The organism is Massilia orientalis (assembly GCF_030411975.2).
Taxonomy (GTDB): domain Bacteria; phylum Pseudomonadota; class Gammaproteobacteria; order Burkholderiales; family Burkholderiaceae_D; genus Telluria; species Telluria orientalis.
On record NZ_JASNRB020000001.1, the window covers coordinates 172,327 to 519,459 of the forward strand.

Below are 347,133 nucleotides of genomic sequence, written 5' to 3' on the forward strand. Positions count from 1 at the left end.
TCGGCGAAACGGCAGAAAAGCCGGTGCAATAGTCCACGAAGGGCGTGCGCACGCCGTCGAGGATCCAGATGTCGTCGTAGGCGGAGTAAAGGCTCATTTCAAGTTCCCGCTAGCGTTGGGTTGGATGAAGGACGGCGCGGTGCCGGCGTACAGGGCTTCCACCAGCGCGGCGCGGTGGGTCAGCATCGCGCGCTGGTTGATCGATCCCTTGTCCGTGATTTCGCCGCGGTCGATGTCCGGCACGTCGTGCAGCAGGCAGGCGCGCCGCACGCGCGTGGCGCTGCCGCTGCCCCCGTCGTGCAGCGTCCGCACCAGGTCGCGGAAGAACGCCAGCACGGGCGGCGCGGCCAGCACGTCGGCCGCCGGCGCCGATGCCGGCAAGCCGGCGAGTTCGCGGCACAGCGGCAGGCGCGGGATGATCATCAGGCCAAGCTCGTTGCGGTCGTGACCCGTGACGACAGCGTCCTGCAGGTACGGCGCGCCCGCGCGGATGGCGCGCTCCCGGAGGGGACCCACGCTCACCCAGGTGCCGGTGGCCAGCTTGAAGTCCTCCGCCACGCGGCCGTCGAACAGCAGGCCCAGGTCCGGCCGCGCCGGGTCGCGCCACTTGACCGCGTCGCCCGAGCGCAGGAAACCTTCCTCGTCGAACGCGGCGGCACTCTCCTCCGGCGCGCGCCAGTAGCCGGGCGTGACGTTCGGGCCGCGGTAGCGCACTTCCAGCTTGTCCCCTTCCCGCACCAGCTTGACCTCCATGCCGGGACAGGGCGTCCCCAACTCGCCCGCATGCGCCTCGTTGTCGAGCACGAACATCGCGCACGGCGCCGTCTCGGTCATGCCGAGGCCCGTCGTCATGACGATCCGCTCGCCGCATTCCTGTTCGGCGCTGGCGTGCAACTGGTCCCACACGGGCTGCGACAGCGCGGCGCCGGCATAGAACTGCAGCTTGAGGCGGCTGTAGAAGCGCTGGCGCAGGTCCGCATCGCGCGCCAGCGCGTGCGCAACCTCTTCCCAGCCCTTGGGCACGTTGAAGTACATGGTCGGCGCCACGTCGCGCAGGTTCTCGAGCGTGATGCCGATATGCTGCGGCGTCGGCTTGCCGTCGTCGATGTACAGCGTGCCGCCATTGAACAGGACCAGGTTGACGTCCTTGCTGCCGCCGAACGTGTGGTTCCAGGGCAGCCAGTCGAGCAGCACGGGCGGTTCCTCGGCGAGAAAGGGCCAGCACTGCAGCAGCATCTGCTGGTTGGCGCACAGCATGCGCTGCGTGGTGATGACGGCCTTCGGCATCCGCGTCGAGCCGGACGTGAACAGGAATTTCACGATGGTGTCGGGCCCGGTCGCTTCACGGGCCGCGTCCACCGCGGCGGTGGGCGGCGTCGCGCGCAGGCTGGCGAAGGGCGTCGCGGCGCGCCCGGGGACGGCGCCGTGCACGAGCACCAGCTCGGTCTCCACCGGCAACGCGGCCAGGATCGCCGCACCGTACGCGCCGCCGTCGCAGGCGAAGACGAGCCCGGGGCGCAGCAGCTCGACCACGTGGCGCAGCTTGCCGAAGTCCTGCGACTGCAGCGAGTAGGCCGGCGACACGGGCGCATAGGGCACGCCGGCGTACTGGCACGCGAGCGCCAGCTGCGCGTGTTCCAGGTCATTCCCGGACAGGATCAGCACCGGGCGCTCGGCCGACAGCCCCCGCTGCAGCAGGGCCGCGCCGAGTGCGCGGGCGGCATCGCATGCGGCGCGGTAGCTCAGGTGGCGCCACGCGCCGGCCTCCTTGCGCGCCATGTAGCTGCGGTCTGGCGCCGTTTCCGCCCAGTGCAGCAGACGGTCGGTGGTGCGTACCGCATACGGCAGCAGCGGCGCGCGCGCTCGGACATGGACCGCGTCCGGCGTTTCCCGCACTTCCACCGCGGCCCGGGCGAAATGCACCGGGCGGTAGCGAGCCTGGTTCGCCATGATGTCTCCTTGTGGATGTGTTGTCGGATCAGCCGGTCTGGCGGACCTTGTTGGTCTTGGCATCGAGGAAGGCGGCGAGGCGCTGGCGCGTTTCCGGGTCGCTGGCCGCGACCGACGCCATCAGCGCTTCCGTCATCAGGCCGTCCTGGATCGACTGGTCGGCAATGCGCGGCAGCACGTGCATCACGCCGTAATTGGTCATCGGCGAATTGCCCGCGATCTTTTCGGCCAGCGCCATCGCCTTGGCCAGGCCCTCGCCAGGCGCCACGAGGTAATGGCTGATGCCGGCGGCGTGGCCCTCGGCGGCGTCCAGCACGCGTCCCGTCAGCATCAGGTCGGTCATGCGCGCGACGCCGATCAGGCGCGCGATGCGCACCGAGCCGCCGCCACCGACGAACAGCCCGCGCGACCCTTCCGGCAGCGCATAGAACGCCGAGGATTCCGCGACCCGCACGTGGCAGGCGCTGGCCAGTTCCAGGCCGCCGCCCACGACGGCGCCGTGCAGCAGCGCGACCACGGGCACGCGGCCGAAGCCGATGGCCTCGAACGCCGCATGCCACATGCGGGAGTGGAACACGGCCTGCGTCGTGTTGTTTTCGCGGACCTCGGACAGGTCCAGCCCCGCGCAGAACGCCGGGCCGTCGCCCAGCAGCACGGCGGCGCGGACGGTGTCCGGGAGGGATTCGAAGCACAGCCGCAGCTCGCGCACCAGGTCGTCGCTGAGTGCGTTGCGCTTGGCCGAGCGGCACAGCGTGATTTTTGCCACGGCGCCGACCGTTTCGATGCTTAGCAATGGGGTATCCGGTTTCTGGCTCATTGTCCTGGCTTTCCAAATGAATCTGTTGAGTCGTAATGGTTATATCCTATAACGAATTTATTGCGAGCCGCAAGCAAATTGTTTATGATCGATAACCATTACACCGAAACTCTATCTGGAGACAACCATGCAAGTCATCAGTGCCGACGGCGCCGCCGCCCTGGTTCGCGACGAATCCACCATCTTCCTGGGCGGCCTGGCCATGATGGGACTGGCCGAAGAAGTCCTGATCGCGCTCGAGCGGCGCTTCCTGGCCGAGGGCCATCCGCGCAATCTCACCACCTGGGCCTGCGGCGCGATCGGCAATGGCGGCACCGGCGGCATGGTGCATTTCGCCCACAAGGGCATGATCCGGCGCACGGTGGCCGGCCACTTCGGCCAGACCGGCAAGGAATTGATGGGGATGATCTTTGCGAACGAAGTGGAGGCCTATAACTTCCCGCAAGGGTCGCTGTCGCACCTGACGCGGCATATGGCGGCGCGCACGCCCGGCCTGCTGACCAAGGTGGGACTCGGCACGTTCGTGGACCCGCGCCAGCAGGGCGGCAAGCTCAATCCCAGCGCGGCCGAGGACCTGGTGCGCCTGACCGAATTCGCCGGCGAGGAATGGCTGCACTACCCCTGCCCGCGGATCGACGTGGCGATCATCCGGGGCACCGTCGCGGACGAAAAGGGCAACCTCACGCTGGACAAGGAAGGCGTGCACCTGGAGCAGCTGCAGATCGCCCAGGCGGCGCGCGCCTGCGGCGGCATCGTGATCGCGCAGGTGGAACAGGTGGTGCAGGAAGGCAGCCTGCATCCGAAGCGGGTGAAAGTGCCGGGCTACCTGATCGATTATGTGGTGACGGCCAAGCCGGAATCACACATGCAGTCGATCAGCACGGGGTTCAATCCGGCGTTGTGCGGCGACGTGCGCGTGCCGGTGCGCTCGCTCGCGCCGATGCCGCTCGACGAGCGCAAGGTGATCGCGCGCCGCGCCGCGCTGGAGCTCGTGCCCGGCGCGATCACCAATCTCGGCATCGGCATCCCGGCCGGCATCCCGTCGATCGCGGCGGAGGAAGGCGTGTCGGACCTGCTCACCCTCAGCATCGAGAGCGGTGTCAACGGCGGGATTCCGGCCCAGGGCGGCGATTTCGCCCTCGCCTACAATGCCGAATCCATCATCGACCAATCGGCGCAGTTCGATTTCTACGACGGCGGCGGACTCGATGCCAGCTTCCTCGGCCTCGCCCAGACCGACGTGCACGGCAACGTGAACGTCAGCATGTTCAACGGGCGGCCCGTGGGTTGCGGGGGCTTCATCAACATCACGCGCTCGACGCGCAAGCTGGTCTTCTGCGGAACCTTCACGGCCGGCGGGCTGGACGTGGCGGTGGAAGACGGCCGCCTGCGCATCGCGCAGGAAGGCCGCTCGCGCAAGTTCATCGAACGGGTCGAGCAGATCACCTTCAATGGCCATGATGCCGTGCAGCGCGGCCAGGACGTGCTGTTCGTGACGGAACGCGCCGTGTTCCGCCTGACGGCGGACGGACTGGAACTGACGGAGATCGCGCCCGGCGTCGATCTCGAGCGCGACGTGCTGGCGCACATGGGCTTCGCGCCGATCGTGCGCGACGTGCGCACGATGGACGCGCGCCTGTTCATGCCGGTGTGGGGTGGCCTGGCGCAGGCGCTCACCGCGCGCTGAAAGCGCAAACAACGCGCGGGCTCAGGCCTGCGCGTCGTCCTCGTCGTGCAGGAAGATCTTTTGCAGCAGCTTGACCAGTTCGGCGCGTTCGGCGTCGGTCAGCATGGCCGTCGCTTCCAGCTCCAGTTCCGACACGGTCTTCTCCGCCTTGGCGCACAGCCGCGTGCCTTCGGGCGTCAGCACCAGCGTCTGCGAGCGCTTGTCGAGCGGATTGCGCTGGCGGACCAGCAGGCCGCGCTCTTCCAGCTTGTCCAGCAGGATCGCCAGGTTCGGCGGCGACACGTTCACGGCCTTCGACAGGCGCTTCTGGGTGATGTTCGGATTCGCGTTGAGCAGGCTCAGGACGGAAAAATCGACCGCGCGCAGGTTGAACTTCTTCATCCGTTCCTCGAAATGCGGAACGATGGTCAGATAGGCGCGGCGGCAGTTATAGCCGACCAGGCTCAGAAGGAGGCTCTGGTCGAGCGGCTGCCCAGCGGCTTCCTGGACGGCGGTGACGAGTTTGGCGTTTTGGCGAGTGGCCATCGGCATGAACGTTGCAAAAGAAAATCATTATAAAGTAAAAATGCATCGCACAATAAACGCCGTGGCCGGGTGGCCGCTAGAGGTCCAGCACGAGCAGCGGGGTCCGCGCGCGCGAACAGCAAGGCGTGAACTGGTCGTTGGCCGCGCGCTCCGCGTCGGTCAGGTACAGGTCGCGGTGGTCCGGCACGCCTTCCAGCACCCGCGTCAGGCAGGTGCCGCACACACCTTCCTCGCATGAATACGGGATGTCCACGCCCTGCTCGGCCAGCACCTTGAGTACCGTCCGGCCCACGGGGATCGTCACGACCCGGCCGCTCGCTGCGAGCCGCACGTCGAAAGGCTGGTCGCCGCCGGTGTCGGCCGCCGCGGCGCCGAAGTACTCGACGTGGAGCTGCCCTGCGGACCAGCCGCGTGCCTTCGCGTTGTCCAGCACGTGGTCGATGAAGCCCTGCGGGCCGCAGACGTAGAGATGCGTGCCGGGTTGCGGCGCCGCCAGCAGGCTGGCCAGGTCGAGCGTGCGGTCGGCGTCGTAGTGAACCTGGACCTGCCTGGCGAATCCGGCGCCGCGAATGCGCTCCAGGAAGGCGGCGCGCTCGGGCGAGCGCACGCAATAGTGGAATTCGAACTTCGCTCCGTCTGCCGCCAGCGTCTCGGCCATCGCCAGGATCGGCGTGATGCCGATGCCGCCCGCCAGCAGCAGCGTGCGCGCCGCGTCGACGAGCGGAAAGTGGTTCTTCGGCGCGCTGATCGTGAGCAGCGTGCCGACGTCGACGTCGTCGTGCATGGCCTGCGAGCCGCCGCGCGAGTCCGCATCGCGCAGGACGGCAATCAGATAGCGGTGCGTCTCGCCGGGCGCGTTGCACAGCGAGTACTGGCGCACCAGGCCGTTCGGCAGGTGCACGTCGACGTGCGCGCCGGCCGCGAACGGCGGGAGCGCGGCGCCGTCGACCGGCACCAGTTCGTAGCTGCAGATAGCCTCCGCTTCCCGGGTCTTGCGCGCGACGCGCACGTTCAAGGCACTCATGCCGCGGCCTCCCCGGCCCGCTCGCGTGCCAGCCAGGCGTCGATGACGCGGCGCGACTGCACGCCGCCCGCGTCGATGTTGAGCATGAGGAGCTTGCGCTCCGGATGGCGCAGGATGTTCTGCTGCTGGAGTTCGAGCATGGCGCGGTCTTCGCTGAAGATCCTGCCCTGTCCTGCGCGGATGGTCTCGGTCAGCGCTGCGTCGTCCGGCTTGAAGTTGCGCGCCATGCCCCAGAAGTACCAGTGCGACGTCGCCGTTTCCGGTGTGATGAAGTCGACCACGATGGACGACGCCTTGTGCGCCGGGTCGGCGTGATAGCCGCCCTTGCCGGCATGGGCGACGCCCACCTCGATCATCACGTGGCTCGGCGCATTGAAGCGGCAGATCTGCCAGCGGTCGACCGGGACGTCGTCGGCGAGACCGTTGCCGTGCAACGCGGCCTGCCAGAACGGCGGCGGCATGATGTTCTCCATGAAGCGGCTCGTCACCACCTGCTCGCCTTCGATCTTCGTCGTGACGGGCGCCTCGTCGATTTCCTTCTGGCCGATGCTGGACGCGTGCACATACGTCTCGTGCGTGAGGTCCATCAGGTTGTCGATCATGAGGCGGTAATCGCAGCCGATGTGATACAGCCCGCCGCCATAGGCCCATTCCGGATTGTCCGCCCACTCGAGATGGTGGATCGTGGCCGGATCGGCCAGTGCCCTGTCGCCCGGCCAGACCCAGATGAAGCCATAGCGCTCCTCGACCGCATAGCTGCGGATGCAGGGAAACCCGCGCACGCGTTGGCCGGGCATGGCCACGGCCTTGCCGTCGCAGCCCATCTGCAAGCCGTGGTAGCCGCATACGAGGTGGCCATCGCGCAGGAAGCCCAGCGACAGGGGCGCGCCCCGGTGCGGACAGAAATCCTCGACCGCGGCGACCTTGCCGCCCTCGCCCCGGTAGAACACCATCTTTTCGCCGCAGATCTGGCGACCGAGAGGCTTGCCGTCGATCTCGTCGGGCGTGCAGGCCACGTACCACGCATTCCTGGGGAACATCTTGTCTCCTTGTCGTCGAATATTCAACTAACATTCAGTGCGCTGAATGTTTTAAAAAGTATCGCGCGCATCGATGCCGAAGTAAACTGGTGATCCGGATTATTTCGATGGTGCGCCGCACCAGAAGCAGCCCTCAACATGCCAAGCAAACGCGTGCCCGACGATCAGGGATCGTCGCTCGACCTGTACCAGCACCCCGGCCACCTGCTGCGCCGCGCCCAGCAGATTTCGGTGTCCCTCTTCCATGACGAAATGAGCGGCGAACTGACGCCGGTCCAGTATGCGATCCTGAGCCGCCTGGCCGATCATCCCGGCATCGACCAGGTCTCGCTGGCGGGCCTCGCCGCCATCGACACCTCCACCGGCGCCACCGTCTGCGCCCGGCTCGAAGAAAAGGGCCTTCTGCTACGCGAGGTGATTCCGCATAACCGGCGCCAGCGCGCCCTGACCATCACGCCCGCCGGCGCGGGCCTGCTGGCGGCGCTGGAACCGGGCGCCCAGCGCCTGCGCGACCGGATACTGGCGCCCCTGAGCGCGCGCGAGCAGGACGTGTTCATGCACCTGCTGGCCAAACTCGTCAACGGCAACAACGAACAAAGCCGCGCGCCGCTGGCACTTCCCGCCGCCTCCGACGACGTGTAAGGACCCGCGCTTCCGTATCGTCGAACATCGGCGCTTCCGTCCGCGGACCGCGCCGTAACCAACTTTACAACCTCCGATTTTTAGTTATAGAATGAAATTAGTATATTTCATAACTTTAATTGGAGACACAGGATGGCCAACGCGGCACGCACGATCAAGTCCACGCACACCTTTCCCCGCCGGTCCGGCGTCGCGTTCGCCGTCTTCTGTGCCTGCGCCGCCATGGCCGCGGGCGCGCAGGCACAGACGGCGCCGGCGGCACCGGACAACGGCGAGCAGCCGGAGCAGGTCGTCGTCACCGGCAGCCGCATCCGCGGCGTGGCGCCGGTCGGCTCGACGGTGGTGTCGCTCACGCGCGGCGACATCGAGGCATCGGGCGCCGTCAGCACCGCCAATCTGCTGCAGGAAGTGCCGCAGGTGTTCAACCTCGGCGTGTCCGAATCGTCGCGCGGCCAGGCGGGCGGCGCCGGCAACATCACTTATGGGTCGTCGGTCAACCTGCGCGGCATCGGTCCCTATGCCACGCTGTCGCTCGTCAACGGCCACCGCGTCGTGCCCCAGGGGACCACCGGTTCCGGCATCGATCCGTCGATCATTCCGATGCTGGCCCTGCAGCGCGTCGAGATCGTCGCCGACGGCGCCTCCGCCATCTACGGCTCGGACGCGGTGGCCGGCGTCGTGAACCTGATCCTGCGCCGCGACGTCGAAGGCGCGGAAGGCTTCGTACGCTACGGCACGGCGGACGGCTACCACGAGCACCAGGTCGGCGCGCTGCTGGGACACCGGTGGCGCGGCGGCCACGTCGTCGCCACCGTGCAGAACGATGTCCATACGGCGCTGAACGGGCGCGATCGCGATTTCTTCCGGGGCGACCTGCGCGCCCGCGGCGGCGGCGACTTCCGTTCCACGCAATGCGCGCCCGGGAATATCCTCATCGGCGGCACGTCGTACGCGATTCCGTCCGGCGGCGTCACGCCCGCGAACGCCGGCAGCCTGGCCGCCGGCACCGTCAACAAGTGCGACAACCTGCAGTACGCCGACATCCTGCCGCGCCAGGAGCGCAACAGCGCCACCTTCACGTTCAACCAGGACCTCGGCGACGGCTACGCGCTGTACGCGGACGGCTTCGCCACACGCCGCACATACCGCATGCAACCGGGCTCGCCGTCGTCGACCGTCACCGTCCCGAACAGCAACCCGTTCTACGTGCGGCCCGCGGGCGCGCCGGCCGGCACGGCGGAGGACGTCGCGCTGTCGTTCGCCGGCCAGCTGGCGCCGGACACCGCCACCGGCTATTCGCGCTCGTTCGAAGCCACCGTCGGCATCGACAAGACGCTGGCCGCCGGCTGGAAGGCGGGTGCCCTCTACACGTGGGGCAAGAACAACGACCAGTCCGCGACCGTGCATGGCCTGAACAGCGGCGCCGTCGCGGCCGCGCTGGCGGACACGAATCCGGCGACGGCGCTGAACGTGTTCGGGGGCCCGAACAACCCGGCCACGCTCGCAGGGATCGCGAACGGCCTGTTCATCGCCCCCGGCCAGACGATCTTCCAGAATGCGCAGGTCAAGGCCGACGGTCCCCTGTTCGCCATTCCCGGCGGGAGCGTGCGCGCCGCGGCGGGTTTCGAATACCAGCGCCTGCGCACCGACGTCGGCTCGACGTTCGGCACGACCGACGCGCCCATCGCCAGCAGCATGGAACTGGGACGCAACATCAAGTCCCTGTATGCCGAGCTGGCGGTGCCGCTGGTCGGCGCCGCCAACGCGATGCCCGGCATCTACCGGCTCGACCTGGACATCGCCGCCCGCACCGACCGCTACAGCGACGTCGGCAGCACGAACAATCCGAAGGTCGGCTTCAACTGGGCGCCGGTGCGAGGCGTCGTCGTGCACGGCAGCTATGGCACGTCGTTCCGCGCGCCGCTGCTGGCCGAGGTGAACACGCCCGTCAACAACGGCCGCGGCGCGCTGTTCGTGCAAAACTATTCCGACCCGGCCAACGGCGGCGCGTTGCGCGTGGGCGTCGCGCGGTCGGCGTCGAACCCGAACCTGCAGCCGGAAACGGCGACCACGAAGTCGCTCGGCATCGACTGGGAACCGGCGTTCGGCCACCATACGAAGCTCGGGCTGACGTACTTCGACATCAAGTACGAGAACCAGGTGACGAGCTATTTGTCAGACCTGACCTTGCTGAACCGCGAAGCGCAGTTCGCCGGCACCGGCATCATCGTGCGCAACCCGTCCGCCGCCATGGTGGCCCAGATGAAGGCGCAATACCCGGCCTTCGGCGTGTTGCCCGAGAACTGGACGCTGTACGTCGACGGCAGCGCCAACAACCTGGGCAAGTCGCTCGCGCGCGGCGTCGACTTCACGGCCAGCACGCGCGTGCCCGCCGGCGACCTGGGCGATTTCGGCTTCGGCGCGAGCGGCACGTATTTCACGAAGTACCAGGTGGCGGTGACGTCCGGGGCCCCGCTCGTCGACCAGCTGAACCGGATCTATAATCCGCTGCGCTTCAAGACACGTTTGTCGTCGACCTGGAACCTGGATGCATGGAACGCCAACGTCTACGTGAACTACCAGAACGCCTACGACAACAACCTGGCGGCGCCGCTGCAGGAGGTGGCGAGCCAAACAACCGTCGACGCGCAGGTTGCGTACCGGTTCGACGCCGGCTTCCTGAAGGACACGACGCTGGCGCTGAACGTGAACAACCTGTTCGACCGCCGCCCGCCGTTCGTGAACATCGCGCAGAGCAGCAACGGCGGCGGCGGTTTCGACCCGACCTTGACCAACCCGGTGGGACGCATCGTGTCGCTCTCGCTCAACAAGCACTTCTGAAACCCGTGGAGACCCTCATGCTTCGACAACCCTTACGCACCCTCCTCGCCGCGGCGCTGCTGCCGGCGACTTTTGCGCACGCGGCCTCGCCCAACGACACGCTCGTCTCGCCGCGGGTAGCGGACGGCCGGGCCGTGTTCAGCGTCCATGCGCCCGACGCGGACGCCGTGCAGCTGACCGGCGAAATGCTCGAATACGGAAAAGCGATGCCGCTGGCGAAGGGCGCGGACGGCGTCTGGTCGGTGGACGTGCCGGGCATCGCGCCGGGCACGTACCGCTACACGTTCCGCGTGGGCGGCGTCGACGTCGTCGACCCGCGCAACACCGAAGCGACGCGCAGCCAGACGCGCGTGCAAAGCCTGCTGCACGTGCCGGGCATCGCCGTCGAAGACGCGCAGCCGGTGCCGCACGGCGCCGTCGCCGTCGTCAGCTACCGCAGCCCGGTGTTCACGGCGCCGCGCCGGATGCATGTGTACACGCCGCCCGGATACGCGCCGGCCAAGGGACCGTATCCGGTGCTGTACCTGCTGCACGGCGGCGGCGACTCGGACGAGAACTGGAGCACGGTCGGGCGCGCCGGCTTCATCCTGGACAACCTGATCGCGGCCGGCAAGGCAAAGCCGATGATCGTCGTGATGCCGGCCGGGCACGTGCCGGCGGCCGACGGCAGCATCGCCGGCGCGATGACCGCGATGAGCGCGGACGCGCGCAACGACCCGTTCACGCGCGACCTGATGGAGACCATCATCCCGTACGTGGAATCGCATTACGCCGCCTCGCCGCGCGCCCGCGACCGCGCCATCGCGGGTCTGTCGATGGGCGGCGTCCAGACCGGCAACATCGCGCTGGCCTACGTCGACAAATTCCCGTGGGTGGGCATCTTCAGCTCCGGATGGTTCCCCGAAATGCGGCCGGACGTCGAACGCCTGCACGGCAAGGACATGGACAAGGCCGCGAAGACGGAGCGCCTGCTGTGGGTCGGCTACGGCAAGACCGACATCGCCCGCGACAATTCGAAGGCGATGCTCAAGATGTTCGCCGCGCACGGCATGCGCTACCAGGAACTGGAGACGGAAGGCGGGCACACGTACGCCAACTGGCGCTTGTACCTGGCCCGCTTCGCGCCGCTGCTGTTCCGCGATTGATGTTAAACGCGCTCGATCGCGAGCGCGATCCCCTGCCCCACGCCGATGCACATCGTGCACAGGGCAAAGCGGCCGCCGGTCCGCTCCAGCTGGTAAGTGGCCGCGGTGACGAGCCGCGCGCCGCTCATCCCGAGCGGATGACCGAGCGCGATCGCGCCGCCGTTCGGATTCACGCGCGGGTCGTCGTCGCGCAGGCCAAGCAGGCGCAGCACGGCGAGGCCCTGCGACGCGAACGCTTCGTTCAATTCGATCACGTCGAACTGGTCCAGCGTCATGCCCGTCTGCGCCAGCAGCTTCTGCACGGCGGGTGCCGGGCCGATGCCCATCACGCGCGGCGCCACGCCGGCCGTCGCCATGCCGACGATGCGGGCGCGCGGTCTCAAGCCGTACTGCGCCGCCGCCTCGGCATTCGCCAGCAGCAGCGCGCAGGCGCCGTCGTTCACGCCCGAGGCGTTGCCGGCCGTGACCGTGCCGTCCGGCCGCACGACCGGTTTCAGCTTCGCCAGCGCTTCCAGGCTCGTCTCGCGCGGGTGCTCGTCCTTGGCGAAGCGGATGGGATCCCCTTTCTTCTGCGGGATCAGCACGGGCACGATCTCCTGCTCGAACGTGCCGTCCTGCTGCGCACGCGCGGCCTTGGCCTGGCTCGCGAGCGCGAACGCATCCTGGTCCGCGCGCGAGATCTTGTAATCGTCCGCCACGTTCTCCGCCGTCTCCGGCATCGCATCCGTGCCGTACAGCTTGTGCATCAGCGGGTTCGGGAAGCGCCAGCCGATCGTCGTGTCGTAGATGTTCGCGCTGCGGGAGAACGCGGATTCCGCCTTGCCCATCACGAACGGCGCGCGCGTCATCGATTCCACGCCGCCTGCGATCATCAAACGGGCCTCGCCGCTCTTGATGGCGCGCGCGGCGCTGCCGACGGCGTCCAGGCCCGAGCCGCACAGGCGGTTCACGGTGGAACCGGGGACCTCTTGCGGCAGGCCGGCCAGCAGCGCGGCCATGCGCGCGACATTGCGGTTGTCCTCGCCGGCCTGGTTGGCGCAGCCGTAGATCACGTCGTCGATGGCGGACCAGTCGACGTCCGGATTGCGGCGCATCAGTTCGCGGATGGGGATGGCGCCCAGGTCGTCCGCGCGCACGTCCTTCAACGCGCCGCCGTAGCGGCCGACGGGGGTGCGGATGGCGTCGACGATGAATGCGTCGGTCATGTTCATTCTCCTGTTATTCAAGGGGCGCCAGCAGCGGCGCGGCGGTGACGGCCTGCAGGTCGGCCAGCGTGATGCCGGGCGCCATCTCGCGCACGCGCAGGCCCTCGGGCGTCACGTCCAGCACGGCCAGGTCGGTGTAGATGCGGCTGACGCACCCGATGCCCGTCAGCGGATACGTGCAGCGCTCGACGATCTTGCTTTCTCCCGTCTTCGTCTGGTGTTCCATCATGACGAACACCTGCTTCGCGCCGATCGCGAGATCCATGGCGCCGCCGACGGCGGGAATCGCATCCGGCGCGCCCGTGTGCCAGTTGGCCAGGTCGCCCGTGTGCGACACCTGGAAGGCGCCCAGCACGCAGATGTCCAGGTGGCCGCCGCGCATCATCGCGAACGAGTCCGCGTGGTGGAAATAGGCGCCGCCCGTCAGCAGCGTCACCGGCTGCTTGCCGGCGTTGATCAGGTCTTCGTCTTCCTCGCCGGGAGCGGGCGCCGATCCCATGCCGAGCAGGCCGTTCTCGCTGTGCAGGAAGATTTCCTTCTCCTGCGGCAAGTAGTTGGCGACCTTCGTGGGCAGGCCGATGCCCAGGTTGACGTAGGCGCCTTCCGGGATGTCCTGCGCCACGCGCGCGGCCATCTGGTCGCGGGTGTATCGGGTGTTCATGCTGCCTCCTTGACGACGCGCTGGACGAAGATGCCGGGGGTGACGATCGCTTCCGGATCGAGTTCACCGAGCGGCACGATCTCGGCGACCTGCGCGATGGTGGTCTTCGCGGCCATGGCCATGATCGGGCCGAAGTTGCGGGCCGTCTTGCGGTACACGAGATTGCCCCAGCGGTCGCCGCGCAGCGCCTTGATCAGCGCGAAATCGGCGTGGATGGGCGTCTCGAACACGTAGTTGCGGCCATTGATGACACGGGTCTCCTTGCCCTCGGCCAGCAGGGTGCCGTAGCCAGTGGGCGTGAAGAAGCCGCCGATGCCGGCGCCCGCGGCGCGGATGCGCTCCGCCAGGTTGCCCTGCGGCGTCAGCTCCAGCTCGATCCCGCCGGCGCGGTACAGCGCGTCGAAATGCCAGGAATCGGACTGGCGCGGGAACGAGCACACGATCTTCTTCACGCGCTTTTCCTTGATGAGGGCGGCCAGGCCCGTGTCGCCGTTGCCGGCGTTGTTGTTCACGATGGTCAGCTCGCGGGCGCCGTGGGCGATCAGCGCGTCGATGAGCGCGGACGGCATGCCGGCGTTGCCGAAACCGCCGATCATGACGGTGGCGCCGTCGTGGATGTCGGCCACGGCCCGCTCCAGCGAGTCACAGGTTTTGTCGATCATGGGTTGTCACCTTGTCTCTAATGTGCGATTATCGAACACATGCTCGTCTACCGCACAAAAAGTGTACGCCCGCGCCACGCCGGCCGTCAAGCGCTTCCTGACAACCCGTCCCCATCGATTAGAATTCCGCCATGTCATCCACACCCTCGACCCCAGCCGCCCCGCTCACCATCGCGGAAGAAATCGACGCCCTCGCCGATCCCGACTTCATGACGTCGCTCGCGCGCGGCCTCGCCGTGCTGCGCGCATTCGCCGACTCGCGCAAGCCGCAGACCATCGCCCAGATCAGCCAGCAGACCGGCATCCCGCGCGCGGCCGTGCGCCGCTGCCTGCACACGCTGCGGCAGCTCGGCTACGTGGACGCGGAACTGAACAATTTCAGCCTGCGGCCGAAGGTGTTGACGTTGGGGTATTCGTATTTATCGTCGACGCCGCTGACGGCCGCCGCGCAGCCATGCCTGAACGGCGTCAGCAAGGCGCTGGGCGAATCGAGCTCGCTCGCCGTGCTGGAAGAAGACCAGGTGCTGTATGTGGCGCGCGCGGCGACGTCGCGCGTGATGTCGGTGTCGCTGTCCGCCGGCAGCCGCCTGCCGGCGTATTGCAGCTCGCTGGGCCGCGTGCTGCTCGCGCACCTCCCGCCGGACGAGCTGGACGCGTACCTGGCGCACACCACGCTGACGCCCAAGACGGAGCGCACCGTGACGGATCCGGCCACGCTGCGCGAGATCCTCGCGCAGGTGCGGCGCGACGGTTACGCCGTCAACAACGAGGAACTGGAACTGGGATTGCGCTCGATCGCCGTGCCGGTGCGCGGCGCGTCGGGCAAGGTGCTGGCGGCGCTGAACGTGGGTGCGCACGCGGCGCGCGTGACGCCGGAACGCATGGTGGAAGAGTTCCTGCCCGTGCTGCGCCAGGGCGCGCAGGAACTCGCGATGCTGCTGCCCTGACGGCTGTCAGAAACCGTCGACGGCCGCCGCGTAGTGCGTGACGACGGGCGCGCCGTCGAAGCAGTGGCCCACGAGGCGGCGCCATTCCTGGAAATCGTCGCTCTCGCGGAAGTGGACCATGTGGTCCTCGACCGTGTTCCAGTCCACGAGCAGGCGGTAGGCGCGCGGGTTCTCCACGCCCCGCTGCAGGCGCATGCCGGTACACCCGCGCGCCCGCTGGAACAGCGGCGCTGCGGCGCGCACGCCCGCTTCGAATTGTTCTTCCATGCCGGCCTTGACGAGGATTTCAGCGCTTTCGACGACCATATGCTTCCTTTCGATGGTTGAGGGATGCACCGATTATGCCACCGCGCGCGCCGTCTCGATGGCATTGAAGCTGAACGGCGCCATCGGCAGCTCGGCATTGGTCGGCAGGCCGCGCGCGACTTCCAGCATGACGCCGCGCAGCCAGATGTGGCACGGGTCGTTTTCCTGGAAGCGGTGCCATTGCAGGCATTCCGCCAGCGGCGGCAGGTCGTACGGCAGCGGCAGCACGCGGATCGGCAGCCGCCGCGCGCACGCGAGCGCAAGGCGCGTGTGCATCGTCGCGACGAGATCCGTGCCGACGAGCGCCGTCGCCATGCTGTAGAAATCGCTGGTGATCACGCGGATGCGGCGCTTGACGCCCAGTGCCTGGAGCAGAAGCTCTTCCATCGTCGGCGAGCGCGGACGGCCCAGCATCGGCGCGATGTGGGACAGGCGCTCGTACGTGCCGGCGTCGAGGACGTCGCCCACCTGCGTATTGCCCTCCCAGATCACGGCGCAGTAATGGTCTTCGAACAGCGTGCGCTGCGGATGCTCGGGGTCGAGGAAGTTGCGCGGGATGATGAGGAAGTCGTTCTCGCCGCGGCGCAGCTTTTCCGCCGCGTCGTCCGCGAGCGGCACCAGTTCCAGCGTCATGTTGGGCGCGTCACGCAGCACGCGCGCCACCACCTGGTTCAGGAAGACCTCGGTCGCATAATCGGACACCATGATCTTCATGCAGCGCGTCTCGCGCGCCGGATCGAAAGACACGCGGATGCCGACCGTCGCGTGCACGTGCAGGATCAGGTCGCGCACCGGCCCGACGAGCTGGCGCCCCAGCACCGTCAGTTCCATGTTGCGGCCGACGGCGGCCAATAAATCGTCTTCGAAGAATTCGCGCAGGCGCGCCAGCATGCCGCTCATCGCGGATTGGCTGACGTTCACGCGGGCCGCCGCGCGGGTGATGTTCTGTTCCTCCAGCAGCGCGTCGAGCGCCAGCAGCAGGTTCAGGTCCAGGCGGTTGAAACGCATCGGTTGTCTCCTTGTTATCGTATGGCTCGTGCGGCCGTTTGATCCTTTACTTTATGGAGTTTTCATGCGGCTGTCACGCACAAAGGCCAGCAAGGGCGCGGCCAGCGCGTCGTCGCCGCTGTTGATCGCGTAGACCTGGCTGAGGTGATTGTGGTTCGCGACGACCCCGATGCGCGGCTGGAAACCGTGGCGCGTGACGAGCCGCGCGAACAACTCGCCCGCCTGCGCCTGCATCTGGATCGGGTCCAGTTCCGCATACGTGATCGCGAGCGGGAACGGCGCCGCATCGACCAGCTCCACGGTCGACATCGCGCGGTACGCCGCGAAGTCCGTCCCGAAGTAGGCTTCGTTGCGCGGGTCCGGCGTCGCGATGCCCAGCTGCGCGCGTGCCAGGTATTCCAGTTCCGCGTTGTACACGCCGGACGCGAGAAACGCGCCCGCGATCTTCAAACCCTCGGGCGGATGGAAACGGGAGATGAGCGTCGCAGCCGCCACGTGTGCCGCCCCGGCCGATTCTCCCGCGAGCACGATGTGATCGGGATCGCCGCCGTACTGCGCGATGTTGGCCCGCGCCCACGCGAGCGCGGATGCCGCGTCCTCGGCCCCGGCCGGCCAGCGGTGGCGCGGCCCGAGACGGTAATTCGGCAGTACCGCCACCACGCCATGCCGTGAAAAATAATGGCCGACGGCTTCCCGGTCGGCCTTGTCGCCGCGGATGAAGCCCCCGCCGTGCAGGAACACGACGACGGGCACCGGCCCGCCCGCGCCGACGGCCGGGTATACGTCCAGCCGATGGCGCTCCTCCACGCCGTAGACGACGTCGCGCACGGGTTCCGCGCCGCGCGGCATGCCTTCCAGCAGCGGTGCATACAGCGCCTTCGCGGCCGGCGGATCGATCACGGGGCCGGCCGCGCGGACCGCGCGCAGGATCTCCAGATGCTTGTCGCTCAACGTCATTCGACCTCCTTACAGCGCGGCCAGCGCCGGATCCTTGTGGAAGCGCCCATCCTTCATGATGGCGCGCAGGCGCTTGCGGTCCTGCAGGATCGTCACGTCCTGCGTCGGATCGCCGTCGACGAGCAGCAGGTCGGCAAGGAAGCCGGGCTTCACCTGTCCCAGCTCGTCGCCCATGCCCATCAGCTCGCCGCCCAGCAGGGTCGCGGCGGACAGCGCCTCTTCCGGCGTGTACCCCAGCAGGTTCACGAACAGTTCCAGGTCGCGCGCGTTGCGGCCGTTCGGGTTGAACGGGAAGCCGTAGTCGCCGCCCGGCAGCACGCGCAGGCCGCGCCGGCGCAGTTCCGGCACGAGCTTTCTCTGCAGCTCCAGCACCTCGGCCGCGCTTTTCTTCATGTGGCTCATGTCGAAGTGCGGCGGCGGCGCGGCGTCCAGGGTCGCCTGGATGATGCCGATGGCCGGCGCGATGAAGACGTCGTCGCGGCGCGCTTCCAGCATGTCCAGCGCTTCCTCGTCCGCGTACGTGCAGTGGTACAGCACGCGAAAGCCCGCGCGCAGCCCCATCTTGACGGCGTCGGACGCCTGCGCATGGCACGCGAGCCACACGCCCGATTCGCGCGCCTGCTCGCCGGCCGCATCGGCTTCTTCCTGCGTGTACATCAGCTGTTGCGATGCGCCCGGTTTCAGCGCATCCTCGCCGGACAGCAGGAACTTGACGGACTTGGCGCCGATGGAGGCGCAGTCCTTTACGAAGGCGCGCACGGCGTCGGGCCCGCGGCCGTGCTCCGCGACCTTGCCGGGATCGAGTTCCTCGATGGTCGGGGGTTCGCGCTCGATCGACGACGCGACGAGGCGCGGCCCCGGCATGCCGCCGCTCGTGATGAAGGTGTTCAGCACCGTCTCGACCGTCTTGCTCAGCGCACCCGCCGAATAGGCGCTCGTGAAGCCATGGTCGAGCAGGATGCGCGCGTTGCGGGCCGTCGTCAGCACGAGGTCTTCCGGCGGCAGCGCCATGCCGGGCACGAAGCGCTCGACGGAGCTGGGCCACGACAGATGCGCATGCGCCTCGACGAGGCCGGGCATCAATGTGCTGCCCCGCCCGTCGATCACGCGGTCGCCGGCCAGCGCCGTGATGCCGCGCGTGCCGTCCGCCACCTCGACGATGCGGTTGACTTCCACGCGCACCGCGCCGGTCCCCGGGCGCATCTGGCTGCCGTCGAAGATCCTTACGTTTTCAAAAATGATACCGCCCACGTTGTGTCTCCCTGTAGTTCATTCGATAGGCCTAGCGTAGCGGCCGGACCCCATCCGGCCAAAGCCCATTTTGGCGATACCTGCTATCGCCCTTTCACGCCGCGATGCCGTTCGCCCGCGCGATCTGCCCGAGCACGCGGGCGCTCGGTTTCACCGTGCGCTTCATCGTCGCGCGGTCCACGGCAATGAGGCCGTAATGCGGGCCATAGCCGAAGATCCACTCGAAGTTGTCCAGCAGCGACCAATGGATGTAGCTCTTCACGGGAATGCCGTCCTTCAGGCAGTTCGCGACGCCGCCCACGGCCGAGCGGATGTACGCGATGCGCTGGCTGTCGTCGTCCGTCGACATGCCGTTTTCCGTCACGTAGATCGGCACCTTCACGTGCTGCGCCGTGTAGCGGATCGTGGCCTCCAGCGCCTGCGGGTAGTACTCCATGTGCGCCGACGTGAACGTCGCATCCTTGGGCGGCGGCCGCACGCCGTCGGGCCCGATCAATTCGCGCGTATAAGTCTGCACGCCGATGAAATCGCCGTGCTCCGCGATCGCGCGGAACCACGGCTCGTATGCGATGGCGCGCTTGCGGTCACGCATGGCCTCGCCGCCGTCGACGGCCTGGTCGTCCGCGATCGCGATCGAGAAGCCGACGGGCAGTTGCGGGCGCACGGCCTTGATGGCCTGGTACGCAGCCGCATGGCCCTTCAGCAGGCCAGCCTCGATCGTCGCGAAATCGCCGAAGATCCACGACGACCATTTACCCGTGCCCGCCAGCTGGCCGGCCTTCGCCAGCATTTCCTTCATGCGCGGGTTGTCGGCCATGCCGGACAGCGGACCCGGAATGCCGAACAACAGGCGCGGCAGGTTCGGTTCGTTGAACGTCGTCGCATAGTCGATCAGGTCGCCCAGGTGGCGCGCGACCTTGTCGCAATAGCGTGCATACAGCTGCGCGGAATCGTCCGCTTCCCAGCCGCCGCGCGCCGCGAACCACGCGGGCGTGACGAAGTGATTGAAGCTCACCATCGCCTTCACCTTGTGCCTGCGGCAGGACAGCAGCACGTCGCGGTAATGCTCAAGCGCCGCCACCGAGAACATGCCCTCCACAGGTTCCACGCGCGCCCACTCGACCGAGAAGCGGAACGTGTTCAGGCCGAGGCTCGCCAGGGTCGCGATGTCCCGGTCGTACAGGCGGTAGTGGTCGACGGCGGCGCCCGACGGCTCCTTGAACTCCGTCGGCTGGATGTTTTCCAGCAGCCAGGCGTCGCTCGCGACGTTATCGCCCTCCGCCTGGTGGCCTGCAATCGCGGCGCCCCACAGGAAGCCTTTGGGGAACGTTCCCCGCGAGGCAGCGGCGTGCGCGGCGGCCGGCAGCAGCGCGGCGCCGGCGAGTGCCGTGCCCAGTCCCAGGATGGTGCGGCGGCGTGCATCGTGATTCATGTTGTCTCCTTTGTTATGTGTTATTGCAACGTGTCGGTCAGCCCGGCCACGAGGTCGTACAGTCCCTGACCGTCGTCGGCCACGCCATAGACGTAGTGATCGGGCCGGACGACGGCCGCATGGCAGCCGTGGCGCGCGAACCAGCGCGCGAGCACGCCATCCAGTTCGTCGGCCTGCATGCGGTGCGGTCCGCTCGAGAAGCCGGCGGCATCGGACGGCATGCTGATCAACATGCCGATCCGCTCCGCGAGCGCCAGCAGGCCGGACGGCAGCTGCGCCGTGCGCAGGTCCGTCACGATGCGCCAGCCGGTGCCCGCCAGTTCGTCCAGCAGCGCCGGGCCGGCGGGTCCGTTCACGCGCGGCTGGGGGAACAGCGTGCCCGTGCCCGCGCGGCCGCCGGACGCCAGCAGGCCCTCCACCAGCGGCGGGATGATGTCTTGCCGCGGCACGGTGCGGATGGCGCCGCCGGCCGCGTCGATCAGGGCCAGGTCGCGGGCCTGGGCGCGCGCGGGATCGCGTTCGCAGATGACGGCGCCGATTTCCTTGATGCGCGTGGTAAGCCGGCGCACGTGTTCGCGCCGCTCCACCGTGTAGGTATCGAGCAGGCTGTCCGGCGCTTCACCGCCCAGCACGGCGCGCAGCTTCCACGTGAGGTTGACGACATCGCGCACGCCCTGGCACATGCCCTGTCCCAGGAACGGCGGCTGCTGGTGCGCGGCGTCGCCCGCGATGAATACGCGGCCCACCCGCCACTCCCGCGCCACGAGCGCGTGGAAGCGGTAGCTGGCCTGGCGCCACAGGGCCGCGTCGTCCGGGCCGATCCACCGCCGCAGCACGCTCCACGCACCCTCCTCGGTCGCCATGTAGGCGGGATCCTCGCCCGGCAGAAGCGAGATTTCCCAGCGCCGGTGGTTGCCCGGCCCGATCACGTACGTGCACGGACGCGCCGGTTCGCAATACTGCACGCTGGTCGCCGGCAGCCTGGCCAGCCCCTTCTCGTTGACCTGCGCGTCGACGACGAGCCACGGTTCGTCGAACTCCAGGTCTTCCAGCGTGATGCCGACGGCGTCGCGCACGGCGCTCGACGCGCCGTCGCAGCCGATCACGTAGCGGGCGCGCACCGCACCCGCGTCGAAGTGGACGGTGGCGCCCTCCGCATCCTGCTCGACGCCGGTGAAGCGCCGGCCCAGTACGACGTCGACGGCGGGCAGCGCCTGCACGTGGCGCCGCAGCGCCGCCTCCACGGGCGGCTGGGTGAACACCATCGATGGCGTGTGGCCCAGCGGGTATGGCGGTTCGACGGTGGCGAGCCGCTTGATCAGGCGCCCGTCGGCGCCGTAGTACTCGGACGGCGTGAACGGCTCGCAGTGCGGCGACACGGCACCCGCCAGGCCCAGGTTCTGGAACACGCGCATGATCTCGTGGTCGAGGGCGATGGCGCGCGGTTTCGGGTAGACCTCGTCGGTGCGGTCGACGACGAGCGTCCGCACGCCGGCCTGGCCCAGCAGCGCCGCGGCGACGGCGCCGGATGGGCCGAAACCGACCACGACGACGTCATAGTCGCCGTTCATGGCTGCTCGTCCTCGATCGTGTTGACGAGCAGGCCCACGCCTTCGATCTCGACCTCGATCGTGTCGCCGGCCTTCATCCACACGGGCGGCGTGCGCGACTGGCCGACGCCGGCCGGCGTGCCCATCGCGATCACGTCGCCCGGCTCCAGGGTCAGGCATTCCGTCAGTAGCGCGATGGTCTCGGCCACGTCCCAGATCATGTCCTTCGTGTTCGCGTACTGCATGACCTGGCCGTTCAGGCGCGACTGGATCGACAGGCCCACGCCGCCGGCCGGCAGTTCGTCGGCGGAGACGAGCACGGGGCCCAGCGCGCCCGTGCGGTCGAAGTTCTTCCCGATGGTCCACTGCGGCGTGCGTTTCTGGTAATCGCGCACGGAGATGTCGTTGAAGCACGCATAGCCGAACACGTAGTCCAGCGCATCCTCGCGCCTGACGTGGCGCGCGCGCTTGCCGATCACGACGGCCAGCTCGGCCTCGTAGTCGAACTTCTCCGACACGCGCGGGCGCGGCGACGCTTCGCCGTGCGCCAGCAACGACGTCGTCCCGCGCAGGAAGAACCACGGGTACACGGGCTTCTCGCGGCCGCTCTCGGCGGCGTGGTCGTAGTAGTTCAGGCCCAGGCAGACGGTCTTGCCGGGTTCCGGCACGACGGGCGCCAGCGCGGCGCCTGCCAGCGGCCGGCGCCCGGCGGTCGAATCGAGCGCGCGGCGACCGGCGGCGACGAGGTCCACGCCGTCCGCGAGCGCGGCGCGTACGTCGGCGGGAACCTCCGGCACGGCGCGGTTGATATCGACGATCTGGTCGCCGTCGACGACGGCCAGGCGGTTTTCTTTACCGTTGCGGTAGGTGACGAATTTCACTGCTGCTCCTTACTGTTCGATGAAACGGATGGTTTTCTGCGCCTGCTTGATGCGCTCCGACGGCGGCTGCGACACGCCCCACTGGTCGAAGCGGCCCGGCGGCCACTGCCAGTCGGAAGGCCCGCCGACCCGGTAGGTATCGTCGACCTGCAAAACGTCGGCCGTGTATTCGATGACGAAATCGTCCGGCCCGACGAAGTAGGCGAAGACGTTGTTGCCGGGACCGTGGCGGCCGACGCCCCACTCGATGGGCCAGCCGGCGTCGCGCATGCGGCCGGCGCCGCGCATGACGGCGTCCAGGTCCGGCATGACGAAGGCGATGTGGTTCAGCGTGTCCGCATTGCTGTCCGCGAGCGCGATGCTGTGGTGGTCGCTGTTGCAGCGCATGAAGGCCATGACCTTCGTGCGGTCGGACAGGCGGAACCCGAGCGCCTCTTCGTAAAAGCGCTGGGCCGCGGCCACGTCCGCGCTGTTGAACACGACGTGCGTGATGCGGCTCGGCGCATCGGCGTGCGACCGCGCATCGTGACGTTCGTCGCCGTGCACGAAGCGCAGGATGCGGCCCTGCGGATCGGCGATGGTGACGGCAGTGCCGCCGCCCGGCTCGTCGACGGCGGCAGGTTCGGACAGCAAGCGGCCCCCCGCGGCCGGGGTGCGTGCCGCGATGGCATCGAGATCGGCGCGCGTCGCCACGCTGAACGTCACGTGGCGGACGTCCGGCCTGACGCTGCGGTGCAGCGCGAGGATGTGGTGAAACGGTCCGGCGCCGCGCAGGTAGACGGCATCCTCCGTCTTCGCGACGGTCTCCAGACGCCAGGTATCGTTGTAGAAGCGCTCGGCGGCATCGAGGTCGGTGACGCCGATGGCGATGCTGCGCAGCTGGCCGGCGGGTGATGCGGGCATGTTGACTCCTTATTCGAGCCCGAGGAACCGGGCGGCGTTACGGGTGACGAGTTGGGCGCGCACGTCCGCGTCGCCGACTGCCGCGGCGATGCTGTCGACGGGGCGCGCGTCGTGGAAAGCGAACGGGTAGTCGGTGCCTATCATCAGCTGCGATGCACCGAAGCGGTCGACCAGGTGCCGCAAGGCAGGCGCGTCGAACACGAGCGTGTCGTAGAACAGCCTGCGCGCCTGCGTCGACGGACTCTCCGGCATCGCATCGGCCAGCGCCGGAAACACCTGGCGTGCCTGTTCCAGGCGCGGCAACAGCGACGCGAGCGTGCCGCCGCCGTGGCTGAACGCCATTTTCAAATCCGGAATGCGGCCGATCAGGTTCGAGGTCAGCACGGAGGCGGCGGCCAGGCCCACGTCGGTCGGATACGCCAGCGCGGGCAGCAGCTTGTCCGGGCCGACGAGGCGGTCGGCGCCGGCCGGCTTCAACGCATGCACGAACACCGCGACGCCCTTGTCCGCGCAGGCCGCGAAGAACGGTACAAATTCCGGGCTGCCGATCGCCTTGCCGTTGACATTGCTGCCCACTTCGATGGCCTTGAAGCCCAGCTTGTCCGCGACGTGGTCCAGCTCCGCCAGCGCGAGGTCGAGGTCCTGCAGCGGCACGGCGCCCATGCCGACGAGGCGCCCTCCCGACAGCGCGGCCATGTTCGCGATCTGTTCGTTCATGTAGCGCAGCAGCTGGGCCGCGGCGTTGGGCTCCATCCAGTACGACAGCAGTTCCGGCATCGGCGAGATGGCCTGCACGGCGAGCCCCATCGGGTCCATGTCCTCGATGCGGCGGCTGGCACTCCACGCGCGCTCGGACACGGTCCGGTACACGCTGCCCTGGATGATCACGTGGCGGTGGCACGCATGCGCCGGCGCCATCGACGGCCAGTCGGACGGCAAGCGGTTGCCCACGTAGCGCGGCAAGTCGTGCGGAATCACGTGGGCATGCACGTCGATCCCGCACGCGCAGCCGGCCGTATGGTCGTGCGCCACGCTCATGCGGCCACCAGGCCCGCCGCGTTCACGCCCGCCGCGCAGATGGCCTCGTCCTGGGCGCCCGTGCCGCCGCTGGCGCCGACGGCGCCCAGCAGGGTGCCGTCCGCCGCCCGGATCGCGACGGCGCCGGCCTGCGGGATGAATTTCCCCTGGCTGGACGAGGCCAGCGCGTTGAAGAACACGGGATTGTCTTGCGCGCGCTGGTGCAGCACACGGCTGGCGACGCCCATGCCGGCGGCCGCGTAGGCCTTGCCGATGGCGATGTCGACGCGCAGCGGCGTGGCGCCGTCCTCGCGCTGCAGGGCGACGGTGTGGCCGGACGCGTCCAGCACCGCGACGGCCACCGGCGGCAAGCCGTCGGCGCGCGCGGCCGCGACCGCGGCGGCGAGGATCGCGCTCGCCTGCGCCAGGGTGAGTGGATTGGATGGGTTCATATTGCCTCCTTCAGTGATGGGTGGGCGCGGCTCGCCACCAGGGCGAAGCAGAGCGTGGCGGCGGCGCCGACCAGGATGGCCAGCAGCGCCTGGCCGCCGAAGCCGGCGCGCATCGCGACCGAGCCGGCCAGCGCGGGACCGATCGCGGAACCGGTCATCATCATCGCGGGCGTCGAGGCCAGCGCGCGGCCGCTCGGGTCCAGCCGGGCGATCAGCCCGAACAGAAAGGTGTGGGTGAAGATCAGCACGGCCGGGTAGATGGCGCCGGCCAGCGCATACGGCAGGAAGTCGGCGGACAGCGTGACGACGAGCGCCAGCGCGGCCTGCAGCGGCGCGGCGACGATGGCCACCCGCACGGGATTGAGGCGCTTCTGCAGCATGCCGGCGACGGCGGCCGGCAGCAGGTTGACGAGGCCGCACACGACGAGCACGCCGTTCACCTTGTCCTGCCCGAAGCCGCGCAGCACGCCGATGCGGTCCAGCATGCTGAACGTGAGCGCCTGGTTCAGCGCCAGGCAGCCCACGCCGAGGATCGCGCACCAGGCCGCGCGGGGCAGCGGCGCCGCCGACGGCGCGCGAGCGCCGATCGCAACATTCGGAAAACCGAAAGCACACGCCAGCGCCGCCGCACCCATCAGGCCGGCGAACACGAGGAACAGTGCGGGCCCGCCATGCGCGGCGACGGCAGGTGGCACGGCGGCATAGAAGATCACCGCACCGATGCCCAGCGCCGTCCCGGCCATGGCGAACAGCCGGTGCGGATTGGCGCTGCGCCCGATGGTGCCGTGCGTGACCGACAAAGCGGTGCCCGTCGCGATGCCGGCGACGAGGTGCAGCGCGGCGAGCGCGCCGAAACCGGCCACCCGCGACGCGGCGAGAAAGGCCAGCGCCGCGACGGCGTAGCCGCCGAATGCGCAGGCGGCGCGCGGCAACCTTATATAGAGCGGCGCCGCCACGAGGCTCGCGCCGACCGCGCCCAGCAGGAACGCAGTGACGATCATGCCCGCGTGTTCAAGATCGAAACCGTGATGCTGGGCGAGCGTGCCGACCCACACGGGCAACGCGACCAGGTCGACCATGCCGGCGAAATGGCACAGCATGAGCGCGGCGCGGCCGCGGCCCGCCTCGGGGGAAGTGTGCATGGGATGTCTCCTCGCTTTTTTTTGTATGAAAACGATAGCAGCGCGCGGAGGCATCCCGAAGACCAGAGTTTCGATAGGACGTATCAGCGAATCCGATCGATCAGCCATTTGATCATCACCCGCCAACGTCGATAGCAGGTATCACGGAATACGGCTTTGGATTGGCCAAGGACCGTACCTATACTCGATTCGCCTGAATACAACATGGCCGGCATCGACTGGCCACACTAGGAGACAACATGCACGCATCCCGCACCACCTCGGCGATCGGTTCGCTGACCATCCTGTCCATGAGCCTGGCCGCGATCTGGAATCCGGCCCACGCCCAGACCGGCGACAGCGGCGCCAGCCCGGACGCCGCGGCGAAGATCGAGAAAGGCATCGAGACCGTCGTCGTCACCGCGCAAAAGCGCAGCCAGAGCATCAAGGAAGTCCCCGTGGCCATCACGGTCGTCAACGCCGCGCAGCTGGAGCGTGCCGGCGTCAAGGACATCGGCGACCTCGCCAAGACGGCGGCATCGCTGGAGTTCGGCGACCAGCAGACCGGCGGCGCCGGCGGCAGCGCGTCGATCCGCGGCATCGGCACCGCCGTGTTCACCCTGTCGGCCGAAAGCTCGGTCGGCGTCGTCGTCGACGGCGTGCCGCTGGGCGCTACCGCCAGCGGCCTGATGCTGGACATGGCCCGCGTCGAAGTGCTGCGCGGCCCGCAGGGCACGCTGTTCGGCAAGAATGCGTCGGCCGGGGTACTGAACATGGCGACGCAGGCGCCGATCATCGGCGACAGCGGCGGCAACGTGCAGCTGGAATTCAAGGGCGATCACGGTGCGGCCGTGCGCGCCACGGGCAACGTCCCGCTGAACGACATCTCCGCGCTGCGCATCTCCGGCATCGCCGAGCGCAACAAGGGCGTCTACCACAACGTGCTGACCGGCGAGGACAGCGTCACGAACAACGGCGGCGCGCGCATCCGCTACCTGCTCAAGCCGAACCGCGACGTGGCCGTCAACCTGATCGCGGACGCGTCGAACACGCGCAGCGAGAACGCCGTGTTCTTCGCCCCGTCCGTCGCCTACGCCACCAACACGGCGGGCAACCACCAGCCGGCCGCCGAATTCGCTGCCTGCGGCGTGACCGTCTCGAAGACGAACAACCAGGTCTGTTCGGACGGCGAGGAACTGACGCGCGCCCAGGTGCGCGGCTTCTCGGGTCAGGTCGACTGGACACTGGCCAGCGGCGACACGCTGACGTCGATCACGGCCTACCGCACGCGCAAGCAGGGCCCGGAAAGCGTCAATATCGGCATGTCGACGTCGTACGACAAGGTGTCCAACCACGATCCGTACAAGAATGCGCGCCAGGTCTCGCAGGAGCTGCGCATCGCATCGCCCGGCAAGCAGACGCTCGACTACGTGGCGGGCCTGTTCTATGCCGACTCCACCAACGACAAGAACGCCAACGTGCTGATCGAACCGAATCCCGCGCTGCCGTCGCCGCCGGTACCCCGCTCGATCGCCACCAACAACCTGCAGTATGCGAACCTGACGACGAAGGCGGTGTTCGGCCAGGCCACGTACCGCCTGACCGATTCGACGAACGTCATCGCCGGCCTGCGCTATACCCGCGACAGCGTGTCGTCGCGATTCACGCAGAGCAGCGTCGTGAGCTTCCAGGGCTTCGCGCTGCCGGCAACCGTCAAGTCGGCCAGCGGCAGCGCGAGCGAGTCGAACGTGTCGGGCAAGCTGGGGCTGCAGCACACGCTCACGAAGGACGCGAATCTCTACGCCACCGTCAGCCGCGGCTACAAGGGTCCGCAGATCGACAACGACACGCCCGTCAACCAGGCCAGCGCCTCGGGCACGTTCGCCGGTTACATCGTCAAGCCGGAACTGCCGACGAGTGTCGAGATCGGCTCCAAGATGTCGTTCCTGAACCGCCGCCTGGACGTGGACGTCGCCGCGTTCCACACGAAGATCAAGGATTTCCAGGAGCAGAACTGCACCCTGACGGCCGTCGGCGCTCTCTCCTGCATCCCGCTGAACGTGCCGAGCGTGACGAGCAAGGGTGTCGAGGCCGACATCCGCGCGCGTCCGCTGCCGGAACTGCAGCTGGGTCTATCGGTCGCGATGATCCTCGACACCGCGTACCCGGGCGGCTTCACGTTCGACAACACCAACGTCGGCGGCCAGCGCCTGCTGTACTCGCCGCGCAACAAGGCGACGCTGAACGGCGATTACAGCTGGACGCTGCCGGGCGACTATGAACTCAAGCTGGGCGGCGACATCGTCTACAAGAGCCGCGTGCGGCTCTGCAATTCGCTCGACGCCGAATGCGCTTACGGCGGCCATTCCACCGCGTCGCTGCGCGTCGCGCTGCGTTCCCCTGACGACAAATGGGGCATCGAGGTGTACGACCGCAACCTGGGCGACAAGCGCGTACCGAACGCCATCATCTACCCGCTGCCCGGCAAGGGCGCGGGCTCCGGCTTCGCCTACAGCCTCGGCGAGAATTCGTTCCGCCGCGTCGGCGTGACGCTGGACTACCGTTTCTGACCGCATGATGTCCCGCGCGGCCGCGACGCCTGGCGTCCGGCCGCGTTCCCATTGATGGAAGACCCACGACGAACCACGCCATGTCCGCACACATTCAACCCCTGCGCCTGATTGCCGCCGCCGCCGCCCTCGCCTGCCTGTCCGCACCCGCATGGGCGGCCGCCGACCCGGTCGCATCCGGCTTCGACAATCCCCCGCAAAGCGCCCGCCCCCGCGTGTGGTGGCACTGGCTGAACGGGAACATCACCAAGGACGGCATCGCGAAGGACATCGACTGGATGGCAAAGTCGGGCCTCGGCGGCCTGCAGAATTTCGACGCCGAGATGATGACGCCCCAACTGGTGCCGAAGCGCCTGCCGTACATGAGTCCCGAATGGGCGGACGCGTTCCGCTTCGCCGCGCAGGAGGCGGAACGCCACGGCCTGGAATTCGGCATCGCCGCGTCGCCCGGCTGGAGCGAGACGGGCGGCCCGTGGGTACGGCCCGAGGACGGCATGAAGAAGCTGGTGTGGAGCGAAACCACCGTCGACGGCGGCAAGCCGCTGGCGGCGCCCCTGCCCGCCGCGCCGCGCACGACGGGACCGTTCCAGGATCTGTTCGTCCAGCCGGACATCATGGGCCAGCGGCCGAGCCCCGAGGCGCTCGCGCGCACGGGCGGCGACATCGCCGTCTACGCGTATCCGGTCGGCGCAGCCGCACTCCCGCCCCCCGCCATCCGCGCCGGCGACCTGGCCCTCGACGCGCGCAAGCTGGCGGCGGCGACCGAAGAGGCTGCGGCCGAACTCGCGGCGCCCACGGCCGACCGCCCGGTCATCGTCACGCTGGACTATCCGGCACCGCAGACCATCCGCTCGGCCACGATCTTCGCGCCGGGCGCGGGGTCGATGTTCGAGGGCTCGGCGTACCAGGCCGTGCTGGAAGCGAGCGCGGACGGGACGCGCTGGCGCAAGGTCGCGGACCTGGCGCTGGCCGGCGTGCCCGCCAGCGCGGGTTTCGCCCCGGTGACGGCGGCCCGTTTCCGCGTCGTGGTCAGCGCGAAGCCGCCCGTGCCGAACCCCCAGTTCATGCCCGTGGCGGGCGCCGACACGGGGCCGTTCGGTGCGATCGGCCAGGCCAAGGGACTGCGCCTCGCGCAACTGGTCCTGTCGGGCGAGCCGAAGGTCAACCAGTTCGAGGCCAAGGCCGGCTTCGCGACCGCCGACGACTATTTCGCGCTGGACGCGGGTCTCGACCCGGGCGAAGCCGGCGTCGACCCGGCCGCCATCGTCGACCTCACCGGCAAGGTGCGCGCCGCCGGCACGCTGAACTGGACGCCGCCGCCCGGCACCTGGAAGATCGTGCGCCTCGCGTGGTCGCTCACGGGGACCGAAAACCACCCGGCCACGAAGGAAGCGACGGGCCTCGAGGTCGACAAGTACGACGGCGACGCGGTGCGACGCTACCTGGACACCTATCTGGCAAAGTACGAGCAGGCGGCCGGCAAGGACCTCGTCGGCGCGCATGGCGTGCGCGCCATCGTGACGGACTCGATCGAAGTCGGGTCGTCGAATTGGACGCCGCGCCTGCTGGAGCAGTTCCAGCGCCTGCGCCGCTACGACGCGCGCCCGTGGCTGCCGGCGCTGACGGGCGTCGTCATCGGCACCCGTGCCCGCACGGACGCCTTCCTGTACGACTGGCGCCGCACCCTCGCCGACCTGATGGCCGGCGAACACTATGGCACGGTGGCCGCCGTCGCGCGCGAACGCGGCCTGAAGGTGTACGGCGAAGCGCTGGAAAGCGCGCGCGTCACGCTGGGCGACGACATGGCGATGCGCAGCCATGCGAACGTGCCGATGGCCGCGATGTGGACGTATCGCCCCGAGTTCGGCCCGAACCCGACCGCGATCGCCGACATGCGCGGCGCCGCCTCGGTGTCGCACATCTATGGCCAGAACCTCGTCGCCGCGGAGTCCATGACGAGCGCGATGTCACCGTGGGCGTTCGCGCCGAGCGACCTGCGCCCGATGATCGACATGGAATTCGCCAGCGGCGTGAACCTCCCGGTCATCCACACGTCGGTGCACCAGCCGCTGGACGACGACCGGAAGCCCGGCCTGTCGCTGGCCATCTTCGGCCAGTATTTCAACCGCAACGAGACCTGGGCCGGCATGGCGCGGCCATGGGTCGACTACATGGCGCGCAGCAGCTGGATGCTGCAGCAGGGCCGTTTCCATGCGGACGTCGCCTATTTCTACGGCGAGGAAGCGCCGCTCGTCGCACTGTACAGGCACGGCCAGCCGGCGGACGCGCCGCGCCGCTACGCCTACGACTTCGTCAACGCGGACGCCCTGGTGCAGCGGCTGTCGGTGAAGGACGGCGACCTCGTGTCGGCCAGCGGCGCGCGCTACCGCGTGCTGTACCTGGGCGGGTCGAGCGCGCGCATGACCGTCGCCACCTTGCGCCGGCTGCACGCGCTGGCGGCGCAGGGGGCGACGATCGTGGGCACCGCGCCCGTCGCCACGCCCGGCCTGGCCGACGATCCGGCCGCGTTCGCGTCGCTCGTCAGGCAGATGTGGAGCGGCGCGCCCGTCACCCGCGTCGGCAAGGGCCGCGTGGTGGCCGGCCGCGACGTCGAAGCCGCGCTGGCGCAGGCCGGCCGGAAGCCGGACTTCAGCATCCAGGGCACCGATACGCCGCTGCTGTTCGTCCACCGCAAGCTGGCCGACGGCGACGTGTACTTCGTCACCAACCGTTCCGGCAAGGCCGTCAACACGGAAGCCCGCTTCAACGTGCGCGGCAAGGCGGCCGAATTCTGGCATGCGGACACGGGCCGTGCCGAACCCGCGAGTTATCGTACGGACCAGGGCGCGACCGTCGTGCCGCTGGCGCTGGGCGCGAACGATTCCGTGTTCGTCGTGTTCCGCCGGCCGGCCGCGGCGCCGGCCGTCACCGTCAAGGTCCCGTCGTGGTCCGAGGCCGCCGCGCTGGCCGGCGACTGGGCGATCCGCTTCGACGGCCTCGCGGCACCGGCCGCGGTCACGCACGGCGCGACCGGGTCGCTCGCCGCCAGCGCCGATCCGCAAGTCAGGTACTTCTCGGGGACGTCGGTCTATACGCACACCTTCACGCTGCCGGCTGGGGTGACGCCGGGCACGCCGATGAAGCTCGACCTGGGCCGGGTCGGCGACGTGGCCGAAGTCCTCGTCAACGGCAAGCCCGCGGGCATTGCGTGGAAGCCGCCGTACGAGGTCGACGTGGGTTCGCTCGTCGTCGCCGGCGCCAACACGGTGGAGGTGCGGGTCGCCAACCTGTGGGTGAACCGCCTGATCGGCGACGCCCAGCCGGGCGCCACGAAGGTCACGTTCACGGCCGCGCCCACGTACAAGGCCGACGCGCCGCTGCGGCCGTCCGGCCTGATCGGGCCCGTCACGCTGAAGGTGCGCCAATGAAGCGGCGCCACCTGCTGGGCTGCCTCGCGGCCCTGCCGCTCGCGCAGGCCCTGGGCCGGCCGGGCATCGTCCAGCGTCCTCTGGCCCGCGTCATCGTCGACAACGACTTCGCCGGCGATCCGGACGGCCTCGTCGCCCTGGCGCACCAGTTGCTGGCACCGGCGACGCGCACCGTGCTCGTGACGGCGTCCGCGCTGGCCCCCAGGCTGGCGCGCATGGCCGGTCTCGATCCGGAGCGCACGGCACAGGACGGGGCGCGGCGCGCACGCGCGCTGCTGCGGCTGGCCGGGCCCGGCCTGCGTCCGCCGGTCGTGGCGGACGGCGCCGCGCAGGCGATCGTCGACGCGGCCCTGCGCGACGATCCGCTGCCGCTCGTCCTCGCGTGCGGCGGTCCGCTGACGAACGTGGCGGCCGCGCTGCGCCTGCAGCCGGCGATCGCGGCACGCATGCGTCTTGTCTGGATCGGCGGGACGGCTGCCGGGGACGACGGCGCCGAGTACAACCTGGCGACCGACGTCGCCGCGGCCCGCTTCGTGCTCGAGGAAACACGGATTCCGGTCCTGCAGATCCCCTCAGAGGAATACCGGCGCTTCCAGGTATCGGTCGCGACCCTGAATGCCGAGGTCGCGCCGCTGTCGCCGCTCGCGCGCTGGCTCGTCAACCAGTACCGCCACCTGCCGCCGTTCGTGCGCCTCGGCGGCACGCTGACGTTCGGCGACAGTCCCCTCGTTACCGCGACGGCGTTCGATCCCGCCGCGACGCCCTTCATCACGCGCACGGTCGGGGGCCGCGAGATCCGCATGGCGCATTCGCTCGACCCGCAACTCAACTTCGCCGATTTCACCGCCCTGCTGCGCGCGCACGCAAGACGCGCCTGACGACAACGACAAGGAGACGACATGCACCGTTCCACCCCGATCCGCAGTGTCTGCGCGGCCGCCCTCATGCTGCTCGCGGCCGGCGCGCACGCTAGGGACACGCCCCGCAAGTCCGGCCTCGACGACTTCGTGCGCATGGCGCAAGCCAATCCGCCGCGGCCGGCCCCCACCCCGTCCATCCCGCCGATTCCCCTGTCCGCCGCCGGCTCGCGTGCGACCGACATGTGGGAAACCATGTTCGGCCAGACGACCCTGCGCAACGTGACGCAGCCGGCACTGTATCCGGTGCTGCCGCCGCCCGGCCAGGCCAACGGTACGGCGCTGGTGATCGCGCCCGGCGGGGCCTTCCTCAGCCTGTCGTTCGACAACGAAGGCCTGCTCGTGGCGCGCCGGCTTGCGGAACGCGGCGTCACCTGCTTCGTGCTGGCATACCGGCTCGACCCGACGCCGCAGGATCCAGCCGCTTTCATGCAGGCCGTCGCGAAACGCTTCGGCGGCATCGCGCAACATGGCAAGGACAGCGCCATCGATACGCCGGCCGTGGCGCAGGCGCAGGACGACGGGCTCGCCGCGCTGCGCTGGGTGCGCGCGCATGCGGCCGACTACGGGATCGATACGAAGCGTATCGGCATGGTCGGTTTTTCGGCCGGCGGCCGCGTGACAATGGACGTCGCCACTGCCTACGATGCCGCCAGCCGTCCCGATTTCATCGGCGTGATCTACGGCAGTGCTTCGAAGCGCCCGGTACCCGGCGACGCACCGCCCGTATTTCTCGCGGTCGCGGCAGACGACGGCCTGCGCGGCCAGGCCAGCATCCCGATCTTCGAGGACTGGCGCGCGGCCGGCAAATCCGCCGAGCTGCACGTGTACGCGGCCGGGGACCACGGCTTCGGCATGCGCCGCATGGGCACGACGTCGGACCACTGGATCGAGCATTTCGTCCAGTGGATGCAGGTGTCGAAGCTGGTGCCGCAATGAAGACCGCGATGCTTCGCCTTCCTGTTGCGGTCCGCGCTATCGCGCTGGCCGCCCTGCTGGCCTGCGAGGGCGGAGCGAGCGGCGCGGCCGCCGGCGACGCCGCCCGCCGCACGACGCCGTTGACCGAGCGCTGGAAATTCGTGCAGGACGATGCAAGGACCGACGCGGCCGCCGTCGCCGCGGACGGCACCGGCTGGACATCCGTCGTCCTGCCGCACACGTGGAATCGGTCCGACGCCGCGAGTACGGCGCAGACCGGCCCGGACAGCAAGCCCTACAAGCGCGGGCGCGGCTGGTATCGCCTCGAATTCGAACGGAACACCGCACCCGCGAACGCCTGGCTGCAATTCGACGGCGCGAGCATCGTTGCCGACGTGTGGCTGAACGGCAGCTACCTCGGCCGCCACCGAGGCGCGTTCACGGCGTTCCGCTTCGACGTCACCGGCAAGCTCGCCGCCGGACGCAACGTCCTGCTGGTCAAGGTCGACAACAGCACGCCGCTGCACGGCGACGATCCGACTGCCGTCGCGCCGCTGGGCGGCGACTTCAACATGGCGGGGGGCCTGTACCGCGGCGTGTCCCTGATCGAAACGCCTGCGCGCGCGCACCTCGCGCTGGGCAACCACGGCGCCGGCGGCGTGTATGCCGACACGATCACGCTCTCGCCAGCCCGCGCACGGCTGCGCGTGCGCGCCGACGTCGAGGACGACCGAACGCAGCGCACCGGCCTGACACTGCGCGCTGCCCTGGTCGACACGGCCGGCCGGACCGTGGCGGCGGCACGCCGGACGGTGCCCGCAGCTGCGCACGCCCGCGCCGAGCTGACGCTGGACGTCGCCCGCCCCCATGTGTGGCAGGGCGTGGACGATCCCTATCTGTACCGCCTCCGCGTCGACCTGGTCGATGACGCCGGCCGCCTGCTCGACCGGGTCGAACAGCCGTTCGGCATCCGCCAATACCGCTTCGACGCGCAGGCCGGCCTGTTCCTGAACGGCCGCCCGCTGCGCCTGCACGGCGTGAACCTGCACCAGGACTGGCAGGACAAGGCCTGGGCCATCGGACCACGCGAGATCGACGCCTCCCTGGCCCTCGTGCGCGAGATGGGCGCGAATGCCGTCCGGCTGGCCCACTACCCGCATGCCGCCCACGCCTACGACGAGGCCGACCGGCTCGGTCTCGTCGTGTGGTCGGAGCTGCCCTTCGTCGAACGCAGCCTGACGCCGGCGGACTGCAAGGCGGGCGCACCCATCCCGCCGGCCTTCCTCGACAATCTCGACGAGCAACTGCGCGAGATGGTGCGCCAGCAGTACAACCACCCCGGCATCGCCATGTGGTCGATCGCCAACGAAGTCGCGATGGGCGGCACGTGCCGCGGCGCCGACACCGTGACGCCGGTCCTGCGCCGCCTGCACGCGCTGGCGAAGCAGGAGGACCCGGGCCGCCCGACGACGCTCGCGGACTTCAACGAGGATTATCCGATCGTCGGCCCGATGTTCCCGGTGCTGCCGACCGGCGGCATCACCGACATCTGGGCCGTGAACCGCTACCACCTGTGGTACTACCCCGGCGGCGGCGCTGCGTTCGGCGCGGCGCTCGACCGTTTCCACGCGAAGTATCCGGCGCAGCCCCTCGGCGTGTCCGAATACGGCGCCGGCGCGGCCCTGTCGCACCAGACCGACAACCCGCTCGGCGGCCTGGTGGGCAGCATGGACATGCACGGCCGCACCCGCGTCGTCTGGCAGCCGGAGGGCTACGCGAGCCATGTGCACGAGCAGATCTACGCGGCGCTGGCCAGGCGCGACTACCTGTGGGGCACGTTCGTCTGGTCGATGTTCGATTTCGGCTCCGGCACCCGCCACGAAGGCGACATCGGCGGCACCAACACGAAAGGCCTCGTCACCTTCGACCGCGCGACGCGCAAGGACCCGTTCTGGTTCTACAAGGCCAACTGGAGCTCCGCGCCCGTCACGTACATCACGGGGCGCCGCTATACGGAGCGCGCCTACCGCACGACCGACGTGCGCGTCTATTCGAATGCCGCTACCGTCCATCTGCTGCTGAACGGCCGCGCGATCGGTACGCGCGCCGCGGCCGACTGCCCGCAGCGCACCTGCGTGTTCGCGCACGTCACGCTGGACGAAGGGACCAACCGGCTGGAAGCCCGCGGCATGCACGGCGGCGCCACCGTCGTCGACACGGTGCAGTGGACGCTGGCGCCGGACAATGCGCGCAACGTCTACCTGGCGGCGGGCCAGATCGCCACCGGGCTCGTGTCGGCGTCCGGCCACCGTTACGGATCGGACAACTTTTTCACAGGCGGCCAGGGGACGCCGCTGGAACTCGATTCGCCCTACGGCCCCCGCTTCGGCGTACGGGTCGCGAACGTCGCCGATGCGCGCGATGCCGCGCTGTGGGCGGCGGTACGGCATGGCACGTTCGGCTACCGCATTCCGCTGCCGGATGGCCGCTACCGCGTCCGGCTGGGTTTCCTCGAGCCGGACCGCGAGGCGCAGCCGGGCGCGCGACGATTCCGCGTGGACGCCGGCGGCACGACGCGGATCGCCGACCTGGACATCGTGGCGGCGGCGGGCGCCCCCGCGACGGCGATCGAGCGCGCGTTCGACGTCGAGGTGACGGACGGCAGCCTGCGGCTCGACTTCGTGCCGGCGGCCGGCGAGGCCGTGCTGTCGAACCTCGCGATCGAGCGCCTGTGAACGTACGCGGCCGTCAGAACGCCCCGACGTAGTTCTCCGCCAGCGCCGTCGACAGCGCGCGCGAGCTCACGACGTTTTCGAGCTCCGCGCGCTGCACCTCGCGCTGGAACGGCGACGCATCCGCGAACGTGTGCAGCATGCTCGTCATCCACCACGAGAAGTACTCGGCGCGCCAGATGCGTTTCAGCGCGTCGTCCGTGTAGCGGTCCAGCAGTTCGGCGCTGCCCCGGCGGTAGAACGCGTCCAGGCCGGCCGCCAGCAGGCGCACGTCGGACACCGCGAGGTTCATGCCCTTGGCGCCCGTCGGCGGCACGATGTGGGCGGCGTCGCCGGCCAGGAACAACCGGCCCGACTGCATCGGCGTCGAGACGAAGCTGCGCATCGCGACGATATTCTTCTGGAAGATCTTCCCTTCCGTGACCTGCCAGCCGTCGCGGTTTTCCAGGCGCGCATGCAGCTCGGCCCAGATGCGGTCGTCCGACCAGTTGTCGACGTTGTCCTTCGGGTCGCACTGGAAGTACATGCGCTGGACCGTCGGCGAGCGCGTGCTGACGAGGGCGAAGCCCCGTTCGTGGCGCGCATAGATCAGTTCCGGGGCCGACGGCGGCGCCTCGACGAGGATGCCGAACCAGCCGAACGGGTACACGCGCTGGTAATCGTTGCGGCCCTCCTGCGGCAGCGCGGGACGCGTCACGCCGTGGAAGCCGTCGCAGCCGGCGATGAAGTCGGCGTCGATGCGTTCTTCCGCGCCGTCGCGCGTGAACGTGACGTGCGGGCGGTCCGTGTCGACGCCGTGCAGCGCCACGTCGCGCACGCCGAACAGCATCCGCGCGCCGGCCTCAAGGCGGGCGGCGACGAGGTCCTTGATCACTTCGTGCTGGGCGTAGACGGTGATCGCCTTGCCCGTCAGTTCCGTCAGGTCGATGCGGTGGCGGCGGCCGTCGAACGCGAGTTCGAAGCCGTGGTGCAGCGCACCCTCAGCGCGCATGCGGGCGCCGACGCCCGTCTCGTTGAGGATGTCCATCGTGCCCTGCTCCAGCACGCCGGCGCGGATCGTCGACTCGATCTCGTCGCGCGAACGGGTTTCGAGCACGACCGATTCGATGCCCTGCAGGTGCAGCAGATGGGACAGCAACAGTCCGGCCGGGCCGGCGCCGATGATGGCGACCTGGGTACGCATATTCGTCTCCTTGTTAAAAATTCTTGTCGACGTCCATGCTAGTGGCGCGCGGCCCCGTTTAGAATGGATGAAGTTAGCGAATCCTTGTACTTTTTTGACATGGCCACTTTTCCCCGCTTCGCCCTGTACGGCGAGCAGACCCCGGCGGAAGCCGTACACGTCGAACTGATCGAGACGCGCAGCCGCCTGCACGACTGGCACATCGCGCGCCATACGCACCCCGGCCTGTTCCAGGTACTTTTTCTACTGAAGGGAAGCGTGCGCGCCGCGATCGACGAAGCGGTGTGGGAACGCAAAGGGCCGGTTGCGATCACCGTGCACCCGTCCGTCGTGCACGGTTTCGACTTCGCGGAAGGGGCGCAGGGCTATGTGCTGACGGTGGACCAGAACGTGCTGTTCGCCACGCCCGACCACCACGGCGAGTTGTTCGCGCCGCTGTTCGTCGAGCCGCTGTCGCTCGCGCTGGCGCGCCAGCCGCGCGCTCGCATCGAGGCGCTGCTGCGCAGCATGGTCGAAGAGGCGGCGTGGCCGCAGCAGGGCAATGCGCTGATGCTGGAATGGCTGGCGCGCAGCGTGCTGTTGCTGCTGGCGCGCACGCATGCGGAACAGAGCGCCGCAAGCATGTCCGGCCACGGCGAGTTCCGCCTGTTCGCCGCATTCCGCGCGGCCGTCGAGCAGCACTACAAGGACGGCGCGCCCGTCGCGCACTACGCCGACCTGTTGCGCGTGACGCCCGTCCGCCTGAACCGCCTGTGCCTGAAGCTGGCGGGGAAATCGGCGTTCGACATCGTGCAGGACCGGCTGATGCTGGAAGCCTGCCGCAAGCTGACCTACGCGCCGTCGAGCGTGGCCAGCATCGCCTATGAACTGGGCTTCCAGGACCCCGCGTACTTCAGCCGCGCCTTCAAGCGCCACGCGGGGATGACGCCGAAGGCATACCGCGCACGGCGCGCCGGCTAGAGCAAGGCGTTGAGCTCGACCTGGTATTGGATGAGGGCCGGCAGACAGCGCTCGATCATCTGCGCCACGCTCATGCGGCCCGCGTGCACGCTGATGTTCATCGCGGCCACCACGTCGCCGCGGAAGTTCCGGACGGGCACCGCGATCGTGCGCAGGCCCAGTTCCAGTTCCTGGTCGACGACGGCATAGCCCCGCTCGCGGGCCCGCGCGATCTCCTCGACTAGCCGCGCGCGGTCGACGATCGTATGCGACGTGATGGGCTCCGGCGCCGCGCGCGCGAGGAAACGGTCGGACGCCTCCGGCGGCAGGCTCGCGAGCAGCATGCGCCCGTTCGCCGTGCAGTACGCCGGCACGCGCGTGCCCGGCTGCAAGGTCGCGGAAATCAGCTGACCCGCGCTGACGGCGGCCACGCACACGAGGTCGTCGTGGTCCAGGACGCCGACGGACGCCGCCTCGCCCAGCGCGTACGCGAGCCGGTACAGCAGCGGTTGCGCGATGCGCGGCAGCCGCGCCGAATGCAGGTACGACTGGCCGAGGCGCAGGATCTTGGGCGTCAGCGTGAACTGCTTGTTCTCGTGCCGCATATAGCCCAGCGCGGTCAGCGTGAGCAGATAGCGCCGCGCGGCCGCGCGCGTGAGGCCCGTGCGTTCGGCCACCTCGGCGATCGTCAGGCGCGAGCGCTCCTGGTCGAACGCCTCGATGACTTGCAGCCCCTTGTCGAGGCCCGCGACCATGTCGCGTTTGGCGGGTTCCTGGTCCATCGTATAGAAATTCAAGGATTTGTGCGAGTATCGCACAAAGCGTGCGAATAGCGGAAGTCGGGCGACATGGCCGTCTTGTCGGGAAGTGGCCGATTTTCTACGATGGACCGGCTCGCACAACCTTCCGACATCAGGAGACACCGTGAAATTCGACGACGTGCAACCCGGCGTGTGGCCGGAGCTCATCCATCCCGCCTATAAATCGACCGTCAAGCGCGGCCCGCTGCAGCCGGCGCTGCGCATCGATGCGCCGGTCGCCACCAGCCGCAACATCGACCCTGCCCCGCGCATCCTGCTTCCGCACGACACCGACCTGACGCGCCGCGGCCAAGGCGCCCCGCTGGGCGAAAAGATCGTCGTGACGGGCCGCGTCGTCGACGAGGACGGCAAGCCGGTGCGCAATTCGCTGATCGAAGTGTGGCAGGCCAATTCGGCCGGCCGCTACTGGCACCAGCGCGACAACCACGACGCGCCGCTCGACCCGAACTTCTTCGGCTTCGGCAAGATGATGACGGACGACGACGGCCGCTACCGGTTTGTCTCGATCAAACCCGGCCCGTACCCGTGGAAGAACCACGACAAGGCATGGCGCCCTGCGCACATCCACTTCTCGCTGTTCGGGAACGTGTACGCCCAGCGCCTCGTCACGCAGATGTACTTTCCGAACGACCCGCTGTTCCCGTACGACCCGATCTTCAACAGCATCCCCGACGAAGCGGCGCGCCAGCGCCTGGTCTCGCGCTTCTCGCTCGACCACACGGTGGGCGACGAGATGCTGGGCTACGAATTCGACATCGTCCTGCGCGGCCGCGGCGCCACGCCGTTCGGACTCTGAAAGGAATCATAATGAGCAAGATCACGACCTCGCAGACCATCGGCCCGTTCTCGCACGAAGGCTGGCAATGGGCGGTGGACTTCTGCGCCGCCAGGCGCCTGGAGACGAGCGCGCCGACCATCGTGCTGCACGGCGTCCTGTACGACGGCGACGGCAACCCGATCGACGACGCCCAGATCGAAGCGTGGCTGCCGGCGGCGGCGGCCGCGGAAAGCGCCCAGGAAATCCCGGGCTTCCGCCGCACGCCGACGGGCAAGGCGGGCGAATTCAGCCTGCGCCTGTCGGTCCCGCCGCGTCCGGCCGGCGAACCGGTCGCGTACGTGACCGTGTTCGCGCGCGGACTCACGAAGCACCAGTTCACGGCCGTGTTCCTCGAGGACGATGCGACGCTGGCGGCATCGGCTATCCTGGCGCAGGTGCCGGCCGACCGGCGCGACACGCTCATCGCGCGCAAGGACGCCGACGGCACGTACCGGTGGGATATCTGGATGCAGACCGACAAAGAGACGGTGTTCCTCGACTACGCTTGACGAATCCGCTGCCCTGGAACCGTCGTTCCCGGCACTGCCGGGACCCAAGTTTGCATGCGCCGCCGTGCAGCGAGCACAATCGGGTCCCCGCCTTCGCGGGGACGACGTATCGACTTACCTGGCCAACATGAGGAGACCGATGGCCGTTTCACTGTTCGACACCCTGCTGAGCACCCCGGACATGATCGCCGCGTTCGACGACGCCGCCCTCATCCAGGCCATGCTCGACTTCGAAGCGGCGCTGGCCGCCGCGCAGGCCGACGAAGGCCTGCTGCCCCGCCACGCCGCGCAAGCCATCGCGGCTGCGTGCCGCGCGGACCGCTTCGACATCCCTGCCCTCGTCACGGCCGGCCGCCGCTCCGGCACGCTGGCCGTGCCGCTCGTGAAGGAACTCACGCGCCTGGTGGCCGAGACGGACCAGGAGGCGGCAAGCCTTGTCCACTGGGGCAGCACGAGCCAGGACGTGCAGGACACCGCGATGGTGCTCGTCACGCACACCGCGCTGCGCCTGCTCGACGCCGATCTCGCCGCGCTGTGCCGCCGCCTGCTGGCGCTGGGCGAATCGCACCTGTCCACGCCCGTGCTGGCGCGCACGCTGCTGCAGCCCGCGCAGGTGACGGGCTTCGGCTTCAAGGTCGCGGGCTGGCTCGCGCCGCTCGTGCGCGCCCGCGCACGCCTGCGCGCGGCGGCAGGCGACGCCCTGCAGCTGCAGCTGGGCGGCGCCGTCGGCACGCTGGCCGTGATGGGAGAACGCGGTCCCGCCGTCGCGCACCGCATGGCGCAGGCGCTGGACCTGAAGACGCCGGCGGCGACGTGGCACACGCAGCGCGACGAATGGGTACGGCTCGGGCTGGAGGTCGCGCTGCTGACGGGCAGCCTCGGCAAGATCGCGGCCGACCTCGCGCTGATGGCGCAGGGGGAAGTGGGAGAACTCGCGGAACCGTCGGGCGGCGGGCGCGGCGGCTCGTCGGCGATGCCGCACAAGCGCAACCCCGTGTCGTCGATGATCGCGTTGGCCGCCGCTACGCGCACGCCGCAGCATGCCGCGACGCTGCTTGCCGCCATGGGCCAGCAGCACGAGCGCGGCCTCGGCAACTGGCAGGCGGAACTGGCCGAGTGGCCCACGCTGTTCCTGTCCGCCCACGGCGCGCTGCGCGCATTGAACGATGCCTTTGCCGGCCTCACGGTCGACACGTCCCGCATGCGCGCCAACATCGACGCATTGCACGGCCTCGTCGCGGCCGAAGCGCTGTCGATCTGGGTCGCGGACGCCATCGGCCGTCCCGCCGCGCACGCAGCCGTCGAGAAGATGACGCAGACGGCCGTCGCGGTTGGACGTCACCTGCGCGACGTGGCACGCGACGCCATCGCCGCCGATCCGACGCTCGGCTCACTCGATACCAATGAGCTCGGCGCCCTCTTCGACCCGGTGGCCGCCACCGAACCTGCCCAACGCCTCGCGCGCGCGCGCCTGGCCGCACTCAAGAAAGACATAGCATGAGCTTCGATCCCCTCGACCACGACCTGCTGCGCGGCCTGGACCAGCGCCGCGCCGTCCTCGGCGACGCCTGGGTCGAGCGTTCGCTCGCGAACGCCAACACCTTCACCGCCGACTTCCAGAATTTCATCACCCGCTATGCGTGGCACGACATCTGGGACCGTCCCGGCCTGCCGCGCAAGACGCGCCGCACGATCGTCCTCGCCATCACCATCGCGCTCGGCCGCTGGGAAGAATACGAGCTGCACGTGCGCGCGGCGCTGCTGGGCGATGCCGACAGCCGGTTGACGCCCGACGAGTTGAAGGAAGTGCTGATGCAGTCGGCGATCTATGCCGGCGTGCCCGCCGCGAACACGGCGTTCGCCCAAGCGGCGGCGATCCTGCGCGACGTCGGTCCGCAGATCGGCTATACGCTGGAGCCCGCGTCGCCGCTCGCCAGCACGCATCCCGGCGTGGGCCGCGAAGGCCGCACGGCGAGTCTCCCCGCCCTGCACTACAGCGTGCGCGCACCGCGCAACGGCAAGCGCCCCCGCCACACGGTCGTGCTGAGCCACGCGCTCGGTTGCGACCTGACGATGTGGGACGCGCTGGCCAACCAGCTGGCCGCCGACTGCCGCGTGATCGCCTACGACCACCGCGGCCACGGCAGTTCCGATGCGCCGGCGGGTCCGTACGCGATGGCCGACCTGGCGGACGATGCGGCGCGCCTGCTGCGTGAACTGGACACCGGCCCGGTCGTGTGGATCGGCCTGTCGATGGGCGGCATGGTGGGCCAGGAGCTGGCGCTGCGCCACCCGGCGCTCGTCGGCGCGCTCGTGCTGGCGCATACGACGTCGGGCTATCCGGACGCGGCGCGCGACGTCTGGCGCCAGCGCATCGCGACCGTGCAGGAACAAGGCATCGAGGCCATCGCGGACGCCGTGATGGGCCGGTATTTCCATGAAGGCTACCGCGCGGCCCATCCCGCAACGGTTGCAAGGTTCCGCGAGCGCCTCGTCACGACGGATGCCCAGGGCTATGCCGGCTGCTGCGCGGCCGTGGGCGGCGTCGACACAACGGCGCGCCTCGGACAAATCGCCGTGCCGACGCTCGTGCTGGCCGGTGAACTGGACCAGGGCACGCCCGTCGACATGGCGCGCACGCTCGCGGACGGCATCCCCGGTGCGCGCCTGCAGGTGCTGGCCGAGGCATCGCACCTGGGTGCCATCGAACAGCCGGACACGTTCATCGCTGCCGTCACGGCGTTCGTCGACAGTTTGTAATGGCGCAACGAACATGTTGCAAAGATATAACGCCGCACTATACTGAGTCATTCCCGTCCGATTCCCAATCGGTACGCACATGACGCAATGGCTCTCCCGTTCGACCAGGATCGGTTACGTCCTGGTCATTCTCCTGGTGGTGGCAACAGCCATCCTGCTGGCCTGGCAGCATTTCGGGATGACGCGCACCCTCGAGATATCCCCGCAGCATCCGCATGGCGCCAGGGTGACCGACGACCGCGACAACACGCGCGGCAACAGCGCGAACGGCAATTCGGTCGCGTCGCTGACCGTCACGAAGGATGCGTTCATCATGCGCTGCTACCTGGGCGCCGCCGCGACCTACCCGTACTGCAAGCTGCAATTCCAGATGGGCGACCTGGTCAAGGGCATCGACATGTCCGGCTACGACACGATCGCGTTCGACCTGCGCTATACGGGCCGCGGCTGGCACGTCCTCAAGCTCCACCTGATGAATTTCGAACCGGAATTTTCGACGCTGGAGGACTGGAATTCGCAGCGATTCAACGAGTTGCTGATCAACGTACCCGCCCAGCCCGAATTCACCGCGCCGATGCATGCCGTGCGCACCGCCGACTGGTGGCATTTCTCGCGCCGGATCCCGCTGTCGAAAAGCTATGTCCGCCTCGACCACGTCACGACCGTGGAATTGGCGACGGACAACTATAACGACACGGGACAAGTCGTCACGGTCGAGCTGAGGAAGATCGAGTTCCGCGGCAAATGGATCTCGCGGGCCACGTTGATGAGTTGGCTGGTGTTCGTGTGGATCGCGTGCGGCGTCATCGGCCTGTCGCTGGGTCTGCTGCACTACCGGTCCGGCCTGCAGGCCAACAAGACACGCGTGGAGCAACTGGCCGCCATCGACCGCGAGCGCAAGGAAGCCGAAGCGGCCCGTGAGACGGCGCTGGCGGAGGCCGTCGCGCTGGCGCGCCAGCGCAGCCAGTTCCTCGCGCAGATGAGCCACGAATTGCGCACGCCGCTCAATGCCATCATCGGCTATGCCGACCTGCTGGGACGCGACCGCGAGCACCTGTCCGAACGGCTGGCCTCGGGCCTGGCCACGATCCACGAGAGCGGCCAGCATCTGCTCACGCTGATCAACGACATCCTCGACCTCGCGCGGGTCGAAGCCGGCAAGATGGTGCTGCACCCGGCCGCCGTCCATCTCGAGACGTTCCTGCAAGTGCTGGCGAACATCATGCGGGTCAAGGCGGAAGAGAAAGGCCTGGGATTCAGCTACGAGCTCGCTCCCGGCCTGCCGGCCGCGGTGACGATCGACGAGACGCGGTTGCGCCAGGTCCTGCTCAACCTGCTGGGCAATGCCGTGAAATTCACCGATACCGGCAAGGTCTCGCTGCGGGTGCTGCCGGCCGCATCGGCCGGCGCGCCGGACAGCGCGCGGCTGCGCTTCGAAGTGGCCGACAGCGGCATCGGCATGGACACGCAACAGCTCGGACGCATCTTCCGGCCGTTCGAACAGGTGGCGGCCGCGCAGCGGCGCGAAGGCGGCACGGGCCTGGGCCTGGCCATCAGCCAGCAACTGGTGCAGCTCATGGGCGGTCATATCGACGTGGTCAGCGCGCCCGGCAAGGGCAGCACGTTCTCGTTCGAGATCGACGTGCCGGTGGCCGCCGCCGCGCCGGCGGTCGTGGCGCCGCACGACACCGTGGTCGGCTACGAGGGCGAGCGCAAGCGGTTGCTGGTCGTGGACGACGTGCCGCAGAACCGCGCGATGCTGCAGGACCTGCTGCAGGAGACCGGTTTCAACGTCGCCGCGGCGACGAACGGGCTCGAATGCCTGGTCCTGCTCGACAGCTTCAGGCCCGACCTGATCCTGATGGACGTCATGATGCCGGTGATGGACGGGAACGAGACGACGCGGCAGATCCGTCACATGCCGGGCTGGGGCAACGTCCCGATCATCGCGGTGACGGCCAGCGCCAGTCCGGACGACGAACGCAAGAGCCGCGACGCCGGTGCCGACGCCTTGATCGCCAAGCCGGTCGACCACGACCTCCTGCTGCGCACCATCGGCAGGCTGCTGGCGCTGCAGTGGATCACCGGAGAGCCGACGTCCGAGGGCGGCGACGACGCCGCGCTGGCCGTCCCGCCGGCCGACGAGATCGAGGCGCTGTGGCAGCTGGCGCAGATCGGCAGCATGCGCGAGATCCGCGCGCGGGCCGCCTACCTGCGCGGGCTCGATCCGGCCTATGCGCCGTTCGCGAACCGCCTGGACACGCTGGCGCAGGGCTACCATTCGAAGCAGCTGGCGGCGTTCGTGGCGCGCTTCCGGACCGGGGACGCGGCCCGCCGGCAGGACGATTTCCAATCGATGCGAACATGATCCATTGGCTCTCCCGCGCGACCAGGATCGGTTACGCCCTGGTCATCCTCCTGGTGCTGGCGACCCCGGTCCTGCTGGCCTGGCAGCACTATGGCATGACGCGCACCCTCGAGATCTCCCCGCGGCATCCGTATGACGCCGCAGTGACCGACGACCGCGTCCTGCCGCGCGGGAACCCGGCGCCGGGCAATTCGGTCGCGGCGCTGGCCGTCACGCAGGATGCCTACATCCTGAGTTGCCAGATGGGGAAGGCGGCAAGGTATCCGAATTGCGCCATCCGGTTCCGGCTGGGCGACCCGGGCCAGGGCATCGACATGTCCGGGTTCGACACGGTCACGCTCGACGTGCGCTATACGGGCCACGGCCGGCATGTCGTCAAGCTTCACCTGCTGAATTTCGAACCGGAGTTCTACGTGCCGGGCCAGTGGGATGCGCAGCGCTTCAATGAAGCGCTGATCGATATTCCGGCCCAGTCCGAAGTCACGATCCCGCTGCATGCCTTGCGCACCGCCGACTGGTGGCACTTCGCGCGCCGGATCCCGCTATCCAAGAGCTATGTCCGCCTCGACCACGTCACGACCGTGGAACTGCAGGCGGACGACGCCAGCGCCGCCGGCCATGCCATCACGGTCGAAGTCCGCAGGATCGAATTTCGCGGAAAATGGATCGCCAGGACGACGCTGCTCGGCTGGCTGATGGCCGCATGGACAGGCTGCGGCATGCTCGGGCTGTCGCTCGGCCTGCTGCACTTCCGGTCCGGCATGCAGGCCAGCAGGACGCGCCTCGAACAGCTGGCCGCGATCGACCGGGAACGCAAGGAAGCCGCGGCCGCGCGCGAGACCGCGCTGGCGGAGGCCGTCGCGCTGGCACGCCAGCGCAGCCAGTTCCTCGCGCAGATGAGCCACGAATTGCGCACCCCGCTCAACGCCATCATCGGCTACGCCCAGCTGCTGGGACGCGATTGCCACGACCTCACCGAACGCCAGTCGGCCGGCCTGGCGACCATCCGCGAGAGCGGCCAGCATCTGCTCACGCTGATCAACGACATCCTCGACCTCGCGCGGGTCGAAGCCGGCAAGATGGTGCTGCACCCGGGCCCCGTCCATCTCGACACGTTTGTCCAGGTGCTGGCCAACATCATGCGCGTCAAGGCCGAGGAGAAGGGCCTGGCGTTCAGCTGCGAGCTCGCCCCCGGCCTGCCGGCCGCGGTGACGGTCGACGAGACGCGTCTGCGCCAGGTGCTGCTCAACCTGCTGGGCAATGCGGTCAAATTCACCGACAGCGGCAAGGTCTCGCTGCGGGTGCTGCCGGCCGCGCCGCCCGGTGCGCCGGACATGGCGCGGCTGCGCTTCGAAGCGGCCGACAGCGGCATCGGCATGAACGCCCAACAGCTGGCGCGCATCTTCCAGCCCTTCGAACAGGTCGCGACGGCGCAGCGGCGCGAAGGCGGCACGGGCCTGGGCCTGGCCATCAGCCAGCAACTGGTGCAGCTCATGGGCGGCCATATTGACGTGGTCAGCGCGCCCGGCAAGGGCAGCACGTTCTCGTTCGAGATCGACGTGCCGGTGGCCGCCGCCGCGCCGGCCGCCGCGGCACCGCACGAGACCCTGGCGGGCTACGAGGGCGAGCGCAAGCGGCTGCTGGTCGTGGACGACGTGCCGCAGAACCGCGCGATGCTGCAGGACCTGCTGCAGGCCACGGGCTTCATCGTCGCCGCGGCATCGACCGGACTCGAATGCCTGGTCCTGCTCGACAGCTTCAAGCCGGACCTGATCCTGATGGACGTCATGATGCCGGTGATGGACGGGAACGAGACGACGCGCCAGATCCGACACATGCCGGGCTGGGGCGACGTGCCGATCATTGCCGTGACGGCCAGCGCCAGCCCGGACGACGAACGCAAGAGCCGCGATGCCGGTGCCAGCGCCTTGATCGCCAAGCCGGTCGACCACGACCTCCTGCTGCGCACCATCGGCAGGCTGCTGGCGCTGCAGTGGATCACGAGACAACCGGCGCCGGAGGGCGGCGACGGCGCCGCGCTGGCCGTCCCGCCGGCCGACGAGATCGAGGCGCTGTGGCAGCTGGCGCAGATCGGCAACATGCGCAAGATCCGCGAGTGGGCCGCCTACCTGCGCGGGCTCGACCCGGCGTATGCGCCGTTCGCGAACCGCCTGGACACGCTGGCGCAGGGCTACCAGTCCAAGCAACTGGTCGCCTTCGTGGCGCGCTTCCGGAACAATTCCGAAAAAGTACTCGACGACCGGTCAGTGTAGGCGTCGTCGGCCGTGACGCTCAGGCGCGCACGACGCGCTGGTCGATGACGCCGAACGGCGCGTCGCCGTCCGCGCCGCGCGCGCGCATGCGCACCCGGTCGCCGAAGCGCATGAATTGCGTGCGCGGTTCGCCGTGATCGATGATCTCGATGACGCGGCGCTCCGCGATGCAGGCCGAGCCCACGGCACGGTTCGCGCTCGACACGGTGCCCGAGCCGACGATCGTCCCGGCGCCCAGCCTGCGCGTACGCGCCGCGTGCGCGACCAGGTCGCCGAAGCCGAAATTCATCTCGCCGCCATTCGGGTGACCGAACGTCTGTCCGTTCCATTCGACGTCGAGGTCCAGGTACACGCGGCCATCGTGCCACGCGTCCCCCAGCTCGTCCGGCGTGACGGCCACGGGCGCGAAGCTCGTCGACGGCTTCGCCTGCAGGAAGCCGAAGCCGCTCTTCATCTCGCGCGGGCCCAGCGCGCGCAGGCTCCAGTCGTTCAGCTGCACGACCAGGCGTATGGCGTCCAGCGCCTGCGCGGGCGTGGCGCCCATCGGCACCTTGCCGACGACGACGCCGAATTCGCCTTCGAAATCGATGCCCAGCGCCTCGTCCGGCAGCGGCACGTCGTCGTGCGGGCCGAGGAAATCGTCGGACGCGCCCTGGTACATCACGGGCACCGTGTCGAAATCAGGGATGGGCGGCGTGTTGAATGCGCGCTCCATCAACCGGCCATGGTTCAGGAACGCGGACGCGTCGCACCACTGGAAGGTGCGCGGCAGCGGGGCCATGCAGCGCTGCGGTTCGAAGTCGACGCTGCCGGCGGCCGTGTCCGCGTTCAGCATGTCGGACAGGCGTTGCAGTGCCTGCGCGGCGCTGTCCCAGCGTTCCAGCGCGATGAGGAGATTCGGCGCGATCGTGCCCGCGTCGACGGCCCGGCGCAGGTCGCGCGATACGACCATCAGGCGCCCGTCCGGCGAGCCGTCGCGGTAGGTGGCGAGTTTCATTCCATCCCCCTCAACCGCGCGGCAACGCGAGCAGCGCGTCGTCGACGATCGCCACGGCGCGCGTCCAACCGGCCGATCCCGCACGCACCTTGTGCGGGAAGCACGATACGTAGAAGCCATGGCCCGGCAGCGCTTCCAGATTGTGCAGCTTCTCCAGGTGGCAGTAGCCGATGTCGCGGCCGGCCTTGTGGCCTTCCCAGATCAGCGACACGTCGCCCGTCTCGGCGATCTTCTGCGCCGTGTACGAGAACGGCGCATCCCAGCTCCACGCATCCGTACCGGTGAGTCGCACGCCCCGCTCCAGCAGGTACATCGTCGCTTCGTAGCCCATGCCGCAGCCTGCCGACACATAGTCGTTGTGGCCGTAGCGGCTGCCCGCACGCGTGTTGACCATGACGATGTCCAGCGGCTGCAGGTCGTGGCCGATGCGCTGCAGTTCCGCTTCCACGTCGGCCGCGGTGGCGACATACCCGTCCGGGAAGTGGCGGAAATCCAGCTTCACGCCGGGCTGGAAGCACCATGCCAGCGGCACCTCGTCGATGGTGATCGACTTCTTCTTTTCCCCTGTCTTCGCATCCATCGTGGAATGAAAATGGTAAGGGGCGTCCAGGTGCGTGCCGCTGTGCGTCGTCATGGTGACCCACTCCGCGGCGGCCGCTTCGCCATCCGGATAGTCCGCCGGCGTCGTGCCGGGGATCATGGCCATGAACTCGTGCAGCGTGTCCTGGTGCTTCTGGTAGGTGATCTTCGGCGCCAGCGGCGGCGGGTCGGACAGGACTTCGTTTTCCAGGTAGATCGACAGGTCGATGAATTGGCGGGTCATGGTGTCTCCTCAGATGGGTGCCGCGAGCGCGCCCAGCGTGGCGCGCATGATGCGGGCATGTTCTTCCTTGTCGCCGCCGGCGATCTCGATCTCGCCCAGGCGGCCCGAGTTCTGCACGACCATGCGGCAGCGCTCCCAGCGCCTTGCGAGATAGCGGTCCAGCGCCTGGTCGACGCTGCCGGCTTTCGACAGCTCGTCGGCCAGCACGAGCGCGTCCTCGATGCCGATGCAGGCGCCGGATGCCATGTGCGGCGTCGTCGCGTGCACGGTGTCGCCGATCAGGACGACGCGGCCCTTGTACCAGGGGCTCGGCATCAGCAGGCTTTCCAGCGGGCGGTAGATGATCTGCGAGTCTTCGTCCAGCTGCTCGCGCACGCGCTGCAGGCGCGGGTCGGGAAACGGCGCCAGCAGCGCTTTCACGCGCGCCAGGAATCCGGACGGGTCGATGTAGTCGTTCGTCTCGCGGTCTTCCGTCACGAACACATACATCTCGTCTTTGGACACCGGGTTCAGGCCCGGCTTGATCTTCGGCCCGAGCCACATCATCGTGCCGTTGATGTCGGCGGGACGCGGCAGCACGGCGCGCCAGACGCCCTGCCCGCTGTAGCGCGGTTTCGGCGCATCCGGGAACACGGTCTCGCGCACTTTCGAATACAGGCCGTCGGCGCCGATCACGAGGTCGTAGCGGCCCGTGGTGCCGTCCGTGAACGTGACGTCGACCCCGCCCGCATCCTGCTCGATCCGGGTGAACGTGCAGCCCAGGCGCACGTTCGCGCCGGACTTGCGCGTGGCGTCGGCCAGGATGCGGGCCAGCACCGGGCGCATGATGGCGCCGTTGCCCGGGACGTCCGGGCCCGCCAGGCGCGGCGTCGGCAGTTCGGCAACCTTCTGGCCGGTCGGGATGTGGATCTCGACGCCGTCGGACGCCGCGCCCTCGGCGAGGAATTCGTCGATGACGCCCAGTTGCACGAGCGCGCGCATCGTCGCGCCGCCCAGGCTGATGCCGGCGCCGTACGAACGCCAGCCCGGGTCGATCTCGACCAAGTCGACGGCGACGCCTCGCTTGCGCAATTCGATGGCGGCAGCCATGCCCGAAAAGCCGCCCCCGATGATAAGTACCTTGTTGACTGGTGCTGCCATGTCAAGTCTCCCGAATATGAATATTGTTGTCGTCTACAACGAGTTCGACGCGCTGCAGGCGCTGGCCCAGGCACGGGCCCAGCGTGCAGACGCCCGTCGCGATATCGAATTGGGCACCGTGGGCCGCGCACACGATGCGGTCGCGCGCGGTATTCAGGTACGCGTCCTTGCGCCAGGCCATCGGCGTGCCCCCGTGGTGCGGACAGGCGTCGCGCCAGCCGACCACACGCTCGCCCTGGCGCACGACGAGCACCGTGTCCTGGCCCGTGCGGGCCGGATCGAAGCCACGCGCATCGCCGTCCGGCAGCTCGTCGAGCCGGCACAGGAACACGTCAGTGCCTTTCGCCGGCGCCGGCTGCCCCCGGCGGCGGCCCGCCCGCTCCGGGTGGTGGTCCACCCGGAGCCCATTTGTCGCGCTGCTGGAACAGGAACAGCTGCGACGCATCGGCGCTCATCGGGATTGCACGTGCCGTCCACCGGTCGTCGTGCAGGTCCATGTCCGCATCGTACTCGACATGGCAGCCGAGCGGGCTGTTGAAGTACCAGAACCAGTTCGACCCCATCTTGTGGCGGCCCGGGCCCCAGAACGATTGATAACCCTTGTTCACGAAGCGCGTGCCCGCCTGCAGGACCTCGGTTGGTCCGCCCATGTGGAACGTGAAGTGTTCGCAGCCCTTCATGAACGGCGGCGTCTGGATCAGGAACAGCGTGTGATGGTCGTCGGTACCGGCCGGCTTCAGGAACGGACCGGCGCCCAGCAGGCGGTCGGTGCAGGCAAAGCCCAGCCGCTCGACGTAGAAGGCTTCCGCCTTCGCGGCATCAGGCACGAAATACACGACGTGCGACAGCGTGCGCGGTTTCGCGGGCGCGTTTTCGTCGACGGCCGTGTGGTTGACTGGACGGTTCGGCGCGCCCGGCGCGTTGACCGCTTCGGCGGGCAGGTCGAGCGGGCGGCGCACCGTCACCTGGAAACCGAGCACGAAGCCCATGTCGTCCACCGCCTCGATGCTGCCGTCCGGGAGCGTGCGCACGCCGCGGTCGCGCGCCAGCTCGGTGGCGACGGCGTCCAGCGCCTGCTGGTCCGCTACGCCGTAGATGGTCTTGCGCAGCATGCTCGCGGTGCCGAGGCTGGCGGGCAGCGCCGGATCGTCCTTGTGCGCCAGCACGATCGCGGTGCCGTCGAGTGCCTCGAAGCGGCCATCGCCGGCGTGGGTCAGGCCGTAATCGGTCAGGTACAGTGCGCAGCCGGCGACGTCGTCGACGCCGAAGACCAGCGCGTCGGGTCCAATGATGTTCATGTATGTCTCTCTGTCGTATCCAAGGGTCAAAGGGCGGTGCGGCCGCCCAGGTTTTCGGCCACCCAGTCGGCGATGTACGCGCCGGCATTGGCCGAGTTGTCGAAGCTGGAGTGCTGCACGCCGCCTTCGCGCTCCGTGAACACCTTCAGCTCGCGCTTGGGGCTGTTGACGAGCTGCTCGTACGTGCGCTCCGCCCAGTGAAGCGGGATCTGCGAATCCTTCTCGCCGTGCGTGACGAGGAACGGCACCTTGATGCGGTCGAGGATACCGTCGAGGTGGACTTGTTCCGCGATCTGCATGAACTCGTCCTGGTCTTTCGCACCCCACACCCAGCGCACGTGTTCCCAGTAGTGCGGCACGGGGAAGCTGCCCTCTTTCGCGAGGCGCTTCTTCTGCACGTCGCGCCAGTCGTGGTTCGCGCCCCACACGACACCCATGGCGAAACGCGGCTCGAACGCGACGGCGCGCGGGCAGTAGTAGCCGCCCAGCGACACGCCTTCCAGGCCGATGCGCCGGGAGTCCACGCCGGCACGCGTCTCGAGCCAGTCGACGACCTTGCTCGCCCAGCGCTCACTGTCGTACACCGCATGCATGCCGTGCAGGCGCAGCGCCTCGCCGGTGCCCGGCTGGTCGATCACGAGCGACGCCACGCCACGCTGCGCCAGCCAGGCCGGCAGGCCCACCCGATATTTCATCTCCTTGGTCGAATCGAGGCCGTTGACCTGGACGAGGATCGGTGCCGGCCCATCGACGTTCCCGGCCCGTACGTACAGGCCGGAGATGTGCGCATCGCCGTACGGGATCTCGACGCGCTCGCAGTTCTCGCCGGCCAGCTTCACGCCGCGGGCGAACACGTCGAGAAATCGGCTGTACAGCGCCAGGCGGCCCGGCGCGCCGTGCGCCTGCAGGCGTTCCGCCGTCAGCAGGTAGATCGCGGCGCGGTTGTACTTGTCGCCCGCGGAGATCAGGCGGCCACGCGCCTCATCCTCCTCGGCCAGGTCGCACAGCTTGTCGGCCATGCGCGACCACGTCTCGCGGAACGCCTTCGTGCCGGCGGCGTCGGGCTGCTTCGCCGCGTCCTGCAGCGGCGCGCACATCGCCTCGATCTCGCCGATCCGGGCGCCCATCTCGATTGCCAGGTCGACGGAAAGGTTCCAGACGTAATTGGTTGGGAAATACTTGAACATGTTGAATGCTTGGTTGATTGATCGGGCTGCGTCGATGGTTACTGTACGGACCGTAGGATGGATGAGTAAAATGGATTTTTCCCATACGAGCTATCCATGGCATGAATACGTTTTCCTGCCGGGGATGGAGAAAAAAAACGGGGCGGCATGCGCCGCCCCGTCGGAGGGAGTGCGAAACAGTCAGGCGCCGGCTGGCAACACGGTCCACGCGCCGCCGGCGCGACCGGAGGCCTGGACGGTTTCGATGAACTCGACCGCGCGCAGGCCGTCAGCTATGGTCGGGAATTCCGCGTCCGCGGGCGGCGGCTCGCCCGTGCGTGCCGCAAGCAGGTGGATTGCCACCTCGCCGTACAGCGAGGCGAAGGCTTCCAGATAGCCCTCCGGATGGCCGCCAGGTATCCGGCTCACGCGCGCCGCCGCGCTGTTCGCGGCGGCCGTGCCGCGCCTGACGATCCGGGTCGGTTCGCCCAGCGGCGTCCATAACAGCTCGTCCGGCGTCTCCTGTACCCACTGGATGCCGCCCCGGCTGCCGTACACGCCGATGCGCAGGTCGTTGGCATGGCCCGGCGCCACCTGGCTGGCCCAGAGCATGCCGCGCGCCCCGCCCCCGTAGCGCAGCAGCACCTGCACGTCGTCGTCGACGGCCCGCCCCGGGACGAAACTGTTCAATTGCGCCGCGAGGGCTTCCACGGGCAGGCCGACGATGGTGTCGGCAAGCTGCCACGCATGGGTGCCGATGTCGCCGATCGCGCCGCCGCCCGCGCGCGCGGGATCGGTGCGCCAGGCGGCCTGCTTCTGGCCGTCCTGCTCGATCGGCTCGGCCAGCCAGTCCTGGGCATAACGCACGTTCACGACGCGGATATCGCCCAGCAGGCCCTCACTCACCATCTTGCGCGCGTGGCGCACCATCGGATAGGCCGAGTAATTGTGCGTCACCGCGAAGACCAGCCCGCGCTCGCGTGCCAGGTCGCGCAGCATGCGGGCGTCGGAGGTGTTCGTCGTCACCGGCTTGTCGCAGATGACGTGGATGCCGGCTTCCAGGAACGCCTGCGCGACGGGCGCATGCATGTGGTTCGGCGTGACGATGCTGACGGCCTCGATACCGTCCGGCCGCGCGGCTTCGGCCCGCGCCATCGCGGCGTAGTCCGCATACACGCGGTCCGGTGCGAGGCCCAGCGCGAGGCCGGAGCGGCGCGCGGCGTCGGGCCGCGAGGACAACGCGCCGGCCACGAGCTCGTAGCGGTCGTCGAGCCGCGCGGCGATACGGTGGACGGCGCCGATGAAGGCGCCCTCGCCGCCGCCGACCATGCCGAGCCGGATCCGGCCGGGGAAGAGCGAATCGTTCATGGGCACCTCACAGCTTGCCGGCCTTGACCTGCGCCACGGCATAGTCGACCGCGCGCACGGTCAGCGCCATGAACGTCAGGGACGGGTTCACGTTGCTCGCCGACGCCATCGCCGCGCCGTCGGTGACGAACACGTTCGGCACGCCGTGGACCTGGTTGTGCGCGTTCAGCACCGACGCCATCGGATCGCTGCCCATGCGCGCGCCGCCCTGCACGTGCACGGTGACGCCCGGCGTCGCGCCGACGCGCATGGTCATCACGCCCTGGGCGCCGGCCGCTTCCAGCATTTTTTTCGCTTCCTGCATCGCGTCGAGCGCCATCTTTTCCTCGTTCTCGCCGCGCGCCACGTCGAAGCGCAGTTGCGGCAACCCGAAGCGGTCGCGCGCCTGCGGATCGAGCGTGATGCGGTTCTCGCGCCGCGGCAGCGACTCGATGAAGCCGCCCAGGAAGACGACCCACGGGCCCGGATTCGCGAGGCGCTTTTTATAATCGGCGCCGAAATCGTCGCCGTCCCCGGCCATGTCCGCCCAGCCCATGCGCATCGAGCCGCCCTGCATGATGTAGCCGCGGTCGAAGTCGATACCTTCGTCGCGCACGCCCTTCAGGTTGCGGAAGCGCGGCATGTAGATGCCGTTGGCGCGGCGGCCGTAGTAATAGCGGTCCATCATGCCGGGGATCACGCCGAACGCGGCGGCGTTGTCGTGGTCGCAGATGTAGCGGCCCAGCACGTCGCCCTTGTTGCCCAGGCCGTGCGGGTTGCGCTTGTCGGCCGACTGCATCAGGATCTGCACGCTCGCCTCGGTGCCCGCGTTCAGGAACACGATGCGCGACGTATAGATTTTGCGCTTGCCGGTGGCGGCGTCGATCACTTCCACGCCGCTCGCCTTGCCCGACTTCGGATCGGTCACGATGCGGTGGACGACGGTGTCCGTCTTGACGGTCAGCAGGCCGGTCTTCTGCGCGTCCGGCAGCGTCGCCGACAGCGACGAGAAATAGGCGCCGAACGAACAGCCGCGGCTGCAGATATTGCGGTAGTTGCATGGACCGCGGCCATTGTGCTCGCGGGTCAGGTTGACCGTGCGGCCGACGGTGAGGTAGCGCTCCGGCCACTTGGCGCGGATCACCTCGCGCAGGTGTTTTTCCGGTGCCGTCAGGTCCATCGGCGGCAGCAGTTCCATGTCGGGGAAATGCGCGAGGCCGAGGTTCTCGCCCGAGCAGCCGATGTATTTCTCCACCTTGCTGTACCACGGGGCGATGTCCTTGTAGCGGATCGGCCAGTCGCTGCCGTGGCCGTCGCGCTTGTTGGCCTCGAAGTCGAGGTCGGACCACCGGTACACCTGGCGGCCCCACAGCGTCGAGCGCCCGCCGAGGATGCTCGAGCGGATCCAGGCGTAAGGCTTGGCCTGTACGTACGGGTTCTCGCTGTCCTTGACCCAGTAGTCCTTGTTACTCCACTGGAACTGGCCGAACGGCTGGTTGGACTGCACCGGGTAGTCGCGCGCCATCTCGTCGCGGTCGAGCGCGCCGCGGCCGGGCGCATCCCACGGCGCCACGAACTCGGTCTTGTAACCTTTCTGGTGTTCCAGCGCGCGGCCGCGTTCGAGCACCAGCACCTTCATGCCGCGCTGCGTCAGTTCCTTGGCCGCCATCCCGCCCGTGATGCCGGAGCCGATCACGATCGCATCGAATTCGTAGCTCATATCTGAATCTGCCTGTTCCAGGTTTTGGTGTCGACGTCGGCGTCCCAGCGTCCCGGCACCGGCACGTAGGCCAGTTCGCCGTTGATGCCTGCTTCCGACGTGAAGTAGCCGAGCGTGACGAGGTCGCGCATCTTGAAGAAGAACGGTGCCGCCGGGTCGGCAAGGCGGCCGTCCATGCCGTGCGAGCGCTGCTGGTAGCTCGCCGCCGCCTTGCGCGCGGGCTCCAGCAACGCTGTCTGCTGCGCCGGGGTGCAGGCGGTGAAGCCGCGTCCGTGCGTGGCCTGCGCGGCACGCTCCAGGCCCGCGAGGCCGTCGACGACGGTCTTGCGTTCGGCCGGCACCATCCAGTGCGCGTACATGTCGGCCACGAAGGCGGGCACGCCCGCCTGGATCGCGCCCGGCGTGTCGGTCTGCGGGATGATCAGTTCGCACAACGCGGCGAGGCGCTCCTTGTGCGCCGCCGGGAACGGTTCCGGCTGCGCGCCCTCGTCCGGGCGGCTGCCCGCCGCCTTGGCCAGCTGCACGGCCAGCGTCTCGCCGCTCCAGTAGGCGGCGCCGGCCGCGGCGGCGATCCGCTTGAGCAGGGTTCTTCGGTCCATCTTGTCTCCTTAGGTCAGGCCGAGCATGCGGCGGATCTGCTGCGGGTCGGTGGCGCCGCCCGCGAAATCGTCGAATGCCTTGTCGGTCACCCTGATGATGTGGTCTCGGATGAAAGGCGCGCCTTCGCGGGCGCCCTGTTCGGGGTGCTTCAGGCAGCACTCCCATTCCAGCACGGCCCATCCCTGGAAGCCGTACTGCGCGAATTTCGAAAAGATCGCCTTGAAATCGATCTGGCCGTCGCCCAGCGACCGGAACCTGCCGGCGCGGTCGACCCACGGCTGGTAGCCCGAATACACGCCCTGCCGGCCGCTCGGCCGGAACTCGGCGTCCTTCACGTGCATGACCTTGATGCGGTCATGATAAAGGTCGATGAACTCCAGGTAGTCGAGCTGCTGCAGCAGGAAGTGCGACGGATCGTAGGCGATGTTCAGGCGCGGATGGTGGTCGACGCGCTCCAGCAGCATCTCGAACGTGGCGCCATCGAACAGGTCCTCGCCCGGATGCAGCTCGAACGCGACGTCGACCCCCTGCTCGTCGCAGGCGTCGAGGATCGGGCGCCAGCGCCGCGCCAGCTCGTCGAACGCCGTCTCGACCAGCCCGGCCGGGCGCTGCGGCCACGGGTACAGGAACGGCCACGCCAGCGCGCCGGGAAAACTGATCGTGGCGGACAGGCCGAGGTTGCGCGACGCCTTCGCCGCCAGCAGCATCTGCCCGACCGCCCATTGCTGGCGCGCCGCGGGCCGGCCGCGCAATGCCGCCGGCGCGAACACGTCGAAGGCCTCGTCGTAGACCGGATGCACGGCCACCAACTGGCCCTGCAGGTGCGTGCTCAGCTCCGTGATCTCGACGCCGTTGGCGCGCGCGATGCCGGCGATCTCGTCGCAGTAATCCTTGCTGGCCGCCGCCTTGTCGAGATCGAACAGGCGCGCATCGTTCGACGGCACCTGCACGCCGCGGTAGCCGAGCGACGCGGCCCACTTCGTGATCGCATCCCAGGAATTGAACGGCGCGGCGTCCCCGGCGAACTGCGCCAGGAAGATCGCCGGGCCCTTGATGGTGGTGGCCATGGGGTACGTCTCCGTCAGGCCGCGATGGTTTCGGTGCGTTTGCAGGTCGTCACCGGGCTCCAAGGCAGGTACGAGATACGCAGCTGAACGCCGACTTCGACCTCGTGGGCGCCCGCGGCCAGGCCGCTGGCCTGCACGACCGAGACCTCGGCCACTTCGCCGAATTCCCAGCGCTCCGCGGTGTTTTCTTCGAGCTGGTCCAGCGTCCAGGTCTTGCCGCGCACCGAGAAGCGCACCTGGTCGCGCTGGACGGCGGCGCCGTCGATCTTGACCGCGATGTCCTCGACCACCGACAGCGGCTGTCCGCGATAGTAAGGCAGGCGCACGCCGAGGGCGAAACCGCCGTTGTCCAGGTTGCGCAGGCTGTCCGGGTAGATGATGTGTTTGTCGTACATGTGATTCTCCTTATACCGTCTCGCCCAGCAGGCGCGCGAACATCTGCTGCTGGCGTTTCACCTGTTCGCGGCCATCGACCTCGAATGCGTCCTCGATGTGGCGCTGGCCCTCGTATTCGCTGGACAGGTGGCCCGTATAGCCGCCCTCGATCAGGACCGGAATGATCTCGTCGTAGGGAATCGACGGCTCGCGGCCGGTCTCGTCGATCTCGTAGAACTTGGCGTGGATGTGGAAGATCCACGGCATGAACTCGAGCATGCGGCGCGGATTGCTCCAGATGTTGTGGCGCAGCGTCTCCGCCATCTGCAGGTCGACGGGGTTGGCGCCCATCTTGCGGATGTCCATCAGCACGTAGTCCGGCAGCACGCGCGCCTTGTGTGCCTCGAGGATGAATTCCACGATTTTCGGCGTTGCCCCCATGCGCAGGAAGCGGTCGCGGAACACCGGCGGGTAGTCCTTGATGTACATACCCATGTCCGGGATGTAGCCGACGTGGTCGGAGCCGGTGGCGCGCGTCAGTTCGGTGTAGCGCAGGATCCAGGGATGATCGAAGTGGAACGGCGAGTGCACCTCGATGCCCATGCGGATGTCGAGTTCCTCGGCCAGCGGCACGCACGCGACGACCACTTCGGGCGGCGTGTTGACGATGATGCGCATCGTCTTGCAGCCCAGGCGATGGGCGAAGCGCAGGTCGCGCTGCATCGACGCGACCATCTCGTCGACGTTCAGCTTGCGGTGCTTGTACAGCTTCGTGTCGAGGAACATGTCGTGGCATTGCGCGTAGGCGCCGTGCTTCTCGAGCGACGCGAAGAAGCCGTCGACCTCGGCCTGCGGTACGTCCGGGAAGTTCGTGAAGGACTGTTCGCTGACGACTTCGATACCGCGCGCGCCGAGGCCGGCCGCGTGTGCGATGCAGTCGTCGAGGGTCATCTTGCGCAGGAACGTCTCGTACTGGTAGGAGTACAGCGACACGCCGCGCTTGATGTTGTGGGTTGGATTCATGTTGACCCTTGTGGTGGTGTTGACAAGAAGTGGTGACGGCTTTGTGGAATCAGATGCGGACGGAGACCGCGGGCGCCCGCGCCCGGCCCCGCACGACCAGCGTGGCGATAGCGCCGATGCCGGCGATCACGGCGAATACGACGAAGGCGCCCTGCAGTCCGCCCGCCGTGCCGCGCACGACGTTGACGACGGCCGGGGACACGAACTGCGCCGCGAAGAAGGAGCTGGCCCACCAGCCCATGCCGCGGCCACGGTGCTCGAACGAGAAGCTGCTTTGCGCGAAAGCGACCAGCACGGGGACGATGATGCCGTTGGCGAGCTGCTGGACGAAGGCGAATGCGAGGGCCACCTTGTAGTCGGGCGCCAGGCCGATGCCGCCCAGCCCGATGCAATAGCCGGCGAAGACCAGCGCGATCTGGTTCGGCACGCCATGGCGGGTGGTGGCGCGGAAAATCACGGCGCCGATCGGCACGCCCAGGCTGGGAATCGCCATCGCCAGGCCGATCGATTGCGGGTCCTGCACGCCCAGGTCCTTCAGCAGCACGGAAAAATGGATCACCTGGACGTAGTAGATCGTCGACAGCAGGACGGTCACGCCGCACACGACGAGCGCCACCTTGTACGGGAACGGCAGGGGCCCGGACGCTGCGCCAGCCCCGGCGGCGGCCGGGCGGACACGCGCCTGGGGCTCGAACAGGTAAAAGATGCTGGCGAACAGGACGGGAAAAGCGACCCCGTAGACGGCGAACGGCCATTGCCACCCCTTGGCGGCCAGGAAGCCCGAACATGCGATCGTCACCGTACCGAGGATCGAGCCCATGAGGCCCTGCAGCATCAGCCAGCGGTGGCGCGCCTTTTCGTCGAAATAATCGGCGAGCAGCGTATTCGACACAGTCAGCACCGCCGCCTCGCCCAGGCCGATCACGACCCGCCCGGCGACCACCGCCCAGAAGCTGTCGATGAAGAACGGGATGAAGCCGCCGATGCCGTAGACGGCCATCGCCCACAGCATCAGGTTGCGCCGGCCGAAGCGGTCGGTGACGACGCCGGCGACCGGCGCGAACAGGGCGATGCAGGCGCTGGGAGCGGTGATCAGCAGGGGCACCATCAATTGCGGATTACCCACGTCGCGGAAATGCGCGAGCAGCGTGGGCAGGGTCGGCGACAGCGCGATAATCGCCATCACGGGCAGGAAGCCGGACATTACGAGGATCCATCCCTGGCGCCAGTCGGCCTGGCGGTGTATCGGGTGATCGGTAGGCATGCGTGTCTCCATATCGTTCGTGCGGTCGTTGCCGCGACTTTTTTCATACAGGAAAGAATACGACCCGGCCATGATAGAGTCTTTCCCGGGTTTTTCCCGTTTTGCCCGCCGTTGATTTTATGAATAGGACGCATCCAAAACTTGAATACCCCGGCCAGCCCAGCGGGACGGCTTTTTTCGCTATATTAGGAAAGCGCTTTCCCAAACACTTTATAAAAGAACATCGCATGTCCGAGAAACGCTCACTGTCGGCGCTACCCTCCAACGGCAAGGCCATTTCGATCAGCGCGGTCGCCGAGCAGGCGGGCGTCTCGATCGCCACCGTGTCGCGCGTGATCAACGCGAGCAAGCCGGTCAGCGCCGACACGCGCGAACGCGTCGAGGCGGCGGTCGCGGCGCTCGGCTACCGCGCCAATGCGTTCGCGCGCAGCCTGACGCGCGGCGAGAGCCGGCTGCTGCTGGTCCTGGTGCCTGATTTCGCCAATCCGTTCTACTCGGAGACCGTGAAGGGCGTGGCATCGGTCGTCCGGCGCCACGGCTATAACATCGTGCTGGCCGGCGCGCCCGATGCGCAGGCCCCGGACCAGGGCGCGCCGGACGCCTTGTACAGCCGCCTGGTCGACGGCGTCATCAGCCTGGCCAGCTTCCACGACCTGCAGCCCGCGATGGGCGACATGCCGGACGTGCCGTGGGTGGCGTGTTCGGAGTTCGTCGAGGACAGCGGCATGCCGCATGCGAGCATCGATCATGGCCAGGCCGCACTCGACGCCGTGCAATACCTGATCAACCGCGGCCACCGCCGCATCGCCCTGCTGGGCGCGGACGAGTCCTACCTGTGGGCGCGCCAGCGCCACGCCGGCTACGAGGCCGCCCTCAAGCGGGCCGGCATTCCACTCGACGCGCACCTGGTGCGCATCGCGCGCGGCACCGACTACGGCCTTGGCATGGAGGCCGCCGGCGCGCTGCTGGCGCTGGAATCGCCGCCGAGCGCCGTGTTCGCGGTGTCCGACACGCTCGCGATCGGCGCCATCAAGGCCTTCCGCCGCGCGGGACGCCGGGTGCCGAACGATATCGCCGTGGTCGGCTTCGACAACATCCCGCTGGCCCAGGTCTTCGAACCGGCGCTGACCACGATCGCGCAGCCGATGTTCGAGCTGGGCGCGGCCGCGGCCAGTCTGCTGCTCGAACGCCTGGCCGGCGGCCATCCCCGCTCGTTGACGCTCCAGCACGCGCTGGTCGTGCGCGAGTCGGCCTGACAGGAGAATGAATGCGCTTCAATAAACTGGACCTGAACCTGCTGGTCGTCCTGAATGCCCTGCTCACCGAACGCAGCATCAGCCGCGCCGCCGAGAAGATCCACCTGAGCCAGCCGGCCACCAGCAACGCGCTGTCGCGCCTGCGGGATTACTTCGAGGACGAGCTCCTCGTCAGCTCCGGACGCCAGCTGCTCCTCACGCCGCGCGCCGAATCCCTGATCGAGCCCGTGCGCGAAGTGCTGATGCGGATCGACTCGACCATCGCCGCCCAGCCCCAATTCGATCCGGCCACCGAGAGCCGCGACTTCACGCTGCTGGCGTCGGACTTCACGATGACGGTGCTGATCCCGCCGCTGCTTGAAGTGCTGTACAAGGAGGCGCCCGGTTTCCGCATCCACATCCGCACCCAGAACGACCGGCCGGACGAAGTGCTGGAACAGGGCAAGGCCGACTTCCTCATCATTCCATCGCAATTCCTGTCGAAGAACCATCCGTCGGTCGCGCTGTTCGAGGAAGACTACGTATGCGTCACGTGGGAGGGCAACACGCGCGTGGGCGAGCGCCTGGTGCTCGACGATTTCCTGAGCAGCGGCCACGTGACCGCGAATTTCTCGGGCGAGCGGCAAAGCACGACGTTCGACAGCTGGTTCATGGACAGCTTCGAGCTGACCCGCCGCGTGGAAGTGACGGCGCCCTCGATGGCTGCCCTGCCCGCCATGGTGATCGGTACCGACCGCATCGCCACGGTGCACCGCCGCATCGCCGAGCGCGCCCGGACGTACCTGCCCGTGCGGCTGTGGGAACCGCCGCTGAAGATTCCCCGTCTGGTGCAGACGTTGCAGTGGCACAAATACAAGAACAACGATGCAGCCACCCTCTGGCTGCGCCAGCGCCTGATCGACGTCGCCGCGCGCATCTAGACCTTCAGGAGACAACCATGCATTACCCATTCTTGCCGCGCCTCGCGGCAGGCACCGTCACGGCCATCGTCGCCACGGCCACGGCCACGGCCGCGCCGGCGCAGCCGCCGCTCACCACCCGCTCCGTCCCCCTCATCCGGGTCGACGGCCTGCAGTTCCGCGACCTGGACCGCAACGGCAGGCTCGACGCCTACGAGGACTGGCGCCTGCCCGCCCGCACGCGGGCCGACGCGCTCGTGGCCGCGATGACGCTGGAGGAGAAGGCCGGCGTCATGATGCACGGTAACCTGCCCGCGAGCGCCGACGGCAGCCGGACCGACCTCGCCGCGGCGCGCCCGCTGGTGCTGGAGCGCCACGTCAACACGTTCGTCAGCCGCCAGCATGGCGCCGCCGGCACGCTCGCGGCCGACCACAACCGCCTGCAGGCGCTCGCGGAACAGACGCGCCTCGCGATCCCGGTCTCGCTCAGCACCGATCCGCGCAACCATTTTCAGTACACCGTCGGGCAAAGCGTGGCCGCCGCCGGGTTCTCCCAATGGCCGGAACCGCTCGGGCTCGCCGCCATCGACGATCCCGCCCTCACCCGGCGCTTTGCCGACGTCGTGCGACAGGAGTATCTCGCGACCGGGTTCACGCAGGCGCTGTCGCCCCAGGCCGACCTCGCGACCGAGCCGCGCTGGCCGCGCGTGTTCTCGACCTTCGGCGAGGACGCCGCCATCGCCCGGCGGCACGTGGAGGCCACTGTCGCGGGCCTGCAGAATGGCACGACGGGCCTGCACGACGGCAGCGTCGTGGCCGTCGTCAAGCACTGGGCCGGCTACGGCGCGGCGAAGGATGGCTGGGACAGCCACAACCCGTACGGCAAGTTCATGACGTTCCCCGGCGCGAACTTCGCCTACCACCTGCTGCCGTTCGACGGCGCCTTCGCGGCGCACGTGGCGAGCGTCATGCCGACATATTCCATGCCGGACGGCCCGGTCGACGTGGGCGGCACCACGCTCGACGCGGTCGGCGGCGGCTACAGCCACGCGCTGCTGACCGACCTGTTGCGCGGGAAGAAGGGATTCGCCGGCGTGGTGCTCAGCGACTGGGCCATCACCGGCGACTGCACCGGCCCGTGCGCGGACGGCGCGCCGAACGGCGTCACGCCGCTCGCGTTCTTCCCGCAGTTCGGCACGCCGTGGGGCGTCGAGCACCTTGGCAAGCGCGCGCGGTTCGTGAAGGCCGTCGCCGCCGGCGTCGACCAGTTCGGCGGCACCGAGGAGGCGTCTTACCTCGTCGACGCCGTGCGCGCCGGCGAATTGCCGGTCGCCCGGATCGACGCGTCGGTCGCCCGCATCCTGCTGCAAAAATTCCAGCAAGGCCTGTTCGAGCATCCATTCGTGGACGAGGCCCGCGCCGGCGAGATCGTCGGCAAGCCCGAATTCCGTGCCCAGGGCCTGGACGCGCAGCGCCGCTCGCTGGTGCTGCTGCAGAACAGGGGAAACCTGTTACCGCTGGCTGCCGCCGGGCGCAAGGTCTGGCTGCACGGCGTCGACCCGGCGGTCGCGGCGCGCTACGGCTTTACGCCCGTGGCGACGCCGGAACAGGCCGACGTGGCCATCGTGCGCGCGGCCACGCCTTCCGAGATGCTGCATCCGCGCTTCATCTTCGGCCTGCTGCAGCACGAGGGCACGCTCGCTTTTGCGGACGGCAATCCCGACTACGAAGCCGTCAAGCGCGCGGCGGCGCACGTCCCGACCGTCGTCACCGTCAACCTGGAGCGCGGCGCCATCCTGACCAATATCGTCGACAAGGCCGGCGCCGTGCTGGCCAACTTCGGCGTGAGCGACGACGCGCTGCTCGACGTCGTGACCGGCAAGTCGCGCCCGCAAGGCCGCCTGCCCATCGAACTCCCCTCGTCCATGGCCGCCGTGGCGCGCCAGCGTCCCGACGTGCCGCGCGACAGCGACGCGCCGCTGTTCCCGTTCGGCTTCGGGCTGTCGTACTGATCACTTTTCACCCTCATAACCGATGAACGTCTCCCCTTCCGCCGCCTCCCACGAGTCCGCGTTCGCCGCCGCCGCCGGCTTCAGTCCGCGCCGCCGCACCGCCGCCCTGATCGCCGTCGCCTGCGCCTTCGTGATGGACCTGCTCGACACCACCATCGTCAACGTCGCGATACCGTCGATCGGCCACAGCCTCTCCGCCAGCACGGCGGCGCTGGAATGGGTCATTGCCGGCTATTCCGTCGCCTTCGCCGTGCTGCTGATCCTGGGCGGACGCATGGGCGACAGCCACGGCTACCGCCGCATGTTCCTGCTCGGCGTTGCGCTGTTCACGTTCACCTCGCTGCTGTGCGGCCTGGCGCCCAGCGTCGGCGTGCTCGAGGCGGGACGGCTGCTGCAGGGAGGCAGCGCGGCGCTGATGGTACCGCAGGTGATGGCGCTCGTGCAGGTGATGTATCCGCCCGAGCTGCGCTACCGCGTGTACGCCGTGTTCGGCTTCCTGGGCGGGATCTCGGCCGCGCTCGGGCCCATCGTCGGCGGGCTGCTGATCGACGCCGACTGGTTCGGCCTCGGCTGGCGCCTGGCTTTCCTGATCAACCTGCCGGTGGGCGTGGCCAGCCTGACGGCGGGCATCCTCCTGCTGCCGAAGGGCCGCGGCATCCACCCGGTCGCACTGGACCTGAAAGGCGCCCTGCTGTCGGTCGCGCTGCTGTTCGCGATCCTGCTGCCGCTGATCGAAGGCCCGGCACGCGGCTGGCCGCTGTGGGCCGGTGCGACGCTCGCCGCCGCCCTGCCCCTCACGTGGCTCACCTGGCGCTACCTGGGCTGGCGCGAGCGCCGGCATGGCCACGCGCTGGTGCCGCCGGGCCTCCTCAAGCGCCGGCGGGTCGCGCTCGGCCTGTTGTGTGGCCTGTGCCTGCAACCCGTCGTGCCGGGCTACCTGCTGGTGATGACCTTCGTGCTGCAAGGGGGACAGGGGCTGTCGGCGTCGCAAATGGCCTACGCCTGCGCGCCGATCGCGTTGGGCGCCATGGTGGGCATCAGCCTGCTCGGTCCCGTGCTGCACCGCCGCCTCGGCACCTTCGCGCTGCTCCCCGGCGCCGCCGCGCAGTTGGCCAGCGTGCTCCTGATCGGCTGGGCGATCGGCCAGCCGGCGCTGCCGCTGTGGGCGCTCGTGCTGGGCCAGCTTGCGATGGGCGTCGGCCTGGGGCTCGTCGGGCCGCCGTTGTCGAACGCGACCCTGGCCGACGTCCCGCTCGCCGAGGCGGGCGCGGCGTCCGGCCTGCTCAGCGCCGTCCAGCAACTGGCGGGCGCGCTCGGCGTGGCGCTGGCGGGCCTGCTGTTCTTCCACGGCGGGCCGGCGGTCGACCTCGGCCACGGCTACGACTACGTGGGCGCCTACCGCCAGGTGCTGCCGTTGTTCGCCGGGCTGCTGCTCGGCGGCGCCGTCGTCTGCGTCAATCTCGCACGGCGCCCGGCCTGACCGCGTACGCCGACATTCCACGAGGAGCGACATGCACCCGAACGAATCCGGCAGCCGCCGTACCTTCTGCGCGGGCCTCTCGGCCATCCTGGGCAGCATGGCGTTCGCGCCCGCCGCGGGCCGCACCATCCCGCAACGGCCGTCCGCCCGCGTCATCGTCGACAACGACTTCGGGGGCGACCCCGACGGCCTCGCCGCACTGGCGCACCAGCTGCTGTCGCCGAAGACAAGGGTACCGCTGGTCACCGTGTCGGCGCTGGACCCGAAGTTTTCGGCCGGCGCCGACAAGGGCCGGACCGTCGATCTCGGCTGCTGGCTGGTCGACGAGCTCGTCCGCCGCATCGGCATGGCGAACCCGCCCGTCGTCGCGGGCGGTACCGAGGACTTTGCGCCCGCGCCCTCGGCCGCGGCCCGCGCCATCGTCGCGGAAGCGCTGCGCGACGATCCGCTGCCCCTGATCGTGACGTGCGGCGGCCCGCTCACCAATGTCGCCGCCGCCCTGCGCCTGGACCCGTCGATCGCCGCGCGCATGACCGTGATCTGGATCGGCGGCGGCGCGTACCCGGCGGGCGGCTGGGAATACAACCTCATGACGGATGTCGAGGCGGCACGGCTGGTGGTCGAGCGCAGCCGCGTGCCGCTGTGGATGGTGCCGCAGCCCGCCTACCGGCAGATGCAGTATTCGGTGGCCGAGATGGAAGCGGAGCTGCGGCCGATCTCGCCGCTGGCGGCGTGGCTGTACGATCGCTTCACGACGCCGCCGGACTGGATCGACGTCGGCGGCGCCTGGCCGCTGGGCGACAGCCCGCTGGTGCTGCTGTCCGCGGTCTCGGCCGAGAGCAGCCGCTATCGCGACGTACCGGCGCGGCGGATCCGTGCCGACGGGCGCTACGGCGCCATGGTCCCGGGACGCACCGTGCGGATGTTCGAGCAGCTCGACGTCCGGCTCGCCCTGGGGGACTTCCTGGCGCTGCTGAAGAATCAGGCGGCGGCTTCCGGCGGGGTCGTCAGGTAGGACACGCACAGGTGCTGCAGTTGCGCCAGCAGCTTCGGCCACTGCGCATCCTCCGCGCTCTTGCGCCGGCCGAAGCCGAAATGGCTGGCGACGATCTCGTAGATGCTCAGGAAGCAGAACTCGATCGCCTCGTCCGGTTCCGGATGGGCGATCTCGGCGCGCCGGGCCAGCAGCGCGGACCGGAACAGCGCGAGCTGGCCCGCATAGACATGCAGGCCTTCCTGCGCGATCTGCGCATCGGCCAGCGACGCGTCGACGATGGCCTTGATGATGTCGCGGTCCCGGCGCAGCGACTCCGCGACCTCGACGGCGAGGCGCCGCATCAGGTCCCTGCCGTCGCGCGCGGCAGCGACGGCCTGCGCGATGCCTGCCGCGCACTCCTCGAGCATCTTTTCGTTGGTGCGCAGCTGCACTTCCAGGATGAGCGCCATCCGGTTCTCGAAACGCCCGTAGATGCCGCCGATGGAGACGCCGGATTCGCGGCTCACGTCGGCCAGGGTGAAATCCGCGCCCTTTTCATCGGTCAGGAGGCGCCGGGTCGCCGCGAGCACCTTCTCGTACGATGCGCGGCTGCGCTGCTGTTTCGGGACGGCGGATTGCCTGGTCGGCTTGGCTGTACTCATCGATGCTCCTGTGACTGACCCCGGCAGTTTACCGGATCGGCGCCGGCCCGGGTTGACGTCCGCGCAGCGCGAACACGACACCCGCCAGCACGAGGCAGCCCGCACCGACGCCGGCCACGGCGCCCAGCAGGGATCCCGCCAGGCCGGTCAGCGCGGTGAGCAGCGGTGGGCTCAGGAAGGTCCCGACGAAGAAGCAGGCGCCCCAGATGCCCATGCCGCGTCCCCGGTGCGCCGCGCCGAACTTGTCCAGCGCCCAGCCGATCAGTACCGGGACCGCGAGGCCGTTGCCGAACTGCGCCAGCAGCGCGCACGCGAGGGCCGTCCCCGCCGTGGGCGCCAGTCCCAGCCCGGCATAGCCCAAGCCCAGGCTGGCGAACATCAGCGCGAAGCGCGCGGGCATCCGCATGCCGCCCAGGCGCGTGAAGACGATGCCGCCCAGGACCACGCCCGCGCTGGCGATGGTGACATGCAGGCCGATCGCCGCCGGCGACGCGACGCCGTGGTCGTAGAACACGCGTCCCAGTTGCACCGCCTGGACGAAGTACAGGACCGAGACGCCGATCGTCACCAGCGCGACGCCGCGCGCGGCGGCCCAGGGGAACGGACCCGCTGCGGCCGCGTTGCCCGTCCGCGCGCGCGCCGGTTCGTACAGGCAGGAGGCCGCCCACGCGAGCATCGGCGCGCCGGCGAGGTACAGCAGGAACGGTGCATGCCAGTCGACGGCGCCGAGCGCGCCGCCGGCGAGCACGAACAGGGCGGCCACCACGGGGCTGATGACACTTAACAGGCCGAGCCAGCGCTGGCGCCGCGCGCCCGCGAAGTAGTCGCCCATCAGCGCGTTCTGCGCGGCCAGGATCCCGGCCTCGGCGATCCCGACGAAGAAGCGCGTGACGAGCACCCAGGTCAGGTTCTCCATCGCATACGGCAGCACGCCGACCGCGGTGAACAGCGCCAGCGACGCCAGCATCACGGGGCGCCGGCCCCAGGTGTCGATGAGAGTGCCGATCAGCGGCGAGAACAGGGCGATGCACAGCGAGGGCAAGGTCAGGATCATCGGCACCAGCCACGCCGCATGCGGCGCGGCGCCGAAATGCGCGAAGAGCTGCGGCAGGTTGGGCACCAGCGACACGATGGCCATCGTCGGCAGCGCCGCCGCGAAGATCAGCGCGAGGCCCTGCGCGGCGCCGGCCGTCCCGGCCTGGCGTTGGTTGGGTGTAAGCATATCCATGGACATCCTTTGGGATTCGGTGGAACGGCCGGGTGGCCGTTCCGTTCATGCGATGGGCTCAGCCGCCCGTCGCGAGCGTGGCCCTGATCTCGTCCAGCTGCGCGCAGATGTGCTGGGGCGTATCGTTGCCGATGACCTTCTGCAAAAACGGCGTGTGGTCGTACACGAGGTCGCGCAATGGCCGCAACAGCGCGGGCATGTGGTGGAACGCCTTGCCGGTCATGTACGCCTCCTGCACGACGCGCACCGTGTGCGGCTTGCGCCGCTCCTCGTACGCCTGCAGTGCGCGCCGCGCCGCGCCGGTATCGGCCAGGTCGACCGCGGCCAGCTCGTGGGCGAGGAAGTAGCCGTCCTCGATCGACATGCCAGCGCCGTACGCCGCGTAGGGCGACGTCGGGTGGGCCGCGTCGCCGACCAGCGTGATGCGCCCTTTCGACCACTGGTCGCGCGGGACCCGGTCGCGGATCGGCCAGCGCTGCACGTGCTCCGGCGGCGTGCGCGCGATCAGATCGCGCATCGTCGGGGAGAAATTCGTCGCCCGTTCCGCCGCCCAGCCCAGCAGGTCCGGCGGCGGCGGCGCGTCGGGATCGCACGCCTCCAGCACCCACCATTCGTAGCCGACCTTGTCGTCGTGCCGGATCGGCGTATAGCTGCATTGCGTCGTCCGGTCGTGCGCGATCACGCCCTCGGTCGGTGCCTCGCCGTCCCACAGCAGGTAACCGCCGACCAGGTGCAGGCGCTGGTGCCGGATCGGTTCGTCGCCCCACAGGTGGCGCCGCACGAACGAATTCAGGCCGTCGGCACCGATGACGACGTCGGCGACGTATTCGCGCCCGTTCCTGAAGCGCAGCAGCACGTCGCGTCCGCGGTCCTCGATCGCCTGGCAATCGTGATCCAGCTGCAGCATCCCGGCCGGCATCGCGGCCAGCATGCGCTTGTACAGGCCCCAGCGGATCAGGCCGATGAACCCGCCGCCGTATTCGCGCACGACCTCTTCCGGCAGCACGACGTCGGCGCGCTTGCGGCCGTCGTGGCGCTCGAAGCGGATGGCACATGGCGCGCCGAGATTGCCGGTATCGACGCCGATCAGCTTGAGGATCTGCTGTGGCGGCGGCCACAGGTTCAGGATGTTCCCCGCCGGCTTGACCTCCGGGTAGCGCTCGAACAGCCGGACTTCGAAACCCTTCTTGTGCGCGGCCAGTGCCGCGGCCATGCCGCCGGGGCCCGCCCCGACGATGGCGATCCTGCCTTTGCTTGCCATGGTTCTTCTCCTTTCGTGTCAACGGTTGGCGTCGTGGTCGCGCTCGATCCTGCGGATCAGCGCATGCTGGCGCCGCACCTGCTCCACCGACCGCCACGGGGCCCGGTCGCCCTCGTATTCGGACGACAGGTACCCGCTGTAGCCGGCCTGCTTCAGCATCGGGATGACGGACTCCCAGGGAATGTTGGCGTCCACGAGGGACTCGTCGATCGCGTGGAACTTGGCCTGGATGAACACGACGTATTGCGCGATGGCGAGGAAGTCCGCGGGCGGCACCTTGATCCCGTTGAGGAAGTCGCGCCGCATCTCGGGCGTCTCGCCCGGGAAGTACGGCAGCGGCCGGTCCTGGAAGATGCCGGTATCGATCAGCAGGCCGAAATGCTTCGTCTTCGTGCGCTCGATGAATGCGATGTACGAGTCCACGACGGGGTGCCGGATCGGCGTGGGCGCATGGATTTCCGGGCAGATGACGATGTCGAGGTCGTGCGCGAGGTCGAGGCAGCGCTCGATGGACTCTTCCCAGATCGGGTCCGGCACGAGGTCGAACGACACGACGCCGATCTTCGGGCGCACGTAACGAAAGCCCAGGCGCGCCGCGAGCCGCAGGTCGCGAGCCAGGTCGGCGGCACCTCCCTGCGCCGTCATCGCGCGCCCGAGGCGCAGGCGGGTATCGATCCACGCGCCGTAGTTGGTCGGCTCCAGCTTGTACTTCTCGAGCAGTGCGAACCAGTTGTCGATCCAGGCCATCGTCGGCGCCGGGTAGCCCTTCACATGCCCTTCCCCCAGGATCTCGATGCCGGTCGCGCCGATGTCCGCGATCGCGTCGAACGCATCCTCCAGGTCCATCACGGTGCCGAGGTCGTCGGTGAAGCTGTACAGGGACACACCGTATTTGAAGGCGCTCATGGTTGCACCACCGTGGCGTGACGGGTTTCGACGATCACCGAGGGCTGGAATTCGATCGGGATGTACGACTGGCGCACGCGCACGCGCACCGTCACCTCGTGCACGCCCGGCGCAAGGCCGCCGGCCTTCGGAACGCGGACGACGCCGGCCTCGTCCATCGGCCAGCGCACGTCGGCGGCCTCGCGCAACGTGGCGAGCGTGAATTCGCTGCCCCCGATCAGGTAGCGGTTGGCTTCGTGCCCGAATGCCTCGCCGTCGATGGTGACGTCGACACCGTCCACGAGGCTGGCACGCAACCCGCGATACGACGGCAGGCGCAGGCGGAATTCGAAGCCGTCGCGCCGGCCAGCGGGGCCGGTGTTTCTGAATCCGGTACTTTGGAAAAGGGTTCGTTCAAGCATGTCTGCGGTCTCCTCGAGGCTGGTTGTCGATTTATCGAATCCGAATACGGATTCGTATTTTTGCTGCAAATTATGCCTGCGTCCGTATCGAATGCAAGCGTTATTTCGGGTCTGTCGTCATTGACCGGCCGCCGGGACGGCGGCCGGATGCGGGTTTCAGGGTGCCGGGCGGTACGCGAACGCGTCGAAGTCGGCCGGCGCCATCTCGGGCTTGCCGTTTGCGGTGGCGTAGAGGGCGATGTACACGCCGGTGAAGCCACCTGCCGTGACGGAACTCAGGTAGCGGGTGTCGGCCTCGCCGAGGCCGGTCCAGGCGCCGCTGCCCTGGCGGACGGCGAACGCGTACCTGTCCTTGTTGCCGCCGACCCGCAACGTGACCGGACCGTCCGCCAGCGGGACGGTGCGCAGGACGGTGCCGATCAGTCCCAGCCGGATGCGCAGCACGGCGACGCGCTGTCCGCCCTGCCGCGTCACGGACAGCGCGTAGTGATGCTTGTCGTCCTTGAACAGCGTGAGGCCGGCCTCCTCGCCGTCGGCGCGCGGCTCGAAGTCGAGCGTGGTGTCCGCCTCGAACTCGAAGTGCTGCTGGCGGCGGCCCACGAAGGTCACGCCGTCGACGTCGGCCAGCGTGACGGCGGTGCCGTGCAGGCGCAGGAAGCCGGGCCGCTCCGCCAGCGAATAGCGGTCGCTGCGCGGGTTGTGCAGGTAGTTCCATTCGTGGCCGAGCCGCTTGCCGGAGAAGTCCTCGGCGCGCGCTGCGTCCTGCTTCACGACGGGCCCCGGCAGCGCGGGCGCTTCCATCCGCTCGCTGACCGTGCCGTTGGCGTTGACGACGGGCCACGCGTCCTTGTCCCAGCGGACCGGCGCCAGGAAGGTCTCGCGCCCGAGGATCTGATGGTCGTCGTGCTGGCGGAAGGCGTGCGCCAGCATGAACCACGCGCCGTCCTGCGTCTGCACCAGGTCACCGTGTCCGAGCCCCTGGATGACGCTGGTCTCCGCGTTCATATCGGCGTGGGTCATGATGGGATTGCCGGGGTCGCCCATGTACGGGCCGTCGATGCGGCGGCTGCGCGCGATCGTTTCCTTGTGGCCGAACTGGGTGCCGCCTTCCGCGATCATCAGGTAGTACCAGCCGTCCTTCTTGTACAGGTGCGGCCCTTCGGGATAGCGCCCGCCGGTACCGGCCCAGACGTTCCTGGGCGCGGTCAACAACTTGCCGGTACGGATGTCGATCTGCGCGAGATGGATGCCCTCATGGATGTTCGGCCCCCAGTTCACCGTGGACGTCACGTACGCCTTGCCGTCGTCGTCGAAGAACAGGCTGGGGTCGATGCCTGGCATGTCGATCCAGACGGGATCGGACCACGGACCGCGCGGATCGGTTGCGGTCACGTAGAAATTGCCCTTGTCCGTGATGTTCGTCGTGATCATGTAGTACACGCCGTCATGGCAGCGCAGGGTCGGCGCGAAGATGCCGAGCGTGACGCCGGCCTTCTGCAGCGGAACCTGTTCCGGCCGCGCCAGCACGTGGCCGATCTGCTCCCAGTTCACGAGGTTCGTGCTGTGGAAGATCGGCACACCGGGGAAGTAGCCGAAACTGCTGTGGACCATGTAGTAATCCTTGCCGACCCGGCACACGCTGGGATCGGAATAGAAGCCCGGCAGCACGGGGTTCTGGTACGCGACCTGCGCGCCGGCCGTGGTGGCGGCGCACAGGGAGGCGGCGAGGACGAGCTGCGCGAGCCTGCCGGCGGTCTGTCTGGATGTTGTCATCATCGTGGTCCTGAATGGCGGTGAAAAAAAGCCGGCACTGAGGGCCGGCGTTGCGCGAGCATGGATAACGCGCTCAAAGCGAATTGCGTGTCGCGATCGCCCCCAATACCGCGGCACTGGGCTTGGGGGTCCGCTTGAACGTGTTGCGGTCCAGCGTGCACAGGCCGAATTTCGGCCCGTACCCGAACACCCACTCGTAATTGTCGATCAGCGACCAGTGCATATAGCCGAGCACCGGCACGCCGTCGTCGATCGCGCGCTTGAGTTCCGCGAGCGCCGCCGGGATCAGGCGTGCGCGCTTGCGGTCGTCGGCCGCGTTCACGCCGTGCTCCGTGACCATCACGGGCACGCGGCTGACCTCGTGCGCATACCGGACCACGTCGGCCAGCGAGGCCGGATAGATTTCCGCGCCGGCGTCGTTCGTCTCCGCGCCTGGCGGCGGCGGCAGCCGGCCCTTGTCGTCCCAGATGGTGCGTTCGTAGTTCTGCACGCCGACGAAATCGTCGCCGCGCGCCGCTTCCAGCCAGGCCCGGTACAGCTTGTCGCGCATCGCGTCGCGCAGGCTGTGCGCGCCTGCGGGCTGGTCATCGATGATGGCCAGGCTGACGCCCACCGGCAAGTCGGCGCGCACCGACTTGATGGCATCGCGCCCCGCCTTGTGGCCGGCCAGCAGGTGCTGTTGCACGACCTGCGGATCGGCCACGTACAACGGATTCCCGGGCAGGAAACGCGCCACGCCGTGTGCGCGTGCGGCGGCCTCCTGCATCGCCCGGTCGTCGCCCAGCAGCCGCTTGCCGATGTCGCCGGGCAGGACGAGGTCGAGCACGCCAGTCAGGTTGGGTTCGTTCAGCGTGGTCGCGTAGCCGATGCCGGCGGCCAGGTGGCGCGCGGCGCGTTCGCAATAGCGGGCGAACAACGCCGGCGCCTCCGGGTTGGACCATCCTCCCTGCGCCGCGAACCAGACCGGCGTGGTGAAGTGGTTGAACGTCACCACCGGCACGAGGCCGCGGGCCCGGCAGCCGGCGATCATCGCCTTGTAATGATCCAGCATGGCGACCGAGAATTCGCCCTTGGCCGGCTCGATGCGCCCCCACTCCAGGCTGAAGCGATAGCTGTTCAGGCCAAGGCTCTTCACGAGATCGAGGTCGACGGGCCAGAGCGCGAAGCTGTTGGCGGCATCGCCCGACGGTTCCATGTACACCGTCGGACGGGCATGCTCCATCGCCCACACGTCGCTGCCGACGTTGTTGCCCTCGACCTGGTAGGCGGCCGTGGCGGCGCCCCACAGGAACTTGGCTGGAAACGCCGGGCTGCGGGCGGCTGCGCGCGCGGCGCCCGGCAGGGTGGCAGCGCCGGCGGTCGCCGCGACGGCGCCGAGAAAAGTGCGTCGATTCAACATAAATTTGCTTTCATCGTTTGACATGTCGTGCGGTGCCATCCACGAGGAAACCGCGTGTCGCGATCCAGCGGTACAAAAGGTCGAGCCAGCCTTCGCTGGTCCTGCCTTTGATGCCCATGCCGAACCCGTGCTCGTCGTCCGAAAAGAGATGGAATTCTATCGGCTTGCCGGCCGCGCGGTAACTGTCGACCAGTGGGAACCCCGCGCCCTTCAACAAGAAGTCTTTCTGGCCGATGGCCACGAACATCGGCGGCGCGTTGGCCGGAACGGCAAGCGGCCCCATGTTCGGATAGATCGGCGCCGCGAACGCGGGTACGTCCGGGCCGCCGCCGGCCGCCATGGTGCGCGTGAGAAATCCACCTGCGGAGAACCCCATGAATCCGACACGGGCAGGATCGATCCGGTAGCGGGCGGCATTCCCACGCACATGGCGCAAGGCAGCCAGCCCGTCGGCAGCGGCCTCCGGCGTTGTATCGTCCGGCAGGGCAAAGCTGGCTTTCCCGCCGCGCAGCAGGCCGGCCAGCTCGGCCTTGAACTGGTCGTCCGGGCCTGGCGTCGGCCGCAAGCGGTATTTCAGGACGAACGCGGCGATGCCCCGGCCGGCGAGCCAGCGCGCGACCTCGCAACCTTCCTTGTCGATCGCCAAGCCGAAAAAGCCGCCGCCGGGCGCGACAATGACAGCCGCGCCCGTCGCCGTGCCGGCGGCCGGCAGGACCGGTGTCAGCGTGGGCCGGCTGACGTTGCGGATGAAACGGGTGTCGCCGTCATACCCCCAGGTTTCGGCTGTTCCGTTCGTTGCCGCGGGCGCCGACAGGTCGATGCCCGGGAGGTCGCAGACCACGGTCCCGGCGGCATCGGCCGGACCGGCGAGGAAAAGGAACGACAGGAAAAGAAAGCCGAATCGTCGATGCATCGCGCTGTCCACAATCAGGTTGCGAAAAACTTCCGGAGGAGCGGGCGGGCCGGCTCCTCCCCGTACGCCCTGCTTAGAAGTCGTAGCGCACGCGCACGCCGACGGTACGCGGCGGCTGGAACTGGATCGTGTTCACCTGGCCCGTGTAGTTGTGCTGCGCGTTCGCCAGCACCACACGGTCGGTCAGGTTGTTGGCATAGCCCTGGACTTCCCAGTTGCTGCCCTCGCGACGGTATTTCAGCAGCGCATTCACCGTGGTGTACGATCCCTGGCGCTCGTCCGGATTGTTGAACACGGAGTAGAAATACTCGGACGAATACTTGGCCGACAGGCGCGCCGTCATCTCGCCGCCGGCGACGTCGAAGCTGCGCTGCACGCCCGCCGTCAGCACGAACGTCGGGGCGTTCGGCAAGCGGTGGCCGCCGATGTTATGCGGCTGGGCCGGGCTCGCGCCGTCGCTGACGATGATGCCTTCGCCGAACTTCGTATTCAGCAGCGTGGCATTGACGTCGAAGCGCGCGACGTCGGGCACCGTTGCCACCAGTTCCGTCTCCAGGCCCTTGATGGTGGCCTTGCCGACGTTGAACACGCCGGTGCCGCTGCTCAGTGCGTCGGAAGCCTGCGATGCCTGGTAGTTCTGGTAGTCCATGTAGAACAGCGAGGCGTTGAACTTGAGCTGGCGGTTCCAGAACATGTTCTTGCTGCCGACTTCGAACGACTTGACCGTCTCGGCCGCATAGGGCAACGACGCCGCACTGCCGTTCGAGTTGAAGCCGCCCGACTTGTAGCCGGTCGCGTATTTCGTGTACAGGAAGTTCTGCGGCGTGAGCGTATAGTCCAGGCCCACCTGCCAGGTCGGCTTCGATTCCTCCACGTGGCCGTCACCCGGCACGGTGAAGGCCGGCACCGGGATGAACGGGCTGGCCAGCGCGCCCAGCAGCAGGCGCGACTGCCCCACACGATCCTTCTCGTCGCGCGAGTAGCGGGCGCCGACGGTCAGTTTCAAGTCCGGCGTCACGTTCCAGCCCACCTGCGAGAACAGGCCCTGGGTCTTGGTGCGGATGACGTAGTCGAACTTGATGCCGTAGGTATTCGAGAAATCGATGGGAATGCCCGGGTCCATCGCCAGGTTGCGCACGCCGCTGTCGATCAGGTTCCGTTCCGTGAAGTAGAAATAGCCGGCCTGCGCGGTGACACGGCCCTTCAGCGGCGTCGAGATGCGGATCTCGTGGTTGCGCGTGTCCGGCTGCTCGCTCTGGATGAACTGGCGCGTGGCCGGATAGGCGGGGCCGGTGGCGTCGGTACTGTGGTGGTACTCCTGCGAGTCGTAGCCGCCGGCGTACGTCAGCGTCAGGTCCCACGGCAGGCGGTCGTAGCTGAATTCCCAGCGGGTGCGGTGGCCGTCGATCTTGGTCAGGACCGGCGCGTAGCCGGGGAATGTCTTGGCATCGCCGATCGGCGCCATCGAACCGAGGGCCATGGTCTTGGCGACGTCGCCGATCGCATCGGTCTTGTCCTTCTGGTACGACAGCAATCCCTGGAAACCGGCGAACGGCTGGAACGCCACCTGCAGGCGCCCCGACTTGTTGCCCTCGTCGTCGCCGCGGAAGTTCACCCCCGTCACGTTGCGATAGCCGGTATGGTGGCGTTCGACGCCGGAGAAGCGCAGCTGCACCTTGTCGCTCACCGGCACGTTGACGGCGCCTTCCAGGTTGACGGTGTTGTAGTTGCCGATGTCCGCGCTCACGTAGCCGCCGAAGTCCTCGCGCGGCTTGGCGGTGATGATATTGATCAGGCCGCCCGTCGAGTTACGTCCGAACAGGGTACCTTGCGGACCTTTCAGCACCTCGATACGCTCGATGTCGTACATCGACGACGCGATGCCGAACGAACGGTTGGTGAAGAAGCCGTCGCGGCCGATCGGCACGGCCGGGTCGCCGGTCTCGGTGGTGTCGGTCGACGCGATGCCGCGCACCGCGACGTAGGCGGCGCCGTTGTTGCTGGTGACGTTGACGCTGGAGTCGATGGCCTGCAGTGCCTGCACGTTGCTCACGCCGGCGTCGGCCAATGCCGCGCCGTTGTAGACGTTCAGCGCCACCGCCGTGGTTTGGGCATTCGAACGGACGCGGTTCGCGGTCACGACCACGATGTTGGCGTCGGCCTTGGCGGCTGCCTCGGCCTTCTTGCCGTCCGCCGGAACGGCGTCGGCGGGTTGTGGCGCGACCTGGGCGAAGGCCGTGTTGGCGGACATCAGCAGAGCGCCGCTGGCCAGCAGGCATTCCAGGATTCGTTTGTATTGCATTGTCATCTCCAATTGCGTCCCGGCGGGACAGCGTTTCTCGTTATATGGCGCCGTTCGGACGTCATCGAACCGGAGCTCGATGACACGGCAGCGAAGAGTTTGTGTAAAGAAGCATATCCGCAGGCAAGTCTCTCGGCTCGTGATTTTATTTATAGGTGCTATCCAAAGCGTGAATGCCCGGATGCGCTTCCCGGACGGCCCGGCCTGTGATATAGGCAAGTGGCCACAGGGACGACGCCATTTGCACGATTGGCCGACCCATCAGCCGGACGAATGGTCAGGTATCGGGAATCAGGCCTGGGTTGGGTCGGCGGCGCGTCCCTATAATGGTCCACCCTTACCCTCGACCTCCGGACATGCGCCTCAAGACCCTCAGCCTGTTGCTCGCCTCCCTGTACGCTGCCCTCCCCTGTGCTGCCGCACCTGCCACGCCGCTTGCCGCCGGCTTCGTCACGCCGCCCGACGCGGCGCGCCCGCGCACCTGGTGGCACTGGATGGACGGTAACGTCAGCGCGGACGGCATCCGGCAGGATCTCGCATGGATGAAGCGCGTCGGCCTGGGTGGCCTGCAACAGATCGATGCCAGCCTGCAGACGCCCCAGGTAATACCGGAGCGCGTCGTGTACGGCAGTGCGGCCTGGCAGGCGAACCTGCGCCTGGCGGCCGCCGAGGCGGAGCGGCTCGGCCTGGAATTCGGCATCGCCAGCTCGCCGGGCTGGAGCCTGACCGGCGGCCCGTGGGTGCAGCCGGAACAGGCAATGAAAAAGGTCGTGTGGAGCGAGACCACGGTCGATGGCGGCGCCGCGCCGCGGCTGCCGGCGCCACCGGCGGTCGCCGGGCCATTCCAGGACTTGGCCGGCGCACACGCGGCGCCCGCATGGTACCGCGACATAGCGGTACTGGCGTTGCCGGCCGAGGCGCGCGCGCCGGTCGCGCAGCGCGTGCGCACACGCACGGGCGAGGACGTCGCCGGACCGCTGTCCGATGGGCGCCTTGCCGACCCGGTACAACTGGCACTTGGCGCGGACGGCTTCACCTGGATCGATCTCGACTACGGACAGGCGACCTCGTTCCGCGCCGTGACCCTCGCGCTGCCGGCGCCGCACGGCTTCGGCGCGCCGCCGTTGCCGGAAGTCGTCCTGCAGGCGAGCGAGGATGGCGATACGTACACCGACGTCGCGCCCGTCCCGCTCTCGACCGCGCCGCGCCAGACCGTGAATTTCTCCCCGCGCACCGCGCGCTGGTGGCGCGTGCTGCTCAAGGCCAGCGCCGAGGGCGGCGCCCCGCCGGCGGCGCCGGGCGTGCTGCTGCCGCCGTTCGGCCAGCCGGCGCGCAGCTTTCCCGTGTCCGAAGTGGCGCTGCACACGGCGCCGCGCGTGCACCGGGTGGAAGAAAAAGCCGGCTTCGCGGCGGCCCGCGACTACTACGCGCTCGACACCCCGGCGGACGCAAGCGGCGTGCCGCAGGGCGGCGTCATCGACCTGACGTCGCGGCTGCGCCCGGACGGCAGCTTGGACTGGACCGCACCGCCGGGACGCTGGACGGTGTTGCGTTTTGGCTACAGCCTGACCGGGAAGGAAAACGCGCCGGCACCCGTCGAGGGCACCGGCCTCGAAGTCGACAAGCTGAACGCCAGCCACGTGGCCGGCTACATGGACACCTATCTCGGGCAGGTGCGTGCGGCGGTCGGCCCGGGGTTGCTGGGGCACCACGGCGTGCGCGCGCTTCTGAACGACAGCATCGAATCGGGGTTCCAGAACTGGACCGACGGCATGCAGGACGCCTTCGCCGCACGGCGCGGCTACTCGCCGCTCCCATGGCTGCCGGTGCTGACGGGGCGGATCGTCGGCGACGCCGCGTCCAGCGACCGCTTCCTGTGGGACCTGCGCCGCACGATCGCCGACCTGTACGCGGACGGGCACTATGCGACGGTGGCGCGCAACGCACATGCCGCCGGCCTCACCGTGTACGGCGAGGCACTGGAAGACAACCGACCCCAGCTGGGCGACGACCCGGACATGCGCGCCCACGCCGACATCCCGATGGGCGCGATGTGGACCGTGCCCCCCGGCGGGCAACCGCGTCCGACGTTCGTCGCCGACCTGCAGGGTGCCGCCTCGGTGGCGCACGTCCGCGGCGGCAACCTGGTGGCGGCCGAATCGATGACCGCGTTCGGCCAGCCCTGGGCCTTCGCCCCGCGCGACCTGAAGAAGACCGCCGACATCGAGTTCGCGCTCGGCGTCAACCGCATCGTCGTCCACACCTCCGCACACCAGCCGCAGGATGGGGTCACGCCCGGCATGGCGCTGGCGCCCTTCCTCGGCCAGTACTTCTCGCGTCACGAGACCTGGGCCGAGACGGCGCGGCCGTGGATCGACTACCTGGCGCGCACCTCGTTCCTGCTGCAGCGGGGCCGCAACGTCGCCGACGTGGCCTACTTCTACGGCGAGGACGCGCCGGTCACCGGCCTGTTCGGCGCTGCGCCGAACCGCGACGTCCCGACCGGCTACGGCTTCGACTACGTCAATCCGGACATCCTGATGCACCAGCTGCACGTGGCGGACGGCCGGCTCGTCGCCCGCGGCGGGGCGCAGTACCGCGTGCTCTACCTCGGCGGATCGAGCGGCCGCATGACGCTGGCGACGCTGCGCCGGATCGCGGCCCTCGTGGACGCGGGCGCGACCGTGATCGGGCGGCGCCCGGCCGGGTCGCCCAGCCTGGCCGACGCGCCCGCCGCGTTCGCGCGCATGGCGGACCGGTTGTGGGGCCCCGCCGGCAGCGCGCCGGCCACGCGCCGCGTGGGACGCGGCACGGTCGACGGCACCGGAGACCTGCACGCGGGCCTGGCCCGCATCGGCATGCGGCCGGCGCTACGGCTGGACGGAGACGCCGACGGCGTGATGACGATCCAGCGCCACACCCCGACCCACGAACTGTACTTCGTCGCGAACACCGGCGAGGCACCGCGCACGCTCGACGCCCTGTTTCGCGACGGTCGCGGCGCGCCCGAGATCTGGCATCCGGACAGTGCCTGCCTGGCCGCGGCCGGCCATGTGCGCGCGCCGGGCGGCACGCGCGTGCCGCTGCGCCTCGACGCCGGCGAATCGGTGTTCGTCGTCTTTCCGCGCGCCGGCGCCACGCCGGGCCGGCAGGACGGCCCCGCGGTCCTGGCGCCGTGGCAGCCGCTGGACGGCCCCTGGGAGCTTGCGTTCGAAGCCGGCCGCGGCGCACCCGGGGGCGTGCTCGCACTCGACCGGCTCACGCCGTGGAATACGAGCGATATCCCGGGCGTACGCTATTTCTCGGGAACGGCGACCTATCGCAAGACCTTCCGCGTGGACGGCCCGCTGCCGGCGCGGACAATCCTCGACCTGGGCGACGTGCGCGACCTGGCCCGGGTGACGCTGAACGGCCAGCCGCTCGGCATCGCCTGGAAACCGCCCTACCGCTTCGACCTGCGCGGCAGGCTGCTGCCTGGCGCGAACCGGCTCGACATCGAAGTCACCAATCTGTGGGTTAATCGCCTGGTCGGGGATGCGCAGCCCGGTGCCGTCAAGGTCACCGGGGCAAGCGGCATCTACGCGGCGGACGCACCGTTGCGGGCATCCGGGATGATGGGTCCCGTCCAGCTGCTGTCCGCGCCGGCGTCCGGCTGCGTGGACGGCGTCGCGCGGTAGCCGTCATGCGCCTCGGCCGGCGCGGCATCGCGCAGCAGCGCACGCAGCCATACGTGGGCCGCGTCGTGCTGGGTGGACGGGTGCCACTGCATGCATTCCACGATCCCGGGGATCGCCAGCGGCGGCTCGACGACGCGGACCGGATAGTGGCGCGCCAGTTGCACCGCCAGTCGGTGCGGGAGCGTGGCGATGCGCCGGGTGCCGACCACGAATTGCGGCAACATGTTGAAGGTGGCGCACACGACTTCGATGCGGCGCGACAGGCCGACGCTCTTGAAATGGGTCTCCTCGAACGCGACCTGCCGGTGCGAGCCGAAGGACGTGGCCACGTGGCCGAGGCGCAGGTAGTCGCTCTCGGTCAGGCGCGCACCCACGTCCGCATTGCCGCTCCAGACGATGCAGCTGAAGCGGTCCGCGAACAGCGCCTCGGAAGGATATGTGCGCGCCAGATAGCGCTCGGGCATCAGCAGGAGGTCGATCTCCCCGCGTTCCATCTGGACCATGGCATGTTCGTGAGGCTGCAGGATCTCCAGCGTCACACCCGGCGCCACGGCACCGATCCGGGCGCTCAGTGCCGCCAGCACGACCGAGCCGACGTAGTCCGACGCCACCACGCGGAAATGGCGGCAGGCGACGTCGGGCCGGAAGTCGGCCGCCGTTTCCACGGTCCGCTCGATTTTCAGGAGGATGTCGCGCACGGGTTCCATCAGCGACAGCGCCAATGGCGTCGGCACCATGCGGCGGCCGGACTGCACGAGCAGCTCGTCGCCGAAGTAGTCGCGCAAACGCGCCAGGATGCCGCTCGCGGCCGACTGGCTCAGGCACAGGCGCCGCGCCGCCCGTGTGATATTGCATTCGGCCAGCAGCACGTCCAGCCCGATCAGGAGGTTCAGGTCGAGGCGGTTGAACCGCATGCTCTGGACGTTCATGGCAGGAGCGTCAGCGGGCGGCACGCTGCGGATGCGGCACGACGGGGCCGTCCACCAGGCCCAGCGCCCATTCGATGGCCAGCGTGTACATCCTCACGACGTCCGGATCCTTCCAGGCTTCGCGGGTGTGGCCCAGCGTGGACGCGAATACCCGCCCATTTCCATAGATCTTGACCCAGGCGACCGGTAGATCCCCATCCGGCGGCGCTTCATCGCCGACGTCGCTCACCGTCGTGTCGTCGATACGCAGCAGCACGTCGATATCGGATCTCGACCAGTTGCGCAGCGTATACAACTCGTCCTGCTTGACGAACCGCCGGGGCAGCAGGCGCGTCGCGGCGAACTCGCCGCCTTCGTTCAGCAGCGTGAAAGCATGGATCGGCTGCTCGACCGTGTTGTAGGGATGGCCAACCTGCTCCGCGCCGACCATGTCGATATAGTCGCGCCACCCGTGGTTGGCATCGATCCCGGCGTGCATGACGACGAGGCCCTTGCCCGCGCGGACGAATTCCAGCAGCGCGCGTTTCTGTCCGGGGTCCAGCTCCCATTCGCCGTCCGCGCTCGCGACGACGACGGCATCGAAGTCGCGCAGACCTTTCGGCTGGAAGCCGGCATTCATCGGCGTCCCGCCCGTGTCGCGAACGAGCGTGAAGTCGGTGCGCAGCTCGGCATCCCACTCGCCTGTGGCCTCGCCCCAGGCGAACACGCCGGCCATTGCCGCCGGAATCGAATCGTGCTGGAATTTACGGGCGCCGCCGAGCACCAGCACATGCTTTTTCGACGGCGTGCGCGGACCCGTCTTCAGGTGCGCAAAGTAGTGCTCGATCGATTCACCCGGCGCGGGGCCGGGGCCCGGCAACCTGACCACTGACGGGCCGGCCCAGGAGCCCTTGAATACCCCCGACGCTGTCGCAGGCGCCGGCTCGCATGCCGCGCGGAGCGGCACCAGCAGCAGGCAGACACCAATCATCCGGGTCAGCGGCGTCGGCATCATCGTCACGACCGATACTCAGAAAAAGGGGTGAGTGTTGCGCGCGGTTGCCTTCGGATCGATGACCTGGAAGGCGTCCCAATGCTCGACGATCTTGCCGTCCTTCAGCCGGAACTGCTCGAAGACGGCCGCGCCCATGCCGTTGCCCAGGCTGCCGCGGAAATGAACGGTGGCCATATCGCCGTCGACGACGACATGCTTGACATCGAAGTGCGCGGCCGGATTGTTGAGCAGCCCTTCCACCTCCGCGATGGCCGCGTCGCGGCCGTCCGCGATGTTCGGATTGTGCTGCACGAGGTCCGGCACCGCATATGCCTCATAGGCCTTGCGCACCTGCTTATCGCCGTACGCAGTATCGACAAAGGCACGCATGACGGCGCGGTTGGCATCGGTCGGATCGGCGGCGTGGGCGCTGGCGGCGGACATCGCCGCGGCGACGAGCGCCGCGCTGGACAACCATCGTGTTTGCATTGTGATCGCTTTCTCAGTGGAGGATCCGGTGGGCCGGAAGCCGGTTCAGCGGGGGCGCAAGAGTTTGATGCGCACCATGCCAAGGCTGTCCGACGGGAGGATGTTAAGGCGCTCGTCGCCGTTCAGGACACGTCCCGCGACCCAGCGTCCGTCGAGGTAACGGCCTTCCTCGACACGTGCGAGTTCGATCGGCTGGTCCGGCTGGCCTTTCGCTGCGAAAGTGAGCTCGAGGTCCTTGCCGACGGCCAGGAACTCGTCGGGACCGAGTTGGAGAAGCAGACCGGTCGGGCGAATATCGGTCAGCTCCGGGGCACCCCAGCCATTGTTCTGAGGCTTGCGTTCCGGAACCGGAGCTGGCGCGGGAACCCCCATGTCGAGGAGCATCTTGTGCAAAGCTTCCCGCTGTCCGCGTACGGTGACGGTGTAGTCGCCGACATCGGCGCTCTGCCGTTCGCCCGCCGCAAGGGCCCAGCCATGGACGGTGCCCGCCGCCTGGGCCTGTGTCAGGTGCGCCAACATCGGCTTCAGCAACGCGTAGGTCTCGGCAAGCTGGTTGCCCGGCAAGCCGTCTTCGATGCCGAACGGCGAGAACCCGATCGCCTGGTGGCGGCCCAGGGCTTCGAACAGGTTGCCGACAATGAAACGCGACTCGGGAATGAACAGCGGATTCGACGGTTGGCGGTAGGCCGCGGTCCAGCCGCTGAAATCGTCGACGTAGATGTCGGGCGCGAGGAAGTCGAGGTGAGGCGCACCGGCACGCCAGACGTCGAACACGCGCGGAACCGGCCCGCCCGACGGGTAGGTGCCGGCGACGTCTCCCTCCTTTTGCGGTCCAAGCCAGGCATTCGTGTACATCGGCAACGGCAGCTTGGTCTTTCCCGCAGCGGCGACGGTGTCGACGAATCGGCTGACGGTCCAGGCCATGAACACCTCCTCCGCCTGCCAGCCGCCGCCGAACACCTCGGCCCAGGTGCCGCCGCGCTTGCTGCCGTGGCTGCGCCACAGTGCGTCGAGCGTTGGAGCGAGATGACCCTTGTTCTTTTCCAGATAGTCCAGCAGTGCTTCCGGAACAGGCGCATTCCAGGCCGCTTCCGCGGCCGAAGAACGGTCGCGACTGTCGCCGAGCAGTCCGGTCTCATTTTCGACCTGAATCGCGATGACCGTATGTTGGGGATCGGTCGCGGCAAGGTGCGCGGTCAGGCGCGTGAAGGCCGCCGCATCGGCCGTCGCGATCGCGTCGCCGAACAGGCTGATCGGCTTATCCCCCTGCGCGAACGGGAGCGTAGAAGGACGCGTGACGGCGCGCGGAAAACGTTTGAGGTCGGCGCGCACCCACTCCGGGGCATAGGTCGACTTGGCGTTCTTGATCGTGCCGAACCACAGCAGCACGAGCCGCATGCCGTTCTTGCGTGCCAGACGAATCTGGTCGTCGACCAGGGTGAAATCAAAACGGCCTTCCTCGGGTTCCAGGAGTTCCCAATAGACCGGCGTGACGACGGTATTCAGGTGCATCTTCCTGAGTTTGTCGAACAGGGGCCCCAGGTCCGTTCTGCTCGACACGCTCGAATTGTGGACCTCGCCGCCGAGGGCAATCCACGGCTTGCCGTCGACGATGAGCTGGATTGCCTGACCGCGCGTCTCCAGCCGCGGCAGCAGCGCTGATGGTTCGCGGGCGGCGGCCTGCATCGTCGTGCCAAGCAGTGCCGCGCCTGCCAGCAGGGCAGCCAGTTTTTTTCGATAACGCATGTCTATATTCTTCATGATTCAATGTTGGGACGACTCGGTTCATGCTCGCCGCCATCACGACAGTTCCCGACCCACTCGACCCAGATGCACAGCGGATTGGCGCGTGACACTACTACGGCGCAGAAGGTGGCGACGCCGCCCAGCAGGACTGTGATCTGAAGCGCCGTGTTTGATTCAACGACAGTCAGGAGCGTCAGCATGGTGTCTAGACACCGGCGTGCGGACGCGCCAGACGCCCGGCGCGCATGCGCAGCAGGCCGGCCCCGATGGCGCAGGCCGCCGAGATCAACCCGAAGGCCAGGAACGCGCCCTGCAAATTGCCGACCGAGCCGCGCATCAGATTGACGACCGCAGGCGACAGGAACTGGGCCGCGAAGAACGAGCTCGCCCACCAGCCCATGCCGCGGCCGCGGTGCTCGAACGAGAACTTGCTTTGGGCCCAGGCGATCAGCGCAGGGACGATGATCCCGTTGGCCAGCTGCTGGATGAACGCGAACGCAAGCGCGACCTGGTAGTTCGGCGCCAGGCCGATGCCGGACAGGCCGATCGCATAGCCGAGGAAGACGAGGCCGATCTGGGCCCCGGCGCCGTAGCGCGTGGTCAGCTTGAACCCGATCGCCCCCAGCGGCACGCCGATGCTCGGAATGGCCATGGACAGGCCGATCTTTTGCGGATCGGCGACGCCCAGGTCCTTCAGCAGCACGGAGAAGTTGATGACCTGGACATAGTAAATCGTCGACAGCAGAATGGTCACGCCCGCGACCATGAAGGCGATCGCGTACGGGAACGGCGACACCGCGCTGGCCTGCCCCGTTTGCCCCTGCCTGCGGCGCGGTTCGGGCTCGAACAGGTACGCCAGGCTGGCCAGCAGGATCGGCAACGCGACGGCATACACGAGGAACGGCCACTGCCACCCATGCGCCGCCAGGAAGCCCGAGCTGGCGATGGTCAGGGTGCCGAGCACGGACCCGACCACGCCCTGCAGCATCAGCCAGCGGTGGCGCGCCTCTTCTTCGAAATAGTCGGCCAGCAGCGTGTTCACGACGGTCAGCACACCAGCTTCGCCGATGCCGATCACGACGCGCCCTGCCACCACGGCCCAGAAGTTGTCGATCGCAAACGGGACCAGGCCGCCGGCGGCGTAGAAGGCCATCGACCACAGAAGTAGCGGGCGACGCCCGAAACGGTCCGCGATCGCGCCGGCGCCCGGTGCCAGCAGGGCAATGCAGGCGCTTGGTGCGGTGATCAGGAGGGGCACCATCAAGGCCGGGTTCGGCACGTCGCGGAAGTGGCCGAGCAGCGTGGGCAACGTCGGTGCGAGTGCGATGATCGCCATCACCGGCAGGAAGCCGGAGATCACGAGGATCCAGCCCTGGCGCCAGTCGGCCTCGCGTTTAACGGTAGGGACGGCCGAAGCAGGCCGCGTCGAAGTGCTGCGCATCGTGTAAGTCTCCTTGTCATTGCCGCGGCGAAGCGCCGCCCCTGTCTTGCGCAGGCTGCAGAACTAGAATTATCATAATTATTTTTGGCGGTTTCCCCAAGCAAAATATGATGGGCCGCCGCTGATTCGCTGAATAGCTGCTATCGACGCGCCGGATACCCGACCGGCGCTGTCGCAAGTCAGCGTGCCGGGACGAACTGCAGGTAGGCGAGCATCATGTCGCTCAGGTCTTCCAGCATGTCGTTCCAGCGGCTGGCGTCGCCCAGGCCGCCAACGCTGTCCAGGCCGAGAAAGCGCGCCTGGGACGCGTAGATCAGCGTCATACTCGCTTCGATCGCACGTGCCGGTTTCGGGTGGCGTATCTCGCCTCCGCACGCCTCGACCAGGCGGCTGAACTTGGCGTGGTTTTCCTGCGCCGACTTGCGCCCGGCCGCCGCGATCACCTCATCGGCGGAACTGCGCAGCATGAAGGAGCGCAGGACGGCGGCGTTTTCCTTGAGCAGCCGCCCGAGCCCGGCGACGACGGCGGGAACGACTTCGGCAAGGCCATGCGCGCTGGTGGCGATCCGCTGCGCCTCGTCGGTGAACTCCTCGCCGAGGCGCGCCAGGAATTGCACCTGGACCGCCCGCAGCAGCTCATCCTTGCCGGTGACGCGGCCGTACAGCGCGCCGGTGGACACGCCCGCCCGCTGGCAGATTTCGGCTAGCGTGATCTGGTCGTACGGACGCTCTCGCAACGACTCGATGGTCGCCTCGATGATGCGTTCGAACGATTGGCGGCTGCGCCCCTGCTTGGGTGCGCGCGCGTGGGAAGTGGCGCTCTGCATGGATGTCGACGTGCTGAAGGAATGACAGGATTCTAACGGAATCCCGTCCGGGAGCGGAAAATTCAAAACGACAATTCCGGTTTTTTATTCCTTCGCGCAAACACGCTGGACGGATTCACGACCTGCTCCGCCAGCAGCTTCATGCTCGCCGCCACCTGGGCGTCCAGGCACTGCCCCTGCGCGTCGAACAGCTTCACGCCGGCCGTGTTCAGGGTCACGCCCAGCGGCGTCGGCCAGCCGCGCAGCGCGTGCACGATGGAGCGCATGGCGCCGAGGGTCGTGTTGCAGCCTTGCCAGCCGGCCGCCGTGACGATGCAGCCGACCGGCATGCCGTCCAGGTATACGCGCTCGTCGGCGCGCAGGTCTTCCAGCAGGTCGATGGCGTTCTTGACCAGACCGGACACGCCGCCGTGGTAGCCCGGCGACGCGAAGATGACGGCGTCGGCGCGGCGCACCGCCTCGACGATGGCGCGCTGCGCCGGGCTGCGTTCGCGCTGTTCGGGCGAGAACACGTCGAGCGTGCTGAGGGCTTCGCCGCCGAACAGCTGCGTCTCGGCGCCGAGTTCTTCGGCGTACTGCAGCGCCGTGCGCAGCGCGCTTTCCGTGCTGGAGCCGGGGCGGGTCGTGCCGCCGATGCCGACGATGAACGGGCGGTCCTGCTCGGCGAGGTGTTTGTCGATGGCATTCATGGTTGTCTCCTAAGGGGTACGGCTATCAGTTGGGGTTCACTTGCAGCGCAAACGGCAGGTCGGCGCTGGACCGGCCCACGAGCAGGTCGACAGGGCCGGTCAGGTCGGCCCAGCCGCCCTGCCACACCTGCAAGCGGCGGCGCTCGATGGCGATGCGCACCGTGCGCGCTGCGCCCGGTTCGAGATGGACTTTGTCGAATCCGACGAGCGTCAGTTCGGGCGCCGTGCGGTACACCTGCACGACTTCCGCGCCGGCGCGCGTGCCGGTATTGCGCACGGCGACGCTCACGGTCCAGCCGTCCGCGCCGTCCGGCTCGACGGTGGCGCCGTCCAGCGCGAACGTCGTGTAGCCGAAGCCGGCCCCGAATGCCTGGCGCGGGGCGATGCCGCGCGCGGCCAGGCCGCGGTAGCCGACCCGCGTGCCTTCGCTGTAAGGCAGGTCGCCGTTCGCATCCGGCTGCAGCGACAGCGCCGGGTAGTCGGCATCGTCGCAGGCGATGGTGACGGGCATGCGGCCGCCCGGCTCGCGGTCGCCCGCCAGCACCTGCGCCAGCGCGCGGCCGAATTCCTCGCCCGGGTACCAGCAATGCAGCACGGCCTTCGCCTGGCACTCCCAGCGCGTATCGAACGCGTGGCCCACATTGGTGACGACGACCGTGTCCGGGTTCGCGGCGCATACCCGTTCGATCAGTTCGACCTGTTCGGCCGGCAGGCGCGTGTCGACGCGGTCCTTGCTTTCGACGCTGGCGTCCGACGTCTCGCCGACGACCAGCACGACGGCATCCGCCGCACGGGCCGCCGCGACGGCGCGGGCCATCATCGCCTCGTTGCTGTCCGGGCCGCGCACGCCGTACCACAGGCCCTGGCAGCGCGCTGGCGAGTAGCGCAGCTCGGCGACGACCGTCACGACCTGACCGGCGCGCAGGTCGACCGTGATGCTGTCGGCATCGCCGCTTTTCAGACGGCCCATCACGTCGCCGGGCGCCAGCTGGTCGTCGCGCCGGAACACTTCCACGCCATCGACGACGAGGCGCAGCGCGCCCGTGCCGCCGATGTAAAACCGGTACGGGCCGTCGGCGGTGGCCGTGACGACGCCGCTCGCCCGCGTCGCCGCGGTCTGCTGCAGCGCGCCGGCCGCATGCACGCCGTGGAACCACGTCAGCGAGTTCGTGTCGCGCGTTTCGGAGAGGAGCGGGCTGCCTGCGCAGTCGGGATTGTCGAAGTAGTCGAGCGTCATGCCACGCGTGCAGCCGTCGACGTCACGCGCGGGACGCGCGGGCATGCGCGGCAGCTTCGGCTGCGGATCGACGCCCGGCTCGTACACGACGATCGCATCGCCGAAGCGGGCACGCAGCGCGTCCAGCGGCAGCAGCGCGTCCGGCCGCACGGCGATCTTGGCGAACGTGCCGCCCTGGAAGCACGGCGCGCTCGCGTTCGGGCCGAGCACGGCGATGCGCGGGTAGCGCGCGGGGTCCAGCGGCAGGATGGCGTCGTCGTTGCGCACGAGCGTGAAGCCGGCGGCGGCCGCTTCCACGAGCAGCCCGCTGGCCTCCGCGGCGGGCAGCGGCGCGCCCTTGTCCCGCCCGAATCGGCGCGCCGTCCGCGCCACGCGTTCGGCCGCGTCGCGCACACGTTCCAGGTCGACCTGCCCTTCCACCACCGCGCCCGCGCTCTTCGCACCGAGGAAGCGTGCGGGCCCGGGCATCTCGAGGTCCAGGCCGCCGTTCAGCGACGGCACCGTCGAATGCGTGCCGAACCAGTCGCTCATGAACACGCCGTCGAATATCCACTCGCCTTTCGCGACGTCGCGCACGATCTGCCCGGCTTCCGCGCACCAGGCGCCATTCACCTTGTTGTACGCCGTGAGCATCCCCGCGCAGCCGGCCTGCGCGGCCATCTCGAATGGCGCCAGGTACACTTCGCGCAGGGTGCGCTCGTCGACGACGGCGTTCATGGAATCGCGCGCCGTCTCGCTGTCGTTGCACACAAGGTGTTTTGCGACCGCGCCCGTGCCGACGGACTGGCAGCCCTGGATCCACGCGCCGCCGAGGCGGCCGCACAGCAGCGGGTCTTCGGAAAAATATTCGAACGCGCGCCCAGCCAGCGGGCTGCGCGCGAGGTTCAGGTTCGGCGCGAGCATCAGGTCCACCTTGCGGCGGATCGCCTCGCCGCCGACGAGGCGCCCGACCCGCTGCACGAGTTCCCTGTCCCAGCTGGCGCCCAGTGCGACGGGCGCGGGCGTCAGCAACGACACATCGCGCTCGTCCACGCGCGGGCCGGCCACGCCCATCGGGCCGTCCGCCATCGCGAGCGACGGGATGCCGGCGTGCGGGATGGCGGCCGTGGACCACATGGAGGCGCCGGCCGTGAGGCTCGCCATCTCGTCCAGGGTCAAGGTCGTTTCGCTCATTGGAATGCCGGGATCACGTGTTGGGCCAGCAGGCGCAGGGTCTGGTCCGCGTACGCGAGGCGCTGCTCGGTGAGCGGGCCGGTGACGGTGCCGCACAGGATGTTGCCGATGCCGACTTGCTGGTACGCGCGCAGCTTGTCGATGACGGTGGCCGGGCTGCCGTACAGGCACCACGTGGCCATCCATTCTTCCGTCAGCGCGCTGCCGGTGCGGTCGGTCTTCTTGTTCGCGTCGTCGCTTTCCGCCTTGGCATTGAATGCGGCTTCGCGGTCGACCGCTTCCTGGTACGACGTCAGGATTTCCAGCACTTCCTTTCGCGCCTGTTCGTCAGTCTCGGCCAGGTGGACGCACTGGTAGCTGTGCGTCGTCCACGACAGCGCATCCTTGACGGTCTCACTGGAGTGTCCGGCGGCCAGCAGCTGCTCGTGGTATTTGCCGAAGTATTTCTTCACGTGCGTCAGAGGTTCCAGGCCGCCGATCTGCGGCGGCGTGAACGCGGGGATGAACGCGGGCCAGCCGTTGGCGGCGGCGCGCGTGATGCTCGCGTCCTTCATCGCCACCGGCATCAGGCGCGCATGTTTTTCACCGTACGGGCTCGGGGCGATACGCTGCAGCACGCGGCCCTTGTGGAAGCCTTCCAGCTCGATCGCGTCGTCTTCCATGCGCTTGTTCCACAGCGCTTCCGCGGCGGCCAGGTTTTCCTCGGCGATGCGGCCGGCGTCCTTGTAGTTCACGCCGAAGCCGATCATCTCTTCCGGCGTCGTACCGGAACCCACGCCCACCAGCAGCTTGCCTTTCGTGAGGTGGTCGAGGATGTTGATGCGCTCGACGAAACGGACCGGATGATGCAGCGGCACCGTCGTAACGGAGAAGCCGAAGTGCATGGCGGGCAGCTTCGCGGCCAGGTACGAGGCGAACATGTAGCTGTCGCTGGCAATCGCCATGTAGCCGTTGAAGTGGTGGTCCGGCAGGAAGATCGCATCGAAACCGAGCTCGCCCGCCAGCAGGGCGTGCCGCTCCAGGTCGACGATCAGTTGGCGGTCGGCGTCCGGCGTCATGGTGCGGGCGTTGAGGAAGACGGAAAAACGCATACAAGTCCCTTCTGGGTGGTGTTGGGTTAAATCATAACCGTAATTATGATTATTGTAGTTGCAGATATTCGGGTCGTCAATCTCTTTTATTCATCAAGTTATTGGCTCCCCAGCAGCAAGGTGTTGCAAAAACCGCATATCGTTATAAGTCTCGCCGGGATATGGATATGTCAACATATTCGTTCTGCATCGCCCCTTCCCTTCGTAAGATGTTTCGACTCATCCATAACGAAAGGGACGTCATGACCGCCAACACCAAGCGCCGCCTGGCCCGCCTCCGACAACGACAGCAACAGGCACGCCGCCTGCAAACGTGCGCCCTGCTGGCCCTGTGCATGCTGCCGGTGGCGGCCGCCTTCGCCGCGCCCAGCGTGTTCCCGACGGGCGTCACCCGCTACGAACCGCAGAAGGCGTGGAACGGCTACGTGCTGTTCTCCGGCCAGGACAAGAAGACCCACCTGATCGACATGAACGGCAACGAAGTGCACCAGTGGGCGCAGGAACGCTTCCCGCCCGTGCTGGTGGATCCCGCCAGGGCGGGCGGCGCGCGCGGCCGCGTGCTGCTGCAACTGGCGCAGCTGCCGGGCATGCAGGCCGCCGGCAATGGCCTCGGTAATGCCGCGATCGGCGAGCTGGATTGGGACGGCAAGGTCGTGTGGCGCTGGGGTGCGGCCGCGCAGACGGCGTACGGCGGTGCCGACACGTCGACGAATGCCGCCCCCGGCGGCGCGGCCAAGCAGCACCACGACTGGGAGCGCCTCGCCAACGGCAACACGCTCGTGCTGGCGAACCTCGTGCATGACGTGAAGGGCTTCAAGGCGCCGCGGGTGCTGGACGACGTGCTGTACGAAGTCGACCCGCAAGGGAAGATCGTGTGGCGCTGGACGGCGTCCGACCACCTCGACGAATTCGGCTTTTCGAAAGCCGCGCTGGACCAGCTGCGCAACGCCGCGCCGCGCGACGGCGCCAAAGCGGTCGACTACCTGCACACGAACAGCGCCCGTGTCCTCGGCCCGAACAAATGGTTCGACGGCGGCGACGCGCGCTTCGCGCCGGACAACGTGATCATCAGTTCGCGCCAGGCGAACATCGTCGCCATCATCGACAAGAAGACGGGCAAGGTCGTATGGCGCCTCGGCCCCGATTTCGCGCCGGCGGGCGGCAAGCTGCCGCGTCCCGTCGACCAGCTGATCGGCCAGCACGATCCGCACCTGATCGCGCCCGGCCTGCCCGGCGCCGGCAACCTGATCGTGTTCGACAACCAGGGCGAAGCCGGCTACCCGATCGTCAGCCCCGGCATCTTCCCGCACTCGCGCGTGCTGGAAATCGACCCGGTCAAGAAAGAGATCGTGTGGGAGTACACCGCGGTGGACTCGAAGCAGACGCAGTGGAGCTTCTACAGCGCCTTCATCAGCAGCGCGCGCCGCCTGCCGAACGGGAACACCCTCATCGACGAAGGCATGAACGGCCGGGTATTCCAGGTCACGCCGCAGGGCGAGATCGTGTGGGAATACGTCAGCCCGTTCTACGGCGATTCGGCCGTCGGCGGCAGCGGACGCACGGTGCGCACGAACTGGGTCTATCGCGCCCAGCCCGTGCCGTACGACTGGGTGCCGGCCGGTACGCCGCGCAGCGAGCGTCCGCTCGACACCGTCGCCAGCACGCGCTAACCCCTTTCATCTTTTTGTAAGACCTGCGGCGCGCCCCCCCCCCCCGCGCCGCAGCGGCTTCGCTCATCCCGATTTTCATGACGTTCAAGGAGAACCACGTGTTTTACGCATCCGCAGCTCAGCACAAGACCAGGCGCCACGGCGCGCCGGCAGTTTCACGCACCACCATCGCGGCGGCGGCCATGATGATGTGCGCCGGATGCGTGTGGGCGCAGGAATCGGGACCAAACGCGGGGCCGAATGCCGCCGTCGCGCCGGTGCTCGCCGCCGCCGATGCGGGCCCCGATCCCGCCGCCACGCAACCGCTGTCCGACACGATCCAGACGGTGCTCGTCTCCACCCGCCGCCGCGTCGAAAGCGCGCAGAGCGTACCGACGCCGATGACGGTGCTGAACGACGACGAGCTGGAAGCGAACCGCGTCTACCGCGCCCAGGACCTGCAGCAACTGCTGCCCAGCACGACGATCAACTACGTCCACGCCCGCCAGATGAGTTTCGCGGTGCGTGGTCTCGGCAACAACCCCGCGAGCGACGGCCTGGAAGGCAGCGTGGGCCTGTACCTCGACAACGTCTACCTCGCCCGCCCCGGCATGGCGGCGTTCGACGCGCTCGACATCGAACAGCTCGAGCTGCTGCGCGGCCCGCAGGGCACGCTGTTCGGCAAGAACACGACGGCCGGTGTCGTGAACATCTCGTCGCGCAAACCGACGCACAACGACGAATCTCAGGCGGAACTCTCGGCCGGCAGCTTCGGCTACGTGCAGGGCAAGCTGGTATTGAACCGTCCCGTGACGGACGACCTGGCGGCGCGCCTGTCCGTGTACCGCACGCAGGACGACGGCTATATCCGCAACCGCTACAACGGCACCCGCGTGCAGGGTGGCCTGCGTCAGGGCCTGCGCGCACAGGCCCTGTATGAGCCAGGCAAGGACTTCAGCCTGCGCGTCATCGCCGACTACAACGAGGAAGACTCGAACAACGGCACGCTGATTTTCTATAACGCCGGCGCGACCGGCAAGTATCTCGCGCAGGCGGCCCTCGTCGGCGGGCATCCTGTCACGGATCCGGAAGACCGCGCCGTCGCCCTCGACAACGGCTCGCACGTGAACGTGCACCAGGGCGGCGTATCGGCGGAAGCCAACTGGAACCTCGCCAACGCCAGCCGCATCACCTCGATCAGTGCGTGGCGCACCTGGAACTTCGTGCCGCACAACGACGACGGCCTGGACGTGCCGGTGACCCTGAACGTGGGCCAGTCCGCGAAGCACCGCCAGTTCACGCAAGAGCTGCGCTGGGGAAGCAGCCCGGGCGCGGTCGACACCGTCGCCGGCGCCTACTATTACTACCAGGAGCTGGAGAACAACGCGTTCACCGTCAATGGTCCCCTCGCCGACCGCTTCAACGGCAATCCGGTCGGCGCGTGGAACGACGTCACCAGCAACTCGCCGGGCACGCTGCGCGTCAATAGCTACGCGCTGTTCGGCCAGGCCACGTGGCATGCGACCGACCGCTGGGACCTGACGGCCGGCCTGCGCGGCACGTACGAGGACAAGCGCGTGCGCGTGATCCGGTACGCGCCCGTCGGCCCGACGGTCAGCGGCCCTGCCCTCACCGTGCGCAACGCGCGCTACGGCGCCTACGATTCCGGTCCGCTGGCGCTGCACCAGTCCAGTCCCAGCGCGCTTCTCTCGGCCGGCTTCAAAGCGTGGGACGACGTCCTGTTGTACGCCAGCCTGTCGCACGGCGAGAAGTCCGGCGGCATCAACCTGCAGGTGCCCGGCGCGGCCGGCGCGGCGTCGCTGCTGGTGGGCGCCGAACGCGCCAACGCGGCCGAACTGGGCGTGAAAAGCACGCTGCTGAACCGTCGCCTGCAGCTGAACGCGAACCTGTTCGCGACCGTCGTCCACGGCTACCAGAGCAATGCCTACGACCCGACGACGCGGACGTCGTACCTGACGAACGCCGGCGACGTGCGCACCCGCGGCATCGAGCTCGAGGCCCTCGCGATCCCCGTGCGCACGCTGCACATCCAGGCGAACGTGTCGTTCAACGACCCGCGCTACCTGGCGTACAAGAATGCGCCGTGCGCGCCGGAAGTGAACGCCGTGTCGTGCGACCTGTCCGGCCGCGACGCCCTCGTGAATGCACCGCGCCGCACGGCGAACATCGGCGCGCGCTGGGAGCATCCGCTCGACGACACGTGGCGCGCTTACGTCAACGGCAACGTGTCGTACCGCTCGTCCACGTACGGCACGCTGGACGCGTCGAAGTATTCGCGCATCCCGGCGTACGGCCTCGCCAACCTGTCCGCCGGCGTACGCTCGAACGGCGAGCACGCGTGGGACGTGCAGCTGTGGGCCCGCAACCTGTTCGACCGCCAGTACTACACGAGCATGTGGAACGGCACGTTCGGCTCGTACAACGCCGTCATCGGCACGCCGCGCACGATCGGCGCGACGGCCCGTGTCGACTTCTAAATTTTAAGCAAGGACCCATCATGAGCAAAACCGACCAGAAACGCCGCGCCGTCATCAAGGGCCTCCCCGCCCTCGCCCTCGCCCCGCAGGCGCTGTTCGCGGCCGACCGCAAGGACCGGCAGCCGAACATCGTCTTCATCCTCGCGGACGACCTGGGTTACGCCGACCTGGGCGTCTACGGCAACACGGATTTCGCGACGCCGAACCTCGACCGCCTGGCCGCGCAGGGCGTGCGCTTCACGCAGGCGTATGCGAATTCCGCCGTGTGCTCCGCCACGCGTTTCGGCCTGATCACGGGCCGCTACCAGTACCGCCTGCGCGGCGGGCTGGAAGAGCCGATCGCCGGGGCGTCGAAGACCATCGGCCTGCCGCCGCAGCATCCGACCCTGCCGTCGCTGCTGAAGAAGGCGGGCTACCGCACCGCGCTGTTCGGCAAGTGGCACCTGGGCTACCTGCCCGTGTTCGGTCCCCTCAAGAGCGGCTACGACGTCTTCTTCGGCAACTACGGCGGCGCCATCGACTACTTCACGCACAAGCCGGGCGTCGGCCCCGAGGTGCCGGAAGACCTGTACGAAGGCGAAGTCCCCGTGCACAAGGTCGGCTATTACACCGACCTGCTCGCGGAGCGCGCCACGGAATACATCGGCCAACAGGATGGGAAGCAGCCGTTCTTCCTGTCGCTGCACTTCACCGCGCCGCACTGGCCGTGGGAAGGTCCGGGCGACGAAGCCGTGTCGCGCGACATCGGCAACATCTTCCACTACGACGGCGGCGATCTGGTCACCTACGGCAAGATGGTGACGGGGCTCGACACCGCGATCGGCCGCGTGCTCGACGCGCTGCGGCACAAGGGCCTCGCCGACGACACGATCGTCATCTTCACGAGCGACAACGGCGGCGAGCGCTTCTCGAAGACGTGGCCGTTCAGCGGCCAGAAGACGGAACTGCTGGAAGGCGGCATCCGCGTGCCCGCGATCGTGCGCTGGCCGCGCCGCCTTGGTGCCGGCACGACGACGGACCAGGTCGCGATCAGCATGGACTGGCTGCCGACCCTCCTCGCCGCGGCCGGCGGCGCGCCCGATCCGGCCTACCCGCCCGACGGCCAGGACCTGCTGCCCGTGCTGACGGGCCAGCGCGCGCCCGGCGAGCGGACGCTGTTCTGGCGCTACAAGGCGAACGCCCAGCGCGCCGTCCGCTCGGGCAACTGGAAATACCTGCGCCTCAACGGCAACGACTTCCTGTTCGACGTGAGCGTGGACCAGCGCGAACGCGCCAACCTCGCGCAGCGTCATCCGGACGTATTCGACAAGCTCAAAGGGGAATGGGAAAGCTGGAACGCGAGCATGCTGCCGATCACGCCCGACGTGCGCACGCACGGCGTGAACGGGAAGGTGCAGGCCGACCACTACCACGCGGACGGCACCGACTGACCGGCTAGTCCTGGGCTGCGTCGTCCTTCTCGTCGCGGCCCAGCAACTCGCTGGACCACTCCTGCCAGGTACAGTTGGGGCAACGCCGCCACAACAGGATCAGGAGAAACGTCGCGCAACCGAATGCCAGTACGACCGCGTGCAACGCAAGATCCGGTTCGAGCCCATAGAGTAAATCCAGCATGGCGCACCTACCTTCCTGGCGGAATCATTCATGGCGATACCGCATGATTCCACTGTAGACCAAGCCAGTGGCCGTGTCCAGCGCGCTTCAAATGGGTTTCAGGAACAACCCGACGGTGAGCGCGATGCCAATGCAGACGATGGCGACGCGCAGCGCCTTCTCGTTCACGCGGTGCAGCGCCCACGCGCCCAGCAAGCCGCCGATGACGGCGCCCGCCGCCAGCACGCCGCACTGCAGCCAGTGCAGGTCGGGCGACGTCAGGAACAGGACGACGGCCGACGCATTCATCACGCCGGCCAGCACGTTTTTCGTGGCGCCCGCATTGCGCGCGGCGAGCCCCGCCATCGTCAGCGCGGCCAGCATCAGGATGCCGATGCCGCCGCCGAAATAGCCGCCGTAGACGGCGATCAGGAATTGCGCGACCGCCGTCGCCACGGGTCCGAGGTGCACGGCGCCCGCGGCGCCGGGCTTGCGGAAGAAGCTCCCCCACGTGAACAGGGCCGTCGCGAACAGCACGAGCCACGGCACGAGCCGCGCGAACACCGCCGGCGACGTGTGCAGCAACAGCAATCCACCTGCCGCGCCGCCGGCGATGCTCAGCACGAACAACGCCCAGAACGGCAGGCCGCCCGCGCCGCTGACCAGCTTGCGGCCAGCGTACCCGGATGTGATCTGCGCGGGGAACAGCGCGACGGTCGACGTGATGTTCGCTGCGAGCGGCGACATGCCGGACACGATCAGCGCTGGCAAGGTGACGAACGAGCCGCCGCCCGCCAGCGCGTTCTGCACGCCGGCCCACAGCCCGGCCAGGAAGACGAGCAGCAGCATCATGGTGCCGCTCCGGTTTGACGGTCGTTGGCTGGGCGGTGTGGTGTCGGCATGGCGCGGCGGTGAGTTGGACGGAAGCCCATCTTACACCGCGCCCCGTGCCGTCGTCAGTGACCGCCCTTCTCGCCGTTCTTGTGACCGTGGTCGCCGCCCTTGTCCGGGCCGTGGGCGGGGGCCGCATGCGGCTGCGGCGCCGGTTGCGGATGCGGCGCGGGCTTCGGTGCGGCCGGCGCCGGCGGCTGCGGTCGCGGTGCCGGCTGCGGATGCGGTGCAGGTTGCGGATGCTGCGCCGGCGGCTGCGGTCGCGGTGCCGGCTGCGGATGCGGTGCAGGCTGCGGTCGCGGTGCCGGCTGCGGGTGCGGTGCAGGCTGCGGATGCGGTGCAGGCTGCGGATGCTGCGCCGGCGGCTGCGGGCGCGTGGCTGGCTGGGGATGCGGCGCCTGCAGCGCCACCCGCTGCGGCGCGGGCGCGCGCGGCGCTTCGTGCGCCACCGGTTGCGGAGCCGGACCGTGCGCCGGCGGAGCATGCCGGACTGCCTGCTGCGGTTCGCCGCCATGCATCGGGCGCGGCGCCTGCGGTTGCGCCATCACGCCATGGGCGGCGCCGCGCGGCTCGTCCGCGGGCCCGCCCCGGCCCGCGTGTGGCGGCTGCGGACGGCCCGCTTCCGCGGCCGTCGCGCCTGCGCCGGTGCCGCCACGCGCAGCCAGTTGCGCGGTGTTCCGCGGGCCGTGCACATCCGGCAGCGCGACTGGCGGGCGCCCGGCGGGCGGTGGCGCTTCGTGGACGGGTCGGCCGGCCGGCCCAGGCAGCGGGACGGCGGCCGTCTGCGGCCCATGGCCAGCCGGCCGTCCACCCTGCGCCATCAGGTGCCCGGCCGGCGCGGCGCCGGGCACGGGACCACGCGCCGGCTGCGGCGTCACCGGCTTGCCGAGCGCGGGGCGCAGCACGCGCAGCGGCACCGGCCCGTGCACGGCCACGCGCGCATCCGGACGCGCCGCGGCGGGACCAGGTCCGTGCCCGAACGCGTGCGCCGGCAACGCCCGCGTCACCGCGACGCGCTGCAGCACGGGTCCCGGCGGCAGGCGGCCGGGGGCCGTGCCGATCCGGCTTTGCGGCAGCGGCCGCGCTTGCGGCGCCGCCAGCACCGGCGCGGCGCGGGCCACGCCGGGCGGCAGCAGCAGGCCTGCGCGCGCGGTCGGCGCGGCCTGCGCGAACTGCTGCGCGGGCATCGCCACGATCGCGCCGGGCACGTTGCGGTTGCGGTAGGTGATGTTGTTGACGATGGTCGTCTGCCTGATCACGGTATTGGTCACGTTGACGTTCGTGATGTACGTCGGGCTCGCGTGATACGGCGGCCGGTATGGCTCGTGCGGCGCGAGCGGGAACCAGCCGACGCCCGGATCGGAACGGCCGCCGAACGCCAGCACGGTTCCGACGAACGCCACCAGCGCAGGAGCGTACACGGGCTGCGCGCGCGCCGGCGCCGGCACCCAGGCCCAGGTATCCGGCGTGCGGATCCAGCGGCCGTAGTGCGACACGGCGTAACCGTAGGGCTGGTCGTCGATCCACGTCCAGCCCCACGGATCGATCCACGCCCAGTGTCCCGCGTGATACGGCGCCCAGTTGCGCGGCGCGCGGTCCGGCACCCACACGGTGCCGTAGTCGGGCACGGTGCGCCAGCTGCCGTAGTCGTCGAGGTCTTCGAAGCCGACGACGCCCTGCGGCACATAGCGGCGCGCGATGGCGCGCTCGTAGCGCTGGTCGCGCGCCAGCGCCCAGCGGTCGAATTCATCCGGCGGGGCGGGCGGGAGCAGCCCGTAGTTGTCCAGGTCCTGGCCGCCGAAACGATAGCCCTGCCCCGGCGCGAGCGACAGCGACGTGCCGTCGCCGTACACGTCGGCGGCGCCGTTCAGCACCGTGACATCCGTCGTGCTGCCGTCCGGCGCGACGGCGAGCCGGTAGTCGCCGGGCCCGCGCGCGACGAAGGCGAGGTTCGGCGTATCCACCTCGACGGTCTCGCCCGGCGCCAGGCGGCGCACGTGCAGGTCGACGCGGCCCTGCGACACCTGCAGTTGCGTCATGCGTTCATCGGCCGCGAGCACGGTCAGCAAGGTGCCCGCATCCATGCGCGCGGCGGCGGCGCCGAACTGGGCCTCGTCGCGCCCGCCGGCGTCCGTCCACAGGCGGTCGCCCGCGACGAGGGGCCGGTTGAGCGGCGCCTGCGCCCAGTCGCTGGCGCCGGCAGGAGAAAAGCTGACGGGGCCGGCCAGGTAGGCGATGCGGCCCACGCGCGCGGGCGGGTCCTGCGTCTGCGCGGCGGCGATCGTCGCGGTGAATAGCAGGCCGAGGGCGACGGCCGGCCGGAGGAAGTTCGAAGCGCTCATGATCGTCGGTACAACGTGGGAATGATGCCCGATCATAGTCCCGGCGCCCCGCGCGCACGGTACGCTGTCACACCGTGTTACAGAAGTTGCAATGCTGTTCAGCGCATGAGTGCTGGATAGGTGAACGCGATGAAGTGGACGGCGTTGAGCGCGAAGTGCGTGAGGATCGCGCCCTCGATGCGTCCGGAACGCAGGTACGCGGCGGCATAGCCGAAGCCCGCCAGCGTCGCGAACAGCACGAGCAGCGGACCGCCGGCGGCATGCGCGAGCCCGAACAGCAAAGTCGATACGGCCACCGCGACGGCCACGCCGTGGCGTCGTCCCGCCATGCCGCGCGCCAGGCCGCCGAGCAGGTAGCCGCGGAAGAAGGCCTCCTCCGTCACGCAGGTGATCAAGAGATTATTGACGAGGAACCAGGATGTCCACGGCAGCCATTTGACGTCCGGCCGCACCAAGCCGAGCAGCAGGCCCGCACCGAGGACGGCGACGAGCGTCGCCGCCAGCACGGGCAGCGTACGGCGCAGCATCGGCAACCAGTCGGCACGCGCGCGGATCGGCGCGCAGAACACGCCCATCAGCACGATGCCGGCGATGGCCTTGTCGAAGTTCGCGTACAGCGTGAACGGCGGCGCACCCGCCGACAGGTGCGCATGGTCGACCAGCAGCGGATTGTGAAAGCCCGGCAGCCGGTGCAGCGCCAGCAGCAGCGCACACACGCCCGTCAGCACGAGCAGCGGGATGCGGACCCAGGCCCGTCCGGCCGCGCGCGCGCCGAACGCCAGCGCGAGGTAGAAGACGATGACGGCCAGGCCGATCCCGTCGAGCACCTCGACGGCCTGCGCGACCGCGCAGGCCAGCAGCACGCCCGCGCCCCACGCCCAGTCGCGATTCCCCCGCACGGCGGGCGCCGGTACCCACAACGCCAGTACGGCCAGCGCCAGCGCGGCGCACGCCGCCATGAGACCGGGAGCGCTCAGCATGGATCAGCCGTGCGAACGCTTGTGCATCTGCTTGTGCATGCGGCGCAGGCTGAGCCACACGAGCCCCGCCACGACGGGCACCAGCGCGCCCGTGAGCAGGTCCGGATTGACCGGCATGCCGAGACTTTTGAGGCCCTTGCCCGCATAGCCGAGCAGGCCCACGACGTAGTACGAGATCGCCGCCACCGACAAGCCCTCGACGGCCTGCTGCAGGCGCAGCTGCTGGGCGGCGCGGCGGTCCATCGATTGCAGGATTTGCCGGTTCTGGTTTTCCTGGACGATGGAGACACGCGTGCGCAGCAGGTCGTTGACGTTGGCGATGCGGCGCGCCAGCGCTTCCTGGCGCGCGGCCGTCGATTCGCACGTGTTCATCGCCGGCGTCAGGCGGCGGTCCATGAATTCCTCCACGGTCGGCACGCCTTCGATGCGGGCCTCGCGCAATTCCTCGATGCGCGCCTTGACGAGGCGGTAATACGCTTTCGATGCCGAGAAGCGGTAGCCGTTGTCGAGCGAGAGCTTTTCCAGGCGCGCCGCCAGCTTCGTGATCTGCGCCAGCAGGTCTTGGTCGCCGGCGACCGCCTCGCCCGCGACCATGCGCTCGGCCAGCGTGGCCAGTTCGGCCTCGATGTCGTCCAGGGCGTTGGACACGGTGCGCGCGGCCGGCAGGCCGAGGAGCGCCATCATGCGGTAGGTGTCGATTTCCAGCACGCGCTGCGCGAGGCGGCCGGCCTGCTGCGCGCGCATTTCGACGTCGCGCAGCACGAAACGCGAAAAACCGTCGGACTGGATCGCGAAATCCGTCCACACTTCCCCGCCCTGCATGACGCGCGAGCCGACCAGGTTATTGCTGGCGAAGCCGTCCTGCAGCGTGGCCGGATCGGCGGCGCCGCGCTCCAGCAGCACGTGCGCGGCGGACATCAGGCGGCCGTGCAGGCCGAGGATCCACGACTGCGGCAGGTGCGCGAGCGGCATGCGCGCGAACGCCTCCGCAATCGGGAGCCCGGGCGCGATCTTTTCCGTGAACGTGTAGGTCGCGAACTCCGTGTGCCGTTCCCACTTGAGGCGGAAGCGGCCGAAGTCGTGATAGAAGTGATTGGCCGTCACGTTCGGCGCCGCGACGCCGAAATGCCCGCACAGCGCGGCGAGCAGCGCATGCTGGTTCGGACCGTGCTCGCTGCGCGATCCGGCCTCGTTGGCGCGGTAGACGGCGAGATGGGTGATGGCTTCGGGCGCTTCCAGCCGGAGGAAGGGACGCGAATGGATTTCGGCGGCCAGCGGAATGCGCTGGGCGTGGCTCAGGCTTGGATAAGCGGTCGTCATGGTTCGATTCATCGGCTCGGCAATATTTCCCATTGTACATGCGTATGCACAGCGCCGGAACGGCGTCGATCCCGCCATGGGCCGAATAAAGTTCAGGACACGACAAAATCGTCAACGCAGTCAGCCCAAATGACCGTTTTGGTCCGACCACTTGCAACATTATCCCGACCAAACTAAGATGCGATCTTGGCAATCGCCTCCACTTTTTCCTGGACTGACACAATGAGAAAAATGCCCGCGCCACCCGATGCGATTGCGACCGAGCCGCGACTGTATCGCGTGGTGTCGAGCCGGATCGAAGCGCTGATCCGGGAAGAGAACATCAAGCCGGGCGAGCGCCTGCCCGCCGAGCGCGACCTGGCCACGAAGCTGGGCGTCTCGCGCACCTCGCTGCGCGAAGCGCTGATCGCGCTGGAACTGGGGGGCGTCGTCGAAGTGCGCGGTGGGTCCGGCGTGTACGTCAGCGAACAGGCGGCGTTGACGACCGCGCGCCCGGCGGCCGGTCCCGGTCCGTTCGAGGTGCTCGCCGCGCGCCGCATGATCGAGGTCGAGGTCGCGGCGCTGGCCGCGAAGAATGCGACGCCGGCGGCCGTCGATGCGATCCTCGTCGCCGTCGAAGAGATGGAGCAGAACCAGGACAACCTGGGCGAGAACGAATCGGCCGACCGCAACTTCCACCTCGCGATCGCGCGCGCGGCCGGCAACAGCGCCCTCGTCGGCGTGATCGAATACCTGTGGGCCCAGCGCGGCAGCCTGTGGCACAAGCTGACGGAGCATTTCCAGACCGAGGAACTGCGCCAGCTGACGCTCCTCGACCACCGCGCGATCCTGGCCGCCATCGCCTCGCACGACGTGGCCGGCGCCCGGTCGGCCATGCGCGCCCACCTCGACCGGGTGACGCGCACGTTCTCGCGCGGCTGAGCATGGAGATCTGGGTCGACGCCGATGCCTGCCCGGCGGTCATCAAGGACATCCTGTTCCGCGTGGCCGACCGCGTGCAGCTGAACGTCACGCTGGTGGCCAACCAGTTGATCCGCGTACCCGGCTCGCGCTTCATCCGCGCGCTGCAGGTGCCTTCGGGCGCCGATGCGGCCGATGCGGAAATCGTGGCGCGCGTACAACCCGGCGACATCGTCGTGACGGGCGACATTCCCCTCGCCGCCCTCGTACTGGACAAGGGCGGCATGCCGTTGAATCCACGCGGCGAGTGGTACACGAAAGACACCATCGCGCAGCAGCTCACGATGCGCGCGTTCATGGACGAATTGCGTTCCAGCGGCGTCGATACGGGCGGACCAGGCGCGTTCAGCCAGGCGGACCGGCAGCGGTTCGCGAATGCGCTCGACCGCGAACTGGCGAAGCGCGCGCCTAAACCGTGAGCTGCGCCGTGCTCGCCGCCGTGCAGTGCGTTCCGTGACGAACAGGGCCTGCCGGATGTACGGCAGATAAGGTATGGGTGGCCTTCAGTCCAGCGCCGCGGCCTGTCACAAAAAGCCGAACAGCTTCTTGCCCGCGTTCGGCCGGCGCGCATCGATCATGTCGTCGATGTGCTTCTTGTCGAAGCGCTCCAGCAGTTTCTCGGCGCCGGCACGCAGCTTCAGCGCCAGTTCCTCCTTGTACAGCGGGACGATCGCGAAGAACGCGATCTCCTTGTCGGCGTCGATGCGCAGCCGGTGGAATTCGTCCGGCACGCTGATGGACGGCAGCAGGATGCAGCCGTCGAACCGGACGTCCGCCGCGTACGGCTCCGCCGGGTCGCCGTTCGGCACCGTGTGGCCCCAGCCCAGCCACGTCCCGTACTTGTGCGGCAGCCGGGCCATCGTCTTGATCAGGCGGACGGGCCAGTACCAGCGCTCGTCCTCGAACGACTCCTTGTCGAGCTTCCAGTCCGGGGGGAGCGTGATCATCAGCTCGGCGTGGCGCGGGACGTCGGCGTCCGGCGGCGTCGACATCGGCAGGTCGCTCATCCCGGACGTGACCAGCCGGATGAACGGGTACGCCTCCGTCGGCTTCACGATATGGACGTCGATGTGCACCGTGTCCGACACCAGTTCGTGGAACACGCAGTCGACCGGCCCGAGGTGCCGGTCGATGTGGTCCGAAATCTGCTGCAGGCAGATCTCGCCCTGCGGCGGCGTCCACGGCGTGCTTTCCGTGTGATGGTAGATCGGATCGCCGTGCAAGGACACGACGTTGCTGGCTCGGTATGCGCTCATCGCGGCCCCCTCGAATGCTGACCCGACGAGTCTAGCAGCGCGGATGCCGCGAAAATGCGCGCATTTCCACTTACGCGGCCGCTTCCGCTTGGCGCAGCGTGCCCACCGCACGCGCCACCGACGACGCGTGCGCGCACATCGTCTCGGCCGCATCCGCGCTCTGCCCGACCAGCTCGGCCGTCTGCCGCGTCGTCACCTCGATCTCGCGGATCGAATCGCGCACCTGCTCGATGCCGTCGCGCTGTTCCTGGCTCGCGCCCGAGATCGCGGTCATGATGCCGGCCACGCGCTGCACCGAGCCGACGATCTGGTGCATCGCCTGCCCCGCTTCGTCCACGAGCCGGCCACCTGCGTCCACCCGCACGACGGCGTCGCCGATCAGCTGCCGCACTTCCTTGGCCGCCTGCGCGCTGCGCTGGGCGAGGCTGCGCACTTCGCCCGCCACGACGGCGAAACCGCGTCCCTGCTCGCCCGCGCGCGCCGCCTCGACGGCCGCGTTCAGCGCGAGGATGTTGGTCTGGAAGGCGATGCCGTCGATGACGTTGACGATGTCCTGCACTTCGCGCGAGCTGGAACGGATAGCCTCCATCGTCTGCACGACGTCGGCGACGACGTCGCCGCCCTTCACGGCCAGCGCGGAGGCCGACGCCACCAGCTCGTCGGCCAGCGCCGCGTGGTCGACGTTGCGTTTGACGGTGGCGGTCAGATGGTCGACCGCGGCCGCGGCCTGCTCCAGCCGTGCGGCCTGCGCCGCGGCGCGCGCGGACAGGTCGGCGCTGCCCGCCGCCACCGCGCTGGACGTCTGCGTGATCAGGTCCATGTCGCGCGCCACCTGGTCCGCGCTGCTGCGCATCGCCCGCAAGGTGTCGTGCAGGGTGCCGGCGCTCGCCGCGACGGCCGTCGTCTCGCGCTGCAGGCGGACGGCCAGGTACGACAGCACGGCCGCCTCGACGACGACGTACACCGCGTGCAGCAGCACGATGCCGATGCCCGGATGCGTGAAGCACAGCGTCGGATAGCCCCATTCCTGCAAATAGTTGAACGTGAGGTGGTGGACGGCGGCCGTGCCCGCGGCGGCGGCGATGACGCGCCAGTCCTGGTAGCAGACGAGGAAGGCGAGCAGGACGAAGATCCCGAAATGCAGCTCCGTCAAGCCGTGCGCCTGGTGGATGTTCAGCGCGCAGAACAGCATCAGCGCGACGGCGACGGACAGCCGCGCGGCGAGGCTGCCCGGGGCGGCCGCGATCAGCGCGCTCGGCACGAGGGCGAGCGGCAGCCCGACGGCGACCGCCAGCATCAGGGAGTCGTATACGAGGCCCAGCGCCAGCGACGTGGCGAATAGCGCCCACAGGACGGCGAGGAACAGTTTGTCGGCGTTGTTGGCATGGTCGGCCCTGGAGCCGTATGAGATCGGATGCATTTTGGTGACTTCCCTTTTATTTATCCGTAACACATTGATTTTGCAGGTCTATTGGCACAGCAACGTTCAATGATATTGGGAAATTTTTATTGGATTCTTGCAGATTGTCACAACCGCATGAATGTCTCGCGACGGTGTGCCGCTTTCCCTCATCAAGACGCAGAAAAACAACAAGACCCGCCGCCGGCCCGGGTTTAGCCTTCCAGGCATGAAAAAAATCTCGATCATCGACTCGCACACCGGTGGCGAACCCACCCGACTCATCGTCGACGGCGGCCCGGACCTGGGCAACGGGCCGCTGTCCGGGCGGCTCGCGCGCCTGCGCGCCGAACACGACCACATCCGCACGGGCAGCGTGTGCGAACCGCGCGGTTCGGACGTCCTCGTGGGCGCGCTGCTGTGCGAACCGCATGCCCCGGACTGCGCGGCGGGCGTCATCTTTTTCAATAACGTCGGCTACCTGGGCATGTGCGGGCATGGCACGATCGGCCTCGTCGTGTCGCTGGCCCACCTCGGCCGCATCACGGCCGGACGCCACCGCATCGACACGCCCGTCGGCGTCGTGACGGCCGAGCTGCACGCGGACGGTTCCGTGAGCATCGAGAACGTCCCGTCGTACCGGACGCGCAAGGACGTCCACGTCGACGTCGCCGGCCATGGCACCGTGCGCGGCGACGTGGCGTGGGGCGGCAACTGGTTCTTCCTCATCAAGCACCATGCGTTCGACATCGTGCCGGCCAACGTCCCGGCGCTGACGGCGTTCGCGCAAGCCGTGATGGCGGCGCTGGCCGCACAAGGCATCACCGGCGACGGCGGCGCGCCCATCGACCACGTGGAACTGTTCGCCCCGTCACGCATCGCGGACAGCCGCAACTTCGTGCTGTGCCCCGGCAAGGCCTACGACCGCTCGCCCTGCGGCACGGGCACCAGCGCCAAACTGGCTTGCCTGGCGGCGGATGGCGACCTGGAACAGGGCGCCGTGTGGCGCCAGGAGAGCATCGTCGGCAGCGTGTTCGAAGGCAGCTACCGCCGCGCGGGCGATACCGTCGCGCCGACGATCCGCGGCACGGCCTGGGTCAGCGCCGAGTCGACGCTGCTGTTCGACGACACCGATCCGTTCGCGTGGGGCCTCCCCGCCTAGTCCTGTTTCATCTGTCGCCCGTACTCGGTCGGGCTCATGCCCACGTACGACTTGAACTGGCGGCTGAACGCGCTGTGGTCCGTATAGCCGCATTCGTACGCGATGGCCGCGATCTTCGCGCCCGGATCCTGTTCGATCAGGGTGCGCGCGGCCGCCAGCCGGCATTGCACGAGCAGCTGCCGCGGCGAGTGCTGGAACACTTTCTGGAACAGCCGTTCCACGCGCGACAGCGACAGTCCCGCTTCCTCCGCCAGCGCCTTCAGCGAGATATTCTCCCGATAGTGGTCGCTGATGTGCTGCGCGATCCGCGCGATCTGCCGGTACGCCGGGTGCAGGTCGTCCAGCAGGCCGAGATCCTGCGACGTGCCGATCAGGCCGACGACGTCGCCATCCTTGCCGAACAGCGGAATCTTCTTCGTGATGCACCACCCGCGGCCGCGGCCGGGGTAGATGTGCAGTTCGAGCTGCTTGTCGATCGCCGTGCCGCTGGCGATGACCTGCCGGTCCTGCGCGAGATACGTCTCGGCCAAGGTGCGCGGGAACAGTTCCAGCGCCGTTTTGCCGAGCACATCCTTCTTGTGCCGAACTCCGCAGCGCCGCACCATCGTGCGGTTGATGCTCAGGTAACGGCCGTCCCGGTCCTTGACGAAGAATGCGACGTCGCCGAGGGCGTCGAAGATCGCTTCGACGGCCTGCATGCCGATGGTGTCGATGGCCCGGATGGTAGTGTCGTCGATCATGGTGTCCTCCCGGACGCCAATATAGGCGGGTTGCGCCGGCATGGCAAACGGCGGCCGGGCGTTATGCCGATTTCGGCCTCCCCGGCGAACGCTTCACGCAAGACCCCGGCGCCAAACAGGCCTAGCATGTGACCTTTCAAGCAAAGGAGACAGACCCCATGTGGAAAGGTGTTCTTCCCGCCGTCACCACCAAGTTCGATGATGACGGCTCGCTCGACCATGACGAAATGCTGCGCTGCTTCCGCATCCAGATGGACGCCGGCGTGGATGGCCTCATCGCCTGCGGTTCGCTGGGCGAGGGCCCGATGCTGTCGCACGAGGAGCGCATCGACGTCCTGAAACTCTGCAAGGAAGCCGCCGGCGCAAAGCCCGCGCTGCTGACGGTCGCGGAAGCGTCCACGCGCGATGCGTGCGCGCTGGCGCGGAAGGCGGCCAGGGCGGGCGCGGACGGCCTGATGGTCGTCCCGAGCACGATCTACCACACGGACCCGCGCGAGACGGTGGCGACCTTGCGCGCCATCGCGCAGGCGGGCGACCTGCCGATCATGATCTATTCGAACCGCCTCGCCTACCGCGTCGACGTGACGGTCGAGATCATGGAAGAACTGGCGGACGATCCCCGCTTCGTCGCCGTCAAGGAATCGTCGGACGACATCCGCCGCAGCACCGACATCATCAACCGCTTCGGCGACCGCTTCGACCTGCTGACGGGTGTCGACAACCTCGCGTTCGAAGCGCTCATGGTCGGCGCGCAGGGCTGGGTGGCCGGCGTGGGCCTCGCGTTCCCCGAGGAGACCGTGGCGATCTGGCGGCTGGTCCTGGCCAGGCGTTACGACGAGGCGCTGCGCATCTACCGCTGGTTCCGTCCCCTGCTGGACCTGGACGTGTCGACTTACCTCGTCCAGAACATCAAGCTCGCGGAAGCGATCGCGATCGGTTCGAACGAGCGCGTGCGCGCGCCGCGCCTGCCGCTCGCCGGCGCGCGCCGCGATGCGGTGGAGCGGACGATCCGCGCCGCCATCGCCAACCGCCCCACCCTGCCCGCGCTGGCGTGAAGCATCCGGACGTGATCGTCGTCGGCGCCGGCATCGTCGGCGCGGCCTGCGCGGCAGAGCTGCAGGCGCTCGGGCGCGACGTGCTGCTCGTCGACGCCGACTACCCCGGCGGCGGCGTGACGGCGGCCGGCATGGGCCACCTCGTCGCCCTCGACGAGACGGACGATGAACTCGACCTGTGCCTGCTGTCGCTGGCGCGCTGGGACGCGTACCTGTCCACCCGCGCCGGCCTCGCGGAACACGTCCGCTGCGGCACCTTGTGGGTCGCCGAGGACGAAGCGCAGATGGCCCAGGCGCGCGTCCGCGCCGGGCGCCTGGCGCGGCGCGGCTGGGATGCGGCTGAACTGTCCGGCGCACAGCTCGCGCGCGTGGAACCCGCCCTGCGCGCCGGCCTTGCGGGCGGCGTGCGCGTCGCGCGCGACGGCGTCGTGTACCCGCCCGCCGTCGCGCGCAACCTGGCCGGGACGCTCGTCGCGCTGGGCGGACGGACACGCTTCGGCACGGCCGTCGCCCGCGTCGACGACGGCGGCGTCACGCTGGCCGGCGGCGAACGCATCGATGCGGGCGACGTCGTCGTCGCGACGGGGACCGCCGTGACGCGCCTGCTGCCGGACATACCGATCTTCCCGCGCAAGGGCCATCTCGCCATCACGGCCCGCTACCCGCGGCGGCTGTCGCACCAGGTCGTGAGCATGGATTATGGGCAAACCGAGGGCCAAACGGAAGCCGGCAGCGACGCCGTCGCCGTCGCGGCGAATGTCCAGCCCCGCATCACGGGCCAATGGCTGATCGGGTCGTGCCGCCAGGACGGCATCCGGCATGCCGACGTCGATCCGCGCGTGCTGGCGCACGTGCTGCGCTCGGCCATCGCGCTGCTGCCCTGTCTGGCCGACATGAAAATCATCCGCAGCTGGACCGGCATGCGCCCCGCGACTTACGACGGGCGGCCCGTCATCGGACGCCATCCGACGCTCGCACGCGTGTGGGTCGCAGCGGGCCACGAGGGGCTCGGCGTGACGACCGCGTTCGGCACCGCGCAGCTGCTGGCCGACCTGATGCTGGACCGCCCCGCTTCCATCGCGGCCGTCCCCTATTCACCGTCGAGGTTCGCCCATGTCCCCGCCTGATTCCCTGAGCCGCGTGCTGGTCGACGGTGTCGCGGTCGACGTACCGCGCGGCGTCACCGTCGTCGCGGCGCTCGTCGGCGCCCGGTCGCCGTGCACGCGGCGTTCGGTCACGGACCAGCCCCGGTTCGCGTTCTGCGGCATCGGCCAGTGCCAGGAATGCCGCGTGACCGTCGACGGCCGCGCCAACCAGCTGGCGTGCAGGACGATCTGCGCGGACGGCATGATCATCACCACGGGAGGCGACTGGTGAAGAACGTAGTGCACATCGTCGGCAGCGGCCCGGCGGGATTGTCCGCGGCGCGGACCGCCCTCGACGCCGGCGCAAGGATCTGCCTGATCGACGATAATCATGCGCCGGGCGGCCAGATCTGGCGCGGCGGCCCCGCGCGCTGGACCGACGCACGCGCACGCAGCGCGTGGAACACCCTGCGCGGCCACCCCGGCTGCACCGTGATGCAGGATGCCCAGGTCAGCGGCTGCATGGACTCCCGCACGCTGCTCGTGGAAACGGGCGGACGCGGCGCCGCCGTCCCGTTCGAGCGTCTCGTGCTCTGTTCGGGCAGCCGCGAACTGTCGCTGCCGTTCCCCGGCTGGACGCTGCCCGGCGTCACCGGCGCGGGCGGGCTGCAGGCGCTGATCAAGGGCGGCATGCCGGTGTCGGGACGCCGCGTCGTGGTCGCCGGCACGGGCCCGCTGCTGCTGGCGGCGGCGTCGACGGCGCTGCGCGCGGGCGCCCACGTGGCCGCGATCGTCGAACACCAGCCGTGGTCGCGCCTGTCGGCTTTCGGCCTCGGGCTGCTGTCGCGGCACGGGAAGAAATTCCTGCAGGCGGCGTCGCTGTTCGCCGAGCTGCGCGGGATCCCGTACGTGACGGGCGCCACGCTCGTCGCAGCGACGGGCGAGGATACGGTGCGCGGCGTCGTCGTCCGGACCGGTGGCAAGGACGTCGAGTATGCCTGCGACTTCCTCGCGGCGGGCTTCGGCCTCGTCCCGAATACGGACCTCGCGCGCGCACTGCGATGCGACGTCGTCGACGGCGCGATCCAGGTCGACGATGCGCAGCGGACGAGCCGCACCGACGTCTGGGCCGCGGGCGAATGCACGGGCATCGGCGGCGTCGACAAGGCCGTCGCCGAGGGACGCATCGCGGCGCTGGCCGCGCTGGGCCGGCCCCCGTCCGGGCGCGACCTGCCGCTGCGGCGCGCGTCGCACGCGTTCGCGGCGCTGCTGGCGCGCACGTTCGCGCCGGACGAGTCGCTGCGGACGATGTGCGGCCCGGAGACGATCGTGTGCCGCTGCGAGGACGTGACCCGGGCCCGCCTGCTGCCGCACCGCGACTGGCGCGAAGCAAAACTGGCGACGCGCGTCGGCATGGGGCCCTGCCAGGGCAAGACCTGCGGCGCGGCATGCGCCTTCCTGTTCGGGTGGTCCCACGAGGATGCCCGGACACCCATCATGCCCGCGACCGCGCGGGCGCTGTCGGACTTTGAATGAGGTAATGAGAAACATGAATATTGGTGGCACCGACAAACAGGCGGCGCTCGACGCGTTGCGCGACATGACCGCGGGCGCCGTGCCCATCGCGCTGGCCGAGCACCGGTCGCGCATCGAACGTGCGCAGGCGTTCATGGCGGCGCAAGGCATCGACGCCGTCTATCTCAACGCCGGCAGCAACCTGACTTATTTCACGGGCACGAAGTGGAGTCCCAGCGAACGCATGGTGGGCGCCATCCTGCCGGCGCAGGGTGACCTCGTCTACATCGCCCCCGCGTTCGAGGAAAGCACGATCCGCGGTTTCATGGTCGTCGAAGGCGACATCGCCGTCTGGGACGAACACGAGCGCCCCGCCGCGCGCCTGCGCGCCGTGCTGGAGCAGCGCGGCATCGGGGCCGGCAGCGTGCTCGCCATCGACGACAGCACGCCGCTGTTCCTGTTCGACGCGATCCGCGCCGCGACCGATGGCTACACCTTGCGGAATGCGCACCCGGTCACGTCGCACTGCCGCAGCCGCAAGTCGGACGCGGAGATCGCGCTGATCCAGCGCGCGATGGACATGACGATGGCCGTGCACGTGGCGGCGGCGTCGATCCTGCACGAAGGGATCACGACGCAGGAAGTCGAGGAATTCATCCACCTCGCGCACCGCAAGGTCGGCGCGAGCGGCTCCTACTTCTGCATCGTGCTGTTCGGCGAGGCGACGGCGTACCCGCACGGCGTGAGCTATGTGCAGACCCTGCAACGGGGCGACACGGTGCTGATCGACACGGGCTGCAAGGTCCACAACTACATCTCCGACATCACGCGCACGTACGTGTTCGGCGAGCCGACCGGGCGCCAGCGCTTCGTGTGGAATGCGGAACAGGCGGCGCAGCGGGCGGCGTTCGACGCGGCCCAGCCGGGCGTGCCGTGCGAAGAGGTCGACAAGGCCGCGCGCCGCTCGCTCGAGGCGAACGGCTTCGGTCCCGGTTACAAGCTGCCCGGCCTGCCGCACCGCACGGGCCACGGCATCGGCCTCGACATCCACGAAGGCCCCTACCTCGTCGGCGGCGAGACCCGCGCGCTGGAGCCGGGGATGTGCTTCTCGAACGAGCCGATGATCTGCGTGCCGGGCGAATTCGGCGTGCGCCTGGAAGATCACTTCTACATGACGGCGAACGGACCGAAGTGGTTCACGCAGCCGGCGGCGAGCCTGGAGAATCCGTTCGGGGCGGGATGACCTCCTTCAGGAACGCATCCGCCGCCTCCACCGTCGGCGCCAGCCACGGATCGAACAGCCAAAAGCTGTGGGGCGTGTCGGGCACGGGCACGACCCGGTTCGGCACGCCCAATGCCCGCAGTCGTTCGGTCATCTCGTCCCGCCCCAGGCTGAAACGCCGCTGCGCGCTGACGATGAACAGCATGGGCGGCGTGCCCGCCTTCACGTGATACAGCGGCGACGCGTCGCGCCACAGCGCCGCCTTCTCCGCATAGCGGCCGCCGAACCACGCGCCGGCGGATGACGGCTGCTTCGCCGGGTCGTCTTCGTATTTGCGGGCTTCTTCCGACGTGAAATCCGACAGGCCGTCGATGTTGACGATCGCCTGCACGTCGCTCGCCACGTTGCCTCGGTCCGGATCGAAGCGCGATTCTCCGTTCGTCACGCCCGTCAGCGCCGCGATCTGGCCGCCGGCCGAGCCGCCCGCGATGGCGATCCGGCCCGGATCGATGCCGTAGTCCGACGCGTGCGCGCGCACCCAGCGCACGGCTGCCTTCGCGTCGTGGATCGCGGCCGGGTATGGCGCTTCCGGCGACAGGCGATAGCTGATGGTGGCCGCCACATAGCCCCGCTCCGCCATGCGGATCGCCATCGGCGCGAAGTTCGCGCGCACGCCCGCGCGCCAGCCGCCGCCGTGCACGAAGACGATGGCCGGGCGCGGCGCCGTGCCCGCCGCCGCGGGCAGGTACAGGTCCAGTTTCAGGTCGTGCCTCGGGTCGCCATGTCTACGGCGCACATAGGTGACGTCCGTGACGGCCCGCACGGTCGGCGGCACGGTGCGGCTCGCGATGCGGATGAACGGATAGCGAGCCGCCAGCTTCGCGTACGTCGTCTCGGCCGTGTAGCTCTCCGGCAAGGGCGCCTTCACTGGCCGCGCCGCGCATGCGGCCAGCAGCAACGCCGTACCCATCCAACATATCGTCCTGCGCATCCTGGCCTCCGCCTCGTCGTGGGAAGGTCAGTATGCCACCCAACAACATACCCCGGCTAGTCCACCTTGCAAAAGTGGCCAGACCAACCTAGAATGGTCTGGCCAAATAAAGGACGGAAAACGTCCACCATATAAAAAACGACCGGAGACTACACGGTGCCGCCAATCAGATTGCTCGCCTTCCTGGCCGCTTTCGCGTGCCTTGCCGCCCCTGCGCATGCCGAGGGGCCTTATCGCAACCCAGACAACAAGAACCCGAACGACACGGCCGAAGGCACGTATCCGGTGCCGTACAAGAAGCCGGTCGTCGCCGAGATCGCGGCGTCGCTGCAGCGCATCCGCGGCTATGTCGACAGCCAGACGCCTACGCGTATCGTGCACAAGGGCAGCGGTGCGCCCGTCACGGATTTCCGCACGCCTGTCGCCGACGCCGTCGTCGACAAGGGGGACGCCGATTTCGGCTTGCAGGCCTACGAGATGGGCGTCGTACATGCCGGCCTGCTGAAGGCCACGGCCGCGACGGGCGACAAGCGCTATGCCGCCCTCACGCAGCGCCACCTGCAATTCTTCGCCGACCGCCTCCCCTACTTCCGTGCGCAGGAACAGCGCTTCCACCTCGAGCGCGCCAACAGCTTCGCGCACTTCCTCGATCCGCGCGCGCTCGACGACGCCGGCTCCATGTGCGCCGCGATGATGCGTGCGCGCCAGGCCGGCATCGGCCCCGATCTCGCCGCGCAGATCAAGGTGTGCGGCGACTGGGTGGCGAAGCGCCAGTTCCGCCTTCCGGACGGCACCCTCGCGCGCCAGCGCCCGCAGGCCGTGTCGCTGTGGGCCGACGACATGTACATGGGGATCCCCGCGCTGGCGGAACTGGGCCGCATGACGGGCGACCGCGCGTACTTCGACGACGCCGTGAAGAACGTCCTGCAGATGACGGACTATCTGTTCGATCCGCAGCGCAACCTGTACACGCACGGCTGGAACGCCAACAATCCCGACGCCCCGCGCTTCTACTGGGCACGCGCGAACGGCTGGGCCGTGCTGGCGATGTCGGACGTCCTCGACGTGCTGCCGAAGGACCACCCGGGCTATCCGAAGGTGATGGCGCAGCTGAAGAAGACGCTGCGCGGCGTCGCCGAGCGCCAGTCCGGCGCGGGCCTGTGGCACCAGATGGTCGACCGCGACGATTCGTACCTGGAGACGTCGGCCAGCGCCATGTTCGTGTACGTGCTCGCGCACGCCGTCAACGAAGGCTGGATCAGCCCGACGACGTACGGCTCGATCGCGCAGGCCGGCTGGAACGCGCTGTCCGCGCGCATCGACGCCCAGGGCCGCGTGGAAGGCACATGCGTGGGCACGACGTTCGCGAGCGACCAGGTCTATTACTACAACCGCCCCACCAGCACGACGGCGATGCACGGCTACGGTCCGATGCTGCTGGCCGGCGCGGAGATGATCCGGCTGCTGAACAACCCGGCGATCGACATCCAGTTCCGCGTCCGCACGTATCACTATGTGCCGAAGGACGGCGGGCAGACCAGCTACCGCGAACATCCCTGACACCCCTGCGATGAAAGCCCCGACCATGCAAGCGAAAACGATGTTTTGCGCCGCAGGCCTCGTGCTGTCCGCGAGCGCCTGCGCAGCCGACCGACTCACGGTCACCGTGACCCACGACCTCGACGCCGCGCGTCCATCCGAAACGATCGTCGTCCCGTGGCAGGACGTGAACGCGGCGCTGCCCGGCGCGCTGATCCAGCGCCTCGTCGTGAAGGATGCGGCCGGCCACGTGCTGCCCTACCAGGTGACGAACGTGGCGCCGCTGGCCAAGGACCCGCACGGCGTCGGCGCGGCGTACGGCGAACTGCTGTTCCAGCACGACTTCAGGCCCGGCGAAAAGACGGCGACGTTCGTCGTCGAAAAGAGCGACACGCTCACGCCGCCGTTCGCACCGAAGGCGTTCGCGCGCTACGTGCCCGAACGCCTCGACGATTTCGCGTGGGAGAACGACGTCATCGGCCACCGCACCTACGGCCCCGCCCTCGCCGCACCGGCCGCGCCGGGCAGCGGCAAGGAAGTGCTGGAGACGAGCGGCCTCGATATCTGGTTCAAGCGCGTCGACTACCCCATCGTCGACCGCTGGTACAACAAGGGCCACGACCATTACCACAAGGACGAAGGCGAAGGCATGGACATGTACAACGTCGGCCGCTCGCGCGGGGCCGGCGGTACGGGCGTGTGGGACGGCAAACAGCTTTACACGAGCAGCAACTGGGCCGGCTGGAAGGTGCTGGCCAATGGCCCGATCCGCGCCGTGTTCGAGTTGTCGTACGCCGCGTGGAATGCGGCCGGTACCCAGGTGACGGAAACCAAGCGCTTCACCGTCGATGCCGGCCGCCAGCTCGACCAGATCGACAGTACGTTCACGTTCAGTGGACCGTCCGCGCTGACGGTGGCCGTCGGCTTGAACAGGACGCCTTCGGACAAAAAGCAGGAAGCGCGCGTCGCGCTCGTGAAAGACGATGCGAACCACGCGCTGCTGCAATGGGTCGAGCAGGCGGCGAACGGCGCGTTCGGCACGGCCGTCGTGCTGCCCGCGGCGACCGGCTTCGCGCAGGACGCCCTGAACGACCTCGTGCTGGCCCGCGTGGAATCGGGCAAGCCGCTGCGCTACTGGGTCGGCGCCGCGTGGGACCGCGCCGGCCGCATCACGTCCAGGGCGGCGTGGCAGGCCTGCGTGGCGGCCGAGGCCAAGCGTGCGGCGCACCCCGTCCGCATCGCCCTGAAAGCCGCCGCAAACTGAGATCAGTCATCGTATGTGTTGCTTTTCCAGCACACACTCGCCATAATCTGGTCTAGCCACATTGATCTTGTGGCCAGACCAATCTAGAATGAATTCAAACACAGAGCCGCACGCATGCGGTTCGACCTCGCCAGGCTGGTTTTGTAAGAAGCAACCATCGACGCCGCTCCCCCCCTGCGGACGCCGACACGTCATCGACATAAAAACAGGAGACAGCTTCATGAAATACCCCCGCAGCACCCCGCCCCGCCATTTCGTCATGTCCTCGATCGCGCTCGCGGTCCTCTCGCTCGCCCAGCAGGCGCAGGCACAGCAAAGCGACGCGCCGATCCAGCGCGTCGAGGTCACCGGTTCCAGCATCAAGCGCATCGCCACCGAGGAAGCCCTGCCCGTCACGACGATCAAGGCCGAGGAACTGGTCAAGCAGGGCATGACCACGCTGGCCGACGTGATGATGGCCCTGCCGCAGTCGGCATCGCTGCAGCCGTCCAACGCCGGCTCGGGCACCAACATCAACCTGCGCGGCCTGGGCGTGAACCGCACCCTCGTGCTGCTGAACGGCCGCCGCCTCGCCAACGAGGCCATCGCCGACGGCTACGCGAACCTCGACGTCATCCCGATCAGCGCGCTGCAACGCGTGGAAATCCTGCGCGACGGCGCGTCGTCGATCTACGGTTCGGACGCGATCGGCGGCGTCGTCAACTTCATCACCAAGCGCGAAGTCGAGGGCGGCAACGTCACCGTGCAGCTCGTGCAGCCGCAGCGCCGCGGCGGCGGCGACGAGCAGCGCATCCAGGCCACGTTCGGCAAGGGCAACCTCGCGCGCGACGGCTGGAACATCTACGGCACCGTCGACTTCCACCAGCGCAGCCGCCTGAAGCTGTCGGACCGCACCGGCTTCATTCCGGACGACGCGGCGATGGCGGCGATCGGCCTGCCGCGCAGCGCCGCCTCCGGCGGGTACGCGACACCCGCTAACTTCACGAGTTCGGCCAACAAGAACGCCGCCAACCCCTATTACGCGAGCGGCTGCCTGAGTCCCTACTCGATCCAGGGCGCGAAGAGCACGTGCGTACTGGACGACGACACCTATGGCTCTGCCCTGCATCCGAACAAGCAGCTGACGATGTACGCGCGAGCGACCAAGCGGATCGACGCCGACAACACCGTTACCGTCGAATACACCCGCGGCGACGAATCGATCTTCGGCTACAAGAACCCGACGCAGGCGGTCGCCGTCGGGAGCGCGAAGGCGATCCTGCCATCGACCAGCAAATGGTATCCGGGCGGCAGCGGCGGGGTGCCGGCCGTCGCCGGCATCACCAACCAGCCGCTGACCGTGTCCTGGGCGGTGGCCGACGGCGGACCGGCCGTGACCCGCGACAACCAGATCAACCAGCGGCTGCTGGTGTCCGCCGACGGCCACGTCGGCACCTGGGACTACCGGGCCGGCATGAGCTACGGGCTGTCCCAGCGCAAGGGCTATTTCCAGTCGGGCTACTACTCGGGCATCGGCCTGATCAACGGCCTGGCGAACGGCACGCTGAACCCGTTCGGCCTGCAGGACCAGGCGGGCCGCGACTATCTCGACTCGATCGCCGCGGACGGCATGCAGAACCGCAGCTCGAAGAGCTCCTACTATGGCATCGACGGCAACATCAGCAAATCGCTGATGGCCCTCGCCGGCGGCGACCTCGCGATCGCGATCGGCACCGACATCCACCGCGATACCAACGAAGACACCAAGCTGGGGCCGGCCGCCGACATCACCTATGCCAAGGTCGTCCCGGCGCACGGGGAAAGCGCACGCAACATCATCGGCGTGTACAGCGAGGTCGACGCCCCGGTCACCAAGACCCTGACGCTGAACGGCGCCGTGCGGGTCGACAAATACAGCGACGTCGGCTCGACCGTCACGCCCAAGATCAGCTTCCGCTGGCAGCCGACCAGGACGCTCATGTTCAGGGGCTCGGCCAACACGGGCTTCCGCGCGCCGACGCTGTTCGACCGCTACGGCTACCGCACCACCGTCGCCAATACGACGACGGCGGGACGCTGGGACGATCCGGTCCTGTGCCCGGGCCCGTCCATCACCATGCCGGGTACCGGCACGGCGGTGCCCGGCGTGGATGCCGCCGATGTCTGCAACGCCAAGTTGAACAAGCTGACCGGGTCGAACTCGCAGCTGAAACCGGAACGCTCCAAGGGCGGCACGCTGGGCGTCGTGTTCGAACCGTCGCGCTCGTTCACCGCGTCGCTCGACTACTGGCAGGTCAACATGAAGGACATGCTGGCCAACCTGCCGGAGAACGTCTACTTCACGAACTACGCCGACTACAAGAACCTGTTCGTGCGTAACGCCGACGGCTCGCTCGCGTACATCAACAACACGACGATGAACCTGGGCGGCCAGATCGCGGGCGGCGTCGACGTGTCGGCCAACTGGGAGATCGCGCGCAACCGGTTCGGAACCTTCGGCGCGGCCATCGACGGCACCTACCTGACCCGCTTCGACAACCAGCTCGTGCCGAACGGCCCGTGGATGTCCAACGTCGGCCAGTTCGGCTGGGCCAGCAACGGCACCACGTCGAGCTACCCGATCATCACGTTCCGCTGGAAGCACAACCTGCGCCTGTCGTGGCAGAGCGGCGATTACTCGGCGCAGCTGACGAACAACTTCAACAGCCACTACCGCGACGCCAACACGGCCGTCACGTCGCAGTACTACCGCGACATCCCGTCGTTCTCGACGTGGAACCTGACCGGCTCGATCCGCGTGCAGAAGCAGGTGCGCATCACGGCCGGCGTCACGAACCTGTTCGACAAGGCCCCGCCGATCACCAACAACACGATCTACAGCAGCGGCTACCTGAGCAGCGTCGCGAATCCGATCGGCCGCTCGTGGAACCTGCGCGTCAGCTACGATTTCGAGTGATCGACATGCGTACGATGCTGTTGAAATCGTTCGTCCTGGCCGCGCTGCTTGCGGCCGGCCAGGCCGGCGCCGCCGACGCGACCATCCGCGTGATCCTCGTCGGCGACTCCACGATGGCCACGAAGAGCGGCTACGGCGACGCCTTCTGCGCCCGCTTCACGGCGGACGTCACGTGCGTGAACCTCGCACGGGGCGGCCGCAGTACCGGCAGCTTCCGCGCCGAGGGCCGCTGGGACGACGTCCAGCGCATGCTGAAGGACGGCGCGTCGTTCAAGGCCACCTACGTGCTCGTGCAGTTCGGCCACAACGACCAGCCGGGCAAGCCGGGGCGCTCGACCGACCTCGTCACCCAGTTCCCGGTCAACATGGCGCGCTATGCGCGGGAGACGCGGGACCTGGGCGGCGTGCCGGTGCTCGTCACGCCGCTTGCCCGGCGCACGTTCAAGGGCGCGTATCTCGCCAATGACCTGGCGCCGTGGGCCGAGGCGACTCGGCGCGCGGCCGCGCAGGAACACGCCGTGCTGCTGGACCTGAACCGGGACAGCGTCGCCGCCGTCCAGGCCATGGGCCAGGATGACGCGGATACGCTGGCGGTCGTTCCGCGTCCGCCGGGCTACGGGATGCCTGCGGATCCGAACAAGGTCGAACCGGCCGGCGCCGCGAAGACGGCGTTCGACCGCACGCACCTCGGCGCCAAGGGCGCGGATTTCTTCGCGCGGATGGTCGAGCGCGAACTGGTGGCGGCGCGGCCGGAGACGGCTGCCTACTTCAAGGACGGGGGCAAGCGTTGAGGCGCTTCGCCCTGCTCGCCTGCGCGCTCGCCGGCGCGCAGGCGCACGCACAGGACACACGCGACGTGCGCGAGCCGGTCGTACCGCCAGCCTGCGCGGTGCTGGCCGGCGAGACCGCGGAGACGGGCCGCGACGATGCCGCGCGCATCCAGGCGGCCATCGACAACTGCGCGCCCGGCCACGCCGTGGTGCTCGCGGCCAGTAACGACAGGCGCAGCTTCGTCGCCGGACCACTGCGACTGCGCGACGGCGTCACGCTGCTCGTCGACAAAGGCGCCACGCTGTACGCCAGCACGGACCCGCGCCTGTTCGACCGCGGCGCCGGCACGTGCGGCACGAACGATGCGTCGGGGCGCGGCTGCCGCCCATTCATCACGCTCGACGGCGTGCGCGGTGCCGGCATCATGGGCGGCGGCACCATCGACGGCCAGGGCGGACAGCGCATCGCCGGCAAGGACGAGACGTGGTGGCAGATCGCCCGCCGCGCGCAAAAGGAAAAGACCCGGCAAAACGTGCCGCGCCTGATCCAGGCCGACAAGGCGCGCGACGTCACCCTGTACCGCATCACGCTGAAAAATTCCCCGAACTTCCACGTCACGCTGAACGAGGTGGACGGCTTCACCGCGTGGGGTGTCACCATCGACACGCCGCACGATGCGCGCAACACGGACGGCATCGACCCGATCTCGTCGCGCAACGTCACGATCGCGCACAGCATCATCCGCACCGGCGACGACAACGTGGCCATCAAGGCCGGCGCCAACGGGCCGACGGAGAATGTCTCGATCCTGCACAACCGCTTCTACAGCGGCCACGGCATGTCCATCGGCAGCGAGACGAACGGCGGCGTGCATCGGGTCCTCGTCGACGACCTGACGATGGACGGGACCACGTCCGGCCTGCGTATCAAGAGCAACGACATGCGCGGCGGGAGACTCGACGGCATCGTCTACCGCGACGTCTGCCTGCGCGGCATCCGGTCTCCCATCGAGATCACGACGCATTACGAGCAACCGGCGCAGCCGGGTGCGCTCATCCCCGACTACGCCGACATCCGCATGGAACGGGTGCGCAGCACGACGCCGGGACGCATCCTGCTGCAAGGGTATGACGAGGCGCATCCGCTCGTGCTGGACCTGAAGGACGTGGCGATCGCCGCCGGGTCGGACATCAAACGGGAACATGCGCGCGTGCAGGGTGCGTTCGGCGCTTCGGCCGATTGCGCCGGGCGGTTCCTGCCGTTTCCCGAACCGCCAGTCCGTTCCGTGCGCCCGCAGCTGACGCCCGGGCAGGCCCGCGCCTACGACTACCGCGAGGTGCTGAAGTACGTGGGCCCCATCGGCAACGAACGCATCGAGCCGTGGGATCCGCTGGCCGATCCGCTCGCGGCCGGCGCGCCACTGCGTGCCGACTACACGGTCGATGCGCGCGCGCCGGCGGACGGCACGACCCGTTTCGCCACGGTGCAAGCCGCCGTCAGCCGCGCCGTGGCGGCCGGCGGCACGCGCCGCATCGTCATCCGCATCGCGCCGGGCACGTACCAGGAACTCGTCTACGTGCCGCCGGGTGCGCCGCCGCTCACGCTGGACGGCGCCGGCGCCGACCCGCAGGCCGTGCGCATCAGCGCCGCACTGGACGCCTCGACGACGGGCGCCGCCTACCGCGGCCGCCATGCCGCCGAATTCGAGCACGCCGCCCCGGGCGTGCGCGCGATGTACGACGCGCTGAAGGATTTGCCCGCCCTGCAGACGACCGGCTCCGCCACTGTCTGGGTGCGCGCGGATGACTTCCAGGCTCGCAACCTGACGATCGAGAACGCGTACAACCGCGACGGCGCGGTCACGCATCCGGAGTGCAAAGGCGACAACTGCCCCGACACGACGGGCGGCAGCCGCGTGCACCACCAGGCCGTGGCGCTGCGCGTCGACGGCGCGGACAAGGCGCAGTTCGAGCGCGTGCGCCTGCTCGGCCTGCAGGACACGCTGTTCCTCAGTTCGCAGGACGGCACGGCCACGGTGCGCAGCTTCTTCCACGACACGCACATCGAAGGCGACGTCGACTTCATCTTCGGCGACACCATCGCGGTCTTCAAGGACTGCGCCATCCACGCCATCGGCGGCCGCTCGGCGTCCTACGTGGCCGCGCCGGACACGAACCGCCGCGCCAGGTATGGCTTCGTGTTCGACGGCTGCCGCTTCACGAGCGATGCGCCGGGCCCGGCCCGTACGCAGTTCTACTTTGCCCGCCAATGGTTCCATAACGAGCGCTGCACGCCGTACGGCTTCATCCCCGTCGAGGGCTATACGTGCCGGCTGGGCGACGTGGACGTGTACCAGGCGCCGAACGGCACGATCCGCCGGCGCACGCTGGAGACGGTCGGCAAGGCCGTGATCCTGCGCTCGCACATCGGCCCGCATTTCGAGAAGACGACGCCGTGGTCGGAATGGAACCGCAACGGCACGCTGGCGCACCGCCCCGCGCAATTCAGCTCGGACGATTACTGGGACAACCTGGCCGGCACGCCGTTCGCACCGCCAGGCCAACGGCCCGTCCCCGCCGACGTCTACCTCGGCGAATTTGACAACATCCTTGAATGACGGAGACACCATGAAGCAATCATTCGACGCCCGCCGCGGCTTTTTGAAAACCGCGACCGTCGCCGGACTCGCGCTGTCGGGGCCCGCACGGGCGCTGGCGGCGGCCGTTCCCGATCCGTGGAAGGCTGCCGCCGGCATCGCGCAACGCCTCGCCAACCCCGTCAAGTTCCGCAAGGCGGAGTATCTCGTCACCGACTTCGGCGCCGCGCCGTGCAAGCTCGTGCCCGTGAAGGCCTGGGTGTCGTTCGAGGACCAGGCGGACCTGCCGACGCCCGTGCCGGGTGCGCAGGACTGCTACGCCGCGATCCGCGCCGCCATCGAGAAATGCCACGCCGAGGGCGGCGGCCGCGTCGTGATCCCGAAGGGCGACTGGTTCTGCGCGGGCCCGATCGTGCTGCTGTCGAACGTGAACGTGCACCTCGCGAGCGGCGCGCACGTCTATTTCAGCAACGATCCGGCCGACTACGCGAAGTACGGCGACGTCGACTGCGGCCCGAACGGCAAGCTGGTCGTCTCGCGCTGGCAGAGCAACGACTGCCTGAACTATTCGCCCATGGTCTATGCGCACAACCAGGACAACATCGCGCTCACCGGCGACGACTGGACGGCCATCCTCGACGGCCAGGGCGGCGTGCCGTTCCCGGGCCGCGCCGACTGCTGGTGGACGTGGAAAGGCAAGAACGCGACGATCAACTCGGTCGCCCAGGACAAATCGCCGAACTACGTGCCCGGCAAGCTGGCGCAGAACCAGGTCAACGAACTGAATCCGAAGTCGCTGGCCGACGTGGCGCCGAATCTGCCGGAGGAGAAACGCCGGCTGATCCAGGGCGAAGGCGACAAGTGGCGCGCGGACGACGCGTACCTGCCCGCGCTGTCCGAAGCGGGCGTGCCTTTGGCGAAGCGCGTGTTCGGCGTGGGCCACTACCTGCGCCCGCCGATGATCCAGCTGATCGGGTGCACGAACGTGCTGCTGGAAGGCTACCAGGTGATCCACACGCCGTTCTGGCAGCACCACCCGGTCGCGTGCCGCAACCTCGCGATCCGCAAGGTCCATGCGAACAGCCTCGGGCCGAACAGCGACGGCTTCGATCCGGAAGCGTGCGACACGGTGCTCGTGGAAGGCTGCCAGTTCAACACGGGCGACGACTGCATCGCCATCAAGGCGGGCAAGAACCTCGACACGCAATACGGCCCGTCGCAGAACATCGTCATCCAGAAGTGCACGATGCAGAGCGGCCACGGCGCCGTCACGCTGGGCAGCGAGATGGCGGGCGGCATCCAGAACGTGTACGCGCAGAACCTCGTGTTCGAGAACATGAACTGGGCGACGAACCCGCTGAACACGGCGATCCGCCTGAAGACCAACATGAACCGCGGCGGCTTCCTGCGCAATTTCTATGTCCGCAACGTGAGCATCCCGAACGGCGTGCAGACGTCGCCGTCGTTCTATGCGTCGCTGCCGGGGTCGCCGATCGCATCGAAGACGGTCGCCACGGCCGCCGGCGCCGTCGTCACGTTCGATTGCGACTACACGCCGCGCGCGGACAACGTGCGCGTGCGCCCGCCCGAAGTGCGCAACGTGCACATCTCGAAGGTCAAGGTCGGCAACGTCCAGACGAAGGACGGGGCGCGGGCGTCGTGCTTCCAGGCGTTCGTCATCCTGGGGCCGGTGGCGTCCGACTACAACGGGCCGTCGCCGGCGCCGGCCGTACTGCCCGTGCGCGACGTGACGATCATGGACTGCGACTTCGGCACGCCCGTCAACGCGGCGCATCCGTGGTACACGTATAACGTGCGGGGGCTGAAGCTCGCGAACGTCATGATCGGCGGGAAGCGGTACGACACGACCTTGTCCGCTTGACCGTCGCAGATGAACCGTCATTCCCGCGCACGCGGGAATCCATACTGACCATCAGATTTCTATAACAGTGCTTCTGGCGCACAGCATCCGAATTCGGTGAATCAGCATGGGTTCCCGCCTTCGCGGGAACGACGGAGCGAGATGCTCTACAATGCCGTCACCTCTGGCTTGCATGGGATGGATGATGGCGACACCGGCGTTCAACTACGGCTCCGACGTGACGGGGCTGGTCTGGGGCTTCCTGTTGCAGGACGCCGCGCAAGCGGTGTCCGTCGACGCGAAGGAAGCCGAGACCTGGTTGCACGCTCCCGTCCCCGGGCAGTTCGTCTGGCTGCACTTCAACCTGTCGAACGCGGCCAGCGAGCGCTGGCTGCGCGCCCACGCCGGCCTGCCCGAGGAATTCTACGAAACGCTGCACCAGGGCTCGCGCTCCACCCGCATCGAAATGGCGGACGGTGCCCTGATCGCCGTCGTCAACGATGTCCTACATAATTTTTCGGTCGACACGGCCGAGATTTCCACGCTGTGGGTCCACGTGACGCCGCACGGCGTGATCACCGCCCGGCGCAAGCCGCTGGAATCCATCGAGCGCCTGCGCCAGGACGTGCTGAACGGCGCGCCGCTGCGCTCCTCGGTCGAACTGCTGGTGCACCTGCTGCGCGACCAGGCCGACGTCCTCGTCAACATCGTGCGCGATGCCGTGGCGCGGGTCGACACCGCCGAGGACCAGCTGCTGGCCGGCCGCCTCACGCGCCGGCGCGAAGACCTGGGCGCGCTGCGGCGGGTGCTCGTCCGGCTGCAGCGGCTGCTGGCGCCGGAGCCGGCCGCGCTTTTCCGCCTGCTGCAGCGTCCTCCATCCTGGGTGGCGCCGGAAGACCGCCAGGAGCTGCGCCAGTCGACCGAGGAATTCACGGTCGTGCTGTCCGACCTGGCCGCGCTGCATGAACGGATCAAACTGCTGCAGGAAGAGATCGCGGCCCGGGTCAACGAGGACAATAACCGCAGCCTGTTCCTGCTGACCATCGTGACGGTGATGGCCCTCCCGATCAACCTGATCGCGGGCCTGCTGGGCATGAACGTGGGCGGCGTGCCTCTGTCCCAGCATCCGCACGGTTTCTGGCTCGTGCTGGGATTCACCGCCCTCGTGACGGGCGCCATCGCCTGGCTGTTGCTTCGATTGCAACGACCGCATTGAGCCTTTGCCATATAAAAACAGGATATTTGCCCTTGCATTGGGTATAACTCCTTTCCCAGCATCACGTTAAGCTTCTTGCCTCAGGAAAAGCCCGCACGCCTGTGCAGACGTGCGCGGCGCGACCGACGGTAGAATGGCCCCAGACACCGGCGCCAGCCTCTGCTTCCACCGGTATGCGCGCCGCGCCGCCCGGCCGCGGCTTTTCGAGCATCCTATTTCCGAATCGCAGAAGAAGACCATGTTCAATCCATCCGACCATCCGCACCGCCGTTACAACCCGCTGCAAGGCGACTGGGTCCTCGTGTCGCCGCACCGCGCCAAGCGTCCGTGGCAGGGACAGCAGGAAGCCGTCGACCGCTCGGCCAGGCCGTCGCACGACCCGAGCTGCTACCTGTGCCCGGGCAATACCCGCGTCAACGGCGAAAAGAACCCCGACTACACGGGCACCTATGTGTTCGAGAACGACTTCGCCGCGCTGATGCCGGACACCCCGGAAGCCGCCGAGGGCGCCGACCCGCTGTTCCAGACGATGAGCGCGCGCGGCACGAGCCGCGTGATCTGCTTCTCGCCGGACCATGCGAAATCGCTGCCGCAACTGTCGCTGCCCGCGCTGGAAGGCGTCGTCGACACGTGGTGCGCGCAGGCCGCCGAGCTGGGCGCCAAGTACCGCTGGGTCCAGGTGTTCGAGAACAAGGGCGCCGTGATGGGCTGCTCGAACCCGCACCCGCACGGCCAGATCTGGGCGACGAGCTATGTCCCGAACCTGCCGGCCGCCGAAGACCGCCAGCAGAAGGCCTACCACGCCGAACAGGGCCGCCGCCTGCTGCTGGACGTGGCCGAGCGCGAGATCGCCGCCGCCGAGCGCGTGGTCGTCCAGACCGAACACTGGGTCGCCATCGTCCCGTACTGGGCCGCGTGGCCGTTCGAGACGCTGGTCCTGCCCCGCTTCGCCGTGCGCCGCCTGGAAGAGCTGCAGCCGGCCCAGCGCGCCGACCTGGCCGTGCTGCTGAAGCGCCTGACCACCCGCTACGACAACCTGTTCCAGACCTCATTCCCGTATTCGATGGGCTGGCACGGCGCACCGTACGGCATCCCCGACTCGGAAGCGGAAGGCTGGCAGCTGCACGCCCACTTCTACCCGCCGCTGCTCCGCTCCGCGTCGGTGCGCAAGTTCATGGTCGGCTTCGAGATGCTGGCCGAAGCCCAGCGCGACCTGACCCCGGAACAGGCGGCCGAACGCCTGCGCGCGCAATCCGAAGTGCACTACCTCGACACCGAATCCAACCAAACGACCTGACATGCAAGATACCCGTCTCTCCCGCACCGCCGCCGCCTTCGAAACCGCATTCGGCGCCGCCCCCACGCTGTTCGTCCAGGCCCCGGGCCGCGTCAACCTGATCGGCGAGCACACCGATTACAACGACGGCCTCGTGCTCCCCTGCGCCATCGACTACCGCACCGCCATCGCCGCCAAACCGCGCAGCGACCGCAAGGTGCGCGTCGTGGCTGCCGACTACGGCGACGCGCTCGACGAATACGATCTCGACGCCCCCATCGGCCGCGTGGACCAGCCGATGTGGGCCAACTACGTGCGCGGCGTCGTCGAGCAGTTCGTCAAGCGCGGCCTGCCCATGCAGGGCATGGACATGGCCATCGCGGGCGACGTGCCGCAGGGTGCGGGCCTGTCGTCGTCGGCCTCGCTGTCGGTCGCCGTGGGCCGCCTGTTCGCGACCCTGCCCGGCTTCGAGGCGCTGTCGCCGATCGACATCGCGCTGATCGCGCAGGCGTCGGAAAACGACTTCGTCGGCACCAAGTGCGGCAACATGGACCAGATCAGTTCCGCCTGCGGCGTCGAAGGCCACGCGCTGATGATCGACTGCCGCTCGCTGGAGGTGAAGCCGGTGCCGGTGCCGGACAACGCCGCCATCATGATCTTCAATTCGAACGTGACGCGCGGCCTCGTGGACAGCGCCTACAACGTGCGCCGCGAGCAGTGCGAAGCGGCCGCCCGCCACTTCGGCATCCCGGCCCTGCGCGACCTCGACCTGGCCACGCTGGAAGCCCGCGCGGGCGAACTGGACCCCGTCGTGCTGCGCCGCGCGCGCCACGTGGTGACGGAAGACGACCGCGTGCTGGCCGCCGCCGCCGCTCTCGAATCCGGCGACCTGGAACGCCTGGGCGAGCTGATGGCCGCATCGCACGCGTCGATGCGCGACGATTTCGAGATCACCGTCCCGGCCATCGACAACCTCGTCGACATCGTCAAGAACGTGATCGGCACCCAGGGCGGCGTGCGCATGACCGGCGGCGGTTTCGGCGGCTGCGTGGTGGCCGTCGTGCCGCACGCGCTGGTGGACGCGTCCCGTGCCGCCGTCGAGCGCGAATACCGCTCGCCGGACGGCAAGCCGGCCACGATCTACGTCTGCAAGCCGGCCGCCGGCGCGGGCAAAGTCAATCCATGATGTACGAGGCGGCGGCCGGACGCTATGGTTCGATGCCCTACCCGCATTGCGGCCGCAGCGGCCTGCGGCTGTCCGCCGTGTCGCTGGGGTTGTGGCACAACTTCGGCGGCAATGACGATTTCGATCGCCAGCGCTGGATCGTGCGCGCGGCGTTCGACAACGGCGTCACGTGCTTCGACCTCGCCAACAACTATGGCCCGCCGCCCGGGTCGGCCGAGGAAAACTTCGGCCGCCTGCTCGCGCGGGACCTGAAGCCGTACCGCGACGAAATGGTCGTGTGCACGAAGGCCGGCTACACGATGTGGCCCGGACCGTACGGCGACTGGGGCAGCCGCAAATACCTCGTCGCGAGCCTGGACCAGAGCCTCAGGCGCATGGGCCTGGACTACGTCGACATCTTCTATCACCACCGTCCCGATCCCGCCACGCCGCTCGAGGAGACGATGGCGGCACTGGATTACATCGTGCGCAGCGGCCGCGCGCTGTACGCTGGCATCTCGAACTACAACGGCGAACGCACGGCGGCCGCCGCGGCGGAACTGCGCCGCCTGGGCACGCCGTTCGTGATCCACCAGATGCGCTACAACATGCTGGTGCGCCAGCCGGAGGCGGACCTGCTCCCCGTGCTGGAGCGCGAAGGCATCGGCGGCATCGCCTTTTCCCCGCTGGCGCAAGGCCTTCTCACCGACCGCTATCTCGGCGGCGCGCTGCCGGCCGATTCGCGCGCGGCCGGCAAGGTCGGCTTCCTCAAGCCGGAGCACATCACGCCGGAGCGCCTGCGCATGATCGAGGCGCTGAACCAGGTCGCGCAGGCGGGCGGGCGCACGCTCGCGCAGCTCGCGCTGGGCTGGGTAAGGCGCCAGCCCTCGATTGCGTCCGTGCTGATCGGCGCGAGCAGGCCGCAGCAGGTGCTGGATGCCGTGCGCGCGGTGGAGATGGCGCCGCTCGCGGGCGACGAGATCGCGGCGGTCGAAGCGATCCTGGCATCGCAATAAAAAAAACGGCGCGCCGCCGCAGGACGGCGCGCCGGGGGTAACGACAGGACGGCACCGCCGTACCGTCCCGGCTTCCTGAAAGCGGTGCGCGGCTGCTAGTGGAAGGTGAAGCCGCCATCCACGTTGACCGACTGGCCGGTCACATTGTCCATCGTGGCGAGAAAGAGCGCCATGCGGCCCATGTCCTCGGGTGTCTGGGCGCGGCCCTGCGGGATGAGCGTGAGCTGGTGGCGCGCCCAGGAATCCTCGACCGACTCTCCCTCCTGCTTCCATTCGTCGGCGAGACGATCCCACATATAGGTGCGCACCACGCCCGGACAGATGGCGTTCACCGTGATGCCCTCCTGCGCCACTTCCTTGGCCAGCGCGTTCGTGAACCCCACCACTGCGAACTTCGACGCGCTGTAGTGCGCGAGATTGGGAAAGCCTTCCTTGCCCGCGATCGAGGCGACGTTGATGATGCGGCCCCACCCCTGCCCCCGCATTGGCGCCAGCGCGGCCCGGCATCCCAGGAACGTACCCTTGGCGTTGACGTCCATGACGACGTCCCAGTCCTTCTCCGCCAGGTCCGCCACCGGGCGGATGCTGATGACCCCTGCGCAGTTGACGAGAATGCCCAGCGCGCCGAACGCCGCGACGGCCTCGTCGACCATGGCCTGCACCTGCGTGGCGTCGGTGACGTCCACGCGCCGGGTGAGCGCGCGCCGGCCCAGCGCCCTGACTTCGTCGGCCGTCGCCTGCATGGCGTCCTCCAGCAGGTCGGCAATCAGCACGTCGGCCCCGGCGCGCGCGAGTTCCAGCACGATGCCCTTGCCGATACCGCGCGCACCGCCCGTCACGATGGCCGAGCGGCCGGCCAGCGGCAGTAAATTCGACATATCCGTCTCCTCATTGTTGGTTGGTCCCGAACGATGTTGCCGCCGGGCTGAACGCAACTAGCGTGCCAGTGCCGGCACGGACGGGCTATCAGGAGGAAAACGGAGAAAGGCGGGCGGCGCGTGCGACAGGTGTCGCAGCACCATCCGTATCGCGGCCGACAGGTGTCTCGGCCGACGCATCAGCACCAGTACCTCAGCACCAGTTTCTCAGCACCAGTTCTTATCGGGCTTCATGTCGAGGCGCAGCGCCGCGTCGATCACGTCCTGCAGTTCCACCGGGTCGCTGAACGGGTCTTCGTCCAGCGCGGTGACGCGGTTCAGCTCCTTCTGCCAGCGCCGCAACTCGTCGACATACGCCTGGTCGGGCACCCGTTCCAGGTCGCCGTCTTGCGGGACGAGATCGTGGATCCCGTTGTGCACCCACTCGCCGGTATGCCAGTCCGGCATGTCGATGCCGGGGAACAGGCAGATCCCCTGCAGGTCGATCCCGCGGCGCACCGCGGCCAGCGATTCGCACATCACGTCGTGCAGCCAGCTCGCGCGGCCGCGACCGAGGCCGCTCGTCTCGCCGATGATCATCGGCCGGCGATAGCGTTGCCAGACCGTCTCCAGCATGTCGCACAGCGGCGCGATGCGGTCGTCGTCCGGCGCCAGCGGCGCATGCGGGCCGTGCTCGCGGTATTCCATCTGCCCGAACGAATACGAGTTCGCGCCGACGATGTCCAGCACCTCCGGCGCGCCGCCGAATTCGGGATGCTCGCGGCCATACAGGATGTCCCACGCGAGGAAGGTATCGACTTCCGTTTCGCGGCGTGCCGCCTCGGCCTGGTCGGGTCGGTCGCGCGGCGCCACGACGCGCACCAGCGGATCCACGTGCACCATGCGCGCGTCCGGATCGACTTCGCGGATCGCCTTCACGCCCGCGATCGCGGCGCGGCACAGCGCCAGCCGCAGCCGCATCCGGTCATCGCGCGTGCAGCGGTACGGCGCCGCCCAGCCCCATTCGCCGGCGCAGAACGAGAAAAACGTGATTTCGTTGATGGGCGTGAAAAAGTGCGGGCCACGCACCTTCGGCACCACATACTCGGCCGCGGCGCGGCAGTACGCGGCGAAGCGGTCGACGAACGCTTCGGCGTACGGATCGAGATCGTCCGGGTAGCCGTAGTGGCACAGGTCCCAGACCGGAATCACCTTGGCCGCGTTCAGCGCGGCGATGTACGGATCGAGGCCGGAAAAATCGTAGCGGCCGCCCTTGTCCACCATCGGCCACGGGATGCCCTCGCGGGCGACGGCGATACCGAGGCCGGCCAGCCGCGCATAGTCTTCGCCGGCATGGCGGTCATGACCCGTTTCCGCCACCAGGTTGCGGCGCACGCGCTCCTTCCCCCACAGGAAGGTGGAGCATTCGAAACCGGACAGGAAAAAAGTGGGAAAGATTCCGGGACGCTGTGCCACGCGGCTCTCCTTTCGATACTCGGGCGGAGCCGAGTATAGCCCGGACTCGCAAACCGGCCGTGCACGCTTGCCGCAGGACTACTTGTCGTCCTTGCGGGCAAACCACGTCGCCAGCGCGGACCCCGACAGGTTGTGCCACACGCTGAACAACGCGCTCGGCACGGCCGCCAGCGGGCTGAAATGGGCCGCAGCCAGCGCCGCGCCGAGGCCGGAATTCTGCATGCCCGTCTCGAACATCACGGCCTTGCGTTTGGCCAGGTCCATGCCGAACAGCCGCGCGAACAGATAGCCGAGCGCGAAGCCCAGCAGGTTGTGCAGGATGACGGCGGCGAACATCAGCAGGCCGTTCGTCAGCAGCTTGCTCTGGTTCAGCGCGACGATGATGGCGATGATCAGCACGATCGCCACCGTGGACACGAGCGGCAGCGCCTTCACGCTGGCTTGCGCCTGGCGGCGGAACAGCGTCTTCGCGACGATGCCCAGCGCGATCGGCACGATCACCACCTGCACGATGTCCATGAACAGCGACGCCGTATTAATCTGCATCCAGGCGCCCGCCAGCAGAGACACGAGCGCCGGCGTGGCGAACGGCGCGATCAGCGTGGACACCGCGCCGATCGACACGCCGAGCGCCACGTCGCCGCGCGACAGGAACGTCATCACGTTGGACGCGGTGCCGCTCGGGCAGCAGCCGACGAGGATCACGCCGACCGCGATCTCCGGCGGCAGGCGCAGCGCGACGGCGAGCACGTACGCGATGCCGGGCATGATGAGGTAATGCCCGACGACGCCGATGGCCACGTCCTTCGGCCGGCGGAACACGTCGCGGAAGTCTTCCGTGGACAACGTGAGCCCCATGCCGAACATGACGATGCCCAGCAGCGGCGCGATCCCGGCTTTATAGCCCACGAACAGGCGCGGCGCGAAGAAGCCGAGGGCCGCGAACAGGAGCACCCACAACGAGAAGGTCTTGCCGACGAAGGCGCTGGCTTTTTCAATGGCGTTCACGCGGATGGGCTCCTGGTCTGATGAGACCGACATTATATGTCCGCACCCCTGACCTTCGGCCGGTGCATGCCGGCGCGATCGGCGGTACGATGCTCCCATCATGACCGATACCACTCCCATCCGCCTGCCCATCGGCACCGCCGACGGCGTCGTGTTCGACGTCGTCGCGTGGGGCCCGTCCCACGCCGACGTCGATGTCAGCGTGGCCTGCATGTTCGAGCACGAAATGAACGGCGGCATGGCCGGCGGGCTGCTGGCGCTGGACCAGGCGCTCGGCGGCCAGCTGGCGCGCCTGCGGTCCGCTGGCGCATTCCGCGCGCAGCCGCTGGAGACCCTGCTCATCACGTCGCCTCCGCCCGCCGTGGTGCCGCGCGCCGTGCTCGTGATCGGCATGGGCGATCCGGCGCTGCTGGACGGCGAGATGCTGCGCCGCGCCTGCCGCGTCGCGCTGCGCGAGGCGGTCCGCCACGGCGCCGTGTCGATGGCGTTCGCGCCCAGCGTGCTCGATGCGGGCCACACGGACAATGCGCCGCTCGACATGCAGAACGTGATGCTGGACGGGATGCTGGGCGCGCTGCGCGCGGAGCACATGCTGGCGGACGCCGGCCTCGCGCCGCCGCCGTCGCTGCGTCATTGCACGTTCGACGTGGGCGCGCCACGGGCGCAGGCCGCGGGACGCGCGTTCGCGGAGGCGTTCGCGCGGCTGGCCCGCACCTAGCGCCGCAACGCCAGGTCCGCCACCAGCGCCACCCCCAGCCCCAACGACACCGCCTTCCAGAACAGCAGCGGACTACGCTCGATCAGCGGCGTCCGCGTGCGCTGCGCAAACGCGCTGTTCGGATGGTGCAGGTCGTACACGAATTCGGCGACGTCCTCGTAGCGCCGGCGCGGATCGATCTGCAGCGCCTTGTGCAGCGCCGCGTCCACCCAGGCGGGGATCGACGGATCGTGTGCGCGCGCGGGCGTGTACGCGAGCCGGCGCTGCGCCGCGCGCCCGGCCGCGCGCGGGATCCCGACGCCGTACGGCAGTTCCCCCGTCAGCATGAAGTATGTGAGGACGCCCAGCGCGAACACGTCCGACCGCACGGTGCCGCGTTCGCCGAGGAAGTACTCCGGTGCGGCGTACAGCGCGGCGCCCTGCAGCGTCCAGTCCTCGTCATGGGAGGCCATCTCGACGACGCCGGCCACGCTCACCGAGCCGAAATCGATGATGCGCGCGTTGCCGGCCGCATCGATCATGACGTTCTCCGGGCGGACGTCCTGGTGCAGCATCTCGAGCCGGTGGAACGCGCGCAGCCCTTTCGCCACCTGGTCGACGATGCGGCGCACGGCGTCCAGCCCGGGACGCGGCTGGCTGCGCAACCACTGCGCCAGCGTGACGCCCTCGATGTATTCGGCCGCCACATAGACATGGCTGCGGCGCCGCGCCGGCGCCGGTTTGACGACGTGCGGGCTGCGCACGCGCCCCATGATCCATTCCTCCATCACGAACCGCTCCATGTAGGCGCGGTCGCCGGCCAGCTCGATGGAAGGCGTTTTCAGGATGACTTGAGCGCCGCTGTGCGGATCCTCGGCCAGGTAGACGTGGCTGCGGCTGCTGCCGTGCACCTCGCGCACGATGCGGTAGCCGTCGAGCTCCGCGCGCGGGGCCAGCAGCGGCGGCAGCGGCAGGCCCGCCATCTGGCGCAGCAGTTCGGACGCCTCGCGCGCCTGCAGCGATTCGATGCGGACCAGCTGCACGGTCAGGTTGTCCGCGCTGCCGTTGGCGAGCGCGCGCTGCACGAGGCGGCACGCGGCCGCGTCCAGGTCCGGCGCGTCCTTCAGCGCGGCGTGCACGTCGGCGCCCGACACGTGCTCGTACACGCCATCCGTGGCCAGCATGAACAGGTCGCCGGCTTCCAGCGCCACGGCGCGGTAGTCGATCTCGATACGGTCCTGCACGCCCAGCGCCCGGCTCAGGTAGCTGCGCTCGGGCGATACCCACACGCGGTGGTCGGTCGTGAGCTGTTCCAGGCTGGCGCCCCCTGCGCCCGCGTGGACGCGGTAGATGCGCGCGTCGCCCACGTGGAACAGGTGGGCGGTGTTCGACTTGATGACCAGCGCCGAGAACGTGCAGACGTGGCCGCAGTCCTGGTCGGCGCGGTCCTGGCCCTGCCGCGTCTGGGCATACAGCCACGCATTGACGGCAGCGAGCACCTTCTCGGCCGACGTCCGGACCGACCAGGCGTCCGCCGTCGCGTAGTAATCGTCGAGGAAGGCCGCGACGGCGGTCGCGCTGGCGACGTGGCTCACGGCGCTGCTGCTGATGCCGTCCGCCAGCGCGAGCGCGGCGCCCTTTGTCGCGGCGAGCGGCGCGCGCGGGATCACCACGCCGTGGCAATCCTGGTTGACCGCCTTGCGGCCGCGGTCCGTGTGCTGGCCGACGGACAGCGTCAAAGGCTGCGACATGGCACCGCCGGCGCGCGCGTCGTCAGACTTTGTTGAACGAACGCTTCGGCGCCGTCTTCACGTGCGTCGAGTACAGCGTCAGTCCGGTGAACGCGAGGCCGCCGACGAGGTTGCCCAGCACGGTCGGGATCTCGTTCCAGACCAGGTAGTCGAGGAAGGTGAAGTGGGCGCCGGTCAGGATCCCGAACGGGAACAGGAACATGTTCACGACCGAGTGCTCGAACGCCATCGCGAAGAACAGCATCACGGGCATCCACATGGCGATGACCTTGCCGCCGACGGTCGTCGAGATCATGGCGCCCACGACGCCCGTCGACACCATCCAGTTGCACAGCATGCCGCGGATGAACAGGGTGACCATGCCGGCGAAGCCGTATTCCGCATAGCCCAGCGTGCGTTTTTCGCCGATGGTGCCGATGGTCTTGGCCAGCACGCCGCCGTCCGTGTGGAAGCCGAACGTGAAGATGTACGCCATCAGGAAGGCCACGGTGAACGCGCCGAGGAAGTTACCGGCGAAGACGATGCCCCAGTGCTTGATCACGCGCGGCAGCGTGACGCCGGGCCGCCGGTCGATCAGCGCCAGCGGCGTCAGCACGAACACGCCGGTCAGCAGGTCGAAGCCGAGCAGGTACAGCATGCAGAAGCCCACCGGGAACAGCAGCGCGCCGATCAGCGGCACGCCCGTCGCCACCGAGCAGCTGACGGCGAACACCGCCGACAGGGCAAGGATGGCGCCGGCCATGTAGGCGCGGATCAGCGCATCGCGCGTGGACATATAGATCTTGGATTCGCCCGCGTCGACCATCTTGGTCACGAATTCTGAAGGCACCAGGTACGCCATGAAATACTCCCTAGGAACCGCGCTGACGCGGCAATGTTGATCGGTGATCCGGCGTCGATTGCGCCGTCATGGGGAGTTATGCAAGAAGCGGGCCCGCATCAGACCGGGGCGATTCTCACGGACCTGCGCACCGCGAACGTGCCGGCGCTGCCTGCTGGTGCGGTGGCGCACCATTGTTGGAGAGGACGCCCACGCGCGTGCACACGAACGATGCAGGCCGTGTGGCGCGATGCGCGCCGTTGCCCCGGTCAGGCGCCGAACCAGGCCGCGCACGCGGCGCGCAGGCCGTCCGCGCCACCATCGCCGGCCCACGCCACATGGCCATCGGGCCGGATCAGCACCGCGGCGGGCAGCGTCACCACGCCGACGACGGGCAGTTCGCACACGCCATCGAACGTCGCCTCGACCCGTTTCACGCGGCCGCCGTCGACCGTGGCGTCCAGCCCGAGATCGAGCAGCACCGGCCGCGCGTCATGCAGCAGCGCGTGGACGCGGGTCGGCCCCGCCGCCGTGACGATGTCCAGGTCGGGCATGCGCCGCCCGAGCAGCGGGTGGCCCTCGCCCAGGTCGTAGCGGATGTCCAGGCCGGCGATCACCGCGCCGAAACGCTTGCGGGGTTCGTCCATCGCGAGCATCTCCGCGACGAATTCGCCCAGCACGGGCGTGCGGTCGTCCGGGCGCCGCAGCACGCCCTGCGCGATCGTGTTGCGCAGCACGCGCGCGGCGGCGGGATGGCGCTCGGCCTGGTAGGTATCGAGCAGCGCCGCCGGCGAGATACCTTGCACGACCTGCGCCAGCTTCCACCCGAGGTTGACGGCATCCTGCACGCCGAGATTGAGGCCCTGCCCGCCCAGCGGCGGATGGATGTGCGCGGCGTCGCCCGCCAGCAGGATGCACCCCCTGCGATAGCTGTCCGCCTGGCGCACGGCGTCGCTGAAGCGGGACAGCCACGTGGGGGAATGGACGCCGAAATCGGTCCCGTAGATGGCGTTCAGGCCCGCGGCGAGTTCGTCGAGCGTGGGCTCGCCGGCCGCCCGCGGATCGCGACCCGCCAGCACGACGCCGACCGTCTCGCCATCCGCCAGCATGGACATCGCGTGGCGGCCGGTCGCGTCCTCGTGGAAGCCGAGCACCGGCTTTTCGCGCATTTTCACTTCGGCGATGATCCAGCTCGTCGACGCGTCCCAGCCGGGGAAGCCGATGCCGGCCAGCTTGCGGATGCGGCTGCGGCCGCCGTCGCAGCCGACCAGCCAGCGCGCGCGCATGCGCGTGCCCTGCGTCGTCGTGACGTCGACGCCGTCGTCGTCGCATGCGATACCGTCCACGTCCCGGTCGCGGACAATCCGCACGTTCAATTCGTCGGCCCACGCGGCGAGCAGCCGTTCGGTCTGTTCCTGCGCCAGCGCGAGCAGGTAGTTGTGGCGGGTCGGGAAATCGCTGATGTCGAGGGCGGCGTGGAAACTGACGCGCGGGTGCGTCTTGCCCGCGGCGAGGAAACGGTCGACGATGCCGCGCTGGTCGAGGAGTTCGAGCGTGCGCGCGTGCAGCCCGCCGGCGCGGCCGCCCACGCGGGCCTGCGCCGGCTTGCGTTCGACGATGGCGGCGTCCACGCCGGCGAGCGCCAGTTCGGCGGCCAGCATCAGGCCCGTGGGGCCGGCGCCGACGATGATGATGTCGTGGTCGCTTGTTTGCATTGGTTCACCTGTATTTCGACGGAGAGCGTTAATGCGCTCTTTTCCGTTGAGTTAGCACATCACTGTGTAGGGGCCATCGACGTGACAACCGCAGTTACAGGTCTTCACGGCTTCGATGTATACCTCATAAACCCCTTCCTCACGAAGCTTGTCCAGGAGCGGCGTCAGCCTCTGTTCGTCAATTTGGTGGTCGGCAGTCCTGAAGACCTCCATTGCGCATGCGCAGCATCCAAATGCCATATCTTTTCCGGGATGATCAGCGTGGTTTTGCGAAGCGCGTGGAGCACTGACCTGTCATCAGCCAGTTTGCCGTACGGTTCTCTGGGTAGAACTTCCCCCCCCCGTTTCATGAAGTCAGCGTCGCCCCACATATCGCATGTCGCCCTTTTGAACTCAGCTGTTGGCTGGGTTCCCTGGATCGTGAAGTGTAGGTCTCCGACTTTATCGCCCGGTTGCTCAAGCTCGCTTTTGGTGTCGTAGCTGTACGCCTTGCCGCCAGTGATCGTAAGGCCAATACTTCTCATCCTTGCTTCGACATTACTGCCGGCGCCTGATGACGTCGTAACAGGGATCGATGTTGCGAGTTTCACAGCATCTGCCGTGGTCATACTATGCAGATCAGCCGCTACACTGCAATGCGCAAGGCACATTAGAAGGAATGCGCCGACACAGGTTGTTGGATTTGTTTTCAAGTCTTTTCCTTACTCCAGAACGGCCCGTAACCGAGCAAGTGCGTCCTCGACCACGAACTCAGGAGCCGCTTCGATTTTCTTTGCCCCGCGAGCGGTCAAATCCATCGTGCGAATCATATTCACGAGCGCGACACCTTGAGTCTCTGTGCCCGATCCACTCAGCGGCACCGCAAAGCCCGCATAGCGAGCGAAGTCGCCACCTTGGGTAATCGGGGCCACTAACGCCACCCCCATCAGATTGAACGCAGCCGGCGAGAGTACAAGGCATGGACGAAAATCGCCTTGCTGTTCTCGCCCTACTGTTGGGTTAAGGTTCACGCGAACGATATCCCCACGGTTAAACGTGGTACGCCTCACCATACTTCTTGGCCTACAGGTTTGGTGCCTTCCCAAGCCTCCACGTCTACAGGAGGCGCCGCCTTCAAATCGCATTGCGCCATCAGATCAGCGAGGGAGTAGGCTTTGCGAGCAGGCCGCAATACCAGCCCTTCCGGCTGCATGTCAGCGCTCAGTTTGTCGCCAAGCGCAACGCCTAGTTGACTCAACAAAGTAGACGGCAGTCGAACGGCCGCGCTGTTGCCCCACTTTTGAATCGAGAGTTCCATAGTTACACCTCCAATGTAGATACATTGTATTACCCAAAATTCGGCATGGCAAGCAAATTCTACAATGTAGATACGCCTTAAACCACTGTTTCAAACATCGCTTCCAGCCTCTTTTGCGACACTTGAAGATATGGGCGAACGTGGTTGAGCTCGGCATGTCCTAAAAGCAGCTGGACAGTTTCTACGTCCTCGCCTTGCTGGATGAGCCGTGACGCCATTGTGCGCCGGCCGCTGTGCGACGAACCACCCTTTATGCCGGCATCGCGGTATAGCGTCGTGACGTGAGATTGCAAGCTGTCGCATGCTAAGTACTCCACCTGCTCGCCCTCCCAGCTTACGCGCCGCTTGGTGTTCAGGTGGAACTTGTAGCCCTTGTGCGTCAGGATAAGCTTACTCGACGGTTCAAGGCCTCGATAGCGGCCTGGATCGCCGGTCGTTCGTAAGCGCCGCTCGGCCCGATAGCCCAAGTACCGATCAAGCGCCTCGATGGCCTTGGCATGGCTCAGGTAGATGCAGCGCTGCCGGCATCCCTTTGTGATCGCCGCGCGCAGGCTAATTTCTTCGCGTAGCGCACCCGATGGGAACAGCACATCCTGCACCTCGATCTGAGCAATTTCGGTCACGCGCATGCCGGCCGTTAGGCCGAGAAGCAAAATTAGACAGTCACGCTCAGGATGTCGACTGGTTGCCGCTGTGACGCGAAGAAGGTGACGGATTTGCCCCGGCTGGAGCGTGGTTGCTTGGGCCATTGGAACCTCTGAACAAGATGCGTTGTAAACGGATTCAGAGGGAGACGCCCGCAGGCATCTTTTTTAAGTCTAACACGCTGCCCAGCTCAGTCCTCGGAAAGGTCCATCTGGCCGCTCCCCTACAAACGGCATCGGCAATAAAAAACGGCGCGCCGCCCGAAGGCAAGCGCGCCGGTGGCAACGACGGGCCGGCACCGCCGTGCCGTCCCGTCCTACTCGGAAATCAGAAGTGGTACTCTGCCTTGACCATTGGCGTGCTCGCCGAGGCGCCCGGCACGCGCTTGCTGTCGTTGCCGAACTTGTTGTGCCAGTATTGATAGGCGAAGCCGGCGCGGAAGGTCTTCGGCTTGGCGCCCAGCAGCGGGCCCAGGTCGTACAGCAGCTGCATGTCGATGTTCGTTTCCGGCGCCGTCTGGTTGCCGAATTCGTCCTTGCCCTTAGCCGCGATCCAGTTCGCGAAGCCTTCCCACGACCAGCCCGACGCCCCGATCGGGAACGCCCACACGGCGCCCAGCATCGGGTGCGTGTCGTAGCGGTAGCGCGAGACGCTGGTCTGCGTGAATTCATTGTTCGGCGCGTTGCTCTCCCACAGGCCGTAGATACCCACGTTCAGCAGACCCGGAACCTTGAAGGCCAGCGTCGGGCCGACGACCAGCATGCGCTTCTTCGAGTTGTAGCCGGCATCGTCCTTCGTGTTGGCGTCGAAGCCCAGCGTCAGGCCCACGTCGCTCACGGGGCCGTAGGCGAACTCCCTGCCGCTCACCTTGCCCAGCGAGATCGTGTTGCGGTACACGAGGTAGAACTCCTGCGCGCCCGACTTGGCGCCCGGCGCGGACGGATCGGTCTTGTTCGACAACAGGACATCCAGGTTGAAGAAGTTCGTGCCGTAGGCATAACCGCTCACGTGGTTGATGTCGATGATGTCCTTGTGGATTTCACTGGCGTTGAACGGCTCGCGGAAACGGCCGCCGGTGCGGTAGCCGATCGACGTGTCGCTCCATTCCGCGGCCTGGACGGACGTTGCCGCGCATGCGCACAGCGCCATGGTCAGGACGGTTTTTTTCATGCTTTGCTCCCTTGGGCGATAGGTGGGTGGTTGTTGGTGGCGCCAGCGTCTCCGTGGTTCTCGGCCGGGATGTCGCGGGTACCGTTGAAGAAGAGGTTCAGTGCGACCGCGGCGACGGCGGTCAGCAGGATGCCCGACTCCAGCAACGGATGCAGGCTGTGGGCCATCTGTTGGGCCCAGCGCGGTGCCACCAATGGGATCAGGCCGAAGCCGATCGACAGGGCGACAATATACAGGTTGTAGCGGTTGCTCCGGAAGTCCACGCGCGTCAGGATGCGGATGCCCGCCGCGGCCACCATGCCGAACATGACGAGACCCGCGCCGCCCAGCACGAACTGGGGAATCGCTTCGACCAGCGCGGCCATTTTCGGCAGCATGCCCAGCACGATCATGATGATGCCGCCGGCCACGCACACCCAGCGGCTCTTGACGCCCGTGACGGCGACGAGGCCCACGTTCTGCGAAAAGCTCGTATGCGGGAAGGTGTTCAGCAGGCCGCCGATCAGCGTGCCCAGGCCGTCCGTGCGCAGGCCCGCGGCGAGCTGTTTCCGGTCGAGATCCTTGCCCGTCAGTTCTGACAGCGCGAGGAACATGCCGGCCGACTCGATCATCACGACGATCATGACGACGGCGAACGTGACGATCATGACCAGGTCGAACGTGGGCGTCCCGAACGCCAGCGGCGTCACGAGCTGGAACCAGGCGGCCTCGCCCACCTTGTCGAAGTTCATCTCGCCCAGCGCGAACGTGACGACGCAGCCGGCCACGATGCCCAGCAGGACGGAGATATTGGCCAGGAAGCCGCGGCAGAACCGGACGAGGCACAGCACGACGGCCAGCACGAAGGCCGCGATGCCCAGGTGGTCCAGCGCGCCGTAGTTCGGGTTCGGCGTCATCGGCACGGGGCCGGCGAGCTTCAGCGCCGGCGCCTCCGCACCCGGCGGCAGCGCGGCCGCGGCCTGCGCGGCGCTGGCGCGCGCCGCATCGACCATCGCCGCCAGTTTCACGGTATCGACGCTCTGCGCCGTGCTTTCCGGACCGCCCATCGCCCAGCCCACGCCGACGCGCATCAGGGTCACGCCGATGATCAGGATGATGGTGCCCGTGACGACCGGCGGGAAGAACCGCAGCAAGCGGCTCATCAGGGGCGCGAGCAGGAGCGCCACGGCACCGGCGCCGATGCCGGCACCGAAGATCGCGCGCGCCCCGTCGACGCCGGGGACCGCATTCGCGATGGCGACCATCGGACCGACGGCCGCGAAGGTCACGCCCATCATCACGGGCAGGCGGATGCCGAACCAGGATGTCAGGCCGAGGGATTGAATGAGTGTCACGATCCCGCAGCAGAACAGGTCGGCCGAGATCAGCATGCTGACCTGTTCGGGCGGAAGTTTGAGTGCGCGTCCCACGATGAGGGGGACGGCGATGGCGCCGGCGTACATGACGAGGACGTGCTGCAACCCGAGCGCACCGAGGCGCGCGAGCGGCAGCCGTTCGTCCACCGGATGGCGGGACGGCTGGGTCATGCTTTGTCTCCTGTAGTGGGACCTCGGATAACCTGCTGCGCGTTGCCCTGCCGTCCTGCGATGCTCGCTGTACTACTCGTACAGCTGCGCTTCTCGGACGGCATGGCTGCCGCTCGCGACGGTTCTCCGAGGCCCTTTAGTTTTTTATGAACTGCTGGACTGCGTTCGAAACCAAAAGAAGCATGCCGCCCGCCACGCGCCGGCCATCTGGGCCGGGCGCGCGAGCGTGTCCGCCGGCCCGCTGTGGAGGGCCGCCGGACAGGGTACAACGGGTTAGTTGGTCGGGGCGCCCTCTTCGTACCAGCGCTTGATGAGATTGCGCTCATCCGGCGTGATCTGGGTGGCGTTATTCAGCGGCATCTGCTTGGTCACGACGGCCTGCTGGTACATCTGCTGGGCGTGGCGCTTGATCGAATCGGGCGAATCGAACGAGATGCCCTTGCTGGCCATGGCGGCCGAGTGGCACATCGCGCAGCGCTGGGCGACGACGCCTTTCACCTGGTCGAAGCTGACGTTCTGCGCGGTGGCGCCGGCGGCTGCGGCACTGTTCACGGGCGCGGCGGACGCGATCACCGGCAGGTCCGCCTCGGGCTTCGGGGTCAGGAAGACGACGAGACCCAGCATGGCGGCCACGCCGAAGCCGGCGAATTCCCACGGCACGCGCTTGCCGTGCACCAGCGCCTTGTGGCGGGCGACGAAGCTCTGGCGGATCAGGGCGCCGGTCAGCATCATGAGGACCAGCACGACCCAGTTGTTCTCACCCGAGTACAGCCAGCCGTAGTGGTTGGACAGCATCGCGAACAGCACCGGCAGCGTGAAATACGTGTTGTGGACGCTGCGCTGCTTGGCGCGCCAGCCGTAGATCGGGTCGACCGGCTGGCCGGCCTTCAGCTGCGCGACCACCTTGCGCTGGCCGGGGATGATCCAGAAGAACACGTTGGCGCTCATCGACGTGGCCAGCATGGCGCCGACCAGCAGGAAGGCGGCACGGCCGGCGTATAGCTGGCACGCGAGCCAGGCGGCGAACACGACGAACGCGAAAATGATCGCGCCGACGATGGCGTCGCCGTTCTTCCTGCGGCCGAACGTGCGGCAGATCGTGTCGTACACGAGCCAGAACGCGACGAGGAAGCCCAGCGCGGTGCCGACGGCGGCGCCGGCCGTCCAGTCGTGCACCTGCTTGTCGACCATGAAGGTGCCGGCGTTGAACAGATACAGCACGGTGAACAGGCCGAAACCGGACAGCCACGTGGCGTAGCTCTCCCAATAGAACCAGTGCAGGCCCTCGGGCATGGATTTGGGGGCGACGAGGTATTTCTGCGGATGGTAGAAACCGCCGCCGTGCACGGCCCACAGTTCGCCGTCGACGCCTTTTTGGACGAGGTCGGGCGACGTCGGCTTGGTCAGGGAGTTATCGAGAAAGACGAAGTAGAACGATGCGCCGATCCAGGCGATCGCGGTAATGACGTGGGTCCAGCGCAACAGTAAATTCACCCAGTCGAGCAGATAGGTTTCCATGAGAGCCTCAAAAACAAAGGAAGCATGGCGCAAGTAACACACCAGGCTGTCCCATCACCACAGCGGGCTCTGTGAGGGGCAAATCATCGCAACCACCGGCGAGGGGCTGGGCCCTGCTGCCGATGCGCTCCGCGGCGACACAACAACTGTATACGATCTTTTTGAAAAAAGGTATGACTTTATGAGAAAAACAACGCGCCGTGCTTACGAGCCACGATACGTGGAATACGACCACGGGCTGACCAGCAGCGGCACGTGGTAGTGGCCCGCCGCGTCGGCGATGCCGAATTCGAGCGGCACCATGTCGAGGAAGGCCGGTTCGGGCAGGTTCACGCCCTTCTCCCGGAAGTACGCCGCCACACTGAACGTGAGGCGGTAGCGGCCGACCGCCATCGTCTCGGCATTCAGCAGCGGACCGCCGTCGTTGCGGCCGTCGTCATTGAGGGTGAGCGTCTTGATCGTGCGCGCGCTGCCGTCATGGTCGAGCGCTTCGAGGGTGACGCGCATGCCGGCGGCCGGGCAGCCGTTCATCGTATCGAGCACGTGGGTGCTGAGGTGTCCCATCTGATTTCCTTTCTTGTTGATTGAGGTAAAAAATTGCATACACTTTCTGTTTTCTTTTTTTTGAAAAGTGTATACACTTCAAACACGATGTCAATCACTTATTGTTCCGAGCGACCATGAACCGAGCCCGCCAACCCCTGAAGATCGTCCCCTTGACTGCGGACCATGATACGCCCGCGAGCGCGCCGTCCGGCAGCGCCACCCAGCGCATCGTGGATTCCATCACCACCGCGATCGCCGAACGCCGCCTGATGCCGGGCACCAAGCTGTCCGAACAGAAGATCGGCGACATCTTCAAGGTGTCGCGCACCGTCGTGCGCCAGGCGTTCAACCAGTTGTCGCGCGACCGCCTCGTCGTGCTGGAGCCGGCCCGCGGCGCGTTCGTCGCCACCCCGACGGCCGAGGAAGCGAACGACGTGTTCGAAGTGCGCGCGATCCTCGAGACGGCCGTCACGAAGCAGCTGTGCGCGACGATCACCGACGCGCAAGTCAAACAGCTGCGCGAACACCTGGAACTGGAACGCGCCGCCGTCAACAATGCGGAAGTCCCGGGCCGCACGCGCCTGCTGGGCGATTTCCACCTCGTGCTGGCGCAGATGCTCGGCAACCAGGTGCTCGTGCAGATGCTGTCCGAACTCCTGACGCGCTCCTCGCTGATCGCGCTGATGCGCCAGTCGTCGCAGTCGGCGGAAGAATCCCTCGACGAGCACGTGGCCATCGTCGACGCCTTCGAAAAGCGCGACGTCAAGGCGGCCGTGCGCCTCGTCTCGAAGCACCTGGCCAACGTCCAGCACAACCTGCACCTCGATCCGCAGCGCGTGGACCTGGCCGACATCCTCCACCATTGAATCAGAGACACCATCATGACCCAGCACTATCCACGTGACCTCGCCGGCTATGGCCGCGAGCAACCGTACGCCGACTGGCCGGGCCGCGCCCGTGTCGCCGTGCAGTTCGTCCTGAACTATGAGGAAGGCGGCGAGAACAGCGTGCTGCACGGCGACGCCGGCAGCGAGCAATTCCTGTCCGAGATGTTCAACCCGGCCTCGTTCCCGGCCCGCCACCTGTCGATGGAAAGCATCTACGAATACGGCTCGCGGGTGGGCGTCTGGCGCATCCTGCGCGAATTCGAGAAGCGCGGGCTGCCGCTGACGATCTTCGGCGTCGGCATGGCGCTGGAACGCTCTCCGGACGTGACGGCCGCGTTCAAGGAACTGGGCCACGAGATCGCGTGCCACGGCCACCGCTGGATCAGCTACCAGAACGTCGACGAAGCGACGGAACGCGCGGACATGGCGCGCGGCATGGAAGCCATCGAACGCCTGACGGGCGAACGGGCACTGGGCTGGTACACGGGCCGCGACAGCCCCAACACGCGCCGCCTCGTCGCCGACTACGGCGGCTTCGAATACGACAGCGACTACTACGGCGACGACCTGCCGTTCTGGCTGAAGGTCCGCAAGACCGACGGCACGCAGGCCCCGCAACTGGTCGTGCCGTACACGCTGGACACGAACGACATGCGCTTCGCCCTGCCGCAAGGCTTTTCGCACGGCGACCCGTTCCTCGCCTACCTGCGCGACGCGTTCGACGTGCACTACCAGGAAGGCGGCGAGCGCCCCTCGATTCTCAGCATCGGCATGCACTGCCGCCTGCTGGGCCGTCCGGGACGCTTCCGCGCGCTGCAGCGCTTCCTCGACTACATCGAACAGCACGACCGCGTGTGGGTCACGCGCCGCATCGACATCGCGCGCCACTGGAAGAGCGTGCATCCCTACAACCCCGACACCGCATTCGCGTGGGAGTAATCACAATGTTAACGCTGGAGACACTCAACGCCGCCGACGAAGCGGGCTTCACCGCCCTGCTGGACGGCGTCTACGAACACTCGCCCTGGATCGCCGCGCGCGCCTGGGCCAAGCGCCCGTTCGCCACGCTGGCGCAACTGAAGCGCGGCCTCGTCGAAGCCGTGCGCGAAGCGTCGCGTGAAGAACAACTGGGCCTGATCCGCGCCCACCCGGAGCTCGCCGGCAAGGCGATGGTCAGCAAGACGCTGACGGCCGAATCGACGAACGAACAGAACAAGGCCGGCCTGACGAATTGCACGCCGGAGGAATTCGCGAACATCCAGCAACTGAACGCCGACTACAACGCCAGGTTCGGCTTCCCGTTCATCCTCGCCGTGCGCGGTCCGCGCGGCCTGGGCCTGCAAAAGGCGGAGATCATCGCCACGTTCGCGCGCCGCCTGGCCAATGGCCCGGACTTCGAATTCGCGGAAGCGCTGCGCAACATCCACCGCATCGCCGAGATCCGCCTGGACGACAAGTTCGACCAGCATCCGGTCCTGGGCAACCTCGTGTGGGACTGGCATGAACAGCTGGCCGCCCACAGCGAACCCGGTTACGCCGAGCGCGGAGAGCTGTGCGTGACCTACCTGACCGACGCGCACCGCGCGGCCGCCGCGCAGCTCGCGGCATGGATGCGCGAAGACTGCGGCTTCGACGACGTCACGATCGACGCCGTCGGCAACGTGGTCGGCATCTATCATGGCGCCGATCCGGACGCGCAACGCCTGCTGACCGGCTCGCACTACGACACCGTGCGCAACGGCGGCAAGTACGACGGCCGCCTGGGCATCCTCGTGCCGATGGCCTGCGTGCGCGAACTGCACCGCCAGGGCAAGCGCCTGTCGTACGGCATCGAAGTCGTCGGCTTCGCGGAAGAGGAAGGCCAGCGTTACAAGGCCGTGTTCCTCGGGTCGGGCGCGCTGTGCGGCGGTTTCGACACCAACTGGCTCGACCAGAAGGATGCGGACGGCGTCACGATGCGCGACGCGATTGCGCACGCGGGCCTCAACGTGGACGACATCGCGGCGTTGAAGCGCGATCCGTCCAGGTATCTCGGCTTCGTCGAGACGCACATCGAGCAGGGCCCGGTGCTGAATGACCTCGACCTGCCGCTGGGCGTCGTCACCTCGATCAACGGCAGCGTGCGATTCGTCGGCGAGATCGTCGGCGTCGCCAGCCACGCGGGCACCACGCCGATGACGATGCGCCGCGACGCGGCAGCCGCCGCGGCCGAGCTGGTGCTGTTCGCCGAGAAGCGCGGCGGCGCCGTGCCGGATCTCGTCGCCACCGTCGGCATGCTGGAGGTGCCGAACGGCTCGATCAACGTCGTGCCGGGACGCTGCCGCTTCTCGCTGGACGTGCGCGCCACGACCAATGAAGTGCGCGATGCCGCGGCCGCCGACATCCAGGCCGAACTGGCCGCGATCTGCGCCCGCCGCGGCCTGCAGTTCTCGCTGGAAGAAACGATGCGCGCCGCCGCCGCGCCATGCGCGACCGAATGGCGCCAGCGCTGGGAACGCGCCGTCGGGACGCTCGGCCTGCCGGTGTTCCGCATGCCCAGCGGCGCCGGCCACGACGCGATGAAGATCCACGACATCCTGCCGCAGGCCATGCTGTTCCTGCGCGGGCTGAATGCCGGCATCAGCCACAACCCGCTCGAATCCATCACCAACGACGACGCCGACCTGTGCGTCAAGGCCTTCCAGGCCCTTCTCGACCAACTCGCCACGGAATTCTGACATGACCACGACCGCCAACAACAACACCGCCGCGCCCTACGAAGCGCTGGATGCCTGGATCGACGCCCACTTCGACGAGGAAGTGCGCTTCCTGCAGGAGCTCGTGCGCGTGCCGACCGACACCCCGCCGGGCAACAACGCGCCGCACGCCGAGCGCGCCGCCGACCTCCTGAAGGCATTCGGCTTCGAGGCCGAGAAGCATTCGGTCCCGGCGCCGACCGTCAAGGCGGCCGGCCTGGAGACGATCACGAACCTGATCGTGCGCCGCAAGTACGGCGCCGGCCGCACCGTCGCGATGAACGCCCACGGCGACGTGGTGCCGCCGGGCGAAGGCTGGACGCATGATCCGTACGGCGGCGAAGTCGTCGACGGCCAGCTGTTCGGCCGCGCGTCCGCCGTCAGCAAATGCGATTTCGCCACCTTCACGTTCGCGACCCGCGCCCTGGAAGCACTGGGCGCCCCGCTGAAGGGCGGTGTCGAACTGTACTTCACCTACGACGAGGAATTCGGCGGCGAACTGGGCCCGGGCTGGCTGTTGCAGCAAGGCCTCGTCAAGCCCGACCTCCTGATCGCCGCGGGCTTCAGCTACCAGGTCGTCACCGCGCACAACGGCTGCCTGCAGATGGAAGTGACGGTCAACGGCAAGATGGGCCACGCGGCGGTGCCGGAAACGGGCGTCGACGCGCTGCAGGCCGCGACCCGCATCCTCGTCGCGCTGTACGACCAGAACACGCAATATAAAAAGGTGAAGAGCCAGGTCAAGGGCATCAACCACCCGTACCTGAACGTGGGCCTGATCGAAGGCGGCACCAACACGAACGTCGTGCCGGGCAAGGTCGTGCTGAAGCTCGACCGCCGCATGATCCCGGAAGAGAACCCGCTTGACGTCGAAGCGACGATCCGCAAGGTGATCCAGGACGCCGTCGCCGACTGCCAGGGCATCACCATCGAGATCAAGCGCATGCTGCTGGCGAACGCGCTGCAGCCGCTGGACGGCAACCGGCCGCTGGTCGACGCGCTGTCGCGCCATGCCACCAGCGTGTTCGGCGAAGAGATCGGCGCGGCCGGCACGCCGCTGTACACGGACGCGCGCCTGTTCGGCGAAGCGGGTGTTCCGGCCGTGCTGTACGGCTGCGGTCCGCGCACGGTCGGCGAGAGCAACGCCAAGCGCGCCGACGAACACATCGACCTGGAAGACCTGCGCCGCGCGACCAAGGTCGTGGCGCGGACGCTGTTCGACCTGCTCGACTAAGTCTTCCTCCGCCCTCGCGGCAACGGGCGCTTCGGCGCCCGTTCTTCATTGTCCCGCGAACGTCGCCAGGTAGCGCGCCGGTATCTCGACGGGTACGATCTGGCCCATCAACGTGGCCACGAGCAGCCCCGCGACGACGAGCCCGGCGCACGCGAAGCCGGCGACGACCGCCCTGCCCCGCCGCAGCGCACACCCGACGTGGACGAACAGCGCGGCCCCCGCCAGGAAATAGTAGGGCGCGAAGAACAGCACGAACGGCCACACGTGCAGGCCGGCCGCCGCGAAATGGAAATTCGTATCGAGCCCGCCCGCGCGCCCCGCCAGCACGGCCGCCACGTGGATCGCGAGGAACAACGCGACGTACGCGCCGGATCCCGCCTGCAGCCACGCGAGCACGCCGCGCCGCCGCTGCCGCCCCGTCCACAGCATGCGCAGCCCGCTCGCCGCCTGCAGCACCACGCATGCAAGCAGTACGGCTTCCACGACCGGCTGCCGGTACACGCGGCGCGTGGCGTCCATGAAGCGGACATGGGCATCGACGCCGGCCAGCGCCGCCAGGTGATTCGCCACGTGCACCACCAAAAACACCGCGAGCACGGCGCCCGCGGCCCGGTGCAGGCGGCGCGGCGCGATCATCAGCTACGCGCCGTGAGGCGCAGCGTGAGCGGCGTCTCCGGCCTCAGCGTGATGTTGAAGACGGGCTTCGGCGGCGCCATCCCGGCCGGCGCCTCGACCATGTACCGCTGCAGGAACATCGCGGCCAGCAGCGTCATCTCCGCCAGCGCGAGATGCTGGCCCAGGCACACGCGCGGGCCCGTCCCGAACGGCATGAAGGCGCCGCGCGGGATGGCCGGCGCGCCGGGCGCGAAACGCTCGGGGCGGAACGCATCCGGTTGCTGGAACCAGCGGGCGTCGTGATGCATCAGGTGCAGCGGTATGCCGAACATCGTCCGGGCCGGCAGCTGCCAGCCGCCCAGCGTGATCGGCCGCACCGACCGGCGCGTGATGAGTATGGGCGCGGCGGGATAGAGGCGCAGGGTCTCCTGCAAGGTGCGCCCCAGATAGTCCAGCGCGGGGAGGTCGGCGGCCGTGGGCAGCCTGCCCTCCAGGACGGCGTCGACCTCCGCGCGCGCGGCCGCCTGCGCGGACGGATTCGCGGCCATGCACCATGACCACCACGTCAGGGCCGCGGCCGTCGTCTCGTGGCCCGCCAGGAACGCCGACATGCACTCGTCGCGCACGGCCTTCAGGGGCCACGTGACCGGGTCGCCGACGTGCAGCGCCAGCAGGCGGGTGAGCAGGTCCTGCGGCCAGTCGGCCCGCGGCAGCGCCATGCGCGCCTGCACGTGGCCGTCGATCAGCCGGTCGAGCGTGGCGAGCGCGCGGCGCTTCCTTGCCTTCCAGGGCATCCAGTCGGGCCAGCTCCTTGGCCAATACATCTCGGCATTACCGGCGACGGCCACGTCGTGCACGGCCCGTTCGGCGTCGCGGGCGTCCGCCGCGATCCCGCTCGAGAACATCATCCGCACGATCACATCCATGCCCAGCGACGTGAAGGCGCTCTCGATCGCCCAGGCGGCGTCGGACCGCGGCCACTGCGCGAACGCGGCGTCGGCGGCATGCGCCATCGCGGGCAGGAAGGCCTGCACGGCCCTGGGCGTGAAGGCGGGCTGCAACGCGTGCCGCTTCGTGCGCCATGCGGCGCCTTCGGAGGTGAGCGTGCTGTGGCCATGCACTTGCGCGAACACCTCGATGGCGCGCTCCCAGCGCACCAGCGCGTCGTGATGGTCGACGAGCAGTTCACGCACCCGTTCGGGGTCGGTGACGACGATCTGGTGCTCGGGCCAGATCCGCAGGTGCACCATGCCGCCGTACTCGTCGCGCCAGGCGGACAATGCGCCGAGCAGGTCGCGCGACATCGCGCGCAGGAAGCGCCAGCCCGTCAGGCCGGAGGGCGGTCCGGGGGGCCAGGTGCCGGGTGGATGGGATGCCGGCGCGCTGCTCGCGGCGCCGGCGTGGAAGGGGCAGGAGGGGGGCGTGGTCGTTTTCATGCCTGGCATTCTCGGCCCGGCGCGCGAACCCGGTATTGAACGAAAACGACATCGACGATCAGTTGTCACGCCGAACCGGCAGCTTCTATACTGTCGGGAATGACGTCAATCTTTCGACCCGTCGCGGCGCTGGTGGCAGCCGTCGCCTGCATCCACCCCGCCCACGCGGCGCCCGTGGACAAGGCACCCGTGCTCGACCTGCCGCACGCCAGCTGGACGGCCCGCGAGGGCGCGCCCTCCAACATCACCGGCATCGCGCAGACCCCGGACGGCTGGATCTGGATCGGCAGCACGTCCGGCCTGTACAAATTCGATGGCGTGCGCTTCCTGCGCGCGGCAGGCAGCGAGGCGCCGCTGTCGTCGAACGTGGCCGGCATCGGCGTGCTGCCCGATGGCCGGATGTGGGTCGGCTACAAGTACGGCGGCGTGAGCCTGATGGCGGACGGCCGCATGCGCCACTACCCCGGCGGCAAGGCGGGAGGACCGGCCGGCTCGGTCTTTGCCGCCGCGCGCGACGCTGGCGGCCGCCTGTGGCTCGCCACCGGCCGCGGCCTGCTCGTCCTGGGCGCCGATGGCCGCTGGCAGCCATGCGATCCCGCGCTCGGGGTGCCCGACAGCGGGTTCGCGTCCCTGCTGGCGGACCGCGACGGCACGCTGTGGGCCGGCGGCACCTCCGGCGTGTTCGTGCTGCCGAAGGGAGGCGCCCGCTTCGAATTGCTCACACCCCTGTCGACCTTGTTGCCGCTGGTCGTCCACCCGGACGGCAGCATCTGGGCGACGGACGAGGCGCGCTCCGCGCTGCGCATGCTGGCCGGCCCGGCGCGCGGAACGCCGTCCGCGTGGGATGTGCCGAACGGCGCGACCCTGTTCGCCTTCGACCGCGACGGCCATGCCTGGGTGGCCGACGGCGCGGGCATCGTGCGCGGCGCGGCGGACGGCCGGCTCGGGCGCATGTGGGCCGAGCACGGGCTCTCCGGACGCAAGGTGCAGGCCGTGTTCGAGGACCGCGAACGCAACGTCTGGGTCGGCACCGAGAGCGGCCTCGACCGCTTCCGCGCGCCGCGCGTGCGGGCCGAGGCGCTGTCGGGCGATGCCGCGTCGGACGCGCTGCCGCTCGCGGGCGGCGCGGGCGCCGGCGTATGGGCCGGCCATGCGTGGCTCGCCGCCCCCGGCGCGCCCGCGCGCGACTACGGCCACGCGCCGCCCGGCGTGAACGACACGATCACCGCTTTGTACCGGGGCCCGGCGGGGGACGTCTGGGCCGCCGGCTTCGGCGGACTGTGGAGCGTGCGGCCGGACGGCTCGGGATGGCGCCGCCTGCATCCCGGCATCGATGGCCCGGCCACCACCTACGCGATGGCGCAGGACAGCGCCGGCACATTGTGGATGGCGCTGGGCCGGCGCGGCGTCGCGGCCTGGCGCGAGGGACGGTGGATCGCCGGGGGCGGCATCGCGGCACTGGAGACCTACGCGGCGGCTACCGTCGCGGCGGACCGGCGCGGGCGGGTCTGGTTCGGCTCCGTGGGCGACGACCTCGTCCTCCTCGACGGCGGCCAGATACGGCATTACGGCCGCGCGGACGGCCTCACGGTCGGTACCGTCGTCCAGATCCTGCCGGCCGGCGCCGGCGCCTGGATCGGCGGCGAGAATGGGCTCATGCATTTCGACGGCACCCGCTTCACGCCCGTCGCGGGCCGCAACGGCGAGCCGTTCGCCGGCATCACGGGCATGGTGTTCGCGCGCGACGGCACCCTGTGGCTCAACGGCGCCGGCGGCATTTCCAGCATCACGCCGGCCGAACAGCAACAGGTGTTGCGCGAGCCCGGGTACGCCGTCTCCTACGGCCGGCTCGATTACCGCGACGGCCTGCGCGGCACGGCCGGGGCGATCATCCCGGTGCCGTCCGCGACCCGCAGCGACGACGGCACGCTGTGGTTCACCACGATTGGCGGCGTCTACGGCTTCGACCCGGCCGCGCTGCCGCGCAATACCCTGGTGCCGCCCGTCGTCATCACGGGCCTGAAGTCCGGCGCGACCGCGTTCGCGGCCAGCGACGGCATGCGCCTGCCGGCGGGGACGGACACGCTGGACGTGGACTTCACCGCGCTCTCCTACCGCGAGCCCGGGCGCGTGGCCTTCCGCTACCGGCTCGACGGCGTCGACCACGACTGGCGCGACGGCGGCGAGCGGTCCGCCCACTACACCAATCTCGGGCCGGGCCACTACCGGTTCCGCGTGCTCGCGTCGAACGACGACGGCGTGTGGAACACGGAGGGCGCCGCGCTCGCGTTCGACATCGCCCCGAGCCTGACGCAGACCACCTGGTTCCGCGTCCTGTGCGTCGTGGCGGCGGTGGTCGTCGCATGGCGCCTGCAGTTGTTCTGGATGCGCCGGACCGCACGCCGGCTCGCCGTCCGCATGGGCGAACGGACCGCCGAACGCGAACGTATCGCGCGCGAACTGCACGACACGCTGCTGCAATCGATCCAGGGCCTGATGCTGCTGTTCTGGAGCACGGCCAGCCGGCTGACGGCGGACGCGCGCGCGCCGCTGGAAGCCGCCCTGGCGCGCGCCAATGGCGTCGTGGCCGAGGGCCGCGACCGCGTGGCCGGCCTGCGCACGTCCGCCGTGCCCGATGCCGACCTGGCGGGCGCGCTGCGCCGCTTCGCCGAACCGCTGGCCCGCGATGCCGGTATCGCCTTCCACCTGTATGCCGACGGCCGCGCGCGCAGGCTGCGCGAACCCGCCGCCGACGAAGCGTTCGCCATCGCCCGCGAAGCGCTGTGGAATGCGTTCACGCACGCGCGCGCACGTGCGGTCGACGTCACGCTGCAGTACGCGCCGTCGGCGCTGGTCGTCACGATCGCCGACAACGGCGTCGGCCTGCCGGACGATATCGACCTCGAACGCGGGCGCGACGGCCACTGGGGCATCCCCGGCCTGCGCGAGCGCGCCCGCACGCTGGGCGCGGCGCTGACGGTCCAGACGTCGCCCGGCGACGGCACGGCGTGGACGCTGCGCGTGCCGGCGCCGATCGCCTATGCCTGAACACCCGATCAAAGGAGCACTCACATGGATACCGCACCATTCGCCCACTGCGCCTGGCACAACGAACCGCCGGCGCACCGGATCGAAGACGGCACGCTGCATGTCGTCACCGGCGACCGCACGGATTTCTGGCGCATCACGGGCTATGGCTTCATCCGCGACAACGGCCACTTCTTCGGCGCGCCCGCCGCCGACGGATTCACGGCCCAGGTGCACGTACGCGCGGCGTTCGCCGAACTGTACGACCAGGCCGGCCTCATGGTCCGCATCGACGAGCAGCGCTGGATCAAGGTAGGTGTCGAGTTCTCGGACGGCCAGGCGCTGCTCAGCACCGTGCTGACGAACGGGACGTCCGACTGGGCCGTCGCGCCGGCGCCGGCGCTGCCCGACGGCTTCTGGCTGCGCGTGACCGTCGGCGCCGGCGTCATCCGCGTGCAGTACTCGGCGGACGGCACGACGTGGCCGATGCTGCGCCTGGCGCCCTTCCCGGCCGCGCCGCGCTATCTGGTGGGACCGATGTGCTGCACGCCGCAGCGCGCGGGGCTCGCCGTCGCGTTCAGCGACTTCACGCTGGGCCCCGCACTCGGCAAGGACCTGCACGACCTGAGCTGACTAGCCCGGAAACATCAGGCGCAGCAGATCGTCCGCCACGGCCTCGAGCTGGGCGACGTCGCGGTACACGCGCTCCAGCACCACCATGCCCCGCGTCGTCGTCGTGACGAGGCGCGCGGCCGCGGCGGGCGGCAATGCGAGCCGGCCGGCGGCATCGGGCTGCCCCAGGCGCTCCGCCAATGCCTGCTGCACATCGTCCAGCAGGCCGCGCAGCGCGGCCCGGATCGCATCGTCCATCGCCGTCTCGTCCGTCGCGGTCTTGGTCGTCAGGCAGCCGCGCGTCACCTCGTCGTCGTCGACGGCCGTCACCATGTCGATCGCCAGGCGCAGGTAGCGCCGCAGCGCTTCCTCGGCCGTGGGCGCGGCCAGCGCTTCGCGCAGGCTGTCCAGGTAGCGCGTGCGGTAACGCCCGAACACGCGCAGGAACAGCGCCTGCTTGTCGCCGTAAGCGTGGTACAGCGAACCGCGCAGGACACCGGTCGCCTGGGCGACGTCCTGCATGGACGTGGCACCGAACCCGCGCCGCCAGAACAGCAGCAGCGCGCGGTCGAGCACCTCGTCTTCATCGAATTGTTTTGTGCCTGCCATGCCTCGATTATCGGCATCCTTGACAGCCCTGTCAAGTTTGACTAACCTGTCAAACATGAACCCACAACAAGGATCCAGCATGGACACCACCCTCGACCGCGCCGCCGCCACGCGCGCCATTCTCGCCGGCCTGTGCGCCAGCCTGGTCGGCATCGGCCTCGCACGCTTCGCCTACACGCCTTTGATTCCGCCGCTGATCGAAGCGCACTGGTTCGCCGCGCAGGACGTCGTGTTCCTCGGCGCGGCCAACCTCGTCGGCTACCTGGCGGGCGCGCTCGCGGGCCGGCCGCTCGCCGCGCGCCTGGGCAGCCGGCGCACCCTGCAACTGATGATGGCCCTCGCCTCGCTCGCGTTCTTCGCCTGCGCCCTGCCCCTGTCCGTCGCCTGGTTCTTCGGGTGGCGCTTCCTGTCGGGCCTGTCCGGCGGCATCATCATGGTATTGGCCGCGCTGAGCATCCTGCCGCAGGTGCCGCCGGAGCGGCGCGGCGTGGCCAGCGGCGCGATCTTCCTGGGGCTCGGGCTCGGCATCGCGGCCTCGGGTACCGTCGTGCCGCTGCTGCTGAACGAAGGCCTCGCCGCCACCTGGGCCGGGCTGGGCGCGCTGTCGCTGCTGCTCACCCTCATCAGCTGGCGCTGGTGGCCGCAAGCGGCGGCGGCCGCGCCCGCGGCCAGCGCCGGCCGCGCGCCCGCGCACGCCGGCTTCGCGCTGAAACTGATCTATGCGCAGTACGCGCTGAAGGCCGTGGGCCTCGTGCCCATGATGGTGTTCCTCGTCGATTACATCGCCCGCGGCCTGCATCTGGGCAGCCATACGGCGGCGCTGTTCTGGGTCGTCTACGGCCTCGGCGCGACGGCCGGGCCGATGCTGTACGGCGTGCTGGGCGACCGCTTCGGCATCGGCACCGCGACGCGCATCGCGCTGGTCCTGCAGATCCTCGCCGCGGGCGTGCTGGTCCTCGCGCACGGCCTCGCCGGCCTGCTGGCGGCCACGTTCGTCATCGGCACCTACCCGCCCGGCATCGTCCCGCTGACCCTCGGCCGCATCCGCCATACCTTGCCGCAGGACGTGCCCGCGCAGGGTGCCGCCTGGAGCCGCGCGACGACGATCTTCGCCCTGTTCCAGGCGCTCGCGGGCTACGCGTATTCCTGGATCTTCGCGGCGACCGGCGGCGACCACCGGGTGCTGATGGAGATCGGCGCCGCGGCCCTCGCCGTCGCGCTGGTGTCGGACCTGCTGCTGGCGCGCGCGGCGTGGGCGCCGCTCGCCGGCGCGGCGGATCAGGCCGCGCGCCTGTCCACATCCGCGCCGGCCCGCAACGACCGCGGCGGCACGCAGGCCGGCCGCGCCAGGTAATAGCCCTGCACGTGGTCGATGCCGAGCTCGCGCACCTTCGCGAGTTCGGCTGCCGTCTCGATGCCCTCCGCGATCACCTGCGTGCCGCAGGCCCGTGCGATGTCCCGGATCGCGGCCAGGAACGCCTGCCGCACGGGGTCGCGGTCGATGCCGCGCACGAACACCATGTCGATCTTGACCCAGGCCGGCCGCAATTCGAGCCACAGGCGCAGCGACGCGAAACCGGCGCCCAGGTCGTCGATGGCGAGCGTGAAGCCGTGCCGGCCGAGCCGGCGCGCGACCCGGCGCAGGCGCGCAAAGTCGCCCACGGCCTGTTCCTCGGTGAGCTCGATGGCGACCCGGCTGCCGTCGATGCCGAGGCCGGCCAGCTCGCCGATGAGCGCGCGCGGCGCCAGCAGCGTCGCCGCGCTGGTGTTCGCGAACAGCCGGCCGGGCAACGCCAGCGCGGCGAAGCGCGACCAGACCGTGCGCAAACAGGCCCGTTCCAGCTCCGCCTGGCGGCCGGCGGCGCGCGCCGCGGCGAACAGCGCCGCCGGCATCTCCAGCGGCGATCCGGCCGGGCCGCGGATCAGGCCTTCGTACCCGACGATGTCGAGATCGCGGCTGGCGGCGATCGGCTGGAACACGGCCGCAAGCCGTCCTCCGCGCAGGATGTCGTCAAGGGAGTCGTTGGTCATGGCGTGCCCGTGGAGTGAAAGAATGCGTAGCCGGCCCCGCCGGCCTGCTTGGCGCGGTACATCGCGGTGTCGGCGTGGCGGAGCAGCGTGCGCGCGTCCATGCCGTCGTCCGGGAAGACGCTGACGCCGATGCTGCACGCGGCGGCGGCCGGCGCGCGCACGACGCGGTCGAGGATCGCGGCGATGTCGGCGCGCGCGGCGACGTCGGACAGCACGATGACGAATTCGTCGCCGCCGATGCGTGCGACCATGTCCTCGCCCCGCACCTGGCCCCTGAGCTGGCGCGCCAGGTCGACGAGGGCCTGGTCGCCCGCCTCGTGGCCTTGCGCGTCGTTGATCTGTTTGAGCTTGTCCATGTCGACGAACGCGACGCCCACGCGCAGGCCGGCGGCGCGCGCGGCGCGCAGGGCGCCGTCCAGGTGTTGCTGCAGGCCGGCGCGGTTGGGCAGGCCCGTCATGGCGTCGTGCGTGGCGAGGTGGCGGATGCGGCGCTCCGACCGCTTCCGCTCCGTGATGTCTTCCACCATCGCGATAAAGTACTGGGGCGTGCCGTCGGCAGCACGCGCGAGCGAGCTGTTGACGCTCACCCAGACCGGCGTCCCGTCCTTCCTGACGTAGCGCTTTTCGCGCGTCGTGTACGGGATGTCGCCATCGAGCAGGCGCCGGTACGCGAGCGCGTCGTTGTCGGTGTCGTCGGGGTGGGTGGTCTGCCGCACCGTCAGCGCGAGGAGTTCGGCTTCCGGATAGCCGACGATGGCGGCGAGCCGCGCGTTCACGCGGCTCCAGCGGCCGTCCAGCGTGACGTGGGCGAGGCCGATGGCGGCCTGGCTGAACGTGATGCCGCAGCGGGTGCTCGCGGCCCCCAGCTCGCTGGCCGTGCGCACCCGCGCGCTCGCGTCGCGCAGCGCCACGACGAGCAGGTCGCGCCCGGCCACGCGCGCGCGGGTGGCGCGCAGCGCGACCGGCACCGCGCCGCCATCGGCCCGTATGAAGCGATACGCGCCGTCCTCCGGCGGCGCCAGCAGCAGCGCGGCGGGTGTCGGCGTGCTGCCGTCCTCCGTGCGCAGGCGCCGGCAGATGGCGTCGAAGCCGATGCCGGGCAGCGCGGCGCCGTCGAGCTCCAGCAGCACGAGCGCGGGCGCGTTGATCTGGCGGACCCGCCACGTCCGGGTGTCGACCACCACCACGCCCTCGGCGCTGCCGTCCAGGGCGGCGCGGGCGAGCGCGAGCTCGTCTTCCAGTCGGGCAAGCCGCTCCGCCCCATCGGGTGCCATGGCTGTGCTTGAAAAAATTGCTACGGATGATGTCGACATGGTATGTTCATTGAGCTGAATCAAAAAAGGCCATGGTGACGATTATTGGGCACTTTGCCGACATAAAACAGATTCAGTTGCAGCGCGTTTTTCCATATCAGATGCAGACCGAAGGGATCCAATGAAGCGTTACGAGCTCCTGGCGGAAGAAATCGCCACGTCGATCAGGAGCGGCATGCTGGACGTCGGCGACCGCCTGCCGTCGGTGCGCCAGATCAGTACGAGCCGGGGCGTGTCGGTGTCGACCGTGTTCGAAGCCTATTATTTGCTGGAGGCGCGGGGCCTGATCCGGGCGCGCGAGCGGTCGGGCTATTACGTCACCGCGGGTAACACGAGGCTGCCGCCCGAGCCGGTCATCCACAGCAATTGCAGCACCGGCGCCCACCCGGTGCGCGTCAATGACCTCGTATTTTCGATCCTGGAATCGGCCAGGTCGCGCGACGTCGTGCCGCTGGCCTCGGCCTTTCCCAGCCCGCTGCTGTTCCCGCTGCCGCGCCTGGCCCGCTCGCTGGCGCGGGGCGCGGAAACGATGGACCCGTGGTCCACGGTGGACGCCATCACGCCCGGCAGCGCCACGCTGCGCCGCCAGATCGCGACGCGCTACCTGGCCGACGGCGCGCTCGTCCAGCCGGACGACGTCGTCATCACGAACGGCGCGCTGGAAGCGCTCAACCTGTGCCTGCAGGCGGTGACGCAGCCGGGCGACGCCGTGATCGTCGAATCGCCGACGTTCTACGGCGCGCTGCAGGCGCTGGAAAACCTGGGATTGCGGGCGATCGAGGTGCCGTCCTGCCCGCGCGACGGCATCTGCCTGGACCGTCTCGCCCAGGCCCTCGCCGCCGACAAGCCGGCCGCGTGCTGGCTCATGACGAACTTCCAGAATCCGCTCGGCAGCCTGATGCCCGACGCGAACAAGCGCGCCCTCGTCGACCTGCTGGCCGCGCACGGCGTGCCGCTGATCGAGGACGACGTGTACGGCGAGTTGTATTACGGGCCGCGCCGCCCGCTCCCCGCCAAGGCGTTCGACCAGGAAGGGCTCGTGCTGCACTGCTCGTCGTTCTCGAAATGCCTCGCGCCCGGCTACCGCCTGGGCTGGGCGCTGCCGGGCCGGTTCCGCGAACAGGTGGCGCGCCTGAAGCTCACGCGCACGCTGGCCGTCGCGGCGCCCGTGCAGGAAGGCCTGTCCGACTACCTGGCGCGCGGCGGCTACGACCGCCACCTGCGCCAGCTGCGCCACACGCTGGCGCTGCAGCAGACGGCGATGTCCGCCGCCGTGCTGCGCCATTTCCCGGCCGGGACCAGGGCCAGCCGGCCGGAAGGCGGCTACTTCCTGTGGGTGGAATTCCCGGCCGGCGTCGACGCGCTGTCGCTGCAGCGCGAAGCCTGCCTGCGCAACATCGGCGTGGCGCCCGGTCCGATGTTTTCCGCGCGGGGCGAGTTCCGCAATTGCATCCGCCTCAACTTCGGCCACCACTGGGATGCGAAGATCGAAGGGGCGATCGCCACGCTTGGCGCGCTCGCCGCGGCGCAACTGGATAGTCCGCGGCCGGCGCCCGCGATCGAGGAGCCGGGCCTGTCGGCGCTGGGCGCATGACGGCGGCCTGCCCCGATCCGCTGACGCGCGCGCCGCGGGCCGCGCCCGACGGCCCGCCGACCGACTGGCTCCGTCTGCCGCCGGCGTCGCTGCAGGGCGCGCTCGTCGCCGTCGTCGGGCGCGACGTCCGCAACGTGACCCTGGACGACGCCCAGCGACTGTCGCACTTCCCGTCGTCGCAGCTCGTGTCGCTGTCGTGGTACCGCGACATCGACGCGGGCCAGGTCTGCACGGAGGGCGGCGTGCCGGTGTGGCGGCCGTTCGGCACGGCGTGCGTGGTCGCCGGCACCCAGGCGCATCCCACCAGCTCGTGGGCGCCGACGACGGGCCGCGGCTGCATGGCCCTGTTCCAGGCGGATGCCGCGCAGGCGCTGTTCGGCCTGGACCTCGCGCGCGTGCAGGACCGCTTCGTGCCCGCCGCCGACGTCATGGGCCGCGAGTGGACGCGGCTGTGGGACGCGTTGCTGGCGAGCCGCGACGAAGACATGGTCGGCGTGTTCGAACACCATCTCGCGCGGCGCTGGCAGGCGCTGTCCGGCCGCGCCACGGACCAGCCGTCGCTGCGCCAGCTCGGCCGCAACTGGGTCGAGCGCCTCGCGTGGCAGGCGCACGAATGGCGGCGCGAGCACAGTCCGCGCCACGTGGAGCGCCGCATCAAGTCGTTCAGCGGCCGCTCGCTGCGCGAATGGCAGTCCATCGTGCGCACGGAAGGCCTGTTCTTCGCGGCGCGCGACCGCCACGACGCCGGCCAGCCGTTCGACTGGGCCACCATGGCGCTGGACGAAGGCTTTGCCGACCAGGCCCACATGACGCGCGCCGTGCGCCGCATCACCGGCTTCACCCCGACGGAGTTCGCGCGCCGCTTCGCCGAGGACGAATCGTTCTGGATGTACCGGCTGTGGGTGTGACCCGTCGGCCGACGCTCAGTTGAATGTGTAACGCACGCCGACGCGTACCGTGCGCGGCGCGCCGGGCGCGTAGAACGTCGAGTGTACGCGGTCCTCCTTGACGAAGCCGCCGTCCGCATCGAACCCGGTCGTCCCGAGCTGCGCCGCCGTCGCATAGCGCCGGTCGAACAGGTTGTCCACCTGGGCGAACACGCGCAGGCGCGGCGTCGCCTGGAACGCCGTGCCGAAGTCGAACACGGCATGGCCAGTCGTGGCGCCGCGGCCCAGCCAGTCCGTGCCGTCCGGGCGGTGCAAGCCGTTCTCGTTGCCGCGCGCCGTCGAGCCGGAGACCGCCAGCACGCCCAGTTCCGCCGACCACGCGGGCGTGACCTGCCATTCCGCGCGCGCCTTGAACACGTGGCGCGGCATCAGGGGGATGCGGTCGCCGGGACGGATCGCGATATTGCCGTCGGCATCCGCGCTGCTGTTGCCCGCGCCGCCCACGGTCTCGCCGCTTGCGAACGTCGCATGCAGGTACGTGTAATACGCGGAGACGGTCACCGGTCCGGCGCGGCCGTCGACGCCCAGCTCGACGCCCTGGCGCCGGGTGCGGCCGAAATTGCGGAAGTAGCCGAAGCCCGCCGCGTCGTCCGCGACGAACAGGATGTCGTCGTCGTTCGTCGCGCGGAACACGCTGGCGTTCCAGTGCATCCGGCCGATGGTGCCGCGCACGCCCGCTTCCCACGTGCGCGTGACGACCTGCTTCAGCGGCGGATCGCCCGCCATCGCGTTCGGCAGCTTGCAGGGATTCGCCGGATCGGCGCAGCCCAGTTCCACCGCCGTCGGCGTGCGGCTGCCTTCGTCGTAGCCGGCATAGACATTGAATGTGCGCGACGGCGCCCAGGTGATGCCGAGCGCCGGATTGAAGCGGCCGAAATGGTGGTCGCCGTCGAGCGAGCCGCTGCCGCCGCCCGGATGAATCCGGTCGCGGTTATGCACCGCCGTCCGGTTGTAGCGCCCGGACAGCGTCACGTGCAGGTCGTCGCGCAGGTCGATGGTATCCGTCGCGAAGACGCTCCACGTGCGCGTGCGGCCGACGAGATCGATGGCCATGTCGTCGTCGAACGTATTCACCGGCGTGACGCTGCGGTCCGCATGCAAGTCGCCATATTGCGCATCCTGGCGGAAGTCCGCGCGGCTCGCGTCGTACGCCGCGCCGACCGTCAGCCGGCCGGAGAACTCGGCCTGTCCGCTCAGCCCATGGTTCGACTGCGTGCTCGCGGTGCGGTTGACGATGGCGTCGAACAGCCCGTCGTCGTCGTCGTTCAAGTCGCCATTGAACGTGGTCGTGCGGATGTGGCGGTAATACGCGTTCCCGGACAACCGCACGTCGTCCGCCACCTTGCGGCTGCCCGTCACGTTGAGCAGCACGGCGCGGTTGCGCGTCACGTCCGGCTTCGTGTAGACGCTCGCGTAGTCCCGGTCGAGCAGCCGCTGCTCCTGCAGCCCGTTGCCGGCCAGGCGGCTGCCGGACAGCGCGATGCTCGCCGCCACGTCCGTAACGCCGTCGTGCCAGCCCGCCTTGCCGAACATCTGGCCGAGGCGCGTGGGCGAGTCGTCGCGCCAGCCGCCGTCGCGGAACGCCGTGCCGGTGACGTACCAGTGCAGGCCGCGGTCGTCGTGGCCGCCGTGCTCGAACACGATCTCGCCGCGGCCGTAGCTGCCGGCCTGCGCCTGCACGGCGCTGCCCGCATCGTGCAGGCCATCCTTCGTGCGGACGGCCAGCGCGCCGCCCAGCGTGTTCAGGCCGAACAGCGGATTCGAGCCCGGCATGAGGCTCAGCGTGGAGATGGCCGCGCGCGGAATCAGGTCCCAGCTGACGACGTCGCCGAACGGCTGGTTCATGCGCACGCCGTCCACGTAGACGGACAATCCCTGCGGCGTGCCCAGCAACGGCGACGCCGTGAAGCCGCGGTAGCTGACGTCCGGCTGGAATGGATTGCCCTGGATCTCGTTGACGAACACGCTGCCCAGGCGGCGGTTCAGGGCGGCCGGCAAGGTCGCGGCGGACGGGTCGTTCATGTCGTCGCCATCCAGCGCCTGGACGTTCGCGGGGATCCGCTCGCGCGCGACGCCCAGGCCCTGCAGCGGCGTCGTGCCGACGATTTCCACGATGGCGGGCGCCGGCTCGGCCGCGGCGATGCCGTGACAGAGTGCCGCGACGGCGGCGGCGAGTGCGGTGCGGGTCATATCGATGTCTCCTTGTGCTTTCTTTTGCACGAACTATTCCAGCGCCGCCGCGGCGGCGACAGGGAAAAATTCCCGACTGGTATGGAAGTTGCGTACACCAGGGCAAACAACACACACGAGGGGAACATGGACCTGCGCCGCCGCCTTCTCGGCTCGCTCTGCCTGCTGTTGGGCAGCCTGCTGGCCATGACCACGCTGATACAACTGTATTCGCTCCGGAGCGACATCCGTGCCGAGGTGGACGCGTCCACGCGCCTCGTGAACGTGCTCGCGGCGGCCGGCAGCGCCCCCGCCGGCGACGCGGGCGCCGTACGCGCGCTGTTCGCCGGCGCCGGCCTGCGCCACCTGAGCATCCGCACGGCGGACGAACCGCCGCCGCAGCGCGCCGCGCACCCGCTTCCGGCCTGGCTGGGGTTCGCCCCGCCGGACCACGGCGAGCGGGCGATCCGCATCGGCGGGCAACTGCTCTACATCGCGCCGAATCCCGAGTCGGAAATCGGCGAGCGCCTGCACGACACTGTGCAAATCTGGATCACCCTGTTGTTCTTTTCCGGTACAACCCTGGCCGTCACGTGGTGGTGCGCCGACCGCGCACTGTCGCCCGTGCGCGCGCTGGAGGCGGGCCTGCACCGCCTGGCGCGCGGCGAACCCGATCCCGCCCTGCCCGCGTTCGCGCTGCGCGAATTCCGCCGCGTGGCCGACGCCATCACCCATCTCGCGCGCACGCTGGCGGACGCGCGCGGCGCGCAGCACGCGCTGGCGCGCCAGCTGATCACGGTGCAGGAAGACGAACGGCGCGTGCTGGCACGCGAGCTGCACGACGAGATGGGCCAGACGCTGACGGCGCTGAACGTCACCGCGACCCATCTCGCGCGCCATGCGAACATGCTGACGCGCGACGCGGTGGCCGAATGCGCGACGGACCTGCGGCGCGAGATCCGCACGTGCGGCGAGCAGTTGCGCGCGATGCTCAAGACGTTGCGCCCGCACGGCCTGCACGCGGCCGGCCTGGCGCAGACCCTGCGCGAACTGGTCCTGGGCTGGCGCGCGCGCCACACGGACATCGATTTCGAGCTCGACCTGCCCACCCAGCTGCCGGACGTGGGCGAGCTGTTGTCGCTGACGGTCTACCGCGTCGTACAGGAAGCCGTGACGAACGTGGTCCGCCACAGCGGCGCGTCGCTGTGCGTCGTGCGGCTCGCGGTGCGCGCCGGCGGCCTCGTGCTGGAAGTGCGCGACGACGGCCGCGGCCTGCCCGCGGAGGGCGCGACGTGGCACGGCGGCCTGCTCGGCATCACGGAACGTATCGCCATGGCGGGCGGCCAGCTGCGCCTCGTGGCCGGCCCGGCGGGCGGCCTGCGCCTGCTGGCGACGCTGCCGCTGCCGGCCACGCAACCGGTGGAGGTGCCGGCATGATCCGCATCGTCCTCGTCGACGACCACGCCGTCGTCCGCAGCGGCTACCGCCGCCTCCTGTGCGCCGAACCCGATTTCGACGTCGTCGGCGAAGCAGCGAGCGCGCCGGAAGCGAACGCGCTCGTCCAGCAGGTCCGGCCGGACGTCGCTATCGTCGACCTGAGCCTGAAAGGCAGCAGCGGCCTGGAAGCCATCGCCGGCATGCGCGCCCGCCAGCCCGGCCTGCGGGTGCTGGTGCTGTCGATGCACGACAGCGCCGGCCATGTCGCCCAGGCGCTGAAGGCGGGCGCGCACGGCTACCTCACCAAGCGCAGCGAGCCGGAAGAACTCATCACGGGCATCCGCGCCGTGATGAACGGGACGCGCGTGCTGTCGTCCGACGTGGCGGCCGCGGTGGCGCCGGCGCCCCTGGACGGCCTGACGCCGCGCGAATTCGACATGCTGCGCCTGCTCGTGCACGGCGAATCCGTGCAGGCCATCGCGGCCCAGCTCACGGTCAGCCCGAAGACGGTGTTGAACACCCTCACGTCCGTGCGCCAGAAGCTGGGGGCGGACAACGATTTCCGGTTGATGCACCTGGCGGCGCGGTTGGGGATCGTGGAGTTCGGGGGAGCGGTGCCGGCGTGATGGTTCCGACGTCCTTCCCGCGCAGGCGGGAATCCATGCCGAGCCACCGATGTCGCCCTGGCGAACGCACCGCGATGGTTCCGGCGTACCGAATTCTGTATTTCAGCATGGGTTCCCGGTTCCGCGGGAACGACGGATCACGGTGCTGTAAACACGCGGTTCAGCTCAGCCGCCGGCAGCGCATCGTCCGCATACCCGAAGGTCCCCTGCTCCATCACTTCTTTCGCGTCGCGCACGAGCGCGCCGTACGCGGAGCGCGCAAGCGACGCGCCCAGGCTCACGCGCGTGACGCCCAGCGCCGCCAGCGCCGCCACGGTCAGGCCCAGGCCCGGCGCACCGGCCATGAAGTTCACGGGCCGGTCGACCGCGCGCACGACGGCCGCGATGTCTTCCCGTTTCGCGATACCCGGCGCGAACAGCACGTCGGCACCCGCTTCCTGGTAAGCCTGGAGGCGGCGGATGGTGTCGGCCAGGTCCGGCCGGCCGACGCGGAAGTTTTCCGCGCGCGCCGTCAGCATGAATTTGAAGGGGAGTCCACGCGCCGCCTCCACGGCCGCGCGGATGCGGTCGGTGGCGAGGCCGATGTCGAACAACGGCGCGTCCGGGTCGTCGGTCGCGTCCTCGACGGAACCGCCGACGATGCCCGTCGCCGCCGCCTCGACGATCGTGCGGGCCGCGTCTTCCGGGGCGGCGCCGAAGCCGGATTGCAGGTCGGCGGACAGCGGCAGGTCGGTCGCGGCGGCCAGTTCGGCCAGGTGCGGCAGCATTTCCGCGATGGTGATCGTCGGATCCGTCCTCGCCTTCGAGAACGCGAAGCCGGCGCTGGTTCCCGCCAGCGCCTGGTAGCCCAGGTGCTCCAGCAGCTTCGCCGATCCCGCATCCCACGGGTTCGGGATGACGAAGCAGTTGCCGCGGCGGTGCAGGTCGACGAATGCCTGCGCTTTCTCCAGCTGGGTCTTCATGCGTTTCTCCTGTCGGTGGTGGAAACCCTACGTTACCAGAGCCGCACGGCAGAAGATGCGCACATAGTCACACGCCCGGTTCCTCGCCCACACGCACGACGTGCAGCAGGTTCGTGCGGCCCCGACGCCCGGACGGGAAGCCCGCCACCACGACGACGTCGTCGCCCGCATCGGCCAGGCCATGGAAACGCGCGGCCGCGACGCCGTCCGCCACCATGCGGTCGAAGCCTTCCGCTTCCTCGAACGGTACCGGATGCACGCCCCACACGAGCGCGAGGCGGCGCGCGATGGCCATCTTCGGCGTCAAGGCGAGAATCGGCGCGGTGGGACGCTCCCGGCTCGCGCGCAGGCACGTCGCGCCGCTCGCGGTGTACGTGACGGTGGCGGCGGGCGCCAGCAAATTCGTCACGCGGCGCAGCGCGCAGCAGATGGCGTCCGCGGTCGTCTTGTCGGCCGGCTTGTGGCTCGCATCCAGGCCTTCGCGCCAGCGCGGGTCCTGCTCCACTTCGCGGATCACGTTGTCCATCACGGCCACCGACTGCACCGGGTACTGGCCGGACGCCGATTCGGCCGACAGCATCACGGCATCCGCGCCTTCGTAGATGGCGGTGGCGACGTCCGACACCTCGGCGCGCGTCGGCACCGGCGCCGTCGTCATCGATTCCAGCATCTGCGTGGCGACGACGACGGGGCGGCCGGCCGCGCGCGCGGCATGCACGATCCGGCGCTGCAGCACGGGCACCTGTTGGGGCGGGAGCTCCACGCCCAGGTCGCCGCGCGCCACCATGATGCCGTCGGCCAGCGCCACGATGCCGTCCAGCGCATCGATCGCGGCCGGCTTTTCCAGCTTGGCCATGATCCACGCCCGGTCGCCGATCAGGCTCCTCGCCTCGACGATGTCCTCGGGGCGCTGCACGAACGACAGCGCGACCCAGTCCACGCCCAGCTCCAGGCCGAACGCCAGGTCGGCGCGGTCCTTGGGAGTCAGCGGCGAGATCGGCAGCACGACGCCGGGCACGTTGACGCCCTTGCGGTCGGACAGCGCGCCGCCCACCATCACGGTCGTCTCGGCGAAGTCGGCGCCGCAGGCGTCCACGCGCAGGCGCAGCTTGCCGTCGTCCAGCAGCAGGTCGGTGCCGGGGCGCAGCGCGGCGAAGATCTCCGGATGCGGCATGCCGGCGCGGGTCGCATCGCCTTCCGCCGTGTCGAGGTCGAGGCGGAAGCGGCTGCCGGTTTCGAGGACGGCTTTGCCGCCCGTCATGCGGCCCACGCGCAGCTTCGGTCCCTGCAAGTCCATCAGCACGCCGATGGGCCGGCCGATGTCGCGCTCGACGCTGCGGATGATGTTGTAGCGCGCGGCGTGGTCGTCGTGGCTGCCGTGGCTGAAGTTCAAACGGAAGACGTCGGCGCCGGCGAGTGCGAGCGCGTAGATCTGGTCGGGGGTGGAACTGGAGGGGCCGAGAGTGGCGAGGATGCGGGCGCGGCGTTGGCGTAGCATGGGTTAATCCTTAAAAAAAACGGGTACGCCGCCGCCGCGGCGCACCCGTTAAAGGGAAGACGTTTCTTTTTCAGGCGACGTAGATTGCGCGGAAATCGTTCACGTTGGTCAAGGTGGGCCCCGTGATGAGGGAATCGCCCAGCGCACGGAAGAACGTGTGCGCATCGTTGTTCTCGAGGCTCGCGCGCGGCGGCAGGCCGCGTTCCCAGCCGCGCGCCAGGGTGTCCGGCGTGACGAACGCGCCGGCGATTTCCTCGGCGCCGTCGACGCCGTCGGTGTCCCCGGCCAGCGCGTGGATATCCGGCGCACCGTCCAGCGCGACGGCGAGCGCCAGCAGGAATTCGACGTTGCGGCCGCCGCGGCCGTTGCCGCGGATGGTGACGGTCGTCTCGCCGCCGGACAGCAGCACGCACGGTCCCGCGACCGGCTGGCCGTGGCGGCGCGCCTGCAGGGCGATGCCGGCCATGACCTTGGCCACGTCGCGCGCCTCGCCCTCGATGCTGTCGCCGAGAATCAGCGGCGTCACGCCGGCCTTGCGGGCGACGTCGGCCGCGGCTTCCAGCGCCATCTGCGGCGACGCGACGATGTGCGTGTCGACGTGGTCCAGGCGGCGGTTGCCCGGCTTGACGGTCTCACCCATGCCGGATTCCAGCAGGCGGCGCGCGCCCGCCGGCAGGTCGATGCCGTAGCGGCGCACGACTTCCAGCGCATCCGCGCAGGTCGTCGGGTCGGCCACGGTGGGACCGGAGGCGATGTCCATCGGGTTGTCGCCCGGGACGTCGGAAATCAGGAGGTTGACCACGCGCGCCGGGTGGCAGGCCGCGGCCAGCCGGCCGCCCTTGATGGCGGACAGGTGGCGGCGCACGCAGTTCATTTCGGTGATGCTGGCGCCGGAAGCGAGCAGCGCGCGGTTGATCGCCTGCTTGTCTTCCAGCGTGACGCCCTCGCCCGGCAGCGGCAGCAGCGCGGAACCGCCGCCGGAGATCAGGCAGATCACGAGGTCGTCCGCCGACAGGCCGCGCACCGTGCGCAGCATGCGCTGGGCGGCTTCGCGGCCGGCGGCGTCGGGGACCGGATGGGCGGCTTCGACGATCTCGATGCGTTCGCACGGCACGGCATAGCCGTAGCGCGTGACGACGAGGCCCGACAGCGGACCGGGCCAGCTGCGCTCCAGCGCCTGCGCCATCGCGGCGGACGCCTTGCCGGCGCCGATCACCACCGTGCGGCCCTTCGGCGGCGCCGGCAGGTTGCGCGGGATGCACAGCGCAGGCTGGGCCGCGTCGACGGCGGCGGTGAACATGCTGGCGAGCAGTTCGCGTGGGGTCATCGTAGTCATCGTAGTCTCCTGTCCGGTCGCCGTCATTACTGCTGCTTCTGGCCGATCTCGAAGTTCGACATGATCTCCAGCGCGCGCACCATCGCGGAGTGGTCCCAGCTGCCGCCTTCGTGCGCCGCGCAGGTGTTGAACAGTTCCTGCGCGGTGGCGGTGTTCGGCAGCGCCACGCCCAGCTGGCGGCCGGTGGTCAGCGCCAGGTTCAGGTCCTTGCGGTGCAGGTCGATGCGGAAGCCCGGCGCGAACGTGCGCTTGACCATCCGTTCCCCATGCACCTCGAGGATGCGCGAGTTCGCGAAACCGCCCATCAGCGCCTCGCGGACGCGGGCCGGATCGGCGCCGGCCTTGGCGGCCAGCAGCAGCGCCTCGCCGACCGCTTCGATCGTCAGCGCGACGATGATCTGGTTCGCGACCTTGGTGATCTGGCCGTCGCCGTTGCCGCCGACGAGCGTGATGTTCTTGCCCATCTTGTCGAACAGCGGCTTCACTTTCGCGAACGCCGCCTCGCTGCCGCCGACCATGATGGTCAGGCTCGCGGCCTTGGCGCCCACTTCGCCGCCCGACACCGGCGCATCCAGGTATTCGCAGCCCAGCGCGTTGATGCGCTTGGCGAAATCCTTCGTGGCGACCGGGGAGATCGAGCTCATGTCGACGACGATCTTGCCGGCCGACAGGGCCGATGCCACGCCGTCCTTGCCGAACAGGACCTCGTCCACCTGCGGGGTATCCGGGACCATGATGAAGATGATGTCCGCCTGCGCGGCCACTTCGGCGCCGTTCAGGCACACGCGGGCACCCGCTTCGACGAGGGCCGACGGGGTCGGGCCGACGGTGTTGGTGAACAGCGTGTGGCCGTCGTTGATGAGGTGTCCCGCCATCGGGGCACCCATGATGCCCAGGCCGATGAATCCGATGTTTGCCATGATGTGTCTCCTTGTAGTTTGATTAAGCGTTCAGCCGGGCGATCCAGTCCAGGCCCGCGCGGGTGTCGGCGGCCGGCTTGTACTCGCAGCCGATCCAGCCGTCGTAGCCGATGCGGTCGAGGTGCTTGAACAGGAACGGGTAATTGATCTCGCCCGTGCCCGGCTCGTTGCGGCCCGGGTTGTCCGCGACCTGGATGTGGGCGATGCTGCCCAGGTGCTTCTCGACCGTCTTCGCCAGCTCGCCTTCCGTGCGCTGGGCGTGGTAGACGTCGTACTGGACGAACAGGTTGTCCGCGCCCACCGCGTCGATCAGGTCGAGCGCCTGCCGCGTCGTGTTCAGGTAGAAGCCCGGAATGTCGTACGTGTTGATCGGTTCGATCAGCAGCTTGACGCCGGCCTGCTTCAGCTGCGTCGCGGCGTAGCGCAGGTTGTCGACGACGGTGCGGCGCAGCGTGCCTTCGTCGACGCCGGCCGGCGCGATGCCCACCAGGCAGTTCACCTGGCGGCAGTTCAGCGCTTTCGCGTAATCGATGGCGCGGGCGACGCCTTCGCGGAACTCGGCTTCGCGGCCCGGCAGCACGGCGATGCCGCGTTCACCTTTGTCCCAGTCGCCGGCCGGCAGGTTGTGCAGGACCTGCGTCAGGCCGAATTCCTGCAGGCGTTCCGCCAGCGCTTCCTTTTCGAACCCGTACGGGAACAGGTATTCGACGCCCTTGAACCCCGCGTCGCGCGCCGCTTCGAAGCGGTCGAGGAACGGCAGTTCGTTGAACAGCATCGTCAGGTTGGCAGCAAATCTTGGCATGTCGTTCTCCTGAGTCTTCTTACTTTTAAACGCGAATCGCGGTCGGGGCATCGCCCGGATGGTCGGCCAGCGGTTCGAATTCGTTGATGGCGTCGATCTCCAGGCCCATCGCGATGTTGGTCACGCGCTCCAGGATGATCTCGACGATCACCGGCACGCGGTGCTCGGACATCAGCTTGCGGGCTTCGGCGAACGCCGGCTGGATGTCGTCGACCTGGCGCACGCGGATCGCCTTGCAGCCCAGGCCTTCAGCCACCGCCACGTGGTCGACACCGTAGGCGCCGAGGTCCGGCGCGTTGATGTTCTCGAACGCCAGCTGGACGCAGTAATCCATGTCGAAGCCGCGCTGCGCCTGGCGGATCAGGCCGAGGTAGGCGTTGTTGACGACGACGTGCAGGTACGGCAGCTTGAACTGCGCGCCGACGGCCAGCTCCTCGATCATGAACTGGAAGTCGTAGTCGCCGGAGATCGCGACGACGTCCGTCTTGGCGCCGGAAGCGACGACACCCAGCGCCGCCGGCACGGTCCAGCCCAGCGGGCCCGCCTGGCCGCAGTTGATCCAGTTGCGCTCCTTGTACACGTGCAGGAACTGCGCGGCGGCGATCTGCGACAGGCCGATCGTGCTGACGTAGGTCGTGTCCTTGCCGAAGGCGCGGTTCATCTCTTCGTACACGCGCTGCGGCTTGATCGGGTTGTTCTCGAAGTGCGTCTTGCGCAGCATCGTGCGCTTGCGTTCCTGGCACTGCGCCGCCCAGGCGCTGCGGTCCGGCAGGCCGCCGATGGACGCCATGCCGCGGGCCACGTCGATCAAGAGGTCCAGCGCGGCGCCCGCGTCGGAGACGATGCCCAGGTCCGGCCCGAACACGCGGCCGATCTGGGTCGGTTCGATGTCGATGTGGACGAACTTGCGGCCCTTCTTGTAGACATCGACGGAACCCGTGTGGCGGTTCGCCCAGCGGTTGCCGATGCCGATCACGAAGTCGGATTCCAGCATCGTCGCGTTGCCGTAGCGGTGCGACGTCTGCAGGCCGACCATGCCCGCCATCAGCGGGTGGTCGTCGGGAATCGCGCCCCAGCCCATCAAGGTCGGGATCACGGGCACGCCGACGATCTCGGCGAATTCCTGCAGGCGCGCGGCGGCGTCGGCATTGATCACGCCACCGCCGCAGACGATCAGCGGACGCTCGGCCGCGTTCAGCATCGCCAGCGCCTTCTCGGCCTGGGCGCGGGTCGCGGCGGGTTTATAGACTGGCAGCGGCTCGTAGGTGTCGATGTCGAATTCGATCTCGGCCACCTGCACGTCGAACGGCAGGTCGATCAGCACGGGGCCCGGGCGGCCCGAGCGCATCAGGTGGAAGGCCTGCTGGACGACGCGCGGCAGCAGGTCCGGCTCGCGCACGGTGACGGCCCACTTGGTGACCGGCTTGGCGATCGACTCGATGTCGACGGCCTGGAAGTCTTCCTTGTACAGGCGGGCACGCGGGGCCTGGCCCGTAATGCATAGGATAGGTATCGAATCGGCCCAGGCGGAGTACAGGCCCGTGATCATGTCGGTGCCGGCCGGACCCGACGTGCCGATGCAGACGCCGATGTTGCCGGCCTTGGCGCGGGTATAACCCTCGGCCATGTGCGAGGCGCCTTCCACGTGACGGGCGAGCACGTGCTCGAAGCCGCCGTTCTTCTTCATCGCCGAGTAAAACGGGTTGATCGCGGCGCCGGGCACGCCGAACACCGTACTCACACCTTCCTTGCGCAGCACTTCCGCCGCTGCGTCGATTGCTCTCATTCGGGCCATATTCTCCTCCGTTGCTATGGTTAGTCTTGGACTGATGACCCAGCATAGCCATAAGCCACGGTAAGTTGAATTGCTGCTATTATCGGCTCTGTCGATACTTTAAGTATTGAATGGGATAAAAGGCATGGACCGCTACACGGAAATACGCAGCTTCGTACTCATCACCGAAAAGGGCAGTTTCGCCGGCGCCGCGCTGGCGGAAGGCGTGACGCCCGTCGTCATGGGCCGCCGCCTGGACGCCCTGGAACAACGCCTCGGCGTGCGCCTGATGCACCGCTCGACGCGCGGCCTCACGTTGACGGCGCTGGGCGAACAGTTCATCGAACCGTGCCGCCAGCTGCTGCGCGATTTCGACATCACGGAGAACAGCATCAGCGCGGGCCGCAGCACGGTGCGCGGCCACCTGGTCGTGTCGGCGCCGGCGGCGTTCGGGCGCAAGCACGTGGCCCCGCACGCGCCGGCATTCCGCGCCATCCACACGGAACTCAAGATGTCGTTCAACTTCACGGACAGCGTCGTGGACCTCGTGCGCGAAGGCTACGACATGTCGATCCGCATCGGCGAAGTGACGGACCCGAACTACGTGGCGATTCCGCTCTTCCCCAACCGGCGCGTCGTGTGCGGCACGCCCGACTACTTCGAGCGCAACGGCGTGCCGCGCGCGCCCGAAGATCTCGCGCGCCACAACTGCCTCGCCTTCAACCTGCAGGGCGGCCAGCAGCGCGGCTGGACCTTCCAGCGCGACGGCAAGCTGTTCGCCGTGCGCGTGGACGGCGACCTCGCGTGCAACGACGGCGAGCTGCTGTTCGACTGGGTGAAACAGGGACTGGGCATCGGCTGGCGCTCCACGTGGGAGATCCAGGCCGAGCTGAAACGGGGAGAGCTCGTGACGGTGCTGGACGACTACGCGGTCGGGAATTACCCGATCCAGGCCGTGTTCCCGCAGCAGCGCTACCTGCCGGCGAAGATCCGCCACTTCATCGACCACCTGAAGGCGGTGTACAACACGCCGGGGTATTGGGAGTCCTGACGCCGGCTGTCAGGCTGCCGCCCGGACCGCCGGCGCGGCCGGCCCGATGACGGTCGCCAGCGCGAGCACGGCGTCGGCGGCCGCCCGCTTCAGGTCCGCATCCGCCGCGGCGATCACGTGCGGCGCCAGCACGGCGGCGTCCAGGATCCCCACCGCCCGGTTACGCCCGCCCTGCTTGGCCGCGTACAGGCACAGGTCGGCGAGATGGACCAGCTGCTCCCAGTCCGGATCGACGTCGCCCGGGTTCAGGGACTTGGGGCAGAAGCCGATGGAAATCGTCACGTCCAGCGCGCGGTCGTCCAGCGCGATCGGCGTGCCGCCCACGGCCGCCAGCACGCGCGCGCACACCTGGCGCGCCTCGTCCGTGCCGATGCCCGGCAGGTAGGCGAGGAACTCCTCGCCGCCCCAGCGCACCAGCACATCCTGTTCGCGCAGCGTGGCAGCCAGGCGCGCGGCCACGTTCTTCAGCACGACGTCGCCCGCGCCATGGCCCAGCGTGTCGTTGATCGACTTGAAGCGGTCGATGTCCATCAGCAGGAACACGCCGCCCGTGCGCCCTTCCGCGCCGGCGCGCCGTTCGGACGCGGCGCCCGCCTTGCGGTGGTGATGGGGCACGACGTGTTCGTAGAAGTAGTGCCGGTTGAAGAGCCCCGTCAGCGAATCGCGCGTGCTTTGCAGGAACAGCTGGTCGTTCTTCTGTTGCAGCGACTTGTTCGCCTTCGCCACGCGCCGGTACAGGAAGCCGATCAGGACGACGGCGATGCAGGTCGTCGCGCACAGCGCCACCCACAGGCTCCGCTGGCGCCGGGCGTTCTGCAGGTCCGCGGCCTTCAACACGCTCTCGTGGTGGAGCGCGGCGAGTTCGCTCTGCTTCTTCTGGTTGTCCCAGGCCCGCTGCAACGCTTCATAGGACGATTGCTTTTCCTTGCGCCACGCGGCCAGCGATACGGAACCGGCTTTTTCGTAGATCGTCAACGCCGCCTCGCCAAAACCGACCTGGCCCAGCGCATGGCCGTAGTTGAGCAGCATGCGGACGTACTGGTCGTCGTTCTTCAGCGCCTCGAGCGCCTGGTCCGCCATGGCCCTTCCTTCGGCGATGTTGCGGAAGTAAATCCGGGAGAGTCCGAGTTCGAACGAGGCGAGTTGGATGCCGTAGTCATCGCCGACGGCGCGCGAGATGCGCAGTGCCGCCACGGCCGCCCGTTCCGCTTCGCCGAAGCGCCGGCTCTGCATGTAGAGCTCCGCCAGATTCGCCAGCGGCACTGCCAGTCTCTCCCGCGCATGGAGTTTTTCCAGGATGTCGACCGCGGCTTTCAGCGCGGCCTCGGCACGCTTCAGGTTGCCCGCGCGCGCGGCCGTCCCGTATTCGGACAGGCGCGCATGCGCGAGTTGGCCGGCGATGCCGCGCGCCCGCGCGGTGGCGATCATCTCGTCGGTGCAGGCAAGCGCCTCCGTGGTCTTCCCCACAATGGCCAGCAGGCGCGCCTGTTCACGCAACGCCATTTGCAGGGCGTCCGGATCGGCCCCGGCCCGCGCGACGTCCACCGCACGGGTGACGAATTCGATGCCGCCCGCCGTGTCCCCGTCCTCTTCCGCCAGCAATCCCTGCGTGACGAGTGCCTGGGTTTTCAAATAGGGGTCGGCGGAGTCGGCCGCGAGCCGGGCTGCGCCCTGGATCAGCCGGCGCGCGGCTTCCTGGTCGTGCACGAACATCGACAAGGCATACGCGTGGCTCAGCATCGCCCTCGCCAGCAAATCGTCGTCGTGAAGCTCGCGGCCGAGCCGTTCGGCCCCAAGGGCCGCATCGACGGCCCGGTTCTTGTCCTTCATCCACCAGTAAGCGCGGCTGGTCACGACGAGAACCTGGCCCAGTTCGCGGCCGGTGTGCGCCTGCCGCAGCGCATCCAGCCGCTGCAATGCCGCGCGCGGCATCACGTACGCTTCTTCCCGGATAACGGTCAAGTCGCGGGTAAAGTCTTCATGCACGTCGCCGGACCGGGCCACGGCCGCCCGGCAGACGAGCAGCAGGCCCACTAATATCCGGCGCACAACCATGCTTCCTCCAAACGTAGTCCCGGATAGTAACATCAGGAAACGTCAGATTCCACAAATCAAGTTGTAACGTATCTATTGACCCACGGAAACGTGTTAGCCGGGCATCTTTCGCCGGCCCGCAAGGTCAGCACGCGCACGCCGCTGCGGGTCACGGCCACGGTATGCTCGAACTGCGCGGACAGCGCGCCGTCGCACGTGCGCACCGTCCAGCCGTCGTCCTCGGTGTGCACGGCGGAGCGGCCCGCGTTGAGCATCGGCTCGATCGTGAACACCATGCCTTCGCGCAGCACCAGGCCCGTCTGCGGGCGGCCCCAGTGCAGCACCTGCGGCGGCTCGTGCATCTCGCGCCCGATGCCGTGGCCGCAGTACTCGCGCACCACCGCATAGCCGTGGCGGCGCGCATGCCGTTCGATGGCATGACCCACGTCGCCCAGCCGCGCGCCGGGACGCACGGCGCGGATGCCCTTCCACATCGCCTCGTACGTCACCTGCACGAGCTTTTGCGCCGGCGCCGCCACGGCGCCGACCAGGTAGGTCTTGCTGGAGTCGGCGATGTAGCCATTCTTCTCCAGCGTGATGTCGAAGTTCACGATGTCGCCGCTCTGCAGGACGTCCGCCGGCGACGGCACGCCGTGGCACACGACGTCGTTGCGTGACGCGTTCAGCGCGAACGCATAGCCGTACTGGCCCTTGCTGGCCGGGCGCGCGCCCAGCGTGTTCACGATGAAGTCGTCGACCAGGTCGTTCACCTTCATCGTCGACATGCCGACGAGATCGAGCCGGTCGAGCTGCGCGAAGACGTCCGCCAGCAGCTTGCCGGCCGCCGCCATCAGTGCGACTTCCTCCGGCCGCTTCGTCATGACGCCACCTTGAGCGCCTGCGGCACGACGCCCGCCGCCCTCAGCTCGCGCGCCATGATCTCGTTGAAGCTCTGCGTCGGATTCAGCTCGCACAGCATGCCGATCCGGACCCAGAAGGCGGCCTGCGCGTTGATCGAGCGGCACGACACCGTGCTCGCCTTGCGGATCTGGTCATGCAGCTCGTCTTCGATATTCACAATGCCCATATGCCTAACTTTCATATACGTTCCATATACGGAGTATATATTCTGACCGCGCAACGCCGCAAGCACTGTCGGAAAAACTTACACACAACAACATTGATTGCCATAAGTCATTGATTATTATCAAGTGGCATCAATATTGCTTTATGTCCGTCAATATCTATAAACCTCAAGGACCGACATGAAAACCACAACTCTGAAACTCATCGGTGCACTGCTGTTCGTGGCGTTCGGCGCAAGCCAGGCGCAGGCAAGCGTCATCACCTTCGACGACCAGGCGGGTACGTCGACACTGCCGGTGTCCGCCGGCGGGCTGACGTTCACCTCCTCGGGCGGCTACGCCTACGTCTGGACGGCCGGCGGCGGCAAGGCCGACAACGGCACCAACAACCTGATCTACGGCCTCGACGCCACGGTGACCATCACCAGGACCGGCGGCGGCACCTTCACTCTCAACGGATTCGACGCGGGGCTGAGCTGGTACACGTCGATGAACGCGTTCGACCTCACGCTCAACGGCACGGACACGATCTCGCTCGGCAATGCTTACCAGGGCTACCAGTTCGCGAATCTGAAGAACGTCACGTCCGTCACCTTCTCCGGCGCGCCTTCGGATGGCTATATCGCCATCGACAACGTCGACTTCGACGTCGCCCAGGTGCCCGAGCCGGCCAGCCTGACGCTGCTCGGACTGGGCCTCGCCGGCCTGGCCGCGGCTCGCCGCAAATCGGCGCGCTGATTGCCTGCGCCGCGCGTGGCGGCAACAGGATTCAGGTTCGCCACGCGATGTTTTCCAGCTCGTCCGAAATGACCTGCTGCCCGTGCTCCACCATGAATTCGTGGAACGACGCGGCCACCGTCGGAATCGCGCGCGCCGCCTTGTGCATCACGTGCCATTCGCCCTGCACGACGACGCCGGGCACCGGCAGCACGGCCAGCAGCCGGTTGCGCACTTCCAGCGTGCACGCGTGGACGGACAGGAAGGCGACGCCGAGGCCCGCCGCCGTCATCTGCTTGATCGCCTCGTTGCTCGACAACTCGGACCCGATCGCGAGCGCCACGCCCTCTTCCTCGTAGCGCCGCTCGATCGCCGCGCGCGTGCCGGAGCCGCGTTCGCGCACGAGCAGGTTGTGGGCCGCGATGTCGGCCAGCGTCACGTTCTCCTTCTCCAGCAGCGGATGGCCGGGCGCGACGAAGAACGCCATCGGGTGGCGCGCGAAACGGCTCGCGCTGGTCGGGAATTCGCGCGGCGGCGTGCCCATGATGGCGAGGTCGATCTCGTCGCGCGACAGCATGCCGATCACCTCCGGGCGCGAGCCCACCTGCAGCTTGATGCGCACGTGCGGACGGCCCGTCGTGAAGCGCACCAGCATCGGCGGCAGCAGGTGCTCCGCCGTCATCACCGCGCCGATGCGCAGCGTACCGGACGTGACGCCCTTCAGCGCCGCGATCTCGTCGCCCGCCTCTTCCCACAGGCCCAGGATGCGCTCCGCGTACCCCACCAGCAGCTCGCCCGCGGCCGTCATCTGGATGTTGCGGCCCTGGCGGCGCGTGAGCGGCACGCCGGCGGCTTCCTCCAACAGTTTCAGGTGCAGCGACACGGCCGGCTGCGTCACGTGCATCGCCTCGGCCGCGCGCGACACGCTCTGGTGACGCGCCACGAGCATCAGCGCCTGCAGTTGTTTGAAGCTGGCTGGATACATAAGCTATACCTTATCGAATTCTAAAAAAGATTTATTTTTATTTTATCCCGCCCAGCCGTATAGTAAAAACAATTCAAGCGACAACGACCTGCAAAAGGAGATCATCATGACGGCACAAGCGTTCATCTTCGACTTATCCGCATTCCGTTCGACGGACATCCCCGCCGACGCCGAGCGCCTGCTCGACCAGGCGATCGAAGACGGCCTGCCGTGCGCCCTGATCTCCGAACTGCCGCACCAGGAGGCGGGAGAACAGCTGCGCCGCCGCTTCGGCGACACCGCGCACCACATCTTTTCCGTCGTGCTGACGGGCGCCGATTTCGAAGCGCGCGGCCACAAGGCCCCGTATTCCGTCGTCCTGGACCAGCTGGGCGTACAGCCCGACGCGGCGCTGGCCGTGACGACGTCGCCGCGCGCCATCGCCGCCGCCCGCACCGCGCGCATCGGCGTACGCACGCCCAAGGCGATCGTCATGCGCAAGGTAGCGATGCAGGCCACGACCCACTGAAGCAGTCTTCCCGGCATCCGCGGGCGCTGCTCCCGCCGGATGCGCGAACGCAGCGCGGCGCGGGGAGCCCCCGGTGCCGCATCGATTCGAAAAAAGAAGGGAGCACACCATGCAGTCCATCGTCATCGTCGGAGGCGGCGTCGCCGGCCTCGAACTCGCCACCCGCCTGGGACGCCGCCTCGGCGCCCGCCACCGGGAACGCGTGATCCTCATCGACAGCGCCCCCACCCACTTCTGGAAACCCCTGCTGCACGCGGTCGCCGCCGGCACCATCGACCCGGCCGACCACATGATCGACTATGCGCGCCAGGCCATCGACAACCACTTCACGTTCGTCTGCGGCGAAGTCGTCCACGTCGACCGCGCCTGTCGCACCCTGACCGTCCGCAGCCGTTTCGATGATGCGCCGGACGCGCATACCGTCATCGATTACGAACGCCTCGTGCTGGCCTACGGCTCCGTCACGAACTTCTTCGGCATCCCCGGCGCACAGGAACACTGCCTGGCGCTCGACAGCGTGAAAGGCGCGGAAGCGTTCCGCCAGCGCTTCCTCGGCCTGTGCGCCCAGGCGGGACGGCGCCGCAATGCCCGCACGGATGCCGGCGCGCCGCTGCTGGACATCGTCATCGTCGGCGCCGGCCCGACCGGCATCGAACTCGCGGCGGACCTGCGCCACACGGTCGACACGCTGGCCCACTACGGCCTCGCGGGTCTCGAGTCGCCGCATCAGGTGCACATCCGCATCGTCGAGCGCGGGCCGCAGGTGCTGCCGTCGCTGGACGCCGAGGCATCGAACCTGGCCGTGCGCAAGCTGCGCGCGATGGGCATCGAGATCTGCACCGACACCGCGATCGCCGAAGTGCGCGAGGACGAAGTGACGACGACCAACGGCCGCGTGTTCCCCGCCGCGATCACGGTGTGGGCGGCCGGCGTGAAAGGTCCGCGTTTCAGCGCGGGCCTGAACGTGGCGCTGAACCGCAACGACCAGGTGGTCGTGGACAGCCGGCTGCGCAGCGTGACCGATCCCGAGATCCACGCGATGGGCGATTGCTGCACCCTGCTCAATCCGGACAAGACGGCGATGGCCCCGCCCAGCGCCCAGGCCGCGCGCCAGCAGGCGATCTACCTGGCGACGCTGCTGGCGCACAAGGCGCCGGACGTCCTGCCGGGCTTCCATTACCGCGACTACGGCACGCTGGTGTCGCTGGGCCGGGCGGGCGCGGTCGGCATCCTGCGCCGCGCGATCGGCAACCGCCACCTGCATGTGAAAGGGCCGTTCGCGCTGGCCATGTACGGTCTCACGTACCAGCGCCACGTGATGGGCCATCTGGGCCTCGTGCGGATGTGCGGCAACCTGCTGGCGCGCTGGTTCCGGTCGAAGATGCTGATGCCGGTGCGCTGGCACTGACCCCCGCGGCGCGGCTACAGGCGCGCCAGCCGCGCGCCATCGACCCGCAGCGAGGCGCCGTCGACGAAGCGGGCCTCGTCCGTGAGCAGGAACGCGATGGCGGCGGCAAGGTCCTCGGGCGCCCCGACGTCGGCCTTGTCGATGACTTCGACGCCGGCCTTCACGTTCGGGTTATCCCACAACATGGGCGTGTCGACGGCCCCCGGCAGCACGGCATTCACGCGGATGCCCTTGGCCTTGCCTTCCAGCGCGGCCGAACGCGTGAGCGACAGCAGCGCCGCCTTCGCCGCCGCATACGGCGCGACGAGGGGTTCCGTCTCGACGGCGTGGACGCTGGAGACGTTGACGATGGCGCCGCCCCGGCGCATGCGCAGGAAAGCCTGCTTGGTGAAGAAGAAGGCGCCCAGCAGGTCGACGTCGAGGATGCCGCGCCAGTCCTGCTCCGTCTGCTCCTCGATCGGTTTGAACAGCATCGTGCCCGCGTTGTTGACGACGTAGTCCCAGCCGCCGAACTGCCCGATCGTCGCGTCGACGGCGGCAATGACCTGGTCTTCGCACGACACGTCGCAGGCGATGGTGGCCATGCGCGCGGGGTCGAATTCCTTGCCGAGGTCGGCGCGCGTGGCGTCGAGGCGGTCCAGGTGCAGGCCCGCGAGCATCACGGCGGCCCCGTCCTGCAGCAGGCGCCGCACGGTGGCCCGGCCGATGCCGCCGGATGCGCCGGTGACGATGGCGGTGCGCTGGTCGAAACCCATGACGTTCCCTCCTGTGCATGTCCTTGACACTGCCCGACGATACCACGTGCGGCCGGTCGGGCGGCGCATCGGTCATAATTGCGGTCGCCCAACCATCGCCCAGGACATCCATGTTCGAGATCAGCCAGCTCCGCTGCTTCGTCGCCGTCGCCGAGGAATTGCATTTCAGCCGCGCCGCGGAGCGCCTGAACATGACGCAGCCCCCGCTGAGCCGCCAGATCCGCCTGCTGGAACACCACGTCGGCGCCCAGCTCCTGGAGCGCAACAGCCGCACGGTCCGGCTGACGGCCGCCGGCAAGGCGTTTTTCCCCGAAGCGGCACGCATCCTCCGGATCGCCGAGGAAGCGATGTTTGCCGCCCGCCGCGCCGCGAAGGGCGAACAGGGCAGCATCGCCATCGGCTTCACGTCGGCGTCCGGCTACAGCCTGCTGCCGGAAGTCGTGCGCCGCCTGCGCGAACGCTCGCCGGGCGTGACGCTGACGTTGAAGGAACTCGTCAGCACGGCCCAGGTGGAAGCGCTCAACGCGGGCGAACTGGACCTGGGCCTGATGCGCCCCCACCCCGTCAGCGCGGACCTGGACAGCCAGCTGATCGCCACGGAAGCCCTGATGCTGGCCATCCACGAGCGCGACGCCGACCAGTGGCCCCAGGAACCCACGCTGGCCGACCTGCACGGGCGGCCGTTCGTCATGTATTCGCCGTACGAGGCGCGGCCCTTCTACCAGATGCTGAGCGAGCGCTTCGCCCGTGCCGGCGTCGTGCCGGACGTCGTCGAGCACATCGGCCAGGTGCACACGATGCTGGCGCTGGTCCGCGCGGGGATCGGCGCCGCCCTCATCGCGGAAGGGGCCGCCCGCCTGAAATTCGACGGTATCGTGATGCGCCGGATGGTGACTGAGCCCGTCGAGACGGTATGCACCTATCGACGCAATCACGACAACCCGGTGCTGCAACTCTTCCTGGATCAGGTTTTGCCGACGTTTCGGACGCCATAGATTCAATTTCTGAATACTTGCCATCCTATTTTAGTTTGCTGCTGAATCGATCGAACGATATCATGGGGCACGATTTGTCCCCCAACCGATACAGCCAACATGAACACCATCGTTACGAGCGCCCCTGTCGTCACCGAACTGCGCGTCGTCCCCGTCGCCGGCCAGGACAGCATGCTGCTGAACCTCTCCGGCGCCCACGGCCCCTGGTTCACCCGCAACATCGTCATCCTCAAGGACAGTGCGGGCAACACGGGCCTCGGCGAGGTGCCGGGCGGCGAAAAGATCCGCCAGACCATCGAAGACGCGCGCCCCCTCGTCGTCGGCAAGACGCTGGGGGAGTACAACAACGTCCTGAACGCGATGCGCACCGCGTTCGCCGACCGCGACGCGGGCGGCCGCGGCCAGCAGACGTTCGACCTGCGCACGACGATCCACGCCGTCACGGCGGTGGAATCCGCGCTGCTCGACCTGCTGGGCCAGTTCATGGGTGTGCCGGTCGCGGCACTGCTGGGCGAAGGCATGCAGCGCAACGCCGTCGAGATGCTGGGCTACCTGTTCTACGTGGGCGACCGCGGGAAGACGGACCTCGCCTACCGCGCCGAGCCGGACGCCGGCAACGACTGGTTCCGCCTGCGCAACGAAGAAGCGCTGACGCCGGACGCCGTCGTGCGCCTGTGCGAGGCCGCGCGCGAGCGCTACGGCTTCAACGATTTCAAGCTGAAGGGCGGCGTACTGCCGGCCGACGACGAGATGGATGCCGTCATCGCGATGCACGAGCGCTTCCCGGACGCGCGCATCACGCTCGATCCGAACGGCGCCTGGTCGCTGGCCGAGGCGATCCGCGTGTGCCGCGACAAGCACGGCATCCTCGCGTACGCGGAAGACCCGTGCGGCGCCGAGAACGGCTTCTCGGGCCGCGAAGTGATGGCCGAATTCCGCCGCGCCACCGGCCTGCCGACCGCGACCAACATGGTCGCGACGGACTGGCGCCAGATGGCCCACTCGATCCAGCTGCAATCCGTCGACATCCCGCTCGCCGACCCGCACTTCTGGACGATGCAGGGCGCCGTGCGCGTGGCGCAGCTGTGCCAGATGTTCGGCCTGACGTGGGGTTCGCACTCGAACAACCACTTCGACATCTCGCTCGCCATGTTCACGCACGTGGGCGCGGCGGCGCCGGGAAAGGTCACGGCGATCGACACGCACTGGATCTGGCAGGACGGCCAGCGCCTGACGAAGGAACCGCTGAAGATCGAGGGCGGCCTCGTGCACGTCCCGGCGAAACCGGGCCTGGGCATCGAACTGGACGAAACGGAACTGGAAAAAGCGCACCAGGCGTACAAAAACATGGGCCTGGGCGCGCGCGACGACGCCGTCGCGATGCAGTTCCTGATCCCGGGCTGGAAGTTCGACAACAAGCGCCCCTGCCTGGTACGTTGAAACCGGACGCCGGCAGGCCCTACACGATGTAGGGCTTGCCGTTGACCACGACGTTCTCCACCACCGGCTTGCCCGCGTCCTTTACCTGCAGCCGCTCGTCGGTTAGTTGCACATCGATATTCCGCAGCACGATCCCGTCGATGTCGGTCTGGCCCGGGTTCGGTGCGACGATGCCGAAGGCGCCGAACCGGCCGCGCAGGCCGTCCAGCACGAGGCCGCGTACGTACGAGTGCGGCGGCGCCTCCCCCTGCAGGTCGAAGTACTGGCTCCACGGGCGGATCGCGACGATCTCGCCCTTGCCGGAGTCCAGCACGAGGTCGCGGAACGCGATGTCTTCGTAGCGCTGCGGCGTGTCCGGCCGCAGTTTCAGGTGCGCGATGGCGCCCACGTTCTGCACGCGGCAACGTTCGACGACGACGTCGCGCACGACGGTCGCCTCGCTCCCGCACGTGAACAGCGCGTGGCCGCGGCGGAACGTGCAGTTGCGCACGCGGATACGTTCCGTCGGCGGGCTGTCCTTGTCCGCGAGCGCATGCGGTCCCTTCGTGCCCTTCGCGGCGATGCAGTCGTCCGTCACGGAAAAGCGGCAGCCGTCGACGAGCACGTCCTGGCAGCTGTCGATGTCGATGCCGTCCGTGCTGGGCGCCTGCTTGTAATCGTCCGGCACCTCGAAGCTGGCATGTTTCACGACCACGTCGCGGCAGCGGTACAGGTGCAGATTCCAGAACTGCGAATCCTTGAACGTGATGCCGGCGATCGTCACGCCGCGCGAGCCTTCGATGACGGCCAGCCGGGCGCGCGGCACGTCCAGGTTGCGGAAGTTGCCCTTCTCCTTCGACGCATTGCGCAGTTTCCAGAACTGGTCCCAGATCGGGCGGCCGGCCCCGTCGAGCGTGCCTTCACCCGTCATCGTCAGGCCGTCGCAGCCGGACGCGTTGACCAGGCCCGGATTGAAGCGTTCTTCGACGTGACCCTCGATGCGCGTGCGCTGGACGGGGAAATGCCGCATGTCCGTCGAGCAGCGCAGCACGGCGCCCTTGTCGAGGCGCAGGTGGACACGCGGCTTGAGGAACAGCGCGCCGCTGACGAACACGCCCGCGGGCACGACGACCGTGCCGCCGCCCTGCCCGGCCAGGCGGTCGATGGCGGACTGGATGGCGCGCGTATTGACCGTGGCGCCGTCGGCGACGGCACCGGTGTCGAGGACGGACAGATGACGGCCGTCCGGCGCGGCATGGCACCAGAACGGCACGGACAACAACGAGAGGGTCAAACGGCGACGGGCGGAAGAAGGCAATGGCATGGTGGTCCGGATCGTGGTCAGATCCGGTTCATGCTAAAGCAGCCGCGCCGATTGCGCGGCTCAATTCGCTGATCGATTCGCTGATCGATTCACCCGAACAGCGACCTGAACGCCCACACGATCGTTTTCGCGACGAATTGCGCGAACGGCAGGGCCAGCACGACCAGCAGGATGATCTGCGCGACGCGCAGCACAGGCTCGAACGCGTGCCAGTCGCGGTGCATCATGTGCGGCATGTGGAAATGCGGGCGGTGGATGTGCGACAGGTGCAGGTGAGCTTTTACGCGGCCGGGTTGCATTCCGAATTTCATCGTTGTCTCCGCTATATGTATATGCAACTTAAGCATATGCTTGTGCGGCGCGCTCTGCCGATGATTTTTTCGATCGCGCGGCGGTACGACATTGACAGAATCAATTTGCCGTTCCGCCGGTCTGGGCTATGCTTAAAGGCTGTGCCTAGAACCGATTGGCAAGGTTCGCCAACACGGCCGGCGAATGCGTGGAGTCGTCCGTCTGCGATGCCCCGCCGTGCGAGCGCCAGGCCACCGTGACTGCGGCCGTCCACGCGTCGCGCGCATGGCGCACCCCGATGCCGCCGCCGCCCAGGGAACGATGGTTGTCCAGCGTGGTCCACGGCGACTTGTTCAAGGTGACGCGGCCCGCGTCGTAGAACAGGTAGGGCACCACGGCGCCGACGGCATAGCGGATTTCCGTCTGCGCCACCCAGCCCATGTCGCCATAGCCTTCGCCGTTCGGATACGCACGCACGCCGTTCACGCCGCCCAGGCCCAGCTTTTCCGACGAATCGAGATTGTGGCCCGTCCACTGCGCCGACACGCGGGCGTACACGTCCAGCCGGTCGTTGATCGACTGGATGCGGGCCAGGTCCAGGTTGAAGCGGTTGAAGCTGCCCGCCGAACGCGCGCTGGCGGCATCGACGGCCTGCGTGTCGCCATTCATCCCCAGCTTGCCGCGGGTCCAGCTCAGCGCCCCGAACGTGATGCCGGCGTGGAGGAACTGGTCGCGCACGTCGAACGACAGGGTCACGGGGACGACGGTGCTCGATTTCTGCGTGTCCGTCATTGTGGCGTCCTGGCGGTCGTGCAGGCGCTTGTGGTCGACGCTGGCGGACAGGATCAGGTTGCGCACCTGCGACCGCACGATCGGGTACGACAGGCCCAGGCTCGCCACGTCCGCCGTGCCGCGCGCGCCCAGCGCGGCGAAGCCGCCGGCCAGGTCGTAGTACGAATGCGTGTAGCTGGCGCGCCCGCGCAGGCCGCTGTAGCCCAGCGGCGCCGCATACGCGAGGGAGCCGAACCACATGCCCTCTTGCGTGTACAGCGCCTGCGCGGCGAGCTGGTCGCCCAGCATGAACGGGCTGTCCACGTCCACGCTCGCGTGGGCGCGCGTGCGTCCCGTCGCGCGGGTGCCGTAGTTGTCGAGGCCCATCTCGCCCTTGTAGCGGTGGTCGCGCTTCACTTCGACGAGCAGGTCGCCCGTGCCGACCTCGGCGCCCGGCCGCACGAGCGGCACCGTGCGCACGCCCGGCTGGTCGTCCAGCAGCAGGGTGACGCGCTCCAGGCGGCCGCTTTCGATGATGTCGCCGTGCGGCAGCGCGGACAGGAAGCCCTGCGCGCCTTTGACGAACGCCGGTTCGCCGTGGGCGGTGACCTTGCCGTAGCGGCCTTCCAGCACATCGACGCGCAGCTCGCCGCCGGACAGGTCCTGCTGCGGCAGGTAGGCGCGGGCGAACGGATAGCCGGCCTGCTGGTAATGCGCGGTCACGCGCGCCGCGAGTGCCGCGAGGCCGGCGAAGTCGAACGACTTGCCGTCCACGGGACCGATGGCCGCCAGCAGCGCCTCGCTGCCGATGCGCGTATTGCCGCTGATGACGACGCGGCGCAGGGTCACCTGCTGGCCGCCCGCCTGCATGGGAGCACCGGCGGGCGCCGGTTGCACGGCGGGTGCGGCGCCCGTGCGGGGCTGCGGCAGCTGCCGCGCGTTTTCCTGCAGCGAGGGCTGTTGCGCGAGGGCCGGCAGGGACGCCGCGACCAGCAGGGCCAGCGGCAGGAGTTTCAGGTGGTATGTCATGCGTTGTCCGGGTTCGTTACGGGGTCGCGGCGTCCTTGCCGCCCGACTGGTCGTTGCCGGCGCCCGGCATGCGGATGCCGCCGGAGACGACGAGCACGTTCAGGAATTTGACGTCGCGGCCCGCCGCCAGCGCCTGGCTGGACGACTGGCGGCGGTTGGTCGCGCCGACGGCCGAATCGCCGCCGCCCTGCCCGTCCGCCGCCGCCGCGCCGCCACCGCTCGGCGCGCCCGATTCCGGGACGGCGAGGTAAGCGAGGCCGCCGACGGCCGGCGCCGGCAGCACGGGCGCGAGGCCCAGCGACTGCGGCGCGATCGTGGCCGCCACCACCGAGGCGGTCGCGGGGACCGGTGCCGGTGCCGGCGTCGGGACCGGCGTCGGCGTCGGCGCCGGCGTCACGACGACGGGCGCCGGTTCAGGCGTCGGTACCACCACGACCGGTGTCGGCTCCGGCGTCGGCGCCGGGATGGGGGTGGGCTCCGGGGTCGGCGTCGGCGTCGGCGTCGGGACCGGCGTCGGTGTCGGTGTCGGCGTCGGCGTCGGCGTCGGCGTCGGCGTCGCGGCGGCGATGATGGTGCCGGTCGTCGCCGCGCGGCCTTCGAACGCGTAGTTGCCCACGTCGGCGCCGGTCAGCGCGAGGCCGTTCAGGTCCACCGCGATGCCGGTGCCGGCCGTGGCCTGCGCGAACTGCGCGGTGGCCGCGCTGCCGCTCACGGCCACGTCGTCGCCCGCGATGATGCCCTCGAGCGTGCCGGGCGCCGTCAATGTCGCCGTCTTCGTGCCGTCCGCCGTCTTGCCGGCGACGGCCGCGCCGGTCACGGTCAGCGCCTTGCGTGCGATATCCGCGGCCGCCGTGCGCTGGATCGTGGCCGCGTAGTTGCCAGCGTCCGCGCCGCCCAGGGTGCCGGCCAGGTCGACGGTCTTGCCGTTGCCAGCGTTCCGGTCCGCGAACGCGCCGGTGGCGGCCACCGTCACGGTGTCGCCGGCCACGAGGCCCGCCAGCGTCGCGTTCGCGCTGCTGACCGTGGCCGCCGTCGTGCCGTCGTAGGTCTTGTTCGCGGCGGTGATGCCGGACACCGTCAATGCCTTCGGCGTGATGGCGGCGGTGGCCGTGGACTGGCCCGTGATCGCATAGTTGCCGGCGTCGCGGCCGCCGAACGTGTTCGCCAGCGTCACCGCCTTGCCGCTGCCCGCGTTCTTGTCCGCGAACGTGCCGGTGGCGCCGACCTGCACGTCGTCGCCCGCGACGAGGCCCTGCACGACCACGCCGCCCATTCCCAGCGCGGCCGCCGCCGTGCCGTCGTAGACCTTGTCGGACGCCGTGATGCCCGTCACGGTCGCGGCCTTCTGGCCGATCGACGCCGTCACGGTGCCCGGCTGCGCCAGGCTGTAGTTGGCGGCGCGGCCCGTGCCGTCGGCGAGCGTGCCGCCGCCGACCGTCACGGTCTTGCCCTGGCCCGCGTTCCGGTCCGCGAAAGTGCCCGCCAGGCCCGCCACGCGCAGCGTCTCGCCGCCGACGAGGCCGACGAGCGTGCCGCCCGCCAGCGTGGCGGCCGTCGTGCCGTCGTAGGTCTTGTCCGCGGCCGCGAGACCGGCCAGCGTCAGCGTCTTCGGCGTGATCGCCGCCTGCGTCGCCGCCTGGCCCGCGATCGCGTAGTTGCCCGCATCCGCGCCGCCGTACGTGCTGGCGAGCAGTACGGTCCGGGCGCTGCCCGCGTCGGCATCGGCGAAGGCGCCGGTGGCGCCGACCGTGACGGTGTCGCCCGCCACGAGGCCCGCCAGTTGCGCCTGCGCCGTCGACACCGTCGCCGCCGTCGTGCCGTCGTAGACCTTGTCGGAGGCCGTGATGCCGGACACCGTGAGCGCTTTCGGCGTGATGGCGGCGGACAGTCCCGCCGGCGTCGCGATCGCATAATTGGATGCGCGGCCCGTGCCGTCCGCGATGGTGCCGGACACCGTCACCGCCTTGTTCGTGCCCACGTTCTTGTCCGCGAACGCGCCCGCCAGCCCGCCGAGGTTCAGCGTCTCGTTGCCGACCATGCCGGACAGCGTGCCGCCCGTCAGCCGGGCCGCCGTGGTGCCGTCATAGACCTTGTCGGACGCCGTCAGGCCTGTGAGCGTCAGCGCCTTCGGCGTGATCGCGGCCGTGGTGGCCGCCTGGTCGGTGATCGCGTAGTTGCCTGCGTCCGCGCCGCCGTGGGTGCTCGCCAGCGTCACCGTTTTCCCAGTAGCCGCGTTGGCATCGGCGAACGTGCCGGCTGCGCCTACGGTCACCGAGTCGCCCGCCACGAGGCCCTGCAACGTCGCGCCGCTCGTGGACACCGTGGCCGCCGTCGTGCCGTCGTAGGCCTTGCTTTCGGCCGTGATGCCGGACACCGTCAGCGCCTTCGGCGTGATGGCAGCCTGCGCCGCCGTCTGGCCGCCCAGCGTGTAGTTGGCGGCGTCCTGGCCGGACAGGCCCGTGGTCAGCGCCACCGTCTTGCCGTTACCGGCATTCTTGTCCCCGAACGCGCCGCTCGCGCTCAGGCCGATGTCATCGCCGCCGATCGCGCCCCCCAGGGTCGCCGCATCGACCGACACCGTCGCCGCCGTCGTGCCGTCGTAGACCTTGCTGGCCGCGGTGATGCCGGACAGCGTGAGCGCTTTCGGCGTGATTGCAGCGGACAGCGCCGCCGGCGCGGCGATCGAATAATTGGATGCGAGGCCGGTGCCGTCGGTGATGGTGCCGGATACCGTGACGGCCTTGCCCGTGCCGACGTTCTTGTCCGCGAACGCGCCCGTCAGGCTGCCGAGGTTCAGCGTCTCGTTCCCGACCATGCCGGACAGCGTGCCGCCCGTCAGGCGGGCCGCCGTCGTGCCGTCGTAGATCTTGTCGGATGCCGTCAAGCCCGTGAGCGTGAGCGCCTTCGGCGTGATCGTGGCCGTGGTCGAGGCCTGGTCGGTGATCGCGTAGTTACCCACATCGGCGCCGCCGTGGATGCTGGTCAGCGTAACGGTCTTGCCCGCGCCCGCATTCGCGTCGGCGAACGTGCCGCTCGCGCCGACGGTCAACCAGTCGCCCGCCACGAGGCCGGACAGCTCGGCATTCGACGTCGACACCGTGGCCGCCGCCGTGCCGTCGTAGGTCTTGCTGGCGGCCGTGATGCCCGACACCGTCAACACTTTCGGCGTGATGGAAGCCAGCGCCGTCGTCTGGCCGCCCAGCGTGTAATTGGACACGTCCTGGCCGGAGAGGCCCGTGGTCAGCGCCACCGTCTTGCCGTTGCCGGCATTCTTGTCGGCGAACGCGCCGCTGGCGCCCAGGACGATGTCGTCGCCGGCGATCGCGCCGCCCAGGGTCGCCGTGGCGACCGATACCGTCGCCGCCGTCGTGCCGTCGTAGACCTTGCTGGCCGCGGTGATGCCGGACAGCGTGAGCGCTTTCGGCGTGATCGCAGCGGACAGTGTCGCCGGCGCGGCGATCGCATAATTCGATGCGAGGCCGGTGCCGTCCGTGATGGTGCCGGATACCGTGACTGCCTTGCTCGTGCCGACATTCTTGTCCGCGAACGCGCCCGTCAGCCCGCCGAGGTTCAGCGTTTCGTTGCCGACCATGCCGGACAGCGTGCCGCCCGCCAGGCGGGCCGCCGCGGTGCCGTCGTAGACCTTGTCGGATGCCGTCAGGCCCGTGAGCGTCAGCGCCTTCGGCGTGATCGCGGCCGTGGTGGAGGCCTGGTCCGTGATCGCGTAATTGGCCACGTCCGCGCCGCCGTGGGTGCTGGCCAGCGTGACGGTCTTGCCAAGGCCCGCGTTGGCGTCGGCGAACGCGCCGCTCGCGCCCACGGTCACCGCGTCGCCCGCCACGAGGCCTTGCAACGCCGCGCCGCTCGTGGACACCGTGGCCGCCGTCGTGCCGTCGTAGGCCCTGTCGGCCGCCGTGATGCCGGACACCGTCAGCGCCTTCGGCGTAATGGCAGCCAGCGCCGTCGTCTGGCCGCCCAGCGTGTAGTTGGCCGCGTCCTGGCCGGACAGGCCCGTAACCAGCGCCACCGTCTTGCCGTTCGCGACATTCTTGTCCGCGAACGCGCCGCTCGCGCCCACGCCGATGTCGTCGCCGTTGATCGCGCCGCCCAGGGTCGCCGCATCGACCGACACCGTCGCCGCCGTCGTGCCGTCGTAGACCTTGCTGGCCGCGGTGATGCCGGACACGGTGAGCGCTCTCGGCGTGATCGAAGCGGACAGGCCCGCCGGCGTGGCGATCGCATAGTTGGATGCGAGGCCGGTGCCGTTCGTGATGGTGCCGGACACCGTCACCGCCTTGCCCGTGCCCACGTTCTTGTCCGCGAACGCACCCGTCAGGCTGCCGAGGTTCAAGGTCTCGTTGCCGACCATGCCGGACAGCGTGCCGCCCGTCAGTTGGGCCGCCGTCGTGCCGTCGTAGACCTTGTCGGATGCGGTCAGGCCGGACAGCGCCAGCGCCTTCGGCGTGATCGCGGCCGTGGTGGACGCCTGGTCCGTGATCGCGTAGTTGGCCACGTCCGCGCCGGCGTGGGTGCTGGCCAGCGTGACCGTCTTGCCCGTGCCCGCGTTGGCGTCGGCGAACGTGCCCGTCGCGCCCACGGTCACCGCGTCGCCCGTCACGAGACCTTGCAACGCCGCGCCGCTCGTGGACACCGTGGCCGCCGTCGTGCCGTCGTAGGGCCTGTCGGCCGCCGTGATGCCGGACACCGTCAGGGCCTTCTGCGTAATGGAAGCCAGCGCCGTCGTCTGGCCGCCCAGCGTGTAGTTGCCCGCGTCCTGGCCGGACAATCCCGTGGTCAGCGCGACCGTCTTGCCGGTGCCGGCATTCTTGTCGGCGAACGCGCCGCTCGCGTCCAGGCCGATGTCGTCGCCGTTGATCGCACCGCCCAGCGTGGCGGCGCCGGTGGCCACGGTGGCCGAGTTCGTCCCGTCGTAGACCTTGTCCGATACCGTGATGCCGGCCACCGTCAAGGCCTTCGGCGTGATGGCGGCCGAGAGTCCCGCCGGCGTGGCGATCGCATAGTTAGAGGCGAGACCGGTGCCGTCCGCGATGGTGCCGGACACCGTGACGGCCTTGCCCGTGCCGACGTTCTTGTCCGCGAACGCGCCGGTCAGGCCGCCGAGGTTCAGCGTCTCGTTGCCGACCATGCCGGACAGCGTGCCGCCCGTCAGCCGGGCCGCCGTCGTGCCGTCGTAGACCTTGTCGGATGCCGTCAACCCCGTGAGCGTCAGCGCCTTCGGCGTGATCGCGGCCGTGGTGGAGGCCTGGTCCGTGATCGTGTAGTTACCCACGTCCGCGCCGCCGTGGTTGCCGGCGAGCGTGACCATCTTGCCCGTGCCCGCGTTGGCGTCGGCGAACGTGCCGGTTGCGCCGACGGTCACCGTGTCGCCCGCCACGAGGCCCTGCAGCGTCGCGCCGCTCGTGGACACCGTGGCCGCCGTCGTGCCGTCGTAGGCCTTGCTGTCGGCCGTGATACCGGACACCGTCAGCGCCTTCGGCGTGATGGCGGCAAACGCGGTCGTCTGGCCGCCCAGCGTGTAGTTGGCCGCGTCCTGGCCGGACAGGCCCGTCGTCAGCGCCACCGTCTTGCCGCTGCCGGCATTCTTGTCGGCGAACGCGCCGCTGGCGCCCAGGGCGATGTCGTCGCCGCCGATCGCACCGCCCAGGGTCGCCGTGGCGACCGACACCGTCGCCGCCGTCGTGCCGTCGTACTCCTTGTCCGACGCCGTGATGCCGGACGCCGTGAGGGCCTTCGGCGTGATCGTGCCGCTGACGCTGGCCGGCACGGTGAGGCTGTAGTTCGCCGCGCGGCCCGTGCCGTCGGCGAGCGTGCCGCCCGACACGGCGACCGTCTTGCCGGTGCCCGCGTTCTTGTCTGCGAACGCGCCGGCGAGGCCGGACAGGTTCAGCGTCTCGCTGCCCACGAGGCCGGACAGGGTGGCGCCCGTCAGCTGGGCCGTGGTCGTGCCGTCGTACGTCCTGGTCGCGGCGCCGAGGCCGGTAATCGTCAACGCCTTGGGCGTGATCGCGGCCGTGGCGGACGCCTGGTCCGTGATCGTGTAGTTGCCGGCATCCGCGCCGCCGTGCGTGCTGGCCAGGGCGACCGTCTTGTTCGTGCCGGCGTCCGCATCGGCGAACGCGCCCGTCGCGCCGACGGTGACCGTGTCGCCGGCGACGAGGCCCTGCAAGGTGGCGCCGGTCGTGGACACGGTGGCCGCCGTCGTGCCGTCGTACGTCTTGTCGGAGGCGGTGATGCCGGATACGGCGAGCGCTTTCGGCGTGATGGACGCCGTGACGCCGGCCGGCTGCGCCAGCGTGTAGTTCGATGCGCGGCCGGTGTTGTCGGTCAGCGTACCGCCGGCCAGCGTCACCGCCTTGCCGGCGCCGACGGTCTTGTCGGCGAAGGCGCCGGTCAGGTTCGACACATTCAGCGTCTCGCTGCCCACGAGGCCGGACAGCGTGCCGCCCGTCACCTGGGCCGTCGTCGTGCCGTCGTAGGCTCGATCGGCGGCCGTCAGGCCCGTGAGGGTCAGCGCCTTCGGCGTGATCGCCGCGGTGTTGCCGGCGCCGGCCGCCGTCAGGCCCGGCAGGCGGTAATTGCTGGCGAGGCCAGTGGCGCCGTTCGCCAGCGTGATGGCGCTGACGTAGCGCGCGTCCGCGACGTCGGCGCTGTTGGCCGTGATGCCGGAGGCGACGAGGTCCTCGCCCGCCACGAGGTTGCCGAGGCCGACCGTCGAGAAGCTGTTGCTGCCGTCGTACGTCTTGCCCGCATTGAGCGTGACCGTGCGCTGCGTGATGCTGGCCGTGGCGCTGGCCGAGTTCCCCGCCAGCGTATAGTTGCCCGCGTCCGCGCCGCCCAGCGTGATGTTGCTGATGCTGACCGAATACGTGCCCACGTTCTTCGAGCCGAAGCTGCCGGTGCCGCTGGCCGTGACGTTGTCGCCGGCCACGGCGCCGGACATGGACACGGCCGCCGTGGTCGTGCCGTCGTAGACCTTGTCCGCCGCGCTCGGGGTCAGCGCCTTGCGCGTGATGGCGTAATCGCCGTTGTAGAAATAGCCGACGGCGTACCTGGTGCCGCCCGACGTGACGTTGCGCGGGTTGGTCGCGCCCGGCGTCAGCGTGCCGTACGTGCCCACGTTCTTGCTGCTCGTGTTGAACACGGGCGCGGGCGACAGGCCGGCGGCCGTGAAGCCGGCGGGACCGCCGACCGACGAGAAGCTCATGCCCGTCGCGAGCGTGGTGCCGTCGTACACCTTGGTGCCGCCGCTGGCGCCCAGCACGTAGATCGGGTTGGTCGACATGTCCACGGCCTGGTAGGTCGCGTACAGGTAACTGTTGTTCCGGCCGGTCACGAGCAGGTAGCCGCAGTTGGGGTACGGATTCAGGCAACCGGACAGCTGCGGGGCCTGCGTGTACGCGGAGGGCCGCGGCGCGCCGTTGATATAGATGAGCCAGTGCGCGACCGACGGTCCCTGGAACACGACCTGCTCGTAGCTGCCGAAGTTCACCATGCCCATGGCGCCGGCATCACGGTCGTCGCTCGTGTAGTTGGCGCCCGGCGTCGTGTTGTTGGCGTTGATCAGTACGGTACCGGCGCCCGGCGCGCTGCCGACGGTCGTGACGGTGCCCGAGCCTGCCTCGAAGCCGATGCCGAATTCCTTGATGTGCCCGGTGCTCTCGCCGGTCATCTGCAGGTTGCCGGTGCCGGCCAGGATCGTGGCGCCCCGCTTGATGTAGATGCCGCCCTTGGTGCCGTCCACGCTGCCGCCCTGCGGCGCCAGGTTGGTCTTGCCGTTGATCGTGATGTTGCCGCCGCTGGAGAGGATAGCGACGTTGCGTTCGATCGTGACCGCCGCGCTCGTGCGGGTGGTGTTCGCGTTGCGGGCGAAGCCGATGCCGCCGGACGCGCTGCCGCCGTTGCCGCCGATCAGGATCGTGCCGCCGTTCGATGCCAGGTTCGCGTTGACGTCGACGCCGCCGACCGTCGCGCCGGCCGCGTTCGCCGCCGACAGCGTCAGGTTCAGCCTGCCGCCCGTCGCCGTGATGGCGCTGTCGACGATGACGTTGCGGTCCGCGCGCAGGGTGAGGGTGGCATCGGCGCCGCCCGTCTTGGTGATCGGACTGGCCACCGTGATATCGCCGTTGCCGTTCGATCCGCTCACGGTGCCGAAGCTCGTGTCGCTCGACTGCGTCGTGACCGTCACGCTCGTGCCCTGGTTCAGCGAATTCGAGATCGTCGTGGCGCCGGCCGCGTTGATCGTGTAGTCGTACGGGTCGACGAGCCATTCGCCGCCCTTGCCCGCGGCCGCGCCGGCATTCACTGTCAGCCCGGGCGCCGTCGTCACGTGCGCGGCCGACGTCTCGATGTTGCCGCCGTTGCCGCCCGCCGGCGCGCTCGCGTCGAGCGTGCCGCCCACGTTGGCGGTGCCGGTCTGCATGTCGCCCAGCAGCAGGATCTGGCCCTGCGCGCCGGTCGCGAGCGTGCGCGCCTGCACGATGCCGCTGTTGTTGATGACCGCACCGGACAGTTCGCCGGCCGACTTCGCCGTCATCAGCACCGTGCCGCCATCCGCGCGCACGGCGCCGCCGTTGTCGACGAGCACGTCCAGCGCGCCCTTCCGGACCTGCAGCTTGACGGGACCGCCGAAGTCGACGACGACGTCGCTGCCCGCGCCCAGCAGCGCATTGCCGCTGTCGGCCACGATCTCGCCCGTGTTGACGACGCGCGCCGCCACCAGTGCGACGTTGCCGGCACGCAGCACGCCCTGGTTCTGGACGCCCTGCGCGCTGCTGCCTTGCAGGCGGTAGCGCCCGGCGAGGAAGTCGTCGTTGCTCATGGCCAGCGTGGACGCCAGCAGGCCGCCGACGTTGACCTGGGCCGTCGGGCTGAACAGCACGCCGTTCGGGTTCAGCAGGAACACGTGGCCGTTGGCGTTCAGGGCGCCCTGGATCATCGACGGGTCCGCGCCGAGCACGCGATTCAGCGCGACGGCGTTGGCCGAGGGCTGGACGAAGTTGACGGTATGGCCTTGCCCGACCGAAAAGCCGGTCCAGTCAATGGCGGCCTTGTTGCTGCCCTGGTTGACCGTGAGCGTCTTGCCCGCATAGTTCAGCGTCGCCTGCCCGGCCGTCACGTGGCCGCCCGCCGGCAACGGGTCGCCCGCATGCGCGCCCGCGGCAGCGGCGGCGGCCAGCGCCATCAGCGCCAGCTGGCGGCGCCGGCGCGCACGCCCGGTCGACGATTTCGCCCGCTTGGAACCGAATTCCGACGCGACCTGCCAACTATTTTTTGCTGCATTCCAGACGATGCGATATATGCGGTTCACGTGAATTCCGGGCGGCTAATGAGAATCCACGTAGTTTAGGATATTTCCCGACGGGAAATCGATAAAACCAATAAATCGTGCATGATGAGTCGCGCACCGGCAACGAATTACTTAAAAGAATTATCGCAATGATATGAATTAAAAGAATCAGCGACGATGGATGCGTCTTCCAATCATTTACTCATCAATTCAACAAGTTACGCGCATTCCACAGACAAGATAATATGATGCAAAAACGAAATTATTTATACATAAAAGTATTTCTCCAAATATATTCGCCACCAATCGAATTACGATCATTCAGCTGCGCGTCGTTAATTCGGGTGAGTGCCATTTTTTAATTTGATTTAACACGAATCAAATGAATGTGGACGATCGGCGGCGTCACCCGCGAGCTGCCGGAAAGGTCCCGTGCGCCGCTCCTCCTCGCGCACTGAGACGGTGCGGCGCCGATTTACCGGAGAGGGAATCCCTAGCGTTTGAGGCAGATCAAACAAAAAACCCCGCGTCGCCCGGACACTGCTCGTCATCATCGACGAGAGTGAGGTAGATCATGCATTTCCATCATCCCGACGCCGATCCGCTCGCGGCTTGCGCGGCCCTGCGCACGAGCCGGGCGCGCCTGCGCGCGCGTGTCGCCGCCCTGCAGGCGCAGCCGGACGACGCCTTCGTCCAGGATTTCCCCGCCGTCGTGGCGGCTGTCGAAGCCGATTTCCGCCGCGAGGAAGCGCTGCTGGAACGGCTCGGCGACGCCGCGCTGCACCCGCGCCGGGCCGACTACGCCGTCGTGTTGTGCGCCCTGCACCGCACACTGCCCCAGATCGAGGGCGGCGATGTCGGCCTGGGCCGCCAGGTCGCCGATGCGCTGGAGGCCGTGCTGTCGCTACCGTGGGATGCCGGCACGGAAGTGGCCGCCGCCCCGCGCCAGGCACCGCCGCCGGATACGCGGCCACAACGCGTGCCGGCCCACCTGCATTAGACAACGATCAATGTCACGATGTTTCCACAGGAAATTTTTATTTCTGTCGAGAATCTTTACATGACACTGCGACATTGATTTTTGTTCAAAATCGATTTCCTTACAGAACAGATAGTTATAGTTTTTGGCACGTTCCTTGCGTTAAGTCGATGAGCAAAACAAAAAATGTCACAAGACAACCTCATCGTTTGATCAACCCAAAGGAAACAACATGCTGAAGACTACCCTGAATGCTGCCGTGCTCGCCGCCATGAGCGTCCTGGTCCCGACCCTCGCCCACGCGACGCTTCTGGCCCCGACCTCGACGACCAAGTTCGACGTGAGCAATACTGTGACGGACACGCTCGGCGGCGGAAAGACAAGTTCCGACGGCGCGAGCAGCGGCAAGGCGAATACGAACATGGATACCCTCAAGACCGCCGCAGTCGCGCAGTTCGACAAGAGCAAGGGCGTGCTGACGGGCGCCACCGTCAACCTGGTGTCGAAGTACAAGCAGACGACGGCCGTCACCGTCGGCACCGGCGGCACCGGCGGGAACAACGACGGCACGTTCACGGCCAAGGGCACGGCCAGCAGCTCGATCAGCCTCGGCATTCCGACCGGCGTCACGGGCGCGAGCGCATCGCAAAGCGACATCAAGGACACCTGTACCTTCACCGGCAAGATCAAGACGGGCTGCAGCGATGGCGTCAGCGAAAAGCAGGTCGACAACAGCACGACGGTGAAGGGCACGGCGCTGAACGCCTACGTCGGCGGCGGCAGCTTCCTCGCCGACCTGCTGGCGGTCTCGAACACGGCGGAAACGACGTCGAACCAGTTCCTCACCGACGCCACCACGACGTCGACGATCAACTGGACAGGCGAGCTGAGCGCAACCTACAGCTACCTGCTGCACGCGGCACAGTCGTTCGACGGCAAGTCGGCGGTCACCGAGCTGACGCTCGATTTCGGCAATGTCTACCTGAACGACACGGTGAAGGCCAAGGACTTTTCGATCGCCAACCTGGCCGATAACGACCGCGTGGGCCTGAAGCTGACCAACTTCGCGGAGACGGACGCGAACAACGTGTTCGGCACGAGCCTGGCGCTGTTCGACAACCTGGTGCAGGGCGGTTCCAACGGCTACACGGCATCGTTCCTCGCGACCGTCCTGGGCAAGAACACGGCAACCTACCAGCTGACCCTGGCCGACGCGACGCCGGACGGCACCTATGCGTCCGACACCCTGGGCAAGGGCTATAACCTGACGCTGAACCTCATGGCGAACGTGGTCGAGCGCAAGGCCGACGCCGCCGGCGGCAACGTGCCGGAACCGGCGTCGCTGATGCTGCTGGGCCTGGGCGCTGCCGGCCTCGCGGCCGCACGCAAGCGCCGCCAGTCCTGATCCGCGGCAGCGCCCGGGCGGTCAGCGCAGCGCGAGCTGCGCGGCCGCCGGGCGCGCGGCGGCGCCGGCCTGCACGTTCAGGCGGAACGCGCCGACCGCCAGCGCCAGGCTGTCGGCTTCCTCGCGCAGCTGCTGCGCGGCCGCCGACGCCTGCTCCACGAGGGCCGCGTTCTGCTGCGTGGCCTGGTCCATCTGGACGATGGCGCGATTCACCTCCTCGATGCCGGACGACTGCTCTTCGCTGGCCGCCATGATCTCCGACATGATGTCCGTCACGCGGTTGATGCTGCCGACGATCTCGCCCATGGTGGCGCCGGCCTGATCGACCAGTGCCGAGCCGTGGTGCACCTTCTGCACCGAGTCGTCGATGAGCGACTTGATTTCCTTCGCGGCGGCGGCGCTGCGCTGCGCCAGATTCCTCACTTCCGATGCCACGACGGCAAAGCCGCGGCCCTGCTCGCCCGCCCTGGCCGCCTCGACGGCCGCGTTGAGCGCGAGGATATTCGTCTGGAACGCGATACCGTCGATGACGCCGATGATGTCCGCGATACGGGTCGCCGACGTGTTGATCGCGCCCATCGTCGCCACGACCTGCGTCACCACCGTGCCGCCCTTGGCCGCCACTTCCGACGCCGACTGCGCCAGCGTGTTCGCCTGGCGCGCGTTGTCCGCGTTCTGGCGCACGGTGGAGGTCAGCTGTTCCATCGACGTGGCCGTGCGTTCCAGCGACGCGGCCTGTTGCTCCGTGCGCTGCGACAGGTCCAGGTTGCCGCTCGCGATCTGGCCCGAGGCCGAGGCGATCGTATCGGTCGACGTGCGCACGCGGCCCACGATGCGCGCGAGGCCCGCGTTCATCTCGCTCAGCGCGCGCATCAGTTGACCCGTCTCGTCGCGCCCGCGGACAGGGATATCCTGCGTCAGGTCGCCGTCCGCGACGGCGCCGGCGATGCGCACGGCCTTGTCCAGCGGCCGCACGATGCTCTTGATCAGCATGGCGCCCACGAAGCCGGCCAGGATCAGGCCCAGCACCATGCCGGACAGGCAGACGAAGCGCACGATCTCGTACATCGTTCGGGAGCGCTGGTTGGCAGCGGCCGCCTCGTCCAGCTGGATCTGGATCAGCGCGTCGATCGACGCCTTCACGGGGCGGAACAGCTCGACCATCGGACCGTGCACGAGCGCCGTGCCGCGCGCCGTGTCGCCGGCGCGCACGGCGGCGACGATCGGCTGCAGCGCCTCGTCGACGAACTTCGTCTTGAGCTGCATGAAGCGCTGGGCTTCCTGCTGTTCATGGCCGGTCATCGCCGTGGCCATGTACGCCTTCCACTGCGTGTCGATGACTGCATCATTGCGCGCGATGTCGTCGACGAGGCCGGCGACCTTGCCCGGCTCGGCCGTCAGCGCGCGCGACAGGTTGACCTGGTTCTCGTCCATGGCGCGGACGATCTTGTCGAGCTCGCCCACACAGACGAGCCCGTCCGAATACATGGATTGCATCTGGCCGTTGGCGTGGCCGAGGCTGACCAGGCCGACCGTGGCACCCACGATCAATTCCAGGCCGAGGAGCGCGATCACGAAGATCAGGCGCGTTTTAATAGTGATATTTTTTAGCATGATGGGCAGGACGTTGGTTGATCCGATTAATTATAGAAACCATTAGTGCCTAGTGGAAATGAACTAGGCACCAATTAATCAGATTTCGTCCCGCCGTCGCCAATCTGCAACGTAGCGTTGCCAGACTGGTGCGGCCTGCGCGCGGATCAGCGCAGGTTGCCCGTGTGGCCCAGCGAGTAGCGGCCAGGTTGCGGCCAGACCGTCAGGCCATGCGGTTCGCCGCCGACCTTCACCTTCTGCATGGCGCCCGTCTTCGTATCGATGCGGTAGACGACGTCGTCGAAGCGGCCGGACAGCCACAGCCACTTGCCGTCCGCGCTGACGTTGCCCATGTCCGGGCTGCCGCCGCCCGGCACCGGCCAGTTGGCGACGATCTTGCCGGTGGCGAAGTCCAGCACGGCCACGCTGCCCTTGCCCTTCGGCTTGCCGTGGATGCGGTGCGTGCCGCGGCTCGCGATGTACAGGAACTTGCCGTCGCGACTCGGGTACAGGCCGTGCGTGCCGATGCCGACCGGGATGAAGCCGATCTGCGTCAGGTTGTCGCCGTCGACGACGTGCACGCCGTCCGCGTCCATGTCGGCGATGTAGAAGCGCTTGCCGTCCGGCGACATGCGCACGTCTTGCGGCATGCCCTTCTTCGACGTGCAGATCTCGCTGGCGCCCGGCGCCGTCGGGTCGACGCCTTCGCGGAAGCGCGTGGACGGCATCGTCAGTTTCAGGTAGCCGAGCACCTTGCGCTCCACGAGGTCGATCTTCGCGAGGCTGCCGTCGAATTCGCACGTGAACAGCGCATAGCGGCCGTCGATCGAGAACTCGGCATGGTTGATGCCGCCGCATTTGGGCACCTCGATCGCGTATTGCATCGCCATCGTGTGCGGATCCCGGAAGTCGAGGCGGTGGCGCGCTTCCGCCACGACGATCGCCGACTTGCCGTCCGGCGTGAAATACATGTTGTACGGATCGTCGACCGGGACGTTCGCGCCGGGCTTGCCGGTGCGCGGATCGATGGGCGTCAGGCTGCCGTCGCCCGTGCGCTCGGCATTGTTCGCGACCCACAGGGTGCGCAGGTCCCAGGACGGGATCACGTGCTGCGGGCTGCGGCCCACCTTGAAGCGGTCGACGACCTTCAGCGTCGCCGGATCGATGACGGACACGTCGTTCGAGCGCAGGTTCGGCACGTACACGCGTTCCAGGTCGCCCTTGACGGCGGGACTCAGCTGCGTGATCTCGCTGTAGACGTTGTGCGGATCGACGACGCGCGGCATGCCGGGCACGGAGACCACGGCCGGGGATTTGGTGACGGGCGCAGGCGCAGGCGCGGTCGCGGACGCGGACGCGGTCGCATCGACGAAGCGCGACGCGACGACGCCGCCGGCCACGACGGCCAGGGCCAGGACGGCACCGATGGTGGTTTTGGAGGACACGATGACTCTTTACTTTCGATGGGAGGAATTCGGAGACGGCTCGCGGGTGGCGCGGATCGCGGCCACGGACGCATCGACGATGCGCTCGACGCCGACGCGGCCCAGGTCCGCCGTGGCACGGGTCGGATCGCCATGCACGCCCGCGCGCACGCCGCCGCGCGCGCCGGCCGCGAGCTGTGCCGGACGCACGAGCGCCGGGTCGACGGCCAGCGACAGCGCCGTGTCGGCGAGGCCCGCGTGCGTGCCGATCTCGGCGTCCGTGAAGCCGCGCTGTTTCAGGTCGGCGTTGAACGTGGTCGTGGCGGCATCGTAATACGCGCCCAGTGCGTGAGCGCGGCAGCCGCCGGCACCGCCGTTGCTTCGATTTACCCGCGCCGCGGCCCTGGCTTCATTCGTTTGGTAGCCCCCGTGGTCGCCCAGGAAGAACACGTCGCGGATGCCGTGCTGGCACAGGCTTTTCGCGGTGGACTCCAGCAGCGCCTCGAACGCGGCGTCCGGGATCGAGATCGTGCCGGCGAAGCGCATGTGCGCGGCCGGCGGCGCGATCGCCCCTTCCGGCACGTAGGCGACGACGGGCGCGACGACGGCATCGCCGAGTTTGGCGGCGATGCGTCCCGCCAGCACGCGGGCGCGGACGTTGTGCTTGCCGAGGACGATGTGCGGGCCGCTCTGCTCGGTGCCGCCGATGGGCACGAGGGCCGTCGTGGCGCCGGCCGCGATGCGGTCGCGCAGTTCCGGCGACGTCATCTCTTCGAGGTAGACGCCGGGGGTGACAGACGAGGCGGCGGACCCTGCGAGAGGCAGGGCCAGGCCGGCGATCGCCAGCGCGCGGCGGACGACCGAAATGTGCAGGTGAAGCATGTGATCCGTGTTCCTGATGCTTTACAACTATTGTAGAGCATCCTCACGCACGGGACGGAACGCGGACCCCGTATTTTTTATTACCGGAGCATTACCGTTGGTTTATCCGTCACGGCGGCTTGTGCCGCGGTCGGCCGTTGCGGCCGCATCGTCCGGCGTCTGCGCCTCGCCGCTCTGGCGGTTGCCCCGGTCGACGCCGGGAATCGGTTCCGTCGCGCTGCCGTGGCTGCTCTGCGGCGCGCCCGGCGGGTTCACGTTGCTTTCTGGCGACGCGGCCGGGAAGTTCGTATGGCGGCTGGGATCGCCGCGTTTCTGATCCGTCATGATGTGCTCCTTGGCGTAACGACAATACACGCCATATGGGACCGCGCCGCATTCCGCCCAATCGGACGACACGCCGCCGCCGCGTAGGAGCATGACTCCAGTCGAACCAAACGTGATTGAACGTGTCCACTCGCAATCATGGAAAGACGCTGCGACGGTGGGAGCGCGTGGCTCGGCTTGTCCCGGTGGCCCGCGGCCTGCTGGCCGCCGCCCACATCGCCGCCAAGGTCCTGAAATGGAAGGACGGCGAAGCCTCCATCGTCGGCTGGCTGCCGCAGAGAAGGGTCTCACCGAGATCATCTTCGCCAACATCCTGCTCGACAAGCAGATCATCACGAGCGAAACATTCACGGCGCTGCTTTTGATGGCCGTCGGCAGTACAATGCTGACTGTCCCGGTCGTGCATCCGAAACTGCATCGCATGCAGCACCGCGGACTGGTGAATCAGGCCAGTTCCTGATCGGATTCGACGAAGGTGGATGACACATGGCGCGCAGCGGACTCACGAAATCACAGGTCAGGGAAGCCCGCGACCGGCTGCTCGCGGAGGGCCGTCATCCCTCCGTCGACGCGGTGCGCCATGCACTCGGCGACAGTGGGTCCAAGTCGACCATCCACAAACACCTGAAGGAGCTGCGCGCCGAAGACGGCGGCGCGGACGCCGTGGCGGGCATGCGCCGCGAGGACACGGGCCGCGCCCTGCACGCCCTCGTCGACGAAGTGGCCGACCGCCTGCACGCCGACTTCGACGAGCGCATGCGCCTGCTGCGCGCCGCCCACGAGCAGGCCTTGCTCGAGCGCGACCGCGAACTGGCCGAATTGCGCAGCACCGTCGCCACCCTGACCGCCCGGGTGAAACAGCTGGAGCTGGAAGCCCAGTTCGGCGCCGACGAGACGCCCCTGCGCCACTGGCAGGACCGCGCCGGCGTGCCGGGCGGCTTCGGCCACTTCGACAACAACTTGCTGAACTCGCGCTCGGCCGTGCGCGACATTTCCCCCTTCGACCTGATCCGCGCCGCCGCCCGTTCGTGATCGCCACCGCACGGACGCGCCGCCGCCGACCTGCTACAACGTGGCCAACGATAGCCAGGGAGAACGAGCGATGCTAACACTGGACAATATGGACCGTGCGCGGGTCGACCGGCTTGGCGCATTGACGGCGCACGTCGTCGAACACGCGCTGGCCTCGGGCCTCGCCTGGGACGAAGCGATCCTGGCCTTCGGCATCGCCGCCAGGGCGATGGCGATGAAGGCGTCCGACCAGGGCGCCGGCACGCCCGAACAATGCGCCGCGCAGGCCGAGCGCCGCCTGAAATCGGGCATGACGCAAAGCGCGGACGTGTTACGCGCGTGGCTGGGTTGAGCGCGACGGTCCTGTTGTCGGCACGCGATCTGCGTTCGCCGTTCGGCGGACCGTTCACCTTCGACGTGCACGCGGGCGAATGCATCGCGATCCAGGGACCATCCGGCGCCGGCAAAAGCGTCCTGCTGCGCATGCTGGCCGACCTCGATCCGCACGACGGCGACGCCCTGCTGGACGGGCGGCCCGCGTCGTCGATGTCCGCCCCCGACTGGCGCGCCGCCGTCGTCTACCAGGCGGCCGAACCCGCGTGGTGGGAAGCGACGGCCGGCGCGCACTTCGCAAACGCCGGCCGTGAGTTCATGGACGCCACGCTGGCCGCGCTGGGCCTGGCCCCGGCCCTGCTGGACACGGAGATCGAACGCCTGTCGACGGGCGAACGCCAGCGCCTCGCCCTGGTCCGCTCGCTGGCCCGGCGCCCGCGCGTGCTGCTGCTCGACGAACCGACGGGCGCCCTCGATCCCGACGGTGTCGCGCGCGTGGAGGCGCTGCTGCGCGAACAGCTGGCGGCCGGCATGGCGATACTGGTCGTCACGCACGCGGGCGAACAGGCGCGCCGCCTCGCGCAGCGCATCTTCCGGCTCGAACAGGGAAAGCTGACGACGACATGAATGCGATCCACCTGGGCACGTGGGACCTGCTCGCGGCCGCGCTACTGATCGTACTGGACGCCGCGCTGTCGCTCGCGCTGGGCCTCGGACTGCATCGCCAGATCCTCGTCGCGGCCGTGCGCATGGTGGCGCAGCTGGCCATCGTCGGCCTCGTGCTGCGCCACGTGTTCGCCACGAGCTCCGCCGCGGCCACGCTGGCCGTCGTCGTGTTCATGATCGCCGCCGCCGCGCGCGAGGTCGCGACCCGCCCGAAGCAGCGCCTGAAACGCCACGTGAACTACCAGATCGGCGCCGCCGTCGTGTCCTGCACCGGTGTCGCGACCGTGCTGCTGGCGCTGACGACGGCCGTACGCCCGACGCCGTGGTACGAACCGCGCTACGCGATCCCGCTGATGGGCATCGTCCTCGGCAGCGTGCTGAACGCCGCCAGCCTCGCGCTGGACGGCATCCTCGACGGCGTCGTGCGCGAGCGCGCCCGCATCGAGGCGCGGCTCGCGCTCGGCACGCCGCTGCGCGAAGCCATCGGCCCGCTCGTGCGCAACGCGACGCGGCGCGGCATGATCCCCGTCGCGAACCAGATGTCGGCCGCCGGCATCATCACCCTGCCCGGCATCATGACGGGCCAGCTGCTCGCGGGCATGGACCCGATCGAGGCCGTCAAATACCAGATCCTGCTGATGTTCCTGCTGGCCGGCGCGAGCGGCCTGGCGTCCGTCGGCGCCGCCATGCTGGCCGTGCGGGCCCTCGGCGACGACCGCCAGCGGCTGCGCGTCGACCGTTTGCGCGCTTAAACCGGACGGGCCACGATCAGGGCCGTGTCGACCGTGAAGCTGCCGTCCTCCCCGATCTGGAAATAGTCCTTCACTTCGCTCGCTGCGCGCGCATGCAGCGAACGGATCGCGGCCACGTGGACGTCGGGCGTGCGCATCCGCGCGATCCACGACGCGAAGTCCAGGCGCAGCCTGTACGTGACCACGTCGTCGGCCGCGAAGCCGACGGCCGCCAGCGCCGTCTGCCATTCCGCCACCGACGCGTTGCGCACATGGGACGGATCGCGCAGCAGTTCCAGCGTCTGCAGCCATGTGTCGAGCAACGGCACGCCGGGCGAGACGACGTCCATGAACAACCCGAGACCCTCCGGCTTCACGACGCGGCGCATCTGTGCGAGTCCGTCGCGGAAGGCGCCCCAATGGTGCGCGCTGTAGCGGGTGGCGACGACGTCGAACGACGCATCGGGACAGGGCAGCGCTTCGGCCGCGCCCTGTTTCGTGACGAGATTGTCCAGCCCGCGTCTACGCGCTTCCGTGCCGACCGTGTCCAGCATCGCGGCGGACAGGTCGTACGCGACGACCTTGCCGACCTGGCCCGCCATGCGGAACGCCACATGGCCGCCGCCGCAACCCATGTCCAGCGCGACGGCATCCGGACGGCGGCCGATCAGGTCCGCCATCCGCTCCAGGTCCGCGCCGGCCGCGTGCACGGCGCTGGTGAGATAGGCCTCGGCGCGGGAATCGTATTGTTCGAGGACGGTGGCATCGTGGTTGTGCATATTGGCTCCTGGGTTTGATCGTTTGGTCATTGTCTGCGAGGCGTTTTCCTGTTACAAGGAGCCTGTTTATCCTGGTATAAGGAGCACCATGACCGACGCACACCGGCGCCAGATGCTCGGCGCCTTCATCCGCGCCCACCGCGCGCGCCTGACGCCCGTCCGGCCCGGCACGCGCCGGCGCACGCCCGGCCTGCGGCGCGAGGAACTCGCGGACGCGGCCGGCCTCGGCGTCACATGGATCACGTGGCTGGAACAGGGCCGCGACGTGCAGCCGTCCGTCGCCGCGCTGTCGCGCCTGGCCGACGCGCTGCAGCTGTCCGCGGCCGAGCGGGCGTCGCTGTTCGACCTCGCCGGCAAGAAAGACCCGCGCGCCCTGCCCGACCACGCCGACGACCTGTCCCCGGCGCTGCTGGCGCTGCCGGCGCTGATGGCCGCGCCGGCCTACCTGCTCGACCACACGTGGACGGCACGCGCCTGGAACGACGCCGCCACCGCACTGTTCGTCGGCTGGCTGGACGCGGACGCGCCCGACCGCAACCTGCTCCGCTACGTCTTCCTGCATCCGGCCGCGCGCGAGCTCATCGTGGACTGGGACACGCGGGCCCGGCGGCTGGCGGCGGAATTCCGGGCCGATTTCCACCGGCGGCCCGCGGATGGGGACATGCAGGCGTTGGTCGAACAATTGTGCCGCGACAGCACGTTGTTCGCACAATGCTGGGACAAGCAGGACGTGCTGCACCGGGAAGGCGGGGAGCGGCGGTTCCGGCATCCTGTCAGGGGGGAGCTGGGGTTCGTCCAGACCACGTTGCTGGTGGCGTTGCAGATGGAGATCAAGCTGGTGTGCCTGGCGGCGGGAACCTCTGCCGTCTGAGCCGGTCGATACCCTGGTGTGATCGACGCCAGGGAGAACGCGCATGGACGGCCACGCCACGGATACCTTCGACGTTGCCGGGCTGGTGCCGGGTTTCCGGCCGCCGCCGCAGCCCGTACGCGCCCAGGACGATGCGCAACTGGCCGCGGCCGACGCGCGCATGCGGCACTGGCGCGAGCCGGCCGACGGCCCCCTGGTCCCCGGCTCGGACCGCCACGGCGACGCCACGTGCCGCATGTTCCGCGACACCTTCAATCCCTACCGCCCCGCCGTGCTGGACTGGCCCGTGCTGGAACCGGCGGTGCGCGACCGCATCGTCGCGCTGCCGATCTGGGACATCGCGGTCCAGACCGAAGGCAAGGCGCGCCTGCGCATGGCGGCCTATGCCGGCACCCTGCGCGATCCCGTCATGCGCGATGCGCTCGCGCTGAATGCGTGGGAAGAGCAGCGTCACAAGGACGTGCTCGCGCGCATGGTCGCGGCGTACGGCATCGACCTCGCGCCCGAACCCGTCCAGCACCCGCCCCGGGATCCGGAGTGGGGGTACCTCGTCACCGGCTACAGCGAATGCATCGACAGCTTTTTCGCCTTCGGCCTGTTCGAACTGGCGCGGCGTTCCGGCCTGTTCCCGCCGGCGCTCGTCGACACGTTCGAGCCCGTGATGCAGGAAGAGTGCCGGCACATCCTGCTGTTCGCCAACTGGGCCGCCTGGCACCGCGCGCGCCTGTCGTTCCTGCGCCGCGTGCGCTTCGAAGCGAAGGTCGCCGCCGTGTGGGCGTTCCTCGCGTGGGAGCGGATCGGCCTCGCACGCGCCATGGACGCGGACGGCGCGCGCACGCAGGACAATAATTTCACGCTGCACGGGGCGCAATCGGTCGCGGACGATGGCGCCGGTGTCCGCGACCTGCTCGCGCTCTGCCTTGCAGAAAACGACCGGCGCTTTGCGGGTTATGACGAACGGCTGCTGCGGCCGCGGACCGTGCCGCGCCTGGCCCGGTTCGTGCTGCGGCTGGCCAGGCTGTTCGGGCGCGGGCGCTGAATCTGCGCCGTCCGCGTCGTCAGCATGGTCAGCATGGTCAGCGTCGTCCCTGGCGGCATGGAGCCGGGGTATCGCAAGAGCCTAAACCACACCCCGCGCCCGCGCCGGGACCAATGCCGCGTGTCACGGCACGCCTACCGCACCTACGCCAGATAGCCTTCCCCCAGATACCCTTCCCGCCCGAACCACGCGACCGCCGCCCGCACGCCGGCAACGTACGGTCCCGGCCGGTAGCCGAGCTCCCGCTCCGCCTTGTCCGACGAAAAAAACATCCGGTTGCGCGACATCTTCAAACCGTCCACCGTCAAGAACGGCTCGCGCCCGCGCAGGCGTGCGAGCGCCTCGGCCGCGTGCGCCAGCGGCACCAGCGGAGCGGCCGGCAATCTGACGCGCGGCGGCCTGCGCCCGACGAGTTGCGCGATCTCGCCCAACAGCTCGCGCAGCATCACGTTCTGCCCGCCGAGGATGTAGCGCTCGCCCACGCGCCCACGCGTGAGGGCGAGCAGGTGCCCGCGCGCCACATCCTCGACATCGACGACGTTCAGCCCCGTCTCGACGAATGCCGGCATCCGGCCACGGGCCGCCTCGACGATGATGCGTCCCGTCGGCGTCGGACGCACGTCGCGCGCGCCGACCGGTGTCGACGGATTGACGATCACGGCCGGCAAGCCGTCCTGCGCGACCATGCGCTCGACGAGACGCTCGGCCGCCACCTTGCTGCGCTTGTACACACCGATGGCCTCGCGCTCCGCCAGCGGTTCGTCTTCCGTGGCCGCCGCGGTCGACGGACTCACCCGCAACGTGGCCACGCTGCTGGTGACGACAGCGCGCTCGACCCCGGCTGCCAGCGCCGCCCGCATCACGGTCGCCGTGCCCTCCAGGTTGTTGCGCATGATCTCGCCGGGATCGGGTGCCCACAACCGGTAATCCGCTGCGACATGCAGCAGGAAGCGCACGCCGGCCAGCGCGCGCCCGACCGCCGCCGCGTCGCGCATATCGCCTGCGACGACCTCGGCGGACAACCCCGCCAGATTGCGGCGCGGGCTGCTTGCGCGCACCAGGGCACGGACGGCATACCCCTGTTCCAGCGCCGCGCGCGCCACGGCGGCGCCGACGAACCCGGCCGCGCCCGTGACCAGCACGAGGTCGCCTCCCGCCACCATGGCCTCCTTCCGGCATCCATCTGCAGCGCATTCTAATCAGATATGCGAGGCGCATACGCATCTGGATCAAACGCCGCGTGCGAACTTGCGCGCCGGCGGAGACTCCAATCTGCACCGAACGGAAAGCACCGCAGAGAACCGTCATGCACGTGATCCTAGCCCAGCCGCGCGGGTTTTGCGCGGGCGTCGTCCGAGCCATCGAGATCGTCGAGCGCGCGCTCGAACGGCATGGTGCGCCCGTGTACGTGCGCCACGAAATCGTCCACAACAAGGCCGTGGTCGACGGCCTGCGCGCCAAGGGCGCCGTGTTTGTCGAAGACCTGGACGAAGTGCCGCCGCAGGCGGTGACGGTGTTCAGTGCGCACGGCGTGGCGCGCACGGTCGAGGCCGAAGCCGGCGCGCGCGCCCTGCGGGTGCTGGACGCGACCTGCCCGCTCGTCGCCAAGGTCCACATCCAGGGGCGCCAGTACGCGGCCGGCGGCCGCACGGTGATCCTGATCGGCCATCCCGGCCACCCGGAGGTCGAGGGGACGATGGGGCAGATCGACGGCCGCGTGCTGCTCGTGCGCGACGCGCGCGAGGCCGAGGACCTCGACCTGCCGCCCGACACGCCGGTCGCCTACGTGACGCAGACGACGCTCAGCGTGGACGACACGCGCGGCGTCATCGCGGCCCTGCGGCGGCGCTTCACGGACATCGTCGGACCCGACGTGCGCGACATCTGTTACGCCACGCAGAACCGCCAGCGCGCCGTGCGCGACCTGTGCCGCCGGGTCGACGTGCTGCTCGTCGTCGGGGCGCCCAACAGTTCGAACTCGAACCGGCTGCGCGAAATCGGCGCGGAGACCGGCACCCCGACCTGGCTGCTCGCCGACGGCAGCGAGCTCGACCCCGCCTGGGTCGCGGGCGCGGCGGTGGTCGGGATCACGGCCGGCGCGTCCGCGCCCGAGGCCATGGTCGAGCACGTCATCGGTGCCCTGCGCGCACTCGCGCCCGTCGAGGTGTCGACGATGGACGGGGTCGAGGAACACATCGAATTCCGGCTGCCGCGCGCGCTCGCTGCCGGGCCGGAAGCCGGCACACATTGACGACAGGGACACGAGCATGGCCATCCCGCTCCTGCAGAAAGCTCTCGTCGGCGCCTACGTGCTGCGCAAGCACCTGGCCGGCGAACGACGCTACCCGCTCGCGCTGATGCTGGAGCCGCTGTTCCGCTGCAACCTGGCGTGCGCGGGCTGCGGCAAGATCGATTATCCGGCCGAGATCCTCGACCAGCGCCTGTCGGTGGAAGAGTGCCTCGGCGCCGTCGACGAATGCGGCGCGCCGGTCGTCTCGATCGCGGGCGGGGAGCCCCTGCTGCACAAGGACATGCCCGCGATCGTCGCCGGCATCGTCGCACGCCGCAAGTTCGTCTACCTGTGCACGAATGCGCTGCTGCTGGAACGGCAGCTCGACCGGTACCGCCCGGGCCCGTTCTTTACATGGTCGGTGCACCTGGACGGCGACGAGGGCATGCACGACCGTTCGGTCTGCCGCGCGGGCGTGTACCGGCGTGCCGTGGCCGCAATCCAGCGTGCCAAGGCGGCGGGCTTCCACGTCAACGTCAACTGCACGCTGTTCGACGATGCCCGCCCGGAGCGGGTGGCAAGCTTCTTCGATACATTGAAGACGATGGAGGTCGACGGCATTACCGTGTCGCCGGGCTATGCCTACGAACGCGCGCCGGAACAGCAGCATTTCCTCACGCGCAACCGGACGAGACAATTGTTCCGTGACATATTCGCGCGCGGCGAAGGGGGGCGGCGCTGGGCGTTCAGCCAGTCCAGCCTGTTCCTCGACTTCCTCGCGGGGAACCAGACCTATCATTGCACCCCCTGGGGCAATCCCACGCGGACCGTATTCGGCTGGCAGCGTCCATGCTACCTGCTCGGCGAAGGCTATGCCGCATCGTTCCGGGAACTGATGGACGACACCGACTGGGAGGCCTACGGTACGGGCCGCTACGAGAAATGCGCGGATTGCATGGTGCACAGCGGCTACGAGGCAAGCGCCGTGCGGGACACGCTCGCCCGCCCCCTGGCGGCGGCCCGTGTCGCGCTGCGGGGCGTCGCCACCGACGGGCCGATGGCACCGGATATTCCGCTGGGCGGACAGCGGCCCGCGCAACACATGCATGCGCAGCAGGTCGCCATCCGTCTCGACGAGATCCGGGGCCGCAAGGCCGGGCTGAATGGAGGAACCCGATGATGCCGTCCTTCGTCACGCTGGCCGGCTCGACGCTGACGGTGCTGGCCACGCTTTACGCGCTGGCGGCGCTGCTCTGCCACGGCCGCATCCGGCGCGCGCGCGCGGACCGGCCACCGCTGTGGACGCCTGTCACCGTGCTCAAGCCCCTGTGCGGTGCCGAGCCCCGGCTTGAAGAGAATCTCGCCGGCCTGTGCAGCCAGACGCACCCGCATGTCCAGCTCGTGTTCGGGGTCCGCGATCCGACCGACCCGGCCGTCGCCGTCATCGGGCGCCTGGCCCGGCGCTTCCCCGCCGTCGACATGCGGCTCGTCGTCGATCCGCGCATCCACGGCAGCAACCTCAAGGTGAGCAACCTCATCAACATGATGCAGGCCGCACGCCATCCCTGGCTCGTGCTGGCCGACAGCGACATCGTCGTCGGGCCCGATTACGTCGCCCGCGTGACGGCGCCGCTGGCCGAGCCGCAGGTCGGCATCGTCACGTGTCTGTATCACGGCCGGCCGCTGGACGGTGTCTGGCCGCGGATCGGCGCACTCTTCATCGACACGTGGTTCGCCCCCTCCGTGCGGGTCGCGAGCAGCGGCGGCGGCAGCGCCTTCGCGTTCGGGGCGACGATCGCGGTGCGCGCGGCGACGCTCGAGGCCATCGGCGGCATCGAGGTGCTGGAGAACCGGCTGGCCGACGACTACCGGCTCGGCGAACTCGTGCGCGGTCTGGGCCTGGCGACAGTGTTGTCCGACGTGAACGTGGGCACCGACGTGACGGAAACGGGTCTGCGTGCGTTGTGGTCGAGGGAGCGGCGCTGGATGCAGACGATCCGCTCGCTCAATCCGCTCGGCTACGCCCTGTCGTTCATCACCTTCACCCTGCCGATGCTGGCGCTCGGCCTGTGCCTCGCGCCGACGGCGTGGAACGTGGCACTGGCATTGTGCGGCGCGGCGGCGCGGCTCGGCCTGCACTGGCGCAGGCCGGCGCCGGACATCCCCGCACCCGGTCACGCCTGGCTCGCGCCGCTGCGCGACTGCCTGCTCGTACTGGAGTGGGCGAGCGCGTTTGCCGGCACGACGACGCACTGGCGGGAGCACTGTTTGCCCATCGACACGGGCCGGGCGGCGGCCCCCGACCGGCCCTGCGGTGTGCCGGCCGCGCATGACCGGCCATCCTGGCGATAACGATCATGGACACCACCGCGATGCATACCGCAATGCTGAAGACCCTGTTCCTGCAGGCGCCGTCGTTCGAGGGCTTCGACGGCGGCGCCGGCTCGCGCTACCAGGCGAAGCGCGAAATCCGCTCGTTCTGGTATCCGACCTGGCTGGCCCAGCCCGCCGCCCTCGTGCCCGGCAGCCGGCTGCTCGACGCGCCCGCGGACGGGCTCACCGTGGCGCGGACGCTGGACATCGCCCGCGACTACGACCTCGTGATCATCCACACGAGCACGCCCTCGTTCCCGGGCGACGTACGGTTCGCCGGGATGCTCAGGGAAACGCATCCCGCGATACGCATCGGCATGGTGGGTGCCAGGGTCGCCGTCGATCCCGGCGGAGCGCTCCGGGCGGGCATTCCCGTCGACTTCGTCGCGCGCGAGGAATTCGACTACACCTGCCGCGACGTCGCCGCCGGCCGGCCGCTGGCGGACATCGACGGCATCAGCTGGCGCGATGCCGGGGGCGCGATCCGGCACAACCCGTCGCGCGCGATCATCGAAGACATGGACGCGCTGCCGTTCGTCGCGCCCGTCTACCGGCGCGACCTGAACATCCGCAATTACTTCATCGGCTACCTGAACTATCCGTACGTGTCGCTGTACACGGGACGCGGATGCCGCTCGCGCTGCACGTTCTGCCTGTGGCCGCAGACCGTCGGCGGCCACCGCTACCGCACCCGGTCCGCGGAAAACGTGCTCGCCGAGGTCCGCTGGATCCGCGCGAACATGCCGGAAGTGAAAGAAATCATGTTCGACGACGACACGTTCACCGACTTCCGTCCCCGCGCCGAGGAGATCGCGCGGGGTCTCGGCAAGCTGGGCGTGACATGGTCGTGCAATGCGAAGGCGAACGTGCCCTATTCGACGCTCAAGATCATGAAGGAAAACGGCTTGCGGCTACTGCTCGTGGGCTACGAATCCGGCGACGACCAGATCCTTCTGAACATCAAAAAGGGCTTGCGGACCGACATCGCGCGGCGCTTCGCTGCCGACTGCCGCGCGCTCGGCATCACCGTCCACGGCACGTTCATCCTCGGGCTGCCGGGCGAGACACGGGAGACGATTGCGAAATCGATCGCATTCGCCAAGGAAATCAACCCACACACGATCCAGGTCTCGCTGGCGGCGCCGTACCCGGGCACCCGGCTGTACGAACAGGCGCTGGAAAACGACTGGATACCGGACCACAAGACCATTCCGCTCGTCGACGGCAGCGGGGTGCAACTGGCCGCGCTCAGCTATCCGCACCTGTCGAGCGACGAGATCTATCACGGGGTGGAACAGTTTTACCGCAGTTTTTACTTCCGCCCCTCGAAGATCTGGGAAATCGTCAGCGAGATGCTGCAGAGCTGGGACATGACCCGGCGCCGCCTGCGCGAAGGCGTCGAATTCTTCCACTTCCTGCGCGCCCACGGCGCGTCCCATTCATGAGCGCGCCGCGTGGACGGGGCCTCATCGTCACGGCCGACGACTTCGGCGCGCACCCGAGCGTGAACGCGGCCGTCGAGCGCGCGCATCGGGACGGCATCCTGACCGCCGCCAGCCTGATGGTGGGCGCACCGGCCGCCGAGGATGCGATCGCCCGCGCACGTGCGTCGCCGGGACTGCGGTTGGGCCTGCACCTCGTCCTGGCCGACGGTGCGTCCGTGCTGCCGCCGCGGGCCATCCCCGACCTCGTCGACGCGCAGGGCCGCTTCGGGGGGCGCATGGCACGCGACGGCGCGCGCTACTTCTGCCTGCCGCGGGTACGCCGCCAGCTGGCGCTGGAGATCCGCGCCCAGTTCGACGCGTTCGCCGCCAGCGGCCTGCCGCTGGACCACGTCAACACGCACAAGCATTTTCATTTGCACCCGACGATCCTGACGCTCATCCTCGACATCGGCCGCGCGTTCGGGCTGCAAGCCGTCAGGTTGCCGCGCGAGACGGGGCCACCGGGGAAAGCGTCTCCTGCTTGGCTGCGGCCCTGGCTGGCGCTGCTCGAAGCCAGGCTTGACGCCGCCCGCATCGGCCACAACGACTACGTGGCCGGGATCCGCCAGTCCGGGCGCTTCGACGAGGCGGCCCTGCTGGATGCACTGTGCAACCTGCCGACGTCCGGCATCGGCGAGCTGTACCTGCATCCGGCGCTCGCGTCGGGCGCGGAGATCGCGCCATCGATGCGCGGCTACCGCCACGCCGACGAGTTCGCGGCACTCGTCTCGCCGCATGTGCGTGCGGTGTGCGGCGCCCTGCGCGCGCAGGGCTGGCGATTCGGTGGATTTGCCGACCTTGTCGCCGCAACAGGCGACGGGGCGGACATCCGCGCCGTCGGGGCGGACATCCGCGCCGTCGGGGCGGACATCCGCGCCGACGATGCGGGCACAGGCGGCACCGGAGGGCATTTGGCAGGCCACGCGGACGCGCCGCCGGACACACCACCGGCCGGCGTACCGCCATGCCTTCGCGGGAACGCGGCCGCCGGGCGCACCACGGACCACCGCGACGGCCCATGAGCGACGCCCGCACGATGGGCCGGCTGGCCTGGACGGCATCGATCGCGGGGCTCGCGCTGGTGGCGGCGCTCGTCGCCGCCGAAGGCTGGACCGGCATCGTGGCCGCATTCGAGCGGGCCGGCTGGGCGCTGCTGCTCGTCGTGCCGGCAAGAGTCGTCACACAGGTGTTCGACGTCCGCGCATGGCGCGTGCTGCTCGCGCCGTTCGACCCCGGGCGCGCGGCCGGGCCGCTGTTCCTGTTGTGGGTGGCGCTCGTGCGCGAGGCCGTCAACCGGCTGCTGCCGGTGGCGAACATCGGCGGCGAAGTCGCCGGCGTGCGGCTCGCGGGCCTGCGGGTACCCGACACGGCCGGCGTCGCGGCAAGTGTCGTCGTGGAAGTGTTGCTGACAATCGTCGTGCTCTACCTGTTCTGCGGCGCCGGCGCGCTGCTGATGTTGACGCTGGCGGCCGGGCCCGGCCTCGTCGGGATCATCGTGGGGGCGCTGCTGCTCTCGCTACCGCTGCCCGTGCTCGCCTGGTGGCTGCTCCGCCACGGTGCGCCGTTCGCGCGGCTGGAGCGCCGGGTACTGCGCCTGCTCGGGCCGCAGAACCTCATCGCGCTGCACCTGGACGGCGCGGGCATCGACGCGGCCGTCGTGCGCCTGTTCCGGCAACGCGGCCGTCTCGCCCGCGCCGGGGCGTGGTCGCTGCTGGCCAACGTGCTGGGGACGTTCGAAACGTGGTATGCGCTGGCCCTGCTCGGCCACCCCGTCGGCTTGCAGGCCGCGCTCGCCATCGAGGCGCTGACGCAAGCCGTGCGCCACGCCGGCTTCATGGTGCCCGCCGGCCTGGGCGTGCAGGAAGCGGCCGTGCTGCTGTTCGGCCAGCTGGCCGGCGTGGGCGGGGACGTGGCGCTGTCGCTGGCGCTCGTCAAACGGATGCGCGAGCTCGCGACCGGCGTGCCGGCTCTCGTCTCGTGGCACTGGTTCGAAATGCGCCGCCTGCGTCCGTTCGGCAACCGCCCTCAGGGACCACGATTATGAGCCGCCAGGTATCGGATGAGGCCGTCGATGCCCTCCGCCGCCAGGCGGGCGGCGAACTGCTGCCGATACACCTGGATCATCCACGCACCCATCATGTCGATGTCGTAGATCTTCCAGCCGGCGGGCGTCTTGTGCATCCGGTAGTCGATCGGCATCGTGTCGCCGCCCGTGACCACGGTCGTCCTGACGACGGCATCGGTGGCGTTCGCGGCGGAGCGGGCCGCGGGCGCGTAGCGGAACTGCGTGTTCTCCTGCCGGATCTGCGTCAGCTGGATCGCGTAGGTCCGCGCCAGCAAGGTCTGGAACTCGCGGAACAGCGCCTCACGCTGGGCCGGCGTTGCCTGTGCCCACGCGCTGCCCACCGCGTACTGCGTGGTCAGCATGAAGTCGGTGGATGGCAGGAAGTCGCGGCGGACGATCTCGAGGGTCCGTTCGGGGTCGCCGGCGCGCGCGCCGGGGTCGCTGCGGATGGCGCTCATGACCTGGTCGATCGTGCTCTTCAACGTTTGCTCCGGCGTACGCTCGGCCACCTGCCGGGCACAGGCCGGTGGCGGCATGGAACAGGCCAGGGCAAGCAGAAATAAGGACGGTTTCATGGGATCCTCGATCGGCACATCCATATGACCGTCGTCCGGCCGTCAGTGTTCCCGCGCACGGCTGCGCCAGATCATACGGTCACCCGCACCGCATCCGTTCTAATGAACACACCATGCTGACCCACCAGATTGCCAGGCTCGTCCACCTGTCGTGCCGCCACCCATGGGCGGTGCTGGGGGCGTTTGCGCTGCTGGTACTTGCATCCGGGCTTTATGTCGCGCGCCATTTCGCGATCAATACGGACGTCGGCCAGTTGATCGACGCGAATGCGCCATGGGCCCGGCGCGACGCCGCCATCGCCGCCGCGTTCCCGAACCGGGGCGACACGACGCTGGCCGTCATCCGGGCCCCCGCGCCCGAGTTCGCGGCGCAGGCGGCCCGCGAACTGGCCGTCCGCCTGCGCCGGCAGCCCGCCCTGTTCCGCGCGGTGGACCTCGGCGCGGGTGCCGATTTCTTCCGCCGCAACGGCCTGCTGTACCTCGACGCGCACGAGGTCCGCGCGCTGGCGGCGCGCCTCGTCGATGCACGGCCCCTGCTCGATGCGCTCGCGCGCGACCCGTCGCTGCGGGGTGTCGCGAACCTGCTGGCGGTCACGCTGGGCACGCCCATGCTGACGGGGCAGGTCACGCTCGCGCAGATGGCGCCGCTGCTGGCGCGCGGCGCCGCCACGGTCGAGGGCGTCCTCGCAGGACGAAACACCGCGCTGTCCTGGCAGGATCTCGCCATCCACGGTGCGGCGGCCGAACCCGGCCTCGTGGAAGTCCGTCCCGTCCTGGACTATGCCGCCCTGCTGCCCGGCGCCGCGTCCAGCGACGCGATCCGCGCGGCCGCCGCCGACCTGCGCCTGGCCGGGCGCTACGGCGCCCACGTCACGCTGACGGGGCCGGTGCCCTTGTCGGACGACGAGTTCGCCTCGCTGCAGGAAGGGTCGCCGCTCGTCGGCAGCATCCCCGTCGCCATCGTGCTGGTGCTGCTGTGGCGCGCGGTGCGTTCGACCCCGCTCGTGCTGGCACTGTGCATCACGATGCTAGGCGGCCTCGCGCTCACGGCCGCGCTCGGGCTCATGATGGTGGGTGCGCTGAACCTGATCTCCATCGCGTTCGCGATCCTGTTCGTCGGGCTCGGCATCGATTTCGGCATCCAGTTCGGCATGCGCTTCCGCGAACTGCGGCGCGTCCGGCCCGGCACCGGCACCGCCCTGCTGGCGACGGCGCGCGCGCTCGCGCTGCCGCTCACCCTCGCGGCGACGGCCACCGCGTTCGGCTTCCTCGCCTTCCTCCCCACTGCGTACCGCGGCGTGGCCGAACTGGGGCAGATCGCGGGCATCGGCATCCTGTGCGTCGCCCTGCCCGCCTGCCTCACTGTGCTGCCCGCGCTGATACGCATCGCCGATCCGCCGGCGGGGGCGCGCGCGCCCGGCTACCCGTGGCTGGCCGGCATCGACCATGCGCTGCAGACCCACCGCAAGACCGTGCTCGCGGTCACGCTGGCGCTCGTCGCGGCCGGCATTCCGCTGCTGTGGCGCCTCGAATTCGACTTCGATCCGCTGCACCTCAAGAATCCCGGCAGCGAATCGATGGCCACGCTGACGTCGCTCGCGCGCGGCACCGACATCGGACTCGACAACGTGCAGGTGCTCGCCCCGTCGCTGGCACAGGCCGCGGCCCTGGCGGCACGCCTGGAACGCCTGCCCGACGTGGCCCATGCGCTGACGGCCGCCAGCCTCGTGCCCGACCGGCAACCGGAAAAACTGGCTGCCATCGCCGCAGCCGCCGCGCGCCTGCTGCCCGTACTGGAGCGAGCGCCGATTGCACCGGCGTCGGACACGCAGCGCACGGCGGCGCTGCGCACGGCCGCGCAAGCGCTGCACAATGCGGCGCTCGATCGTCCGGGTCCCGGTGCGGCCGAGGCATCGCGGCTCGCGCGGGCGCTCGCTGCCCTGGCGCGCGCGGGGCCGGCCGCCCGCGACCGCGCCGACCAGGCGCTGGCGGGTACGCTGCGGCTCGCGCTGGACGCCCTGCGGCTGGCCCTGCGGCCGGAATCCGTCACACTGGCGAGCCTGCCCGGCGCGATGCGCCGCAACTGGATCGCGCCCGACGGCCGCGCGCTCGTCGACGTCAGTCCGACGCGGCCCACGGGGACGAGCCTCGGCGGCGACAGCCGGCTGGGCAGCTTTGCCGATGCCGTGCTGCGCATCGCGCCGGATGCGGCCGGCGGCCCGATCTCCGTGCGCCACGCGGCCGACCTCATCATCGCCGCGTTCGTGCAGGCGGCGCTGCTGGCCGTCGCCACCATCGCGCTGCTGTTATGGATCGCGTTCCGGCGCGTGGGCGACGTGCTGCTGACGATGGTGCCGCTGCTCGTGTCGAGCCTGGTCACGCTGGAGGCCTGCGTGCTGCTGCGCATCCACCTGAATTTCGCGAACATCATCGCGCTGCCGCTGCTGCTGGGCGTCGGCGTCGCCTTCAAAATCTATTACATCATGGCGTGGCGCGCCGGGCAGCCGGCCCGGCTGGAGCATCCGCTCACGCAAGCCATCGTCCTCAGCGCGGCGACCACCGGCACCGCGTTCGGCAGCCTGTGGCTGTCGCACCACCCCGGCACCGCGAGCATGGGCAAGCTGCTGGTGCTGGCGCTGGTCTGCACGTTGATCGGCGCCGTGTTCTTCCAGCCCGTCCTTCTGGGACAGCCCCGTGCCCCGGCACCTGCCGAACGAGGTCCGCCATGACCCACCCGCCGCCGCGGATCGTTGCCGCCCTGCTGCTCACGCCCTCCGTGCTCCTGTCCGGCTGCGCGACGGGCACGCAACGCGATCCGACCGATCCGCTGGAACCGCTCAACCGCGCCACGTTCCGCTTCAACGACACGCTCGACCGCCACATCGCGCAACCGGTCGCGCGCACGTACAACCGCACCGTGCCGCGCTTCGTCCGCACCGGTGTGGACAATTTTTTTTCCAACCTGGGCGATGTCCCCGTGATGCTCAACGATTTCGCCCAGTTGCGCCTGATGGACGGCATGAACGACCTGATGCGCGTGGCCGTGAATTCCACGTTCGGCCTGCTGGGCGTGCTCGACATCGCCACGCCGGCCGGCATCGCCAAGCACAACCAGGACTTCGGCCTCACGCTGGGCCATTATGGGGTGCCGGCCGGCCCCTATCTCGTGCTGCCCCTGTTCGGCCCGAGCACGTTCCGCGACGCGGCGGGCTTCGGCGTCGACCAGTACGCCTCGCCCGTCACGTACGCGAAGCCGGCCTCGCGCAATACGCTGTGGGGCGTCGACTTCGTCAGCACGCGGGCCCGTTACCTGAACGCGACCAATCTGCTGGAACAGGCCGCGCTCGACCGCTACCTGTTCGTGCGCGACGCCTACCTGGGCCGCCGCCGTACGCAGCTCGACGCGGGCAAGGAAACGCCGCTGCCGGATTACAACAAGGACGATGGCGGCAGGGAAGATGGCGAACAATAGCACCCCAGCCCCGCCCCCAGGCGCGCACGTGTCCGCAGCAGCGAACGCCGCGCCACCCACGCCTCGCCCGCCAGCGCGCACACGGAGGCGATCTGCCCCGGCGCACGAGCCAGAGCGCACAGCACGGGCCAGACCCCGCCCGCGTCCAGTCCGGCCAGCGCGGCCGCGGGCACGGTGCGCCAGGCCGGATCGAGCACGACGCGGCAGGCCGCGAACGGCAAGCCGTGGCGCCGCGCGGCCAGCGCGGCCGCATGCGTTTCCATGTCGACGACGGCGGCGCCCGCGTCACGCCACAGCGCGGCCTTGGCGGCCGGCGTGGCGAGGGGCGCGTCCGCCCCCGCGAGCAGCCCGGGACGGGCACCGGGCAGCCGGTCCAGCAATGCGCGCGACCAATCAGGGTCCGTCGCGACGAGGCCGTCCGGCGTCAGCACGGCCGTGGCGACCACGCAGTCGCCGCACGCGAGGGCCGGATCCAGGCCGCCCGCACAGCCGAAGCTGACGATGCCGGCCCAGTCGCCGGGGCCGTCCAGCATCCCGTGCAGCCGTTGCGCCACGCGCCACGGTCCAGGCCCGCACACGCTGGTGACGCCGGGCCCGTCCGCGATCGCCGCCTCGAACGGCATGCCGCAGACGACGAGCACGCCCGGCGCCGAAGGCATGGTCTACATCCCGAACGCGACCCGGCCGCTGCCGCCGGCCCGCAGGTTGCGGTAGCGGGCCAGCGCCCACAACGGAAAATACCTGGCGTAGCCGTGGTAGCGCAGGTAGAACACGCGGGGGAAGCCCGTGGCCGTGTGCTGAGGCTCGTCCCACAGGCCGTCCGCGCGCTGGTGGTCCACGAGCCAGGCGATGCCGCGCGTGACGGCCCGGGTCTCGACGGCGCCCGCCGCCATCAGGCCCAGCAGCGCCCACGCCGTCTGCGATGCCGTCGACGGCGCCCACGCGTGGCCGGTGTGGTCGAGCCGGTAGCTGTCGCCGCCTTCGCCCCAGCCGCCGTCCGGATTCTGCACGTACGCGAGCCAGCGGGCGGCGCGCGCGACAGGCGGCGCCTCCGGCGGCAGGCCGGCCGCCGCGAGGGCGCACAGCGCGCACCACGTGCCGTAGACATAGTTCACGCCCCAGCGTCCGTACCAGCTGCCATTCGCTTCCTGGCGGCGCAGCAGCCAGCCGAGCGCCCGCGCGGCCGGCGAGCGGCGCCGCGCGCAGGCGCCGGGCTCCAGCTGGGCCAGCATCGACAGGCAGCGCGCGGACACGTCGGCCGTCGGCGGATCCAGCAGCGCGCCGTGGTCGGCGAACGGGATGTGGTTCAGGTAGTCGTGGGTGTTGTCGGCTTCGAACGCGCCCCAGCCGCCGCGCCTGCCCTGCATGCCGACGATCCACTCGCGCGCGCGGGCGACAGCGTCCGCGTACCGGTCCGGCAGCGGCCGCGGTTCGAGGTGCGCGGCCCGGTGCATGGCCATTGCGACGACCGCCGTGTCGTCGACGTCGGGATAGCAGGCGTTTTCGTACTGGAACGCCCAGCCGCCGGGGCGCACGTCCGGCCGGCGCGCCGCCCAGTCGCCCGGCTGGTCGAGGATCTGCAGCGGCAGCAGCCAGTCCAGGCCCCGGCGCGCCGCGTCCAGCGCGCGCGGGGTGCCCGTCTCCAACAGCGCGTGGCACATCAGCGCCGTGTCCCACACGGGCGACAGGCACGGCTGGCAATAGGCCTCGGCGCCGTGGTCGACGAGCAGCCGGTCGATGGCACGGCGCGCGGCGGACGACTCGGGTGCATCCGGCGCCAAGCCCAGCACGTCGAGCATCTGCACGGCGTTGACCATCGCGGGGAAAATGGCGCCGAGGCCGTGCTCGCCGTTCAGGCGCGCGCGCACGAACGCGGCCGCCTGTTCCAGCGCGCGCCGGCGCAGGCGCGCGGGTAGGCGCGGCGCCAGCAGCCGCATCAGCGACTCCAGCGCGCGGAACAGCGCGAACCACATGCGGTCCTGGTGCGGCGCGCGCGGCGCCAGCCCGAGGCCGTCCGGCGGCGCGAGGAACAGTTCCGGGACGCCCACGGCGCGCGGATTGCGCGCCCGCGGCCGCAGCGCGCCCAGCACGAGCAGCGGCGTCAGCACGGTGCGGGTCCAGTACGAGACTTTCGACAGGTGAAACGGCGCCCAGCGCGGCAGCAGCGCGATCTCCACCGGCATCACCGGTACGGCCGACCACGGCACCTCGCCGAACAGCGCGAGCAGCATGCGCGTGAACACATTGCTCCGCTCGGCGCCACCGTGATCCAGGATTGCCGAACGCCCCCGCGCCATGTGCGGCGCATCCGGCGGATCGCCGATCATCTTCAGCGCGAAATACGCCTTGACGCTGGCGCTCGGGTCGAAGGCGCCGCCGTGGAACAGCGGCCAGCCGCCGTGGTCGCCCTGGCGCCGGCGCAGATACGTTCCGATCTTGCGCTCCAGGGCCGTGTCCGGCGTCTCGCCCAGGTAGTGCACCATCAGCACGTACTCGGCCGGGATCGTGACGTCCGCTTCGAGTTCGTAGACCCAGTGCCCGTCGTCGCGCTGGTCGGCGAGCACGGCCGCGAGCGCCGCATCGATGGCAGGCTCCAGGCGTGCGCGCCGGGTGAGTGTGCGCTCCGCCTCGACGGCGCCGGCCTGCGCCATGGACCGGAAGGACGAGTAGCGCATGACATCTTCCGTGGCTACCGGAGCGCGTGCCGCACCAGGATGCCGACCTTGGCCAGGCGGCCCAGCCGGACGGGCGCGCGCGGACTGCCCCAGCCGCGCGCCGCAAGCCGCACCAGCAGTGCGGCATACACCGCCCCCATCAGGCGCGGCGCCCGGGCCGCACTGCCCCGGTGGCGGCGCAGCACGAAGTCGGCCGCGGCGTAATGCCGGCGTGCCTGCGCAGCGAGGTCGGCGCACGCCCGCGGCAGCGCCGGATGCTCGGCGATGTCGTCCGCGCCGGCCGCGCACACGCGGGCTTCGACGCCGGCAGCGAGCAGCAGTTCGCGCGGCACGTAGGCGCGGCCGATGGCCGCGTCCTCGTCGATGTCGCGCAGGATGTTCGTCAGCTGCAGCGCGCGGCCCAGGTGGTGGGCGAGCAGGATGCCGTCGTCCGCCGGGAGGCCGAACACGCGCACGGACAGGCGCCCCACGGCGGCGGCCACGCGGTCGCAGTACAGGTCGAGCGTGTCGGCGGGCGGCGCGCAGATGGGGCGGTCCTGCGCATCCATCAGCATGCCGTCGATCACCGCATGGAAATCGGCGCGGGCGAGGCCGTACGCGGCGATGTGCGGCGCCAGCGCGCGCAGGCGCGGGGCCCAGGTGCCGGCGTACGCGGCGTCGACATCGGCCCGCCACCGTTCCAGCGCGGCGCGGCGTTCACGGGGCGGCGCGGGGCAGTCGGCGACGTCGTCGACGGCGCGGCAGAACGCGTAGATGCCGAACATCGCGGCACGCCGCGGCGCCGGCAGCAGGCGCATGGCCAGGCCGAACGAACTGGCCGGCGTGTGGTTAGGCACGGTGAGCGCATCCGTTTCGGGAAGCATGGGGCACCTCTCGCTAACTACTGTTCGCTACGAGCAAAGGAGCGTCGGCACGATAACGCTGGCGGATGGCAGCGGCGATGCCGGCCGCGTCGAGCCCGGCGGCGCCCAGCAGCGCGGCGGGGTCGCCGTGCTCGATGAACATGTCCGGCAGGCCGAGCATCAACAGCGGCCGCTGGATGCCGGCCGCGGCCAGCGCCTCCGCGACGGCCGCGCCCGCGCCGCCCATGACGGCGCCCTCTTCCACCGTCACGAGCTGCGCATGGTCGCGCGCCAGCGCGGCCACGAGGTCCGCGTCGAGCGGCTTCACGAACCGCATGTTGGCCACCGTCGCGCCCAGTTCCGCGCCCGCGTCGAGGCTCGGCGCCAGCATCGGGCCGAACGCGAGGATCGCGATGCCGGACCCGCGCCGGCGCACCTCGCCGCGGCCGAACGGGATGGTGTCCAGCTCGGCAGCCGGTACGGTCCCGGGGCCCGGTCCGCGCGGATACCGCACGGCGGCCGGTCCCGGATGGCGGTAGGCGGTCGTCAGCATGCGCCGGCACTCGGCCTCGTCGGACGCCGCCATCAAGACCATGTTCGGCACGCAGCGCAGGTAGGCGATATCGTAGTTGCCCGCATGCGTGGCGCCGTCCGCGCCGACGAGGCCGGCGCGGTCGAGTGCGAACGTCACATCGAGGTTCTGCCGCGCGACGTCGTGGATCAACTGGTCGTAGGCACGTTGCAGGAACGTGGAATAGATCGCGACGACGGGCTTCATCCCTTCGACGGCGAGGCCGCCCGCGAACGTCAGCGCGTGCTGCTCCGCGATGCCGACGTCCACGTAGCGGTCGGGGAAGCGCCGGGCGAAGCGCACGAGGCCGGACCCTTCGCGCATGGCGGGCGTGATGCCGACGAGGCGCGGGTCGTGCGCGGCCATGTCGCACAGCCAGTCGCCGAACACGTCCGTGTACGCCGGCCGGCCGCGGGCGCTGTCCGGCACGCCCTGCGCGGGGTCGAAGCGCCCTGTGCCGTGGTACAGCGTGGGTGCGGTCTCCGCGCGGGCATAGCCCTTGCCCTTGCGCGTGACGACGTGCAGCACCTGCGGACCGGCACGGCCCCGCGCGGCCTCCAGCGCGGGAATCAGCGCGTCGAGGTCGTGGCCATCCACCGGGCCGGCGTACGCGAATCCGAGCGCCTCGAACAGCGATGCGCCGGGGCGCACGCGGCCGGCGGCGAGATCCGACAGATGCCGGTCCAGCGCGCCCACGGCGGGCGAAATGGACATGCCGTTGTGGTTGACGACGACGAGCAGGCGCAGCGACGGATCGACGCCGGCGTTGTTCAACGCCTCGAACGCCATCCCGGCGGACAGCGCGCCGTCGCCGCAGACGGCCACGGCATGGCGGTCGTCGCCCTGCAGCTTCGCGGCCAGCGCCATGCCGAGCGCGGCGGACAATGCGGTCGACGAATGCGCCGTGCCGAAGCAGTCGTGCACGCTCTCGCAGCGGCGCGGGAAGCCCGAGAGGCCGCCCGCCTTGCGCAGGGTGTGCATCTGCGTGCGCCGGCCCGTCAACACCTTGTGGCCATAGCTCTGGTGGCCGACGTCCCACACGATGCGGTCGTGCGGCGTGGCGAACACATAGTGCAGCGCGATCGTCAGTTCCACCGTCCCCAGGTTCGACGCGAGATGGCCGCCGGTGCGCGCCACCGTGTCGAGCAGGAAGCGGCGCAACTGGCGCGCCAGCATCTCCAGGCGTGCGCGGGGCAGCGCGCGCAAGGCGGCGGGATCGTTGATTGCCTCGAGCAGGTCCATGCGGTCCTCCATGCGGCGTGCGACAGGCACCGCAGGCGACCCATTCTAGAACATCCCGGCCATCCGTTCAGGTATTCGCTTCAACCGTGCGCCAGCCGCTTCGGAGATATGGTACGCACGAAAAATCCCCAAAGAAATCAGCCTTGATGGCGGATCGCATCGAGCACGACGGCCAGGGCGCGCGACGCGTGGCGCCGGCTCGGGTAGTAAGCATGCAGGCCGGGGAATTTGGGGCAGAAGTCCGCCATCACGCTGACGAGGCGGCCGGCCTGCAGGTGCGGTACCGCCATGTCTTCGGTCATGTAGGCGAGGCCGTTGCCGGACAGCGCCGCGTTCAGCATCTGGTAGACACCGTTGAACGTGTAGCGGCCGCGCACGCGCACGTCGATGGCTGCGCCGCGCTCGACCATCTCCCACGCGTAGACGCCGCCGCCGGCGAGACGCAGGCGGATGCATTCGTGCTTCATGAGATCGTCGATGGATGCGGGCACGGGACGGTGCGCGAAGTAGTCGGGTGCGCCGACGATCATCGTCTGCGTGTCGGGCGTGAGGCGCACGGCGATCATGTCCTTCTCGACCTGGTCGCCCCAGCGCACGCCGATGTCGTAGCGTTCGGCCGCCACGTCCACCATGCGGTATTCGGAACTGATCTCCAGGTGGATGTCCGGGTACTGCGGCAGCACGGCGGCCAGGCGCGGCCACAGCACGTTGTCGATGACGTGGTCCGTGGCCGTGATGCGGACGGTGCCGGCGGGCCGGTCACCGAGCTCGCTGACGGCGGCGATCTCCGCGTCGATCTCTTCCAGCCGCGGCGCCACGTTCTGCAGCAGCCGTTCTCCGGCCTCGGTGGGCGACACGCTGCGCGTCGTGCGCGTCAGCAGCCGCACGCCCAGTCTCGCTTCCAGCGCGCGGATCGTGTGGCTGAGGGCCGACTGCGTCATGCCCAGTTTTACGGCCGCGCGCGTAAAACTGCGTTCGCGCGCGACCGCGAGGAAGACGAGGATGTCGCTGAGGTTATCGCGTGCCATGCCGCGATTCTAAACTTAAACCTGTGCGCGCGCGGCCTTGCGGGCCAGCGCCGCGGCGATGACGAGCAGCAGCGCGGCCAACCCGAACGTCGCGCGGAAGCCCCAGGCGTCGAACAGCACGCCGCCCAACGTGGCACCGAGGCCGATCGCCAGCTGGACTACGGCCACGATCAGGCCCCCGCCCGCCTCCGCATCGTCCGGCAAGGTGCGCGCGAGCCAGGTCCACCAGCCGACCGGCGCCGCCGTCGCGACGAAGCCCCATACGGCGAGCAGCACGGCGACGATGGCCGTCGACCCGCCGAACGCCACCAGCGCGCCGGCCAGCACGGCCATCACGAGCGGGATGACGGCCAGCGTGCGGTACAGGTGGTGGTCGAGGACCGCGCCGATGCACGTCGTGCCGAGGAAGCCCGCGATGCCGATCGCCAGCAACATGCCGGTCAGCGTCGTCACGCTCGCGTGCGTGACCGTTTCGAGGAACGGCCGCAGATACGTGAACAGCGCGAACTGCCCCATGAAGAACAGGCTCACGCCCGCCATGCCGTACGCGACGGCCGGGCGCTTCAGCAGTGCGAACACGCTGCCGGACCGTGCGTCCGCTGTCGCCGGCAGCGCAGGCAGGCTGACAAACTTCCACGTGAATGCCAGCGCCGCGACAGGCACGATCGCGAAGAATGCGCCGCGCCAGCCGACCAGCGCGCCGAGGAAGCTGCCGGCCGGCGCCGCGACGACGGTCGCCAGCGCGTTACCGCCGTTGACGATGGCCAGCGCGCGCGGCACGAGGCGGTCCGGCACGAGCCGCATCGCGGTCGCCGCCGACATCGACCAGAACCCGCCGATCGCCACGCCGATGCACGCCCGCCCCGCCATGAACACGGCGTAGTTCGGCGCGAATGCGGCGATGGTGCCGGACACGATCATCATCAACGTGAGGCCGAGCAGCAGCACCTTGCGGTCGAGGCGTCCGGCCAGGCGCGCGACGCACAGGCTCGTCACGAGGGCGAACGCGCCGGAGACGGCGATCGCCTGCCCGGCCTGGCCTTCGCTGATGCGCAGGTCGGAGGCGATGGGGCTCAGCAGGCTGACGGGCATGAACTCGGAAGCAACGAGCGCGAACGCGGCCAGGGCGAGCGCGAACACGGGGCCCCATGCGGCGGACGCGTCCTGCGTCGCGCCGTTCGGGAGCGGCGAGACCTGAGGCTGCATCAGGCCGCCAAAGTCGCGTTGTCGATCACGAAGCGGTACTTCACGTCGCCCTTGAGCATGCGTTCGTACGCGGCGTTGATCTCGTCGGCCCGGATCAACTCGATGTCCGCGACGATGCCGTGCTGCGCGCAGAAGTCCAGCATCTGCTGGGTTTCCGGGATCCCGCCGATCATCGAGCCGGCCAGCGCGCGGCGCTTCGTGATCAGGTTGAACACCTGCGGCGACGGGTGCGGCGTCGCGGGAGCGCCGACCAGCACCATCGTGCCGTCGCGTTTCAGCAGGTTCAGATAGGCGTCCAGGTCGTGCGGCGCGGCGACCGTGTTGACGATCAGGTCCAGGCTTTTCGCCCGCGCGGCCATCGCATCGGCATCGCGCGACACGACCACCTCGTGCGCGCCCAGCGCCTCGGCATCCGCGCGCTTCGACTCCGACGTCGTAAAGGCGACGACGTGCGCGCCCATCGCGCGGGCCAGCTTGATGCCCATGTGGCCAAGGCCGCCGATGCCGACGACGCCCACCGTCTTGCCCGGGCCCGCGTTCCAGTGGCGCAGCGGCGAGTACGTCGTGATGCCGGCGCACAGCAGCGGCGCCACGGCCGCGAGCTGCGCTTCCGGATGGCGCACGCGCAACACGTAGCGCTCGTGCACGACGATGCGCTCGGCGTAGCCGCCCAGCGTGTGGCCGGGGGCGTCCGCGGTCGTGCCGTTGTAGGTGCCGACCATGCCGTCGCAATAGTTTTCGAGGCCGTCCTCGCAGTCTGCGCAATGCCGGCAGCTGTCGACCATGCAGCCGACGCCGACCAGGTCACCTTCCTTGTAACCCTTCACGTGGGCGCCGACGGCGGAGACCCGGCCGACGATCTCGTGGCCCGGCACGCACGGGTACAGGGTGCCGGCCCACTCGGCCTTCACCGTGTGCAGGTCGGAGTGGCACACGCCGCAATAGGCGATCTCGATCTGCACGTCGTGCGGACCCGGCGCGCGGCGGGTGATGTCCAGGGATTCGAGCGGTTTGTCGGCGGCATGGGCGCCATAGGCCTTGACGGTCATGGATGATCCTTTCGTAAGGTTGTCGTTTGCATCGCAGGCCGACGATGGTAACGGCAAACCTGCCGTGTGGGACCGGCCGGGATTGCTTGACCTTATGAATGGGATTCATGAATCCGCAGCGGAATCATGTCCGCAGCGTCATTAAAGATCCTTGCGGCGGGGCGCCGGCGTCGGCAGCAGTCCCAGCATGCCCTTCAGCGCGTACAGGACCACGAGCGCGCCCAGCATGTCGCCGGCCGCCATGACGGCGAAGCCCTGCGCCAGGTCGACCTGGTCGCCATGCATCCAGAACCACAGATGGTGCATCAGCGGGCTGGCCACGCCGAACAGCGGCACGAGCAGCAGCAGGCGGCGCGACGTCAGGTTGGCCAGCGACGCCTGCATGCCCAGCACCCGCAGCGCGAACAGATACACCAGGTAGGGCGCGAGCGCCGAGCTGATGCCGCCGGCAAAGGAGCGCACGGGATCGTCCGGATACAGGTGGAAGAAGCATTCGCACCACGACCCCACCAGGACGCCGACGGCGCCGGGCAAGCCCAGCAGCAACGGGCACAGCAGCCGTGCGCCTGCCGGCAGGTAGATCCAGCCGACCCCGCGCATGAACTCGACGTTGGGGAACACCCAGTCCTGCAACCGCGCCAGCAGCAGGTAGAACACCGCCGAGCCGACGACGCTCGCGCAGGCGACACCGGCGCGGTCGGATACGCCCGGTCCAGCGTGGTTACCAGGAGTTAAACGGAATGGCATGAAGGTTTGTAGGTGATGGAGTTCGCGTGGCTATCGCATTATAATCTGCGCATGAGCAAATCGACCCGTCCCGCTGATATCTATCTGCGCTTTCTGCAACTCGCGGAAGCCTTGCGCGGGTTGCCGTCCCTGCCCTCGCTCGACCCGCTGGAAGAACGCATCCTCGGCACCGTCGCGCGCGCCATGCAGGATGGCGAACGCCTGTGCGTGCGCGACATGATGGCCAAGAAGGAACTCGGTGCACCGGCCACCGTCCACAGCCGCCTGACGTCGATGCGCGAGAAGGGCTGGATCATGCTGACCGACACCGAGGACACGAGGCGCAAGCAGGTGACGCTCACGCAGGCGGCGCTGGCGCACTTCGACAAGCTGTCGAAGTGCATGGTCAAGGCAGTCGAAAAAGCCTAAAGACGTCGTTCCCGCGCAGGCGGGAACCAAAGTTCGATGCATCGCGGCAGTGCTGGCAAGGTGGATCCCCGCCTTCGCGGGGACGACGACGTTTTAGTCCCCGGCCGTGTAGGTATAGACCCGCTTGCGCTTCTGCGCAATCGCCGGCCGGATCCGCTGCGGCGAGATCGACACGCTGGCCCCCGCCGACGCCGCGCCGCCCTTCTGCACGGCACCCAGCACGACCGACACCGCCTTGCCCCCGATCGGCACGCTGCTGGCCTTCACCGGCGACGGCGGCAGGCCGCCGCCCACGAAGATCGACGAGCGCGCGCCGCCGCACAGGCCCGGCACGTTGATGGCGCCCGAACCATTCAGCAGGTTGACCCAGTAGCCGCGCGCCTCGCCCAGCGACGTCGAGCAGCTGGCCGCGTCGGGCGGGATCGGACGGTTCGTGCTGAACGTGATCATGCCGCTCGCGATCAGCGCCGACGTCACCACCTGCTCGCCCTGCCCGTACTGGTTCAGGTCCATGAACCAGCCCTTCGTCCCCGAATTCGGCAGCACCTTCGCGGCGGCGCAGTTCGTGTTGGTCGTGTAGTCCGTCATCGCGTCCATGTCCGTCGCGGGCGTACCGGTGGCCGCCGTCAGGTCGTCCAGGTAGACGTAGAACCGGTTGGTCACGTCGGCATACGGGTATTGCGACTGCAGCGGATGCTCGCGGTCGCCGCTGCCCAGCGCCACGTAGACCTTGCCCTGGATGGCCAGCAGCGCCGGCGCGAACAGGAACTTGCGGCCGGCGCCCGCCGTGTACGCGACCTTGCGCGCGCTCCACGACTCCGACGCGAGCGGCGTGCGGCCCGCATAGCTGCCCACGAAGTCGACCCGGTAGATGCCGCCGCCCAGGTCGGCCGCATAGGCGTAGTCGGGATAGCCGTCGTTGTCGACGTCGACGAGGGCCACGTCGGCAACCACGCCGCGGTCGGTCGCGAACGAACGGATCACCGCGCCCGTGTTCGCATCCAGCACGTACACGAAGCCGCCTTTGCCGCTGCCGCAGGACGGCGACGCCGTGTCGGCGTCCTCGCAGGCATCGTAGCCGCCGCCGACGACCAGCACGGGCGTCGTCGTCGAATACCCCTTGATGAAGGCGACGTTCGGCGTCGACCACGTCTGGCCGACGCCCGACATGCCGGCCGTGCAGCCGACGTCGTCGGTCAGGTTCGGGCAACCCGCCTTCCACTTGTACGCCGGCTGGTCGGGATGGGTGACGTCCAGGCCGTACAGCATGCGCCCGCCGCGCCGCATCGCGGGGAAGATCCACACCTTCGAGTTGTCGGCATTCTGGTACAGGCCGATCGACCCGTCGAAGAAGTAATCCTTGCGCGCCGGCGCCGGCGAGATTGCGCTGCTCAGGTTCGGGTAGCTGACGAGCGGAGAATTGTCCATCAGGCGCTGCAGGCGGCCGAAGAACTCGGGCGCGACGAACGACCAGGCCTCGACGCCCGTATTCGCGTTCACCGCATGCAGCGCGCCGTCGTTGGCGCCGTAGAACACGCGCACGCCGGTGGTGCCGCCATAGTTCACCGGCAGCGGGCGCGAGTGGATCACGTCGCCGTGGATCGAGGGCCGCGTCGTCGTCGTGGCGCCCGTGCCCTTTTCGTTGTTGACGTCCGCGCCCTGGATGAAATTGACGAGGTTCGCGGCCAGGCCCGTGCTGGCCGTGTTGAACGTGGCCAGCGTGGTGCCCGACAGGGTCAGCATGTTGCGGTTGACGGCCTGGTTGCCGCTCCACGTGCCGGCCACGTTACCCTGCCTGAGGATCTCCGCCGCGCCGCCCTTCTCCACCTGCGGACCGTCCGGCAGGTCGGAATAGACGCTCACGCCATCCGGCGCGCAGGCGCCCGCCGGGTCGGGATTGATACCGAGCCCGCTCCAGTACGTGCCCGAGTCCGACGTCCAGTAGCTCGCCGCGCACGGCGTGACGAAGCCGGTCAGCGTGTTCACGGCGATCTTGCCGTTGACGTCGCCCAGCTCGATGTTGGCGCCGCTGGCGATCAGCTGGTAGCGTTTGAGGTTGCCGAACCAGCGCGGCTTCGCGTCCGGATCCGGACGGAACATGCCGATGAAGACCTGGTTCTCGTTCTGCGAGCGGTTCGTCGCGTTGACCGGGAGGCTGGTCGAGGCGAACGTCGTGTTCACGGCCTGGATCTCGATGATGATCTGGCGCAGCGCGTCGAGGATCGCCTGCTCGTTCTTGGCGGCGAAGTACTTGCCGCCGCCGGCCTTGGCCATGCTCATCAGCAGGGCCGTGTGGGTGGCGTTCGGCTGGGCGTTGTAGACGTCGATCGTGTACGTCGTCACGGGCGAGCGCACGGTCGTCGAGCCGGGGACCGGCACGCCCTTGTCGTGCAGGAGCCGCGACCATTCGTCGGCGTTGCGCGGCCCCGTGTCGGTCGACGTGGTGCCCGTCGGGACGTCGGTCAGCACGGTGTTCGTGCCGACGATGTTGTACGCGCTCGTGCCGGCCGGGCAGGATGCCAGCGTGGTGCTGGTCGGCGTGTTGTTGTACGTGCAGCTGATGTTCGTGCCCGTGCAGGACGCGGCGTAGTCCGACGTCGACGCCGGCGGCGTCGCATGGCACTGGGACGTCATGCCGAGGTTCGTGGTCGTCGTGTAGGGCGGCGTCGTCGTGTTGCTGATCGACGTGGGCGAGATCGTCTGCGTGATCGTGTACTGGCGCTTCGCGGTGGCGGTCTGCTTCACCGTCACCTGGCGATAGCCGTTGCCCTTGCAGCCGCCCGCATTGCTGGACAGCTCGCCGGAATACGTGCAGCTGCTGTTGGTTGGGCAGGACAGGCCGCCGAAGTCCGTCGTCGTGGCCGGATTCCAGTTGCCGGCCGCCGTGCCGACGCCGGTGTAGCAGCCGGCGCCCTTCCCGTCCGGGTCCTGCGCGGCGGTGGCGGTGTCCGTCGCCGTCGTCGCGGTGCCGACGGCCGCACCCACCGTGTACGCGCAGCTGTAGGTCGTCGTGGTCGTGCTGGTGCCGTTCGTGGTCGTCTGCGTGGCCGGGCACGTCAGGCCGCCGTGGTCGCCGGTGGGGACGTCGGCCGCCGTCGCGTAATAGCCGCTCGTCGTGCCGGTCGCCGTCGTGACCGTGCCCGGCACCGGCTGCCCCGGACTCGTCGTCGCCGGATGGTAGACGGATTGCGTCACGGTGTACGAGCGGCTGCCGGCCGGACAGGCGATCGGGTTCACGTTGGCCGTCGCCGCGCCGATCGAGCAGCCTTCCGTGAACGTCGAACACTGCGCCGCGTACGCGTCGGCCTCGCCGGCCGCGTCCGCGGGGTTCGCGTAGCAGGCGTTCGTGACGCCCAGGTTGCTGGTCGTCGTCGCGTTCTGCGTCGTGAAGTTCGGCAGCCCCAACTGGCTCACGGTGCTGCCGTTGAGCTGGTTGAGCAGCGCGGTGTTGGCCGAGGAGTCGCTGGCCGGGCCGCTCGCGTTCGGGTTGCCGATGAAGATCACGAAGCTCTTGCCGCACGTGTTCGCGGCCGTCAGCGGCGAGCGGAACGTGGAATACGGCGTCGTGTAGCCGGCGGCATCCGCGATGCTGGCGATGACGCCGCCCGGCGAATACGCGTCGGCGCCGGCGAAGTAGTTATAGACGTCGTACATCAGGTCGCCGTACGGCGTGTGCGAATTGCGCTTCTCGTTCGGCGAATTGATGCCGTTGTAGATGGTCGAGAGCTGGCTCGTGAAGCTCGTCTTGGCCGAGTTGTCGAGGGGGCGGATGGCGGAGCGGATGAAGCCGCCGTCGTCGTTCGCATTGCCGCCCGTGACGAATTCCATCAGGCCCAGGCTGACCGTGCTGTCCAGCGTGGTCAAGAGGTTGCTGATCGCGCGCGCTTCCGACTGGCCCTGCTGCAGTCCGCCCGGCCATTGCTGGCTCTGGCGCGCCCAGTTCGACGTGTTGTCGAGCACGATCAGGATGCGCGGGTTGATGTTGTTGCCGGCGGAGGCGCCGGTGAAGATGTCGATGTCGTCGGCGGCCGCGACGACTGGCAGGCCGGCGAGGCTCGCGCAGAGCGCCAGGGCGAGTGTGGAACGGATCATGGGCTGGCTCACGGTTGCGGGCAGTTGGTGGCGACGTCGTCGCGGGCGATGCGCACGGCGACACCCTGGACGACCTTGACGGAGGCTTGCGTCGCGTCGTCGGTGGCGACCGCGCTCACGTCCCAGACGCTGTTGTCGCAGTCGGAATTGCCGTCCGACGCACCTTCCACGCCGTGCATCTGCGAGGCGCCGACGGCGCAGCCGATGTCTTCGTCCTGGTTCAGGTCGAGGTCGGAATTCTTGATCGGCTGGACCTTCACGCAGCTGGGCGGCGGGCTGAGGGTGACCTTGATGTCGGTCTTGCCGTCGCCGTCCGTATCGACGCAGCGCTGGTTCGGCGCGCCGCACGTGTTCGACAGCGCGCTGTTCGGCGTCTGCGTGAACGTCGGCGAACTGATCGTCTCTTCCAGCACGGCGTGCGCCGCGGCCAGGGCCTGGTCGCGGCGCTGCATGTTGCCGACCACCTGCAGGTTCGAATTGCCCAGGTTGACGCTGGCCAGCGCCAGCATCGTGAGCAGCAGGAGCATGATCAGGGCGGTCACCAGCGTGATGCCCTGCTCGCGGCGCGGGGTCCTCATGGCTGTTTCCTTCCCACCGGATTAGCCAGGGTCACGAGCGTCTGGAACACGTGGCGCTTGTAGCCGTCGTTGAACGGCCCCGCCGTGCGCGCGCTGCCGTCGGCGGCCGTGCCGAGATTGTAGGTCTTCGTGTCGGTCCAGCCGGGCGTCGTGCTCGGGCTGCGCGCCAGCACGTGCAGGCGCACGGCGACCACGTTGCGCCAGTTCGAGACCGCGCACGCCGGCGCGGTGCAGCCGTTGGCGCCGGCCGGCGCGCTCGTCGTGACCCCGACGCTCCCGTCGCCATGCGTGTCGATGCCGTATTCGACCTGCAGGTCTTCCACGCCCTCCACCAGCGGCACCTTCACGAACTTCAACGTGTTGTCGACGTAGCGCAGTTCGGCGCGCTTCAACGTGGGGATGCCGTCGTCCGGCTCGTCGTTGTTGGCGACGTAATAGATATGCGTTTGGTAGCGGCGCGCGACGGCCGCCGTCGTGCAGTCGCGCCGGGTACGCAGCAGCTGGGCCGGATCGGTGTCCAGCGCATACCAGTTGGCCGGGTCGGCCGAACCCAGCTCGCCCGCGCCGCCGCACAACGACGCCTGGAACAGCGGTCCGGCCGGATCGTTGGCACTGCAGTTCGGATCCCCGTTGACGCAGGCCCGGGTATGGCGCACGACGACGAGAGCCGTGCCCGCGCGCACGTCGGACACGCACGACGGCAGCGTGTCGGCGGGGCTGAATCCCTGCACGTGCAGCGGCAGCATGGCCTTCAACGCGGCCAAGGTGGCGGCGCACGGGTCGGGAACGGCCGCCGGGTCGGGCAGCAGCGTCGGGTCGAATTCGCCGTAGAAACCGGCATTGCGCAAATCGTTCCCGAGCAGGTCGACGGCATAGCGGCCGCTCTCGATCTGGCGGTTGGCGCGCTCGATCTCGGCCTGGGCGCGGCTGTTGTGGAAGAACAGCGTGACCATGCCGACGACGATCAACAGGCCCATCGTCACCGACACGAGCAGCTCGGGCAGGGAAAAGCCGGCGGACCGGCGCTTGGGCAGAGGTGCGGCAACCATCACGTCTCCTAGGTGCACGACGGCAGGCCGACCGCCAGCTGCACGGCGATCGCGCGGCGGTTCGCGTCCGGTCCGTACTGGTTGGCGCCGCACGCGAGGCCCGACGCCTTGGTCGGATGCAGCCCTTGCCACGCCACGCTCACGCGATAGATGCCCGGCTTGCACACGCCGGCCGTCGGGTCGGGCGCCTGCAGCTGCTCGACGCAGCCGCGCGCATCGATCATCGCGCCGGTCGCCGCGCCCGCGCCGGTCTGCTCGGCGGCGCCTTTCAATTCCTGGCTCCATTCGCACTGGTCGCGCGCGCTGCCGATGGCCAGGGTGGTGCAGTCGGTGGGCTGGTCGTCGTTCTTGCCGAGCGCCGCCGCCGTCACGTAGTCGGCCGCATGGGCCGAATTGCCGAGGATGCGGGCGCGCATGTCATCCACCAGCACGACGGCCTGGGCGCGCTGGTAGGCCTCGATCGATCCCACCTGCACCTTGGCCTGCAGCGCGGCGATGCCCAGCAGGCCGAACGCGAGGATGACGACGGTCACGAGCACTTCGACGAGGCTCAGGCCCGCACTGGGGAGTGTCCGCGCGCGCCGCATTCAGCACCCCGACGCCTGCAGGCGCGGACGCCCGCTCAGGTCCACCTGCACGCAGCGGTGGGTTTCCGCGCCGTCGACGGCGACGTCGAACGACGGCGGCGCATCGCTCGCGACGCGGCCGTTGGGCAGGTACACGACGGCGTCCGGGCCGGTGATCGTCGCGCCCTGCACCGGGCCGTGGTTCGCGACCGGGTGGCCGGTATCGGACGGATTCGGGATGCGCCAGCCGGCCTGCCAGGTGTCGGCGGCGGGTTCCAGGGTCACCTGGGTAGCGCGCTTGATCGCTTCGCTGCGCGCGAGCACGAGGGCCGCGTACAGGTCGGTGCTGGCGGTGCGCGCGCGCTGGCCCGCGACGAGGCTCTTGAACGCCGGCGCGGCCATGGCCGACAGGATCGCGGTGATGGCCACGACCGTCATCAGTTCGATCAGCGTGAAGCCGCGCGCACGCATTACCATAGGTTGGACGGCGTCCGGGCGCCGCTGTTGTCGATGGTGAGATTGCCGTCGCCGGCCTGGCGCGACCCGATCACCGGCCTGGCCGTGATCGTGAAGGACGGCGGCGGGCCGGCGGCGGCGTCGATGCTGACGTCATAGTAACTCGCAACCTCGGCCGGCACGGGCAGGTTGAGTGCGGTCGGCGTGCCCGCGTACTCGTGGGCGTCGGCGAAATACTGCGCCTGCGCCTGCGCCAGCGTGAGCAGATACGCCTGCGCCGCCGCGCGGTTGCCGCGCACGAGATATTTGCCGTAGGCGGGCAGCGCGATGGACGCGAGGATGCCGACGATGGCCACCACGATCAGCAGTTCGATCAGGGTAAAGCCGCGGGAGCGGCGCGCAGTAATGTGCGGAATTCGGTAAGACATGATGGACCTCATGGGGCGCGTGGGCCAACATTACATATTTCCATGTGGAAATTCTATCAGAATGTGTCAGTCCGTGGCATATGCACGACACTCGATTGACGTGCGAGACAGGCCAACGCCGGTACAATAGTGTCCTCTCGACAACAACCCGACGCATGGACTACCTCGACATCCTGTTGCGCCTGACGGCCTCGGTCCTCGTCGGCGGCCTGATCGGCCTGGACCGCAACCTGCACGGCAAGCCCACCGGCATCCGCACCCTGGGACTCGTATGCCTGGGCGCCTGCGTGCTGACCCTCGCCGGCGCCAATTTCCTCACGGGCGACGGCCAGGCCGATGCGTCCGCCGCCAGCCGCGTGATCCAGGGACTGGTGACGGGCATCGGCTTCCTCGGCTCGGGCGTGATCATCCGCGACAACGGCAGCGACCGCGTACGGGGCCTGACGACGGCCGCGTCGATCTGGATCACGGCCATCCTCGGCATCCTGTGCGGCATGGGCTCCTGGCAGATCGCCGCGATCGCCCTCGTCCTCGTGTTCCTCCTGTTCGTGTGCGGCAAGCCCATCGAGCGGGCGTTGCACCGGCGCTGGCTGGACAAGCCGGAAAAGGAAAAGCAGGCGATCACCCTGCACGAGGAATGAGCGTCAGGACGCCGGCGGCACCACCGGCAGCTTGATCGTGAAGACGGTGCCGACGTCCGGCTTCGAGGCCACGTCGATCCGCCCGCCGTGCTTGTTGACGATGCTGTACGACAGCGACAGGCCGAGGCCCGTCCCGCTGCCCACCGGCTTGGTGGTGAAGAACGGTTCGAAGATGCGTTTCAGGTTGTCCTGCGGGATGCCGCAGCCGTTGTCGCTGATCTTCACCCACACCCAGCCCTCGCTCGCCCCGGTGGCGATCGTGATCACGCCCTTGCTCTTGATGGCCTGGGCGGCATTCACGAGCAGGTTCATGAACACCTGGTTCAGCTGCGAGGCCAGGCACTTGATTTCCGGGAGCTTGCCGTAGTGCTTCTCGACCGTCGCCTTGTACTTGATCTCGTTGGCGACGATGTTGAGCGTGGTGTCGAGGCCCGCGTGCACGTCCGCGTACTGCCAGTCGTTCTGGCCGACGTGCGAAAAATCCTTCAGCGCCTGGACGATGTCCTTCACGCGCTTCAGGCCGTCCATCGACTCGCTCACGAGGTCGGCGATGTCGTCCTTCAGGTAGCCGAGGTCGGCCTCGCGGTTGATCGCCTCGATCTGCGCCGTCAGCGCCGAGCCGGGCGCCGCCTTCTGCACCGCCTCGCCGTACGCGTCCACCACGTTCAGCAGCGTGTCCACGTAGTGCCCCAACGTCCCCATATTGGAGTTGACGAAGCCGATCGGGTTGTTGATCTCGTGCGCGACGCCGGCCGCCAGCTGGCCGATCGACGCCATCTTTTCCGACTGCAGCAACTGCTCGTGCGCCTCGCTCAGGCGGGCGATCAGCTGCTGCTGTTTCTGCTCCATGTTCTTGCGCGAGGTGATGTCCGTCAGCGAGCCGATGACTTCCACCGGCGTGCCGTGCTCGTCGCGGATCAGGCGCAGGCGGTCGTGCATCCACACGAACTCGCCGCTCGCGGTGCGGAACCGGTATTCGTAGGTGCGCTCGCCTTCCACGAACAGCTGGGCCAGGCTGGAAAAGATGGTCGGGGCGTCGTCCGGGTGGAGATGGTCGAACCAGAAGTTCGGATCGGCCAGCATCTCTTCCGGCCGGTAGCCGAGGACGTTGTAGGCATTGTTGCTCACGAACGTCATCTTGAAGTCGCCGCTGGGCACGGTGGTGTAGATGATCGCCGGCGTGTTGTCGATCAGGTATTGCAGCCGGACCAGGGGCGACGCGGCTTCGGCCGGCGCGGGGCTCGACGATAGCGATTCGAAAACTTCAAATTCCATGGCGTTGGCTCGGCGTATCTACGGAATTTCCATTATCCGGAGGAAACGCCGAGCGTGGGGGCTTTCTTGAAACTCTTGCATGCAAGAGTTTCGGTCGCTATCGCCTGATTACAACAGTCGGCCTTACTGCGCCTGGGTGTCCAGCGTCACCTGCGCGCCTTCGAGCCCGTCGGCGCTGGCCGTCAGGGTCAGCTTGCCCGCTTCGCCCGCCTTCGTCTTCACGATGGCCAGCGCCAGGCCGTTGAACGCCTTGCGCTGCAGCGACTGGAACGCTTCCAGGTCGGTCGCGTCGCCATTGTCCGTCGCGACGATCGCGCCCGGCCCGGACAGTTTGAAGGTGATGCGGTCATGCGTGCGCGGTACCGGACGGCCGTCCTTGTCGGCGATCGTGACCGTCACGAACGACAAGTCCTTCCCATCCGCGCGCAGCTTCGCCCGGTCGGCCGACACGAGCAGCTTCGCGGGCGCGCCCGTCGTCGCGACGGTGTCCTCGGCCCAGCGCTTGCCCTTCTTGTACACGACCGCTTTCAAGGTGCCGGGCTGGTAGACGACGTCGTCCCAGCGCAGGCGGTAGTCGCGCGGGCCGCGCTTCTTGCGTCCCAGCGATTTGCCGTTCAGGAACAGCTCCGCCTCGTCGCCGGATGTGTACAAATGCACCGGCGTCACCTGGCCCACGCGCTCCGGCCAGTTCCAGTGCGGCAGCAGGTGCGCCATCGGCAGTTCCGGACGCCAGCGGGCCTGGTACAAGTAGAAGCGGTCCTTCTTGAAGCCGGCCAGGTCGATGATGCCGAAGTACGAGCTGCGCGACGGCATCGCGATCTTCTTCAGCGTCGCCAGTTCCTGCGCGGCGCGCGCCTGCTGGGCGGGATCGGTGAAGTTCAGCAGGTTCGTCGTGTCGTCGTTGTACGGCGTCGGCTCGCCCAGGTAGTCGAAGCCGGTCCACACGAATTCGCCCGCCACGAACGGATTGTCGTCCTGGCCCTTGAATTCGACGTCGGGCGACGTCGCCCACGGCGGCGCCGTCAGGTCGTAGCTGCTGACCTGGAAGTTGGCGGCGCCTTTCGATTTGTCGTCGCTGACCGGGAAGAAGTACTCGCCGCGCGAGCTGACCGTCGATGCGGTCTCGCTGCCGTAGATCGGCAGGTAGGGCGCGGACGCATGCATCTTGCCGTACTCGCCCGGCTTGTAGTTGTAGCCGAAGATGTCGACCACGTTCTGGAAGCCGTTGTAGCCGGAATCCGTGTGGTTGTACGCGGACGTGACGGGGCGCGTGCGGTCTTCGCCGCGCGCGATCTCGGCCAGGTGCGCGGCCAGCTTCCAGCCTTCCGGCTTGCCCTGCTCCGGGATCTCGTTGCCGGTGCTCCAGGCGATCACGCTCGGGTGGTTGCGGTCGCGCCGGATCTGGGCGCGCAGGTCCTTCTCGTGCCATTCGTCGAACGACGTGTGGTAGTCGTTCGGCGTCTTCTTTTCGTGCCACATGTCGAACGCCTCGTCCAGCACGACGAAGCCCATGCGGTCGGCGAGGTCCAGCAGCTCCGGCGCCGGCGGGTTGTGGCTCGTGCGGATCGCGTTCGTGCCCATCTCGCGCAGCAGTTCCAGCTGGCGTTCGAGGGCGCGCTCGTTGATCGCGCTGCCCAGCGCGCCCAGGTCGTGGTGCATGCACACGCCGTTCAGCGGCACGCGCTGGCCGTTCAGCAGGAAGCCGTTGTTCGCGTCGAACACGGCGCTGCGGATGCCGAACGGGGTCTCGACCACGTCCGTCACCTGGCCGTTTTCCGTGACGGTGGTGACGGCCACGTAGCGCTGCGGGCTCGCGATGCTCCATAGCTTCGGCTGCGGCACCGTCAGCGTCTGCGTGAGCTGGGCCTGGCGATCCGCCTCCACCTTGGTGACCTTCGTGGCCGCCTGGCGCGCGACCGGCGCCGCGCCGCGCTTGCCGGCCGCGTCGAGCGTGTAGATGTCGGTCGCGACCTGCACCTGCGCCGCGCGGCCGTTGCTTTCCACCGTCGCCTGCACGGAAACGGTGGCCTGCGCCTTCGACACCTGCGGCGTCGTCACGAAGGTCCCGTACTGGGCCACGTGGACGGGCGTCGTCTTGACGAGCCAGACGTGGCGGTAGATGCCGCCGCCCGGATACCAGCGCGAGGACTTCTCGGGATTGTCCAGCCGGATCGCCACGACGTTGTCGCTGCCCGGCTTCGCGTACGGCGTCAGGTCCACGCGCCACGACGCATAGCCGTACGGCCACCCGCCCACGTATTGACCGTTCACCCAGACCTTCGCGTGCGACATGGCGCCGTCGATATCCAGGTAGACGCGGCGGCCCGCATCGCCGGCGGGCAAGGTGAAGTGCTTGCGGTACCAGCCGACGCCCCACCACGGCAGCTTGCCCGTCTCGCCCGGGTATTCCTGCTTGAACGGCCCTTCGACGCCCCAGTCGTGCGGCAGGTCGAGCTTGCGCCACGCGGCGTCGTCGAAGGCCGGCTGGGAGGCGGCGTCCGGTGCCGCGCTGCCGGCCGGATCGCCTTTCGTGAAGCGCCAGCCGGCGTCGAACGACTGGCGTTCGCGGACGGCGGCCGCATGCGCGCCGCCGCACAGCAGGGCGACGCCGAGGGCAACGGTGGTGAGGGAACGGGGAAGAAGCGTCATGGTCTCGTCGTTATGGTTATGAGAAGGGAAACCCCAAGTATGAGCCAGCCTCCCCGCGCCCAGCTATATGAAATGGGCCGGGCCGGTATCCAAAAGCGCGATAGCAGATCCTCCTTCACGGGTTCCCGTGCAGCCGTTTCGACTCGAATTCGGCGAACGCCTCGCGCACCGCCTCGTCCAGTTCCGTGTCGATCCAGGGTTTGGTCAGGAACTTGAAGATCGCGCCCCGGTTGACCGCATCCGTCACCGACTGCAGGTCCGTGTACCCCGACAGCACCATGCGCACGGCGAGCGGATACATCTGCTTCACGCGCGCGAGGAATTCGGTGCCGCTCATCCCGCGCATGCGCTGGTCGCACACGATGACGCCCACCTCGGTCGTCGCGAGGATCTCGAACGCCTCGCGCGCGCTGCTCGCCACCAGCACGCGGTAGCCGCTCTGGCGCATGGCGCGCCGGATCGCCGCCAGCAGGTTCACTTCGTCATCCACATACAGCAGGGTGCGGTGATAGGGCTGCGGCTGCAGCTTGTCCAGCGCGAGCGCCTTTTCCTCGCGCAGCATGCGGCCGCAGTCGTCGGGCGCCGCGGGCCGGCCGAACAGGTAGCCCTGCACCTCGTCGCAGCCGTGCTGCGCCAGCAGCGCCAGCTGCCCTTCCGTCTCGACGCCTTCCGCGATCACGTCCAGCCTCAGGCCGTGCCCCATCGCGATCACGGCGCGCGCGATCGCCAGGTCGTCCGGGTCGGACGTCAGGTCGCGCACGAACGACTGGTCGAGCTTCAGGCGGTCGACGGGGAAGCGCTTCAGGTAGTTCAGGTTCGAATACCCGGTACCGAAATCGTCGATGGCCAGGCGCACGCCCATCTCCTTCAGCTTGCACAGGATGTCGACGGTCTTCTGCGGGTCTTCCATCGACGCGCTTTCGGTCAGCTCCAGTTCCAGCAGCTTCGGTTCCAGCCCCGTCTCGGCGAGGGTCTTCGCGACCGTCTCGACGATCCGTTCCGAGAACTGGCGCGCCGACAGGTTCACCGAGACCGGCACGGCGCGCAGGCCCTCGCGCTGCCAGGCCATCGACTGTTCGCAGGCCAGCCGCAGCACCCGCTCGCCGATGGGCAGGACCATGCCCGTCTCCTCCGCCAGGCCGATGAAGCGGCCCGGCGGGATCAGGCCCAGTTCCGGATGCTGCCAGCGCAGCAGCGCCTCGAAGCCGATGAGCTGCCCCGTGGCGAGGCTCGCCTGCGGCTGGAAATACACGATCAGCTCGTCGCGTTCGAGCGCGCGCCGCAGCGCGTTTTCGAAGCGGTAGCGCTCGTACACCCCGTCGTTGAGTTCCGGCCGGTAGAACGCATAGCGCTCGTCCTTGCTCGCCAGGGCGCGCTGCAGCGCCGCCTCGGCGTCCTGCGTGAGGCCGTCGTAGTCGTCGGCATCGTTCGGGAACAGGGCGATGCCGATGCACGGGTCCAGGTGCACGTCCTCGTCGTCGTGGACGAACGCCTGGTCCATGCGCTCCAGCACCAGGCGCGCCAGCGTGGCCATCTCCGCCTCGTTCGCACGCAGCGCGGCGAGCGTGAACGTGCGCTCGCCCGTGCGCGCGACCGTGAGATCGGCGTCCTGGAGTTCGCCCAGGCGGCTCGCGGCCTGGCGCAGCAGCGCCTGTTCGGCTTCCACGCCCACGCTGGCGCGGATCACCTGCAGGCGCGTCAGGCGCAGCAGCATGTAGCCGAGCAGCGGCTTGCCGTCGATGACGCGGGCCTGCATCTGGCGCACGCGGTCGCGCAGCAGCACGTCGTTCGGCAGGCCCGTCTCGCGGTCGAAATTGGAGAGATAGCGCAGGCTCTCTTCGGCGCGGCGCAGCTCCGTCACGTCCATGCCCGCCGTGACGACGTACTGCACGCTGCCGTCGGCGCGGGGCAGCATGGTCGACGACCAGATCACGGAGCGCACGGACCCGTCGCGCGCGACCCATTCGCCGGTCTGCTGCACCGGCACTGTCCCGGCGGGCGACGCATTGAATTCCACGGGCGCGTTGTCGGCGCGGCGGAACAGGTCGCGGAACGGCCGCCCCAGCACCTCTTCCGCGCGCCAGCCCGACGTCTGCTCGCAGGCCGGATTGAACAGCCGGATGCTGCCGTCGCCGTCCACCACGCAGACCAGCGCCCCGGACAGGTTCACCACGGCCGCCAGCAGCGCACGCTCCGATTCCAGCGCCGCCGTGCGTTCGTCCACCAGGCGCTCCATGTTGCCGTACAGGTGCGCGCGCTCGACGGCGACGGCGATCTGGCTGCCGACCGTCTCCAGCACCTGGCGGTCGTCCTCGGCCAGCGGGCCGTCGCCGACGGTCAGGCACATCATGCCGCGGCTGCGCGTGCCGGTCGACAGCGGGACGCGCAGGCTGGGAAAGCCGCGGCACGTCGACCGCGTCACGGCCGCCGGCTGCTGCCCCGCCGGCATGGCGCAGGTGCACGGCGCCATGACCGCGCCGGTGCCGTCGCGCGCGACGGCGAACGTGGGCCGGCCGTCGTGGTCGTGCAGCCGGATCGTCGCGCCGGTGACGCCCGGCAGGTCCAGCACGCGGTCGAGCGCGCGCTCGGCCACGTCCTGCTCCGACAGCACGGGATTGATCGCCTCCGCGACCCGGTACAACCCCTCCAGCGACTGGTACGAATGGGCGATGCGCTCCTGCTGGGCGCGCAGCTGCTCCGTCATGTGGATCGCTTCCTCGTACGTCGAGATCAGGAGGTCGAAGATCTGCTGGCGTTCCGCCGTGATGAAATGGGTCTGGCCGCCCAGGTTGATCTTCATCCCCAGCTGCACCCGCTCGTTCGAGCGCAGCGCGCGGTTGGCGAGGATGAAGCGGATGCGGCCCAGCAGGTAGTCCGCCTCGAACGGCTTGCGGATGAAGTTGTCGGCGCCGCAGTCCAGGCCCTTGATCACGTCGTACAGGCTGGAGAGCGACGTGAGCAGGATCACCGGCACGTCGCGCACGTGCGGGTCCTGCTTGATCGCCTTGCACATCTCGAAGCCGTCCATGCGCGGCATGTTGATGTCGGTGACGATGAGCGTCGGCGGTCGCTGTCGGGCCGCCTCCAGGCCCGCGCGGCCGTCGGACGCGATGCGCACGCGGTAGCCCACGGTTTCGAGCAGCTGCGCCAGCTGGCGGGCCTGGGTGGCGCTGTCCTCCACCACCAGGATCTCGATGTCGTTCGCGGTATCCGTCCCGCGTTCGACGACATTGTCGGGAGAGGTGCTCATGGAAGGTCCCCAAGGGTTGGAAAAACGGAGGACGGAAACGGCTCGGCCGGCAAGCGTGCCAGCACCTTGCCGATTTCCGCGGGCTCGAGCACCAGCATCGCGGCGTCCAGCCGCAACGCCTCGCCGGGCATGCCGTAGACGACGGCGCTCGCGCGGTCCTGCGCGATCGTCAGCGCGCCGTGCTCGCGCAACAGCTTCAATTCGGCCGCGCCGTCCTTGCCCATGCCGGTCAGGAGGACGGCGGCGGTGGCCGGACGCAGTTCGGGATCGATGGCGCGGAACAGGTGCGACACCGACGGGCACATGCCGTGTTCCGGCGGCGCCAGCACGAGCCGGCCGACGAGCCCCGGGCCCAGCGTCGCCTGCCAGCCTTCCGGGACGAGGCAGGCGCGCCCGCCCGCCAGCGGGGCGCCATCCTTCAGCACCTCCACCGGGTAGCCGCTGGCCTCGCCCAGCCACGTCGCCAGGCCGTCCATGAAGCCGGGCGCGAGATGCTGCACGATCACGACCGGCAGCGGATAGTCGGCCGGCAGTTCGGCCAGGATGTCGCGCAGCACGGTCGGTCCGCCCGTCGACGCACCGACGGCCACGAGGCGCCGCGGCGCCCCCTGCAACGGACGCGCCGCGCGCCGCGCATCGCTCCAGCGCCGCACGACGCGCACCTCGGCCATCGCCTTCACCGTGCGCACGAGGTCGCGCGCGCTGTCCGCATGCGCCGGGTTGCCGATGCCGAGCGGACGCCGCACCAGCACCAGCGCACCCGCCTCGATCGCGCGGAAGCTGGCGTCGACCTCGGCCCGGTCGTCGCTGCCGCTGACGACGACGATGCGCGTGGGGCATTCGCGCATGATGCGGCGGATGGCCTCGAAGCCGTCCATGCGCGGCATGTGCAGGTCCATCGTGATCACGTCCGGCTGCAGCTCGCGCGCGAGCTTCAGCGCTTCCTCGCCGTCCGCCGCGCACCCGACCACCGCCAGGCCCGGGGCCGTGCCGAGGATGTGCATCAGCAGCGCCCGCACCGAATTCGAATCGTCCACCACCAGTACCCGGATCATGATGCCTCCATCCCCGCCACCCGTTGCACCGTCGCCAGCAGGCGGTCCTGGTCGAAACTGCCCTTCGTGAAATACGCGTCCGCGCCCGCGCGCAGGCCGGCCTCGCGCTGCTCGGGCGTCTGCAGCGACGTCACCAGGATCACGGGCAGCTCGGCGGTGGCCGGCGTCGCCCGGATGCTGGCGGTGAGCGCCAGCCCGTCCATGTTCGGCATCTCGACGTCGCTCACGACCACGTCGTAGCGCCCCGTGCGCAGCCGCGATTGCGCGTCGAGGCCGTCGACGGCGGTGTCCACCGCATAGCCGGCGCCTTCGAGGATGTGCTTGAGCAGCAGGCGCGACGTGACGGAATCCTCGACGACGAGCACCTTGCGCGGTCCCGCCACCGGCGCCGGCGCGGCCGCCGCGGCGGCCCCCGCGAGCCCGCGCCCGGCGACGTCCTCGAGCGCGATCACGGGCGCAAGCGTGCCGTCGCCCAGCTGCGCGGCGCCGCTGAACCAGCGCACGCGCCGCAGCAGCGGCCCCATGGGCTTGGGCAGCAGGTCCTGCTCGGCGACGATGGCGTCGACGAGCACGCCGAACGCCTGGCCGCCCGCCTGCGCGGCGATCACGACGCCCTGGTCGGCGTCGTTGCCGGGCCGCGCCGTCCCGAACAGCGCGGCGAGGCGCACGAGCGGCAGCACGCGCCCGCCCACCAGCACGGTCTCGCGGCCCTCGACGGTGCGCACGGCCGCCTGCGCCGCGCTGCGCACGGCCTCCAGGCCGGCCAGCGGCAGCGCGTAGCGGTGGCCGGCCACTTCCACGACCAGCGCGCGCAGGCTCGCCACGCCCACCGGCAGCAGCAGTTCGAACGACGCACCGGCGCCCGGCACGGTGCCCACGACCAGCTGGCCGCCGCTGGCCGCCACCTTGTCCGCCACGATGGCGAGACCCACGCCGCGGCCCGACACGGACGTGACCTCGGTGCGGGTCGACACGCCGGCCCTCAGGGCGAGCTGCAGGCGCTGCTGCTCGCTCATCTGCGCGAGTTCCGCCGCGTCCACGCCGGCACGGCGCGCGACCGCGTCCGCGTCGATGCCGGCGCCGTCGTCGCGCACGCACACGCACACCATGCGCGCGTCGCGCTGCGTCACCGCGATCTCGATGCGCCCGGACGGATCCTTGCCCGCGCGCGCGCGCTCGTCGGGCGTCTCGATGCCGTGGTCGACGGCATTGGTGACGAGGTGGATCAGCGCTTCGCGCACGACGCCCAGCACGCGCCGGTCGAGGTCCACGTCGGCGCCCAGCGTGTCCAGCCGCACCTGCTTGCCGCGGCCCCGCGCCAGGTTGCGCACGAGCGCGGGCAGCTCGCCGAACGCGGCGGCGGCCGGCACCAGCGCCGTTTCCAGCACGGCCTCGAACAGGCGCGCGCGCACGCCATGCAATTCCTTGCCCGTGTTTTCCATCCCCGTGGCCAGCTGGGCGCACGCGAGCTCGAGGCGCGCCGCTTCGGCGTCGAAGGAGGCGACGCCTTCGCGCCGCCGCGTCGCGATCCCGGCCGCGAGAGCGCGCAATTCGTCGACGTGGTGGCGCAGCTTCAGTTCGACGGGCAGCAGGCCTTCCGCGTGGGCGCGGATCGAATCGATGCAGCGGCCGTCGACCCGGATGCGCTCGTCCGTCCGGTTCGGCTCCGTCTCGTCCGGCGGCGCGTCCGGCTCATTTTGGCCTTCCGGCGCGGGCGCCTCGTCGGGAAGCGGCGCCTCGGCCGCCTGCGCCGGCAGCCCGGCCGCGGCGGTCTCGAGCTGCCCCGCCAGCAGGCCCGCCACCTTGCGGCTGCGCAGGGCGGGCGCGTCGACGACCTGGCGCGCGGCGGCGGCGGCCCTGTGCAGCAGGTCGAACTGTTCGGCCGTCGCGGACAAACCCGCCGCGCGCGCCGCGCCCAGCATGCTTTCCAGCGCATGGCACAGGCGCTCAAGCTCGATCTCGTCGACGGTGCGCGCGGCCCCCTTGAGGGTATGCAGCACCTTCAGCAGGCGTTCGAACAGGGCGTCGCGCTGGCCCGCGCCCGCCTGTTCGAGCGCCACCAGGCCCACGTCGATCTGGGCCAGGTGCTCGCGCGCCTCTTCGCCGAAGATGGCGCGCAGCCGCTCCCGGAATGCTTCGTCGGTCATCGCGCGATCAGAACTGGAAGCGGGTCACGGTCTGGCGCAGCGACTGCCCCAGCGCGTGCAGGTTGCGCGCGGACGCCTCCGCCTGGCGCGTGCCCGCGGCGTTTTCCGTGCTGGCCTGCTGGATGTTCTCCATCGCCAGCACCACCTGGTCCATGCCGGCCAGCTGCTGCTGGCTCGAGACGGCGATCTGCACCGCCGCCTGCGCCGCCTCCGTCATGTTGTCCGTCAGCCCGCGGATGGCCTCGCCGGCCTGCGCGGCCCGCTCGACACCCTGCGCCACCGTCCTGGCGCCCTGCTCCGTGATCATCACGGCCGCGCCCACGCTCTTCTGGATCTCGCCGAGGATCTCGCGCACCTGGCGCGTGGCCTGGCGCGACTGCTCGGCCAGGCTCTTGACTTCCTGCGCCACCACGGCGAAGCCGCGGCCATGCTCGCCGGCCTTGGCGGCCTCGATGGCCGCGTTCACGGCCAGCAGGTTCGACTGCTCGGCGAGGCCCGCGACGGTCGCCGTGATCTCGCCGATCGCGTGGCTGCGCTCGGACAGGCGGACGACGGTGGACGCGATGGCTTCCATCTTTTCCTGGATCGACTCCATGCCCTTCATGCTGTCTTCCAGTGCGCGCCGGCCCTCTGCGGCCGTGCGGGCAGCCTGCTGCGCCGCGTCCGACACGGCGCGCGACTTCTCGGACGCCAGCAGCGACGTCTGCTTGACCTCCTCGACGGTGGCAGTGGTCTGGCTGACGGCCGCCGCCGTCTCGGCCGTGCTGGCCGCCGCCTGCGCGGTGCTGGACAGGATTTCTCCGGCGGCCCCCGTCAACGTGGCGACGCCGCGCGTCGTCTCGGCCGCGACGGTGCGCCAGGACTGCACCATGTCGCCCAGTGCGCGCAGCATCTGCCCGACCTCGTCGCGGCTCGTGCTGGCGGGGACGTCGGCGCGCAGGTCGCCGGCCGCGATGCGCGCGGCCACGGTGGTCGCTTCGCGCAGCGGGACGGCGATGGCGCGGTTGAGCCACACCGTCTTCGCGAACGCCAGCAGGACGACCCCCAGGTTCAGGATGATCAGCGTCGCGCCCGCGGTCTCCACCAGCGCCTCGCCATCGCGCATCCGGGCGCGGGCTTCCCGCATCTGCTTCGCCGCGATCTCGTCGGCGACCGTCCTGAGCCGGTCGAACGTGTTCTGCAGGCGTCCGGTCGCCGCTTCGCCGGCGGCCGCGCGCTGTCCGGCCCGCACCTGCGGCAGCACGTCGTTGTCGCGCACGACGCCGTATTCCTGGTAGGCGTTGACGAGGCGCGCGTAGTCCGCGGCAAACGCCTGGTCGGCGTCCTTGTGCGCGGCGAGCTCGCCGAGCAGAGCCCGGATCGCACCTTCCTCGGCTTCGAGCTGGCGGCCGAAGCCCGCCTGCACGGTGCTGCCCGCCACCAGCGTCGACAGCAGCGCCACGCGTTCGCGGTTGATGGCGCTGCGCAGTTCCAGCACCTTCATCGTGATCGCCAGGTCGTCGTTGTACAGGCGTTGCTGCAACGCCCGCTGGCGCGCGAGTCCGTTCCACGACGAGAAGCTGGACAGCGCCATCGCCACGACGATCAATCCGAAACCGACCATCAGTTTCGCGCGGGTGGAAAAGTCGGCCAGGGCGCGCATGGGAATCTCCTCTTGTTATTGGTGGTCCGTATTCACGATGAGCGTGGAATCGGCAAGCAGGCGCCGCGCGTCCAGCAGCGCGGTGCGGTCGGGGGCGACGCCGAGCAGGTAGCTGGCGTCCGGGTCGGCCAGCATCGGCAGGTCGTGCCCAAGGCAGTCGTGAGGAAAGCACCGGGTGCCGTCGATCGCCTCGGCCAGCACGGCGAACCGGCTCTCCTCGCCGCGCAGGATGATCAGGGCTCCGGGATCGCCCAGTTCGGTCAGCGGCAGCGCGAGCAGCACGCGCAGGTCGACGACGGCCAGCACCTCGCCTTCCCACATCGTGATGCCGGCGATGACATCCGGCACGCCGGGCAAGGCGGTCAGCGGCAGCGCCGGCAGCACGCGCGCGACCCACGCCGTGTCGAACGCATAGCGCTCGCCCCCGCAGCGGAAGGCCAGCACCTCGATGCCCGCGGGCGCGACGGCTTCCGAGGCGGCGCCCGCCGCGGCCAGCGCGGCGGCACGCGCGGCAAGCAGGCGCTCGCGGGCGCCGGGGTCGATGCGGTCCAGCGCGACCAGGCCCGCGGCGGCCGCTTCGAGCCGGCGCGACAAGGCTTCCCAGTCGAAGGCGGCCGTCATGACATCCGCTCCAGCCACGCCGCCGCCGCGCCGCCCAGTTCGGCGTCGGCGTCGGCGGCGCCCGCCAGCCTGCGGCAGTCGCGCAGCAGGCTGCGCGCGCGCGGCCGCCGGCCCGCGGCGTCTTCGATCAGCGCCCACAGGTAGTGGCCGAACGCGCTGTCCGGTTCGAGGTACAGGAGACGCCGCACGCAATGGCGCGCGAGGGCCGGGTCGCCCTGCTCCAGCGCGAACAGCGCGGCACGCTGCTGCAACGGGGCCGACAGCGCCTCGGCCTCGACGGCGCGGCGCAGGCATTGCAGCGCCTCCTCGCGCCCGCCCGCCTGCGCGAGCGCGTGCACGCGCGCCATCGCCGCATCGTCCGGCGCCACCGGCGCGGTCGGCGCCGCGGCCGGCAACGGTTCGGGACGCGGCGCCCGCGCCGGCCGGGCCGCGGCCGGCGCGGGCTCCACCGGCACCGGCACCGGCGCGGGCAGCGCGTCCTTGCGGAAGAACACGGCATCCTCCAGGTACACGGGGGTAAAGCCCTGGAACAGCCGGGTCGAGGCCTCGCTCGCATTCACGACGAGCCAGCCGCCGTCGACGAGGGCAGCGCGCAGCCGCGCGACGACGCGCGCGGCCTGGTCGGGCCCGAAGTACATCAGGACGTTGCGGCAGACGATGACGTCCATGGCGGACGGATACGTGCCGCTGGCCAGGTTGAGCTGCGCGAAGCGGACCTGGGCGCGCAGCGTGGCGTCGACTTCGAAGCGGCCGTCGCCGAGCGGCTGGATGAATGGGGCCAGTTCGGCCGGGTCGGTGCGGCGGAACGACCAGCGCCGGTAGACGCCCGCACGCGCGACGTCGAGGAAGGCGTCGTTCAGGTCGGTGGCGAGGATGTCGACGCGTTCGGGCGGCAGTTGCGGGACGTCGCGGCGCAGCGCCAGCGCGATCGAATACGGTTCCTCGCCCGTGCAGCAGCCGGCGCTCCAGATGCGCAGCGGGCGCACCGTCCCCCGGGCCAGCAGCGCGCGCGCCTGGTCGCACACGAGGTCGAAGGCGCGCGGCTCGCGCAGGAAATACGTTTCGCCGACGGTGAGGAAGCGGGCGCACAGGGCGCTGAGGGCATCGTCCCACGGCCCGGCCAGCAGCCACGACGCGCACGCCGCGGCGCCCGGCAGACCCAGCTCGCCGGCCATCCGCTCCAGGGCGGCGTCGAACTGGCGGCGGCGCAGGCCCGCGAACGTCAGGCCAGTCGCGGCCTCGACCCGCTGCGCCGCCAGGTCGAACACGTCGGCGACGACGATGTCGTCAATGGCGCTCACCCACCGCTCCCAACGCCTGCGTCAGCTGCACCCGTTCGTGCTCGAACAGGAACCGGGCCGGATCGATCACGAGGCACAGGCCGTCCGGCAGGCGCACCACGCCGTCGAGGTAGCCGGCGGCGCCCGCGGCGTCCGGCCAGCCGCTGTCCGGCACCGCCGTGCCGGGGCCGACGATCGCGTCCACCACGAGCGCGCACAGGACCCCGTCCATCTCGACGATGAGGAATTGCTGGGAAGGCGTGATGACCGTCGGGCGGCCGGTGGCGCGCAGGGCGAAATCGAGGACGGTGACGGTCGCGCCGCCCACGTCGAGCACGCCGAGCACGATGTCGGACGCCCCCGGCAGCGGCACCGGCCGCGCGCTGAGCACGGCCCGCCGCACAGTCGCCAGCGGCACGGCGAAGCGCCGCCCGCGGCAATCGAACTCAAGGACCTGCAGTGCTGCCGGTTGCCGGGACGGCAACGCCGCTTCGGGCGCAAAAGCGGAGGGATTCATGCTCATCTCCTGTCGATGCGATGCCATGCGACCGCTGGCATTCTTCGCATGAGACTGATCCTAACGGACCTTGATGCCCGGCGTCTCGATGCCCCTGTGCCGGGCATGGACGTATGTACAGGCTCCGCATGCAGGAAGAATGGCCAAACCTGTGGATTTCATGAAATTTCTAGCAATAAATCACCCAGGTGCATCTTAAAATACCGCAAATTCGATAATTCTGTCGCAAATTAAACGACAGGGGTTATCGTTATATTGTTGCTAAAAATTGACATTCCTCACACCGAGTATGGGTAATGCGATCAGGTCTCGAGGTGGGCCAGCTTGCCGAGGCAACGGCGCTGGAAGCTATCGAGTCCATCCGTGACGAGGGCATCGTCCTCGGCCACGGTGCCGGCGTCGATCAGCAGGCGCAGTTTGGCGATGCGGTCGCCCTGCGCGAGCGCCCGCGCGAGGTTGGACGCGTCCGGTGCGCCCGCCTGTTCGATGGCCAGCGTCACCTCCGCCGGGAATTCCCAGTGGCGCGCGATGCCGGCCGACAGCTGCCGTCCCAGCGCAAGCAATTGGCTGCTGAACTCGGTGGAACCGGGGACGGCGCGGTCCGGGCACAGGCGGAACGCGACGATCACGCCCACGCTCTGCATCAGGCCGGCCAGGTACGCTTCGAAGCCGCCGGCGGGGATGCCCGGCGCGATGAGGCTCGCGGCCAGCGCGCACCGCTCGGACTGGTCCCACACGCGCGGCGCGACGCGGCGCGCGAAGCCGTCCGACTCCATGTTGATGACGGGCCGGAACGCGACGCGCGCCAGCACCATGCGCAGGCCGTTCTGCCCCAGCAGCTTGATGGCGGCCTCGACAGTATCGACCTTCGTCATGGGGCGGTAGAACGCGCTGTTGGCCTCGCGGATCACTTCCGCCACGAGCACGGGATCCTGCATGACGAGGCGCGACAGGTCGGTGGTCGACACGTCTTCCGCGCCCAGGCTGCCCAGCAGCTGGGGGATCACTTCGGGGACGCGCGGCACGAGCCCGGCCGCATCGCCGGGCCGGGCCGCGAGCGCCCGGACCTCGTCGAGGATCTGTTGTTCCACGTCCGGCGCCGCATCGAAACGGGCCGAGCCCGTCAGCCAGCGGTAATACGCCGCATCGATGTCATGGCCGATGCGTTCGGCTTCGCGCGCCTGCTCCAGTTTCTGCTCGCCGGCCTTGGCCGCCGCCGCGGACTGGCTGGCGCCGCCGTCCGAACCGCCCATCAAACGAGAAATCCAACCCATGACATGCCCCCGTGCCGATGTAAATATCGTTATGGGCGGGATTGTGTCAAATAAATTGCCTCATGGCAACTCAATCCACATAAAATGTCTGATTTTACGGCGCTGGAACGCCATTTCCCGCCGATCCGGACAGGATGCCGCGTCAGAACAGGCGGATATTGCCGTCCTCGTCCCAGTCGACGCGGGTGATGCCCGGCTCGTCCCGCTCGAGGCGGCGCAACGCGTCGTCATGCGCGTCCGCCGCGTCCGCCGCGGCCGGCGCCGGACGCGGCGGCGCGAGGCGGTCGCGGCGGGCGAACGCTTCGCGTACCGTCGCGACCAGTTCTTCCTGCTGCCACGGCTTGGCCAGGTAGCGGAACACTTCGGCGCGGTTCACGGCATCGGCCACCTCGAGGATTTCCTTCGTCGCGGAGACGACGATGCGGACCGCTTCCGGCTGCAGGCCTTTCATGAGCTGGAGCACGTCGGCACCGTTCAGGCCGGGCATGCGGTAGTCGGAGATGACGACGTCGAAGTCCTGTTCGCCGGCACGGAGCACGGCCGCCTCCGGCTCGTCGAACGCTTCGATCACGACGTCGTCGGGCGGGAATGCCGCGCGCAGGGTGCGCCGCAATGCGCTCAGCACGGACGGTTCGTCGTCAAGAATGAGAATGCGGCGCATCGGGTGACCCTGACTTCACGAAAAGTTGTAATTCGATCGACGAGCGGCGCTCGTATTCGGCGAGCTGCTTCAGCATCCGGTCGGACAGGACGTGGTCGGCCGACAGCAGCAGCGCCCCTTCCGGCGACAACAGGTCGCGGCTGAGCACCATGCCCGGCTTGAGCTGGGCCGTGCCCATCGCGACTTCCGCGATCACCTCGGCCACGCTGCGCCCGGTGCGGATATCGTAGAACGCTTCGACGACGGCCGGGTCGTAGCGCTTGCCGCGGCTTTCCGCGACCAGTTCCGTCGCCTGCGCCGCATCCGCGCGGCGCTGCGCGAGCAGGCCCCGCTGCAGCGCCTCGTAATCGTGGGCGACCGCCAGGATGCGCGCGCCGAGCGGGATGTCGAAGCCGGCCATGCCTTCCGGAAAGCCGGCGCCGTCGAAGCGCTCGCGGTGGGCGCCGATGATGCGCGCGGCCTCGCGCAATTCCTCCAGCGGCATCAGGATCTGTTCGCCCAGGTGCGGGTATTTGCGGTAGAGCCCGAGGTTGTCACCTTTCAGCACGGACTCCGGAATGCCGATCAGGCCGTCGGGAAAGCCGGTTTTGCCGATTTCGTGCAGCAGGCCCGCCACGAAGATGTCCTGCGCCTCGCGGGCCGTCAGGCCCATGCGCAAGGCGATGCGGCGCGCCAGGTCGGCGACCTTGCGGCCGTGGCCGGGCACGGCGCCGGCGCGCGTCTCGACCATGCTCGAGAACACCTTGATGAGCGTGAGGAAGTTGTTCTTGAGGCGCTCGTGCGAGACCTGCAGCGATTTCTGGGCCGCGGACAATTCCGCCGTCCGTTCGCGCACGCGCTGCTCCAGGTTCGCGTTCAGGTCGCGCAGCTGCTCGTTCTGCTGGCGCGTCAGTTCTTCCAGCCGGAGCTTTTCGCGCTGGAGCCCTTGCCGTTCCAGCGCGTCGCGCACGACGAGCAGGATGGCCTCCTCGTTCCACGGCTTCGTGATGTAGCGATAGACCTCGCCGCGGTTGATCGCGCCGATGGTGGCCTCGTGGTCGGCGTGGCCCGTCAGCAGCAGGCGCAGCGTGTCCGGCCAGCGCTGGCGCACGCGTTCGAGGAATTCGGTGCCGTTCACTTCCGGCATCTGCATGTCGGAGATCACGATGTCGACGTGCTCTTCTTCCAGCACGGCCCACCCGGCCGCGGCGCTGCCCGCGACGAGGACCTTGTAGTGTTCGCGGCGGAACAGGCGGCGCAGCGCGGCGAGGATGTTCGGCTCGTCGTCGACGCACAGGATCGTGGCCGCGGGCGCGTCCGGGCGCGCGGTGGCGGAAAACGTGTTCATGACTGAGCCTCCATGGCGCCAGCCCTCTCGATAATGTCGTTCATGGCTAATCCTGCATCAAAAGGCGGCACGCTTCCTCGAACTGCCCTTCCGTCTCCCGGCACACGGCCTGCACTTGTTCCGGCAACAGGCCGAGGTTGGCCGCCGCCACGCCGGCCATGCGCCCGTTCGGATCGAGCGCGTGCACCAGCCCGTTCGCCACGTGCACGACGCCGGGAATGTCGGCCAGGTCGGCCGCGGCCGGCGCGTGGTGCCGGCCGATCGCGCGCTGGATCACGGGCGGAAACTTCCACGCCTCGGCGAGCAGCTGGCCGGCGTGCTCGTGGTCCACGCCGAGCACGCGCAGCTCCAGCGCGGACAGGCCCGTGTCGTCGTACTCGGCGATCACCCGGGCATACTGTTCGGGAAAGCTGATCGCCAGCACGAGCCGGCCGATGTCGTGCAGCAGGCCGCCGATGAAGGCGGCATCCTGGTCGAGACCCGCCTGGCGCGCGAGGCTGCGGGCGCACAGCGCGGTCGCGATCGAATGGCGCCAGAAGTGCGCGACGTCGACCCTGGGCCGGCCGGCGCCGCCGAAACGGTCGATGACGGTGCTCGCCACGGCCAGCGCCCGCGCGCTGTCGAACCCGAGCACGACGATCGCCTGCTTGACCGTTTTCACCTTGGCGGGCAGGCCGTAGAACGACGAATTCGCCAGGCGCAGGATCTTCGCGGCCAGCGCCTGGTCGCGCGACATCTTTTCCGCCAGCGTCGTCACGTCGACGTCCTCGCGCCCGAACGAACTGATCAGGTCGAGCACGATGGACGGCAGCGCCGGCAGGTCGCGCAGGCGCTGCACCACCTGGGTGAGTTCCACCGCGGTCGTCGTCATGCCGCCTCGATCACGATCAGCCAGCCCCGCGACTGGGAGCCGTTGCCCATCGGCTGCATGCGCGCATGGACACTTTGCTCGCCGAGCCGGTGTGCGAACGCGAAGCTTGCGTCGGCGGGCAACGGCTCGGGCAGGCCGGGGAACAGCTGGCGCAGCTCGCATCCCAGCACCGCGCCCTGCGTCGCGAACAGCCCGTGCGCCGCGCGGTTGGCCAGCACGACGGTGCCGGTATCGTCGCTGGCCAGCACCGGCACGGGCACGTTGTCGAGCGCCTCGTGCACGATGTCGAGGCTGATCTCGCCCTGTTCGATGTCGCTCCGCTGGCGCGCCAGCACCGATTCGAGCTGGCGGTTCACGGCCGCGAGCTTCTGGTTCGCCGTGCGCACTTCCAGCGTGAGCAGGCGGTTTTCGTTGGCCATCGCGCCGTATGCGACCGCTTCCTGGATGTGGCTGCGCAGCTGCTCGTCGTCCCAGGGCTTGGTGAGGAATTTGTAGATCGCGCCGCCGTTCACCGCGTCCGTCACCGTCTGCAGCTCGGTGTAGCCGGACAGCACGATACGCACCGTGTCCGGGTACAGCTGGCGCACCTTGCGCAGGAACTCGACGCCGGTCATCTCGGGCATGCGCTGGTCGGACACGATCAGGTCGACGGTATGTTCTTCCAGCAGCTTCAGGCCTTCGCTGCCGCTGTTCGCGGTCAGGATGCGGTAGCCGTCGCCGCGCAGCAGGCGCCGCAGCGACGACACGATGCTCGGCTCGTCGTCGACGAGCAGCAGCGTGGGCTGCGTGCGGTTGAAGCGCAGCAGGCGCGGCGCCAGGCCGGGGCCCGTCTGCAGCAGCGCGGTCAGCGCGTCGAACGGCACCGGCGCGGAGACGAAATCGCCCTGCACCGCATCGCACATGTGACGCGCCAGGAAGTCGCACTGCCCTTCGCGCTCGACGCCGTCGGCGACGACGCGCATGCCGAGGCTGTGCCCCATCGTGACGATCGCATCCACGACCGCCGCCGCGCCGTCCCCGTCGGGCACGCGCGCGATGAAGGAGCCGTCGATCTTGAGGACGTCGATCGGCAGGCGCTGCACGTTGACGAGGCTCGACGAGCCGGTACCGAAGCCGTCGAGGCACAGCCGGATGCCCTTGTCGCGCAAGGCGTGCAGGCAGTCGGCCAGCCGGTCGATGTCGTCCGCCAGCAGGTTCTCCGCCAGTTCCAGGTCGAGGCAGGTCGGCGGGACGCCCGCGGCCGCGAGCGCGGGCAGGATGGTCCCCTCCAGGTCGCACATCGAGAACTGGCGCGCCGACAGGTTGACGGCCACGCGCAGCGCCGTGTGGCCGTGCGCGCGCCACTGTGCCGCGTGCGCGGCCGCGTGGCGCAGCACCCAGTCGGCCAGCGCGCCGCCCAGGCCGCACTCCTCGGCCACGCCGAGCAGGGTGGCGGCCGGCACCGCGGCGCCGTCGTGGTCCAGGCAGACCGACGCTTCCACGGCGCAGATCGTGCCGCTGACGAGGTCGACCCGCGGCCGGTAGCGCAGCGACAGGCCGTCGCCCGCGAGCGCCTCGCGCAGCGCGAAGCCGAGCCGCAGCCGGTCGAGGCCACCGTCGCCGGGCAGCGTCTCGTCCCAGCGCTGGGTGCCGGCGCCCGCTTCCTGCGCGCACGCGAGGGCGCGGTCGGCGGCCAGCAGCAAGTCTTCCGCCGTCCCTCCGCTCAGGGGGAACACGGCACCGCCCACGCAGCAGGTCACGTACACACTGTGTTCGGCGTGTTCGAACGGTGCTGCGACGGTACGAACGATCGCGTCGATGCGCGCCGTCACCTGCGGCTGCTGCGTCCCTTCCAGCAGCAACAGGAATTTGTCGGCACCGTCGCGCGCGACCGTCACGTCCGGCCCGGCGGCGCGCTCGATGCGCCGCGCGATCTCGACCAGCATGCGCTCGCCGCCCTCGTGGCCGACCAGCGCATGGACCCGCTTGAACAGGTCGAGCTGCAGCGCCGCCACCTGCACCGGACGCTGGGCCCGCGCGGCGCGGCGCAGCGCGTGTTCGAGGCGGTCGCGGAACAGCGCGTGGTTCGGCAAGCCCGTGAGCATGTCGTGCGTCAGGCTGAATTGCAGGTCGCGCTGGGACACCGTCTCCATCGTCACGTCGCTGCCCAGGATCAGCAGGCCGGCGCCGCCCTGCGCCGCGCTGTGCGGCACGGGTTGCGCCACGAAGTCGACGTAGCGCTGCTGCAGCGCGCCGCCGGGACCGGGCAGCTGCACCGGCCAGGCACGGTGCACGACCGGTTCGCCGGTGGTCAGCGCCGCTTTCAACAGTGCCGCGACGCCCTGCTCCGCGACCTCCGGCAGTGCTTCGCCCATCGGCAGGCCGATCAGGTCGGCCCGCCCCACCAGCTGTTTGTACGCGTCGTTCGCATGGGCGAACACGAGGTCGGGACCGACGAGGAAGGCGGCGAAGCCGGGCGCATGTTCGAGCCATTCGAGCGCGACATAGCCCTCAGGGCAAGGCGGCGTCGGCGCCGCCCTGGGCGCGGGAAGATGTGAGGTGGCTGCATTCATGGCAGTTTGACAAAACTCGATCGGCTTGAGAGGAATCAAGCCTTATGTCGAGAATATAGAACATTGCCGCACGGAATGTTCACATATTTGCGGAAACTGTGTCCCTGCGAATACAGTCTGGACGCCCTGGCAACGCTACACCGTACGCGAATACTGCATCCTTTGCAACGGCACGGCGGCCGGCTTGCCGAAATAATCATCGAACACCATGCAGATGTTCCGCACCAGCAGGCGGCCCTTCGGCGTGACGTCGACGCGGTCCGGCGTCACGGCCAGCAGGCCGTCGCGCGCCAGGTCGGCCAGCCGCGCCAGCTCGGGCGCGAAGCGCGCGGCGACGTCGACGTTCCAGCTTGCCGCGAGGTCGCGCAGGTCGAGCGCGAAGTCGCACATCAGCTTCTGGATCACCTCGCGCCGTAGCAGGTCGTCGCCCGACAGCGCCAGCCCGCGCGCCACGGGCAGCTCGCCCCGGTCGATGCGCGTGTAATACCGCTCGAGCGATTTCTCGTTCTGCGCATACGTGCCGTTCACGGCGCTGATGGCGGACACGCCGCAGGCGACCATGTCGATGTCCGCGTGCGTCGAATAGCCCTGGAAATTGCGGTGCAGGGTGCCGTCGCGCTGCGCGCGCGCGAGTTCGTCGTCCGGCCTTGCGAAATGGTCCATGCCGATGTACACGTAACCCGCGGCGCCGAGCCGCTCGATGCACAGGCCCAGCATCGCCAGCTTCGTCGCGCCGTCCGGGAGGTCCTCGTCGCGGATCAGCTTCTGCGACTTGAACAGCTGCGGCATGTGCGCATAGTTGTAGACCGAGATGCGGTCCGGCGCCGCGGCGACGACCTTGTCGAGCGTGGCCGCCATCGTCGTCACGTTCTGCAGCGGCAGGCCGTAGATCAGGTCGATGCTGATGGAGCGGAAGCCGGCCTCGCGCGCGGCGGCGATGGCGTCGCGCGTCAGCGCTTCCGGCTGGATGCGGTTGACGGCGCGCTGCACGTCCTCGTCGAAGTCCTGCACGCCCAGCGACAGGCGATTGAAGCCCTGCCTGCGCAACGTGCGGATGCGGGCGGCGTCCACGGTGCGCGGGTCGATCTCGATCGAGAACTCGCCCGCGTCGTCGGACGCGAACGTGTAGCGGCTGCGCAAATGGCCCAGCAGGTCGCCCATCTGGGCGTCGCTGAGGTAAGTCGGCGTGCCGCCGCCGAAATGCAGCTGCTCGACGACGGCGCCGTCCGCGAACAGCGCGGCCTGCATGTCGATCTCGCGCAGCAGGTAGCCCAGGTACTTCACCGCCTTGCCGCGGTCGTGCGTGATGATCTTGTTGCACGCGCAGTAGTAGCACAGCGATTCGCAGAACGGGATGTGCACGTACAGCGACAGCGGCTTGCCCGGCCGCGCAGCGGCGGCAAACTCGCCGGCGCCGAACGCCGGGGTAAATCGGTCCGCGGTGGGATACGACGTGTAGCGCGGACCGCGCTGGGTCATGCGCGCGATCAGGTCGGCGTCGAATTCGATGGTGGGATGCATGGTCACTCCGGTTCAGCCTTCGCGGCCGTCGATGCGGGCGGCCGTCAGGTAAGGCACATAGACCGCCAGGTAGGCGAGGAAGGCGGCGCTCCAGCACGCGGTGGCGAGCACCAGGCCGATGTCGCGCCAGGCCGGCACGACGCCGGCGGCGAAGCGCAGCACGACGGCCGCCTGCACCAGCACGAACATCGCGGTCTCGCCGCGGCCGGCCTTCAAGGGACGGCCCGTGTGGCCCAGCGCCGTGCGGGTGATCATGCCCATGATCAGGCCGGCGAGCGCGCCGACCGTCAGCACGTGCAGCGCGGCGCTCCCCGTGACGACGCCGTACTGCGCCAGCGCCAGCAGCAGGAAGCCGAACGGGATCCAGAAGTACGACATGTGCAGGATCCACAACAGCGGGTTGCGCCACGTGCGCCACGGCTGCCAGCCGAGCAGGCGCACGGCCTGGCCGACGGCGGCGAACAGCGCGAGGCTGGCCGTCGCGGGCGCCGGCAGGCCGGCGATCCACGCGAGGCCCGCCAGCACGGTCAGCACCAGCGCCCATTTGTCGCGGCGCGCATCCTGCACGGGCTGGCTGCCCGGCGCGCCGTTGCGCGTGAACATGGGGATCACGCGGCCGCCGATCACGATCTCGATCACGATGATCAGGAGGATCGCGGCGTGCACGGGCGCCAGGGGATCGGCGTGGATCCAGCCCAGCGCAGCCGCGTGGTAGCACACGTTCGCCAGGGTGAGCAGCGCGAGCAGGCCGACGAGGAACATGTTGCGCATGTTGCCCGACCGCTTCAGCACGCGGAACAGCGGCCACGCCGCGACCGGCAGGAACGCGGCGTCCACCAGGGCGCCGACGACGGGCGGCGCGGCCAGCATCGCGATCCGCCCCGCCACCCACACGGCGGCGATGGCGGCAAGGGCCTTGCCGCGCGGGGTCCACAGCTTCGTCCAGGCGTAGCCGGCGGTGTACAGGAAGCCGACGACGACGGCCAGCGCGAAGCCGAACACCATCTCGTGCATGTGCCACAGCATGTCGATGCGCACGGGCAGGCGCACGCCCGCCTGCGCCGCGATCCACAGCGGCACGGCGAGGGCGCCGAACGCGGCGGCCAGCAGGTAGAACGGGCGGAAGCCGAGGGCGAACAACGGCGCGCCGCGGCCGGGCGCCGGCCGGGCTTCTTCGATGGTCATGAGGGCCATGGCGGCCTCCTTTTTAAAGTGGTATCCCGGCTACATGTTATGAGCCGCCGGGGCGCCGGACAATCGGCCAAAGTGACTAGTCCGCCGTGCCGATGGGCGTGTCCCGCGCGGTTTCCTAAACTGGGTCAAGCATTTCAAATAAAGCTGCATTTGCGATGCAACTATTGCGGTGTTTCGCCGCACAATGCGGTCCAGGCGCCCCGCTGCGCCACCGATCAATCACAGTGAAGGAACACAAGCCATGCACGCTACACGCAGACTCTGGACCTGGCTGGCGATCATCTGCGTACTCTCCTTCGGCACGCTCTTGTTCGTGGGCCGGGAGATCTACCTGAAGGCCCCGCCGATCCCCCGACAAGTCCTCGACCAACAAGGCCACGTCATCTGGACGGGCGACCAGATCACCCGGGGCCAGCAGGCCTGGCTCGCCGCCGGCGGCCAGCAACTGGGCACCGTATGGGGCCACGGCAGCTACGTCGCCCCCGACTGGTCGGCCGACTGGCTGCACCGCGAAGCCGTCGCCCTGCAGGACGAACTCGCGAAGCGCGGCCACGGCAAGCCGTACGCGCAGCTGGACGCCGCCGCACGGGGCGGCATCGACGCCCTGGTCAAGGAGGGCCTGCGCCGCAACACGTACGACGCCGCCACCGGCACCCTGACCTTGAGCACCGAGCGCACCGCCGCCATCGCGGCCGTCGCCAGCCATTACGCGGGCCTGTTCGGCACCGATACTAAGCTCGACAAGCTGCGCGAGCAGTACGCGATGAGCGCCGGCTCCCTGCCCGCCGCGGACGACCGCACCGCGCTGACCGGCTTCTTCTTCTGGTCGTCCTGGGCGGCCGCCACCGACCGTCCGGGCGAAACCGCGCTGTCGTACACGAGCAACTGGCCGCACGAGCCCCTCGTCGGCAACACCCCGACGGCCGGCGCCGGCATCTGGTCGGTCGCCAGCATCATCGTCATGATCGGCGCCATCGCCGGCATGGTGTTCTTCCACTCCGCGCAGCCGGAAGAAGCCGATCCGAAGCCGCCCAAGGACGACCCTCTGTTCAAGCTGAAGGCCACGCCGTCGATGAAGGCCACGCGCAAGTACTTCGCCGTCGTCGTCGCGCTCATCCTCGCCCAGGTGGGCATGGGCGTGATCACCGCGCACTATTCCGTCGAAGGCCACAGCTTCTTCGGCTTCCCGCTCGGCGACATCCTGCCGTTCACGATCAGCCGCACGATCCACACCCAGTTCGCCGTGCTGTGGATCGCCACCGCGTGGCTCGCGACGGGCCTGTACATCGCGCCCGCCATCTCCGGCCATGAGCCGAAGTTCCAGGCGCTGGGCGTGAACGTGCTGTTCTACGCGCTGCTGTTCATCGTCGCCGGTTCGACCGCGTGCGGCTGGCTCGGCACGCTGCAGCACCGCGGCGTCGACTTCAGCTTCTGGCTCGGCAACCAGGGCCTGGAATTCACCAGCATGGGCCGCGTGTGGCAATACCTGCTGTTCGTCGGCCTGCTGTTCTGGGCCTTCCTGCTCGGCCGCGGCCTGTGGCCCGCGCTGCGCCGCCCGTCGGAAAGCCGCGGCCTGATCGCCATGGTGTTCCTCGCGGCCGTGTGCATCGGCGGCTTCTACGCCACGTCGCTGACCTGGGGCCAGCATACGCACTACGCCATGGTCGAGTACTGGAGGTGGTGGCTCGTGCACCTGTGGGTCGAAGGCTTCTTCGAAGTGTTCGCCACGGCCGTCATCGCCCTGCTGTTCACCCGCCTGGGCCTGATCCGCGCGGCCAGCGCCAACGCCGCCATCGTGCTGGAGACCATCGTGTTCCTGTTCGGCGGCATCCTCGGCACCCTGCACCACCTGTATTTCACCGGCACCCCGACCGCCGTGATCGCGATCGGCGCCATGTTCTCGGCTCTCGAAGTGGTGCCGCTGTCGATGATCGGCATCGAAGCCTACCGCAACTACCAGCGCATGAAGGCCGCGCCGTGGGTGGCGAGCTACCGCTGGGCGATCCTGTGCTTCATCGCCGTCGGCTTCTGGAACACGGTGGGCGCGGGCCTGCTGGGCTTCTCGATCAACACCCCGATCGCGCTGTACTACATGCAGGGCCTGAACATGACGGCCGCCCACGGCCACGCCGCGCTGTTCGGCGTGTACGGCATGCTGGGCGTGGGCCTGATGCTGTTCTGCCTGCGCGGCCTGACGGACCGCCTGGCCTGGTCGGACGCCCTCCTCAAGCCGATGTTCTGGCTGCTGAACATCGGCCTCGCGATGATGGTGTTCATGGCGCTCGTCCCGGCCGGCATCTACCAGGCCTGGGCCAGCATCTCGAAGGGCATGTGGTTCGCGCGCTCGCCGGAAGTCATCCACTCCCCGTTCATGGAGAACATGGTGTGGCTGCGCGTGCCGGGCGACATCGTGTTCGCGCTGGGCACCCTGTTCCTCGCGCTGTTCGTGCTGCGGGTGATGCGCCGTCCGGCCCGCCCGGCCACGGTCCCGGTGGAAGTGCCGATCGAGATCGCCGGCCGGCCCGCCGCCAAGGCCCGCGTTTCCACCAAGGCCTGAACCCACGGGCACCGGAGCGGACATGCGTCTCACCGAACATACCGACTATGCCCTGCGCGTCCTGATGTACCTGGGCGCCAACCGCGGTCGCCTCGCCACCACCGGCGAGGTGGCCGCCCTGCACGGGATCTCGCATCATCACCTGACGAAGATCGTGAACGAGCTGGGACATGCCGGGTTCGTGGAGACCGTGCGGGGCCGCTGCGGCGGCATCCGCCTCGCCCGCGCGCCCGCGGACATCACCGTGGGCGACGTCGTGCGCCACACCGAGCCCGATTTCAACCTCGTCGCCTGCCTGGACGGCCGCGCCCGCGCGTGCCCGCTCGCGCCGGCGTGCGTGCTGAAAGGGGCGCTGTGCCGCGCGACGGCCTGTTTTCTCGAGTCGCTGGACGGCATTGCGCTGTCCAGCCTCATCGCACCATCATGAACGATCTTCTCGACCTGCGGGCCCTGCCCGCACCCGAACCCATGGAGCGCGTGCTCGACGCGCTCGATTCCCTCGCCGACGGCGCGCGGCTGCGCGTGCTGCTGGCGCGCGAACCGCACCCGCTGTACGGCATCCTCGCGCGCACCGGCTACAACTGGCAATCCGAGTGGCAGGACGACGGCTGCCTCGTGACCATCGCGCGGAACGCCTGATGCGGCGCGCCGTCGACACCACCCGCCTCCCGCCGCCCGCCGTGCCGCTCGCGTTCCTGCTCGCGGCGCCGTGGTTCGGGGTGGCGGCGGGCGGCGTCGTCGCGTGGCATGGCGCGGCCGTGTTCGCGTCGCGCTGGTCCGCGCCGGCGCTCGCCGCCGTTCACCTCGTCACACTGGGCTTCCTGACGATGACGATGGCCGGCTCGCTGCTGCAGATGGTGCCCGCCGTGGCCGGCCTGCCGCTGCGCGGGACGTCCCGCCTCGCCGTCTGGAGCTGCCCGCTGCTGGGTGCCGGCGCGGCGCTGCTCGCGGCCGCGTTCCTGTCCGGGCATGCGCTGCTGTTCGCGCTGGCGGGCGCCGTGCTGCTGGCGGCGTTCGGCGCGCTGCTGGCTTGCCTGCTGCCCTCGCTATGGCAACGGACCCGCGCCGCGGCGGCCACCGCCCACATCGCCGGCGGCATGCGCGCGGCCGTCGCGGCGCTGTTGGCGTGCGTCGTGGCCGGCCTGCTCCTTGCAAGCTGGCTCGCGGGCGGCCCGGCCGTCCCCGTGCTGCCGCTGGTCGACACCCACGCGGCGCTGGGCCTGGCCGGCTGGGTGGTGCCGCTCGTGATGGCCGTGTCGTTCCAGGTGATCCCGATGTTCCAGGCGACCGACCCGTTTCCGCCGCTCGCCGCGCGCGCGCTCGTGCCGCTCGTGCTGCTCGCATTGGCCGGATGGGTCGCGGGCCGCTGGCTGGACGCGCCCTGGCGCGCCGTGCCCGCGCTGGCCGGCGCCGCGCTCGTCACGGCCTATGCCGGCCTCGCCGCTTCCCTGCTGCTGCGGCGCGAACGCACGCGCACGGCGGCCGGCACGCCGTACTGGCTGCTGTCGCTGGCGGCGCTGGCGGGCGCCGCATGGCTGTTCGCGTGGCCGGGCGGCGCGGCGGACGTCCTCGTCGGCGCCTGTTTCCTCGCGGGCTGCGCGATGTCCGCCGTGAACGGCATGCTGTACCGGATCGTCCCGTTCCTCGTGTGGCACCACCTGCGCGCCCGCCTGCCGCCGCACGTTCCGGCGCCGAAGTTCGCGGAACTCATCGCCCCCGGCCGCCTGCGCACGCAATGCCGCTGGCACGCCGCGGCCGTCGCGATGCTGCTCGCCGCGTGCGCGCTGCCACCCCTGGCGTCAGCCGCCGGCCTGTTGCTCGCCGTGGCCTGCCTGCGACTGGGGCTCGACCTCGCGGCGCCCGTGCTGCGCCACCGCCACAGCCTCGCGCCTTGACCTGCGCGCCCAGCCCAGCATGCCGAGGCCCAGCGCGAACACCGCCGCCATGCCGGGTTCCGGCACCTCGCCCGCCGGCGGCGCCTGCAGGACGAACGACAGGTTGTCCGCATAGCCGTCGTTGTCGCCCGAGACGAGCCGCTCCATCGACAGCCAGAACGACAGCTTGCGGGTGCCCGTCGGCACGAAGCCATCGGTCTCGCGGTACATCAGGCCGGTCTGGTCATTGCGGTCCTGCGGCGTGACGGGGCCGAGCACCGAGTTCCCGACTTCGTTGTCGAATTCGTCGAGGAACTGCACATAGAACAGCGCGTTGTCGCCCTGGTCCTGCCAGCCGCCGAGCCAGCCGGTCAGCGAATAGGCGATCGTGCCGGACGTCGCGGTGCCGAAGTCCAGCGTCTGCCAGCCGACGGCATACTGGCCGAACCCGGCGAACATCTTGTTGCCGCGGTCCGCCGGCCCCGGTTGCGTGGGCAGCACCCAGTTGCTGCCGTAGTCCACGGACTGGAACGCGCTGTAGCCCGCGTAGCCGGTCCAGCCGGCGAGGCCGGCTTCGGCATCGCCGTTGACGACGAGGTTGCTGCCGTAGACGACGGCGGCCTGGCTGTTGCACGCCGCGGCGAGCAGCGCGGCGGCCATGAGGAAGCGAACATGCATGGAAGTCTCCTGATCAAACGATACGATACTGGTCGAGTTGCGCCGCGCCCCGCATCGCCGGGTCGCTGATCGACGGCAGGCCGTTTTCCAGGTGGCCGGCGAAGCGCCGCAGCCAGCCCGGCATGCCGTCGACGCGCGCCGCGTAGTCGTACCAGTTGGCGGTCTGCGCCAGCGACAGCCGCAGCGTGCTGCGCGAGCGCGCGGGCACGCGCACGTCGGGGATCCGCATCGTCGTGTACTTGTTGGCGACGAGCTGGAAGGTGCATGGCTGGCCGCCGTTGTTGACGAAGTCGACGACGAGCTCTCCGGCCCGGCGGTCGGCGCGCACGACCACTTCCGGCAACGGGGCGTCCGCGGCGCGGCGCACGTCGCCCGCGATGTGGCGGTGGAAGCCGTTCGGCCCCAGCACCCACAGGTCGTAGGCGGCGCCCGTGGTCCAGCGGCCCGTCAGCTGCTTGCCCGCTTCGACCGTGTAGCGGCGCGGGATCTGGTCCAGCGCGCGGCGGTCGTACACGTGGAACACGGCACCGGCTTCGCCCGCGTTCTCGAACGCGAGGTCGACCAGGCCGCCGGTCGCGGACACCTGCGCCTGTACCTGCAGTTCGTACGGCAGCGCGCGGGCCGGACGCACGCCGGCCGCCTGCACCGGTGCCGACAGGGCCGTCGGGGTCGCCGGGACCTTGGTGCTGCCGAGGCTCAGCGCCAGCGCGCGCCGCGCGGCCGTATCGGGCAAGGCGACCGCGCTGTCGTTCGGGTTCACGAAATCGAAGCAGGACAGCAGGTTGCCGCTGACGGCACGGCGCCATGGGCTGATGAGCGGCTCGCGCACGCCGAAGCGCGCCTCGATGAAGCGGACGATCGACGAGTGGTCGAACACCTGGGAATTGACCCAGCCGCCCTTGGTCCACGGCGAGATGACGTACAGCGGCACGCGCGGGCCCAGGCCGTACGGGCGGTGCAAGGTGCGCGCGTCGGCGCCGTTGAGGATGTGGTGGTATTCGCCGGTCGTGTCGACGGTCGACGCGCCCGCGAGCCGGGCCTGCGCCGGATCGGGGCTGTACGTCGTGTACGACGGGACGGCCGGCGGCGGCATGTGGTCGAAGAAGCCGTCGTTCTCGTCGAAGTTGATGATGAAGACCGTCTTGCTCCAGCTTTCCGGATTGGCCGTCAGCGCATCGAGCACGCGGGCGATGTAGTCGGCGCCGGACGCGGGGCTCGACGGCCCCGGGTGCTCGGACCCTTCCGCGGTGGCGACCACCCAGCTCACCTGCGGCAGCCGGTTGGCCAGCACGTCCGCCTTGAGCAGGTCGAGATCGCGCGTGCTCACGCCGCGGTTGCGCAGCGACGGCGAATAACCCGGGCGCTGGTACCACGCGTTGCGGAACGAACGGAAGCCGGCCAGCGAATTGTCGGTGAAGTTGTCCGCCATGTTCTGGTAGACCTGCCAGCTGATCCCGGCCGCTTCCAGGCGCTCCGGATACGTCGGCCAGCGGTAGTCGGTGTTCGGGTCCGGATTGAAGTCGTCGTGGCTGTTGTCGGTCGACGGGCCGCCCGCGGCGCCCAGCGGGTCGTTATGGCCGGTGAACAGGAACAGGCGATTCGTGTTGGTGCCGGTCTGGGTCGCGCAGTGATAGTGGTCGCAGATCGTGAAGGCGCGGGCCAGCGCGAACTGGAACGGCACGTCGGCCTCGGCGTAATGGCCCAGCGAATGGTTCTGCTTCACGGTACACCAGTCGTTCATGCGGCCGTGGTCCCATGCCAGCTGCGCATCCAGCCACGCGTGCGGCGTGCCGGCCACGCGCATGACCGGGAAGTCCTGCACGGTATTCAGGCGGAACGGCGCGATGGCGCGGCTCTGCGGCCAGTTGGGCCGGCCGGGCACCGGCGCGCCGCCGACCGTCTGCTGCACGAAGACCGTCTTGCGGTTGAAGAGGTTCTGCCGGTCCATCACGGGAATCGGGAACGGATCGCCGAATCCCCGCACGCCTTCCAGCGTGCCGAAATAATGGTCGAAGCTGCGGTTCTCCTGCGTCAGCACGACGATGTGCTCGACGTCCTGCAGGCTGCGGGTGCGCTGGTTGGCCGGCAGGGCCAGCGCTTTCTGGATCGCGGGCGGGAAGGAAGCGAGGACGGCACTGGCGCCGCCGGCCTGGGCCAGCGTGCGGAGGAAGCCGCGGCGGCTCATGCGTGCACCATGACGACGGGGAACGCGAGATCAGAAAGTTGCATTTGACTCATCCAGGTTGATTATCAGAAATGACGGATTTGATGCTCAGCGAGGCTTTAGCCTAGGCAACAATCATGAAATGTTGATGACAAATTAATCTTTCTCAAAACGTCCGGTTGTTTCGTCAATTGAAGCCCCCATACGGGCAGTTTGACCTGCATCAATGACGATGCGGCAACCGGAGGTCTATCGTGCAGCCATGAACGTCATCGCCTCCCGCTGGCTCTGCTGCCTCCTGTTCGTCCTCGTCCCCGCACTCGCCGCCGCCGTCCAGGACACGCCGCGCGGCCCCATCGACGCGCGCGCGCTGACGGCACGGCTGTTTGCCGGCGCTGCGCCACCGCCCGCCTGGCTGGACGACGGCGGCGCCCGTGCACGCGAAGCCGTGCGCCTGCTGCGCGACGCCTCCGCGCACGGGCTCGACCCGGCGCGCTACGACGCCGACCGACTGGCCACGCGGCTCGCTGCCGGCGCGGACGACGTGGCCGCCCTCGCGCTGGAACGGGACATCGGCACCGCCATGCTCCAGTACCTGGCCGACCTGCACTTCGGCCGCGTCGCCTCCGGCTACCGTCTGCCGTCCGACGACGCCTTCGACCCCGTGGAGCACCTGCGCCAGGCGCTGCGCACCGGCCGCCTGGCGGAAGCGGTGGACACGGCGTCGCCACAGTTCCCGATGGTGCGCCGGGTCGAGGCCACGCTGGCCCGCTACCGCGCCCTCGCCGCCGCCAGCCCGCATTGGCCGGACCTGCCGCCGCTGCCGGCGAAGCGGATCGAACCGGGCATGCGGTATGCCGGCACGGCCCTCGTGCGCGAGCGTCTGCGCCTGGTCGGCGACCTGGATGCCGATACGCCCGCCGGCGACGTCTACACGCCCGAACTGGCGGTCGCCGTGCGCCGCTTCCAGGCGCGCCACGGCCTCGCGCAGGACGGCGTGCTGGGCGCGGGCACGCTGGCCGCGCTGGCGGTGCCGCCGGACCGCCGCGTGACGCAGCTGGAACTGACCCTGGAACGCCTGCGCTGGCTGCCGCGTCCGCCGCAAGGCCGTGTCGTCGTCGTGGACGTGCCGGCCTATCGCCTGTGGGCATTCGACGGCCGCGATCCGGCCGGGCAACTCCTCGAAATGCGCGTGATCGTGGGTGCGGCCGCGCGCACGCCCACGCCGCTGTTCATCGGCCAGATGCGCTACCTGGAATTCAATCCGTACTGGAACGTCCCGCGCAGCATCGAGAAGGCCGAGATCATCCCGAAGCTGGCACGCGATCCCGGCTACCTGGCTCGCAACGACATGGAAGCCGTATCCGCCGCCGGCCAGGTCCTGCCCGACGCCGCTGCCGCTGCCGCCCTGCGCGCGGGCACGGCGCGGGTCCGGCAGCGGCCGGGCCCGAAGAACGCGCTCGGCGCCGTCAAGTTCGCCATGCCGAACCCGATGAACATCTACCTGCACTCGACGTCGGCGCGGGAATTGTTCACCCGGTCGCGGCGCGACCTGAGCCATGGCTGCATCCGCGTCGAAGATCCGGCCGCGCTCGCGCAATTCGTACTGGCGGATCCGGCGCGCTGGGATGCCGGCGCCGTGGCCACGGCGCTGCGGCCGGGCCGCACGGTCACGGTGCCGCTGCGGGAGCCGGTCCCCGTCGTGCTGTTCTACGCGACGGCGCTCACGGACCGCGAGGGCCGCGCCCTGTTCGCCGACGATATCTACGGCCTCGACGAACAGCTGGTGCAGGCACTGCGCGCTGATTAACCATATTGCAAGATTTTGATCTAGATCAACGATCTGAATTCGATCAAACCGGTAAGGTGGGTGCATGGACAAATTCAACCCACCAGCCACCGACCCCTGGGCGGATATCGAACCTCCCACCATGACCGACCGGATGCTGCACGCCGCGCTTGGCCGCATGACGTTCGGCATCTCGCCCGCCGCGCTGGCGCTCGCGTGGATGGACTGGAGCCTGCACCTGGCGCAGTCGCCCGGCAAATGGGCCCGGCTGTGCGACAAGGCCTTGCGCAAGGCGGGCCGCTTCGGCGACTACGCCGCGCGCGCGGCAGCCGGACCGGCGGCACCCTGCATCCAGCCGCTGCCGCAGGACCACCGCTTCGACGGCGCCGCGTGGCAGCAGTGGCCGTTCAACGTGATCCAGCAGGGCTTCCTGCTCAACCAGCAGTGGTGGCACAACGTCACCACCGGCATCGGCGGCGTCGCGCCGCACCACGAACAGGTCGTGTCGTTCGTCGCGCGCCAGCTGCTCGACATGATGTCGCCCGTGAACTTCGTCGCGACGAACCCGGAGGTACTGCAGGCCACGGCGCAACAGGGCGGCATGAATGTCGCGAAAGGCTTGGCGCATGTCGCGGACGACTGGTGGCGCCTGCTGACGGACCGCCCGCCGGCCGGCGCCGACGACTTCGTGCCGGGCCGCCAGGTAGCCGCCACGCCGGGCCGCGTCGTCCTGCGCAACCGGTTGATGGAACTGATCCAGTACGCGCCCGCGACGGCGGACGTGCATGCGGAACCCGTGCTGATCGTGCCCGCGTGGATCATGAAGTACTACATCCTCGACCTGTCGCCGCACAACTCGCTAGTGAACTACCTCGTCGGCCGCGGCCACACGGTCTTCATGATCTCGTGGCACAACCCGGGCGAGGCCGACCGCGACCTGGGCATGGACGACTACCTGCGCCTGGGCGTGCTGGCCGCGCTCGACGCCGTCAACGCCATCGTCCCCGACCGGCGCGTGAACGCCGCCGGCTACTGCCTGGGCGGCACCCTGCTCGCGATCGCCGCCGCGTACCTGGCGGGCCGGCGCGACGCGCGCCTGCAATCGCTCACCCTGTTCGCCGCCCAGACCGACTTCACGGAGCCGGGCGAGCTGTCGCTGTTCATCGACGACAGCGAACTGGATCTGTTGGAAGACATCATGTGGCGCCAGGGCTACCTGCAGACGCGCCAGATGGCGGGCGCCTTCCAGCTGCTGCGCTCCAATGACCTCGTGTGGTCGCGCATCGTCAACGACTACCTGCTCGGCCAGCGCCAGCCGATGAACGACCTGATGGCGTGGAATGCGGACGCCACGCGCATGCCGTACCGGATGCACAGCGAATACCTGCGCCGGCTGTTCCTGAAGAACGATCTGTTCGAGGGGAGGTATCGCATCGACGGCAGGCCCGTGGCACTGGCCGACATCCGCGCGCCGCTGTTCGTCGTCGCCACCGAATCGGACCACGTGGCGCCGTGGAAGTCCGTCTACAAGATCAACCTCGTCGCCGACGCCGACGTGACGTTCGTGCTCACGAGCGGCGGCCATAACGCGGGCATCGTCAGCGAACCGGGGCACCGCGGCCGGCACTACCGCCGCGCGCGCCGCAGCGATGGCGACATGTACGTGGCCCCGGACGACTGGCTGGCCGCGACACCCGCGCGCGACGGCTCGTGGTGGCCCGCCTGGGCCGACTGGCTGGAAGCCGGCAGCACGGGCCGCACCGCGCCGCCCGCGCCGGGCGCCGCGCTCGGTCCGGCACCCGGCCGCTACGTGCTGGAACGCTGAACCCTCACTGGAGAATCCCATGCAGAACGCTCTCATCGACCTGCGCGGCAAGCGCGGGCTCATTCTCGGCATCGCCAACGACCGCAGCATCGCCTGGGGCTGCGCGCGCGTCATGGCCGCGTGCGGCGCCGAACTGGCCGTGACGTATTTGGACGACGCCGCCGAGCCCCACGTGCGCCCGCTGGCCGACGCGCTGCGCTGCCCGCTCGTGCTGCCGTGCGACGTGCGCGCGCCCGGCCAGCTCGAGGCCGTGTTCGACGCGGTGCGCACCGCATGGGGCACGCTCGATTTCGTCATCCACGCGATCGCGTACGCACCGAAGGACGACCTGCAGGGACGCGTCGCCGACTGCTCGGCGGCAGGCTTCGCGCTGGCGATGGACGTGTCGTGCCACTCCTTCATCCGCTGCGCGAAACTGGCGGAGCCGCTGATGCCGCACGGCGGCTGCCTGCTGACGTTCACGTTCTACGGCGGCGAGAAGGTCGTCCCCCACTACAACCTGATGGGCCCCGTGAAGGCGGCGCTCGAAGCGTCGGTGCGCGCGCTCGCGGTGGAACTGGGCAGCCGGCGCATCCGCGTGAACGCCGTGTCACCGGGCCCGATGGGCACGCGCGCCGCGTCCGGCCTGGAACACTTCGACGAGCTCCTCGGCGACGCCTGGTCGCGCGCGCCCGAACACATGCTGGCCCGGCTGGACGACGTGGGCGCGTTCGCCGCCTTCCTGGCGAGCGACGGCGCGCGCCTCGTGACGGGCAACGTCGAATACGTCGACGCCGGCTACCACGTGCTGGGGTGAACGATGGACACGATCAGCAACCGCACGTTCGCCGAACTGAAGGTCGGCGACAGCGCGAGCCTCGCGCGCACGCTGACCCGCGCCGACATCGAACTGTTCGCCGTCATGTCGGGCGACGTCAATCCGGCCCACCTGGACGAGGAATACGCACGCGGCAGCATGTTCCATGAAGTGATCGCGCACGGCATGTGGAGCGGCGCGCTCGTCTCGACGGTGCTCGGCACCCAGCTGCCCGGTCCGGGCACGATCTACCTCGGCCAGTCGCTGCGCTTCCTGGAGCCGGTGGGCCTGGGCGACACCGTGACCGTGCTGCTCACCGTCACCCGCCTCGATCCGGACAAGCACCGGGTGACGCTCGATTGCACGGTGACGAACCAGCACGGCCAGCAGGTGGCGAGCGGCACGGCAGAGGTCATCGCGCCGACCGAGAAGGTCGCGCGGCCCCGTATCGCGCTGCCGGAAGTGCGCCTGCGCGAGCGCGGCGGCCGCTACCGCGCGCTGCTGGCGGCAGCGCAGGATGCGCCGCGCGTGCCCACGGCCGTCGTCCACCCGGTCGACACGGTGTCGCTGCTGGGCGCCGTCGAAGCGGCGCGCGCAGGCCTGATCGCACCGGTGCTCGTCGGCCCGGAAGCGAAGATCCGCCAGGCGGCCGCGCAGGCGAACGTCGACCTCGCGCCGTACCGCATCGTGCCGACGGCGCACAGCCACGCGGCCGCCGACGCCGCCGTGGCGCTGGCGCGCACGGGCGAGGTCGGCGCCATCATGAAGGGCGCGCTGCACACGGACGAATTGATGCACGCCGTCGTCGCCCGCGACACCGGCCTGCGCACGGGCCGCCGCATCAGCCACGTGTTCGCGCTGGACGTGCCCACATATGCGCGCCCGCTGCTCCTCACGGACGCCGCCATCAACATCTACCCGACGCTGGAAGACAAGCGCGACATCGTCCGCAACGCGATCGAGCTGGCGCACGCGCTGGGCATCGCCGCGCCGCGCGTGGCGATCCTGTCCGCGCTCGAGACGGTGTCCCCGAAGATCGCGTCGACCATCGAGGCGGCCGCGCTGTGCAAGATGGCGGACCGCGGCCAGATCGAGGGCGCGATCATCGACGGGCCGATGGCGTTCGACCTCGCCGTGTCGGAAGAAGCGGCGCGCACGAAAGGCTTCGTGTCGCCGGTGGCCGGCCGGGCCGACATCCTCGTCGTGCCCGACCTGGAAGCGGGCAACATGCTCGCCAAGCAGCTGGAATACCTGGCGGAGGCGCAGGTGGCCGGCATCGTGCTCGGCGCGCGCGTGCCCATCATGCTCACCAGCCGCGCGGACGGGCCGCTGGCCCGCCTCGCCTCGTGCGCGTTGGCGTCCCTGCTCGTGCGCCACTCGGCGGCCGCCGCCGTGATCGGATCGCCATGACGGACAACGCAGCCAAAGGATATGCATGCATCAACGCCGGCTCGTCCAGCATCAAGTACGCCGTGTACGTGGAACGGGGCGCGGGCCTCGTCGCGACCGCGCACGGCCAGGTGGAGGGCCACGGCCCCGCGCAACTGCGTACCATCATCGGCCAGGTCGAAAGCCATCTCGCGCCGGCCCGGCTCGCGGCCATCGGCCACCGCGTCGTCCACGGGGGGAACAACCACGCGGGACCGGCGCTCGTCACGCCGGCGCTGCTCGCCGAACTGCAGGCCCTCGCCCCGCTGGCGCCGCTGCACCAGCCGCACAACGTGGCCGGCATGGAAGCGATGGCGCGCCTGCATCCGGGCCTGCCGCAGGTCGCCTGCTTCGACACCGCGTTCCACCTCGGGAACCCGCGGGTCGCGCGCCTGTACGGCCTGCCGCGGGCATGCGCGGATGAAGGCCTGCTGCGCTACGGCTTCCACGGCCTGTCGTACACCCATGTCGCCGACAGCTTGCCCGCGATCGAACCGCGCGCCCGTGGCCGCGTCGTCGTCGCCCACCTGGGCAGCGGCGCAAGCATGTGCGCCATGGTCGGGGGCCGGAGCGTCGCGACGTCAATGGGCTTTTCCGCGCTGGACGGCCTGCCGATGGCCACGCGCTGCGGCGCCCTCGACCCCGGCCTCGTGCTGCACCTGCTGCGCGCAAAACGGATGACGCCAGACGCGCTGGAACGCCTGCTGTACCGCGACAGCGGCCTGCTGGGCCTCTCCGGCATCAGCGGCGACATGCGCACCCTGCTCGCGAGCCCGGACCCGGCCGCGCGCGAGGCGGTCGACGTGTTCGTGTACCGCATCGCGCGCGAACTCGGGTCCCTGGCCGCGGCGGCGAGTGGCCTCGACGTGCTCGTGTTCACGGGCGGCATCGGCGAACACGCGGCGGACATCCGCGCCCGCGTATGCGCGCAGGCGGCGTGGCTGGGCGTGCGCCTCGACGCGGACGCCAATGCGACCCACGGCCCGCGCCTGCACGCGCCGGACAGCGCCGTCGCCGTGTGGGCGCTGCCGGCCGACGAGGAAGCCGTGATCGCGCGCGAGACGAAACAGGTCGCGGACGCTTATCCCTCGTAGGCGCGCAATCCGTTCGCGTCGAGGATCGCGATGTCGCGCCCGTCCACGCGCACGAGTTCGCGCCGCGTGAGATCGTTCAGCACGCGCGAAAAATACTCGGGCGTGATGTTCAGGCGCGACGCGACGAGGCGCTTGCTGACGGACAGCCGCACCGTCGCGCCGGATTCGGGCGCATCCTTCAGCAGATAGCCGACGACGCGCTGGCCGCCCGTGTGCAGGGTGTACGCCTCCACATCGGCGACGAGGCCGTGCAGGCGCCGGCTCATCCCGGCCAGCATGCGCCGGGCGAATGCCGCGCTCTGTTCCAGCTCGGCGAAGATGGCTTCCTTGCGGACGTGCAGCAGCAGGCAGTCTTCCAGCGCGGTCGCGGTCACGAAGTACGGCTTCTCCATGAACATGACCGCTTCGCCGAACGTCTTGCCGGGGCCGAGGATCTCGATGACCTTTTCCTGACCCTGCGGCGAGATGAAGGCCAGCTTGACCTGGCCGTACAGGATCGAGTGAAATCCCTCGCACGGGTCGCCCCGCTCGACGATGGTGCGGCCGCGGTCGACGTGCTGCTCGGTGGCGGCCGCGCCGACGGCGCGCAGTTCGTCCTCGCCGAGGTCGGAAAACAGCGGCAGGCGGCGCAGGAAGGTGCAGGGATCGATGGTGGCCACGGTCGCGGGATGTCATGAAATGGTCGGGATGCCGCCATTCTCGCGCGTACGACGGCCGTGCGGGATAGTCCGGAAGAACTAGGCGGCGTCCTCCATCGTGCCGACTTACGCGCGCGGAGAAGCCGCCTACAATCGGACCATCCTCCCCTTTGTCACGGATTCCCCATGCAGCTCTCGAATTTTTCCGATTTCCTCGCCGCCGCGCGCGCCCAGCCCGAGGCGCAGCGCCTGCTGTTCGTGTTCGCGGTCGCCGAACTGCCCCAGACGCACACGCCGGGCCAGGCGCGCCGCTTCGAGGAAGGCCGCGGCGGCGCATTGGCGCCCGTGATGTGCGTCGACAAGGGTCTCGACGAGCTGGCGGATTTCGGTGCGCTGGCCGCCGAGTCGCGCGCGACGGGCCAGCCGTGGGACATGGTGTTCGTCGCGGCGCTGGCAGGCGAACAGCAGGCGGCCGGCGTCGACCGCGGCCTCAAGATGATGATCGACGCCGTGCACCGCGGCGCCATCGAACGGTTCCTCGCGTTCGACACGGAAGGCGACGCCGTGCGATTTGCTTGAACCCGGATTTACTTATCCTCGTTCAAGGCGCCGCGGGCGGCGCGTGACTAAGCTTCCTGCGTTACCGTTCACCCGCCCGCCATGACCTCTCCCTCCCTCGAACTCGTTTGTCCCGCCGGCAGCCTGCCGGCCCTCAAGGCCGCCATCGACCATGGCGCCGACTGCGTCTACCTCGGCTTTCGCGACGCGACCAACGCGCGCAACTTCGCCGGCCTGAACTTCTCCGAAGACGCCATCGCCGAAGGCATCCGCTATGCCCACGACCGCAACCGCAAGGTGTTCCTTGCCCTGAACACCTATCCGCAGCCGGGCGGCGACGGTCCCTGGCGGCGCGCGCTCGACCGCGCCGCCACGCATGGCATCGATGCCGTTATCCTCGCCGACCCGGGCCTGATGGAATACGCGGCGCGCGTGCATCCCCAGTTGCGGCTGCACCTGTCCGTGCAGGGCTCGGCGACGAACATCGACGCCATCGCCTTCTACCACCGCCACTTCGGCATCGCGCGTGCCGTGCTGCCGCGCGTGCTGTCGCTGGCCCAGGCGGAAAAAGTCATCGAGCACTCGCCCGTCGAGATCGAAGTGTTCGGCTTCGGCAGCCTGTGCGTGATGGCCGAGGGCCGCTGCCAGCTGTCGTCGTACGCCACCGGGGAATCACCCAACACGCACGGCGTGTGCTCGCCCGCGAAGGCCGTGCGCTGGACGCGGACGCCACGCGCGCTTGAGGCGCGCCTGTACGACGTCCTCATCGACCGCTACGGCGACGGCGAGCAGGCCGGCTACCCCACGCTGTGCAAGGGCCGCTTCGACGTGGACGGCGAGACGTATTACGCGATCGAGGAGCCGGCGAGCCTGAACACGCTCGAGATCCTGCCGAAGCTCGCGGCGGTGGGCGCGCGCGCCGTCAAGATCGAAGGCCGCCAGCGCAGCCCCGCGTACGTGGCCCAGGTCACGAAGGTGTGGCGCGCCGCGATCGACGCCTGCCTCGCGGAACACGGCCGCTACACGGTCCGGCGCGAGTGGATGACGAGCCTGGACAAAGTCGCCGAAGGCAGCCAGCACACGCTGGGTGCCTACCACCGCCCCTGGAAATGACCCCGTACCGAAAGACCATCATGAAGATTGCCCTCGGGCCCCTGCAATACTACTGGCCGCGCGATACCGTGTTCGCGTTCTACGATGCGCTCGCGGAGACACCCGTCGACATCGTCTACCTCGGCGAAACCGTCTGCTCGCGCCGGCACGAGCTGCGTCCTTCCGACTGGCTCACGCTGGCCGAACGGCTGGCCGGCGCCGGCAAGGAAGTCGTGCTGTCGACCCAGGTACTGATCGAATCGCCATCCGACCTGAGTACCCTGCGCCGCGTCGCCGGCAACGGCCGCTTCCTCGTCGAGGCCAACGACATGGGCGCCGTGCACTGCGTCGACGGCCGCCCGTTCGTCGCCGGCCCCCACCTGAACGTGTACAACCCGGCCACGCTGGCCGTGCTCGCCCGCGCCGGCGCCGTGCGCTGGGTCGCGCCGCTGGAGATGCCGTCGACCAGCCTCGCCGCCATGCAGTCCGCCTTGCCTGCCGGCGTGGAGACCGAGGTGTTCGCCTACGGCCGCATGCCGCTCGCGTTTTCCGCCCGCTGCTTCACGGCGCGGCACCGCAACCTGCCCAAGGACGATTGCCGCTTCAGCTGCCTGGACCATCCGGACGGCCTCGTGCTGAACACGCAGGAAGGCAAGCCGTTCCTCGTCCTGAACGGCATCCAGACGCAGTCGGCGAAGGTGTACAACCTCGTCGACGCGCTGCCCGCCATGCGCGCGCTGGGCGTGGGCGCCGTCCGATTGAGCCCGCAGTCGGCCCACATGGCGGACATCGTCGCCAGCGTGCACGGCGTGCTGACGGGCGCCCTGACCGGGGCCGCGGCGCGCGCGCAGATGGGCGCGTGGATGCCGGGGGCCGCCTGCAACGGCTTCTGGCACGGCCGTCCCGGCCTCGAGGAGGTGGCCGCATGAACGCGTCCCCCTACCGCCTGCCGGCGCCCGTCCGCCACGTCCTGTCCCGGTTGCCCGGCCGGCCCGGCGCGTGGCTGTTCGCGGCGGGCCTGAACGCGGGCCTGAAACCGCACCTGGACGACGACTCGCGCGCGCAGCTGCTGCGCAAGCGGCTGCGCCTGGCCGTGCTGGACGCGGGCGTCACTTTCGACGTCGCGTGGAACGGGCGCTCGTTCGCGGCCGTGACGTCGAAAACGGCACCGGACGTCGTCATCGGCGCGACCCTGTACGACCTGGGCCTGCTCGCCACGCGCCGCGAAGATCCCGACACGCTGTTCTTCAGCCGCCGCCTCGTGATGGAAGGCGACACGGAGCTGGGTCTGCTCATCAAGAATACGCTGGACGCCATCGACCGTTGACAGGAGAACCTCATGGGCCGTGATCGCACCGTTTTCCCCCTCGTCTATTCCTGCTCCGGCTGTTCCAGCGCGGCGCAGATGGCCAACCACATCGCCCTGGAGCTCGACCGGGAGGAAGTCGCCGAAATGTCCTGCATCGCCGGCGTGGGCGGCGACGTGCCGTCGCTCGTCAAGCTGGCGAAATCCGGGCGGCCCGTCGTCGCGATCGACGGCTGTCCGCTCGAATGCGCGCGCCACTGCCTCGCGCGCCACGGCGTGACGCCGGACCTGCATTTCCAGCTGGCCGAACACGGCGTGCGCAAGCGCTACCACATGCAGTTCGACCCGGCCGAAGCGGCCGCCGTCGCGCGCGAGGTGGCGGACGACGTGGCCCTGCTGGCGGCGGAACGCCGAATGCTTCAACCAGTTTAAGGCGGGGCCGGCGGGCCTCGGGGATAGTGGACGCCTGACTATCACCGAGGATGACATGAACGCCAACGAATCCCTCTTTGCCGCATCCATGCCGACGCAGGACGTGTCGGCCGACGTACTGCAGGAAAAATACGCGAAGGGCGACGAGACGACCGTCGCGCAAGTACGCGCCCGCGTGGCGCGCGCGCTGGCCGCGCACGAACCCGAGCCGCTGCGCCTGGAGATGGAGCAGCGCTTCCTGTGGGCGCAGGACCACGGCTTCGTGCCCGCCGGCCGCATCAACTCGGCGGCCGGCGTCGGCCTGAAGGCCACCCTGATGAACTGCTTCGTGCAGCCCGTCGGCGACGCGATCAGCGGCCGCGACGGCGCCATCCCCGGCATCTACGGCGCCGTGGCCGAAGCGGCGGAAACCATGCGCCGCGGCGGCGGCGTCGGCTACGATTTTTCCGCGATCCGCCCCGCCGGCAGCCTCGTGAAAGGTACGCGGTCGCGCGCGTCCGGCCCCGTGTCGTACATGGCCGTGTTCGACGCGTCGTGCCGCACGGTCGAATCGGCCGGGGCGCGCCGCGGCGCCCAGATGGGTGTCCTTCGGATCGACCATCCCGACATCGAGGCTTTCGTCGCCGCCAAGGACGGCGGCGCGTTCAGCAATTTCAACCTCTCCGTCGGCGTCACGGACGCGTTCATGCGCGCCGTGCTGGACGACGATCCCGTCGAGCTGACCCACGCGGCCGAGCCGGGGCCGGACGACCAGGCCAACGGCGCGTACCTGCGCCCCGACGGCCGCTGGGTCTACCGCACCGTGCGGGCACGCGACCTGTGGGACAAGGTGATCCGGTCGACCTACGACCACGCGGAGCCGGGCGTGCTGTTCCTGGACCGCATCAACGGCGAAAACAACCTGTACTACGCCGAGACGCTGGCGGCCACGAACCCGTGCGGCGAGCAGCCGCTGCCGCCGTACGGCTGCTGCGACCTGGGCTCGCTCGACCTCACGAAGTTCGTGCGCCAGCCGTTCACGCCGGAGGCGCGCTTCGACCTCGACACGTTCCGCGAAGTGACGGCCGTCGCCGTGCGCATGCTCGACCTCGCGCTCGACGCCACCGAATGGCCATTGCCCCAGCAGGCGGCGGAAGGCCGCGACAAGCGCCGCATCGGCATCGGCTTCCTGGGCCTGGGCAGCGCGCTCGTCATGCTGGGCCTGCGCTACGACGCCGACGAGGGCCGCGCGTTCGCCGCCGACGTCACACGCGCCCTGCGCGACGCCGCGTACGAAGCATCGGTGGCGCTGGCGCGCGAAAAAGGCGCGTTCCCGCTGTTCGACGCCGAGCGCTACCTGGATGGCGCGTTCGCGCGGCGCCTGCCGGACGACCTGCGCGAAGCGATCGCCCGCCACGGCATCCGCAATTCGCACCTGATGTCGATCGCACCCACGGGCACCATCGCGCTCGCGTTCGCGGACAACGCCTCGAACGGCATCGAGCCCGCTTTTTCGTGGGTCTACCAGCGCAAGAAGCGCATGCCGGACGACAGCACGCGCATCTACGAGGTGGCCGACCACGCGTGGCGCCTGTACCGCCACCTCGGCCACGACGTCTCCGCACTGCCGGCGCAGTTCGTGACGGCGCTGGAGATGTCCGCGCAGGACCACCTCGGCATGATGGCGGCCGTGCAGCCGTACGTGGACGGCGCGATCTCGAAGACGGTCAACGTGCCGGCCGACTACCCGTTCGACGACTTCAAGGATTTATATACGGAGGCGTGGCGCGCCGGCCTGAAAGGCCTGGCCACCTACCGGCCCAACGCCGTCACGGGCAGTGTGTTGAGTGTCGCGCCGCCGCCCGCGGCCGAAGCACCGGGCGATGTGGATCCGCTGCGCCGCCGCTTCGAAAGCCGTCCGGCGGGCGAACTGGAATCGGTCACCTCGAAGGTCGAATACACGACCCAGGAAGGCAAGAAGACGGTGTATCTGACCATCAGCTTCATGCGCGTGGAAGGACGGCTGAACGGACGCGACCTCGCCATCGAGCGCCCGTTCGAGTTCTTCATGCCCGCCAACCAGCGCAGCGACGGCCACCAGTGGATCACCTCCACGATGCGCCTGCTGTCGCTGGCCGCGCGCGCCGGCAGTTCCATCGCCAAGGCCCTCGCCGACATGCGCGCGGTCGTGTGGGAGAAGGGACCGGTGCGCTGCGGCCAGCTGACGCGGGCGGACGGCGTGCAGGTGCCGATGTACCACGATTCGGAAGTGGCGGCGATCGCCTTCATGCTGCAGCGGATCCTGATCCGGCGCGGCTTCCTGGACGCCTACGGCAACCAGGTGTCCGCCGACGCGCTGGACCGCCTGCTGGCTCGGCGCGGGACGCCGGACGAGGTGCCGGCACCGGGCATCGCGGCGGTCGAAGAGACGGGCGCCAAGTGCCCGGAATGCGGCGCGCGGGCGTTGCGCAAGGTCGACGGCTGCACGCGCTGCACGTCGTGCCACTACCTGGGCGGCTGCGCCTGATTCGTAAAACCTGAAACCGGTTCAAGGACAGGGGCGGCGCGCCGCCCTACCCTGACGGTGTACCAACGACCCAACGCAAAAGGAGCATCATGCAACACGATTTCCAGTTCTCGGCCCCTCTCGCCTTCGCCGACATCGAACGCCTCACGAGCGCCTTGTGCACCCTGCCCGGCGTGCGCGGCATCGACCTCGAACCGGGCGGCCGCGAGATGCACGTGGAGTTCGACGAGGACGCCACGTCGACGCAGGACATCACCGCGGCGCTGCTGGGCGCCGGCTACGGCGAAGCGCGCAAGGAAAAGAGCGGCGGCTGCTGCGGCGGGTGCTGCGGTGGCTGAGAGCCTTTCGGCCGGCGTGCGCCGCCACGCCTGGCTCGCCACCGCGATGACGGCGCCGATGATGCTGATGCCCGCCGTGCTGGCGTGGCAGGAGTGGGCGGCCGGCGATCGGATCGCCACGTGGGCCGGCGCCGGCGTCGCGGCGCTGGCGATGGCCGGCACGGTGGCCGGTATCGATGCGCTGATGCGGCGTGACGATCATTAGGAGCGCCTGACATCCCGATGCGATACGTAGTGCAACGGTATGGCACTGCCGATACAAGAGCCTCGAACCCTTGGCCGAGTTGCGCGACCTGGAAGAACTCGTGATCGCCACCTTTCCTGACGAGTCGTTCGAATTCCTTGGAAGGCTCCAGAATCTCCGCTATCTACGCATCGTGCACATGCCCAGGATCAGCGATCTCGGGCCGCTGGCCACGTTGACGCGGCTGGCATCACTATCGTTATCGACGCTTCCAAGCTGGGACGCGTCCGGGAGGACCACCACCATCCGGTCGCTCGATCCGCTCACGGCAATCCCTGGGCTGGCCCATCTGGAACTTCTAGGTATCTGCCCGCCCGATAAATCGCTCGGTCCCCTCGAGAAGTGCAAACGTCTCCAGACGGCCCGGGTCTCGCAATACCCTCAAGCCGAAATAGACCGCTTCTTTGGCCAGACTAGCGTCGCTGATCGGTTCAACCCGGAACCAACCATTTCGTAGTTCATCAATGTCGGCCATCAACGCAACCGCCATCGTTGCGCTGTTGCGACGTACGCAATGTCTCCACTGTTAACACGCAAGCCCATGCATCGTTCAGTAACGAGTTTGCCAATCTATAAAGTCGACGCATTCACCAGCCAGCTTTTTGGGGGAAACCCGGCCGCTGTGATCTTGATGGAGACGTTTGCGGACGATGGACTCCTACGTCAAATTGCTGCCGAAAACAATGTTCCGGAAAGTGCCTTTCTGGTACCGGACGGTGACAATTACCGCCTGCGCTGGTTCACGCCCACGGTTGAAGTGCCGCTGTGTGGCCATGCTACGCTTGCAAGCGCTGCCGTCGTCATGGAGCGGCTGCAGCCAGGGCGCACGACGGTGACGTTCGATTCGGCGAGCGGCCCCTTGACCGTCAAGCGCATGGGCGACCGGTACGTGATGAATTTTCCGGTACGCGTGCCGCGATCGATACCACTTCCAGAGAGGCTGACCGAAGCACTGGGAATCGAGCCAGTGGAGACGCTGGACGACGGTTTTAATTACATCGCAGTACTGCAGGATATGGAGGCCGTCCGTAGCCTGGCACCAGACATTGCCGCGATCGCGCGGCTCGACCGCCCCGGCGTCGTCGTCACCGCTCGGGGAGACCGGCGATGGGATTGTGTGAGCCGCTATTTTGCGCCCGCCAAAGGAATACCTGAAGATCCGGTGACCGGCGGCGCTCACTGCGGACTCGCGCCGTATTGGAGTGCACGCCTGGGAAAGACCGAACTCCGCGCATTCCAGGCTTCGCCTCGTGGTGGCGAACTGACGTGCCGGCTCGTCGGCGACCGTGTCGAGTTGGAAGGCGCTTGCGTGTTTTATCTGGAAGGTAAGGTTGCCGTTCCCGTTGATCAAAACGCCGAACGTGGCTACCGTTAGACGCGCCCGGCGGATTCGAGCCTGAACATGCGGATCGTGTCGTTCAGCGTATGCGCCTGTTCCTGCAGGGCCTGCGCTGCGCCGGCCGCCTGCTCGACGAGGGCCGCGTTCTGCTGCGTCACGCTGTCCATCTGGCCCACGGCCTGGTTGACCTGTTCGATGCCGATGCGCTGCTCGTCGCTGGCCGCCGTGATGTCGGCCATGATGCCCGTCACCTGGCGCACGCTGGCCAACACGCGCCGCATGGTGTCGGCCGCGCGGCCGGTGAGTTCGGTGCCGCCCGCGATCTTCGCGGTCGAATCGTCGATCAGGTGCCGGATCTCGCGGGCCGCGGCGGCCGACCGCTGCGCCAGGTTGCGCACCTCGGTGGCGACGACGGCGAAGCCCTTGCCCTGTTCGCCCGCGCGCGCCGCTTCCACCGCGGCGTTGAGCGCGAGGATATTGGTCTGGAACGCGATGCCGTCGATGATGCCGGTGATGTCTGCGATGCGGCGCGCGCCGTCGCTGATCTCGTCCATCGTGGCCGCCACGCGCGCGACGGCGTCGCTGCCCTCGGCGGTGATCGTCGCCGTGGCCGCCGCCAGCGCGTTCGCTGCGCGCGCATTGTCCGCGTTCTGCTGCACGGTGCCGGTCAGCTCTTCCATCGACGAGGCGCTCTGCTGCAGCGCGCTGGCCTGCATCTCCGTGCGCGCCGACAAGTCCATGTTGCCGCTCGCGATCTGCGAGGACGCCGTGGCGATCGTCTCGGTCCCGCGCCGCACTTCGCCGACCATCGTGCAAAGGCTCGCGTTCATCGCCGCCAGCGCGCCGAGCAGCTCGCCGACTTCGTCCTGCGAACCCGCCTCGATCCGGCTGGTGAGGTCCCCGCCGGCCACGCGCTGCGCCACCGCGACGGCGCTGCGCAGCGGCAGCACGATCGAGCGCGCGAGGCGGACGGCGAACACGAGGCCGACGGCCAGCGCGGCGCCGCCCAGCGCCAGCATCAGCACCCGGCCCGACGCGATCCGGTCCTGCACGGTCTTGCCCGCGGCGACCGCGCGCCCCTTCTGTAGCACGTTGAGGTCATGCACGGCCTGCTGCAACACGTCCAGGCGCGGCAGGGTTTCCGCCAGCACCAGTTGCTGCGCCTCGTCGCGCTTGCCCGCGTCGACGAGGGCGTTCACCTGCGTGAACGAGGCCACGTACGCCTCGCGCCGCTCGGTCACCCGGGCCAGCACGGCCTTGCCTTCTGCGCTGGCGACGAGGCTGCGCAACGTGGCCAGCGCACCGTCGATCTCGTGCCGGTTCGACGCGATTTTCTCGCGCACCCGGGTGCGGTAGCCGTCGTCCGGCGCGAGGAACAGTTCCAGCGTGCGGCGCGCATTCGCCCGCGTCATCGTGTCGATGGTGGCGGCGGCTTCCGCCTTGGCCCAGTCGTCGTCGATCAGCGTCGCCGTCGCCCGGCCGACGTCGTGGAAGCGCTGCAGCCCGACCGCGACCACGAGCGCGAGCAGCACCAGCACGAGGCCGAAGCCGGCGGCAAGGCGCGTGCCGATCCTGAAGTTTGACATTTTCATATGAATTCCTCTCGTTTCGACACATTCTTGCCGATAGGAAATCAAGTCTAGCGGCAGCCTGCGTGGCCCGACATACGCCGAAAGAACTAGCTCCCGTCATCCGTCATGCCGACAGCCAGAGTGGCGCGCGGTCTCTACAATCTTCACCATCACCCCTTTGGAGAACCGCAATGTTGCGCGACCGCTACGGCCGAACGATCGAATACCTGCGCCTGTCCGTGACGGACCGTTGCGACCTGCGCTGCACGTATTGCATGCCGACGGGTTTCAAGGGGTTCGAGGAGCCGGAGGACTGGCTCACGTTCGACGAGATCGAGCGCCTGCTGCGTGCGTTCGCCCGCCTCGGCACGCGCCGCATCCGCCTGACGGGCGGCGAGCCGCTGCTGCGCCGCCACGTGACCGACCTGGCCGGCCGTATCGCCGCCATCCCCGGCGTCGACGACCTGTCGCTGTCGACCAATGCCACGACCCTGCGCCGCCACGCCGAGGCGCTGCGCAAGGCCGGCGTCGCGCGCATCAACGTCAGCCTCGATACGCTGGACCGCACCTGCATGGAATCGATCACGGGCCGCGACAGCCACGCGCGCATCCTGGACGGCATCATGGCCGGCAAGGAGGCCGGTTTCGATCCCATCAAGATCAACATGGTCGCGATGCGCGGCGTGAACGACGGCGAGATCGAGCGCATGGCGGAATTCTGCATCGGCCACGGCTTCGTGCTGCGCCTGATCGAAGTGATGCCGATGGGAGAAACCGGCCAGAACGCGGCCTACATGGACCTGCAGCCCGTGCGCGAACGGCTCCAGCAACGATTCGACCTCGTGCCTCAGGCGCTGGAACTGGGCGGCGGACCGGCGCGCTACCTCGCCACCCGCGACGGCAGGAGCAGCATCGGCTTCATCACGCCGATGTCGCAGCATTTCTGCGCCACCTGCAACCGCGTGCGCCTGGCGGTGGACGGCACGCTGTACCTGTGCCTGGGCCAGGAAGAGAAATTCGAATTCCGCCCGCTGCTGCGCGCCGGCGCCAGCGACGCGGAGCTCGAAGCCGCGATCCGCCACGCCATCGAACTGAAACCCCACCAGCACGACTTCACGGCGCGGCCCGAGAAAATCGTGCGCTTCATGTCGCAGACGGGAGGCTGACATGCAGGACATCGAACGCTTCATCCGCGGCTTTTCCCGCTTCCAGCAGCGTTTCATGAGCGAGCCGGTCGTGCGCGCCTCGCTGCGCGACGGCCAGCATCCGTCCACGCTCGTCATCGGCTGCTGCGATGCGCGCGTCGACCCGGCCCTGCTGACGGGCTGCGACCCGGGCGACATCTTCGTTGTCCGGAATATCGCGAACCTCGTCCCGCCGTGCACCGCGGACGCGTCGGCCGGCGTCAGTTCCGCCATCGAATTCGCCGTATGCGGCCTGGAGGTGGCGCGCGTCGTCGTGCTCGGGCATGCGCGCTGCGGCGGCATCCGGGCCCTGATGTCGGGCCAGCGCGTGACCGAGGAGACGGATTTCGTCGCGCGCTGGATGCGCATCGCGGAGCCGGTGCGCGCGGAAGTGCTGCGCGCGCTGCCGCACAAGCACGACGACGCCCGCTGCCGCGCCGCCGAGCAGGCCAGCATCCTCCATTCGCTCGACAACCTGATGACCTACCCGTGGCTGCGCCGGCGCGTGGAAGCGGGCAAGGTCGCGCTGCACGGCTGGTATTTCGACATCGGGACCGGCGAGCTACTGGCCTACTCCCCGCGCAAGCAGGAATTCCTCAACCTCGTCCAGCCGCTGGACGCCGCGGCATGACGACGCCGCCCGCTTATCCGCCGATCCCGGGCCACCTGCGCCTGTCGACCCGCATCGCCGGGGCCCTGGTCGGCTTCCTGCTGCTCGCGCTGACCGCCATCGGCACGACGTTGTGGCTGTCGTGGCAGCTGGAAGGCTCGGCGGCCGCCATCAACGAAACGGGCGGCGTGCGCAAGCAGGAATACCGGCTCGCGATGCTGCTCGGCCGCGAGGTGCGCGCGCCCGGCGGCGGCTACGCGCGCGACGCGCGCGCGCAGATCGCGTCCATCGATGCGACCCTCGCGCTGATCGATCGCGGCGACCCGCAGCGTCCCCTCGGCCTGCCGCCGACGGCCGCCATCCGCGACAGCTTTTCCATGGCCACGCTGCGCTGGCAGCGCGAACTGCGGCCGCTCGCGCTGCAGGTGCTGCAGGCACGGGGCGACGAGCGCCTGCCGCCGCTGCGCGACTTCCTCGGCCGGGTCGATGCCTATGTCGCCCAGATCGACGCCATCGTGGGCCTGATCGAACGGGACAACGAGGTGCGCACGTTCTGGCTGCGCTGCTCGCAGCTGGCGCTGATGGCGCTGGCGATGGGCGGGACCGTCGTCCTCGTGTACCTGATGTTCAGCCTCATCGTCGACCCGGTCGAGCGCCTGCAAGCGGGGATGCGCAGCATGGCGGACACGGATTTCGGCGTCCGCCTCGACGTGGCCAGCCAGGACGAATTCGGCCAGCTGGCGGCCGGTTTCAACCGGATGGCCGACCGCGTGGAACAGGTCTACGCGAGCCTGGAAGACAAGGTGCGCGAGAAGACGGCCGCACTGGAAGGCCAGAACCGCGAACTGGCGCTGCTGTACGACAGCGCCGCCTTCCTGCAGGTGCGCCAGACGCTGGAGCCGATGTGCGAAGGCTTCGTCGAGCGCATCATGCGCTACTTCGGCGCGGACGGCGGCTCCGTGCGGCTCATCGACGCCAATACGGACAAGGTGCATCTCATCGTGCAGGCCGGCCTGTCCGACGAGATGGTCAAGGCCGAACGCTGCATGCCGGTCGGCGACTGCCTGTGCGGCGAGGCGGCGCAGGGCAAGCACCCCGTCGTGCGGCTGCTGCGCGCCGTGCCCGGCCCCGACGTGTCGCGCTGCGCGCGCGAAGGGTTCGCGACGGTGTCGGTGTTCCAGATTTTCGCCCAGGACCAGCACCTCGGCGTATTCAGCCTGCATTTCCGTAGCGAGACGTCATTCAACGAACGCGAGACCGCCCTGCTCGAAACGCTGGGCCGGCTGCTGGGCACTGCCATCGAGAACATGCGGCTCGCGGCGCGCGAGCGCGAAATGGCCATCTCGGAAGAGCGCAACATGGTGGCGCGCGGCCTGCACGACAGCATCGCCCAGGGCCTGAACTTCCTGAACCTGCAGGTGCAGATGCTGGAACAGTCGCTGCATGACGGGCAGCAGCAGGATGCGGCCGCGATCGTGCCGCTGCTGCGCGCGGGCGTCAAGGAAAGCTACGAGGACGTGCGCGAACTGTTGCAGAATTTCCGCAGCCGGCTGGAAGAGGATGACCTCAACAGCGCCCTGCGCAAGGCCGTGCGCAAGTTCCGCGACCAGACGGGCGTGGAGGCCAGCTTCAAGGCCGAAGGGGGCGGCGGCCTGCCGTTCCCGCGCGAGGAACAGCTGCAGCTCCTGTTCATCGTGCAGGAAGCGTTGTCGAACATCCGTAAACACGCCCATGCCGACAAGGTGCTCGTCCAGGTCCGCGACGGCCAAGACTTTTCTCTATCGATCAGCGATAATGGCGTCGGGTTCGATGCCGCCGCCGTGCCCGCGTCCGGCGACAGCCACGTGGGATTGCACATCATGCGCGAACGGGCCCGGCATATCAACGCCGACCTGGCCATCGAATCCGGGAGCGGCGCCGGCACCACCGTCCGCCTGTACGTCCCCAGCGCGCACCGGCGGGCCGCTTGAATCGAATGGAGTCGTGTATGGAAGAAGCCCTCGAGCCGATCAGCGTGCTGCTGGTCGACGATCACACGTTGTTCCGCAGCGGCGTACGTTCGCTGTTGCAGCGCAATCCGCGCTTCACCGTCGTCGGCGAGGCGTCGGACGGCATCGACGGCGTGAAGCGGGCGATGCAACTGAAGCCCGACGTGATCCTGCTCGACCTGCACATGCCCGGCATGACCGGCGTGGAGACCCTGGAACTGATCCTGCAGGGCTGGCCCGAGGCCGCCGTCATCATGCTGACCGTGTCCGAGGAAGGCGAAGACCTGGCCACCGCCCTGCACGCGGGCGCGCGCGGCTACCTGATCAAGAACATCGACGCCGACTACCTGCAGCGCGCCATCGAGCGCGCGGCCGCCGGCGAATCCGTGCTGGCCGAATCGATGGCCGCCAAGCTCGTGGCCCAGCTGCAGAAACAGCGCGAACCCAAGCCGGCCGCGCCGCCGTCGGACCTGGACAAGCTGACGCCGCGCGAACGCGAGATCCTCGCCTGCCTGGCGCGCGGCGAAAGCAACAAGCTGATCGCGCGCGTGCTCGACCTGGCCGAGAGCACGGTCAAGATCCACGTGCAGAACATCCTCAAGAAGCTCGGCCTGTCGAGCCGCGTGCAGGCGGCGGTGTTCGCCGTCGAGCAGGGGATCGGCAGCGGGCCGGATCGGCAGGGTTGATCAGCGCAGCGCGAGCAGCGCCTGTTTCGCGTCCTCATACGCGGCGGTGAGCAGCGCCATCTGCTCCTGCGCATCCTCGAAATTCTCCGCCTTCCCCATCAGTTCGAGGTTCGTGCACGGCACCCGCATCCGGTTCGCGCCGACGAAATCGATGCTCGACAACAGGTAGTGCGCGGTCGCCGCCAGCAGCTGCCCGTCGTGCTCGCGCACGGCGTGGTCGAGCTTGTGCAGCAGTTGCGGCACCTCGCCCACGAACGCGTTCACGACGTCCTCCAGCAGTGAGGCATCGTCGTCGATGGCGCGCAGCTGCGCGATGCGGGCCGGGTCCAGAACGGCGTGTCCTGTGCGCCGCGCCGCCACGTGGTCGCGCGCGGCGGCCAGCGCCTTGTCCAGCACGTCCATCTCGATCGGCTTCGGCACGTAGTCGTTCATGCCCGCGTCCAGGCAGCGTTCGCGGTCGCCCGGCATGGCGTTGGCCGTCATCGCGATGATGTAGGGCGCGTTGGCGCCGCGGAAGCGCTCGCGCAGGCGGCTTGTCGCCTCCAGGCCGTCCATTTCCGGCATCTGCATGTCCATCAGGATCACGGGATAATCCTGGCGCTCGAGCGCCGCCACGGCTTCGAGGCCGTTGCCGACGACGTCCGCGCGGTAGCCCAGGTGGCGCAGCAGTTGCCGGATCACCTTCTGGTTGATCGTGTTGTCCTCGGCGACGAGGATGGCGAGATCCGTCTCTTCGCGGGCCGGCGCCGGCGCCGGCCGCGCCGCGGCCTGGCGCTCGCCCAGCACCTGCTGCAGCGCTTCCAGCAGCGCGGCCGGCTTGATCGGCTTGCTCAGCCACGCGGAAAATTCGCGCACGGCCTCCCCGTCCGCACCGGTGTGGCGCTGGCCGACGGACGTCAGCAGCACGAGCGGCAGCGCGGCCCTGTCGCGATGCTTGCGCAGTTCGCCCGCCAGGCGCGCGCCGTCCATGTCGGGCATCTGCATGTCCAGTACTGCGACGTCGAACGGGTGGCCGTCGCGCACGAGGTCCAGCGCCTCCACGGCCGACGCCGCGGCCAGCGGCGACATGCCCCACAACAGCGCCTGCTTCATCAGGATGCGGCGGTTGGTCGCATTGTCGTCGACGATCAGGATGCGGCGACCGCGCACCGTGGCTGCGCGGTCGCGCAGCACGTGTTCGGCCAGCTGGTCGTCGAACGCGTCGGCGACGATGGCCGCGCTGAACGTCGAGCCGCGTCCCGGCTCGCTGTCCACCGTCAACCCGCCGCCCATCATCTCCGCGAGGCGCCGGCTGATCGTCAGGCCCAGGCCCGTGCCGCCGTATTTACGCGTGGTCGTCGCGTCGACCTGCGTGAACGAGTGGAAGATGTCGTCCAGGCGGTGCGGCGGGATGCCGATGCCCGTGTCGCGCACGGCGAACACGAGGCGGTAGCCGCCCTCCTCGCGCGGCTCGCCCGACACGGTGACGACGACCTCGCCGTGGTGCGTGAACTTGATCGCGTTCGACAGCAGGTTCACGAGGATCTGGCGCAGCCGCGTGGCGTCCGCGAGGATCGTCGCGGGCACGCCCGGCTCGATCATGTACGCGAGATCCAGGTTCTTGTCGCTGGCGCCCGGCGCGAGCAGGTCGAGCGCTTCCTCGACGCAACGGCGCACCTCGAACGCGTGGCGCTCCAGGTCGAGGCGCCCCACTTCCAGCTTCGAATAATCGAGCAGGTCGTTGATGATGGCCAGCAGCGCCTCGCTGCTGGAGCGGATCGTCTCCGTGTAGTCGCGTTGTTCGTCGTCGATCTCCGTGTGCAGCAGGAGGCTCGTCATGCCGATGACGGCGTTCAGCGGCGTGCGGATCTCGTGGCTCATATTGGCCAGGAACATGCTCTTGGCCTGCATGGCCGCTTCGGCGCGGTCGCGCGCCAGTTCCAGCTCGCGCTCGTAGGCCTTGCGTTCCGAGATGTCCTGCAGGATCGCCGTGAGGATCACGCGCCCGCCCGCCGCCGATTTCGAGATCGTCGCCTCGGCCGGGAATTCGCTGCCGTCCTTGCGCACCGCGTAGATGGTGCCCCGCTCGCCCATGCGCCGGGCCGTGCGCTCGCCGTGCTGGAAGCCGGCCACCCGCTCCGCGTGGCCGGGACGGAAGCGCGGCGGCATCAGCATCGCCAGGTCCTGGCCCGTCACCTCCGCGGCCGTCCAGCCGAACACCCGTTCCGCACCCTTGTTGAACAGGATGATCTTCTGCCGCTCGTCCGTGCAGATCACGGCGTTTTCGGCGATGTCGATGATGTTGCTGAGCTGTTCGGGGCTGAGTGCGTGCGGCATAAGCGGTTCCGTGCGACTGGGGCGCAATAGGGGCGATAGAGGGCAATAAGCGCCATCGTACACGGACCTACGCCTTTATGACTAGGGCGCCTAGCTCCATTGCGCTGCCGCGCCCACCCCTCCGGCCAATGGTTGGGCTGGCCCCCGCCACGTACGCTTCCGGCATCACCACGTGCTTTTATCAGGAGAACAAAAATGAGCACCGACAGACGGCCCCTCGCGGTCCTGGTCAGCAGTACCTTCGCATTCACGATCTGCTTCGCGATCTGGATGATGTTCGCGGTGCTGGGCATCCCCATCAAGACGTCACTCGGCCTGAACGAAACGGAATTCGGCCTCCTCGTCGCCACGCCCGTGCTGAGCGGCGCCCTCGTGCGCGTCCCGCTCGGCATCTGGACCGACCGCTACGGCGGCCGCATCGTGTTCTTCACGCTGATGCTGGCCTGCGCGCTGCCGATCTGGATGATCAGCCATGCCACCGCCTACTGGCACTTCCTCGTGCTGGGCCTCTTCGTGGGCCTGGCCGGCGGCTCGTTCTCGGTCGGCACGCCGTACGTGGCGCGCTGGTTCGGCAAGGAGCGGCGCGGCCTCGCGATGGGCGTGTTCGGCGCCGGCAACTCCGGTTCCGCGCTGACCAAGTTCGTGGCCCCCGCCATCATCGCCGCCCTCGGCTGGCAGGCGCTGCCCAAGGTGTACGCCGCCGTGATGGTCGCCACCGCCCTGCTGTTCTGGTTCGGCACGTATTCCGATCCGTCGCACAAATCCGCATCCGGCGAGAGCTTCGCGGCGCAGATGCGCGTGCTGAAGGATCCGCGCGTGTGGCGCTACTGCCAGTACTACTCCGTCGTGTTCGGCGGCTACGTGGCGCTGGCGCTGTGGATGACGAAATACTACGTAGGCGAATACGGCTTCGGCCTCAAGGAAGCCGCATTGCTGGCCGCATGCTTCTCGCTGCCGGGCGGCGTGCTGCGCGCACTGGGCGGCTGGATCTCCGACAGGTTCGGCGCCTACAAGGTCACCTGGTATGTGATGTGGGTGTGCTGGGTGTGCTTCTTCATCCTGTCGTATCCGCAGACCACGATGAGCGTCAAGACGGTCTCCAGCACCATGGACCTGCACATCGGCCTCGGCCCCGTGACCTTCACCCTGCTGCTGTTCGTCGTCGGCGTCGCGATGGCCATCGGCAAGGCATCCGTGTTCCGCTTCATCGCCGACGATTTCAGCGACAACATCGGCGCCGTCTCGGGCGTCGTCGGCCTGGCCGGTGGCCTCGGTGGCTTCATCCTGCCGATCATGTTCGGCGCCATCGTCGACCTCACCGGCATCCGTTCCAGCTCTTTCATGCTGCTGTACGGGACCGTGTGCGTGTCCCTCGTCTGGATGCATTTCTCGTTCAAACCGCAAACCAGGGCGGCCGTCGCCGCACCGGCGCATTCCTCAACCAAGCCGTTGCGCAAGGCCGCTTGATACCACTTCAATAATCACAGGAGAACATCGTGAGTCGTTACCTCATCTCGACCTGGGAACCCGAGGTTCCCGCCTTCTGGCACAGCCGCGGCAAGCCCACGGCCAGCCGCAACCTCTGGATCTCGATCCCCGCGCTGATGCTGGCGTTCGCGATCTGGATGGTGTGGAGCGTCGTCGTCGTCAACCTGCCGGCCATCGGCTTCAAGTACAGCACCAACCAGCTGTTCTGGCTGGCCGCCGTGCCGGGCCTCTCGGGCGCCACCTTGCGCATCTTTTATTCGTTCATGGTGCCGATCTTCGGCGGCCGCAAATGGACCGCCATCTCCACCGCGTCGCTGTTGATCCCCGCCCTCGGCATCGGCTTCGCCGTGCAGGATCCGAATACCAGCTACCCGACCATGCTCGTGCTGTCGCTGCTGTGCGGCTTCGGCGGCGGCAACTTCGCGTCGTCGATGGCCAACATCAGCTTCTTCTACCCGAAAGCGCAGAAGGGCTACGCCCTCGGCATGAACGCGGGCCTCGGCAACCTGGGCGTCTCCGCCGTGCAGTTCGTCGTCCCGCTCGTGATCACCTTCGCGCTGTTCGGCGGCGAAGCGCAAACGTGGACCAAGGCCGCGGCCACCAAGCAGATGTGGCTGCAGAACGCGGGCTTCGTGTGGGTGCCGTTCATCATCGTCAGCACGCTGGCCGCCTGGTTCGGCATGAACGACCTCGCGTCGGCCAAGGCCTCGTTCGCCGAACAGGCCGTGATCTTCAAGCGCAAGCACAACTGGCTCATGTGCTGGCTGTACGTGGGTACCTTCGGCTCGTTCATCGGCTATTCCGCCGCGTTCCCGCTGCTGACCAGCACCCTGTTCCCGCAAGTGAACCCGCTGCAGTACGCATTCGTCGGTCCCCTCGTCAGCGCCCTGGCCCGCGTGGCCGGCGGCTTCATCGCCGACAAGCTGGGCGGCGCCCGCGTCACCGTGTGGACGTTCGTGTGCATGATCCTGGCGGTGCTGGGCGTATTGCACTTCCTGCACGCCGGCAGCTTCGCCGGTTTCTTCGGCATGTTCCTCGTGCTGTTCGCCTGCACCGGCGTCGGTAACGCATCCACCTTCCGCATGATCCCCGTGATCTTCCTGACCCTGCACCAGCGCGCCGCCAAGGGCCAGTCGGAAGGCGCACAAGCGCAGGCCGTCGCCAGCGCCAACAAGGAAGCGGCCGCCGTCCTCGGCTTCACCTCGGCCATCGCCGCCTACGGCGCCTTCTTCATCCCGAAGAGCTACGGCACCTCGATCGCCCTGACGGGCAGCGCCGACGCCGCCCTGTGGTGCTTCATCGGCTTCTACGTCACCTGCATCGCCGTCACCTGGTGGTTCTATGCCCGCAAGGGTGCCGAGATCACCTGCTAGTCATAAAGGAGTAGACGGCCTACTCCCTAATCCGGGCCGGGACCGACTTCTTGCGAATACCGCGTAGTCGGCCCGGTCCGTAGACTGAACACAGCTGCACCACACCGAATATCGAGAGCGCGCCCCGGCGCGCCGTTGGAGAAACCATGAGTCACTTTTTGGACCGCCTGAAGTTTTTCGGCAAACCGAGCGAGACGTTTTCGAATGGCCACGGGGCCGTCGTCAACGAAGACCGCACCTGGGAAAAGGCCTACCGCCAGCGTTGGCAGCACGACAAGATCGTGCGCTCGACGCACGGCGTCAACTGCACGGGCTCGTGCAGCTGGAAGGTCTACGTCAAGAACGGCCTGATCACCTGGGAGACCCAGCAGACCGACTACCCGCGCACCCGCCCGGACCTGCCGAACCATGAACCCCGCGGTTGCCCGCGCGGCGCCAGCTACTCGTGGTACGTCTACTCGGCGCAGCGCGTCAAGCACCCGATGGTGCGCGGCCGCCTGATGCAGCTGTGGCGCGAAGCGCGCGCGACCCGCGATCCGGTCGCGGCCTGGGATTACATCACGAACGATCCGCAGAAGGCCGCCAGCTACAAATCCGTACGCGGCCAGGGCGGCTTCGTGCGCGCCAAGTGGGACGAGGTCAACGAGATCATCGCCGCCGCCAACGCCTACACGATCGGCAAATACGGCCCGGACCGCATCATCGGCTTCTCGCCGATCCCCGCCATGTCGATGGTCAGCTATGCCGCCGGCACCCGCTACCTGAGCCTCATCGGCGGTGTCGCCATGAGCTTCTACGACTGGTATTGCGACCTGCCGCCATCCAGCCCGCAGGTGTGGGGCGAGCAGACCGACGTGCCGGAATCGGCCGACTGGTACAACTCCACGTACCTGATGGTATGGGGTTCGAACGTCCCGATGACCCGCACCCCCGACGCCCACTTCTACACGGAAGTGCGCTACAAGGGCACGAAGACCGTCGCCGTGTCGTCCGACTTCGGCGAGATGGCCAAGTTCGGCGACATCTGGCTCGCACCCAAGCAGGGCACCGACGCGGCATTGGCCATGGCCATGGGCCACGTGATCCTGAAGGAATTCCACGCCACCGGCAAATCGACGTACTTCCGCGACTACGCCAAGCAGTACACCGACTTCCCGATGCTCGTCATGCTGAAGGAGCGCGACGGCACGCTGGTCCCCGACTACTTCCTGCGCGCGTCGCACCTGGCGAACAACCTGGACGAAGCCAACAACCCGGAATGGAAGACCCTCGTCATCGACGAGGCGACCGGCAAGATCGTCGCGCCGAGCGGCTCGATCGGCTTCCGCTGGGGCGAATCGGGCAAGTGGAACCTCGAACAGAAGGAAGGCGCCACCCGCAATCCGATCGATCCGCAGCTGTCGCTGCTGGACGGCCATGACCGCATCGTCCCGGTGGGCTTCCCCTACTTCGGCGGCAAGGACGCCGAGGACCTCCTGCTGCGCAACGTGCCGGTGAAATCCATCACGCTGGCCGACGGCACCACCGCGCTCGTCACCACCGTGTACGACCTGTCGATGGCGAACTACGGCGTCGACCGCGGCATCTGCCCGAACGCCGCGAAGAGCTACGACGACGACGTCCCGTACACGCCCGCATGGCAGGTGAAGCACACCGGCGTGAAGGCCGCAGACGTCGTGACCGTGGCGCGCGAATTCGCCGACAATGCCGACCGCACCCGCGGCAAGTCGATGGTGATCGTCGGCGCGGCGCTGAACCACTGGTACCACATGGACATGACGTACCGCGGCATCATCAACATCCTCATGATGTGCGGCTGCGTGGGCCAGAGCGGCGGCGGCTGGGCGCACTACGTCGGCCAGGAAAAGCTGCGCCCGCAGACCGGCTGGACGCCGCTCGCCTTCGCACTGGACTGGAACCGCCCGATGCGCCAGATGAACGGCACGTCGTTCTTCTATGCCCACACGAGCCAGTGGCGCCACGAGAAGCTGCACACGTCCGAGATCCTGTGCCCGACGGCGGACGGCAAGCTGGAAGAGATGGCGCTGATCGACTTCAACGCCAAGGCCGAGCGCATGGGCTGGCTGCCGTCGGCGCCGCAGCTCGAAACGAACCCGCTGGACGTCGTCCGCGCCGCGGAAAGCGCGGGCCAGGACCCGGCGCAGTACGCGGTCGAGCAGATCAAGGCCGGCAAGCTGAATTTCTCGTGCGACGACCCGGACAACCCCGCGAACTTCCCGCGCAATATGTTCGTGTGGCGCTCCAACATCCTGGGCAGCTCGGGCAAGGGCCACGAGTACTTCCTGAAATACCTGCTGGGCACCCAGAACGCGCTGATGAGCGACGAAGACGCCTGCGTCAAGCCGCGCGACGTGAAGGTGCGCCCGGCCGCCGAGGGCAAGCTGGACCTGCTCGTGGTGCTGGACTTCCGCATGTCGACGACGTGCCTGTACGGCGACATCGTGCTGCCGACGGCGACCTGGTACGAGAAGGACGACCTGAACACGTCCGACATGCACCCGTTCATCCACCCGCTGTCCGAAGCCGTGCAGCCGCTGTGGGAAGCGAAGTCGGACTGGGAAATCTACAAGGGCATCGCGGCCAAGCTGTCGGAAATCGGCGGCGCCCACCTGGGCACCCGCAAGGACCTGATCCTCACGCCGCTGCTGCACGACACCCCGGGCGAACTCGGTCAGCCGTTCGATCCGAAGGACTGGCGCCTCGGCGAGTGCGAGCCGGTGCCGGGCAAGACGATGCCGTCGATGACGGTCGTGGAACGCGACTACCGCCAGATCCACAAGAAATTCACGTCGATCGGGCCCCTGCTGGAAAAAGTGGGCAACGGCGGCAAGGGCATCGACTGGAAGACGGGCCATGAAGTGGACGTCCTGCGCGGCATCAACCGCACCGTGCTGGAGGAAGGCGTGTCGAAAGGCCAGCCGCGCCTGGACACGGCGATCGACGCCGCCGAGATGATCCTCACGCTGGCGCCGGAAACGAACGGCCACGTGGCGGTGAAGGCCTGGGAAGCGCTGTCGAAGATCACGGGCCGCGACCACACGCACCTGGCCATTCCGCGCGAGCATGACAGCATCCGCTTCCGCGACGTGCAGGCGCAGCCGCGCAAGATCATCTCGTCGCCGACGTGGTCGGGCCTGGAAAGCGAGGAAGTCAGCTACAACGCCGGCTATACGAACGTCCATGAACTGATCCCCTGGCGCACGCTGACGGGCCGCCAGCAGTTCTACCAGGACCACGTCTGGATGCGCGACTTCGGCGAGGGACTGTGCGTGTACAAGGCCGCGATCAACACCAAGACGACGGAAGCGATCATGAACCGCCGTCCGAACGGGAACAAGGAACTGGCGCTGAACTGGATCACCCCGCACCAGAAATGGGGCATCCACTCGACCTACTCCGACAACCTGCGCATGCTGACCTTGTCGCGCGGCGGCCCGCACGTGTGGCTGTCCGAGATCGACGCGAAAGCGGCGGGCATCGAGGACAACGACTGGATCGAGGTGTTCAACGTGAACGGCACGCTGACGGCGCGCGCGGTGGTGAGCCAGCGCGTCCCGGAAGGCATGACGCTCATGTACCACGCCCAGGAAAAGATCGTGAACGTGCCCGGTGCGGAGATGTCGAAGAAACGCGGCGGCATCCACAACTCGGTGACGCGCACGGTGACCAAGCCGACCCACATGATCGGCGGCTACGCCCAGCTGTCGTACGGCTTCAACTACTACGGCACGGTCGGTTCCAACCGCGACGAATTCGTGGTGGTCCGCAAGATGCGCGACGTGAACTGGATGGAAGGCGCCCGCGACGAATCGCGTCCGAACGGCGAGCAGCAACCGGCGCGCCCCGCCCCGGCACGGCCGGCAGGCACGCCGAAGCACGAGACGGAAGACCGCGAACCCGCGCTGGCACGCGTCGCCAGCCCGAAGGGTGCTTGAAAAGATAACGAGGTAAAGACATGAAAATCAGAGCACAAATCGGCATGGTGCTGAACCTGGACAAATGCATCGGCTGCCACACCTGCTCGGTGACCTGCAAGAACGTCTGGACGAGCCGCGACGGCGTGGAATACGCATGGTTCAATAACGTCGAGACGAAGCCCGGCATCGGCTACCCGAAGGAATGGGAGAACCAGGACAAGTGGAACGGCGGCTGGAAACGCACCGCGTCCGGCAAGATCGAACCGCGCCAGGGCAGCCGTTTGAAAATCCTGGCGAACATCTTCGCCAACCCGAACCTGCCGCAGATCGACGAGTACTACGAGCCGTTCACGTACGACTACGAGCGGCTGCAGAACGCGCCGCTGTCCGAGACGCCGCCGACCGCCCGTCCGATCTCCGTCCTGACCGGCAAGAAGATGGACAAGATCGAATGGGGTCCGAACTGGGAGGACGACCTGGGCGGCGAATTCGCCAAGCGCAGCAAGGATAAACTGTTCGACAACGTGCAGAAGGAGATGTACTCAACGTTCGAGAACACCTTCATGATGTACCTGCCGCGCCTGTGCGAGCACTGCCTGAACCCGACCTGCGTGGCATCGTGCCCGTCCGGCTCCGTGTACAAGCGCGAGGACGACGGCATCGTGCTGATCGACCAGGACAAGTGCCGCGGCTGGCGCATGTGCATCTCGGGCTGCCCGTACAAGAAGATCTACTACAACTGGTCGTCCGGCAAGGCCGAGAAGTGCACGTTCTGCTACCCGCGCATCGAAGCGGGCCAGCCGACCGTGTGCTCGGAAACCTGCGTGGGCCGCATCCGCTACCTGGGCGTGCTGCTGTACGACGCCGACAAGATCGAAGCCGCGGCCTCGGTCGCCGACGAGCAGGACCTGTACGAAGCGCAGCTCGGCCTGTTCCTCGATCCGCACGATCCCGAGGTGATCGCGGAAGCGCGCCGCCAGGGCATCCCGGACTCGTGGCTCGAATCCGCCAAGCGCTCGCCCGTCTACAAGATGGCCGTCGAATGGAAGATCGCGTTCCCGCTGCACCCGGAATACCGCACGTTGCCGATGGTCTGGTACATCCCGCCGCTGTCGCCGATCCAGGCCGCGGCCGAAAGCGGCAAGATGGGCATGAACGGCATCCTGCCAGACACGAAGAGCCTGCGCATCCCCGTGCGCTACCTCGCCAACCTGCTCACCGCGGGCAAGGAAGCGCCGGTCGTGCATGCGCTGGACCGCATGCTGGCGATGCGTGCCTACATGCGTTCGAAGTCGGTGGACAAGGTCGAGAACCTCGACGTGCTGCGCCAGGTGGGCCTGTCGCAGGCGGTCGTGGAAGACATGTACCACATCATGGCCATCGCGAACTACGAAGACCGGTTCGTGATCCCGAGCAGCCACAAGGAGATGGCCGAGGACAGCTTCAACGAAAAGGGTTCGTGCGGCTTCTCGTTCGGTAACGGCTGCTCGGACGGCACCAGCGACGCCTCGCTGTTCGGCAAGAAGAAACAGGGATCGACGATCTTCATCTCGATGCCCAAATCGCGCAAGAAGAAAGAAACGGAAGGAGCCTGACATGACCCACTACCGCATCCTGTCCGCGCTGCTGCTCTACCCGGAGGGCGACCTCGTCGCCGCCCTGCCCGAGCTGGAAGACGGCCTGCCGCTTCCGATGCGCGCCCGGGTGGCGCCGCTGCTGGCGCACCTGGCCGAGAACGACATGATCACGCTGCAGCAGGAATACGTGCAGACGTTCGACCGCACGCCGTCGCACTCGCTGCATTTGTTCGAGCACATCCACGGCGAATCGCGCGACCGCGGCCAGGCCATGGTCGACCTGATGGAAGAGTACAAGAAGCACGGCCTGGAAATGCAGGGCGACGAACTGCCGGACTTCGTGCCGCTTTTCCTCGAATTCCTGTCGCAGCTGGACGAACAGGAAGCCGGCCGCCTGCTGGGCGACGCGGTCCACGTGCTGGCCTTCATCGGCCGCAAGCTGGCCGCGAACGGCAGCCCGTATGCCGGCGTGTTCGACGTGCTGGAAGGCTTGTCCCCGGTCGCGGCGGAAGAACTGTCCGAGCCGCCGATCAAGGACATGGACGAGGCGCTGGAAACCTTCGGCCCCGGCGCGGACGGCGTCGAGCCCCTGCTCAAGCCGCAGGCGTCGGGCCCGCAACCGATCAATTTTTACCCGCGCGGCACGCGTCCTGCCGTGCATCAGGAGGAGGCAGCATGAACTATATAAATCAATTCCTGTTCGGGATCTACCCGTACATCGCGCTGGCGATCTTCCTGCTCGGGAGCCTGATCCGCTTCGACCGCGAGCAATACACGTGGCGCTCCGAATCCACGCAAGTGCTGCACAGGGGCCAGCTGCGGCTGGGCAGCATCCTGTTCCACGTCGGGATCATCGGCCTGCCGGGCGGCCACGCCGTCGGCCTGCTGACGCCCGTGTGGGTGTGGGATACGCTCGGCGTCACGCACGGCGCCAAGCAGCTGTTCGCGATGGCCGCGGGCGGCGTGATGGGCACCCTGTGCCTGGTCGGCATCCTGCTGCTGCTCGCTCGCCGCCTCGGCAACGAGCGCCTGCGCACGGCCACCACGTTCAAGGACAAGATCGTGCTGCTGTGGATCCTGGGCACCCTCCTGCTGGGCCTGTCGTCGATCTTCGTGTCGGCGGGTCACCTGGACGGCCACATGATGGTCCTGCTGATGACCTGGGCCCAGCACATCGTGACGTTCCGCGGCGACGCCGCCGGCTTCATCCTCGATGCGCCGCTCGTGTTCAAGCTGCACCTGTTCATGGGGATGTCGCTGTTCGTCATCTTCCCGTTCACCCGCCTCGTCCACATCTGGAGCGGTTTCGGCGCGGTGACTTACCTGGGCCGTGCCTTCCAGCTGGTCCGTCCGCGCTAAGGAGCAATCATGGGTATCTCCGTCAACGGCGTCGAGATCGACGACCGCCAGATCGAACAGGAACTGCCGCACCACAAGGGCACCCCCAACCCGCTGAAGGCATCGGTGCACGAAGTCGTGCTGCGCACCGTGTTGCTGCAAGAAGCGGACCGCCTCGGGATTGCCGGCGCCGACGACGACGCACGCGTCGAGGCGCTGCTGACGCAGCAGGTCAGCGTGCCGCAGGCCGACGAGGCGGCGTGCCTCACCTACTACCGGAACCACCCGGACAGGTTCACCCGCGGCGCAATGGTCGAAGCGCGCCACATCCTGTTCCAGGTGACGCCGACCGTGCCCCTGGACCTCGTCCGCGAAACGGCGGAGGACATCCTGGCGGCGCTGCGGGCCGCGCCGGAACGCTTCGGCGAACTGGCGGCGCAGTATTCGAACTGCCCGTCCGGCGCCGTGGGCGGCAGCCTCGGCCAACTGAGCCGCGGCGACTGCGTGCCGGAATTCGACGACGTGCTGTTCCGCCTCGGCGAAAACGAGCTGGCCGCGCGCCCCATCGAGACGCGCTTCGGCCTGCACATCGTCCAGGTGCTGCGCCGCATCGACGGCTCGCTGCTGCCGTTCGAAACGGTGAAATCGCAGGTCGCCGCATGGCTCGCGACGGCCGCGCTGCAGCGGGGCATCCACCAGTACCTGCAGATCCTCGTGGGCCGCGCACGCATCGAGGGCATCACGCTGGAAGGGAGCGCGACGCCGCTCGTGCAGTAGAAATTACAGGCTTGTGAAGAACTGCCCCGGCTGCGGACGCACCCGGGGCGTTTTTTTCGGTTCTCCAGTACCGATGCCGATGAAGCAGACCGCACGCTCGTGCGCGTCGAGGGCCAGCAGGCGGCGCATGGCCGGCGTGTCGAGCGCCCCGCCGCTCGCGAGACCGCTGGCAAAGCCCAGCGCCTGCGCCGCGAGCAGCACGTTCTGCAGCGCGCAGCCCAGCGACACCAGTTTTTCCTCGACCGGGACGGAGGTGCCGGGCGCGTCGACGAGGACCGCCACGAGCAGGCACGGCGCGTGCAAGGCTTTCGCGCGCGTGGACGCCCGCGCTGCATCGTCGGCCGTGGGATCGCGCTGCGCAAGCGCGTCCTCGAACACGGCGCCGAGATCGTCGCGCCGCTCCGGCGGGACCAGCACGAAGCGCCAGGGCAGCAGGCAGCCGTGATCGGGCGCCTGCGCGGCCGCGTCCATCATCCGCGCCAGCGCGGCGTCGTCCGGGCCCGGCGCCTGCAGGCGGCGCAGGGCCACATGGCGGCGCGCCGCCAGGGTGTTCCACAAATCCGAGTTCATGGCGCCCATTATAGGGTCAGGTCGCGGTACGGTTGCGCCCTGCTTCCTTGGCCCGGTACAGGGCCGCGTCCGCGTGCGCGCCGAATGCGCGGTCCGGGTCGTCCGCCTGCTCCGGCACGGCGGCGTACGCGCCGATGCTGACGGTGACGACGCCCAGCGGCGATGCCTCGTGGCGCAGCGCGTGCGCGGCCACGCTGGCATGGATTTTTTCGGCGACTTCGCGCGCGCCGGCCAGGTCGGTGTCCGGCAGCAGCACGACGAACTCTTCCCCGCCATAGCGCGCGGCCAGGTCGCCGCTGCGCCGCAGGCCGCGCAGCATCGCCTGTGCGACGGTCTTGAGGCATTCGTCGCCCGCCAGGTGGCCGTAGCGGTCGTTGTAGCGCTTGAAGTGGTCGACGTCGATCATCAGCACCGCGAGCGACGCCCGGTTGCGGAACGCGCGCCGGTGCTCGCGCTCCCAGGTCTGCTCGTAGTAGCGCCGGTTGAACAGCTCCGTCAGGCCGTCGACATAGGCCATCGCCGACAGCGACGCATTCGCCGTCTCGAGCAGCGCCTTCGTCGTCAGCAGGTCGCGCTGCAGCTGGTCGCGCAGCCCGATCTGGCGCACGGCGCGCCGCCCGAGCAGCAGCAGGCCGGCGATCAGCACGAACAGCGCCAGGTACGACAGGATCGCGCTGTGCAGCCACGGTCGCAGCGCCACGTCCTTCGAACGCAGCACCGTGATCCGGGCCGGATAGTCGCCGACGCGCGACTCGGTGCGGATGAACGTCGCGCCGTCGATCTCGGCGTCGCGTCCGCGCAGGCGGAAGACGGGATCTTTCCGCGTGTCGCGTCCGATACTGGCCGTGTCGAACGGCACGCGCAGCAACAGGGTGCCGTCGTCCAGCGTCATCATGATGCGGCCGTCGCTGCCGATGTCGAGGCCTTCGTAGAACGTGCGGAAGAAGTCGATCTTGATCGTCGCCAGCGCCACGCCCGCGAAGCTGCCGTCGGGATGGTCGATACGGCGCGACACGGGAATGATCCAGGCGCCGCTCGTGCGGCCGATGATCGGACCGCCGACGTGCACGCCCGGCCCCGGGTGCTGCTTGTGATACTGGAAGTAGGCGCGGTCGCTGTTGTTGCGGCCATCGAAGCGCGTGCCGGCGGAATTCACGATCCAGCGGCCCTTCTCGTCGTAGATGAACAGGCCCTGCAGCGCCGGCATGTCCGCCATGTGCTTCATCATCAGCGCGCGCAGGCGCGCCATGTTCGCGGCCGACCATCCTTCCACTTCGACCTTGTCGACGAGCGACACGAGCACCGTGTCCGCCATCTTGAACGAGGAATTCGCCTGGTTGGCGAGCGTATGCGCCGTGTTGGACGCGGAGATGGACGCGCCGGACAATTCCAGCGCGCGCGAGTGATAGCCGCTCCACGCCATGACGGCGACGGAGGTCAGGCACGCCATCACGATCAGCGCGATCGTGACGACCTTCAGCGGCCGGCGGCCGCCGTCCAGCGCGTCGACACGATCCTGCCCCGCCTGTCCGGCTTGCGACTGCAACAACGCACTGGCTCCCTTACGAAACAACATCCACCCCGACGATTCGACAAACAGCCGAGTGTATGCGATCGCCTGTGCGTCGGGTCGGCATCCCATGCAATACAGGCAGCTTATGTATCCATGCAACAACGAATGTGACCCACCGTTACATTGTGCCGCTCGTGTTGTATTGATCGCTCGCCGGCGCGATTCCGAATTCATATCCCTTGTCTTTAGCGCACGGTTAGGTTATTTTGCCGTTTGAAGGAAAACGTTTAACCTGAAATGTAACTTCGAGGTATCTGCGATTACTTGACCTGTTGTGGACAATCGTTTTCCTTCATGATTCAGACGGACGGAGCGTACCGTCTTTTTATTTCGCCGGAATTGGAAACGTTGCCAATCGAGTGACGCCACCGGCCAGACCGATAACAAGGAGACTCACATGCGTTACCCCGGCACACCCAAGCCCGTGGCCGCCGCCATCGCCCTGCTCGCCATGAGCGCCCATGCCCAGGAGGCGCGGCAGCCCGAACCCGCCAGACTGGAAACCGTCGTCGTCACCGCGAACAAGCGCGCCCAGAATCTGCAGGACGTGCCGGCGTCGATCACGGTCCTCGGCGACGCCGTCCTGCAGCGTTCCAACGTGCGCGAACTGGACGACCTGCCCGCCCTGTCGCCCGCACTGACGCTGTCGTACGGCACGCAGCCCGGCAACTTCAGCATCAACATGCGCGGCGTCGGCACGTACTCGCTGGGCATCGGCGTCGAGGCCGACGTCGCGGTGATCGTCGACGACATCCCGCTCGGCATGCAGGCCAACGCGTTCAAGGACCTCGCCGACGTCAACCGCATCGAAGTGCTGAAGGGGCCGCAGAGCACCCTGTTCGGCAAGAGCTCGATCGCGGGCGCGCTGAACATCACGACGAAGCCGATCGGCGGCCCCGTCAGGACGACGGCGACCCTGCTCGCGACGAACGACGACGAATGGCGCGCCGGCGTCAGCGTGTCGGGCGCCGTGTCCGACACGTTCCGCATGCGCGTCGCCGCCAGCAAGACGAATTACGACGGCACGCTGAACAACCTGACGACGGGCGGCAAGCTCAATGGCAGCAAGGGCGACAACCTGAATGCGAAGTTCGAATGGCGCCCGACCGACGACCTGACGTTCACGCTGACGCCCCATTACAACCGCACCGAGAAATTCTGCTGCACGACCGCGTTCACGTCGATGACACCGGGCGGCCTGTATCGCAATGCGCCGCAGCTGCCGCAGTCCGTCGTCCTCGCGGGGATCAACATCAATCCGTCCAACCGCGACGTGCGCAACGACTACCCGACGGGCGGCAAGTTCCACGACTGGGGCACGGGCCTCAAGATCGACTACGGCCTCGCGAACGGCCTGACGCTCAGCTCCATCTCGTCCTACAGCAAGTACCACATGGACGACTATCAGGATAACGACGCCACCGACATCGACATCCTGCAGTTCCTCGCCCTGCCCAACGGCGCGCCCACGCAGATGCACGGGGGCCTGTACCAGTACGGCGTGTTCAACGTGAAGTCGACGACGCAGGAATTCCGCATCACGTCGCCGGACCGCGGTCCGATCCGCTACGTGGCCGGGCTCTGGTACGGCAAGAACGACCTGAATCGCGAGCTGGCCAAGGCCCCGCTGATCCAGAACTACGGCACGAACTACGGCGCGGACGCTTGGAACATCAACAAGGCGGTCTACGGCCAGGGCAGCTGGGACTTCCGCCCCGACACGAGCGTCATCGTCGGCGCGCGGCTGAACGACGAGGACACGGGCTACAACTTCCGCCGCTACACGGTGCCGCCGCAGGCGTTCGCGCAGACCGAGTTTTATACCCGTTCGGACAGCAACACGAGCCGCACGTGGAAGCTGGGCCTCGAGCACCGGCTGGACAAGGACACGATGGTGTACGGTACGATTTCGACGGGCCACAAGGGCATCGCGTACGACCTGACGTCGAGCTTCACGGCCGTGCTGGCGGCGCGTCCGCCGGTGGCGCCGGAAACGGCGCGCAGCTACGAAGTGGGCTGGAAGCAGAGCCTGTGGGACAACCGCGCGATGTTCTCGCTGGCCGCGTTCCGCACCGACTTCCGCAACTTCCAGCAGTCGGCCGGCTTCTTCGACTACGACGGCATCTTCCGCACGGCGCTGAACAGCATCGGCGGCCTGCGCACGCAGGGCGTGGAACTGGAAGGCAGCGCGCGCGTGACGCGACGGCTGCAGCTGAACGGCAGCCTCGCCTACACCGAGGCGACGATCCGCGAATTCCGCAACGGCCCCTGCTACAACGTGCTGAACGCGGCGGGTACGGCGGCCGTGCCGGGGCCGGGCTGCTACCAGAGCCCCGAATTCAACAACACGAACGTGCAGGACCTGGCCAGCAAGACGCTGCCGAACGCGCCGAAAGTCAAGGTGAACCTGGGCGGCCAGCTGGACGTGCCGCTGCCCGCGCTGCCCTTCGACGGCTTCATCGCGGCCACCACGCGCTACCAGAGCCGCACGCAGTTCTCGTTGAACCAGGATCCGAACACGGTCCAGGGCGCCTACAGCATCACGAACCTGACGTTCGGCGCCGCGGACCGGGGCGGCCGCTGGAAGGCCACGCTGTTCATCAACAACCTGTTCGACCGCCAGTACGCGGCGGGCCTGAACAACAGCATCGCCAACAGCACGTGGAGCCCGAAGGCGCCGAACACGCCGCATGCCGTGAACACCACCGAATGGCTGCCGCCGCGCGACTGGCACCGCTATTTCGGCGTGCGTGCCGACCTCACGTTCTGATAAGGACAAGGCGGCCCGGTGAACCCGAGCGCCGCCTTCCGACGGCGCTCCGGGGGCTTCAAGGCCCGGTCAGCTCGATGGTCTGGCGCAGCCGGATGTCGTCCGATGCGCTGCCGACCATCAGCTCGAACGTCCCCGGCTCCGCGCCCCACGCCAGCTTGCGGTCGAAGAACGACAAGGTGTCGCGGTCGACCGTGAAGCTGACGGTGCGATGCTCGCCCGGTTTCAACGCGATACGTTGAAAACCCTTCAGTTCCTTCACCGGCCGCACGACGGACGCCACGGGGTCGCGCAGGTAGAACTGCACGACCTCGGCGCCGGCCACGCGTCCGCTGTTCGTCAGCGTGAACTGGAGGGTGATCTTCCCGTCGGGCGTCATCCGCGTGCTGGAGAGACGCAGGTCGCCATACGCGAACGTCGTATAGCTCAGGCCATGGCCGAACGCGTAGCGCGGTGTGTTCGGCGAATCGATGTAGGCGGACCGATAGACGCTGTTCCCGTTGTCCAGCACGGGGCGGCCCGTCTGGTATTGCTGGTAGCCGATCGGGATCTGCCCCATGTTGCGCGGGAAGGTCATCGGCAGCTTCGCAGACGGATTTACGTCCCCGAACAGCACGTCCGCGATCGCATTACCACCTTCGCTGCCCGGGTGCCACGCGTACAGGATGGCGTTCGCCCCTTGCGCGACGTTCTCGAAGATCAGCGGACGCCCGGCCATGATCACCACGACGGGGGTCTTGCCGATCGCCTTCAGCGCGTCGAACAGTTCCGCCTGACGGCCCGGCAGGCCGATATTGGCGCGTGATTTCGCCTCGCCCGACATGTCCCAGCTTTCGCCGACGGCCAGCACGACGACGTCGGCCGCGCGCGCGAGGTCCAGCGCGGCCGCGAAGCCGTCGGTGCCGCGGCAGGCCACGTCGCAACCGGCTGCGTACGCGACGCGCGTGCCCGGTCCCGCATGCGTGCGCACGGCATCCACGAGGCTCGCCATCGTCGCCGCATTCGAGTCCACGATCCAGCCGCCTTCGAGATCGCGCCGCGCATCCGCCAGCGGTCCGATCACGGCGATCGAGCGCGCGTCCTTGCGCAGCGGCAGCGCGCCGCCGTCGTTCTTCAGCAGCACCATCGATTCGGCCGCGATCCGGCGCGCGGCCGCGCGGTGGCGCGGATCCGCCAGCGCTGCCTTCTCGCGCGCGGGATCGGAAAAGCGGTAGGGATCGTCGAACAGGCCCAGTTCGAACTTCTTCGTCAGCACGCGCCGCACGGCATCGTCGACGAGCTTCACGTCAACCCGGCCGCTGCGCACGAGGTTCGCGAGCGACGAGGCGTAGGCGCTGCTTTCCATATCCATGTCGCTGCCCGCGGTGATGGCCTTCGCGGCCGCATCCGGCAAGTCGTTCGCATAGCCGTGGACGACCATCTCGCGCACCGAGCCCCAGTCGCTGACGACAAAACCCTTGAAACCCCAGCGGCCCTTGAGGATGTCCCGCTGCAGCATCGCGTTGCCGGTCGCCGGGATCCCGTTCAGCGTGTTGAACGAGTTCATGAACGTGGCCACGCCCGCATCCGCCGCGGCCTTGAACGGCGGCAGATAGGTCTCGTAGAGCTGGTGCTCGCTCATGTCGACGGCGTTGTAATCGCGGCCGGCGAGCGCGGCGCCATAGCCTGCAAAATGCTTCGCGGTGGCCATCACGGATTCGAGCCCGCCCAGCTTTGTGCCCTGGAAGCCGCGCACGCGGGCCGCGGCGATGCGCGAACCCAGGTACGTGTCTTCGCCGGCGCCCTCCATCACCCTGCCCCAGCGCGGATCGCGGCCGATGTCGACCATCGGCGCGAACGTCCAGTGGACGCCGGCCGCGGAGGCCTCGCGCGCGGCGATGCGGGCCGATTCCTCGATCGCGTCGAGGTCCCACGACGCCGCTTCGCCCAGCGGCACGGGGAACACGGTGCGGTAGCCGTGGATGACGTCGAGCCCGAACAACAGCGGAATGTGCAGGCGCGACTGCAGCGCCAGCGCCTGCACCCGGCGCGTCTCGGCCGCGCCGCGAATGTTCAGCATGGAGCCGATCCTGCCGTCGCGGATGTCGCGCTCGATGTCGCGCACCTTGTCGGAACCCGGGCCCGTGCTGAAGTTCTTGCCCGACAACTGGTTCAGCTGGCCGACCTTTTCGTCCAGCGTCATCTGCCGCAACAGCGCTTCCACGCGCTGGCTCACGTCGGCCTGCGCCGCGCCCGCGAGCGCCATCAGCGCACAGGCGATGGCCGTGCGCGTAAAGCGTTTTTTCTCCATATTCTCTCCACCAAGGTTATCCGCTGCAATATAGCCTCAAGTAAAACGTTTTACAACGGTGGCGAGCGCCCTACCATTCGACGGCGCCGGAGCCGCGGAATGGCTGCCAGGTGTAGTAAAGACCGATGGTGTCGCGCCGCTGCTGCCGCTCCGGCACGTTGGCGAACGCGAACGTGCGGCGCGACGTGATGTACTTGAGCGAGACCGCATGGCGGCCGCTCAGGCGGTAGGTCAGCGTGGCGTCGCCCCGGAACACGCGGTCCGTGCCGCCGGTCTCGGGACTGGTCAATTTACCGTTGAAGAATTCGCGCGCCGCGAGGTCCAGCGCGATCTTCTCGCCGCCCATCACGCGCAGCATCAGCATCGCCTGCGGCGCGAAGCCGTAGTTGTACTGGCCGCTCGTGCTGGCGCGCACGGTGCCCGTCGACGTGTAGCCGACGCCGGCCGATGCGTGGCCCTGCAGCGCGAGTCCGTCGGCCACCCACCATTGCGCATTGGTGCCCAGCGACAGGCCCGTGCTGGCCACGCGGAACAGCTGCGGCGCCAGGTAATCGTAGCTGCCGTAGAGGCCCGCGATGCCGCGCACGTTGCGGCCCGGCGCATACGGCGCGCCCCACAGCAGGCCGCGCGAGGCGAGGCTTTCGATGCCCTGGATGTTCGACAGCCGCAGGCGGAACAGGAAATAATCGAAGGGCCGGCGGTACGTGTAGCCGGGTTTGCCGGGCAGGCCGTAGTCGAGCGCGAAGTCGGCCGACACCTCGTTGCGGTGCGGCGCCTGCGACGGCCCGACGTTCCTGTGCGAGACGCCGCCGACGCCCAGTTGCAGGCGCGCGTAGATCTCCGGGCTGTTGCTGGGCCAGATCCCGGACCCGCGCCCCGGACGCACGTAGCGGTTGAAGCCGAGCGGCGGCGACACCGCGGCCGCGGCGGCCTCGCGCCAGCGCGGGGACAGGCCATAGCCCTGCTCCAGCACGAGATTCGCCATGCGATACAGGGATTCGCCGAGGAAGCTGCCGCCGAAGCTCGTCGTGATCTGGTCGTTGCGCGACGGCGGCGTCGTCTCGCCCGCGACTTCCCACACCGCGCTGCCGGCGAACGCGAAGCCCAGCGATTCCCAGAACGTCAGGCCGTTGCTGCGCGCGAGGCCGAAGTAGACGGAGCCCTGGTACGGGTGACCCAGCTGGTTGATCTCGAACGGATCGCGGTCGACCACCCAGCTGCTGTGCAGGTTGCGGCGGATGGAGCCGACGCTGACGCCGTAATCGTCCGGGCGGACGAAGGCGTGATCCACGCGGTTCAGCAGCAGCTGGAAGGTGGCGATTTCCAGCGCCGCGGCGCCATAGCTTTTGTATGAACGTGGGTCGTCGCTATGTCCGGTTTCCTGCAGCGGATCGTCGTCCGCCTGGACGGCGCCGGCGGCCAGCGCCAGCAGCACCGCACAGGCGCAGCGGCGCGGCATGAAGCGATTCCTCGATACCTTCATGTTCCTCTCGACAGCGGGTGAGCATTGTTAATCTAAATATAACGAATGCCCACCGTCGATGTCGCACGGAACCGGATGGGTCAGAACAACACGTCCCAGGTCACCGTCACCATCTTCGCGTTCTTGGTGAAATCGTACGCGCTCGAATCCTTCACCGAGTCCCACTGCACCTTCAGGTCCATGTTCTTGCGAAAGTCCCAGCGCACGCCGACGAAGCGCGTGTTGTCATTCTGCGTTTCCGTATAGGTCGCGGTCTGCTTTTCCTTGTACGAGGAAAATCCGGCCATCGGCATGAACTGGCCGATGCGGTAGCCGACCGTCGCCGTCCAGCTGGACGACTTGTAGTCCAGCGCGGGACGCATGAAGCGGTTGGCTTCCGCGCGCACCATCCAGTTGCCGTAGTCGATGCTGCCGGACAGGCCGACGATGCGCTGGCGCGTGCCCCGGGCGAACGTCGGGTCTTCGCCCGGCGGATACATCGACAGGTCGATCGAGTTCTGCATGTAGATCAGGCGCGCACCGAACACCTCGTTGGACACGTCGAGGTAGCCGCCCAGGATGTGCTTCCAGTCGTCGTCGACGCGGTAGCCGTAATAGATCTTGCGCTGCTCGGTGTTGTTCTCCGTGGTCTCCTGGCCGGCGAACACGGTGCCGGTGACGGCCCAGTCGCCGAAGCTGCGCGAATGGCGCACGTTCACGCCGTTGTAGGCGCCGACTTCCCAGCCATAGATGTCCTGCGGCACGCGCGCCCACGGCAGCGTGTAGCCGATGTAGACGCTGTCCGAGTACGCGTAGATCGGCAGCCGGCGGCGGCCCACTTGCACCGTCGTATCGGGCGCCACGTCGTACGAGAGATAGGCCCAGTCGACTTCCGGCTTGCCGTGCTCCGACGCGCGCGCCACCGCCTGGACGGTGCCGGACAGCTTGCCGGTGAAGCGGTAGCTGGCCTGCAGGCCCACGAGCGATTCGCGCGCGAGGCTCCATTCGTTGCCGTGGTAGACGGCGCCGTGCTCGTAATTGCCGATGAAGCAGGGACACGGCTGCCCCATGAACTCCCCGTCGGAACCGCCATAGGCCTTGCCCGCGGTGACGGTGGCGAACCCCGAAATACTCAAGTCGCTGGCCTGTGCCATGCCGGCGCTGGACAACAGCGCGGCGATCATCAGTTTCTTCATGCTTTTTATCGGTTAGTTGGCGGTGGCGATGACCTTGACGGTGGCGTCAACGTCCTTCCTGTCGATGTAGCCGACGGCGTTCGGATCGGCGGCGACGGCCTTGCGCATCGCCGCGCCCGAGTCCACCTCGGCGGGCGGCGTGCCGGTGCCCGTGAAAATCAGCTTGCCCCACATGGCCTGGACCTGGACCGGGTCCTTCTTGCAGGCCTTGGCGAAGAACTCGTCGCGCAACGGGTTCTTTTCCGTGAGGTTGATCGGGGTCGGAGACTTGATCTTGCCGAGGAACGCCTGGCATACCTGCGTCACGGGCGGCGCCAGCGACGAGTGGGCGGACACGATGATGCTGATCTCGGCGTGCGCGGGCGCCACGGCGCACGCCGCGAACGCCACGGCGGATGCCGCAGCGGGAAGGACTCTGTTCATGATGATGGTGTGGTGTTGAAAAGGATGCGGGTCAGGCGCGGCGCCGCGCGACGGGACTGTTCGATGCCGGCAGCGCGAGCCTGTCGCGCGCGGCCGGCTGCGGCAAGGCGTCCTGGCGCGCCAGGGTGAACACGCTCACGACGGCAGCCAGGCTGGCGGCCTGCTCGCGCAGCGCGCTCGCCAGGCCCGCGGTCTCGTCGACGAGACCGGCGTTGCTCTGCGTGTCCATGTCCATCTGGGCGATGGCATCGTTGATATGCTCGATGCCCGCGGTCTGCGCCTTGCTCGCTTCGGCGATCGCGGCCATGATGTCGGTGACGCGCCGGACGCTGCTCACGATCTCGTCCATCGTGCGGCCGGTCTGGTCGGCCAGTGTGGTGCCCAGTTCGACCTGGGTGACCGAGCGCCCGATCAGGGCCGTGATGTCCTTCGCCGCGGCCGCCGAACGCTGCGCGAGGCTGCGCACTTCGTTCGCCACGACGGCGAAGCCGCGCCCGTGTTCGCCGGCGCGCGCCGCCTCGACGGCCGCGTTCAGCGCGAGCAGGTTGGTCTGGAACGCGATGCCCTCGATGACGCCGACGATGTCCGCAATTTCGCGCGACGACGCATGGATCGCCTCCATCGTGGCGATCACCTGCCCGACGACGGCGCCGCCCTGCGTGGCGACATTGGCGGCGAATCCGGCCAGTTCGTTGGCCTGCGCGGCATTCGCCGCGTTTTCCTTGGCCGTGCCGGTGAGCGCGCCCATCGACGACGACGTCTGCACGAGCGCCTGCGCCTGGTGTTCCGTGCGCCCGGCCAGGTCGCCATTGCCCTGCGCGATCTGGACCGAGGTGGCGGCGATGTTGTCGGTGGCGCTGCGCGCCTCGCTGACGATCCGCACCAGGCTGCCGTTCATGTCCCGCAGCGCCTTCAGCAGCTTGCCCGTCTCGTCCTGGGCATCCACGGCGATCATGCTGGTCAGGTCGCCCGCGGCGACGGTTTCCGCCACCCGCACCGCCTCGTTCAACTGGCGCACCAGCGTGCGCGCGACGAGCAGCGCGAAGGCCAGCGTGACGACGAGGCCCAGCAAGCCCGTGACGGCGCCGCCGAGCACGGCCCGGTTCGACGAATCGGTCGCCGCGCCCACGGTGCCGGTGAAGCGGTCGCGCGCCGCCGTACGGAACCCCGCGACATCCTTGCGATAGGTCGCCAGCGCCGCGGCCATCGCCTGCAGCCTGTCCTTGGCCGGCATGCCGTTGTGATTCGCCATGGCGTCGGAAATCACGCGGGCCGTCTTGTAATACGTGTCGAACTCCAGCGCCAGCCGGCCCAGGTCCGCCTCATGGGCCTGGTCGAGCGCGCGCACGCGGCGGTAGTTGTCCGCCACCTTCGCAGCCAGGGCGTCGGCGCCGGCGATCTGCTCGGGTTCACCGGCGGCGGCCGCCGAGTTCAGCACGTCGATGATCTTGTCCAGGGCGCCCGTGTTCTCCGTCAGCGCATCGAGCACCGGATACTGCACGTCGCGCACGTCCGCCAGGCGCAGGTTGTTCTGCTTGAAGACGATGGCCGTGAAGGTCAGGTAAGCCCCCATGCACAACATCGCAATGGCCGGCGCCAACAGGACTTTCCACAGCACGGGCAGGCGGCTCAGCATCTTCACTCCACGCAGAAGCCGCAGGCCGGCCCCTCAAAGTTGACTTGAGGCAAATGTTATCTGGTATTTACTCATTCTGGCAAGAAAATAATTTCGTATAGACAACATTTGTGAAGTGTGTGAAATCCGAACTACGCCAGCCTGGCCAGGTCGCCTTTGAGGTGGGCCACCGTCGGCGTCACGACTGCCAGGAACGCTGCTTCACGCGCACGGCGGGCGTAACCGCCGCTTTCCGCGCGCAGCAACGCCCGTCCTCCCAGCGCCTGCAACTCCAGCGCGACGGCAGCCGCCGCGATGTCGACCATCCGCAGGCGCAGCGTCAGCAGGTCGCGCGGCCGTTCGCGCAGGCTACCGTCATCGAGACTGGCGCACAGCGTCTGCCGGCACGCTGCGATGTCTGCATCGAGTGCGTCGATTTCGCCACACAGGACCGACGGGCGGTTCCCGAGCGCCGCGCGCCCTGCCCGCAGCGATGCGCGCGCGAGCCCGAAACCGAGACCGCATTGCAGACCGACGAAAGCGGGCCGGATCGAGGGCAGGAAAACCCGCGCCTGCGGGTGGATCTGCCAGGACGCATCGAGCGCGACGTCGTCCAGCCTTAGGGCGGCCGTGTTGGTGCCGCGCAGCGCCAGCAGATCGAGGTCGGGTTCGCGCGTGACGCCGCGCAGGTCGTGGGGAAGTGCAAACACGGATGGATTGTCGTCTTGTTCGTCGCCGACAGCGATCGCGGCGACGAATCCGTGCCTGCGCAAATTCGTCGCCCAGGCCACCGTGCCGTTCAGACGCATGCCGTCCGGTGCGGCGGCGCCCGTGATGCGCAGCCGATCCAGGCCGCCCAGGAATTTCATCGCATTCGACAAACCGGGCGCACCCGCCAGCCGGCCACGCAACAGGTCCGGCACGAGCCGGCGCAGGAGGTCCCGGTTCGGACTCGCCAGCATGCAGGCGATGACGGCGCGCTGCGCCCAGTAGACGAAGGCGGCGCTGAGCGAATGTTCGGCGAGTCCCGCGACGACATCGACGGCCGCACTCAAGGGGCGTCCGTCCCCGCCCTCGCTTTCGGGCACCCCCACCGCGAACAGGCCGGCCTCGGCCAGATGGGCCGGCAGCGCATCGGCATGCAGCGTGTCCGAGTCCAGCTTGTCCGCGTGCCCGTCGAGCCATGCGACCAGCGATTCATCCATTCGTACCATCGTTTGGCCCTCTGTGAAATCGAACTGTAGCGATGCTAGGCGAAATCAAGATCCATACAAATAAATAGCGATTTTTCGGTTTCGGGATTCCATGTAGACTTCGAGCGGATCATTCATAGATAGCAAAATGCGCAACATTTTCGTATCCGTCATGGCTTGTTCATTGCTGTCCGCGCATGGACGGTCTTTTGCCCAGGAGGCGAAGGTGCCGCGGGTTGAATTTACTGTTTGGGAACGCGTGCTGTCCGGCACACTCGGCACAAAGCCGATCAGTATGGCGCTGACCCGCATCGCCGGAAATGTGTCGGGCTGGTATTGCTATGAGCCCTGTTCCAAGAAAACCCGGCATCAGCTTAAGCTGACGGGTACGGTGAAAGCCAACACGCTCAAGCTGGCCGAGCGCGATTCGCAGTCTGCGAAGAACATCGCGACCGGCCGCTGGACCGTGAACCTGGACGGAGATAATGCCTCGGGAACCTGGACATCGCCCGATGGCAGGAAGACGTTTCCGCTGCACGTGCGCGATACGCAACCGATGCCGTTCGAGCTTCGCCTCGTTGCCGACGCGATGCCGAATGCATCGGATGACAGCGACGCAGCGCCTCATGTATCGGCCATCAGGATCTATCGAAAGGGCCAGCTCGCGCAGGAACTGGCAACCGATTCCCAGGGTCCTGGCAGCGTCTTCATTCCGTCGCTCGTCGATGCCAATTTCGATGGGCTCCCCGATCTGACGATTGCGCTCAGTTTGCCGGCGGGACCGAACATTCCACAGCAGACCTGGCTATTCGATCCGCGCACGCAGCGCTTCGTCGATGCGCCGGATACGCTGCAGGGGATTACCTCCCCCGAGTTCGACAAGAAATTCAAAACCATTGTTTCCCAATGGCGTAACGGGTGCTGCGAACATGGCGTGACGACGTATCGTTGGGATGGCGCGCGGCTCAAGGAAGCCGCCACGGCGTCGAGCGTGCAAGTGCCGGTGCTGGTCGGCCAGAAGATCCTGTATTGCTACACGATTCCCGAGTATCGGGACGGGCGTATCGAATTTCCCGATCGGGTAGAACAGGTCGGCGATCGCCTGACGTTGACGTTCGAGGACTTCAGCGGCTGCGAATCGCAGGAATTATCCCACGCATCGGGCGACATCACGGTATGGAAGCGTGACGCAGCGGGACAACTCAAGGCAGTGCGCACCGAAACCAGGCAGTGGAATCAGGTCGAGACGACGGCCGGGCGCCGTTATTGTCCGGAGGTGCCGTATTTCGCCAATGGACTGATAAGCGGAGGGTGTTGAACGATCCTCCTCAAGAGGATTGTAGCGAGACCGCGCCGTGATCACACGAGACGGCGCAATTCAGGCTTGATGGGCGAAACGATCGAACAAAACTAACGGCGCGCCCTGCCGAGCGCGTAAGTCGCGGCATCAATTTCGTCGCCAAATCTCAGCACATCGTTGAATAAGCGGTTCGAATGATCTGTCAGTAACGTCTCATCATCCGCACCATAGAATTTCCGGAATACCTGGCCCGATTGCGCATCCCATCGGAACATCACCTCCTCAAGTTCATAATCAACAAATACGTCGCGATCTTTACCTAACGCAGATTTACTAATTCCCATTCGCAAGCCTTCTTATAGATTCGTAGTATGACCTACTCTCAGCCTCAATTTGAGAAAGGCGTTCCGACTCCGGAGGCAATGTGCGGCCTATCTCATATAATAAGTGGCCTTGCCCACCTGGAGTCTTGACCTTCCTTGCAATTTCTTCGTATGTATCGTTACCCAAAATTCCGCGTGCAAGGTCCTCAGACTCCTTAGCATAAATCATTTCTGGCGAATTCACCTGAATCTCCGAGATCAGACCACTCCTGGTTTTTAAATTACTATTGACTCCACTATATCCAAACGGGTCAGTCTCAGGATCAATGCGCTTTACTGCTGCGCCGGCCTCCTTGAGGTCGCGCACTACATCATCGATTTTCTCACTCGGGACGATAATCGTGTTTCTCGCCAAGTCCTTGATTCGTGTGGGGTCGCCCTCGTAGTCATTCATGATTTTCTCCATGGCGCGTTTTTCGGATTTGATTGGCGCCTTGGCTACTCGACCACCATATCTTGCTGCTATCTCATCCGCCAGCGCGTCGATCTCCGCTTTCGCGGCGGGGGCTTTCGCATATACCGCTGCAAAATCTTCCGCAAGCACCTCTTGCCGTTTGGAGTTCGGACCTTCGTTAGGTTTCTCTGGAGGGTCGGGCAAATCTTTGCGAGGAGGCGCTCCTGAGTTACCCCCTCCACTAGCACTACCATCTTTTTTAGATGTGTTCGATGCTTTAGGCTGGGCCACACCGCTTCGGGGGCCGCGGCCGGAATTCTCGGAATAAGCGGGCTTCAAAGGCTTACCAACCGTGTCGTTGATATGTTGAACAATTATTTCAACCTTCTCTGGCCGCGCTGCCTTTACCGCTGGGATAGCCGTGTGCGATTCCTTTGGCGCGACCTGCGCGAGAAGTTTTGCGAGTCTCGCATCAAGCTCGACCAACGCCACTGGCAGCTGCCTTATCGCGGCTGCCTGAACGGCGTAGAACTTCCTCTCCCACTGGCTCAATGTCGCGATTGCTCGTTGTGCCTCACTAAAATACTTGAAACGCTCAAGATGCGCACGTAGGCCCCTGCAAATTTCGATAAGCTTGTTTACTGTCTTCTCAAAAGCCTGCAACAACGCTTTTTCATACATCCTGAACTTGATTGCTCTAAGAAAACCGATCAAGTCGCCTTTTACAAATTTCTGGAGAAATCTGATGACATCACCAAGCTTCGCAGCCTCTTTGATGAGCAAGAGCATAACCGCACGCAAGGCTGCACCCAACTCGGAACCTGCAATGCCGCCGACTACGGCACCGACGCCTGCCGCCACTGCTCCACCTGCGGCCATTGCCAACGGCAAGGCCAGAGTTATCATACAGGCAGCGAGAACGATCCATTCCATTGTCTCATCCCGCTTCTCGGGATACTGTGCAAGCCGGACAATGACTGCGACGGCATCTCGTGCGCTGGTAACGATTACGACCCCCGGGACGAAACTGACCAGCATGTCGGCAATGACCACCGACAATGGCCTATTGTCCGCGAACTCACCGAATAAAACGGATTTCAACCAATCCAGTCCTCCAATCGCGCTGGACCAGACATCATCGACAATCGATTTGCGCTCGCTCATTCCGTGTTTCCACCCGATTCGTCTGCATCTGTTGGCAGCATGTTGATCGAAGCAGCAAAAAACGCGTTGACGTCGTCGTCGAGCTCCGCGCGCACATGCGACTTGGCTGGATTCGTGTCTCGCTGATACTCCACGCGGGCCGTGACACCGGTCGGTACGTCGCCGAGCCGGGCATAGCCATCGGCATCAAGGGTACCCGTTCTAACCGTGCCATCACTTAAAAATGCCTTGAACGGACGCCCAACAATCGCTTCTCCCCAATCAGTGAAATAACGGAATTCGATCTCATCCTTTTTCAGCTCAACACGAGGGAGGTGCGGCATGGCGAAATTGGACCGGGCCCCGCCCGTGAAGCTTTTTCTCCCCGCATGTACCGCAATCTTCCCCGGACACTGCACCGTAATATTCCCACCCTCGATGGTGATATTCGCCCCATCCGCCGTCGACAAACTGATCCGCTTCGCCGCCGCCCAGTCCACATGCGCATGAGCGCTGACGACATGCACGTCATCGCGCGCCTGCACATCGAGCGTCCCGGCCTGCGCCTGCACGTCGACCGCATCCTGCGCCGCGATCATCTGCAGCCCGACGCCGCCTTCGCCCGCCTTCACGGCGCCGGCCAGTATGCCGATCGCCTGCCCGGTATGCATCCGCATGGCGCCACCGGTGACGAACTGCGTGTCCTGCCCACTCATCAAGCTGACCGTCTCGCCGTTCGACAGCTGCACCGCATCCGCCGCGGTCACGCCCAGCCCGGCCTTCGCCGACAGAGCGATCACGGGCGCCGCCACGTGCGGCAGCTTGTCGTCGCCCGATGCAGCGCCATCCAGCGCCACCGTCCCGGCCACCGCATTCAACATGGCCTGCAACGGCGCCGCCTTCGCATCCAGCGCGCTGGTGCCGGCCTTCGTCGCACCCAGGTGCGCTGCCAGGCCCACTGTCTTGTGCGTCGTCGCCGCCTCGCTGAACGTCTCGCCCAGCTTGACGGCCTGTTTCAGCAGCGCGATGCCGGCCACGTTGTCGCCCACCGGCTCGCGCGACGACGCATCGTGCTCGATGCGATAACTCGATACGAGCAAGCCCGCGCCCGCGCGCAGCGCGCCATAGGCATCGGTGCGCAGTTCGGCGCCCTGGCCGCGCAGGCTGCCGCGGTAGTTGTCGGCGCCGTGGATCAGGTGGCCCAGGTTCAGTTCCGTCGCGGCGTGCGTCGTGCGCAGCTGCACGCGGCCCTGCGCGTCGGTGTCGTCGAACAGCAGCTGATTGTAGCCCGCACCGCCGAATTCCTTCGTGCGCACGCCCCACTGGGCCGCGGCGTTGCGGTGGCCGGCCAGCGCGGCCGACGCGCCGTGCCACACGGAGCTGTTGCCCCCTGCGAGGTTGCCCTGGCCGGAGGTTGCGTGATCGTGCGCGGCGTCGAATGGATTGGTGCCGGCGTCGCGATGTTCGCCGCCCGGGGTCGGCGACACGCCGCCTTCGCCCTGGCCGTTGTACAGGGCGCCCACGATGACCGGGCGGTCGATGTCGTTTTCGATGAACTGGACGATGACTTCCTGCCCGATTCGCGGCAGGAACTGGCTGCCGATGCCGCCGCCTGCCAGGCGCTGCGCCACGCGCACCCAACACGTGGCGTCGCCGCTGTCCTGCCAGTGGAAGCGGATGCGCACGCGGCCCAGGCGGTCGCAATACAGTTCGTCGGCACCGCGCGGCGTGTCGCTGCCGTCGGGGCCCACGACGATCGCGCTCTGGGCGCCCGCAACCGTCGGGCGCGGGTGGCTGCGGCCTTCACTGCCGTCCAGTTGCGGACGCCAGACGACGTCGGCGGCGACGGCTTCGAAGCAGTTCGCGTAGCCGGCCGTACGCGCCTGCGCGAGCGCCAGGCCGAAGTCTTCCGGCAAGTCGTCGCGCAGGATTTCTTCCAGCAGCGCGGGGATGGGGCCGAACAACTCGGCCAGCGCATCCTGTGCCCGAGTCGGCAGGTTGTTCACGCCGACGCTCGTCACGCGCAGGATCGTGAACGGCGCCGCCGCGCCGAGCGCGGTCACCGGGGCGCCGGTCACCGTCAGCCGCGTGCCCGCACGCAGCGTGCGCAGGGTCGAGCGGCCGCGCCATAACTGGCTGCGCGCCTCGCGCGCTTCCATCTGCAGATCGGCGTAGCGGCGGGCGTCGGCGCTGTCGGCATACGCGTACTGGCCGGGGGTGTCGAACGATTCCAGCCACGGCAGGCTGCCATTCGACAGCCGCGACGGCGAGTTCGCGGCGACCGCCTGCTTGCTCTTGTAGTCGTAGCTGAGGAGCGTGACCGCCGCTGCCCCGACGCTGCGCAGCGCCGCCAGCGCCTGCACGCTGTCGCTTTTTTCGCGCGCGTGCGCGCCATGGAAGCGTGCGCCGCCGGCGTCGATGCTGGGGTCCTCGGCCACGGCGGACGTATCGCGGCTGTCAGCGAACAGCACCATGCGCGGGCCATCGTTGGCCTGTTCGAAGCGCCACGTCAGGCCTTCTTCCGCGAGCAGGCGCTCGACGAACGCCAGGTCCGATTCGCGGTACTGGCAGCAGTAGCTGCGCGGGTTGGCACCGTCCATGAACGGGCCGACGTCGTCGCTCCAGCGCCAGCGCGCGTCGGGTGCATAGGCGGAAAAGACGTCGTCGACGATGTCGGTGACGGACTTGTCTTGCCACACGCGACTGTTGCGCACGTGGGCCAGGCGCCACACCCAGTGGGCGATGCGCACGCGGTAGCGCGCCAGCCCGCCGTCGCTGCCCAGTTGCGCGGCCGCGCAGATCTCGCCGGCGAAATCGGCACGCGTACCGTCCGCCAAGGTGACTTCGAGGGCGGCCGGACGGCCAAGCAGCGACGATGGATCAATCGCGGCGCTGGTCGACAGCGCGATCACGTCGCGTACGCCGAGGCCCTGCACCGCATCGTCGGCAACGAACGCCTCGACCAGCAGTTCACCGCCCGGCAGATCCGTATCGCCATCCCCGACCCGCAACGCGTACAGGCGGGTCACGCTGTCGAATCCGGCAAGGGCGGCCAGCGCTTCCAGCGCCTGGGTCATCGATTGCTGCAAGACACACTCTCCAACTCATCCATACTTAACAAACTTAACTTTACGCTAATCGCGACCGCTACGCTATAGCCTGAAAGAAACTGCATAAGTGTTACAAACCGTGATTAAGAACACGGTTTTGCCCAGCTATAATGCGGGAAAAATATTGTCTGCATGTAACATTGCATGCTGAGCATTTGTAACTGTGACGGAAGAAAAGCATGGCAGGACCATTGATCGTATTGGGTGACAGGACATCGCACGGCGGCAGCGTGATCGAAGCGTCGACGCTGAGCGATTGCGACGGCAAGGGCATCGCGCGCGTGGGCGACATGACCGTGTGTCCGCGCCACGGCCGCTCCCCCATCGTCAGCGGCGACACCACGTTCATCGTGGACGGCAAGGCCGCCGCCCGCCATGGGGACAAGGCCGGCTGCGGCGCCACGCTGATCGCCGGCCAGCAGGCGACGGTCGATCATGTGTAACCCGTGCCGCCGCAGCCGGATGCGGAGATGGACCTGATGGGCACATGGATCCGCGGCGGCATCCTGACGATGCTGACGTTCGGCGCCTTCTGGGGTGGCGCCATCTTCACCTGGCGCGGCACCGACCGCGCGCCATCCACGTCCGACCTGGTCACGTACCTGGTCGCGCTGCCGCTCGCCGTGCTGGCCGGGGTGCTGCTGGTCCGTCGCCTCGCGCGCGCGACACCGGCTCCCGTGACTACTGCCCCGGCGACTCCCGTTCCCGCCGCGGCGGCGCGCCTGCCCGCGCTGGCGCTGGTCGATGCGGCCGTGCGCACGCGCCACGGCGATTTGGTCGATGAACTGGCCGCCGCACTCGACGCACGACGCGCGCGCCCCGACCTGGACCCGGAGCTCGTCGACGACGCAGGCTATCCCGTGATGACCATGCGCGTGCCGTCCGCCGGCGACGCCGCATGGCGCGCGGAGGCCGAGCCATGGCTCGCGGCACAGGGCCAGTCTGACATCCGCTTCGGTGAAGCGCACTGGCGCGCCCTCGAACTGGCGAGCAGCGTCGTGAGCGAACTTGCCGACGCCGCGGCACTGGCCGCCGTCGACGACCCGTTGCTGCGCATCGTGCCCCTGGCGCCTGTAGACTGGACCGCCGCACAGCGCACGGCGGCCGGCGCGTGGTTCGTCCACGTCGCCGCGCAGGCCGGTTGGGCCGCGGACAAGGTCGCGGTCAGCCCCGCCCCGCCGGGCGAACCCGCGGCCGCCGCCAGCGCCCTGCTGTCGGTGCTGGCCGGCCAGACGAACAACGATCCGGCATTGACTATCCTGCTCGCCTTCGATTCGCGCATCGACCAGGCGATCGTCGACCGGATGGCGGCCGACGGCACCCTGTTCTCCGCCGCCCATCCGCAGGGACTGGTGCCGGGCGAAGGCGCCGCGGGGCTCCTGCTGGCCGATACCGCGTACGCGGCGCCGACGCTGCAGGCGGCGAGCACCACGCGCGGCGCATCGGCCGACGCCGTGCCCCGCATCGACGCCGCGGACCTGCGCCGGCTGGCGGAACGGGTGCTGGCCGAAACCGCCGTCGACGCGTCCACCGTGTCCGCGCTGTTCGCGGATGCCGACCACCGCAGCAACCGCGTCCTCGAGGCGATGGCACTGGCCCACGACGACCTGCCGCACCTCGATGCAGGCATCGACGTGAGGACCACCGGGCCGGCTTGCGGACAGTCGGGTGCCGTGCCGTTCCTGGCCGCGCTCGCGCTGGCCCGCCGCCAGGCGCTGGATGGCGCGGGCGCCGTCCTGTGCGTCGGCAATGCCGATCCGGTCCATCGTAGTATCGCCGTGGTCTGCCCGGCCGGTGTCACCGCTTCCGCCGCCGCTTGATGAGTCTCGCGTCCACCCACGTGTCGATCGGCTACTTCGGCAAGATCCCGAGCCGCGGCGACTTCGTCAAGGGTTCCGACAACCCGGCGCTCGTCAAGCTGCTGGACGACTGGCTCGCGCGCGCCATGGACCTCATGACGGCGGACGCGCATTGGAAGGCGAATTACGACGCAGTCGCCCCGCTGCACTTCGTCATCACGGGTCCGCGCCGCCGGCACGCGATCGCCGGCCACATCGTCGCGAGCAGCGACGAGTCGGGACGCCGCTTCCCGTTCCTCATGATGGGCATGCTCGACGTGGCCGAACCGGGCGCGTTTGTCCCGTCCGCACCGTTGCTGCTGGGTCTCTTGTGGAGCCGCCTGGAATCGCTCAGCAAGGGGCTGGTGACGGCCGTCGACGCCGACGCGCCGCTCCGTGCCGCGGCCGGCCAGGTCGTCGAACTCGACGTGCGTGCGGATGCCCACGCGGCGGCATTTGCCGACTTCGTCGAATTGCAGTCGCTCGACACGCTGCAGGCGCTGCTGGCGCAGGCCGGCTACGCGGGCTCGGTGCGCCGGGTGCTGCTGGCGCTGGGCATGCTGCTGCAGCCCGTCCTGGCCAGCAGCGCGAGCCGGCTGGAGAAAAGCCTCGTCCTGCCGCTGCCTGCCGATCCGCTGTACCGCGGCCTCGTCGGCGCCTACTGGATGCATGCGATCGCGCCGTTCCTCGCGCGCGCCGATTTCGAGCTCGCGCTGTTCGTGACGCGCATCGGCACGCGGCCGCGCCTCGTGCTCGGTTTCGGCGGCGCCTCGGCCCAGACGCTGCAGGCGATCATGGATCCGCAGGCGGGCAGCGAGCGCCACATCGCCTTCGACGACCTTGACTGGGTCGAAGACCAGGTGGAGTCCGACTATGCCGTCGACAAGGTGTCCAGGCACCTGAAGCGGTCCGACGTCTCGCTCAAGTCCGCGCTGGATGCGTTGTGCGCGGCATTCATCGGCACCTGAACCATGCGACAACGAGAACTCCGCGTATGCTGACACCTTCTCTTCCACCGACGGCCCAGGCGATCCAGGCGCTCGTGGCGCGCTTCACCCAGTCGAGCCGCGTGCTGCGCCTGCATACGCCGCTGGGCGGCGACGTCCTGCTGGCCGAATCGCTGCACGGCGAGGAAGCGATCGGCACGGGCTACCGGCTGCGCGTGTCCGCCCTGTCGACGGATGCGGGGCTGGGGCTCAAATCGCTGTTGGGACAGCCCGTGCTGCTCGAGCTGCTGGCCGGGCCGTTCCAGGGCGTGCGTCCTTTCCACGGTCACGTCACGGCGGCCGAGATGACGGGCGCGAACGGCGGCCTGGCCCGGTACACGCTGACGATCGAACCCTGGACGGCATTCCTCGCGCTCGGCCGCGACAGCCGCGTCTTCCAGGACAAGACAATCGTCGACATCATCGACACCGTGTTTTCCGCGTACGACGGCAAGGGCAGGCTGGCGCCCGCGTGGCGCTTCCAGGTCGACCGCTCGCTCTACCCACGGCGCAGCCTGACGACGCAGTACCAGGAAAGCGATCTCGCGTTCGTGCGACGCCTGATGAGCGAGGAAGGCCTGTTCGCCTTCTTCGAGCACGAAGGCGATCCGGACTGCGCGACGCTCGGGGCGCACACGCTCGTCATCGCCGACAGCAACGACGCGTTCAAGCCGAACACGCAGACCCTCGTCCGCTTTACGCAATCCGGCGCCGTGATGCGCGAGGACAGCATCGACCGCTGGCGCACCGAGACGCGCCTCGCTACGAACGCCATCGAACTGCGCAGCTGGGACTATCGCGCGCGCCAGGCACGGGACGTCGGCGCGGCCGGACAGGCCCCGGTCGAACTGGCCAGCCGCGACATTCCCGGCGTGTACGCGTACACGAGCCGCGAACACGGCGGGCGCATCGCCGAGCGCCAGCTGCAGGCGCTCGAAGCGGGCAAGGTCGTCCACGTGGGCGCCGGCACCGTGCGGACCTTTACCCCGGGGACGACGTTCACCCTGGCGGACCATGGCGCCCGGGACAGCGCGGCCGCCTCCTTCCTGCTCGTGCGCGTACGCCACCTCGCGCACAACAACCTGGATGCCGATACGGCGTCGACGCTCGTCCGCCACCTGGGCCACGATCCGGTCGCCGCGCTCAATGACGAGATCCTGTCGGCGAGCCTGCACGCGCGCGGCACACGCATTGCGGAACGCCCCGTGTACCGCAACAGCTTCGACGCGATCCCCGCCGCGACGCCGTACCGCGACAGCCGGCTGGACGGCCACGGCCGCCTGCTGCATCCGCACCCGACAGTGCAAGGCCAGCAGACGGCCATCGTCGTCGGCCCACCGGGCACCGCGATCCACACGGACCGCGACCACCGCATCAAGGTGCAGTTCCACTGGCAGCGCGGCGAAGCGAGCCACAGCCGCCTCGATCATCCAGCGCCCGACGGCCACACGGGCGCCCCGGCAGACGACCGCGCCGGCACGTGGGTGCGCGTGGCGACGCCGCTTGCGCCGGTCGCCGGTGCCAACTGGGGCAGCCACGCCCTGCCCCGCGTCGGGCAGGAAGTCCTGGTCGACTTCCTGGACGGGAACATCGACCGCCCCGTGGTGATCGGTGCCGTCTACAACGGTGCGGGCGCGGACGACGCGCAGCACAACACGGTGGCCGGCGGCCCGGGCGCCGCGACCGGCAACGCGGGCGCGTGGTTCCCCGGCGCGGCCGGCGCGCACGCCCACGCGGCCGTCCTGTCCGGCCTGAAAAGCCAGACCATGCAGGCCAGCGGCAACGGCGCCGGGGCTTACAGCCAGCTCGTGTTCGACGACACGCCGGGGCAGGCGCGCGTAGCGCTGCAGCGGCATGCGAAGGCGCATCGGGGGACGGAGGAGCTGAATCTCGGGCATCTCGTGCATCAGACGGATAACCAGCGGCTGGGGGCCGTGGGGCTGGGGGCGGAGCTGAAGGCGGAGCATGGGATGGCGGTGCGCGGACGCCTTGGCCTCCTCGTCTCCGCCGACCGGAGCGGGGCGGATGCCGCGCAGATGGATGCGCGCCCGGCCCGGCAGCAGATCGACGCCGCGCAGTCGCTCGCGACGTCGGTGGCGCAGACCGCGCAAAAACACAATGCCGGGCTGGTGGACGAACCAGCTCCGGACAAGCTGACGGCCATCGCCCAGCTGGCGTCCGGCGCTACCGCGATCGACAGCACGTCGAAGTCGGCCGGCACGCAAGGTGCCGCCGCCTTCGATGCGCCGCAGATCCAGCTCACGGGCCCGGCCGGCATTGCGGCCGCCACGCCGGCAAGCGCGGTATTCGTCAGCGGTGCGACCAGCGCGATTGTCGCAGGCCAGGACGTCAACGCCGCCGCACAAGGGGCAATACATCATGCCGTCAAGGCCGGCATCAGCCTGTTTACATACGGTAAAGCGGCCAGCGCCACGAAACCGAACCAGGAAACGGGGATCCGCCTGCATGCCGCCAGCGGCAAGACAAGCGTACAAAGCCAGTCCGGCCCCGCGCGCCTGACGGCCGACAAAGCCGTGACCTGTGCCAGCGTTTCCGGGACGGTGATCAGCGCGGCGAAAGACCACCTGCTGATGACGGCCCAGGGCGCGTTTCTCAAGCTGGAAGGCGGGAACATCATGCTGCACTGCCCCGGCACCGTCAGCTTCAAGGCCACGCACAAGGAGTTCGCCGGGCCGCAGCGCGCCTATGGACCGGAACTGGACTTCACGCATCCGTCACCCTTGAAAGTCGAGGTTGTCCCCGCCCGCTTGAGCACGCGCGTCATCGTCGACAGGCCGTTGCAGGACCTGATCGGCGCCAGCAGCAGCGGCGCCGTGCCTTACCGCTTCATCGACCACACGGGCACCCTGGTCGCCAAGGGCAAACTGGACGACAACGGCGCGACGCAACGCGTCTTCCACCAGACGCAGAGGGATTACACGGTACTGCTCGGCGAGCCCGGCGAGTGGCACCGCGTCGACCACGCGGACGATGACACGGCATGCGGTTGCGGGGGCGAGGACCATGACCACGACGCCCGCGAAGGCGGGGAACATGATGCTGCGGCCGTCGTCGACCAGGCAGACGATTCGCCGGAAGGCGCACTGCCGGCCTACGACGCGGCGTTCGAGCGCCAGCTGCTCGATCACCTGGTCTTTGCGGATCCCGCGATTCTGCAGGCAATCGAAGATGGCGAAGCATGATGCCGTCGTCCCACACATCGAGGATGGAGAAGAACATGAAGGTTTTGCGTAACGTCGCGGCGGCCGCACTCGCCACTGCCTGGTTCGCTGTCCATGCGCCGGCGGTTGCGGCGCCGGCACACAACGAGGTGAAGCTCACTTACGGCGTCAACGAGGTCAAACTGGGCAAGATGTCGCTGCGCATCGTGCGCGGGATGGTCGCCAACGGCACGGCGAGCAGTTTCGACACGTTCACCGTGTACCTGATGCCGGACGGCGTGGGCGATCCGTGGTTGCAGGTGACGACCAGCACGCCGAAGGGCCTGGGCTACAACTTCCGCAACTACGAGTCCGGCGATGCGAATACGCAGGCCGTTGCGTTCTACGTCGAAGGAAATCACCTGTTCGCGGTCCAGGCGACGAAAGTCGGGCCCAGCGCCGATGCGCAGGGTGCGCGCAAGACGCCGTTCGATTTCGAAGTCGTCCGGTTCAACGAGAACGAGGATATTCCGCTGTTCAAGAGCGACAGCGAGCAACGTTCGAAGGGCCAGTACGTGGATGGACGCGATGCGATCGGCCATGAATTCTTCGGCCGCTGAGGGGTAAACCGATGTTCGTACGTGCGACCTATTATCGCGAAAAGAAGACCGTCCACTACTTCGACGAGAACGGCGATGAGACGCTGTACATCGGCGGCTCCTTCGCGTGGCGCACCAACAATCCCGGCAACATGGCCAAACCGGGCAGGCGTGTCGTCAGCACGAGTATCGGCTATGCCCAGCGCACATCCAACCCGAAGAGCCTCTTCCTGATTTTTCCCGACCGCGCGACCGGCGATGCCGAGCGCATTCGCCTGCTCAAGGAGGTCTACGGCGACAACTCGATCGCATCGATGATCGAGGCGTACGCGCCGCGCAATGAGAACGACACCGACGGCTATATCGCCACCGTGAGCAAGGCGACCGGCGTCGACAAGTCCACGCGCCTGGATGCGCTGACCGACGACCAGTTCAAGAAACTGACGGCGGCGATGGCGAAGCACGAAGGCTGGATCCCCGGGAAGATCGTCCCGCTGGGCAAACCGAAGACGGCGGAATTGCGCGACAAGCTGCAGCAGCCGCTGGCCGGGCAGCCGGTCGCCCTGAAGGGCGGCAAGCAGGAGATCACCGTCAAGACCGATGCCGGCGGCGCCCTGCCGCTGTTGTACCCGAAGCTGTTCGAGGACAAACTGTCGCTCTACCTCGACAACGTGGGCGACAAGATCGGCGATCTGCTCGACACCGGCACCGGGTACGCGTGTACGTTCATCGCGCCGTACTTCGCGATGCAAAGCAAAGCCGAGGTCCACGAGACCAAGGCCAGGACGGCGCCGCTGATCCACATCGTCAAGGGCGGGGAAACCCTCAGCACGATCGCTGCAAAATATCCGGGCGTGACCGTCGATGCACTGGTCGCGGCGAACGGGCTGAAAGACCGCGACCGGATCTTCGCGCGCCAGCACCTGCGCATCCCCGGCAAGGCCGCGGCAACCGCGACCGCGCCGAAACCGGCATGGCCCCCGAAGCCGGCCGCGGCGCCAGCCAAACCGGCACCGAAGCCGCAACCGAAGCCACGTCCTTCCCCGGCACCCGCCGTCCAGGTCGACCGCCAGCGCACCGACAAGAATCATCCGATTACGGTACTGAGCAGCCCCCAGCTGGAAGCCAGCGGCAAGCAGTGGTGCGGACGCTTCCTCGGCAATAACACGCTGGCGGGCCTGAATGCCGACTTCCGTCCGAAGGCGACGCGCTTCATCGCCGCGCTCAAGGCCGCGGGCGTCGGCGTGAAGATCAACGCCGTCTTCCGTCCAATCGAACGCTCCTACCTGATGTACTGGTCGTTCATGATCTGCCGTGGTACCGACCCGACCACCGTCCCGCCCTGGCCGAACGTTGCCATCGACTGGACACATCGTGGTTCCGACGGCAAGCCGGATCTCGCGGCCGCCAAACAGGCGGCGGAAGACATGTGCAAGGGCTACGGCATCAAACCGCATTCGAAGTCGCAAAAAGTCGGCCGTCCCAAGCGCTCACGCCACAACTTCGGCGGCGCGCTGGACATGAACCTGAGCGCCTATGTCGGTAAATCCGTCAAGGACGCCGACGGCAAGGACGTCAAGGTGAAAGGGTTTTCGACGCTGGTCGACATCGGCGCGACCTATGGCGTCCTCTACTATCCACAGGAAAACATGCACTGGTCCGACACCGGACACTGATCGATGCCCATGAAAAAATATCTCTTCTTCCCCCTCTGCGCGCTGGCCTGTGCCGGTTGCCATGCCGACGGCCTGCCCATCACGGGTGTCGTCGAACAGATTCCTGTCATGGCCGACGGAGCCAACGTCAGCGCGCGGCCGGTCTACGTCATGACCGACCAGAAGTTGTCCGCGCCGGCCGTCTTTAGCGGCCTGCAAGGCCTCGGATCGACGCTGACCGTCGCCTGCTGCTTCGAAGTCAGGAACACGGCGCCAACGTCGCTCGACGCCGAGCTGGCGAAATACGGCAAGGATCCCGAGTTCGCCGCCCACATGAAAAGCATCAAGGGCTATCGCTACATCTACATCGCGCAGCCCTCGTCCGACAAGCAGCGCTGGACGCCGCTGATGAAAACGCTCGCGCGGAATGCTGCGAACCCGGACGACGCTTCGCCGTTTTCCGCGGCGGCTGTCGCGGCGCAGTTCGACAAGGCGACCATGCCCGCGTCGTTCAGTGCCAACAATGTACCGATGACGCTGCAGGTCCGCACGGACAAGAGGACTGGCCGCACGGTGTATGCATTCACGCAGAGCGGCAACAAGGTCGAGTTCTCTGAAAGCGCCTTCGCGGACTGATCGCCGCGAGACACCGACATGAACGACATTGGCCCAGTCCTGGCCCTGAGCATCGCGGCGACGTGCTGCCTGCCGGCTTCCGCCCGGCAGCTCGACGTTGCCAGGTTCCTCAAGGAACGCGGTGCGGAGAGCGCCGAACTCCGTCAGCTGGCGCGCTCGCCCAGTCCGGCGGTAGTACCCGTCGCGTTCTACGACAAGGACGGCATGGCGCCGAGCTGCGGCCTTCTCGTTGCCGTCCCCCACGCGGCGAAGCCACGCTATATCGACATACTGGATGCGGACAGCGGCAGCACGTTTCCGCAATGCGTCGCGATACCGTCGATCAGGGCGTTCCGCCTGCAGGACAGGCGTTACCTTGCCATCGAATATCTGGACCGGGACACGCGCGACGATACCTATCGTTATTTCCATTACGTGTACGATGACCCGGCCCAGGGCTTCGTCGAGGACAAGATGCTCAACGACGGGGTCCCGTCGTCCGACTTGAGGAAACAAGCCGACGGCATCAAGCTTGCACGCGAGACGATGATGCGCAAGACGTTCCCGCAATGGCGCTTCCTGGAACGTGACTTCATAGCGGGTGACACGTCCTCATTTGCCACCTTCGAGGACGGCCATGCGCGCGCCTGCCATTTCGCGATGGAAGCCGGCACCAAACCGCTATCGGCAAACCTGGCCGACGTGGCGTCGACGACCGGCTGCGCCAGCGTCCTCGCTGCTACTCGGCTGGACGCACCCGCCGCGACGTACTACATCTCCATGTTCAGATCGGACGCCGGCAAGCAGCTGGTCGCCATCGCGTCCATCGCGAACGACGGCACGCTGAAGGTCGAAAAAGACCTGTCCGCCGACATCAATGGCGCAGGCGCAACCGGCGATATCAGGGCGGCCAGGACCGCACTGTCGCAACGCCTGGGCACCTTCAGCGATCCATCAACCCGACAATGACACCGCTCTGACATGGACCTCGCAACGTTAAGCGAAGCACTCCGCCGCTTCGGCACCGGCCTTTCACAACACGCCCGGCTCATCACGCTGACCAGCGCGCACGACGCCGCGCTGCCGCAAGCCCCGCTCGCCGAACGGGTGCGTGGCCGCGAAGCCGTCAACGATGTATATCGTTTCGACGTCGACGCACTGAGCACGTCGACCGACCTCGATCTCGCGGGCTTCATCGGCGAAGAACTGACCGTCGGCCTGCTGCAGCCCGACGGGTCGCGCCGCGCGTGGCACGGCATCTGCACCGCAGCCGAATGGCTGGGTGCCGACGGCGGCGTCGCGCGCTACCGGCTGCGCCTGGAGCCCGCGCTGGCCCTGCTGCGCCTGCGCCGCGACAGCTACATCTTCCAGGACAAGAACGTCCGCGACATCGTCACCGAGCTGTTCGCGGACTACCCGCAACTGCGCTTCGACTTCGACATCACGCAGGACCTGCCGCCGCGCCCCATCTGCACCCAGTACCGCGAAAGCGACTACGATTTCTTCGTACGCCTGATGGCATCGGAAGGCCTGTCCTGGCGCTTCGAGCACGACCAGGCCGTCACGGCCGACGACGGCCAGGCGCGGCACCGCGTGATCATTTTCGACAGCGCGGCCGAGTTTCCCTCGACGCCGGGCAACGCCGCCATCCGGTTCCACGGCGTGCGCGCCACCGACACCGACGACGCCATCGACGACTTCCGCGCACGCCGGCGCGTGCAGGCGAACGCCGTCTCGATCAGCAGCTGGGATCCGGCCCAGGTCCGCGCGCCCGCCGCCGAACAGCAATCGATCCTGGACGGAGGCGAGCTGCCGCTGCTGCCGGTGTACGACGGCGCCGGCGAACGCATCGCCACCGATGCCGGCGCGGCCGACCTGCGCAGCCGCCTGATGCTGCAGGCGCTGGAACTGGACAACAAGCTGTTCGAAGGCGAAGGCGCCGCGCGCCGGCTCGCGCCGGGCCATGCGTTCACGCTGACGCAGCACGACCGCTACCCCGACGGCGACAACGCCTTCAAGGTGCTGTGGGTCGAGCACGAGGCGCGCAACAACGTCGGCGCGCAGATCGCGGCCGTGGACCGCGGCGGCGTCGAACCCGGCACGTACCGCAACCGGTTCGGCTGCGTGCGCGACGCCGTGGCCGTCGTCCCGCGCGCGACCGCCCTGCCCCGGCCGCACACGGCGCTCGGCCCGCAGACGGCGCTGGTGGTCGGCCTGCCGGACAGCGTCGCGACGACGACGCGCGACCACCAGGTACGCGTGCAATTCGCCTGGCAGCGCGGCGCCGCGGCGAACCGCAGCGGCCTGGATCACGACACGGACGACGCAGGCTGCGCGCCCGGCAACGACCGCTCGGGCACGTGGGTGCGCGTGGCCGAAGCGCTGGCAGGCCCCAACTGGGGTTCGCAATTCACGCCGCGCATCGGCACCGAGGTGCTGGTCGATTTCATCGACAACGACATCGACCGCCCCCTCGTGGTCGCGCAGCTGTACACGGGCGCGGATGCGCCGCCGTTCGCGGCGGGCGTCGATTCCGGCGTCGACCACGCGGGCACGATCTCCGGCATCCACACGCAGACGTTCGACGGGACCGGCTGGAACCAGTGGCAGCTGGACGACACGCAGGGCCAGCTGCGCATGCGCCTGGCCACCAGCACGGCGGCCACGCAGCTGAACCTGGGCCACCTGGTGCGCCAGGCGCCACGCGGCGCGCAGCGCGGCCACTACCGCGGCAGCGGGTTCGAACTGCGCACGGATGCCTGGGCCGTCGTGCGCGGCGCCGAAGGCGTGCTGCTGACGACTCGCGCACGCTCCGCGCAAGGTGCCGGCGTCAGCTCGACGCAGATGGACGCGGCCGAAGCGGTAGACAGCCTGAAAGCGGCGCAGTCGCTCGGCACCACCCTGCTGGACGCTGCGACGGGACAGCATGCGCTGACCAGCAAGGCGGCCGTGCAGGCGCAGAAGGATTTCCTCGCGCAGATCGATCCGGCCGACAAGGGCAAGTTCGCCGGCCCGGTGAACGGCCAGGATGCCGCGAAGCCGACGCCCGGATCGCGCGACCTCGATACGTCGTCGCCCGTCGAAAGATTCGGCGCGCCGGTCGTGCTGATGGATTCGCAGGCCGGCATCAACTGGGCGACGCCCGCGTCGACCGTGCTGTTCGCGGGCCAGCATCTGCACTGGACGACGCAGTCGGACATGCACGTGACGGCGGCGTACACATTGTCGTCGGTGTCGGCCGAGGCGACGTCCCTGTATGCGCACGAGGGCGGCATTCAGGCGTTCGCCGGTAACGGGCCGGTGTCGGTGCAGGCGCATACGGACCAGCTCGAGATCCTGGCGGACAAGGAAGTCACCGTCATCTCGGTCAATGACGGGATCGAGGTCAAGGCGAGCAAGAAGATCGTGCTGCAGGCAGGGCAGGCGTCGATCACGCTGGAGGGGAAAGACATTACGTTTGCTTGCCCGGGGACGTTTTCCGTCAAAGGCGGGCAGCATTATTTTGACAAAGGCGCATCCGGTGCCGCCGTGTTCAACGGCCCATCCGGTCACTTGGTCAATCTTGCGCCGTACCCAGCGTCATACAGCCAGCAAATCAATATCGCAGGGATGCTGGAAAATGACCCCGAACTTGCTGGCGCCCATTACGAAATCTGGACCAAAGGAGAGAATGGACGTCTCCTCGCACGCGGGACAATCAGTGCGGACGCGCTTTCGGAACGCGTGTTTACGGAAACCCCGGAAGTGATCGAAATTATCGTCGGCGATAATGAATGGGGTCAATTCATCCATGAGCAAGCGAATTCGAATGACGATGTTTCAGATAAGGATGGTTCGTTAACATGAGTACATGGCAGGATTTCCTGGAATACCTGGAGAAACTCAGGCACACGAATGATGAACCAAAACCTGGCGCGATCATGTTCGCATTTGTCAATCGTTACCTCGAACCGATGGAGGATATCAAGTATCGCATCGAATTCGATGGTAAGGCTGTAAGCGGCGTAACGACTCAAAGCCAGAACTGGGTCGAGGTCCAACCCATTACGCTGCAAAGCGTCAAGGTTTACGCATGGTCCCGTGTCAGGAAAGATTTTAAACTCATCGATGAAGTCACACCGGTACTCGGCAAGCGCTTACTTGTCAACGAACGCATGAAGACGTTCAAGCATAAGTCCGAAACACAGCCACACCCGGCACCACAACGAAATACACCGTCGCCGGCCCCCAGTCCAGCGAAAGCGCCAACGCCGCCACCATCTAAAAGAAGTTCCGACCCGGCCCAGCACCCCCAAGGAGTCGAACCCGTTAAAGCAAAAAACGGCAAATCGGAGCCTGAACATCAAGCACACAGGTCCCCCACTGATAAGATTACTGTCGCCCAACTGAAGAAGATATTCCCCGCTGCCGCCGAGTCCTATCTGCAGCAAGCTGCAGATGAGTTCAATCGAGACTTGGCCGGATATAAATTGGATACTCCGCTACGTCGAGCGCATTTCTTTGCACAGGTTCGCCAGGAAGCAGGCAGTGCGTTGTCGCCCAAACAAGAAAACCTCAATTATCGATCCGACGTGTTGCTGGATAAATTTTCATATTACCGCAAACATCGTGCAGAGGCCGATACTGATGGACGACTGGAAGAGACTACGTATGTAGAAAAAACGATCAAGGGAGTAAAGAAGAAGGTTAAAGTGACAAAGATCATTCATAAGGCAGATCCGGTTGCGATTGCAAATAAAGCATATGGTGGCAGAGGCGGGAACGGTCCGGCCGAAAGCGGGGATGGTTGGCGCTTTCGGGGCAGAGGAATCTTTCAGCTTACTCTGAGAGGCAACTACAAGAAGTTCAACGCCGACTACTCTCAGTACTGGAGCAACGGAGGGGATGATTTCGTAAAAAATCCCGATGCGGTATGCGAGTATCCGCACTTTATTCGCTCGGCCATATGGTTCTGGATCGATAAATCAGTTTACAAGCAAGCCGATGGTGGAACAAGTAACTCCGACGTCGACAGTGTCACGAATATAATCAACCCGGCAATGGACGGCGCGGCTGAGCGGCGCCTGAATTTTCACGAATTAACTTATCCGACATTCAAATAATGACTTCGACTTTCTCGCGGATCGTCCGCAAATTCGGCTTCGCCCTCGCATTGGCATCGTGCCACCAAGTGCCGGCGCACTCGACTTCGCTGTGCGAAGCGCATGAAAAACCGGTATTCTCTTGTGAATTGAAGAATTCGAAGATCGTATCTATCTGTACCGCTCCGGACGGGGCCCCATCATACATTGAATACAGGTTTGGCAAGCCTGCCAAGATCGAAATGACGCATCGGGTTATTCGTCCTGATCAGGCATTTCAACGGGCAGACTTTATTTACGGGAATAATGCGGTAGACACAATCTGGTTCAGGAACGGCGAACATCTCTACGACGTGACAATGCCGGCTCGGGGCGCTCCAGCAGTTGAAGTATGGAAAAATCGGAAAATATTGGCGCATATCGAGTGCAAGGACGGATGGAAAAACGTCGAAGGAGTCACCGATTTGAAATCTCCGTTAATCATCGACCACGGAGAAGTGGATGTTTCGAATCGAGATAAGTTATGGTACGAAAAACAATGAATTCAGGACGGCGGTCGCGACGACGAACGAGTTCGCAGCCGCTAAGTTCGAAGGATGGCCGCTCCAAAGATAACGAAACATAATGAACCGTTCCATGAAGCGATTCCTCACGGGCACCATGTGCCAGCCGGGGCCGGCCAAGACTAGCCTCTCCATGACCATGCTATTTACCGCAGCCGTTCTCTGCGTTTCTGGCTGCTCGGCCCAAGACAAAAAACTCAAAGCCTCCGACGATGTCAAGGCATTGCAACAGCTCGTTGATCTATCGCCCGCCTTGAAGTCGGCCCGATGGGAAATGTTCGGAACGCCGGAATACGAAGGTGGCGTGCCGGGCCGCACAGATTACATGACCCTCGTTGCGGAAATCGAACCGGTCACGAATGCCGAAAGTTTCACGAGCGGCACGAACGACAAAACTATTTATATTGTTCCAGAAGCCGCGCGCCCATGGCTTTCAAGCCATTTTCACAGCATTCTGGAAAAGAACAAGAACGCGAATTTCGATCTCGCGACAGTTGCCGGATGCCACGCTTATGAGACAAAGGTAAAAAAATCCGGGCGCAAGGTCAGCGGTTTTTCGTGCGAAGAATCCGGAAAAGTTCTCGTGTATCTTTCGTTATTTTGATGACTCAAGCGCCAGGCCACCTCCTCGACAATGGCCGGGACAAAATATGCCCTGCTTTGATCGACAACGAAACACAAGAGATACTCCCGATGTGCGCATTCCCGCCTGCCGATCTCTCGCTACGCAACAAGTTCACGTCGTTAGCGCCTGGGGAATCGATCAGAATGGAAGAGCACCTATCCCCATGGGCGATCCGGGGCCTGAGAGAATGGATGATTGATCTCACTGCGAGATACACGATTCATATCCCCGTGAAAATTCGAAGGCATCGAGTTCCCCGTGCGTTAGAGCGCAAGTACGTCGCTCCGGATTATCGGACGCGACAGGGCCAAACTCGACGACAAATGACGCGAGGCCCCCGCTTCTACCCGCCCTTGCTCAGGAGCCCCCGCCGACACCCGCACGCCGCCCATGCTTGACCCGATACATGGCCTGATCCGCCAGTTCGATCAGCCGCTCCATGTCGTCCCCATCCTCCGGCCACAGCGCGAACCCGACGCTCGCCCCCAGCGGCAACGCGCGCCCTTCGAACTCGAACGGCGCGCCGATCGCCGTCGTCAATGCCTGGCATTTGCTCGCGACGCTGCAGCGATCGCGCACGCCGACGAGAATCACGCCGAACTCGTCGCCACCGACGCGCGCCGCCATGTCGTCCGCGCGCAGTTCGGCGCCGATGCGATTGGCCACTTCGCACAGCGCCGCGTCGCCGGCACGGTGGCCGAGACTGTCGTTGATCGCTTTCAGCCCATCCATGTCGATGTTCAGGACGGCGACGTGCCCATGGCACCGCGCCGCCCGCGCCAGTTGCTGGCGCAGGCTGTCGTAGAACTGGGCCCGGTTGGCGAGACTCGTCAGGGCATCGTGCGTCGCGCGGTAGTACAGGTCGTTCGACGCGTTCTGCACCGCGTGGTAGATCGCCGCGCCGACGAGCGTCGACAGCAGGCCGAGCACCTGCGCATGCCAGGTGCCGAAGGCGTTCACCGACGACGACACGATTTTCAGCACGCCCACCGAATGGTCGTCATGGCGTAGCGGTACGACGAGCATCGAGCGCAGGCCGACCTTGCGGCACGCTACGCGGTCCACGCGCGGGTCGAGCTCGGCGTCGTCGCAGCGCAGGATTTCATTCCTGTCCACGGACAGGCCGGACAGACTGCCTTCGCGCCGCAGGCGCAACCCCAACTGCGCCCGGGCCAGCCCGGCTGCCGCGCGGTACACCATCTCATTGCCCTCGGCCAATTCCACCGCAGCGCCCTCGGCCCGGCACAGCGTCGCGGCGCGCTGGCTGACCAGCTGCATGACGCCGCCCAGATCCAGGCCCTGGCAGGCGATCTCGGTCTGGATGTCGATGATGTCCAGCAGTACGGCCGCGTCCAGCGTGACGGTGCTCATGTCTAGTCAAAGAGAAATATCACAAATAATCACACAAACAGTGTGGACCATTTGCCTCTTGTTGACAAGTTAATACTGACGGTTGTCGATGCGATAAGTCACCTTGTCCACCTCCACGTAGCCATGTTCTCCGGCCGGATTGAACGTGAACACGCCGACACGGCTGCCGCGATACGCGCCCCACGTCAACGAAAAATCGGGCAGCACGGTCTCGTACCTTGCCCCATCCGCGCTGACGGCCAGCGTGGCCTTGCCATCCAGCCCCCACGTCGAGCGCAGCCAGATCGCATCGTGCTTCCACGGCTGCAATCGGGTATAACTGCCGTCCCGGGACACTTCGAGGTAACGCTCGCCCGCCACCATCACGATGCCCGCGGACGCCGTGGATTCGGCGGGATTGGCGGCGCGCGGCTGTGCCGTGAAGTGGACGAGGCCGGCATGCTGGCCGTCGGCCATCCCCGCCAGCCCGATCCGCGCGGCGAACGACTGGCTGCCCGTCCGCGCGACGCGCTGGGTCAGCACATTGCCCACTTTGAGGAGGTTGGCGCCGTCCAGGCCGGGAAAGGCGTGCAGGCGCAGATGGCCGGGACGGGCCGCCAGCGACCACTTGTCCTTGCGCGGCTGATAATTCCATTCCCAGACGGGCGCGAGCGTGGCGGCATCGAAGTCGTCGCCGCCTTGCGGGAACCGGCGGACCGACGGCGTGCCCGGCATCCGTCCCTCCCACACCATGGTGCCGATGCCGGCCCGGTCGGGCTGCCCGATCACCGGCCAGCCGTCGATCCAGTGGACCGGCAACAGGCTCGCGGCCCGTCCCGCCCAGTCGCCGCTGCCGTGGTGGGTGAAGAAATACCAGTTGCCGTCCGGGCCCTGGACGATCCCGCCCTGGTTCGGCTCCATGGCGGCGCGGTCCGCCTGCATCAGCTGGCGTTTCTCCGACCACGGTCCGCGGATCGACGGCGCCCGCCGCATCATCATCACGCGCGAGTCTCCCTGCACCTCACTGAAGAAGTGGTAATAGGCGCCGTTGAACTTGTACACTTTGCTGGCCTCGCTGCCCTTCGACTGGTAGATCACCTGGTCGGTCCCGGGCACGAGGCTGCGGTTGTCCGCGCTCAGTTCCCACAGATGGATCTTGTAGCCGTCGCTGAAGTGCGTGCCGACCAGGTAGCCCTTGCCGTCATCGTCCCAGAACGGGGCGCAGTCGTCCCATCCGGTTTCCCGCAGCACGTGCTGCAACGGCGCCCACGGCCCTTCCGGCCGTTCCGCGCTCGTCATGAAATAGCCTTCGTCCGGGGTGCCGAAATAAATCCAGAACCGGCCCGCGTGGTGGCGGATGGCGCCGGCCCAGATGCCACGGCCGTAGCGGTTCATCCGTGTCCAGTCCAGTTCCGGCGAGATCTGCGTGAGGTCGGGCACCGCGTGGCCCACCGTGCGCCAGTTGACTAGGTCGCGCGAATGCAGCACCGCCATCCCCGGAGAAAACTGGAACGTCGACGTAATCGCGTAGTAGTCGTCGCCGACGCGGATCGCATCCAGGTCGCTGTAATCGGCCGGCAGGACGGGATTGCGATAGCGGCCGTTGCCGAGATCGCCCCACCGGGTCCAGTCGCCCCAGATGACGCCGTCGCCGGCCTGGCAAGGGCCCGCCATGGCAGCAGCGAGCAGGCCGGACAGTGCGACTGCGCACCAGCGGGAGAGTTCATGTTCGGGAAAGGTGGGCATGTCCGTTGCAGATGGTCCTGATCGTTAAAAATTTGTGTCCGCCGGTGGGGATTCGGTCTACAATTGTATGGTATCGATAACGTACATTCCTGTCCAGTCAACCGGGCCGATTTGCACGGCAGCGCTGTCGATACCGCTGGGAAACTGGCGTATTTCATACATTAAAAACCTCTGGAGCGAGATTTTGGGATTTTTCCAGGCCTTGGCTCCGGCACAAGATGTTATCGGTAACCTAAACACGAGAAGAGGTAGAAACATGGGGGGACAAACATGAGAACAATTAAACTCGACCGTGCGGCGAGGCGTATCGCCTGCATGGCGGTATCGATCGGTATCGCCGCGACGCTGGTGCCTTACCCGGGCCAGGTCGCCATGGCCGCAGACCCGATCGATACGATGGTGACCAGCTACCAGCCCGTCATCAGCGAATCGATCGATGCGAACGGCTTCAAGCATCCCGGGGTCGGGCTCACGAAGGCGACCCTGGAAACCATGCGGACCCAGGTCCTGGCGAAGAAGGAGCCCTGGAATACCCACTTCAACATGATGCTCAAGTCGGGCAAGGCGTCGCGTACGGTGGGCATCTCGAACGTCAATGGCGCCGACCCGACGCAGCCGCGTATCCTGGGGATCGATTCCCAGGGCGCCAACGGCCTGTTCATCAACGACGCACTGACCGCCTACACGCAGGCGATCCTGTACTACGTGACCGGCGACGACGTCTATCGCGCCAACGCCATGCGGATCATCCGCCTGTACGGGAAAATGGATCCGTCGAAGTACGTGTATTTCGTCGACTCGCACATCCATACCGGGATCCCGCTGAGCCGCATGACGGCGGCCGCGGAAATCCTGCGCTACACGAGCACCCAGACGCCGGCGCTCGCGTGGACGGACGACGATACAGTCAACTTCTCGAGGAACCTGGTCACGCCCGTGATCCAGACCTTCGACAACTGCAACTGCCGGTTCATGAACCAGCACCTGTACACGACCATCGCCAAGATGTCCGGGTCGATCTTCATGGGCGACCGCGACGGGTACAACCAGGCCGTCGAATGGTTCACCGTCAACAAGGATGCGCCCGACCCCGCATGGACTGGCTCGATCAAGCAATTGTTCCGAACGGTGACGCGCAATGACGCCACCGGCGAAGAGATTCCGCCGCAGATCCAGCACGTCGAAATGGGCCGCGACCAGGCGCACGGCGCCGGCGACCTCACCAACTCGGAAATCCTCGCCCGCCTGATGCTGGCGCAGGGTACCAGGGTCGATCCGGCGGCGGGCACGCCGTCGACGGCATCCAACGCCGTCGGCCCGTACGAGTTCATGGACGACCGCCTGCTGGCCGTCCACGAACTGTGGGGCAAATACATGATCGGCTACGACATCCCATGGGTGCCCGTCGCCATGAGCGTCAATCCGGATGGCAGCATCCGCGCGATGTACAACAACGTGAATCCGTCGTACCGAGGCCGGCTCTCCCAGAACACCTGGGAAGCCTTCTATTACTACAAATACGTCCGCGGCATCGACCTGGAGCAGCTCGCACCGGGCTATACGACGATCTACGCCAAGCGCAAGGCCTACAACTGGGATGGCGTCGACGGCGGCGGCGACTTCTGGCTGACGCTTCCCAAGGCCGCCGAAGCGGAAGGCAGCAAATACCTGGGCATCCCCATCGTCGATCCGTATCGCGAGGTGGAAGACCGGTTCACGGCGTACGACGGCAATGCGGTCGCGCAGACCGAAGGCACGACCGGTTTTGTTAGAACCACAGCCACGCCGGAGGGCACGCGCATCGCCGTGTACAGCTATAACGGGGCCGCCATCCCCAACATGGGCTTCCGCATCCGCACCAGTGGCCAGGCCATGATGGACGTCGACGGCATGTCGCTCGCGTTGCCGAATACGCGGGGCCAGTGGCGTTACGTCGTGGTGCCGCTGAACCTGGGCGACTTCCTGCCGCTCAAGGTCACCGGCGCCGGTACGACGGTCGACATCGACCATATCAACGTCAAGTCCAGCACCCTGCTGAGCCCGCCGGTCTTCAAGTCCGGCACCGGCGACGCGACGGCGTACACGTATGCCGGCGCCACCATCCCGGTGACGCTCGACCTGTCGGCCACCGACCCGGCCGCCGGCGACGTGGTGACCTACAATATGGACAACCTGCCGCAGGGCGCGACGTTCGATACCAGTACGGGCGCGTTCTCGTGGCAGCCCACGCAGGCCGGCACCTACACGTTCATCGCCGAAGCATCGGACGGTACCTCGGTGACCACCAGGCGTGTCATCGTCGAAGTTGCCGCGGACCGGCAGGCTGCCGTGGCGACCGTCGCCGCGCCGTTCAAGCCGGACACGCTGTACGTCACCGCGACGAAGACGGCCTACGAGAGTGCCTACGCCGACATGCAGAACACGATCGGCTCGGGCACCGACGATACCTACTTCCAGAAGCTGGGGGCATTGCGCAACGCGGTCTCCGGCCTGCGTGAACTGACCCCGCTGCTGAAGGACGGCAGCATGGACTACACGAACCTGTTCTTCAAGACGAACCTTGTCACGAACTTCGGCGACTGGGCGGCGAATGGCGTCGATGACAATACCGACAGCTTCATCGCGTTCACCATCGCGCGCGACACCAATCACACGTTCACGCTGGACTTCGGTCCCAGCTTCAAGGTCGCTGCGAACAAGTTCCAGCTCCAGCCGCGCACCAGCTTCCCGGAACGCGTCGGCGGCGTGACCATCTTCGGTTCCAACGACAATGAGAACTGGACCCGGATCTCGCCCGACGAGACGCTCGGGATCGAGGGCTGGCAGACGCTGAACGTGGCGGACGAGTTCCGCACGAAGCGCTACCGCTTCTACAAGCTCTCGATGATCCATGATCTCTGGACATATAACATCCTCGAGCTCGGCGAATTCCGGATCTTCGGCACCCGCTATGAAACGGTCAACAAGCTGACCAGCGTGTCGCTGGGTTCCGACCAGGCGCTGAAGAACCGGGTCGTGCCGGGGAATACGATCAAGCTGACGTTCCAGTCGTCCGAGCCGATCAACAACGTGAGCGCGACGATCCAGGGCGAACCGGCCACCATCACCACGACCGATAACCTGAACTGGACGGCGACGACAGTCGTCAACGCCACCATGGCACCGGGACCGGTGAAGTTGCTCCTCAACTACAGGACCGCCGACGGCACCGCCGCCGAACCCGTCCTGTTCACCACCGATTCGTCGACCCTGTCCATCGCGGACCAGAAGGACTACATCGACAACGTGCTCGACATCGCCACCGTCACCGATTCCAACGGCCGCAATGCGACCGACGTGATCAAGAACGCAAAACTGCTGTTCGACAGCAACGTGACGACGAACACCGACTTGCGCCTCAACGGCAGCGGCAACAATGGCTGGGTCAAGTTCGACTTCCGGCCCGGCGTCACCACGGTGTTGTCGCGCGTCGACGTCATCGGTCCCCAGAACCAGTACTCGGGCCGGATCAACGGCACCGTCGTCCAGGGTTCCAATGACAATGCGACGTGGACCAACATCTCGACCTTCGCCGGGAATACGCCGGAGTGGCAATCGCTGAAGATCACCGGCACCACGCCATACCGCTACATCCGCATGACGAACGCCAACGCCTGGTTCGGCAACATGACGGAACTGCGCCTGTACGGTACGGTGAACGCCGCGGACACGACCGCACCCAGCACCACCGCCACCGCGCCGCAAGGCACGGTGACCACGGACGCGACGATCACCTTCGCGGCCACGGACAACCAGGGCGGCTCGGGTGTCGCTGCAACGTACTACACGGTCGACGGCGGTGCCCAGCAGACGGGCAACACGGTCACGCTGACCACCAGCGGCACGCACACGGTGAGCTACTGGAGCACGGACTGGGCGGGCAACACCGAACAGGCACACGCGGTGACGGTGTC

General features: G+C 68.4%; 276 protein-coding genes and 3 pseudogenes (1 of these 279 only partly in view). 126 read left to right on the plus strand and 153 right to left on the minus strand.

The features are described from left to right. The 3 genes in view from QPK29_RS00720 to QPK29_RS00730 are tightly spaced (at most 28 nt apart) and all read right to left on the minus strand, a layout consistent with a single transcriptional unit that may run on beyond the window. Window positions 1-97 carry the start of a thiolase family protein gene (locus QPK29_RS00720; protein ID WP_371769295.1) on the minus strand. Its footprint begins 1,148 nt before the window's first position, so 97 of the gene's 1,245 nt are visible here — the first part of the coding sequence; its start codon is at window positions 95-97; the stop codon falls past the left edge of the window. Next, window positions 94-1,950: a feruloyl-CoA synthase gene (locus QPK29_RS00725; RefSeq protein ID WP_371769296.1), complete on the minus strand. Its 1,857-nt coding sequence runs from the start codon at window positions 1,948-1,950 to the stop codon at window positions 94-96. The genes QPK29_RS00720 and QPK29_RS00725 overlap by 4 nt, the downstream gene beginning before the upstream one ends. A 28-nt stretch (window positions 1,951-1,978) precedes the next feature. Beyond that, complete coding sequence (locus tag QPK29_RS00730) at window positions 1,979-2,767, minus strand: crotonase/enoyl-CoA hydratase family protein (RefSeq protein ID WP_056125397.1); 789 nt, start codon at window positions 2,765-2,767, stop codon at window positions 1,979-1,981. 127 nt (window positions 2,768-2,894) lie between these two features. On the opposite strand from QPK29_RS00730, the gene QPK29_RS00735 reads away from it, so the two are divergent. Next, window positions 2,895-4,454: an acyl CoA:acetate/3-ketoacid CoA transferase gene (locus QPK29_RS00735; protein WP_371769297.1), complete on the plus strand. Its 1,560-nt coding sequence runs from the start codon at window positions 2,895-2,897 to the stop codon at window positions 4,452-4,454. A 21-nt stretch (window positions 4,455-4,475) separates the two neighbouring features. Here the strand turns inward: QPK29_RS00735 and QPK29_RS00740 are convergent, their stop codons facing one another. From QPK29_RS00740 to QPK29_RS00750, 3 genes are all read right to left on the minus strand, one after another. Continuing rightward, window positions 4,476-4,979 carry a MarR family winged helix-turn-helix transcriptional regulator gene (locus QPK29_RS00740; RefSeq protein ID WP_056125393.1) on the minus strand — a complete coding sequence of 168 codons (504 nt, stop codon included), beginning with the start codon at window positions 4,977-4,979 and terminating at the stop codon, window positions 4,476-4,478. A 76-nt stretch (window positions 4,980-5,055) separates the two neighbouring features. Beyond that, window positions 5,056-6,003, minus strand: a complete 948-nt coding sequence (locus tag QPK29_RS00745; protein WP_371769298.1) for a PDR/VanB family oxidoreductase — start codon at window positions 6,001-6,003, stop codon at window positions 5,056-5,058. Beyond that, window positions 6,000-7,043: a Rieske 2Fe-2S domain-containing protein gene (locus QPK29_RS00750; RefSeq protein WP_371769299.1), complete on the minus strand. Its 1,044-nt coding sequence runs from the start codon at window positions 7,041-7,043 to the stop codon at window positions 6,000-6,002. The genes QPK29_RS00745 and QPK29_RS00750 overlap by 4 nt, the downstream gene beginning before the upstream one ends. Before the next feature lie 138 nt (window positions 7,044-7,181). Here QPK29_RS00750 and QPK29_RS00755 point away from each other — a divergent pair, with 138 nt between their 5' ends. The 3 genes from QPK29_RS00755 (at window position 7,182) to QPK29_RS00765 (ending at window position 11,671) form a co-directional block, all read left to right on the plus strand. Beyond that, complete coding sequence (locus QPK29_RS00755) at window positions 7,182-7,685, plus strand: MarR family winged helix-turn-helix transcriptional regulator (protein ID WP_371769300.1); 504 nt, start codon at window positions 7,182-7,184, stop codon at window positions 7,683-7,685. 132 nt (window positions 7,686-7,817) lie between these two features. Next, window positions 7,818-10,526, plus strand: coding sequence for a TonB-dependent receptor domain-containing protein (locus tag QPK29_RS00760; RefSeq protein WP_371769301.1), 2,709 nt, complete (start codon window positions 7,818-7,820; stop codon window positions 10,524-10,526). A 17-nt stretch (window positions 10,527-10,543) separates the two neighbouring features. Then, window positions 10,544-11,671 carry an alpha/beta hydrolase gene (locus QPK29_RS00765; RefSeq protein ID WP_371769302.1) on the plus strand — a complete coding sequence of 376 codons (1,128 nt, stop codon included), beginning with the start codon at window positions 10,544-10,546 and terminating at the stop codon, window positions 11,669-11,671. Window positions 11,672-11,673: 2 nt separating this feature from the next. Here QPK29_RS00765 and pcaF read toward each other — a convergent pair whose 3' ends face one another. From pcaF to QPK29_RS00780, 3 genes are read right to left on the minus strand one after another with little or no spacing between them, the layout of a single operon-like run. After that, entirely contained in the window at window positions 11,674-12,876 is a 1,203-nt protein-coding gene (pcaF, locus tag QPK29_RS00770) for a 3-oxoadipyl-CoA thiolase (RefSeq protein WP_371769303.1), read from the minus strand. 13 nt (window positions 12,877-12,889) lie between these two features. Next, entirely contained in the window at window positions 12,890-13,537 is a 648-nt protein-coding gene (locus QPK29_RS00775) for a CoA transferase subunit B (RefSeq protein WP_371769304.1), read from the minus strand. Then, window positions 13,534-14,199 carry a 3-oxoacid CoA-transferase subunit A gene (locus QPK29_RS00780; RefSeq protein WP_056125379.1) on the minus strand — a complete coding sequence of 222 codons (666 nt, stop codon included), beginning with the start codon at window positions 14,197-14,199 and terminating at the stop codon, window positions 13,534-13,536. The genes QPK29_RS00775 and QPK29_RS00780 overlap by 4 nt, the downstream gene beginning before the upstream one ends. A gap of 131 nt (window positions 14,200-14,330) precedes the next feature. Here QPK29_RS00780 and QPK29_RS00785 point away from each other — a divergent pair, with 131 nt between their 5' ends. After that, complete coding sequence (locus QPK29_RS00785; protein ID WP_371769305.1) at window positions 14,331-15,146, plus strand: IclR family transcriptional regulator domain-containing protein; 816 nt, start codon at window positions 14,331-14,333, stop codon at window positions 15,144-15,146. A 6-nt stretch (window positions 15,147-15,152) separates the two neighbouring features. Here the strand turns inward: QPK29_RS00785 and QPK29_RS00790 are convergent, their stop codons facing one another. From QPK29_RS00790 to QPK29_RS00840, 11 genes are all read right to left on the minus strand, one after another. Beyond that, entirely contained in the window at window positions 15,153-15,452 is a 300-nt protein-coding gene (locus tag QPK29_RS00790) for an antibiotic biosynthesis monooxygenase family protein (RefSeq protein WP_056125375.1), read from the minus strand. A gap of 33 nt (window positions 15,453-15,485) precedes the next feature. Continuing rightward, the gene (locus QPK29_RS00795) at window positions 15,486-16,460 is read right to left on the minus strand and encodes a LysR family transcriptional regulator (protein ID WP_082577497.1); all 975 of its coding nucleotides are present in this window, start codon (window positions 16,458-16,460) and stop codon (window positions 15,486-15,488) included. A 51-nt stretch (window positions 16,461-16,511) separates the two neighbouring features. Then, on the minus strand, window positions 16,512-17,417 hold the full coding sequence (locus tag QPK29_RS00800; RefSeq protein ID WP_371769306.1) for an alpha/beta hydrolase: 906 nt from the start codon (window positions 17,415-17,417) through the stop codon (window positions 16,512-16,514). Window positions 17,418-17,426: 9 nt separating this feature from the next. After that, window positions 17,427-18,668, minus strand: coding sequence for an amidohydrolase family protein (locus tag QPK29_RS00805; protein WP_371769307.1), 1,242 nt, complete (start codon window positions 18,666-18,668; stop codon window positions 17,427-17,429). Between the two features lie 94 nt (window positions 18,669-18,762). Next, on the minus strand, window positions 18,763-20,100 hold the full coding sequence (locus tag QPK29_RS00810) for a glycoside hydrolase family 1 protein (protein WP_371769308.1): 1,338 nt from the start codon (window positions 20,098-20,100) through the stop codon (window positions 18,763-18,765). Between the two features lie 20 nt (window positions 20,101-20,120). Next, the gene (locus QPK29_RS00815) at window positions 20,121-21,671 is read right to left on the minus strand and encodes a bifunctional 3-(3-hydroxy-phenyl)propionate/3-hydroxycinnamic acid hydroxylase (RefSeq protein ID WP_371769309.1); all 1,551 of its coding nucleotides are present in this window, start codon (window positions 21,669-21,671) and stop codon (window positions 20,121-20,123) included. Beyond that, the gene (locus QPK29_RS00820; protein ID WP_371769310.1) at window positions 21,668-22,531 is read right to left on the minus strand and encodes a fumarylacetoacetate hydrolase family protein; all 864 of its coding nucleotides are present in this window, start codon (window positions 22,529-22,531) and stop codon (window positions 21,668-21,670) included. Before QPK29_RS00820 ends, QPK29_RS00815 begins: the two co-directional genes overlap by 4 nt. Window positions 22,532-22,540: 9 nt before the next feature. Beyond that, a complete protein-coding gene (locus QPK29_RS00825) occupies window positions 22,541-23,434 on the minus strand; it encodes a VOC family protein (protein WP_371769311.1) in 894 nt (297 codons plus the stop codon). A 9-nt stretch (window positions 23,435-23,443) separates the two neighbouring features. Beyond that, window positions 23,444-24,472, minus strand: coding sequence for an amidohydrolase family protein (locus QPK29_RS00830; protein WP_371769312.1), 1,029 nt, complete (start codon window positions 24,470-24,472; stop codon window positions 23,444-23,446). Further along, complete coding sequence (locus tag QPK29_RS00835; RefSeq protein WP_371764569.1) at window positions 24,469-24,903, minus strand: GlcG/HbpS family heme-binding protein; 435 nt, start codon at window positions 24,901-24,903, stop codon at window positions 24,469-24,471. The genes QPK29_RS00830 and QPK29_RS00835 overlap by 4 nt, the downstream gene beginning before the upstream one ends. Then, window positions 24,900-26,045 (minus strand): MFS transporter, encoded by a 1,146-nt coding sequence (locus tag QPK29_RS00840; RefSeq protein ID WP_371769313.1) that lies wholly within the window; start codon window positions 26,043-26,045, stop codon window positions 24,900-24,902. Before QPK29_RS00840 ends, QPK29_RS00835 begins: the two co-directional genes overlap by 4 nt. A 239-nt stretch (window positions 26,046-26,284) precedes the next feature. On the opposite strand from QPK29_RS00840, the gene QPK29_RS00845 reads away from it, so the two are divergent. The 5 genes from QPK29_RS00845 to QPK29_RS00865 all read left to right on the plus strand — a co-directional run bounded on the left by QPK29_RS00845 (window position 26,285) and on the right by QPK29_RS00865 (window position 36,592). Beyond that, complete coding sequence (locus QPK29_RS00845; protein ID WP_371769314.1) at window positions 26,285-28,594, plus strand: TonB-dependent receptor; 2,310 nt, start codon at window positions 26,285-26,287, stop codon at window positions 28,592-28,594. A gap of 80 nt (window positions 28,595-28,674) precedes the next feature. Next, entirely contained in the window at window positions 28,675-32,022 is a 3,348-nt protein-coding gene (locus tag QPK29_RS00850) for a glycosyl hydrolase (RefSeq protein ID WP_371769315.1), read from the plus strand. Beyond that, window positions 32,019-32,900: a nucleoside hydrolase gene (locus QPK29_RS00855; protein ID WP_371769316.1), complete on the plus strand. Its 882-nt coding sequence runs from the start codon at window positions 32,019-32,021 to the stop codon at window positions 32,898-32,900. The genes QPK29_RS00850 and QPK29_RS00855 overlap by 4 nt, the downstream gene beginning before the upstream one ends. A gap of 21 nt (window positions 32,901-32,921) precedes the next feature. After that, window positions 32,922-33,878, plus strand: a complete 957-nt coding sequence (locus tag QPK29_RS00860) for an alpha/beta hydrolase (RefSeq protein ID WP_371769317.1) — start codon at window positions 32,922-32,924, stop codon at window positions 33,876-33,878. Window positions 33,879-33,886: 8 nt separating this feature from the next. Beyond that, entirely contained in the window at window positions 33,887-36,592 is a 2,706-nt protein-coding gene (locus QPK29_RS00865; protein ID WP_371769318.1) for a glycoside hydrolase family 2 TIM barrel-domain containing protein, read from the plus strand. Window positions 36,593-36,605: 13 nt separating this feature from the next. On the opposite strand, the gene QPK29_RS00870 is transcribed toward QPK29_RS00865, so the two are convergent. Further along, a complete protein-coding gene (locus QPK29_RS00870; protein WP_160408073.1) occupies window positions 36,606-37,772 on the minus strand; it encodes a 4-hydroxybenzoate 3-monooxygenase in 1,167 nt (388 codons plus the stop codon). 99 nt (window positions 37,773-37,871) lie between these two features. Here QPK29_RS00870 and QPK29_RS00875 point away from each other — a divergent pair, with 99 nt between their 5' ends. Then, window positions 37,872-38,732: a helix-turn-helix domain-containing protein gene (locus QPK29_RS00875; RefSeq protein WP_371769319.1), complete on the plus strand. Its 861-nt coding sequence runs from the start codon at window positions 37,872-37,874 to the stop codon at window positions 38,730-38,732. Here QPK29_RS00875 and QPK29_RS00880 read toward each other — a convergent pair. Next, on the minus strand, window positions 38,729-39,493 hold the full coding sequence (locus QPK29_RS00880; protein WP_371769504.1) for an IclR family transcriptional regulator domain-containing protein: 765 nt from the start codon (window positions 39,491-39,493) through the stop codon (window positions 38,729-38,731). The genes QPK29_RS00875 and QPK29_RS00880 overlap by 4 nt on opposite strands. A gap of 142 nt (window positions 39,494-39,635) precedes the next feature. Between QPK29_RS00880 and pcaH the strand changes: the two genes are divergently transcribed. The 6 genes from pcaH (at window position 39,636) to QPK29_RS00910 (ending at window position 48,259) form a co-directional block, all read left to right on the plus strand. Then, window positions 39,636-40,328: a protocatechuate 3,4-dioxygenase subunit beta gene (gene pcaH, locus QPK29_RS00885; RefSeq protein ID WP_056125351.1), complete on the plus strand. Its 693-nt coding sequence runs from the start codon at window positions 39,636-39,638 to the stop codon at window positions 40,326-40,328. Between the two features lie 11 nt (window positions 40,329-40,339). Continuing rightward, a complete protein-coding gene (locus QPK29_RS00890; protein ID WP_371769320.1) occupies window positions 40,340-40,858 on the plus strand; it encodes a peptidase associated/transthyretin-like domain-containing protein in 519 nt (172 codons plus the stop codon). A gap of 139 nt (window positions 40,859-40,997) precedes the next feature. Next, window positions 40,998-42,359: a 3-carboxy-cis,cis-muconate cycloisomerase gene (gene pcaB / locus QPK29_RS00895; protein WP_371769321.1), complete on the plus strand. Its 1,362-nt coding sequence runs from the start codon at window positions 40,998-41,000 to the stop codon at window positions 42,357-42,359. After that, entirely contained in the window at window positions 42,356-43,618 is a 1,263-nt protein-coding gene (gene pcaCD / locus QPK29_RS00900) for a bifunctional 4-carboxymuconolactone decarboxylase/3-oxoadipate enol-lactonase PcaCD (RefSeq protein ID WP_371769322.1), read from the plus strand. Before pcaB ends, pcaCD begins: the two co-directional genes overlap by 4 nt. A gap of 79 nt (window positions 43,619-43,697) precedes the next feature. Beyond that, window positions 43,698-45,986: an ATP-binding protein gene (locus tag QPK29_RS00905; RefSeq protein ID WP_371769323.1), complete on the plus strand. Its 2,289-nt coding sequence runs from the start codon at window positions 43,698-43,700 to the stop codon at window positions 45,984-45,986. Further along, a complete protein-coding gene (locus QPK29_RS00910; RefSeq protein ID WP_371769324.1) occupies window positions 45,983-48,259 on the plus strand; it encodes an ATP-binding protein in 2,277 nt (758 codons plus the stop codon). The genes QPK29_RS00905 and QPK29_RS00910 overlap by 4 nt, the downstream gene beginning before the upstream one ends. Window positions 48,260-48,278: 19 nt before the next feature. Here QPK29_RS00910 and QPK29_RS00915 read toward each other — a convergent pair whose 3' ends face one another. The 13 genes from QPK29_RS00915 to QPK29_RS00975 form a co-directional block, all read right to left on the minus strand. Next, window positions 48,279-49,256, minus strand: a complete 978-nt coding sequence (locus tag QPK29_RS00915; RefSeq protein ID WP_371769325.1) for a fumarylacetoacetate hydrolase family protein — start codon at window positions 49,254-49,256, stop codon at window positions 48,279-48,281. A gap of 10 nt (window positions 49,257-49,266) precedes the next feature. Beyond that, entirely contained in the window at window positions 49,267-50,079 is an 813-nt protein-coding gene (locus QPK29_RS00920) for a cyclase family protein (RefSeq protein WP_056125338.1), read from the minus strand. Between the two features lie 9 nt (window positions 50,080-50,088). Next, window positions 50,089-51,219: an FAD-dependent oxidoreductase gene (locus QPK29_RS00925; RefSeq protein ID WP_371769326.1), complete on the minus strand. Its 1,131-nt coding sequence runs from the start codon at window positions 51,217-51,219 to the stop codon at window positions 50,089-50,091. Between the two features lies 1 nt (window position 51,220). Beyond that, window positions 51,221-51,550, minus strand: a complete 330-nt coding sequence (locus tag QPK29_RS00930; RefSeq protein ID WP_371769327.1) for a Rieske (2Fe-2S) protein — start codon at window positions 51,548-51,550, stop codon at window positions 51,221-51,223. A gap of 1 nt (window position 51,551) precedes the next feature. Further along, window positions 51,552-52,517, minus strand: a complete 966-nt coding sequence (locus QPK29_RS00935) for a VOC family protein (RefSeq protein WP_371769328.1) — start codon at window positions 52,515-52,517, stop codon at window positions 51,552-51,554. 26 nt (window positions 52,518-52,543) lie between these two features. Then, the gene (locus QPK29_RS00940) at window positions 52,544-53,704 is read right to left on the minus strand and encodes an alpha/beta hydrolase family protein (RefSeq protein WP_371769329.1); all 1,161 of its coding nucleotides are present in this window, start codon (window positions 53,702-53,704) and stop codon (window positions 52,544-52,546) included. 180 nt (window positions 53,705-53,884) lie between these two features. Then, on the minus strand, window positions 53,885-55,051 hold the full coding sequence (locus QPK29_RS00945; RefSeq protein ID WP_371769330.1) for a Gfo/Idh/MocA family protein: 1,167 nt from the start codon (window positions 55,049-55,051) through the stop codon (window positions 53,885-53,887). A 7-nt stretch (window positions 55,052-55,058) separates the two neighbouring features. Further along, window positions 55,059-56,750, minus strand: coding sequence for an FAD-dependent oxidoreductase (locus QPK29_RS00950; RefSeq protein ID WP_371769331.1), 1,692 nt, complete (start codon window positions 56,748-56,750; stop codon window positions 55,059-55,061). Beyond that, window positions 56,747-57,349, minus strand: a complete 603-nt coding sequence (locus tag QPK29_RS00955; RefSeq protein WP_371769332.1) for a gluconate 2-dehydrogenase subunit 3 family protein — start codon at window positions 57,347-57,349, stop codon at window positions 56,747-56,749. Before QPK29_RS00955 ends, QPK29_RS00950 begins: the two co-directional genes overlap by 4 nt. Window positions 57,350-57,358: 9 nt before the next feature. Continuing rightward, complete coding sequence (locus QPK29_RS00960; RefSeq protein ID WP_371769333.1) at window positions 57,359-58,417, minus strand: sugar phosphate isomerase/epimerase family protein; 1,059 nt, start codon at window positions 58,415-58,417, stop codon at window positions 57,359-57,361. A 14-nt stretch (window positions 58,418-58,431) separates the two neighbouring features. Beyond that, window positions 58,432-58,812 (minus strand): C-glycoside deglycosidase beta subunit domain-containing protein, encoded by a 381-nt coding sequence (locus tag QPK29_RS00965; protein ID WP_371769334.1) that lies wholly within the window; start codon window positions 58,810-58,812, stop codon window positions 58,432-58,434. A 10-nt stretch (window positions 58,813-58,822) separates the two neighbouring features. After that, window positions 58,823-59,815, minus strand: a complete 993-nt coding sequence (locus QPK29_RS00970) for a sugar phosphate isomerase/epimerase family protein (RefSeq protein ID WP_371769335.1) — start codon at window positions 59,813-59,815, stop codon at window positions 58,823-58,825. 49 nt (window positions 59,816-59,864) lie between these two features. Next, window positions 59,865-61,079 carry an MFS transporter gene (locus QPK29_RS00975; protein WP_371769336.1) on the minus strand — a complete coding sequence of 405 codons (1,215 nt, stop codon included), beginning with the start codon at window positions 61,077-61,079 and terminating at the stop codon, window positions 59,865-59,867. A gap of 227 nt (window positions 61,080-61,306) precedes the next feature. On the opposite strand from QPK29_RS00975, the gene QPK29_RS00980 reads away from it, so the two are divergent. The 5 genes from QPK29_RS00980 to QPK29_RS01000 are packed head-to-tail and all read left to right on the plus strand — an operon-like array spanning window position 61,307 to window position 67,741. Next, complete coding sequence (locus QPK29_RS00980) at window positions 61,307-62,335, plus strand: LacI family DNA-binding transcriptional regulator (RefSeq protein ID WP_371769337.1); 1,029 nt, start codon at window positions 61,307-61,309, stop codon at window positions 62,333-62,335. A gap of 11 nt (window positions 62,336-62,346) precedes the next feature. Continuing rightward, a complete protein-coding gene (locus tag QPK29_RS00985) occupies window positions 62,347-63,255 on the plus strand; it encodes a LysR family transcriptional regulator (protein ID WP_371769338.1) in 909 nt (302 codons plus the stop codon). A gap of 17 nt (window positions 63,256-63,272) precedes the next feature. Beyond that, complete coding sequence (locus tag QPK29_RS00990) at window positions 63,273-65,246, plus strand: glycoside hydrolase family 3 protein (protein WP_371769339.1); 1,974 nt, start codon at window positions 63,273-63,275, stop codon at window positions 65,244-65,246. A gap of 22 nt (window positions 65,247-65,268) precedes the next feature. Further along, window positions 65,269-66,726 (plus strand): MFS transporter, encoded by a 1,458-nt coding sequence (locus tag QPK29_RS00995; RefSeq protein ID WP_371769340.1) that lies wholly within the window; start codon window positions 65,269-65,271, stop codon window positions 66,724-66,726. Between the two features lie 31 nt (window positions 66,727-66,757). After that, on the plus strand, window positions 66,758-67,741 hold the full coding sequence (locus QPK29_RS01000; RefSeq protein ID WP_371769341.1) for a nucleoside hydrolase: 984 nt from the start codon (window positions 66,758-66,760) through the stop codon (window positions 67,739-67,741). Here QPK29_RS01000 and QPK29_RS01005 read toward each other — a convergent pair. The 9 genes from QPK29_RS01005 to QPK29_RS01045 form a co-directional block, all read right to left on the minus strand. Next, a complete protein-coding gene (locus tag QPK29_RS01005; protein ID WP_371769342.1) occupies window positions 67,708-68,364 on the minus strand; it encodes a TetR/AcrR family transcriptional regulator in 657 nt (218 codons plus the stop codon). The two genes, QPK29_RS01000 and QPK29_RS01005, sit on opposite strands and share 34 nt — an antisense overlap. A gap of 28 nt (window positions 68,365-68,392) precedes the next feature. Beyond that, window positions 68,393-69,592 carry an MFS transporter gene (locus QPK29_RS01010; protein ID WP_371769343.1) on the minus strand — a complete coding sequence of 400 codons (1,200 nt, stop codon included), beginning with the start codon at window positions 69,590-69,592 and terminating at the stop codon, window positions 68,393-68,395. A gap of 58 nt (window positions 69,593-69,650) precedes the next feature. Further along, window positions 69,651-70,853 carry an FAD-dependent oxidoreductase gene (locus QPK29_RS01015; protein ID WP_371769344.1) on the minus strand — a complete coding sequence of 401 codons (1,203 nt, stop codon included), beginning with the start codon at window positions 70,851-70,853 and terminating at the stop codon, window positions 69,651-69,653. Window positions 70,854-70,871: 18 nt separating this feature from the next. Further along, complete coding sequence (locus tag QPK29_RS01020) at window positions 70,872-71,759, minus strand: sugar phosphate isomerase/epimerase family protein (RefSeq protein WP_371769345.1); 888 nt, start codon at window positions 71,757-71,759, stop codon at window positions 70,872-70,874. Further along, window positions 71,756-72,160, minus strand: coding sequence for a C-glycoside deglycosidase beta subunit domain-containing protein (locus QPK29_RS01025; RefSeq protein WP_371769346.1), 405 nt, complete (start codon window positions 72,158-72,160; stop codon window positions 71,756-71,758). The genes QPK29_RS01020 and QPK29_RS01025 overlap by 4 nt, the downstream gene beginning before the upstream one ends. 156 nt (window positions 72,161-72,316) lie before the next feature. Continuing rightward, window positions 72,317-73,933 carry a glycoside hydrolase family 43 protein gene (locus QPK29_RS01030; protein ID WP_371769347.1) on the minus strand — a complete coding sequence of 539 codons (1,617 nt, stop codon included), beginning with the start codon at window positions 73,931-73,933 and terminating at the stop codon, window positions 72,317-72,319. Between the two features lie 73 nt (window positions 73,934-74,006). Continuing rightward, a complete protein-coding gene (locus tag QPK29_RS01035) occupies window positions 74,007-75,332 on the minus strand; it encodes a glycoside hydrolase family 1 protein (protein WP_371769348.1) in 1,326 nt (441 codons plus the stop codon). 10 nt (window positions 75,333-75,342) lie between these two features. Then, window positions 75,343-76,245 carry an alpha/beta hydrolase gene (locus QPK29_RS01040; protein WP_371769349.1) on the minus strand — a complete coding sequence of 301 codons (903 nt, stop codon included), beginning with the start codon at window positions 76,243-76,245 and terminating at the stop codon, window positions 75,343-75,345. Between the two features lie 73 nt (window positions 76,246-76,318). After that, a complete protein-coding gene (locus QPK29_RS01045) occupies window positions 76,319-78,547 on the minus strand; it encodes a TonB-dependent receptor (RefSeq protein WP_371769350.1) in 2,229 nt (742 codons plus the stop codon). A gap of 356 nt (window positions 78,548-78,903) precedes the next feature. Between QPK29_RS01045 and QPK29_RS01050 the strand changes: the two genes are divergently transcribed. Continuing rightward, window positions 78,904-82,224 (plus strand): glycosyl hydrolase, encoded by a 3,321-nt coding sequence (locus tag QPK29_RS01050; protein WP_371769351.1) that lies wholly within the window; start codon window positions 78,904-78,906, stop codon window positions 82,222-82,224. Here the strand turns inward: QPK29_RS01050 and QPK29_RS01055 are convergent. The 10 genes from QPK29_RS01055 to QPK29_RS01100 all read right to left on the minus strand — a co-directional run bounded on the left by QPK29_RS01055 (window position 82,125) and on the right by QPK29_RS01100 (window position 92,819). Then, window positions 82,125-83,153: a LysR family transcriptional regulator gene (locus QPK29_RS01055; protein ID WP_371769352.1), complete on the minus strand. Its 1,029-nt coding sequence runs from the start codon at window positions 83,151-83,153 to the stop codon at window positions 82,125-82,127. The two genes, QPK29_RS01050 and QPK29_RS01055, sit on opposite strands and share 100 nt — an antisense overlap. A gap of 10 nt (window positions 83,154-83,163) precedes the next feature. After that, window positions 83,164-84,147: a ThuA domain-containing protein gene (locus QPK29_RS01060; RefSeq protein WP_371769505.1), complete on the minus strand. Its 984-nt coding sequence runs from the start codon at window positions 84,145-84,147 to the stop codon at window positions 83,164-83,166. A 15-nt stretch (window positions 84,148-84,162) separates the two neighbouring features. Further along, window positions 84,163-84,615, minus strand: a complete 453-nt coding sequence (locus QPK29_RS01065; protein ID WP_371769353.1) for a nuclear transport factor 2 family protein — start codon at window positions 84,613-84,615, stop codon at window positions 84,163-84,165. A 45-nt stretch (window positions 84,616-84,660) separates the two neighbouring features. Further along, window positions 84,661-86,361, minus strand: coding sequence for a GH35 family beta-galactosidase (locus QPK29_RS01070; protein ID WP_371769354.1), 1,701 nt, complete (start codon window positions 86,359-86,361; stop codon window positions 84,661-84,663). 11 nt (window positions 86,362-86,372) lie between these two features. Next, on the minus strand, window positions 86,373-86,561 hold the full coding sequence (locus QPK29_RS01075; RefSeq protein WP_400189710.1) for a hypothetical protein: 189 nt from the start codon (window positions 86,559-86,561) through the stop codon (window positions 86,373-86,375). A gap of 5 nt (window positions 86,562-86,566) precedes the next feature. Further along, window positions 86,567-87,802, minus strand: coding sequence for an MFS transporter (locus tag QPK29_RS01080; protein WP_371769355.1), 1,236 nt, complete (start codon window positions 87,800-87,802; stop codon window positions 86,567-86,569). A gap of 179 nt (window positions 87,803-87,981) precedes the next feature. Next, window positions 87,982-88,629, minus strand: coding sequence for a TetR/AcrR family transcriptional regulator (locus QPK29_RS01085; protein ID WP_371769356.1), 648 nt, complete (start codon window positions 88,627-88,629; stop codon window positions 87,982-87,984). A 62-nt stretch (window positions 88,630-88,691) separates the two neighbouring features. After that, on the minus strand, window positions 88,692-89,318 hold the full coding sequence (locus tag QPK29_RS01090; protein ID WP_371769357.1) for an NADPH-dependent FMN reductase: 627 nt from the start codon (window positions 89,316-89,318) through the stop codon (window positions 88,692-88,694). 25 nt (window positions 89,319-89,343) lie between these two features. Beyond that, the gene (locus QPK29_RS01095) at window positions 89,344-91,728 is read right to left on the minus strand and encodes a beta-glucosidase (protein ID WP_371769358.1); all 2,385 of its coding nucleotides are present in this window, start codon (window positions 91,726-91,728) and stop codon (window positions 89,344-89,346) included. Next, on the minus strand, window positions 91,725-92,819 hold the full coding sequence (locus QPK29_RS01100; RefSeq protein ID WP_371769359.1) for an LLM class flavin-dependent oxidoreductase: 1,095 nt from the start codon (window positions 92,817-92,819) through the stop codon (window positions 91,725-91,727). The genes QPK29_RS01095 and QPK29_RS01100 overlap by 4 nt, the downstream gene beginning before the upstream one ends. Before the next feature lie 242 nt (window positions 92,820-93,061). Between QPK29_RS01100 and QPK29_RS01105 the strand changes: the two genes are divergently transcribed. The 3 genes from QPK29_RS01105 (at window position 93,062) to QPK29_RS01115 (ending at window position 98,396) form a co-directional block, all read left to right on the plus strand. Continuing rightward, window positions 93,062-94,489 carry an arylsulfotransferase family protein gene (locus QPK29_RS01105; RefSeq protein ID WP_371769360.1) on the plus strand — a complete coding sequence of 476 codons (1,428 nt, stop codon included), beginning with the start codon at window positions 93,062-93,064 and terminating at the stop codon, window positions 94,487-94,489. A 98-nt stretch (window positions 94,490-94,587) separates the two neighbouring features. Next, window positions 94,588-96,966, plus strand: a complete 2,379-nt coding sequence (locus tag QPK29_RS01110) for a TonB-dependent receptor (RefSeq protein WP_371769361.1) — start codon at window positions 94,588-94,590, stop codon at window positions 96,964-96,966. Window positions 96,967-96,986: 20 nt separating this feature from the next. Beyond that, window positions 96,987-98,396: a sulfatase family protein gene (locus QPK29_RS01115; protein ID WP_371769362.1), complete on the plus strand. Its 1,410-nt coding sequence runs from the start codon at window positions 96,987-96,989 to the stop codon at window positions 98,394-98,396. Between the two features lie 4 nt (window positions 98,397-98,400). Here the strand turns inward: QPK29_RS01115 and QPK29_RS01120 are convergent, their stop codons facing one another. The 5 genes from QPK29_RS01120 to QPK29_RS01140 form a co-directional block, all read right to left on the minus strand. After that, complete coding sequence (locus QPK29_RS01120) at window positions 98,401-98,580, minus strand: hypothetical protein (RefSeq protein WP_160408029.1); 180 nt, start codon at window positions 98,578-98,580, stop codon at window positions 98,401-98,403. 87 nt (window positions 98,581-98,667) lie between these two features. Next, window positions 98,668-99,408 (minus strand): sulfite exporter TauE/SafE family protein, encoded by a 741-nt coding sequence (locus QPK29_RS01125; RefSeq protein ID WP_371764707.1) that lies wholly within the window; start codon window positions 99,406-99,408, stop codon window positions 98,668-98,670. Window positions 99,409-99,515: 107 nt separating this feature from the next. Then, window positions 99,516-101,792 (minus strand): DUF6600 domain-containing protein, encoded by a 2,277-nt coding sequence (locus QPK29_RS01130; RefSeq protein ID WP_371769363.1) that lies wholly within the window; start codon window positions 101,790-101,792, stop codon window positions 99,516-99,518. Window positions 101,793-101,890: 98 nt separating this feature from the next. Further along, complete coding sequence (locus QPK29_RS01135; RefSeq protein WP_371769364.1) at window positions 101,891-102,772, minus strand: CPBP family intramembrane glutamic endopeptidase; 882 nt, start codon at window positions 102,770-102,772, stop codon at window positions 101,891-101,893. Between the two features lie 3 nt (window positions 102,773-102,775). Further along, window positions 102,776-104,092, minus strand: coding sequence for a DUF3422 family protein (locus QPK29_RS01140; protein ID WP_056125287.1), 1,317 nt, complete (start codon window positions 104,090-104,092; stop codon window positions 102,776-102,778). A gap of 231 nt (window positions 104,093-104,323) precedes the next feature. Here QPK29_RS01140 and QPK29_RS01145 point away from each other — a divergent pair, with 231 nt between their 5' ends. Both QPK29_RS01145 and QPK29_RS01150 read left to right on the plus strand, forming a co-directional pair. Further along, window positions 104,324-105,013, plus strand: a complete 690-nt coding sequence (locus tag QPK29_RS01145) for a FadR/GntR family transcriptional regulator (RefSeq protein ID WP_229412217.1) — start codon at window positions 104,324-104,326, stop codon at window positions 105,011-105,013. Between the two features lie 2 nt (window positions 105,014-105,015). Continuing rightward, the gene (locus QPK29_RS01150) at window positions 105,016-105,471 is read left to right on the plus strand and encodes a YaiI/YqxD family protein (RefSeq protein WP_056125283.1); all 456 of its coding nucleotides are present in this window, start codon (window positions 105,016-105,018) and stop codon (window positions 105,469-105,471) included. 105 nt (window positions 105,472-105,576) lie between these two features. Here QPK29_RS01150 and QPK29_RS01155 read toward each other — a convergent pair whose 3' ends face one another. Beyond that, the gene (locus QPK29_RS01155) at window positions 105,577-106,308 is read right to left on the minus strand and encodes a suppressor of fused domain protein (RefSeq protein ID WP_371769365.1); all 732 of its coding nucleotides are present in this window, start codon (window positions 106,306-106,308) and stop codon (window positions 105,577-105,579) included. A gap of 70 nt (window positions 106,309-106,378) precedes the next feature. Next, a complete protein-coding gene (locus tag QPK29_RS01160) occupies window positions 106,379-107,728 on the minus strand; it encodes a methyl-accepting chemotaxis protein (protein WP_371769366.1) in 1,350 nt (449 codons plus the stop codon). Between the two features lie 208 nt (window positions 107,729-107,936). Here QPK29_RS01160 and QPK29_RS01165 point away from each other — a divergent pair, with 208 nt between their 5' ends. Next, window positions 107,937-108,869, plus strand: a complete 933-nt coding sequence (locus QPK29_RS01165) for a 4-hydroxyproline epimerase (RefSeq protein WP_371769367.1) — start codon at window positions 107,937-107,939, stop codon at window positions 108,867-108,869. On the opposite strand, the gene QPK29_RS01170 is transcribed toward QPK29_RS01165, so the two are convergent. Further along, a complete protein-coding gene (locus QPK29_RS01170) occupies window positions 108,866-109,609 on the minus strand; it encodes an AraC family transcriptional regulator (protein ID WP_371769368.1) in 744 nt (247 codons plus the stop codon). The two genes, QPK29_RS01165 and QPK29_RS01170, sit on opposite strands and share 4 nt — an antisense overlap. A 158-nt stretch (window positions 109,610-109,767) precedes the next feature. Here QPK29_RS01170 and QPK29_RS01175 point away from each other — a divergent pair, with 158 nt between their 5' ends. Genes QPK29_RS01175 through QPK29_RS01195 form a run of 5 tightly spaced genes read left to right on the plus strand, consistent with a single transcriptional unit; the run spans window position 109,768 to window position 114,507 of the window. Beyond that, the gene (locus QPK29_RS01175) at window positions 109,768-110,664 is read left to right on the plus strand and encodes a dihydrodipicolinate synthase family protein (RefSeq protein ID WP_371769369.1); all 897 of its coding nucleotides are present in this window, start codon (window positions 109,768-109,770) and stop codon (window positions 110,662-110,664) included. Then, complete coding sequence (locus QPK29_RS01180) at window positions 110,661-111,791, plus strand: NAD(P)/FAD-dependent oxidoreductase (RefSeq protein WP_371769370.1); 1,131 nt, start codon at window positions 110,661-110,663, stop codon at window positions 111,789-111,791. Before QPK29_RS01175 ends, QPK29_RS01180 begins: the two co-directional genes overlap by 4 nt. Continuing rightward, on the plus strand, window positions 111,778-112,041 hold the full coding sequence (locus tag QPK29_RS01185) for a 2Fe-2S iron-sulfur cluster-binding protein (protein ID WP_371769371.1): 264 nt from the start codon (window positions 111,778-111,780) through the stop codon (window positions 112,039-112,041). Before QPK29_RS01180 ends, QPK29_RS01185 begins: the two co-directional genes overlap by 14 nt. Continuing rightward, window positions 112,038-113,285: an FAD-dependent oxidoreductase gene (locus tag QPK29_RS01190; protein WP_371769372.1), complete on the plus strand. Its 1,248-nt coding sequence runs from the start codon at window positions 112,038-112,040 to the stop codon at window positions 113,283-113,285. The genes QPK29_RS01185 and QPK29_RS01190 overlap by 4 nt, the downstream gene beginning before the upstream one ends. A gap of 13 nt (window positions 113,286-113,298) precedes the next feature. Beyond that, entirely contained in the window at window positions 113,299-114,507 is a 1,209-nt protein-coding gene (locus tag QPK29_RS01195; RefSeq protein WP_371769373.1) for a M24 family metallopeptidase, read from the plus strand. Here QPK29_RS01195 and QPK29_RS01200 read toward each other — a convergent pair. Continuing rightward, window positions 114,461-115,456, minus strand: coding sequence for an alpha/beta hydrolase fold domain-containing protein (locus QPK29_RS01200; RefSeq protein ID WP_371769374.1), 996 nt, complete (start codon window positions 115,454-115,456; stop codon window positions 114,461-114,463). The two genes, QPK29_RS01195 and QPK29_RS01200, sit on opposite strands and share 47 nt — an antisense overlap. A 177-nt stretch (window positions 115,457-115,633) precedes the next feature. On the opposite strand from QPK29_RS01200, the gene QPK29_RS01205 reads away from it, so the two are divergent. The 10 genes from QPK29_RS01205 (at window position 115,634) to QPK29_RS01250 (ending at window position 131,116) form a co-directional block, all read left to right on the plus strand. Next, window positions 115,634-117,037: a glycoside hydrolase family 88/105 protein gene (locus QPK29_RS01205; RefSeq protein WP_371769375.1), complete on the plus strand. Its 1,404-nt coding sequence runs from the start codon at window positions 115,634-115,636 to the stop codon at window positions 117,035-117,037. A 25-nt stretch (window positions 117,038-117,062) separates the two neighbouring features. After that, window positions 117,063-118,280, plus strand: a complete 1,218-nt coding sequence (locus tag QPK29_RS01210) for a DUF4861 family protein (protein ID WP_371769376.1) — start codon at window positions 117,063-117,065, stop codon at window positions 118,278-118,280. Between the two features lie 220 nt (window positions 118,281-118,500). Then, window positions 118,501-121,215, plus strand: coding sequence for a TonB-dependent receptor plug domain-containing protein (locus tag QPK29_RS01215; protein ID WP_371769377.1), 2,715 nt, complete (start codon window positions 118,501-118,503; stop codon window positions 121,213-121,215). A gap of 5 nt (window positions 121,216-121,220) precedes the next feature. After that, window positions 121,221-122,006 carry a rhamnogalacturonan acetylesterase gene (locus QPK29_RS01220; protein WP_371769378.1) on the plus strand — a complete coding sequence of 262 codons (786 nt, stop codon included), beginning with the start codon at window positions 121,221-121,223 and terminating at the stop codon, window positions 122,004-122,006. Next, window positions 122,003-124,603: a pectinesterase family protein gene (locus QPK29_RS01225; protein ID WP_371769379.1), complete on the plus strand. Its 2,601-nt coding sequence runs from the start codon at window positions 122,003-122,005 to the stop codon at window positions 124,601-124,603. The genes QPK29_RS01220 and QPK29_RS01225 overlap by 4 nt, the downstream gene beginning before the upstream one ends. A 10-nt stretch (window positions 124,604-124,613) precedes the next feature. Beyond that, window positions 124,614-126,464, plus strand: a complete 1,851-nt coding sequence (locus QPK29_RS01230; protein ID WP_371769380.1) for a glycoside hydrolase family 28 protein — start codon at window positions 124,614-124,616, stop codon at window positions 126,462-126,464. 184 nt (window positions 126,465-126,648) lie between these two features. Continuing rightward, window positions 126,649-127,659 carry a transporter gene (locus QPK29_RS01235; protein WP_082577484.1) on the plus strand — a complete coding sequence of 337 codons (1,011 nt, stop codon included), beginning with the start codon at window positions 126,649-126,651 and terminating at the stop codon, window positions 127,657-127,659. A gap of 238 nt (window positions 127,660-127,897) precedes the next feature. Further along, window positions 127,898-128,956, plus strand: coding sequence for a UDP-glucose--hexose-1-phosphate uridylyltransferase (locus QPK29_RS01240; protein WP_371769381.1), 1,059 nt, complete (start codon window positions 127,898-127,900; stop codon window positions 128,954-128,956). 1 nt (window position 128,957) lies between these two features. Then, entirely contained in the window at window positions 128,958-130,121 is a 1,164-nt protein-coding gene (gene galK, locus QPK29_RS01245) for a galactokinase (RefSeq protein ID WP_371769382.1), read from the plus strand. Continuing rightward, window positions 130,118-131,116, plus strand: coding sequence for an aldo/keto reductase (locus QPK29_RS01250; protein WP_056125260.1), 999 nt, complete (start codon window positions 130,118-130,120; stop codon window positions 131,114-131,116). The genes galK and QPK29_RS01250 overlap by 4 nt, the downstream gene beginning before the upstream one ends. Before the next feature lie 95 nt (window positions 131,117-131,211). Here QPK29_RS01250 and QPK29_RS01255 read toward each other — a convergent pair whose 3' ends face one another. The 3 genes from QPK29_RS01255 to QPK29_RS01265 all read right to left on the minus strand — a co-directional run bounded on the left by QPK29_RS01255 (window position 131,212) and on the right by QPK29_RS01265 (window position 134,457). Then, window positions 131,212-131,994, minus strand: coding sequence for an SDR family NAD(P)-dependent oxidoreductase (locus tag QPK29_RS01255; protein ID WP_371769383.1), 783 nt, complete (start codon window positions 131,992-131,994; stop codon window positions 131,212-131,214). Window positions 131,995-132,201: 207 nt separating this feature from the next. Further along, entirely contained in the window at window positions 132,202-133,449 is a 1,248-nt protein-coding gene (locus QPK29_RS01260; RefSeq protein WP_371769384.1) for a glycoside hydrolase family protein, read from the minus strand. A gap of 78 nt (window positions 133,450-133,527) precedes the next feature. After that, a complete protein-coding gene (locus QPK29_RS01265) occupies window positions 133,528-134,457 on the minus strand; it encodes a bile acid:sodium symporter family protein (protein WP_371769385.1) in 930 nt (309 codons plus the stop codon). Window positions 134,458-134,557: 100 nt separating this feature from the next. On the opposite strand from QPK29_RS01265, the gene QPK29_RS01270 reads away from it, so the two are divergent. After that, window positions 134,558-135,175, plus strand: coding sequence for a M17 family peptidase N-terminal domain-containing protein (locus QPK29_RS01270; RefSeq protein WP_371769386.1), 618 nt, complete (start codon window positions 134,558-134,560; stop codon window positions 135,173-135,175). On the opposite strand, the gene QPK29_RS01275 is transcribed toward QPK29_RS01270, so the two are convergent. The 11 genes from QPK29_RS01275 to uraH all read right to left on the minus strand — a co-directional run bounded on the left by QPK29_RS01275 (window position 135,172) and on the right by uraH (window position 146,160). Then, complete coding sequence (locus QPK29_RS01275) at window positions 135,172-136,905, minus strand: protein kinase domain-containing protein (protein WP_371769387.1); 1,734 nt, start codon at window positions 136,903-136,905, stop codon at window positions 135,172-135,174. The genes QPK29_RS01270 and QPK29_RS01275 overlap by 4 nt on opposite strands. A 22-nt stretch (window positions 136,906-136,927) precedes the next feature. Further along, window positions 136,928-137,746, minus strand: coding sequence for a formate/nitrite transporter family protein (locus QPK29_RS01280; protein ID WP_371766803.1), 819 nt, complete (start codon window positions 137,744-137,746; stop codon window positions 136,928-136,930). Between the two features lie 248 nt (window positions 137,747-137,994). Continuing rightward, on the minus strand, window positions 137,995-139,440 hold the full coding sequence (locus QPK29_RS01285; RefSeq protein WP_371769388.1) for an FAD-dependent oxidoreductase: 1,446 nt from the start codon (window positions 139,438-139,440) through the stop codon (window positions 137,995-137,997). 164 nt (window positions 139,441-139,604) lie between these two features. Beyond that, window positions 139,605-140,132 (minus strand): hypothetical protein, encoded by a 528-nt coding sequence (locus QPK29_RS01290; RefSeq protein ID WP_371769389.1) that lies wholly within the window; start codon window positions 140,130-140,132, stop codon window positions 139,605-139,607. Between the two features lie 9 nt (window positions 140,133-140,141). Next, window positions 140,142-140,492: a type II toxin-antitoxin system ChpB family toxin gene (locus QPK29_RS01295; protein WP_371769390.1), complete on the minus strand. Its 351-nt coding sequence runs from the start codon at window positions 140,490-140,492 to the stop codon at window positions 140,142-140,144. Beyond that, window positions 140,486-140,737 carry an AbrB/MazE/SpoVT family DNA-binding domain-containing protein gene (locus QPK29_RS01300; RefSeq protein ID WP_166856516.1) on the minus strand — a complete coding sequence of 84 codons (252 nt, stop codon included), beginning with the start codon at window positions 140,735-140,737 and terminating at the stop codon, window positions 140,486-140,488. The genes QPK29_RS01295 and QPK29_RS01300 overlap by 7 nt, the downstream gene beginning before the upstream one ends. A gap of 77 nt (window positions 140,738-140,814) precedes the next feature. Beyond that, window positions 140,815-141,486 (minus strand): tyrosine-type recombinase/integrase, encoded by a 672-nt coding sequence (locus QPK29_RS01305; RefSeq protein WP_371769391.1) that lies wholly within the window; start codon window positions 141,484-141,486, stop codon window positions 140,815-140,817. 223 nt (window positions 141,487-141,709) lie between these two features. Continuing rightward, window positions 141,710-142,552: an outer envelope protein gene (locus QPK29_RS01310; RefSeq protein ID WP_160407992.1), complete on the minus strand. Its 843-nt coding sequence runs from the start codon at window positions 142,550-142,552 to the stop codon at window positions 141,710-141,712. After that, window positions 142,549-144,078, minus strand: coding sequence for a nucleobase:cation symporter-2 family protein (locus QPK29_RS01315; protein ID WP_371769392.1), 1,530 nt, complete (start codon window positions 144,076-144,078; stop codon window positions 142,549-142,551). Before QPK29_RS01315 ends, QPK29_RS01310 begins: the two co-directional genes overlap by 4 nt. Before the next feature lie 273 nt (window positions 144,079-144,351). Then, a complete protein-coding gene (locus QPK29_RS01320) occupies window positions 144,352-145,596 on the minus strand; it encodes a urate hydroxylase PuuD (protein WP_056125222.1) in 1,245 nt (414 codons plus the stop codon). A gap of 204 nt (window positions 145,597-145,800) precedes the next feature. Then, the gene (uraH, locus tag QPK29_RS01325) at window positions 145,801-146,160 is read right to left on the minus strand and encodes a hydroxyisourate hydrolase (RefSeq protein WP_371769393.1); all 360 of its coding nucleotides are present in this window, start codon (window positions 146,158-146,160) and stop codon (window positions 145,801-145,803) included. Between the two features lie 116 nt (window positions 146,161-146,276). Between uraH and QPK29_RS01330 the strand changes: the two genes are divergently transcribed. From QPK29_RS01330 to QPK29_RS01345, 4 genes are read left to right on the plus strand one after another with little or no spacing between them, the layout of a single operon-like run. Beyond that, on the plus strand, window positions 146,277-147,008 hold the full coding sequence (locus QPK29_RS01330) for a GntR family transcriptional regulator (protein ID WP_082577480.1): 732 nt from the start codon (window positions 146,277-146,279) through the stop codon (window positions 147,006-147,008). Between the two features lie 15 nt (window positions 147,009-147,023). After that, window positions 147,024-147,968: an allantoinase PuuE gene (puuE, locus tag QPK29_RS01335; RefSeq protein WP_056125215.1), complete on the plus strand. Its 945-nt coding sequence runs from the start codon at window positions 147,024-147,026 to the stop codon at window positions 147,966-147,968. A 5-nt stretch (window positions 147,969-147,973) separates the two neighbouring features. Next, a complete protein-coding gene (gene uraD, locus QPK29_RS01340) occupies window positions 147,974-149,746 on the plus strand; it encodes a 2-oxo-4-hydroxy-4-carboxy-5-ureidoimidazoline decarboxylase (RefSeq protein WP_371769394.1) in 1,773 nt (590 codons plus the stop codon). 1 nt (window position 149,747) lies between these two features. Beyond that, complete coding sequence (locus QPK29_RS01345) at window positions 149,748-150,998, plus strand: M20 family metallopeptidase (protein ID WP_371769395.1); 1,251 nt, start codon at window positions 149,748-149,750, stop codon at window positions 150,996-150,998. A gap of 45 nt (window positions 150,999-151,043) precedes the next feature. On the opposite strand, the gene QPK29_RS01350 is transcribed toward QPK29_RS01345, so the two are convergent. Further along, window positions 151,044-151,634, minus strand: a complete 591-nt coding sequence (locus QPK29_RS01350; protein WP_371769396.1) for a hypothetical protein — start codon at window positions 151,632-151,634, stop codon at window positions 151,044-151,046. Next, a complete protein-coding gene (locus QPK29_RS01355; RefSeq protein ID WP_371769397.1) occupies window positions 151,634-153,049 on the minus strand; it encodes a cytochrome P450 in 1,416 nt (471 codons plus the stop codon). The genes QPK29_RS01350 and QPK29_RS01355 overlap by 1 nt, the downstream gene beginning before the upstream one ends. A 99-nt stretch (window positions 153,050-153,148) precedes the next feature. On the opposite strand from QPK29_RS01355, the gene QPK29_RS01360 reads away from it, so the two are divergent. Together QPK29_RS01360 and QPK29_RS01365 are read left to right on the plus strand one after the other, a co-directional pair. Then, window positions 153,149-156,097: a sensor histidine kinase gene (locus QPK29_RS01360; protein ID WP_371769398.1), complete on the plus strand. Its 2,949-nt coding sequence runs from the start codon at window positions 153,149-153,151 to the stop codon at window positions 156,095-156,097. A 24-nt stretch (window positions 156,098-156,121) separates the two neighbouring features. Further along, a complete protein-coding gene (locus QPK29_RS01365) occupies window positions 156,122-156,709 on the plus strand; it encodes a DUF1349 domain-containing protein (RefSeq protein ID WP_056124809.1) in 588 nt (195 codons plus the stop codon). On the opposite strand, the gene QPK29_RS01370 is transcribed toward QPK29_RS01365, so the two are convergent. Further along, entirely contained in the window at window positions 156,710-157,297 is a 588-nt protein-coding gene (locus QPK29_RS01370) for a TetR/AcrR family transcriptional regulator (protein ID WP_056124812.1), read from the minus strand. It lies immediately after the preceding gene. Window positions 157,298-157,376: 79 nt separating this feature from the next. Here QPK29_RS01370 and QPK29_RS01375 point away from each other — a divergent pair, with 79 nt between their 5' ends. Further along, window positions 157,377-158,651, plus strand: coding sequence for a YbfB/YjiJ family MFS transporter (locus tag QPK29_RS01375; protein ID WP_371769399.1), 1,275 nt, complete (start codon window positions 157,377-157,379; stop codon window positions 158,649-158,651). Here the strand turns inward: QPK29_RS01375 and QPK29_RS01380 are convergent. Together QPK29_RS01380 and QPK29_RS01385 are read right to left on the minus strand one after the other, a co-directional pair. Then, on the minus strand, window positions 158,576-159,328 hold the full coding sequence (locus tag QPK29_RS01380) for an EAL domain-containing protein (RefSeq protein ID WP_160407962.1): 753 nt from the start codon (window positions 159,326-159,328) through the stop codon (window positions 158,576-158,578). The two genes, QPK29_RS01375 and QPK29_RS01380, sit on opposite strands and share 76 nt — an antisense overlap. Continuing rightward, complete coding sequence (locus QPK29_RS01385; protein WP_371769400.1) at window positions 159,325-160,602, minus strand: diguanylate cyclase domain-containing protein; 1,278 nt, start codon at window positions 160,600-160,602, stop codon at window positions 159,325-159,327. Before QPK29_RS01385 ends, QPK29_RS01380 begins: the two co-directional genes overlap by 4 nt. Before the next feature lie 160 nt (window positions 160,603-160,762). Here QPK29_RS01385 and QPK29_RS01390 point away from each other — a divergent pair, with 160 nt between their 5' ends. Together QPK29_RS01390 and QPK29_RS01395 are read left to right on the plus strand one after the other, a co-directional pair. Then, window positions 160,763-162,235 carry an aminotransferase-like domain-containing protein gene (locus tag QPK29_RS01390; protein ID WP_056124820.1) on the plus strand — a complete coding sequence of 491 codons (1,473 nt, stop codon included), beginning with the start codon at window positions 160,763-160,765 and terminating at the stop codon, window positions 162,233-162,235. Beyond that, window positions 162,232-163,143 carry a helix-turn-helix transcriptional regulator gene (locus tag QPK29_RS01395; RefSeq protein ID WP_371769401.1) on the plus strand — a complete coding sequence of 304 codons (912 nt, stop codon included), beginning with the start codon at window positions 162,232-162,234 and terminating at the stop codon, window positions 163,141-163,143. Before QPK29_RS01390 ends, QPK29_RS01395 begins: the two co-directional genes overlap by 4 nt. 15 nt (window positions 163,144-163,158) lie before the next feature. Here QPK29_RS01395 and QPK29_RS01400 read toward each other — a convergent pair whose 3' ends face one another. Then, window positions 163,159-165,372 carry a TonB-dependent receptor gene (locus QPK29_RS01400; RefSeq protein ID WP_371769402.1) on the minus strand — a complete coding sequence of 738 codons (2,214 nt, stop codon included), beginning with the start codon at window positions 165,370-165,372 and terminating at the stop codon, window positions 163,159-163,161. A 126-nt stretch (window positions 165,373-165,498) separates the two neighbouring features. Here QPK29_RS01400 and QPK29_RS01405 point away from each other — a divergent pair, with 126 nt between their 5' ends. Together QPK29_RS01405 and QPK29_RS01410 are read left to right on the plus strand one after the other, a co-directional pair. Beyond that, window positions 165,499-166,788 carry a sensor histidine kinase gene (locus QPK29_RS01405; protein WP_371769403.1) on the plus strand — a complete coding sequence of 430 codons (1,290 nt, stop codon included), beginning with the start codon at window positions 165,499-165,501 and terminating at the stop codon, window positions 166,786-166,788. Next, window positions 166,785-167,414 carry a response regulator transcription factor gene (locus tag QPK29_RS01410; RefSeq protein ID WP_160407951.1) on the plus strand — a complete coding sequence of 210 codons (630 nt, stop codon included), beginning with the start codon at window positions 166,785-166,787 and terminating at the stop codon, window positions 167,412-167,414. Before QPK29_RS01405 ends, QPK29_RS01410 begins: the two co-directional genes overlap by 4 nt. Window positions 167,415-167,551: 137 nt before the next feature. On the opposite strand, the gene QPK29_RS01415 is transcribed toward QPK29_RS01410, so the two are convergent. From QPK29_RS01415 to gcl, 6 genes are all read right to left on the minus strand, one after another. Beyond that, window positions 167,552-168,376 (minus strand): isocitrate lyase/PEP mutase family protein, encoded by an 825-nt coding sequence (locus tag QPK29_RS01415; protein WP_371769404.1) that lies wholly within the window; start codon window positions 168,374-168,376, stop codon window positions 167,552-167,554. Window positions 168,377-168,443: 67 nt separating this feature from the next. Next, window positions 168,444-169,874 (minus strand): pyruvate kinase, encoded by a 1,431-nt coding sequence (pyk, locus tag QPK29_RS01420; RefSeq protein ID WP_371769405.1) that lies wholly within the window; start codon window positions 169,872-169,874, stop codon window positions 168,444-168,446. A gap of 70 nt (window positions 169,875-169,944) precedes the next feature. Continuing rightward, window positions 169,945-171,210: a glycerate kinase type-2 family protein gene (locus QPK29_RS01425; protein WP_371769406.1), complete on the minus strand. Its 1,266-nt coding sequence runs from the start codon at window positions 171,208-171,210 to the stop codon at window positions 169,945-169,947. Between the two features lie 26 nt (window positions 171,211-171,236). Further along, window positions 171,237-172,130, minus strand: coding sequence for a 2-hydroxy-3-oxopropionate reductase (locus QPK29_RS01430; protein WP_056124841.1), 894 nt, complete (start codon window positions 172,128-172,130; stop codon window positions 171,237-171,239). Between the two features lie 22 nt (window positions 172,131-172,152). Next, window positions 172,153-172,932 (minus strand): hydroxypyruvate isomerase, encoded by a 780-nt coding sequence (hyi, locus tag QPK29_RS01435; protein ID WP_371769407.1) that lies wholly within the window; start codon window positions 172,930-172,932, stop codon window positions 172,153-172,155. Window positions 172,933-172,957: 25 nt separating this feature from the next. Next, window positions 172,958-174,727, minus strand: coding sequence for a glyoxylate carboligase (gcl, locus tag QPK29_RS01440; RefSeq protein ID WP_371769408.1), 1,770 nt, complete (start codon window positions 174,725-174,727; stop codon window positions 172,958-172,960). Window positions 174,728-174,851: 124 nt separating this feature from the next. Here gcl and QPK29_RS01445 point away from each other — a divergent pair, with 124 nt between their 5' ends. Next, entirely contained in the window at window positions 174,852-175,757 is a 906-nt protein-coding gene (locus QPK29_RS01445; protein ID WP_056124850.1) for a LysR family transcriptional regulator, read from the plus strand. Window positions 175,758-175,766: 9 nt separating this feature from the next. Here the strand turns inward: QPK29_RS01445 and QPK29_RS01450 are convergent, their stop codons facing one another. The 3 genes from QPK29_RS01450 to QPK29_RS01460 form a co-directional block, all read right to left on the minus strand. Next, entirely contained in the window at window positions 175,767-177,806 is a 2,040-nt protein-coding gene (locus QPK29_RS01450) for a diguanylate cyclase (protein WP_371769409.1), read from the minus strand. 62 nt (window positions 177,807-177,868) lie between these two features. Beyond that, a complete protein-coding gene (map, locus tag QPK29_RS01455) occupies window positions 177,869-178,672 on the minus strand; it encodes a type I methionyl aminopeptidase (RefSeq protein WP_371769410.1) in 804 nt (267 codons plus the stop codon). Continuing rightward, entirely contained in the window at window positions 178,669-178,878 is a 210-nt protein-coding gene (locus QPK29_RS01460; protein ID WP_056124858.1) for a ParD-like family protein, read from the minus strand. The genes map and QPK29_RS01460 overlap by 4 nt, the downstream gene beginning before the upstream one ends. Before the next feature lie 178 nt (window positions 178,879-179,056). Here QPK29_RS01460 and QPK29_RS01465 point away from each other — a divergent pair, with 178 nt between their 5' ends. After that, on the plus strand, window positions 179,057-179,614 hold the full coding sequence (locus tag QPK29_RS01465; RefSeq protein ID WP_371769411.1) for a PEP-CTERM sorting domain-containing protein: 558 nt from the start codon (window positions 179,057-179,059) through the stop codon (window positions 179,612-179,614). Between the two features lie 31 nt (window positions 179,615-179,645). Here the strand turns inward: QPK29_RS01465 and QPK29_RS01470 are convergent, their stop codons facing one another. Next, the gene (locus tag QPK29_RS01470; RefSeq protein WP_056124866.1) at window positions 179,646-180,578 is read right to left on the minus strand and encodes a LysR family transcriptional regulator; all 933 of its coding nucleotides are present in this window, start codon (window positions 180,576-180,578) and stop codon (window positions 179,646-179,648) included. 106 nt (window positions 180,579-180,684) lie between these two features. On the opposite strand from QPK29_RS01470, the gene QPK29_RS01475 reads away from it, so the two are divergent. Further along, the gene (locus QPK29_RS01475) at window positions 180,685-181,086 is read left to right on the plus strand and encodes an HAD family hydrolase (protein WP_056124871.1); all 402 of its coding nucleotides are present in this window, start codon (window positions 180,685-180,687) and stop codon (window positions 181,084-181,086) included. A 109-nt stretch (window positions 181,087-181,195) separates the two neighbouring features. After that, window positions 181,196-182,494 carry an NAD(P)/FAD-dependent oxidoreductase gene (locus tag QPK29_RS01480; RefSeq protein WP_371769412.1) on the plus strand — a complete coding sequence of 433 codons (1,299 nt, stop codon included), beginning with the start codon at window positions 181,196-181,198 and terminating at the stop codon, window positions 182,492-182,494. A gap of 14 nt (window positions 182,495-182,508) precedes the next feature. Here the strand turns inward: QPK29_RS01480 and QPK29_RS01485 are convergent, their stop codons facing one another. Continuing rightward, a complete protein-coding gene (locus QPK29_RS01485; RefSeq protein ID WP_056124876.1) occupies window positions 182,509-183,249 on the minus strand; it encodes an SDR family NAD(P)-dependent oxidoreductase in 741 nt (246 codons plus the stop codon). Window positions 183,250-183,359: 110 nt separating this feature from the next. Between QPK29_RS01485 and QPK29_RS01490 the strand changes: the two genes are divergently transcribed. Together QPK29_RS01490 and gudD are read left to right on the plus strand one after the other, a co-directional pair. After that, window positions 183,360-184,244 carry a LysR family transcriptional regulator gene (locus QPK29_RS01490; protein ID WP_371769413.1) on the plus strand — a complete coding sequence of 295 codons (885 nt, stop codon included), beginning with the start codon at window positions 183,360-183,362 and terminating at the stop codon, window positions 184,242-184,244. Between the two features lie 99 nt (window positions 184,245-184,343). After that, entirely contained in the window at window positions 184,344-185,684 is a 1,341-nt protein-coding gene (gene gudD / locus QPK29_RS01495) for a glucarate dehydratase (protein WP_371769414.1), read from the plus strand. A 19-nt stretch (window positions 185,685-185,703) separates the two neighbouring features. On the opposite strand, the gene QPK29_RS01500 is transcribed toward gudD, so the two are convergent. The 4 genes from QPK29_RS01500 to QPK29_RS01515 all read right to left on the minus strand — a co-directional run bounded on the left by QPK29_RS01500 (window position 185,704) and on the right by QPK29_RS01515 (window position 198,406). Continuing rightward, entirely contained in the window at window positions 185,704-186,987 is a 1,284-nt protein-coding gene (locus QPK29_RS01500; protein WP_371769415.1) for a glycoside hydrolase family 28 protein, read from the minus strand. 89 nt (window positions 186,988-187,076) lie between these two features. Then, a complete protein-coding gene (locus tag QPK29_RS01505; RefSeq protein WP_156403894.1) occupies window positions 187,077-187,298 on the minus strand; it encodes a hypothetical protein in 222 nt (73 codons plus the stop codon). A gap of 145 nt (window positions 187,299-187,443) precedes the next feature. Next, the gene (locus QPK29_RS01510; RefSeq protein WP_371769416.1) at window positions 187,444-189,078 is read right to left on the minus strand and encodes a ShlB/FhaC/HecB family hemolysin secretion/activation protein; all 1,635 of its coding nucleotides are present in this window, start codon (window positions 189,076-189,078) and stop codon (window positions 187,444-187,446) included. 16 nt (window positions 189,079-189,094) lie between these two features. Beyond that, window positions 189,095-198,406 carry a YDG domain-containing protein gene (locus QPK29_RS01515; RefSeq protein ID WP_371769417.1) on the minus strand — a complete coding sequence of 3,104 codons (9,312 nt, stop codon included), beginning with the start codon at window positions 198,404-198,406 and terminating at the stop codon, window positions 189,095-189,097. Between the two features lie 553 nt (window positions 198,407-198,959). Here QPK29_RS01515 and QPK29_RS01520 point away from each other — a divergent pair. Together QPK29_RS01520 and QPK29_RS01525 are read left to right on the plus strand one after the other, a co-directional pair. Beyond that, window positions 198,960-199,385, plus strand: coding sequence for a hypothetical protein (locus QPK29_RS01520; protein WP_371769418.1), 426 nt, complete (start codon window positions 198,960-198,962; stop codon window positions 199,383-199,385). Window positions 199,386-199,596: 211 nt separating this feature from the next. After that, entirely contained in the window at window positions 199,597-200,769 is a 1,173-nt protein-coding gene (locus QPK29_RS01525) for a PEP-CTERM sorting domain-containing protein (RefSeq protein ID WP_371769419.1), read from the plus strand. A gap of 21 nt (window positions 200,770-200,790) precedes the next feature. On the opposite strand, the gene QPK29_RS01530 is transcribed toward QPK29_RS01525, so the two are convergent. The 4 genes from QPK29_RS01530 to QPK29_RS01545 form a co-directional block, all read right to left on the minus strand. Continuing rightward, complete coding sequence (locus QPK29_RS01530) at window positions 200,791-202,383, minus strand: methyl-accepting chemotaxis protein (RefSeq protein WP_371769420.1); 1,593 nt, start codon at window positions 202,381-202,383, stop codon at window positions 200,791-200,793. Between the two features lie 146 nt (window positions 202,384-202,529). Then, window positions 202,530-203,648: a YncE family protein gene (locus QPK29_RS01535; protein WP_371769506.1), complete on the minus strand. Its 1,119-nt coding sequence runs from the start codon at window positions 203,646-203,648 to the stop codon at window positions 202,530-202,532. 168 nt (window positions 203,649-203,816) lie between these two features. Beyond that, complete coding sequence (locus tag QPK29_RS01540) at window positions 203,817-204,668, minus strand: creatininase family protein (RefSeq protein ID WP_371769421.1); 852 nt, start codon at window positions 204,666-204,668, stop codon at window positions 203,817-203,819. Between the two features lie 102 nt (window positions 204,669-204,770). Further along, complete coding sequence (locus QPK29_RS01545) at window positions 204,771-204,992, minus strand: hypothetical protein (RefSeq protein ID WP_056124913.1); 222 nt, start codon at window positions 204,990-204,992, stop codon at window positions 204,771-204,773. Between the two features lie 194 nt (window positions 204,993-205,186). On the opposite strand from QPK29_RS01545, the pseudogene QPK29_RS01550 reads away from it, so the two are divergent. The 5 genes and pseudogenes from QPK29_RS01550 to QPK29_RS01570 form a co-directional block, all read left to right on the plus strand. Then, window positions 205,187-205,452, plus strand: a pseudogene (locus tag QPK29_RS01550) (cation:proton antiporter); the annotation flags it as partial. Between the two features lie 26 nt (window positions 205,453-205,478). Continuing rightward, on the plus strand, window positions 205,479-206,024 hold the full coding sequence (locus QPK29_RS01555) for a DNA-binding protein (RefSeq protein WP_371769422.1): 546 nt from the start codon (window positions 205,479-205,481) through the stop codon (window positions 206,022-206,024). A gap of 70 nt (window positions 206,025-206,094) precedes the next feature. After that, window positions 206,095-206,355 carry a hypothetical protein gene (locus tag QPK29_RS01560; RefSeq protein WP_371769423.1) on the plus strand — a complete coding sequence of 87 codons (261 nt, stop codon included), beginning with the start codon at window positions 206,095-206,097 and terminating at the stop codon, window positions 206,353-206,355. After that, a complete protein-coding gene (locus QPK29_RS01565) occupies window positions 206,343-206,963 on the plus strand; it encodes an ABC transporter ATP-binding protein (RefSeq protein ID WP_371769424.1) in 621 nt (206 codons plus the stop codon). Before QPK29_RS01560 ends, QPK29_RS01565 begins: the two co-directional genes overlap by 13 nt. Next, complete coding sequence (locus QPK29_RS01570) at window positions 206,960-207,754, plus strand: ABC transporter permease (protein WP_056124925.1); 795 nt, start codon at window positions 206,960-206,962, stop codon at window positions 207,752-207,754. Before QPK29_RS01565 ends, QPK29_RS01570 begins: the two co-directional genes overlap by 4 nt. On the opposite strand, the gene QPK29_RS01575 is transcribed toward QPK29_RS01570, so the two are convergent. Further along, window positions 207,751-208,512, minus strand: a complete 762-nt coding sequence (locus QPK29_RS01575; protein ID WP_371769425.1) for a class I SAM-dependent methyltransferase — start codon at window positions 208,510-208,512, stop codon at window positions 207,751-207,753. The two genes, QPK29_RS01570 and QPK29_RS01575, sit on opposite strands and share 4 nt — an antisense overlap. A gap of 88 nt (window positions 208,513-208,600) precedes the next feature. Between QPK29_RS01575 and QPK29_RS01580 the strand changes: the two genes are divergently transcribed. Both QPK29_RS01580 and QPK29_RS01585 read left to right on the plus strand, forming a co-directional pair. Next, on the plus strand, window positions 208,601-209,383 hold the full coding sequence (locus QPK29_RS01580; protein WP_371769426.1) for a helix-turn-helix domain-containing protein: 783 nt from the start codon (window positions 208,601-208,603) through the stop codon (window positions 209,381-209,383). A gap of 43 nt (window positions 209,384-209,426) precedes the next feature. Continuing rightward, a complete protein-coding gene (locus QPK29_RS01585) occupies window positions 209,427-210,422 on the plus strand; it encodes a ferritin-like domain-containing protein (protein WP_371769427.1) in 996 nt (331 codons plus the stop codon). Window positions 210,423-210,565: 143 nt separating this feature from the next. Here the strand turns inward: QPK29_RS01585 and hpnA are convergent, their stop codons facing one another. Further along, window positions 210,566-211,585: a hopanoid-associated sugar epimerase gene (gene hpnA, locus QPK29_RS01590; RefSeq protein WP_056124937.1), complete on the minus strand. Its 1,020-nt coding sequence runs from the start codon at window positions 211,583-211,585 to the stop codon at window positions 210,566-210,568. 143 nt (window positions 211,586-211,728) lie between these two features. On the opposite strand from hpnA, the gene ispH reads away from it, so the two are divergent. The 6 genes and pseudogenes from ispH (at window position 211,729) to QPK29_RS01620 (ending at window position 218,553) form a co-directional block, all read left to right on the plus strand. After that, a complete protein-coding gene (gene ispH / locus QPK29_RS01595) occupies window positions 211,729-212,673 on the plus strand; it encodes a 4-hydroxy-3-methylbut-2-enyl diphosphate reductase (protein ID WP_371769428.1) in 945 nt (314 codons plus the stop codon). A 16-nt stretch (window positions 212,674-212,689) separates the two neighbouring features. Continuing rightward, on the plus strand, window positions 212,690-213,832 hold the full coding sequence (gene hpnH, locus QPK29_RS01600) for an adenosyl-hopene transferase HpnH (RefSeq protein WP_371769429.1): 1,143 nt from the start codon (window positions 212,690-212,692) through the stop codon (window positions 213,830-213,832). Beyond that, entirely contained in the window at window positions 213,832-215,004 is a 1,173-nt protein-coding gene (hpnI, locus tag QPK29_RS01605; protein WP_371769507.1) for a bacteriohopanetetrol glucosamine biosynthesis glycosyltransferase HpnI, read from the plus strand. The genes hpnH and hpnI overlap by 1 nt, the downstream gene beginning before the upstream one ends. 35 nt (window positions 215,005-215,039) lie before the next feature. Continuing rightward, the gene (gene hpnJ, locus QPK29_RS01610; protein ID WP_056125194.1) at window positions 215,040-216,470 is read left to right on the plus strand and encodes a hopanoid biosynthesis associated radical SAM protein HpnJ; all 1,431 of its coding nucleotides are present in this window, start codon (window positions 215,040-215,042) and stop codon (window positions 216,468-216,470) included. Beyond that, window positions 216,467-217,303: pseudogene (gene hpnK / locus QPK29_RS01615) on the plus strand (hopanoid biosynthesis-associated protein HpnK); the annotation flags it as partial. The gene hpnJ and the pseudogene hpnK, both read left to right, overlap by 4 nt. A gap of 224 nt (window positions 217,304-217,527) precedes the next feature. After that, a complete protein-coding gene (locus QPK29_RS01620) occupies window positions 217,528-218,553 on the plus strand; it encodes a lysylphosphatidylglycerol synthase domain-containing protein (protein WP_371769430.1) in 1,026 nt (341 codons plus the stop codon). Here the strand turns inward: QPK29_RS01620 and QPK29_RS01625 are convergent. Next, window positions 218,535-219,149: an MlaC/ttg2D family ABC transporter substrate-binding protein gene (locus QPK29_RS01625; RefSeq protein ID WP_371769431.1), complete on the minus strand. Its 615-nt coding sequence runs from the start codon at window positions 219,147-219,149 to the stop codon at window positions 218,535-218,537. The two genes, QPK29_RS01620 and QPK29_RS01625, sit on opposite strands and share 19 nt — an antisense overlap. Before the next feature lie 113 nt (window positions 219,150-219,262). Between QPK29_RS01625 and QPK29_RS01630 the strand changes: the two genes are divergently transcribed. Both QPK29_RS01630 and QPK29_RS01635 read left to right on the plus strand, forming a co-directional pair. Further along, on the plus strand, window positions 219,263-221,878 hold the full coding sequence (locus tag QPK29_RS01630; RefSeq protein ID WP_371769432.1) for an MMPL family transporter: 2,616 nt from the start codon (window positions 219,263-219,265) through the stop codon (window positions 221,876-221,878). Next, window positions 221,875-222,621 carry an MlaA family lipoprotein gene (locus QPK29_RS01635; protein ID WP_371769433.1) on the plus strand — a complete coding sequence of 249 codons (747 nt, stop codon included), beginning with the start codon at window positions 221,875-221,877 and terminating at the stop codon, window positions 222,619-222,621. Before QPK29_RS01630 ends, QPK29_RS01635 begins: the two co-directional genes overlap by 4 nt. On the opposite strand, the gene QPK29_RS01640 is transcribed toward QPK29_RS01635, so the two are convergent. The 8 genes from QPK29_RS01640 to QPK29_RS01675 form a co-directional block, all read right to left on the minus strand. After that, on the minus strand, window positions 222,579-223,280 hold the full coding sequence (locus tag QPK29_RS01640; protein ID WP_371769434.1) for a phosphorylase family protein: 702 nt from the start codon (window positions 223,278-223,280) through the stop codon (window positions 222,579-222,581). The genes QPK29_RS01635 and QPK29_RS01640 overlap by 43 nt on opposite strands. Window positions 223,281-223,283: 3 nt before the next feature. Beyond that, a complete protein-coding gene (gene shc, locus QPK29_RS01645; protein WP_371769435.1) occupies window positions 223,284-225,296 on the minus strand; it encodes a squalene--hopene cyclase in 2,013 nt (670 codons plus the stop codon). 14 nt (window positions 225,297-225,310) lie between these two features. Next, the gene (gene hpnD, locus QPK29_RS01650) at window positions 225,311-226,159 is read right to left on the minus strand and encodes a presqualene diphosphate synthase HpnD (RefSeq protein ID WP_056124951.1); all 849 of its coding nucleotides are present in this window, start codon (window positions 226,157-226,159) and stop codon (window positions 225,311-225,313) included. Between the two features lie 13 nt (window positions 226,160-226,172). After that, window positions 226,173-227,951: a 1-deoxy-D-xylulose-5-phosphate synthase gene (gene dxs, locus QPK29_RS01655; protein ID WP_371769436.1), complete on the minus strand. Its 1,779-nt coding sequence runs from the start codon at window positions 227,949-227,951 to the stop codon at window positions 226,173-226,175. A gap of 137 nt (window positions 227,952-228,088) precedes the next feature. Then, on the minus strand, window positions 228,089-228,979 hold the full coding sequence (locus QPK29_RS01660) for a LysR family transcriptional regulator (RefSeq protein WP_056124958.1): 891 nt from the start codon (window positions 228,977-228,979) through the stop codon (window positions 228,089-228,091). 15 nt (window positions 228,980-228,994) lie between these two features. Continuing rightward, window positions 228,995-230,185: an MFS transporter gene (locus tag QPK29_RS01665; protein WP_056124962.1), complete on the minus strand. Its 1,191-nt coding sequence runs from the start codon at window positions 230,183-230,185 to the stop codon at window positions 228,995-228,997. Beyond that, window positions 230,185-231,234 (minus strand): NAD(P)-dependent alcohol dehydrogenase, encoded by a 1,050-nt coding sequence (locus QPK29_RS01670; RefSeq protein WP_371769437.1) that lies wholly within the window; start codon window positions 231,232-231,234, stop codon window positions 230,185-230,187. The genes QPK29_RS01665 and QPK29_RS01670 overlap by 1 nt, the downstream gene beginning before the upstream one ends. A 141-nt stretch (window positions 231,235-231,375) precedes the next feature. Further along, a complete protein-coding gene (locus tag QPK29_RS01675; protein WP_371769438.1) occupies window positions 231,376-231,981 on the minus strand; it encodes a hypothetical protein in 606 nt (201 codons plus the stop codon). A 51-nt stretch (window positions 231,982-232,032) separates the two neighbouring features. Between QPK29_RS01675 and QPK29_RS01680 the strand changes: the two genes are divergently transcribed. After that, a complete protein-coding gene (locus QPK29_RS01680) occupies window positions 232,033-232,389 on the plus strand; it encodes a hypothetical protein (protein WP_056125203.1) in 357 nt (118 codons plus the stop codon). A gap of 93 nt (window positions 232,390-232,482) precedes the next feature. On the opposite strand, the gene QPK29_RS01685 is transcribed toward QPK29_RS01680, so the two are convergent. The 6 genes from QPK29_RS01685 to QPK29_RS01710 are packed head-to-tail and all read right to left on the minus strand — an operon-like array spanning window position 232,483 to window position 239,558. Then, entirely contained in the window at window positions 232,483-236,481 is a 3,999-nt protein-coding gene (locus QPK29_RS01685) for a pilus assembly protein (protein WP_371769439.1), read from the minus strand. An 8-nt stretch (window positions 236,482-236,489) separates the two neighbouring features. After that, window positions 236,490-237,059: a PilX N-terminal domain-containing pilus assembly protein gene (locus tag QPK29_RS01690; protein WP_371769440.1), complete on the minus strand. Its 570-nt coding sequence runs from the start codon at window positions 237,057-237,059 to the stop codon at window positions 236,490-236,492. Further along, window positions 237,056-238,108, minus strand: coding sequence for a PilW family protein (locus QPK29_RS01695; RefSeq protein WP_371769441.1), 1,053 nt, complete (start codon window positions 238,106-238,108; stop codon window positions 237,056-237,058). Before QPK29_RS01695 ends, QPK29_RS01690 begins: the two co-directional genes overlap by 4 nt. A gap of 8 nt (window positions 238,109-238,116) precedes the next feature. Continuing rightward, the gene (locus QPK29_RS01700; RefSeq protein ID WP_371769442.1) at window positions 238,117-238,695 is read right to left on the minus strand and encodes a type IV pilus modification PilV family protein; all 579 of its coding nucleotides are present in this window, start codon (window positions 238,693-238,695) and stop codon (window positions 238,117-238,119) included. Beyond that, complete coding sequence (locus tag QPK29_RS01705; protein ID WP_371769443.1) at window positions 238,696-239,151, minus strand: GspH/FimT family pseudopilin; 456 nt, start codon at window positions 239,149-239,151, stop codon at window positions 238,696-238,698. Next, window positions 239,145-239,558: a type IV pilin protein gene (locus QPK29_RS01710; RefSeq protein WP_371769444.1), complete on the minus strand. Its 414-nt coding sequence runs from the start codon at window positions 239,556-239,558 to the stop codon at window positions 239,145-239,147. The genes QPK29_RS01705 and QPK29_RS01710 overlap by 7 nt, the downstream gene beginning before the upstream one ends. Before the next feature lie 155 nt (window positions 239,559-239,713). On the opposite strand from QPK29_RS01710, the gene QPK29_RS01715 reads away from it, so the two are divergent. Then, on the plus strand, window positions 239,714-240,199 hold the full coding sequence (locus QPK29_RS01715) for an MgtC/SapB family protein (RefSeq protein WP_371769445.1): 486 nt from the start codon (window positions 239,714-239,716) through the stop codon (window positions 240,197-240,199). A 3-nt stretch (window positions 240,200-240,202) separates the two neighbouring features. Here QPK29_RS01715 and QPK29_RS01720 read toward each other — a convergent pair whose 3' ends face one another. The 16 genes from QPK29_RS01720 to QPK29_RS01795 all read right to left on the minus strand — a co-directional run bounded on the left by QPK29_RS01720 (window position 240,203) and on the right by QPK29_RS01795 (window position 264,035). Then, window positions 240,203-241,474 (minus strand): ATP-binding protein, encoded by a 1,272-nt coding sequence (locus tag QPK29_RS01720; protein ID WP_056124993.1) that lies wholly within the window; start codon window positions 241,472-241,474, stop codon window positions 240,203-240,205. A gap of 123 nt (window positions 241,475-241,597) precedes the next feature. Beyond that, window positions 241,598-244,123, minus strand: coding sequence for a beta-galactosidase GalB (galB, locus tag QPK29_RS01725; protein WP_371769446.1), 2,526 nt, complete (start codon window positions 244,121-244,123; stop codon window positions 241,598-241,600). Window positions 244,124-244,238: 115 nt separating this feature from the next. Next, window positions 244,239-247,373 (minus strand): EAL domain-containing protein, encoded by a 3,135-nt coding sequence (locus tag QPK29_RS01730; protein WP_371769447.1) that lies wholly within the window; start codon window positions 247,371-247,373, stop codon window positions 244,239-244,241. Further along, on the minus strand, window positions 247,370-248,428 hold the full coding sequence (locus tag QPK29_RS01735; RefSeq protein WP_371769448.1) for a chemotaxis protein CheB: 1,059 nt from the start codon (window positions 248,426-248,428) through the stop codon (window positions 247,370-247,372). Before QPK29_RS01735 ends, QPK29_RS01730 begins: the two co-directional genes overlap by 4 nt. Continuing rightward, window positions 248,425-250,575 (minus strand): hybrid sensor histidine kinase/response regulator, encoded by a 2,151-nt coding sequence (locus QPK29_RS01740; protein ID WP_371769449.1) that lies wholly within the window; start codon window positions 250,573-250,575, stop codon window positions 248,425-248,427. The genes QPK29_RS01735 and QPK29_RS01740 overlap by 4 nt, the downstream gene beginning before the upstream one ends. Window positions 250,576-250,582: 7 nt before the next feature. Continuing rightward, on the minus strand, window positions 250,583-252,217 hold the full coding sequence (locus tag QPK29_RS01745) for a methyl-accepting chemotaxis protein (protein WP_371769450.1): 1,635 nt from the start codon (window positions 252,215-252,217) through the stop codon (window positions 250,583-250,585). A gap of 15 nt (window positions 252,218-252,232) precedes the next feature. Continuing rightward, window positions 252,233-252,838: a chemotaxis protein CheW gene (locus tag QPK29_RS01750; RefSeq protein ID WP_371769451.1), complete on the minus strand. Its 606-nt coding sequence runs from the start codon at window positions 252,836-252,838 to the stop codon at window positions 252,233-252,235. Beyond that, window positions 252,835-254,139 (minus strand): CheR family methyltransferase, encoded by a 1,305-nt coding sequence (locus tag QPK29_RS01755; protein ID WP_371769452.1) that lies wholly within the window; start codon window positions 254,137-254,139, stop codon window positions 252,835-252,837. The genes QPK29_RS01750 and QPK29_RS01755 overlap by 4 nt, the downstream gene beginning before the upstream one ends. After that, complete coding sequence (locus QPK29_RS01760) at window positions 254,126-254,635, minus strand: chemotaxis protein CheW (protein ID WP_056329294.1); 510 nt, start codon at window positions 254,633-254,635, stop codon at window positions 254,126-254,128. The genes QPK29_RS01755 and QPK29_RS01760 overlap by 14 nt, the downstream gene beginning before the upstream one ends. Before the next feature lie 302 nt (window positions 254,636-254,937). Further along, a complete protein-coding gene (locus QPK29_RS01765) occupies window positions 254,938-255,909 on the minus strand; it encodes an HDOD domain-containing protein (protein WP_200948884.1) in 972 nt (323 codons plus the stop codon). A gap of 142 nt (window positions 255,910-256,051) precedes the next feature. Next, on the minus strand, window positions 256,052-256,570 hold the full coding sequence (locus QPK29_RS01770) for a response regulator (protein ID WP_371769453.1): 519 nt from the start codon (window positions 256,568-256,570) through the stop codon (window positions 256,052-256,054). Next, the gene (locus QPK29_RS01775; protein ID WP_371769454.1) at window positions 256,548-257,897 is read right to left on the minus strand and encodes an HD domain-containing phosphohydrolase; all 1,350 of its coding nucleotides are present in this window, start codon (window positions 257,895-257,897) and stop codon (window positions 256,548-256,550) included. Before QPK29_RS01775 ends, QPK29_RS01770 begins: the two co-directional genes overlap by 23 nt. Before the next feature lie 46 nt (window positions 257,898-257,943). Beyond that, window positions 257,944-258,768 carry an HDOD domain-containing protein gene (locus QPK29_RS01780; protein ID WP_056125033.1) on the minus strand — a complete coding sequence of 275 codons (825 nt, stop codon included), beginning with the start codon at window positions 258,766-258,768 and terminating at the stop codon, window positions 257,944-257,946. Beyond that, entirely contained in the window at window positions 258,765-261,320 is a 2,556-nt protein-coding gene (locus QPK29_RS01785) for an EAL domain-containing protein (protein WP_371769455.1), read from the minus strand. The genes QPK29_RS01780 and QPK29_RS01785 overlap by 4 nt, the downstream gene beginning before the upstream one ends. A gap of 135 nt (window positions 261,321-261,455) precedes the next feature. Further along, the gene (hemN, locus tag QPK29_RS01790) at window positions 261,456-262,841 is read right to left on the minus strand and encodes an oxygen-independent coproporphyrinogen III oxidase (protein WP_371769456.1); all 1,386 of its coding nucleotides are present in this window, start codon (window positions 262,839-262,841) and stop codon (window positions 261,456-261,458) included. Between the two features lie 12 nt (window positions 262,842-262,853). Continuing rightward, complete coding sequence (locus QPK29_RS01795; RefSeq protein WP_371769457.1) at window positions 262,854-264,035, minus strand: NnrS family protein; 1,182 nt, start codon at window positions 264,033-264,035, stop codon at window positions 262,854-262,856. A 241-nt stretch (window positions 264,036-264,276) separates the two neighbouring features. Here QPK29_RS01795 and QPK29_RS01800 point away from each other — a divergent pair, with 241 nt between their 5' ends. Genes QPK29_RS01800 through QPK29_RS01815 form a run of 4 tightly spaced genes read left to right on the plus strand, consistent with a single transcriptional unit; the run spans window position 264,277 to window position 268,487 of the window. Further along, window positions 264,277-266,592 carry a nitric-oxide reductase large subunit gene (locus QPK29_RS01800; protein WP_371769458.1) on the plus strand — a complete coding sequence of 772 codons (2,316 nt, stop codon included), beginning with the start codon at window positions 264,277-264,279 and terminating at the stop codon, window positions 266,590-266,592. Between the two features lie 22 nt (window positions 266,593-266,614). Continuing rightward, window positions 266,615-267,019, plus strand: a complete 405-nt coding sequence (locus tag QPK29_RS01805; protein WP_056125049.1) for an Rrf2 family transcriptional regulator — start codon at window positions 266,615-266,617, stop codon at window positions 267,017-267,019. After that, window positions 267,016-267,231 carry a DUF2249 domain-containing protein gene (locus tag QPK29_RS01810; protein ID WP_371769459.1) on the plus strand — a complete coding sequence of 72 codons (216 nt, stop codon included), beginning with the start codon at window positions 267,016-267,018 and terminating at the stop codon, window positions 267,229-267,231. Before QPK29_RS01805 ends, QPK29_RS01810 begins: the two co-directional genes overlap by 4 nt. Further along, window positions 267,231-268,487, plus strand: coding sequence for a hypothetical protein (locus tag QPK29_RS01815; RefSeq protein ID WP_371769460.1), 1,257 nt, complete (start codon window positions 267,231-267,233; stop codon window positions 268,485-268,487). Before QPK29_RS01810 ends, QPK29_RS01815 begins: the two co-directional genes overlap by 1 nt. Here the strand turns inward: QPK29_RS01815 and QPK29_RS01820 are convergent. Next, window positions 268,392-269,144 (minus strand): PEP-CTERM sorting domain-containing protein, encoded by a 753-nt coding sequence (locus QPK29_RS01820; RefSeq protein ID WP_200948886.1) that lies wholly within the window; start codon window positions 269,142-269,144, stop codon window positions 268,392-268,394. The genes QPK29_RS01815 and QPK29_RS01820 overlap by 96 nt on opposite strands. Window positions 269,145-269,157: 13 nt before the next feature. Further along, the gene (locus QPK29_RS01825; protein ID WP_371769461.1) at window positions 269,158-271,329 is read right to left on the minus strand and encodes a phosphocholine-specific phospholipase C; all 2,172 of its coding nucleotides are present in this window, start codon (window positions 271,327-271,329) and stop codon (window positions 269,158-269,160) included. Between the two features lie 241 nt (window positions 271,330-271,570). Here QPK29_RS01825 and QPK29_RS01830 point away from each other — a divergent pair, with 241 nt between their 5' ends. From QPK29_RS01830 to QPK29_RS01850, 5 genes are all read left to right on the plus strand, one after another. Then, window positions 271,571-273,118 carry a L,D-transpeptidase family protein gene (locus tag QPK29_RS01830; protein WP_371769462.1) on the plus strand — a complete coding sequence of 516 codons (1,548 nt, stop codon included), beginning with the start codon at window positions 271,571-271,573 and terminating at the stop codon, window positions 273,116-273,118. 64 nt (window positions 273,119-273,182) lie between these two features. After that, window positions 273,183-274,922 carry a PHA/PHB synthase family protein gene (locus QPK29_RS01835; RefSeq protein WP_371769463.1) on the plus strand — a complete coding sequence of 580 codons (1,740 nt, stop codon included), beginning with the start codon at window positions 273,183-273,185 and terminating at the stop codon, window positions 274,920-274,922. Between the two features lie 34 nt (window positions 274,923-274,956). Next, window positions 274,957-275,718: an enoyl-ACP reductase FabI gene (gene fabI, locus QPK29_RS01840; RefSeq protein WP_371769508.1), complete on the plus strand. Its 762-nt coding sequence runs from the start codon at window positions 274,957-274,959 to the stop codon at window positions 275,716-275,718. Window positions 275,719-275,721: 3 nt separating this feature from the next. Beyond that, the gene (locus QPK29_RS01845) at window positions 275,722-277,128 is read left to right on the plus strand and encodes a bifunctional enoyl-CoA hydratase/phosphate acetyltransferase (protein WP_371769464.1); all 1,407 of its coding nucleotides are present in this window, start codon (window positions 275,722-275,724) and stop codon (window positions 277,126-277,128) included. After that, a complete protein-coding gene (locus tag QPK29_RS01850; protein WP_371769465.1) occupies window positions 277,125-278,240 on the plus strand; it encodes an acetate/propionate family kinase in 1,116 nt (371 codons plus the stop codon). Before QPK29_RS01845 ends, QPK29_RS01850 begins: the two co-directional genes overlap by 4 nt. On the opposite strand, the gene QPK29_RS01855 is transcribed toward QPK29_RS01850, so the two are convergent. Continuing rightward, the gene (locus QPK29_RS01855; protein WP_056125072.1) at window positions 278,228-278,899 is read right to left on the minus strand and encodes a Crp/Fnr family transcriptional regulator; all 672 of its coding nucleotides are present in this window, start codon (window positions 278,897-278,899) and stop codon (window positions 278,228-278,230) included. The genes QPK29_RS01850 and QPK29_RS01855 overlap by 13 nt on opposite strands. A gap of 165 nt (window positions 278,900-279,064) precedes the next feature. Here QPK29_RS01855 and QPK29_RS01860 point away from each other — a divergent pair, with 165 nt between their 5' ends. The 10 genes and pseudogenes from QPK29_RS01860 (at window position 279,065) to QPK29_RS01905 (ending at window position 286,729) form a co-directional block, all read left to right on the plus strand. Next, the gene (locus QPK29_RS01860; RefSeq protein WP_056125074.1) at window positions 279,065-279,457 is read left to right on the plus strand and encodes a hypothetical protein; all 393 of its coding nucleotides are present in this window, start codon (window positions 279,065-279,067) and stop codon (window positions 279,455-279,457) included. 81 nt (window positions 279,458-279,538) lie between these two features. Beyond that, the gene (ubiU, locus tag QPK29_RS01865) at window positions 279,539-280,549 is read left to right on the plus strand and encodes a ubiquinone anaerobic biosynthesis protein UbiU (protein ID WP_371766688.1); all 1,011 of its coding nucleotides are present in this window, start codon (window positions 279,539-279,541) and stop codon (window positions 280,547-280,549) included. A 20-nt stretch (window positions 280,550-280,569) separates the two neighbouring features. Then, window positions 280,570-281,457 (plus strand): ubiquinone anaerobic biosynthesis protein UbiV, encoded by an 888-nt coding sequence (gene ubiV, locus QPK29_RS01870; protein ID WP_371769466.1) that lies wholly within the window; start codon window positions 280,570-280,572, stop codon window positions 281,455-281,457. Next, window positions 281,454-281,849: pseudogene (gene ubiT / locus QPK29_RS01875) on the plus strand (ubiquinone anaerobic biosynthesis accessory factor UbiT); the annotation flags it as partial. The gene ubiV and the pseudogene ubiT, both read left to right, overlap by 4 nt. Before the next feature lie 18 nt (window positions 281,850-281,867). Next, window positions 281,868-282,266, plus strand: a complete 399-nt coding sequence (locus tag QPK29_RS01880; RefSeq protein ID WP_056125082.1) for a putative zinc-binding protein — start codon at window positions 281,868-281,870, stop codon at window positions 282,264-282,266. A gap of 55 nt (window positions 282,267-282,321) precedes the next feature. Continuing rightward, on the plus strand, window positions 282,322-284,772 hold the full coding sequence (locus QPK29_RS01885) for an adenosylcobalamin-dependent ribonucleoside-diphosphate reductase (RefSeq protein WP_371769467.1): 2,451 nt from the start codon (window positions 282,322-282,324) through the stop codon (window positions 284,770-284,772). Window positions 284,773-284,861: 89 nt separating this feature from the next. Continuing rightward, window positions 284,862-285,110 (plus strand): heavy-metal-associated domain-containing protein, encoded by a 249-nt coding sequence (locus QPK29_RS01890; RefSeq protein ID WP_056125087.1) that lies wholly within the window; start codon window positions 284,862-284,864, stop codon window positions 285,108-285,110. Beyond that, on the plus strand, window positions 285,103-285,315 hold the full coding sequence (locus QPK29_RS01895; protein ID WP_371766683.1) for a hypothetical protein: 213 nt from the start codon (window positions 285,103-285,105) through the stop codon (window positions 285,313-285,315). The genes QPK29_RS01890 and QPK29_RS01895 overlap by 8 nt, the downstream gene beginning before the upstream one ends. Window positions 285,316-285,385: 70 nt before the next feature. Continuing rightward, entirely contained in the window at window positions 285,386-285,811 is a 426-nt protein-coding gene (locus QPK29_RS01900; RefSeq protein WP_371769468.1) for a hypothetical protein, read from the plus strand. 84 nt (window positions 285,812-285,895) lie between these two features. Beyond that, the gene (locus QPK29_RS01905) at window positions 285,896-286,729 is read left to right on the plus strand and encodes a PhzF family phenazine biosynthesis protein (protein WP_371769469.1); all 834 of its coding nucleotides are present in this window, start codon (window positions 285,896-285,898) and stop codon (window positions 286,727-286,729) included. Here the strand turns inward: QPK29_RS01905 and QPK29_RS01910 are convergent. Beyond that, a complete protein-coding gene (locus QPK29_RS01910) occupies window positions 286,726-288,285 on the minus strand; it encodes a methyl-accepting chemotaxis protein (protein WP_371769470.1) in 1,560 nt (519 codons plus the stop codon). The genes QPK29_RS01905 and QPK29_RS01910 overlap by 4 nt on opposite strands. Before the next feature lie 170 nt (window positions 288,286-288,455). On the opposite strand from QPK29_RS01910, the gene moaA reads away from it, so the two are divergent. Genes moaA through QPK29_RS01930 form a run of 4 tightly spaced genes read left to right on the plus strand, consistent with a single transcriptional unit; the run spans window position 288,456 to window position 292,732 of the window. Continuing rightward, entirely contained in the window at window positions 288,456-289,430 is a 975-nt protein-coding gene (moaA, locus tag QPK29_RS01915; protein WP_056125101.1) for a GTP 3',8-cyclase MoaA, read from the plus strand. 1 nt (window position 289,431) lies between these two features. Further along, window positions 289,432-290,079 (plus strand): carbonic anhydrase, encoded by a 648-nt coding sequence (locus tag QPK29_RS01920; RefSeq protein ID WP_056125103.1) that lies wholly within the window; start codon window positions 289,432-289,434, stop codon window positions 290,077-290,079. Further along, entirely contained in the window at window positions 290,076-292,028 is a 1,953-nt protein-coding gene (locus tag QPK29_RS01925) for a type IV pili methyl-accepting chemotaxis transducer N-terminal domain-containing protein (protein ID WP_371769471.1), read from the plus strand. Before QPK29_RS01920 ends, QPK29_RS01925 begins: the two co-directional genes overlap by 4 nt. 17 nt (window positions 292,029-292,045) lie before the next feature. Then, complete coding sequence (locus QPK29_RS01930) at window positions 292,046-292,732, plus strand: response regulator (RefSeq protein ID WP_056125107.1); 687 nt, start codon at window positions 292,046-292,048, stop codon at window positions 292,730-292,732. Here QPK29_RS01930 and QPK29_RS01935 read toward each other — a convergent pair whose 3' ends face one another. Then, complete coding sequence (locus tag QPK29_RS01935; RefSeq protein ID WP_371769472.1) at window positions 292,733-295,048, minus strand: response regulator; 2,316 nt, start codon at window positions 295,046-295,048, stop codon at window positions 292,733-292,735. A gap of 195 nt (window positions 295,049-295,243) precedes the next feature. Here QPK29_RS01935 and QPK29_RS01940 point away from each other — a divergent pair, with 195 nt between their 5' ends. From QPK29_RS01940 to QPK29_RS01970, 7 genes are all read left to right on the plus strand, one after another. After that, window positions 295,244-296,515, plus strand: a complete 1,272-nt coding sequence (locus QPK29_RS01940) for an MFS transporter (protein WP_371769473.1) — start codon at window positions 295,244-295,246, stop codon at window positions 296,513-296,515. Window positions 296,516-296,544: 29 nt separating this feature from the next. Continuing rightward, window positions 296,545-297,909: a NarK family nitrate/nitrite MFS transporter gene (locus QPK29_RS01945; protein WP_056125115.1), complete on the plus strand. Its 1,365-nt coding sequence runs from the start codon at window positions 296,545-296,547 to the stop codon at window positions 297,907-297,909. A 146-nt stretch (window positions 297,910-298,055) separates the two neighbouring features. Next, on the plus strand, window positions 298,056-301,865 hold the full coding sequence (locus QPK29_RS01950) for a nitrate reductase subunit alpha (RefSeq protein ID WP_371769474.1): 3,810 nt from the start codon (window positions 298,056-298,058) through the stop codon (window positions 301,863-301,865). A gap of 20 nt (window positions 301,866-301,885) precedes the next feature. Then, window positions 301,886-303,442 (plus strand): nitrate reductase subunit beta, encoded by a 1,557-nt coding sequence (narH, locus tag QPK29_RS01955; protein ID WP_056125117.1) that lies wholly within the window; start codon window positions 301,886-301,888, stop codon window positions 303,440-303,442. 1 nt (window position 303,443) lies between these two features. Continuing rightward, window positions 303,444-304,103 carry a nitrate reductase molybdenum cofactor assembly chaperone gene (gene narJ, locus QPK29_RS01960; RefSeq protein WP_056125120.1) on the plus strand — a complete coding sequence of 220 codons (660 nt, stop codon included), beginning with the start codon at window positions 303,444-303,446 and terminating at the stop codon, window positions 304,101-304,103. Next, window positions 304,100-304,783 carry a respiratory nitrate reductase subunit gamma gene (narI, locus tag QPK29_RS01965; protein ID WP_371769475.1) on the plus strand — a complete coding sequence of 228 codons (684 nt, stop codon included), beginning with the start codon at window positions 304,100-304,102 and terminating at the stop codon, window positions 304,781-304,783. Before narJ ends, narI begins: the two co-directional genes overlap by 4 nt. 9 nt (window positions 304,784-304,792) lie before the next feature. Then, on the plus strand, window positions 304,793-305,539 hold the full coding sequence (locus QPK29_RS01970) for a peptidylprolyl isomerase (RefSeq protein WP_371769476.1): 747 nt from the start codon (window positions 304,793-304,795) through the stop codon (window positions 305,537-305,539). 3 nt (window positions 305,540-305,542) lie between these two features. Here the strand turns inward: QPK29_RS01970 and QPK29_RS01975 are convergent, their stop codons facing one another. Both QPK29_RS01975 and QPK29_RS01980 read right to left on the minus strand, forming a co-directional pair. After that, the gene (locus QPK29_RS01975) at window positions 305,543-306,109 is read right to left on the minus strand and encodes a nitroreductase family protein (protein ID WP_371769477.1); all 567 of its coding nucleotides are present in this window, start codon (window positions 306,107-306,109) and stop codon (window positions 305,543-305,545) included. 16 nt (window positions 306,110-306,125) lie between these two features. After that, window positions 306,126-307,658: a sensor domain-containing diguanylate cyclase gene (locus QPK29_RS01980; RefSeq protein ID WP_371769478.1), complete on the minus strand. Its 1,533-nt coding sequence runs from the start codon at window positions 307,656-307,658 to the stop codon at window positions 306,126-306,128. 421 nt (window positions 307,659-308,079) lie between these two features. On the opposite strand from QPK29_RS01980, the gene QPK29_RS01985 reads away from it, so the two are divergent. Next, window positions 308,080-310,452, plus strand: coding sequence for a TonB-dependent receptor (locus tag QPK29_RS01985; protein WP_371769479.1), 2,373 nt, complete (start codon window positions 308,080-308,082; stop codon window positions 310,450-310,452). Between the two features lie 58 nt (window positions 310,453-310,510). Here the strand turns inward: QPK29_RS01985 and QPK29_RS01990 are convergent, their stop codons facing one another. The 6 genes from QPK29_RS01990 to QPK29_RS02015 all read right to left on the minus strand — a co-directional run bounded on the left by QPK29_RS01990 (window position 310,511) and on the right by QPK29_RS02015 (window position 318,643). Beyond that, window positions 310,511-312,742, minus strand: a complete 2,232-nt coding sequence (locus QPK29_RS01990; RefSeq protein WP_371769480.1) for a glycoside hydrolase family 3 N-terminal domain-containing protein — start codon at window positions 312,740-312,742, stop codon at window positions 310,511-310,513. A 70-nt stretch (window positions 312,743-312,812) separates the two neighbouring features. Further along, window positions 312,813-314,225 (minus strand): DUF3943 domain-containing protein, encoded by a 1,413-nt coding sequence (locus QPK29_RS01995; protein WP_371769481.1) that lies wholly within the window; start codon window positions 314,223-314,225, stop codon window positions 312,813-312,815. Between the two features lie 80 nt (window positions 314,226-314,305). After that, complete coding sequence (locus tag QPK29_RS02000) at window positions 314,306-315,400, minus strand: hypothetical protein (protein WP_371769482.1); 1,095 nt, start codon at window positions 315,398-315,400, stop codon at window positions 314,306-314,308. A gap of 12 nt (window positions 315,401-315,412) precedes the next feature. Then, on the minus strand, window positions 315,413-315,823 hold the full coding sequence (locus tag QPK29_RS02005) for a hypothetical protein (protein WP_371769483.1): 411 nt from the start codon (window positions 315,821-315,823) through the stop codon (window positions 315,413-315,415). Window positions 315,824-315,854: 31 nt separating this feature from the next. Continuing rightward, window positions 315,855-317,459 carry a methyl-accepting chemotaxis protein gene (locus tag QPK29_RS02010; protein WP_371769484.1) on the minus strand — a complete coding sequence of 535 codons (1,605 nt, stop codon included), beginning with the start codon at window positions 317,457-317,459 and terminating at the stop codon, window positions 315,855-315,857. Window positions 317,460-317,590: 131 nt separating this feature from the next. Then, the gene (locus QPK29_RS02015) at window positions 317,591-318,643 is read right to left on the minus strand and encodes an acyl-CoA dehydrogenase family protein (RefSeq protein ID WP_371769485.1); all 1,053 of its coding nucleotides are present in this window, start codon (window positions 318,641-318,643) and stop codon (window positions 317,591-317,593) included. Between the two features lie 136 nt (window positions 318,644-318,779). On the opposite strand from QPK29_RS02015, the gene QPK29_RS02020 reads away from it, so the two are divergent. After that, window positions 318,780-319,949 carry an XAC2610-related protein gene (locus QPK29_RS02020; RefSeq protein WP_371769486.1) on the plus strand — a complete coding sequence of 390 codons (1,170 nt, stop codon included), beginning with the start codon at window positions 318,780-318,782 and terminating at the stop codon, window positions 319,947-319,949. A 92-nt stretch (window positions 319,950-320,041) separates the two neighbouring features. On the opposite strand, the gene QPK29_RS02025 is transcribed toward QPK29_RS02020, so the two are convergent. The 3 genes from QPK29_RS02025 to QPK29_RS02035 are packed head-to-tail and all read right to left on the minus strand — an operon-like array spanning window position 320,042 to window position 324,928. Further along, window positions 320,042-320,275, minus strand: a complete 234-nt coding sequence (locus tag QPK29_RS02025; RefSeq protein ID WP_371769487.1) for a hypothetical protein — start codon at window positions 320,273-320,275, stop codon at window positions 320,042-320,044. Further along, window positions 320,265-321,872 (minus strand): hypothetical protein, encoded by a 1,608-nt coding sequence (locus QPK29_RS02030; protein WP_371769488.1) that lies wholly within the window; start codon window positions 321,870-321,872, stop codon window positions 320,265-320,267. Before QPK29_RS02030 ends, QPK29_RS02025 begins: the two co-directional genes overlap by 11 nt. After that, a complete protein-coding gene (locus QPK29_RS02035) occupies window positions 321,869-324,928 on the minus strand; it encodes a type VI secretion system Vgr family protein (protein ID WP_371769509.1) in 3,060 nt (1,019 codons plus the stop codon). The genes QPK29_RS02030 and QPK29_RS02035 overlap by 4 nt, the downstream gene beginning before the upstream one ends. 212 nt (window positions 324,929-325,140) lie before the next feature. On the opposite strand from QPK29_RS02035, the gene QPK29_RS02040 reads away from it, so the two are divergent. The 12 genes from QPK29_RS02040 to QPK29_RS02095 all read left to right on the plus strand — a co-directional run bounded on the left by QPK29_RS02040 (window position 325,141) and on the right by QPK29_RS02095 (window position 340,063). Further along, a complete protein-coding gene (locus QPK29_RS02040; protein WP_036228705.1) occupies window positions 325,141-325,404 on the plus strand; it encodes a PAAR domain-containing protein in 264 nt (87 codons plus the stop codon). Between the two features lie 3 nt (window positions 325,405-325,407). Continuing rightward, on the plus strand, window positions 325,408-326,781 hold the full coding sequence (locus QPK29_RS02045; protein ID WP_400189711.1) for a hypothetical protein: 1,374 nt from the start codon (window positions 325,408-325,410) through the stop codon (window positions 326,779-326,781). After that, complete coding sequence (gene tagF / locus QPK29_RS02050; RefSeq protein WP_371769490.1) at window positions 326,781-327,767, plus strand: type VI secretion system-associated protein TagF; 987 nt, start codon at window positions 326,781-326,783, stop codon at window positions 327,765-327,767. Before QPK29_RS02045 ends, tagF begins: the two co-directional genes overlap by 1 nt. A gap of 26 nt (window positions 327,768-327,793) precedes the next feature. Next, on the plus strand, window positions 327,794-330,988 hold the full coding sequence (locus tag QPK29_RS02055; RefSeq protein ID WP_371769491.1) for a type VI secretion system Vgr family protein: 3,195 nt from the start codon (window positions 327,794-327,796) through the stop codon (window positions 330,986-330,988). 35 nt (window positions 330,989-331,023) lie between these two features. Beyond that, window positions 331,024-331,566 carry a hypothetical protein gene (locus QPK29_RS02060; RefSeq protein ID WP_371769492.1) on the plus strand — a complete coding sequence of 181 codons (543 nt, stop codon included), beginning with the start codon at window positions 331,024-331,026 and terminating at the stop codon, window positions 331,564-331,566. 11 nt (window positions 331,567-331,577) lie between these two features. Further along, a complete protein-coding gene (locus QPK29_RS02065; protein ID WP_371769493.1) occupies window positions 331,578-333,221 on the plus strand; it encodes a LysM peptidoglycan-binding domain-containing protein in 1,644 nt (547 codons plus the stop codon). 9 nt (window positions 333,222-333,230) lie between these two features. After that, a complete protein-coding gene (locus QPK29_RS02070; RefSeq protein ID WP_371769494.1) occupies window positions 333,231-333,836 on the plus strand; it encodes a hypothetical protein in 606 nt (201 codons plus the stop codon). Window positions 333,837-333,854: 18 nt separating this feature from the next. Then, a complete protein-coding gene (locus tag QPK29_RS02075) occupies window positions 333,855-334,784 on the plus strand; it encodes a hypothetical protein (protein ID WP_371769495.1) in 930 nt (309 codons plus the stop codon). Between the two features lie 12 nt (window positions 334,785-334,796). Further along, entirely contained in the window at window positions 334,797-337,661 is a 2,865-nt protein-coding gene (locus QPK29_RS02080) for a type VI secretion system Vgr family protein (RefSeq protein ID WP_371769496.1), read from the plus strand. After that, a complete protein-coding gene (locus QPK29_RS02085) occupies window positions 337,658-338,917 on the plus strand; it encodes a hypothetical protein (RefSeq protein ID WP_371769497.1) in 1,260 nt (419 codons plus the stop codon). The genes QPK29_RS02080 and QPK29_RS02085 overlap by 4 nt, the downstream gene beginning before the upstream one ends. Then, complete coding sequence (locus QPK29_RS02090) at window positions 338,917-339,438, plus strand: hypothetical protein (protein ID WP_371769498.1); 522 nt, start codon at window positions 338,917-338,919, stop codon at window positions 339,436-339,438. Before QPK29_RS02085 ends, QPK29_RS02090 begins: the two co-directional genes overlap by 1 nt. A 94-nt stretch (window positions 339,439-339,532) precedes the next feature. Beyond that, window positions 339,533-340,063 (plus strand): hypothetical protein, encoded by a 531-nt coding sequence (locus tag QPK29_RS02095; protein WP_371769499.1) that lies wholly within the window; start codon window positions 339,533-339,535, stop codon window positions 340,061-340,063. A 378-nt stretch (window positions 340,064-340,441) separates the two neighbouring features. On the opposite strand, the gene QPK29_RS02100 is transcribed toward QPK29_RS02095, so the two are convergent. Together QPK29_RS02100 and QPK29_RS02105 are read right to left on the minus strand one after the other, a co-directional pair. Further along, entirely contained in the window at window positions 340,442-341,455 is a 1,014-nt protein-coding gene (locus QPK29_RS02100; protein WP_371769500.1) for a diguanylate cyclase domain-containing protein, read from the minus strand. 69 nt (window positions 341,456-341,524) lie between these two features. Further along, on the minus strand, window positions 341,525-343,180 hold the full coding sequence (locus tag QPK29_RS02105; protein WP_371769501.1) for a glycoside hydrolase family 43 protein: 1,656 nt from the start codon (window positions 343,178-343,180) through the stop codon (window positions 341,525-341,527). A 270-nt stretch (window positions 343,181-343,450) separates the two neighbouring features. Here QPK29_RS02105 and QPK29_RS02110 point away from each other — a divergent pair. Continuing rightward, window positions 343,451-347,133 (plus strand): OmpL47-type beta-barrel domain-containing protein (locus QPK29_RS02110; protein ID WP_400189712.1); only part of this gene is annotated, 3,683 nt, incomplete at its 3' end.

What these genes read in the sequence shown, in the direction of transcription:
- QPK29_RS00955 (WP_371769332.1), bottom strand. Translation starts at nt 57,349, where the DNA reads ATGGACCGAAGAACCCTGCTCAAGCGGATCGCCGCCGCGGCCGGCGCC.
- QPK29_RS01850 (WP_371769465.1), top strand. Translation starts at nt 277,125, where the DNA reads ATGACGGACAACGCAGCCAAAGGATATGCATGCATCAACGCCGGCTCG.
- QPK29_RS02030 (WP_371769488.1), bottom strand. Translation starts at nt 321,872, where the DNA reads ATGAGCGAGCGCAAATCGATTGTCGATGATGTCTGGTCCAGCGCGATT.
- QPK29_RS01075 (WP_400189710.1), bottom strand. Translation starts at nt 86,561, where the DNA reads ATGCTGACGCTCCTGACTGTCGTTGAATCAAACACGGCGCTTCAGATC.
- QPK29_RS01020 (WP_371769345.1), bottom strand. Translation starts at nt 71,759, where the DNA reads ATGAGCGCCTTCAAATACGGTGTGTCCCTGTACAGCTTCACCGACGAC.
- QPK29_RS01720 (WP_056124993.1), bottom strand. Translation starts at nt 241,474, where the DNA reads ATGGAATTTGAAGTTTTCGAATCGCTATCGTCGAGCCCCGCGCCGGCC.
- QPK29_RS01275 (WP_371769387.1), bottom strand. Translation starts at nt 136,905, where the DNA reads ATGTCGCAGCCTTTGACGCTGTCCGTCGGCCAGCACACGGACCGCGGC.
- QPK29_RS01700 (WP_371769442.1), bottom strand. Translation starts at nt 238,695, where the DNA reads ATGCGGCGCGCGCGGACACTCCCCAGTGCGGGCCTGAGCCTCGTCGAA.
- QPK29_RS00800 (WP_371769306.1), bottom strand. Translation starts at nt 17,417, where the DNA reads ATGACGTTGAGCGACAAGCATCTGGAGATCCTGCGCGCGGTCCGCGCG.
- gudD (WP_371769414.1), top strand. Translation starts at nt 184,344, where the DNA reads ATGAACACCATCGTTACGAGCGCCCCTGTCGTCACCGAACTGCGCGTC.
- QPK29_RS01690 (WP_371769440.1), bottom strand. Translation starts at nt 237,059, where the DNA reads ATGAGGACCCCGCGCCGCGAGCAGGGCATCACGCTGGTGACCGCCCTG.
- hemN (WP_371769456.1), bottom strand. Translation starts at nt 262,841, where the DNA reads ATGCATCCCACCATCGAATTCGACGCCGACCTGATCGCGCGCATGACC.
- pcaF (WP_371769303.1), bottom strand. Translation starts at nt 12,876, where the DNA reads ATGACCGACGCATTCATCGTCGACGCCATCCGCACCCCCGTCGGCCGC.
- QPK29_RS01985 (WP_371769479.1), top strand. Translation starts at nt 308,080, where the DNA reads ATGCGTTACCCCGGCACACCCAAGCCCGTGGCCGCCGCCATCGCCCTG.
- QPK29_RS01375 (WP_371769399.1), top strand. Translation starts at nt 157,377, where the DNA reads ATGGACACCACCCTCGACCGCGCCGCCGCCACGCGCGCCATTCTCGCC.
- QPK29_RS01500 (WP_371769415.1), bottom strand. Translation starts at nt 186,987, where the DNA reads ATGCCATTGCCTTCTTCCGCCCGTCGCCGTTTGACCCTCTCGTTGTTG.
- pcaB (WP_371769321.1), top strand. Translation starts at nt 40,998, where the DNA reads ATGGCCGTTTCACTGTTCGACACCCTGCTGAGCACCCCGGACATGATC.
- QPK29_RS01765 (WP_200948884.1), bottom strand. Translation starts at nt 255,909, where the DNA reads ATGGGTTGGATTTCTCGTTTGATGGGCGGTTCGGACGGCGGCGCCAGC.
- QPK29_RS01315 (WP_371769392.1), bottom strand. Translation starts at nt 144,078, where the DNA reads ATGACCCAGCCGTCCCGCCATCCGGTGGACGAACGGCTGCCGCTCGCG.
- QPK29_RS01125 (WP_371764707.1), bottom strand. Translation starts at nt 99,408, where the DNA reads ATGCTGCTGCTCGTCTTCCTGGCCGGGCTGTGGGCCGGCGTGCAGAAC.
- QPK29_RS01070 (WP_371769354.1), bottom strand. Translation starts at nt 86,361, where the DNA reads ATGCGTTATCGAAAAAAACTGGCTGCCCTGCTGGCAGGCGCGGCACTG.
- QPK29_RS00790 (WP_056125375.1), bottom strand. Translation starts at nt 15,452, where the DNA reads ATGGTCGTCGAAAGCGCTGAAATCCTCGTCAAGGCCGGCATGGAAGAA.
- QPK29_RS01055 (WP_371769352.1), bottom strand. Translation starts at nt 83,153, where the DNA reads ATGAACGTCCAGAGCATGCGGTTCAACCGCCTCGACCTGAACCTCCTG.
- QPK29_RS02015 (WP_371769485.1), bottom strand. Translation starts at nt 318,643, where the DNA reads ATGGATGAATCGCTGGTCGCATGGCTCGACGGGCACGCGGACAAGCTG.
- QPK29_RS01345 (WP_371769395.1), top strand. Translation starts at nt 149,748, where the DNA reads ATGACCACGACCGCCAACAACAACACCGCCGCGCCCTACGAAGCGCTG.
- QPK29_RS01890 (WP_056125087.1), top strand. Translation starts at nt 284,862, where the DNA reads ATGCAACACGATTTCCAGTTCTCGGCCCCTCTCGCCTTCGCCGACATC.
- QPK29_RS01780 (WP_056125033.1), bottom strand. Translation starts at nt 258,768, where the DNA reads ATGACGACGACCGCGGTGGAACTCACCCAGGTGGTGCAGCGCCTGCGC.
- QPK29_RS02065 (WP_371769493.1), top strand. Translation starts at nt 331,578, where the DNA reads ATGTTCGTACGTGCGACCTATTATCGCGAAAAGAAGACCGTCCACTAC.
- QPK29_RS00965 (WP_371769334.1), bottom strand. Translation starts at nt 58,812, where the DNA reads ATGTACGACAAACACATCATCTACCCGGACAGCCTGCGCAACCTGGAC.
- QPK29_RS01105 (WP_371769360.1), top strand. Translation starts at nt 93,062, where the DNA reads ATGACCGCCAACACCAAGCGCCGCCTGGCCCGCCTCCGACAACGACAG.
- QPK29_RS01710 (WP_371769444.1), bottom strand. Translation starts at nt 239,558, where the DNA reads ATGTCTTACCGAATTCCGCACATTACTGCGCGCCGCTCCCGCGGCTTT.
- QPK29_RS01430 (WP_056124841.1), bottom strand. Translation starts at nt 172,130, where the DNA reads ATGGCAAACATCGGATTCATCGGCCTGGGCATCATGGGTGCCCCGATG.
- QPK29_RS00745 (WP_371769298.1), bottom strand. Translation starts at nt 6,003, where the DNA reads ATGAGTGCCTTGAACGTGCGCGTCGCGCGCAAGACCCGGGAAGCGGAG.
- QPK29_RS01705 (WP_371769443.1), bottom strand. Translation starts at nt 239,151, where the DNA reads ATGGTAATGCGTGCGCGCGGCTTCACGCTGATCGAACTGATGACGGTC.
- QPK29_RS00860 (WP_371769317.1), top strand. Translation starts at nt 32,922, where the DNA reads ATGCACCGTTCCACCCCGATCCGCAGTGTCTGCGCGGCCGCCCTCATG.
- uraD (WP_371769394.1), top strand. Translation starts at nt 147,974, where the DNA reads ATGTTAACGCTGGAGACACTCAACGCCGCCGACGAAGCGGGCTTCACC.
- ubiU (WP_371766688.1), top strand. Translation starts at nt 279,539, where the DNA reads ATGACCTCTCCCTCCCTCGAACTCGTTTGTCCCGCCGGCAGCCTGCCG.
- QPK29_RS00985 (WP_371769338.1), top strand. Translation starts at nt 62,347, where the DNA reads ATGCGCTTCAATAAACTGGACCTGAACCTGCTGGTCGTCCTGAATGCC.
- QPK29_RS01530 (WP_371769420.1), bottom strand. Translation starts at nt 202,383, where the DNA reads ATGCTAAAAAATATCACTATTAAAACGCGCCTGATCTTCGTGATCGCG.
- QPK29_RS02090 (WP_371769498.1), top strand. Translation starts at nt 338,917, where the DNA reads ATGACTTCGACTTTCTCGCGGATCGTCCGCAAATTCGGCTTCGCCCTC.
- QPK29_RS00850 (WP_371769315.1), top strand. Translation starts at nt 28,675, where the DNA reads ATGTCCGCACACATTCAACCCCTGCGCCTGATTGCCGCCGCCGCCGCC.
- QPK29_RS01005 (WP_371769342.1), bottom strand. Translation starts at nt 68,364, where the DNA reads ATGAGTACAGCCAAGCCGACCAGGCAATCCGCCGTCCCGAAACAGCAG.
- QPK29_RS01200 (WP_371769374.1), bottom strand. Translation starts at nt 115,456, where the DNA reads ATGGGTACGGCGTTGCTGCTGGCCGCATGCGCGGCGCGGCCAGTGAAG.
- QPK29_RS01920 (WP_056125103.1), top strand. Translation starts at nt 289,432, where the DNA reads ATGCAGGACATCGAACGCTTCATCCGCGGCTTTTCCCGCTTCCAGCAG.
- QPK29_RS01940 (WP_371769473.1), top strand. Translation starts at nt 295,244, where the DNA reads ATGAGCACCGACAGACGGCCCCTCGCGGTCCTGGTCAGCAGTACCTTC.
- QPK29_RS02005 (WP_371769483.1), bottom strand. Translation starts at nt 315,823, where the DNA reads ATGAACAGAGTCCTTCCCGCTGCGGCATCCGCCGTGGCGTTCGCGGCG.
- QPK29_RS01760 (WP_056329294.1), bottom strand. Translation starts at nt 254,635, where the DNA reads ATGAATCCCTCCGCTTTTGCGCCCGAAGCGGCGTTGCCGTCCCGGCAA.
- QPK29_RS01630 (WP_371769432.1), top strand. Translation starts at nt 219,263, where the DNA reads ATGCTGACCCACCAGATTGCCAGGCTCGTCCACCTGTCGTGCCGCCAC.
- QPK29_RS00810 (WP_371769308.1), bottom strand. Translation starts at nt 20,100, where the DNA reads ATGAATCACGATGCACGCCGCCGCACCATCCTGGGACTGGGCACGGCA.
- QPK29_RS01685 (WP_371769439.1), bottom strand. Translation starts at nt 236,481, where the DNA reads ATGATCCGTTCCACACTCGCCCTGGCGCTCTGCGCGAGCCTCGCCGGC.
- QPK29_RS01115 (WP_371769362.1), top strand. Translation starts at nt 96,987, where the DNA reads ATGAGCAAAACCGACCAGAAACGCCGCGCCGTCATCAAGGGCCTCCCC.
- QPK29_RS01465 (WP_371769411.1), top strand. Translation starts at nt 179,057, where the DNA reads ATGAAAACCACAACTCTGAAACTCATCGGTGCACTGCTGTTCGTGGCG.
- QPK29_RS01715 (WP_371769445.1), top strand. Translation starts at nt 239,714, where the DNA reads ATGGACTACCTCGACATCCTGTTGCGCCTGACGGCCTCGGTCCTCGTC.
- QPK29_RS01845 (WP_371769464.1), top strand. Translation starts at nt 275,722, where the DNA reads ATGGACACGATCAGCAACCGCACGTTCGCCGAACTGAAGGTCGGCGAC.
- QPK29_RS01080 (WP_371769355.1), bottom strand. Translation starts at nt 87,802, where the DNA reads ATGCGCAGCACTTCGACGCGGCCTGCTTCGGCCGTCCCTACCGTTAAA.
- pyk (WP_371769405.1), bottom strand. Translation starts at nt 169,874, where the DNA reads ATGCTACGCCAACGCCGCGCCCGCATCCTCGCCACTCTCGGCCCCTCC.
- QPK29_RS01350 (WP_371769396.1), bottom strand. Translation starts at nt 151,634, where the DNA reads ATGATCGCGCCGCGCCGCCTGCACCGGGCCGCGGGCGCCGTGCTCGCG.
- QPK29_RS00795 (WP_082577497.1), bottom strand. Translation starts at nt 16,460, where the DNA reads ATGCGTTTCAACCGCCTGGACCTGAACCTGCTGCTGGCGCTCGACGCG.
- QPK29_RS01135 (WP_371769364.1), bottom strand. Translation starts at nt 102,772, where the DNA reads ATGCTGAGCGCTCCCGGTCTCATGGCGGCGTGCGCCGCGCTGGCGCTG.
- QPK29_RS01285 (WP_371769388.1), bottom strand. Translation starts at nt 139,440, where the DNA reads ATGCAAACAAGCGACCACGACATCATCATCGTCGGCGCCGGCCCCACG.
- QPK29_RS01520 (WP_371769418.1), top strand. Translation starts at nt 198,960, where the DNA reads ATGCATTTCCATCATCCCGACGCCGATCCGCTCGCGGCTTGCGCGGCC.
- QPK29_RS00870 (WP_160408073.1), bottom strand. Translation starts at nt 37,772, where the DNA reads ATGCGTACCCAGGTCGCCATCATCGGCGCCGGCCCGGCCGGACTGTTG.
- QPK29_RS01670 (WP_371769437.1), bottom strand. Translation starts at nt 231,234, where the DNA reads ATGACCGTCAAGGCCTATGGCGCCCATGCCGCCGACAAACCGCTCGAA.
- QPK29_RS01015 (WP_371769344.1), bottom strand. Translation starts at nt 70,853, where the DNA reads ATGGCAAGCAAAGGCAGGATCGCCATCGTCGGGGCGGGCCCCGGCGGC.
- QPK29_RS00890 (WP_371769320.1), top strand. Translation starts at nt 40,340, where the DNA reads ATGAGCAAGATCACGACCTCGCAGACCATCGGCCCGTTCTCGCACGAA.
- QPK29_RS00740 (WP_056125393.1), bottom strand. Translation starts at nt 4,979, where the DNA reads ATGGCCACTCGCCAAAACGCCAAACTCGTCACCGCCGTCCAGGAAGCC.
- QPK29_RS01585 (WP_371769427.1), top strand. Translation starts at nt 209,427, where the DNA reads ATGGACGGCCACGCCACGGATACCTTCGACGTTGCCGGGCTGGTGCCG.
- QPK29_RS01930 (WP_056125107.1), top strand. Translation starts at nt 292,046, where the DNA reads ATGGAAGAAGCCCTCGAGCCGATCAGCGTGCTGCTGGTCGACGATCAC.
- QPK29_RS01640 (WP_371769434.1), bottom strand. Translation starts at nt 223,280, where the DNA reads ATGCCTTCGGCGCCGGGCGTGCTCGTCGTCTGCGGCATGCCGTTCGAG.
- QPK29_RS01410 (WP_160407951.1), top strand. Translation starts at nt 166,785, where the DNA reads ATGATCCGCATCGTCCTCGTCGACGACCACGCCGTCGTCCGCAGCGGC.
- QPK29_RS00915 (WP_371769325.1), bottom strand. Translation starts at nt 49,256, where the DNA reads ATGAAACTCGCCACCTACCGCGACGGCTCGCCGGACGGGCGCCTGATG.
- QPK29_RS02000 (WP_371769482.1), bottom strand. Translation starts at nt 315,400, where the DNA reads ATGAAGAAACTGATGATCGCCGCGCTGTTGTCCAGCGCCGGCATGGCA.
- QPK29_RS01665 (WP_056124962.1), bottom strand. Translation starts at nt 230,185, where the DNA reads ATGCAGCCTCAGGTCTCGCCGCTCCCGAACGGCGCGACGCAGGACGCG.
- QPK29_RS01885 (WP_371769467.1), top strand. Translation starts at nt 282,322, where the DNA reads ATGAACGCCAACGAATCCCTCTTTGCCGCATCCATGCCGACGCAGGAC.
- QPK29_RS01085 (WP_371769356.1), bottom strand. Translation starts at nt 88,629, where the DNA reads ATGCAGAGCGCCACTTCCCACGCGCGCGCACCCAAGCAGGGGCGCAGC.
- QPK29_RS00780 (WP_056125379.1), bottom strand. Translation starts at nt 14,199, where the DNA reads ATGATCGACAAAACCTGTGACTCGCTGGAGCGGGCCGTGGCCGACATC.
- QPK29_RS01035 (WP_371769348.1), bottom strand. Translation starts at nt 75,332, where the DNA reads ATGTTGAATCGACGCACTTTTCTCGGCGCCGTCGCGGCGACCGCCGGC.
- QPK29_RS01255 (WP_371769383.1), bottom strand. Translation starts at nt 131,994, where the DNA reads ATGTCGAATTTACTGCCGCTGGCCGGCCGCTCGGCCATCGTGACGGGC.
- QPK29_RS02075 (WP_371769495.1), top strand. Translation starts at nt 333,855, where the DNA reads ATGAACGACATTGGCCCAGTCCTGGCCCTGAGCATCGCGGCGACGTGC.
- QPK29_RS00980 (WP_371769337.1), top strand. Translation starts at nt 61,307, where the DNA reads ATGTCCGAGAAACGCTCACTGTCGGCGCTACCCTCCAACGGCAAGGCC.
- QPK29_RS01185 (WP_371769371.1), top strand. Translation starts at nt 111,778, where the DNA reads ATGTCCCCGCCTGATTCCCTGAGCCGCGTGCTGGTCGACGGTGTCGCG.
- QPK29_RS01025 (WP_371769346.1), bottom strand. Translation starts at nt 72,160, where the DNA reads ATGCTTGAACGAACCCTTTTCCAAAGTACCGGATTCAGAAACACCGGC.
- QPK29_RS01510 (WP_371769416.1), bottom strand. Translation starts at nt 189,078, where the DNA reads ATGACATACCACCTGAAACTCCTGCCGCTGGCCCTGCTGGTCGCGGCG.
- QPK29_RS01425 (WP_371769406.1), bottom strand. Translation starts at nt 171,210, where the DNA reads ATGACTACGATGACCCCACGCGAACTGCTCGCCAGCATGTTCACCGCC.
- QPK29_RS01950 (WP_371769474.1), top strand. Translation starts at nt 298,056, where the DNA reads ATGAGTCACTTTTTGGACCGCCTGAAGTTTTTCGGCAAACCGAGCGAG.
- QPK29_RS01300 (WP_166856516.1), bottom strand. Translation starts at nt 140,737, where the DNA reads ATGGAACTCTCGATTCAAAAGTGGGGCAACAGCGCGGCCGTTCGACTG.
- QPK29_RS01485 (WP_056124876.1), bottom strand. Translation starts at nt 183,249, where the DNA reads ATGGGTTTCGACCAGCGCACCGCCATCGTCACCGGCGCATCCGGCGGC.
- QPK29_RS01460 (WP_056124858.1), bottom strand. Translation starts at nt 178,878, where the DNA reads ATGGGCATTGTGAATATCGAAGACGAGCTGCATGACCAGATCCGCAAG.
- QPK29_RS00765 (WP_371769302.1), top strand. Translation starts at nt 10,544, where the DNA reads ATGCTTCGACAACCCTTACGCACCCTCCTCGCCGCGGCGCTGCTGCCG.
- narH (WP_056125117.1), top strand. Translation starts at nt 301,886, where the DNA reads ATGAAAATCAGAGCACAAATCGGCATGGTGCTGAACCTGGACAAATGC.
- QPK29_RS01210 (WP_371769376.1), top strand. Translation starts at nt 117,063, where the DNA reads ATGCAAGCGAAAACGATGTTTTGCGCCGCAGGCCTCGTGCTGTCCGCG.
- QPK29_RS01250 (WP_056125260.1), top strand. Translation starts at nt 130,118, where the DNA reads ATGATGTACGAGGCGGCGGCCGGACGCTATGGTTCGATGCCCTACCCG.
- QPK29_RS00970 (WP_371769335.1), bottom strand. Translation starts at nt 59,815, where the DNA reads ATGAATCCAACCCACAACATCAAGCGCGGCGTGTCGCTGTACTCCTAC.
- QPK29_RS01800 (WP_371769458.1), top strand. Translation starts at nt 264,277, where the DNA reads ATGCACGCTACACGCAGACTCTGGACCTGGCTGGCGATCATCTGCGTA.
- QPK29_RS01215 (WP_371769377.1), top strand. Translation starts at nt 118,501, where the DNA reads ATGAAATACCCCCGCAGCACCCCGCCCCGCCATTTCGTCATGTCCTCG.
- QPK29_RS01370 (WP_056124812.1), bottom strand. Translation starts at nt 157,297, where the DNA reads ATGGCAGGCACAAAACAATTCGATGAAGACGAGGTGCTCGACCGCGCG.
- QPK29_RS00975 (WP_371769336.1), bottom strand. Translation starts at nt 61,079, where the DNA reads ATGCCTACCGATCACCCGATACACCGCCAGGCCGACTGGCGCCAGGGA.
- QPK29_RS01295 (WP_371769390.1), bottom strand. Translation starts at nt 140,492, where the DNA reads ATGGTGAGGCGTACCACGTTTAACCGTGGGGATATCGTTCGCGTGAAC.
- map (WP_371769410.1), bottom strand. Translation starts at nt 178,672, where the DNA reads ATGACGAAGCGGCCGGAGGAAGTCGCACTGATGGCGGCGGCCGGCAAG.
- uraH (WP_371769393.1), bottom strand. Translation starts at nt 146,160, where the DNA reads ATGGGACACCTCAGCACCCACGTGCTCGATACGATGAACGGCTGCCCG.
- QPK29_RS01385 (WP_371769400.1), bottom strand. Translation starts at nt 160,602, where the DNA reads ATGGCACCCGATGGGGCGGAGCGGCTTGCCCGACTGGAAGACGAGCTC.
- QPK29_RS01620 (WP_371769430.1), top strand. Translation starts at nt 217,528, where the DNA reads ATGAGCGACGCCCGCACGATGGGCCGGCTGGCCTGGACGGCATCGATC.
- QPK29_RS00735 (WP_371769297.1), top strand. Translation starts at nt 2,895, where the DNA reads ATGCAAGTCATCAGTGCCGACGGCGCCGCCGCCCTGGTTCGCGACGAA.
- QPK29_RS00960 (WP_371769333.1), bottom strand. Translation starts at nt 58,417, where the DNA reads ATGGCCACCACCATCAAGGGCCCGGCGATCTTCCTGGCGCAGTTCGCC.
- QPK29_RS01470 (WP_056124866.1), bottom strand. Translation starts at nt 180,578, where the DNA reads ATGTATCCAGCCAGCTTCAAACAACTGCAGGCGCTGATGCTCGTGGCG.
- QPK29_RS01095 (WP_371769358.1), bottom strand. Translation starts at nt 91,728, where the DNA reads ATGAGCGAAACGACCTTGACCCTGGACGAGATGGCGAGCCTCACGGCC.
- QPK29_RS01820 (WP_200948886.1), bottom strand. Translation starts at nt 269,144, where the DNA reads ATGCATGTTCGCTTCCTCATGGCCGCCGCGCTGCTCGCCGCGGCGTGC.
- hpnA (WP_056124937.1), bottom strand. Translation starts at nt 211,585, where the DNA reads ATGGTGGCGGGAGGCGACCTCGTGCTGGTCACGGGCGCGGCCGGGTTC.
- QPK29_RS00855 (WP_371769316.1), top strand. Translation starts at nt 32,019, where the DNA reads ATGAAGCGGCGCCACCTGCTGGGCTGCCTCGCGGCCCTGCCGCTCGCG.
- QPK29_RS01305 (WP_371769391.1), bottom strand. Translation starts at nt 141,486, where the DNA reads ATGGCCCAAGCAACCACGCTCCAGCCGGGGCAAATCCGTCACCTTCTT.
- QPK29_RS00875 (WP_371769319.1), top strand. Translation starts at nt 37,872, where the DNA reads ATGGCCACTTTTCCCCGCTTCGCCCTGTACGGCGAGCAGACCCCGGCG.
- QPK29_RS00830 (WP_371769312.1), bottom strand. Translation starts at nt 24,472, where the DNA reads ATGAGCGTGGCGCACGACCATACGGCCGGCTGCGCGTGCGGGATCGAC.
- QPK29_RS01505 (WP_156403894.1), bottom strand. Translation starts at nt 187,298, where the DNA reads ATGAAATTCGGAATGCAACCCGGCCGCGTAAAAGCTCACCTGCACCTG.
- QPK29_RS01400 (WP_371769402.1), bottom strand. Translation starts at nt 165,372, where the DNA reads ATGACCCGCACCGCACTCGCCGCCGCCGTCGCGGCACTCTGTCACGGC.
- QPK29_RS01415 (WP_371769404.1), bottom strand. Translation starts at nt 168,376, where the DNA reads ATGAAGACCCAGCTGGAGAAAGCGCAGGCATTCGTCGACCTGCACCGC.
- QPK29_RS01360 (WP_371769398.1), top strand. Translation starts at nt 153,149, where the DNA reads ATGACGTCAATCTTTCGACCCGTCGCGGCGCTGGTGGCAGCCGTCGCC.
- QPK29_RS01560 (WP_371769423.1), top strand. Translation starts at nt 206,095, where the DNA reads ATGCTAACACTGGACAATATGGACCGTGCGCGGGTCGACCGGCTTGGC.
- QPK29_RS01230 (WP_371769380.1), top strand. Translation starts at nt 124,614, where the DNA reads ATGAAGCAATCATTCGACGCCCGCCGCGGCTTTTTGAAAACCGCGACC.
- QPK29_RS01195 (WP_371769373.1), top strand. Translation starts at nt 113,299, where the DNA reads ATGAATATTGGTGGCACCGACAAACAGGCGGCGCTCGACGCGTTGCGC.
- QPK29_RS01880 (WP_056125082.1), top strand. Translation starts at nt 281,868, where the DNA reads ATGGGCCGTGATCGCACCGTTTTCCCCCTCGTCTATTCCTGCTCCGGC.
- shc (WP_371769435.1), bottom strand. Translation starts at nt 225,296, where the DNA reads ATGCGCTACTCGTCCTTCCGGTCCATGGCGCAGGCCGGCGCCGTCGAG.
- QPK29_RS02025 (WP_371769487.1), bottom strand. Translation starts at nt 320,275, where the DNA reads ATGGGAATTAGTAAATCTGCGTTAGGTAAAGATCGCGACGTATTTGTT.
- QPK29_RS01925 (WP_371769471.1), top strand. Translation starts at nt 290,076, where the DNA reads ATGACGACGCCGCCCGCTTATCCGCCGATCCCGGGCCACCTGCGCCTG.
- QPK29_RS01030 (WP_371769347.1), bottom strand. Translation starts at nt 73,933, where the DNA reads ATGACAACATCCAGACAGACCGCCGGCAGGCTCGCGCAGCTCGTCCTC.
- QPK29_RS02055 (WP_371769491.1), top strand. Translation starts at nt 327,794, where the DNA reads ATGCTGACACCTTCTCTTCCACCGACGGCCCAGGCGATCCAGGCGCTC.
- QPK29_RS01835 (WP_371769463.1), top strand. Translation starts at nt 273,183, where the DNA reads ATGGACAAATTCAACCCACCAGCCACCGACCCCTGGGCGGATATCGAA.
- QPK29_RS00760 (WP_371769301.1), top strand. Translation starts at nt 7,818, where the DNA reads ATGGCCAACGCGGCACGCACGATCAAGTCCACGCACACCTTTCCCCGC.
- QPK29_RS01130 (WP_371769363.1), bottom strand. Translation starts at nt 101,792, where the DNA reads ATGAGCGCTTCGAACTTCCTCCGGCCGGCCGTCGCCCTCGGCCTGCTA.
- QPK29_RS02105 (WP_371769501.1), bottom strand. Translation starts at nt 343,180, where the DNA reads ATGCCCACCTTTCCCGAACATGAACTCTCCCGCTGGTGCGCAGTCGCA.
- gcl (WP_371769408.1), bottom strand. Translation starts at nt 174,727, where the DNA reads ATGGCCCGAATGAGAGCAATCGACGCAGCGGCGGAAGTGCTGCGCAAG.
- QPK29_RS00940 (WP_371769329.1), bottom strand. Translation starts at nt 53,704, where the DNA reads ATGTTCAAGTATTTCCCAACCAATTACGTCTGGAACCTTTCCGTCGAC.
- QPK29_RS01815 (WP_371769460.1), top strand. Translation starts at nt 267,231, where the DNA reads ATGCGGCGCGCCGTCGACACCACCCGCCTCCCGCCGCCCGCCGTGCCG.
- QPK29_RS00920 (WP_056125338.1), bottom strand. Translation starts at nt 50,079, where the DNA reads ATGACCCGCCAATTCATCGACCTGTCGATCTACCTGGAAAACGAAGTC.
- QPK29_RS01365 (WP_056124809.1), top strand. Translation starts at nt 156,122, where the DNA reads ATGGATACCGCACCATTCGCCCACTGCGCCTGGCACAACGAACCGCCG.
- QPK29_RS01175 (WP_371769369.1), top strand. Translation starts at nt 109,768, where the DNA reads ATGTGGAAAGGTGTTCTTCCCGCCGTCACCACCAAGTTCGATGATGAC.
- QPK29_RS01000 (WP_371769341.1), top strand. Translation starts at nt 66,758, where the DNA reads ATGCACCCGAACGAATCCGGCAGCCGCCGTACCTTCTGCGCGGGCCTC.
- QPK29_RS01735 (WP_371769448.1), bottom strand. Translation starts at nt 248,428, where the DNA reads ATGATCCGGGTACTGGTGGTGGACGATTCGAATTCGGTGCGGGCGCTG.
- QPK29_RS01785 (WP_371769455.1), bottom strand. Translation starts at nt 261,320, where the DNA reads ATGAATGCAGCCACCTCACATCTTCCCGCGCCCAGGGCGGCGCCGACG.
- QPK29_RS00905 (WP_371769323.1), top strand. Translation starts at nt 43,698, where the DNA reads ATGACGCAATGGCTCTCCCGTTCGACCAGGATCGGTTACGTCCTGGTC.
- QPK29_RS01990 (WP_371769480.1), bottom strand. Translation starts at nt 312,742, where the DNA reads ATGGAGAAAAAACGCTTTACGCGCACGGCCATCGCCTGTGCGCTGATG.
- QPK29_RS00880 (WP_371769504.1), bottom strand. Translation starts at nt 39,493, where the DNA reads ATGGACCAGGAACCCGCCAAACGCGACATGGTCGCGGGCCTCGACAAG.
- QPK29_RS01040 (WP_371769349.1), bottom strand. Translation starts at nt 76,245, where the DNA reads ATGCATCGACGATTCGGCTTTCTTTTCCTGTCGTTCCTTTTCCTCGCC.
- QPK29_RS01240 (WP_371769381.1), top strand. Translation starts at nt 127,898, where the DNA reads ATGTTCAATCCATCCGACCATCCGCACCGCCGTTACAACCCGCTGCAA.
- QPK29_RS01825 (WP_371769461.1), bottom strand. Translation starts at nt 271,329, where the DNA reads ATGAGCCGCCGCGGCTTCCTCCGCACGCTGGCCCAGGCCGGCGGCGCC.
- QPK29_RS01065 (WP_371769353.1), bottom strand. Translation starts at nt 84,615, where the DNA reads ATGCAAACACGATGGTTGTCCAGCGCGGCGCTCGTCGCCGCGGCGATG.
- QPK29_RS00950 (WP_371769331.1), bottom strand. Translation starts at nt 56,750, where the DNA reads ATGAGCTACGAATTCGATGCGATCGTGATCGGCTCCGGCATCACGGGC.
- hpnH (WP_371769429.1), top strand. Translation starts at nt 212,690, where the DNA reads ATGGCCATCCCGCTCCTGCAGAAAGCTCTCGTCGGCGCCTACGTGCTG.
- QPK29_RS01810 (WP_371769459.1), top strand. Translation starts at nt 267,016, where the DNA reads ATGAACGATCTTCTCGACCTGCGGGCCCTGCCCGCACCCGAACCCATG.
- QPK29_RS02040 (WP_036228705.1), top strand. Translation starts at nt 325,141, where the DNA reads ATGGCAGGACCATTGATCGTATTGGGTGACAGGACATCGCACGGCGGC.
- QPK29_RS02060 (WP_371769492.1), top strand. Translation starts at nt 331,024, where the DNA reads ATGAAGGTTTTGCGTAACGTCGCGGCGGCCGCACTCGCCACTGCCTGG.
- QPK29_RS01165 (WP_371769367.1), top strand. Translation starts at nt 107,937, where the DNA reads ATGAAAAAAATCTCGATCATCGACTCGCACACCGGTGGCGAACCCACC.
- QPK29_RS01235 (WP_082577484.1), top strand. Translation starts at nt 126,649, where the DNA reads ATGGCGACACCGGCGTTCAACTACGGCTCCGACGTGACGGGGCTGGTC.
- QPK29_RS01150 (WP_056125283.1), top strand. Translation starts at nt 105,016, where the DNA reads ATGGAGATCTGGGTCGACGCCGATGCCTGCCCGGCGGTCATCAAGGAC.
- QPK29_RS00935 (WP_371769328.1), bottom strand. Translation starts at nt 52,517, where the DNA reads ATGAACATCATTGGACCCGACGCGCTGGTCTTCGGCGTCGACGACGTC.
- QPK29_RS01805 (WP_056125049.1), top strand. Translation starts at nt 266,615, where the DNA reads ATGCGTCTCACCGAACATACCGACTATGCCCTGCGCGTCCTGATGTAC.
- QPK29_RS01140 (WP_056125287.1), bottom strand. Translation starts at nt 104,092, where the DNA reads ATGACGACCGCTTATCCAAGCCTGAGCCACGCCCAGCGCATTCCGCTG.
- QPK29_RS00995 (WP_371769340.1), top strand. Translation starts at nt 65,269, where the DNA reads ATGAACGTCTCCCCTTCCGCCGCCTCCCACGAGTCCGCGTTCGCCGCC.
- QPK29_RS01355 (WP_371769397.1), bottom strand. Translation starts at nt 153,049, where the DNA reads ATGAAAACGACCACGCCCCCCTCCTGCCCCTTCCACGCCGGCGCCGCG.
- QPK29_RS02085 (WP_371769497.1), top strand. Translation starts at nt 337,658, where the DNA reads ATGAGTACATGGCAGGATTTCCTGGAATACCTGGAGAAACTCAGGCAC.
- QPK29_RS01730 (WP_371769447.1), bottom strand. Translation starts at nt 247,373, where the DNA reads ATGAGCACCTCTCCCGACAATGTCGTCGAACGCGGGACGGATACCGCG.
- QPK29_RS01310 (WP_160407992.1), bottom strand. Translation starts at nt 142,552, where the DNA reads ATGAAAAAAACCGTCCTGACCATGGCGCTGTGCGCATGCGCGGCAACG.
- QPK29_RS01170 (WP_371769368.1), bottom strand. Translation starts at nt 109,609, where the DNA reads ATGATCGACGACACTACCATCCGGGCCATCGACACCATCGGCATGCAG.
- QPK29_RS00775 (WP_371769304.1), bottom strand. Translation starts at nt 13,537, where the DNA reads ATGAACACCCGATACACCCGCGACCAGATGGCCGCGCGCGTGGCGCAG.
- QPK29_RS01625 (WP_371769431.1), bottom strand. Translation starts at nt 219,149, where the DNA reads ATGAAACCGTCCTTATTTCTGCTTGCCCTGGCCTGTTCCATGCCGCCA.
- QPK29_RS01860 (WP_056125074.1), top strand. Translation starts at nt 279,065, where the DNA reads ATGCAGCTCTCGAATTTTTCCGATTTCCTCGCCGCCGCGCGCGCCCAG.
- QPK29_RS00925 (WP_371769326.1), bottom strand. Translation starts at nt 51,219, where the DNA reads ATGGCAGCACCAGTCAACAAGGTACTTATCATCGGGGGCGGCTTTTCG.
- QPK29_RS01970 (WP_371769476.1), top strand. Translation starts at nt 304,793, where the DNA reads ATGGGTATCTCCGTCAACGGCGTCGAGATCGACGACCGCCAGATCGAA.
- puuE (WP_056125215.1), top strand. Translation starts at nt 147,024, where the DNA reads ATGACCCAGCACTATCCACGTGACCTCGCCGGCTATGGCCGCGAGCAA.
- QPK29_RS01830 (WP_371769462.1), top strand. Translation starts at nt 271,571, where the DNA reads ATGAACGTCATCGCCTCCCGCTGGCTCTGCTGCCTCCTGTTCGTCCTC.
- QPK29_RS01490 (WP_371769413.1), top strand. Translation starts at nt 183,360, where the DNA reads ATGTTCGAGATCAGCCAGCTCCGCTGCTTCGTCGCCGTCGCCGAGGAA.
- tagF (WP_371769490.1), top strand. Translation starts at nt 326,781, where the DNA reads ATGAGTCTCGCGTCCACCCACGTGTCGATCGGCTACTTCGGCAAGATC.
- QPK29_RS01905 (WP_371769469.1), top strand. Translation starts at nt 285,896, where the DNA reads ATGCATCGTTCAGTAACGAGTTTGCCAATCTATAAAGTCGACGCATTC.
- QPK29_RS01270 (WP_371769386.1), top strand. Translation starts at nt 134,558, where the DNA reads ATGACCGATACCACTCCCATCCGCCTGCCCATCGGCACCGCCGACGGC.
- QPK29_RS01695 (WP_371769441.1), bottom strand. Translation starts at nt 238,108, where the DNA reads ATGGTTGCCGCACCTCTGCCCAAGCGCCGGTCCGCCGGCTTTTCCCTG.
- QPK29_RS00910 (WP_371769324.1), top strand. Translation starts at nt 45,983, where the DNA reads ATGATCCATTGGCTCTCCCGCGCGACCAGGATCGGTTACGCCCTGGTC.
- QPK29_RS01675 (WP_371769438.1), bottom strand. Translation starts at nt 231,981, where the DNA reads ATGCCATTCCGTTTAACTCCTGGTAACCACGCTGGACCGGGCGTATCC.
- hyi (WP_371769407.1), bottom strand. Translation starts at nt 172,932, where the DNA reads ATGCCAAGATTTGCTGCCAACCTGACGATGCTGTTCAACGAACTGCCG.
- QPK29_RS00865 (WP_371769318.1), top strand. Translation starts at nt 33,887, where the DNA reads ATGCTTCGCCTTCCTGTTGCGGTCCGCGCTATCGCGCTGGCCGCCCTG.
- QPK29_RS01910 (WP_371769470.1), bottom strand. Translation starts at nt 288,285, where the DNA reads ATGAAAATGTCAAACTTCAGGATCGGCACGCGCCTTGCCGCCGGCTTC.
- QPK29_RS01525 (WP_371769419.1), top strand. Translation starts at nt 199,597, where the DNA reads ATGCTGAAGACTACCCTGAATGCTGCCGTGCTCGCCGCCATGAGCGTC.
- QPK29_RS02095 (WP_371769499.1), top strand. Translation starts at nt 339,533, where the DNA reads ATGAAGCGATTCCTCACGGGCACCATGTGCCAGCCGGGGCCGGCCAAG.
- QPK29_RS01795 (WP_371769457.1), bottom strand. Translation starts at nt 264,035, where the DNA reads ATGGCCCTCATGACCATCGAAGAAGCCCGGCCGGCGCCCGGCCGCGGC.
- QPK29_RS01775 (WP_371769454.1), bottom strand. Translation starts at nt 257,897, where the DNA reads ATGAACACGTTTTCCGCCACCGCGCGCCCGGACGCGCCCGCGGCCACG.
- QPK29_RS01060 (WP_371769505.1), bottom strand. Translation starts at nt 84,147, where the DNA reads ATGATGCCGACGCCGCTGACCCGGATGATTGGTGTCTGCCTGCTGCTG.
- QPK29_RS01555 (WP_371769422.1), top strand. Translation starts at nt 205,479, where the DNA reads ATGGCGCGCAGCGGACTCACGAAATCACAGGTCAGGGAAGCCCGCGAC.
- QPK29_RS01475 (WP_056124871.1), top strand. Translation starts at nt 180,685, where the DNA reads ATGACGGCACAAGCGTTCATCTTCGACTTATCCGCATTCCGTTCGACG.
- QPK29_RS01320 (WP_056125222.1), bottom strand. Translation starts at nt 145,596, where the DNA reads ATGGAAACCTATCTGCTCGACTGGGTGAATTTACTGTTGCGCTGGACC.
- QPK29_RS01395 (WP_371769401.1), top strand. Translation starts at nt 162,232, where the DNA reads ATGACGGCGGCCTGCCCCGATCCGCTGACGCGCGCGCCGCGGGCCGCG.
- QPK29_RS02035 (WP_371769509.1), bottom strand. Translation starts at nt 324,928, where the DNA reads ATGACCCAGGCGCTGGAAGCGCTGGCCGCCCTTGCCGGATTCGACAGC.
- QPK29_RS01975 (WP_371769477.1), bottom strand. Translation starts at nt 306,109, where the DNA reads ATGAACTCGGATTTGTGGAACACCCTGGCGGCGCGCCGCCATGTGGCC.
- QPK29_RS01380 (WP_160407962.1), bottom strand. Translation starts at nt 159,328, where the DNA reads ATGACCAACGACTCCCTTGACGACATCCTGCGCGGAGGACGGCTTGCG.
- QPK29_RS01330 (WP_082577480.1), top strand. Translation starts at nt 146,277, where the DNA reads ATGAACCGAGCCCGCCAACCCCTGAAGATCGTCCCCTTGACTGCGGAC.
- QPK29_RS00755 (WP_371769300.1), top strand. Translation starts at nt 7,182, where the DNA reads ATGCCAAGCAAACGCGTGCCCGACGATCAGGGATCGTCGCTCGACCTG.
- QPK29_RS00835 (WP_371764569.1), bottom strand. Translation starts at nt 24,903, where the DNA reads ATGAACCCATCCAATCCACTCACCCTGGCGCAGGCGAGCGCGATCCTC.
- QPK29_RS01145 (WP_229412217.1), top strand. Translation starts at nt 104,324, where the DNA reads ATGCCCGCGCCACCCGATGCGATTGCGACCGAGCCGCGACTGTATCGC.
- QPK29_RS02080 (WP_371769496.1), top strand. Translation starts at nt 334,797, where the DNA reads ATGGACCTCGCAACGTTAAGCGAAGCACTCCGCCGCTTCGGCACCGGC.
- QPK29_RS01155 (WP_371769365.1), bottom strand. Translation starts at nt 106,308, where the DNA reads ATGAGCGCATACCGAGCCAGCAACGTCGTGTCCTTGCACGGCGATCCG.
- narI (WP_371769475.1), top strand. Translation starts at nt 304,100, where the DNA reads ATGAACTATATAAATCAATTCCTGTTCGGGATCTACCCGTACATCGCG.
- QPK29_RS01045 (WP_371769350.1), bottom strand. Translation starts at nt 78,547, where the DNA reads ATGCAATACAAACGAATCCTGGAATGCCTGCTGGCCAGCGGCGCTCTG.
- QPK29_RS02100 (WP_371769500.1), bottom strand. Translation starts at nt 341,455, where the DNA reads ATGAGCACCGTCACGCTGGACGCGGCCGTACTGCTGGACATCATCGAC.
- ispH (WP_371769428.1), top strand. Translation starts at nt 211,729, where the DNA reads ATGCACGTGATCCTAGCCCAGCCGCGCGGGTTTTGCGCGGGCGTCGTC.
- QPK29_RS00725 (WP_371769296.1), bottom strand. Translation starts at nt 1,950, where the DNA reads ATGGCGAACCAGGCTCGCTACCGCCCGGTGCATTTCGCCCGGGCCGCG.
- QPK29_RS01750 (WP_371769451.1), bottom strand. Translation starts at nt 252,838, where the DNA reads ATGACGGCCGCCTTCGACTGGGAAGCCTTGTCGCGCCGGCTCGAAGCG.
- QPK29_RS02020 (WP_371769486.1), top strand. Translation starts at nt 318,780, where the DNA reads ATGCGCAACATTTTCGTATCCGTCATGGCTTGTTCATTGCTGTCCGCG.
- galK (WP_371769382.1), top strand. Translation starts at nt 128,958, where the DNA reads ATGCAAGATACCCGTCTCTCCCGCACCGCCGCCGCCTTCGAAACCGCA.
- hpnI (WP_371769507.1), top strand. Translation starts at nt 213,832, where the DNA reads ATGCCGTCCTTCGTCACGCTGGCCGGCTCGACGCTGACGGTGCTGGCC.
- QPK29_RS00945 (WP_371769330.1), bottom strand. Translation starts at nt 55,051, where the DNA reads ATGAACGATTCGCTCTTCCCCGGCCGGATCCGGCTCGGCATGGTCGGC.
- QPK29_RS00990 (WP_371769339.1), top strand. Translation starts at nt 63,273, where the DNA reads ATGCATTACCCATTCTTGCCGCGCCTCGCGGCAGGCACCGTCACGGCC.
- QPK29_RS01090 (WP_371769357.1), bottom strand. Translation starts at nt 89,318, where the DNA reads ATGAATGCCATCGACAAACACCTCGCCGAGCAGGACCGCCCGTTCATC.
- QPK29_RS01580 (WP_371769426.1), top strand. Translation starts at nt 208,601, where the DNA reads ATGACCGACGCACACCGGCGCCAGATGCTCGGCGCCTTCATCCGCGCC.
- pcaCD (WP_371769322.1), top strand. Translation starts at nt 42,356, where the DNA reads ATGAGCTTCGATCCCCTCGACCACGACCTGCTGCGCGGCCTGGACCAG.
- QPK29_RS01480 (WP_371769412.1), top strand. Translation starts at nt 181,196, where the DNA reads ATGCAGTCCATCGTCATCGTCGGAGGCGGCGTCGCCGGCCTCGAACTC.
- QPK29_RS01120 (WP_160408029.1), bottom strand. Translation starts at nt 98,580, where the DNA reads ATGCTGGATTTACTCTATGGGCTCGAACCGGATCTTGCGTTGCACGCG.
- QPK29_RS00730 (WP_056125397.1), bottom strand. Translation starts at nt 2,767, where the DNA reads ATGAGCCAGAAACCGGATACCCCATTGCTAAGCATCGAAACGGTCGGC.
- QPK29_RS01680 (WP_056125203.1), top strand. Translation starts at nt 232,033, where the DNA reads ATGAGCAAATCGACCCGTCCCGCTGATATCTATCTGCGCTTTCTGCAA.
- QPK29_RS01100 (WP_371769359.1), bottom strand. Translation starts at nt 92,819, where the DNA reads ATGCGTTTTTCCGTCTTCCTCAACGCCCGCACCATGACGCCGGACGCC.
- QPK29_RS01570 (WP_056124925.1), top strand. Translation starts at nt 206,960, where the DNA reads ATGAATGCGATCCACCTGGGCACGTGGGACCTGCTCGCGGCCGCGCTA.
- QPK29_RS01995 (WP_371769481.1), bottom strand. Translation starts at nt 314,225, where the DNA reads ATGAAGGTATCGAGGAATCGCTTCATGCCGCGCCGCTGCGCCTGTGCG.
- QPK29_RS01745 (WP_371769450.1), bottom strand. Translation starts at nt 252,217, where the DNA reads ATGCGCGCCCTGGCCGACTTTTCCACCCGCGCGAAACTGATGGTCGGT.
- QPK29_RS02070 (WP_371769494.1), top strand. Translation starts at nt 333,231, where the DNA reads ATGAAAAAATATCTCTTCTTCCCCCTCTGCGCGCTGGCCTGTGCCGGT.
- ubiV (WP_371769466.1), top strand. Translation starts at nt 280,570, where the DNA reads ATGAAGATTGCCCTCGGGCCCCTGCAATACTACTGGCCGCGCGATACC.
- QPK29_RS01660 (WP_056124958.1), bottom strand. Translation starts at nt 228,979, where the DNA reads ATGGCACGCGATAACCTCAGCGACATCCTCGTCTTCCTCGCGGTCGCG.
- galB (WP_371769446.1), bottom strand. Translation starts at nt 244,123, where the DNA reads ATGACGCTTCTTCCCCGTTCCCTCACCACCGTTGCCCTCGGCGTCGCC.
- QPK29_RS01405 (WP_371769403.1), top strand. Translation starts at nt 165,499, where the DNA reads ATGGACCTGCGCCGCCGCCTTCTCGGCTCGCTCTGCCTGCTGTTGGGC.
- dxs (WP_371769436.1), bottom strand. Translation starts at nt 227,951, where the DNA reads ATGGACCTGCTCGAGGCAATCAACGATCCCGCCGCCTTGCGCGCGCTG.
- QPK29_RS01635 (WP_371769433.1), top strand. Translation starts at nt 221,875, where the DNA reads ATGACCCACCCGCCGCCGCGGATCGTTGCCGCCCTGCTGCTCACGCCC.
- QPK29_RS00825 (WP_371769311.1), bottom strand. Translation starts at nt 23,434, where the DNA reads ATGCCCGCATCACCCGCCGGCCAGCTGCGCAGCATCGCCATCGGCGTC.
- QPK29_RS02010 (WP_371769484.1), bottom strand. Translation starts at nt 317,459, where the DNA reads ATGCTGAGCCGCCTGCCCGTGCTGTGGAAAGTCCTGTTGGCGCCGGCC.
- QPK29_RS01770 (WP_371769453.1), bottom strand. Translation starts at nt 256,570, where the DNA reads ATGCGCCGCATTCTCATTCTTGACGACGAACCGTCCGTGCTGAGCGCA.
- QPK29_RS00750 (WP_371769299.1), bottom strand. Translation starts at nt 7,043, where the DNA reads ATGTTCCCCAGGAATGCGTGGTACGTGGCCTGCACGCCCGACGAGATC.
- QPK29_RS01575 (WP_371769425.1), bottom strand. Translation starts at nt 208,512, where the DNA reads ATGCACAACCACGATGCCACCGTCCTCGAACAATACGATTCCCGCGCC.
- QPK29_RS00785 (WP_371769305.1), top strand. Translation starts at nt 14,331, where the DNA reads ATGTCATCCACACCCTCGACCCCAGCCGCCCCGCTCACCATCGCGGAA.
- QPK29_RS00840 (WP_371769313.1), bottom strand. Translation starts at nt 26,045, where the DNA reads ATGCACACTTCCCCCGAGGCGGGCCGCGGCCGCGCCGCGCTCATGCTG.
- narJ (WP_056125120.1), top strand. Translation starts at nt 303,444, where the DNA reads ATGACCCACTACCGCATCCTGTCCGCGCTGCTGCTCTACCCGGAGGGC.
- QPK29_RS01545 (WP_056124913.1), bottom strand. Translation starts at nt 204,992, where the DNA reads ATGACGGATCAGAAACGCGGCGATCCCAGCCGCCATACGAACTTCCCG.
- QPK29_RS01280 (WP_371766803.1), bottom strand. Translation starts at nt 137,746, where the DNA reads ATGGCGTACCTGGTGCCTTCAGAATTCGTGACCAAGATGGTCGACGCG.
- QPK29_RS01390 (WP_056124820.1), top strand. Translation starts at nt 160,763, where the DNA reads ATGAAGCGTTACGAGCTCCTGGCGGAAGAAATCGCCACGTCGATCAGG.
- moaA (WP_056125101.1), top strand. Translation starts at nt 288,456, where the DNA reads ATGTTGCGCGACCGCTACGGCCGAACGATCGAATACCTGCGCCTGTCC.
- QPK29_RS01445 (WP_056124850.1), top strand. Translation starts at nt 174,852, where the DNA reads ATGGACCGCTACACGGAAATACGCAGCTTCGTACTCATCACCGAAAAG.
- QPK29_RS01160 (WP_371769366.1), bottom strand. Translation starts at nt 107,728, where the DNA reads ATGCATCCGATCTCATACGGCTCCAGGGCCGACCATGCCAACAACGCC.
- QPK29_RS01740 (WP_371769449.1), bottom strand. Translation starts at nt 250,575, where the DNA reads ATGACCGACGAAGCATTCCGGGAGCGGCTGCGCGCCATCTTCGGCGAA.
- QPK29_RS00845 (WP_371769314.1), top strand. Translation starts at nt 26,285, where the DNA reads ATGCACGCATCCCGCACCACCTCGGCGATCGGTTCGCTGACCATCCTG.
- QPK29_RS01220 (WP_371769378.1), top strand. Translation starts at nt 121,221, where the DNA reads ATGCGTACGATGCTGTTGAAATCGTTCGTCCTGGCCGCGCTGCTTGCG.
- QPK29_RS00815 (WP_371769309.1), bottom strand. Translation starts at nt 21,671, where the DNA reads ATGAACGGCGACTATGACGTCGTCGTGGTCGGTTTCGGCCCATCCGGC.
- QPK29_RS01050 (WP_371769351.1), top strand. Translation starts at nt 78,904, where the DNA reads ATGCGCCTCAAGACCCTCAGCCTGTTGCTCGCCTCCCTGTACGCTGCC.
- QPK29_RS01010 (WP_371769343.1), bottom strand. Translation starts at nt 69,592, where the DNA reads ATGGATATGCTTACACCCAACCAACGCCAGGCCGGGACGGCCGGCGCC.
- QPK29_RS01535 (WP_371769506.1), bottom strand. Translation starts at nt 203,648, where the DNA reads ATGCCGCGCGTCGTCGATCCGCACAACGTCTACAGCGAGATCACGCAG.
- QPK29_RS01540 (WP_371769421.1), bottom strand. Translation starts at nt 204,668, where the DNA reads ATGCTTCACCTGCACATTTCGGTCGTCCGCCGCGCGCTGGCGATCGCC.
- hpnD (WP_056124951.1), bottom strand. Translation starts at nt 226,159, where the DNA reads ATGCTTCCCGAAACGGATGCGCTCACCGTGCCTAACCACACGCCGGCC.
- QPK29_RS01935 (WP_371769472.1), bottom strand. Translation starts at nt 295,048, where the DNA reads ATGCCGCACGCACTCAGCCCCGAACAGCTCAGCAACATCATCGACATC.